The sequence below is a fragment of the Stenotrophomonas sp. CFBP 13718 genome (assembly GCF_014842145.1).
Classification (GTDB): domain Bacteria; phylum Pseudomonadota; class Gammaproteobacteria; order Xanthomonadales; family Xanthomonadaceae; genus Stenotrophomonas.
Map to the genome: position 1 here is coordinate 461,373 of NZ_JACYVC010000001.1, position 327,869 is coordinate 789,241.

Annotated in this window: 302 protein-coding genes, 16 tRNA genes, 1 other RNA gene and 3 pseudogenes (1 of these 322 only partly in view); 141 read left to right on the plus strand and 181 right to left on the minus strand. The window is 65.8% G+C overall.

What is annotated here, in order from left to right:
• Together IFT58_RS01960 and IFT58_RS01965 are read left to right on the plus strand one after the other, a co-directional pair.
• A protein-coding gene (locus IFT58_RS01960) for an ABC transporter transmembrane domain-containing protein (RefSeq protein WP_192093765.1) crosses the window boundary here: on the plus strand, positions 1-918 show its 3' portion. 846 nt of this gene lie to the left of the window's left edge; 918 of the gene's 1,764 nt are visible here — the last part of the coding sequence; its start codon lies off the left edge, out of view; it ends in the stop codon at positions 916-918.
• A 67-nt stretch (positions 919-985) separates the two neighbouring features.
• The gene (locus IFT58_RS01965) at positions 986-1,177 is read left to right on the plus strand and encodes a hypothetical protein (RefSeq protein WP_192080655.1); all 192 of its coding nucleotides are present in this window, start codon (positions 986-988) and stop codon (positions 1,175-1,177) included.
• A 216-nt stretch (positions 1,178-1,393) separates the two neighbouring features.
• On the opposite strand, the gene IFT58_RS01970 is transcribed toward IFT58_RS01965, so the two are convergent.
• The 6 genes from IFT58_RS01970 to hrcA form a co-directional block, all read right to left on the minus strand.
• Positions 1,394-2,509, minus strand: a complete 1,116-nt coding sequence (locus IFT58_RS01970) for a prephenate dehydrogenase (protein ID WP_192093766.1) — start codon at positions 2,507-2,509, stop codon at positions 1,394-1,396.
• On the minus strand, positions 2,506-3,414 hold the full coding sequence (gene pdxY / locus IFT58_RS01975; RefSeq protein ID WP_192093767.1) for a pyridoxal kinase: 909 nt from the start codon (positions 3,412-3,414) through the stop codon (positions 2,506-2,508). The genes IFT58_RS01970 and pdxY overlap by 4 nt, the downstream gene beginning before the upstream one ends.
• A gap of 196 nt (positions 3,415-3,610) precedes the next feature.
• Complete coding sequence (dnaJ, locus tag IFT58_RS01980; RefSeq protein ID WP_192093768.1) at positions 3,611-4,741, minus strand: molecular chaperone DnaJ; 1,131 nt, start codon at positions 4,739-4,741, stop codon at positions 3,611-3,613.
• Between the two features lie 155 nt (positions 4,742-4,896).
• Positions 4,897-6,813 (minus strand): molecular chaperone DnaK, encoded by a 1,917-nt coding sequence (dnaK, locus tag IFT58_RS01985; RefSeq protein WP_188324318.1) that lies wholly within the window; start codon positions 6,811-6,813, stop codon positions 4,897-4,899.
• Between the two features lie 405 nt (positions 6,814-7,218).
• A complete protein-coding gene (grpE, locus tag IFT58_RS01990; RefSeq protein ID WP_188324319.1) occupies positions 7,219-7,728 on the minus strand; it encodes a nucleotide exchange factor GrpE in 510 nt (169 codons plus the stop codon).
• Between the two features lie 63 nt (positions 7,729-7,791).
• Positions 7,792-8,856, minus strand: a complete 1,065-nt coding sequence (gene hrcA, locus IFT58_RS01995; RefSeq protein ID WP_188324320.1) for a heat-inducible transcriptional repressor HrcA — start codon at positions 8,854-8,856, stop codon at positions 7,792-7,794.
• Positions 8,857-8,971: 115 nt separating this feature from the next.
• Between hrcA and recN the strand changes: the two genes are divergently transcribed.
• Entirely contained in the window at positions 8,972-10,633 is a 1,662-nt protein-coding gene (recN, locus tag IFT58_RS02000) for a DNA repair protein RecN (RefSeq protein ID WP_192080650.1), read from the plus strand.
• Between the two features lie 307 nt (positions 10,634-10,940).
• Here the strand turns inward: recN and fur are convergent, their stop codons facing one another.
• On the minus strand, positions 10,941-11,345 hold the full coding sequence (gene fur / locus IFT58_RS02005; protein ID WP_188324322.1) for a ferric iron uptake transcriptional regulator: 405 nt from the start codon (positions 11,343-11,345) through the stop codon (positions 10,941-10,943).
• Between the two features lie 103 nt (positions 11,346-11,448).
• Between fur and bamE the strand changes: the two genes are divergently transcribed.
• On the plus strand, positions 11,449-11,841 hold the full coding sequence (gene bamE / locus IFT58_RS02010) for an outer membrane protein assembly factor BamE (RefSeq protein ID WP_192093769.1): 393 nt from the start codon (positions 11,449-11,451) through the stop codon (positions 11,839-11,841).
• Positions 11,842-11,912: 71 nt separating this feature from the next.
• On the opposite strand, the gene IFT58_RS02015 is transcribed toward bamE, so the two are convergent.
• Complete coding sequence (locus IFT58_RS02015) at positions 11,913-12,176, minus strand: RnfH family protein (protein WP_192080649.1); 264 nt, start codon at positions 12,174-12,176, stop codon at positions 11,913-11,915.
• Positions 12,177-12,180: 4 nt separating this feature from the next.
• Positions 12,181-12,609 carry a type II toxin-antitoxin system RatA family toxin gene (locus IFT58_RS02020; RefSeq protein WP_192093770.1) on the minus strand — a complete coding sequence of 143 codons (429 nt, stop codon included), beginning with the start codon at positions 12,607-12,609 and terminating at the stop codon, positions 12,181-12,183.
• 59 nt (positions 12,610-12,668) lie between these two features.
• Between IFT58_RS02020 and smpB the strand changes: the two genes are divergently transcribed.
• Entirely contained in the window at positions 12,669-13,172 is a 504-nt protein-coding gene (smpB, locus tag IFT58_RS02025; protein ID WP_188324326.1) for an SsrA-binding protein SmpB, read from the plus strand.
• A 104-nt stretch (positions 13,173-13,276) separates the two neighbouring features.
• Here the strand turns inward: smpB and IFT58_RS02030 are convergent, their stop codons facing one another.
• On the minus strand, positions 13,277-13,843 hold the full coding sequence (locus IFT58_RS02030) for a hypothetical protein (protein WP_192093771.1): 567 nt from the start codon (positions 13,841-13,843) through the stop codon (positions 13,277-13,279).
• Positions 13,844-14,062: 219 nt separating this feature from the next.
• Here IFT58_RS02030 and ssrA point away from each other — a divergent pair.
• From ssrA to IFT58_RS19005, 3 genes are all read left to right on the plus strand, one after another.
• Positions 14,063-14,458: a transfer-messenger RNA gene (gene ssrA, locus IFT58_RS02035) on the plus strand.
• Between the two features lie 162 nt (positions 14,459-14,620).
• The gene (locus IFT58_RS19000) at positions 14,621-15,418 is read left to right on the plus strand and encodes an integrase arm-type DNA-binding domain-containing protein (RefSeq protein WP_342029521.1); all 798 of its coding nucleotides are present in this window, start codon (positions 14,621-14,623) and stop codon (positions 15,416-15,418) included.
• 2 nt (positions 15,419-15,420) lie between these two features.
• Positions 15,421-15,834, plus strand: a complete 414-nt coding sequence (locus IFT58_RS19005) for a site-specific integrase (protein ID WP_342029522.1) — start codon at positions 15,421-15,423, stop codon at positions 15,832-15,834.
• On the opposite strand, the gene IFT58_RS02045 is transcribed toward IFT58_RS19005, so the two are convergent.
• Positions 15,822-16,034 (minus strand): hypothetical protein, encoded by a 213-nt coding sequence (locus tag IFT58_RS02045; RefSeq protein ID WP_192093772.1) that lies wholly within the window; start codon positions 16,032-16,034, stop codon positions 15,822-15,824. The two genes, IFT58_RS19005 and IFT58_RS02045, sit on opposite strands and share 13 nt — an antisense overlap.
• A gap of 625 nt (positions 16,035-16,659) precedes the next feature.
• On the opposite strand from IFT58_RS02045, the gene IFT58_RS02050 reads away from it, so the two are divergent.
• The 3 genes from IFT58_RS02050 (at position 16,660) to IFT58_RS02060 (ending at position 18,095) form a co-directional block, all read left to right on the plus strand.
• On the plus strand, positions 16,660-17,052 hold the full coding sequence (locus IFT58_RS02050; RefSeq protein WP_192093773.1) for a hypothetical protein: 393 nt from the start codon (positions 16,660-16,662) through the stop codon (positions 17,050-17,052).
• Positions 17,049-17,825 carry a hypothetical protein gene (locus IFT58_RS02055; protein ID WP_192093774.1) on the plus strand — a complete coding sequence of 259 codons (777 nt, stop codon included), beginning with the start codon at positions 17,049-17,051 and terminating at the stop codon, positions 17,823-17,825. Before IFT58_RS02050 ends, IFT58_RS02055 begins: the two co-directional genes overlap by 4 nt.
• A gap of 96 nt (positions 17,826-17,921) precedes the next feature.
• Positions 17,922-18,095 (plus strand): hypothetical protein, encoded by a 174-nt coding sequence (locus IFT58_RS02060; protein ID WP_223202853.1) that lies wholly within the window; start codon positions 17,922-17,924, stop codon positions 18,093-18,095.
• Between the two features lie 55 nt (positions 18,096-18,150).
• Here IFT58_RS02060 and IFT58_RS02065 read toward each other — a convergent pair whose 3' ends face one another.
• A complete protein-coding gene (locus IFT58_RS02065; RefSeq protein ID WP_192093775.1) occupies positions 18,151-18,339 on the minus strand; it encodes a hypothetical protein in 189 nt (62 codons plus the stop codon).
• A 59-nt stretch (positions 18,340-18,398) separates the two neighbouring features.
• Between IFT58_RS02065 and IFT58_RS02070 the strand changes: the two genes are divergently transcribed.
• The 3 genes from IFT58_RS02070 (at position 18,399) to IFT58_RS02080 (ending at position 20,965) form a co-directional block, all read left to right on the plus strand.
• The gene (locus IFT58_RS02070; RefSeq protein ID WP_192093776.1) at positions 18,399-19,307 is read left to right on the plus strand and encodes a sel1 repeat family protein; all 909 of its coding nucleotides are present in this window, start codon (positions 18,399-18,401) and stop codon (positions 19,305-19,307) included.
• Between the two features lie 596 nt (positions 19,308-19,903).
• Positions 19,904-20,335, plus strand: coding sequence for a hypothetical protein (locus tag IFT58_RS02075; protein WP_192093777.1), 432 nt, complete (start codon positions 19,904-19,906; stop codon positions 20,333-20,335).
• 180 nt (positions 20,336-20,515) lie between these two features.
• Positions 20,516-20,965: a response regulator gene (locus IFT58_RS02080; RefSeq protein WP_188324330.1), complete on the plus strand. Its 450-nt coding sequence runs from the start codon at positions 20,516-20,518 to the stop codon at positions 20,963-20,965.
• 17 nt (positions 20,966-20,982) lie between these two features.
• Here the strand turns inward: IFT58_RS02080 and IFT58_RS02085 are convergent, their stop codons facing one another.
• Positions 20,983-21,561 (minus strand): hypothetical protein, encoded by a 579-nt coding sequence (locus IFT58_RS02085; RefSeq protein WP_192093778.1) that lies wholly within the window; start codon positions 21,559-21,561, stop codon positions 20,983-20,985.
• Positions 21,562-21,641: 80 nt separating this feature from the next.
• Here IFT58_RS02085 and IFT58_RS02090 point away from each other — a divergent pair, with 80 nt between their 5' ends.
• Complete coding sequence (locus IFT58_RS02090) at positions 21,642-22,100, plus strand: VOC family protein (protein WP_342029523.1); 459 nt, start codon at positions 21,642-21,644, stop codon at positions 22,098-22,100.
• 74 nt (positions 22,101-22,174) lie between these two features.
• Positions 22,175-22,456 carry an excalibur calcium-binding domain-containing protein gene (locus IFT58_RS19040; RefSeq protein ID WP_343237826.1) on the plus strand — a complete coding sequence of 94 codons (282 nt, stop codon included), beginning with the start codon at positions 22,175-22,177 and terminating at the stop codon, positions 22,454-22,456.
• Between the two features lie 183 nt (positions 22,457-22,639).
• On the opposite strand, the gene IFT58_RS02100 is transcribed toward IFT58_RS19040, so the two are convergent.
• On the minus strand, positions 22,640-22,813 hold the full coding sequence (locus tag IFT58_RS02100) for a DUF1328 domain-containing protein (RefSeq protein WP_042612362.1): 174 nt from the start codon (positions 22,811-22,813) through the stop codon (positions 22,640-22,642).
• A 192-nt stretch (positions 22,814-23,005) separates the two neighbouring features.
• On the opposite strand from IFT58_RS02100, the gene IFT58_RS02105 reads away from it, so the two are divergent.
• Positions 23,006-23,857: an endonuclease/exonuclease/phosphatase family protein gene (locus IFT58_RS02105; protein WP_192093780.1), complete on the plus strand. Its 852-nt coding sequence runs from the start codon at positions 23,006-23,008 to the stop codon at positions 23,855-23,857.
• Between the two features lie 132 nt (positions 23,858-23,989).
• Here the strand turns inward: IFT58_RS02105 and IFT58_RS02110 are convergent, their stop codons facing one another.
• The 6 genes from IFT58_RS02110 to IFT58_RS02135 all read right to left on the minus strand — a co-directional run bounded on the left by IFT58_RS02110 (position 23,990) and on the right by IFT58_RS02135 (position 31,842).
• Positions 23,990-25,408, minus strand: a complete 1,419-nt coding sequence (locus IFT58_RS02110; RefSeq protein WP_188324336.1) for an efflux transporter outer membrane subunit — start codon at positions 25,406-25,408, stop codon at positions 23,990-23,992.
• Positions 25,402-26,139: an SDR family oxidoreductase gene (locus IFT58_RS02115; protein ID WP_192080626.1), complete on the minus strand. Its 738-nt coding sequence runs from the start codon at positions 26,137-26,139 to the stop codon at positions 25,402-25,404. The genes IFT58_RS02110 and IFT58_RS02115 overlap by 7 nt, the downstream gene beginning before the upstream one ends.
• Positions 26,140-26,225: 86 nt before the next feature.
• A complete protein-coding gene (locus tag IFT58_RS02120; RefSeq protein WP_188324338.1) occupies positions 26,226-29,396 on the minus strand; it encodes a multidrug efflux RND transporter permease subunit in 3,171 nt (1,056 codons plus the stop codon).
• A gap of 98 nt (positions 29,397-29,494) precedes the next feature.
• Positions 29,495-30,736: an efflux RND transporter periplasmic adaptor subunit gene (locus tag IFT58_RS02125; protein ID WP_188327304.1), complete on the minus strand. Its 1,242-nt coding sequence runs from the start codon at positions 30,734-30,736 to the stop codon at positions 29,495-29,497.
• Between the two features lie 111 nt (positions 30,737-30,847).
• Positions 30,848-31,618, minus strand: coding sequence for an SDR family NAD(P)-dependent oxidoreductase (locus IFT58_RS02130; protein WP_192080624.1), 771 nt, complete (start codon positions 31,616-31,618; stop codon positions 30,848-30,850).
• The gene (locus IFT58_RS02135) at positions 31,615-31,842 is read right to left on the minus strand and encodes a hypothetical protein (RefSeq protein WP_192080622.1); all 228 of its coding nucleotides are present in this window, start codon (positions 31,840-31,842) and stop codon (positions 31,615-31,617) included. The genes IFT58_RS02130 and IFT58_RS02135 overlap by 4 nt, the downstream gene beginning before the upstream one ends.
• Before the next feature lie 146 nt (positions 31,843-31,988).
• Between IFT58_RS02135 and IFT58_RS02140 the strand changes: the two genes are divergently transcribed.
• The gene (locus IFT58_RS02140; protein ID WP_192093781.1) at positions 31,989-33,008 is read left to right on the plus strand and encodes a LysR family transcriptional regulator; all 1,020 of its coding nucleotides are present in this window, start codon (positions 31,989-31,991) and stop codon (positions 33,006-33,008) included.
• A 182-nt stretch (positions 33,009-33,190) separates the two neighbouring features.
• Here the strand turns inward: IFT58_RS02140 and IFT58_RS02145 are convergent, their stop codons facing one another.
• The 7 genes from IFT58_RS02145 to IFT58_RS02175 all read right to left on the minus strand — a co-directional run bounded on the left by IFT58_RS02145 (position 33,191) and on the right by IFT58_RS02175 (position 41,671).
• A complete protein-coding gene (locus tag IFT58_RS02145) occupies positions 33,191-33,886 on the minus strand; it encodes an OmpA family protein (RefSeq protein ID WP_188324342.1) in 696 nt (231 codons plus the stop codon).
• A gap of 145 nt (positions 33,887-34,031) precedes the next feature.
• On the minus strand, positions 34,032-35,438 hold the full coding sequence (locus IFT58_RS02150; RefSeq protein ID WP_192093782.1) for an FAD-binding domain-containing protein: 1,407 nt from the start codon (positions 35,436-35,438) through the stop codon (positions 34,032-34,034).
• 182 nt (positions 35,439-35,620) lie between these two features.
• A complete protein-coding gene (locus IFT58_RS02155) occupies positions 35,621-35,791 on the minus strand; it encodes a hypothetical protein (protein WP_192093783.1) in 171 nt (56 codons plus the stop codon).
• A 151-nt stretch (positions 35,792-35,942) separates the two neighbouring features.
• Positions 35,943-36,569: an inorganic diphosphatase gene (locus tag IFT58_RS02160; RefSeq protein ID WP_192093784.1), complete on the minus strand. Its 627-nt coding sequence runs from the start codon at positions 36,567-36,569 to the stop codon at positions 35,943-35,945.
• 34 nt (positions 36,570-36,603) lie between these two features.
• Complete coding sequence (locus IFT58_RS02165) at positions 36,604-37,950, minus strand: metallophosphoesterase family protein (RefSeq protein ID WP_342029530.1); 1,347 nt, start codon at positions 37,948-37,950, stop codon at positions 36,604-36,606.
• Between the two features lie 29 nt (positions 37,951-37,979).
• Positions 37,980-39,113 carry a phytase gene (locus IFT58_RS02170; RefSeq protein WP_192093785.1) on the minus strand — a complete coding sequence of 378 codons (1,134 nt, stop codon included), beginning with the start codon at positions 39,111-39,113 and terminating at the stop codon, positions 37,980-37,982.
• Positions 39,113-41,671, minus strand: a complete 2,559-nt coding sequence (locus tag IFT58_RS02175; RefSeq protein ID WP_192093786.1) for a TonB-dependent receptor — start codon at positions 41,669-41,671, stop codon at positions 39,113-39,115. Before IFT58_RS02175 ends, IFT58_RS02170 begins: the two co-directional genes overlap by 1 nt.
• Before the next feature lie 167 nt (positions 41,672-41,838).
• Here IFT58_RS02175 and upp point away from each other — a divergent pair, with 167 nt between their 5' ends.
• Positions 41,839-42,468, plus strand: coding sequence for a uracil phosphoribosyltransferase (gene upp / locus IFT58_RS02180; protein ID WP_188324348.1), 630 nt, complete (start codon positions 41,839-41,841; stop codon positions 42,466-42,468).
• Between the two features lie 85 nt (positions 42,469-42,553).
• Here the strand turns inward: upp and IFT58_RS02185 are convergent, their stop codons facing one another.
• The 6 genes from IFT58_RS02185 to rsmD form a co-directional block, all read right to left on the minus strand.
• The gene (locus IFT58_RS02185; RefSeq protein ID WP_192080610.1) at positions 42,554-43,438 is read right to left on the minus strand and encodes an MBL fold metallo-hydrolase; all 885 of its coding nucleotides are present in this window, start codon (positions 43,436-43,438) and stop codon (positions 42,554-42,556) included.
• Positions 43,439-43,523: 85 nt separating this feature from the next.
• Entirely contained in the window at positions 43,524-45,197 is a 1,674-nt protein-coding gene (gene ggt / locus IFT58_RS02190; protein WP_249405581.1) for a gamma-glutamyltransferase, read from the minus strand.
• 50 nt (positions 45,198-45,247) lie between these two features.
• Positions 45,248-45,529 (minus strand): YfhL family 4Fe-4S dicluster ferredoxin, encoded by a 282-nt coding sequence (locus IFT58_RS02195; RefSeq protein WP_042612382.1) that lies wholly within the window; start codon positions 45,527-45,529, stop codon positions 45,248-45,250.
• A 153-nt stretch (positions 45,530-45,682) separates the two neighbouring features.
• The gene (locus IFT58_RS02200) at positions 45,683-46,177 is read right to left on the minus strand and encodes a hypothetical protein (RefSeq protein ID WP_188324351.1); all 495 of its coding nucleotides are present in this window, start codon (positions 46,175-46,177) and stop codon (positions 45,683-45,685) included.
• Between the two features lie 82 nt (positions 46,178-46,259).
• On the minus strand, positions 46,260-46,769 hold the full coding sequence (gene coaD / locus IFT58_RS02205; RefSeq protein WP_192093788.1) for a pantetheine-phosphate adenylyltransferase: 510 nt from the start codon (positions 46,767-46,769) through the stop codon (positions 46,260-46,262).
• Between the two features lie 26 nt (positions 46,770-46,795).
• Positions 46,796-47,374, minus strand: a complete 579-nt coding sequence (gene rsmD, locus IFT58_RS02210) for a 16S rRNA (guanine(966)-N(2))-methyltransferase RsmD (protein ID WP_192093789.1) — start codon at positions 47,372-47,374, stop codon at positions 46,796-46,798.
• 647 nt (positions 47,375-48,021) lie between these two features.
• Between rsmD and htpG the strand changes: the two genes are divergently transcribed.
• The 4 genes from htpG (at position 48,022) to IFT58_RS02230 (ending at position 53,411) form a co-directional block, all read left to right on the plus strand.
• Positions 48,022-49,929: a molecular chaperone HtpG gene (htpG, locus tag IFT58_RS02215; RefSeq protein ID WP_192093790.1), complete on the plus strand. Its 1,908-nt coding sequence runs from the start codon at positions 48,022-48,024 to the stop codon at positions 49,927-49,929.
• 421 nt (positions 49,930-50,350) lie between these two features.
• Positions 50,351-51,754: a signal recognition particle-docking protein FtsY gene (ftsY, locus tag IFT58_RS02220; RefSeq protein ID WP_192093791.1), complete on the plus strand. Its 1,404-nt coding sequence runs from the start codon at positions 50,351-50,353 to the stop codon at positions 51,752-51,754.
• A 31-nt stretch (positions 51,755-51,785) separates the two neighbouring features.
• Positions 51,786-52,847, plus strand: a complete 1,062-nt coding sequence (gene mutY / locus IFT58_RS02225) for an A/G-specific adenine glycosylase (RefSeq protein WP_192080742.1) — start codon at positions 51,786-51,788, stop codon at positions 52,845-52,847.
• Positions 52,848-53,141: 294 nt separating this feature from the next.
• Positions 53,142-53,411, plus strand: coding sequence for an oxidative damage protection protein (locus IFT58_RS02230; RefSeq protein WP_188324356.1), 270 nt, complete (start codon positions 53,142-53,144; stop codon positions 53,409-53,411).
• Positions 53,412-53,417: 6 nt separating this feature from the next.
• Here the strand turns inward: IFT58_RS02230 and IFT58_RS02235 are convergent, their stop codons facing one another.
• The 10 genes from IFT58_RS02235 to IFT58_RS18905 all read right to left on the minus strand — a co-directional run bounded on the left by IFT58_RS02235 (position 53,418) and on the right by IFT58_RS18905 (position 60,401).
• Positions 53,418-53,858: a DUF6491 family protein gene (locus IFT58_RS02235; RefSeq protein WP_192093792.1), complete on the minus strand. Its 441-nt coding sequence runs from the start codon at positions 53,856-53,858 to the stop codon at positions 53,418-53,420.
• 166 nt (positions 53,859-54,024) lie between these two features.
• Positions 54,025-54,738 (minus strand): lipoprotein-releasing ABC transporter ATP-binding protein LolD, encoded by a 714-nt coding sequence (gene lolD / locus IFT58_RS02240; protein WP_188324358.1) that lies wholly within the window; start codon positions 54,736-54,738, stop codon positions 54,025-54,027.
• Complete coding sequence (locus IFT58_RS02245; protein WP_192080599.1) at positions 54,731-55,972, minus strand: lipoprotein-releasing ABC transporter permease subunit; 1,242 nt, start codon at positions 55,970-55,972, stop codon at positions 54,731-54,733. The genes lolD and IFT58_RS02245 overlap by 8 nt, the downstream gene beginning before the upstream one ends.
• Before the next feature lie 35 nt (positions 55,973-56,007).
• The gene (locus tag IFT58_RS02250; RefSeq protein WP_249405562.1) at positions 56,008-56,379 is read right to left on the minus strand and encodes a hypothetical protein; all 372 of its coding nucleotides are present in this window, start codon (positions 56,377-56,379) and stop codon (positions 56,008-56,010) included.
• Positions 56,380-56,395: 16 nt separating this feature from the next.
• The gene (locus tag IFT58_RS02255; protein WP_188324360.1) at positions 56,396-56,644 is read right to left on the minus strand and encodes a succinate dehydrogenase assembly factor 2; all 249 of its coding nucleotides are present in this window, start codon (positions 56,642-56,644) and stop codon (positions 56,396-56,398) included.
• A gap of 69 nt (positions 56,645-56,713) precedes the next feature.
• Positions 56,714-57,499 (minus strand): succinate dehydrogenase iron-sulfur subunit, encoded by a 786-nt coding sequence (locus IFT58_RS02260; RefSeq protein WP_188324361.1) that lies wholly within the window; start codon positions 57,497-57,499, stop codon positions 56,714-56,716.
• Positions 57,500-57,568: 69 nt separating this feature from the next.
• The gene (gene sdhA / locus IFT58_RS02265) at positions 57,569-59,359 is read right to left on the minus strand and encodes a succinate dehydrogenase flavoprotein subunit (RefSeq protein WP_192080596.1); all 1,791 of its coding nucleotides are present in this window, start codon (positions 59,357-59,359) and stop codon (positions 57,569-57,571) included.
• 31 nt (positions 59,360-59,390) lie between these two features.
• Entirely contained in the window at positions 59,391-59,777 is a 387-nt protein-coding gene (gene sdhD, locus IFT58_RS02270) for a succinate dehydrogenase, hydrophobic membrane anchor protein (protein WP_188324363.1), read from the minus strand.
• Complete coding sequence (gene sdhC, locus IFT58_RS02275) at positions 59,774-60,169, minus strand: succinate dehydrogenase, cytochrome b556 subunit (RefSeq protein WP_188324364.1); 396 nt, start codon at positions 60,167-60,169, stop codon at positions 59,774-59,776. Before sdhC ends, sdhD begins: the two co-directional genes overlap by 4 nt.
• A 58-nt stretch (positions 60,170-60,227) precedes the next feature.
• Positions 60,228-60,401 carry a DUF1674 domain-containing protein gene (locus IFT58_RS18905; protein ID WP_223202865.1) on the minus strand — a complete coding sequence of 58 codons (174 nt, stop codon included), beginning with the start codon at positions 60,399-60,401 and terminating at the stop codon, positions 60,228-60,230.
• A gap of 39 nt (positions 60,402-60,440) precedes the next feature.
• Between IFT58_RS18905 and IFT58_RS02280 the strand changes: the two genes are divergently transcribed.
• Positions 60,441-61,301: a folate-binding protein gene (locus IFT58_RS02280; protein WP_342029531.1), complete on the plus strand. Its 861-nt coding sequence runs from the start codon at positions 60,441-60,443 to the stop codon at positions 61,299-61,301.
• Positions 61,302-61,765: 464 nt separating this feature from the next.
• On the opposite strand, the gene ugpC is transcribed toward IFT58_RS02280, so the two are convergent.
• Complete coding sequence (gene ugpC, locus IFT58_RS02285) at positions 61,766-62,854, minus strand: sn-glycerol-3-phosphate ABC transporter ATP-binding protein UgpC (RefSeq protein WP_188324366.1); 1,089 nt, start codon at positions 62,852-62,854, stop codon at positions 61,766-61,768.
• A 341-nt stretch (positions 62,855-63,195) separates the two neighbouring features.
• On the opposite strand from ugpC, the gene zwf reads away from it, so the two are divergent.
• From zwf to eda, 5 genes are all read left to right on the plus strand, one after another.
• The gene (zwf, locus tag IFT58_RS02290) at positions 63,196-64,632 is read left to right on the plus strand and encodes a glucose-6-phosphate dehydrogenase (RefSeq protein ID WP_188324367.1); all 1,437 of its coding nucleotides are present in this window, start codon (positions 63,196-63,198) and stop codon (positions 64,630-64,632) included.
• Complete coding sequence (gene glk / locus IFT58_RS02295) at positions 64,629-65,636, plus strand: glucokinase (protein WP_188324368.1); 1,008 nt, start codon at positions 64,629-64,631, stop codon at positions 65,634-65,636. Before zwf ends, glk begins: the two co-directional genes overlap by 4 nt.
• Positions 65,636-66,358, plus strand: coding sequence for a 6-phosphogluconolactonase (gene pgl / locus IFT58_RS02300; protein ID WP_188324369.1), 723 nt, complete (start codon positions 65,636-65,638; stop codon positions 66,356-66,358). Before glk ends, pgl begins: the two co-directional genes overlap by 1 nt.
• 55 nt (positions 66,359-66,413) lie before the next feature.
• Positions 66,414-68,330 (plus strand): phosphogluconate dehydratase, encoded by a 1,917-nt coding sequence (edd, locus tag IFT58_RS02305; RefSeq protein WP_188324370.1) that lies wholly within the window; start codon positions 66,414-66,416, stop codon positions 68,328-68,330.
• A gap of 192 nt (positions 68,331-68,522) precedes the next feature.
• A complete protein-coding gene (eda, locus tag IFT58_RS02310; protein WP_192093794.1) occupies positions 68,523-69,182 on the plus strand; it encodes a bifunctional 4-hydroxy-2-oxoglutarate aldolase/2-dehydro-3-deoxy-phosphogluconate aldolase in 660 nt (219 codons plus the stop codon).
• 87 nt (positions 69,183-69,269) lie between these two features.
• Here the strand turns inward: eda and IFT58_RS02315 are convergent, their stop codons facing one another.
• From IFT58_RS02315 to ispG, 3 genes are all read right to left on the minus strand, one after another.
• The gene (locus IFT58_RS02315; RefSeq protein ID WP_188324372.1) at positions 69,270-69,917 is read right to left on the minus strand and encodes a response regulator; all 648 of its coding nucleotides are present in this window, start codon (positions 69,915-69,917) and stop codon (positions 69,270-69,272) included.
• A 184-nt stretch (positions 69,918-70,101) separates the two neighbouring features.
• The gene (locus IFT58_RS02320) at positions 70,102-70,842 is read right to left on the minus strand and encodes a phosphatase PAP2 family protein (protein WP_192080590.1); all 741 of its coding nucleotides are present in this window, start codon (positions 70,840-70,842) and stop codon (positions 70,102-70,104) included.
• Entirely contained in the window at positions 70,823-72,088 is a 1,266-nt protein-coding gene (gene ispG / locus IFT58_RS02325) for a flavodoxin-dependent (E)-4-hydroxy-3-methylbut-2-enyl-diphosphate synthase (protein WP_192093795.1), read from the minus strand. Before ispG ends, IFT58_RS02320 begins: the two co-directional genes overlap by 20 nt.
• Positions 72,089-72,202: 114 nt before the next feature.
• On the opposite strand from ispG, the gene IFT58_RS02330 reads away from it, so the two are divergent.
• Both IFT58_RS02330 and IFT58_RS02335 read left to right on the plus strand, forming a co-directional pair.
• Entirely contained in the window at positions 72,203-73,432 is a 1,230-nt protein-coding gene (locus IFT58_RS02330) for an ATP-binding protein (RefSeq protein ID WP_192093796.1), read from the plus strand.
• Complete coding sequence (locus IFT58_RS02335; protein WP_192080584.1) at positions 73,429-74,013, plus strand: response regulator transcription factor; 585 nt, start codon at positions 73,429-73,431, stop codon at positions 74,011-74,013. Before IFT58_RS02330 ends, IFT58_RS02335 begins: the two co-directional genes overlap by 4 nt.
• A gap of 98 nt (positions 74,014-74,111) precedes the next feature.
• On the opposite strand, the gene pgi is transcribed toward IFT58_RS02335, so the two are convergent.
• The gene (gene pgi, locus IFT58_RS02340) at positions 74,112-75,620 is read right to left on the minus strand and encodes a glucose-6-phosphate isomerase (RefSeq protein WP_192093797.1); all 1,509 of its coding nucleotides are present in this window, start codon (positions 75,618-75,620) and stop codon (positions 74,112-74,114) included.
• Complete coding sequence (gene panD, locus IFT58_RS02345; RefSeq protein WP_182337771.1) at positions 75,617-75,997, minus strand: aspartate 1-decarboxylase; 381 nt, start codon at positions 75,995-75,997, stop codon at positions 75,617-75,619. Before panD ends, pgi begins: the two co-directional genes overlap by 4 nt.
• A gap of 202 nt (positions 75,998-76,199) precedes the next feature.
• Between panD and IFT58_RS02350 the strand changes: the two genes are divergently transcribed.
• Complete coding sequence (locus IFT58_RS02350) at positions 76,200-76,829, plus strand: hypothetical protein (RefSeq protein ID WP_192093798.1); 630 nt, start codon at positions 76,200-76,202, stop codon at positions 76,827-76,829.
• Between the two features lie 69 nt (positions 76,830-76,898).
• On the opposite strand, the gene panC is transcribed toward IFT58_RS02350, so the two are convergent.
• The 4 genes from panC to pcnB are packed head-to-tail and all read right to left on the minus strand — an operon-like array spanning position 76,899 to position 80,455.
• Positions 76,899-77,738, minus strand: a complete 840-nt coding sequence (gene panC, locus IFT58_RS02355) for a pantoate--beta-alanine ligase (protein WP_192080578.1) — start codon at positions 77,736-77,738, stop codon at positions 76,899-76,901.
• The gene (gene panB / locus IFT58_RS02360) at positions 77,735-78,550 is read right to left on the minus strand and encodes a 3-methyl-2-oxobutanoate hydroxymethyltransferase (protein ID WP_192093799.1); all 816 of its coding nucleotides are present in this window, start codon (positions 78,548-78,550) and stop codon (positions 77,735-77,737) included. The genes panC and panB overlap by 4 nt, the downstream gene beginning before the upstream one ends.
• Before the next feature lie 31 nt (positions 78,551-78,581).
• The gene (gene folK / locus IFT58_RS02365) at positions 78,582-79,070 is read right to left on the minus strand and encodes a 2-amino-4-hydroxy-6-hydroxymethyldihydropteridine diphosphokinase (RefSeq protein WP_192093800.1); all 489 of its coding nucleotides are present in this window, start codon (positions 79,068-79,070) and stop codon (positions 78,582-78,584) included.
• Positions 79,071-79,075: 5 nt separating this feature from the next.
• Positions 79,076-80,455, minus strand: coding sequence for a polynucleotide adenylyltransferase PcnB (gene pcnB, locus IFT58_RS02370; protein WP_192093913.1), 1,380 nt, complete (start codon positions 80,453-80,455; stop codon positions 79,076-79,078).
• Between the two features lie 53 nt (positions 80,456-80,508).
• On the opposite strand from pcnB, the gene IFT58_RS02375 reads away from it, so the two are divergent.
• A tRNA-Glu gene (locus IFT58_RS02375) sits at positions 80,509-80,583 on the plus strand.
• 199 nt (positions 80,584-80,782) lie between these two features.
• Here IFT58_RS02375 and IFT58_RS02380 read toward each other — a convergent pair.
• The 3 genes from IFT58_RS02380 to xylB are packed head-to-tail and all read right to left on the minus strand — an operon-like array spanning position 80,783 to position 85,131.
• Positions 80,783-82,207 carry a sugar porter family MFS transporter gene (locus tag IFT58_RS02380; RefSeq protein ID WP_192080570.1) on the minus strand — a complete coding sequence of 475 codons (1,425 nt, stop codon included), beginning with the start codon at positions 82,205-82,207 and terminating at the stop codon, positions 80,783-80,785.
• Positions 82,208-82,239: 32 nt separating this feature from the next.
• The gene (xylA, locus tag IFT58_RS02385; RefSeq protein ID WP_192080568.1) at positions 82,240-83,580 is read right to left on the minus strand and encodes a xylose isomerase; all 1,341 of its coding nucleotides are present in this window, start codon (positions 83,578-83,580) and stop codon (positions 82,240-82,242) included.
• A gap of 21 nt (positions 83,581-83,601) precedes the next feature.
• The gene (xylB, locus tag IFT58_RS02390) at positions 83,602-85,131 is read right to left on the minus strand and encodes a xylulokinase (protein ID WP_342029524.1); all 1,530 of its coding nucleotides are present in this window, start codon (positions 85,129-85,131) and stop codon (positions 83,602-83,604) included.
• 393 nt (positions 85,132-85,524) lie between these two features.
• On the opposite strand from xylB, the gene fdxA reads away from it, so the two are divergent.
• The gene (fdxA, locus tag IFT58_RS02395; RefSeq protein WP_188324386.1) at positions 85,525-85,848 is read left to right on the plus strand and encodes a ferredoxin FdxA; all 324 of its coding nucleotides are present in this window, start codon (positions 85,525-85,527) and stop codon (positions 85,846-85,848) included.
• Positions 85,849-86,197: 349 nt separating this feature from the next.
• Here fdxA and IFT58_RS02400 read toward each other — a convergent pair whose 3' ends face one another.
• Both IFT58_RS02400 and dapA read right to left on the minus strand, forming a co-directional pair.
• Positions 86,198-86,746: a hypothetical protein gene (locus IFT58_RS02400; protein ID WP_192080564.1), complete on the minus strand. Its 549-nt coding sequence runs from the start codon at positions 86,744-86,746 to the stop codon at positions 86,198-86,200.
• Positions 86,747-86,774: 28 nt separating this feature from the next.
• Entirely contained in the window at positions 86,775-87,665 is an 891-nt protein-coding gene (gene dapA, locus IFT58_RS02405) for a 4-hydroxy-tetrahydrodipicolinate synthase (protein ID WP_192093801.1), read from the minus strand.
• A gap of 165 nt (positions 87,666-87,830) precedes the next feature.
• Between dapA and IFT58_RS02410 the strand changes: the two genes are divergently transcribed.
• From IFT58_RS02410 to IFT58_RS02450, 9 genes are all read left to right on the plus strand, one after another.
• Entirely contained in the window at positions 87,831-88,391 is a 561-nt protein-coding gene (locus IFT58_RS02410) for a glycine cleavage system protein R (RefSeq protein WP_223202868.1), read from the plus strand.
• 112 nt (positions 88,392-88,503) lie between these two features.
• Positions 88,504-88,983 (plus strand): peroxiredoxin, encoded by a 480-nt coding sequence (locus tag IFT58_RS02415; protein WP_192093915.1) that lies wholly within the window; start codon positions 88,504-88,506, stop codon positions 88,981-88,983.
• A gap of 82 nt (positions 88,984-89,065) precedes the next feature.
• Positions 89,066-90,463 (plus strand): PhoH family protein, encoded by a 1,398-nt coding sequence (locus IFT58_RS02420; RefSeq protein ID WP_188324390.1) that lies wholly within the window; start codon positions 89,066-89,068, stop codon positions 90,461-90,463.
• A 5-nt stretch (positions 90,464-90,468) separates the two neighbouring features.
• Positions 90,469-90,960: a hypothetical protein gene (locus tag IFT58_RS02425; RefSeq protein WP_192093802.1), complete on the plus strand. Its 492-nt coding sequence runs from the start codon at positions 90,469-90,471 to the stop codon at positions 90,958-90,960.
• A gap of 33 nt (positions 90,961-90,993) precedes the next feature.
• Entirely contained in the window at positions 90,994-91,803 is an 810-nt protein-coding gene (gene thiD, locus IFT58_RS02430; protein ID WP_192093803.1) for a bifunctional hydroxymethylpyrimidine kinase/phosphomethylpyrimidine kinase, read from the plus strand.
• Positions 91,800-92,654 carry an alpha/beta fold hydrolase gene (locus IFT58_RS02435; protein ID WP_192080557.1) on the plus strand — a complete coding sequence of 285 codons (855 nt, stop codon included), beginning with the start codon at positions 91,800-91,802 and terminating at the stop codon, positions 92,652-92,654. The genes thiD and IFT58_RS02435 overlap by 4 nt, the downstream gene beginning before the upstream one ends.
• Before the next feature lie 63 nt (positions 92,655-92,717).
• Positions 92,718-92,794, plus strand: a tRNA-Arg gene (locus tag IFT58_RS02440).
• 58 nt (positions 92,795-92,852) lie between these two features.
• Positions 92,853-92,929: transfer RNA gene (locus IFT58_RS02445), tRNA-Arg, on the plus strand.
• A 53-nt stretch (positions 92,930-92,982) separates the two neighbouring features.
• Positions 92,983-93,059, plus strand: a tRNA-Arg gene (locus IFT58_RS02450).
• Between the two features lie 106 nt (positions 93,060-93,165).
• On the opposite strand, the gene IFT58_RS02455 is transcribed toward IFT58_RS02450, so the two are convergent.
• Positions 93,166-94,080, minus strand: a complete 915-nt coding sequence (locus tag IFT58_RS02455; RefSeq protein ID WP_192093804.1) for a LysR family transcriptional regulator — start codon at positions 94,078-94,080, stop codon at positions 93,166-93,168.
• Between the two features lie 138 nt (positions 94,081-94,218).
• Here IFT58_RS02455 and IFT58_RS02460 point away from each other — a divergent pair, with 138 nt between their 5' ends.
• A complete protein-coding gene (locus tag IFT58_RS02460; RefSeq protein ID WP_192093805.1) occupies positions 94,219-94,920 on the plus strand; it encodes a pirin family protein in 702 nt (233 codons plus the stop codon).
• A 59-nt stretch (positions 94,921-94,979) separates the two neighbouring features.
• Here IFT58_RS02460 and IFT58_RS02465 read toward each other — a convergent pair whose 3' ends face one another.
• On the minus strand, positions 94,980-96,050 hold the full coding sequence (locus tag IFT58_RS02465) for a hypothetical protein (RefSeq protein ID WP_192093806.1): 1,071 nt from the start codon (positions 96,048-96,050) through the stop codon (positions 94,980-94,982).
• A gap of 63 nt (positions 96,051-96,113) precedes the next feature.
• Between IFT58_RS02465 and IFT58_RS02470 the strand changes: the two genes are divergently transcribed.
• Positions 96,114-96,281 (plus strand): hypothetical protein, encoded by a 168-nt coding sequence (locus tag IFT58_RS02470; RefSeq protein ID WP_192093807.1) that lies wholly within the window; start codon positions 96,114-96,116, stop codon positions 96,279-96,281.
• A gap of 159 nt (positions 96,282-96,440) precedes the next feature.
• Here the strand turns inward: IFT58_RS02470 and IFT58_RS02475 are convergent, their stop codons facing one another.
• Entirely contained in the window at positions 96,441-96,644 is a 204-nt protein-coding gene (locus tag IFT58_RS02475) for a hypothetical protein (RefSeq protein WP_192093808.1), read from the minus strand.
• 350 nt (positions 96,645-96,994) lie between these two features.
• On the opposite strand from IFT58_RS02475, the gene IFT58_RS02480 reads away from it, so the two are divergent.
• The 3 genes from IFT58_RS02480 (at position 96,995) to IFT58_RS02490 (ending at position 98,938) form a co-directional block, all read left to right on the plus strand.
• Positions 96,995-97,906 (plus strand): hypothetical protein, encoded by a 912-nt coding sequence (locus IFT58_RS02480; protein ID WP_192093809.1) that lies wholly within the window; start codon positions 96,995-96,997, stop codon positions 97,904-97,906.
• Positions 97,906-98,709: a hypothetical protein gene (locus IFT58_RS02485; RefSeq protein WP_192080544.1), complete on the plus strand. Its 804-nt coding sequence runs from the start codon at positions 97,906-97,908 to the stop codon at positions 98,707-98,709. The genes IFT58_RS02480 and IFT58_RS02485 overlap by 1 nt, the downstream gene beginning before the upstream one ends.
• A 76-nt stretch (positions 98,710-98,785) precedes the next feature.
• Entirely contained in the window at positions 98,786-98,938 is a 153-nt protein-coding gene (locus IFT58_RS02490; protein WP_192080543.1) for a hypothetical protein, read from the plus strand.
• A 189-nt stretch (positions 98,939-99,127) separates the two neighbouring features.
• Here IFT58_RS02490 and IFT58_RS02495 read toward each other — a convergent pair whose 3' ends face one another.
• Together IFT58_RS02495 and IFT58_RS02500 are read right to left on the minus strand one after the other, a co-directional pair.
• The gene (locus tag IFT58_RS02495) at positions 99,128-101,095 is read right to left on the minus strand and encodes a S8 family serine peptidase (protein WP_192093810.1); all 1,968 of its coding nucleotides are present in this window, start codon (positions 101,093-101,095) and stop codon (positions 99,128-99,130) included.
• A gap of 63 nt (positions 101,096-101,158) precedes the next feature.
• A complete protein-coding gene (locus IFT58_RS02500) occupies positions 101,159-103,555 on the minus strand; it encodes a YadA-like family protein (protein WP_192093811.1) in 2,397 nt (798 codons plus the stop codon).
• 133 nt (positions 103,556-103,688) lie between these two features.
• Here IFT58_RS02500 and IFT58_RS02505 point away from each other — a divergent pair, with 133 nt between their 5' ends.
• Positions 103,689-105,086, plus strand: coding sequence for an ATP-binding protein (locus IFT58_RS02505; protein WP_249405563.1), 1,398 nt, complete (start codon positions 103,689-103,691; stop codon positions 105,084-105,086).
• On the opposite strand, the gene IFT58_RS02510 is transcribed toward IFT58_RS02505, so the two are convergent.
• From IFT58_RS02510 to rlmE, 16 genes are all read right to left on the minus strand, one after another.
• A complete protein-coding gene (locus IFT58_RS02510; RefSeq protein ID WP_342029525.1) occupies positions 105,031-105,798 on the minus strand; it encodes a response regulator transcription factor in 768 nt (255 codons plus the stop codon). The genes IFT58_RS02505 and IFT58_RS02510 overlap by 56 nt on opposite strands.
• Positions 105,799-106,007: 209 nt before the next feature.
• Positions 106,008-106,100, minus strand: a tRNA-Ser gene (locus IFT58_RS02515).
• 81 nt (positions 106,101-106,181) lie between these two features.
• A complete protein-coding gene (csrA, locus tag IFT58_RS02520) occupies positions 106,182-106,382 on the minus strand; it encodes a carbon storage regulator CsrA (RefSeq protein ID WP_042615469.1) in 201 nt (66 codons plus the stop codon).
• A gap of 145 nt (positions 106,383-106,527) precedes the next feature.
• Entirely contained in the window at positions 106,528-109,179 is a 2,652-nt protein-coding gene (alaS, locus tag IFT58_RS02525) for an alanine--tRNA ligase (RefSeq protein WP_192093812.1), read from the minus strand.
• A gap of 104 nt (positions 109,180-109,283) precedes the next feature.
• The gene (gene recX / locus IFT58_RS02530; protein WP_192093813.1) at positions 109,284-109,781 is read right to left on the minus strand and encodes a recombination regulator RecX; all 498 of its coding nucleotides are present in this window, start codon (positions 109,779-109,781) and stop codon (positions 109,284-109,286) included.
• A gap of 112 nt (positions 109,782-109,893) precedes the next feature.
• Positions 109,894-110,934 (minus strand): recombinase RecA, encoded by a 1,041-nt coding sequence (gene recA / locus IFT58_RS02535; RefSeq protein ID WP_188324407.1) that lies wholly within the window; start codon positions 110,932-110,934, stop codon positions 109,894-109,896.
• A 155-nt stretch (positions 110,935-111,089) separates the two neighbouring features.
• Positions 111,090-111,734, minus strand: coding sequence for a transcriptional repressor LexA (lexA, locus tag IFT58_RS02540; protein ID WP_192093814.1), 645 nt, complete (start codon positions 111,732-111,734; stop codon positions 111,090-111,092).
• Positions 111,735-112,542: 808 nt separating this feature from the next.
• Positions 112,543-114,225 (minus strand): 2-polyprenylphenol 6-hydroxylase, encoded by a 1,683-nt coding sequence (ubiB, locus tag IFT58_RS02545; RefSeq protein ID WP_188324409.1) that lies wholly within the window; start codon positions 114,223-114,225, stop codon positions 112,543-112,545.
• A gap of 36 nt (positions 114,226-114,261) precedes the next feature.
• Entirely contained in the window at positions 114,262-114,756 is a 495-nt protein-coding gene (locus IFT58_RS02550; protein ID WP_192093815.1) for a CinA family protein, read from the minus strand.
• A 30-nt stretch (positions 114,757-114,786) separates the two neighbouring features.
• The gene (gene hflX, locus IFT58_RS02555) at positions 114,787-116,097 is read right to left on the minus strand and encodes a ribosome rescue GTPase HflX (protein WP_188324411.1); all 1,311 of its coding nucleotides are present in this window, start codon (positions 116,095-116,097) and stop codon (positions 114,787-114,789) included.
• Positions 116,098-116,111: 14 nt separating this feature from the next.
• Positions 116,112-116,390 (minus strand): RNA chaperone Hfq, encoded by a 279-nt coding sequence (hfq, locus tag IFT58_RS02560; protein ID WP_188327310.1) that lies wholly within the window; start codon positions 116,388-116,390, stop codon positions 116,112-116,114.
• A gap of 102 nt (positions 116,391-116,492) precedes the next feature.
• Positions 116,493-117,446, minus strand: a complete 954-nt coding sequence (gene miaA, locus IFT58_RS02565) for a tRNA (adenosine(37)-N6)-dimethylallyltransferase MiaA (protein ID WP_192093816.1) — start codon at positions 117,444-117,446, stop codon at positions 116,493-116,495.
• On the minus strand, positions 117,446-118,342 hold the full coding sequence (folP, locus tag IFT58_RS02570; RefSeq protein ID WP_192093817.1) for a dihydropteroate synthase: 897 nt from the start codon (positions 118,340-118,342) through the stop codon (positions 117,446-117,448). The genes miaA and folP overlap by 1 nt, the downstream gene beginning before the upstream one ends.
• A 92-nt stretch (positions 118,343-118,434) precedes the next feature.
• The gene (locus tag IFT58_RS02575; RefSeq protein WP_188324413.1) at positions 118,435-118,620 is read right to left on the minus strand and encodes a hypothetical protein; all 186 of its coding nucleotides are present in this window, start codon (positions 118,618-118,620) and stop codon (positions 118,435-118,437) included.
• Between the two features lie 125 nt (positions 118,621-118,745).
• The gene (gene ftsH / locus IFT58_RS02580) at positions 118,746-120,698 is read right to left on the minus strand and encodes an ATP-dependent zinc metalloprotease FtsH (protein ID WP_188324414.1); all 1,953 of its coding nucleotides are present in this window, start codon (positions 120,696-120,698) and stop codon (positions 118,746-118,748) included.
• Positions 120,699-120,761: 63 nt separating this feature from the next.
• The gene (gene rlmE, locus IFT58_RS02585) at positions 120,762-121,394 is read right to left on the minus strand and encodes a 23S rRNA (uridine(2552)-2'-O)-methyltransferase RlmE (RefSeq protein WP_188324415.1); all 633 of its coding nucleotides are present in this window, start codon (positions 121,392-121,394) and stop codon (positions 120,762-120,764) included.
• Between the two features lie 65 nt (positions 121,395-121,459).
• On the opposite strand from rlmE, the gene yhbY reads away from it, so the two are divergent.
• Both yhbY and IFT58_RS02595 read left to right on the plus strand, forming a co-directional pair.
• Positions 121,460-121,765, plus strand: a complete 306-nt coding sequence (gene yhbY / locus IFT58_RS02590; protein WP_188324416.1) for a ribosome assembly RNA-binding protein YhbY — start codon at positions 121,460-121,462, stop codon at positions 121,763-121,765.
• Positions 121,766-121,783: 18 nt separating this feature from the next.
• Positions 121,784-122,158 carry an Mth938-like domain-containing protein gene (locus IFT58_RS02595; RefSeq protein ID WP_188324417.1) on the plus strand — a complete coding sequence of 125 codons (375 nt, stop codon included), beginning with the start codon at positions 121,784-121,786 and terminating at the stop codon, positions 122,156-122,158.
• A 430-nt stretch (positions 122,159-122,588) separates the two neighbouring features.
• Here IFT58_RS02595 and IFT58_RS02600 read toward each other — a convergent pair whose 3' ends face one another.
• From IFT58_RS02600 to surE, 4 genes are read right to left on the minus strand one after another with little or no spacing between them, the layout of a single operon-like run.
• The gene (locus IFT58_RS02600; RefSeq protein WP_188324418.1) at positions 122,589-123,371 is read right to left on the minus strand and encodes a peptidoglycan DD-metalloendopeptidase family protein; all 783 of its coding nucleotides are present in this window, start codon (positions 123,369-123,371) and stop codon (positions 122,589-122,591) included.
• Entirely contained in the window at positions 123,368-123,982 is a 615-nt protein-coding gene (locus IFT58_RS02605; protein ID WP_192080526.1) for a YqaA family protein, read from the minus strand. The genes IFT58_RS02600 and IFT58_RS02605 overlap by 4 nt, the downstream gene beginning before the upstream one ends.
• Before the next feature lie 21 nt (positions 123,983-124,003).
• Positions 124,004-124,681: a protein-L-isoaspartate(D-aspartate) O-methyltransferase gene (locus tag IFT58_RS02610; RefSeq protein WP_188324420.1), complete on the minus strand. Its 678-nt coding sequence runs from the start codon at positions 124,679-124,681 to the stop codon at positions 124,004-124,006.
• Positions 124,678-125,457 (minus strand): 5'/3'-nucleotidase SurE, encoded by a 780-nt coding sequence (surE, locus tag IFT58_RS02615; protein ID WP_192080738.1) that lies wholly within the window; start codon positions 125,455-125,457, stop codon positions 124,678-124,680. The genes IFT58_RS02610 and surE overlap by 4 nt, the downstream gene beginning before the upstream one ends.
• 199 nt (positions 125,458-125,656) lie before the next feature.
• Between surE and IFT58_RS02620 the strand changes: the two genes are divergently transcribed.
• A complete protein-coding gene (locus tag IFT58_RS02620) occupies positions 125,657-126,193 on the plus strand; it encodes a Smr/MutS family protein (RefSeq protein ID WP_192093818.1) in 537 nt (178 codons plus the stop codon).
• A gap of 142 nt (positions 126,194-126,335) precedes the next feature.
• Here the strand turns inward: IFT58_RS02620 and truD are convergent, their stop codons facing one another.
• The 9 genes from truD to IFT58_RS02665 form a co-directional block, all read right to left on the minus strand.
• Entirely contained in the window at positions 126,336-127,355 is a 1,020-nt protein-coding gene (gene truD, locus IFT58_RS02625) for a tRNA pseudouridine(13) synthase TruD (RefSeq protein WP_192093819.1), read from the minus strand.
• Positions 127,352-127,849: a 2-C-methyl-D-erythritol 2,4-cyclodiphosphate synthase gene (gene ispF / locus IFT58_RS02630; RefSeq protein WP_192093820.1), complete on the minus strand. Its 498-nt coding sequence runs from the start codon at positions 127,847-127,849 to the stop codon at positions 127,352-127,354. The genes truD and ispF overlap by 4 nt, the downstream gene beginning before the upstream one ends.
• Before the next feature lie 34 nt (positions 127,850-127,883).
• On the minus strand, positions 127,884-128,582 hold the full coding sequence (gene ispD / locus IFT58_RS02635) for a 2-C-methyl-D-erythritol 4-phosphate cytidylyltransferase (RefSeq protein ID WP_188324424.1): 699 nt from the start codon (positions 128,580-128,582) through the stop codon (positions 127,884-127,886).
• Positions 128,579-128,926, minus strand: a complete 348-nt coding sequence (gene ftsB, locus IFT58_RS02640) for a cell division protein FtsB (protein ID WP_188324425.1) — start codon at positions 128,924-128,926, stop codon at positions 128,579-128,581. Before ftsB ends, ispD begins: the two co-directional genes overlap by 4 nt.
• Positions 128,927-128,930: 4 nt before the next feature.
• Entirely contained in the window at positions 128,931-130,223 is a 1,293-nt protein-coding gene (gene eno / locus IFT58_RS02645; protein WP_192080518.1) for a phosphopyruvate hydratase, read from the minus strand.
• A gap of 124 nt (positions 130,224-130,347) precedes the next feature.
• Positions 130,348-130,704, minus strand: coding sequence for a hypothetical protein (locus IFT58_RS02650; protein WP_192080516.1), 357 nt, complete (start codon positions 130,702-130,704; stop codon positions 130,348-130,350).
• The gene (gene kdsA, locus IFT58_RS02655) at positions 130,701-131,531 is read right to left on the minus strand and encodes a 3-deoxy-8-phosphooctulonate synthase (protein WP_188324428.1); all 831 of its coding nucleotides are present in this window, start codon (positions 131,529-131,531) and stop codon (positions 130,701-130,703) included. The genes IFT58_RS02650 and kdsA overlap by 4 nt, the downstream gene beginning before the upstream one ends.
• 93 nt (positions 131,532-131,624) lie before the next feature.
• On the minus strand, positions 131,625-133,289 hold the full coding sequence (locus IFT58_RS02660) for a CTP synthase (RefSeq protein ID WP_188324429.1): 1,665 nt from the start codon (positions 133,287-133,289) through the stop codon (positions 131,625-131,627).
• A 353-nt stretch (positions 133,290-133,642) separates the two neighbouring features.
• On the minus strand, positions 133,643-133,867 hold the full coding sequence (locus tag IFT58_RS02665) for a hypothetical protein (RefSeq protein ID WP_188324430.1): 225 nt from the start codon (positions 133,865-133,867) through the stop codon (positions 133,643-133,645).
• A 164-nt stretch (positions 133,868-134,031) separates the two neighbouring features.
• On the opposite strand from IFT58_RS02665, the gene parE reads away from it, so the two are divergent.
• Complete coding sequence (parE, locus tag IFT58_RS02670) at positions 134,032-135,921, plus strand: DNA topoisomerase IV subunit B (protein WP_188324431.1); 1,890 nt, start codon at positions 134,032-134,034, stop codon at positions 135,919-135,921.
• 141 nt (positions 135,922-136,062) lie between these two features.
• Here the strand turns inward: parE and IFT58_RS02675 are convergent, their stop codons facing one another.
• On the minus strand, positions 136,063-137,184 hold the full coding sequence (locus IFT58_RS02675) for an inorganic phosphate transporter (RefSeq protein ID WP_188324432.1): 1,122 nt from the start codon (positions 137,182-137,184) through the stop codon (positions 136,063-136,065).
• A 12-nt stretch (positions 137,185-137,196) separates the two neighbouring features.
• Entirely contained in the window at positions 137,197-137,823 is a 627-nt protein-coding gene (locus tag IFT58_RS02680; RefSeq protein WP_188324433.1) for a DUF47 family protein, read from the minus strand.
• Between the two features lie 283 nt (positions 137,824-138,106).
• Between IFT58_RS02680 and IFT58_RS02685 the strand changes: the two genes are divergently transcribed.
• Both IFT58_RS02685 and IFT58_RS02690 read left to right on the plus strand, forming a co-directional pair.
• Positions 138,107-139,417: a hemolysin family protein gene (locus tag IFT58_RS02685; RefSeq protein ID WP_188324434.1), complete on the plus strand. Its 1,311-nt coding sequence runs from the start codon at positions 138,107-138,109 to the stop codon at positions 139,415-139,417.
• A complete protein-coding gene (locus IFT58_RS02690; RefSeq protein WP_192093821.1) occupies positions 139,401-140,063 on the plus strand; it encodes an exopolysaccharide biosynthesis protein in 663 nt (220 codons plus the stop codon). The genes IFT58_RS02685 and IFT58_RS02690 overlap by 17 nt, the downstream gene beginning before the upstream one ends.
• A 94-nt stretch (positions 140,064-140,157) precedes the next feature.
• Here IFT58_RS02690 and IFT58_RS02695 read toward each other — a convergent pair whose 3' ends face one another.
• From IFT58_RS02695 to IFT58_RS02710, 4 genes are all read right to left on the minus strand, one after another.
• Positions 140,158-140,655, minus strand: a complete 498-nt coding sequence (locus IFT58_RS02695; protein ID WP_188324436.1) for a pyridoxamine 5'-phosphate oxidase family protein — start codon at positions 140,653-140,655, stop codon at positions 140,158-140,160.
• Between the two features lie 95 nt (positions 140,656-140,750).
• Positions 140,751-141,746 (minus strand): LLM class flavin-dependent oxidoreductase, encoded by a 996-nt coding sequence (locus IFT58_RS02700; protein WP_188324437.1) that lies wholly within the window; start codon positions 141,744-141,746, stop codon positions 140,751-140,753.
• A gap of 417 nt (positions 141,747-142,163) precedes the next feature.
• Positions 142,164-142,931, minus strand: a complete 768-nt coding sequence (locus IFT58_RS02705) for a sulfurtransferase (protein WP_192093822.1) — start codon at positions 142,929-142,931, stop codon at positions 142,164-142,166.
• Positions 142,932-142,959: 28 nt separating this feature from the next.
• The gene (locus IFT58_RS02710; RefSeq protein ID WP_192093823.1) at positions 142,960-143,325 is read right to left on the minus strand and encodes a DUF6164 family protein; all 366 of its coding nucleotides are present in this window, start codon (positions 143,323-143,325) and stop codon (positions 142,960-142,962) included.
• A gap of 120 nt (positions 143,326-143,445) precedes the next feature.
• On the opposite strand from IFT58_RS02710, the gene IFT58_RS02715 reads away from it, so the two are divergent.
• Together IFT58_RS02715 and IFT58_RS02720 are read left to right on the plus strand one after the other, a co-directional pair.
• On the plus strand, positions 143,446-143,877 hold the full coding sequence (locus IFT58_RS02715; RefSeq protein WP_188324440.1) for an FKBP-type peptidyl-prolyl cis-trans isomerase: 432 nt from the start codon (positions 143,446-143,448) through the stop codon (positions 143,875-143,877).
• Positions 143,861-145,111 (plus strand): TIGR03862 family flavoprotein, encoded by a 1,251-nt coding sequence (locus tag IFT58_RS02720; RefSeq protein ID WP_192093824.1) that lies wholly within the window; start codon positions 143,861-143,863, stop codon positions 145,109-145,111. Before IFT58_RS02715 ends, IFT58_RS02720 begins: the two co-directional genes overlap by 17 nt.
• Here IFT58_RS02720 and IFT58_RS02725 read toward each other — a convergent pair.
• The 4 genes from IFT58_RS02725 to IFT58_RS02740 form a co-directional block, all read right to left on the minus strand.
• Positions 145,097-145,573, minus strand: coding sequence for a GNAT family N-acetyltransferase (locus IFT58_RS02725; RefSeq protein WP_192093917.1), 477 nt, complete (start codon positions 145,571-145,573; stop codon positions 145,097-145,099). The two genes, IFT58_RS02720 and IFT58_RS02725, sit on opposite strands and share 15 nt — an antisense overlap.
• Positions 145,574-145,587: 14 nt before the next feature.
• The gene (locus IFT58_RS02730; protein ID WP_192093825.1) at positions 145,588-147,210 is read right to left on the minus strand and encodes an FMN-binding glutamate synthase family protein; all 1,623 of its coding nucleotides are present in this window, start codon (positions 147,208-147,210) and stop codon (positions 145,588-145,590) included.
• Positions 147,211-147,275: 65 nt separating this feature from the next.
• Positions 147,276-148,562, minus strand: coding sequence for a nucleotide sugar dehydrogenase (locus tag IFT58_RS02735; RefSeq protein ID WP_192080504.1), 1,287 nt, complete (start codon positions 148,560-148,562; stop codon positions 147,276-147,278).
• A 110-nt stretch (positions 148,563-148,672) separates the two neighbouring features.
• Complete coding sequence (locus IFT58_RS02740) at positions 148,673-149,119, minus strand: BLUF domain-containing protein (protein ID WP_188324444.1); 447 nt, start codon at positions 149,117-149,119, stop codon at positions 148,673-148,675.
• A 132-nt stretch (positions 149,120-149,251) separates the two neighbouring features.
• On the opposite strand from IFT58_RS02740, the gene IFT58_RS02745 reads away from it, so the two are divergent.
• Positions 149,252-149,338: transfer RNA gene (locus IFT58_RS02745), tRNA-Leu, on the plus strand.
• A gap of 25 nt (positions 149,339-149,363) precedes the next feature.
• On the opposite strand, the gene hemN is transcribed toward IFT58_RS02745, so the two are convergent.
• Positions 149,364-150,773, minus strand: a complete 1,410-nt coding sequence (gene hemN / locus IFT58_RS02750; protein ID WP_192093826.1) for an oxygen-independent coproporphyrinogen III oxidase — start codon at positions 150,771-150,773, stop codon at positions 149,364-149,366.
• A gap of 49 nt (positions 150,774-150,822) precedes the next feature.
• Positions 150,823-151,248 carry a group III truncated hemoglobin gene (locus IFT58_RS02755; RefSeq protein ID WP_188324446.1) on the minus strand — a complete coding sequence of 142 codons (426 nt, stop codon included), beginning with the start codon at positions 151,246-151,248 and terminating at the stop codon, positions 150,823-150,825.
• Between the two features lie 182 nt (positions 151,249-151,430).
• On the opposite strand from IFT58_RS02755, the gene IFT58_RS02760 reads away from it, so the two are divergent.
• Complete coding sequence (locus tag IFT58_RS02760) at positions 151,431-151,724, plus strand: hypothetical protein (RefSeq protein WP_192093827.1); 294 nt, start codon at positions 151,431-151,433, stop codon at positions 151,722-151,724.
• A complete protein-coding gene (locus IFT58_RS02765) occupies positions 151,721-152,767 on the plus strand; it encodes a 4Fe-4S dicluster domain-containing protein (RefSeq protein ID WP_342029526.1) in 1,047 nt (348 codons plus the stop codon). The genes IFT58_RS02760 and IFT58_RS02765 overlap by 4 nt, the downstream gene beginning before the upstream one ends.
• Position 152,768: 1 nt before the next feature.
• Here the strand turns inward: IFT58_RS02765 and IFT58_RS02770 are convergent, their stop codons facing one another.
• Positions 152,769-153,005, minus strand: a complete 237-nt coding sequence (locus tag IFT58_RS02770) for a hypothetical protein (protein WP_192080499.1) — start codon at positions 153,003-153,005, stop codon at positions 152,769-152,771.
• Between the two features lie 232 nt (positions 153,006-153,237).
• On the opposite strand from IFT58_RS02770, the gene IFT58_RS02775 reads away from it, so the two are divergent.
• Positions 153,238-153,411 carry a hypothetical protein gene (locus IFT58_RS02775; protein ID WP_188324449.1) on the plus strand — a complete coding sequence of 58 codons (174 nt, stop codon included), beginning with the start codon at positions 153,238-153,240 and terminating at the stop codon, positions 153,409-153,411.
• Between the two features lie 259 nt (positions 153,412-153,670).
• Positions 153,671-154,324 (plus strand): glycoside hydrolase family 19 protein, encoded by a 654-nt coding sequence (locus tag IFT58_RS02780; protein WP_192080497.1) that lies wholly within the window; start codon positions 153,671-153,673, stop codon positions 154,322-154,324.
• A gap of 448 nt (positions 154,325-154,772) precedes the next feature.
• Here IFT58_RS02780 and IFT58_RS02785 read toward each other — a convergent pair whose 3' ends face one another.
• From IFT58_RS02785 to IFT58_RS02865, 17 genes are all read right to left on the minus strand, one after another.
• Entirely contained in the window at positions 154,773-155,243 is a 471-nt protein-coding gene (locus IFT58_RS02785; RefSeq protein ID WP_192093828.1) for a hypothetical protein, read from the minus strand.
• Between the two features lie 422 nt (positions 155,244-155,665).
• A tRNA-Cys gene (locus IFT58_RS02790) sits at positions 155,666-155,739 on the minus strand.
• A gap of 67 nt (positions 155,740-155,806) precedes the next feature.
• Positions 155,807-155,882: transfer RNA gene (locus IFT58_RS02795), tRNA-Gly, on the minus strand.
• 155 nt (positions 155,883-156,037) lie between these two features.
• Positions 156,038-156,113, minus strand: a tRNA-Gly gene (locus tag IFT58_RS02800).
• Positions 156,114-156,267: 154 nt separating this feature from the next.
• Positions 156,268-156,343, minus strand: a tRNA-Gly gene (locus IFT58_RS02805).
• Positions 156,344-156,430: 87 nt separating this feature from the next.
• A tRNA-Gly gene (locus tag IFT58_RS02810) sits at positions 156,431-156,506 on the minus strand.
• 48 nt (positions 156,507-156,554) lie between these two features.
• The gene (gene pgsA, locus IFT58_RS02815) at positions 156,555-157,178 is read right to left on the minus strand and encodes a CDP-diacylglycerol--glycerol-3-phosphate 3-phosphatidyltransferase (protein ID WP_188324456.1); all 624 of its coding nucleotides are present in this window, start codon (positions 157,176-157,178) and stop codon (positions 156,555-156,557) included.
• Positions 157,179-157,187: 9 nt separating this feature from the next.
• Complete coding sequence (uvrC, locus tag IFT58_RS02820; protein ID WP_188324457.1) at positions 157,188-159,029, minus strand: excinuclease ABC subunit UvrC; 1,842 nt, start codon at positions 159,027-159,029, stop codon at positions 157,188-157,190.
• A complete protein-coding gene (locus IFT58_RS02825) occupies positions 159,026-160,438 on the minus strand; it encodes a hypothetical protein (RefSeq protein WP_192080492.1) in 1,413 nt (470 codons plus the stop codon). The genes uvrC and IFT58_RS02825 overlap by 4 nt, the downstream gene beginning before the upstream one ends.
• Before the next feature lie 64 nt (positions 160,439-160,502).
• Entirely contained in the window at positions 160,503-161,273 is a 771-nt protein-coding gene (gene kdsB, locus IFT58_RS02830; protein WP_192093829.1) for a 3-deoxy-manno-octulosonate cytidylyltransferase, read from the minus strand.
• Between the two features lie 34 nt (positions 161,274-161,307).
• Entirely contained in the window at positions 161,308-162,327 is a 1,020-nt protein-coding gene (gene lpxK / locus IFT58_RS02835; protein ID WP_192093830.1) for a tetraacyldisaccharide 4'-kinase, read from the minus strand.
• The gene (gene msbA / locus IFT58_RS02840) at positions 162,327-164,075 is read right to left on the minus strand and encodes a lipid A export permease/ATP-binding protein MsbA (RefSeq protein WP_192093831.1); all 1,749 of its coding nucleotides are present in this window, start codon (positions 164,073-164,075) and stop codon (positions 162,327-162,329) included. Before msbA ends, lpxK begins: the two co-directional genes overlap by 1 nt.
• Positions 164,072-164,494 (minus strand): biopolymer transporter ExbD, encoded by a 423-nt coding sequence (locus tag IFT58_RS02845; protein ID WP_188324462.1) that lies wholly within the window; start codon positions 164,492-164,494, stop codon positions 164,072-164,074. The genes msbA and IFT58_RS02845 overlap by 4 nt, the downstream gene beginning before the upstream one ends.
• A gap of 3 nt (positions 164,495-164,497) precedes the next feature.
• Positions 164,498-165,175 (minus strand): MotA/TolQ/ExbB proton channel family protein, encoded by a 678-nt coding sequence (locus IFT58_RS02850; RefSeq protein WP_192093832.1) that lies wholly within the window; start codon positions 165,173-165,175, stop codon positions 164,498-164,500.
• A 3-nt stretch (positions 165,176-165,178) separates the two neighbouring features.
• Positions 165,179-167,620 (minus strand): DNA internalization-related competence protein ComEC/Rec2, encoded by a 2,442-nt coding sequence (locus tag IFT58_RS02855; RefSeq protein ID WP_192093833.1) that lies wholly within the window; start codon positions 167,618-167,620, stop codon positions 165,179-165,181.
• A 66-nt stretch (positions 167,621-167,686) separates the two neighbouring features.
• The gene (locus IFT58_RS02860) at positions 167,687-169,033 is read right to left on the minus strand and encodes a HAMP domain-containing sensor histidine kinase (RefSeq protein WP_188324465.1); all 1,347 of its coding nucleotides are present in this window, start codon (positions 169,031-169,033) and stop codon (positions 167,687-167,689) included.
• A 2-nt stretch (positions 169,034-169,035) separates the two neighbouring features.
• Positions 169,036-169,707, minus strand: coding sequence for a response regulator transcription factor (locus IFT58_RS02865; RefSeq protein ID WP_192080481.1), 672 nt, complete (start codon positions 169,705-169,707; stop codon positions 169,036-169,038).
• A gap of 123 nt (positions 169,708-169,830) precedes the next feature.
• Between IFT58_RS02865 and IFT58_RS02870 the strand changes: the two genes are divergently transcribed.
• Complete coding sequence (locus tag IFT58_RS02870) at positions 169,831-170,148, plus strand: hypothetical protein (protein ID WP_249405564.1); 318 nt, start codon at positions 169,831-169,833, stop codon at positions 170,146-170,148.
• Positions 170,149-170,174: 26 nt separating this feature from the next.
• On the opposite strand, the gene IFT58_RS02875 is transcribed toward IFT58_RS02870, so the two are convergent.
• The 3 genes from IFT58_RS02875 to uvrB all read right to left on the minus strand — a co-directional run bounded on the left by IFT58_RS02875 (position 170,175) and on the right by uvrB (position 173,693).
• On the minus strand, positions 170,175-171,107 hold the full coding sequence (locus tag IFT58_RS02875; protein WP_197974523.1) for a hypothetical protein: 933 nt from the start codon (positions 171,105-171,107) through the stop codon (positions 170,175-170,177).
• A gap of 311 nt (positions 171,108-171,418) precedes the next feature.
• A tRNA-Val gene (locus tag IFT58_RS02880) sits at positions 171,419-171,493 on the minus strand.
• Between the two features lie 163 nt (positions 171,494-171,656).
• On the minus strand, positions 171,657-173,693 hold the full coding sequence (gene uvrB, locus IFT58_RS02885) for an excinuclease ABC subunit UvrB (RefSeq protein ID WP_188324467.1): 2,037 nt from the start codon (positions 173,691-173,693) through the stop codon (positions 171,657-171,659).
• Positions 173,694-173,847: 154 nt separating this feature from the next.
• Between uvrB and IFT58_RS02890 the strand changes: the two genes are divergently transcribed.
• On the plus strand, positions 173,848-174,408 hold the full coding sequence (locus IFT58_RS02890) for a GspH/FimT family pseudopilin (RefSeq protein WP_192080735.1): 561 nt from the start codon (positions 173,848-173,850) through the stop codon (positions 174,406-174,408).
• Between the two features lie 36 nt (positions 174,409-174,444).
• Here the strand turns inward: IFT58_RS02890 and IFT58_RS02895 are convergent.
• The 11 genes from IFT58_RS02895 to grxD all read right to left on the minus strand — a co-directional run bounded on the left by IFT58_RS02895 (position 174,445) and on the right by grxD (position 188,727).
• A tRNA-Asn gene (locus IFT58_RS02895) sits at positions 174,445-174,521 on the minus strand.
• A gap of 54 nt (positions 174,522-174,575) precedes the next feature.
• Positions 174,576-175,013: a type IV pilin protein gene (locus tag IFT58_RS02900; RefSeq protein ID WP_274602793.1), complete on the minus strand. Its 438-nt coding sequence runs from the start codon at positions 175,011-175,013 to the stop codon at positions 174,576-174,578.
• The gene (locus IFT58_RS02905; protein WP_197974524.1) at positions 175,010-179,695 is read right to left on the minus strand and encodes a PilC/PilY family type IV pilus protein; all 4,686 of its coding nucleotides are present in this window, start codon (positions 179,693-179,695) and stop codon (positions 175,010-175,012) included. Before IFT58_RS02905 ends, IFT58_RS02900 begins: the two co-directional genes overlap by 4 nt.
• Positions 179,692-180,177: a PilX N-terminal domain-containing pilus assembly protein gene (locus IFT58_RS02910; RefSeq protein ID WP_192080475.1), complete on the minus strand. Its 486-nt coding sequence runs from the start codon at positions 180,175-180,177 to the stop codon at positions 179,692-179,694. The genes IFT58_RS02905 and IFT58_RS02910 overlap by 4 nt, the downstream gene beginning before the upstream one ends.
• 7 nt (positions 180,178-180,184) lie before the next feature.
• Positions 180,185-181,342 carry a PilW family protein gene (locus IFT58_RS02915; protein WP_192093922.1) on the minus strand — a complete coding sequence of 386 codons (1,158 nt, stop codon included), beginning with the start codon at positions 181,340-181,342 and terminating at the stop codon, positions 180,185-180,187.
• A 32-nt stretch (positions 181,343-181,374) separates the two neighbouring features.
• Positions 181,375-181,836: a type IV pilus modification protein PilV gene (gene pilV, locus IFT58_RS02920; protein ID WP_188324470.1), complete on the minus strand. Its 462-nt coding sequence runs from the start codon at positions 181,834-181,836 to the stop codon at positions 181,375-181,377.
• The gene (locus tag IFT58_RS02925; protein ID WP_188324471.1) at positions 181,833-182,351 is read right to left on the minus strand and encodes a Tfp pilus assembly protein FimT/FimU; all 519 of its coding nucleotides are present in this window, start codon (positions 182,349-182,351) and stop codon (positions 181,833-181,835) included. The genes pilV and IFT58_RS02925 overlap by 4 nt, the downstream gene beginning before the upstream one ends.
• Positions 182,352-182,565: 214 nt before the next feature.
• Positions 182,566-183,957, minus strand: coding sequence for a nucleotide 5'-monophosphate nucleosidase PpnN (gene ppnN / locus IFT58_RS02930; RefSeq protein ID WP_188324472.1), 1,392 nt, complete (start codon positions 183,955-183,957; stop codon positions 182,566-182,568).
• 245 nt (positions 183,958-184,202) lie between these two features.
• A complete protein-coding gene (locus IFT58_RS02935; RefSeq protein WP_249405565.1) occupies positions 184,203-187,418 on the minus strand; it encodes a TonB-dependent receptor in 3,216 nt (1,071 codons plus the stop codon).
• Positions 187,419-187,663: 245 nt separating this feature from the next.
• Entirely contained in the window at positions 187,664-188,410 is a 747-nt protein-coding gene (locus IFT58_RS02940; RefSeq protein ID WP_188324473.1) for an SDR family NAD(P)-dependent oxidoreductase, read from the minus strand.
• Positions 188,407-188,727, minus strand: a complete 321-nt coding sequence (gene grxD / locus IFT58_RS02945; protein WP_188324474.1) for a Grx4 family monothiol glutaredoxin — start codon at positions 188,725-188,727, stop codon at positions 188,407-188,409. The genes IFT58_RS02940 and grxD overlap by 4 nt, the downstream gene beginning before the upstream one ends.
• 121 nt (positions 188,728-188,848) lie before the next feature.
• Here grxD and IFT58_RS02950 point away from each other — a divergent pair, with 121 nt between their 5' ends.
• Positions 188,849-189,430: a Fe-Mn family superoxide dismutase gene (locus IFT58_RS02950; protein ID WP_192080471.1), complete on the plus strand. Its 582-nt coding sequence runs from the start codon at positions 188,849-188,851 to the stop codon at positions 189,428-189,430.
• Between the two features lie 93 nt (positions 189,431-189,523).
• Here IFT58_RS02950 and IFT58_RS02955 read toward each other — a convergent pair whose 3' ends face one another.
• Both IFT58_RS02955 and purE read right to left on the minus strand, forming a co-directional pair.
• Positions 189,524-190,672, minus strand: coding sequence for a 5-(carboxyamino)imidazole ribonucleotide synthase (locus tag IFT58_RS02955; RefSeq protein WP_192093835.1), 1,149 nt, complete (start codon positions 190,670-190,672; stop codon positions 189,524-189,526).
• Complete coding sequence (gene purE, locus IFT58_RS02960; protein ID WP_188324477.1) at positions 190,669-191,172, minus strand: 5-(carboxyamino)imidazole ribonucleotide mutase; 504 nt, start codon at positions 191,170-191,172, stop codon at positions 190,669-190,671. The genes IFT58_RS02955 and purE overlap by 4 nt, the downstream gene beginning before the upstream one ends.
• A 58-nt stretch (positions 191,173-191,230) precedes the next feature.
• Here purE and IFT58_RS02965 point away from each other — a divergent pair, with 58 nt between their 5' ends.
• The 4 genes from IFT58_RS02965 (at position 191,231) to IFT58_RS02980 (ending at position 193,846) form a co-directional block, all read left to right on the plus strand.
• The gene (locus IFT58_RS02965) at positions 191,231-191,500 is read left to right on the plus strand and encodes a Trm112 family protein (RefSeq protein WP_188324478.1); all 270 of its coding nucleotides are present in this window, start codon (positions 191,231-191,233) and stop codon (positions 191,498-191,500) included.
• On the plus strand, positions 191,497-192,363 hold the full coding sequence (gene nadC / locus IFT58_RS02970; protein WP_192093836.1) for a carboxylating nicotinate-nucleotide diphosphorylase: 867 nt from the start codon (positions 191,497-191,499) through the stop codon (positions 192,361-192,363). Before IFT58_RS02965 ends, nadC begins: the two co-directional genes overlap by 4 nt.
• Before the next feature lie 123 nt (positions 192,364-192,486).
• Positions 192,487-193,389, plus strand: coding sequence for a DUF2272 domain-containing protein (locus IFT58_RS02975; RefSeq protein ID WP_192080467.1), 903 nt, complete (start codon positions 192,487-192,489; stop codon positions 193,387-193,389).
• Between the two features lie 106 nt (positions 193,390-193,495).
• Entirely contained in the window at positions 193,496-193,846 is a 351-nt protein-coding gene (locus IFT58_RS02980; protein ID WP_188324482.1) for a DUF3301 domain-containing protein, read from the plus strand.
• A gap of 41 nt (positions 193,847-193,887) precedes the next feature.
• On the opposite strand, the gene IFT58_RS02985 is transcribed toward IFT58_RS02980, so the two are convergent.
• The 6 genes from IFT58_RS02985 to IFT58_RS03010 form a co-directional block, all read right to left on the minus strand.
• Entirely contained in the window at positions 193,888-194,358 is a 471-nt protein-coding gene (locus IFT58_RS02985) for a ClpXP protease specificity-enhancing factor (protein WP_188324483.1), read from the minus strand.
• Positions 194,359-195,016: 658 nt separating this feature from the next.
• On the minus strand, positions 195,017-195,652 hold the full coding sequence (locus IFT58_RS02990; RefSeq protein WP_188324484.1) for a glutathione S-transferase N-terminal domain-containing protein: 636 nt from the start codon (positions 195,650-195,652) through the stop codon (positions 195,017-195,019).
• A gap of 164 nt (positions 195,653-195,816) precedes the next feature.
• Positions 195,817-196,566, minus strand: coding sequence for a cytochrome c1 (locus tag IFT58_RS02995; RefSeq protein WP_192080464.1), 750 nt, complete (start codon positions 196,564-196,566; stop codon positions 195,817-195,819).
• Positions 196,559-197,818 (minus strand): cytochrome bc complex cytochrome b subunit, encoded by a 1,260-nt coding sequence (locus IFT58_RS03000; protein WP_188324486.1) that lies wholly within the window; start codon positions 197,816-197,818, stop codon positions 196,559-196,561. Before IFT58_RS03000 ends, IFT58_RS02995 begins: the two co-directional genes overlap by 8 nt.
• Positions 197,818-198,438, minus strand: a complete 621-nt coding sequence (petA, locus tag IFT58_RS03005; RefSeq protein WP_188324487.1) for a ubiquinol-cytochrome c reductase iron-sulfur subunit — start codon at positions 198,436-198,438, stop codon at positions 197,818-197,820. The genes IFT58_RS03000 and petA overlap by 1 nt, the downstream gene beginning before the upstream one ends.
• A 110-nt stretch (positions 198,439-198,548) precedes the next feature.
• Positions 198,549-199,508: a lytic transglycosylase domain-containing protein gene (locus IFT58_RS03010; RefSeq protein ID WP_192093837.1), complete on the minus strand. Its 960-nt coding sequence runs from the start codon at positions 199,506-199,508 to the stop codon at positions 198,549-198,551.
• Positions 199,509-199,647: 139 nt separating this feature from the next.
• Between IFT58_RS03010 and IFT58_RS03015 the strand changes: the two genes are divergently transcribed.
• From IFT58_RS03015 to IFT58_RS03055, 9 genes are all read left to right on the plus strand, one after another.
• Positions 199,648-199,866 (plus strand): hypothetical protein, encoded by a 219-nt coding sequence (locus IFT58_RS03015; RefSeq protein WP_192093838.1) that lies wholly within the window; start codon positions 199,648-199,650, stop codon positions 199,864-199,866.
• A gap of 352 nt (positions 199,867-200,218) precedes the next feature.
• Entirely contained in the window at positions 200,219-201,637 is a 1,419-nt protein-coding gene (gene miaB, locus IFT58_RS03020; protein ID WP_188324491.1) for a tRNA (N6-isopentenyl adenosine(37)-C2)-methylthiotransferase MiaB, read from the plus strand.
• 125 nt (positions 201,638-201,762) lie between these two features.
• On the plus strand, positions 201,763-202,749 hold the full coding sequence (locus tag IFT58_RS03025; RefSeq protein ID WP_192080460.1) for a PhoH family protein: 987 nt from the start codon (positions 201,763-201,765) through the stop codon (positions 202,747-202,749).
• On the plus strand, positions 202,746-203,231 hold the full coding sequence (gene ybeY / locus IFT58_RS03030) for an rRNA maturation RNase YbeY (RefSeq protein WP_188324493.1): 486 nt from the start codon (positions 202,746-202,748) through the stop codon (positions 203,229-203,231). Before IFT58_RS03025 ends, ybeY begins: the two co-directional genes overlap by 4 nt.
• Positions 203,232-203,321: 90 nt before the next feature.
• Positions 203,322-203,507 carry a hypothetical protein gene (locus IFT58_RS03035; RefSeq protein WP_192093839.1) on the plus strand — a complete coding sequence of 62 codons (186 nt, stop codon included), beginning with the start codon at positions 203,322-203,324 and terminating at the stop codon, positions 203,505-203,507.
• A 181-nt stretch (positions 203,508-203,688) separates the two neighbouring features.
• Positions 203,689-204,249 carry a hypothetical protein gene (locus IFT58_RS03040; RefSeq protein ID WP_192093840.1) on the plus strand — a complete coding sequence of 187 codons (561 nt, stop codon included), beginning with the start codon at positions 203,689-203,691 and terminating at the stop codon, positions 204,247-204,249.
• 108 nt (positions 204,250-204,357) lie between these two features.
• A complete protein-coding gene (locus IFT58_RS03045) occupies positions 204,358-205,239 on the plus strand; it encodes a transporter associated domain-containing protein (protein WP_188324496.1) in 882 nt (293 codons plus the stop codon).
• A complete protein-coding gene (locus tag IFT58_RS03050; protein ID WP_192093841.1) occupies positions 205,236-206,498 on the plus strand; it encodes a DUF4105 domain-containing protein in 1,263 nt (420 codons plus the stop codon). Before IFT58_RS03045 ends, IFT58_RS03050 begins: the two co-directional genes overlap by 4 nt.
• Positions 206,499-206,513: 15 nt before the next feature.
• The gene (locus tag IFT58_RS03055) at positions 206,514-207,530 is read left to right on the plus strand and encodes a magnesium and cobalt transport protein CorA (protein ID WP_192080452.1); all 1,017 of its coding nucleotides are present in this window, start codon (positions 206,514-206,516) and stop codon (positions 207,528-207,530) included.
• Positions 207,531-207,601: 71 nt separating this feature from the next.
• On the opposite strand, the gene IFT58_RS03060 is transcribed toward IFT58_RS03055, so the two are convergent.
• The 10 genes from IFT58_RS03060 to IFT58_RS03105 form a co-directional block, all read right to left on the minus strand.
• Positions 207,602-208,966, minus strand: coding sequence for an NAD-dependent succinate-semialdehyde dehydrogenase (locus IFT58_RS03060; protein WP_192093842.1), 1,365 nt, complete (start codon positions 208,964-208,966; stop codon positions 207,602-207,604).
• A 142-nt stretch (positions 208,967-209,108) separates the two neighbouring features.
• Positions 209,109-209,954, minus strand: coding sequence for an ABC transporter permease subunit (locus IFT58_RS03065; protein WP_188324500.1), 846 nt, complete (start codon positions 209,952-209,954; stop codon positions 209,109-209,111).
• Positions 209,951-210,862: an ABC transporter permease subunit gene (locus IFT58_RS03070; RefSeq protein ID WP_192093843.1), complete on the minus strand. Its 912-nt coding sequence runs from the start codon at positions 210,860-210,862 to the stop codon at positions 209,951-209,953. The genes IFT58_RS03065 and IFT58_RS03070 overlap by 4 nt, the downstream gene beginning before the upstream one ends.
• Entirely contained in the window at positions 210,859-211,995 is a 1,137-nt protein-coding gene (gene potA / locus IFT58_RS03075; protein ID WP_192093844.1) for a polyamine ABC transporter ATP-binding protein, read from the minus strand. Before potA ends, IFT58_RS03070 begins: the two co-directional genes overlap by 4 nt.
• Positions 211,996-212,169: 174 nt before the next feature.
• A complete protein-coding gene (locus tag IFT58_RS03080) occupies positions 212,170-213,717 on the minus strand; it encodes an efflux transporter outer membrane subunit (RefSeq protein ID WP_192093845.1) in 1,548 nt (515 codons plus the stop codon).
• On the minus strand, positions 213,717-215,279 hold the full coding sequence (locus IFT58_RS03085) for a DHA2 family efflux MFS transporter permease subunit (protein WP_192080444.1): 1,563 nt from the start codon (positions 215,277-215,279) through the stop codon (positions 213,717-213,719). The genes IFT58_RS03080 and IFT58_RS03085 overlap by 1 nt, the downstream gene beginning before the upstream one ends.
• Positions 215,276-216,451 (minus strand): HlyD family secretion protein, encoded by a 1,176-nt coding sequence (locus IFT58_RS03090; protein ID WP_192093846.1) that lies wholly within the window; start codon positions 216,449-216,451, stop codon positions 215,276-215,278. Before IFT58_RS03090 ends, IFT58_RS03085 begins: the two co-directional genes overlap by 4 nt.
• Before the next feature lie 212 nt (positions 216,452-216,663).
• Complete coding sequence (locus tag IFT58_RS03095) at positions 216,664-217,779, minus strand: polyamine ABC transporter substrate-binding protein (protein WP_188324506.1); 1,116 nt, start codon at positions 217,777-217,779, stop codon at positions 216,664-216,666.
• 537 nt (positions 217,780-218,316) lie between these two features.
• Positions 218,317-219,714 (minus strand): glutamine synthetase family protein, encoded by a 1,398-nt coding sequence (locus IFT58_RS03100; RefSeq protein ID WP_192093847.1) that lies wholly within the window; start codon positions 219,712-219,714, stop codon positions 218,317-218,319.
• Positions 219,711-220,472 carry a gamma-glutamyl-gamma-aminobutyrate hydrolase family protein gene (locus IFT58_RS03105; RefSeq protein WP_192093848.1) on the minus strand — a complete coding sequence of 254 codons (762 nt, stop codon included), beginning with the start codon at positions 220,470-220,472 and terminating at the stop codon, positions 219,711-219,713. Before IFT58_RS03105 ends, IFT58_RS03100 begins: the two co-directional genes overlap by 4 nt.
• A 102-nt stretch (positions 220,473-220,574) precedes the next feature.
• Here IFT58_RS03105 and IFT58_RS03110 point away from each other — a divergent pair, with 102 nt between their 5' ends.
• The 3 genes from IFT58_RS03110 to IFT58_RS03120 all read left to right on the plus strand — a co-directional run bounded on the left by IFT58_RS03110 (position 220,575) and on the right by IFT58_RS03120 (position 223,869).
• Positions 220,575-221,876: an FAD-binding oxidoreductase gene (locus tag IFT58_RS03110; protein WP_249405039.1), complete on the plus strand. Its 1,302-nt coding sequence runs from the start codon at positions 220,575-220,577 to the stop codon at positions 221,874-221,876.
• A 68-nt stretch (positions 221,877-221,944) separates the two neighbouring features.
• Positions 221,945-223,270, plus strand: coding sequence for a diguanylate cyclase (locus tag IFT58_RS03115; RefSeq protein ID WP_192093849.1), 1,326 nt, complete (start codon positions 221,945-221,947; stop codon positions 223,268-223,270).
• A gap of 137 nt (positions 223,271-223,407) precedes the next feature.
• The gene (locus tag IFT58_RS03120) at positions 223,408-223,869 is read left to right on the plus strand and encodes a bacteriohemerythrin (protein ID WP_188324511.1); all 462 of its coding nucleotides are present in this window, start codon (positions 223,408-223,410) and stop codon (positions 223,867-223,869) included.
• Here the strand turns inward: IFT58_RS03120 and IFT58_RS03125 are convergent, their stop codons facing one another.
• Positions 223,870-225,162, minus strand: coding sequence for an MFS transporter (locus IFT58_RS03125; protein ID WP_192093850.1), 1,293 nt, complete (start codon positions 225,160-225,162; stop codon positions 223,870-223,872). It lies immediately after the preceding gene.
• A gap of 694 nt (positions 225,163-225,856) precedes the next feature.
• Here IFT58_RS03125 and IFT58_RS03130 point away from each other — a divergent pair.
• The 10 genes and pseudogenes from IFT58_RS03130 (at position 225,857) to IFT58_RS03175 (ending at position 237,134) form a co-directional block, all read left to right on the plus strand.
• Entirely contained in the window at positions 225,857-226,270 is a 414-nt protein-coding gene (locus tag IFT58_RS03130) for a hypothetical protein (RefSeq protein WP_192093851.1), read from the plus strand.
• A gap of 141 nt (positions 226,271-226,411) precedes the next feature.
• Positions 226,412-227,764 (plus strand): annotated as a pseudogene (locus tag IFT58_RS03135) (aspartate aminotransferase family protein).
• A gap of 63 nt (positions 227,765-227,827) precedes the next feature.
• Entirely contained in the window at positions 227,828-228,694 is an 867-nt protein-coding gene (locus IFT58_RS03140) for a plasmid replication/partition related protein (protein WP_192093852.1), read from the plus strand.
• 432 nt (positions 228,695-229,126) lie between these two features.
• The gene (locus tag IFT58_RS03145) at positions 229,127-230,428 is read left to right on the plus strand and encodes a DUF445 family protein (protein WP_188324516.1); all 1,302 of its coding nucleotides are present in this window, start codon (positions 229,127-229,129) and stop codon (positions 230,426-230,428) included.
• 274 nt (positions 230,429-230,702) lie between these two features.
• Entirely contained in the window at positions 230,703-231,842 is a 1,140-nt protein-coding gene (locus IFT58_RS03150; RefSeq protein ID WP_192093853.1) for a peptidoglycan DD-metalloendopeptidase family protein, read from the plus strand.
• Between the two features lie 60 nt (positions 231,843-231,902).
• On the plus strand, positions 231,903-232,295 hold the full coding sequence (locus tag IFT58_RS03155; RefSeq protein WP_192093854.1) for a DUF4124 domain-containing protein: 393 nt from the start codon (positions 231,903-231,905) through the stop codon (positions 232,293-232,295).
• A gap of 283 nt (positions 232,296-232,578) precedes the next feature.
• Positions 232,579-234,801 carry a TonB-dependent siderophore receptor gene (locus IFT58_RS03160; protein WP_192093855.1) on the plus strand — a complete coding sequence of 741 codons (2,223 nt, stop codon included), beginning with the start codon at positions 232,579-232,581 and terminating at the stop codon, positions 234,799-234,801.
• A gap of 55 nt (positions 234,802-234,856) precedes the next feature.
• Positions 234,857-235,189 (plus strand): DUF3649 domain-containing protein, encoded by a 333-nt coding sequence (locus tag IFT58_RS03165; protein WP_188324520.1) that lies wholly within the window; start codon positions 234,857-234,859, stop codon positions 235,187-235,189.
• Entirely contained in the window at positions 235,186-236,808 is a 1,623-nt protein-coding gene (locus tag IFT58_RS03170) for a PepSY-associated TM helix domain-containing protein (protein ID WP_192093856.1), read from the plus strand. The genes IFT58_RS03165 and IFT58_RS03170 overlap by 4 nt, the downstream gene beginning before the upstream one ends.
• The gene (locus IFT58_RS03175) at positions 236,805-237,134 is read left to right on the plus strand and encodes a DUF3325 domain-containing protein (protein WP_192093857.1); all 330 of its coding nucleotides are present in this window, start codon (positions 236,805-236,807) and stop codon (positions 237,132-237,134) included. The genes IFT58_RS03170 and IFT58_RS03175 overlap by 4 nt, the downstream gene beginning before the upstream one ends.
• A 140-nt stretch (positions 237,135-237,274) precedes the next feature.
• Here IFT58_RS03175 and rlmKL read toward each other — a convergent pair whose 3' ends face one another.
• Together rlmKL and IFT58_RS03185 are read right to left on the minus strand one after the other, a co-directional pair.
• Positions 237,275-239,410 carry a bifunctional 23S rRNA (guanine(2069)-N(7))-methyltransferase RlmK/23S rRNA (guanine(2445)-N(2))-methyltransferase RlmL gene (rlmKL, locus tag IFT58_RS03180; protein ID WP_192080417.1) on the minus strand — a complete coding sequence of 712 codons (2,136 nt, stop codon included), beginning with the start codon at positions 239,408-239,410 and terminating at the stop codon, positions 237,275-237,277.
• Positions 239,411-239,616: 206 nt separating this feature from the next.
• Positions 239,617-240,162 carry a hypothetical protein gene (locus tag IFT58_RS03185; protein ID WP_192093858.1) on the minus strand — a complete coding sequence of 182 codons (546 nt, stop codon included), beginning with the start codon at positions 240,160-240,162 and terminating at the stop codon, positions 239,617-239,619.
• A gap of 22 nt (positions 240,163-240,184) precedes the next feature.
• Between IFT58_RS03185 and IFT58_RS03190 the strand changes: the two genes are divergently transcribed.
• The gene (locus tag IFT58_RS03190; protein ID WP_192093859.1) at positions 240,185-240,766 is read left to right on the plus strand and encodes an N-acetylmuramoyl-L-alanine amidase; all 582 of its coding nucleotides are present in this window, start codon (positions 240,185-240,187) and stop codon (positions 240,764-240,766) included.
• Positions 240,767-240,860: 94 nt separating this feature from the next.
• Here IFT58_RS03190 and IFT58_RS03195 read toward each other — a convergent pair whose 3' ends face one another.
• The 3 genes from IFT58_RS03195 to IFT58_RS03205 form a co-directional block, all read right to left on the minus strand.
• Entirely contained in the window at positions 240,861-241,766 is a 906-nt protein-coding gene (locus IFT58_RS03195) for a sulfurtransferase (RefSeq protein ID WP_192093860.1), read from the minus strand.
• Positions 241,763-242,575: a CoA pyrophosphatase gene (locus tag IFT58_RS03200; protein WP_188324527.1), complete on the minus strand. Its 813-nt coding sequence runs from the start codon at positions 242,573-242,575 to the stop codon at positions 241,763-241,765. The genes IFT58_RS03195 and IFT58_RS03200 overlap by 4 nt, the downstream gene beginning before the upstream one ends.
• Before the next feature lie 150 nt (positions 242,576-242,725).
• Positions 242,726-243,427 carry an FKBP-type peptidyl-prolyl cis-trans isomerase gene (locus IFT58_RS03205; RefSeq protein ID WP_192080407.1) on the minus strand — a complete coding sequence of 234 codons (702 nt, stop codon included), beginning with the start codon at positions 243,425-243,427 and terminating at the stop codon, positions 242,726-242,728.
• 166 nt (positions 243,428-243,593) lie between these two features.
• On the opposite strand from IFT58_RS03205, the gene IFT58_RS03210 reads away from it, so the two are divergent.
• From IFT58_RS03210 to rnt, 11 genes are all read left to right on the plus strand, one after another.
• Complete coding sequence (locus tag IFT58_RS03210) at positions 243,594-244,376, plus strand: enoyl-CoA hydratase-related protein (protein ID WP_192093861.1); 783 nt, start codon at positions 243,594-243,596, stop codon at positions 244,374-244,376.
• Positions 244,377-244,379: 3 nt separating this feature from the next.
• On the plus strand, positions 244,380-244,736 hold the full coding sequence (locus IFT58_RS03215) for a hypothetical protein (RefSeq protein ID WP_192093862.1): 357 nt from the start codon (positions 244,380-244,382) through the stop codon (positions 244,734-244,736).
• Between the two features lie 50 nt (positions 244,737-244,786).
• Complete coding sequence (gene nth / locus IFT58_RS03220; RefSeq protein ID WP_192093863.1) at positions 244,787-245,425, plus strand: endonuclease III; 639 nt, start codon at positions 244,787-244,789, stop codon at positions 245,423-245,425.
• 183 nt (positions 245,426-245,608) lie between these two features.
• Positions 245,609-246,820, plus strand: coding sequence for an OprO/OprP family phosphate-selective porin (locus IFT58_RS03225; RefSeq protein WP_188324532.1), 1,212 nt, complete (start codon positions 245,609-245,611; stop codon positions 246,818-246,820).
• 406 nt (positions 246,821-247,226) lie between these two features.
• A complete protein-coding gene (gene pstS / locus IFT58_RS03230; RefSeq protein ID WP_192080401.1) occupies positions 247,227-248,246 on the plus strand; it encodes a phosphate ABC transporter substrate-binding protein PstS in 1,020 nt (339 codons plus the stop codon).
• A gap of 283 nt (positions 248,247-248,529) precedes the next feature.
• Positions 248,530-249,621: a phosphate ABC transporter substrate-binding protein PstS gene (pstS, locus tag IFT58_RS03235; protein ID WP_192080399.1), complete on the plus strand. Its 1,092-nt coding sequence runs from the start codon at positions 248,530-248,532 to the stop codon at positions 249,619-249,621.
• Positions 249,622-249,706: 85 nt separating this feature from the next.
• Positions 249,707-250,675 (plus strand): phosphate ABC transporter permease subunit PstC, encoded by a 969-nt coding sequence (gene pstC, locus IFT58_RS03240; RefSeq protein WP_188324535.1) that lies wholly within the window; start codon positions 249,707-249,709, stop codon positions 250,673-250,675.
• Positions 250,675-251,538, plus strand: a complete 864-nt coding sequence (gene pstA, locus IFT58_RS03245) for a phosphate ABC transporter permease PstA (RefSeq protein ID WP_188324536.1) — start codon at positions 250,675-250,677, stop codon at positions 251,536-251,538. The genes pstC and pstA overlap by 1 nt, the downstream gene beginning before the upstream one ends.
• Before the next feature lie 19 nt (positions 251,539-251,557).
• Complete coding sequence (pstB, locus tag IFT58_RS03250) at positions 251,558-252,388, plus strand: phosphate ABC transporter ATP-binding protein PstB (protein ID WP_192080397.1); 831 nt, start codon at positions 251,558-251,560, stop codon at positions 252,386-252,388.
• A gap of 32 nt (positions 252,389-252,420) precedes the next feature.
• The gene (gene phoU / locus IFT58_RS03255) at positions 252,421-253,128 is read left to right on the plus strand and encodes a phosphate signaling complex protein PhoU (RefSeq protein ID WP_192093864.1); all 708 of its coding nucleotides are present in this window, start codon (positions 252,421-252,423) and stop codon (positions 253,126-253,128) included.
• Between the two features lie 257 nt (positions 253,129-253,385).
• Complete coding sequence (rnt, locus tag IFT58_RS03260; RefSeq protein WP_188327320.1) at positions 253,386-253,970, plus strand: ribonuclease T; 585 nt, start codon at positions 253,386-253,388, stop codon at positions 253,968-253,970.
• 51 nt (positions 253,971-254,021) lie between these two features.
• Here the strand turns inward: rnt and IFT58_RS03265 are convergent, their stop codons facing one another.
• From IFT58_RS03265 to IFT58_RS03275, 3 genes are all read right to left on the minus strand, one after another.
• Positions 254,022-256,964, minus strand: coding sequence for a ligand-binding sensor domain-containing diguanylate cyclase (locus IFT58_RS03265; RefSeq protein WP_249405566.1), 2,943 nt, complete (start codon positions 256,962-256,964; stop codon positions 254,022-254,024).
• 242 nt (positions 256,965-257,206) lie between these two features.
• A complete protein-coding gene (locus IFT58_RS03270; protein WP_192093866.1) occupies positions 257,207-258,613 on the minus strand; it encodes an ATP-binding protein in 1,407 nt (468 codons plus the stop codon).
• Complete coding sequence (locus IFT58_RS03275) at positions 258,610-259,338, minus strand: response regulator transcription factor (protein WP_192080732.1); 729 nt, start codon at positions 259,336-259,338, stop codon at positions 258,610-258,612. Before IFT58_RS03275 ends, IFT58_RS03270 begins: the two co-directional genes overlap by 4 nt.
• A gap of 202 nt (positions 259,339-259,540) precedes the next feature.
• Here IFT58_RS03275 and IFT58_RS03280 point away from each other — a divergent pair, with 202 nt between their 5' ends.
• From IFT58_RS03280 to IFT58_RS03290, 3 genes are read left to right on the plus strand one after another with little or no spacing between them, the layout of a single operon-like run.
• On the plus strand, positions 259,541-260,779 hold the full coding sequence (locus tag IFT58_RS03280) for an efflux RND transporter periplasmic adaptor subunit (protein WP_192093867.1): 1,239 nt from the start codon (positions 259,541-259,543) through the stop codon (positions 260,777-260,779).
• Between the two features lie 5 nt (positions 260,780-260,784).
• Positions 260,785-262,743, plus strand: coding sequence for a MacB family efflux pump subunit (locus IFT58_RS03285; RefSeq protein ID WP_192093868.1), 1,959 nt, complete (start codon positions 260,785-260,787; stop codon positions 262,741-262,743).
• Between the two features lie 8 nt (positions 262,744-262,751).
• A complete protein-coding gene (locus tag IFT58_RS03290) occupies positions 262,752-264,185 on the plus strand; it encodes an efflux transporter outer membrane subunit (RefSeq protein ID WP_249405567.1) in 1,434 nt (477 codons plus the stop codon).
• Positions 264,186-264,368: 183 nt separating this feature from the next.
• Here the strand turns inward: IFT58_RS03290 and rlmB are convergent, their stop codons facing one another.
• From rlmB to rnr, 3 genes are read right to left on the minus strand one after another with little or no spacing between them, the layout of a single operon-like run.
• A complete protein-coding gene (rlmB, locus tag IFT58_RS03295; protein WP_101099975.1) occupies positions 264,369-265,115 on the minus strand; it encodes a 23S rRNA (guanosine(2251)-2'-O)-methyltransferase RlmB in 747 nt (248 codons plus the stop codon).
• Between the two features lie 55 nt (positions 265,116-265,170).
• The gene (locus IFT58_RS03300) at positions 265,171-265,653 is read right to left on the minus strand and encodes a GFA family protein (protein ID WP_188324543.1); all 483 of its coding nucleotides are present in this window, start codon (positions 265,651-265,653) and stop codon (positions 265,171-265,173) included.
• Positions 265,654-265,710: 57 nt separating this feature from the next.
• Positions 265,711-268,179 (minus strand): ribonuclease R, encoded by a 2,469-nt coding sequence (gene rnr, locus IFT58_RS03305; RefSeq protein ID WP_192093870.1) that lies wholly within the window; start codon positions 268,177-268,179, stop codon positions 265,711-265,713.
• Positions 268,180-268,307: 128 nt separating this feature from the next.
• Here rnr and IFT58_RS03310 point away from each other — a divergent pair.
• From IFT58_RS03310 to IFT58_RS03320, 3 genes are all read left to right on the plus strand, one after another.
• Positions 268,308-268,394 (plus strand) — tRNA-Leu (locus tag IFT58_RS03310).
• A 328-nt stretch (positions 268,395-268,722) separates the two neighbouring features.
• Complete coding sequence (locus IFT58_RS03315; protein WP_192093871.1) at positions 268,723-270,117, plus strand: hypothetical protein; 1,395 nt, start codon at positions 268,723-268,725, stop codon at positions 270,115-270,117.
• A gap of 85 nt (positions 270,118-270,202) precedes the next feature.
• Positions 270,203-270,289: transfer RNA gene (locus IFT58_RS03320), tRNA-Leu, on the plus strand.
• Between the two features lie 65 nt (positions 270,290-270,354).
• Here the strand turns inward: IFT58_RS03320 and IFT58_RS03325 are convergent.
• Positions 270,355-271,101, minus strand: a complete 747-nt coding sequence (locus IFT58_RS03325; protein ID WP_188324546.1) for a sulfite exporter TauE/SafE family protein — start codon at positions 271,099-271,101, stop codon at positions 270,355-270,357.
• 92 nt (positions 271,102-271,193) lie between these two features.
• Here IFT58_RS03325 and IFT58_RS03330 point away from each other — a divergent pair, with 92 nt between their 5' ends.
• Positions 271,194-272,090, plus strand: a complete 897-nt coding sequence (locus IFT58_RS03330) for a LysR substrate-binding domain-containing protein (protein ID WP_192093872.1) — start codon at positions 271,194-271,196, stop codon at positions 272,088-272,090.
• A 64-nt stretch (positions 272,091-272,154) separates the two neighbouring features.
• A tRNA-Leu gene (locus IFT58_RS03335) sits at positions 272,155-272,241 on the plus strand.
• Positions 272,242-272,352: 111 nt separating this feature from the next.
• Here the strand turns inward: IFT58_RS03335 and IFT58_RS03340 are convergent.
• The 4 genes and pseudogenes from IFT58_RS03340 to IFT58_RS03355 form a co-directional block, all read right to left on the minus strand.
• A complete protein-coding gene (locus IFT58_RS03340) occupies positions 272,353-273,936 on the minus strand; it encodes a DHA2 family efflux MFS transporter permease subunit (RefSeq protein ID WP_188324548.1) in 1,584 nt (527 codons plus the stop codon).
• Positions 273,937-274,032: 96 nt separating this feature from the next.
• Positions 274,033-275,193 (minus strand): annotated as a pseudogene (gene emrA / locus IFT58_RS03345) (multidrug efflux MFS transporter periplasmic adaptor subunit EmrA); the annotation flags it as partial.
• Positions 275,194-275,204: 11 nt separating this feature from the next.
• Positions 275,205-276,698, minus strand: coding sequence for an efflux transporter outer membrane subunit (locus IFT58_RS03350; RefSeq protein WP_192093873.1), 1,494 nt, complete (start codon positions 276,696-276,698; stop codon positions 275,205-275,207).
• Entirely contained in the window at positions 276,695-277,138 is a 444-nt protein-coding gene (locus IFT58_RS03355) for a MarR family transcriptional regulator (RefSeq protein ID WP_188324551.1), read from the minus strand. Before IFT58_RS03355 ends, IFT58_RS03350 begins: the two co-directional genes overlap by 4 nt.
• 241 nt (positions 277,139-277,379) lie before the next feature.
• Here IFT58_RS03355 and IFT58_RS03360 point away from each other — a divergent pair, with 241 nt between their 5' ends.
• Together IFT58_RS03360 and parC are read left to right on the plus strand one after the other, a co-directional pair.
• Positions 277,380-278,210 (plus strand): helix-turn-helix transcriptional regulator, encoded by an 831-nt coding sequence (locus tag IFT58_RS03360; RefSeq protein ID WP_249405588.1) that lies wholly within the window; start codon positions 277,380-277,382, stop codon positions 278,208-278,210.
• 58 nt (positions 278,211-278,268) lie between these two features.
• Complete coding sequence (parC, locus tag IFT58_RS03365; RefSeq protein WP_192080375.1) at positions 278,269-280,512, plus strand: DNA topoisomerase IV subunit A; 2,244 nt, start codon at positions 278,269-278,271, stop codon at positions 280,510-280,512.
• A gap of 402 nt (positions 280,513-280,914) precedes the next feature.
• On the opposite strand, the gene bfr is transcribed toward parC, so the two are convergent.
• Positions 280,915-281,403, minus strand: a complete 489-nt coding sequence (bfr, locus tag IFT58_RS03370) for a bacterioferritin (RefSeq protein WP_192093875.1) — start codon at positions 281,401-281,403, stop codon at positions 280,915-280,917.
• 151 nt (positions 281,404-281,554) lie between these two features.
• Between bfr and IFT58_RS03375 the strand changes: the two genes are divergently transcribed.
• On the plus strand, positions 281,555-283,864 hold the full coding sequence (locus IFT58_RS03375; protein ID WP_192093876.1) for a penicillin acylase family protein: 2,310 nt from the start codon (positions 281,555-281,557) through the stop codon (positions 283,862-283,864).
• 417 nt (positions 283,865-284,281) lie between these two features.
• Here the strand turns inward: IFT58_RS03375 and asnB are convergent, their stop codons facing one another.
• Entirely contained in the window at positions 284,282-285,973 is a 1,692-nt protein-coding gene (gene asnB / locus IFT58_RS03380) for an asparagine synthase B (protein ID WP_192093877.1), read from the minus strand.
• A 551-nt stretch (positions 285,974-286,524) separates the two neighbouring features.
• Between asnB and IFT58_RS03385 the strand changes: the two genes are divergently transcribed.
• Positions 286,525-287,382 carry a tetratricopeptide repeat protein gene (locus tag IFT58_RS03385; protein WP_192093878.1) on the plus strand — a complete coding sequence of 286 codons (858 nt, stop codon included), beginning with the start codon at positions 286,525-286,527 and terminating at the stop codon, positions 287,380-287,382.
• 328 nt (positions 287,383-287,710) lie between these two features.
• Here the strand turns inward: IFT58_RS03385 and dapE are convergent, their stop codons facing one another.
• The 5 genes from dapE to map are packed head-to-tail and all read right to left on the minus strand — an operon-like array spanning position 287,711 to position 293,697.
• Entirely contained in the window at positions 287,711-288,841 is a 1,131-nt protein-coding gene (gene dapE / locus IFT58_RS03390; protein ID WP_192093879.1) for a succinyl-diaminopimelate desuccinylase, read from the minus strand.
• Positions 288,838-289,200, minus strand: a complete 363-nt coding sequence (locus tag IFT58_RS03395; RefSeq protein ID WP_192093880.1) for a Spx/MgsR family RNA polymerase-binding regulatory protein — start codon at positions 289,198-289,200, stop codon at positions 288,838-288,840. Before IFT58_RS03395 ends, dapE begins: the two co-directional genes overlap by 4 nt.
• A 5-nt stretch (positions 289,201-289,205) precedes the next feature.
• A complete protein-coding gene (dapD, locus tag IFT58_RS03400) occupies positions 289,206-290,282 on the minus strand; it encodes a 2,3,4,5-tetrahydropyridine-2,6-dicarboxylate N-succinyltransferase (RefSeq protein ID WP_188324560.1) in 1,077 nt (358 codons plus the stop codon).
• Positions 290,282-292,918, minus strand: coding sequence for a [protein-PII] uridylyltransferase (locus IFT58_RS03405; protein ID WP_192093881.1), 2,637 nt, complete (start codon positions 292,916-292,918; stop codon positions 290,282-290,284). Before IFT58_RS03405 ends, dapD begins: the two co-directional genes overlap by 1 nt.
• Before the next feature lie 2 nt (positions 292,919-292,920).
• On the minus strand, positions 292,921-293,697 hold the full coding sequence (map, locus tag IFT58_RS03410; RefSeq protein ID WP_197973995.1) for a type I methionyl aminopeptidase: 777 nt from the start codon (positions 293,695-293,697) through the stop codon (positions 292,921-292,923).
• A 224-nt stretch (positions 293,698-293,921) separates the two neighbouring features.
• On the opposite strand from map, the gene IFT58_RS03415 reads away from it, so the two are divergent.
• The 23 genes and pseudogenes from IFT58_RS03415 to IFT58_RS03525 all read left to right on the plus strand — a co-directional run bounded on the left by IFT58_RS03415 (position 293,922) and on the right by IFT58_RS03525 (position 321,565).
• The gene (locus IFT58_RS03415) at positions 293,922-294,464 is read left to right on the plus strand and encodes a spore coat U domain-containing protein (RefSeq protein WP_192080363.1); all 543 of its coding nucleotides are present in this window, start codon (positions 293,922-293,924) and stop codon (positions 294,462-294,464) included.
• A 14-nt stretch (positions 294,465-294,478) separates the two neighbouring features.
• On the plus strand, positions 294,479-295,216 hold the full coding sequence (locus IFT58_RS03420; protein ID WP_192093882.1) for a molecular chaperone: 738 nt from the start codon (positions 294,479-294,481) through the stop codon (positions 295,214-295,216).
• 7 nt (positions 295,217-295,223) lie between these two features.
• On the plus strand, positions 295,224-297,578 hold the full coding sequence (locus IFT58_RS03425) for a fimbria/pilus outer membrane usher protein (RefSeq protein WP_192093883.1): 2,355 nt from the start codon (positions 295,224-295,226) through the stop codon (positions 297,576-297,578).
• Positions 297,575-298,609 (plus strand): spore coat protein U domain-containing protein, encoded by a 1,035-nt coding sequence (locus tag IFT58_RS03430; RefSeq protein ID WP_249405036.1) that lies wholly within the window; start codon positions 297,575-297,577, stop codon positions 298,607-298,609. The genes IFT58_RS03425 and IFT58_RS03430 overlap by 4 nt, the downstream gene beginning before the upstream one ends.
• 79 nt (positions 298,610-298,688) lie before the next feature.
• On the plus strand, positions 298,689-298,973 hold the full coding sequence (locus tag IFT58_RS03435; protein ID WP_192093884.1) for a hypothetical protein: 285 nt from the start codon (positions 298,689-298,691) through the stop codon (positions 298,971-298,973).
• Positions 298,973-299,683 carry a fimbria/pilus periplasmic chaperone gene (locus IFT58_RS03440; protein WP_192093885.1) on the plus strand — a complete coding sequence of 237 codons (711 nt, stop codon included), beginning with the start codon at positions 298,973-298,975 and terminating at the stop codon, positions 299,681-299,683. The genes IFT58_RS03435 and IFT58_RS03440 overlap by 1 nt, the downstream gene beginning before the upstream one ends.
• A 237-nt stretch (positions 299,684-299,920) precedes the next feature.
• A complete protein-coding gene (gene rpsB, locus IFT58_RS03445; RefSeq protein ID WP_188324569.1) occupies positions 299,921-300,733 on the plus strand; it encodes a 30S ribosomal protein S2 in 813 nt (270 codons plus the stop codon).
• 124 nt (positions 300,734-300,857) lie between these two features.
• Complete coding sequence (gene tsf, locus IFT58_RS03450) at positions 300,858-301,736, plus strand: translation elongation factor Ts (protein WP_192093886.1); 879 nt, start codon at positions 300,858-300,860, stop codon at positions 301,734-301,736.
• A gap of 280 nt (positions 301,737-302,016) precedes the next feature.
• A complete protein-coding gene (locus tag IFT58_RS03455; RefSeq protein ID WP_192093887.1) occupies positions 302,017-303,558 on the plus strand; it encodes a GGDEF domain-containing protein in 1,542 nt (513 codons plus the stop codon).
• A gap of 121 nt (positions 303,559-303,679) precedes the next feature.
• Positions 303,680-304,414, plus strand: coding sequence for a UMP kinase (pyrH, locus tag IFT58_RS03460; protein ID WP_188324572.1), 735 nt, complete (start codon positions 303,680-303,682; stop codon positions 304,412-304,414).
• Positions 304,415-304,504: 90 nt separating this feature from the next.
• Complete coding sequence (gene frr, locus IFT58_RS03465; RefSeq protein WP_188324573.1) at positions 304,505-305,062, plus strand: ribosome recycling factor; 558 nt, start codon at positions 304,505-304,507, stop codon at positions 305,060-305,062.
• Between the two features lie 5 nt (positions 305,063-305,067).
• Positions 305,068-305,835: a polyprenyl diphosphate synthase gene (uppS, locus tag IFT58_RS03470; protein ID WP_192080351.1), complete on the plus strand. Its 768-nt coding sequence runs from the start codon at positions 305,068-305,070 to the stop codon at positions 305,833-305,835.
• Positions 305,832-306,674, plus strand: coding sequence for a phosphatidate cytidylyltransferase (locus IFT58_RS03475; protein WP_188324575.1), 843 nt, complete (start codon positions 305,832-305,834; stop codon positions 306,672-306,674). Before uppS ends, IFT58_RS03475 begins: the two co-directional genes overlap by 4 nt.
• A gap of 2 nt (positions 306,675-306,676) precedes the next feature.
• Positions 306,677-307,867 (plus strand): 1-deoxy-D-xylulose-5-phosphate reductoisomerase, encoded by a 1,191-nt coding sequence (gene dxr, locus IFT58_RS03480; RefSeq protein WP_192093888.1) that lies wholly within the window; start codon positions 306,677-306,679, stop codon positions 307,865-307,867.
• A gap of 37 nt (positions 307,868-307,904) precedes the next feature.
• On the plus strand, positions 307,905-309,263 hold the full coding sequence (gene rseP, locus IFT58_RS03485) for an RIP metalloprotease RseP (protein WP_192093889.1): 1,359 nt from the start codon (positions 307,905-307,907) through the stop codon (positions 309,261-309,263).
• 89 nt (positions 309,264-309,352) lie between these two features.
• Entirely contained in the window at positions 309,353-311,713 is a 2,361-nt protein-coding gene (bamA, locus tag IFT58_RS03490) for an outer membrane protein assembly factor BamA (RefSeq protein ID WP_192080343.1), read from the plus strand.
• 332 nt (positions 311,714-312,045) lie between these two features.
• Complete coding sequence (lpxD, locus tag IFT58_RS03495; protein ID WP_192093890.1) at positions 312,046-313,068, plus strand: UDP-3-O-(3-hydroxymyristoyl)glucosamine N-acyltransferase; 1,023 nt, start codon at positions 312,046-312,048, stop codon at positions 313,066-313,068.
• On the plus strand, positions 313,065-313,535 hold the full coding sequence (gene fabZ / locus IFT58_RS03500; protein WP_188324581.1) for a 3-hydroxyacyl-ACP dehydratase FabZ: 471 nt from the start codon (positions 313,065-313,067) through the stop codon (positions 313,533-313,535). Before lpxD ends, fabZ begins: the two co-directional genes overlap by 4 nt.
• Before the next feature lie 19 nt (positions 313,536-313,554).
• The gene (lpxA, locus tag IFT58_RS03505; RefSeq protein ID WP_188324582.1) at positions 313,555-314,346 is read left to right on the plus strand and encodes an acyl-ACP--UDP-N-acetylglucosamine O-acyltransferase; all 792 of its coding nucleotides are present in this window, start codon (positions 313,555-313,557) and stop codon (positions 314,344-314,346) included.
• 83 nt (positions 314,347-314,429) lie between these two features.
• Positions 314,430-315,593, plus strand: a pseudogene (gene lpxB, locus IFT58_RS03510) (lipid-A-disaccharide synthase); the annotation flags it as partial.
• Complete coding sequence (locus IFT58_RS03515; RefSeq protein ID WP_192093892.1) at positions 315,590-316,267, plus strand: ribonuclease HII; 678 nt, start codon at positions 315,590-315,592, stop codon at positions 316,265-316,267. The pseudogene lpxB and the gene IFT58_RS03515, both read left to right, overlap by 4 nt.
• Before the next feature lie 685 nt (positions 316,268-316,952).
• On the plus strand, positions 316,953-320,531 hold the full coding sequence (gene dnaE / locus IFT58_RS03520) for a DNA polymerase III subunit alpha (RefSeq protein WP_188324585.1): 3,579 nt from the start codon (positions 316,953-316,955) through the stop codon (positions 320,529-320,531).
• A gap of 74 nt (positions 320,532-320,605) precedes the next feature.
• On the plus strand, positions 320,606-321,565 hold the full coding sequence (locus tag IFT58_RS03525) for an acetyl-CoA carboxylase carboxyltransferase subunit alpha (RefSeq protein WP_188324586.1): 960 nt from the start codon (positions 320,606-320,608) through the stop codon (positions 321,563-321,565).
• Between the two features lie 631 nt (positions 321,566-322,196).
• Here IFT58_RS03525 and IFT58_RS03530 read toward each other — a convergent pair.
• Positions 322,197-322,652, minus strand: a complete 456-nt coding sequence (locus IFT58_RS03530; RefSeq protein WP_188324587.1) for a CopD family protein — start codon at positions 322,650-322,652, stop codon at positions 322,197-322,199.
• Between the two features lie 63 nt (positions 322,653-322,715).
• Here IFT58_RS03530 and IFT58_RS03535 point away from each other — a divergent pair, with 63 nt between their 5' ends.
• Together IFT58_RS03535 and phaZ are read left to right on the plus strand one after the other, a co-directional pair.
• A complete protein-coding gene (locus IFT58_RS03535) occupies positions 322,716-323,306 on the plus strand; it encodes a class I SAM-dependent methyltransferase (protein ID WP_192080729.1) in 591 nt (196 codons plus the stop codon).
• Between the two features lie 96 nt (positions 323,307-323,402).
• Complete coding sequence (gene phaZ / locus IFT58_RS03540; protein ID WP_188324588.1) at positions 323,403-324,710, plus strand: polyhydroxyalkanoate depolymerase; 1,308 nt, start codon at positions 323,403-323,405, stop codon at positions 324,708-324,710.
• Between the two features lie 392 nt (positions 324,711-325,102).
• Here the strand turns inward: phaZ and IFT58_RS03545 are convergent, their stop codons facing one another.
• Together IFT58_RS03545 and IFT58_RS03550 are read right to left on the minus strand one after the other, a co-directional pair.
• Positions 325,103-326,113, minus strand: a complete 1,011-nt coding sequence (locus IFT58_RS03545) for a sensor domain-containing protein (protein ID WP_192080332.1) — start codon at positions 326,111-326,113, stop codon at positions 325,103-325,105.
• On the minus strand, positions 326,110-326,475 hold the full coding sequence (locus IFT58_RS03550; protein ID WP_192093893.1) for a PadR family transcriptional regulator: 366 nt from the start codon (positions 326,473-326,475) through the stop codon (positions 326,110-326,112). Before IFT58_RS03550 ends, IFT58_RS03545 begins: the two co-directional genes overlap by 4 nt.
• Positions 326,476-326,849: 374 nt before the next feature.
• Between IFT58_RS03550 and IFT58_RS03555 the strand changes: the two genes are divergently transcribed.
• Positions 326,850-327,755: a peptidylprolyl isomerase gene (locus IFT58_RS03555; RefSeq protein WP_192093894.1), complete on the plus strand. Its 906-nt coding sequence runs from the start codon at positions 326,850-326,852 to the stop codon at positions 327,753-327,755.
• The last annotated feature ends 114 nt before the right edge of the window (positions 327,756-327,869 follow it).

Genomic DNA, 327,869 nt, shown 5'->3' on the forward strand with positions numbered 1-327,869 from the left:
GCCGGTACGCTGGGGCAGTTCGTGCTGTACGCGCTGATTGGCGGCGGCTCGGTCGGCGCGCTGGCCGAAGTCTGGAATGAGCTGCAACGTGCGTCAGGCGGCATGGGCCGGATCAGCGAACTGCTGCAGGAAGACGTGGAGATCCGCGCCCCTGACAAGCCCACCGCGCTGCCGGTACCGCTGCGCGGCGAGATCCATTTCGATGATGTCGTGTTCCATTACCCGCAGCGCCCGGACACGCCGGCGCTGGAGCATTTCAGCCTGCACGTGCGGCATGGTGAAACCGTTGCGCTGGTCGGTCCTTCCGGCGCCGGCAAGAGTACGGTGCTGCAGCTGCTGCTGCGTTTCCACGATCCGCTTACCGGTGCGATCACCGTTGATGGCATCGACCTGCGTGCGATGGACCCGGCATCCCTGCGTGCGCAGCTGGCCCTGGTGCCGCAGCAGCCCACGCTGTTTGCCTCCAGTGCACGGGACAACATCCGCTACGGTCGGCTGGACGCGAGCGACGCTGAAGTGGAAGCGGCCGCACGCGCCGCCGAAGCGGACGACTTCCTGCGTGCGTTGCCCGAAGGCTACGCGAGCGAGCTGGGCGAGCGCGGTGCGCGCCTGTCCGGTGGCCAGCAGCAGCGCATCGCCATCGCCCGCGCGTTGCTGAAGGATGCCCCGATCCTGTTGCTCGACGAAGCGACCAGCGCCTTGGACGCGCAGAGCGAGCGGGCGGTGCAGCAGGCACTGGAACGCCTGATGGCGGGACGTACCACGCTGGTCATCGCGCATCGCCTGGCGACCATCCTCAAGGCCGATCGGATCGTGGTGATGGACCATGGACGGATCATCGCCCAGGGCACGCACGAGCAGCTGCTCGCCGAAGGTGGCTTGTACGCGGACCTGGCGAAACTGCAGTTCATCGATTGACCACGCGCGGCTAACGAGTGGCGGCGCACGCTGGCGCCGCATGTTCGATGATTGAAGGAGGTAGACGATGTCATTCCGTCAGTTTCCCGCCACCGATTCGGATGGCGAAAGCCGCATCATTCTTGAATTCAAGCCCGACGAGGCGGCAGCAGCGGCGAGCGCGGTAGAACCGCGTTACGAACTGGAAGACGGCCGCGCGTTGGTCCGCAAGGGGCGGGAGTTCGTAACGCCCGGTGGCGATGTGCGCCTGAGCATCTGAGCTGAGAAAACGGTAGCGCCGAGCCATGCTCGGCGGGGACTATCACCATGTCCCGGGACTCTCCGCCGAGCATGGCTCGGCGCTACCGTGGATGCCACTATCCGATGGGTGGCGAAGTTTTAGCCACCCATCTTGACAGCCTAGCGTCGCAAGGGATGAGACAGGTTATCCACATGTTTGTGCGGAAACCATCCACACGGCCTGTGGATGAAACCGTCAGCGCGGAAGTACGCGCCCGATGCCGCTGTCGTCCACTTCAGCTGCAGCGGCGGCGATGGCCATGTCGCTGCTGCCGGGTACGAAGCCGATGCGGAAATGCACCTCGCCACCCGGCGTGCGCGAGGAATGGATCGAGGCCAGGCTGATCTGGTGCTGCTCGAACACGTGCAGCAACGCGCGCAGCGAGCCCGGCCTGTCTTCCGGCAGATGGACAGACAGCGATTGCCGCTCGGTCAGATCGGCAAGCAGATAACCCACGCGTTCGAAGGTGTAGTTGCCATCGGCGAGTACGTCCGGCCCGAACGCGTCACGATTGTCGTGCAGCAGTTGCTGGCGGAAAGCCGCGCGTGCGGTGTCATCGCCCTGCAGCACCTGCGACTGCAACTGCTGCAGTTGCGCGATCAGCCGCTCCAGCATCGGCGCCACGTGCGGGTTGCCGAACTGGATGTCTTCGTAGATCGCAGGGTTCAACGAGAGGATGCGCGAAATGATCGCCGTATCCAGCTCGAACGAGGCGGAGCGATACGGCAGCAGCGCCGACAGATCACCCAGTTCCGCCGCGTAACCGCGCAGGACGCCCGCCTGGGCAAGATGGCCGGCGTGCACCATTGCCTGCACCAGCGCCATCACTTTATCGTGGTGGGCCGGCGTCGCGCGCACGCATTCGGCCTGCAGTGCGGCGCACAGTTCCTGCAGCCACGGCTGCCAGCGATCCACGCGCGCTTCGCAGACCACCATCACCCTGCCCTTCAGCGTCGGTGCTTTCGGTGGCGCCGTCATGGGGTGAAGGCCCGCCACTTCAGCGCGTGACGCCAACATCGCCCGCACCGGGGCTTCCTTGACCGAGGTGATGTCCAGCCACAGCGTTCCCGCCTCGCGGCCAGCCGCACGCTGCACGTAGTCGGCGATCAATGCGGGGGTGTGGCGGATCGGTGCGGAAAACAGCAGCACATCCGCCTGTTGCAACAACTGCTCGGGCGTGTGCGACGCAGGATCCGCCGGGTCGTGACCGATCACCTGCAGTTGCATGCGCTCGCTGAAAAAGCGCTGCAGCCAGCGCCCATACGCACCGGCGCTGCCGACGATGCCGATCACCTGCGGCGACGCACTCATGCCAGCCGCTCCACCGCGAACCGCTCCGGCTGGGCCAAGGCGGCCGGTGCAGCCGCATGCACGTCGAACTCCTCGACGCCGTTGGCCAGGGTCGCCTCCAGTGCGGCATGGGTGCCGGACACCGAGCGGCTGATGGCCTGCTGCAGGGTCTCCCCGCGCAGCAGGAAGGCCACGATCAGCGCCATCAGCACATCGCCGGTACCGGCCACGTCCACCGGCAACAACGGCGAGGTCCAGCGCCAGACGCCTTCGTGGCCCACGGCCAGGGTCACCAGCTCACCGCTCTCGCCCGACACGCTGTGCGCGAGCACCCATTCCGGGCCACGCTGCAGCAGCGCGCGGGCCGCGGCGATGGCATCGTCCTGGGCCAGCGACGGCATGCCGGTCAGCCGACCGAGCTCGAACGCATTGGGCGTGACCAGCCAGGCATGCGGCAGCAGCCGCTCGGCAAAGACCTTCTCCAGGCCAGGTTCGACATAGGGGCCGGTGTGGGTGTCACCGATCACAGGATCCAGGCAGTAACGCAGCTGCGGACAGCGCGGCAGGATCTCATCCAGCCAATCGGCGAATGCCGCGCCATTGTCGACACTGCCGAAGTAGCCAGAGACCAGCATCCGGGCACGTTGTGGCAGCCCGCGCTCGCTGGTACCGCGCAGCAGATCGGCGAACCAGTCCACCGGCAGCACGCGGCCACGGGTGGTGGCATAGAACGGCGCATTGCTCAGCAGGGTGGTCGGTATCTCGGCCACCCGCACGCCCAGCGCCCGCAGCGGCGGTACCGCCGCGCTGTTGCCGGCGTGGCCGTACACAAGCTGCGACTGGACCGAGATGACATCGACCGGCGAGGGTCCATCCGGCCGCTGGCGGCGGCCGTGGACCAGATGATTTTCAAGGGATTCGCTCATGGGCGCATTTTACGCCCGTGCCCGGTGGAACGCGCCGCGCCTGACGATACGCACCACGCCCGGTGATGCGCCGCGCCCGGTGGAACGCGCCAAACCCGGCTTCGGTAGCGCCGAGCCATGCTCGGCGAGCGCAGCGGCTGACCCGTGGAGCGCAGCGGCGGACCCGTGACGGCCAGCGGCCGCCACGAGTCTGGGATCAGGACGTCATCCGGTCCCAGAAACCCTTCACGCCATCGATGAACGTCGCCGACTTCGGCGAATGCTTGCGCGCGTCCTCGCCCACGAAGGTGGCTTCGAACTGCTCCATCAGCTTGCGCTGGTCGGGCGTCAGGTTGACCGGGGTCTCCACCACGACACGGCAGTACAGATCGCCTTCGCTGCGGCTGCGTACCGATCGCACACCCTTGCCACGCAGGCGGAACAGCTTGCCGGTCTGGGTCTCGGCCGGAATGCGGATCTCCGCCTCGCCCCCCAGGGTCGCCACGCGGATGCTGTCACCCAACGATGCCTGCGAAATGCGGATCGGCACTTCGCAGTGCAGGTCATCGCCATCGCGCTGGAAGATCGCGTGGTCGCGCACACGCACTTCCACGTACAGGTCGCCCGGCTGCGTGCCGGCCGGACCGGCTTCGCCTTCGCCAGCCAGACGGATGCGGTCACCGGTATCGACGCCCGCAGGCACCTTCACCGACAGCACCTTGTCTTCTTCCACGCGACCGTTGCCGTGGCACGTCTTGCACGGCTGGGCGATGGTCTGCCCGCGGCCGTTGCAATGGTGGCAGGCCTGCTGCATCGCGAAGATCCCGCGCTGGATGCGCACCTGACCGCGGCCGTGGCAGACGGTGCAGGTTTCCACCTTGCCGTCTTCCGAACCACTGCCATCGCAGTCACCGCACTCGGCCAGGGTCGGGATATCGATGCGGCGCTCAACACCGCGCACGGCTTCTTCCAGATCCAGCTCCAGCACGTAGCCGATGTCGGCACCGCGACGCGCCTGGCGCGGGCCACCGGCCCCACCTCCGAAAATATTGCCGAAGATGTCACCGAAAATATCGTTCATGTCCGGACCACCCGGACCACCGCCGCCACCGCCCATGCCGTGCTCGAAGGCCGCGTGGCCGTGGGCATCGTACATGCGGCGCTTGTTGCCGTCGGACAGCGTTTCGTAGGCTTCCTTGCACTCCTTGAAGGCAGCCTCCGCCTCCGCGTCACCCGGATTGCGGTCGGGGTGATGCTTCATCGCGCAACGACGGTATGCCTTCTTCAGCTCTTCGTCGGTCGCGGTACGGGCTACGCCCAAAACTTCGTAGTAATCACGCTTGCTCATGGAATGGATCGCTTTCCGGTACGTCGGGATTCGTCAAAGCAGAAAAGCGGACATGGTCCGCTCCTGCGTCGGGCGCCCCGACCCGCTGCTGGCGGTCAGGACCCTGATGCGACGACGGGACGCTGCCGTGAGGCAACGTCCCGCGTCGGTCTGGATCAGGACTTCTTGTCGTCCTTTACTTCGGTGAACTCGGCATCGACGACGTCGTCGTGCTTCGCACCGGCATCCGCGTCGGCGGGACCGCCCTGGTCACCGGCCGAAGCCGCGGCGAACAGTGCCTGGCCGGCTTCTTCCAGCGCCTTCGACCGGGACTCGATCTGCGCCTTATCGTCACCCTTCATTGCGGTTTCCAAGTCCGCCAGTGCGGCCTCGACCTTGCCGATCACGTCGCCACCGACCTTGCTGCCGTGCTCGGTGATCGCCGAACGCGTGCCGTGGATCAGGGCATCAGCCTGGTTACGGGCCTGCACCAGTTCCTGGAACTTCTTGTCTTCTTCGCGGTTGGCTTCCGCATCGGCGACCATGCGTGCGATCTCGTCCTCGGACAGACCCGAACCGGCCTTGATCTCGACCTTCTGTTCCTTGTTGGTCTTCTTGTCCTTGGCCGACACGTGCAGGATGCCGTTGGCGTCGATGTCGAAGGACACCTCCACCTGCGGCAGGCCGCGCGGTGCCGGCTCGATGCCGGACAGGTCGAACTTGGCCAGCGACTTGTTGAAGCGGGCCTGCTCGCGCTCACCCTGCAGCACGTGCACGGTCACGGCCGACTGGTTGTCCTCGGCGGTGGAGAACACCTGCGAGGCCTTGGTCGGAATGGTCGTGTTCTTTTCGATGATCTTGGTGAACACACCGCCCATGGTTTCGATACCCAGCGACAGCGGGGTCACGTCCAGCAGCAGCACGTCCTTGACGTCGCCGCCCAGCACGCCGCCCTGGATCGCCGCACCCAGTGCCACGGCTTCGTCCGGGTTGACGTCCTTGCGCGGTTCCTTGCCGAAGAACTCGGTCACCGCCTGCTGCACCTTCGGCATGCGGGTCTGGCCACCGACCAGGATCACTTCGTTGATGTCGCTGGCACGCAGGCCGGCATCATTCAACGCAACGCGGCACGGCTCGATCGACTTCTTGATCAGCTCGTCCACCAGCGACTCCAGCTTGGCGCGGGTCAGCTTGATGTTCAGGTGCTTCGGACCCGAGGCATCGGCGGTCACGTACGGCAGGTTCACTTCGGTCTGCTGGGCGCTGGACAGCTCGATCTTCGCGCGCTCGGCAGCGTCCTTCAGGCGCTGCAGGGCCAGCGGATCCTTGCGCAGGTCGATGCCCTGGTCCTTGTTGAACTCTTCCACCAGGTATTCGATGACGCGGTTGTCGAAATCTTCGCCGCCCAGGAAGGTGTCGCCGTTGGTGGCCAGTACTTCGAACTGCTTCTCACCGTCAACGTTGGCGATTTCGATCACCGACACGTCGAAGGTGCCGCCGCCCAGGTCGTACACCACGATCTTGCGATCCTTGCTGTCACCCTTGTCCAGGCCATAGGCCAGCGCAGCCGCGGTCGGCTCGTTGATGATGCGCTTGACGTCCAGGCCCGCGATGCGGCCGGCGTCCTTGGTGGCCTGGCGCTGGCTGTCGTTGAAGTAGGCCGGCACGGTGATGACCGCCTCGGTCACTTTCTCGCCGAGATAATCTTCGGCGGTCTTCTTCATCTTCTCCAGCACCTTGGCGGAGATTTCCTGCGGCGCCATCTTGCGCGCATCGCTGGTAGCCACCCAGGCATCGCCATTGTCGTGCCCCAGGATGGAGTACGGCACGTGGGAGATGTCTTTCTGCACTTCGGCGTCGGTGAACTTGCGGCCGATCAGGCGCTTCACCGCGTAGAAGGTGTTCTTCGGATTGGTGACCGCCTGGCGCTTGGCCGAGGCACCCACCAGGACTTCGCCGTCCTTGGTGTAGGCGACGATCGACGGGGTGGTGCGATCGCCTTCCGAGTTTTCAATGACGCGGGCCTTGCCGCCGTCCATGATCGCCACGCACGAGTTGGTGGTGCCGAGGTCGATACCAATGATCTTGCCCATGGGGAACTCCTGAAGATAATTCGGTGAATCCGGCCGTGGCCGGTGTATGAATGGGATGTGGGGGAGGCTCGTGGAACATTCAAGCCATCCCCCGAACGCTGTGTTTCTGCAAGGCCAAACGCGTTCAGCGTCTGGCGGGAAAATCGCGCGGCGCGGCGCTGGCCCTTGCCGGCTGCTGGCCCTTGCCGGCTGCTGGCCCTTGCCGACTGCTGGCCCTTGCCGGCTGCTGGACCTTGCCGGCTGCTGGACCTTGCCGGCTGCTGGACCTTGCCGGCTGCTGGCCCTTGCCGGGTAGAGCCGACTTCAGTCGGCTGCTCCTACCGAAGCCGACTAAAGTCGGCTCTACCGTCGGCTGGTCCTACCGCAGCCGACTGAAGTCGGCTCTACCCTCGCCTGCCGCTGCGATCAGTCCCGCGCGACCACCACCAGCGCGGGGCGCAGCAGGCGGTCGTTGAGCTGGTAGCCCTTCTGGAACACCTGCACCACGCTGCCCGGTGCGGCGCCGTTGGCGTCTACCTGGCTGATGGCCTGATGGTGTTCCGGGTTGAACGGCTGGCCGGTCGGGTCCAACAGCACCAGGCCGTTGTCCGCGGCGACCTTCAGCAGCTGCTTGTAGGTCATTTCCAGACCATCGCGCAGCGGGCTGGCCTCTTCACCCGCCGCCTTCAGGCCGGCATCCAGGCTGTCGAACACGGGCAGCAGCTCGCCGAGCAGCTTTTCGTTGGCAAAGCGGCGGGCCTGTTCTACGTCACGGGCCACGCGCTTGCGCTGGTTGTCCAGGTCGGCGCGCTCACGCAGCGCATCGGCCTTGACCTGCTCCAGCTCCCCGCGCAGCTGCTCCAGCTGGTCGTGGTGGGCGGCAGCGGCCTCGTCGGCGGCCGGGTTGGATTCGATATCGTGCTGATCTTGGTTCATGTGCGTTTCCCTGGCGGTCACTCCCCGCCTCCATCCCACCTAGTGTGGGCGGGAAACTGCGTTTCAAGCGCTGCGTGGCACGGAGTTGACCGATCCGGGAGAAAAGGCCGCTCCCAGCACCTCAGCCGTGGCCTGCACCAGCGGAATCATGCGGTCGTAGGCCATCCGTTTGGGCCCGATCACCCCCAGCACACCCAGCACCTGCCCGTCGGCGGTGTACGGTGCGGTCACCAGCGACATGCCTTTCAGCGGCACCACCCCGGTTTCTTCGCCGATGAAGATGCGCACGCCCGGCGCCTGGATGGTGCGCTCCAGCAGCTGCAGGATCTCCCGCTTGCTGGAGAACAGCTCGAACAATTCGCGCAGGCGCTCCAGGTCGGTCAGGTCCTGCACGCCCATCAGGCGGGTCTGGCCGGCCACCAGCATGTCGTCGGCCGGCGGCTCCAGCGCCTGTTCGGCCAGCTCGATGCTGTGCGCCAGCAACTGCTCCATCTCGCTGCGGGTGTCGCGCAGTTCGTGCAGCAGGCGGCGGCGGATCTGCGCCAACGGCACCCCGGCAAAGTGGGCATTGAGGTAATTGGCCACCTGCTCCAGCTCGCCCGGCTCCCAGGGCCGGCGGGCCTCGATCACCCGGTTCTGCACCTCGTTGTCGGCGAACACCACGATCGCCAGCACCCGGTGTGCGTCCAGCGCCACGAAATCGATCTGGCGGAAGGCAAACTGCCCTCGCCGGGGCGCGCTGACCACCCCGACGAAGTGACTCATCGCCGACAGCAGCTCCGATGCGCTGCCCAGCAGGGCCTGTGTACCGGCGCCGCTGGGCAGCTCGCTGCGCAGCCGGCTGAGGTCCTGTTCGCCCGGCGGATGCATCTGCACCAGGCTGTCGACGAATACCCGATAGCCATGCGCCGTGGGCACGCGACCGGCCGACGTGTGCGGCGAACTCAGCAGCCCCAGTTCTTCCAGGTCACCCAGGATGTTGCGGATGGTTGCCGCACTGACGTCCAGCCCGGACGTGCGCGCAAGCGTTGCCGACCCGACCGGTTCGCCATCCTGGATGTGACGCGCGATCAGGGTGCGCAGCAGATGGCGTGAACGTGGAGCAAGGTTGTCGAAAGACGACGGCATCGGATCAGCCTGTGAGACTCACACACTAGATAATGCCGACATGCCCTCTTGGCAAGTCATTGGACCACCCCGTCGCCCGTGCTAGCGTTGCGCGGCTTGAGAGACTCAACGGACCATGCTTAGACATCTATCGATCAAGGATTTTGCCGTCGTACGCGCCACCGAACTCGAGTTCGGGCCCGGCATGACGGTGGTATCGGGCGAAACCGGCGCGGGCAAGTCGCTGATGGTGGACGCCCTCGGCTTCCTGGCAGGCCTTCGCGCCGACAGCGGCGTGGTGCGCCACGGTGCCGCGCGGGCGGAGCTTTCCGCCGAATTCGCGCTGGAACAGCTGGCCGCCGCACGGCGCTGGCTGGCCGACAACGAGCTGGACGACGACGAACACTGCCAACTGCGCCGGGTGATCCGCGCCGATGGCGGCTCGCGTGCGTGGATCAATGGCCGCCCGGTCACCCTGTCCCAGCTGACCGACCTGGCCTCGCTGCTGGTGGAAATCCACGGCCAGCACGAGCAACAGGCCCTGTTGACCCGTCCCTCGCAGCTTGCGCTGTTGGATGCCTATGCCGGCAACGCCGAAGAGCGCCGCGCCGTGCGCGTGGCCGCCGCCGCGTGGCAGACCCTGGTGGACGAGGCCGCCGCGTTGTCCCAGCAGGGCGATGTCAGCGACCGCATCGGCTTCCTGGAGCATCAGCTGCGGGAAATGGAACGCGAGGACCTGGAGCCCGATTCCATCACCGCGCTCGGTGCCAGCCACCGCCGCCAGGCGCACGCCAGCGCCCTGCTCAGCGCCTGCGACACGGCCACCACGCGGATCAACGGTGACGAAGACGCTTCCGCGCTGGGCCTGCTGGCGCAGGTGCGTGGTGACCTCGGCCGCCTGATCGAACACGATGCCCGGCTGGGCGACGTGGACGCACTGATCGACAGCGCCAGCATCCAGCTGCAGGAAGCACTGACCCTGCTGGACCGCGTGCACGACGATCTGGACGCCGATCCGGAGCAGTTCGAAGAAAACGAGCGCCGCTTGGGCCGTCTGCACGATCTGGCGCGCAAGCACCGGGTGCCGATGGAAGATCTCGGCCCGCAGCGCGACCGCATGCAGGCCGAAGTGGAGCAGCTGCAAGGGGCCGACGTGCGCCTGCAGAAGCTGGCCGGTGAAATCGAAAAAGCGGCTGCGGCATGGCGCGAACAGGCTGCCGTGCTCAGCGCAGGCCGTCAGCGCGCTGCCGCGGAGCTGTCCACCACCACGACCGGGCTGATCGCCGAGCTGGGCATGGGCGGCGGCCAGTTCCTGATCCAGCTGGAACCACAGGACGCCGGCAAGCCGGACCCGCAGGGTGCCGAGCGGGTGGAGTTTCTGGTGGCGGCCAACGCTGGCCAGCCGCCGCGACCGCTGCGCAAGGTGGCCTCCGGCGGTGAGTTGTCACGGATCTCGCTGGCCATCGAAGTGGCCGCGCTGGATCTGGATGCCGTGCCGACCATGGTGTTCGACGAGGTCGATTCAGGGATCGGTGGCGCGGTGGCCGATATCGTGGGGCAGAAGCTGCGCGCCCTCGGCGAAAAGCGTCAGGTACTGTGCGTGACGCATCTGCCGCAGGTGGCCTCCAAGGGACACGCCCACTATCGCGTCAGCAAGGCGCCGGTGGACGGCATGACCCAAAGCGCGGTGGAAAAGCTGGACACCAAGGCCCGCGAAGAAGAACTCGCGCGGATGCTGGGCGGTGTCGAAGTCAGCAAAGAAGCCCGCGCCGCGGCGCGGAAGCTGCTGGCCGGCTGACATCTGGCCGCGCGCTAGGGCACTGCTTCGGTAGCGCCGAGCCACGCTCGGCGGAATATCACCGCAAACGGCCCGCTGCGCTCGCCGACCATGGGTCGGCGCTACGGATTCTGCTCGCGCTCGGCGGAATTTCACCGCGAACGGCCCGCTTCGCTCGCCGACCATGGGTCGGCGCTACGGGTTGTGCTCACGCTCGGCGGACTCTCCGCCTACGGCCCGCTGCGCTCGCCGACCGTGGGTCGGCGCTACGGATCCCGGGCGTTTCGGATTCTGCTTCGGTAGCGCCGAGCCGTGCTCGGCGGACGCCTCAGCGGCGCTTCTTGCGCACGTACAGGACCAGCGAGTGCTCTTCGAGCTCGTAGCCGTGATCTGACGCGATCTTGCGCTGAAGCTCTTCGATCTCCGCGCTTTCGAACTCGATCACGTTGCCCGAGTCCACGTCCACCATGTGGTCGTGATGGCCGCCGCGGTCCAGCTCATAGACGGCTTGGCCGCCTTCGAAATTGTGTTTCAGCACCAGGCCAGCGGCCTCGAACTGGGTCAGCACCCGGTACACCGTGGCCAAGCCGATTTCATCACCGTGCTCAAGCAGCTGGCGATAGATGTCTTCGGCGGTCATGTGGTGCTGGGCAGTGCGCTCAAGCAGTGCAAGTATCCGCATCCGAGGATGGGTCACCTTCAGGCCGACTTTACGCAGGTCGTGGGTTTCCATAGGTCTCCGTTCATTGGCGATTTAGCGCCAGCTGCCTCGGATTGGGTCGCGGTGGCACGCCGGGAGTGTATCATCGGATCGATTTCCCCAAACGCGATTCCCGATGCGCAATCTCCTGCTGGTCGCCGCCGTTGCCCTGTCCACCACGGGCTGCGGCATCATCTATAAGCAACCCATCTATCAGGGCAACCTGATCCGGGAAGATGCCGTGTCCAAGCTGCAGGTCGGGCAGAGCAAGCAGCAGGTCAACGCCCTGCTCGGCACCCCGTCCATTGAAGATCCGTTCCACGCCCAGCGCTGGGACTACGCCGCCAGCCAGCGTATCGACCGCGTCGGCCGCACGGAAACGAAGAACTTCACCGTCTACTTCGAAAACGATGCCGTCACCCGCTGGGAAGGCGACTACTTCCCCGCGCAGGACTCCAAGCTGGCCACGCAGACCGTCCGCCAGTTCGGCCGCAACCTGCCGAAGGAAAAGAAGAAGGGCGGCGGCTGATCCCGCCTGGTCGGTAGTGACGGCCGCTGGCCGTCATGACCGGCCGCCAACCCCGACATCCCACCGCAAGACTACTTCGGCTGCGCCTTCGCGCGCCGCCGACGGTTGTCCTTGGGATCGGCCAGCAGTGGCCGCAACAGCTCCACCCGGTCAGCGTCCTGCAGGATCTGCCCGGGTGTAGCCAGCACACCGTGCACCGCGACCGCGGGGCATTCCGCACTACCCTCCAACGCAGCCGCCGCGACCGCATCGGCCACCGTGGCGTCTTCGGCCAGTTCCAGCGCGCGATGCAGCACGCGGTCGGGCCAAGCCAGTACCACTTCCACGCGGATCATCGGATCAATCCTGCTCGTCTGCCACGCGCACGAAGTCGTTGACCATGCGGTCGGCCAGCCCCTGGAATCCCAAAGCAAGCGCGGGCGCCAACAAACGGGATTTCGGCTCGAAGTCCAGCTCCAGGCTGACCTTGCAGGCATCTTCGGCCAGCGAATGGAACGCCCAGCGGCCGTGCAGGCTCTTGAACGGACCATCGCGCAGCTGCATATCGATACGCTGCGGGCGTACCAGCGTGTTCTCGGTCATGAACCAGGTGGAGAACGAGCCCAGCCCCAGGTCCAGGCGCGCGACGAGGCGATCATCGCCCTGTTCCAGGATCTGCGCAGCCGAGCACCAACGGAACCGGCGCGGGTAGGCGGCGATATCGTTGACGAGATCAAACATGCGCGCCGCGGAGTGTTCGACCAGGGCGCTTCGACGAATGGTAGGCATTTCAGAGTTTTGGCTGCAGGTGATCGACCGGGCGGGCCCGAATCGGAGACAATACGGGAATGAGCAAGAACGACGGCAAGGATAAAGCAAAGAACGCGACGGCCAACAAGACCATCGCGTTGAACAAGCGTGCCCGGCACGAGTACCACATCGAGGAGCGCTTCGAGGCGGGCCTTGCGCTGCAGGGCTGGGAGGTCAAATCCATCCGTGCCGGCCGCGGCAACATCGTGGATGCCTACGCGTACGTGAAGCAGGGCGAGATCTTCCTGATCGGCGCGCAGATCACCCCGCTGATCCAGGCCTCCAGCCACTTCGTGGCCGTGGACCGCCGCGAGCGCAAGCTGCTGCTGCACCGGAGCGAGATCGACAAGCTGGTCGGCAAAGTGGAGCGCGACGGCTACACCATCGTCCCTACCGCGATGTACTGGAGCAAGAACAAGATCAAGCTGGAAGTGGCGCTGGCCAAGGGCAAGCAGGACCACGACAAGCGCGATGCCGCCAAGGACCGCGAATGGGCAATCGAAAAGTCACGCGTCATGCGTCGGGGCAACCGCGACGCCTGACCGACGTGGTACTCAGGTGGCCGGCTTGGCACTCCGGTGGCCGACTTCGTACGCCGGTAGCGCCGAGCCACGCTCGGCGGACCCTCACCGCAGCTCGCACGCCGTCAGGCCTTGACCGCCCCACCCTGCATCTGCGGCGCCAGCGCTGCATGCATCACAGCGAGATGCATCACTACCGCAAGCTCGTCGGCGTGGCTGTCATCGCCCGCCGTCCAGCTGCGCGCCAGACGCGCCGCATCGCCCGGCAGCAGCTCCAGCAACCGGTTGTCGTCCATCGCATCTGCGGCCTGCTGCAGGCGGCGCGACAAGCGGCGTGCCTGCAGCACATGGGTCAGCGCGCTCACCCCGGCCAGCGCCAGCAGCGCGATCGCCAGCCCGTGCTCGAACCATTGCGACAGCACATCAGGCTCCGGCGCCCACGCCAACAGCCCCAACAGCACCAACCCCAGCAGCCGCCAGTAGCCCAGCGACGGACGCTTTCGACGCGGCCAATGCACCACGACGGCACTGGCCAACAGCGCCATCGCGGCCGACGCCGGCAGTTCGATCAGACACGCCGCAGCCACCAGCGCTGCCAGGACCGTCCAGACCCAACCCGGCGGCACCGCACGGCGCAGATAGCCAATGCCCACAGGGCCAACCAGCTGCCGAAGACTGCGCTTGTTCGTCATCTCCACCCACACGTCTCCTGCTTGTTGATCCCAGCGTGACCACCATGGTGTCGCAAAGAGGTCCGCAAGACGTTAACAGTTCGATATGAAGGCCTGCCACCAGAAATCGCGCTTTTGCGTGACTGTTCAGCCGGATTGGCGTAGCATCAATCTCGTTGGGCAGCCTTGTTCCTGCAACACCGGAATCTGGCCAGTACTTGCAAGCACTTGTTTGAAACCGGGGGTGCATTGGTTTCGACGGGGGTTGTGAAGTCGCTTGGCGCATGCCGAGGGTGTAGCTTTCCTCGTAAATCCAGCTGCAAAACTCTAGTTGCCAACGACGACAACTACGCTTCGGATTTCGCAGTCGCAGCCTAACGGTTGACCTGCGTCATCCTTCGCCGCCTTAGGTGAAGCCTCGAAACTGCCTGTGTCCATGCTAGCAGCGTAGAGTCATTATCATGGAATCGAGCTGGGCGGCTGCCTGTCAGTCCAGCACTAGAACACAGCAGGCTTGTTCCGGGATGTGCTTCGCACACCGTGCTGTTCCGGAACGAAATCCAACGGTGAGCTAAGCATGTAGAGCTGGGGATGGAGTGCCTTCGGACGGCGGTTCAATTCCGCCCACCTCCACCATTGATTGGTCTCTTGTAGGCCACAGAGAGCCGGGATCCCTCGTCAAATAAGGGGTCCCGGCTTTTTCGTTGTCTATGCCGGTCCAGCTGGTTCCGTTGCAGCCTATGAGACGCTGGGGGTATATCTAGCGGTATCCACCGCCCTTCAAAACCCGATACCCCCATGCCTCTGACCGACGCTGCTCTCCGTCGCGCCAAGCCTGCTGCCAAGCCCCAGAAGCTGGCAGACGGCGGCGGCCTGTTCCTTTTTATCACCGTGGCCGGCGCTAAGAGCTGGCGCTGGAAGTACCGCGTCGCCGGCAAAGAGAAGCTGCTGACCCTCGGCCTCTATCCAGACGTGACGCTGGCGAAGGCGCGCGAAGCCCGGGAGGATGCCCGTCGGCTCCTGGCCAGCGGCGTGGACCCCAGCGAGCAGCGCAAGGCCACGACTGCGGCGCGCACCACCGCCGACGGCGAAGCCGTCGAGGTCATCGCCCGGGAGTGGCTGGTCAGCCGCCCGTGGGTGCCGAACTACCAGAAGAAGGTCGCCGCCTGGTTCGAGAAGCACGTCTTCCCCTTCATCGGCAGCCGGCGCGCATCGGAGCTCAAGGCATCGGACTTCCTGCAGGTGGCCAGGCGCATGGAGGCGCGCGACGCCTTCGAGTCAGCCCATCGGGTGATGCAGAACTGCGGACAGGTGATGCGGTATGCCGTGGCCACCGACCGCGCCGAGCGCAACCCGGTGGCGGACCTGCGCGGTGCGCTGGTGCCGGCCCCGGAGAAGAACCACGCCGCGATCGTGGATCCGGTGCAGCTGGGCGGCCTGCTGCGAGCCCTGCATGCCTACCACGGCACAGTGGTGGTCCAGGCTGCGCTGAAGCTCGCACCGATGGTGTTCGTCCGACCGGGGGAGCTGCGCCACGCCGAAGGGGGGAGATTGACCTGGACGCCGGGCTGTGGAGCATCCCGGCCGGTCGTATGAAGATGCGGCAGGCGCACATCGTGCCACTGGCACGGCAAGCGCTGGAGGTGCTGCGGGAGCTGAAGGACGTGACCGGACACGGCACGTATGTCTTCGCGGGCGGCCGGACAGATGCACGCCCGATGTCCGAGGCCGCGGTGCTGGCTGCCCTGCGCGTGATGGGGTTCGATAAGGACACGGTCACCGGCCACGGCTTCCGCGCCACAGCGCGCACACTGCTGGATGAGGTGCTGGGCTTCCGGCCGGACATCATCGAGCACCAGCTGGCGCACGCGGTGAAGGACCCCAACGGAAGGGCCTACAACCGGACAACGCACCTGGTGGAGCGGACGCGGATGATGCAGGAATGGGCGGACTACCTGGACCGGCTGCGCATAGGCAACGTCGTGCCGCTGCGGCCCGGTCAGGCGGCTTGATCGTCGAGGGAAGGATCGAGGCGGCGCGCAATCGATTCGAATCCGGCTGCCTCGGTCCGGAGCCGGTCGGCAGCGCGTCGGCGGCGCGCCCTGTCCTCCCAGCTGCCGGTGCGGTCACGGTCCAGCTCGGTGGCTTGCTGCCATAGACCGGCAGCCTTGGTACGCGCCCAGCGCGCCTTACTGAGGTTGGTCTTCGTCATGGCAGCCATGGTGGCGCCGCCGCGTCGCAGGGCCTGATACGACGGCAACAGCCGCTGACCGACGCTGTAGGATTGGCGCCACCTCTTCGAGATGCCGCATGACCCAGACCACAGACGAGATCCTCGAACGCCTTACTACCTGCGAGCTCGAGCCTCGCGCGGATACATCAGGGCGCTGGAGTACGGGGTGCATGCCCTGATCGCGCGGCACCACGATCCGGCCTGCTTGGCCGACCTGCGGGCCCACGTGTTACCGGAAGTGGCAGACCAACAAGCCGAGATGCAGGATCGCCCCCTGCTCTACCCCACGTTGCCCTCCAGCAGACCTTGGCCGTGATGACGGAGCAGATCACCGGTGCGGCAGGCCGAGATGATAACGGCGGCTGAGGATACCGTTCATTGGAATCCAATCCCGTTACGGCACAAGGGATTTGCGCGGGTCGTGTGCCTTTCGTGCGCCCCTTGATGTATGCCGCGCAACGGTCTGAACAGCTTCTTTCGAAACAATCAAAGACGCCCGGGAGTTTTGTGACTCGCCTCCTACTTTGCAGATATCAAGGTAGCACCCAAGAGTCAACGAGTGGTAGACAAGTTCCGGCGAAGGATATCGCCGATAAGGAGCGAAATGAAAAGGAACAAAGCGAAGCCGCTACCCTACCTCATCTCGCTGACACTCTTTTTTTCGACACCCGCGTTTGCTGAAGTTAAAGCAATCAGCAGGGCCAACTGCGTAATCGGCATTGTCAATGAGTCCATCACGTATGACAGGCCGCAGTTGCGCCCGTTCAACGGCTCTGTGACGAGCACACATACTCAGCTTGGGAACACAGTTCCTCTCCATAGTCTTGTTGATGTCGGCTATGGAAAGTGGCGGTACTACGCTGGCGATATCGAAGACCCGGGCACGCTGCGGGTGGATGGCACCCACTATTGGCTCGTGGTCGACCCAAATGGCCAAATAGTGGAATCCGGCCAGGAGGCCACGAGCGCGACTGATTGTAATATTACGGAGTGGTGATCGATATGAAATCAAGGATAGTTTTTCTTACTTTTATTTCCGTTTTCACGCCGACCCTGGTTTGCGCTCAACATACGACGCCTCCAGAAGCGCCGGCAAATCAAGAGACACTGGACTGGCTTAAAGAACGTTCGCTTAAAAGTTCCGAGGAAAACAACTTTCAAATGGCGCGTGGTTCGGCAACGAGAGAAGGCCAGCTGATCATCATTCCACTTGCAGAATGGGACGCCCCTGCCTCTGCTAAAGAAAGCGTCGCGCGGGGGATAGCGAATCAAAGCAAGGGTACTTTGAAGGCTGCGTCTAGCGCCATTCCATCAACCGACGAAGTACTTGGGCGCCTAGCTGATACACGGCGAAGTGACGCTGAACTCAGACAGCTACTTGGATACGCGCCAGCTGAAATCTCCCGGACTCCGATCGGCGCCGCCGAGCTCCTGAGTACAGAGCCAACCGGAAGCATCAAGGAAGGTAAATGGACAGGAGTAACACGCTCTTACAGAGTCCCGAAGGTCGGTGTAATCATCCTTGAAGAGAATGATTACATTGCTTCAGGGAGAGTGATAACGCTGTTCCGCGAAACTCTCAACGAAAATGTAAACGGAACGCCAGCACGCGCGTCCGCATCTCGTTCTGATGATGGTAAAGGGCAGGCGGAACTACGCTGGGTGACACCCCAGCGATCCTTCACCTTGACGCTTTACACCGACGAAGGTAATCGAATAGAGCAGGGCCAAGCGCTGCTGCTGCAGATCGCTCAAGGAATAAAGAGTTGACCTAGGAGTTCAGTAGTTTGAACAAGGGGCCGGCTTTCATGGCCGGCCCTATCTGCAGTACCGCTGCTCGCCCATGCCCGACGGCACCAGGGTGACATGCTTGCCTGGCTGAAACATGGGCAGTTCGATGAGTGGCTGGCGGCCGAGCCCGACGACGCCATGGCGATACTGCTGGCCAGCGAGCCCCCTGCGATGGAGGCATACCGGGTTAGCCGGGCCGTGAACTCGCCGCGCAACAACGTCCCGGAGCTGTTGCAGCTGGTCGGCTAAGGCAGGTTCGCGGAGTTCCAGTCCCACCAGTACCCGCCGGATATCCATTCTCGGATCACGCCGGCGCATCCTGGTCACTATCCCCCACAGGAGGAAGGGCAGTCTCGGCATCCCAAACCCGCTCGGTCGCCGCTTTGATCAGCGCCATCAGCTTCCAGCCCGGCTCCACCGACTCTTCGCCGGTGAATGGATCGGTGATGGTGTATTGGCCACCCAGTCCGCGTAACGGTGTCCAAACCCTCACAACTAAAACCGCATTTGACCAGGACACTGAATTTCAGGCTATAGCGTTTGGAGAACCCGATGCCCCATTCAACCCCAAAGCACACCACTCTCTACCAGTGCTTGCGCCTGTCAAAGTTCGCACTCATCGCCTGCATGCTCACCTCATGCTCAACGGAAAATGATGATGGTCAGCCGGCTAGCGGTACTCCGGCGAATGCAGCGCCCGCGGCTACGGCAGAGATTCGAAGTGTCACGCCAAAATCGACAGCTATTGATACGGACCTCCAATCTGCACAGCGCTTGCCAGATGTCGCCGTGAAAGAACTGTATCCGTCGCTTCGCAATAGAGCGGAGGCTGGAGATCTGGAAGCAAAACGACAACTCTTCTTGGTACTCAATGAGTGTCGCGTTGCAATGAAACCAGACAGGTCTCTTGATTACTCCAACAGCCAGGTCTCGCCGGAAATTCTCAAAGCAAGCGGAAAAACGCGAGAGCAGTTCCTGGCAGATCAGCAATTGAGCGCTCTTACGTTCACCGAAGAGAAGCTTGAACAATGTGAGGGAGTTCCAGATGATGCGCAAAAGGAAACGGCCCGATGGCTGAAAGAAGCAGCGGAAGGGGGCGACACCTACGCGCGACTGGCCTACTACAACTATCTGGACCTCATTGTTGGAGATCAGCAGGAACAAGCAGTATCGGCAGAAGAAGTTGAACAGTTCAATGAAGATTCCTATCGCTACATCAAAAGTGTAGCTGACACCGGCAACCCGGACGGGCTTTTCACTCTCGGAACGGCGTATCAACGCGGCATCATTACACCGAAAGATTTGGTCCGTGCCTATGCCTACAAGAAAGCTGCGGGACAGCGGAACCCCATCGGTGGAAACGAGCGGATGTTGGACCTCATGGCGCAGTCCATGACTCCAGCTGAACTAAGGAAGGCCAATCAACTGGCCGCTACTCTGGCAAAGAGCAGCAAAATATGAGGGCGAATCAGCAGGTCCTGCCGTCACATCGTCGCTGGAACGTTATAGTCAAAGCGATGAGTACACGGGCGGATTCTGGATGCTGGTGGACGTCGACCTGGTGGGTCGAATCGACCAAGCAGCTGCATCCCGCCGCATGTCTCGATCCGCATATCTCGCGCTTGCGGCGGAGCATGAACTGGGTGGTGGCTCGCTCCGCCTTTGAGCGGGTGACGTAAAGGCATCGGCTCACCGCCATCATCGCTCGCATCATGGTGAGGCCAGGCGCGTCACCGACAATGGTAGAGCAGCGCCCCGAGCGCGTTCCCGATCTTCTAACTTCGCAATTTTCCTCATGGACGCAGGTACTTGACCTGCGCACGATGGATCCGCTGGCGCCCTACGGCACCAGTCGGGATTGGCATCCTGTAAGCGTCCATAACTGTTGACTCTGTTCTGCCCCACGGGGCACGGCGGAGAATGCACAGCATCGCCTACCGGTTTACGGCGGGCGGTGCGTGGGGATCCCTGATCCGCCGGTTTATGGTTATGTACGCCCGGTATGCCAACCCGCATCGCCCGCCACCTCGTGCTCAGGCGCAGGTGGCCTTCATGCAATGCGAGGCATACCGATGGAATCGCAGTACCCGCTGGGCGCCAAGCGCCTGCACGCCCTGCTTGGCGACAAGATGCATTCGTTTCCGCCCAGCTTCATTGAAAAGCTGGAACGGACGCTGGAAGAGCATGAGCGGGAGCAGATCGCCCGCAGCCGCACGGTGCACCTGAAACTGGTGCCGGACGTGGCCGACGACGCCCCGCTACTGGGCGCAGATGCATACATCGATCTCAAACGACACAGCAAGGTCGCCATCCCGCTTCGCACCCTGCAGGGCCTGGCGTCGATCTTCGAGATCCTGCACGCGGTGCATCTGGCCAAGCAGGACGGCGATCCCGAAGGCGTGTTGAGCGAACACCTGGTGGAGGGGCTGATTGTCAGTGGCCGGGCGATGGTGAAGTCGGCCTCTGATACGACCTGCAACCCGTCCTGATGCACTGACCGGGTGGCTCGGGGTGCGCACTATGCCCCGCCCCATACCTACACGTACCCTTAACTTAATTGTTAAGATTAACTGTTAAGGAAACTACTGACAGTCCCTATTGGGCGTGCAAAGCTATGCGCCCTTCCCGGCGCCAGGGCAACCGGCGCACTGATTGATCAAGGACGCTCCATGAAAGACCTGCGACCGATTCTGCTCGTAGAAGACAGCATGAAAGATGCTGAGCTGACGATGGCCGCCCTGGCGCGGTGCCAGCTGCTGAACCCCGTCGTGCACGTACGGGATGGCCAAGAAGCGCTGGATTATCTGCGCAGCCATGGACCGTATGCAGGCGCGTTGCACGGCGGCCCCGTCGTCGTGCTGTTGGACCTGAAACTGCCCAAATTGAATGGACTGGAAGTGCTCGCCGAGATCCGCGGCGATGCCCTGCTGAAGAGCACCCCCGTTGTGATGCTGACCTCGTCGCGCCAGGAGAGAGATCTGGTGCAGAGCTACGATTCGGGCGTGAATGCGTTCGTGGTCAAGCCAATCGACTTCAATGAGTTTCTGGAAGCGGTACAGGAGCTGGGAATGTTCTGGGGCGTCACCAACCAGCCACCGCCGTTCGTGCCTACCGCCTGACCCTCAGACATTCTGCGTCAGGCCCGCACGCGGCGATACGCCTTCAGTATCAGCGGATAGGTGAGCAGATGGGTTGCGGCCGAAAGCAGGGCCGCAACCAGTCCGACCAAGGTGGGAAGCACAGCACCGAACGTAAAGGCCATGCCCAGCACGAAGCCGAAAAGATACTCCGCGCGGTAAACCGGCAGCACCAGACCCGACAAGACAAGGCCGAGGAAGATGATGGACGCGGCGTACTCGTGCCCGGTGGTAAACGCGACCGAGAGTGCAACGCCGACAATCAGTGCGCCGACGGCTGCGATGAGGGCACGCGACACCGCCGATGAGGTGCGGGAGCGTTGACGGGCGATGGACCAGCCTGCGGTTGCACCCAGCAGCGGCAGCATCAGCAGGCCCCACCAATTGGATATTGCGGGAAGGTCGGCATGGTTGAGCAGATGGTGGCTTTTGACGCCGCCATGCAGGTACTCCCATGCGACGAACGCCAGCGCGGCAGCAGCGCCGAGCGCCGCCAAGGCCAGCGTCAGCCGGCGATCACTGTTTACCTGCATGGCGCTTCCCCGGAGTGTGCCGCGCTGGATGCGGACGATGTACATGTTGACCCGATAGTAGAGTCCGCCGCCGGCGCGGAAACGTGCCGCGCGGCAGGGTGACTTCCGGCGACGTGACCTTGTCCGTGGGCGCCAGCGTTGCTGCATCGCAGAGCCAGATTCGCGGCTATGCTCTGCCCATCTTTCTCGCCGGGCCGCCCATGTTCCATCACCTTTCTCTGGCCGTCCGTGACCTTGCGCGTGCTGGCCGCTTCTACGACGCCGCGCTGGGCGCCTTGGGTTACCGCCGTGTTTTCGACGGCGATGAATCGATCGGCTATGGGCTGGTGGACGGCCAGGACCTGCTGCTGCTCAATCTTTCAGCGGACGCCACGCCGCCGGCAGACGGTTTCCATATTGCGTTTGCAGCCGCTTCGCACGGGCAGATCGATGCCTTCCACCGCGATGGGCTGGCTGCCGGCGGTCAGGACAATGGCGCGCCCGGGCTGCGGCCGGAGTACGGCGAGCACTACTACGCGGGCTTTCTGATCGACCCAGATGGATATCGGGTTGAGGCGGTAATCACCGTGGCCGTCACCCGATGAACCGGGACCGTGACGATGGGCCTGTGCGATGGCTGCAATGCGCTGTGCTGGCCGGCGCCCTCGTTGTGGCGGAGATGGCTGAGGGGCATAGCGGCGGGTTGAACAACCAGGGATGCCATACCAACCGGGCGACAGGGGATTATCACTGCCATGGCGGCGCTGCGGCAGCCGCCCTGCCCCGCCCTGTTGATCGGCAGAACTTCAACGCGCCGCGTGCGCGTGGCGGGGCGTTCAAGAACTGCACGGAAGCACGGGCGGCGGGTGCGGCTCCGGTGCGTCGGGGGGACCCGGGGTATGGGCCGCATCTGGACCGGGATAATGATGGGGTGGGGTGTGAGCCGTATCGGGGGCGTTGAGTGGCTCGTTTGAGGTGACTGGCGCCGATGGAAGAGCAGCCGACTGAAGTCGGCTCTACCGCGTTGGATGTACCCCGTCGGATGTACCGCGTCGGATGTACCGTCGCCGGTACCCTCAACGCAGAAAAGGCCGCCCTTTTCGGGACGGCCTCTTCGTTTGTTGCGCGGACTTCGATCGCGCGACTAGGTAACTTTCTTGGCGATGGTCATGCCCAGCAGGAACAGCACCACGGCGATGATGATGCCGGCCCAGAACAGGAACTTGGCGATGCCGACCGAGGCGCCGGCGATGCCGCCGAAGCCGAGTGCACCGGCAATGAGGCCGATGATGGCGAAGATGATGGCCCACTTGATCATGTGATTCCTTCCAACAAGGAGTGCGTGTTGGAGAAACCTTAACGGGGACCGCGTCGTTCAGGGGTGAGCCTGTCGCCTGCATTGGGTGAAGATCAGATGCGACTCGGCAAACCAGCCATTCCGGCACATCCCCTTCCCTGCCCGCCATGCGACTCTTGCCTGCAAACGATTTCACGGAATGGAGGGATTCCCATGTTGAACCGCCTGCGGCGCCCTGCCGCATTACTTCTTCTGGCGCTGGCTTTGCCGGCAGCCGCTGCTACGCCGCCGCCCCCGTTGAAGGTGATGTCCTTCAATGTGCGTACGCCTGCGGATACCGCGCCCGGCAAGCGCTGGGTGGACCGCCGGGAGGCCCTGGTGACCACCATCCGCCAAGCGCATCCGGCAGTGATGGGTACGCAGGAACTGGTGAAGGAACAGGCGGATTACCTGGCCGCGCAGTTGCCCGATTACCGCTGGTTCGGCGAAGGCCGACGCGGTGGCGATGACGATGAGCACATGGGCGTGTTCTACGACAGCAAGGCGGTGGCGTTGGAGCAGTCGGGTAATTTCTGGCTGTCTGATACGCCGGACGTGGCCGGCAGCATCACCTGGGGCAACCTGTTCCCGCGCATGGTGACGTGGGGGTTGTTCCGTCGCGTGGAGGATGGGCGGCGCTTCTATCTGTTCAATACCCACCTGCCCTATCGTGATGAAGATGAGCCGCGTCGGGTCCGTGGGGCGCAGGCGATCGTAGTGCACCTGAAGACGTTGCCGGCAGACATTCCGGTGGTGGTCACGGGTGATTTCAACAGTGAGCCGGGCGGACCAACCTACGCTGCGTTTACGGGTGCGCTGAAGGATGCGCGTACGCAGGTGGCTGCACCGCGCGGGCCGAAGAATACGTTCCATGATTTCACCGGCAAGGCGACCACGGAACTGGATTGGGTGCTGGTACGTGGGTTCACCGCGCGGGATTTCGCCACGGTCGATGCGCGGGTGGACGGGATACTGCCGTCGGATCATTTCCCGCTGGTGGTGGAGCTGGAGTGGGACGCGAAGTAGCGCCGAGTCGTGCCCGGCGGGGTGTTCTTTGACAGCGCCGCTGCGCTCGCCGAGCATGGCTCGGCGCTACCGTGGCATGGGTAGCGCCGACCCATGGTCGGCGAGCGCAGTGGCAAGGCCAGACCCTACGGGTCACTGTGCCAGGGCGATGCTCGGCTGTGCGGCCTGGCCCCAGCCGCCGAGGGCTTTGTACACGCCGACGACGCTGACGTTTACCTCGGCTTCGGCGGCGGCCAAGGCGTCGTCCGCCACCAGTTGCGTGCGCTGGGCATCGAGCAGGGTCAGGAAGTCTTCCGACCCTTCGCGATAGCGCACCTGCGCCAGCGTTTCGGCACGCCGCGCGGCCTGCGCCTGCTCGGCGACGATCGCCAGCCGGGCCTGCTGCTTGGAATAGCGCGTCAACGCGTTTTCAGTGTCTTCCAGCGCCAGCAGCACAGCCTGTTCGTATTGCGCGGCCACGCCATCGGCTTCGGCCTTGCTGGCCTTCAACCGCGCACGCACCGTGCCGAAATCAAACGCGGCCCAGCTCAGCTGCGGGGTCAACGACCATGCCTTGTTGCTGCCGCTGATCAATCCGCTGGCATCGCCGCCGAGGAAGCCGACGAAACCGGTGAGCGACAGGCGCGGGAACAGGTCTGCGGTGGCCACGCCGATGCGTGCGGTGGCCGCAGCGAGGCGACGCTCGGCCACGCGCACATCAGCGCGCTGACGCAGCAGTTCGCGGGTGTCACCCAGTGGCAGCGCCTTGGCGAAGGCCGGCATGTCGCGCGGTGCGAGCATGCCGTCCAGCGATTCCGGACGCAGTCCCAGCAGCACCGCCAGGCGATGGCGCGACTGGGTCTGTGCCACTTCCAGCAGCGGGATGTCGGCCTCGATGGCCTTCAAGCGTGCACGGCTGCTCTGCACGTCCAGCTCGCTGCCGGCACCCAGTTCCCAACGGGTTTCGGTCAGCTTCTGGGTGTCACGCAGGTTGCCCAGGGTCTGCTCGGCCACGGCGATGCGCTTCTGCGTACCGCGCAGCTCGAAGTAGTTGCGCGCTACTTCAGCGGCGACCAATACCTGTGCATCAGCCAGGTTCGCCCACTCGGCATCCAGATCCGCGCGTGCGGCTTCCGCGGCGCGACGCTGGCGTCCGAACAGGTCCAGCTCCCAGCCGGCATCGAAGCCCAGCTGGTAGCTTTCGCTGAAGACCCGCTCACCACCGGCCAGCGTTTCCGGCTGCTTGCGGCGATCGTACGCACCACCGGCGGTGACATGCGGTGCCTGGTCGAGGCGGCGTTCAACGAACACTGCACGCGCCTGCTGCACGCGCGATACCGACACGCGCAGATCCAGGTTGTCAGCCAGCGCGCGATGCACCAGCTCTTCCAGCACCGGATCGTCAAACTGTGCCCACCAGGTGGCTACCGGCGACTCGGTGCTGTACACCGGTGCCGCAGCCCCCTGCAGGGCCACCGGTGCTTCCACTGGTGCTTTGTAGTTGGGTCCGACGGTCACGCAGCCAGCCAGCAGCACGCTGGACAGGGCGACCGCCAAGGTTTTGATTACCACGGCAGCACCTCGCCCAGGTAGGTGAAGCTGCCATTCGGGCCGTCGGCATCCAGCAGCGCCATCTGCACGCTGGACTGCGCGCCTACGGATACCTCGACCTCGCCTTCGCCGCCGTTCATGTCGGTCTTTACGTAACCGGGGTGCACGGTGTTGACCTTGTGCGCGGTGTCGCGCAGTTCATAGGCCAGGTGCGCGGTCCATGCGTTCACCGCACTCTTGGACACGTTGTAGGCCGGTACCTTGAAATCATAGATCGGCGAGCCCGGCTGGCTGTGCAGCGTCACCGAACCCAGCAGGCTGGACACGTTGACGATGCGCGCCGCAGCCGATTCGCGCAACAGCGGCAGGAACGCCTGGGTGACGGCTACCAGTGCGAAGACGTTGGTATCGAAGGTGGTGCGCCACGTCTCCAGCGACTGCTGCGAAGATGCCTTGCTGATGTCGTCGATCATGATGCCGGCGTTGTTCACCAGGATGTCCAGGTGGCCGTGGCGCTGGCGCACCTGCTCCACTGCAGCGGCTACGCTGGCTTCATCGGTGACGTCCAGTTCGATGGCTTCCACCGGCAGGCCTTCGGCCTGCAGTTTCAGTGCGACGGCCACGGCGGTGTCACGCTTGCGACCAGCCAGCAGCGTGTGCACGCCGGCCTGCGCCAGCTGGCGCACGGTCTCGGTGCCGATGCCACGGGTAGCGCCGGTGACCAGCGCGATCTTGTTCGTATGTGCGTTCATTGTTTCAATCCTTGCAGCTTGAAAGAGGGTTCCGGTAGCCGCCGAGCAGGGCTCGGCGCTACCAAGGTCAGGTCAGGAACGTCGCATCAATGGTGCAGCGTCGATTCGCCATGCTTGACCAGCTGGCCACCGCCGTTGCGGGTGACGAACTTGCGCAGGGCCACGTAGAACACCGGGGTCAGGAAGAGTCCGAACAACGTTACGCCCAGCATGCCCGCGAACACCGTGATGCCGGTGACCGAGCGGACCTCGGCGCCTGCACCATGGGACAGCACCAGCGGCACGGTGCCGGCGATGAAGGCGATGGAGGTCATCACGATCGGGCGCAGGCGCAGGCGGCAGGCTTCCAGCGCAGATTCGACGATGCCCTTGCCGCCCATTTCCAGCTCGCGGGCAAACTCGACGATCAGGATGGCGTTCTTGCAGGCCAACCCCATCAGCACCACCAGACCGACCTGCACGAACACGTTGTTGTCGCCACCGGTCAGCCATACACCGAACAGCGCGGACAGCAGGGTCATCGGCACGATCAGGATCACCGCCAGCGGCAGCGACCAGCTTTCATACAGTGCGGCCAGCACCAGGAAGGCCAGCATCACCGCCACCGGGAACACGATCAGCGCGGCATTGCCCTGGGTGGCCTGCTGGTAGCTCAGGTCGGTCCACTCGGTGACCATGCCGGGCGGCAACACCTGCGCGGCGATCTCGCTCAGCTTGGCCATTCCTTCGGTGGATGACAGCAGGCGCGGATCGGTTTCACCGGCCAGATCAGCCGCCGGGTAGCCGTTGAAGCGCAGCACCGGGTCGGGGCCGAACGTCTGCTTGACGGTGACCATCGAGCCGATCGGCACCATCTCGCCGCGGTCGTTGCGGGTGCGCAGGCGGCCGATGTCTTCCACGCTGTCACGGAACTGTCCGTCAGCCTGCGCGATCACCTGCCAGGTACGACCGAACTGGTTGAAGTCGTTGACGTAGGCCGAGCCCAGATAGGTCTGCAGCGTGTCGAACAGCTCGGTCAACTGCACGCCCTGTGCCTTGGCCTTTACACGGTCCACCTCGGCATCCAGCTGCGGCACGTTGGCCTGGTAGCTGGTGATCGGGAAGGCCATGCCCGGTGTCTGCGATACCGCGCCCTGCATGCTCTGCACAGCAGTCTGCAGCGCACCGTAGCCCAGGTTGCCACGGTCTTCGATGAACATCTGGTAGCCGTTGCCGTTACCCAGCCCGAGGATCGGCGGCGGCATCATCGAGAACGCAAAGCCTTCCTGCAGCCCGGCGATCTTCTGGTTGATCTCCGCATTGATCTGCGCAGCGGTACGCCCATTGCGTTCGCTGAAGGGCTTGAGCGGCACGAACGCCACACCGGTGTTGGGCGTGTTGGTGAACTGCAGCGCGTTGAGGCCCGGGAACGAAATGGTATGCGCCACGCCATCGGTTTCCATGGCGATCTGCGCGACCTTCTTCAGCATCGCGTCGGTGCGGGCAATGGACGAGCCCTCCGGCAGCTTCACACCCGCGATCAGGTACAACTTGTCCTGCGTGGGGATGAAGCCCGGCGGCACCAGCTTGAACATCACGCCGGTACCGACCAGCAGCAGGGCATACACCACGAACACCGCACCGCGCTTGCCGAGGATCTTCGATACGCCGCGCTCGTACTTCTCCGAGCTGGATTTGAAGAAGCGGTTGAACGGACGGAAGATCCAGCCGAACAGGCGGTCGATGATGCGCGTGGGCGCATCCTTGGTTGCGTCATGCGGCTTCAGCAGGCGTGCGGCCAGGGCCGGCGACAGGGTCAGCGAGTTGATGGCCGAGATCACCGTGGAGATGGCGATGGTGACGGCGAACTGCTTGTAGAACTGGCCGGTGACGCCGGACAGGAAGGCCATCGGCACGAACACGGCGCACAGCACCAACGCGATGGCGACGATCGGACCGGACACTTCCTTCATGGCCTGATGGGCAGCGGCGGTGGGTGACAGACCCTCTTCGATGTTGCGCTCGACGTTCTCCACCACCACGATCGCATCGTCGACCACGATGCCGATCGCCAGCACCAGGCCGAACAGGCTCAGTGTATTGATCGAGAAACCGAGCAGATACAGTGCAGCGAACGTGCCTACGATGGACACCGGCACCGCGATCAGCGGAATGATCGACGCGCGCCAGGTCTGCAGGAACAGGATGACCACCAGCACCACCAGGGCGATGGCTTCCAGCAGCGTGGATACCACAGCCTTGATCGAGTCGCGCACGAAGATGGTGGTGTCATACACCGCTTCGTACTTGACGTCGGCCGGGAAGGTCTTCTGCATCTCGTCCATGGTGTTCATGACGGCATCGCGGATTTCCAGCGCGTTCGCGCCGGGGGCCTGGAAGATGCCGATACCCACTGCGTTCTTGCCATCCAGCTGCGAACGCAGCGTGTAGTCACCGGCACCCAGCTCCAGACGGGCCACGTCGGACAGGCGAACGACTTCGCCGTCAGCGCCGCTCTTGAGCACGATGTCGTTGAATTCCTGCTCACTCTTCAGCCGGCCCTGCGCATTGATCAGGGTCAGGAACTGGCTGTTGGGCATCGGTTCGGCACCGAGCTGGCCCGCCGAGACCTGCACGTTCTGCTCGCGCATCGCGCCGACCACATCGCTGGCGGTCAGGCCGCGCGCGGCGATCTTGTCCGGGTCCAGCCAGGCACGCATGGCGTAGTCACCGCCACCGAAGATCTGCGCATCGCCCACGCCCTGGATGCGCGACAGCGCGTCCTTGACGTGCAGGCGCGCGTAGTTGCGCAGGTACAGCGTGTCGTACTTTCCGTTCGGTGAGGTCAGGTGCACCACCATCAGGAAGGTCGGCGACTGCTTCTGCGTGGTCACGCCCTGCCGGCGCACGTCTTCAGGCAGTCGCGCCTGCGCCTGGGCGACGCGGTTCTGCACTTTGACCGCCGCCGCGTCCGGATCGGTACCCGGGCGGAAGGTGATGGTCATCTGCAGCACACCGTCGGAGCCGGCGACCGACTTCATGTACATCATGTCCTCGACACCGTTGATGGCTTCTTCCAGTGGCGTGGCCACTGTTTCGGCGATCACCTTCGGGTTGGCGCCCGGGTACACGGTGCGCACCACCACCGAGGGCGGCACCACGTCGGGGTATTCACCGGTCGGCAGCAGCGGAATGCTGATCAAGCCGGCGGCGAAGATGATGATCGACAACACCGCCGCGAAGATCGGCCTGTCGATGAAAAAGCGTGAGAAATCCATTGGGAATGTCCTTGGTTTGGCCGACGCCGGGATGCAGCCGCCCTGCCCCTGCCAATCCGGCAGGGGTTCGGGCATCGCGGTGACGCTGGCCGGTTGGATCAGTTCAGTGCGGCGGTTTCAGTACCAACGGGGGCCGGGGCGGGAGCCGGGGCCTTCGCCGGTGCAACAGCAGGTGCGGCGGGACCTTGCATCGCGACCGCCTTCGCCTGCACGGGCATGCCCGGCATGAAGACCTTCTGCACGCCATCGACGATCACCTTGTCGCCGGCGGCGAGGCCGCTTTCCACGATGCGCAGGCCATCAGCGGTACGGCCCAGCGCGATATCGCGGCGCTGCGCCTTGCCGTCCTTGTCCACCACATAGACGTACTTGCGGTCCTGGTCGGTCAGCACGGCGCGGTCATCGATCAGCATCGCCTGGAACTGGCCACTGCCCAGCAGCTGCACACGGGCGAACAGGCCCGGGGTGAACTGGCGGTCTGCGTTGTCCAGCAGTGCGCGGACGCGGATGGTGCCGGTGCTGCGGGTGACCTGGTTGTCCAGGAAGTCGACCTTGCCTTCGTGCGGGAAGCCCTGCTCACCGCTCAGCCCGATACGCACCGGCAGCGACGCATCGCGCTCGCTCGGACGCTCGCCCTTGCGGGCCATCTGCGCATAGCGCAGGAAGGTGGCTTCATCGGCGTCGAAATACACGTGCACCTTTTCCAGCGACACCAGCGTGGTCAGCACGCTGGCCGCATCGCCGGCACTGACCAGGTTGCCCGCCGTGACCATCGCGCGACCGGCGCGGCCGTTGATCGGCGCACGCACCTTGGTGAACTCCAGGTTCAGTGCGGCGGCATCCAGCGCGGCCTGTGCGGCCTGCACCTGCGCGCCGGCCTGGTCGGACGCGGCACGGCGCTGCTCCCAGGTTTCGGTGGAGATCGCCTGCTGGTCCGACAAGCGCTTGGCCCGCTCGGATTCACCGCGCGCCAGCGTGGACTGCGTGCGTGCGCGGTTGAGCTCGGCGCGGGCGCGGTCATATTCGGCCTGGTAACTGCGGGCATCGATGGTGAACAGCACATCGCCCTTCTTTACTTCCTCGCCTTCGACATAGTTCACCTTGTCGATGTAGCCGGACACCCGCGGGCGCAGGTCCACGTTCTCGACCGCTTCCACCCGGCCACTGAACTCGTCCCACTGGCTGATCTGCTTGACCAGTACCGGTGCGGCGCTGACTTCAGGCGCAGGCGGTGCGCCGGCTTCTTCGGCATGGCTGCCGCTGCAGGCGGTCAGGATGGCCAGGGCGAGCGCCGAGACGGTGGCCAAGGCCGCGCGGCGGGTGGTGCGGTGGAGGGTCATCATGGTGTTCATGGCATGTATCCGTAAGGGGTGGTGATACAGGTGATCAGTCGTTCGTTTGTCGGCAGCGCCGACGACCGGGGGATGGTGCAACCTCAACAATGGTTAAGGTCAAGCACTACCGGCCGCCTCGCGCCATCGGGGTGGCGCATCCAGCTTCAACAGGCCGCGCGGCAGCTGGCCGTCGCGCGTGTCGCAGCGCACGATCGCGTTGTTGTCGTGGCATTGGTCCAGCAGGGACACCAGGCGCCGGCCGACGAGCAGCGCACTGGGCCACTCGATGCACGCGTTGGCTGCATTGCTGGGCGTGCACACCGGTGCACAGACTTCCAGCAGTTGCGCGCGTACGCCGATCGCCTGCGCTTCCTGATGGACCACCTGCGCATACATCCGCAGCGCAGCGGCGCTCACCGACGAATCGCCATGTGCGGCCCACGGCTTCAGCCCGGCCGGGCTGCCGATCATCACGAAGCGGCGCGGATGCGGGTGGTCCTGCAGCAGCGGCAACAGATGGCGGACGGCGTGCACGTGCGGCAGCAGGTCAAGCTGCAGCGTCTGCATCAACGCATCGCCCGGGCGGTCGATCACCCGGCCACGTGCATACGGCCCACCGAGCGCGGCAACGACGGCGCCCAGCGGACGCGGCCGTGCGGCCACGCGGTCGGCGACGACCTTGGCTGATTCGTCGTCGGCGAGCGACCCGAGCAGGGTTTCCAGTCCGGGTTCGTCATCGAACTGCTGGCGCAGCGCAGCCAGGCGGCGCGGATCGCGACCGACCACCAGGACCGGGCTGCCGGCCTCCAGCAGTGCGCCGACCACGCCCTGGCCCACGGCACCGGTGCCGCCGAGGACGAGGACCTCCGGTGCCAGCATCCCGTTCACGGGATATTTCCTCCCATCTGCGGGACAATCCCGATCCGACCCAGGCGATCCGTGCCACGGGGCCGGATACGCAGGGCTCCGCCGCGTTGCTGACGGGCGGGGGCGGTAAACTCGCGAAAGTCCTTGTTAACCAAGGAGCTGGGACGGGTTTCCACGGTCATCGCCTGGTCCAGGGCATCCTGGCCGGCGCGGCGGAAGTGGTTGAGAATGTTGCGCAGGCTCATGGCTGATGGCCTCCGATTCGGGAATGGCGCCATGGTGCGCTTCTAACTCCTACTTGATTAGTCCTGATTTAGGGGAATAATCATCCCGCTCCCGGTCCAATCTTTTTGTCACGCTATTCCCGTCCCCGACGTCCAGGAATTCGACCATGTCTCACGATCTCAACGAAACGCTGATCTTCGTCAAAGTGGTCGAGCAAGGCAGCTTCATCGCCGCCGCCAAGTCGCTCGGCCTGCCCAAGACCACCGTCAGCCGCAAGGTGCAGGATCTGGAAACGCGCCTCGGTGCGCGCCTGCTGCACCGGACCACGCGTCGCCTCGGCCTGACCGAAGCCGGTTCCATCTATCACGAGCACTGCCAGCGCATCGCACGCGAACTGGAAGAGGCGGAGAGTGCCGTCAGCCAGTTGCAGTCCGGCCCGCGTGGGTGGCTGCGTTTCACCGTCCCCTACTCGCTCGGCATCACCTGGATCGCGCCCTTGATGGGCCAGTTCCATGCGATGTACCCCGAGATCCGGCTCGACATGCATCTGGGCAACGAGAAGCTCGACCTGATCGCCGGTGAAGCGGATCTTGCGCTGCGCGTCGGTGCCCTGCCCGATTCCAATCTGGTCGCCCGCAAGCTCGGCACGTTGCGCACGCAGGTATTCGCCAGCCCCGCCTACATCGAACGCCACGGCGAACCGTTGCACCCGGACGAGCTGCAGTTCCACCGCATCCTGGCGATGCGCAAGGCGTACCACAGCCATCCGAACCGCATCACCTGGCAGCTCGGCGAGAATGGCGGCGAGCTGCGCGACTTCCCGGTGAATCCGCTGATGGTGGCCAATGACATGTCGGCGTTGAACGGCGCGATGGTATGCGGCGAAGGCCTGCTGCTGACCGGCGATGTGATGGCCAAGCCGTACGTGGAAACCGGAATGGTGCGCCGTGTGCTGGCCGGCTGGACGGGACCGGAAGTGGACTTCAATGCGGTCTTCGCCGGCGGCAAGCTGGTGTCGCCGAAAGTGCGCGCCTTCGTGGATTTCCTGGTCGACAAGCTCAACTTCGACGCCAACTACATGATGGCGCAGTGCCCCGCAGCGAAGTACGCGCAGCAGCAGAACGAGAAAGCCGAAGCCGAAGCGATGGCTGAAGGGAAGCAGATTCTGGAGGTCGTTGCCGCGTGAGATGACGATTGGCGACGATCGTGACGGCCGCTGGCCGTGAGCCCGTTCGGTAGTGACGGCCGCTGGCCGTCAGTTCGTTGCTACGGGCGTGACGACGGAAGTCGTCACCTACAAAAAATGCCGCCTGCAAGGGCGGCATTTCTGTCGCGGCCTGGCGGCCGCAACGGCAGTAACGCGATGCGTTACTGCTGCAACGGAATCACGCGGATTTCCACGCGACGGTTCTGCGCACGGCCGGCGTCGGTGCTGTTGTCGGCAACCGGGTAGGCCTTGCCGGCGCCCAGCGTTTCGATGCGTGCGCGCTGTACGCCCTGGCCGGTCAGGTAAGCGGCCACGGCATCGGCACGTTCCTTCGACAGACGATTGTTCACCGCGTCGCTGCCGATGCTGTCGGTATGGCCGACCACTTCGATCATGGTCTGGTTGTATTCGGCCAGCGTGCTCGCGACACCGTTGAGCGAGCCGTAGAACTGCGGCTTCAACGCGGACTTGTTGAAGTCGAACGTGATGCCGTCCGGCAGGTTCAGGCTGATGTTGTCGCCCTGGCGGACCACGTCGATACCGGTATTGGCGGTACGCTCGCGCAAGGCGCGTTCCTGGCGATCCTGGTACTGGCCCACGGCCGCGCCGCTCAGTGCGCCGATACCGGCACCGATCATCGCGTGCTGGCGACGTTCAGTCGCGCTGCCACCGGTCAGCAGGCCAGCTGCGACACCGACGGCGGTACCGATCAGCGCGTTGCGGCCAGTGCGGTTCTGCTGCTGGGTTTCGTTGCCATACGGGTCACTCTGCACGTACGAACCACCGGTCGCGCAGGCGCTGAGCGCAGCGGCGGTCATCAGGGCGAGGGCCACATTACGGGGAGCGGATCGGATCATGGTGTTCTCCTTGGAAGCCGGGTGGTCCGGCGTGCGTCGGGGATGAGCATATACAGCCTGATGCGATGCGGGGATGAGGGCCGAAGCTCCCATCACTTCCCCGTTCAGCTTCTTCGCAACGACGTGTAAAAGCGCCCTGCTACGCTCAAGTGCGCCGATAGGCAGCCAACGCCGCGTCACGACCTTCGGCAAGATCCACCAACGGCCGCCGCGGATAATCCGGTGCCTTGGCCGCCAGCAGATCGGCGTGCTGCCAAGGTGCAAAACGCGCCTTGACCGGCAGAGCGGCCAACTCGGGCACCCACCGGGTGATGTAACGCGCCTGCGGATCGAACTTCTCCGACTGGGTGACCGGATTGAACACGCGGAAATACGGCGCGGCATCGGCGCCGGTGCCGGCCACCCACTGCCAGCCCATGGTGTTGTTGGCCAGGTCCGCATCCACCAGGGTGTCCCAGAACCAGCGCGCGCCCTCCAGCCAGTGCGCGCGCATGTGCTTGCACAGGTAGCTGGCGACGATCATGCGTACGCGGTTGTGCATGATGCCGGTGTGCCACAGCTGCCGCAGCCCGGCATCGACGATCGGCACGCCGGTGTTGCCACGCTGCCATGCCTGCAGGTCGGCCGCCGCGGGCGACGCCCAGCGGAAGCTGTCGAAGCGCGGGTTGAGGTTTTCGTCCGTGGTCCGGGGGAAGTGATGCAGCAGGTGGTGGCCGAAGTCACGCCAGCCCAGTTGCCGGATGTACGCATCGATGTCGGCGCTGCGGCTGGCGGTACGCTCCGCCTCCAGCGCGTGGACGATCCGCCACGGCGCGATCTCGCCGAAGTGCAGGTGCGGGGACATCATGGACGTGCCGACGCGATCCGGCAGGTCACGCTGCTCGCGATAGCCGTTCAACGCCCCATCGACGAACACGGTCAGTGCTTCGCGGGCACCGGCCTCACCGGGCTGCCAGTGCTCCCAGAAGCCTGCATCCCAGCCCAGCGAGGGTTGCAGGCCGAGCGCATCGAGCGTCAGGCCCTTGACCGCGTGGGCGGGGAGCGACGCCGGTGCATCGCTCACGACCTGCAGACGCCACTGGCTCAGTGCATTGCGCCAGAACGGGGTGAAGACCTTGTACGGTCCCCCCTGCTTGGTCTGCAGGTCCCACGGTTCGAACAGCAGGCTGCCGTTGCAGCTGTCCGCCTGCAGCCCCTGCTCGCGCAGGGTGCGCTTGATCAAGGCATCGCGCGGCTGGGTGGCGGGTTCGTATTTGCGGTTCCAGAAGACCGCCTCCGCGCCGGTCTCGGCGATCAGTTCCTGCAGGACCGCCAGGCTGTCGCCTTCGCGCAGCACAAGGCCCGAGCCGCGTGCGCGCAGATCGTCGTCCAGCGCGGACAGTGAGCGGTGCCGCCACGCATTGGACGCCGCACCGGGCGCCCAGCGGCCTTCCTCGTGCGGCGCATGGATGTAGACCGGCACGATATCGTGCCCGGACTCCAGCGCAGCCTGCAGCGCCGGATTGTCGGCAAGGCGGAGATCACGGCGAAACCACACCAAGGCTGATGACACGCGACGTACCTGGAGAATGCAAGGCTGCCATGATAACGAGCGCGCGTGACCTGACTGTAGAGCCGACTTCAGTCGGCTTGCCAACAGCAGCACGGTAGAGCCGACTTCAGTCGGCTTGCCAACAGCAGGATGGTAGAGCCGACTTCAGTCGGCTTGCCAACAGCAGCCGACTGAAGTCGGCTCTACCAGAGCAACAGCAAAAGCAAAAGCAAAAGCAACAGCAACAGCCACAGCAACAGCAACAGCAACAGCAACAGCAACGGCAACAGCCACAGCAACAGCCAGAGCCACAGCCACAGCCACAGCAGCAGCAGCAGCAGCCACAGCAACGGCAACGGCAACGGCAACGGCAACGGTCACGGTCACGGTCACGCGACGGTCACAGCAACGGCAACGGCCATGGCCACAGCCATCGCCATCGCCACAGCCAAGACCACAGCCACAGCCAAGGCAGCGGCCACGGCAACAGCCACCGCAACAGCAACCGCCCGGCGTGGCTCGACGTTACCTAGCCGCGTTCGTATCGAAGCGCTGCATCGACTGGCGGATCAGGGTTTTCGCCTCTGCTGCAGTGCCCCAGCCGCTCAACTGCACCGGGTTGCGGCCTTCCGGCAGGTCTTTGTACACGCGGAAAAACGCTTCGATGCGCTGCTGCTCGATCAGCGGCAGATCGGACAGATCGCGAATGCCGGCGTAGGTCGGATCTACCTTGTCGGTGGGCACGCCGATCACCTTCTCGTCCTGCTCGCCGTCGTCCACCATCTTCAGGTAGCCGATCGGCCGGAAGCGCACGATCACACCGGGGTGCAGCGGTTCGCGGGTCAGCACCAGCGCGTCCAGCGGATCGTTGTCACCGGCCAGGGTGCGTGGCATCGACCCGTAATTGGCCGGGTACGCGACGGGCATCGACTGGAAACGGTCCACATGCACCAGCCCGTCTTCCTTGATCTCGTACTTGGTGAAGCTGCCCGCCGGAATCTCGACCACCAGGTTCACTTCCTCCGGTGCCTGCTTCGGCTGCGCGGCAAGGAACGGGTGCAACACACTATCGGCGGCAACGCTGGCACCGGCCATCACGGCCAGCGCAGCGGCCAGTGCCACCATCGGCAACCTGCTACGTCGTGCGCTCATTGCGGCTCCTCCCGGTTCTGCATCACGTCATGGCTCATTCCCAGCACCGGTCCTTGCGGCCAGTCGGTGCGTGCGGGCGCTGGCAGCGGCGCGGTGCGGTGCGGTCCGCCTCCAGCTCCACTTTCTTCGTGCTGCCGTCGGCCTGACGCACCAGCTCGAACGCGTCGTACAGCTTGCCGGTCACCGTACGGGCTTCGTAGTGCAGGCGCTGTGGATCGATGCGCAGCACCTGGAACAGTTGGGTGTCTTCGGCCACCGGGGACATCGTGGCGATCGCCTCTTTGGACAGGCGGTACTGCTTGGGGCTGGCGTTGCTGACGACGAACTGCGGGGTGGCCAGGCCGTCTTCACCACGGCGGCCATAGGTGTGGTCGTGGCCCTGCAGCACCAGGTCCACGTCGTGCCGGCGCACGACCGGCAGCAGGGCGTCCTGCAGCACCGGATTGTGGCGGCCACGCGCGGGCGAGTAGAACGGCTGGTGCACCACCACGATCGTCCACGGCTGCGTGTTGGATGCCAGTACGCCATCCAGCCACTGCGCCTGTGCCTGCGCGGTGCCAAGGTCCATCGCCGAGGTGCCATCCAGCACGGCGAACCGGACGCCCTGATAGTCAAACCAGTACGTGCTCTGCTCGGCACCCTTGGCCCCGTTGTCCGGCAGGGCGAAGGTCGCGGGCCAGTGGCGGGCCATCACCCGGCGTTCCTGCGGGGTGTCTTCGAACTCTTCGAAGTACTCGTGGTTGCCGATGGCCGGTGCGAGCATCGTTTCCTGTGCCAGCCAGCCCGTGGCGGCGAACCACTCGCCCCACTCGCTGTCGTCGGCGTCGTAGCCCCCACTGACCAGATCACCGGCAAACAGGCTCAGGTGTGCGTCAGGCGCCGCCTTCTGCGCTGCGCGCACCACGCGGGTTACATGGCTGAGGTTCTTGTTCTGGGTGTCGCCGAAGTACAGGAAGGTCATCGGCTGGTCGGCGGTGCCTGCCGTACGCAGCTGGTTCCAGGCGCTCCAGGTGTCTTTACCCTGCACGCGATACACGTACAGGGTGCCCGGCTTCAGGCCGGTGACGTCGGCACGGTGGTGATGGGACAGGCCGTTCTCGGTCTGCAGCGGTTGGCTGCTGGCGGTGATGCGGGTGATCGGGCCGAAGCCCGGCGTGTCATCCGCCGGCGCGATCTCCAGCAGCGGCGCCTGCACGCTGCCGTCGGTGCGCCATCGCACGGCGAAGCCCTGTGAGGCATTAGCCGCCGGCGAGGCCACGATCCGATCCGGGAAACCGGTTGCCGCATAGTGGCGGCTGCCGGCCGGCACCTGGCTGTTGGGCTCCACGCGCGATGCCAGCTCATCGGCCAGCACACTGCTGCAACCCAGCGCCAGGGCCACGCCCAGGCCAAGCGAGGTCAGACGACGGATCACGACGCACACTCCAGCGGCAGCGACAGCGCCTTGGCGATCTGCTCCCAGTCGAACGCCACCACGCCCTGGTCATCGTGCACGGCATACAGCGCACCGTGCGGGAAGCGTGGCGTGCCCTGCTGCATCATCCAGATGCCATCGGTGTTGGCCACGGTGTTGCCCTGGAAGGCCCCCACCGGCTTCAAGCTGTGCCGGTCAAACAGATGGAAGACGCTGCGGTCCTTGGCCTGCTCGGTGGTGATCCACCAGCCGTCCTTGCCGCAGGTACGCAGCATCACCCCTTCCGCCTGCGCCTTGAACACATCGCGGCCGAAGGTGGTGCCGGTGAAGCGACCGGCCATCGTGTAGACCTTGAATTCGCTGGCGTAGCTTTCGTCCTCTTCGGCGATCAACAGGCGGTCGTTGGCCGGGTCGCCCCAGATCGATTCCACCACGCGCAGCGCACCGGCCTCGCTGGTATCGCCGATGCTCGCCGTCAGCGTGGCCTGTACCTTCGCCCCATCGCGGGTGACGTGGTACTGGCGCACGCGCTTGTCCAGCTCAGTCAGCGGCGGCAGGATGTCGTTGCCCTGCGCGTCCTCGCCGTTATCCCAGGAATCGGTGACATACACGGTGTAGCCATCACGGCCCTTGTCGACCCACAGGCCATAGGGCTTGCGCAGGTCATCGGCACCGAACACCGCCAGCGGCGTGAAGTCGGGCAGCGAGAATACCTGCACGCGATGGTTGTCGCGCTCCACGATCCACATCAGATCGTCGATGATCGAAATGCCGTTGGGGCGGTCGAACTGGCCCAGCGCGCTGCCCGCGCTGCCAACGTCACGCAACGGGGTGCCGGTGCTGCCGTCGTACACCACCAGCTTGTCGGTGGCCTTGGCCGTGGCAATCAGCCAGGTCTTGCCGTCAGGTGCCTTCCACGCAGCGGGCGAGTCGATGTTGTCGTCCGGCGTCATCGGGGTCAGGAAGGCTTCGGCCAGGGTATGCACCTGACGCGGCGTGGTCGTGGCATCGGTCGCGACCGGCGCGCCCTTGGTCGCAGCAGCGGCGCCCTCGGCAGTGGGGGCCGACGGCGTGCAGCCGCTGGCGAGTGCCAGCGCCAGTGCGCCGACCAGGGCGATACGGGGCGCCATCACAGTGCCACCTTCAGGCCGACCGCATAGGTGCGGCCGTATTCTTCCAGCTGCAGGGTGCGCGAACGCGTGCCCTGGTAGAGCTCAAGCGGCTTGTCCAACAGATTCTGTGCCTCGAAGTACATGCTGACGCGGGGGGTGAATTTGTAATCCAGCGAGAAATCGAGCTGGGTGTGCGGTGCGACGTAGATGTCGAACGCGCGGCCGACGCCGATGCTGTCCAGGTATTCACTGCGGTACACCGCGGCCAAGCGCGTGCTCAGGCCATACTTTTCGTAGCCGATGTGGGCGCTGTACACATGCTTGGACGCACGCGGCAGGGTGAAGTCATCGCCCTCGCGGCCTTCCACGCCCGGATCGAAATCAGTATCCAGCCACGTGCCGCTGGCGCCGACCAGCAGGCCATCCAGGCCCGGCGGCAGGAACGCAAGCTGCTGCTGATAGTTGAATTCGGCACCCCGTACCGTGGCCTTCTCACCGTTGATCGGCAGGGTCACGTCGAAGCCGTCGTAGGCGGGGTCGTTGTTGCGCACCGTCTCCACGATGTAGCCGTCGATGGACTTGTGGAACAGGCCCAGCGACACGATCCCGGTCGTGCCGATGTACTTCTCCACCGACAGATCGATGTTTTTCGATTCGTACGGGTCAAGCTGCGGATTGCCCAGGCGGACCTCTTCGTCGCCGCGGCTGTAGCCTACGCGCGGTGAGATGTCGCCGAACGACGGACGCGAAACCGTCTTGTTCGCCGATGCGCGCAGCACCCAGTCATCGGCAGCGTCATAGCGCAGGTGCAGGCCCGGCAGCAGATTGGTGTAGCTGCTGTCGGCCACGCGCGGGGTAACGTTGAAGCTGCGCTCGTCTTCGGCTACGTCGACCTGGTTGCCGATCGCCTTGAACTGGGTGTTCTCCACACGCACACCGCCGATGATGCGCAGCGCACCGACATCCCAGGTACCCATGGCGTAGGTCGAGAAGATGTCTTCGCTGGCGCTGTAGTCCTCTTCCAGCGAGGTCAACGCATTGGCTCCGGTCTCCTGCGGACGTGCGCTGTACAGGCCGCTGTTGGCCGCCCAGTAGCGGCGCATGAGGTCCGAGCTCATGCCCTGCCCCAGCGTGCCGTGGCGGTGATCGGGCGCACCGGTGGTCCAGCTGGCGAGGTCGATGGCTGGGCCGCGACGCAGCTCGACTTCGTTGACATCCACATCGCGCTGGCGCCAACGGCCCAGCACGCCGAACTTGTAGCTGGCATTGTCCGCATCGAAGCGTACGTTGAGCTGCGCGCTGTGTTCCTTGTCATCCACCCGCTTGGGCGACAGGATCATCCGGTCGTAGGCGTAGTTGGCATTGTCCATCCATGCATCGCTGCCCAGCGTGTAGCGCGGCAGTCGGCTGCGCTGGTCCAGCGTGCCGGACAGGTCGTCGCCGTCCAGCTCGAAGCGCGCTTCCATCTCGTCGTCGACGCGCTCTTCGGTCTTGGTGTAGCCGATCTTGTAGTCGACCACGGCAGCGGAGAGCCGGTTCTCGCCGCCCAGGCTGGCGGCCAAGGTATTTTCTTCCTTGGTGCGGTAGCGCATGCGCTTCTGGATCGCATCGGCCGGCAGGTCGTCCAGGCGGAACTGATCGGCACCGGTCGCGACGACGTCGGCGTCCTCGAAGTTGATGATCGTGCGCTGACGCGTCTCGGCATCGTCAAAGCGGCTGTACAGCGTCCGCAGGTAGTACGTGCTGTCTTCGCTGGGGCGCCAGTCCAGGTTGAGGTTTGCGCCGATGCGCTTGCGCTCGATTTCATACTTGCGGCGCTGCAGGTTGATCGCGGTGACATCGCCGGGTGCCGCATCGTCCTCACCGGCGTACTCGACTTCACTGTTGTCCGACTCGAACTTGCGGTTCTGGTAGTTCACGCCCAGTGCCACGCCGAACGTGTCGGCAAACACTTCGCTGTAGTTGATGGCAGCCTTCGGGCTGGTGTGGCCGGAGAGCGCCTGGTGGCTGGCTTCGATCTTGCCACGCAGGCTGCGACCATCGCGGTCGAAGGCCGAGGCCGACTCCACCAGGATCGCGCCGCCGATGGCATCGCCGGGCATGTCCGGGGTCGGCGACTTCACGACGCGAAGGCGCTCGGTGGAGTCGGAAGGAATGACGTCCAGCGGCGCGGCGCGGCTGGAATCTTCCGGCGTACCGACCGCGATACCGTCGATGCTGACGCTGTTGAGGTTCGCATCCAGGCCGCGCACCACCACGAAGCGGCCTTCGCCCTGGTCGCGGGTGACGCTGACACCCGGCAGGCGCTGCAGGGATTCGGCCACGTTCTGGTCCGGGTACTGGCCCAGTGCATCGGACGACACCGCGTCCTCGATCGCGTTGCTGCTGCGCTTGAGGTCCACTGCGCGGATCTGCGATTCCAGCTGCGCGCGCACTTCGATGCGATCCAGATCGGTCGCATCGGCGGCGATGGCACTGGTGGCCGCCACGTCCTGGCCGGCGGCACGCAGCGGCGCTGCAGCCCCCAGTGCCAGGGTCAGGGTGATGGCGATGGCCAACGGTGTCTTGGTCTGCACGGGTGATCCCATTCGGTGTGAAGAATGGGAGGGCAAGGTATGTCGGCGAGGTTGCACCGGCATGACACCGGGACACCTGTGCGGTCATGACGGCATCACCGCACTGGCCGCGCAGGGCCGCGCTGGGGGACAATGGCGACCTCTGCCTTTCCCTTTGCCGGCCCCCCATGAATATCGTCGAAGTGCGCCATCCGCTGGTGCAGCACAAGATCGGGCTGATGCGCAACGCCGCGCTCAGCACCAAGGATTTCCGCGAACTGGCCAACGAGCTGGGCACCCTGCTCGCCTATGAGGCGACCGCCGACCTGGACACCGAATCGCACACCATGGACGGCTGGTCCGGACCGGTGACGGTGCAGCGCATCGCCGGTGCCAAGATCACCGTGGTGCCGATCCTGCGCGCGGGCCTGGGCATGCTGAGCGGCGTGCTGTCGCTGATTCCCGCCGCGCGCGTCAGCGTGGTCGGCCTGCAGCGTGACGAAGAAACCCTGCAGCCGGTGCCCTATTTCGAGCGCCTGACGGGCCGCCTGGAAGAGCGCGACGCGCTGATCCTGGACCCGATGCTGGCCACCGGCGGCACCCTGATCGCGACCATCGACATGCTCAAGCGGGCCGGCGCGCGCCGCATCAAGGGCATTTTCCTGGTAGCCGCACCGGAGGGCATCGCCGCCGTACAGGCCGTGCACCCGGACGTGGAGATCTACACCGCCGCCATCGACCATCATCTGAACGAAAAGGGCTACATCCTGCCCGGCCTCGGCGACGCCGGCGACCGCATCTTCGGCACCCGCGTCTGAAAAAAAGGGGACGGAGGGGATTAAGTCGCATTTGGCCCACTCGTGGGCCAAATGCGACTTAATCCCCTCCGTCCCCTTTTTGGTGTTACAGGGCGCGGGCGGTGAGTTCGTGCTGCTCGTGCACGGTCACGAATCGCCCCTTGTCATCGCGCTGGAGTTGCGCCAGCGCGATCTGCGGGTCGTGGGTAAAGAACAGGTGGACGTTGCGCGACAGCTTGTCTTCGAGGAATTGTTTCTTCTCGTCGATCAGCAGTTCCGCGTTGCGGTCGTAGCCCATGGTGATCGGCACGTGCACCCAGGATCGGCCCGGCACCAGGTCGGCACAGAACACCACGCCGCCCCGGGTCTGGCCGTCTGCCGTTGGCTGGCCGACGATCTCCGCCAGCATCAGGCCAGGCGTGTGGCCGTCGCTGAAACTGAAACGCACGCTGGCACCCAGTACCTGCGAGTACTCGCCCTGCACGATTTCCAGGCGTCCGCTTTCCTGCAACAGGGCGGGCAGTTCCGGGATGAAGCTGGCGCGGTCGCGCGGGTGGGGCTGCACTGCGCGCTGCCAATGCTCGGCACCCACCACGAAGGTGGCATTGGGAAACAGCAGTTCGGGGGACCTGCCCTCCACCCACGGCGCCAGCAGCCCACCGGCGTGGTCGAAGTGCAGGTGGCTCAACACCACCACATCGATGTCTTCATGCTCGAAACCCGCTTCGCGCAGGGAGTCGATCAGCACGTGCCGGCTTTCCTGCACACCGTAGCGCTCGCGCAGCCGCGGTTCGAAGAATGCGCCGATCCCGGTTTCAAACAGCACGGTCTTGCCGTGCAGCGGGCTGGCCAACAACGCGCGACACGCCAGTTCGATGCGGTTGAGTTCGTCGGGCGCCGCCCATTTTTCCCACACCGCACGTGGAGCGTTGCCGAACATCGCACCGCCATCCAGGCGTTGCGTGTTGCCGCGGATCGACCATAGTTTCATGCGGCAAGTATCGGTCAGCAACCGTTAAATAATCGCTAGCCGGGGCGGTCACGCCGAGTGTGGCTCGGCGCTACCGCTGAACCATTTACTTCACCTGCGCGCTGCCGACCGGGTTGCGCGGGTCGCTGCCGCCGTACAACGTATTGCTGCGGCGATCCCATTCCACCGTCTGCAGGTTGCCCCACACGTGGCTGGATCCGCGACCGCCAGCGGCGCTGTCGCCCGGCAGGTCGATCTTGTGGCCCATGGCCTGCAGCTGCTTGATGGTGCCGGCGTCGAACGCATCGGTTTCCGCTTCGATCGCATCCGGCAACCACTGGTGGTGATAACGCGGCAACGCGGCAACCTGCTGCGCGGTCAGCCCTTGGTCGTAGCCGAGGATGCCCAGCAGCACCATGGTGATGATGCGGCTGCCACCCGGGGTGCCCAGCACGACCACCTTGTCGTCGCTTTCCATGAAGGTCGGCGTCATTGAGCTCAGCATGCGCTTGCCGGCCTTCGGCGCATTCGCCGCGTAACCCATCACGCCGAAGGCGTTGGGGGTACCGGGCTTGAGCGCGAAGTCATCCATTTCGTTGTTCAGCAGTACGCCGGTGCCCTTCGGAATCAAACCGGAGCCGTACAGCAGGTTCACCGTCTGCGTTGCACCCACGCGGTTGCCGTCGCGGTCGATGATCGAGAAGTGCGTGGTCTCGTCATCTTCCAGCGGCGTCGGATTGCCCGACAGCAGATCGCTGGGCGTGGCCTTTTCCGGATGGATGGTCGCGCGCAATCCCTGCGCGTAATCCTTGCTGGTCAGCACCTTCTGCGGGATGTCGACGAAATCCGGATCACCCAGGAAGAAGGTGCGATCGCGGTATGCGCGGCGCATGGCCTCCACCACTAGGTGGGCGCGGTGCGCCTCATCCATCGACTTGATGTCCCAGCCCTCAAGGATCTGCAGCATGCTGGCCAACGCAATGCCACCGGAAGACGGCGGCGGCGCGGTGGTGATCTTCCAGCCGTTGTAATCGAACACGATCGGCTCGCGCACCTTCACCGTGTAGCCGGACAGCTCGTCGGCGGTCCAGCGGCCACCGGCCTGCTTGACCCCGGCCAGCAGCAGCTTGCCGGTCTGTCCGCGGTAGAACCCATCGAACCCGCCGTCCGCCAGACGCTGCAGCGTGCGTGCCAGTTCCGGCTGCTGGAAGATATCGCCTTCGGCAATCGGCTTGCCGTTGCGCAGGTAGACCTCGCGCGTGCCGGCATAACGTTCCATCACTTCACGGCGCGACTGGTAGCCCTTGGCCATCCGCGCGTACACGGGGAAGCCTTCGGTGGCGATGCGGATCGCTGGCTGCAGCGAGGTCTTCAGCGGCAGCTTGCCATGCTTGGAGGACAGCTCGACCAGTGCCGCAGGCAGGCCCGGGATACCGGCCGACCAGGCACCGTTGACCGAACGGTCGCGATCCAGATTGCCGCCCTTGTCCAGGAACGCCGCTTCGGTGGCGGCCGCCGGTGCGGTCTCGCGTGCGTCCAGCATCAGGTCCTTGCCTGAGGCGGCATCGTGCAGCAGGAAGAAGCCGCCACCGCCCAGCCCGGAGCTGATCGGTTCGACCACCGCCAGGGTGGAGGACACCGCGACGGCCGCATCGAAGGCATTGCCCCCCTGTGCCAGGATGTCCATGCCGGCCTGCGTGGCCAACTGATGGCCACTGGCGATCGCCACGCCATCGGGATGGGCGGCACGGGTGGGGCCAGTGGATTGCGCCCACGCCATCGGCGCAGACAGCAGCAGGCCCAGCAGCAACAAGGGGCGCAGGATCGGGTTCATTCGGATGGGGGCTCCGCGTAGAGTTCAGGGTGATCGTGCTGCAGGCCGCGCAGTTTGGCCATCAGCTGGTCGTGCGTTTCGACGATGTCCGGGTCCGGGTCGATGCATTCCACCGGACAGACGACCACGCACTGGGCTTCGTCGAAATGACCCACGCACTCGGTACAGCGTGCAGGGTCGATCACGTAGATGGTTTCACCCATCGAAATGGCCTGGTTGGGGCAGGCCGGCTCGCAGACGTCACAGTTGACGCAGAGCTCATTGATTTTCAGCGACACGGCGATGGACTCCTCGCCCGCGCAGCGCGGACTGCCTGGCAAGGCAGACCGCTGGACTGGCACCGGCCGGCGCGGGCGCGCTGGCCGGTCAGTGGCACCCCGTCGGGGGCACCTACGGCCACGCCGCAGGGCGTGGCCGCTACCGCACGGGTATTACTTGGCTTCGACGAACACGTACTCGGCACCGGTCGGCTGGACGACAGCCTGCACGCGGGCATTGTCTGCGGCGTCACCGATGAACAGCACGCGCACGTTCTTCATGGAATCCGGCGACACGTCCTTGAACACGACCTGGATCATGTCGGCCATCTTGGCCGAGGCCGACGAACCGAAGGCCAGCATGTTGCCCGGCTGCACGCCACGGGCGACGGCCTGGGTGGCGCTCTCGGTCTGGCGCTCGAACTTGGCGGCGAACTCCGGATCGGATTCCGGTGCGAGGTAGTACAGGAACGGGCTGTTGGTCACGGTGCCCATGTTCTGCACGGCCACGGTCTGCAGGTACTTCTTCCAGCCGGCATCGTCGTCCTTGGCCGGAGCGACCAGCGCCTGCTGGGCGTCGGCGGCCGGAGCCGGGGCTTCTTCCTTCTTGCAGGCGGTGAAGGCCAGGGCAAGCGAGGCCAGCAGCATGGCGCGCATGGTGGTGTTCATGGGTGATCTCCCGTGGTGATTCTGTGGATTGCAGTGGATACGTAAGGATGCCGGCGGCGCTGGTGCGCCACGGGCGGGTGGTTCAGGCCTGCGCTGCCTTGGCTTCGCGGGCCCTGCGCAGCGCATCGAGCACCGACGCCGGCACGAAGCCGGACACGTCGCCACCCAGGCGTGCGATTTCGCGCACCAGCGACGAGGAGATGAAGCTGTGCTGCTCGGCCGGTGTCAGGAACAGGGTTTCGACTTCCGGGATCAGGTGGCGGTTCATGCTGGCCATCTGGAACTCGTACTCGAAATCGGAGACCGCGCGCAGCCCGCGCAGCAGGATGCCGCCCTGCACCGAACGCACGAAGTGCGCCAGCAGGGTATCAAAGCCGATCACTTCCACGTTGTCGTGGTGCGACAGCGCGCCGCGGGCCAACTGCACGCGCAGCTCCAGCGGCAGCGTCGGGCCCTTGGACGGGCTCTGCGCCACGCCGACCACTACTTTTTCGAACAGCGGAGCGGCCCGGTTCACCAGGTCGATGTGACCATTGGTGACGGGGTCGAAGGTGCCCGGGTAGACAGCGATGCGACGATTGGCGACGGTCATGTGCGGTCGTAAACGTTCAGATTTGGTCAAAGTGTAGCAGTGGCACGCCGATACAGCGCAAAGCGCACCTCGCGGGTGCCTCCTTCGCGGTGCAGCAGCCACTCCGCCGGCAAGCGCGGGGCCTGGCCTTCGGGTGACTCCACGTACAGCCAGGCGTCGGCGGCCAGGTGTCGCGGCAGCTGGGCCAGCGTGCTTTCCCACAGCCCGGCTGCGAACGGCGGATCGACGAAGGCGATGTCGGCCTGTGCCGGCGGCGCGCTCTGCAGCCACCGCAGCGCATCGCTCTGCACCACCTGCACGCGCGACTCGGCCTTGAGCTTGGCCACTACCGCCGTCAGGTTTGCCGCCAGCTGCGGATCGCGCTCGATCAGCGTGGCGTGCGCCGCACCGCGTGACACGGCCTCCAGCCCGAGTGCGCCGCTGCCGGCGAAGACATCGAGCACCCGCGCCCCGCCCAGCCGGGGCATCAGCCAGTTGAACAGGGTTTCGCGCACCCGGTCGCTGCTGGGGCGCAGGCCTGGCAGGGGGGGCACCGGCAGCCGTGTGTTGCGCCACTGGCCGCCGATGATGCGGACCTGGCCCTCGTTGCCACCGCGGCCGCTCATGGCGCGCTACCGGGATTGACCCGCGCACGGGTCTGTTTCATGGAATTCAGCATGTTTCGATTGTAGCGGCAGCAGCGAACGGCTGAGCCCTTCGTGGTGGGTCGCTGGAAGCGGTTTACCGGGGTTGGGCCGGGCGGTGGGGCTGGGTGGGGTACGGCAAGAGCCGCTCCTGCGTGCCTCGTTTCGTGCCATCCATGGCACTCAACGCCCCCACCCAGCCCCACCGCCCGGCCCTGCGACATGCCCCGTGCGCCCACCACGGAAAGAAAAAAAGAAAAGCGGAATGGTCGGCCGCTCCCCGCTGAGGTCCACGGATACATTCCGCCGACCATGGGTCGGCGCTACCGCTTTTTCTTTTTCTTTTTACGTGGCGGGACGCGCGCGCGGAGTGTCAGGGCCGGGCGGGAGGGGTTGGTGGGGGCGTTGAGCGCCATGGATGGCGCGAAACGAGGCCCGCAGGATGCGGTTTTTGCCGTCCCCCACCAACCCCTCCCGCCCGGCCCACTCCCAGGACACCGCTTCAAGCGACCCACCACGAGGGGCTCAGCCGTTCGCCCGACGCCGAGGGCCTTGATAACGGGACAATCACCCTCACCCCTTGCGCAGGCCGCACACGCTGACGCGGCACTGACACGGAGCCCCATGCGATGACTGAAACCACACAGACCGAGACCCTTGGCTTCCAGACCGAGGTCAAACAGCTGCTGCAGCTGATGATCCACTCGCTGTACTCGAACAAGGAAATCTTCCTGCGCGAGCTGGTGTCCAATGCCGCCGACGCAGCCGACAAGCTGCGCTTCGAAGCGCTGACCCAGCCGGCCCTGCTGGACGGTGACAACGAGCTGCGCGTGCGCGTCAGCTTCGATGCCGCCGCGCACACGGTGACCATCGAAGACAACGGCATCGGCATGAGCCGCGACGAAGCCATCGCCCACCTGGGTACGATCGCCAAATCAGGTACCGGCGACTTCCTGCGCCAGCTCTCCGGCGACCAGAAGAAGGATTCGCAGCTGATCGGCCAGTTCGGCGTCGGCTTCTACAGCGCCTTCATCGTGGCCGATCAGGTGGATGTGTACTCGCGTCGCGCCGGTGCGTCGGCCGCCGAAGGCGTGCGCTGGTCCTCGCGCGGCGAAGGCGAGTTCGATATCGCGCAGGTGGAAAAAGCCGAGCGCGGTACCCGCATCGTGCTGCACCTGAAGGACAGCGAGCAGGACTTCGCCGATGGCTGGCGCCTGCGCGGCATCCTGAAGAAGTACTCCGACCATATCGGCCTGCCGATCCAGATGCCGAAGGAACAGCCGGCCGCCGAAGGCGACGCTGCGGCGCCGGCGCTGGAATGGGAAACCGTCAACCGCGCCAGTGCGCTGTGGACGCGTCCGCGCACCGAGATCACCGACGCGGAATACACCGAGTTCTACAAGCACGTTGCCCACGATCACGGCGATCCGCTCGCGTGGAGCCACAACAAGGTCGAAGGCAAGCTGGAGTACACCTCGCTGCTGTACGTGCCGGGCCGCGCACCGTTCGACCTGTACCACCGTGAGGCCCCCAAGGGCCTGAAGCTGTACGTGCAGCGTGTGTTCGTGATGGACCAGGCCGAGCAGTTCCTGCCGCTGTACCTGCGCTTCATCAAGGGCGTGGTGGATTCCAACGACCTCTCGCTCAATGTGTCGCGCGAAATCCTGCAGTCCGGGCCGGTCATCGATTCGATGAAGTCCGCGCTGACCAAGCGCTCGCTGGACATGCTGGAGAAGCTGTCCAAGGACAAGCCGGAGCAGTTCGCGACGTTCTGGAAGGAATTCGGCCAGGTGCTGAAGGAAGGCCCCGCCGAAGACTTCAACAACCGCGAGAAGATCGCCGGCCTGCTGCGTTTCGCCTCGACACGTGGCGATGGCGATGCGCAGACGGTGTCGCTGGCCGATTATCTCGGCCGCGTGGCGGAAGGACAGGACAAGATCTACTACCTGACGGGCGAGAGCTACACCCAGGTGCGCAACAGCCCGCATCTGGAAGTGTTCCGCAAGAAGGGCATTGAAGTCCTGCTGCTGACCGACCGCATCGACGAGTGGCTGATGGGGTACCTGACCGAGTTCGACGGCAAGCGTTTCGTTGACATCGCACGGGGCGACCTGGACCTGGGCGCGCTGGAAAGCGAGGAGGACAAGCAGGCACAGGAATCGGCAGCCAAGGACAAGCAGGCCCTTGTCGAGCGTCTGAAGACCGCGCTGGGTGATGACGTGGCCGAGGTAAGGGTGTCGCACCGGCTGACCGACTCGCCCGCCGTGTTGGCGATCGGCGAGCAGGACCTGGGCCTGCAGATGCGGCAGATCCTGGAAGCCAGCGGGCAGAAGGTGCCGGAGAGCAAGCCGGTGCTGGAGATCAATCCGGGCCACCCGCTGATTGCCAAGCTGGACGCGGAAGCAGACGGCGAGCGCTTCGACGACCTGGGCCGGGTACTGTTCGACCAGGCCGCGCTGGCCGCCGGTGACAGCCTGAAAGACCCGGGCGCTTATGTGGCTCGCTTGAACAAGCTGCTGCTGGAGCTGTCCGCGTAAAGGCCGTTCGTGATGCAGCAGCGTGAGGACGATCGGTCGTCACGCTGCTGCGTCTGCGCGGTCCGGCTCTGGTCGGCTGCGCGGTATGGCTCCTGGTCGGCTGCACGGTCTGGCTGCTGGTAGAGCCGACTTCAGTCGGCTGCTCGGTCTGGCTCTTGGTAGAGCCGACTTCAGTCGGCTGTTCGGCCTACGTCAGCCGACTGAAGTCGTCTCTACCAGGCTGTTCGGCCTACGTCAGCCGACTGAAGTCGGCTCTACCGGCTGCTCGGTCCACGTCAGCCGACTGAAGTGGGCTCTACCGGGCTGCTCGGTCCACGTCAGCCGACTGAAGTCGGCTCTACCGACCTGCTTCCCCTCCTCCACGCAGGCCCTACCGGGGCCGGTGGTACCCTGTCCCCTGATTCAAAGCCGCTGCCCGCCAATGCTTAGTTTTTTCCGTCGTAAAAAGACCCAGGATGCGCCGCAGGCCGACGCGCCCAAGACCCATCACTACACGGCTGAAGAGCTGGCGGCTGCCTTCCCATCGGCACGCCCGGCCGAGGAAATCCCTGCCCCGCCCGTAGCGCTCGAGCCGCCAGTGGTGGCCGAGCCGCCGCAGGCGCCCAGCGCGCCGTCACCGGTGGTGGCTGCACCGGTACCCGTTGTCCCGACACCGCCCGTGGTCAGTGTGCCCGCACCGGTTGCACCTGCGCCGCCCGTGGTCGCGGCGCCGGCGCCCGTTACCCCTGCCCCTGCGCCCCCCGCAGCGCCGCCCACCGCCGAGCGCGCGCCCGAAGATTTCGTGGCCGAGGCGCTTGCCGCCGCCGCTGTGCTGGCGCCGATCGCGCCGGTCACGCCTGCCATGGAACCGGCCGCCCCGGCCGCCGACCTGCCCGTGCTCGTGGATGCCGAACCTGCACCTGCCGGTAAGAGCGGTTGGCGCGAGAGACTGCGCAACAGCACGTTCGCCCGCAGCTTTGGTGGGTTGTTCTCGCGCAACCCCAAGCTCGACGATGACCTGCTGGATGAAATCGAGACCGCGCTGATCACCGCCGATGTCGGCGTCACCGCGACCACCACGCTGGTCGAAAGCCTGCGCCGACGCATGAAGTCACGCGAGTTCGCCGATGCGCAGGCGCTGCTGAAGGCACTGCGCGCCGACCTCATCAACATCCTGGTGCCGGTGGCCAAGCCGCTGGTCATCGACCGCAGCGCCAAGCCCTTCGTCGTGCTCACCGTGGGCGTCAACGGCGTCGGCAAGACCACCACCATCGGCAAGCTCGCCAAGCGCTTCAAGGACGAAGGCCACAGCCTGATGCTGGCCGCCGGCGACACCTTCCGCGCCGCTGCGGTTGCGCAGTTGCAGTCGTGGGGCGACCGCAATGGCGTCACCGTGATCGCGCAGGGCCAGAATGCCGATGCCGCTTCGGTTGCGTTCGATGCACTGCAGGCCGGCAAGGCGCGCGGTACCTCGGTGCTGATCGCCGATACCGCCGGCCGCCTGCACACCCAGTCCGGGCTGATGAACGAGCTGGGCAAGATCCGTCGCGTACTGGGCAAGATCGATCCCGGCGCACCGCATGAAGTGCTGATGGTGATCGACGGCACGACGGGCCAGAACGCGCTGTCGCAGCTGCGCCAGTTCAACGCCGCAGTGAATGTCACCGGCCTGGTCGTGACCAAGCTGGATGGAACGGCCAAGGGCGGCGTGGTGTTCGCGCTGGCGCAGGAATTCGGCATTCCGATCCGCTTCGCCGGCATTGGTGAGCGTCCGGAGGACCTGCGCGTGTTCGACCCGGAAGCCTTCGTCGACGCGCTGCTGCCTGAAGCGCTGGGCAGTGCCTGAGGCCGCCACCGTCGTCGCGGCCGCGCCTCCGCTGGCGTCGGTCGCCGGCGGCGGCGATCCGTTCGTCGCCCACTTGCTGCACTGGTTCGACGGCCACGGTCGCCATGACCTGCCTTGGCAGCATCCGCGAACGCCCTACCGGGTTTGGCTGTCGGAAATCATGCTGCAGCAGACCCAGGTCGCGACGGTGATCCCGTACTTCCTGAAATTCCTGCATCACTTCCCCACCCTGCCCGACCTTGCCGCCGCCGAAAACGATGCAGTAATGGCGCAGTGGGCCGGGCTGGGGTATTACGCCCGTGCGCGCAACCTGCATGCGGCTGCCAAGCGCTGCGTGGCCGACCACGGTGGCGAACTGCCGCGCGATCTCGATGCGCTGCACGCCTTGCCGGGCATCGGCCGCAGCACCGCCGGGGCGATCCTCAGCCAAGCGTGGAAGGATCCTTTCGCGATCCTGGATGGCAACGTCAAGCGGGTACTGACCCGCTACCACGGTATCGAGGGGTTTCCCGGGCTGCCGGCGGTGGAACGGCCGCTGTGGGCGTTGGCCGACGCCCACGTCGCGCAGGTGCCGGTGGGCCGGATGGCCGATTACACGCAGGCGCAGATGGACCTGGGCGCTACGTTGTGTACGCGCAGCAGGCCGAGCTGTGTGATCTGCCCGCTGCAGGAGCGCTGCGTGGCCCGCCGCGAAGGCCGCACCGCGGAATTGCCCACGGCGAAGCCGAGCAAGGTACTACCCGAGCGCGAGGCCGTGGCGGTGCTGCTGCAGGATGGCCAGGGCCGCACGCTGCTGCAGAAGCGCCCGGAAACGGGCATCTGGGCGTCGCTGTGGACCCTGCCGCAGGCGGACACGGGGCTGGCGATGCAGGATTGGTTCGATGCGCACGTGGACGGCGCGCTGGAAGATGCGCAGGCGTTGCCGCTGCTGCAGCACACCTTCAGTCATTACCGGCTGCAGCTGCAGGTGTTGCGCGCGCGGGTAAGCGGGCTGAAGGTGGACGATCCGATGCTGCGCTGGGTGGCGGCCGGAGACATGCCAGCGCTGGGCCTGCCCGCCCCGATCCGCAAGCTGCTGGAGGCGGTGTTGTGATGTGGATCGGTCACAGCGAACGTGGCGATGGTCGTGAAGCGGGTCGGTCGCGGCGAACGTGGCGATGGTCGTGATGCGGGTCGGTCGCGGCGAACGTGGCGATGGTCGGTAGAGCCGACTTCAGTCGGCTGATCCTATCCGCAGCCGACTAAAGTCGGCTCTACCGGTCGGCTGATGCTATCCGCAGCCGACTGAAGTCGGCTCTACCGGTCGGCTCTACCGGTCGGCTCTACCGGCCGGCTATCCCGGTCGGCTCTTGCGGCCGCCCTTCCCTTTTTTCGAGAGTATCTGCCCATGTCCCGCACTATTTTCTGTCAGTACCAGCAAGCCGATGCCGAGGGGCTGGACTTCGTTCCCTACCCCGGTGAGTTGGGTCAGCGCATTTTCGCCCATATCGGCAAGCCGGCGTGGAGCGCGTGGCTGGCGCACCAGACGATGCTGATCAATGAAAACCGGCTGTCGCCGCGTGATCCGAAACACCGTGCCTTCCTGGAAGAGGAACTGGTGAAGTACCTGTTCGCGGGCAATGCGGAAAAGCCGCCGGGTTTCGTGCCCGAGGCCTGATCGGGCTCAGGGTTCGCGTTCCTGGGTGGCGGCCTGGCGCAGGTCCTGCTCGGCCACGCGCAGCGCCTTGATGTCCAATGGGCGGATGCGGGCGATGAAGCACGGCATCTGCGGGCCCGGGCCGGGGCCGCCTACCAGCACCTTGTCGAAGCGAGCCGCCACCCGCCCGACGCGGCTGGTGAGGCCAATCGCCTGCGCATACGGCAGGTCAGGGCACGGGCCGGACAGCTCCAGCAGGTACGCCTCGCCGGGGCGTGTCCACACGGCCAGTGCGCTGTCGCCCAGTTCCTGCCAGCCACTCAGGCTGGAAGTAAACGGCATGTCGTTCTGTGGAGGACCGGCGTGGGCGCGATACAGCTGGACCTTCTGCTCAGTGGTCAACCGGCCACCGGTGGCACAGGCCGCAAGGCAGAGGCACAACGCAGTGGCGGTGATCAGGCGCTTCATGGCGGGTATCCCGGGGATTCACGGCCGATGATGCAACCGCGACCGTGAACGCGGTAGTGACGGCCGCTGGCCGTCAATCCGGGAACGCTGCAGTGGAACGCCAGCGGCCGTCACTAACCCGGTGCGAGTTTGACGGCCAGCGGCCGTCACTACCGGGTCGCCGACGTTAGACGTCGGCGTGCGCCAGCGCGTGCAGCTTGCCTTCGCGCAGCTCCAGCACGCGGTCCAGTTTGCGCGCCAGGCTGCGGTCGTGGGTGACCAGCACCAGCGAGGTATGCCGCGCGCGATTCAATTCCAGCATCAGCTCGAATACGGTCCCTGCGGTGCGGTCGTCCAGGTTGCCGGTGGGCTCGTCGCCGAGCACGCAGGCGGGCTGGTTGACCAGTGCACGCGCCACGGCCGCACGCTGGCGTTCGCCACCGGACAGCTCGCCCGGCTTGTGCTGCAGGCGGTGACCCAGGCCTACCGACTCCAGCAGCGCCTTTGCGCGGTCATTGGCCGCCGCCACCTCGCCGCCGCCCAGCAGCACCGGCATCATCACGTTTTCCAACGCGGTGAACTCCGGCAGCAGGTGGTGGAACTGATACACAAAGCCCAATGCCCGGTTGCGCAACACCCCGCGCTCGCCATCGGACAGCTTGGACATCTGCTGGCCCGCGACGAACACTTCACCGGCACTGGGCGTATCCAGACCGCCCAGCAGGTGCAGCAGCGTGCTCTTGCCGGCGCCGGATGCACCGATGATGGCCACGGTTTCGCCAGCCGTCACGTGCAGGTCCAGGCCGTTGAACACCGGGGTATGCATCTTGCCTTCCGCGTAGGTCTTGCCCAACGCTTCGGCGCGGATGACTTCCTGGCCGGGAGAAAAAACCTCATTCATAACGCAGCGCCTCCGCGGGCTGGGTGCGGGCGGCGCGCCACGCCGGATACAGGGTGGCAAGGAAACTCATCGCCAGCGCGACCACCGTGATCACCACGATGTCGGCGGGCTGCATGTCGGTCGGCAGGCCGGTGATGTAGTAGACGTCTTCCGGCAGCAGCTTGACGTTGAACACCGCCTCGATGGCACCCAGGATGCGCTCCAGGTTGAGGGTCAGGGTGATGCCGCCGATCACGCCGGCCACCGTGCCGATGATGCCGATCAGCGAGCCCTGCACCATGAAGACGCCCATCACCCCGCGCGGGGTCAGCCCCAGCGTGCGCAGAATGGCGATGTCGGCCTGTTTGTCGGTCACCAGCATCACCTGCGAGGACACTAGGTTGAAGGCACCCATCGCGATGATCAGCGACAGCAGGATCCCCATCACCACTTTTTCCATCCGCAGCGAGTGGTACAGGTTCGCATTCTGCTGGGTCCAGTCGCTGACCCGATAGCCGCCGCCAAGGCGCTGCGCAAGGTCGACGCCGACGTTGAGCGCCTGGTCCATGTCATGCAGCTTCAGCCGCACACCTGTGGCCCCATCGATGCGCAACACGCGCTCCAGGTCCTTCATGTTGGCGAACGCCACACCCCGATCGATCTCGTTGTAACCGGCTTCGAAGATGCCGCTGACGGTGAAGCGCTTCATCCGCGGAATCGCGCCCATCGGCGTGCCCTGCACTTCGGCCAGCGTCGCCACCACCTGGTCACCGACGCCCACACCCAGCCAGATCGCGAGCTCCTGGCCAAGGATCATGTTGTAGCTGCCCGGCGTCAGGCTGTCGAAACGGCCCTTCTTCATTTTATCGGCGACAACGGAAACCTTGGGCTCCATCGCCGGATCCACGCCCTGCACCAGCGCGCCCTGCACGCGGGGGCCGCTGATCATCGCCTGGATCTCGATATACGGCGCGGCACCGGCCACGCGCGGATCTTTGTAGGACAGATCCACGGCGCGCTGCCAGTCGCTCATCGGCTCGCCATCGCGGGTGATGGTGGTGTGCGCGGACATCTGCAGCAGGCGGTCACGGATTTCCTTCTGGAAGCCGCTCATCACCGCCAGCGTGGTGATCAGCACCGTGACACCCAGCGCAATGCCGAGGATCGATGCCATCGAAATGAAAGAGATGAAGCCGTTGCGGCGCTTGGCTCGCAGGTAGCGCAGGCCGATGGCCACGGGGATGGGTTTGAACATGCAGGTGCGCCGGTAGATTCAGCGTATGGTGCCACCTACGGCGGCTTACGGGAAACCTGTCGTGCACGGACGGCTAGACGCAGTTCACGTCGCTGCCCGCGCGACAGCACGTCCGGCCAGAACAACAGGCTGCCGCCGCTGCCCGGTCCCTGCCAGCGCAGCTGCAGCCACGGCCCGCGTACCTGCAGGGTCGGCACGTCCAGTTCCACGCCATCCAGCAGCAACGGACGGGGCAGTTCCTGCAGCCACAGCAGACGACGCGGGCAGCGCATCGCGGACCAGATCAGGCCCACGCCCAGCAGCCAGCACAGCAGGATCACCGGTGATTGCGCGCGTGCGGATATCCCGCTGGCAGCGACCAGCCAAGGCGCAGCGAGCGCGACCAGGGCCTCCGCCAGCAGGCGCATGCGCGAAGGTCGCCACTCAAGCCTTGAGGGCGCGGATCCGGTCGAGCATCGGGACGGCGTGTGCATGCGGGCAGGCCTCGTAGCCCATGAACCACCGCCACAACTTATCGTCCTCGCAGTCCAGCAGGAACAGGAAAACCTCGCGGTCCGCTGCCGGTGCAGTGGGCCACTCGCGCTCCAGGTAGCGTTCGAACAGCTGGTCCAGCTCGCGCATGCCGCGGCGGCAGCGCCAGCGCAGCTTCTTCACCAGGGTGGCTTCGTCCATCAGGGTTCCCGGATAGCGCAACGCCGAGCATGGCTCGGCGCTGCAGGGTGCATCAGTGTGGCAGGCAGATCAGGCGCGACGCGCCATCATCAGCTTCTTGATCTCGGCAATCGCCAACGCCGGGTTCAAGCCCTTCGGGCAGGTCCGTGCGCAGTTCATGATGGTGTGGCAGCGATACAGCTTGAACGGATCTTCCAGATCGTCCAGGCGGGCACCGGTGTCTTCATCGCGCGAATCCACGATCCAGCGGTAGGCCTGCAACAGCACGGCCGGCCCCAGGTAACGCTCGCCGTTCCACCAGTAGCTCGGGCAGCTGGTGGAGCAGCACGCGCACAGGATGCACTCATACAGACCGTCCAGCTTCTTGCGGTCTTCCGGCGACTGCAGGCGCTCGCGGTCCGGCGGTGCCGGCGTCTGCGTGCGGATCCACGGCTTGATCGACGCGTACTGCGCATAGAAATGCGTCAGGTCCGGCACCAGGTCCTTGACCACGCTCATGTGCGGCAGCGGGTAGATCGGCACTTCAGCCTTGCCGCAATCGGCAATGGCGCGGGTGCAGGCCAGCGTGTTGGTGCCGTCGATGTTCATCGCGCACGAACCGCAGATGCCCTCGCGGCACGAACGACGGAAGGTCAGGGTCGGATCGATCTCGTTCTTGATCTTGATCAGCGCGTCCAGGACCATCGGTCCGCACGCGTCCAGGTCGATCTCGTAGGTATCGGTACGCGGGTTGCTGTCGTCGTCCGGACTCCAGCGGTAGACCTTGAAGGTACGCACGTTCTTCGCGCCGCCGGTGGCGGGGAAGTGCTTGCCCTTCGTGATCTTTGAATTCTTTGGCAGGGAAAACTCGGCCATGGCTGCTCTCGTTGGCTCAGGCGGCCCGCGCCCTCAAGGCGCGGATTGCATGGTAGGCGGGGGTCGCGATCAGTACACGCGCGGCTTCGGCGGCACCACGTCAACCTCATCGGTCAGCGTGTACATGTGCACCGGACGGTAATCGAAGCTGCACTTGCCCTGGTCGTCGACCTTGACCAGCGTGTGCTTGTGCCAGTTGACGTCGTCGCGATCCGGGAAGTCTTCGTGCGCATGTGCGCCGCGGCTTTCCTTGCGCTGCTCGGCCGAGTTGATGGTCGCCACGGCATTGAGCAGCAGGTTGTTCAGCTCGTAGGTTTCGATCAGGTCCGAGTTCCAGACCAGCGAACGATCGGTGACCTTGACGTCCTGGAACGAGTCGAAGATACCGGCCATCTTCTCGCAGCCTTCCTTCAGCGTCTGGCTGGTGCGGAACACGGCCGCATCGGCCTGCATGGTGCGCTGCATGTTGTCGCGGATCACCGACGTCGGCGTATCGCCCTTGGCATAACGCAGCTTGTCCAGCAGCCCCAGTGCCTTGTCGCAGGCATCGGCCGGCAGCGGCTTGTGCGATGCACCCGGCTTGATCGTTTCGGCACAGCGGTTTGCCACTGCACGACCGAACACCACCAGATCCAGCAGCGAGTTCGACCCCAGGCGGTTGGCACCGTGGACCGATACGCAGGCCGCTTCACCGATCGCGTACAGGCCCGGGATGACTGCATCCGGGTTGTCGCCATCGATGCGCACCACTTCACCGTGGAAGTTGGTCGGAATGCCGCCCATGTTGTAGTGCACGGTCGGGATGACCGGGATCGGCTGCGTGTGCACGTCGACGCCGGCAAAGATGCGCGCGCTTTCGGCGATACCCGGCAGCTTGTCGTCGATCACGCCCGGGCCGAGGTGGGTCAGGTCGAGCAGGATGTGATCCTTGTGCTCGCCGACGCCGCGGCCTTCGCGGATTTCCACGGTCATCGAACGCGCAACCACGTCGCGCGATGCCAGATCCTTGTAGTGCGGTGCGTAGCGCTCCATGAAGCGCTCGCCGCTGCTGTTGCGCAGGATGCCACCTTCGCCGCGCACACCCTCGGTGATCAGGCAGCCCGCACCGTAGATGCCGGTCGGATGGAACTGCACGAATTCCATGTCCTGCATCGCGATGCCGGCACGCATGGCCAGGCCGCCGCCATCACCGGTGCAGGTGTGGGCGGAGGTCGCGCTGAAGTAGGCACGGCCGTAGCCGCCGGTGGCCAGCACCACGCCCTGGGCGCGGAACAGGTGAAGCGACCCCTCGGCCATGTCGATGGCCAGCACGCCGCGGCAGGTGCCGTCTTCGTCGAAGATCAGGTCCAGCGCGAAGTACTCGATCATGAAGCGTGCATCGTGCTTCAGCGACTGCTGGTACAGGGTGTGCAGCATGGCGTGGCCGGTACGGTCGGCCGCCGCGCAGGTACGCTGCGCCGCCGGGCCTTCGCCGTACTTGGTGGTCATGCCGCCGAACGGGCGTTGGTAGATCTTGCCCTCTTCGGTACGGCTGAACGGCACGCCGTAGTGCTCCAGCTCGATGATCGCCGGGATCGCTTCGCGGCACATGTACTCGATGGCGTCCTGGTCACCCAGCCAATCCGAGCCCTTGATCGTGTCGTAGAAGTGGTAACGCCAGTCGTCCTCGCCCATGTTGCCGAGCGCGGCGGAGATGCCACCCTGCGCGGCGACGGTGTGCGAACGGGTCGGGAAGACCTTGGTCAGGCACACAGTCTGCAGGCCCTTGGCAGCCAGCCCGAACGTGGCGCGCAGGCCGGCACCGCCGGCGCCCACCACGACCATGTCGTACTTGTGTTCGGTGATCTTGTAAGCGGACATCTAATCTGGATTCCTGTCTTGGTGCCTGGACTCAGGCAGCGCCGAGGGCAATGCGGACGACAGCGAATATGCTGACGATCGCGCCGAGCACGGCGATGAACTTCACCAGGGTCTGCAGCGCAAGCGCCACCAGCGAGTTGTGGATGTAGTCTTCCAGCACGATCTGCAGGCCAAGCTGGGCGTGCCAGAACATGGCGACCAGGAAGCCGACCACCAGCACCGCATTCCACGGCTTGGCGATGGCCGCCGACGCGGTCACGTAATCAGCGCCGACCAGGCTCAGCACGAACACCAGGAACCAGATCGACAGCGCGACCAGCGCGGTGGCGGTCAGGCGCTGGTGGACGAAGTGTTCGGTACCGGTCTTGGCCGCGCCAAGGCCACGCACGTTTTTCAGCGGGGTGCGGTAACGGCTCATGCGGCACCTCCGGAAAGCACGACGTAGGCCCAGATCGCGGCGGTGATGACCAGCGATGCGAACACCGAAAGCCAGCTGCTGCGGACGAATGCGGGGATGCTGAAGCCGATCGCGAAGTCCTGCACGATATGGCGCAGGCCATTGCACAGGTGGTAGGCGAAGGCCCAGGTCCAGGCAAACAGGAACAGCTTGCCGTACCAGGCGCCTGCGTGGTCGGTGAAGCAGGTCCAGGAGGCGGGGCCCATCATCAGGGCGAGCAGTCCGCCGGCAATGATCAAGGCTCCAACAGACAGAAAGATGCCGGTCGCTCGATGCAGAATCGAGGTGGCCATCTGGATCTGCCAGCGATACACCTGGAGGTGCGGGGAAAGGGGGCGTTCTCGGGTCGCCATTCGCTGGGCTCGTTGTCTCGGCTGGGCGGCACAGCTGCCGCGTTGGCTCAATGCTGGATCAAAAATCGATGCAGCGTCCGTTTTTCTCCCAATCACCGTACCGCACCGGATCAAGTCCGCCGCGGCCACCGTATTCCTTCTGCTCAGCAGGCATGCTTTCGGGCGCGGGCGCCTTCGGGTCCAGCGGAGCTTCAGATTCAGCGTCGGGAGTGGGGGTTGTTTGGCCTATCATCAGGATTCTCGCAACGCACAAATTCTAGACCTCACGCACGTGCCTGACAACCTTTCCCCTGATATCGATGCATATCGCCCATTGGCAGACCGCCAGTTGCTGGCGATTTCCGGCCCCGACGCGGCGGTGTTCGCGCAGGCGCAATTCTCCAGCGACGTGCTCGCTCTCGCCGATGGCCACTGGCAGTGGAGCGCGTGGTTGACAGCCAAAGGCCGCACGATTGCCGTGTTTCAGCTCATTCGGATCACTTCCGATGATCTGCTGCTGGTCTTCGCCGACGGCGACGCAGATGAGATTGCGTCGCAGTTGCAGCGTTTTGTGTTCCGTCGAAAAGTGAAAATCGGTCTGCGCGATGATCTTCAACTGCAGGCCGCGCTCACTGCCCCGAAAACTGCTTCTGGCGCAGTTCTGGCCGGATCGCTGGCTGGATTCCTGGAATTGGACGTGGGCAGCGGGGACCTGCCGAGGACGATGCGCATTGCCGCCGACGCGCCCGGGCAGGTGGACGCAGGATTCACCGCGACGTGGCGTCAGGCGGACCTTCGCTTCGGTGTACCGCGACTGGACGCAAGCCAGCGCGAACAGTGGACACCGCAGCAACTCGGCCTGGATCGACTGAACGGCTACAGCGTCAAGAAGGGCTGCTACCCGGGTCAGGAGATCGTGGCGCGCACGCATTTCCTTGGCAAGGCGAAGCGCGCGTTGCAGCTGCTGCAGCTTGCCGCCGGCGCCGCCCCCGGTCTGGCCGTGGAGCAGAACGGCAGCACCTTGGGCACCGTAGCCTGCGTGGCCGGTGAGCTGGCGCTGGCGGTGCTGCCGCTGGAAGCCAGCGACGCCCCGCTGAGCGTAGCCGGCCTGCCCGCGCAGCGCCTCCCGCTGCTGGAAGGCTTGGCGCGGTAGAGCCCACGCTGGCGCCGACGGGGGGGGGCCGACTGGTGGGCGACTGGTGGGGCGACTGGTGGGGCCGACCGGTAGAGCCGACTTCAGTCGGCTGCCTTTCACGTGATGGCCGGTGGTGTCGTCCAACCCCACGCGCAGCCGACTAAAGTCGGCTCTACCGGTCGGCACTACCCATCGGCTGCCTGCCCGTGATGCCCGGCGCTCGGAATCGGTAGAGCCGACTTCAGTCGGCTGCCTTTCACGTAATGGCCGGTGGTGTCGTCCAACCCCACGCGCAGCCGACTAAAGTCGGCTCTACCGGTCGGCACTACCCATCGGCTGCCTGCCCGGGATGCCCCGCGCTCGGAATCGGTAGAGCCGACTTCAGTCGGCTGCCTTTCACGTGATGGCCAGTGGTCTCGTCCAACCCCACGCGCAGCCGACTAAAGTCAGCTCTACCCGTCGGCTCTACCTCTCGGCTACCTTCAGGCGGTCAGGCGCTCGCCGGTTTCCGGGTCGAAGAAGTGCAGCGCGCCGGGCTGCACCGCCACCTGCAGGGTTTCACCCACAGCGGGCAGCGACCGCGGTGCGACGCGCATGGTCAGGGCGTGGTTGCCGCTGACCATGTTGACGAAGATCTCGTTGCCCACCGGCTCGATACCCTCGATGCGGGCGTCGAACGCCCACTCCGCATTGCCGTCGGCCGGCTGCAGATGCTCGGGCCGCACGCCGACGGCCACCGGCTTGTCCAGCCAGCGCGGATCGATCGTGGCCTGGCCCAGCGGCGCTTTCCATGCACCGTCGATCACCGCCACGCCCGCCGCGGTGGCCTGCAGCGTGCCGCGCAGGACATTCATCGCCGGGCTGCCGAGGAAGCCGGCCACGAACAGGTTCGCCGGTCGGTCATACAGCGCCATCGGCGTGTCGATCTGCTGGATCACGCCGTCCTTCAGCACCACGATGCGCTGGCCGAGGGTCATCGCCTCGACCTGATCGTGGGTGACGTAGATCATCGTGGTCCCCAGCTTGCGGTGCAGCTGCGCGATTTCCGTGCGCACGCTGTGGCGCAGCTTGGCGTCCAGGTTGGACAGCGGCTCATCGAGCAGGAACACCGCCGGCTCACGCACCAAGGCGCGACCCAGCGCGACGCGCTGGCGCTGGCCGCCGGACATCGCCTTGGGCAGCTTGTCCATCATGTCGGTCAGGCCAAGGGTCTGCGCCGCTTCGCTGATGCGCTTGTCGATGGTCGCCTTGTCGTGGCCGCGCAGCTTCAGGCCGAAGGCCAGGTTCTCGGCGACGGTCATGTGCGGGTACAGCGCGTAGCTCTGGAACACCATCGCGATGTCGCGGTCTTTCGGCGCCACGTCGTTGACCACGCGGTCGCCGATGGTCAGCGTGCCGCCACTGATCTCTTCCAGCCCGGCGATCATCCGCAGCAGGGTCGACTTGCCGCAGCCCGAGGGGCCCACGAGCACCATCAACTCACCGTCAGCCACCTCGAAGGTGGCCTCCTTCACCGCGACCTGGCCGTTGTCGTAGACCTTGCGCACACCCTGCAACTGTACTTTTGCCATATCACTCTTCCAGTCCGCCCGTTGCCTGGGCATTGCATGTGGACTGCCTTCGGCCCTCCCGATGGCAGTGTTTTTGCCTCAGTGCCGCATGACGGCACCAATGCAATCGAATACAGTTGCACATTCTGCCATGTAAACGTTTTCACGTGGCAGTATCCGTAGGTTGCTGCGCACGCAGTGTGCATCGATGATGGAACGTACACCCGGCCCCTCGTGACGGGCAGCGCCAGCAGCCGCTGGCATGCACCCACGATGGAACGGACAAAGCAGCGCCAAACCCCTCCCGGAACCCAGCCAGGCAGCGATTGACAACGATGTCACCCGGATCTGAAACTCGAGAAATGCACGATACCCTCTTCCTGTTCGGCGCCACCGGCGATCTGGCCCAGCGCTACCTCTTCCCTTCCCTGCTGCGGCTGCTTGGTGATGGCCTGCTGCCGGAAGACTTCAAGGTCCGTGCGCTGGCATTGTCGCCGCACGACACCGATGCCTTCCGGGACATCCTGCGCCCGCGCCTGCAGCAATCCATGCCGGCAGCCAGCGAAGCGGACATCGCCTCGCTGCTGCAGCGCATCGACTACCGCTCGGTGGACCTGCGCAACGCCGACTCGGTCGCTGAAGCCGTGGCCGACCAGGTCGGTCGCCGCTGCGTGAGCTACCTGGCGATTCCGCCCGGCCTGTATATCTCCACCTGCGAAGGTCTGGCCAAGGGCGGCGCACTTGCCGCACCGCACCGGCTGATGCTGGAGAAGCCGATCGGCAGCGACAGCGAAAGCGCCGAGCAGATCATCAGCACCATCGGCCAGTGGATCGACGAAGACCGCGTGTTCCGCCTGGATCATTACCTCGGCAAGGCCGCGGTACAGAACCTGATCGCGCTGCGTTTCGGCAACACCCTGCTGGAAGCCGTGTGGAACCGCACCTACATCGAATCGGTGCACATCCTGGTGTCCGAGAGCGAAGGCGTGGATGGCCGCGATGCCTACTACGCGCGCTCCGGTGCGCTGCGCGACATGGTGCAGAGCCATATCCTGCAGCTGCTGTGCCTGGTGGCGATGGAGCCGCCAGCGTCGCTGGAAGCCGATCGCATCCGCGATGAAAAGGTCAAGGTGCTGCGCTCGCTGCGTCCGCTGGATGCCAAACACGCCGCACGTGACAGCGTGCGTGGCCGCTATACCGCCGGCAGCATCGACGGCCAGCCGGCGCAGGCGTATCAGCCGCCGGAAGGCAGCGACGTGGAAACCTTCGCCGGGGTCACGGCGCACATCGACAACTGGCGCTGGAGCGGCGTGCCGTTCCACCTGGTCACGGGCAAGCGCCTTCCCGAGCGCACCAGCCGGGTCGTGGTCACGCTGAAGCCGGTCACCCATTGGTTGTTCGAGCGCCCGCATCGTGGCCAGGCCACGCCGAACCGGCTGGTGTTCCAGCTGCAGCCGCAGGAGAACATCGAGCTCGGCCTGATGAGCAGCCTGGCGGGCCCGGAATGGGGCGCGCTGGAACTGCAGCCGGTCGAGCTTGATCTGTCGGTACCGACCGGCCTGCACCGCCGCATCGCCTACGAACGCCTGTTCCTGGACGCCTTCAATGGCAACCACGCCTTGTTCGTCCGCGATGACGAGGTGCGTGCGGCATGGCACTGGATCGATAGCGTGGCCGATGCGTGGAAGAACGCCGATCTGCCGCTGCAGCCGTATGCCGCCGGCACCTGGGGCCCCGCCGAAGCCGCCGGCTTCCTGCCTGGCGATGTCATCGATACCGCACACGGAGACCCGGCATGACGGCGCAGGAGCGGCCGCTGCTGGTCGCCGACATCGGCGGCACCAATGCACGCTTCGCTCTGGCCGACACCGCCAGTGACACGCCGCTGCTGGAAGACAGCATCCGGGAATTCCCGGTGGTCGATTTTCCTTCGCTCGGTGATGCCGCACGGCATTACCTGCAGGAAGTCGCTGCCGAGGCAGACCGCGGCGTGTTCGCCGTTGCCGGTCGCGTGGACGGTGACGAGGCCCGCATCACCAACCACCCGTGGGTGATCTCGCGCAGCCGCACGGCGGCAATGCTCGGGTTTTCCGAGCTGCACCTGATCAATGACTTCGCCGCGCAGGCGATGGCCATTTCGCTGCTGCAGCCCAAGGATGTGGTGCAGATCGGCGGTGCCGCGTGGAGTCCGCGGCGCAGCGGTGCACCGGCCAACTACGGCGTCATCGGCCCTGGCACCGGTCTCGGTGTCGGTGGCCTGGTGATCCGCAATGACCGCTGCTTCCCGCTGGAAACCGAGGGCGGCCACGTCAGCTTCCCGCCGGGCACCCCGGAAGAGATACGCATCCTGGAAATCCTGTCGGAAACCTTCGGCCGGGTATCCAACGAGCGCCTGATCTGTGGCCCCGGGCTGGTCAACATCCATCGCGCCGTCTGCGAAATGGCCGGCTTCGATCCGGGCCACCTCAAGCCGGCTGATGTCACCGCACGCGCCGCCACGGGCGATCCGCAGGCGATGCGTGCAGTGGACCTGTTCTGCGCGATCTTCGGCGCCATCGCCGGTGACCTGGTGCTCATCCAGGGGGCGTGGGACGGCGTGTTCCTGACCGGCGGCCTGGTGCCGCGCATGCTGGAATCCCTGCAGCATTCCGGCTTCCGCCAGCGCTTCGAACACAAGGGGCGTTTCTCTTCGATCATGGGCCGGGTTCCTTCGCTGGCCGTCATCCACCCCAATCCCGGCCTGCTCGGCGCGGCGGCCTATGCGGTCGATGCGCAGTGCGGTGCCCTCGGAGCTGTTGCCTGATGCCTGTTCCCTTCTCTACCGACCGCGTCGAGTTCATCGCCCACCGCGAAGCCGACGGCTGGATCGAATCCGTTGCCGCGGACATGGCGAAGATCCTCAACGCCGACATCGCCGAGCACGGCCGTGCGCGCATGCTGCTGTCCGGCGGCACCACTCCCGCGCCGGTGTATCAGGCGCTGGCCGAGCTGGACGTGCACTGGGACCGCGTAGAAGTGGGGTTGGCCGACGAACGCTGGCTGTCGCCGCAGGATCGCGACAGCAATGCGCGTCTGGTCCGCGAAAACTTCCTGCAGCGCGCCGAAGGCGCCCATTTCGATCCGCTGGTGCGCATCGGCAAGCCGCTGGCCGAGTGCGTGTACACCGCCAACCTGCAGGCCCAGCACAGCCTGCAGCCGAGCGTGGTTGCGCTGGGCATGGGCAACGACGGACATACCTGCTCGCTTTTCCCCGGCTCGCGCGAGCTGCCGCGTGCACTGGAAAGCACCCTGCCCTACGCCTCACTGGATGCGACCGGCTGCCCGGGCGCCAACCAGTGGCCGCTGCGCATCACCCTGACGCCGCATGGCCTGCGTTCCTGCCGCCAGCGCCTGCTGCTGCTGCGCGGCAAGCAGAAGCTGGAAGTGCTGCAGCACGCGCTGGACAGCAACGACGTCCACCAGTATCCGATCCTCGCCGCCATCGAACAGCCCGGTCCGCGCCTGCGCGTGCACTGGGCCGACTGACCTGATCGCCGTGAATCGCTTTCCCCCTCTCGCCACCTTCCAACGCTGGTAGCCAATGAGTCTGCATCCGCAACTGCACGCCATCACCGAGCGCATCGTCCGCCGCAGCGCCGCCTCGCGCGCCGCTTACCTGGCCGGGATCGATGCCGCCCTTCGCGATGGTCCGTTCCGCAGCCGCTTGAGCTGCGGCAACCTTGCCCACGGTTTCGCCGCCTGTGGCGGTACCGACAAGAGCCGCCTGCGTGGCGGTGTGACGCCGAACCTGGGCATCATCACCTCGTACAACGACATGCTGTCGGCCCACCAGCCGTTCGAGAGCTACCCGGAGCAGATCCGGCAGATCGCACGTGAGCTGGGGGCGACCGCCCAGGTGGCCGGCGGCGTGCCGGCGATGTGCGACGGCGTGACCCAGGGCCGTGGCGGCATGGAGCTGTCACTGTTCTCGCGTGATGTGATCGCCCAGTCCACCGCGATCGGCCTCAGCCACGACATGTTCGACGCGGCGATCTACCTTGGCGTGTGCGACAAGATCGTACCTGGCCTGCTGATCGGCGCGCTCGCCTTCGGCCATCTGCCGTCGGTGTTCGTGCCGGCCGGACCGATGACCCCCGGCATCCCGAACAAGCAGAAAGCGGAAGTGCGTGAGCGCTACGCCGCCGGCGAAGCGACCCGCGAGGAGCTGCTGGAGGTGGAGGCCGCGTCGTACCACGGCGCCGGTACGTGCACGTTCTACGGCACGGCCAATTCCAACCAGGTGCTGCTGGAAGCCATGGGCGTGCAGCTGCCGGGTGCCTCGTTCGTCAATCCGGAACAGACCCTGCGCGGCGCGCTGACCCGCGAAGCCACCGTGCGCGCGCTGGACATGACCGCGCTGGGCGATGATTACCGCCCGATCGGCCGGATCATCGACGAGCGCGCGATCATCAACGCCATCGTGGCGCTGATGGCCACTGGTGGCTCGACCAACCACACCATCCACTGGATCGCGGTGGCACGTGCCGCCGGCATCGTGGTGACCTGGGACGACATGGACGAGCTGTCGCAGCTGATCCCGCTGCTGACCCGCGTCTATCCCAATGGCGAAGCCGATGTGAACCGCTTCGCCGCTGCCGGCGGACCGGCCTTCGTGTTCGGTGAACTGATCCGCGCCGGGCTGATGCACGGCGACATCGTCACCGTCGCCCGCGGCGGCATGGCCGACTACGCACGCGAGCCGCGCCTGCAGGACGGCCAGGTGGTATGGGTGGACGGCATCATCCGCAGCGCGGACGAGGACGTCGCGCGCGGCGTCGACAATCCGTTCGAAAGCCAGGGCGGCCTGCGCCTGCTGCGCGGCAACCTCGGCCGTTCCCTGATCAAGCTGTCTGCAGTGAAGCCGCAGTACCGCACCATCGAAGCGCCTGCCGTGGTGGTCGATGCGCCGCAGGTGCTGAACAAGCTGCATGCCGCTGGCCTGCTGCCGCAGGATTTCGTGGCGGTGGTGCGCTACCAGGGCCCGCGTGCGAACGGCATGCCCGAGCTGCATTCGCTGGCGCCGCTGCTGGGCCTGCTGCAGAACCAGGGCCGCCGCGTGGCGTTGGTCACCGATGGTCGCCTGTCCGGGGCGTCGGGCAAGATTCCGGCGGCGATCCACGTGACGCCGGAGGCCGCACGTGGCGGTCCGCTGGGCAAGGTACGCGAGGGCGACATCATCCGCCTGGATGGTGAAGCGGGCACGCTGGAAGTGCTGATCGATGCGGCCGAGTGGGCAGCGCGCGAGCAGGCACCGAACACGGCGCCGGCTGCCAATGATCTGGGCCGCAACCTGTTCGCGATCAATCGTCTGGTAGTGGGTCCGGCCGACCAGGGTGCGATTTCGATTTCCTGCGGGCCAGCAGCCTCTGACGGCAGTGCGTGGGATTACGACGCAGAATACGAACTGGGGCATGACGCCGCAGCGGCGGCGGCACCGCACGAGTCGAAGGACGCCTGAGCATCATGCGGCGGGCTTGGTCGATCCGGGGCTGCGGGAAGCCCTGACCAGGACCCGCCGTGAACCCATCCATGGGGGCTCGTTTCGCGCCATCCGGGCGCTCAACGGTCCTGGCCAGGGCTCCCCGCAGCCCTGCTGACAGTTCATCGGCGCTTCTGCGCTGCAGATAGAAAAACAAGGGAAAAACAGAGCATGGGTATCGCAGAGCATCAGGTACGGGCGGCGGAATTGTTGCGTGCAGCGGGCATCCTGCCGGTAGTGACCGTGCATACGCTGGATCAGGCGCGAGCGGTCAGTGCGGCGTTGCTGGAAGGCGGCCTGCCGGCCATCGAGCTGACCCTGCGCACGCCGGTGGCGATGGACGCGCTGGCAATGTTGAAGCGCGAACTGCCGGGCGTGGTGGTGGGTGCAGGCACCGTGCTGACGGTGGAGCAGATGCAGCAGTCCATCGATGCGGGTGCGGATTTCCTGGTGACGCCGGGTACGCCGGCGCACATGGCCGACGCGTTGGCCGCGGCACCGCTGCCGGTCGTGCCGGGTGCGGCCTCGCCGACCGAACTGCTGGCCTTGTACGCGCGGGGGTTCCGGGTATGCAAGCTGTTCCCGGCCACCGCCGTGGGCGGGCTGGCGATGATCAAGGGACTGGCCGGGCCGGTGCCGGACCTGAAGCTGTGCCCGACCGGCGGCATCACCGAAGACAGTGCCGCAGAGTACCTCGAGCAGAAGAACGTGCTCTGCATCGGCGGGTCGTGGATGGTGCCGGGCAAGTGGATCGCCGACGGCGCGTGGGACAAGGTGCGCGACGCAGCGGCGGGCGCGGCGAAGATCGTCGCCCGGGTGCGCGGTCACTGAAGCGGTAGCGCCGGGCCATGCTCGGCGGGGACGACAGGGTGACGATCAACGGTCGTCACCCATCACACGTACCGCTACCCGCCCTGATCACATCGGGCGGGCGGGGTCCACCAGGCCGTACTGGCTGGCCATGCGCGCCAGCGCGATGTTGTCGTGGATACCCATCTTCTCGAACAGGCGTGCCTTGTGCGTATTGATGGTCTTCGCGCTCAGGCTGAGCCGGCGCGCGATGTCTTCCTGGCGCAGCCCCTGGGTCAACAACAGGGCCACTTCCAGCTCGCGCGGCGACAGGCTGTCGAACGGCGAGGCACTGCCCTCCACCGTGGACAACGCCAGGTTCTGCGCGATGTTGCTGCCCAGGTAGCGCCGTCCCTGCGATGCCTCGCGGACCGCGCGCAGCAGCTCCTGCGCGTTGCAGCCTTTGCTGATGTAGCCGGACGCACCGGCCTCCAGCAACCGCTTGGGCATGGGGCCATCTTCCAGCACGGACACGATGACCACGCGGGTGGCCTCCTGCCCGCGCACGATGCGCTCGGTGACTTCCAGGCCACTGACGCCCGGCAGGTGCAGGTCGCACAGCACGACGTCCGGCTTCAGCTGGCGGATTTCGCGCAGCGCATCCTCGCCACACTCCGCCTCGCCGATGACCTCGATATCGGTCTCACCGGACAAAATCATCTTCATTCCGGTACGGACCAGTGCGTGGTCATCCACCAGATAGATACGAATCGTCATGCATGTTCCCCTTTCACCACCGCTGCCGTCTTCCACGGTAGGTACCGCGCAGACGCCCCACAAGCGTAGTTCCCGACGGTCGCTGCCGAACTGCGGCCAGAATCACATAACACCCGTGTCTGACCCTGTATCGCTCGCCGTGAACCTGCTTGTCCGATCAATATAGCCTATAGGAGGCGCATCTTTACGGTTTGTTCACGTCAGCCCGGGCGAGCGGCCCACGCCGGGGACCCCACGGACGCCGCTGGCGGAACATCACCAGATAGCAGCCCACGACCCACACCAGCGCCGCACACCAGCCGGCCAGGATGTCGGAGGGGTAATGCACGCCCAGATAGATCCGCGAGATGCTGACCAGCACCGCGAACAGAGGCGCACCGATCAGCACCGGCACACGCCAGCGCGTGTTCCACGCAAGCAGCACGACCACGCAGGCGAAGGTCATCGAGCCCATCGCATGACCGCTGGGGAAGCTGTACGTGGACTCTGGCGCGATGGACTCCCATAGGCTTGGCCGATCGCGCTGGAAGAACTGCTTGCTGCCCATGTTGAGCAGGGCCGATCCGACGAACGCGATCGCCGCGAAGCTGGCCTCACGCCAGTGCCGACGCAGCAGCAGGGCCGCCACGATGACCACGTCGGCCGGGATCAGGAACCACTCATAGCCCAGCCGCGTGACCACCACGACGAACTGGTCAAGCGCCGGGCCATGCCAGCCGTGCATGCGCATCAGCAGCGGGGCGTCGAAGTGGAAGGATTCGAACTCATGCACTTCATCGGCCAACGCAACGAACACCGCCAGCGGCACCAGCACGCCGGCGAACAGCAGCAGGAAGCGCCACGCGTTGCGCGACAGCCAGTGACGAACCCCTGCCGCCTCTTCCTGGCCGTCCGGTCCGACGAGGTTATCCGGCACTTCGGACATAGTTTCGCTCGACGTAGTCATCGATCAGGGCGACGAACTCCTGGGCGATGTTCTCGCCGCGCAGGGTGACCGACTTCTCGCCATCGACAAATACCGGCGCCGACGGCGCTTCCCCGGTTCCCGGCAGCGAGATGCCGATGTTGGCGTGCCGCGACTCACCCGGGCCGTTGACGATGCAGCCCATCACCGCCAAGGTCATGTTCTCTGCGCCGGGGTGCTCGATCTTCCACAGCGGCATGCGCTCGCGTACGTGGTTCTGCACGACCTTGGCCAGCTCCTGGAAGAACTCCGACGTGGTGCGGCCACAACCGGGGCAGGCGGTGACCAGCGGCGTGAACGCGCGCTGGCCCGTGGTCTGCAACAGTTCCTGGGCGACGATCACTTCCTGCGTACGCGAATGGCCCGGTTCGGGCGTCAGCGATATCCGGATGGTGTCACCGATACCTTCCTGCATCAGCACCGCCAGCGCGGCTGCCGAGGCGACGATGCCCTTGCTGCCGATGCCTGCTTCGGTCAGGCCGAGGTGCAGGGCGAAATCGGACCGCTGCGCCAGGTCGCGATACACGGCGATCAGTTCCTGTACGCCACTGACCTTGGCCGACAGCACGATGCGGTCGCGCGGGAGGCCCAGGTCGACGGCGGTTTCCGCCGAATCCAGTGCCGACCGGATCAGCGCCTCGCGCAGCACCCGCCCGGCATCCCACGGCTGGGCGCGCTGGGTATTTTCATCCATCAGCCTGGCGGCCAGCGACTGGTCCAGCGAGCCCCAGTTCGCGCCGATGCGCACCGGCTTGTCGTAGCGGATGGCGAACTCGATCAACTGCGCGAACTGCAGGTCTTTCTTCTTGCCGAAGCCCACGTTGCCGGGATTGATGCGGTACTTGGCCAACGCTTCGGCGCAGGCCGGCTCGGCGGTGAGCAGCTGATGGCCGTTGTAATGGAAATCGCCGATCAGCGGCACCTCGATGCCCATCATCGCCAGCTTCTCGACGATGCGCGGGATCGCGGCAGCCGATTCGGCGTTGTTGACCGTCAACCGGACCATTTCCGATCCAGCGCGCCACAGTTCGGCGACCTGCTTGACGCTGGACGCCACGTCGGCGGTATCGGTGTTGGTCATCGACTGCACCACCACGGGCTTGCCACCGCCCACGACCACCCCGCCGATGCGGACAGGTTGGGTCAGGCGGCGCGGCCAGGCGGTGGGCTCGGCAGGAGGTGTGGGGCGGGAGACGGCGTCATGCATCGGAATATTCTAGCGCTGCCGCGCGACCGCCGGGTGACTCCCATTCAGTGCCGGTGCGGTCTGCGGCCGATTGTCGCAGGCAGGACACACGGGGAGCGCATACGATGAGCGCCCATGACCTCTCCCGACGCCCCGTTCCTGCAGACCCTGTGCAGCCTGCGCTGGCTGGCTACCGCCGGCCAGGCGGCGACCATCCTGGTGGCCACCTGGGTGCTGGGCCTGCCGCTGCCGCAGGTGCCCCTGTGGGCCGGCGTGCTGGTGCTGGCCCTGTTCAATACGTACGCGCAGCTGCGCGTGCACGGCACCGATACCGCGCCGGTGACCGCCTTCGGCCATATCCTGGTGGATGTCACCGTACTGACCTGGATGGTCGGCTGGAGCGGCGGCATCAGCAATCCCTTCGGCTCGCTGTTCCTCATCCTGATCGCGCTGGCGGCGCTGGCCCTGCCGGTGCGCTGGACGCTGGCGGTGGCCGCGTCGTGCCTTATCGGCTACTCGCTGAGCGCCGCGTTAGGCCTGCCGCTGCCCGCCGGCGGCTACTTCGCTCCGAAAGACCTGCAGCAGTGGGGCGTGGTGGCCAACTTCCTGATCTCGGTGACGGTGGTGCTGGCGTTCTCCACGCGGCTGGCGGTTGCCCTGCGCCAGCGCGAACACGAGCTGTCACTGCTGCGCGAACGCTTCGCCCGCAACGAGGGCATCGTCGCGCTGGCCACCCATGCCGCATCGGTGGCGCATGAGCTGAACACCCCGCTGGCGACGATGACGCTGCTGGCCGACGATATCGCCGAGCAGAACGAAAGCGCCGAGGTGCGCGACGACGTGGAAACCCTGCGCGAACTGCTGGTGCAGTGTCGCGAGCGGGTACTGGCCCTGGCCGCGCCGGCATCGCCGGATGTGCCCGGGCGAGGACCGGCCACCGCGCTGCAGGTGCTGGAGCAATGGCGGCTGGTACGGCCGACCATCATCCTCAGCCGCAACGCGGATGCCCCGCTTACCCTGCCGCTGGATGCCGGCGTGGGCCACCTGCTGATGGTGCTGCTGAACAACGCCGCCGAGGCCGGTGAAAACGCCGGACGCGCGGAAGTCGAGCTGTCGCTGCGCATCGAGGGCGACGACCTGGTGGGCGAAGTCCGTGACTTCGGCCACGGCTTCGATGCGCGCCAGGCCGTTCTGCCCGCCACTCTGTTCAGCTCGAGCAAGAGCGAGGGCATGGGCGTCGGCCTGGCCCTGTCCCACGCCACCATCGAACGCCTGCATGGCGAAATGTGGATGCGCCCTGCGCATGGCGCAGGCAGCCGCGTCGGCTTCCGTATTCCGCTGGTCCCCCGCGAGGAAACCCCATGAACACTGCCCTGCCCTCTTCCGCCGCAGGCCTGCATGGCGATGGCCTGCTGGTCGACGATGACGAACTGTACCTGCGCACGCTGCAGCGCAGCCTGGCCCGCAAAGGCCTGGAAACGCGCACCGCGCAGGACTCGGCAAGTGCCCTGTTGCTCGCCCGCCAGCAGCCGCCCGCGTTCGCGCTGATCGACCTGAAGCTGGGCAGCGAGTCCGGGCTGGCGCTGATCCAGCCCCTGCGTGCCCTGCGCGAAGACATGCGCATCCTGCTGGTCACCGGGTATGCAAGCATCGCCACGGCCGTCGAGGCCATCAAGCTGGGCGCCGATGACTACCTGCCCAAGCCGGCCACGGTGCCGATGATCCTGCGCGCGCTGGGGGAAGAAGATGACGGCCCGGCCGACGATGGCGAGCTGGACCTGCCTGATGCGATGACGCCGATCAGCCGGCTGCAGTGGGAGCACATCCAGCAGGCGATGCATGAAACCGGCGGCAACGTATCGGCCGCCGCGCGCCTGCTCGGCATGCACCGGCGTTCGTTGCAGCGCAAGCTGGCCAAACGCCCGAGCCCGGAACCCTCACGCTGACGGCGGACTGCCGGCCCGCGCGATGCATCTGGTAGCGCCGAGCCATGCTCGGCGGAATCCCGCCCCCCCGCGATACCCCACGGGTTCATGAACCCGCGTTACAACAACCGCAGGATCTCGCGCGTCATGGGATCGGTGATCTCCACTGCCTCGCCCTGCAGCGCTGGCAGCAACTGGCCTGCCAACTGCTTGCCCAGCTCCACGCCGAACTGGTCGAACGCGTTGATGTTCCAGATCACCGACTGCACATACACCGCGTGTTCGTACATCGCGATCAGTGCGCCCAGCGCCTGCGGCGTCAGCGCATCCAACAGGATCATGGTGCTCGGACGACCGCCCGGGTAATCCCGATGCGGGTCATCGCTGGACTGGCCATTGGCCAGGGCCTCGGTCTGCGCCAGCAGATTGGCGAGCAGCGCCTGATGGTTGACCGTGTACGGATCATCGCTGCGCACGCAGCCGATGAAATCGGCCGGAATCACACTGGTGCCCTGGTGCAGCGCCTGGAAGAAGCTGTGCTGCACATCGGTGCCCGCTCCGCCCCACCATACCGGCACAGTATCGCTGGCCACCGGCTGCCCATCGCGCTGCACGCGCTTGCCCAGGCTTTCCATCACCAGCTGCTGCAGGTAAGCCGGCAGCAATGCCAGGCGCTGGTCGTAGGTCATCACCGCATGCGTGGCATAGCCCAGCAGGTTGCGGTTCCAGATATCGGTCAGCGCGTGCAGAACCGGCAGGTTGCGCTCGAGCGGCGCGTCCAGTGCGTGCGCGTCCATCTGCGAGGCGCCGTCCAGCAACTGCTCGAAACGTTCAAAGCCAATGGCCAGCGCGATGGGGAAACCAACGGCCGACCACAGCGAATACCGGCCACCCACCCAGTCCCACATCGGCAGCAAGCGGCTGGATGCGATGTCGAACGCCTTCGCTGCACGTTCGGGATTGGCGCTGACCGCATACAGACGTTCGCTGCCGCCCAGCCAGTCGTGCAGGATCTGCCCGTTGAGCAGGGTCTCCTGGGTGCCGAAGGTCTTGGAGATCAGGATGCCGGCGGTGCGCGTCGGATCCAGCGTAGCCAGCGTGCGCTGCATGGCCGCGCCATCCACGTTGGACACGAAATGCACGCGCAGCCGGCTGCCATCAACCGGGCGCAGGGCATCGGCCACCAGCCGCGGACCGAGGTCCGAACCGCCGATGCCGACGCTGACGACGTCGGTGACGCCACTGGTTTCCAGCGCGCGCACCAGCTCGCCCATCTGCTGCCGGACCTGGCGTGCCGTAGCGAACGCGTCGGCGGCGACCGGCGCATCCACCACATCGCCACGCAGCGCGGTATGCAGCGCGGCGCGGCCTTCGGTCAGGTTGACCTGCTCGCCACGGAACAGGCGTGTGATCGCACCGCCCACGTCGCGTTCGGCGGCCAGCGCCAGCAACGCCTGCAACGCAGCGGCATCGTACTTCTGCCGCGCGAAGTTGACATACAACGGACCGACCCGCAGCGCCAGATCGGTGACACGGCCGGGTTCGGCGGTGAGCAGATCCGGGATGCGCGCGCCACGCAGGCGCTGGGCATGGGAGTGAAGCGCGTCGAGTCCGTTGTGTGTGGTCATGCGGCCTGGGTCGGGATGCTGTCGTTGGTGTGGGAGATCTGGTTGTTGCCATCCACATATACCAGCTTCGGCCGGAAGCTGTCTGCTTCCTGCTCGGTCATGCTGGCGAACGCGGCGATGATGATGATGTCGCCGACCTGCACGTGGCGCGCCGCGCCGCCGTTGAGCGACACCACTCCGCTACCGGCTTCGGCACGGATGGCGTAGGTGCTGAAACGGGCGCCGTTGGTGACGTCCCAGATATGCACCTGTTCGAACTCGCGGATGCCGGTGGCAGCCAACAGGTTGTCGTCGATCGCGATCGACCCTTCGTAGTTCAGCTCCGAATGGGTGACGGTGGCGCGGTGGATCTTGGTCTTCAGCAGGGACAGATGCATGGCACAGGCAACGCGATAAAGGAAAGACTGGATTCTATCACCTGGGGGATTGGCGACAGGGCAGGACCGGGTGCATCGCTTGACGGTTCAGACTGGACAGCAGAGACGTCCAGGGCAGGCAAGATTTTCGCAAGTTCTCACCGTAAGTGGAGCCTCACCATGAGCGACCTTCCCGGAACCTGTCCTCATGAAGATAACCCCCATGCCCGCGCGCAGTTTCGAGCGCATATTCGGATTGTTTTCGGGGGGCGAGCCGCCGGTGAAATACCGGCCTGCGCCCCACGAAGTGCGCAATCTGGCGCGCTCGATGCCGGATCTCAGCACCGCACTTCCCCCGCAGCAGCAGCCGCCGCCGCAGGTTACGTGGACCATGCCGGAGACGCTGGAAATGACGCTGAAAGAGATGGTGGAGGCACTGAAGCGGCTGCAGGCACAGGGGCAGGCGCCGGTCGACGCACGGGCCCTTCCGATCCAGCAGGTCACCGTTACCGGCCCCGGCATGATGGCCGCGCAGGTGGCTCAGCCGCCGTCGCTGTACCCGGCGCTGCCGCTGTCAGACGACTCTCCCCGCCTGTATCCCGTCATCCTGCTGCAGGGCGAAGACAGCTTGCCGTATCCGCCGCCGTCCAGCAGGCAGCACAGCATCCGGCAAACGCCTGAGCTGGCCCCCAAGCGGCCCAAGAAAGGCGTGTTCGGGCCGCTGAAACGACTGTTCGGAAAGAAAGAAAAATGCGGCTCGGTGCGCTGCGACTCGTTTCGCTACAGCTCTTCGCGAGTCCCTGGTCCCTCCGCGCCCGAAGCGGGACCGGCGACCTTGGCACTGCTGCGCTGACCCACGACGCCGTCGCCTCAGCACCCTTCCGGCGCTGCCGGGGTCCGGACCCCGGCAGCGCCTGGCGCCTCAGAATTCCAGGTTGTCGATCAGGCGCGTGCTGCCCAGCCGGGCAGCGATCAGGGCCACGCGCGGGCCGCCCTCATGCGGCGGTTCAATCAGGTCCGGCGTGCGCAGTGCGGCATAGTCCACCTGGAAGCCTGCCGCCTGCAGCGCGTCTGCTGCATCGGCCTCGATGCGCTCGCGCGCATGCCCGCTGATGTAGCCCTCGCGCATCCCCGTCAGCACCCGGTGGATGGTGGTCGCGGCCGGGCGTTGCGTCGCATCGAGGTACTGGTTGCGCGAACTCATGGCCAGGCCATCGTCTTCGCGCACGATGTCGCCGCCGACGATCTGGATGGGAAATGCCAGGTCGGCCACCATCTGCCGGATCACCGCCAACTGCTGGTAATCCTTTTTGCCGAACGCGGCCACGTCGGGCTGGACCTGGTTGAACAGGCGCGATACGACCGTGCACACGCCATCGAAATGGCCAGGGCGGTGCGCCCCTTCAAGCAGGCCACTGATGCCGGGTACGCTGACATTGGCCGCCAGCTCGACGCCGAACGGGTACATCGATTCGACGGTCGGCAACCACAGCACGTCGCAGCCAGCGTCTTCCAGGCCACTGGTGTCGGCCTCGGGGGTGCGCGGGTAGCGGGTGAAATCCTCGTTCGGGCCGAACTGCGTCGGGTTGACGAACACGCTGGACACCACGCGGTCGGCGTACTGCCGCGCCAGCGCGACCAGCGAATAATGGCCCGCATGCAGGTTGCCCATGGTGGGCACCAGCGCAACGCGCAGCCCCTCGCGCTTCCAGCCGCTGACGATGGCGCGCAGCTGGGCAAGTTCGGTGACGGTCTCGATCATGATGCGTAGGCGTGCTCAGCGTCGGGGAAAGTGCCGTCGCGCACGGCGTCGGCGTAGGCACGGACAGCACCGGCAACCGAACCGCCTTCGGCAAGGAAATCCTTGACGAACTTGGGCCGGCGGTGGCCACTGTCCAGGCCGAGAAGGTCATGCATCACCAGCACCTGGCCATCGCACTGCGGGCCGGCGCCGATGCCGATGGTGGGCACGGACACCGCGGCGGTTACTGCGGCGGCAACGGGGGTGGGCAGGCATTCCAGCACGATCATGCTGGCCCCTGCCTCGACCACGGCCTTGGCATCTTCCACCAGCTGCCGCGCGGCATCACCACGACCCTGCACGCGATAGCCACCCAGCCGCAGTACTGACTGCGGGGTCAGCCCAAGGTGCGAACAGACCGGAATCTCGCGCTCCACCAGATGGCGGATGATGTCCAGCTTGAAGCCGGCGCCTTCGATCTTGACCATTTCCGCGCCGGCCTGCAGCAGCTGCAGCGATGCGTCGAACGCGCGCTCGGGCGTAGCGTCCGCACCAAAGGGCAGATCCGCCACCAGCAGCGCGCGTTCCAGTACGCGGGCCACCACACGGGTGTGGTAGATCATGTCGGCAACGGTCACCGGCAGCGTGGAATCATGGCCCTGCACCACCATGCCCAGTGAATCGCCAATCAGGACGATGTCGACCCCGTTGGCATCGAAGGCGCGGGCGAACCCTGCGTCATAGGCGGTCAACATGACCAGCTTCTGGCCGTTGCGCTTGGCCTCCGCCAGCGCCGGGACGGTCCAGGGCTTGCTGTCTGCGTGCGTGCTCATCAGGAAATAACCGGGGGTGATAACGCGCCCATTATCCCTCTAACCGGGAAATCCCGCAGGGGTCCACCTGCATCACTGCATCCTGCACGCGACCATGACCGGGAAGCACAAGCCCGGGGGCCACTTCCGCCAGTGGCACCAGGACGAACGCACGCTGGTGCAGGAAGGGATGCGGCACCGTCAGCTCGGCCAGATCGATCACTTGGTCGGCATACAGCAGGATATCCAGGTCCAGCATGCGCGGCCCCCAGTGCAGGGACGGATCGCGCACCCGGCCGAACTGCTGCTCCAGCGCCAGCAGGGCGTGCAGCAGGGCCAGCGGCGGCAGCGTGGTCTGCACGCAGGCCACCGCGTTGACGAAGGGCGGTTGATCCTCGTTGCCCCACGCAGGGGTGGCGTACAGCGAGGATGCCCGCAGGAGCGTCGTGTCCGCCAGGCCATCGAGCGCGCGCAATGCACCGCGCACGCTTCCCTCGGCGTCGCCGAGGTTGGCCCCGAGCCCGATCCAGGCCTCGACCATGCGGCTTATTCCGCCGGCGCGGAGGCGGCACCTTCCGGACGACGACGGCGACGACGACGCTTGCGCGGCGCGTCCTCTTCGCTGGCGTCGTCCTGCTCGTGGATATCGTCCAGCGTGGTCTCCAGCTCGCGGCCGGACTGCTGCTGTGCCTCGCGCCAGAACGACACGTCGGCAGCGTGCTCGCTGGACGCCACCTGGCGCAGGATCAGGAAATCGAAGGCGGCGCGGAAGCGCGGGTGGGTCAGGGTGCGGAACACCCGCTTGCGCTGGCGCGATCCGAAGCGTGCCTGCAGCAACCAGATCTCCTGCATCGGCAGGGAGAACCGGCGCGGCAGCGCCACGGTGGTCAGCTGGTGCAGGGTCACCCGATCAGCCGCGCGGCGCTGCGCCTCTTCTTCAGCCACGCCCTGCTTGAGCAGGCTGGCCTGGGCACGGCAGAACGCCGGCCACAGCAGCAGCGCGAACAGGAACGACGGCGACACCGGCTCATCATTGGCCACGCGCAGGTCGGTGTTGGCCAGACCTTCGATCAACATGCGGCGCAGCGCGCCACTGCGGTTGGAGCGCAGGGCCTTGCCGCTTTCCGGGAACAGCACGTCGAACAAGCCGTAGCGCTCGAGTCCCTCGAAGCTGGCCACGCCGTGGCCGGACAGGAACAGCTTCAGCACTTCCTCGAACAGGCGTGCCGGCGCGGCTTCGTTCAGCAGGTTCGCCAGCTGCGGAATGGGCGCGGCGGTCTTTTCTTCGATCTGGAAACCGAGCTTGGCCGCCAGGCGGATCGCGCGCAGCATGCGCACCGGATCTTCGCGATAGCGCTGCTCCGGGTCGCCGATCAGCTTCATCAGGCGCGCCTGCACGTCTTCAAAGCCACCGGTGTAGTCGCGCACCGAGAAATCCTCGACCGCGTAATACAACGCATTGCAGGTGAAATCGCGGCGGATCGCATCCTCTTCGATGGAGCCGTACACGTTGTCGCGCACCAGCATGCCGTTGTCCATCTCGCGGTCACCGCTGCCATCATCGAGATTGGCGCGGAAGGTGGCCACTTCGATGATCTCGCGGCCGAACACTACATGGGCCAGGCGGAAACGGCGGCCGATCAGGCGGCAGTTGCGGAACTGCTGCTTGACCTGCTCGGGCGTGGCGTCGGTGGCCACGTCGAAATCTTTGGGATGGCCATTGACCAGCAGGTCACGCACGGCACCGCCTACCAGGTAGGCGCCGAAGCCGGCATCACGCAGGCGGTACAGCACGCGCAGTGCGTTCGGGCTGATGTCCTTGCGGGAGATGGTGTGCTGGTCGCGCGGGATAACGCGCAGGCTTATCGGAGTTGTCACGGAGGAAATGATGTTGGCGCTTCCGGTTGAAGTTTCGGGATTGCCCAATGGCATCGAGATGCATATACTAGCGCGCCTGCCCCGGCAGTGACACTTCAAACGCTCCCTTCGTCTAATGGTTAGGACGTGGCCCTCTCAAGGCTAAAACAGGGGTTCGAGTCCCCTAGGGAGCACCAGTCACTGCAGCAGGAAGCAAAAAGCCCGCCAAAAGCGGGCTTTTCTGCGTCCAGCCCCTGCTATTGCACCTGGTAGAGCCGGCGGTAGAGCCGGCTTCAGCCGGCTGCTGTTCCACCCGGTAGAGCCGGCTTCAGCCGGCTGCACCACGCACTACATCCCGCCGCCGCAGGAAACGGTCGACCCTCGGCCGACCGCACCTCAGCCCTCCATCTGCTCCAGCTCCTTGCCCTTCGTTTCGCGCACGTAGCGCAGCACGAAGAAGATGGAGAGGAACGCGGCCACTGTGTAGATGCCGTACGCGCCGGCCAGCCCGATCCCGGTCAGCAGCACCGGAAAGCTCACGGTGATCGCGAAGTTCGATGTCCACTGTGCCGCGCCCGCCACGGCCAGCGCCGAGCCCCGGATCTGGTTGGGGAACATCTCCCCCAGCATCACCCACATCACCGGGCCCCAGGACATGTTGAAGAACACCACGTAGACATTGGCGGCCACCAGCGCCAGACGGCCCATGCCATCGGACAACTGCAGTTTGCCGTCGACCAGGCTGCCGCTGGAGAACGCCACCACCATGAGCGCCAGGGACACGGCCATGCCCACCGAGCCGATCCACAGCAATGGCTTGCGGCCGATGCGGTCGATCAGCAGCACGGTGACCAGGCACGCCCCGATGCTCAGGGCACCGGACAGCACGTTGATCAGCAATGCATCGCTTTCCGAGAAGCCGACCGCCTGCCACAGCACCGCGCCGTAATAGAACACCACGTTGATACCGACCAACTGCTGCAACACGGCCAGGCCGATACCCACCCATACGATACGGCGCAGCTTGCCGGTGCCCTGATCCTTCAGATCCGCAAAGGACGGTGTGTGCTGGTCCTGCGACAGGCTGGCTTCGATCTCGCCCAGCTTGGCCTGCGCCTCGGCTGCTCCGTACAGCCGCGTCAACACGGCAGCCGCCTGCTCGCGCCGTCCCTTCACCACCAGGAAGCGCGGACTTTCGGGAATCACCAGCAGCAGCGCGAGGAACAGCAACGACGGGATGGCCTGCATCCAGAACATCCACCGCCACGCCTCCTGCCCCAGCCACAAGGCTTCGGTGGAGGCACCCGCCGCGCGGGCCAGCAGATAGTTGCTGAGGAACGCAGCGAACAGCCCGCTGATGATCGCGATCTGCTGCACCGTTGCCAGCTTGCCGCGATAGCGCGCCGAGGCGACCTCGGCGATGTAGGCCGGGGCCATCACGCTGGCGGCACCGACGGCAAAGCCCCCCACCACGCGCGCCGTGACGAACAGCCACGACGCATGCGCGGCGCCAGCTCCCAGCGCGGACAGCAGGAACAGCACCGCGGAGATGATCAACACCCCGCGCCGGCCCAGCCGGTCCCCCAGCCGCCCGGCCAGGAATGCACCGATGGCGCAGCCCAGCAGCATCGAGGCCACCTCGAAGCCCAGCGCCGCTTCGCTGGAATTGAACGCGGTGCGTAGGCCATCGACGGTGCCGTTGATGACGCCACTGTCGAAGCCGAACAGGAAGCCGCCAATGGTGGCCACGCAGCTGATCAGCACGATGAAAGCCGTGTTCTCTCCGCGCGTGCCGACGGATGCAGGTATCGCTGTGGACATGGGTTTATCCGGTTGCGGTGGACGCCCGCTGCTCAGCGCAGCAGGTACTGGTTGAGCAGATTCTCATACGCTTCCTGCCGTCCGCTACGCTGGCGCGGCTCGCCGGCCTGCTGTGCATGGGCACACAGGTCCTGCAGGGTCAGCTGCCCCTGGGCAAACGCGGCACCGGGGCCCTGGTCGAAGCTGGCATAGCGCTCGCTGCGCCACTGCTCCAGCGGCGATGCCGTGAGCAGTGCATGGGCGACCTCCAGGCCGCGGGCAAACGCGTCCATGCCGCCGATGTGGGCCATGAACAGGTCCTGCGGATCTGTTGATTCGCGACGTACCTTTGCATCGAAGTTCAGGCCGCCATCGGCAAATCCGCCCTGCCGCAGTACCACCAGCATCGCCCCCACCGCGTCATACATGTCGGTGGGGAACTGATCGGTGTCCCAGCCGTTCTGCGGGTTGCCGCGGTTGGCGTCGATGCTGCCCAGCAGTCCCGCGTCAGAGGCCACCTGCAGATCGTGCGCGAAGGTGTGCCCGGACAAGGTGGCATGGTTGGCTTCGATGTTGAGCTTGAAGTCCTTGTCCAGGCCATGCGCGCGCAGGAAGCCGACCACGGTGGCGCTGTCGAAATCGTACTGGTGGTGCATCGGCTCCATCGGCTTGGGTTCGATCAGGAAGGTGCCCGTGAAGCCGATACTGCGCCCGTAATCGCGGGCCGCTGTCAAAAACCGCGCAAGATGCGCCTGTTCGCGCTTCATGTCGGTGTTGAGCAGGCACGAATAGCCCTCGCGGCCGCCCCAGAACACGTAATTGCTGCCACCCAGCGCGACCGTGGCATCCAGCGCCGCACGTACCTGCACCGCGCCGCGCGCCACCACACTGAAGTCCGGGTTGGTCGCCGCACCGTTCATGTAGCGCGGATGCGAGAACAGGTTGGCCGTGCCCCACAGCAGCTTGATGCCGGTCTTGTCCTGCCGCTCGCGTGCCACCTCGACCATGTGCGCCAGATTGTCCCGGTACTCGCCGATGTCATCGGCATCCGGCGCAAGATCGACGTCGTGGAAGCAGTAGTACGGCACGCCCAGCTTGGTGAAAAACTCGAAGGCCGCGTCGGCCTTGGATTCGGCACGCGCCAGCGGCGTGGCCCCCTGGTCCCACGGATACGCCCGCGTACCCGGGCCGAAGGGATCGTGCCCTGCCCCGCAGAAGCTGTGCCAATACGCAACGGCGAAGCGCAGGTGTTCGGCCATGCTGCGGCCACCGATCTGCTTGCCTGCGTCATACACCTTGAAGGCCAGCGGATTGTCGGAATCACGTCCCTCGAAGGGAATCCGGCCGATACCCGGGAAGAACTCGCGTTGGCCAACGTGGAACGAAGCACTCATGGTCGACATCCTTTGGGGGAATCAGGGCAGGCGCTGCCGGTACAGCGGCAACAGTTCCTGCAGATGGTGGGCAAAACGTTGGTACGCACGCGCATACAGCGCACCGCGTGCGGGGTCCGGCCGGGCGGACAGCCGGGGATCGAAGACCACGTGCGCGTCGACGATGTCCTGCAGTGCGTGGCCTTCATGCCCTGCACCGTCGCAGGCCCACAGCGCCTGCAGCGCCGCACCGAAGGCCGCGCCCTCGGTCTGCAGCGGCACCTCCACCGGCAACTGGAAAAGATCGGCGATCAACTGACGCCACTCGGCACTGTTGGCGCCGCCGCCGGTGAGCACGATCCGCTCGCCCTGCAGCCCGGCCTCGCACAGCGCGTCGTAGCCCAGGCGCAGGCTGAAGCTGGCGCCCTCCATCGCAGCGCGGTAGAGATTCGCCGCGGTCAGGTTGTGCAGGTCCATGCCATGCAGGGCGCCCTTGGCCAGCGGCAGGTCCGGGCTGCGCTCACCGTTGAAGAACGGCAGCAGCACCAGGCCACCGGCACCGGGCTGGCTGGCCGCCATCAACTGCTCGCCGTCGCCACGGTGCAGCCCCAGCAACTGCGCGACCTGGTTGGTGGCCACGGTGCAGTTCATGGTGCAGATCAGCGGCAACCAGCCGCCATCGGACGCGCAGAAGGCGGCCCAGCGTCCCTGCGGGTCGATCGCCGGGCTGCCGCGCCAGGCAAACAGCGTGCCGGATGTCCCCAGGCTCATGCTCAGGCGGCCTTCGCGCACCGCGCCGGTACCGATCGCCGCCATCATGTTGTCGCCACCACCGACCGCCACGCGCACATCGGCGGGCAGGCCCAGCGCTTGTGCGGTGGCCGACTGCAAGGCAAACGTGGCATCAGGCGCGACCAGCGGCGGCAACAGCGCGCGCAGGTCCCGCGTGCCATCCGTGGCCGCCAGCAACGGGGCAGACCAGGTGCGCGAGCGCACGTCCAGCCAGCCGGTACCCGAGGCATCGCCGCACTCCATGAACCGCTCGCCGGTGAGCCACAGGTTGAGGTAGTCGTGTGGCAGCAGGATGCCATCCAGCGCGGCATAGACCTCCGGACGATGCTGCCGGGTCCAGGGAAGCTTCGAGGCCGTATAGCCCACGCGCAGCGGATTGCCGGCGGCCGCAATACACGCCGCTTCACCGCCCATCGCCCCCGTGATGCCGTCACATTCGGCGGTGGTGCTGGTGTCGCACCAGAGCTTCACCGGACCGAGCACGCTGTCATCGGCAGCCACGGGCACGAAGCCATGCTGCTGGCCCGATACGGCCAAGCCGCGTACCCGCGACCGGATGTCCGCGGGCAGCGCCAACACGCAGGCCTGCAGGCAACGGATCCACTCACCTGCGTCCTGCTCGCGGGTGCCGTCGTCGGCACTGACCAGTCCCAGTTCACGTGCCTGCTGGGCCACCACCTGCCGAAGGGCAGAGTCGTAAGCCAGCACCTTCAGGCTCTGCGTCCCCGCATCGATACCCAGAAAGATGGGTCCTGCTGTCTCGCCGCCTTGCTCCCGCACCCCCACCTCCGAAAATGTCCACCGCTAGACATCGAGTGTTGCCCGCTGTTTTCGGATTGGCAATGTGCACTGCGGCAAAAGCACGGGCCGCGCCGGGCCGCGCAGTGCCCTGCCCTGCTCTTCTTTTTTCTTTCTTTTTTCGTCGCGGCCACCCACCGCGCCCGCACTCTGCCAGAGGGTCGGGCGGAGGGGGTTGGCAGGACGCTGAGCCGCATGGATGCGGCGATGCAGCCTACAGGGACGTACTTGCGGCGTGTCCTGCCAAGCCCCTCCGCCCGACCACCACGACGCGCCGCTGTGCCGTGGCCGCGAAGGGGTTTATCCGTTCGACCAGCACCCACGCCCAACCTGTTCTAGAATTGCGGGCTTGAAGACGGATCTGCCTCTCCCCCTATGCCTTTTGTCGTCACCGAAAACTGCATCAAGTGCAAACACACCGATTGCGTGGAAGTGTGTCCCGTGGATTGCTTCCACGAAGGCCCCAACTTCCTGGTGATCGATCCGGACGAGTGCATCGACTGCACCCTGTGTGAGCCGGAATGCCCGGTCAACGCGATTTTCCCCGAAGACGACGTGCCCGCCGGCCAGGAAGTGTTCGTCAGCCTGAATGCCGAACTGGCAAAGGACTGGCCGGTCTTGACCGTGCGCAAGGATCCGCCGGCCGATGCAGAAGAGTGGGACGGCAAGCCGGACAAGCTGAAGCTGCTGGAGCGCTGAGACAAGCGCGATGCGAAAAAAAAGGGCGCCGAGGGCGCCCTTTTTCGTAATACCCGGCGGGTGGAGCCGACAGGCGGGGTCTATGGATGGGCCTATGGGTGGGGCCTACCGATGGGGCCTACGTGTGGGGCCTACGTGTGGGGCCGACCGGTGGGGCCTACGGACGGGGCCGACTGGTAGAGCCGACTTCAGTCGGCTGAAGGGAAGTGCAGCCGACTGAAGTCGGCTCTACCACCCCACCCCAGCCCAACCAAACCCAAACCGACCCAACGCACCCAGCCACCTCCAGGCCGCCATCAGCCCATCCACGCCCGGCGTGCCCGGCGTGGACAGGGTCGGTCGACGTGGCTTACGGGGCCAGCTTCGCCTTGAGTGCAGCGATCAGCTTCACCGGTGCGTCGCCGGTGGCCGGCAGGCCACGCGGGTCAACAGCGGAAATGTACGAACCGCCGTTCACGGCCACCACGCGCACCAGGAAGTTGCTGCCTTCGAAGGCGACGTCGTAGGAACCCAACAGCTGGGCACGGGTGACGATCTGCGCGCCCTCGGTACCCTCCAGCGCGGTGCCGACGGCGCCAAACGCGGCATCCTTGGCGGTGCTGACGTTGAAGCCGGACGCGCTGTTGGCCGGGGCGGCAGGCGCCTGACCGGCAACGGCGGGCGCCGCCGGACGGTTGGCCTGCGAGGCCAGCGCGGAACTGGTGCCAGCGGATGCACCTGCGGCGGTCGCACCGGCCGGTGCCGTCAGATCCGGCGGCACTTCCAGCGGACGCATTTCCGGGGCCAGGGCGTAATCGCCCTTCGCGCCCTTCTTGAAGCAACCGGTGGTCGCCACGACGGTGCCGAGGGCAAGGAACGCGATGGACAGCACGCGGAAGGTGGTAGTGGATTGACGCATGGGAATCTCCTGGGACGCCACGTGGGGATCAGTGGCTGGAAAGGGCTTCAAGCGCGGCGATATCACCGGCCAGTTGCTCGGCAGCGGGCTGGTGCGCTGCCGACAGGGGCAGCAGCGGCAGGCGCAGGTCGTGTCCGATGCCGATCCGGCGCAGCAGCGCCTTCACCGGGATCGGGTTGGATTCAACACCGCAGAAATCATGGAACGGCTGCAGTCGCGCGTCCCAGCTGTCGGCGGCGGGGTCATGCGCGGCGGCAAGGTCACACAGGCGGCGATAGGCGCCCGGCAAGGCGTTGGACCCCACCGAGATCAACCCCTCCATGCCGGCCTGGATGGAACGCGACGCGGTCCCGTCATCGCCACTGAGCACCACGAAGCCCGGCGCACGCAGCGCCAGCAGGGCCTGCACGCGGCCGGCCTCGCCCACCGCTTCCTTGATGCCGACGATGTTCGGGTGCTGGGCCAGCTCGGCCACCGTGACCGGCAGCATGTCGCAGCCGGTGCGGCCCGGCACGTTGTACAGGACGACCGGCAGCCCGCCCTGGTCCGCCACCGCGCGGTAATGCGCGATCAGGCCGGCCTGGGTGGGGCGCACGTAGGGGGGGGTGACGACCAGCGCGTGGGTAGCGCCGGCCGCCGCCGCGCGCCGGGTCTGGACGATCGTCCTGGCAGTGCCCGACAGGCCGGTACCGGCCAATACCGGCAGCCGACCGGCGACCTGCGCGACCGCGCTGGCCAGTAGCTGGTCGTACTCGTCGTCGGACAGGGTGGAGGCTTCGCCGGTGGAACCTGCCACGACAACGCCGTGCACGCCTCCTTTCAGCTGAAGGCGCAGCAGACGCTGCCAACCATCGATATCGAGGGAACCGTCGGCCCGGAACGGGGTCGCCAGCGCGGTGATGAGACCGGAAAGGGACAAGGCGTGCTGCTCTTGGCTGTAGGGGAGACGCGGCGGGGCCGGAAAGCTCCGATGCGCCCTGCATGTTACTTGCGGCGCGAAAGCGCGGGCAAGTATGCTGGTCACCGGTGAATCCCCGCCCGTTGCGGGCATTCAGACTCACGCACGCATTACCCCGGAATCGCCTTGACCGACACCACCCCGCGCCCTTCGCCGAGCGAAAACCACCTCCTGATCAACGCCTATACGACGCATCCGGAGTCCCCCCTGCTGCCTGTCACCCGCCGCATCGCAGATAGCGGCTGCAACCTGGTCGACGCCCGCCTGTCCACCGTGGGCCGCGATGTATCGGTCACCGCGCTGGCCACCGGCTCGTGGGATTCGGTCGCCAAGCTGGAAGCCATGCTGACGCGGCTGGAGCGCGAAGAAGGCTTGAAGCTGGTCTGGTACCGCACCGAAGCGAAAGGCGCACAGTCCAACCTGTTGCCCTACATCGTGGAAGTGATCGCCGCCGACAAGCCCGGCATCCTGTTCCAGCTGGCCGATTTCTTCGACCGCCAGGGCATCACCATCGAAAACCTGCAGAGCACCCGTTACCGGGCCATGCAGACCGGCGCGGAAATGTTCAGCGCGCAGGTCACCGTCGGCGTGCCCGCTGCCATGCACATCGCCGCGCTGCGCGATGACTTCCTGGAGTTCTGCGACCATCTGAACCTGGATGCGATCATGGACCCGATGAAGTTCTGACGGTTTTTCGCGCGTTCGTCACGGGCGCGCGATGTTTCATGAAGCTGTAGCAGCGTGCAGGTGTAGTGGCATGCAGTGGATTGGCCAGAACCCGGTTCGGCACAAGGAACATATGGACAACGGCGACACCCTGGACCGCACCACCCTCTCCCTGCCGCTGGCGCTGTCCGGCGGCGATCACGCCACCCTCGCCGATTTTTCCGGCTCGTGGCTGGTGCTTTACTTCTACCCGAAGGACAGCACGCCCGGCTGCACCACCGAAGGGATCGATTTCAACGCGCGGCTGCCGCAGTTCGAACAGCTCGGCGCCCGCGTGCTCGGCGTGTCCCGGGATTCCGTGAAGTCACACGACACGTTCTGCGCAAAGCAGGGGTTTCATTTCCCACTGATCAGCGACACGGATGAGGCGCTGTGCGCTGCGTTCGATGTGATCAAGCTGAAGAACATGTACGGCAAGCAGGTGCGCGGCATCGAACGCAGCACGTTCCTGATCTCGCCGGAAGGCCGCATCGTGCAGTCGTGGCGCAAGCTGAAGGTAGCCGGCCATGCCGATGCCGTTCTCGACGCGCTGAAGGCCGCCCAAGCACAGTGACTCCCATCGCCTACTTCGTCCGTCACCACCCTGCCCTGCAGGCTGTGGTGATTTTTCCCTGCCCGTCCACCAGGAACCGATGATGACCCGAGGCAAGCGCATCTACGTGCTGGATACCAACGTGCTGATGCACGATCCCACCGCGCTGTTCAAATTCGAGGAGCACGATGTCTACCTGCCGATGCAGGTGATCGAAGAACTGGACAATGGCAAGAAGGGCACCTCTGAAGCGAGCCGCAACGCACGCCAGGTAAGCCGGTTCCTCAATGAACTGGTGCAGGCGTCGGGGCTGGACAACCTCGCCGAAGGCATTCCCCTGCAGTTGCCCAACGGCCTGCAGCTGCGTGGCAAGCACAGTGCGGGCAAACTGCGCTTCCAGACCAGTCATTTCGATGCCGGCAAGAGCTTTGGCAAGGTCATTCCGGACAACGCCATCCTGGGCGCGATCCTGGCCTTGAACGAGGAGACGCCGGAAGTTCCGGTGGTGTTCGTGTCCAAGGACATCAACCTGCGGATCAAGGCAGCGATCGCAGGCATCGTGTCCGAAGACTACGAAAACGACCGCGCGCTGGATGATTTCAGCCTGCTTTACACCGGCGCCACCGAGCTGCCGGAGGACTTCTGGAAGCTGCACGGCAGCGACCTGCGCAGCTGGAGCGACAAGGGCCGCACGCATTACGAAGTGGAAGCACATGAGACCGAAGACTGGTACCCGAACCAGTACGTCCATCTGCCCGGTGATGACGAAGTCGAGCTGCGTGTCAGCAAGGTCGCCGGGGACAGGATCACGCTGTCGCTGGTCGATGATTTCCGCCACGGCAGCCATGCCGTGTGGGGCATCAGCGCGCGCAACCGCGAGCAGAACTTCGCCCTCAATGCACTGATGGACCCGGACATCGACTTCGTCACCCTGCTGGGTACTGCCGGCACCGGCAAGACCCTGCTGGCGCTGGCTGCGGGCCTGGCGCAGACGCTGGACCAGCAGCGTTACCGCGAAATCATCATGACCCGTGCGACGGTCAGCGTGGGCGAAGACATCGGCTTCCTGCCCGGTACCGAAGAAGAAAAAATGACGCCGTGGATGGGCGCGCTGACCGACAACCTGGAAGTGCTGACCCAGCCTTCCGAGGGCGGTTCGTGGGGGCGGGCGGCGACCAACGACCTGCTGGCCAGCCGGATCAAGATCCGCTCGATGAACTTCATGCGCGGCCGTACGTTCCTGTCGCGTTACCTGATCCTGGACGAGGCGCAGAACCTCACGCCGAAGCAGATGAAGACCCTGATCACCCGCGCCGGCCCCGGCACCAAGATCGTCTGCCTGGGCAACGTGGAGCAGATCGACACGCCGTACCTGACCGAGACCACCTCGGGCCTGACCTACGCGGTGGACCGTTTCAAGAACTGGCCGCACAGCGCGCACATCACCCTGCGCCGGGGCGAACGTTCGCGCTTGGCCGACTACGCTTCGGAGGTGCTGTGAGCAACATGATGTGGAAAACGCTGCCGCTGGTGGCGGTTGCCGTGCTGGCGGGCTGCAGCACGGTGAAAGGGCCGCCCAGCGTGCCGACGGCGATCAAGACAGGGCAATCGTGGGTGGTGACCCGGCCGGTCATTGCCGCGCAGGTGCTCGACACGTGCTCGCGTCCCAGCCCGGGGCGCGACGAGGGCCGGGTCACCGGTTACTGGGCCCCCAGTCGCCAGCAGGTGGAGCAGCTCGAAGCGCAACTTGCGCAACTGGGGCCCCGTGTCGCGGCGCCGCAGGATTTCGATCGCCAGTACGTCGGCATCGAGGCCGGCGGCAACGAGCTGATCTACGTCAACGCCTTCCACCTGCCGGACAACAGCACGATCAATCCGGCGCGCGAAGCGATCCGCGCCTGCGATGGCGGAGCGATGTTCTGGGGCGCGGTGTTCGATCCGAAGACGGCCACGTTCTCTGAGTTCCATCCCAATGGCGGCGGCAAACCGGGCATCTGACGGCCGGTGCTCGTCACGGCCTACAATGCCTGCATGAGCCCGAACACCCCCGCCTCCGTCCTCACCATCGCCGGATCTGATTCCGGCGGTGGTGCCGGTATCCAGGCCGACCTGAAAGCCTTTGCCGCACACCGCGTGCATGGGCTTTCCGCGATCGCCGCGCTGACTGCGCAGAACACGCGCGGCGTCATCGCGGTGCACGTGCCGCCGATCTCGTTCCTGCAAGCGCAGATCGACGCCTGTTTCGACGACTTCGACGTGCATGCCGTCAAGCTGGGCATGCTGGCGACCGCCGAGGTCATCCACTGCGTGGCCGATGCGCTGGAGAAACATCGCCCGCCGCACATCGTGCTGGATCCGGTGATGGTCGCCACCAGTGGTGCGCGGCTGCTGGAAGACAGTGCGCTGGAGGCCCTGCGCACGCGCCTGCTGCCACTGGCCACGCTGATCACCCCGAACACGCCGGAAGCCGAGCTGCTGATCGGACGCCGCATCCTCAACGCCGACGACGCCGAGCATGCGGCGGCCATCCTGCTGGACCGTGGTGCGGGCGCCGTGCTGCTGAAAGGCGGCCATCTGCATGAAGGCAGCCGGGTCATCGACCGGTACTTCGATGGCGTCAGCAGCGAGGAATTCAGCCACGCACGCCTGGTGGTGGATGCACATGGCACCGGATGCACCCTGGCCTCTGCCATCGCCGCGCAACTCTGCAACGGCCTCAGCCTGCCCAACGCCTGCGAGGCCGCGATCGATTATGTAGCGCGTGGCCTGCAGCTGGGCTACCTGCCGGGTCGCAGCGAGGTGCTGGTGCTGGACCATTTCGGTGCAGCAACCCACGCATGACCGTCGACAGCCGCACCAGCCCGCTGCAGACCGCGGACGGCCACCGCTTCGACCTGCTGCACTGCCTACCCACTCATCCCCGTGCGCGGCTGCTGTGGTTGCCTGCGCTGGGCGTGGCCGCGCGCCATTACCTGCCCTTGGCGCAGGCGCTGGCTGCAGACGGGATCGCGGTGTACCTGCACGAGTGGCGCGGCAATGGAAGCAGCGCATTGCGTCCTTCGCGGTCGCAGGATTGGGGCTACCGGCAGATTCTCGAGTACGACCTGCCGGCCAGCCAGCAGGTGCTCGCCGCGCACGACGCGCAGGACGGCGCGCTGCCCTGGATCATCGGCGGGCACAGCCTGGGTGGGCAGCTGGCCTGCCTGCATGCCGGGCGCGTCCCTTCCGCTTTTCCACGTCTTTGGCTGGTGGCCAGTGGCACGCCCTGGTGGCGCAGCTTTCCCGCTCCACGCCGCTGGTCGTTGCCGCTGGCCTATCGCTTCCTGGCATGGCTGGCCCAGCGCACGGGTGTGCTGCCTGGCCGACGGCTGGGGTTTGGCGGTACCGAAGCGCGCGGCCTGATCGCCGACTGGTCGCGGGTTGGACTAAGCAGCCGGTACGCAGCGGCCGGCCTGGATGAGGACCTGGACGGCCAGCTGCAGCGGGTACAGGGGCACGCGCAGGCGGTCCTGATGGCCGATGACTGGCTGGCGCCGGCCGGATCGATGCAGGCCCTGCTGCAGAAACTGCCACAGGTGCAGGCCACGACCTGCACATTGGATGCGGCAAGGCTGGGCGTACGTGCCGACCACTTCCACTGGATGAAGGCGCCACAGGCCGTCGCAGGGGCGCTGACGCGTTCACTTGAATGAAACCCTTCACAAAAACGTTGACGGATGCGGCGGTAATCCGCATAATTCCGCTCCTGTTGAAGCGCGCCCGTAGCTCAGTTGGATAGAGTACCTGGCTACGAACCAGGCGGTCGGGAGTTCGAATCTCTCCGGGCGCACCATCAACAGGAACACCAGCCCCGCCGCTGGTGTTGAGTGGTAAAAAAATCGCTGTCACATGCGCCCGTAGCTCAGTTGGATAGAGTACCTGGCTACGAACCAGGCGGTCGGGAGTTCGAATCTCTCCGGGCGCACCAGTGACGCGATCATCAACGCCGCCGTTGATGCAGCCGTAAAAGCAGTACACCGTGCGCCCGTAGCTCAGTTGGATAGAGTACCTGGCTACGAACCAGGCGGTCGGGAGTTCGAATCTCTCCGGGCGCACCATTATTCGAAGAAAACAGCAGGCCTCGGCCTGCTGTTTTTTTTTGCGTGTGCGGATTCCGGCCGTCACCGACTCTGGGTCGGCGCTACCCTCATCCCAACAGTATGCTTACCGCATCGCGCTCCACCATGCATCCAGCACACCCGGCGCGCGCAGGCGCTCACGCCACCAGCGTAGTGCGGCGCCCTCTTCTCCGGTACGCCACGCCAGCCAGAACGTTTCGTCCGGCTTGTGCTCCTCGACATCGCGGATCACCAGCTCGCCCCGCGCCACGGCCGCACGCGCGCAGGGCTCAGGCAGGAATCCAAAGCCCACCCCTTCGCGCTGCAGCCGCAACTTGCTGGCCATGTCGGGCACGCTCAGTGTTTCCTGTCCCATCAGAAGGCCAACGGTGCGCGGCAGCAGGCGCCGTGCCGAGTCTGATACGGCGATCGCACAGTGCTCCACCAGCTGTTCGCGCCGCAGCACGCCCGGCACGCCCACCAACGGATGCCCCGGTGCCACGGCGAACACGAACGCCACGCTCCCCATCGGCTCCACCACGTAGCCCCCGCCGCTGGGGCCCTCGCCCGCCGCACCGACCAGCAGGTCCGCGCGACGATCCAACAGGGCCTCCCACGTGCCCGACAGCGCCTCGCCGATCAGCCGCAGGCGGGTCTGCGCCGCGACCTCACGGAACGCCGCGATATCCGTCCCCAGCAACCAAGTGGGAAACATCGAGTCCATCGCCAGCGTGAGTTCGGCCTCCCAGCCAGAGGCCACGCGTCGGACACGCAGCTCCAGTTCGCGCGCCGCGCGCAGCAGGTGCCGGCCCTCGTCGAGCAACGCGCGCCCCGCCTCGGTCATCTCTGCCCGGGGCCCCATGCGGTCAAACAACTGCACCCCCAGATCCTCTTCCAGCTTGGCCACGGTGTAGGAGATGGTCGAGGGGACCTTGTGCAGGGCTTTGCCTGCGGCGGCGAAGGAGCCACGTCGGTCGATGGCGTCCAGGATCTGCAGCGCGTCGAGACTGAGCTTGAGCATTCGAATTTTTCGATGATGGCTTGCAAAACTATCCGTTTTTCAAAGCCGCAGGGCAAGCGGATACTTCTTCGCAACGGGAAACGCAGCCTGCACAGGCAGCCAACCCCGCATCGAAACCATCGAACAAGGAGATTCACCATGATCCAGATCCGCAAGAGCGCAACCCGTGGCAAGGCCGACCATGGCTGGCTGAACTCCATGCACACCTTCTCGTTCGCCAACTACCATGACCCCCGCTACATCCAGTTCGGCCCGCTGCGGGTGATCAACGAAGATAAGGTGATCGGCAGCCAGGGCTTCGGCACCCACAGCCACAGCAACATGGAAATCGTCTCCTACGTGCTGGGCGGAGCGCTGGAGCACAAGGATTCGATGGGCACCGGGTCGGTCCTTCGCTACGGTGACGTGCAGCGCATGAGCGCGGGCAGCGGCGTCAGCCACAGCGAGTTCAACCATTCCGCCGACGAACCGGTGCACTTCCTGCAGATCTGGCTGTTCCCGGACCAGGAGAACATCGAACCGTCCTACCAGGAAACCCACTTCACCCCGGATGACAAGCGCGGCCAGCTCCGCCTGATCGCTTCGCCCGACGGTGCCGATGGCTCCCTGTTGATCCACCAGGACGCGCGCATCTTCGCCAGCATCCTCGATGGCGCACAGCGCCTGCACCACACCCTCGCACCGGGGCGCGGTGCCTATGTGCAGGTGGCCCGCGGGCAGCTGCAGGTCAACGGCATTACCCTGGAGGCAGGCGATGCGCTGCAGATGCGCGACGAAGTGCAGGTGACACTGGAAAACGGCAATGATGCCGAGGTGCTGGTGTTCGACGTGCCGCTGTAAGGTCCGACGTCAGGGTGGCGGGCAATGCCCTGCCACCCGCCTGCACGTCGTCGACACCCTTATCGAACCTGCCGACAGTCACCGAGGACGACGCCACCGGTGTTGATGTCGTGCACGGTACCGACCAGGCGCACCTTGTCGCGGCCTTTGAGGGTTCCCGCGAGCAGGCGCTGGTCAGGCGCCAACTGGCACTGCACCCCGAAGTTTCCGCCGTTGAAATCCGCAGAGCCGCGCAGTCCCAGCAGCCCCTTCGGCTGGGTCACCAGATAATTCAGCTCGACCCGCTGGGTGAGGCGGTTGGGTTCAATGGTATAGACGGTGCCGTCGACAATGTAGCGGCGGCCCATGTACTTGGCCGCGAAGGGCAGCATCAGTTCACTTGCATCGCCGGCATTCTTGCCACTGAGCAACCCCCGGATCGGCGCCGTGCTGATCGAACGTCCCAAGCGACCGGCCTCTTTGCCGAGCTCGCCTGAAAGTGCCTGCGCGTCGACAGACACCGGCTCGTCGAAACGGCTGGCGCGACGTGCGGCCTCGGCGATCGCCTCCCCCTCCTTGCCCGGCTCGATCTTGTCCAGCAACTGCGCGCACAGACCGGTTTTTGCGTCTTCATCGCGCACCAGCTGACCGCGCGCGAGTTTGACCGTCACGAACACTTCGCCGCTGGGCTGGACCTGGACCGCGGTGATGACCGGAATGGTGACGCCTTTGCGCTGGGTCAACAGAATCGTGCCGTCCTCGGGCGTGATGACATCGCCACTAGCGTCAAAGCCGACACTGAGCGCCATGCTGCGCACCTGGCCAAGCGCACTGGCCATGCTGATGCCAGGAATGGTCCGACTGGCCGCGTAGCGCATGCCGTTGCGCGGGTCACCCACCGCCTGGAAACTCTCCGCGCAGGTCGCGCCCATGGCAGAGCCTGCGTACAGGCCTGTCACACCGAAGACCGCCATCGCGGTCGCCCTGTAAATCCACATCGTCCGTGCTCCTTGTGTCGGGTGAGGCAGCGCATGCCGCCCCCCTGCGGCAAAGAAGCGTAGCGCACCGTCCCGCCAGCGGCGTCGACGCGTCCCACACACGGCTTTGTCCGTGCCGGGTCTATCTGCCTTCCATGCCCGCACCGCGTTCATGCGACGGACTCGTCCGCTTAACGACCCGGGCTGCACGATCCGTGTCACAACACGGAGGGTGCCATGAACAAACAATCGCCGACCAATCCGGGCAACGAAGAAGACGATCAGAACCAGGCGGACACGCCGGACAAGCTGCGCAACGACGGCGCACGCTGGAAAGAACGCGACATGCCCGAGCAGGAAGGCCACGCCACCCCGGATGACTACGAAAAGCCTGCGCCAGCCTGAGCCGGCATCGCAAGGTAGAGCCGACTTCAGTCGGCTGCGTTGCTTCCCGCCGAGCACGGCTCGGCGCTACCGTGGCCTTGGTAGCGCCGACCCATGGTCGGCGAGCGCAGCGGGCCGCACCGCACCACGCCGACCATCAGCCAGCATGACGCGTGTCCGTCACGGGGCGGTGTAGGTCGCCGTCAACGTCACCGCGCGATACCCGCCGGTGCCGCCCACCAACCGGATGAAGTACGAGTCCGCCACCGGCAACGCGGCCTGCATGTTCTGCGTCGTGCCGGCGCGCACCGCACTGACATCCGCGCCAGTGCCATCGCCTTCCGGTGCGCGGGTGGTGCGTGGGCCGCGGACGTGCACATCCAAGAGCGCCGCTCCGGCTGGTCAAATCTTAAACAGCCTTCCAGTGGAACAACACCCTGAAGACATGCGTCGCCCCTACATGTCGGCCATGCTGAAACGCATGGGCTTCGGCCGTCCAACGATTAATGGATTTCGGTCAACTTTCAAGGATTCGCGGCGAGAACAACTGATTTCCCTGATGATTTGTCGGAAGCGGCGCTGGCCCATAGGGTCCGCGACAAACCCAAGGCCGCCTACAAGCGGGGAAGGATACTGAGACACGCCAGACAGTAATGCGGACCGACCAGCCTTCTACGGATGCCCGTCCCACGTGCAAGTGCCGAGGCGTAGGGGCGGTCATGCCGCACCGGAAGATGATCGAGAATCTGGGCGGTTGGGGAGTCTATCGGGAATGGGCCGGCCCAGCGAGAGAACATGGCAGCATAATGCGCCGCGTCTCAGAACTGATGTTCAACGAGGTCAACCATAGCGTTTCTAACGTACCTGCAAGGGTTTCGCCAAAGCATCACACGATGATGAAAAGGATAACTACGCTTTTCAAAGGATTGATAACGCGGAAAAAGCTAGCTCTTGCGCTGGTTGTCATCGCCTCGCTGGGCGCGACCACAACAATTGCGACTACCGATCTGGCGAGGGTCCAAGTTGTAGCGATCGCAATGGATGGAAAACCCATCTCTTGCTCAACATCCGGTTGCAACAATGCGGCAAATCAAGAAGCGCTGGCAGAATACATGCGCTGGCAGTTGGAGCACGCTACCGCTCCCGAGGAGCCACTAGCCATTGATCGCCCGAAATTTTGTCAACGACTTCGCGCAAGCAGGCCTGCTAACTGCGGCTCAGGTCCACCGCCTTCCGTTCCAGGATATGACTTGGGCTGGCAGCCTAATGGCTGTGGCACCGGAGGTTTTTCGAACTGGATTGCCAACTCTGTGCTCTCTATCATAAGTACTGAAGCATATTCTGGAAATTTTGATGCTCCCTATCCAGGAGTGTCTTTCCTGGGTTCTTGTAATGAACACGACAGATGCTGGGGAGGCGGAGGCAATCGGGCCGCGTGCGACACGGCCTTCCATGGTTCAATGTTGACTGCCTGCGGTGGGGCGGCTGAGGGCGGCCCGCGGTCCACGTGCATCGGATTTGCAGGTATCTACCATGGCGCAGTAACAACGACTGACGCATCGAATGATGCCTACGCCAATAGCGTGGCTCAACATGCGTGCGCCGCATGGACCTATGACATGAATCTCAATGAGTGCCCACGGTGATGAACAGGAAAATCGTCTTTATGGCGCTCGTAGCAGCCGCACCGCTGAGCGTGAGTGGCTGCCAGAATGACAGCGCGGCAGCGTTGGCCGTGGAGTCCGCTGCGACACCCACCCGTCAAATCGCCAAGCCTCCTGCGGCTCCACGAGCGGTTGAGGAGGAGCTCTTTGAAGGCGTAGCCGATTCACGTGCTAAGAGTTGGGATGCATTCCTCTCAAGCGTTTCTAAAGATGAGCGGACTTACTTGGAGGGGCTATCCCAACGTTACTTTGGAGCTCTACACTTCAGCACCGCTGCAGAGCGTAGTGAGTTGATCAGTTTGGGGACACCGCTTCCTGAAGAGTGGCTTGTTGCCCAGCATGTTAGCGACGCTGACCTACGAGCGATGGCCGACGACAACAATCGAAAGGCCGGTATATTCCTTGTCGACCGTCTGCTGGCGAGGATGGCGAGTGTTATGGAGCAGGCAGGCGCCAGCAGCTATCTTGAGGTAGTCAACGCACTTCCCGAGGCACAGCGCCCAGCAATAGATAGAGACCGCCGCGAAGCAATGGATCGGTCTGCTTCACAGTTCAGCATCAGTCCTACGCCATTTACCGCGTACCAGTTTGGCCTTGGGTTTTCTGCGGGCACGGGAAGCACTGCCGGAATTCCTGCCGCCATGACTGTTGCTGGGGAGTTGGGGGACCCGCGTGCTGTGAAGTTGCTGGCAGCCTACACTGCTACGCACCCCGACGAAGATCCCAAGCTGGTAACCAACGTTATAGGGGCCATGCGGGCGTTGGCGAAGCCAAGCGAAAAATGAAGTGGCTGCCCGGATCCTTCAGCCAACCAGCCAGGTGATCACGGGTGACTGTCCGCCACACGCGCATGGTGGGGGCGTGCCTGCAGCAGGATTGGCTTCCTCGCAGATCAACGCGGAGCTTTTCCTGATCGGTTCTTCCAACGTCAAGAGCGTGTTCGACAAGATCTACGCCGCCAGCGGTTTCATCGAACGCAATTGGCACTTCCTCGGCGATCCGCGATGCGTATAACTGCAGGCCTCGTAACTGTTCTAATCACCGGCCTATGCGCATCGGTAGAGCCGACTTCAGTCGGCTGCCTCACTTTCCGCCGAGCACGGCTCGGCGCTACCGTGGCCTTGGTAGCGCCGACCCATGGTCGGCGAGCGCAGCGGGCCGCACTACATCACGCCTACCGTCAGCCCGCATGACGCGCGTCCGTCACGGGGCGGTGTAGGTCGCCGTCAACGTCACCGCGCGATACCCGCCGGTGCCGCCCACCAACCGGATGAAGTACGAGTCCGCCACCGGCAACGCGGCCTGCATGTTCTGCGTCGTGCCGGCGCGCACCGCACTGACATCCGCGCCGGTGCCATCGCGTTCCGGTGCGCGGGTGGTGCGTACGTACATCTTCAGCTGCCCGCTGCCGCCCAGCGTGCGGATCTGCAGATTTCGCGCGCCAGCCGGCACGTCCACGCGGTACAACTGCCATGCGCCCTGCGCAGCAGTGAGCTGGCTGGCAGACGCACCGCGTGCCAGGGTCACCGCGCTACCTTCGTCACCGCCAGCAGAAACACCGGCCGCCCGCGCGACCGCTTGCCGCGCATCCAACAGGCCCGCGCCGATGCGCAGGATCGGCTTGACCGGAAACACCTTTGACGTCTGGGTGAGGATGTCACGCACTTCGCGCGGTGTCGGCAGCGGACGGTTGGCAGTGTACGCAGCGCTGAACACCAAGGCTGCCACGCCGGCGACGTGCGGGGCGGCCATCGAGGTCCCGGTGTAACCCGCATACGTGGGGGTCTCTGGCCCGTGCGAGCCGGTGTTGAGCGTGGACCAGATGTAGCCGGCACGTGCCGTCGTCCCGGTAGACGGATCATCGTTGGTGTACGTGCCACCGCCGGGTGCCGACAGGGTGATGCTGTTGCCGTAGTTGGAGTAAGACGCGCGCTTGCCGGTGATGCCGGTGGCGGCCACGTTGATGACGCCCGGGCAGCTCGCTGGCGTGAAGGACGCCGCATCCACGTTCGAATTGCCGGCGGCGACCACCACCACCGTGCCGCGCGACATCGCACCGGCAATCGCCTGTGCGGTCACGCTGTCGGCGGTGCAGACGCCGCTGCCGCCCAGGCTCATGTTGATGACCTCGGCCGGATTCTGGTTGTCCGGCACGCCATCCACATGGCCACCCGATGCCCAGGTGATGGCATCGGCGATGTCCGCCGTGCTGCCGCCACAATGGCCCAGCGCGCGGATCGGCAGCACCTTCGCCTTCGGTGCAACCCCGACCATGCCCACGCCGTTGTTGGTCAACTCCGCGATGGTGCCCGCCACGTGCGTGCCGTGCCAACTGCTGTCAGTGGCTTCCTGCTCCTGAACGCAGCCGCCATTGGCCACGAGGAACTTGGGGTCGGTGGTCCAGTCGCCGGTGTCCCAACCGCCCGCGACGCGGCCATCGGTGGCACGCCCGGACACGAACGCATTGCTGATGAAGTCGTAGCCTGCGTTGGCCAGCGACAGGTCCAGGTCCGGATGCTGGGTGATGCCGGTGTCGATCACCGCGACGGTGATGCCTTCGCCATCGCCCAGCTCCCATGCCGGGATCACATCGATGCCGCCACGGTTGGGTGCCGTGATGCTGGTATCCGGCTCCAGCCGCTCCAGCGTGCCGTCCGCCGCACGCATGTGCCACTGCACCTTGAAGTTGGGATCGTTGGGTGCGGTCGCACCAGGAGCAAGCACGGTGCTGGCCGTGCTGCGGATGGCCTTCAGCATCAGGTTCGGCTCGACATGGGCCACGTTGGGATCAGCCTTCAACTGCTGCACCAGACTGTCTACCTGGCCCTGGGTCAGGATGCGGCTGGGGCGTACCAGATCGGCGCCCACACCCAGTCGACGCACGCGGGTCAGCACCGGCGGTGCCTGTTTGTACTGACTGCTCCATTGCGCGCGCACCGTGCTGCTGCCCATGACGGTGCTCAAGCGGCTGGCGGCGGCGCTGGCACTGGTGCGTGCGGTGGTGCCAGTGCGGTAGGTGACAATCAATCCGTCATACAGCGCCGTAGGCTGGGTCGTACTGCCGGTCTGCAGCGTGGAAAACCGCGGTTGGGCGGCATGGACGGCCGGCAGTGCGGACAGCAGCGCAGCCGTCAGCAGGCTGCGGCGCAGCATCGTGGAACGCTTGCTCATCTGTTTCTCTCCGAGGAAGGGGCTGGCGGCAGCAGGGAGCCACCGCCATGCAGGCGATGGGGGTTACAGGTCGATGCCGAAGCCGATGCCGGCCGAGTTGTCACTGCCACTGAAGGCACCGCCGAGGCTGAAGCTGGCGCGCTCGCTGATCTGCTTGGCGTAGCCGACCGACAGCGCGTTCTCCCCGCCCTGCCAACCGGCGCCGACGGCCACACGACCACGCGGACTGCGGCTGCCTGCTGCGTTGATCGCCATGTTCATCATCGCCGAGCTCATCGCGCCCATCCGGTCCATGCGCTGGTCCTGCTTGCCGAGGCGTCGGTCGAGGTCGGTGCCCATCCGTTCGAAGCGATCATCCAGCGTGCTGTCGAGCGCGTTGAAACGACCATCGGTGTACGCGTTGGCCGTGCTCACCGACTGGCGATCAGCGGCCTGCATCTGGGTCACGTTGACCGCGTCGGTGCCAGCAGTGCCTGCCGCCACGTGAGCGACCTGTCGGTCATTGCCGCTGCTGCCGACCGATACCGTATTGGCGCGGTCGGCGACACTGCCCTGCCCCACTGCAACGGCGTTGCTGGCCGTGACGCTGGCACTTTGGCCGAGCGCGGTACCCGAGGCGGCGCTGACCTGGCTGCCCTCGCCCACCGCTACCGCGTTCGTCGCCGTTGCACTGATCGCGCTGTTGGCACCCACGGCCGTGCTGCCATCGGCGAGCACCCGCGCATTGGCGCCCAGCGCCGTGTCGTTCGGACCCACAGCCACGGCACCCGCACCGACGGCGGTGGCATTCTGCCCGCCCGCGCTGGCACCCGAGCCGATGGCCACGGCATTGCTGCCTGCCGCGATGCTTGCACCGTCATCGCCGCCCACGGCTACACCGGGGCTGCCGACGCCGCCCTGCGGACGCGATTCCACGGCAGTGACACGTTGATCCAGGCGGGTCCACGCGCTGTCCAGTGCAGCGAAGGCGGTATCCACCGAATTGAACACATTGCCCTGCACGCTGTACGCCGGCGCCACGAAGGCGCCATCGTCGCTGATGCGGCCACCCAACGCGGCCACCGTGAGCCCCAGGTTGGCCCGCAGCGCTTCATCGCTGCTGCCGAGCACGGTGGAGAGCGCACGGAACTGCGCAACGTTCACCGCGTCGGTGTCTTCGCTGCCGGCCGCGACGCGGGTGAGCTGGCGCTCAGCCCCTTCGCTGCCGATCGACACCGTGTTATCCCGCTCGGCCACGCTGCCTGCGCCCAGCGCGATGCTGCCCAGGCCGGTCGCCGCCGCGTTCTGGCCCAAGGCCAGCGAGCCGTCACTCAATGCGGTCGCACCGGCGCCCAATGCCGTGGCGCCGACCCCGTTGGCGCTGGCGACGTAGCCCACTGCCGTCGCTTCTTCTGCAGCAGCGAAGCTCATCGCACCCAATGCGCTGGCGCTGTTGTCGGTGGCCAATGCCTGCCCACCCAGGGCGGTGGCATACATGCCATCGGCGTGACTGTCATACCCCATCGCCACGCCATAGTCCGACAGCGCCCACGAGCCTGCACCGACGGTCACCGATCCGAGTCCATTGGCCTGTGTGTAGATGCCCGCGCTGCTGGACCCGATCGCGATGCTCTGCTGCCCTTGGGCCAATGCGGTTTCACCCAGCGCCACCGCACCATCGCCTGCGGCCTGGCTGGACCAACCGGCGGCCAGCGAGGCAAAGCCGGTCGCCTCGGCGAAGCTGCCCAGCGCCACCGCGACGTCATTGTTGGCATAGGCGCCGTAACCCACTGCAGTGGATTGAACACCGTTGCCGGCCGCTGAAGCGCCCACGCCCACCGAATACAGGCCTTGTGCCCGCGAGCCGGAACCCAATGCGGTGGCATTGTCGCCTTCGGCAACGGCCGACCAGCCAACCGCCGTGGACGTGTTACCCGTTGCGGTAGCCACCGAGCCCACTGCCACGGACCCGAAGCCGCTGCTCAGCGCGCCGTCCGAGTCACCGAAGGAACTGCCGAAGAAACTCCCGCCGATCGCCACGGCCGACTGGCCGGTGGCTGCCGCGCCGTCACCCATCGCGATGGCGGTGTTGCCGGCGGTCGTGCGGTGGCCGATGGCGATGCCGTAGGCGTCGGTCACCCGCGAACGCGGACCTATGGCCACACCGAAGTTGCCGTCCGCCGCCGCACTGGCACCGATCCCGATCGCATGGGTGCCGACCGCGGTGGCGTCGTCGGTATCGTCTTCTTCGCCGTCCGCCGCGAAGTAACGGTTGGCCGCATCGACCGATGCAGGCGTGACCACGGGATCGGCGTCAGCCTGCACGGCGGCCGTATCGGCGGCCGCCGGCTCGGCGGCGGTCGCCAGCGAGGACAGCGCCAGCAGCAATGCGGCTGTCAACGAACTGAAAGACGGGGCGCTCAGACTGCGGCGCAGGGAACGCTGCCCGACGCGGGCGATCGGCTGGATTCGGCTGGTCATGTGGGTTGTCCGGAGGAAGGGTTGGCCGCACCGGGCCCCCTTGGCCGACGCGTTCCGTACCTCGATTTACCGACAGCGACGACGTCGCTTCAATGCACGCATTCTCTCTGCTTCCTCACGCTAGACTCACCGCATGGGGATGCCTGGACTGCAGCGGGTCACGTGGGCGCCATGGCGCCGGGCGGCGGCATGGCTTCGCCGCGTGCCGGTGGCTGATCCGATTGACCGCCGCAACGCGCCGGCACTGCAGATCCTGTTGATTTTCCTGGGCGTGGAAATACCGCTCAACAAGCTCTATCACCTGCTTACCTACGAAATACAGATGAACGCCGCGCAGTTGGCGGTGGATATCGGCACAGATTCCGCGATGACGGTGGCAGCGTGGAGCGGTGTGCTGATGATCCGCCGCGGACTGGTCAAGCCCGGCACGGCCATGTTCATCGCGGTCACGATGTGCTGCGCGCTCATCGCCAACCTCGCCTTCGGTTACCAGCTGCAGGCCTTCGATCCTTACCCGATGCTGCTGCTTACCCTGGCCGCGCTGGTGATCGGTCGCGGTGCGCTGTGGAGTGTCTACGCCTGCATCCCGCTGATGTTCGTGCTGGGCATGGGCAGCCCGTGGGGGCAGCCCCCGTCGGGCAGCGGCAGCCGGTTCCAGAACCTGCCATCGCTTGCACTGAGCTACCTGATGATCACCCTGGTGCTGGACCGTACCGTCGCCGCGCTGCGCGAAGGATTGGCGCGCGCGCAACATGCCGCACGGCGGATGCGCGAGGAGATGCGCGAACGCGAACGCGTGCAGCAGCGGCTGCTGCACATGCAGAAGATCGAGACGGTCGGCCAGCTCACCAGCGGCATATCGCATGACTTCAACAACATCCTGGGCAGCATCATCGGCCACGCCTCGCTGCGCCACCGCATCCATGAACTGGATTTCGATGCTGCCAGCGAGGCACCGCAGCTGGCCGATGCGCTGGAAGGCGTCGAACAGGCCGCCCAACGTGGCATCAGCGTGACCCGCAAGCTGCTCAGTTTCAGCCGCCAGGACCTGTTGGTGCCGGTGGTGTTCGACGTCGGCCACGCCGTGCAGGAGCTGCGGCCGATGCTGCGCCAGCTGCTCGGCCCCGGCGTGGCACTGGAGGTCACCGTCCCCGCACAGCCGTGCACGGTTCGTCTGGATCGCAGCCAGTTCGAACTGGTCCTGCTCAACTTCGCAGCCAATGCGCGCGATGCGATGCCCGCCGGCGGTTGTTTTTCGATCAGCATCCAGCACGAAGGCACCTGGACACTGCTGGAGTTGGCCGACACCGGCACCGGCATGAGCCCGGACGTCGCCGCGCGTGTATTCGAAGCGTTCTACACCACCAAGCCGACCGGCCAGGGCACCGGCCTGGGGCTGGCGGTAGCGTGGGAAATGGCACGCGACGCCGGGGGCACGATCAGCGTGGACAGCACGCGCGCGGTGGGGGCGTGTTTCAGCCTGCGCCTGCCACAGGCATCAACAGATACCCCTGCCCACGAATCGAGGTAAGGGGCAGCGCACTGCCTGTGCGCTCCAGCACTTTCTGCCGCAACCGGTGCAGCAGCACATCCAGCCGATGCGGGTCGATCTCCATGCCGAGCTCGCCGCCCAAGGTCGCCAGCAAGGCATCGCGCTGCACCAGCCGTCCGCGCGTGCGCCACAGACACAACAGCACACGCCGCTCGGAGCTGGTCAAGGCTAGCGCACGGCCATCCGGTGCGAACAAGCACCAGCCATCATCCTGCAGGACCCAGTCCGCGGCGGCCGGGGCACTGGCCATATCACGCTCCGCGGCAACCGTCGCACCGACGGCGACGCGCTGCAGCCGCCGCGCGACACTGAACAGCGTCGCCGCCAGCATCTCGATTTCCACCGGTTTGGCCAGATACGCATCGGCGCCTTGGCTCAGTCCCTGCACCATGTCCGGGGCGCTGCCACGGCCACTCAGGATGACGATGCCAAGGCCAGGGAAGCGCTGCTGCAGATCACGGGTCACAACCAGACCATCGCCATCAGGTAGCCCGATATCCAGCACGATCAGGTCCAGCCGACGGTGCTGCAGCACCTGTTCGAGTTCGGCCACAGTACGCATGGGCAGTACGTTGAAACCATGGCGACGCAGCCCCGGCAACAGCACCCGGTCGCGCAGCATGTCGTCGTCCTCCAGCAGGGCGACGCAGATCAGCGAGTCAGGCACTTCGGTTTCGGATGAAGCGTTCAAGGCGCTACCAGGACCACCGGGACGACGAAGCCCAGTGTATTGCAGTCCGCTGACGTCAACGGCGTCGATATGCAGACAATCGGTTGCGCGGCGTCATGCTCGGCGGCTCGAACACCGGGTCGACTCTCAACGCTGCCGTGCACGGCGCGTGCGCTGGCTGAAGGCAAAAAAAAACGCCTGCAGATCAAGTCTGCAGGCGTTTTCGTATGTGGCGGAGCGAGAGGGATTCGAACCCTCGATAGAGTTTTTGACCCTATACTCCCTTAGCAGGGGAGCCCCTTCAGCCGCTCGGGCATCGCTCCGGGGTGGTGCAACCGCTGGTGGAGAAGTACTCCGCAGCGGGGACGCGAATAATAACGTTTTTCGCGGCCGCAGGTAAAGCCTTATTCAGCAGAATCTTCACTGCTGGTCGCAGCTTCATCTCCGCGCTGGATGCGCTGGTAGATTTCTTCGCGATGGACGGCCACGTCCTTCGGTGCCGTGATGCCGATACGGACCTGGTTGCCCTTGACGCCGAGCACAGTAACGCTGACCGAGTCGCCGATCATCAGGGTTTCGCCAACGCGGCGGGTCAAGATCAACATTGCAGTAATTCTCCATGAAACCGTGTGGAAGGGTATCCCCCACCGGCCTGGCAGACCGTCAAGGCCCGCCCCACGTTTAAGGGAAAAAGATGGCCAATGGTACCGTCAGCCCTCCCGCAGCCACAAGGCACGAGAGGGCTGCGGTTCATACGAGACGCGGCTTGACCCAATCGGCAACCGCCGCCAATGCAGATGCAAGGGCGGGCCCGTCCTCACCACCACCCTGGGCCAAGTCCGGGCGACCGCCGCCCTTGCCCCCGATCTGACTGGCGACGTGGGCCAACAGTTCCCCCGCCTTGACCCTGCCGGTTGCACTGCCGTTCACGCCAGCGACCAGCGCGGCCTTGCCGTCCTGGGTGCCGGCCAGCAGGATCACGGCATCACCCAGCTGCTGCTTCAGGCGATCCACCGCATCACGCAGGGCTTTTGCGTCAAAGCCTTCAAGCCGGGCGACCAGCAGCTTTACTCCGGCCACGTCCACCGCCTGCGACGAGAGGTCCGCCGTGGCACCGGCGGCCAGCTTGGCCTTCAACGATTCAAGCTCACGTTCCAGCTGTTTCTGCCGTGCGACCTGCACGCGGATCTTTTCCACCACATCGGCCGCACTGCCACCCAGCAGATGGGCGGCTTCGGCCAGACGCGCTTCTTCGGCATCCACATGGTCCAGCGCACCCTGGCCGGTCACGGCCTCGATGCGACGCACGCCGGACGACACGCCGCCCTCGGACGTGATCTTGAACAGACCGATGTCACCGGTGCGGCTGACGTGCGTGCCACCGCACAGCTCCGTCGAGTAGTCACCCATCTTCAGGACGCGCACGTTCTCGCCGTACTTCTCGCCGAACAGGGCCATTGCGCCGAAGTCCAGCGCTTCCTGCATGCCCATGTTGTGCACTTCAACGGCGTTGTTGATGCGTACCTGCTGGTTGACCTTGCGCTCGATGATCGCCAGTTCTTCGGCGCTGATCGGCTGGAAATGCGAAAAGTCGAAGCGCAGGCGATCCGGAGCCACCAGCGAGCCCTTCTGCTGCACGTGAGTACCCAGCACTTCGCGCAGGGCGGCATGCAGGAGGTGCGTGGCGGAGTGGTTGAGGATGGTGGCGCCACGGCGCTCGGCATCGACCTGCCCGGCCAGCACGTCGCCGACCTTCAGGCTGCCTTCGGCCAGCGTGCCGACATGGCCATGGAACTGCCCCGCGAACTTCTGCGTTTCCGCTACGTCCACGCGCACGCCGTTGGCCGACAGCACGCCGGTATCGCCCACCTGGCCACCGGATTCGGCATAGAACGGCGTCTGCTCGGTCAGCACGATGACCGCATCACCAGCCTGCACGGCCTGTACCGGGCGACCGTCCTTCAGCAGGGCCACCACGCGCAGGCCGTCGGACTGCAACGCGTCATAGCCCAGGAACACGGTCGGCTTCAGCGTGGCCACCAGATCAGCCGGCAGCGACACGCCGCCACCGAACTTGCCCGCGGCGCGCGCGGTTTCGCGCTGCTGTTCCATCGCCGCATCGAACCCCGCCGTGTCCACGGTCATGTCGCGCTCGCGGGCGATATCGGCAGTCAGGTCCAGCGGGAAGCCATACGTGTCAAACAGACGGAAGGCATCGACACCCGGAATCACCTTGTTGCTGGCACGGCTGGCGATGTCTTCGAAGATCTTCATGCCGGCATCGAGCGTTTCAGCGAAGCGCTCTTCCTCAGCCTTCAGCGCACGGGTCACGGTGTCGGCCGTGGCCGGCAGCTCCGGATAGGCCACACCCATCTGCTCCACCAGCGTGGGCACCAACTTGCTGAAGAACGGCTGGCGCACGCCGAGCAACCAGCCATGGCGCAGTGCGCGGCGGATGATACGGCGCAGCACGTAGCCGCGGCCTTCGTTGGACGGCAGCACGCCGTCCACGATCAGGAAGGAACAGGCGCGGATGTGATCGGCGATCACGCGCAGCGACTTGTTTTCCAGATCGCCCATGCCGGTCAGCTCGCTGGCCTTGCGGATCAGCGCCTGGAACAGGTCGATTTCATAGTTCGTATGCACATGCTGCAGGATCGCCGCCAAGCGCTCCAGGCCCATGCCCGTATCCACGCACGGCGCGGGCAGCGGGATCAGCGTGCCATCGGGCTGGCGATCGAACTGCATGAACACCAGGTTCCAGATTTCGATGAAGCGGTCACCGTCTTCGTCCGGCGAACCCGGCGGACCGCCGGCGATATGATCGCCATGGTCATAGAAGATTTCCGTGCAGGGACCGCACGGCCCGGTGTCGGCCATCTGCCAGAAATTGTCCGAGGCGTACGGGGCGCCCTTGTTGTCGCCGATGCGCACGATGCGCGCTTCGGGGATGCCCACCATGTCGCGCCACAGTGCATAGGCTTCGTCATCGGTCTGGTAGACGGTGACCAGCAGGCGATCGGCCGGCAGCTTCCAGACCTGGGTCAGCAGCTCCCACGCCCACGCGATCGCATCCTTCTTGAAATAGTCGCCGAAGGACCAGTTGCCCAGCATTTCAAAGAAGGTGTGGTGACGTGCGGTGTAGCCGACCTGGTCCAGGTCGTTGTGCTTGCCACCCGCACGCAGGCAGCGCTGCACATCGGCGGCGCGCACGTAGCTGCGCTTTTCCGCACCGAGGAACACGTCCTTGAACTGGACCATGCCGGAGTTGGTGAACAGCAGGGTCGGGTCATTGCCGGGCACCAAGGGGGCCGACGGCACGATGGTGTGCCCCTTTCCCTTGAAGAACTCAAGGAAATCACTGCGGATCTGGGAGGTGGTGAATTTGGCGGATGCGGTCATGGGGGCTGGCAGTCTGCGGGCCGGAGAGCCACCGCCGCCAGCCACACTGGCCAGGGTCGGATTTCGGACCTCCGAAACCCTGAAGGGTAACAGGCCAGCGCCGCTCAGTCCTCTGCATCGAAGCGGGTAGCGCGGCGGATGGTGTCGCCATCGAACCCGCGGCGGGCCAGCAGGTCGGCGGCCTTGCGCCGCTGGGACAGATCCTGCGGCCCTTCCTCGCCGAATCGACGGCGAACCAGGTCGCGGGCGTTGTCGAGGAAATCCCCTTCGTAGCGATCCATCGCCGCACTCACGGCGTCGCTGTCCAGACCATGGGTACCCAGCTCGGCGAGGATATGGCGCGGGCCATAGCCGCCATTGGCGCGGTTGCGCACCAGTGTTTCCGCAAAGCGCTCATCGTCCTGCCAGCCTTCGCTGGTCAGCCGGTCCACGGCGGCCTGGGCCTGCTCGGGTTCAATGCCGCGGGCCACCAGCTTCCGGCCCAGCTCCTTGCGCGAGTGCTCGCGCCGCACCAGCAGGCCCAGCGCGCGTTGCAGCGGCGTCAGCTCAGGCCGTCGGCGCTTGCGGGCCGGAGCGGCGGGCGGTTCGGTTTCGTCGTGCATGTCCACATCCTTCCGTCAGCGTCGTGGCGTCACGCCACCCGACCAACGGGCATCAAGAGCTGCGGGACAGGGCGACGTCACTGACGGCGCCGCCCTGCCCCGCAGGCACTGCTTACGCTTCTTCGGCGTCGTCTTCGTCGCCCGCTTCCTTGGGCGCCTCGGCCGGCTGGAACTTCTCACGCAGTTCCGCTTCCAGCTTCTGGGCGACCTTCGGGTTGTCGCGCAGGTAGCCGCGGGCGTTGTCCTTGCCTTGGCCGATACGTTCTTCACCGTAGCTGTACCAGGCGCCTGCCTTCTCGACCAGCTTGGCTTCCACGCCCATGTCGATCAGCTCGCCTTCGCGACTGATGCCTTCGCCGTACAGGATCTCGGTGATGACCTGCTTGAACGGGGGCGCCAGCTTGTTCTTGACCACCTTGATCTTGGTCTGGTTGCCGATGATCTCGTCGCCCTTCTTGATCGCGCCGATACGGCGGATATCCAGGCGCACCGAGGCATAGAACTTCAATGCGTTGCCGCCGGTGGTCACTTCCGGGCTCTGGCCCGGCATCATGACGCCGATCTTGTGGCGCAGCTGGTTGATGAACACCACCAGCGTGTTGGAGCGCTTGATGTTGCCGGTCAGCTTGCGCAGCGCCTGGCTCATCAGGCGGGCCTGCAGACCCGGCAGCTGGTCGCCCATTTCGCCTTCGATTTCCGCCTTCGGCGTCAATGCGGCGACCGAGTCGATCACCACGATGTCCACCGAGTTGGAGCGCACCAGCATGTCGGCGATTTCCAGCGCCTGCTCACCGGTATCCGGCTGCGACAGCAGCAGGTCGTCTACGTTGACGCCCAGCTTGCCGGCATAGATCGGATCCAGCGCATGCTCGGCGTCGATGAACGCTGCCGTGCCGCCCTTCTTCTGGCATTCGGCAATCGCCTGCAGCGTCAGCGTGGTCTTGCCGGACGATTCCGGGCCATAGATTTCCACTACCCGGCCCTTCGGCAGGCCGCCGATGCCCAAGGCAATGTCCAGCATCAGCGAACCGGTCGGGATGATCTCGACAGGCTCGACAACGCGGTCGCCCATGCGCATCACCGAACCCTTGCCAAACTGCTTTTCGATCTGGCTCAGAGCGGCGGCCAGGGCGCGCTTCTTGTTCTCGTCCATTGTCTTGGTCCTTGAAGTAGTGGTCATCTTTTTAATCGTGGTCAACTCGGGTTCGGGGGAGACTGTAGCGGCCGCTCATCGCACAGAGTGAGACGCGGGCCGGGCAAGTCGAACATTATCGCCGCAGACGTCAGCGGCAGCCGTCCCCGGGATGTTCAGCGGTTGGGTCGCAGCAGGCCGCAGTACAGGCCTTCGATGGAAAAATCCTGGTCAGGTTGGACTTCGATCGGCGCATAGTCCGGGTTTCGCGGCAGCAGGCGGATCCGGTCCTTGCCGATCTTCAGCAGCTTGACGGTGATTTCCTCGTCGATCCGCGCCACCACGATCTGCCCGGTGCGCGCATCACGGGTGCGATGCACGCCGATCAGGTCACCGTCGAAGATGCCTTCGTCGATCATCGAGTCGCCCTGCACCTTCAGCAGGTAATCCGGCGCAGGCGAGAAGAACACCCGGTCGAGCACGACGAAATCGTCCGATCCGATGTCCGCCCCGATCGGCAGGCCGGCGGCGACACGCCCCAGCACGGGCAGGCGCAGCACGCTGTCATCCAGCGCCGGATCGGCCACCTGCTTCAACGGCGGGGCCTGCATCAGCCGGATACCACGCGCCTGCCCCGGCACGCGGCGGATCGCCCCGGCCGCTTCCAAGGCCTCAAGGTGATACTGCGCTGCGCGCACCCCCTTGAAGCCGAAGGCCCGCGCGATCTCGGTCTGCGACGGCGGCACGCCATCGCTTTCGATGCGTTCGGTGATCATCTGCAGGATGGCCTGCTGGGTTTCGGAGAGCGTCGTCGTATCCATGGTTAGTAGTAATACTACTAACTCAATCGTGTCGCAAGTGCCTCCGATGTGGCGGCGAACGGCTGGGCGCGTTGTGGTGGGTCGCAGAGAGCGGTTTACGGTGATTGGGCCGGGCGGGACTGGGCGGGGGACGGCAAAGGCCGCATCCATGCGGGCCTCGTTTCGCGCCATCCTTGGCGCTCAACGCCCCCGCCCAGCCCCATCGCCCGGCCCTGTGACGGTTCGCGTGCGCCCACCACGGACAAAAAAAAGGAAAAGCAGAAGCGGAAGCGGAAGCGCCGAGCCGTGCTCGGCGGGATGTTCCCGCCAACGGCCCGCTGCGCTCGCCGACCATGGGTCGGCGCCACCTTTTTCTTTTTTACGTGGTGGGACGCACACGCGGACTGTCAGGACCGGGCGGGAGGGGGTGGTGGGGACGTTGAGTGCCATGGATGGCACGAAACGAGGCCCGCATGGATGCAGCTCTTGCCGTCCCCCACCACCCCCTCCCGCCCGGCCAAATCCAGAGAGCTCTAAGCGACCCACCAGGAGGGGCTCAGCCGTTCGCCCGATGTTTCCGCCAACGGCCCGCTGCGCTCGCCGACCATGGGTCGGCGCTACCTTTTTCTTTTTACGTGGTGGGACGCACACGCGGACTGTCAGGGCCGGGCGGTGGGGCTGGGCGGGGGCGTTGAGCGCCATGGATGGCGCGAAACGAGCGCTACATGGACGTACTTGTGCGCGTCCCCCGACCAGCCCCACCGCCCGGCCCATCCACATTAGGCAGATCCAACCGACCCACCACGAGGGGCTCAGCCGTTCGCCCGCCTCACCGACGGCGGCCGCTGCGCCAGATCGAAAACAGAATCCACACCCCGCACAACCCTGCGCCGATGAAGCCGCCCACGCCCAGCACCAGCAGCCAGCGGCTGGAAAGCCCACCCACGCTGTGCATGACGATCGACGAGCCGATGATCAGCGCCGCGGTGATGATGCCCACCACCAGCCGGTTCGCTGCCTGGTTCACCTGATCGCCGAAACCCTTCAGCGCATTGGTTTCGACCTTGATCTGCAGGCGACCGCGGCGTGCCGCCTGCACCAGCCGACGTAGATCGCGTGGCAGCTCGCCAGCCAGGTCGATCATTCCCAGCAGGCTGCGTCGTCCCCGTCGCAGCAGTGCGCGCGGCGCATAGCGCTGCATCACCACACGCTCCAGGAACGGGCGCGCGGCACTGGCCATGTCGAATTCGGGATCCAGCTGCCGACCCATCCCTTCCAGGGTCAAGAAGGCCTTGATCATCAGCGCCAGATCCGCCGGCAGCATCAGGTTGTAACTGCGCAGCAGCAAGGTGATGTCACTGAGCATCAAGCCGATGCGCAGGTCCTTCAGCGGGACACCGCGATAGCGGTCGACGAACTGGCTGATGTCCTGCTGCAGGCGTCCTTCGTCCACCGCTACGCCGCCCGCCCAGTCCAGCAGGATATCGGCGACGGCCTCCGGCTCTTGTTCGACCAGTCCGTGCAGCAACTGTGCGACCTGGAATCGACGCGACTCGGAGAGCGTGCCCACCATGCCGAAATCGATCACCCCGATGCGCCCGTCGCGCAGGTAGATGATGTTGCCCGGGTGCGGATCGGCGTGGAAACAGCCGTCCTGCAGCACCATCTTCAGCACGATATCAGCGCCGCGGTTGGCCAGCTGGCGCCGGTCCAGCCCAGCGGCATCCACGCCAGCCAGGTCACGCCCGGAGATGCCGTCGACGAAATCCTGGACGTTCAAGCTCTCGCAGGTCCACTGCCAGTGCACCTGCGGGATCAGGATGTCCTGGCGTCCTTCAAAGTCGCGTGCGATGCGCTCGGCGTTGCGGCACTCGGCCGCGAAATCCAGCTCGCGACGCAGCGACGTGGTGAACTGCTGCACCACCTCGGCAGGATGATAGCGACGCAGGTCCGGCAGCCGCGCTTCGATGATCTCGGCCAGCCGGGCCAACAGGCGCAGATCCGCCTCGACGACGTCACGGATGCCGGGGCGACGCACTTTCAGCACGACCTCGCGGCCGTCGTGCAGCCGCGCACGATGCGCCTGCGCCAGCGAGGCGGCGGCCAGCGGCGTTTCGTCCAGCCATGCAAATACCTGCGCCGGCTCGCCACCGACGTCTCGCTTCAACTGCTCGTGGATCTGCGCATAGGGCAGCGCCGGCACCGCATTCTGCAGTTCGGAAAATTCAGCGATCCATTCGGGCGGGAACAGGTCCACCCGGGTAGCCAGCACCTGTCCCAACTTGACGAACGTAGGACCGAGCTCTTCCATCGCACGGCGCACACGCATCGGCGCGGTCATCGGCAGCCGCTGGCTGCTGTCATCGCCCCAGTGCAGCAGGCGACCTGCGCGCTCGAGCACATCGGCCAGGCCGATCCGCCGCACCAGGTCACCGAACCCATAACGGATCAGGACCGCCGCGATTTCCTGCAGACGTCCAAGGTCACGGACCGTGCCCAGTGTTTCCCACATCGAAGACCGCTCCGTGCCGAGTGAGCGGCCAGCATCTCACAGCTGGGCGAGCATCCCGTGCAACGCCGCCGAAACGGTCTGCCGACGGATCGCGTCGCGGTCGCCGTGGAAATGGAACAGCTGTGCCTGCGCGTAGCCGCCGCGCCGCTTCCAGCCGATCCAGACGCTGCCGACCGGCTTGTCATCGCTGCCACCGCCAGGACCGGCAATACCCGTCACGGCGATCGCCACCCCAGCGCCGGAATTGATCAGGGCACCGGATACCATCTCCAGCACGGTCTCGCGACTGACCGCACCGAACACTTCCAGCGTCTGCGCACGGACACCCAGCAGGCGCTGCTTGGCTTCGTAGCTGTACACCACCATCCCGCAGTCGAAGAACGCCGACGAGCCGGCGATATCGGTCATGCACTTGGCGACCCAGCCACCGCTGCAACTTTCGGCGGTCACCAGCTGCAGCTGGGCGAGCCGCAGCGTCTGGCCCAGTTCGCTGGCCAGGGTGGCCAGCATGTCATCAGTGGGAACGGTCATGGCGATCCTGCGGCAAGGGGGCAGCCCACGCTACCACTCCGGCAGTTTCTCGGGCAGCAGCGCGCGGATCGGAGCACCGTCTTCACCGGCGGCGAGTTTCTCCGCTTCGGCGATCGGGATGTTGACCTGCAGCAACCAGCCATCTTCATCGCTTACTTCCTCGCCCACCACTTCCAGCTGGTGCAGCTTGGCCCGCAAGCGTCCCGCAGAGGGCGGCAGACGCAGCTCAGCCGTCACATGCTGCAGGCCCAGGCGCTGGCCCAGTACGCTCTGCAACAGCTCCAGGCCGCGCCCATCGCGCGCGGAAATCCACACGCGTTCGCGGCGCGACTCGTCCGGCACGCCATCCTGGCCGTCGTGGCGGACGTCGGCCCCGTCGATGCGGTCGATCTTGTTGAAGACCAGCAGTTGCGGCAGATCACCTGCCCCTACGGCGGTCAGCACCTCGTCGACCTGCGCGATACGTTCTTCGCGATGCGGATCGGCGGCATCGACGATATGCAGCAGGAAGTCGGCGTCGCGCGCCTCGGACAATGTGGAACGGAACGCCGCCACCAGGTCATGCGGCAGGTCGCGCACGAAGCCGACGGTATCGGCCAGCACCACGTTGCCGCCGGGCAGCACGATGCGGCGCACGGTGGGATCCAGCGTGGCGAACAGTTGGTCGGCCGCGTAAGCATCCGCACCGGTCAGCGCATTGAACAACGTGGATTTGCCGGCGTTGGTGTAGCCCACCAGGGCCACGCGCGGCAGCTCACTGCGCAGGCGCGCACGGCGCATCTGCGTGCGCTGCACTTCCACTTTTTCCAGACGCTTCTGCAGCTGTTCGACGCGCTTCTGCAAAAGGCGGCGATCGGTTTCCAGCTGCGTCTCACCCGGGCCGCGCAGGCCGATGGAGCCACCGCGCTGGCGCTCCAGGTGGGTCCAGCCACGGATAAGGCGCGTGGACATATGCCGCAACTGGGCAAGCTCGACCTGCAGCTTGCCGTCATGGCTGCGAGCGCGCTGGGCGAAGATATCCAGGATCAGACCGGTACGGTCGATCACCCGGCGCTCCAGGAATTTCTCCAGGTTGCGTTCCTGGCCCGGACTCAACGCATGGTTGACCAGGATCAGGTCCGCGCCGCTGGCATCGGCGGCCGCCTTCACTTCTTCCAGCTTGCCGCTGCCGATCAGCGTCGACGGACTGGGCCGGTCGATGCGTGCCGTGATGGTGGCGGCGATGCTGGCACCCGCCGAGCGTGCCAGGTCACCGAACTCTTCCAGCACGTCTTCTTCCAGCTTGCCCATATGGGGCTGGATCAACAGGGCGTTTTCGCCCTTTTTCGAGCGATCAAACACGAACCACTCCAAGGTTATTCAATTGAGTCATCACCTGCCTGCTGGCCGTCCTCGTTGGACTGCACCAGACCGCCGCCCGGGCCCATCTTCACATTACGCGCTGGCACCACCGTGGAAATGGCGTGCTTGTAGACCATCTGGCTGACGGTATTGCGCAGCAGCACCACGAACTGGTCGAACGATTCGATCGTGCCCTGCAACTTGATGCCATTCACCAGATACACCGAGACCGGCACGCGCTCGCGCCGAAGTGCATTCAGAAACGGGTCCTGCAGCGATTGCCCCTTGGACATGGCTAACTCCTGATTATTGTTTTTATGGGTGTCGGCAGCTACCACGGCCCCCCAGCCAACCACCGACTTGCCGATGGTACACGGCAGGCGCATGGGACGCTTTCAGGACGGGACGAAGGCGGAGACCGCTGCAGCCATCCGCTGATGTTCTAGATGGGGATCGAACCAGCGCGCATCAAGTTCCCCGCGCAACCAAGTCAGTTGCCGTTTGGCCAGCTGGCGTGTGGCGAATATGGCCTTGTCACGGAAAGCGGCCGCATCCACGTGGCCATCGAGGAACTCCCAGGCCTGGCGGTAGCCCACCGCACGCACGGCGGGCAGATCCAACGGGCTGGGCACGGCGGCCATGGCGGGCAGCGCGCGCAGCGCATGCACCTCATCCAGGAAGCCTTGCGCCAGCATGGCGTCGAAGCGCTGTTCGATGCGCCGGTGCAGCACTGCGCGATCCTGTGGCGCCAGCACCAGCTTCAGCGTCCGCAGCGGCAACCTGCCCTCGCCCGGCTGGCGCTGCCAGTGGCTGATCGGCTGGCCGGTCAGCCGATGCACTTCCAGCGCCCGCTGGATACGCTGCGGGTCCGTTGCGTGGATGCGTGCGGCGGCCTGCGGATCGACCTTCGCCAGGTCAGCATGCAGGGCCGCCCAGCCGCGCTCGGCCGCCTCCGCGCTGAGCTGCGCCCGGGTGGCCTCATCGGCGGGCGGCATGGGCGACAGCCCTTCCAGCAGCGCGCGGAAGTACAACCCGGTGCCACCGGCGAGGATCGGCAGCTTGCCGCGCGCGACGATGTCATCCACGGCGCGGCGGGCGGCGGTGGCGAACTCGGCGGCCGAAAACGCCAGCCACGGGTCACACAGGTCCAGCAGGTGATGCGGCGCCTGCGCGCGTTCGGCGGGATCGGGCTTGGCCGACCCGATATCCAGCCCGCGATACACCAGCGCCGAATCGACGCTGACGATTTCTCCATCCAGCTGCTGGGCCAACGCGATCGCGGTGGCGGTCTTGCCGCTGGCGGTCGGGCCCATCACCGCGATGGCAAGTGGCCGCCGATCGATTGCCATCAGTCTTCGTCCGGCCAACGGATGCTGGGCGCGGCGTCCTTGCGCACGGCAGGCACGGCCTGCACCGCCTGCCACAGCTTCAGGGCATCCACCGTGGCCGCCACATCGTGCACGCGCACGATGCGCGCGCCACGCTGCACAGCGATCACGTGCGCCGCCACCGAGGCGGCGAGCCGGTCCGCGGGTACGTCGCGGCCGGTGATCTCGCCCAGCATGCGCTTGCGCGACAAACCAGCCAGCATCGGCACGCCCAGTTCGATGAAGCGTTCCGAGCGGGCCAACAGCGTGAGGTTGTGCTCCAGCGTCTTGCCAAAGCCGAAACCGAGATCGACGATCAGGTTCATCTTGGCAATGCCCGCCATTTCGGCGGCAAACAGCCGCTGCACGAGGAAACGATGCACCTCCGCGACCACGTCGTCGTACTGTGGGTCGGCCTGCATGCTGCCGGGCTCGCCCTGCATGTGCATCAGCACTACCGGCACGCCGGTATCCGCCACGGCCTCCAGCGCGCCAGGCTGACGCAGCGCATGGATGTCGTTGATCATGCCGGCGCCCGCAGCGACGGCGGCACGCATCACCTCCGGCTTGAAGGTGTCGATGCTGATCGGCACAGCGGTGCGCGCCGCCAGTTGCTCGATGACCGGCAGTACCCGGCGCAGTTCTTCCTCCAGCGACACCGGCGCACTGCCGGGGCGGGTGGATTCCCCGCCGATATCGAGGAGGTCCGCTCCTTCTTCCACCAGTTTCAGGCCATGAGCTACCGCGGCGTCGGCACTGTCGTGAGCGCCGCCGTCGGAGAAAGAATCCGGGGTGACGTTGACGATACCCATCACCTGCGCACGGTCCAGCCGCAGAACACGACCGGCGCAATCAAGCTGGGGGGAGATATCGAACATGGCGGACCCTCGGGCGTAGTGACGGCCGCTGGCCGTGAACAGGAAATTCCACCGATCCGCCGGGCATGCCGCGGCGCGACCAGCAGGGGGAGTCAGCGCTTGCGGCGCTTGCGATCCACGTACAGCGTCTTGCCGATGCTCAGCACGATACCCAGCGCGATACCGACCCCGCAGCCCAGCAGCAGGTTGTCCATGCCCAGCCCGACGGCCACGCCGACGACGGTGGCGATGACCATTTCGGTGGTGTGGGAAATCGGCTCGGGAGGGGGCGTCGACATGAGGCATCCGGGGGTGGAAGGAACGTCGCCCTATTGTCCCGCACCGGCCCGCCCCGTGCACGGAACACATGAACGGAAAAGGCCGGGTTTCCCCGGCCTTTTCCTGCACGATCACGCTTGGCGGATCAGATCTGCTCAGCCGGCCCACTGATCGGCGGCACCGGACGGGCATCACCGCCCTTGTCATTGTTGCCGCCATCCTTGTTGTCGCTGTTGTTCGGCGACTTGGCCCAGCCCATCGGCGGCGGCGGATCGCGGCCTTCCATGATGGCGTCGATCTGCGGCGCGTCGATGGTCTCGTACTGCAGCAGCAGCTGGGTCATCGCGTGCAGCTTGTCGACATTGGCGGTCAACAGCTCGGTGGTACGGGCATACGCCTTGTCCAGGATGCTGCGCACCTCTTCATCGATGCGGCGCGCGGTGTCGTTGGACACGCTCTTGTGCTGGGTGACCGAACGGCCCAGGAACACCTCGTCGTCTTCCTCGCCATAGGCGATCGGACCAAGGGTCTCGGACAGGCCCCACTTGGTGACCATGTTGCGGGCCATCTTGGTGGCACGCTCGATGTCATTGGAGGCACCGGTGGTGACCTTGTCGGCACCGAAGATCAGCTCCTCGGCCACGCGACCACCGTACAGCGAACACAGCTGCGAATTGATCGCCACGCGGTTGATCGAGTACTTGTCGCCTTCCGGCAGGTACATGGTCACACCGAGCGCACGACCGCGCGGAATGATGGTGACCTTGTAGACCGGATCATGCTCGGGCACCAGACGGCCGACGATGGCGTGACCCGCCTCGTGGTACGCGGTGAGCGTCTTCTCTTCTTCGCTCATGGCCATCGAGCGGCGCTCGGCACCCATCAGGATCTTGTCGCGGGCACGGTCGAAGTGGTCCATGCGGACTTCCTTCTCACTGTTGCGCGCGGCAAACAGGGCGGCCTCGTTGCACAGGTTGGCCAGGTCGGCACCGGAGAAGCCAGGCGTACCGCGGGCAATCACCATCGGCACGACATCGTCGGCCAGCGGCAGCTTGCGCATGTGCACCTTGAGGATGTGCTCGCGACCCTTCACGTCGGGCAGGCCAACCACGACCTGACGGTCGAAGCGACCCGGACGCAGCAGCGCCGGATCCAGCACGTCCGGACGGTTGGTCGCGGCAATGACGATCACGCCTTCGCCGCCTTCGAACCCGTCCATCTCGACCAGCAACTGGTTGAGGGTCTGCTCGCGCTCGTCATGACCGCCGCCCAGGCCGGCGCCACGATGGCGACCGACGGCGTCGATTTCGTCGATGAAGATGATGCACGGCGCGTGCTTCTTGGCCTGCTCGAACATGTCGCGCACGCGGCTGGCGCCGACGCCGACGAACATTTCCACGAAGTCCGAGCCGGAGATCGAGAAGAACGGCACCTTGGCTTCGCCGGCGATGGCTTTTGCCAGCAGCGTCTTGCCGGTACCGGGCGGGCCGACCATCAGCACGCCGCGCGGGATCTTGCCGCCCAGCTTGGTGAACTTCGACGGATCGCGCAGGAAGTCGACCAGTTCGCCGACTTCTTCCTTGGCCTCGTCGCAGCCTGCCACGTCGGCGAAGGTGACCTTGACCTGGTCTTCGCCCTGCAGCTTGGCCCGCGACTTGCCGAAGGACATGGCGCCCTTGGCGCCGCCGCCACCGCCCTGCATCTGGCGCATGATGAACAGCCAGAAGCCGATGATCAGGATGACCGGCAGGAAGTTCATCAGGATGGCGCCCAGCGAGATACCGCTGGACGGCTCCTGCTGGACGATTTCCACGTTCTTGGTGCGCAGCACGTTGATCAGGTCGCGATCGAACGGCGCGGTGATGGTGGAGGTCTGGCCGCCACGGGTGGTGTAGGTGATTTCGTTGGTGCCGCCGCGCATGTCGCCGGCGAAGGTCACCTTCTGTACCGTGCCGCTGTCCACCTGGTCCAGGAACTGCGAATACGTGGCACCCGGAGCGCCCGCACCACTGGTCTTGGGCGAGAAGCTCTGGAATACCACCATCAGCACGACGGCGACGACCACCCATAGCAGGAGGTTCTTGGTCAAGTCGTTCATCCTCATTGGCTCCGGTATTCCTCTTGTGCTGGGTGGCGCGTGGGTACTGCTTGCGTGTCGAGCTTACTTGATCGTGGCGCGCTTGCCTTGTCCGAGGGCATAGACCTCGGGGGAGCGCTTGCGTGAGGCGTCCGGCTTGCGGATGGAGACCTTGTCGTACCGCCGGCGCATTTCACGCACGTAGTCGTCAAAGCCTACCCCTTGGAACAGCTTGATCAGGAATGCCCCACCGGTCTTGAGGTGGTTGTCGGCGAAATCCATGGCCAGCTCTGCCAGGTGCATCATCCGCGGCTGATCCACCGCATCCATTCCACTCTTATTGGGGGCCATATCGGAGAGCACAAGGTCCACCGGCTGCTCACCGACCATTGCCTCGAACTGCGATAGGACGGTTTCTTCCCTGAAGTCGCCGTGAAGGAAGTCCACGCCGGCCAGCGGCGGCATCTCCAGAATGTCCAGTGCGAACACCCGACCGGTATCGCCCATCTGCCGGCGGACCTGCTGCGACCAGCCACCGGGCGCCGCGCCGAGGTCCACGACCAGCATGTGCGGCTTCAGCAACCGGTCACGTTCGAGCAGCTCTTCCAGCTTGTAGGCGGCGCGCGAGCGCATGCCCTCGGCCTGCGCCTTCTTCACATAGGGGTCGGAGAAGTGTTCTTTCAGCCAACGCTGGCTGCTCTTGCTGCGGGAAACCATAGTAAATACAGCCGGGTGGGGTCGCCATGATACCCTGAACCCCCCAAGTCACAGCGCTTTCCTGCATGTCCACTGCCCTGACCGCATCCCAGACCCGTTTTCTTCGCGGCCAAGCCCACGACCTCAAAGCCCTGCTCCAGATTGGTGGCAAAGGCGTGACCCCGGCCTTCCTGGCCGAGCTGGAAGAGGTGCTGGAGCGCCACGAACTGATCAAGGTGAAGGTGGGTGCGGAAGATCGCGAAGCCCGCGACGCCATGATCGCCGAGCTGGTGACCACGACCGGCAGCACCCTGGTGCAGCGCATCGGCCACGTTGCCGTGCTGTACCGCCCGAGCAAGGAAAACCGCCAGATCGTGCTTCCGCGCGGTTGATCGGAGCCCCGTCCCCGTATGCAACTCAGTCACGAAGCGCCTGATTACGCCTACACCCTGCGGGGTGCGGATGGTCATTCGGCGCGCATCAACGACCGCGAGCTGGCCAGCAGCTTCATCGTCACCCCCCAGGTGCTGGTGGAGGACTGGCCGGTCGCTTCGGTGGCCGCGCTGACGGTCGCCCATCTGGAGCAGATTCTGGCACTGGAGCCGGTGCTGATCGTGCTGGGCACCGGTGCCCGTCAGGTATTTCCGTCACCGCAGTTGATGGCCACGTGCCTGTCGCGCGGTATCGGCCTGGAAGTGATGAACAACCCGGCCGCCGCGCGCACATTCAACATCCTCGCCGGCGAAGGCCGCAAGGTCGCCGCCGCGTTCATTCTCGAGCGATGAGGGTTGGCCGCTGAGAGCGGCTTTCGGCTACGGGTTCTGTGTTTGGCGAGGGGGAACGCCCCTGTGCGGGACACGCGCAAGTACGTCCATGTAGCTCTTCGCGGCTCCTGCCGCTCAAGGTCCCGCCCAGCGCCCTTCCCCCTCGCCCCGACAGTCCGCCGGTGACCGGGGAAAAAGAAGAAAAAAAAAAGCAAAAGCAAAGCCGATCCAACGATCGGCTGCTTTGCTTCGCTTTGCTTTTCTTTATCCCCCCGCCGAGGGGATGTGTCGAAGGCGGGTGCCGGCGGGGCAGATGGGACCGTTGGAGCCCATGGATGGGCGGAAACGAGCCTACATGGATGTACTTGCGGCGGGTCCCATCTGTCCCGCCGGCACCTGCCCGCCGCCAAATCCCACAACCAACACGGCAACCGCTCTCAGCGGCAACACCTCAGCGCGCTGGCAGGTACTGCTGGGGATCGACCGGCTTGCCGTTGTAGCGGATCTCGAAATGCAGCATGTCCCGGTTAGCACCGGTGCGGCCCATCTCGGCGATCTGCTGACCGGCCTTCACGCTCTGTCCTTCGTTGACCAGGCGCTTGCGGTTGTGACCATAGGCCGACAACCACTGCTCGTTGTGCTTGACGATGATCAACTCGCCATAGCCCACCAGGCCGGCACCGGAATACACCACCACGCCATCGGCGGCAGCTTTTACCGCCTGTCCGCTGGTGCCGGCGATGTCCACGCCCTGCTTGGTCGTTTCACCCGCCACGTAGCGGCCCACGACCGCGCCGTCGGCCGGCCAGCGCCAGCTGACATTGCTGCGCACCGGGGCCACCGTGGACACCGGCGTGGTCGTGGTCGTCGTGCCACCCGAAGGCCGCGGCGCCGTGACCACCGTGGTCGGCACCCGACCGCCGCCCGCACCCTGCGGATACAGCCGGATGATCTGCCCCGGATAGATCGTCGAGGGATTGGACAGGCTGTTCCAGGCAATCAGGTCGGAGGGCGTGATGCTGTGGATGCGCGCAAGGGCATAGACCGTATCGCCCTTCTGTACGCGCACGGTCTTGCCCGGCTGCGCCACCGAGGTCTTCGGCGTGGACGAGGCCCCGCCGCTCCCGCCACCGGACGGACGCACCACGGTGGCCGTGCCGCACGCGGTCAGCGCGGACAGCGCCATGGCCAGCGCGCCCAGACGCAACCCCCTGTTCAAACAATCAGCACTCATGCGAACTTCGACCTCCATACAAGCCAGGCCACCATCGCCACTACCAATGCAGTAGCGATCCAGCCCAGCGGTTCAATCCAGCGACGCAACGCCGCTTCAGCGCGCGCTCCACCGATGCGGATGACGGCGGCCAGCACGAAGACGCGCTTGCCGCGACCAATCAGCATGCTCAGCAGATACTGCGGCATCGGAACACCGACGATACCCGACGCCCATGTGAAGACCTTCATCGGGATCGGCATGAAGCCGCCCAGCACCAGGAACGTGAACACCGCCCACGGCGAATCAGCCATCTTCTCCTGCACGATCGCGATACCGCGCTCGATGCCCGGCAGCATGCCCATCGTATCCAGCAACGGCTTGACCGCCTCGTAGGCGAAGTGACCCAGCGCATAGCCCACCACCGCGCCGACCATCGAGCCGGACAGGCTAAGCGTGGCGAACCACCAGCCGCGCTTGGGCTGGGCAACGCACATCGGGGCAAGCATCACTTCCGGCATCACCGGGAAAATGATCGCCTCGATGAAGCTCAGCACCGTCAGGTAGGTCGGTGCCCGCTCATGGTTGGCCCACTTCAACGCCCGCTCGTACAGCGGCCCAAAGATCTTCATGAATGCCCTGCTCCGTGAAATTCAGTCAAGCATGCCAGACAGCAACGGCACGAAGGTGACCGGCGCCAACACGGACTGCGTGATGCTGCCATCCTCCAGCCTGTCCAACTGCACCAGCGACTGCGCGCCCGGCCCGCCGACCGGCGCGACCAAGCGTCCACCGACCGCCAGTTGCTCCACCAGCGCGTCGACCAACGCAGGCGCTGCAGCAGTCACCACGATCGCATCGTACGGGCCATGCTCCGGCCAGCCCACGCGGCCGTCATCGTGCTTGGTACGGATGTTCATCGCCAGCGAACGGAAGCGCTTGCGCGCCTGGCGCAGCAGGTCGCCGATCCGCTCCACGGTAAACACCTCCAGGCCTACGGCACCGAGCACGGCCGCCTGATAGCCCGAACCGGTGCCGACTTCCAGCACATTCTTCGGTGCGACCTGCAGCACCGCCTCGGTCATCCGCGCCACGACCCACGGCTGCGAAATGGTCTGCCCATGGCCGATCGGCAGCGCCGTATCTTCGTAGGCACGCGAGGCCAGCGCTTCGTCGATGAAAAGGTGACGCGGCACGACGCGGATGGCGTTGAGCGTAGCCTCGTCCACGATGCCCGCCTCACGCAGGCGCTCGACGAGTCGGTCACGCACCCGCTGGGAGGTCATGCCGATGCCGACGGCTTCCGGCTGCAGGCGCAGGCGCTGGCTCATGCCGGTCGGCCCAGCGCGGCAGTCAGCCCACCTACCCAGCTGGCAACGTTCTCCAGCGCCTGGTAACGGGTCAGGTCGACCTGGATCGGGGTGATGGAGATGAAGCCGGTACGTACCGCATGGAAGTCGGTGCCGGGACCGGAATCCTGTTCACGACCGGCCGGGCCGATCCAGTACACCGTATTGCCGCGCGGGTCTTTCTGCGCGATGCAGCCTTCGGCGCGATGGCGGTTGCCCAGACGCGTGACCTCGAAGCCTTTCACTTCGTCCCAGGGCAGGTCGGGCACGTTGACGTTGAGAATGGTGTCGGCCGGCAACGGATCGGCCTTCAACTGCGCGACGATCTCCACTGCCGCTCGCGCCGCCGTCTCGAAATGCTTCGGCTCATGGTTGCGGCTCACCAGTGACACCGCGACCGCGGGCAGGCCCAGGTGGCGGCCCTCCATCGCGGCGGACACGGTGCCGGAATAGATCACGTCGTCGCCCAGGTTGGCCACGTTGTTGATGCCGGAAACCACCATGTCCGGCTCGTTGTCCAGCAGGCCGGTCAGTGCCAGGTGCACGCAATCGGTGGGCGTACCGGCAACCGAGACGGTGGAGGGGTCCAGGCGCTTTACGCGGATCGGCAGGTCCAGCGTCAGCGAATTGCTGGCACCGGAGCGATCACGGTCGGGCGCCACCACGGTGACCTCATGGCCCGCTTCGCGCAGGACAGACGCCAGCATGCCGATACCGGGGGCGTCGACGCCGTCATCGTTGCTGACCAGGACCCGCATCTGCGTTTTAACCACTTGATCGTTCAAGACTTCTGCTTCCATCACTGCTGACATGGACATGTCGCGGCGCTCCCCCCGGCGCATGCCGCAACCTCGCAAGTGCGTTCTGTATTGTGCCGCAAGCCGCCCCCATGGCCTACCCTGCCATGGGTCATTGGACAGCGCTCATGGCCGGGGCCGCATGCGGTAATCTGTGAGCATGTCGCATCCGCATGACGAAGATCCTGCCGAACTGTTCCGCTCGGCCATCGGCGAGATCACGCCGCTGCGCAAGGTCAGCGAGCCGGCTCCGGCCGCGCCGAAGCCGCGCCCGCGTGCGCGCATGGCCGAACGCGACGATCAGGAAGCACTGGGGGAGTTCGCCCGCCTGCTGCGGGCAGGGCCGCCACTGGATGCCGGCGACGCGCTGAGCTACCGCCGTGACAACCTGCCCCCGCGCATGTTCCAACGACTGAAGAAGGGCCAGTACTCGGTACAGGACGAGCTGGACCTGCACGGCGCCACGGCCGCCCAGGCCGAAACCCTGCTGCGCCAGTTCCTGCTGGAAGCGCACGCCCACGACCACGGCTGCGTCCGGATCATCCACGGCAAGGGCCTGCAGGCCGACGGCGGCGCCCCGGTGCTGAAGAACCTGGTCGACCGTCACCTGCGGCTGCGCAACGACATCCTCGCCTTCCACTCGGCCCCCTCCGGCCAAGGCGGCACCGGCGCCGTGCTGGTACTGCTGGCGCGGTAGAGCAAAAAAAAGGGGACGGAGGGGATTAAGTAAAAAGGGGACGGAGGGGGTTAAGTCGCATTTGGCCCACGCGTGGGCCAAATGCGACTTAACCCCCTCCGTCCCCTTTTTGAGCGACTTAATCCCCTCCGTCCCCTTTTTTTCAGCTGACGGGGCCGAGTTCCTGCAGGACGGCCGTCGCGTAGCAGCCCGGCGGCAGCGCGAAGCTGAGCTCCAGCACGCCTTCTTCCAGCCACTGGTGCTGCAGCAATGCCGGACGCAGGCGCAGGGCGCGGCGCTCGTGCTTCAGTCCTTCCGCTTCCAGCCCTGCGCGCAGCGCCAGCGACTCCTCGTCGCTGATCGCGGCCAGTTCGAGTTCGCGTGCGGCATCGGTGCTGCGCAGTTCGCCAGCACCCCACAACGGGCCGCTCGGATGGATGTCGAAACGCGCCAGGCGCTCGGCCAGCACGTCGGTCCAGGCTTCCGGACCGAAGACGCTGCGGCTGCCGTCCAGCATCCACACCTCGCCGTCCAGCGGCTGATCCCAGCTGCCCTGCTCCACGCGCGCGGCCAGCACGCGGTTGAACAGCGCCGAGCGGGCAGCCGACAGCAGCAGCGAGCGCTGGTCCTTGCGCATGCGGCGGCCACCGAACATCGCCAGCGCCGCCGGTACGTTGCCACCGTCACGGCCGAACCGCTGCTCACCGAACCAGTTGGGAATGCCGCGCACGGCAATCTGCTGCAGCCGCTCATCGATGGCCTGCGGATCGCCGTCCACCTCGCGCAGTACCAGCTTGAAGCGGTTGCCCGCCAGTGCGCCACGCTGCAACTTGCGGTTGTGCCAGGTCGACGACACGACCTCCACTTCGTCGCTGGCCAGCAACGCCAGGTCGGGGGCCACGCGCTTGGGCAGATGCACGCTGAAACGCTGCGTGGTCACCGCATGGCGGTCCTTCATCCCGGCGAAGCTCACTGCCATCTCCGGCAGTCCCGCCCATTTCGCCAGCAGCGTGGCCACGTGCACGGTATTGGCACCGCGCTTGCGGATCTCCAGCAGCAGGTGTTCGCCCTCGCCGGTCGGCTCGAAGGCAGGCAGTTCGTCTACCTGGAAATCTTCCGGCGTGGTGCGGATGCGGGCGTTGGAAAACAGCGGCGCACCGAAGGCCAGCGGCAACGGAATCATGCCGCCACCAGCAGCACGATGGCCTGGGCGGCAATGCCTTCGCTGCGACCGGTGAACCCCAGCTTCTCCGAGGTGGTTGCCTTGATGCTCACTGCATCCAGCGGCAGTTGCAGCAGTTCGGCGATGCGCTCGCGCATGGCCATCGCGTGCGGCCCGACCTTCGGGCGCTCGCAGATCACGGTGATGTCGGTGTTGCCGACCTGCCAGCCACGCGAGCGCAGCAGCGCATCGCAGTGGATGACGAAATCACTGCTGTCGGCATCCTTCCAGCGCTCGTCGCTGGGTGGGAAATGCTGGCCGATGTCGCCCAGCGCCAAGGCACCCAACATGGCATCACAGAGCGCGTGCAGGATGACGTCGCCGTCGCTGTGTGCGAGCACGCCGGCACTGTGCGGCACGCGCACGCCCCCCAGCATGATGTGGTCGCCCTCGCCGAAGGCATGGACGTCGTAACCCTGGCCGATGCGGACAGGCGGGAAAGGAAGGGTGGTCATGGGTGGTGCCTTTGCAATGCCACGCGCAGCTGGATCAGCCGGCGCGACGGGAGAGTACGAATTCGAAGCGGTCCAGGTCGGACGGCGTAGTGACCTTGAAATTGTCCTCGCTACCTTCCACCAGCAGCGGGCGCTGGCCCTGGCGCTCCATGGCCATGGCATCGTCGGTAACCTCGACCCCGGCAGCGGCGGCCTCTGCCAGCGCGCGGCTGAGCTGGTGACGGCGGAACAGCTGCGGCGTCAACGCGCGCCATAACCGTGCACGCGGCTCGGTGCCATCGATGCCACCGTCATCGCCTGCACGCTTCAGCGTGTCGCGGACCGGTGCGGCCAGGATCGCGCCCACCGGATCGGCCCGCCCTACTTCCAACAACCGGCTGAGGTCGACCAGTGCCAGGTTCGGTCGCGCCGCATCGTGCACCAGCACGAACTCATCGGCACGCACGCTGTCCGGCAGGGCCTGCAGACCGGCCAGCACGGAGTCTGCGCGGGTAGCGCCGCCAACGCAGGTCAACACCGGCTTGCCCGCCCATTCGGTCCAGCCTGGCCAGTCGACATCATCCTGGCTGATGACCACCATCGCGCCGGCCACGGCCGGGTGCACCAGCAAGGCGTCCAGCGTGTGCGCGATCACCCTCTGCCCGCCAGCCTCGAGGTACTGCTTCGGCAGGGCAGCGCCGAAGCGCGCACCCCGACCGGCGGCAGGCACCACCACCCAGATCGCCGCGCTCATGGCACGTCCGCCGGGTGCTCGACTACGGGTACTGCGGCGGGCGCCCGCACCGGGGCCACCGGCGCATCTTCCACCACGCGGTAGAACTTCTCGCCGGGCTTGATCATGCCCAGCTCGCTGCGCGCGCGCTCTTCGATGGCGGCCTGGCCATCCTTGAGGTCCTGCACTTCCGCAGCCAGCGCATCATTGCGCTGCTGCAGACCGTCGTTATCGCGGTTCTGGTGCTCGACCTGGGCCTCCAGGGTCATCACTTCCCCTGAATTGCCCGGGCCGAACCAGAAGCGGTACTGCAACCATGCCAGCAGCAGGGCCAACGCCAACAGCACCCACCGCCAGTTGCGCATGGGATCAGCGCTTCAGCGAAACGAAAGCGTCGCGACCGGCGTAGCGCGCACCGGCACCCAGCGCTTCTTCGATGCGCAGCAGCTGGTTGTACTTGGCCACGCGGTCGCTGCGGCACAGAGAACCCGTCTTGATCTGGGTCGCCGTGGTCGCGACGGCGATGTCGGCGATGGTGGTGTCTTCGGTCTCACCGGAACGGTGCGACACGATGGCGGCATAGCCGGCACGGTCGGCCATGGCGATCGCTTCGAGCGTTTCGCTCAGCGTGCCGATCTGGTTGACCTTGATCAGGATGGCGTTGGCAGTGCCCGAATCGATGCCTTCCTTGAAGATGCGCGGATTGGTCACGAACAGATCGTCACCCACCAGCTGCACGGTCTTGCCGATGCGGTCGGTGAGCAGCTTCCAGCCTGCCCAATCGTTCTCGGCCAGACCGTCTTCGATGGTGATGATCGGGTACTGCGCGGCCCAGTCGGCCAGGAAGTCGACGAACTGATCCGAGGTCAGGCGCTTGTTCTCGCCCACCAGGTTGTACTTGCCGTTCTCGTAGAACTCGCTGGACGCCACGTCCAGGCCGAGCAGGATGTCTTCACCGGCGGTGTAGCCGGCCTTGCCGATCGCTTCGAGGATGGTGTCGAGCGCTTCGACGTTGCTACGGAAGTCCGGCGCGAAGCCGCCTTCGTCGCCGACTGCCGTGCTCAGGCCATGGCCCTTCAGCACCGACTTCAGCGAATGGAAGATTTCCGTACCGGCACGCAGGCTTTCGGAGAAAGACGTGAAGCCGACCGGCAGCACCATGAACTCCTGGAAGTCCACGTTGTTGTCCGCGTGCGCACCGCCGTTGATGATGTTCATCATCGGCACCGGCAACGACGGGGTGACGCCGGTCTTGCCGGCCAGGTACTGCCACAGCGCCTGCTTGCTGGAAGCAGCGGCGGCATGCGCGGCGGCCATGGAAACACCCAGCAGCGCGTTGGCGCCCAGGCGGCCCTTGTTCTCGGTCCCGTCCAGATCGATCAGGCGGCGGTCGAGGCCTTCCTGGTCGGCGGCATCGAAACCGGTCAGCGCGCCAGCGATCGCGCCGTTGATGTTCTCCACGGCCTTGCGCACGCCCTTGCCCAGGTAACGGGTCTTGTCGCCGTCACGCAGCTCCACCGCTTCCTTGGTGCCGGTCGAGGCGCCGGAGGGCACGGCGGCGCGACCGAACGAACCGTCCTCCAGGATGACGTCGGCTTCCAGCGTGGGGTTGCCACGGCTGTCGAGGATTTCACGGGCGTGGATGCTGCGGATCGTACTCATGGGCTGGCCGGTTACCTGTTTGTAGAGGGATGCGACAAAAACGAATGCCGCGTGATTATCCCCGCACACCGGTCAGATGCCAAATCGGCGCGCAGGGCAGCGGTGACACCGCCCCGCGCAGCGTTCAGGACAGCAGCGCAGGCAACGCCAGGCAGGCCATCAGCAGCGCCAGCAACGCAAGCGCTGCGACACCGCCTGCTGGCCGTTGCGGCAAGCGCAGCGAAAGCACGCTGGCGATCAGGCAACCGATCACCACCAACCCGCCAAACGCCACGGTGATGAACAGGGGAACGCGGGTGGCGCGCATGGCATGGTCGCCGTCGCCGGGCATGCCGACGCTGGCCGCCACCAGGAACGCCAGCGCGAACAGGCAGATCCAGGCCGCAATGGACAGCGTCAACGCCGTCCAGCCCCAGGGCCACTGGCGCCAGTGCCGCCGCTGGCGGCGCGCATCCAGCGCCGCCCACGGGTCCTGACTCATGCGAAGCGCGAGAACCCGTGCTTCTTGGTCACGGCATCGAGCTCCATCAGGGTTTCAAGCAGTTCTTCCATGCGGTCCAGCGGCCAGGCGTTCGGGCCGTCAGACAATGCCTTGGACGGGTCCGGGTGGGTCTCGGCGAACAGACCCGACACGCCCACGGCGACCGCGGCACGCGACAGCACCGGCACGAACTCGCGCTGGCCACCCGAGCTGTTGCCCTGCCCGCCCGGCAGCTGCACCGAATGGGTGGCATCGAACACCACCGGGCAGCCGGTATCGCGCATCACCGACAGCGAGCGCATGTCGCTGACCAGATTGTTGTAACCAAAGCTGGCGCCGCGCTCACAGACCATGATCTGCTCGTTGCCGGTCGCCTTGGCCTTCTCCACCACCGGCTTCATGTCCCACGGGGACAGGAACTGACCCTTCTTGATGTTCACCGGCTTGCCAGCGGCGCAGACCTTGGTGATGAAGTCGGTCTGCCGGACCAGGAAGGCTGGGGTCTGCAGCACATCGACCACCGAGGCCACTTCGTCCATCGGGGTGTATTCGTGCACGTCGGTCAGCACCGGCACGCCGATCTGCTTCTTCACCTCGGCCAGCACCTTCAGGCCTTCTTCCAGGCCCGGGCCACGGAAGGACGTGCCGGAGGTACGGTTGGCCTTGTCGAAGCTCGACTTGAAGATGAAGTTGACGCCCATCCGCCCGGTGATTTCCTTCAGACGCCCGGCAACGTCGAGCTGCAGCTGCATCGACTCGATCACGCAGGGGCCGGCGATCAGGAACAGGGGCTGGTCCAGCCCGACCTCGAATCCACACAGTTTCATGGCATTTCCTTGGTAATTGCGCGGTGCCGACAGGGCCGGCAGGCAGCAGGGTTTTCAGTGCCGAAGATGGGGGCGCCTCGCCCCCGCTGCAAGTCAGGCGTTTGCTTCGGCCAGCGGCTGGCCACCGGCCTTGCGCTCGCGCGCGGCCCGGATGAAACCGATGAACAACGGGTGCCCCGCACGCGGCGTCGACAGGAATTCCGGATGCGCCTGGCAGGCCAGGAACCACGGATGCGCACTGCGCGGTAGCTCGACCACTTCCACCAGCGTGTCGTCCATCGACTTGCCGGCGATCACCAGGCCGGCGTCTTCCAGCTGGGTACGGTAGCGGTTGTTGAACTCGTAGCGGTGGCGATGACGCTCGGACACCACGTCCTGCCCGTACAGCTCGCGGGCCAGGGTGCCCGGCTTCAGGCGCTGTTCCTGCAGGCCCAGGCGCATCGTGCCACCCAGGTCGCTCTTGTCGTCGCGCTTTTCAACGTCGCCGGTGGCGGTACGCCATTCGGTGATCAGGCCGATCACCGGGTTCGGCGACTGGCGGTCATTCTCGGTGCTGTTGGCGCCTTCCAGGCCGACCACGTGGCGTGCGTAATCCACCACCGCAGCCTGCATGCCGTAGCAGATGCCGAAGTACGGCACCTTGTGCTCACGGGCGTATTGCGAGGTCAGCACCTTGCCTTCGAAGCCGCGGTCGCCGAAGCCACCCGGCACCAGGATGCCATCGACATCGGCCAGCGCGGACATGTCGCTGCCTTCCAGCTCCTGTGCTTCCAGCCACTTCAGGGTGACCTTGGTGCGCTGGCGCAGGCCACCGTGCTTGAGCGCTTCGCCAACGGATTTGTACGCGTCCTGATGGTCGACGTACTTGCCGACCACGGCGATGGTGACTGCATCGAGCGGGTTCAGCGTCGCATCCACTGCGTCTTCCCACATCGACAGATCCACCGGACCGACTTTGTCGGCCAGCTTGAACTGGTTGACCACGATGTCGTCCAGGCCCTGCGCATGCAGGCCCATCGGGATGCTGTACAGCACGTCCACGTCCGGCACGCTGATCACCGCACGCTCGGAGACGTTGGTGAACTGGGCGATCTTGCGACGCTCCGAATCCGGCACTGCCTGCTCGGAACGGCACAGCAGCACATCCGGCTGGATGCCGATCGAGCGCAGTTCCTTCACCGAATGCTGGGTCGGCTTGGTCTTCAGCTCACCCGCAGCACTGATGTAAGGCACCAGGGTGAGGTGCATGAACAAGGCTTTTTCCGGGCCGCGCTCGGTGCGCACCTGGCGGATCGCTTCCAGGAACGGCAACGACTCGATGTCGCCGACCGTGCCACCGATCTCCACCAGTGCCACGTCGAAGCCTTCGGTCGCTTCATCGATGCAGCGACGGATCTCATCGGTGATGTGCGGGATGACCTGCACGGTGGCGCCGAGGTAGTCGCCGCGACGCTCCTTGCGGATCACGTTCTCGTAGATGCGGCCGGTGGTGACCGAGTTCTTGCGGCTCAGGCGCGTGCGCACGAAGCGCTCGTAATGGCCCAGATCCAGGTCGGTCTCGGCGCCGTCATCGGTGACGTACACCTCGCCGTGCTGGAACGGGCTCATGGTGCCCGGGTCGACGTTGATGTACGGGTCGAGCTTCATCATCGTGACCTTCAGGCCACGCGCCTCGAGGATGGCGGCCAGTGACGCGGCGGCAATGCCTTTGCCGAGCGAGGACACCACGCCGCCGGTTACGAAAATCAAGGGAGTCATGGCTGCAAGCATCCTGTATTGAATTGGAAAACGGCCGCACTCCCCTGTCCCGAGGGGCAGGGGGTGGGCTGGAAGGGGGTTTTCCGGTTCGCTGGAGCAGCGAGGGAGCGGGCGGTGCGTTGACCATCGTGCGAGGTCAGCTTGGCCGTGCCGGTCATGGAGACCGTCACCTGCGCCCAGCCTTGCTGGCCGCCAAGCATGGCCTTGCCAGTCCAATCGCTGATGGTGGACACGCACTACTCCCGGAAAGCGATAGTTTACAGATTGAAGCGCCCAAGCCCAAGGGGGCGCCGCCAACCGGCCAAAAAGAAAGCCCCGGCAATGCCGGGGCCTGGTTACCGAAACAGCGGACGTCAGCGCTTCTTGCGCGCCTCTTCCTCTTCTTCCTCGCGCGGCGGCGTCTGCTGGCCCTTGGCCTTCAGTTCCGCGTTGGCCTGCGCACGGCGCTTGGCCTTGGCGTCCGCCTCCGCCTGCGCGGCGTTGGCCTGATCACCCTGCGGCGGTGCGTTCTGCGCCATTGCCAGTGGCACGGCGACCACGGCAGCAGCGATGACAGCGATGGTAAGCAGCTTCTTCATGGAGTCCTCCTCGCGGTATCGACCCGGAAACGGGGGGTGCTGGCGTCCTTTTCCCAGCTGTGACCATTTTAGCGCCCCGCCGGCCCTGCCAGATGAACCGCAGGCGTGCAAAATACCCGCCCAGACCGCACACTTGCGCGTCGCTCCAACGCTTTGAAATATAGATGAACGCCCGCTATAACGCCGCCGATATCGAAGTCCTGTCCGGCCTTGACCCCGTCAAGCGCCGCCCCGGCATGTACACCGACACCACCCGCCCGAACCACCTGGCGCAGGAAGTGATCGACAACTCGGTGGACGAAGCGCTGGCCGGCCACGCCCGTTCCATCGAGATCACCTTGTACAAGGACGGCAGCGTGGAGGTCAGCGATGACGGCCGCGGCATGCCCGTGGACATCCACCCGGAAGAAAAGATTCCGGGTGTGGAGCTGATCCTGACCCGCCTGCATGCCGGCGGCAAATTCAACAACAACAATTACACCTTCTCCGGCGGCCTGCATGGCGTGGGCGTGAGCGTGGTCAATGCCCTGTCCACCCTGGTGGAGCTGCACATCAAGCGCGAAGGCGCCGAGCACCGCATCACCTTCCGCAACGGCGACCTGGCCTCGCCGCTGGAGGTAGTGGGCAGCGTGGGCAAGAAGAACACCGGCACGCGCCTGCGCTTCTGGCCGGACCCGAAGTACTTCGACACCCCCAAGTTCGCCGTACGTGCCCTCAAGCACCTGCTCCGCGCCAAGGCGGTGCTGTGCCCGGGCCTGACCGTGAAGCTGACCGACGAGGCAACCGGTGAGGTCGATACCTGGCATTACGAAGACGGCCTCCGCGATTATCTGAAGGTCGAGCTCGGCGAGCGCGAGATGCTGCCGACCAACCTGTTCGTCGGCCACGTCAAGAAAGAGAACGAGATCGCCGACTGGGCCGTTGCCTGGATGCCGGAGGGCGAGCTGGTCCAGGAAAGCTACGTCAACCTGATCCCGACCGCCCAGCACGGCACCCATGTCAACGGCCTGCGCACCGGCCTGACCGAAGCCCTGCGCGAGTTCTGCGACTTCCGCAACCTGCTGCCGCGTGGCGTCAAGCTGGCACCGGAAGACGTGTGGGACCGCGTGGCTTTCGTGCTTTCGGTGAAGATGACCGACCCGCAGTTCAGTGGCCAGACCAAGGAACGCCTGTCCTCGCGCCAGGCCGCCGGTTTCGTCGAGGGCGCCGCCCACGATGCCTTCAGCCTGCTGCTCAACCAGAACGTGGAGATGGGCGAGCGGATCGCGCAGCTGGCCATCGAGCGTGCCAGCGCCCGCCTGAAGACGGAAAAGCTGGTGGTCCGCAAGAAGGTCACCCAGGGCCCTGCCCTGCCCGGCAAACTGGCGGACTGCATCAGCCAGGACCTGTCGCGCACCGAGCTGTTCCTGGTGGAGGGTGACTCCGCGGGCGGCAGCGCCAAGCAGGCGCGTGACAAGGATTTCCAGGCGATCATGCCGCTGCGCGGCAAGATCCTGAACACCTGGGAAGTGTCGTCCAACAGCGTGCTGGCGTCGGAGGAAGTGCACAACCTGGCCATCGCGATCGGCTGCGACCCGGGCAAGGACGACATCAGCGGCCTGCGCTACGGCAAGGTGGTGATCCTGGCCGACGCCGATTCCGACGGCCTGCACATTGCGACCCTGCTTACGGCGCTGTTCCTGAAGCACTTCCCGGCGCTGGTCGATGCCGGCCACGTGTTCGTGGCGATGCCACCGCTGTTCCGCATCGACGTGGGCAAGCAGGTGTTCTACGCGCTGGACGAAGAAGAGAAGCGCACCATGCTGGACAAGATCGAGCGCGAGAAGATCAAGGGCGCGATCAGCGTCACCCGCTTCAAGGGCCTGGGCGAGATGAACCCGCCGCAGCTGCGCGAATCGACCATCCATCCCGATACACGCCGCCTGGTGCAGCTGACCATCGACGACGGCGAGATGACCCATTCGCTGATGGACATGCTCCTGGCGAAGAAGCGGGCATCGGACCGGAAGGGGTGGTTGGAGACCAAGGGCGACCTGGCGTCGCTGGAAGCCTGAACAAAAACGCCGGCCTCAAGGGCCGGCGTTTTTTTGTGCCGTGGCGGATCTGGTAGCGCCGAGCCATGCTCGGCGGGCTTCCGTACGCTGAGGGAAAGCCGCCGAGCATGGCTCGGCGCTACCGATGAAAAGCGACCGCCGTCAGGCCCAGCCGATCATCTCGAACAGCTTGAGGATCAGGTAGGCGCAACCGCCCGCAGCGGGAATGGTCAGGATCCACGCCCATACGATGCGCTCGATCACGCCGAGGCGCAGCGAACGCGGGTTTTTGGCAAAGCCCACGCCCATGATCGCGGTGGAGATGCTGTGCGTGGTCGACACCGGCATGCCGAAGTGCGCGGCCACCGTCAGCACCGTTGCCGAGCTGGTTTCCGCCGCAAAGCCATGGATCGGGTGCAGCTTGACCATCTTGTGGCCCAGCGTCTTGATGATCTTCCAGCCGCCCGACGCCGTACCAGCCGCCATCACCACCGCACACGTCAACACGATCCACATCGCGATGCCGTCGCCGGCACTCGCGTCAGGGTGCATGAACGCCAGGAAGGACGGCAGGTCGTTCAAGGCGCCCGTGGCTTCGGCACCGATCAAGGTCATCGCGATGATGCCCATGGTCTTCTGCGCATCGTTATGGCCGTGGGCGAAGCCCATGTAGGCCGCCGAGACGATCTGCGCCTTGCCGAAGAACATGTTGACGAAGCGCGGACGCGCCAGGCGACCGATCGCACCGCCGACCTTGGCCAGGGCCGCAATCAGCGCCCACAGCAGCAGCATCACCAGGATGCCGAGCAGGAAGCCCGCCACCGGCGAGGTGATCATCGGCACGAAGACCTTCCACAGCAGGCCCTTGTTCTGCGCCCAGCTGCCGAGGCGCTCCGACCAGATCAGCGCATCCCAGTTGTTCTGCGCGGCCGCAAGGCCTGCACCACACAGACCGCCGATCAGCGCGTGGGACGACGAGGAAGGCAGCCCCTTCCACCAGGTGATCAGATTCCAGATGATGCCGCCCAGCAGCGCGCACAGGATCACCTGCGGCGTCACGTCGACCACGTTGGTGTTGAGCAGGCCCGAGGCGATGGTCAGCGCGACGGCGGTGCCGGTGAGCGCGCCGATGAGGTTCATGAAGGCGGCCATCATCACTGCCCAGCCCGGGGACAGCACTTTGGTCGCCACCACGGTGGCAATCGAGTTCGCCGTATCGTGGAAGCCGTTGATGAACTCGAAGACGAGAGCGGTGAAGATCACCACCAGGACAAGGGTCAGCATCCGTGCGGCCCGTCAGCTGTTCTTCAACACGATCTGGTACGCCACGACGCCGGCTTCCCGGCAGCGGTCGATGGCCTTTTCCAGAATCTCGAAGAACTCCTTCAACAGGAACATCTGCACGTGGTCCAGGCGACCGGAATAGATATCGCGGTACAGCTCCAGCATCAGCCGGTCGGCCTCGTTCTCCAGCGCGCGCAGCTTCTCGTTCAGCGCGGTCATGCGATCGAGGTTCATGTGGCGCAGGTCGGCCACCATCTCCACCACCACGCCGGCCGCCTGTTCCAGCATCGCCGCGCGCGGCGCGAAATCGATGTGTTCCAGATGGGCCACCGCCAGCGAGTAGCGATCAGCGAACTTCTCGATCTGCTTGGGGATCTTGTAGAGCGCCGAACCCAGCGCTTCGATATCCTCCCGCTCGATCGGGGTCATGAAGCTGTCAACCAGGGCCTGGCTGATCTTGTCCGACGCGGCGCGCTCACGCAGGCGGGCAAGCTTGAAGGCGTCCAGCGCAGGCTGGCGGTCGGACTCGCGCATCATGGCGTGCAAGGCCCGGGCGCTGTCGTTGGCCGCGACGGCAGCCTCATCAAGCAGGGTGTAGAACTGTTTGCCGGAGCCGAAAATGGTCTGCAGAGAGAACATCGAGAAACCTGTTCGCCGTCGCGGGAAGGACGGCACCAGACGGAATTATGACGGCTAGATGACCGTTCCGGGTACTCCCCGACACTTCTGTCTGGTTTTCCCCTCTACCTGAACAGGCACTTGCAGCATTCCACCCCCTGTTTGCTAAGATGCCAGCGCGCCCACGGGCGCACACCTATGGAAGACGACCCTTACCCCCCGCCGCCGCGCCGGACTTACCTCCCCAGCGCCTGCCGCCATCGCAAGCACCCGCCCTCCCTGCCACCAACCGGGGATGCCGCCCGTGTTTGAACTGATCATTGTCCTCGCCCTCGTTCTGTTGAACGGTTTCTTCGCCATGTCCGAGATGTCGGTCATGACCTCACGCAAGAGCCGCCTGAAGCAGATGGCGCACTCCTCCAAGCGTGCGGCGCGCGCCCTGGAGCTGTCCGAGCGGCCGGAAAACTTCCTGTCCACGGTGCAGATCGGCATCACGCTGATCGGCGTGCTGACCGGCCTGTTCGGCGGTGAAGCCATCGGCGAGGCCATCGGGGCGTGGATCCATGAAGTCGCCCCCGGGTTCGCCTATGCGTCCGGCGTGGGCAAGACCCTGGCCGTGGCCCTGATCACCTTCCTGACCCTGATCTTCGGTGAGCTGGTGCCCAAGCGCCTGGCCATCACCCGATCGGAGGATATCGCCGGGCTGGTCGCCCTGCCGATGAGCTGGCTGGCCAAGGTGGCCGCCCCCGGCGTCTGGCTGCTGTCGCATACCACGCGCTTGGTGCTGCGGGTGATCGGCCTGGGCAAGGACGAAGCCGCCAGCGTCAGTGAAGAAGAGATCCGCATGCTGGTGGCCGAAAGCCACGAAGCCGGCGTCATCGATGCGCACGAGCGCGACATGATGAACCGCGTCATGCGACTGGGCGACCGCACCGCGGACAGCCTGATGACCCCGCGCAACCGCATCGCGTGGCTGGACACCCAGGGCGCGCTGGAAAAGAACCTGGAAATCATGAGCGAGAACGAATTCTCGCGCTATCCGGTGTACCGCGAGAACGACTCGGACGTGGTCGGCATCCTCGAGGTGAAGACCCTCGCCACGCGGATGGCACGCGGTGACCATGCGCTGTTCCAGAACCTGCGCGAGGTGCTGTACGTATCGGAAAGCACCCATGCCATGAAGCTGCTGGAAATCTTCCGCGAAGAACAGCAGTCCGTGGCCCTGGTGGTGGACGAGTACGGCGAAATCCAGGGTCTGGTGACCATCAGCGACCTGATGGGCGCCGTGGTGGGCCGCCTGCAGGCCACCGAAAACGCCGATGAAGATGCGTTGGTGGTAACGCGCGAAGACGGCTCGCTGCTGGTGGATGGGTCGCTGCCCATCGAAGACCTGCGCGAACTGCTGGGGACCAGCAACCTGCCTGACGCCGAGGATGGCGATTACTACACGCTGGCCGGCATGTGCATCCACTACTTCGGCCGCATCCCGCATGTCGGCGAGTATTTCGACTGGGCCGGCTGGCGGATCGAGGTCATCGATCTGGACGGCGCGCGTGTCGACAAGCTGCTGCTGCGCATGCTGTCTGACGAGCAGGCCGATGAACTCACCGCCTGATCCGTCGTCGTCACCGTCGCCGGACGAGGCGCCGCTCTACCGCAACGAGGGCATCCGCACGCTGTTGGCGATGTTCCAGTTCGGCGATCCCGCCCAGCACATGAAGCTGGGGGAGATCCTGCAGAATCTGCAGCAGAGTGCGTACGGGGTCTTCCTGTTCATTGCGATCCTGCCCGCCTTCATCCCGATCCCGGGCGTGGGCGGCGCGGTCAGTGGCCCGCTGATCCTGCTGATGGGCACGCAGATGATGTTCGGCCTGCGCAAGCCGTGGGTACCGGGGTTCATCGCCCGTCGCGGTCCACGGCGCGGCACCATGCACAAGTTCCTGGACCGGATCGACGGCGCCCTGCGCCGGCTGGATCGCCTGCTGAAGCCGCGCATGCCGCAGCTGCTGGTGCCGGTGCTGGCACATGCCTTTACTGGCCTGCTGCTGGTATTGCTGGCCGTACTGCTGTCGTTGCCGATACCGTTCACGAACTATCTGTTCGGCTTCCAGCTGCTGCTGTTCGCGCTGGCGCTGCTGGAACGCGATGGTGCGTTGATGCTGGTGAACTGGATAGCGGCGATCGCCGCCATCGTCTTTTTCGGCTTCAGCTCCGGACAACTGGTTGGCTACATCGCCGAGTTGTTCCAGCGCTGGTTCTAGCTCTACCAAAAAAACAGCCGGCTGAAGCCGGCTCTACCCTTGTTTCATTTTCCCGGTAGAGCCGACTTCAGTCGGCTGCCGTGCGCTCCCGGCCTCAGCGCAGATCAACAAACCCGTTGTCGCCCAGACGCGCGGGCTCATCCTGCACTGCGGACAGGACGAAGCTCAGCGCCTTGCCCAGCAACGTGCCCGGACCGTCCCAATATTCGGCCGACTCGGCATGCACATGGATCAGGCGCAGGTTCGGATCGTCCTTGCCCTCCGGGAAGAACAGCTTCATCGCCGGCGACCACAGTTCGTCGATCTTCGCGCGGTCAGCAACGATCTCCGCGGTGCCCGATACCGACACATAGCTGTTCTTGGACGTTGACGCATAAGCGACGTTGACGCGGGGGTTCAGTGCGATCTCGGCAACCTTCGGGCTGTCGGCCGACGTGGCGAACCACAGGTCACCGTCGAACTCCACTTCCTGCGTGCCCAGCGGGCGACTGTAGAGGCGGCCGTCCACGCCGGTGGTGGTGAACATCGCCACCTCGACGTCCTTGATCAGGGCGGCGAGCTGGGTGATGTGCTGCTGGCGATCTGCGTTCATGGGGAACTCCGTGGGTAGGGCCCCATCTCACGCGAGCGCGGTGCAACGCTGCGTGAGGCGGATGTTCAGTGCGCGTGGTGGCCTGCGCGCTGCATTCAGGCTGCGTGGCGCGCGTGCCAGGCCTGCATGGCCAATTCGAACGAACGCAGGCGCGCGCGGTGGTCGTAGATGTTCGCCGTGAGCAGGAGTTCGTCGGGCTGGTGGCGCTCGACGAAGGCCGCAATGCCCTCGCCTACCTGCTGCGCGTCACCCAGCACCGTGCAGGCCAGCGCACGCTCCACGCCGACCTTCTCGTGCGGTTGCCAGAAGGTTTCGATGTCATCCACCGGCGGTGGGATCTTGCCCGGGCTGCCGCGCCGCAGATTGACGAAACTCTGCTGCTGGCTGGTGAACAGGCGGCGTGACTCGGCTTCGCTTTCACTGGCCACCACGTTCAACGCCAGCATGGCATGCGGCTGCTGGAGCGAGCCGGAGGGACGGAATTCGCGCCGATACACGGCCAACGCTTCGTCCATCGCATCGGGCGCGAAGTGCGACGCGAAGGCGTAAGGCAGACCCAGCGCAGCGGCCAGGCGTGCGCCGAACAGGCTGGAACCGAGGATCCAGACCGGCACCCGCAGACCCGCGCCCGGCACCGCCTGCACCGCTTGGCCCGGCTTCGCCGGCTCGAAGTAGTGCAGCAGCTCGCGCACGTCCTGCGGGAAATTATCGGCCCCATCGAAGTACCGGCGGAGCGCGCGAGCGGTCGGCTGATCGGTGCCCGGGGCCCGGCCCAGGCCCAGGTCGATGCGGTCCGGGTACAGGGAGGCCAGCGTGCCGAACTGCTCGGCGGCCTGCAGCGGCGCATGGTTGGGCAGCATGATGCCGCCCGCGCCGACGCGGATGCGCTGGGTGCCACCGGCGACGTGACCGATCAGCACCGCGGTGGCCGCACTCGCGATGCCGGGCATGTTGTGGTGCTCGGCCAGCCAGAAGCGGCGGTAGCCCAGCGCATCGGCCTGCTGGGCCAGTTCAAGCATGTTGGCGAAGGCAGCGGTTGTGTCACTGCCCTCGCAGACGGGGGCCAGATCGAGGATCGACAAGGGAATCATCAGCGCGGCTTTTCTTCAGGAGACCCCCCCTTGTGTGGGGCCGCGCGGGAGGGATTGCCAGCGGACGCCGCGGGACGCTGATTCCCGCCAAGGCAACAGGCGGCTGTAGTGCCGGCTTCAGCCGGCAGCCCGCTCCATCGGTAGTGCCGGCTTCAGCCGGCAGCTTGCCCCATCGGTAGTGCCGGCTTCAGCCGGCAGCTTGCCCCACCGTTAGTGCCGGCTTCAGCCGGCAGCTTGCCCCATCGGTAGTGCCGGCTTCAGCCGGCAGCGTTACTGCTCAGCCGACTGAAGTCGGCTCTACCTGTTGGCGGTCTCGCTCAGCCGACTGAAGTCGGCTCTACCTGTGGGTGTTAATGCTCAGCCGACTGAAGTCGGCTCTACCAGTCGGCGCTACCAGTCGGCGCTACCTGCGCGGTATCAGAACGCGCTCGGCTTCGGCTCGGGCAGTGGCTGGTCCACCAGGGGCTGCAGCTGGGAATCCAGTGCTACGCGCTCGTCGAAGACGAAACAGCGGCCTTCGTAGCCCTCGCCCCCCACTTCCTCGAAATAACCCAGAATGCCGCCGTCCAGCTGCAGCACATTGTCCATGCCATCGTTCTGCATCCACAGGGCCGCTTTCTCGCAGCGGATGCCGCCGGTACAGAAGCTCACCACGGTGCTGTCCTTCAACGCCTGCCGATGCGGGGCCAGCGCGGCGGGGAGGTCGGTGAACTTGTCGATGGGCAACACCAGCGCATCCTTGAACGTGCCGTACTCGATCTCCTGCACGTTGCGCGTATCGAGCATCACCACCGGCTTGCCGTGATCGTCGTGGCCCTGCCGCAGCCAGCGCTGCACCGTCGCCGGGTCCACGGCCGGTGCGCGCGGATACTCCAGCGGCTGGCCGTCATCGCGCCGAAAACTGATGATCTCGTCCTTGACCTTGACCTTCAACCGAGCGAACGGCTGGTGCTCGCTGAAGCTGGTCTTGACCCGCATATCGGAAAACCGAGGGTCGGCGTGAAGCGCATCGTAGAAGGCATCGATGGCTGCCGGGCTGCCTGCAAGGAACAGGTTCAGGCCTTCAGCGGCGACCAGGATGCTGCCGCGCAGGCCTGCAGCCTCGGCGTAGGCAACCAAGCGGTCGGCAAGCACCTGCGGCGCGTCGATGGTGACGAAATGATAGGCGGCGGTATTGGCGATCATCCGCCCATTTTACCCGCTGCGCGCCGATTCAGCCTCGCAGCAGCATGAACGGTAGAAGCACGAGCGCGGCCGCGCCGACCATGCCCAGCAGCACCAGCGCCACAAAGCCGGGACGACGCTGCAACAGGCCGCGAAAGGTCTCGGCGCTGCCGTCCTGCAGGGCCTGCTCACGCTCGGCACGCATCCGCACGCTGCGCTCGCGCTGGTACTCGCCCATAACGTCGCGGGCTCGCGCAAGATCGTCGTCGTCGCGGATCCACAGCCCCCCGTTCGAGATGCCCCAAGGGCTCGGCTCGGTGCGATACCACGCAATGCGGTGCTGATCCAGCAGCGTGCAGACGTCATGGTATTCATCGTTGCCGACGTGGCGCAGGTTCAAGAGCAGCTTTGACATGCCGCCATCATAGCCCGGCGAACACCCTCCTCAGCGAGAGGAGAGGGGCAAAGGCCCGCCCCGTCTCTGCCGTGGATGCGATGCGTTACCCTTGCATCCCCTCGAATTCGGATGCCGCCCATGCGCCGCCTGCTCGCTCCCCTCCTGTTGTCCCTGGCCCTCGCTGCATGCGCACCGGCCGGTCCGCCGCCGGGCGGCTCCATTGCCGCCTTTGAGACCATCGACACGCAGGCAGGTACCGGCGCTGTCGCCACACCCGGCAGCAAGGTGACCGTCCACTACACCGGCTGGATCTACGATGAGCGCGCTGAAGACAAGCATGGCAAGACCTTCGACAGCTCGGTGACCCGTGGCGAACCGTTCTCCTTCGAGCTGGGGGGCGGACAGGTCATCCGGGGGTGGGACGAAGGCGTGGCGGGCATGAAGGTGGGCGGCAAGCGCACCCTGATGATCACCCCGGACATGGGCTACGGGCAGCGCAGTGTCGGACCGATTCCCGCCGGCTCCTCGCTGGTCTTCGACGTCGAGCTGCTTGATGTCCAGCCCCGCTGATCCGGTAGCGGTGCCGCGCGTTGCGGTGATCGGTGGCGGCCCGGCAGGGCTGTTTGCCGCCGAGCAGCTGTGCGCGGCGGGACTGGCGGTGGATCTGTATGAGGCCAAGGGCTCGCCTGGCCGCAAGTTCCTGATCGCCGGCAAGGGTGGCTTGAACCTGACCCACTCCGACGCGCGCCCGCTGTTCGACAGCCGCTACCGATCGCAATCCACGGCGGTGGCCAGCTGGCTGGATGCGTTCGATGCCGATGCGCTGCGGCGGTGGGCAGCTGGCCTGGGTGTGGAAACCTACGTGGGCAGTTCCGGTCGCGTTTTCCCGGTGGATCGCAAAGCCGCGCCGCTGTTGCGCGGCTGGGTGCGCCGGCTGAAGGAACAGGGCGTGCGTTTCCATGTGCAGCACCGCTGGCAGGGATGGGACGCCGACGGTGCGCTGCGCTTTGCCACGGCCGAGGGCGACACCCGCGTTGTCGCCAACGCCACCGTCCTGGCGCTCGGCGGTGGCAGCTGGCCGCAGCTCGGTTCCGATGGCAGCTGGGTACCGCTGCTGCAGGAACGTGGCGTCGCGGTTGCGCCCCTGCAGCCGGCCAACTGCGGTTTTGATGTGGCATGGACGCCCTGGTTCGTGCAGCGCCACGCCGGCACTCCACTGAAATCCGTGGTGGCGCACTGGACCGACCTGCAGGGTACGGATCACCAGCAGCAGGGCGAATGCGTGGTGAGCGAGTACGGCATCGAAGGCAGCCTGGTCTATGCCGTATCGGCAGACCTGCGCGATGCACTCGCCCGCGATGGCATGGCGACGCTGTGGCTGGATCTCGTTCCGGGCCGGTCGCAGGAACGCTTGGCAGCCGATCTGGCACGCCCCCGCAAAGGACGCAGTTTCGGCGAGCATCTGCGTCGCCAGACCGGCGTGGATGCAGTGAAGGCATCGCTGCTGTTCGAGATACTGGGCAAGGAAGCGGGCCAGGACGTTGACCGCGTTGCGGCCGCGTTGAAGCGCCTTCCGGTGGTCCTGCAGCGGCCGCGACCGATGGCAGAGGCAATCAGCACGGCAGGCGGCGTGATGCTGCCGGCGATGGATGCCGAGTTGATGCTGCAGGCGGTGCCGGGCGTCTTCTGCGCCGGCGAAATGCTCGACTGGGAAGCGCCGACCGGCGGCTACCTGCTGACCGCGTGTTATGCGAGCGCGCAACGTGCGGCCGACGGCGTGGTCGCGTGGTTAGCTGCCCGCTGACGTGGCGGGCCGCCGCATGCGGATCGCGGCCAAGGTGATTCCGCTGGGGTGCAGGTAATCCTGCGATCCTTCTGCAATGAATCCGCCACGCTGGTAGAACGCCACCGCATTCAACGATGCCGACAGGACGATGTCGGCATCCGGTGCGGCAAGGGCGAACAATTGCTGCAGGAGCGCCCGTCCAACCCCCTGACCGGCCGCATCCGGATCCACGAACAGCGCATCGACCTCGTTGTCCTGCAGAACCAGCATGCCGTAGCCGACCACGCGGCCCTGCGCATCCTCGGCCACCACGCAGCCGCCCTGCCCCAGCAGCGCGGCATAGTGACTAGGCGGCGGCGATGCGGACCAGCGCGCGATCACGTCAGCGGGGTAATGGCTGCTGCACAGCTCGCGCACGCAGCGCGTCCGCAATGCCCAGAGCACCGCCTCATCTCCCGAGCTGCCCGCGCGAAAGCGCAGCGCGCTGGCAGTGCTCATCGCGATTTGCTGGCGCGCAGTGCCTGGATGCGCGACGGCGGCTGGAAGGAATCGCTGCGCGCATCGCCCCAGTAATCATGGAACACCGCATGGTCGGGCACCTGCCGCAGCAGCTCGCCCGGCGCCAGATAGCGATACAGCGACGCCAGCGATCGTATCTCCACCGGCGACACCCGACGCAGGATGTGTTCCGGCCCCAGCTCGGCAGGATCGTTCAGTCCGGCCGCGCACAGCAGTTCTTTCAACGCATGCAATGTCTGCCGGTGGTAGTTGTGTACGCGTTCGGCCTTGTCGGTCGGGTCCAGGCTCTTCCAGCGTTTCGGATCCTGGGTGGCGATGCCGGTGGGACATTTGTCACTGTGGCAGCTGAGCGACTGGATGCAGCCCAGCGCGAACATGAAACCCCGCCCCGCGTTGCACCAGTCCGCGCCCAGCGCGATGATCCGCGCGATGTCGAACGCACTGGTGATCTTGCCGGCCGCCCCGATGCGGATGCGGTCACGCAGGTCCAGCCCGACCAGCGTGTTGTGCACCAGCAGCAGCGCTTCATGCATCGGCACCCCGACATGATCGATGAACTCCGACGGTGCCGCACCGGTGCCACCCTCCGCACCGTCCACGACGATGAAATCAGGCAGCAGGCCGGTTTCACTCATCGCCTTGGCAATGCCGAACCATTCCCACGGATGGCCGATCGCCAGCTTGAAGCCGACCGGCTTGCCACCGGACAGCTCACGCAGGCGTGCCACGAACTGCAGCAGTTCGATCGGGGTGGAGAAGGCGGAATGCCGCGACGGCGACACGCAGTCCACGCCCATCGGCACCCCGCGCGTCACCGAGATTTCTTCGCTGACTTTCGCCGCAGGCAGCACGCCACCGTGGCCCGGCTTGGCGCCCTGCGACAGCTTGATCTCGATCATCTTGACCTGATCGTGCGTGGCATTGGCAACGAAACGTTCTTCGCTGAAGCCGCCCTGCTCGTCACGGCAGCCGAAATAGCCCGACCCGATTTCCCATACCAGGTCACCGCCCATTTCGCGGTGGTACGGCGATATCGAGCCTTCACCGGTATCGTGATGGAACCCGCCGCGGCGCGCGCCTTCGTTGAGTGCGCGGATGGCATTGGCCGACAACGAGCCGAAGCTCATCGCGGAGATATTGAAGATGCTGGCCGAATACGGCTTGGCGCAGTTCGGCCCGATCAACACGCGGAAATCCTGATGCCCGATGCTGGTTGGAGCGAGCGAGTGATTGATCCACTCGTAGTCCACCGCATACGTGCTGCGCAGCGTGCCGAACGGCACCACGTCCATCTCGTTCTTTGCGCGCTGGTAGATCAGCGCGCGCTGCTGGCGCGAGAACGGCACATCTTCCAGATCGCTCTGCACGAAGTATTGCCGGATCTCCGGACCGATCGACTCCAGGCCGTAGCGGAAGTGGGCCAGTACCGGATAGTTGCGCCGCAGCGTGCTGCGCGTCTGCAGCAGATCCCACGTACCCACCACGAAGACGGTCGCCGTGAACGCCACGCCCCAGTACCAGGCGGGCCAAAAGGTGGCCAACCACAGGCAGACCGGAAACAGGATGATGGCGAGCACGTAGGCCAGATAGCGGTGCATGGCGTTCCTCTTTGCGTAGCTGTGGCCAGTCTACCCCGCCGCTGATCAACGCCCCGCCAATGGCCTCAGAGCCGGTCGTCCACCACGTCACGCGGCCAGGCCGATTTGACGTCATAGACGACACCCTGCGGTGCCAGCAACGCCTTGATCGCGGCCGCATCCATCTGCCGGAAGCGCTGGTGCGCCACCGCCAGCACGACCGCGTCATACACCCCTGCTTCGGCCTCGGCCACCCATTCGACGCCCGCATCCTGAAGCGCGGCCGGCCCGACCCAGGGGTCCTGTACCTGTACGCGTGCGCCACTGGCCTGCAGCTGCTGGGCCAGTTCCAGTGCACGGCTGTTGCGCAGGTCCGGGCAGTCTTCCTTGAAGGTGACGCCCAGCACCAGCACGCGCGCTGCCTCGGGTGCTCGCCCACGTCCGGCCAGCAACGACAGCACGCGCTGGGTGACATGTGCACCGACGCGATTGTTGACCTGTCGCGCGGTGTGGATCAGATCGGGGTGGTAGCCCACGCTTTCCGATTTGTGCAGCAGGTAATACGGGTCCACGCCAATGCAGTGCCCGCCCACCAGGCCCGGCCGAAACGGCAGGAAGTTCCACTTGCTGCCCGCCGCTTCCAGCACGTCCTGCGTATCGATGCCCAGCTTGTCGAAGATCAGCGCCAGCTCGTTGACCAAGGCAATGTTGACGTCGCGCTGGATGTTCTCCACCACCTTGGCCGCTTCGGCCACGCGCATGGACGGTGCCGGGAAGGTGCCGGCCGTGATGATCTGCCGGTACAGCGCATCCACCACGGCGGCGACGTCCGGCGTGGAGCCGGAGGTGATCTTGCGGATGTCGGCCAGGCGACGCTGGCGGTCACCCGGGCTGACCCGCTCCGGCGAATAGCCGCAGAAGAAATCTTCGTTGAAGCGCAGGCCCGAACCGGCCTCGAGCAGCGGGATGCACACTTCTTCGGTGGTGCCGGGATATACCGTGGATTCGTAGATGACCAGATCGCCGGGCTGGAGCACGCTGCTCACCCGTTCGCTGGCCGAGCGCAACGGCCCCAGGTCGGGCTGCTCATGCACGTCGATCGGCGTCGGCACGGTGATGATGTAGACATTGCACGCCGCAAGCTCACCGGCATCGGCCGTGCAGCGCAGGTGCGTGGCCTGTGCCAGTTCGCCGTCTTCCAGCTCGAGGGTGTGGTCATGGCCCTGCTGCAGTTCGGCCACGCGAGCGGCATCGATGTCGAAGCCCAGGGTGGGGAACAACCGGCCGAAAGCGACGGCCAACGGCAAGCCCACATAGCCCAGTCCGATGATCGCCGGACGCGGCGACTGCGCCGCCGACAGCGGCGTACTCATGCCATCCACCGGCAGCACGTGATGCGATCGGAACGTTCCATGGCGCACCCGGCTCCTGCATAAAGAGCGACAAGGTTAACCGCCCTGCTGGTCGCTGACCACGTCCTGCCTCACGACCCCAGGCTGACCGCCGCAGGCTCCAGCTCGCCGCCGCCGCCCATCCAGGTGTACAGCAGCCGCTCGAAGCCGTGCCCAGCCAGCGCCGGCTCCAGCGAAAGACCTTCCCATGGCGCGTCCACGATGGCCGCCAATGCCTGGGCATCGATCTGCCGGCTGGCCATGGTCCAGCGCGGAAACCAGCGCGCCTGCACGCGTGCGCTGGCCAATTGTCGAAGGCCGTGGTGTCGACGCGCGTTGACCACCCGGGCATAGACCGAATCCAGTCCATCAGCGGGGCCCTCCAGATACTGCAGAAAGCGCGCACCATCGAACATCAGCACGCCGGTGACCCCGGCCATGCGATTGAACGCGGTGGCATCGGCCATCAGCCCGTCCAGCTCGGCGAGGGACAGTTCCGCCCGGGCCTGACTGACATAGACAATCGCGCGCAGTGGCATGTTTCCCTCCCCAGGTACGCCTGATTCAAATATGGCATGAACCTATTAGTGTTGGTAGGTAATACAGAAACGAATTGCCGGCGGCACGTCACCATTCCAAATTGGCGCCGCGTGGTGCACCCTATGCGCGCGGCCCGGATGGCGAAACTGGTAGACGCATCAGACTTAAAATCTGCCGACCGCAAGGTCATCCCGGTTCGATTCCGGGTCCGGGCACCAGCCATCACCCTTGCGTCTGCACCGCTCAGATCGCGAGCGAATACTGCGCCACAGGTGCTGATTGCGACAGATATCGATCAAAACACATGGCCAGCAGGCGCAGCAGCGGCCTGCCCTGCTCGGTCACGCGCACGCGCCCTTCGATCACCTCGGCCAGCCCATCGGCCTGCAGGGCCGCCAAGCGTGGCAATGCATCGGCGAAGTACGTGTCGAAGTGCTCGCCGCGCGCGGCGCACACCGCGGCAACGTCCGCTTCGCCGTGGCACATCAGCTGCTGGATGATCTCCGCACGCAGCACATCGTCGGGGTCCAGCTGCAGTCCGCGCCATACCGGCATGAGGCCGGCATCCACCGCGGCTTCCCACGAGGGCAGGTCGCGCGGATTCTGGCTGTAACTGGCACCGACGTTGCTGATCGCGCTCACCCCCAGCCCCAGCAGATCGGTATCGGCATGGGTGGTGTAGCCCATGAAGTTGCGATGCAGCTGCCCTGCCCGCTGCGCGAGTGACAGGTCCTCTTCGGGCAGCGCGAAATGGTCCATGCCGATGTATTGATACCCCGCCGCCATCAGCTGCTGCACCGCCAACCCCAGCAGGGCGAGTTTCTGTTCCGGCGCGGGCAGCTGGGCTTCGTCGATCTGCCGCTGCGCCCGGAACACGTGCGGCAGGTGCGCGTAGCCGTAAACCGCCAACCGGTCCGGACGCAAGGCCAGCACCTGCTGCAGCGTACGCCCGAATCCCTGCGGGGTCTGGCCCGGCAATCCGTAGATCAGATCCACGTTGACCGAGCGCATGCCGTAATCGCGGCAGGCCTGCAGGATGTCGAGCGTCTGTCCGACCCCCTGCACGCGGTTTATCGCCACCTGCACGGCCGGATCGAAATCCTGGATCCCCAGGCTGGCCCGGTTGAATCCCAGCTCGGCCAACAGCGCCACGTCGTTATGGTCGATGAAACGCGGATCCAGCTCGATCGAAAAATCACGCGACGGCGAGGAACTGAACGTGAAACGACGCCGCAGGCCACCGACCAGCTCGACCAGCGCGTCGCGGGTCAGAAAGTTCGGCGTGCCACCGCCCAGATGCAGTTGAATCACCTCGCGTCGCGGATCGACATGCGACGCCAGCAGGTCTGCCTCGGCCAACACGCGGGCCACATAGGCCTGGCCGCGACTGCGGTCGCGGGTGATTACCCGGTTGCAGCCACAGTAGAAACACGGACTGCTGCAGAAGGGCACGTGCACATACAGCGACAGCGCCTTGCCCTCTCCGTTGCTGGCAGCCAGCGCATCGGCCAGCTGCCGTTCGCCGAAGCCATCGTGGAAGTGCGGCGCGGTCGGGTAGGAGGTATAGCGCGGGCCGGCCTTGTCATGCCGCTGCAGCACCTCGGCATCGAAGCACCAGGCCAGGCCACCGTGCACGGGAGAGTACGTATCCATGACGCAAGCATCCCGCCAATGGACACGCCGCGCTTTGACCCAGATCAAATCAGCCGACGATCGGCAGGCCAAGCGACGGTAAGCGCAGCATCCGATAGCGCTTCCAGAAGGTATCAGCGATACGCGCGGCGATATCGTCGGCAAGCCGCTGCATGTCTGGATTGCCGCACTCCGCCGAGGTCAGCCGGAACAGCGCCAGCCAACGATCAAACAGATCGCGGTCCATGTCGTCGATCGCCATGTGCTTGGACATCGGCGAGCCCTGGAAACGGCGGGTGCCGCGCAGCAGGGCCGACCAGAAATCAACCAGCTGGCGCAGGTGCGTAGGCCAGTCGACGACATGCGCGGTGAATACCGGGCCGAGTCGGGGCTCGTCGCGCACGCGGGCATAGAAGTCATGTACCAGACGGGTGACCTCTTCCTCCGTACACAGATCGGGCGAAGCGTCAGGCAGGGGCAGCGGGGCAGTGTCCATGGGATCCAGCAGGTGTCGAACCGCGATTATCCCACCGCGCGCGCGTGAGCGCAGCGGGCGGACCCTGCAGCGCTTGATCCAGATCAATGCCTGCGCCGGGCGGGCTTCCTAGATTGATCGCTCGCCGGCGCGCGATGCACCCGCAGCCCGTCGCCCCACTGCCTCCTGCCGGACTGACCCGCATGCCGCTGTCGCCTGTCCCTCATCGCCTGCCCTGCCGACAACGCGTCGAGCGGTGGGGGATGGTGCTGTGGCCCAGCTTCATCGCGGCGGGGCTGGCCAGCGGGGTGTTCTTCGCCTTCGTTGATCCACTGCGCTTGTGTGCCATCACCTTTCCTGACCACGTGATCAGCCGTGAACTGGGCTACACGCTGGGGTTCTTCATGTTCTGGACGGTCACCGCCGCCTCCAGCGCCGTCACCGCGTACCTGCTGCGGCCGATGGATGCGGATGACGATGAGGTGCCGTTGGGGTGAACTGGCTGCTGCGCACGCCCTATCTGCGAACCGGACTGACGCTTGCGCTGCTGGCAGGCTTCTACGGGTTGCCGTGGCTGCAGTGGAACGGCCGACAAGCCCTGTTGCTGGATCTCGTACAGCGCCGGTTTGACCTGTTCGGGCTCACCCTGTGGCCGCACGATGTGGGCCTGCTGTTGGCTCTGCTGGCGTTTGCCGCCGTGTTGCTGGCGCTGTTCACCCACCTGGCGGGGCGACTGTGGTGCGGCCATGCCTGTCCGCAGACGTTGTGGAGCCAGTTGTTTGGCTGGGTGGAACGTGGCACCCGGTGGGCACTTCAAGGCGCATCCGTTGAGCCGCTGTTGCGGCATGCGCTCTGGGCCTGCCTGGCCTTGGCCACCGGCCTGACCGTCGTCGGCCTTTTCACGCCGTTCCACCCGTTGCTGATGCGGGCGGTGCAGTGCCGGCTGGGTGCCTGGGAAACGTTCTGGATCGTGTTCTATGCTGCCGCGACATGGGGCAATGCAGGATTCCTGCGCCGTCATGTGTGCAGGGCGCTGTGTCCGTTTGCACGCGTCCAGCCCCTGCTGGCCGATGCGCATACGCCGCGCATGCTCTACCTGGCGCCGCGCGGCGAGCCCCGAGGCATGCGCGCTGCCGGGCTGGGCAGCGTGGCGGCGCGCGGCCGGGGGCTGCTCGACCCCACTACCGCGCAGGACTACGTGTTTCGCGCCGCACATCCTGAACTTGCCGGGTCCATGCCGCTCTTCGCCGCTGACCGGCTGGGGGACTGCGTCGACTGCCGCCTCTGCGTCAGCGCCTGCCCGGTAGGGCTGGACGTACGTGAGGGGCCACAGGCGGATTGTCTGGCGTGTGGCGCATGCCTGGTGGCCTGCAACAACGTGCAGCACGCCACCATGGGCACCTCCGGGCTGATCCGTTACACGAGACCCGACCACGGCCTGTCCGCGCCACGCAGGATGCTGCGACCGGCCACGCTGGTGCTGCTGGTCCCGCTCTGCGTGCTGGGGGCGTGGCTGGTGGCGCGCCTGTTCGCGGGCTGACTCAGCGCGCTGGCGACTCGGCAGGTGGCACAAGTTGCGCCTGCCGCACGATGCCAAGCTGCTCGATCAACAACGCCATTTCATTGGTGACCTGCGTGCGCTGGCCACCTTGTGGCACCAATCGCGCGAGCACCTGCTGGTAGGTATTCCAGAACTCTGGACCGCATCCGTGCTTCTGGTAACTGTCTTCCAGCTCGTGGCGGACCTGGTCTGCCAGATCCTGCGTGCCGTAGTCCATGTACGACCCTCCAAGGAATAAACGCCCGGTTTCGACTCTCTCGTCCAGAAAGCCTGCTTATGCCGCCTATTGAATTAGTCATAAATTTGACTACACGTCAATGACAAGAAGAACACATCGTCGGCATAAACCTGAACTATTTACCTGCTCCCGCCAGGTTACGTCGCCTACTACCGACACCGCCCTCACCCCATACCGCTAAGGTTGGTGAAAACAGACAGGTGAGACGAGCATGCAACTGACGACCGAGCAGCGCAGGATCCTTGAGGACATCCACGCAACGCGTGAGGTGTCTGCCGAAGACGCGACGTGGGCGGTCAAGGCCGGCTTGGCCGTACAGGCCGAAGATGGTGACATCGACCTGAGCCAGGAAGGCCGGCAGCAGGTCGAGCCGATCGTCGGCTGAGACCTACCCCGCCTGTGGGTGCAGCCGCTGCGCAGGCTGACAGGTTGCGCCATGCCCCATGCGACGCCGCGGGCTGCGTACCACGCGGCGGCGGGGCGCAGCGGACGGAACAGAGGGAGATCAAGCGAGCCTGCGGCACTGTGTAGGCTGCACGTCGCGCGCAAGCTGCCGTCTGCTGACAGGACACAGCGGCTACACCGCGTTCGTGCAGCCTTATCGCGCGCAGGGCCGATGCGCGCCTCGGCTCCCGGAGCGTCAGATGCTCACCGCAGCACACCTTTCGCAAATTCTCATGTGCCCGTTGACGCTGGCGCAGCGTTGGGCAGACCCGTTGAACGTGGCCATGGACACCTTCGGCATCACTACACCGCGGCGCCAGGCCCACTTCCTGGCCCAACTGGGGCATGAAAGCCACAGCCTGCAGACGTTGCAGGAACTGCTGTCGTACAGCCCCAAGCGCATCCGCGACGAATACGGCTGTCGCGTTGCCGAAGCGGAACATTCGTCCTACGCGCGCAAGCCGGAGCGGCTGGCCAATCGCGTGCACGCTGATCAAGGTGGCAACGGCGACGAAGCCAGCGGCGATGGATATCGATATCGCGGTCGCGGACCGTTACCGCTACGCGGGCGTGGCGACTATCGGCGCATCGGCGTGCTGATCGGCATGCCACTGGAAGAACAACCCGAGTTGATGGAATCCCCGGAAGTGGCTGCGCTGGCGGCAGCCGCATGGTGGCACGACGCCGGACTCAATGTGCTGGCCGACAAGGACGATCTGCTGTCGATAAGCCGACACGTCAACCTGGGAAGTGCCGCCTGCAAAGCGACACCGCAGGCGCTGAGCGAACGCGGCGCCCGCACGCGCCGTGCGCTGCTGGCGCTGGGCACGATGCCGCGCGCAGATGGCTGGTAGAGACGCGCAATGGCATGCGACTGATGCCCGCACGCGTCGTGACGTGTTGGCGCTGGCCACACTGATACCCGGTAGAGCCGACTTCAGTCGGCTGCCGTTGCGGCTGCCGTTGCGATTGCGGTTGCGGTTGCCGTCGCCGTCGCCGTCGCGGCTGCTGCGATGCGGGACGGCAGCGGACTGAAGTCCGCTCTACCAGACTGGTTTACCTCTACCCGGAGGCAGCCTTCTGTTGCCTCAGTGGCGCCCCAACGACGTCAAGGATCACGCATGGCGAACTCAAAAACCGCTATCTCCGCTGCCGCATGCCTACTGCTCTGCCAAGGCGCTACAGCCATGCGGGATCCCTGTGACCCTCGCGAAAAGTATTGAATGACCCGAGCGCGGCGAAGAGTGAACGCACTAGCGCGCCCCCTGATTCAGGCGTGCACAGGGCCAAGGACTGCAGGGCTCATCGCACTTCCAACTGCTTTCCAGCCGACGCCTTGATCAGCTCCCGGCCAGCAACCAACAAGCCATCTACCAGGTGCTCTCCAAGCAGCGACGCGCTATCTCCATCGCAACGCGCTATGTGCTCGGCGTGGAGGATTTCCAAGGCCGCATCCAAAGCCTGCATCACGCGGATTGGCACGGCGACTTTACCGACGCGCTCCAGTTCGGCGGACGGGTCTACCTCCGGTGCGGGCAGCGACGGCACCAGCGTCAGGTGGGTCAGTCGAGTACTCGCAGGATGCTCAGCCGCGTACTGCTGCAGACGGCGTTCCAGCGTCTCGATGAACTTCTGCGGCACGTCGTGAATCTGCTCGCCCAGCAGGGAGGCAAGACGCGCGGAGCTCAGGGGATGTTCGGTAGTCAACGGCAGGACCTCGCAGAGAGGCCACCTGCGCGGGAGCGCAAGGTGGCGGGCGATGCGGGTTGCCATACCGGGTGAGTAAACCATTAACCGGCGGATCAGGGATCCCCCGCATCGCCTGCCATGAAACCGATAGGCGATGCAGTGCATTCTCCGCCGTGCCCCGGAGGGCAGAACAGAGTCAACGGTTAACTCACTAACAGGATGGCAATCCCGGCTGATGCCCCGTGGCACCAGCTGGATCATCGTGCGCAGCGGCAAGTGCCTGCGTCCATGAGGAAAATTGCGAAGTTCCGCCCATGTGCGCCATGTATCCCGCGTAGCCATCAAAGACATGAGATGGCGCGAAGCGCGGGGCCAGAGATGACGCCGGATTGGCCACCATCCATACGGCAATGGGCAGCATGCGACATGCCGCCAAGACCGCCGACCGAAGCACACGCCGAATTACAGACATAAAAAAAGCCCTGATCAAGATCAGGGCTTTAGTCTGGAGGCCTGGGTCGGAATTGAACCGGCGTACGCGGCTTTGCAGGCCGCTGCATAACCACTCTGCCACCAGGCCGGTGTACAGCAACCAAGGATGCGAGACCCTGGTAAGACGAAGTTCCGTGTTGGAACCTGTCGGGATTTGGAGCGGGAAACGAGACTCGAACTCGCGACCTCAACCTTGGCAAGGTTGCGCTCTACCAACTGAGCTATTCCCGCGTGAGGCCGACATGCTACCGGATGACCCGGGACCACACCAGCGTTTTTCACGCTTCAACACATCGTTTTTCCCGTTGCAGGCCGCTGCGTGGCGCCGCTGCCCCGCGCAGCCAGCGCGGGAGAAAAACAAAGCCCCTTCCGGGGCCCGGTAAAACTGGAGCGGGAAACGAGACTCGAACTCGCGACCTCAACCTTGGCAAGGTTGCGCTCTACCAACTGAGCTATTCCCGCGTTTTCTTCGACCTGCGCCGAAGAAGCGATATTGTGTCTAAAAACCTTCATCTCGTCAAGCCTGTTCATCTGCAATCGAACAGTCCGGATGCTGGTTTTCCAGCGCGGGATGCAGGCAAAAAAAAGAAGCCACGTGGGCTTCTTTTCGAAAACCTGGAGCGGGAAACGAGACTCGAACTCGCGACCTCAACCTTGGCAAGGTTGCGCTCTACCAACTGAGCTATTCCCGCTTGGGAGGCGGCATTCTACAGCAGCCAGCGCAGGAGTCAAGAAACGCGAAAACAAAAAAAGAGGCCTTTCGGCCTCTTTTCAGATTCTGGAGCGGGAAACGAGACTCGAACTCGCGACCTCAACCTTGGCAAGGTTGCGCTCTACCAACTGAGCTATTCCCGCTTGGGAGGCGGCATTTTACCTGTCTTCACATCGGTGTCAACAGGCCTTTCAGCCGCCTTTCTTCAATCGCGCCCGTTCGCGTGCCGCGCGTTCATCGGCGCGCAGGCTCGGCCAGGCGGCATGCAGATACTGCAGGCCCGAATACAGCGTCAGCATGGCGGCGATCGCCAGGGTCCAGTCGCCGATATGGAACACCGGCGGGCCCATCCAGATCGACTCGACCGGAGTGTTGGGCGCTACGGAATACAGCAGGCACAGCAAGGCCACCATCTGCGCGGTGGTCTTGACCTTGCCGATCATCGCCACGCGCACCTTCGCGCGCTGGCCCAGTTCCGCCATCCACTCGCGCAGCGCGGACACGGCGATTTCGCGGCCGACGATGACCGCCGCCCAGAAGGCCATCCACGGGGTCGGGTGCCCCTGCACGATCAGGAACAGCGCCACGGCCACCATCAGCTTGTCGGCCACCGGGTCCAGGAACGCGCCGAACGCCGATTCCAGCTTGTAGCGCCGCGCGATCCAGCCATCCAGCCAGTCGGTGATCGCTGCCAAGCCGAACAGGGCCGCCGAGGCGAAGTTCGTCCATGTATAGGGAAGATAGAACACCAGCACCAGCACCGGGATCATCAGGATCCGCAGCAGTGTCAGCCAGGTGGGGAGGGTCAACGTCATCAGATCTCTCTACTCGCCCGCCGCATTCGGCTCGGGCAGTCCATGAAGGTTAGCGTAGATACGGGCAGCGAGGGCATCGTTGATGCCCTCGACCTTGGCTATTTCCGACTCGCCTGCCGCCTTCAGGCCGACCAGTCCGCCGAAATGCTTGAGCAGGCTGGCCCGCCGCCGGGGGCCGATGCCGGCGATATCTTCCAGTTTGCTGGTCATCCGCGCTTTCTGGCGGCGGCCGCGGTGGCCGGTGATGGCGAAGCGATGCGCCTCATCGCGCACCTGCTGGATGAACTGCAGGGCCGGCGAGGCCGCGCCCGGGCGCAGCTCGCGGCCGTCGGGCAGCACCAGCGCTTCGTGTCCGGCACGGCGTTCCGCGCCCTTGGCCACGCCCACCAGCAGCACGCCTTCCACGCCCAGGTCGGCCAGCGCTTCCTGCGCCTGGGTCAGCTGGCCGGCACCACCGTCGATCAACAGCACATCCGGCAGCACGCCCTGCTCTTCCACCGCCCGGCGGAAGCGTCGGTCGATGGCCTGGCGCATGGCCGCATAGTCATCCCCCGGCTCGATGCCGGTGATGTTGAAACGGCGATACTGCGCTTTCACCGGACCGGCGGCGTCGAACACCACGCACGATGCCACCGTGGCCTCGCCCATGGTGTGGCTGATATCGAAACATTCCACCCGCTTCACCGGCTCGGCCAGGCCCAGCATCTCGCGCACGGCCTCGCTGCGCGCGTGCTGCGAATCCCGGCTGTTGAGCTCGGTGGCCAAGGTGAGCTGCGCATTGCGGCTGGCCAGTTCCAGATACCCCGCGCGTTCGCCGCGGACGTTCCACTTCAACTGCACCTTGTGCTCGGCGGAGGCGGACAACGCCACCTCCAGCAGCGACGCATCGGGAATTTCGCGGTCCAGCAGGATCTCGCGCGGCGGCTGGAATTCCACGTAGTACTGCGATACGAAGGCGCCCAGCACTTCGTCCGGACTGTCTTCGCCATTGGTGCGCGGGAAGAACGGCCGCGTGCCCATGTTGCGGCCATCACGGAACGCCAGCAGCATCACGCAGGCCTGCGCTCCGCGCGTGGCCACGGCCAGCACGTCCAGGTCGGCCGCGCGGCCATCGACATACTGCCGGGTCTGCATGCTGCGCAGCGATTTGACCAGGTCACGCAACCGCGCAGCCTGTTCGAACTCCAGCGACTCGCTGGCGGCCTGCATCTGTTCGCCCAGCTCGCGGGTCAGGTCATCACTCTTGCCTTCCAGGAACATGGACGCCCGGCGCACCGATTCGGCGTAGTCTTCGGCCGGCACCAGCTCTACGCACGGCGCACTGCAGCGACCGATCTGGTACTGCAGGCAGGGCCGCGAGCGGTTGCGGAAGACGCTGTCTTCGCAACTGCGCAGCTTGAACAGCTTGTGCATCAGGTTCAGCGTTTCGCGCACGGCGGTGACGCCGGGATACGGGCCAAAGTAGCGGCCCGGCACCGCGCGCGGGCCGCGGTGCAGCGCAATGCGTGGCCACTGCTCGCGGGTCAGCAGGACGTGCGGATAGGTCTTGTCATCGCGCAGCGACACGTTGTAACGCGGCGACAGCGATTTGATCAGCTGGTTTTCCAGCAGCAGCGCTTCGCCTTCCGAGCGCGTGACCGTTACGTCCATCCTGACGATCTGCGACAGCATCGACATGATGCGTGCGTTCTTCGGGCTGCCGTTGAAGTAGCTGCCGACGCGGTTGCGCAGCGCACGCGCCTTGCCCACGTACAGCAGCGCATCGTCGGCACCGTACATGCGGTAGACGCCGGGCGCGGTACTCAAGGCAGCGGCGAACGCCTTGCCATCAAAAGCGGGTACTTCGTTCATTCGGTGATCGGCACTTCGCTCAGCACGCCACTGGCGGGGTCCAGCCGCAGTACGGCATGTGCATCGGTCTCGGCGATCCATACCGCGCCCGCGCCGGCCGCCAGCCCCGCCGGCCCATGCAGCCGCCGTGGCAGCGCCTGGGTCAGCAGCTCGCCACCGCCCAGCCGCAGCGTGCGCAGCCGGCCATTGCCGGTATCGGCGATCCACAGCAGCGGCGCATCCGGGCTCAGTGCGATGGCCTGCGGGAACTGCAGGCTGGCCTGCTCGCGCGGGCCGTCTTCGGCACCGTGGCTCCACATGCCCTGCCCCACCAGCGTCTGCACCAGGTCACCGCGCAACTGCAGCGACCGGATCGACGACCCCAGCGCATCGGCCACGTACAGCGCCTGCTGCACTACCGCCAGCGCGGTAGGCTGGGCAAACGCCGCCACGTTGCCGGCGCCGTCGCGCTGATCGAGGATCCCGCTCCCGGCGCGCCGCTGCAGGCGTCGCTGGCCGAGGTGATAGCTCCATATCCGGTTGTCACCGGCCATGGCGATGTGCAGTTCGTTGTCGGCCAGGGCAAGGCCGATGGGGTGATTGAGCTGCGAGGACCGTGGATCGCTCAGCTCGCCCTCCACCGGCTCGCCGCAGCGCCCGTTGCCACACAACGTGTCGACCTGGCCGGTGATGATGTTGATCCGCCGCAGGGCATGGTTGCCGGTATCGGCGACGTACAGGCATTCACGTTCCACCACCAAGGCCTGCGGGCGGTTGAACGCCGCCTCCTGCGCGCCGCCATCCATCAGGTCGGCGGTGCCCTGGCCGAACTGGCGCAGTACACGGCCGCCATGGCTGCATTCGAGGATGCGGTGATGTCCCGTGTCGGCGATGTACAGCCGCTCGGTGGTTACCGCCAGGCCGGTAGGAAAGCACAGCGGCACGCGGGGCTCTGGATTCAACTCGCGCAGCGGCGCGATATCGGCAGCCTGCGCGCCGGCACACAGCTCGTTCAGGCTGCGATCCAGCTCGCCGGGCTGCCCCAGGCCGACCAGTCGGCCACTCTCACGGCCATACACATCCATCATCACCATCGTCGGCCACGCGGTCACGCCGAACCGGCGCCAGCCATCCCAATCGCTGTCGAGCAGTGCGATCGAGCTCAGCCCCTGCCGCCGCAGCAGCTTCAGCGATGCTGCCTGGTCGCGTTCGAAATCGAAGCGCGGCACCTGCAGTACCAGCACCTGCAGGCGGCCCGGGTTGCGCGACTGCCAGTTGGCCACTTCGGCCAGACGCTGCGCACACCAGACCGACGCCGCGTTGACGAACAGCAGCGCCAGCGGTCGGCCACGCAGTTCGCTCAAGGTGGCCGGCGCAGCATTCAGCCACGTGGCGAATTCGGGGAGATCCTGGACGGGTTGGGCATTCATGCGCTGATTATGCCGGAGACCGTGTCATGCAATCGTTGTGCCCCCAGACCCTGCCGGCCAAGCCTCACGCCTGCCCGGTGGCCAGCAGCGCTTCGGCCCGCGCCAGGTCTTCCGGCGTATCGATGCCCGGCGGGAACGGGGCCGGTGACAACGCCACGCTGATCGGAAAACCGGCCTCCAGCACGCGCAACTGTTCCAGATTCTCGACCTGCTCCAGCGTTCCCGGCGGCATCGCCGCGAACTGCTGCAGGAAGCGGGCGCGGTAGCCGTAGATGCCGATATGACGCAGCCAGCGGTGACCGTCCGGCAGCACCTCGCGGCTGCGCGCAAAGCCATCGCGGTGCCAGGCGATCGGCGCGCGGCTGAAGTACATCGCCTCGTTGCGCACGTTGCGTACCAGCTTGACCACGTTGGGGTCGAACAGGGTTTCGGCGTCCTCCACAAGGGTCGCCAGGGTGGACATCGGTGCCTGGCCATCGCCCAGCGCCTCGGCCACGGCGCGGATGCCGGCTGCCGGCGCGAAGGGCTCATCGCCCTGCAGGTTGACCACCACCGTGTCATCGACCCAGCCGGCGATCCGCGCGCACTCGGCCAGCCGGTCGGTGCCCGATGCATGCGCAGCGTCGGTCATGGCCACGTTGACGTCGGCCAGCCCGCCCAGCGCATCGGCGATGCGCGTGTCGTCAGTGGCGACCCAGACTTCGCGCGCACCGGCCAGCAGCGCGCGTCGCGCCACGTGCAGCACCAGGGGCTCGCCACCCAGCAGCCGCAGCGGCTTGCCGGGCAGGCGCGATGCCGCATAGCGGGCAGGAATGGCGACGACGAAGTCAGTCATGGGAACAGTCCTTTCAGGCAGTTCGCGCGGTACATCAGCCCGCACGCAGTTTCTCGAGGCGATCGGTCAATGCCACCCAGAAGGCAGCAGGCAGGTCGGCCTGCAGCGGCACCGCGAAATGCCAGTCGTTGGCGAACGCGCGGCACTTCACCGCGTCTTTTTCGGTCATCAGGATCGGCAGCTCACTGCCGAAGCGCAGATCAGCGACCTGGTAGGCGTGATGATCGGCGAAGGCATGCGGCACCACACCGATGCGCGCGGCACGCAGCATGTCGAAGAAGCGCTGCGGATTGGCGATGCCGGCCACCGCATGTACGCGCTGTCCGGCGAAATGAGAAAGTGCACGCAGGCGCCCCCCCACCAACGGCTGGGCGCTGTCGATGCGCAGGGTCATCGCCCATTGGCCGAAACCGCAGGCACTTTCCGCTGCTTCACCGCTGCTTGAGCCGAGATTGACGACGCGGAAATCGCATTCCGACGCGCGGGCCACCGGCTCGCGCAAGGGGCCGGCGGGCAGCAGGCGGCCGTTGCCATAGCGACGCTGGGCGTCGATGACTTCGATCTCGATGTCGCGCGCCAGGCGGTAATGCTGCAGACCGTCATCGCAGACGATGACATCGCAGCCGGCATCCACCAGGGCTTTGCCGGCAGCCACCCGATCACGGTCCACGCGTACCGGCGCGCCGGTTTTCCAGGCGATCAGCACCGGTTCGTCACCGCCCAGATCGGTGGGCGTATCGGCGTCCACCCAGCGCGCGGTCTCGGCCGCGTCGCGGCCATAGCCACGACTCGCCACGCCCGGCTTCCATCCCGCATCGCGCAGGCGCTGTACCAGCGCGATGGTCAGGGGCGTCTTGCCGGTGCCACCGGCGGTAATGTTGCCCACCACGATCACCGGCACCGGCAGGCTGTGCTGCTTCAGCCAGCCGCGCCGGAACAGCCGTCGACGCAGCCCGGTCACCGCCGCATAGACGGGGCTGAGCAGGCGCATGCCGAACGGAATCGTCGAGCCGTCGTACCAGTAAACCGGTGTCTGCGTACCTTTGCCGGACATCAGGCCTGCCTTTCGCGGAACTGCATCTTGTACAGGTGCTCGTACAGGCCACCCATCGCCAACAGTTCGACGTGGGTACCCCGTTCGACGATGCGTCCCTGGTCCATCACCAGCACCTGGTCTGCGTGCTCGATGGTGGACAGGCGGTGCGCGATCACCAGCGTGGTGCGGTCCGGCATCAGGCGCTGCAGGGCGTCCTGCACCAGCCGCTCGGATTCGTTGTCCAGTGCCGCAGTGGCCTCGTCCAGGATCAGGATCGGCGCATCACGCAGAATCGCGCGGGCGATCGCCAGGCGCTGGCGCTGGCCACCCGACAGCAGTGCACCGTTTTCGCCGACCGGCGTCTGCAGCTGCTGCGGCAGGCGGGCGATGAACTCCCAGGCGTTGGCTGCCTCGGCGGCACTGCGGATCTGTTCTTCGCTGGCATCCATGCCGTAGGCGATGTTGGCCCCGATGGTGTCATCGAACAGCATCACCTTCTGCCCCACCATCGCCACCTGCCGACGCAGGTCGGCCAGCGGGTAGTCGTCCAGCGATACGCCATCCAGCGTGATGCGTCCGCCACTGGGCTCATAGAAGCGCGGCACCAGGCGGATCAGGCTGGTCTTGCCACTGCCCGAGCGGCCGACCACGGCGGTCACCGTACCAGGCGCCGCGACGAAGCTGATGTCATCCAGCGCCGTGCCGGCATCTTCGCGATAACGCAGCATCACGTGCTCGAACGCCAGCTCGCCGCGCGCCCGGCCGATGCGCTGATTGCCCTTGTCACGCTCCACCGGCATATCGAGGATGGAGAACAGACGTTCGGCAGCGGCTACGCCGCGCGAAATCGACGTCTGCACGCTGGTCAAGCGCCGCAGCGACGGAATGATGGCCATCATCGAGGTCATCAGGCCCATGAACTGGCCGGCATTGAGCTTGCCCACCAGCGCCTCGCGCGTGGCGACCCAGACGATCACTGCCAGCGCCAGCGCCGCCAGGAACTGCACGGTGCTGGAGGCGAACGCGCGCGTGGTCTCCACCTTCATGTTCAAGCCGAGCATGCGGTTGGCCAGCCGCGCATAGCGGCTGATCTCCAGCTGCTGCGTGCCATGCACCTTCACTTCCTGCTGTGCGGCCAGGGACTGTTCGGCCGTGGCCGCCATGGTGCCCATGCCGTCCTGGATGCCGCGACTGATGCGCCGGTAGCGCTTGCCCACGAAGGACACGATGACCCCGATAAGCGGCACCACCACCAGCATCGCCACGGTCACCTTGACACTCATCTGCAGCATCACCACCAGCATCGCGATGATGGTCAGGGTGTCGGCCACCAGCGTCTTCAGCGCATCCGCACTGGCCTGGGTGACCTGCTCGGTGTCGAAGTTCAGGCGACTGACCATCACCGGCGTGGCTTCGGTATCGAAGTGCGACGACGGCAGGTGCAGGTACTTGTCCAGCACCTGCTCGCGCAGGTCGCGCACCACGCTGCGTCCGGTGCGTGCCAGCGTGTAATCGCTGACCAGCGTGGCCAGGCTGCGCATCGTGAACAGGCCCAGGATGGTCAGCGGCAGGATCACCGCCATGCGCGGTTCCGGATTGACGAAGCCCCGATTGACCAGCGGCTCCATCAGCTTGGTGAAGTGATAGCCGGCCAGGGCTTCAACCACCATGGCCACCACGGCAGCCACCATGAACACCCAATAGGCGCGTGTGTAGCCCAGCAGGCGTTTGTAGATCGGCCAGACGGGCGCGTGTTTGGAACTCATTGACGCACCTCGGGAGCGGTCGCGATGGAAATCCTGCGGAAGCCAAGCTGGCCCAGCGCATCCTGCGCGGTGACCACGGCCTGGTAGGGAGTACGTGCATCGGCGCGCAGCAGCACCGACTGCGTGCGGTCTTCACCGGCAACGCTGGCGATGGTCTGCTTGACCGACTCCACGTCGGTGCGCAGCACTTCCTGGTCGTTGACGAAGTAACGGCCGTCGGCGTTGATGAGAATGCTCAGCGCGCGCGGCGGCTCGCTGTTGGCCTGCTGGCTGGCATGCGGCAGCTGCACCTGCAGCGTGGACCGCGCATCGAAGGTGGTAGTGACCACGAAGAAGATGATCAGCACCAGGATCACGTCGATCAGCGGCACCAGGTCGATGTGCGGCTCATCGGCGGCACGGTCGTTGCGGATGCGCATCCGTCAGACCTTGGCCGGGGACGGCGCGGCGGACGCGGTCGCCTGGCCGGCCGCGCGGGCAGCCGTCGCCAGTACGCTGGGACGCCCATCGAGCGCATCCAGCAGGGCGCTGGCTTCCTGCTCCATTTCGATCACGTAACCGTTGATGCGGCCCTTGAAGTAACGGTGGAACATCAGCGCCGGGATGGCCACGATCATGCCGGTCGCCGTGCACACCAGCGCCTTGCCGATGCCACCGGCCAGCTGGTTCACATCACCCACGCCGTGGTCGAGGATGCCCATGAACATCTGGATCATGCCGACCACCGTGCCCAGCAGACCCAGCAGCGGGCCGGCCGAGGCGATGGTGCCCAGCGTGTTGAGGAAGCGCTCCATGCGATGGACGAGGAAGCGCCCGGTGTCTTCGATGCGCTCGCGGATCTGGTCGCGCGGTCGGTTGCGCGCATCCAGCGCGGCAGCCAGCAGAGCGCCCAGCGGCGAATTCGCCCGCAGGGTCTGCAGGTGCGCCGGATCCAGCTTGCCGCGCGCGGCCCAGTTGCGCACATCCTGGCCCAGTCCCGGCGGCAGGACCTCGTTACGGCGCAGGGACCAGAAACGCTCCAGGACGATCGCCAAAGCCAACACACCCAACAGCAGCAGCGGCACCATCGGCCAGCCACCGGCCTTGACCAGTTCCCACACGTTTCAACCCTCCGGCCCAGCGGCCGCCTGTTTGTCCACCGATAGGATAGCAGCCGCCCGCGTCCGCCCCGCAGCATCCCACCAGCGGCCAGCATGCGCACGTTGTTCGCGCACCTGCAGGCCCTGCCCGCCCAGCCAGACGCGCACGGCGCCCGATTCGGCGGTGTTCAGCACTTCGGCCCCGACCGCACGCCAACGCGCCACCACCTCTGCCCGCGGATGGCGGAAGCGGTTGCGATGACCGGCCGACACCAGCGCAAGCCGCGGCGACACCGCCGCCACCCAGGCGGCGCTGGACGACCCGGCACTGCCATGGTGCGGCACCAGCACCACCTGCGCGGCCAACGCCGCGCGGTCGCCGCGCAGCAGGGCCGCTTCACTGGACGCGCCGATGTCACCGGCAAGCAGTACGGCCCCGTGCGCGGTGGCGATACGCAGCACGCAACTGCTCTCGTTCCCGCGCTCGGCATGGCCAGGTGCGGGATGAAGCACCTGCAGGTCCACGCCGTCCCAGTTCCAGCGCTGGCCACGGTGGCAGGGCGTGGCCACGGCGATGCCGGCCCCCAGCGGCGCCGACACGGGGACTTCGGGGAACGCCGCACGAACGCCAGGCAATCCGCCCGCGTGGTCAGCGTCACCGTGGCTGAGCATCACCCGCTGCGGCGGCCCGGTGCCCAAGGCGCGCAGGGTTGGCACCACCACGCGTTCACCGGCATCGCTGCCTGCACCCGGTGGCCCGAGGTCGTACAGCAGCACGTGGGTGGCCGTGCGCACCAGCACCGCCGTGCCTTGGCCGACGTCCATCACCAGCAGCTCCACCTCGCCCGCAGCCGGCGCTCCCCGCGATGGCCACAGCAGCGGCAGGCACAACAAGGGCGCTGCCAGCACGCCCCCCCTCCCCCGTGGCAGCAGCCACCAGAACACGCCCAGCAGCGCCATCGGCAAGGTCCAGCGCGGTGCTTCCGGCAGCCACCACACTGCCCCACTCCATTCAGACAGGGGCTGCAGCCAGCGCCAGCTCAGCGCGAAACTCCAGTCGGCCAGCTGCCACAACCACTGCCCCAGCCCAGCGTGGAGGGCCTCAAGGGCCGTGCCGAGCAGGGCCAGCGGCACCACCACCAGGCTCCACCACGGCACCACCGGCAGATTGACCAGCGGCCCGATCCGCGAGGCCTGGCCGAACAGACTGATCCCCAGCGGCAGCAGCGCCAGAGTGGCAACGCCCTGTGCAGCGAAAAACGGCTTGAGGATGCCGCGCAAGCCTCCCTCCGGCCGTCCACCACCGGGCAGGCACCACAGCAGCCACAGCACGCCACCGAAGCTGAGCCAGAAGCCAGCCACCAGCACAGACAGCGGCGCGACCAGCAGGGTGGCGAATGCGGCCAGCGCCAGCGACTGGCCCCAGGCCATGCGCCGTCGGCCGCAGCGCGCCAACGCCACCACCACGATCATCAAGGCCGTGCGTACCGTGGGCAGCGCCAGCCCCGCCACCAGCGCATAGCACGCTGCCCCGACTGCCGCAGCCAGCGCCACCGCGATAGGCCGCGGCAACAGCATCGGCAGCAGGCGGGTACATCGCCACAGCAGGCTGGCCATCAGCGCGACGCCGCCCGCCACCAGGCCCACGTGGAAGCCGGAGATGGCGATCAGATGGGTCAGGCCCAGCGCCCGCAGCTGCTCCCAGTCGGTGTCGGACAAGCCGCGCGTATCGCCAAGCGCCAGGGCAGCGATGAAGCGCGACGTCGGCCGCTGCAATGCCGCGCTGATGCGCGCGGACATCCGCTCGCGCCAGGCACCCAGCCCTGTGGACGGCGCGATCTCGCGCGCATTGCCGCCATCGCGCACGGACCCGGTTGCGGTGATACCCAGCAGCAAGGCATGTCGTTCGCCATCGAACCCGCCGGGGTTGATCCGGCTGCGAGGTGCACGCAGGCGCAACGGCAGCTGCCAGCGCGATCCTGCCTGCACGCTGCGGCGTTTTTCCTCCGCTGCCGGTTGCGTGGAGGGACGTGCCGAAGGCCGCGCGAACGGCGCGCTCCAGTAGACCTGCACCCGCCGCCCGCGCAATGCGACCGGCAGCTCAGGGTCGTCTGCGATGCGAAGCAGAAAGCGGCTGTACGTGGGGTGGTGCTCAGGCAGGTCGATGACGGTGCCGGTCAGCAGCTGGTCACGGGGAGGATCCTGTGGCGGCAGCTGCGCGGCCAGGGCCCAGTGGCCATGCACGGCCGCCCAGCCGCAGCCGATCAGCAGCATGCCCAACCATCGACCGCGCCAGCGCAGCAGCCAGAGCAGCAGGCCCACCGCGCATCCCGTCCAGGCGGCGGCGACGGGAGGCAGCGCCGGCAGCTGGCAGCATGCCGTGGCGCCGGCCACCAGCGCCGCCGCGCTGGACGTGCCCAACAGGCCCGGCGGCACGACGAGATGATCGCGGATCTGTCCCCCCATGCCGCCAGCATCGCGCGGCCGGTCGCCGGCTCGTATCGGCGCAGTGCCCGACCGCGTGTCGGGGGATCAGTCGGGTCGGCGCACTGTGCGGTGGAAGGCGATGCGGAAACTGGCACCGCCTCCCGGCGCCTCGCCCACCGAAACGGTCCCCTCATGGTGCTGGACGATTTCCTTCACCAGATGCAGGCCCAGCCCACTGCCACCGCCAGCGGCACGCAGCCGATGGAACGGCTCGAAAATAGCCTGACGATCGTTCTCCGGCACACCGGCACCCTGGTCCGATACTTCCAGCGTCCCACGGCTGTCCAGGCTCACGCTGATGGTGCCGCGCCCCCCGCCGTGCACGATGGCGTTGTGCACCAGATTGGCGAGCACACGCCCCAGTGCGATGCCATCACCGACGATCCACACCGGCTGTTCCGGTGCATCCACCTCGAAGCTGTAGCCCGCACCGATCACCAACGGCGCAAGTTCCGCCGCGGCCGTGCGCGCCAGCATCGCCAGATCGAGTGGCTGCAGTTTTTCCACGCTGCGGTCCAGGCGCTGCAGATCGAGCAGATGCTCAGCCACATTGCCCAGCCGCGCCACGTCGTTGAGCAGTTGCGCCTTCAATGCGCCTTGCGGCAGCTGCGACAGGCGCGCCTGCACCACGGCAATCGGCACCCGCAGCTCATGGGCCGCATCCGCCAGGAACTTGTCACGCGCGGCATAGCCTTGCTGGACTTTGCCGATGGCATCGTTGAACGCACTGACCAGCGGCGCGATCTCGCTGCTGACCATCTGCGTATCCAGCCGTGCGCCTGCCTTGCCGATATCCAGCTGCTTGGCCTGCTGGGCGAGACGGCGCACACCGCGCATCGCACGGTGGATCACCAGCGGCATGACCAGCAGAGTCACCACGATCAGCGGCAGGAAAAACCACGGTCCGATCAGCCGCAGCACCAGCAGCGCGCCCTCCCACATGCCGCCCTTGGGCTGCCCGCCGACCATGACCGTCAGCCGTCGGCCGTTCTCCTTGCTGATCATGATGCGGGCCGCATCAAGGTAGGGCGGCGTCAACGATCCCAGCTCGCTGTAGCCCACCCGCTCCAGGCGGGAGAGCAGTTCGCGATGGATCTCCGGCACCGCGCCCTCGGACAGGCGGTTGCCGCGTTCGTCCACCGCCACGAACCACAGGTTGCCGCCAGCGCGTGCATTGAGCGCGTCCCAGCGCGCGCGGTCCAAGGTGATCGCCGTGCCATCCCCGTGCAGCGCTTCCACTACATCGTCGGAGATGAACATGTCCATCTGCACCGAATCCTGGTCACCCCAGGTCAGGATCAACGCCATCACCGCAATGAGCACGGTGAACACCTGCGCCAGGCACACGCGCCACGCCAGGCCGAGGGAAATAGAGCGGATATCGGTGTTCATCCTCATACCTCGGCCAACAGGTAACCCACGCCGCGGATCACATGGATTTCCACGCGCGCCCCGGCCTGCTGAAGCGCCTTGCGCAGCTTGGAAATGTGCGCGTCCAGCGCGTTGGACTGGATATCATCGTCAAAGCCGTACACCGCCTCTTCCAGCGCGCTGCGCGTGACCGTGCGCCCCTGGCGCAGGGCCAGGGCCTGCAGCACCAGCACCTGCCTGCGCGGCAAGGGAAGCGCATGGCCTTCCACGTCGGCCTGCAGGGATTCGAAATCGAAGGTCAGGTTGGCCAGCCTCAGCACCGGCGCCACCATCTCGCTCGGTCGCCGCGCAACAGCGCGTATGCGCGCCATCAGCTCCTCGATGGCAACCGGTTTGACCAGGTAGTCGTCCGCGCCCACGTCCAGGCCTTCCACCTTGTCGCTGAGACTGCCTTTCGCGGTGAGCATGATGACCGGGATGTTGGGACGCAGGGCGCGCGCCACCGCGACGAAATCCGCACCGTCACCGTCGGGCAACTGGCGGTCCAGCAGCACCAGTTGGTGCACCGGCTCGCGCAGCGCGGCCGTCGCGGCGGCCAATGTATCCACGGCATCGGCGACCACACCCTGCCGTTCCAGCCCTGACTGAAGGGCGCGGGACAGATCAGGGTCGTCTTCAACCAACAGGATGCGCATGGGGAACCGGTAGGCCAGGGAGGAACAGCGTGGATGATAAGCCCCCCGGCCGCCGCGCAATGTTCCGACAATGTTGATGTCGCATCGTGCACGGACCGCTTCTGTATCGAGCCGAACGACGCCATGGATGCCTCCCCCTCCCCGGCCAGCCCTGCGCCCGCCCTGCTCTCCCCTCCTCACGATCCGCGGGTCGTGCTGATGGCTCCGGACTTGGACAGCGCCGAACGCGCGTACCTGGGCCTGCTGCCGGATCGCGACCACGTGGATGCGCTTGCCCGCCATGCCATCAGCCATGCGCGCAACACACCCGGTAGCGGCTATGCGTTGTCGCTGACGCTGGTCGGCATGCGCCTGCAGGAATTCAAGATGGGCGAAGCGTGCGCGACAACCTGCCGGCAGGATTCACTGCACAGCTTGCGCCAGGCGTTTGCTGCGGAGTGAGGGGGAGAGCCCAAGCACCAGGGGCGTTATCGCCCTTCGGTAGGCGGCCGCATACCGGGAAAAGATATCTGCGTCGCTGCGCGCCGATGCTCGATGACTCTGACCACCTCGTAGTCAGTCTTAGCACCCGATGGGGTCTGCCACTGAGTCACCTTGACCTCGCAGATCAACACGTCGCCCTTGGTGAATGAGGTCTCGTTGGCGTTGACGCCTGCAAGAAACTTCGCATCGGAGATCTTCGCATTGATGGTCGAGTTCCCATCCGACAGCCGCCACTTGTTTTCCTCCTTGAACGCGAGGGAGACGATCGAAAAGGCCATCTTCCTGCTGTCCTCGATGATCAGCTCGTCCTGCCCCGCTGGGGCGGAAAAATAGGGGCGCTCGTCTTCTCTGATCACGACACCAAATGCAGCTTCATCGCCCGCAGCGAAGGTATCGATCCCCTCTCTGTCCAAGGGTCCAAGCACCCGATCGAAGGCCTGACGTACGGCAAGATCGCGCAACAGAACCAGAACCTGGTATTCCACTTCCTGCTCGTCGTCGTCGGCGACGATGGTGACGTTCCCATCGGCCATCAACTGTACGTTGGTGATACGCCTGCCGCGCAACCATTTGAGAACCTGCGCCACGCCGTTGTAGCCGAGCTTCGCGGTCAACCCGAGTGCCGTTAGAACCGCCGTCGCATTCGCAATGGCCGTCATCCCATCGCCTGAGAAAATATCCTTCGCCGCTTTCAGGAAGTTGATCGCCGTCGTGAAGTCGACATTGAAACTGCCCGTCTTGAACGACCCCTTTACGTTGATCTGCGCCTTCGCACGCTCACCGTGCAGCGCGCGCACACTCGAATCCAAGAGGTCCGCCATCGCCATGAGCGCGGGTGCGAGCTCTCTGGCATCCATCTCGTGAGTGGCCAGTGCAGGGCCATCGTAGGTAATGCGAAACTGCGTCATGTCACCCATGTTACGCCCGTCTTTTCTCATGCGCATGGTCGTGCATGCACGTCGATCCTATCGCCGCCAAGCGGGTAGACAAAGCGTTAACGCAAGCGGGCGCTGTGGATGATCGGTATCCGTCATCTCGTTCACGCTTATCGCAAAACGGTTCGAAAAAAAGAGGATCGAATCCGACTTTGACGGTCAGTCCACTGGTAGAAGTTTGGTGAGGGCCAACTTGAGCTTCGTGACCTGCTTGGGGTCACTGTGGGGATCACGTTGCGTGACCCGTGAATCTGCTCTTTCCACTTCAAGCCTTGCTGCATCTGGCTTGGAAGTGGTGGGCGGTACAGGGTTCGAACCTGTGACCCCTACCATGTCAAGGTAGTGCTCTACCGCTGAGCTAACCGCCCGTTTGTTGCGTCCTGACCCGTTGCGATTGCGTCGGGGCAGGCCGCGTATATTACGGAGGAGACCGGGGTTGTGCAACACTTTTGTGAAGAATCTTCGAAAGAGAGGATTGCGTGCGCTTTCGGGGATTCCGCCGAGCGTGGCTCGGCGCTACGCGTGCCCGCTTCAGGCCAGGCTGGCTTCTTTCAGGCGCTTGATGAGATCGCGCACGCGGCCGGCCTCCTCGAACTCCAGGTCCTTGGCGTGCTGGTACATCCGCTGTTCCAGTGCCTTCATCCGCGTTGCCACCTGGGATGGCGACAGCGTGGCGTAATCGGCCCCCTCTTCTGCCAGTTCCACCGCACCGATCTTGCCGGCCTTGCCTTTCCCCTTCCGCGATCCCTTGTCGTAGGGGTCAGAGCGCGCGCCCTCCAGCACGTCCACGATCGGGCGGGCGACTGACTTGGGCACGATGCCGTGCTCTTCGTTGTACTCGACCTGCTTGGCCCGGCGCCGGTCGGTCTCATCGATTGCCGCCTGCATCGACCGCGTCATCCGGTCCGCATACAGGATCGCCTTGCCGCGCACGTTGCGTGCTGCGCGGCCGATGGTCTGGATCAGCGACCCGGTTGAACGCAGGAAACCTTCCTTGTCCGCATCCAGGATCGCCACCAACGACACCTCCGGCATGTCCAGGCCTTCGCGCAGCAGGTTGATGCCCACCAGCACGTCGAACTTGCCCAGCCGCAGGTCGCGGATGATCTCCACCCGCTCCACGGTCTCGATGTCCGAATGCAGGTAACGCACGCGGATGCCGTGCTCGCTCAGGTACTCGGTGAGGTTCTCGGCCATGCGTTTGGTCAGGGTGGTAACCAGCACGCGGTCGCCCATCTTGATCCGCTCGTTGGCCTCGCTCATCAGGTCGTCCACCTGCGTGCCGACCGGGCGGATTTCCACGATCGGATCGATCAGGCCGGTCGGGCGCACCACCAGCTCCGCCATGTCCTCGCCTGCTTCGCGGTATTCATACGGACCGGGCGTGGCCGACACGTAGATCGCACGCGGGCAACGCTGTTCCCATTCCTCGAAACGCAGCGGCCGATTGTCCAGCGCCGAAGGCAGGCGGAAGCCGAATTCGACCAGCGTCTCCTTGCGCGAACGGTCGCCCTTGTACATCGCGCCGATCTGCGGAATCGTCACGTGCGATTCGTCGATCACCAGCAGCGCGTCCGGCGGCAGGTAATCAAACAGGGTCGGCGGCGGCGAGCCGGCAGGCTTGCCGGTCAGGTGACGCGAGTAGTTTTCGATGCCGTTGCAGAACCCGACCTCGGCCATCATCTCGATGTCGAACTGGGTGCGCTGCGCCAGTCGCTGCGCTTCCACCAGCTTGTTCTCTGCGTACAACTGGTCCAGCCGTTCCTTCAGCTCTACCTTGATCGTCTCCACAGCGCCCAGCACCCGTTCGCGCGTGGTGGCGTAGTGGGTCTTCGGGTACACGGTAAAGCGCATCATGTTGCGCAGTGTTTCGCCGGTCAGCGGGTCGAACAGCGTGATCTTTTCCACTTCACCATCGAACAGCTCGATGCGCAGGGCCTCGCTGTCCGACTCGGCCGGGAACACGTCGATCACCTCGCCGCGCACGCGGAACGTACCGCGATGCAGCTCGTACTCGTTGCGCGTGTACTGCAACTGGGTCAGGTGGTTGATCAGGTCGCGCTGGTCGATCCGCTCGCCCTTGGACAGGATCAAGCGCAGCGACAGGTAGTCTTCGGGCGCACCGAGGCCGTAGATGGCCGACACGGTCGCCACCACCAGCGCATCCGGGCGCGACAGCAGGGTCTTGGTCGCGGCCAGGCGCATCTGCTCGATGTGCTCGTTGATCGAACTGTCCTTCTCGATGAAGGTGTCCGACGAGGGCACGTAGGCCTCGGGCTGGTAGTAGTCGTAGTAGCTGACGAAGTACTCCACCGCGTTGTGCGGGAAGAACGCCTTGAATTCACCGTACAACTGCGCGGCCAGCGTCTTGTTCGGCGCCATGATCAGCGTCGGCTTCTGGATGCGGTCGATGACGTTGGCGATGGTGTACGTCTTGCCCGAGCCGGTCACGCCCAGCAGGGTCTGCTTGGCCACGCCGGCTTCGAAGTTGCTGGTCAGCTTCTCGATCGCGTTCGGCTGGTCGCCAGCCGGCGAATACGGCGATACGAGTTGGAAACGGTCGCTCATGGGGCTGCCGGGTCAGGGGGGGACCAGTATAGCGGGGGGGTTGGTGACGGCCGGTTGAGGGGATGCCGGAGGCCTTCGGCCCGGGTCAGCCGACGGCCTGTGCCGCGCAGGGGGGCGATGCTGGGCCCAGCCCCACCCCAACCGGAGACCTCCGATGCCCCGGCCCCGACGCACCGCAGGATCAGCCTCCGGACTCACGCTGCTGGAAATGCTGATCGTTGTCGCCCTGTTGGCGATCAGTTGTTTCCTTGCAGTACCCGGGTTCATCACGCTGCTGGAAAACCAACGTGCCGACGCCCTGCGCATGCAGTTGATGTCCGTGCTGGCCAGCGCACGCAACACCGCGATCACGCGCCGACGTTATGTCGAAGTGTGCCCCAGCAGCGACGGGGTGACCTGCGGAGCGCAATGGGCGCACGGCTGGCTGCTGTATGTCGTCGAATCATCTAAAACGCCACGGCGCCAGCCCAGCGTGCCGATCCTGCTGGTGGAGCAGCGTCCGCGCAGTGCCCTGCAGGTCCATCACGACAACTCGCGTCCTGCGTTCAGATTCAGGCCGGACGGAAGAAGCGCCGGACTCAACCAGACACTGAGTATCTGCGTTGGGGACCGCACTACCAGCAAGATCGTCGTCAGCATCCCCGGGCGCTTGCGCGGCCATCGGGTGCGTACACGCTGGCCCCTGCCGTGCGGCATGAAGGAGCCAAAAGAATAGCAAAAAGCCGCGATTTCTCGCGGCTTTTCGTGAAACTGGCGCCCGAAGTTGGACTCGAACCAACGACCCCCTGATTAACAGTCAAGTGCTCTAACCGGCTGAGCTATTCGGGCGGGGAGCGCATTCTAGCCAACATCGCGGGAGCAGTGCAACCCCCTGAACAAGGCCTACCAGCAACCTTCCACCGTGGCGTTGTTCGGCGTTTTCCGCCCCGCCTGGTCCAACGTAAGCGTGCCGCACTTGTCCTTGTCCTGGCCGGTGCCCGGTACAGCCTGCAGCTTGAAGGCCGATGCACTGGGGTTGCCGCTGTAAGACAGTGTGTAACGCGAGGTCCCATCCCGGGGAGACTGGGTAATCGGCAGCGTCAGTCCCGCGTACGTGTTCTGCACGGTGTGATGGCGCTCCAACTGCTGCGCCAGCTCCACCAGGTCGGCTTTTGCCTGGGCGCGGCGCGATTTACGCACATGGTCGTTGTAGGACGGAAAAGCAACTGCCGCCAGGATCGCGATCACCGCCACCACGATCATCAGTTCAATCAGGGTGAAGCCCACGGCGTGCCTGCCAAGGGAACGTCTGTTTCCATTTCGCATCGTCACTGTCCTCATCGGATCTGCCGCCATGACTGTCTGCCACAGGGACGCGGCATGTAAAGACCGTCCGCGCCCGGCGCACGCAGCACGAAGGTGCACTTCTCACGATTGATGCGTTCATCCACGCTGCAGCCCGGATCTCCAGGCTTGCAACCCGTGAGCGCTGCCGGTGGCGGTGGTACGAAGATACTGGTGTCACGTACCGGCGGCCCCTTGCTCAGATCGCCCCCCTTGGTCAGTGCGATGCCGCCACAGTCACCGGTACACACCGGAGCTCCGCTGCGATCCGGGCTCAGTCCCGACATGGACCCTGCGCCGGTCAGCAGGTTCAGACCGTAAAGCCAATTGACACCGCCGCCGCTACCGCAGATCGACGTACCGGGCACATAAGCCGTAAAGAAGACGATGCCGTTCTGGATATTGGGATTACCCACAAAGCGCTCGCCCTCCACGGACGTGCCCACCATCAGATCGACATACCAGCCCCGTTTCGTCGTGTAGCTCACTGCGTTACGGCTGACAGTACGGACGGCGTAACCGCTGCTATTGGCTGCCGAGCCAATGGTCTGTGCCACCAGTTGGCTGCGTCCCGTCACCGACGTCTTCAGATCATCCCATATGCCATACAGCGACTGCACCGGCGATGCAGAACTGACCTGATTGTCATCCGCAGCAAAGTACTGGCCGGTACCGAAGAACAGGCTGACACCCCCACCGGGGCCACTGCTCACTTCGATACCGCCGGTGATGGGCTGCTTCGCATTGTCGCGCACCGCCGAGAACAGTGGCTTGCCACTCAACGCAATGCTCCAGTTCTCAGGGTTGGCATCGGAGAGATCGTACTTCCACAGATTTCCCTGCATGTCTCCGCCGTAGACGGTGTCGGTGATGCCATCGCTGTTCTTCAACGCCACTGGGGCGATGTTGATCAATCCATTGCGCCCGGTGTAAGCCGCCTCTGACGAGGTCAAGCGCTTCAGCACCTTGCCGGTCGCAATATCGACGGCGAAGAGCACTGCCCTGCCGCTGGTGGAATTGACCCCGTTTCCGAACAATGCAACGAAGCGCGGAGGGCCGCCGGATGTTGCTGCGGTGACGGGCACCACGACCGGCTTGCCGAGCACGAAGCCCATGTCCGATTCCGTCTTGCCGGAGACTTCCCACAGCACACTGGACGCATCGAACCCAGTCGGGTTGGTGACGTTGAGGCCGAATACCGACCCATTGCCGATGGTCGCCGCATTGGGCGCCTTGCTCGAACCACCGCCACCGGTGCTGCCCACCAGCACCGTGCGCCATGCATTACCGTAGTAAACGTCAGCCGATGTCAGCGAACCATCTACGTAATAGCGGTGCCCGTAGGCCGGGTTCGCCAATTCGGCAATGTGTTGCAGCGAAGCGGATGGGATGAACGCAAGTTCTTCGTTACCCGCAGCACTGCCCGTAGACGCATTGAACCCGTGCAGCATGCCGTCGTTCGCACCGACATACACCATCGTCGGAGCGCCACCCGTGCCGCGTTTGGTGGTCAGGTACGTCGCGTAGGCTGCCCCCATGGTTCGCTTCCATGAGGTCGTGCTCTGTGACCAGGAAGCGTAGCCATAATCGTCCCGGTTGGACACGATCTCGGTCGAGGAATTGACGATGTCGCCAAGCGGCGATGTCCGTGTCCGCAGGCCACTGATTGGCGTGCCCCGCAGATACGAGACCAGGTTGTCCACGCTGCGCGAGCCGAACCAACTCGGGATCGAACTGCTGAAGCCCATCGCCGAGAGTTTTGCTGGGCGATCAGCACCGGGGACATTGGTCGAAGTGAACTCTGCCGCAGCGACCGCCTTGACCTCGCCCGCCGTGCTCGTGCTGGTCGGCGCCGTGGCCATGTAGATGCGCCGGGTGGAGCCGGAAATTCGGCTGGACGCGCGCCACAGCTCCGCACCATCGGTTCCGTCGGACGTGACCGCGGTGCCTACGACGTCGCCGGTCCAATCATTTGAGCCTTCCGGCACCTTGAAGTTGGAGCTGACCGTGAAGGATCCCGTGGTGATACGGGCACCGCTGCCGCTTCCGCCAACAGGCGCATCGCCCGCAGCAGCACTATCGAAGATCGCTTCGAGCGCCTCCTTCAACTTGGTCGGATTACGGGCCAGGAAGTAGTTGTCCGGCACGCCCGCCTTCTTGCTGTCCCATTTCTTGCCACCCGCCGGCACACCGTACTTGGCCGCATACCACAGTGGGCTTTCAAGCTGTTCGGCTGCGCCTGTAGACAACTTGTACTTGATGACTACCGGCTTGTCCCATGTGCTGGGAAAATTATTGTTGGACGTCAGCACCGAGTCATTCTGGTTGCCCGGGCGCAGCGCGAGTCGCTGCACCGTGTTGGGCGAATTGGAGCCGGTGATGGTGTAGCCCGACAGCATCGCGTTGCCGGCATACGCGGACAGGTTCTCGATGCGGATCATGACTTCGTCCGCCGCAACCGTGCCGCGCACTGTACTGCCGACGTTGTTGTTGTCTCCGTTGCAGACCGCCGTATTGGTGTTGGCCGCGCTGTAGCTCTTTGCTGCACGCGAGTCTGCACGCCAGCAGATGTTGTTGTGGCCGGTTGCCTCACCGCAGCTGGCGCCAACGCAGTAGCTCAGCATCGCCACGACGTCGTTGTCGTGGTCATTGCCCCAGAGAGAATCCTCCCACACCAGCGAGAAGCTGCCCGCAGTGCCGTCAGCCTTGTAGGGTCGCCCGTACACGTTCGCCTGCGACGTCGTGGACACCTTGGTGCCGATTCCGACCGCGCCGAGGAAGCAGCTGCGCCAGCCATTGGAGGCTGCCGTCGCATTGCCGCCGTTGTTGGCTTGGCACAGAGGCGAAATGCCGATCTTGCCGCCGCCAACATTGATCTCGAACTTGGGCAGGTTCTCGGCCATGGCCACCGTATAGGTGGTCGCGGTCACCTTGTAGCCCGCTGGCTTGTTCTGCACCCCGGGGCGCAGATCCGTCTCGGCCGCCGCCTTCGCCAGCCCGGCCAGCATGTAGCTGCCCTCCATCGAGGGGATGTCCGGGCAGATGCCGCGCATGTCGCTGAGCTTGCCGACCGTTCGGCCCTGGCAGATATCCTCGTGGGTGTTCAGCGATGCGTAGCGCGGCGTCGCCGTATTGCGGCCGGCCATGAAGGACTTGCCGACAACGCCCTCTGCCGTGCCGACCGCATCGGTGGCCGCCGTTGCCGCAGCGAGGTTGGCGACGGAGCCGATATTGTCACTGTCGAACGACGGCAGGCCCGAAGACATCACCAGGATGTTGCAGGTCGCGCAATACGAGTTGCCGCCGCTTGCCGGCTGACGGTAGGGATCGGCCCATTTCACGCCGGTCGGCAGCCCAGCCAGATCACCGAGATCGCCGTACAACGGCGTACCTGCGGTAACGTAACGTAACGCCTCGGCGTACATCTCAGCCAACGGGTTACCCCAGGCACTGCACTTCTGGCCCCCGGTGCCTGGATCGGTCAAGTTGCCGTTGCCGTTCTGGTCCTGTCGATTCAGGATGCCGTAGGTGTTGCAGTCGTTCCAGTTGCTGCTGCCATTCCACTGGTTGATCTTGAAGGTGGAGATCGTGTTGATCACCCCCTCTGCCGCCGCCGTCGCACCGGCCTTGAGGTAGCAGAACTGACCGGTCGACAGATCGATTTCATCGCCAGCTGCGCAGAACGTGCTCGCGTTTCCGGCGATCTTGCCGATGTTGCGACGCAGGGTTCCGCCATCACGTGGATTGACGTAGGTACCGGTGACCAGGCCGAAGCGCAGTCGACCACTCTCACCATACGTCTGCAGCACGCCGCTCGGCTTGTACCGATCAGTATTGCCATCGTTGTACTTGCGGCAGTTGCTCTCACGGATCGCATTCGCGCTCGAATCGCATACTTCCACGCGAACAGCATAGGTCGTCGCGCTGCGCGGAACGTCGGATGACCCTTCGCCCGAGCGGCCCACGCCGCACTGGTAGCCCGCCGTGGACGCCCACTCCGACCAGTTGCCCGCCGCCACCAGCATCAGCGGGGGATTGGTCGCGGTGCCGGCACCCAGCGTCGCATTGCAGAAGGACTGCGTGCCCGTCAGCGGCGCGAAGTTGCCGATGTCCGATCCGCTGTAGACCTTCACCCAGGAGTGAAGGTCATTGGGAATCTGTGCCCGCTCGATGACCGTCTTGGTCAGCGTATCGGTTGACCGCTGGCCGCCGTACAGAACGCCGCGCATGACGTCCAGGCGGCTCATCGCGATCCAGTTCAGGAAGTTGCCGGACCAGCGTCCCGAACAGGTATGGCCATTGGTGCCACCCGCGTTGCCCGTCGCTTTGAAGACGCCATCGTTGCCAGTGGCGCTGGGCGCATAGCAGAGCTTCGGATCGAAATAGCCGCCGTACTCGAAGGTATCCAGATACGTGGTATCCAGCGTACCGTCTTCATTGAGATCGCTGTAGTCGCTGTAGGCCGCGTTGAACAGCTGCTCGTCGCGCGACATCACCATCATCATCAGCGGCGGCTGCGTCTGCTTGCTGTACAGCGGTTCCTGGGCGACGTCGTAGTCACCGACAGCCGCGCGCAGCGGCACCACCAGCGCGGCAATACCCGCAAGCAAGGCCAGCCCCAGCCCGATGCGGGCAATGCGGGAGGGAGAAAAACCGGGGAAGCGACGGTCACTGTTCATGGGATGAAGATCGTGTCGATGACGGCGCTGGCCGCGGCATTGGTCGGGTCGTCACTGGCCAGGGCCGTGACCTGATAGATGTTGCCGGTCTCTTCGCTCTGTCGCGTACCCACGCGGCGACTGGAGGCCGCAAAGCATTTGTCGATCCGACGGGTATAACTGGACGTGGTGGCGGTGACGCCGTTTGACCAGGTCAGCGGGTCGTAGCTCGGGCTGCACTCTTCCTGGGTAGCGACGAAGACTTCGCCACCGGCGATCTTCGTTTCGATGTTCTGTTCCATCCCGCGTGCGTCGGCCTCCGCGTTCTGGAACGCCTGGTTGGTGCGCAGGTAGTTGGCCGACATGCGCTCCTGCATGCCCGTTACCTGCATGCCGGCAATACCGATCAGCGCCAACAGGATCAACATGATGAGCGCGACATACAGCACGGCACCGCGCTGTTGACGGGGCGGCGGACCAAAGCGATACGGGGAAGCGGGCATGGAAACCTCAGTTGCCGTACAGGCGGTTACGCAAGGCGATGGTTGTCTGGTAGACCGAACGCATCCGTCCATCATTCGGCGCGGTGTATGTCACACCCAGCGAGGTCAGAGCAGCGGCGTCGCCCGTGGTCCGTTTCGCAGCCGCCGGGTCCGGACTGGACACCAGCAGACCCAGCTGCACGGCGCCGACGCGTCGCCACGCCTGAGCCTTGTCGGTCAGTGACGCTTCGACGTCCAGCGCGGTCCCTTGACGATCAATGAAGCCCGTCGGCGCTGTTGCGTCGAGCTGACGATCCTGTCCGTATAGCAACTGCATGTTCTCAACACCTTCGACCAAGGCTTCAGGCGCCTGGGCCGCCAGTCCACCGCCCGGCTTTGCGGTGAAGCGCACCCGGTAGAGCTGTGCCTGCTTCGACGTGGCATCGTAGCCGACGTAGAAAACAACGCTCTCCGCGCGATACAGGCTGGCCTGACCGGTGGTGTACAGACTGCTGAAAACGGAGGTGTTGTTCGGCGCGGTGTCGAACGTCACGCTGCCACCGTTATCGACGGCACTGGCCTGGAAGACGGTGGCAGATAGACAGTCAGCCACCCCGAAAAGACCGGGCTCGGAGACGCCGCTCTGCAGCACCGCGAGTCGTGACGCCTCGAAATTGAAGATGGGTTTGGCCGGCGTACCCGCGATCAGACTGACCGGCACGCCTTCAGGCATCAGGTAGCGCAAGGCGACGATGTCGCTGCCATTGACCCGGTTGGTCAATGCCGCCGCGTACTGCGTAGGCAACGCGGGGCTGTATGCCGTGCCTCCGGTCGCGGGCGTTGCGGGCAGGGTCAGGGTTTTGCCAGGACCGGTGTCGGTGGCTTCATAGCCCTGGATGGACCTGCTGAAGTCCAGCGCCGGGTGCGTGGTGGCCAGGGTGGAGTTCAGTGATGCGGGTGTCTGCAGGCCGTGTGCCTGGTCGTTGACGCAGCCGAAGTGACCGGCCATGCGCAGCTCGCGCTGAAGGGAATCCATCGCAAACCGGCTGTTCTCCTGCACGCGGGCCAGGCCTTCGGACAACTGGTAGGCCGAGCGCGATGCGGCGAATACCTGGATCACGGCAAGCATCACGACCAGGCCAATGACCATGGCGATCATCAGCTCGACCAACGACACGCCTGCCATGCGGGAAGGCAACGAACGGGTACATGAAGGGCTCACAGACGCGTCCTCGCCGTAAATGTCGTATCGGCGGCACTTTCATTCCAGCGCTCGTCACCCCAGGTCACGTTCACCGTTACGACCCCGTTGTTGCTGGCCACCGTCGCTGTCGCGTTTTCACCCAGCGCCTTACCGAGACGACACTTCCAGTCACTCATGAAGCTGTCCTTGCTGATGTCCTTGCCCGTGGGAGGATTGCAGTTGGTCGTGGTGGCGGTGTAACTGCCGACGAACGTGTCGGCAGCCACCCGGTTGATCCGGATCTGATCGAGCAGTTCGTAACTGAGATTGGTTGCCTGGGTCCGGTAGTTCGCGCTTTGGACGTAACGCACATTCATCGTCTGCAGAAGCGCGAAGCCGAGCAGACCGAAGCCCAGGATCAGGATGGCGATCATGACCTCGATCAGGCTGAAGCCGCCCGCCTGGCGTCGTCCGCCACTGCAATTCCGAGGGCTCATGCGCATGCCTCCTTGTGAAGCCGAACTTGGCCTGTAGCCGAGATGGTGAGGCGCCGCTGGACCGGCTGGCCAGCGCACTCCTGCGGCCTCAGCGTGATGTCTTTCGCTGCATTGGCACGGCTGCGGCCGCGGCCATCGAAGGAGAACGAAAGGTCCTGATCACTCACGCCCGTCAGCGTGGGGCGGCCCTCCGAGAAACGAAGGATCGGCTCGCCGGCATCGAAGCTGCCATTGCGGTTGGTATCGCCCCAGACCATCCAGCCACCGGCCCAGCTCGTGCCATTGCACGACGCGCCTGCAGTGGACGCGCAGATTCCGGCACCGCGGGTGTTCTTCACCGCCTCGGAGCGGGCCAGCGCCATCGAAGCAATCAGCTCGTTGGCCGTAGTCGCCATGCGGTTGGAACGGAGGGTCGATTGAAAGCTCGGGAAAGCAATCGCGGCCATGATCGCCATCACTGAGATCGTGACCATCAATTCCAGCAGCGTGAAGCCCTTGATGCGGCGTAAAGACATGGAACGCTCCCCAGCGTGATGGCTGCACGATGGGCCCCGTGCCTGCCGCGCGCAAGCGGCGGCAGGACGAACGGTCATTCCGGGCGATGGGCGTCAAAAGATCGGCACCACGGGCCCCTGGTCGCGCCGAGCCACGCTCGGCGAGCGCAGCGGCAACCTCCGCAGGGCCGGAACCCATCCGCATCACGGACGGGATCCGCCCCCTACCCTGCCCTCAGGTCACGACCTGGTAGCAGGGCTTGTACTCACCGGAGATCTTCATCCGGCGCTGGTCGACGAACGCTCGCAGCAGCGCGTCCAGCGCCTGCATCATGTCGGCGTCGCCATGGATCTGGAACGGGCCGAACTCTTCGATGCGGCGCATGCCGTCTTCCTTCACGTTGCCGGCAACGATGCCGGAGAACGCGCGCCGCAGGTCGGCCGCCAGCGCATGCGGGGCCCGGCCGTGGTGCAGGTCCAGGCCGGCCATCGCCTCGTGCGTGGGCACGAAGGGCTGCTGGTAGTCCCACGGGATCTCGATGGACCAGTTGAAGAAGAACGAATCCTTCTGTGCCAGGCGGTGCTCACGCACCTGCTTGATGCCGGCCGACATGCGCCGTGCCACCGCCGATGGGTCGCCGATGATGATTTCGTAGCGCTCCGCCGCCGCATCGCCCAGGGTCAGGCGGATGAAGCGATCGATCTGCTCGAAATACGGCGCGGCCATCGCCGGGCCGGTCAGGATCAGCGGGAACGGCAGATCCTTGTTTTCCTCACGCAGCAGGATGCCCAGCAGGTACAGGATCTCTTCGGCCGTGCCGACGCCGCCGGCAAACACAATGATGCCGTGGCCGATGCGGACGAAGGCTTCCAGCCGCTTTTCGATATCCGGCATAATCACCAGATGGTTGACGATCGGATTCGGCGACTCGGCGGCGATGATGCCCGGCTCGGTCAGGCCGATGTAACGCGTCACGCTGCGGCGCTGCTTGGCGTGGGCGATGGTGGCGCCCTTCATCGGGCCCTTCATCGCGCCCGGGCCGCAGCCGGTGCAGATGTCCAGGCCACGCAGGCCCAGCTCATAGCCGACCTGCTTGGTGTACAGGTACTCGTCGCGGCCGATCGAATGGCCACCCCAGCAGACCACCAGGTTCGGGTCGCCCGGATTGAGGATGCGCGCATTGCGCAGCAGCCCGAATACGGCATTGGTGATGCCATCGGATGATTCCAGCTCGGCCGCGTAGGCCGGGCCCATCTCGATGGCCATGTACGCCAGGTCCCGCACCACGGCGAACAGCAGCTCGGCGACGCCGCGGATGATCTCGCCATCGACGAAGGCCATCGCCGGCGCATTGGCCAGGTCGATGCGCACGCCGCGGTCCTGCTGCGCCACCTGGATATCGAAATCCGGGTACAGATCACGCGCCGCGCGCGGATCGTCCGAGGCGCTGCCACTGGTCAGCACGGCCAGCGCGCAACGGCGCAACAGCTCATGCATGCCACCGATGGAGGCATCGCGCAGGCGCGCCACTTCGGCGCGCGACAGCACATCCAGCCCACCGCGCGGGTAGATCCGCGCGTCCTGCACCGGCAGCGTACGTGCCGGCGTTTCACTCTTCGTGGTCATGTCCAACGTTTCGCTTCCTCAAGGTTTCCGACTTTAGCGCTGCCCCCTTAAAAAGCAAAACGGCCGGGAAACCCGACCGTTGGATAGGCGTCGCCAGCGTCCCCGGAGGTCGCGGCAGCGGCTTTCACCGCATACGTGGGTTGATGCTACGCCTGCGCGGAGGGCTCCACAAGCCCTGCCGCCGACAAAAGAAAACGGCCGGATTGCCCCGGCCGTTCTCCGTTACAGCAGGTACACGCTACCGCTTAGAACTGGTAACGGAAGCCCAGCTGCAGCGACCACTGCGACACACCGGCGTCGAAGCCGTCGGCGTCCTGGTTGGCCACGCTCGGCTTGTCAGCGCCGGTGTAGTTGTAGACGTACTTGTCGTTATAGATGCCCTGCAGGGTGGCAACACGACTGTTGGCGAAGAAGCCGTAGTCGTAGATGTTGCCCCAATCCTTGTTCAGCAGATTGCCCACGTTCTGCACGTCAAGCCAGATTTCCGACTTGTGGCCCTTCATGAAGCCCGGCAGTTGCTGGCTGATACGGATGTCGAAGGTATTGATCCAGCCACTGCGGAACTTGTTCGCCGGGGCCGAGCCACCTGCGTACTTGGCCAGGTCCGGGTTCGCTGCCAGCCAGTCGAAGAAGCTCTTCTCCATGGCCGCATCCGGCGTGAACGTGCCGTTGGCATTGAGCGCGCCGAACAGCACGTCGCCACGATTCGGCACGTAGAACAGGTCGTTACCGTTGCGGCCGTCGCCATTGGCGTCGTTCGCATAGATATAGCTGAACGGACGACCGCTGCGACCTTCATACACCAGGCCGACCTTGGTTTCGTAGTCGCCGAAGAACTTGTGCTTCCAGTTCAGGCTGCCCGAGAAGCGGTCACGGATCTGGTAACGCGAGGTGTTCAGTAGCTCTTCGTTCGCGTTGGTGGCGTACTGGTAACCCCAGCCCGAGCTCGCGGTGGAGCTGGTCAGGCTGCCGACTTCTTCTGCGTCGGTGTAGGTGTAGGCCAGGCTGTAGGACCAATCGCTGTCCGGCGCCCACGGCTTGCTCAGCGACACGGTGAACTGCGAGGTACGGCCCTGGTCGGTGTTGTCGATCAGGTACACGTTGTCGAAGCCAGCGGCGGTGCCGAAGCGGGCGCTGCCGGTGTTCCACGGCAGGCCGACACGGGCCGGGTTGTAGTACAGCGTGCGGCCATCCGGGCCGACCAGGTTGCCACTGCCCAGGTTCAGATGCTGGTAGTACAGGCCATCCTTGACCTTGGTGACCAGCAGCTCGGCCGAGGCGACCAGACCGTTCCACGGCAGCTCGTGATCCAACGCCAGATTGGCCTTGTAGATCGACGGCAGCTTGAAGTCCTGGCCGACGAAGTTGACGTTCTGGCGCGCCGAGCCCGGGGTGGTCGGGACAGGCTGGTTGTTCTTGTCCGCACTGAACGGCAGGGCCGGATTGAAGCCGCCGGTCAGGTTGTACGAGGTGTAGTTGAAGCCGGTGGTGGAATAGCTGTTGCTGATCCACACCTGCGGCGAATCACCCTGGAACAGGCCCACGCCGCCACGCAGCTGCGTCGGACGCTCGCTGTCGAAGGTGTAGTTGAAGCCCAGGCGCGGCTGGATCAGGAACTTGCTTTCGAAGACCTTGCTGTTGTCCAGACCGAAGGTGTTCAGGGCGGCCTGGTTGAACTGCGGCGACGGGCTGGTGTCCGGACGATCGGCGCGCACGCCCATGGTCAGGGTCAGGTTGTTGTTGACGTACCAGGTGTCCTGCACGAACAGCGCGAGGTTGCTGTACTCGTAGTCAGCCGCGATCGAACCCGGCGCGGTCTCCTTGGCCAGGTTGTAGGTCTGCCAACGGCCGGCGGCGAAGTTGTCCAGGCCGTAGAACGTGTAGGTGCCCCACGAGTTGGCGCCGTAGTAGTTGTAGATGTCGTTGGTGTCATACGACGCACCGAACTTCAGGTCGTGGTCGCCCATCGTCAGGGTACCGGCAGCGTAGTAGTTCCACGCCTTGGTCTCCAGGATGTTGTCCTGCGAGTTCACTTCCGTACCCAGGTACAGCGAGTCGCCTTCCGGCGTGGTCAGGTTGCGCGGGAAGTAGATGCGGATGCTCGGCGCGTTGGTCGACACTTCACGCACAGCCGAGTACTCGCGGTACGAGGCCTTCAGTTCGGTCGAGAAGTTATCGCTCCAGTCGCTGAACAGCTGGGCGACGTAGCTTTCGTTGGTCTTGACGTGCTGGTACCAGTACGAGCTCAACGACGCGGTGGACGTCGAGTTCATGCCGTTGATACGCAGCTTGTCCTGCTCCAGCTTGCTGTAGCGGAAGTTGGCGCGGTGGTTGTCGTTGATGTTCCAATCGAGCTTGATTGCGTACTCTTCCAGCTCGGTATCGGCATTGCTTTCGATGCCACCGGCGTCGAAGCCATAGACGTCCTGCGCGATCTGCTGCGCACGCGTCACGTCGGCCATCGAGTAGTTTGCGCCCGCTTTGCCCAGCGCGGTGCCGGACAGATCGGCGCCCGGGGCAGCCTGCTTGAACTTCTCGTAGTTGGCGAAGAAGAACAGCTTGTCCTTGACGATCGGACCACCGACGGTCACGCCGTAGGTCTCTTCCTTGGTGAAGCCCTTGAAGGGCTGACCTTCCGGGTTGTCGCCGAACCAGTCGCCGTCACGATAAGTGCCGTAGACCGAACCGTGCACTTCGTTGGTACCCGACTTGGTCACCGCATTGACGGTGGCGCCGGCGGCAGCGGCGATGCTGACGTCGTAGTTGGACAGGTTGATGTCCAGGGCTTCGATGGCTTCCATCGCGACCGGCTGGCGACGGGTCGGCATGTTGTTGCCTTCCAGGCCGAAGGTGTCGCTTGCCGACACGCCGTCGATGTTGATCGAGTTGAAGCGCGGATTCTGGCCGCCGGCCGAGATCGAACCCGAGGCGCGGTCAATGAAGGTCACGCGCGGGTCAAGGCGCATCAGGTCCTGGATGTTGCCGCCGATCGACGGCGCCATCTCGATCTGTTCCTGACTGATATTGGTGCTCGAGCCCATCTTGGTGGTGCTGAAGACTTCCGAGCCACCGCCCACGGCCATGACCTGGACGGCGTCCAGGTTAGTGGCGGCGAGGTCGCCGGCCAGCGTGGCGTTGATGGTGCCGGTCTGGTTCACGCCCAGATAGACGCCATCCTCAGTCTTGGTGCCTTCACCGGGCTTGGTGATCGAGATCGTGTACGGACCACCCACGCGCAGACCGCGCGCGTTGTAGCGACCAGCCGCATCGGTCGTCGCACGCGAAACGGTGCCGGACTCGGTGTGGGTGATGGTGACTTCTGCGCCTGCAACGGGCGCGCCGGCCGAGGAGACAACCTGACCGCCGACACCGGCAGAGGTGCTCTGGGCAAAGGCGGGGGCGGCGGCGAGCACGGCCATGAGGCCAAGGGTGAGCTTGGACATCCGGAGCGGGTGGTTCATCTAGGGTAGCCTCGATGCGAGTTGGCGATGGCGGAAAAAAAGCGCATCCAGACAGCCTTGCGGGAGGCTGTAAGGACATTTATCTGGGGTTCCCAACCGTGAACGGCAGCTGCCGCAACGGTTAACAATAGATTAACACGGTACGATCTGAATGTGACGGTAGTGCGACAAAAGGCATGTCGACGCAACCCAAACGTGACGTTTTCTTCACTCCCCGTGAAGATACGTACGAATTCCCGCCTTTCTTACCCGTTTACGTCCATGACAAGACCGCGCTGCGTCAAGGCCGAAGGCGACAGCAGGTGCACGGCAGCAGCGGCGGCGACGTCCGGGGCCTGTGCGGCGTCATCCTGGTCCAGCGACCAGGCGCGAGCCCGCAACGCGGTGCGCATCGGCCCGGGCTGCAGGCCGGACACTCTTACCGGGCCACTCTTGAGTTCATCGTGCAGGGTGGCGATCAGCCCTCTAAGGCCATGCTGGGCGGCGCCATATCCGCCCCAATAGGCTGCCCCCACCCGCGCGGGATCATCCACGCAGAACACCACGGCGGCATCCTCGCGCTGACGCAGAAGAGGCAGGCAGGCCTGCACCAGCCACGCCGGTGCGGTCAGGGTGACGTGCAACGAGCGCGCGAAGCTGGCCGGATCGGCCAGTTCAAATGGGGTAAGGCCGGGAAAATCTGCTGCGCATACCAGAATGCCATCCAGGCGACCCAGCTCACTGTGCAGGCGGGCCGCCAGTTCGGCGTAGTCATCCGGACTGGCGCCTTCCAGATCCAGCGGATACAACAGGGGCTCCGGCCCGGCCTGCTGCACCTGCGCATACACTCTATCCAGGCGACGCGGCTTGCGCCCGCACAACACCACCGTCGCACCGGCGCGCGCGCAGGCCACGGCGGCCGTGCTGCCCAGACCGCCGCCAGCCCCGACGACCAGAATCACCCGGCCCTCGAGCGACCCGCCGTCAGCAGCAGGCGAAGGCGCGGCACTCATGCAACCGAGGCTTCTTCGACGATGCGCTTGAGCTCACCGGCCTCGAACAGCTCCATGACGATGTCGCAGCCGCCGATCAGCTCCCCGTGCATGAACAGCTGCGGAAAAGTCGGCAGGTTGGAGAAGCGCGGCAGGTTGGCACGGATCTCGGGCTCTTCGAGCACATTGACGGTACGCAGTGACACGGCACCGGCGGCCATCAGGGCCTGCACGGCGCGGCTGGAGAACCCGCACGTCGGGTATTGCGGGGTACCCTTCATGAACAGCACGAGGGGGTACCGATCAACTTCGGCCTGGATCTGTTGCATCACTGCCACAACCACACTGCCTCCTGGATGGGCGAATCCGACCGCGACGGTCGGCTAGACTTCCCACAGTAGCCACCATTGTAAGCCGATGGAACCGGCCACCGGCATCCCCTTTCCCATCGCAGATCGCATGCCCATAGAACTCACCCCCCTGCCCTACTCCCCCGGCGCCCTGCAGCCGCACCTGTCCGAACGGGCGGTTGCCCTGCAGCACGGGCAGCACCAGCGCGCCTGCGTGGACGCCGTCAACCAGCGGATCATCGGCACCGAATGGGAAGACGCCCCGCTGGAGCGGATCGTCCGTGAAAGCCAGGGTTCGCTGTTCGAGTCGGCCGCCCAGGCCTGGAACCTGCAGTTCCAGTGGCAGTGCCTGCGCCCACGCGGCAGTGGCGACCCGCAAGGGCGGCTGGCCGACCGGGTGAAGCGTCGTTTTGGCGATGTGGCCGGTCTGCGCCATGCGTTCAATGATGCCGCGCTGGGCCTGTTCGGCGCTGGCTGGGCATGGCTGGTGCTGCATCCGGATGGCAGCCTGGCGATCCAGGTGACCCGCAACGCGGGCACGCCATTGACCAGCCACAGCACCCCACTGCTGGGGTGCAACCTGTGGGAACACGCCTATTACCTGGATTACCAGAATGATCGCGCGCGCTACCTGGAGGCCTGGTGGAAAGCGGCGAACTGGGAGTTCGCCAGCGAGCAGATGCCCGACTGAGGTCGGCGACCGATAGCGCCGAGCCACGCTCGGCGAGCGCAGCGGCCAGCGCTGACTACCCGACCTGACGGCCAGCGGCCGTCAGTACCTCGATCAGCGGCGCAGTGTGCGCACGGCAGGTTCCACCTGCGCCTGCCGGCCCAGCGCTTCACCTACCTGCTGCAAGGCGCTTGCGAGCGCACCCGCGTCGTCGTCACGCAGCGTAGCGTGGCCCACCTTGCGCCCGTCGCGTGCCTGCTTGCCATAGTCATGCCAATGACCACTGGCCTGCGCCAGCACCGGCAGCGGGTCGGGCATGGCACCGATCCAGTTCAACATGCACGCGTGGCCCAGCATCCGCGTGTCGCCCAGCGGCAGGCCCAACACGGCGCGCAAGTGGTTCTCGAACTGCGAGGTCTCGCTGCCTTCAATCGTCCAATGGCCGGAGTTGTGCACGCGCGGCGCCATCTCGTTGGCCAGCAGCTCGCCATCGCGGCAGAACAGCTCCAGCGCGAACACACCGACATACTGCAGATGGTCAGCCAGCGTGCGCGCATAACCGATCGCCGCATCGTGCTCGGCTGCGCTCAGCTGCGCGGGCGCGACGCTGGCGGAGAGCACGCCGTCCACATGCCAGTTACCCGTCACGGGATAAGCGCGGAAGCTGCCATCGACAGCGCGCACGGCGACCACGCTCACTTCGCGCTGGAAGGCGACGAAGCCCTCCAGGATCAATCCCGTGCGATCCACCTGTGCGCCCAGCGCGTCCCACGCGGCATCGATATCGGCCTCGCTGCGCAGACGGAACTGTCCCTTGCCGTCATAGCCCAGGCGACGCGTCTTCAAAATGCACGGCAGGCCGAATTCCGCTGCTCTGGCAGCAAGCTCATCACGACTGCGGATATCGGCGAACGGCGGCAGCGGGATGCCCAACTGCTGGAACAGGGTCTTCTCACTGAGGCGGTCCTGCGCGACAGCCAAGGCCGACGGCGGCGGATACACCGGCACGCGTTCGGCCAGCCACTGCGCACTGTCGGCGGGTACGTTCTCGAAATCGAAGGTGATCACATCGACCTTCGCTGCGAACGCCGCCAGCGCATCGCGGTCGTCGAACGCCGCCACGGTCAACGGTGCCAGCGGTCCGCCGCACGCATCAGCGGCAGGATCGAACAGCTGGAAGCGCAGGCCCATCGGCGCGCCGGCCAGGACCATCATGCGGGCCAGCTGGCCGCCGCCCAGGATGCCAACGGTCTTCGTACTCATTGACGCGGATCATCGTGGGCCATGACATCTTCGGTCTGGCGTGCGCGGAAGGCATCCAGCGCCTCGCCGATGGCGGGCTGATCGCTGGCCAGCATCGCTGCGGCGAACAGCGCCGCATTGGACGCACCGGCGTTGCCGATGGCGAAGGTCGCGACCGGGATACCGGCCGGCATCTGCACGATCGACAGCAGTGAATCCATGCCGTTGAGGGCCTTGGACTGCACCGGCACGCCCAGCACCGGCACCGCAGTCTTGGCCGCGATCATGCCCGGCAGGTGCGCCGCGCCACCGGCACCGGCGATGATCGCGCGCAGACCGCGCGGACCGGCCTGTTCGGCATAGTCGAACAACACGTCCGGGGTGCGGTGTGCGGATACGACTTTCACTTCGAACGGAACGCCCAGTGCTTCAAGCTTCTGGGCCGCGTGCTGCATGGTTTCCCAATCGGAGCGGGAGCCCATGACGATGCCGACGAGCGGCGAGGGGTGGTTGGGGGTCATTGGCCGTCACCTGCCTTAAAGACGTATTCTAGCCATCTTCCACGCAAGACGAAGAACCATGGATCGCAAGCTGCTTGACCTGCTGGTCTCACCGGACACCCGCCAGCCCCTTTCCCTGCTGGATGCCAAGGGGCTCGACGCCCTCAACCGCGCCATCGGCAGCGGTTCTGTCACCAAGGCCGACGGCAATCCGCTGGCGCAGCCGTTGCGCCAGGCCCTGGTCACCCGCGACCGCAAGCAGGTGTTCCGCCTGGACGACGGCATCCCGGTGCTGCTGGCCGAAGAAGCCATCGCCACCGACCAGATCGCCGACTTCCCCGCCGCATGAGCACCGCCGGCGCTGGCGTCTTTGATGCGCCGGATCCGGCGCTGGTCGCCGCCGACGTGGCCCGCGCGCTTGCCGAAGATCTCGGCAGCGGGGATGTCACGGCCGCGCTGTTGCCCGACCAGGCCGACACGGCGTACCTGCTCTGCAAGCAGGATGCGGTGATCGCCGGCCGGCCCTGGTTCGATGCCACCCACCGCGCGCTGGACCCCGACGTACGCATTGACTGGAAGGTCGATGAAGGACAGCAGGTCCACGCCGGCACGGTGCTGGCCCTGCTGCAGGGTCGCAGCCGCAGCCTGGTCAGTGCCGAACGTACCTCGCTGAACTTCCTGCAGACCCTGTCAGGCACGGCGACCATCACGGCGCGGCATGTGGCTGCGGTGGCCGGCACCGCCACGCGCATCCTCGACACCCGCAAGACCCTCCCCGGCCTGCGCCTGGCGCAGAAATACGCGGTGCGTTGCGGAGGCGGAGCCAATCACCGCATCGGCCTGTACGACACGGTGATGCTGAAGGAGAACCACATCCGCGCCGCCGGCTCGCTGCCCGCTGCGGTCGCCGCCGCGCGCGCGATGTGGCCGCAGCTGCCGCTGATCGTGGAAGTGGAAGACCTGGACCAGCTGCAGCAGGCCCTGCAGGCAGGCTGCGAGCGGATCCTGCTCGATGACTTCCCGGCCGCACTGCGTCGCGATGCGGTCCGCCTGACGGCCGGCCGGATTCCGCTGGAGGTGTCAGGCAGCGTCGGACTGGACGGCCTGCGGGCCATCGCCGAGGACGGCGTGGACTGCATTTCCATCGGTGGTCTGACCAAGCACGTGCAGGCCGTCGACCTGTCGTTGAAGCTGGGCCCCCCGCCGGCTTGACGGGTGTGGCAGGCCGGAATCAAATCCGGTCTGCTGCGCGCGAGCAATCTGAGCGCCCGCTCTACCCTTCGTTCACGAGCACGCTGCGACGCTTGCGCCACCCCCCTTGTTGCGGAGCACCGCATGCGCCGGTTGCTGCTTGCCTGTCTGCTGCCCTTGTCAGCGGTTTCATTCGATGTGGCGGCGGCGGAAGCCTGCGATGTGCCGCCTCCGTTCGGCCAGAGTCCGTTGGCGCTGGCCATCCGCCAGACCGCCTGCAACGAACATCGCTTATGGTTCCGCCCCTTCATCGACCGCGAGGGCCGCGCCGCCAGCCTGGCGGTGACCGAGGCGGAGAACGAGCACCTGGCCGACAACGGCCTGATTGCATGGCAGCGCGTGGCGGGTTACTGGCGCGACAGCGGCACGTTGAATGCGATGGGCGCCCAGCCCGGTGCCAGCAGCTGCATTGCGCCCCTCGGGTCGCGCTACACCGACAGCGATTGCCGCGCCTTCCTGCTCGACAACCCGTGGTCGGCTGCCTTCATCTCGTGGGTCATGGTGCGCGCGGGCGTGCCCGGCTTCAACGCGTCGCCTCGCCACATCGATTACATTCGCGCCGCTTACAACGGGTCTGCCCCGTACCGCCTGGCCGATCCGGCAGCCGAGAAACCGGCAGTCGGCGACATGCTCTGCTTCCTGCGTGATCGCAGCCAGACCCTGAGCTACAGCGGGCTGGTGCAGGCACTGGGCAATGGTTCGGTCGGCCACTGGAAATCGCATTGCGAGGTCGTGGTGTCGGCCAACATGGGCGGCGACCGGACGCTGTACCTGATCGGCGGCAACGTGATGAACACGGTAGCCATGCGCATGTTGATGCTGGACCGCACCGGCCGCGTCGAGCTGCCTGGCAAGCGGGAAGCGGACCCGGACGGCATCGCACCGACCTGCACGCCCGGCCGCGAGGAGGAGTGCAGCTTCAACCGCCAGGACTGGGCAGCGCTGTTGAAGCTGACCGCAGCGGCACCACTGCAGATGCAGCCCTAGACCCTGGATCCGCGCTCCATCGCAGCCCCCACCCGACGACGCCACCTTGAACTGCGGCGCGCGGACCGCCATCTTGTAGGCACCTTTCCTGCAGTGCGCGAGCGACATGCCTACCTTGATCCTGTTGATGATTGTCGGCGCCGCAGGTTATGCGTTCTGGAACTCATCGCGCGCGGCCGCCGAGCGCGCCGGTGTGCTGGGTCGAAACGCGTGCAAGGCTGCCGACGTGCAATGGCTGGATCAGAGCGTGCATGCGATCGGCCTGAAGGTGGCGCGCGGTGACGATGGCAAGCTCTGCTTCGAGCGCACCTTCAAGTTCGAGTATTCCTACGATGGGATCGATCGCCACGTCGGGCGGATGGTGCTGCGCGGGGACGATCTGGTGTCCTTCAGCGGCCCCGGTGCGGCGCGGATCAGTGCGATCCGGCCGGATGTGGACGACGCCGAGGATGTCTGATGGGATGACGACCCAGGGTCGTCATCTGGCAGTGCGTGGCGTTACTTGACCACGCGCAACTGCGGACGACCACTCGGGCGCGGCGGCGGCGCATCGGGCGGCGTATCGTCATCCGACGAACCATCGGCCTCATCCGACACCTCGTGGAGCGGCACATCGTCCTCGGCCGCATCCGCGCCGATCACGTCGTCAGGCAGCGCCATGCCCTGCCCCGTTTCCCGGGCATATACGGCAAGCACCGCACTGATGGGCACCAGCACCGCGTAGCTCACGCCGGAAAAGCGCGCAGAGAAGCTCACCGCCTCGTTGTCGATCAACAGCTTCACGACGGCGCGTTCGGCGATGTTGAGCACGACGCGACCGTCCTTGATGCTCGACGGCGGCACCTGTACGCCTGCCACCCCCGCATCCACCAGGATGTGCGGCGTCAGCGCGTTGTCGTTGATCCACTCCACCAAGGCCCGCAGCAGGTACGGACGGTGGCTGGTCATCCGGAAGAATTCGTCAGTCATGTGTGAAGTGTACGCGCCCGCCCCCCTGCTTGGCACCGGGGGCCGACAGAGCGTTCGGCTGCCAGTCGAAAACGCAGAACGCCGGAAACCGGTAGCGTCGACCCGTCGTCGGCGAGCGCAGCGGCCGCGCGCGGTCCGGCAATCCGCCGAGCGTGGCTCGGCGCTACAGGAACCGCAGCACGTCGGTAGGGCCGACCCACGGTCGGCGAGCGCAGCGGCCGCGCGCGGTCCAGCAATCCGCCGAGCGCGGCTCGGCGCTACAGGAACCGCAGCGCATCGGTAGCGCCGACCCATGGTCGGCGAGCGCAGCGGCAGCGCGCGGTCCAGCAATCCGCCGAGCGTGGCTCGGCGCTACAGGAACCGCAGCACATCGGTAGCGCCGACGCGTGGTCGGCGAGCGCAGCGGCAGCGCGCGGTCCGGCAATCCGCCGAGCGTGGCTCGGCGCTACAGGAACCGCAGCACATCGGTAGCGCCGACCCACGGTCGGCGAGCGCAGCGGCCGCGCGCGGTCCAGCAATCCGCCGAGCGCGGCTCGGCGCTACAGGAACCGCAGCACATCAGTAGCGCCGACCCGTGGTCGGCGAGCGCAGCGGCAGCGCGCGGTCCGGCAATCCGCCGAGCGTGGCTTGGCGCTACAGAGGGGATGCGCGGTATCGATCAGCTCGGCAGATCGCGCAGCTTCTTTTCCTGATCGGTCAGGCTGCGGATGAAACCGGGATGGCGGAAAATGCGATTGCCGTAGTCCTCGATCGCCTTGCCATCCTTCGGCAACGGAATATCCAGTGCCTGCAGGCGCCAGATGATCGGCGCGATCGCGCAGTCGGCCAGGCTCATTTCCTGGTTGAGGAAGAACTTGCTCGCCTTGAACAACGGCACCGACGAGGTCAGCAGTTCTTTCAGGCGTTTACGCCCGGCCTCGGCCTGCGCTTTGTTGCCCAGTTGAATGGCCTGTACCTGCGGCACCCAGTCGTGCTCGATGCGCAGCATCGCCAGACGGATGCGGGCACGTGACAGCGGGTCCACCGGCATCAGCGGCGGATGCGGATAGCGCTCGTCCAGATACTCGCTGACCACCGAGGCGGCGTACAGCACCAGCTCGCGCTCCACCAGCGTGGGCACTGAGTGGTACGGATTGAGGTCGATCAGATCTTCGGGCGGATTCTGCGGATCCACTGCCACGAAGTCATAGGTGACGCCCTTGGCCGCAAGGACCAGACGCACCCGATGACAGAGCACATCGTCGTTCGAGGAAAACAGCGTCAGGGTATTACGCATGCGTACGCTCGCCGCCATCAAAGGCTCTCCAACGACAGGAGTCCGCCTGCCGAATCGGCGCTGTCGGACCATTTCCGACAGTCAGCTCGTTCCCGAGTGTGCAACCGGCGATCACAAAAGCCAATAGGCCATGGGTATCGGGTCACACATTGACGCGTGCACCGCGTCCCGGGGTCGAACCGTCAATGTACATCCTTCCAGTAATCTTTCTTCAGCAGATACAACAGGAAGGTCAGCAGCGCCAGGAACAGGATCACCCACACGCCCAGCTGCTGCCGCTTCAATGCCGCCGGCTCGCCGGCATAGGCCAGGAAGTTGGTGATGTCGCGCACTGTCTGGTCGTACTGTCCGGCATCGACGTTGCCGGGCGTACGCACTTCCAGGGCCAGCACCGGCGGATCCAGTCCAGGTGCCTCCGGCTTGCCGTGCACGGCGTGCTGCAGGCCCTGCATCTGCCACAACGGGTTGGGCATGGAGGCGTTCGGGAAGACGGTGTTGTTCCAGCCCAGCGGACGGTTGCTGTCCAGGTAGAACGACTTGAGGTACGTGTAGACCCAGTCCGGTCCGCGCACGCGCGAAATCAGGCTGAGGTCCGGTGGCATTTTGCCGAACCACTTCTCCGCGTCGGCCTTGGGCATCGAGACCGGCACCTGGTCGCCAATCGCAGACCCGGTGAAATTGAGGTTGTTCATCACCTCTTCTTCGGTCAGCCCCAGGTCGGCCGCCATGCGCGAGTAGCGCAGGTATTTCAGCGCGTGGCAGCTGGAACAGTAGTTCATGTACAACTGTGCGCCGCGCTGCAGCGAGGCACGATCGCCCAGATCATTGCCAGCCTGCAGCATCTTGGCGCTGCCTTCGGCAGCCAGCGCCGCGCCGCCTGCGAGCAGCATCGTGGCCATCAGGGCCATGCGGACCATCCAGCGCTTACTCATGCGTGGTCACCCTTTCCGGTACCGGCTTGGTCTTGTCCAGTCGCGTCCATATCGGCATGGTGAGGAAGAAAGCGAAGTACAGGAAGGTCAGCACGCGACCCACCCAGGTTTCCCACACCGCCGTGCCCGGGCCGGAACCGATCACCCCCAGCCAGATGAAGCACACCACCAGCACGCCCAGCATCACCTTGGATATCCAGCCGCGGTAGCGCACCGACTTGACCTTGCACTTGTCCAGCCACGGCACCAGGAACAGGATCGCGATCGCCGAGAACATCACGATCACCCCGCCCAGCTTGTTTGGAATGACCCGCAACATCGCGTAGTAAGGCGTGTAGTACCAGACCGGCTTGATGTGTTCCGGGGTGACCAGGCGGTTGGCCTCGGTGAAGTTGTCGTGTTCCAGGAACTGCCCGCCGAAGGCCGGCGCGAAGAAGATGATGAAGGCGGCGATGATCAGCAGGAAGCCGGCGCCAACGGCGTCTTTCATCGTGTAATAGGGATGGAACGGAATGCCATCGGTCGGCGCGGTGGGCGACCAGCGGTTGCCCTTCGGACCCTTCTTGATTTCCACGCCGTCGGGATTGTTCGAGCCCACCTCATGCAGCGCACCCAGGTGCAGCACCACCAGCAGCAGCAGCACCAGCGGCAGGGCGATCACGTGCAGGGCGAAGAAGCGGTTGAGCGTGGCATCGCCGGGCAGGTAATCGCCCATGATCCATTCCGTCAGCCCGTTGCCGATCACCGGGATGGCACCGAACAGCGAAATGATCACCTTCGCGCCCCAGAACGACATCTGGCCCCACGGCAGCACGTAGCCCATGAAGGCTTCGGCCATCAGCACCAGGTAGATCAGCATGCCCAGTATCCACACCAGCTCGCGCGGCTTCTGGTAACTGCCGTACAGCAGCCCGCGGAACATGTGCAGATAGACCACGATGAAGAAAAGCGATGCACCGGTGGAGTGCATGTAGCGGATCAGCCAGCCCCACTCGACGTCGCGCATGATGTACTCGACCGAGGCGAAGGCTTCGGCCGCGCTGGTCTTGTAATGCATCGTCAGGAAGATGCCGGTGACGATCTGGTTGACCAGGATCAGCAGCGCCAGCGAACCGAAGTAATACCAGATGTTGAAGTTTTTCGGCGCGTAATACTCACTGACGTGCTTGCGGTACACCGGCATGAGGCCCGGCGCGCGCGCGTTGACCCAGTCGGCCAGGCCGCTGGCGGTACGGGCAAGGATGTTGGCCATCAGGCGGTACCCTCCGGATCGACGCCGATGATGATCGTATTGTCGTCCTGGTAGTGATGCGGCGGCACCAGCAGGTTGATCGGAGCGGGGACGTCATTGAAGACCCGGCCGGACATGTCGAAGCGCGACTTGTGGCACGGGCAGAAATAGCCCCCCTTCCACTGCGCGTCATAGGGTTCCGGGCGGATTTCGGCCACCATTTCCGGCGAGCAGCCCAGATGGGTGCACAGGCCGACAAGCACCGAGACGGCCGGCTTGATCGACCGCAGCTCCGGATTGCCCTTGAGCACGTACTCTGGCTGCTGGTCTTTCACACCTGACCCGGGATCCTTCAGGCGGTCATCCAGACTGGGCAGGGCGTCCAGGATGGCCTTGGAGCGCTTGACGATCCAGATGGGCTGACCGCGCCATTCCAGTATCAGCCGCTGGCCTTCCTGCAAGGCACTGATGTCAGCGGTCACCGGTGCACCGGCCAACTTGGCACGTGCACTGGGGTTCCAGGACTTGATGAAAGGAACTGCGACGAAACCGACGCCTACCGCCCCCACCACTGCAGTAGTGGCTGAGAGGAATCGGCGACGTCCATGATCGACTGGATCGTATACCCCATCGTTGGCCATCCGGCACTCCGATATTGATTAGGTAGCTTTAAGGCTGCCGGCAACCTGGTGGGGGCCAGGCTGCTTTGAATCTGAAGCGAGTGTATCTAAACGCGCGTTGCGGTCAATCATCACTGATGGGAGGCCAGCGCACCGCGATAGCGCTCGGCCAACTGGCCTACCCGCTGTACGTAGTACCGCGTCTCACTATACGGCGGCACACCACCGTGGCGGGCAACGGCGCCCTCCCCTGCGTTGTAGCCAGCCGCGGCAAGCGTGAGGTCGCCATTGAAGCGTTTCAACAGCCATGAAAGATACTGCACGCCACCGCGGATGTTCTGCGCAGCGTCGTACGAATCGGTTACGCCAAAGCGCGCCGCGGTCGGCGGCATCAACTGCATCAGTCCCTGCGCCCCGGCGCGGCTGAGCGCTGTCGGGTTGTAGGCCGATTCCGCATGGATGATCGCCCGCACGATCGCCTCCTCCACACCGTATTGGCGCGCGGCGGCGGCGATCTCGCTCTGGAAGGCGGTGGTATTGAGCCGGACCGAGCCGAAATTGACTGCAGGATTGCTGCCGCACGCGAAGCAGCGCTCGATGAAGCTGTAGCGGATGGTGCGCACCTGGGACAGGCTGGCCACCTGCCCCGCGGGCCGGGCGCTGGTGTAATGGCGCACACCGTCCTTCATGTACGAATAGACCTGCCCGCTGACGACGCGGCCCGCCTTGCTGGCCGGGGCCGGCACCGGTTTGGGGGCAGGTGCGGCGATTACCGAGGCCACGGCGGCAGATGCAGGCACCACGGCGGCGGCAACGGCCGCGCCTGCAGCAACCGCAGAGGATGAAGGCGCTTCGCGGGCCGGGATGGCCGTGACAGGGGCCGCCGGCGGGACGGGCGCGGTGGCTGCGGGACGGGCCGGTCGGCTGTCGCGGCTGTAGCTGATGCCACTGCACTGCGCACCGCTGACCCGTTTGCTGACGTAACTGGGAACGCCATCGGCGCCGACACACTTGTACAGCGTGCCGGCACTAGCCGGCACGGCCGCCAGTGCAGCGATGCTGATCGCCACGATCCTTAAGGTCCCCTTCATGGGCGCGAGTGTCCCAGCTTGCGCGACGGTTGCCAAGGGCCGGGCCAGAGGACGCCCGTCAGGGACATGCGCTCCGGGGTCAGGCCCCATTCCCCGCGCGGGGCGGATCGGATCCCACCGCGCGCCCTCCGTCCGCGCCGTGGCAGGGGACGCCACCCCCGGCAAGCACACTCGCGAGACCGGCCACCTGCGCCTGCAGTTCTGCATGCAAGGACGGCAGCGTGGTACGTATCGCCACGGGTGGCAATCCCAGGCTGAGGATCTGCCCGGCGAGCATCGCGGCACTGTCTGCGCCCATCAGCAACCGGCAGTGGTCGCCCGCGCCAAGGAGATCGACGCGCGTCTGGCAGCCGATTGACCCATCGCCGGGCGCCCCGCGCGGCCCCGGCCACACCCGCGCGACCCACGCATTCCGCCGAGCACGGCTCGGCGCTACCAGCGCCGACCCACGGTCGGCGAGCGCAGCGGCCCGCGCGTTCCACCCACACCGGTAGCGCCAACCCATGGTCGGCGAGCGCAGCGGCCCGTGCGACCCACCCGCACCGGTAGCGCCGACCCATGGTCGGCGAGCGCAGTGGCCCGCGCGACCCACCCGCACCGGTAGCGCCGACCCACGGTCGGCGAGCGCAGCGGCCCGCGCCCTACCCCGTTCCGGCAACGCAAGGGAGTAAACTGGACCGCTTACCCGCCACCCGCCTGGATTAATCACCATGACCGGGACGCCAGACGTCTTTCCATCCGTCGCTGTTGACGACACCCCTCTGTTCGCCCTGCCTACCGGTCCGCGCAAGCCCGACCAGGTGCGTGGCAAGCTGTACATCAAGACCCACGGTTGCCAGATGAACGAGTACGACTCGGCCAAGATGGCGGACGTGCTGGCAGCCAGCGATGGCCTGGAGCTGACCGATAACCCGGAAGAAGCCGACGTTATCCTGGTCAACACCTGCTCCATCCGCGAGAAAGCGCAGGAGAAGGTGTTCAGCCAACTCGGTCGCTGGAAGGCGCTGAAGAACAACGGGCGCGACGTCATCATCGGCGTCGGCGGCTGCGTGGCTTCGCAGGAAGGCGAGGCCATCGTCAAGCGCGCGCCGTATGTGGACCTGGTGTTCGGCCCGCAGACCCTGCACCGCCTGCCGGAACTGATCCGTGCGCGACGTGAGCAGAACCGGCCGCAGGTCGATATCAGCTTTCCGGAGATCGAAAAGTTCGACCGCCTGCCCGAGCCACGTGCAGACGGGGCCTCCGCTTTCGTGTCGATCATGGAAGGCTGCTCGAAGTACTGCTCGTTCTGCGTCGTGCCCTATACGCGTGGTACCGAAGTCAGCCGTCCGTTCGAAGACGTCGTGGTGGAGGTGGCGCAACTGGCTGCTCAGGGCGTGCGGGAGATCAACCTGCTCGGCCAGAACGTCAATGCGTACCGTGGACCGTATGGCGAGGGCGAGCATGCCGACCTGGGCCTGCTGATCCGCACGATCGCCGAAATCGACGGGGTCGGCCGCATCCGCTTCACCACCTCGCACCCGTTGGAGTTCAGCGACTCGTTGGTGGATGCCTTCCGCGACGTGCCGAAGCTGGCCAACTTCCTTCATTTGCCGGTGCAGGCGGGCAGCGACCGCATCCTGTCGGCGATGAAGCGGGGCTACACGGCGCTGGAATTCAAGTCGAAGATCCGCAAGCTGCGCGCGGTACGTCCGGACATCTCCATCAGCTCGGATTTCATCGTCGGCTTCCCCGGTGAAACCGACGCCGACTTTGAGAAGACGATGAAGCTGATCGAGGACATCGGGTTCGACCAGAGTTTCTCCTTCATCTATTCGCGTCGCCCCGGCACCCCGGCCGCCGACCTCGAAGACACCATCACCGATGCCGAAAAGCACGCACGGCTGTCGCGCCTGCAGGCACGAATCAACCAGCACGCCGGCGAGATTTCCGCTGCCATGGTCGGCACAGTACAGCGCGTCCTGGTGGAAGGCCCGTCGCGTCGTGACCCGAACGAGTTGAGCGGCAAGACCGAGAACATGCGGACGGTGAACTTCGCCGCACCTGCGCGTCTGGTCGGCCAGTTCGTGGACGTACTGATCACCGAGGCCTACAGCAATTCTCTGCGTGGCCGGGTCAGCGGCGCCTGACTGGTAGGTTTTTCACCACCTCATAATGCGGCTTGTGGCACAAGCGCTGAGAAGGCTTATCCACAACTTTACCGCGTGACCACCCACACCTTGTGTGGAAAGAACCCGCACCCAATTCTGGATCCATGAAGAATATCGAGCACCGAGATTTCACCCTGTCGCCGGAAGACAACACCCGACTCGCCAACCTGAGCGGGCCCTTCGACGGTCATCTGCGCCAGATCGAGCTGAAGCTGGGTGTGGAGATCGCCAACCGCGGCCACGTCTTCCGCATCAGTGGCCCGACCGAGGCCGCCGTCGAAGCGCAGAAGCTGATCGAAGCCCTGTACGAGGAAGCCGCCGAGGTCACTTTCGACAGCCAGGCGATCCACCTTCGGTTGAACGAAGCCAACATCGAGCACATCGCTGAGCGCTCCTACGAGGCACAGGACGTGGCGATCAAGGTCAAGCGAGGCACCGTGCGGGGCCGCGGCGCCAACCAGGCGCGCTACCTGCACCAGATCGCCAGCCATGACATCAATTTCGGTATCGGTCCCGCCGGCACCGGCAAGACCTTCCTGGCCGTTGCCAGCGCCGTGGAAGCCTTGAACGAGTCACGCGTGCAGCGGCTGATCCTGGTGCGCCCCGCGGTGGAGGCCGGCGAAAAACTCGGCTTCCTGCCTGGCGACCTGACCCAGAAGGTCGACCCCTATCTGCGCCCGTTGTACGACGCCCTGTACGAAATGCTGGGCGTGGAAAAGGTGGTCAAGCTGCTGGAAAAGAACGTCATCGAGATCGCGCCGCTGGCGTACATGCGCGGACGCACGCTGAATGATGCGTTCGTGATCCTCGACGAGGCACAGAACACCACCATCGAGCAGATGAAGATGTTCCTGACCCGCCTGGGCTACGGCTCGACCGCCGTGGTGACGGGCGACCTCACCCAGACCGATCTGCCCAAGCACGTGAAATCGGGTCTGCGCGATGCCGTGGACGTGCTGCGCGACGTGGAAGGCGTGAGCTTCACCTTCCTGGAGGCGCGCGATGTGGTCCGCCATCCGCTGGTGGCGCGCATCGTCAACGCCTACGACCGTCGTGAACAGCAGCAGGCCCTGCCGGAGAAGACCCCATGACCCGCGGCCCCGTCCGCCTGGATGTCGCGGTCAGCTATGCCCTGCCCCGTGCCGGCCTGCCGGCTGCGGTGAGCTTCCGCAAATGGGTGGCGGCCGCGCTGAAAGGCCGCATCCGCGAGGCGGATCTGGCTATTCGCATGGTCGACGCCAAGGAAGGCCAGTCGCTCAATCGCCATTACCGCGGCAAGGACTACGCGACAAACGTGCTGAGCTTTCCCGCCGATGTGCCGGAGGGCCTGCCCAAGGGCGTGAAGTTCCCGCTGCTGGGCGATCTGGTGATCTGCGCACCGGTCGTGGCACGCGAAGCCGACGAACAAGGCAAGCCGCTCACCGCCCACTACGCGCACTTGACCGTGCATGGCGTGCTGCACCTGCTGGGCTGGGACCACGAAGACGACAAGGAAGCCGACGCAATGGAGCAGCTGGAGCGTGACATCCTGGCCGAGCTGGGCATCGCCGATCCGTACGCGGGCGAGCGTTGAGACCGATGCGGGATCCTCGCGCGCCCTCTGTTGCGGCCGATGCGCTTCATGCTTCAATACGGCCACTCATATCTGCCACGGATGGCCGTCATGCTTGAACAACGCCCGACCCTCATGGCTCCGGTCCTGCTGCTGGTCGGACTGGTCTGCGTACTTGCCGGGCCGTGGCTGCCGATGGCGGCCAATGGCCGTATGGTGATTACCGCACTGGGCATCGTCGGCGCCGCACTTGCCGCCGGCCCCGCCTGGCGCTGGACCCTCGCCGCCCGCCGTTGATCTGCATCCGGTGTTGATCTTTGTCCGCCGTTGATCTGCATCCGCTGTCGATCTGCGTCCTGCGTTGATCTGCGTCCGGTAGTGCCGGCTTCAGCCGGCAACCACGCGCCCTCGACGGCCCGACACCCTTGGCTTGGCACGCTATTATCGTCGCCTTCGCCAGCTCCTGCCCGTCGCCCCGATGAAACTGCCCGCCTGCATCGCCGCCCTGTTGCTGTGTTCCGCCCTGCCGAGCGTCGCCGCCGAGCCGCTGGATCTGCCGGCCCTGGTGGAATGCCGCCAAGGCGTGGCCGCGCACGCTGCGCTGGCAGTCGCCCTGGCCGACCCGCTGCAGGCCGTCGCGAAGGGACTGCAGCCGCTACCGCAGCAGAATCAATTCATGACCGAATACCGCCTGGCAACGCCGATGACCGTGTTCGGCCAGCGCACCGACCGCATCGCCCTGGCCGGGGCCAGCATCATGGCGATCCTGGACCTTAAGGATCCGCGGCCGCTGGCGACGGAGCTGAAACTGGAAACCGCCTACGACGCCGACGGGAAGTTCATGGCGGGCCGTGAACTGGTCAGCCGCGATGTCACCGATCCGGTGACGGGGGAAGCGCAGATCGAATCGATCATCCTCAGTGTTTCCACGGTCCAGAGCCATCCGGACCAGACTCTGGCCGGCTGCACCTACAGCCTGGACCTGCCTGCTGACGATGAGGCGCCCGCTGCGGTGGCCCCGCCTGCCAACAAGGGCTGACCGGCCTTTCCGCCGCCCCCCACGCAAGCGCCGGGGACGCGCGACAGGGCCTGACATCCTGCTAGACTGCAGCCAACGCCCGGCCTGCCGGGTGCCTTTTTTCCCGAGATGTCTGAAGACGACAGTAGCAGCTCCACGCTGGAGCACAGTGAGAAAAGACGCAGCTGGCTTGAACGCCTGGGTGCTGCGTTTTCCGGTGAACCACATACCCGCGATCAGCTGATCGCCCTGTTGCGTACCGCGCAGGAAGACGGGCTGATCGCCGCCGATACCCTACGCATGATGGAAGGCGCCATTTCGGTCGCCGAACTGACGGTGGGCGACGTGATGATCTCGCGTTCGCAGATGGTATCGCTGCCGGTGGAGGCGCCGTTCCTTGACCTGATGAAGCAGGTGGTCGAATCCGGCCATTCGCGCTTCCCGGTGCACGGCGACAACAAGGACGACATCCTGGGCGTGCTGTTGGCCAAGGATCTGCTGCGTGGCGTGGTATCCGACCATGGCCCCGCCAATATCCGTGAACTGCTGCGTCCGGCGGTGCTGATCCCCGAGGCGAAGAAGCTCAACGTGCTGTTGAAGGAGTTCCGCCTGTCGCGCAACCACATGGCGATCGTGGTGGACGAGTACGGCGGTGTCGCCGGCCTGGTCACCATCGAAGACGTGCTGGAGCAGATCGTCGGCGAAATCGACGACGAGCACGACGAAGCCGAGGACCCGGCGGCCGGTATCGCCATCCAGGCCGACGGCCGCTATGTCGTGGATGCGCTGACGGCCATCGGCGATTTCAACGAACGCTTCGGCGCCGACTTCCCCGATGATGACTACGACACCATCGGCGGACTGGTCACTGAAGCGATCGGACACTTGCCGGAAATCGGTGATGAGCTGGCCCTGGACCGCTTCATGTTCCGCGTGGCACGTGCCGACGCGCGCCGCGTGCAGGCCTTCCACGTGACCGTGCTGCCGACGGACGAACAGGAATCCGCTTGAAGCGTACCGCTGGACTCCTGCTGAGCGGCTGGCTGGCCGTGCTGATGCTGGCGGCGTTGCTGGTCGCGCCGGGGTCGGTGCTGGCGCAGTCATCGCCTGCCACCGCCAATGCCGCCGCCTCTGGCGACGCGCAGGCCGATGTCCCGCGCATCGGCGTGGTCACCATGCAGCCGGGCACGATCTTCTTCGAGCGCTTCGGCCACGATGCCATCGTGGTGGTGGATCCGCTCAGCGGCGCTGCCACCTCGTACAACTTCGGCTACTTCGATCCGGGCGAGCCGGACTTCATCAGCCGCTTCATCCGCGGCGAGATGATGTATTACCTGGTCGCCCTGCCCTTGCAGCAGGATCTCGGGTATTACGACGAATCCGGTCGCGGAGCGAGCGTCCAGTGGCTGGATCTGCAACCCGAACAGGCCCGTGCGCTGGCCACCGACCTCGCCGAGCGCGCGAAGCCGGAGAACGCGCGCTACCGCTACGATTACTACACTGCGAACTGCGCCACGATGGTCCGCGATACGCTGGACAAGGCGTTGGGCGGCGGGCTGCATGCGCAGCTGTCGGGCCGTTCGCGGGGTAACACCTACCGCAGCGAGTCGGTGCGCCTGGCTTCGCCGGCACCGTGGATGTGGCTGGGCTTCGACCTGGGGCTGGGGCCGTTCGCCGATCAGCCGCTGTCGCGCTGGCAGGAAGCTTTCGTGCCGATGCGCCTGGCCGATGCGCTGCGCCAGGTGCGCAACAGCGAGGGCCGGCCCCTGGTGCAGTCCGAACAGCAGCTGCTCGCACACCGCATCGACGCCGAACCGACCGAGCAGGCCCGTGCCTGGTGGCCGTGGCTGGTGGTGGGGCTGGGGCTGGCTGCGGGTGTGTTCGCACTGCGTCGCCGCCCCCGTCTGCTGGCCGCGCTGGCGCTGCCGTTCTGGATAGTCAGCACGATCGCCGGCAGCCTGCTGGTCTTCCTGTGGGGCTTCAGCGACCACCATGCCGCGTGGGCCAACCGCAACCTGCTGCAGCTGTCACCGCTGTGCCTACTGCTGCTGCCCGGCGCCATCGCGCTGCTGCGCCGGCGCCGGCCGGGTCGCCTGTTCCGCATCGTGCTGTGGGCCGTGGCCGGGTTGTCCCTAGCCGGACTGGTACTGCACTGGCTGAGCCTGCAGGCCCAGTACAACGTGCAGTGGATCGTGCTGCTGCTGCCGCTGCATGCCGCGCTGGCGTGGGTGCTCGGCCGCGCATCGCGATGGCCGCTTCACGTCCGCTGACGCAGGATAAGCGGTATGCACGTGCCCGATACCACCGCCCCCGCAGCGCATAATCCTGCCTGCGTCATCAACTGCGTTCACTACGATGATGATGGCAAGCGCCATGACATCGCCCTGGATGCCATCAGCGACGTCATCGCCAGTGGCAACGGGTTCGTCTGGGTCGGCCTGTATGACCCGGCGGACAGCGTCCTGCTGAAACTGCAGGAAGAGTTCGGCCTGCACGACCTGGCGATCGAAGACGCGCGCAATGCCCACCAGCGTCCGAAGGTGGAGACCTACGGCAACTCGCTGTTCGCGGTGGTGACCACGGCGCAGATGGTCGATGAGCGGATCCAGTACGGTGAAACCCACGCCTTCGTCGGCCCCCGCTTCCTGGTGACGGTGCGCCACGGCGCCTCCCTGTCCTACGCGCCGGTGCGGGCGCGCGTGGAGCGCGAGCCGCACCTGTTGAAGATGGGGCCGTCCTACTGCCTGTATGCCGTGCTGGATTTCGTGGTCGACAACTACCTGCCGATCACCAACCGCTTCCGCGACACGCTGGAACTGCTGGAGAAAGACATCTTCGCCGACGACTACAAGCGCAGCACCGTCGTGCGCCTGTATGAGTTGAAGCGCGAGCTCAACAAGATGCGCATGGCGGTGGCCCCGTTGCAGGACGTCCTGTCGGCACTGAAGCGGCATCCGGCCGAAAGTGGCTTGGTGCCCGACGAGGTGAAGTTGTACATCCGCGACGTGCATGACCATGCCGTCCGCATCAGTGATGTCATCGATACCCTGCGCGAAATGCTGGGCACCGCCCTCAGTGTGAATCTGTCACTTGTGACGCTCGCACAAGGTGAAACGGTGAAACGGCTGGGTGCCTGGGCCGCACTGCTGGCAGCCCCAACGCTGATCACCAGTTGGTACGGCATGAACTTCACGCACATGCCCGAGCTGGACAAACCATGGGCCTATCCAGCGATCATCATCGGGGTCGCCGCGGTCTGCGTCGGGATGTACCGCCTGTTCAAGCGTGCACGCTGGCTGTGAAGCGGTAGCGCCGAGCCATGCTCGGCGGATCTCCCGCAGCGCCGAGCCCGGCTCGGCGCCATCGCGCCGGCTCAGGCCACGTAGATCGTCTTGATGTTCATGAACTCATGGATGCCGTGTTCGGCCAGTTCGCGGCCGAAACCCGATTCCTTGCTGCCGCCGAACGGCAGCCGCACATCGCTTTTGACGATGGAATTGACGAAGGCCGCACCGCACTCCATCTGCTGTGCAAACGCTTCGCCGCGCGCCGCATCGGTGGTCCACACGCTGCCGCCCAGCCCGAAGCGCGTGTCATTGGCGACACGCAGCGCTTCGGCTTCGTCCTTGACCCGGATCACCGCCGCCACCGGTCCGAACAGCTCCTCGTCATAGGCCGGCATGCCCGGCGCCACCGCATCCAGCACCGTCGCGGCGTAGCCCGCGTGGCTGCCCGCTACCGGTTCGCCACCGATCAACACGCGTGCGCCCTTGGCCACGCTGGCCTGTACCTGCTTGTGCAGCTCATCACGCAGGTCCGCGCGTGCCATCGGCGCAAGTGTCGTTTTCTCGTCGGACGGATCGCCGTAACGACGCTCGGCCGCCGCCGCCACGAAACGGTCGGTGAAGGCGTCAGCCACCGCATCGACCACGATGAAGCGCTTGGCCGCGATGCAGGTCTGGCCGCTGTTGTCGAAGCGCGACTTCACCGCCGCATCCACGGTCATCTCAATATCGGCGTCTTCCAGCACCACGAAGGCATCGCTGCCGCCCAGTTCCATCACGCACTTCTTCAGCTGATCGCCGGCGTTGGCGGCGATGGATCGTCCCGCACGCTCACTGCCGGTCAGCGTCACGGCTCTCACCCGGCGGTCGCGCAGTACGTCCGCCGCTTGGTCGTTGTCGATGTGCAGCACGTCGAACACGCCTGACGGCAAGCCCCCGGCACGTACCACGGCATTGATCAGGTCGGCGCACTGCGGCACGTTGCTGGCGTGCTTCAACAGCGCCACATTGCCGGCCATGAACGCCGGGGCCAGGAAACGAAACACCTGCCAGATCGGGAAGTTCCACGGCATCACCGCGAACACGCAGCCGATCGGCTCGTAGCGCACGTAACTGCGCTGTGCTTCGGTCTTGATCTGCTGCGGCTGCAGATAGTCGCCCGCGTGATCGGCATAGAACTCGCAGGCCAGCGCGCACTTTTCCACCTCGGCCAGCGCTTCGCTTTTCAGCTTGCCCATCTCGGACGTCATCGCCTGCTGGATCTCGTCGCGACGTGTACGCAGCTGCGTGGCGATCGCCCGCAGCACGTCGGCGCGCTGCGCCAGCGATTGTGCGGCCCAGTCCGGAAACGCAGCAGCGGCCGCGGCCAGGCGCTGCTCGATACCCGCCTTGTCCAACAGCTCATGGCGGTAATCCACCTGCCCGGTGGTGGGGTTGACGATTTCAACAGTCATCGCAGGTCTCCTCGAATCAGGCGACCATTCTGCGCCGGCCCCCGTGAGCCAGACGTTGCCGGATCGGGCCACCCCACGCGACACAGTGTCGCGGCCTTCACCTGCCGTTACCGGGTGCGGCGATCCGATGCCCCGCTGGCCGTCAGCCGTTGTCCTGCCGTGCCATCAACAGGTCACGCTGGCGGCGTTTCTCGGCCCGCGCGGTGAAATACCAGCCGATGAACGCGGCCACCGCCACCGCCGACACCATCAACGTGGCCAGTGCATTGATCTTCGGGCTGATGCCCATCCGCACCGAAGCGAATACCTTCATCGGCAGCGTGGTGGAACTGGGCCCGGCGACGAAGCTGGCGATCACCACATCATCCAGTGACAGGGTGAAAGCCAGCAGCCAACCGGCCAGCAGCGCCGGCGCGATGATCGGCAAGGTGATCTTCAGGAACACGGTGAGCCGGCTGGCACCGAGGTCCATCGCGGCTTCCTCCAACGAGATGTCCAGCTCCTGCAGGCGCGAGGACAGCACCACGGTGACGAAGGACAGGGTAAAGGTGACGTGTGCGATCCAGATCGTCATCGCGCCGCGTGCCGGGAAGCCCGGGATGCCGCCCATCGACACCAGCAGCGTCATCAACGAAAAGCCCAGGATGACATCGGGCATCACCAGCGGCGCGGTGATCAGCGCACTGAACGCGGACTTGCCACGGAAGCGTCGGAAACGGGTCATCACCATCGCCGCCATGGTACCCAGCACGGTGGCGGCGCAGGCGGTCCAGAACGCCACTTTCAGGCTCATCCACAGCGCGTCCATCAACGCGCGGTCGTTGAACAGTTCGCCATACCAGCGCGTGGAGAAACCCGCCCACACCGTGGCCAGCCGTGAGCTGTTGAAGGAGAACACCATCAACAACAGGATCGGCAGGTACAGGAAGGCGAACCCCAGCGCCAACGCGCCCCAGCCCATCCAGCGATAACCGCGCATCGTGCTCATGCCTGCTTTCCTTCCAGCACGCGCTGCTGGGACCGGTTGAACAGGAAAATCGGCACCAGCAGCAGCAACAGCATCACCACCGCCACCGAGGAAGCCACCGGCCAGTTACGGTTGTTGAAGAACTCACCCCACAGCACCCGCCCGATCATCAGCGTGTCCGGCCCACCCAGCATTTCCGGGATCACGAACTCGCCCACTGCCGGGATCATCACCAGCATGCAGCCGGCGATGATGCCTGCCTTGGACAGCGGCAGGGTGATGCGCATGAACGCCTGCCACGGCTTGGCGCCCAGGTCGTAGGCCGCTTCCAGCAGACGCTGGTCGTGCTTGACCAGGTTGGCATACAGCGGCAGCACCATGAACGGCAGATAGCAGTAAACGATGCCGATGTAAGCCGCCACCGGTGTGTAAAGAATGCGCAGCGGCTGGTCGATCAGACCGATCTTCAACAGCACCTGGTTGAGCAGGCCATTGCGGTCGAGGATGCCGATCCAGGCGTACACGCGGATCAGGAACGACGTCCACGAGGGCAGCACCACCAGCATCATCATCACGTTGCGGGTGGAGGGCTTCATGCGTGCGATGGCGTACGCCATCGGATAGCCGATGATCAACGTCAGCAACGTGGAAATCGCCGCAATCTTGAAACTGCTGGCATAGGCCAGCACGTACTGCTGGTCGCGTACCAGTTGCAGGTAGTTTTCCAGGTTGAGCTTGAGCGAGAACGCGCCGTCCACGTACTGCAGCAACCACGTGTAGGGCGGCGAGCCGACCTGGGTGTGGGCGAAGGAGATCATCAGGATCAGCGCGAACGGCACGGCGAAGAACAGCAGCAGCCACAGGTAGGGCACGCCGATCACCGCACTGCGTAGTCCGGGCAGCCAGCGCTTCGGGGCTGCCGCGCTCATGAGCTCAGCACCACGCCGTCGTTGTCGCGCCAGTGCACCCACACGGCGTCGCCCCAGGTCAGGCCATCACTGGCCCAGCGCTGCGAATTGGCGAAGTTCGCCATGACCGTGGCGCCGCTCGGCAGGCGCACGTGATAGACCGAGTGGCTGCCGAAGTAAGCGATATCTTCGATCACGCCCTGCGCCTTGTTGACGTGCCCCTCCGGCTCGTCCTTGCCGATCATGATTTTCTCTGGACGCACCGCGTAGGCCACGGACTGGCCTTCGTAACCGGTGATGCCGTGTCCAATGTAGATCGGCGCCGGGAACGCCGAGGTGCGCACGGTGGCATGTTCCGGCAGGTCCTCGTCGATCACCCCTTCGAATGAATTCACCGAGCCGATGAAGCTGGCCACGAACCGATTGGCCGGCTGTTCGTAGACCTCATCCGGCTTGCCCACCTGCTGGATCCAGCCGGCATCCATGACCGCAATGCGGGTGGCCATGGTCATGGCTTCTTCCTGATCATGGGTGACCATCACGCAGGTCACTCCGGAGGTTTCGATGATGTTCACCAGCTCCAGCTGCATCTGCGAGCGCAGCTTCTTGTCCAGCGCGCCCATCGGCTCGTCCAGCAGCAGCAGTTTCGGGCCCTTGGCCAACGACCGCGCCAACGCAACGCGCTGCTGCTGGCCACCGGACAACTGATGGGGACGGCGCTTGGCCAACTGGGACATCTGCACCAGCTCCAGCATCTCGCCCACCCGCCGGCGGATCGCATCGCTGGCCATGCCGTCCTGCTTCAGGCCGAAGGCGATGTTCTGCTCCACGCTCATGTGCGGAAACAGCGCATAGGACTGGAACATCATGTTGACCGGCCGCTTGTACGGCGGCAGCGCGTCCAGGCGCTGTCCATCGACGACGATGCTGCCCTTGGTCGGGGTTTCAAAGCCGCCCAGGCAGCGCAGCAGGGTCGATTTGCCACTGCCTGACCCGCCGAGCAGCGCGAAGATCTCGCCCTTGCGCACATCCAGGTTGACGTCGTCCACGGCCACGAAGCCATCGAACTCCTTGCGCAGGTCACGGACGGACAGGTAGCCGGGCTCACCGTGGGCATCGACGGCGGCGGCTTCCGGCTGGGCAACAACGGACATGGGGGGCTCCGACGGCGGTCAAGGGGATGGCGGCGCCATTCTAACGGCGGTGGTGCGGACGTGACATGACGGCAGCTGGCGCCTTGCGCTGATCGCGTCTGCACTGCGGTCGCGCGTGCTGGGGGCGTTCACCGCGCCACGGTACGGCGGGCGATGCAGGCCGTCAGCCACAGCTCATCGCGACACCGCCGCTTCCGGCGCTTCCTGCCAGCCCAATCCGAGGCTCTTCTGCAGCGCCACGTAGCGGACCAGCAGTTGCAGCTGCGCCTGGGCCAGCCCGTCCTGCGCATCGAGCTGCTGCCGTTGCACGTCCAGCAGATCGATCTGCGACGCGGCACCGGCCTGCCTGCGTTGCTGCATCAACCGGTCGGCACGCGTGGCCGACGCTTCGGCACGGGTGGTCGCCTGCACCTGCTGGCGCGCGGCGCCGAATCGCGCCAGCGCGGTGTTGGCATCCTGCAGCGCGGCCAGCACGGTGCCTTCATAGGCCGCCATGCGTGCCTCGTTGCCTGCCCGCGCCTGCGCGACACGCGCCTTGTTGCGGCCGAAATCGAAGACAGACCAGCGCAGGAACGGGGCGACGATCGTGGCTGCCGAATCCGAGCCCAGATCGGACAGCGAACCCGCGCCGGCGCCGACCGTGCCCAGCAAGGTCACCTGCGGAAAATACGCTGTCAGCGCCTGGCCGATCTGCGCCGACGAAGCGGCCAGCTCGCGCTCCGCCTTGCGGATGTCCGGCCGCCGACGGATCAGGGCCGCCGCATCGTCCACGGCAATCCGCGCAGGCAATGCAGGCAGTTCCGCGCCCTGCCCCAACCGCCCGTCCAGCGCGCCGGGCTCGCGTCCCACCATGAGGGCCAGCACATCGCGGGCCTCATCGGCCTGCGCCCGCAACGGCGGGATGCGTGCCTGCGGCTGCTCGCGCTGCGCCTGCGCGCGCTCGACCTGCAGGTCGGAATCGGCGCCGCGCTCGCGCCGTTGCCGTGACAGCCGCAACGCCTCATCGGCTGCCCGCAGGTTGTCCTCGGCCAGCGCGATGCGTTGCTGGCTGCTGCGGTAGCTCAGGTAGACCTGGGTAAGTTCGGCGGCAAGCTGCACCTGCGCATCGGCCAACGCCGCCGCATCGGCGCCGGCCTCGGCGGCCGCCTGCTCGGCAGCGCGCCGGCGCCGGCCGAACAGGTCCAGCTCCCAGCTTGCATCGAAGCCGACCACGTACAGTTCGGTGTCCAGGTCGACATCGGCGAACTGCTGGCGCAACTGCGCGGCCTCCTGCGGCCGGCCGTTGGCCTCGGCGACCTGGGCCACGTTCTCGCCCAGGCCCCGCACGCTGTCGTTCAGCGAATCCGGCGCCTGCACGTTCGCATAGCCAGCGGCAGCACCCACGCTTGGCAGCTGCTCGGCACGTCGCTGACGCTGCAGCGCGCGCGACGCCACCACCTTCGCCTGCGCCGCACGCAGATTGGGGCTGTTGCGCAACGCCTCGTCCACCAGTTCGTCCAGCAACGGATCGCGCAGCTCACGCCACCACTGGCTGGGCGGGGCCGCCGCCACCACGCCGGCCTGGTCGGCCCGCGGCAGCGCCGCCTGCGCGGTCGCCGGGCGGGCCACGTCCGGGCGCGTGTAGTCCGGCCCCAGCATGCAGCCGGCGAGCAGCAACGGCAGCAGCGCGAAAGACAGTGGGCGCAGCCGCGCAGCAGGTTGGAAGGAGTTCAATGGGGTCATCAGTGCATCGCCAGGGGAACGCCCTTCGGCAAGGGCTTGAGCAGGAAGACCAGTGGCAGCGTCGCCACCACGATCAGGCCGAAAATCCAGAACAGGTCGTTGTAGGCCATCACCATCGCCTGCATCTGCACGGTCTGCGCCAGCACGGCCATGCCCTGCATCGGGTCACCCAGCTGCTGGCCGTAAGCGCCCAGTGCATCCTGGGCTACCTGCGAATTGGCCGTGATACTGCTGCCGATGGCATCCACGTGCAGGGTGGTCCGGCGGTCCTGGAAGGTCGAGATGATGGCCAAGCCGATCGACCCGCCCAGGTTGCGGGCGGCGTTGAACAGGCCGGAGGCATCGCTGGTGAATTCGCGGGGAACCGACGTGATGGCCGCCTGGTTGAGCGCCATCATGGCCAGCGCCAGGCCGCAGCCCTGCAGCAGCTGCCCCAGCACGAAGTGCGGGCCGATGCTGTCCGGCGTCAGCCCCAGGTTGACGAAGCACGCCGCGGCGAAGCACAGCATGCCGCCGAACACCATGATCCGCACATCCACCGTCTCCAGCATCTTCGGCATCAGCGGCATCAGCAGGATGGTCGGCAGGCCCGCCAACAGCAGCACGTAGCCGGCCTGCTCGGTGTTGTAGCCGGCGATGATCGCCAGGAACTGCGGGATCATGTACATCACCCCGAACAGGATCATGCCCACCGCCATCACCATCACGAACACCGCGCCGAAGCTGCGGGTGAACAGGATTTTCAGGTGGATCACCGGCTCTTTGCTGGTGAACTGGGACAGCGCCAGCAAGGCGAACCCGGTCAGCGAAACCAGGCTCAGGATGATGATCAGCGTGGATTCGAACCAACGCTCGCGCTGCCCGTCCTCCAGTACCACCGTCAATGCGGACAACCCCGCCGTCATACCGATGATGCCCAGCCAGTCGGCACGCAGCAGGCCCCACCAGTTGGATTTTTCATGCGGCAGGCCGAGCAGCAGCAGCGCGACCAGGCCGGCGCAGATCGGCACGTTGATGAAGAAGGCATAGTGCCAGCTCACGTTTTCCGTCAGCCAGCCGCCCAGCAGCGGACCAATGACCGGCCCGAGGATCACCGTCATGCCGAACAGCGCGGTGCCCAGTGGCTGCTGTTTGGGAGGCAGGCGCGTACCGACGATGGTCAGCGCAGTGGGGATCAGCGCACCACCGGCGAAGCCCTGGCCGATGCGGCCCACGATCATCATGGGCAGGGTATCGGCGAAGCCACACATCACGGAAAACGCGGTGAACAAGGTGGCGCAGATCAGCAGGAAGGTGCGCAGCCCCAGCGTCCGCACGAACCAGCCGGTCAGCGGGATCATCACGATCTCCGACACCAGGAAGGCGGTGGAGATCCACGTGCCTTCGGTGCCGCTGGCGCCGACTTCGCCCTGGATGGTCGGCAGCGCCGCGTTGACGATGGAAATGTCCAGCGTCGCCATGAACGAGCCGATGGTGCCGGCGGCCACCGCCAGCCACGCGCCCGCGTCGGCCTTCTGCGGCGCCGCGTCGGCCGGCCCTGCACTGGCCGCGCTGCTGCTCATCGGTCCTTGCCGGCCTCGGCTTCGTCCTGGGTGCGCTCACGCGCGTCCTTGTTGCCCCGCGTATCCACGGTGACATCCACCGACATGCCCGGCACCAGCACCTTGCGCGCCTCGGTGCCTGCATCCACTTTGATCCGCACCGGCACGCGCTGCACCACCTTGGTGAAGTTGCCGGTCGCGTTCTGCGGTGGCAGCAGCGCGAACTGCGATCCGGTGCCCGGCGAGATGCTTTCCACCGTGCCGTGCAGATCCACGCCGGGCAGCGCGTCGACCTTGATGGTCGCAGGCTGGCCGGGGCGCATCAGGCCCACTTGGGTTTCCTTGAAATTGGCCGCGATGTAGAGCGATGCCACCGGCACCACGGTCATCGTGCGGGTGCCGGCGGCGACGAACTGGCCGACCTGCACCGTCTTGTTGCCGATGCGGCCGTCGATGCGCGCGCGCAGCTCCGTGTCTTCAAACGCGACCGCGGCCTGCGCGGCATCGGCCTGCGCCTGCTTCAACCCGGCCTGGGCCTGCTCCAGCTGCGCCTGACTGGCCTGGATCTGGCTCTGCGCCCCGGTGATCTGCGCCTGCGCCGCGTCGTACTGCGCCTGCGCCCGCTGCAGGTCATGGCGCAGGCTTTCCACATGTTCGTGGGTATCGGCACCGCTGGCAGCCAACGGCGCGAACCGGGCCACTTCGGCCTTGGCGAAACGCATCGTGGCAGCGGCGGCGACGGACTGGGTGCGTGCCTGTATCAAGCTGGCCTGCTGGCCCTGCACACCCGCGGTCGCTGCGGCAATATCGGCCTGGCGCACGGCAATGACCGCCTCGGCCTGGTCCAGGGTGGCGCGATAGGTCCGCGGGTCGATGCGTAGCAGGGGCTCACCGGCCTTTACCTGTTGGTTGTCCTGCACCAGCACTTCGGTCACATACCCGTTGATGCGCGGCGCCACGGCGACCGCGTCCGCCTGCAGATAGGCGTTGTTGGTGTCCTGCAGGTAACGCCCCACCAGCAGGTGGTAGAACAGCCAGATCACCAGCGCGGCAAGCACGAGGATGCCGCCGATGATCAGCGTCCAGCGCACTTTGGGATTCTTCAGCGGCGAGGGTTTCTTGTCTTCCGCCTCATGCTCGGGCGGGTCCTGCTGCGCGGGCGCATCGTTGTGCCGGCTGGGCTGTTCGCTCATCGTATGGTCGCGGGGGTGGTCAGGTCCATACGCGACGGTAGGGGAAGCGATGCACAGAAAACGTGAAGTGCCTCGCCGAGCGCATGCCGTTGAAACGGGTCCCTTCCACTCAGGGGAAGGGATCCGTGTGCAGGGCTGCCGGGCCGGGCCGGGCCGCGAGCAGATCGCGCGGCCCCGCACCCCGCCGAGGGTCGCTCGGCGCTACCGATGACTCAACGGCCGGTTTTGATTTCCGTCCACAAGCGGGTGTAAAGCTTGTCGGTTTCCGGCGTATTGATCGAGTAGGTGAACATCTTTTCCGCCACGTCCGCCGGCGGATAGATGGTCGGATCGGTGCGGATCGCTTCATCGACCAGCGCGGTGGCATCAGTCACCGGATTGGCGTAGTGGATGAAGTTGGTGTTGGCCGCCGCGACCTTCGGTTCCAGCAGGTAATTGATGAAGGCGTAGGCCGCCTCGGGGTGCTTGGCATCCTTTGGGATCGCCAGCATGTCGAACCACTGCGGCGCGCCTTCGCGCGGAATCGAGTACGCCACGTGGACGCCGTTGGCCGCTTCCTCGGCACGATCACGCGCCTGGATGATGTCACCCGACCAGCCCACCACCAGGCAGGTGCCGCCGTTGGCCAGCGACCCCACGTACTGCGAAGAGTGGAAATTCTGCACGTACGGGCGGATCGATTTCAGCAGTTCGGCCGCTTTCTGGATGTCGGCCGGGTTGTTGCTGTGCGGGTCCAGCCCCAGGTAATGCATCGCCACCGGGATCATGTCGGCGGGCGTGTCCAGGAGGGTCACGCCGCAGTCCTTCATCTTGGCGATGTTCTCCGGCTTGAAGATCAGGTCCCAACTGTTGGCGATGTCGGCGCTGCCGCCGAAGCGCTCCTTCACCATGTCCACGTTGTAGCCGATGCCGGTGGTGCCGATCATGTACGGCACGCCGTACTTGTTGTCCGGATCCTGGGTGGCGATGCGCTCCATCACCTTCGGGTCCAGCTTGGCCAGGTTCGGGATCTTCGCTTTGTCCAGCGGCAGGAACACGCCGGCCTGGATCTGCCGGCCGAAGAAGTTCAGCGTCGGCACCACCACGTCGTAGCCACTGTTGCCGGCCAGCAGCTTGGTCTCGACCATCTCGTCACTGTCGAACACATCGTAGGTGACCTTGATCCCGCTCTGCTTCTCGAAATCCGGGATGGTGTTTTCGGCGATGTAATCGCTGTAGTTGTAGACGTTCAGGACCTTGCTGTCCTGCGTGCTTCCCGCGCCATCACCGCCGCCACAGGCAGCAAGCAGGGCAACGGACAGACCGAGCGTGAGGGTACGCAGCTTCATGGGAGGGGGCTCCAGAAAAGGATGGGGGCCGATTCCGGCCAACAGACGGACCCAGCCTAACGCCCGGACGCCGGATCATCCAGTGACGCACGGGTGACGGATGGGCGACGGCGCTTTGGGCGGCCCGGTGACACGTCGGGTGACCCCACCGAAAAAACCCGGCACGGTAGCGCCGAGCCATGCTCGGCGAGCGCGCAGCGCGGCCTGTGTCAGGCATCGCGGTACCGGACGGATTCCGCCGAGCGTGGCTCGGCGCTACAACGGGGATGCTGCCCGCTCTGTAGCGCCGAGCCATGCTCGGCGAGCGCGCAGCGCGGCCTGTGCCAGGCATCGCGGTGCCGGACGGATTCCGCCGAGCGCGGCTCGGCGCTACAACGGGGATGCTGCCAGCACGGTAGCGCCGAGCCATGCTCGGCGAGCGCGCAGCGCGGCCTGTGCCAGGCATCGCGGTGCCGGACGGATTCCGCCGAGCGTGGCTCGGCGCTACAACGGGATGCTGCCGGCACGGTAGGGCCGAGCCATGNCCGCGATCAATGTCTAGACATTCAGCAGCAGGAACTCACGTTCCCACGAGCTGATCACCCGGAAGAACGTCTCGTATTCCTTCCGCTTCACCGAGATGTAGGCCTTGCAGAATCGCTCGCCCAACAGCGCCTGCAGTTCACCGCAGCGCTCCAGCCCGTCCAGCGCCTCACCCAGCGAGCGCGGCAGGTTGTAGCCCAGCTCCTTGGCACTGCCACTGACCGGGGCATCCGGCGCCAGCTGGCCGCGCAGCCCCAGCAGCCCACAGGCCAGCGTCGCCGCCATCGCCAGGTAGGGATTGGCATCGGAGCCGGCGAACCGACTCTCCACCCGCATGTTGTCCGGTGTATCCATCGGCACCCGCAGGCCGCAGGTGCGGTTGTCGAACCCCCAGTGCACGTTGCTCGGCGAGACCTCGCCAAACACCAGGCGCCGGTAGGAATTCACGTTCGGCGCGAAGAACGCCATCGCCTGCGGGGCAAACTTCTGCAGTCCGCCCAGGTAATGACCGAACACCGGACTGAACTCGCCCTCGGCATTGCCTTCGCCGGCGAACACGTTGCTGCCATCACTGCGACGGAGCAGGCTCTGGTGGATGTGCATCGCACTGCCCGGCTCGTTCTCCATCGGCTTGGCCAGGAACGTGGCATACACCCCATGGCGCATCGCCGCCTCGCGCATGGTGCGCTTGAACAGGAAAACCTGGTCGGCCAGGTTCATCGCATCGGCGTGGGTGAAATTGACTTCCAGCTGCGCTGCACCGGACTCGTGGATCAGCGTATCCACGTCCAGCTTCATCGCATCCGCATAGTCATACATCAGGTCCAGGATCGGATCGAACTCGTTTACCGCATCGATGGAGTACGACTGCCGTGCTGTTTCCGGCCGTCCTGAACGACCCGCCGGCGGCAGCAGCGGAAAATCCGGATCGGTATTCTTCTGCACCAGGAAGAACTCCAGCTCCGGTGCGACGACCGGTCGCAGGCCGAGTTCTTCGTACGCATCCAGCACCCGGCGCAACACATTGCGCGGGGCCAGCTCATGCGGCTTGCCGTCCTTGGTGTAGCAGTCGTGGATGATCTGCGCGGTCGGGTCGGTCGCCCACGGGACCACCCGCACGGTCTCGGGATCGGGCCGCAGCACCATGTCCGAATCCGACGGCGAGGTCAGCTCGTAATAGTCATCGGGGTAGTCGCCGGTCACCGTGGTGGCGAAGATACCCTCCGGCAACCGCGTGCCGTAATCGTGCGAGAACTTGTCCGCCGGGATGATCTTGCCGCGCGCAATGCCGGTGATGTCCGGCACCAGGCACTCCACCTCGGTGATGCGCCGCTCTTTCAACCAGCGCAGCAGGCTGCTTTCCTGTCCGTCGTCCACGGTCGGCGGTTTTCGCGAGCGGGTGTCCGTACTCATGGGGAATCCTGTTGAAGTCGTTGACGCTGCCGACAAGCATCGCCGAATGCGCGGAACACAGCGTGATAGAAGGGATTTTGGGTCACCCGCCATTCGGGATGCCACTGCACGCCGAGCACGAAACCATGACGGGGACTGCGTGCCGCTTCGACCAGTCCATCATCGGCGTGCGCCTCGGCCACCAAGCCGTCGGCCAGCACGGCGACGCCCTGCCCGTGCACGGAATTGACCACTGCCGAGCGGCTGCCGTGCCATTGCGACAGCCAGCCACCGGCAACCAGTGAAATGCTGTGCGCGGGGCCATACTGCGACTCGGCGGACGCCGCGGAATCCTCGCGGTGGTCATGCAGACCCTCCACCCGGTGCAGCCTGGGATGCAGGCTGCCACCCAGCGCCACGTTGAGTTCCTGGAAACCACGACAGATCGCCAACACCGGCAGGTCGATGCGCAACGCATGCTCCAGCAGCGAAAACGCACCGGCGTCGCGCGCCGCATCATGCAGGTTGCCGGGCCAGGTCTGCCCGCCGGGGTAATGATGGGGTTCGATGTTGCTGACGGCACCGGTCAGCAGCAGGCCGTGCAGCCGCCCGAGCCAGTCGCCGGCAGGCAGCGCGGGCTGCAGGGAGGGCAGCATCACCGGCGTCACCGCAGCGCCATCGACCAGAGCGCGCACATACTTCTCGCCGGCCATCAGGAAGCGGTGATGTCCCTGCAACGTGCTATCGGTCGGCAATCCCACAAGGGGAGGAAGGCGCATCTGCAAGTCCTCGGCGCTGCCGACACGGTAGCGCCGCATGATGACGCCAGCAAGCGCGGCATAGTCACACCCTTGCCGCGCCATCTGCGCCAGACTATGCGGATGGACCCTACGCATCCCCTGCGCGAAGACCCTTCCCTGCCGCCCAGCTGGTATGCCGCCAGTGTCGCGCCGCGCACGCCATTGCCCGCACTGGACGGCGATACCCATGCCGATGTCGCCATCCTGGGCGCAGGCTACACCGGGCTGTCCGCCGCGCTCGAGCTGGCATCGCGCGGACTCAAGGTGGTGGTGCTGGAAAGCTGCCGGGTAGGCTGGGGGGCCTCGGGCCGCAACGGTGGCCAGGTGCTGTCCGGCTATGGCTGCGAAGTCGATGTGCTGGAATCGCTGGTCGGCCCGGACGATGCGCGTACCTTGTTCGATCACTCACGCCAAGGCGTGCAACTGGTGCGTGATCGCATCGCCCACCACGGCATCGACTGTCACTGGGTTGCAGGCCACGCCAACGTGCCGATCACCGCACGCCAGGCGCGCACGCTGCATCACGACATGGAGCGGCTGACCGGGCACTACGATTACCCGATGCAATGGTGGGACCAGGCCACCCTGCGCGAGCAGCTGGACAGCCCCCGCTACCGGGGTGCCATGTTCGATCCGCTCAGTGGTCACCTGCACCCATTGGCGTTCGCGCATGGCCTGGCCGACGCCGCCCTGGCCGCAGGCGCCACCGTCCACGAGCAGACGCCGGTGCTCGAACTGCAACGGCATCCGCGACCGGCGCTGCGCACGGCCACCGGCACCGTACACGCCGACCACGTGCTGCTGGCGGGCAACGCATGGCTGGAGGGCATCGCGCCCGAGCTGGAGCGCTACATCATGCCGGTGGGGACCTACATCGGCGCGACGCCGGTGCTCGGCGGCGAGCGTGCGCGCGCGTTGATCCGCAACGACATGGCCGTATCCGATACGGGGCTGGTGCTGGACTACTTCAGGCTCAGCCACGACCACCGCGTGGTGTTCGGCGGCGGTGCCAGCTATTCCTCGCGGCCACCACCGGGGCTGGCACAGGTGATGCAGCGCCGCCTGTGGCAGGTGTTCCCGCAGCTGCATGGCGTCCCGATGGAGTACCTGTGGGGCGGCTATGTGGACATCACCACCCGCCGCGCTCCGCATTGGGGACGACTCACCCCGGACATCTACTTTGCCCAAGGGTTTTCCGGCCATGGCGTAGCAGCGGCCAACCTGGCCGGTCAGGTCATCGCCGAGGCCATCGCAGGCCAGGCGGGACGACTGGATGTGTTCGAACGCATCCCCCAACGCCCCTTCCCGGGCGGCCGCCTGCTGCGGACGCCGCTGCTCGTAGCGACCATGGCATTTGTGAAGCTGCGCAATTTAATTTGGTGATGGAGTTCAAGTTTTTGAGCCGCAGGCCGCTAGTACCTACGACCCAGCCCGTTCCGAGCGCACGCCTCATGCCCGCCTTGCTGCAGGGCGCTTTCGAAAGCGACCCCGGTGTTGACCCCCTGCCCCAGCGCGTCCTGCTGGTGGAAAACTCCCGCACGTTCACCACCCTGGTGCGTGAGGCCATCGAGCAGCGGCTCGATGTGACCGTGACCGTGGCCTCCACGCTGGCCGAAGCCGGCCGGCTGCTGGAAGAACAACAGGGCTGGTTCCTGGTATTGACCGGCCTGGTGCTCGCCGATGGCGACCGCGACGGCGTGGTGGACTTCTTCGTGTCCCGCGGCATGCCGACCGTCGTGGTCAGCGGCGTGTACGACGAGGACGTGCGCCGACGCGTACTGGAACAGAAAGTCATCGATTACGTGCTCAAGAACACACCGGGTAGCGTGGATTATCTGGTGTGGCTGGTGCAGCGGCTGGACCGCAACCGGCGCATCGCCGCACTGGTGGTGGACGATTCACCGTCCGCGCGCGGTTATGCCGCCGCGCTGCTGCGCATGTACGGCCATGAAGTGTACGAAGCCGCGGACGGCGAGCAGGGACTGGCCGCCATCGAGGCCCATCCGGCGATCCGGCTGGCTGTAGTGGACCAGGAAATGCCCGGCATGCAGGGCGTGGAGTTTACCCGCCGCCTGCGCATGCAGCGTTCGCGCGACAAGGTGGCGGTGATCGGCCTGTCCGGCAACACCGACGTCACCCTGATCCCGCGCTTCCTGAAGAACGGGGCCAACGATTTCCTGCGCAAGCCGTTCTCGCGCGAAGAGTTCTTCTGCCGTGTTTCGCAGAACGTGGACCAGCTTGAGCTGATCGGTACGCTGCAGGACCTGGCCACGCGCGACTTCCTGACCGGCCTGCCCAACCGCCGTTATTTCCTGGAACACAGCCAGCGCCAGCTGCCGCAGTTGCAGCAGGACGACGAGTGGGTGGCAGTGGCGATGGTCGACATCGACCATTTCAAGCACATCAACGACAGCTTCGGCCACGATGGCGGCGACGAAGCACTGCGCGCCTGCGCCGACGCCGTCGCGGCGCATGCACGCAGCGGCGACCTGGTGGCGCGTTTCGGTGGCGAAGAGTTCTGCCTGATGGTGCCGGGGCTGGACCCGGAGGGCGCGGTCTCCTACTTCGAAGCCTTGCGCCATGCGATCGCGATGCTGCGCGTGCCGATCGGCGACACCACGCTGCGCATGACCGTCAGCATCGGCTTGTGCTGCCTGCGGCCACGCCGTGACAGCCTGCATGCGTTGATCACCGAAGCCGACCGCCAGCTTTACCTGGCCAAGGCCGGTGGCCGCAACCGCGTATGCGGCGCCAACGCGGCAGCCACTGCCGCCTGAGGCAGACGCTCGGTAGCGCCGCGCACTGCCCGGCGCTACCGGTCACGTCGCCACGCCGTCATCCGCTTTGATCCAGATCAGTGCCCGGGTCTGTACAGCCGTCGACACTCGCGCCATCGGTCACATGGAGCGCGCACATGGCACTACTGGTCTGGCAGGACGACCTCAACATCGGCATCGACGTCATCGATCATCAGCACATGCGGATCGTGGAGATGCTCAACCAGCTGCATGTCGCCCAACAGGGCGTGCAGCGCGCTGCCGTGGCGGACGTGATGGGGGAACTGGTGGATTACACCATGTCCCATTTCGCCTTCGAAGAGGAGCTGATGGAAGAAGCCGGCTACCCGTTCTGTGCCGCACACAAACGCGTGCACGAGATATTCGGCAAGCGCGTGTCGGATTACCGCCTGCGTTTCCAGGCGGGGGAAGATGTCACCGATGAACTGCGCAGCATGCTGTCGCGGTGGCTGTTCAACCATATCCGCGGCGATGACAAGGCGTATGCCGAGCAGGTGAAACAGCACCTCAACCAGTTCACCCGCCAGCACCAGGGCGGCACGTGGCTGGGCCGCACGTTGAAACGCTTCTTCAGCTGATCAGCGCACGCGCCGCTGCAGCGCCAACAGGGCACAGATGGTGATCAGCGCGGCAATGCACAGGTAGTAGCCGACGGCCACCAGGCCAAAGCGTTCGGCCAGCCAGGTGGCCAGGTAGGGCGCGGGGGCCGCACCCAGGATGCCGGCCAGGTTGAACGACAACGAGGCCCCGGTGTAACGCACCTCCACCGGATAGATCTCGGCCAGGAAGGTGCCGCACGGACCGTAGGTGAGCCCCATCAGGAACAGGCCCAGCGACAGGAAGCCCAGCACCATCCACGGACTGCCGGCCTGGAACAGCGGCGCCAGCAACACCCCGAAGCCCACGATCAGGCCGCTGGCGATGATCATCGTGCGGCGCGTGCCCCATCGGTCGCCGTAGCGCGCGGAAATGGGAATACCGGCGGCGAAGAACAGGATGCCGACCATCTGCAGCAGCAGGAACTGCTCGCGGCTGTAGCCCAGCACGGACGTACCATGACCCAACGCGAACACCGTCATCAGGTAGAACAGCACGAAGGTGGCGAACACGCCCAGCGTGCCCAGTACCATCGGCACGGCGTGCTCGCGCAGCACGGTCATCATCGGCAGCTTGACCCGCGCATGGGTATCGAGCGCTTCCTGGAACGCCGGCGTCTCGTGGATGTTCAGGCGCACCCACAGTCCCAGCCCGACCAGCAGCGCACTGGCGATGAACGGAATGCGCCAGCCCCACTGCAGGAAGTCGTCGGTCGACAACAGCCGCCCCAGCAACAGGAAAATGCCCGCAGACAACAGAAAGCCCAGCGGTGCACCCAACTGAGGAAACATGCCATACCACGCGCGTTTGCCCGGTGGCGCGTTCTCGGTTGCCAGCAGCACCGCCCCGCCCCACTCCCCGCCCAGCCCCAGGCCTTGGCCGAACCGGCACAGCGCCAGCAGCGCCGGTGCCCACAAGCCGATCTGCGCGTGCGTGGGCAACAGACCGATCAGTACCGTGGACAGCCCCATCGTCAGGAGCGCAGCGACCAGCGTGGCCTTGCGACCGATCCGGTCACCGAAGTGGCCGAACACCGCCGAGCCCACCGGACGCGCGATGAACGCGACCGCGAAGGTGGCCAGCGACTGCAGCAGCGCGGCCTGGTCACTGCTCTCCGGGAAGAACAGGTGCGGAAACACCAGCACCGCCGCCGTGGCGTAGATGTAGAAGTCGAAGAACTCGATGGTGGTGCCGATCAGGCTGGCCAGCAGCACGCGCCGCGGCGAATTGGCCGGCACGGGTGTGGGCGGAGCAGGTGCAACGGTGGACGACATGGAAGGGGAATCGCTGGGCAGGAAGCGTTCCGGATTCTGCCACGGGCTCCCGGCCGGGGGGCACATTGGTTTCAGCCGACACGGCCCGTGCGCGCGCGCACCTCGGTAGCGCCGAGCCACGCTCGGCGAGCGCAGCGGGCCCCTACAACGAACGCACCGCGTCACCCCGCGCGGATTGGCGCACACGCCGCGCCGTGATCGCCCCATACGAACCGCAACTTTGCCCATGGACGCAGACAGCGTCTTCTCCGCGGCACGCACACCCTTGGTAGCGCCGAGCCACGCTCGGCGAGCGCAGCGGCCCCCCAGCCGAACGTACCGCGTCACCCCGCGCGGATTGGCGCACCCGCCGCACACCCGCACAATCCGATCGCGACATGCTGCCAACCCCGTGATCGCCCAACACGAACCGCAACTTTGCCCATGGACGCAGGCAGCGTCACATCCGCACGATGATGACGCTGACGACGTAGAAGCGTCAGCCGGGATTGGCATCCCGTTCGTGACTTTCCTTGCACTCCGTTGCTGCCCTCATGGGCCCGGCGGAGAATGCACTGTCTTGCCGGTCATACGGCGGGCGGTGCGTGGGGATCCAGATCCGCCGGTTTTGGAAAGTCACGCCGGTATGCCAACCCGCATCGTCCGCCACCCTCGCCTCGGCGCAGGTGGCCTTCCTGCCGAGCGAGGTTGACCGATGTCCGACCAACTCCTGAGCGGTGCACGCCTGCATTCCCTGCTGGGCGACCGCATGCACGACCTGCCCCGTCCCTTCATCGACACGCTGGAGCGCATCCTGATGGCCAATGGCGTGCCACACCCGGCAGCGGGGCAGCGCCCTGCTCTGCAGCTCGTGTCTGCCTGCATTGACCGCCGCGACGACGACGCAACGCAACGCGCAGCGTCCGCTGTGACGTTGCCGGAACGCGCAGTGCCCGGCCTGCAGGAGGGCACCCGCCAGGCCTTCGACGCGATCCTGGAAATCCTGCACGCGGTACACGACAGCCAGCACGATGGCTCCAACGAGGTGCTGCTGTGCGAGCGTCTGGTCGAGGGCCTGATCGTCGCGGGACGGCAGCTGGTCAGGGAGGCCTCGCCCAGCGCGCGATGATCCCGTGTAGCGGCGTCCTTCAGCGGGGGCAAGGCGTTCGTGCCGCGCGGGAACGCGGCCCTCATGCGCCGCGCACAGTGCAGACAGCGCCTCGACCCGCCCAGCGGTACCGTTCGCCTACCTGCCCCGCTGGAGCGTTCGATGCCTTCTTCCGCCGCCTCCCTCACCACGCTGGCCACCACACAACCGGAGACGCTGGACGCGTTCTGGATGCCGTTCACCGCCAACGCGCAGTACAAAGGCGCGCCGCGCATGCTGGTACGCGCCGAAGGCATGTACTACGAAGACGTGGACGGTCGGCAGATACTGGATGGCACGGCCGGGCTGTGGTGCTGCAACGCCGGCCATGGGCGGAAGAAGATCGTCCAGGCGATTGCCGAACAGGCCGGTACGCTGGACTTCGCACCCACCTTCCAGATGGGATCGCCTTTGCCGTTCGTGCTCGCACAACGGCTTGCCGCGCTGGCGCCGGCAGGATTGAACCATGTGTTCTTTACCAATTCCGGCTCGGAAGCGGTGGACAGCGCGATGAAGATCATCCTCGCCCACCACCGCGCGCGCGGCGAGGGCCAACGCACGCGCTTCATCGGGCGGGAAAAGGCCTACCACGGCGTCGGCTTTGGCGGCATGGCGATCGGCGGCTTGGCCAACAACCGCCGTCAGTTCGGCCTGCAGCTTGGCGGCACCGCCCACCTGCCACACACCCTCGATCTGCAGCGCAACGCGTTCACGCAGGGCCTGCCTCGGCATGGCGCCGAGCTGGCCGACGCACTGGAGCGACTGATCGCGCTGCACGACGCGTCCACCATCGCCGCGGTGTTTGTTGAACCCATCGCCGGGTCGGCCGGTGTCATCCTGCCCGCGCCCGGCTACCTGCAGCGGCTGCGCGAAATCTGCGATCACCACGGCATCGTGCTGGTGTTCGATGAAGTCATCACCGGCTTTGGCCGCGTCGGGATGCCCTTCGCGGCACAGCGTTTCGGCGTCACCCCTGACCTGATCACCTTCGCCAAGGCGGCCAGCAACGGCGCGGTGCCACTGGGCGGCGTGCTGGTCGCCGATGCCATCCATGCCAGCCTGCAGCAGGGCCCGGCCCAGTCGATCGACCTGTTCCACGGCTATACGTATTCCGGCCATCCATTGGCCTGCGCGGCCGCCTTGGCCACGTTGGAGGTGTATGCCGAAGAGCGCCTGTTCGAGCGTGCCATCGAACTGGGTGACCACTGACAGCAGGCCCTGCATCGCCTGCACGACCTTCCCAACGTGATCGACATCCGCAACTTCGGCCTGGTGGGCGCGGTGGAGCTTGCGCCGCGCCGAGATGCCCCTGGCAGCCGCGGCCACGAGGTGTTCCGGCGATGTTTCCATGATGGCGACCTGCTGGTGCGCCAGACCGGCGACATCATCGCGTTGTCGCCGCCCCTGATCGTGGAACCGGCGCAGATCGACCGGATCGCCGACGTGCTGGGGGCCATGATCCGCGCCACCGCCTGAGCCGGGACGCGCCAGCGCGAGCCGGTACAATGGGCGGTTCCGCTCCACGACCGCCCGTTGCCCATGAACATCGTCGTCAAAGAAGAACTGAAGGCCTACATCGACCCGCTCACCGCGGACGAGTACGAAGCGCTGGAGCGCAGCATCCTGGCCGAAGGCTGCCGCGACGCGCTGGTGCTGTGGGGTGATGTACTGGTGGACGGACACAACCGGTACGGCATCTGCCAAAAACACGACCTGCCGTTCAACACCGTGCAGAACACCCGCTTCCAGAGCATGGATGATGTCCACCTGTGGATGATCGAACAGCACTTGGGCCGACGCAGCGTGTCCGACTTCCAGCGTGGCGAACTGGCGCTGCGCAAGCGCGAGATCCTGGCTGCGCGCAAGCGCATCGAGCAGGAGCAGCTGCAGCGCGAGAGCGACGGCACCAGCGAGGGCCAGGATGAGGACCAGGACAGCCCCCCGTGGGACCCGGCACCGACGTTCAGCCGTGCCGAACTGGCCCGCGAAGCCAAGCTGAGCAGCAACCAGATCAGCATGATCGAACGCATCCGTGCGCAGGCTGCGCCGGAAGTGGTCGAAGCGGTAAAGAACGGCCAGCTGTCGATCAGCGCGGCAGCCGCCGTGTCGTCGCTGCCGGAAGACGAACAACGTGCAGCCGCCACCGGTGGCAAGGACGAGCTGAAGCAGGCCGCCAAGCGCGCGCGCGAAGCCAACCGCAAGCCACGCGCCGCCAAGCCGGACGCGGTGGTCGAAGCTGAAGCGGTCAGCGAGGATGAGCAGGCGCTGCGCGATGCCGAAGTGCTCACCGCCCTGGAGCAGCTGGGTGAAGGCCCGCCCGCGCTGCGTGCCCGCATTGTCAGCCTGACGCGTGAGAACGACGCCCTGCGCCAGCAGCTGGCGGCCCTGCGCGCCCAGCTGGCGTAAAGCCGACCGGTAGAGCCGACTGGTGGACCTGACTGGTGGACCTGACTGGTGGACCTGACTGGTGGACCCGACTGGTGGACCTGACTGGTGGACCCGACTGGTGGACCCGACGGGTAGAGCCGACGGGTAGAGCCGACGGGTAGAGCCGACTTCAGTCGGCTGATGCTCGTTACCTCGTACAAACAGCAGCCGACTGAAGTCGGCTCTACCCGTCGGCTCTACCCGTCGGCTGACGTCGGTCGCCCCCACCCGCCGGCCGTCACCGTCAGCCGCATCGGTCGACCCCACCCGTCCACCATTACCGGCGACCGACTTCGGTCGCCCCCACCCCTCGGCCATCACCGGCAGCCGCGTCGGTTGGCCCCACCGTCATCCGCCGCCCCGCCGCAGGCCGTCAACTGCGCCCAACATCCACCCCGTTAGACTGCGCGCATGAAGCCCTCCCTGCCCTCTGCTCCCCACGATCCTCGCCGCGCCCAACTGCGCCGGTTGAAGGCCATCGCCTTCGGCATGTTGCTGGTCATGCTGGCCGGATTCGCCGTCAGCCACTGGCAGGGAGAGCGCGGCGCCTGGGCATGGGTCTCTGCGTTCTGCGAGGCGGCCGCTGTCGGCGCGATGGCAGACTGGTTCGCCGTCGTGGCACTGTTCCGCCGCCCCATGGGCCTGCCGATTCCGCACACCGCCATCATCCCGCGCAGCAAGGAACGCATCGGCGACAGTCTGGCGGTATTCGTGCGCGATCAGTTCCTCGCCCCGGACATGCTGCTGGCACGATTGAAGGTATTTGATCCGGCGGCACGCCTCGGCAGCTGGCTGTCCGCGCCGGAACAGGTACGCATGCTGGCCGATATGGCGCGCACGTGGGCGCTGCAGGCGCTGGACTTCTTCGATGAAACGGCCGTACGGCGGCAACTGCACGCGTTCGTGGTGCAGCAGTTGCGGCAGTGGAATGCGGCCTCCACCGCGGGTGAGCTGCTGGCCCTGCTGACCGCCGATGGCCGCCATCAGCGCGTACTGGACGAAGGCCTGCAACGCGTCGCACGATGGCTGGAGCAGCCGGAAGTGAAGGAGCGCGCATCGCAGCTGATCGTGCGCTACATCCAGCGTGAGTGGCCCACCCTGTCCAGCACCGTGAACTGGATCAAGCCGATCGACGAGATCGGCGACAGCCTGGCCGAGCGACTGGCAGGCGCAGTGCTCGAAGAAATGCAGCAGGTGCTCGCCGAACCGATGCATCCGCTGCGCCAGGATTACGAGGCTTGGCTGGGCAATTACGTACAGCGGCTGCGCGAAGACCCCGCACTGGCCGAGCGCATCGAGCAGTTGAAGCAGGAAATGATCGACCACCCGGCCCTGCAGGACTACGTGCAGGGGCTGTGGTCGCGCATCCACGCCAGCCTGCGCGCCGATCTGCAGAGTGAGACCTCCGCGTTGGCAGGCTATCTGGAACGCAGCATGGCCGCACTGGGCCGCAGCCTGTCATCGGACCCGGCGCTGCGTGATGCGCTCAACCAGCATCTGCTGGAAGGTGCCCAGCGCTTGACCTCGCGCCTGCGCGATGGCGTCACCACGCATATCGCCCAAACGGTAAAAGGCTGGGACGAGCGCCACCTGGTGGAGCAGCTGGAACTGAGCGTTGGCCGCGACCTGCAGTTCATCCGCTTCAACGGCACGCTGGTCGGTGGGCTGATCGGTCTGTTGCTGCATGCCGCCACCACGTTCCTGCCCGGGTAAGCCGCGTTGCGTGCGGCGCGCGCGCAGGGCCGCGCCACCGATTGATCCTGAAGCAGAGACTGATGCCTGCGATCGATCTTTTCGACACCATCCGCTTTGTGATTAGCGACAAACTCCGCACCGTCGCACCTGCCTAGCATTGGCCGTGCCCGCCCGCCAACAGCGGCAGCAGCGAGCCAGTCCTTGATCACCCTGAGAGGCCCGCTTCGTGCAGGGCCAGGAGACGTTGCGGCCTGAACATCCCTGCCGCTCTGCCTCAGCCGGATCCCTAACCATGACCGTCTACAAGCGTCCTCTGTTCAGACCCTTGCTGCTCGCTGTTCTCTGTGCTGCGTCCACGCTGTCGATTGCGCACGCCGGCACGCCCTCCCTGCACAGCCAGCACCTTGTCTACCAGTACGACGAAATGTTTGATTTCGATATCGGCGAGTGGCTGGAAACGCATGCGCCACCGCTGGCTGCGCAGGCAGAGACGCTTTCCCACTGGTCGGGCTACAGCGGGATCAGCCCGCGTGTGCTGCTTGCGCTGATGGAGCTGCAGACGGGCGTGTTGAGCTCCCCCCAGCCGAGTGCGGCGAGGCTGGAGCGGCCGTTTGGCACGCTTGTCGCCACGACGGGTTTCAGTGCGCAGTTGCGCGATGTTGCCGAGACGCTGCGCGATGCGATGTACGACGCCGCTGACAGAAGCACCGGTGGTCCTGTTGCGCTTTCTACCGGCAATCCGCTGCGTACGTTGTATGCGCTGGCAGGAACCGAAAGCGTGCGTGCGGCGCAGTTGGCGGATATCGGATTCGTTGACGTCTACCGCCGTCTGTTCGCAACCGAGCCAACGCAGGTATCGCGTACGGCGCAGCCCCGCGCCGACGCTCCACCGACGAACCTGCTGCAGTTCCCCTACCCGCTCAACGCCCGCTGGTACGTCGGAGGAGCGCACACCAATTCCGGTAGCGGCAGCTTTCCGATGTCTTCGCTGGACATGGGCGTGGGCGGGTGGTGGGGCAGCGACCAGAGCCGCAACTGGGTATCCGCCTCCGCTGCCGGAAAATTCAAACGCCACTCTTCCTGCATGGCTGAAATCGTGCACGACGGGGGCTGGTCCACTACCTACTACCACCTGATGAACATCCGCCCCGCCACCGGCGACACCGTTACGGCCAACGACCCCATCGCGAACCCCGCGAACAGCCTGGTGCAGGCATTGTGCAACGGGGGTGCATCGACCGGCCCACACCTGCATTGGTCACTGAAGTCCAACGGAAGCCACCACCATCTGAACGGCATCACCCTGTCCAGCTACTTCATAACCGCCACGGGTTCCAGTTATGACGTCAATTGCCAACGCTTCAATCTCAGCCGAAACGGCAGTCGCTCCTGTTTCGGCTACTACACCAACATAGGTGTCGACGCTCCCTGAATAGGGTATTCTCCCGCGCATCGCGCGCCAAGGCGGTGCGCCGGGGGAACCATGACCAGGATGTTGGTGACGCTGGCGCTGTGCGCGCTGGCAACGCAGGCGCATGCGCAACGCGTGTACAAATGCAGCGACGGCAAGCAGACCATCTACCAGTCCGTGCCGTGCCCGAAAGAGCTGGACACCGGCATCAGCCGCCCTATCGTGCGCGACCCCAACCTGACCTCCGCCGACCGCGTGCGAGTGGCCCGCGAGACGTCGCAGGCGCGCCGTTGGGTCCGCGAAAGCGTCGGCTATGACCAGCCGGACATACGCGGCACGGTCATCGACAACGTCGTCGATGCGGAAGCGTGCGAGGACGCGCGCGTCCGCAAGGAAATGACCGAGGTGTTCACGGGACGCACGGCGCCCGAACGCGTCAACAAGGAAATCCACCGCGCGTGCGCGGTTCGCTGACCGACGGATGCGCCATCCGTTCGTCCATGGGACCGTACTGAAAACGCTTGCTTAACTAAATGCGAATACTTATCATTTAAGCATTGTCGTACGCCCAGCCAGTCAGTTGCGGATGCTCTGCTTCCGTCTCCGCCGCCCCGTGTACCCACACCACTGTCTGCCGCTCGGGCCCTGCGCCCGCGCGGCGACGATGGGAGCGGGCGCTGACTGCAGCGCTGAGCGCACGCGTCCACGCGGCCGCTTCCATCGCCGGCTTTTCTACCTGCATGGATACGCATCCCTCATGTCGTCCCCGTTCGTTGCACCCGCTCCATCGCGCCTCGCCGTCGCCATCACCAGCCTGCTGTTGGCCGCCACCGCCCACGCCGAGGCGCCTGCTGCCGATGCCGCGCGCACCCTCGATGCCGTACAGGTGACCGCCGACGGTGAAATCGACAACGGCTATACGGTGAAGCACGCGCGGACCGCGACCAAGCTGGACCTGTCGCTGCGCGAAACCCCGCAGTCGGTGACCGTGATCACCCGCCAGCGCCTGGACGACATGGGCCTGTTCGCCCTGTCCGATGTGATGGCCCAGGTTACCGGCGTGCATGTGTCGGTCACCGACAGCGAACGCATCAACTATGTGTCGCGTGGCTACAACATCACCAATTTCCAGGTCGATGGCATGCTCAACACCTTCGGCGGTTCGATCAAGACCAACACCGACAGCGTGATCTACGAGCGTATCGAGGTGATCCGCGGTGCCACCGGCCTGACCACCGGTGCCGGCGATCCGTCGGGCACCATCAGCTTCGTGCGCAAGCGCCCGACCGACACCTTCCAGGCCGGGGCCAACCTGACCCTGGGTCGCTGGGGCAACCAACGCCTGGAAGCCGATCTCGGCGGCCCGGTGGCGCTGGACGGTCGCGTCCGCGCGCGCGTGGTCGCGGCCAAGCAGCAGAGCGATTCCTTCCGCGATGTCTACACGCTGGACAAAGACGTGTTCTACGGCATCGTGCAGGCCGACGTTACCGACAGCACACTGCTCGAACTGGGCTACGAGTATCAGTCACCGCATACCCGCGGCGTGACGTGGGGCGTGGTGCCGTACTGGGGCGCCGATGGCACGCCGGCGAACCTGCCGCGCTCGACCAACCTGTCCGCCTCGTGGAGCAGCTGGCCGATCATCGAGAAGACGCGTTTCGTCCGCCTGGAACAGCAGCTCGGCAATGGCTGGTCGGCCAAGGCCAACGTCACCCATGCCGACCGCGATACCGACGGCAGCGTCTGGTACGGCGCATCCGGTTACCCGCGCCCCGATGGCACCGGCGTGGTGGCCTACATCTCGCACTTCAACGAAAAGAGCACGATGTCGGTGTTCGACCTCAACGTCAGTGGCCCGTTCAAGCTGTTCGGACGGGACCATGAACTGGTGTTCGGCGTGGGCCAGTCGGTGCGCAAGGGCGAATCGGACGCCATCGATTTCGACTACAGCGATGCCTACGCCAGGGTGCCGGACTGGCGACACTGGACCGGCGAGGTGCCGCGTCTGCCGGTGACCCGCCTGGACTATCTCGCTTCGGAGAACGAGCTGAAGCAGCGCGCTGCCTATGTGGCCGCACGCCTGCAGCTGGCCGACCCGCTGCTGGCGGTGGTCGGTGCGCGCTACGGCAGCTGGGAAACCACGAGCTGGCGCTATACGCACGACACCGCGGGCGCGCTCACCGCCACCACGCGCACCGGCTACAAGCCCGACGACTCCCTGACCCCGTATCTCGGCCTGGTCTACGACTTCAATCGCAACTTCAGCGGTTATGTCAGCTACACCGACATCTTCCAGCCGCAGAACTACCGCGACCGCGACGGTGATTACCTGGAGCCGGTGGTCGGCAACATGTGGGAGGGCGGCCTGAAGGCGGAGTTCTTCGATGGCCTGCTCAATGCATCGGCCGCGGTCTTCGAGGGCGAGCAGGACAACGTGGCGGAGATCGATGATTCGGTGCCGCCGTCGTCGCTGCCCGATGGCAGCCAGGCCTATCGATCCACCGGCAAGGGCAACAAGGTGAAGGGGTGGGAACTGGAGACCCAGGGCAGCATCGGCGAGCACTGGAACCTGTCCGCCGGTTTCGCCCACACCACCATCCGCAACCGTGCCGGCGTGCTGCAGAAAACCACGACGCCGCAGGATACGTTCCGCCTCAACACCAGCTGGCGTCCGGGCGGCATCGAAGGCCGGTTCTGGCTGGGCGGTGGGGTCACCTGGCAGAGCGGCATCTGGAACAACAGCAGCAAGCCGCGCGCGGATTACCTGACCACGGGTCGGACCGAAACCGCGCGCATCGAACAGGACGCGTTCTACCTGGTGAACCTGTCGGCGGGCTATCGCTTCAACGAGAACTTCAGTGCCCAGCTCAATATCAACAACCTGCTGGACAAGGCGTACTACAACAATGTCGGCTTCTACCAGGGCGTTTATTGGGGCGAGCCGCGCAACGTCACCGTGACGCTGCGCTGGAAGCTCTGAACCCCCTCACGTTTCCCTGGGGCAGCACTGCCTCCAACCGCAACGCAGGATCACCGTGGACCGCTCGCCAACTTCCGCCAGCACGACCGCCAGCCCCCGCCTGGCCGCGTTCTTCGCCCGCCCCGGCTGGGGCGTGTTTTCGCGCAGCATGGCGGCCATTTTCGGTGGCTACGCGCTGGCCGCAGTGACCAGCGTGTTCTGTGCGCTCGTCGTGCCCGGCCCGCGCGGCCAGGCCGTGTTGACCGGCATGCTGGTCGCCATCGTGGTCTGCGCCTGCGCGGCCTTGTGGGCGTTCGCCACCCGCACCGCGCTGCGGGCGTGGGTCGGGATTCTGCTGCCCACCCTGCTCATGGCGGCGGTGGCACGGGCACTGGGAGCATGGGCATGAAGAACGGATTCCGTCAGTCGATGGCATGGCTGCATACCTGGACCGGACTGCTGGTCGGTTGGCTGCTGCTGTTGATTTTCATGGCCGGCACGGCGAGCTATTACCGCGAGGAAATCAGCCGCTGGATGCGCCCTGAGCTGCCGGCCACCACGGTCAGTACCGATGTCGCCGCCGAACGGGCAGTGGGTTACCTGCAGACCCATGCCGGCCAGGCCGAAACGTGGTTCGTCACCCTGCCCGATCCGCGCAACCCGGCCATGCGGATGTTCTGGCGCAACCCCGAATCGATGGTCAAGCCGCCGGTGGAAGGCGAGCGACGGCGGCGTGGCGGCGGTCGTTTCGGCGATGCGACCATCGATCCGAACACCGGCGAAAAACTGGAAGCACGCGAGACCCGCGGCGGCGAGTTCTTCTACCGCCTGCATTTCGACCTTCATTACATCCCGGTGTTGTGGGCGCGCTACCTGGTCGGTTTCTGCGCGATGTTCATGCTGGTGGCGATCATCACCGGTGTCATCACGCACAAGAAGATATTCAAGGACTTCTTCACCTTCCGCAAAGACAAGGGCCTGCGCTCCTGGCTGGATTTCCACAACGTCAGCGCGGTGATGGCGCTGCCGTACCACGCGATGATCACCTATACCGGCATCGTCACCCTGATGGTGATGTACCTGCCGTGGGGCGTGAAAGTGGCCTACCCGACCGACGAAGACGCGTTCTTCAGCGAGGCCTTCGGTGGCATGCCCGAGATCAGTGCGCCGGCCGAAGGACGCGCTGCGGCCCTGCCGATCCAGCAACTGCTCGACAGCGCGCGGACGCATTGGAAGGGCGTGGACGTGTCCGGGTTCAGCGTCACCCGCCCTGGCGCGGCCAATGCGGTGATCGACATCCGCCAACGCGATGGCCGTCGCCTGTCCACCGATACGCCCGCGCTGCGCTATGACATGGTCAGCGGCGAACTGCTGATGGAGACGCCGGCGTCCGGCGCGGCCACCGCCACCCGTGGCGTGATGTATGGCCTGCACCTGGCACGCTTCGCCGACTGGGGCCTGCGTGCGCTGTTCTTCCTGTCCGGGCTGACCGGCTGCCTGATGGTGGCCAGCGGCGTGGTGCTGTGGGCGGTCAAGGAGCGCCCCAAGCACGCGAAGACCGGCAGGATCGGCTTCGGCCTGCGCCTCGTCGATGCATTGAACATCGGGGCGGTAGCCGGCCTGCCGATCGCGTTCGCGTCGTACTTCTGGGCCAACCGGCTGCTGCCGCTGCAGACCGCCGAGCGCGCCGATGCGGAAGTGAGCGTGTTCTTCTATGCGTGGGGCACCGCGTTGTTGGCCGCCTTCATCTGGCCCAAGCGCGTGATGTGGACGTGGCAGTTGTACCTGGGTGCGGCGCTGTTCGCGCTGTTGCCGCTGCTCAACGCACTGACCACCCACGCCCACCTGGGCGTCACGATTCCGGCCGGTGACTGGGTGCTGGCCGGCTTTGACCTGGTAATGCTGGCGTTCGGCGCCATGCTGGCGATGTGTGGCTGGCGCATGCAGCGCTGGACGCCGCCACTGACGGCCGCGGAGAAGAAGAAGCGCGCTGCCGCAGCCGCCGTTGCAGCGGAGGCGCAGGCATGATGCTGCTCGCCCTGTGCCTGTCCTTCAGTGCGTTCACCGCGCTGTCGCTGGCGATGGAAAAGCACCAGATGGACCTGCATGGACGGCAGGCCGCACCGGTGTCACGGCGACGCATGTGGTCCGTGCTGGGCTGGCTGCTGCTGGCGGCAGCCTTCGCCCTGTGCGTGGTCGATCATGGCTGGGCGCTGGGCCCGGTGCTGTGGCTGGGCGCGATGACCCTGGGCGGCCTGCTGCTGGCGTTTGGCCTGTACCCGTGGAAGCCACGCTGGATCGTGCCGCTGGCCGTGGCGTTGCCGGTGATGGGCCTGGTCGCGGCGATGGTCTGACCACGGCGATGGTCTGACCACGGCGCCGCTGCGCTCGCCGAGCATGGCTCGGCGCTACCACTGTGCAAACCCATGACGGCCACCGGCCGTCATGCGTCATGTGCGACGGCAGTGACGGCCGCCGGCCGTCACTGAGCTGCTCACAGTGCGCGCAGTTCCCACGCGCGGTGGATGCGCGCGTTGCGCTCGAAATCCGGTCCGATGGTGCGCGGGCTGATCTCCCGGCAACTGGCGAACTCGGCAATCGCATTTTCTTCCAGCTTGAAGCGGCGGAAGTTGTTGGAGAAATACAGAACACCACCGGGCGCGAGGCGCGCAACGGCCGCACGCAGCATCCGCACCTGCTCGCGCTGGACATCGAAGTCTTCCGCACGAGCCGAGTTGGAGAAGGTCGGCGGATCGCAGAAGATCACGTCGTACAACCCTTCATCGGCCTCCAGCCACGCCATGGCGTCGGCCTGCACCAGCAGATGCTGGTTGCCGCCCTGCCCGTTCAACGCCAGGTTGTCGTAGCACCACTGCAGGTACGTGGCGGACAGGTCCACGCTGGTCGTGCTGGCCGCCCCCGCCACCGCCGCCTGCACACTGGCGACGCCGGTGTAGCAGAACAGATTGAGGAAGTGCTTGCCGCGGATCTGTTCGGCCATCGTCCGGCGCAGCGGGCGGTGGTCCAGGAACAGACCGGTGTCCAGGTAATCGAACAGGTTCACCCGCAGCAGCGCATCGTTTTCGCGCACGACCAGGAACTCATCCCGACGCTCGAAGCGGCCGTACTTGCTGCCGCCCTTGCCGCGCTCGCGCGACTTCAGCGCCACCTGTTCCGGCGGCACCTGGAATACCTCGCGCGCGGCCGACAGCAGCTCGTTGCGGCGACGGCGCACGTCATGCTCGGGAATGGTCGCCGGCGCGGCGTACTCCTGCACATGCAGGAACGTGCGGCCCTTGCCACCGTCCTCTTCGTACACGTCGATGGCGGCCGCATATTCCGGCAGGTCGGCATCGTAGGCGCGATAGCAGGTGATCTGCTCACGGCCACGCCACGTCTTGAATTTCTTCAGGTTCTTGCGGATGCGGTTGGCCACCATCTGCGCGCCTTCGCTCAGCTCGCGCGGAATGGCCGGGTCACGCTTCGGCACGGCGACCGGATCGCAGACGATCAACGCACATTCCAGTGCGCCATTGAACATCTGGTATTTCTTGCCAGCACGCAGGCCGGTAGCGAACGCCAGATCGTCATTGCCGCACAGCAGGCTGGCCCGCCATTGCGGCACCGCCTTCTGCAAGGCGTCGCCGAGGCGGCGGTACAGCGCCGGATCGGCCGCCAAGCGCTCGTCATAGGGCGGGTTGCAGACCACCGTACCGATGTCCAGCGGGGGGGCCGGCAGGTCGACGATGTCGGCGCGGGTGAAGGTGATGGCATGCGAAACACCGGCCACTTCCGCGTTTTCGCGTGCGGCGGCGATGGCGAGCGGATCGATGTCGCTGCCGAACACCACCGGCTTCAGCGCGGCCAGGCCTGCGGTTTCGCGCTCACGGGCTTCGGCCAGCAGGGTCTTCCAGTTGTCCTTGTCAAAACCCAGCCAACGGCTCGGCGGCAGGCTGCCATGGCGCATCAGACCGGGCGCCACGTCGGCGGCCATCAGCGCACCTTCGATCAGCAGGGTGCCGCTGCCGCACATGGGATCCAGCAGGCCGCCACCGGCCGCATGCAGGCGCGGCCACTGACCGCGCAGCAGCACGGCCGCCGCCAGGTTCTCACGCAGCGGTGCCTCATGCGCCGCGCCGCGCCAACCCCGGCGATGCAGCGGGCCGCCACCGAGATCGATGGAGATCGTCGCACGTCCCTTGCGCAAGGACAGGTTGATGCGGATGTCCGGCAGGTCGGTGTTGACCGAGGGACGTTCCAGTCCCTCACTGCGCATGCGATCAACGACCGCATCCTTGATCCGCTGCGCGGCGAAGCGGGCGTGGGTGATCTTGTCGCCGGATACATGCGCGTCCACGGCCAGGGTCATTTCCGGCTTCATGTGGTCCTGCCACGGCATCAGGTGCACGCCGTCGTACAGGGCCTGCTCATCCGGGCACTCGAACTCGGCCAGGGGCCACAGCACGCGGCTGGCCAGGCGCGACCACAATATGACCCGCTGCGCCTGGGCCAGATCGCCCTCGGCATTGGCACCGGCGATGGTGGCAGTGGCCTTGGCAAGGCCCAGGGCCGACAGTTCGTCGGCAAGCAGGTATTCCAGGCCCTTGGCGCAGGAGACGAAGAAATTCACAGGATCGGTTTCGCAGGTGGGGCAGCCGCTTGCGCGGCGCAGGAACGGGCAGGCCCTGGCAACAGGCCCGCGCCCATGCCGGCGGCACGGGGACCCCATTGTAATCGCTGGCGCCCCTACCGGTCCGGCCCGCGCTGTGGCAACGCAGGCGGCCGGGTCACGTTGCCTCGCGCATCGGCCGGGCCCCGCCCTCTGCGCCCATTACCTCAGATCCGGCGCAGCAAGGCCTCGAACGCGACGGCCGACTCGGCGACGTGGTCATTCAGGCGGTGGCCGTCGTTGACCAGCAGCAGCGATGCAGAGCGGGCACCCGCCCAGGCGATGACCTCCGCTGCGGGGATCAGTTCATCATGCCACGCGTGCACCACGCTGGTCGGCACATCGGCCGCATCCAACGCCGGCATAGGGCCCATGGACGTAGGCGGCACCATCATGAACAGCCCTTTCACCGGCACATGCAGCGATGCAAGCGCCGACACATAGGCCCCGAGGCTGGACCCGGCCAGGACCACCGGCCCGCGCGCGGCGGCCGACGCAGCCAGCGCGATCAGGCGCTGCAACCGGGCCGGCACATCACCTACGCGGCTGATGTCGGACTTCGCGTCCAGATCGGTGTAATCGGGCCGCTCGTGGCTCCAGCCCAGGCGGGTGGCGACCTCCGCCAGTGCGGTCACCTTGGTGGCCTCCGGGCCGCTTTCAAAGCCATGCGAAAGAATGCAGTGGCCGGTACTGTCTGGGAGATCATGATTCATGACGCAATGCTAGCATCGGCGCATGCCGAGTCTTCTGCTCCCCGACCTGCGGGTCGCGCCCCTGCCCTATCACGACCTGCTGCCCCTCCGCGCGACAGATGCGCTGGACATGGTGGTGATCCATTGCACTGAACTGCCGGACCTGGCGACGGCGCGGGAATACGGCGAGAAGGCGCTCTATCCCAGCGGCACGGGCAACAGCGGCCATTTCTACATCGACCGCGATGGCAGCGTGCACCAGTACGTAGCCCCGGATCGCAGCGCGCACCATGTGCGCGGGCTCAATGCGCAGTCGATCGGCATTGAGCTGGTCAACAGCGGACGCTACCCCGCGTGGTTCGACAGCCGTCGTCAGCAGATGCACGAGGCGTACCCCGAGGCACAGATCGCGTCGCTGCTGCGGCTGCTGCATGCACTGTGCGCACGCTACCCCTCGCTGCGGCGGATCGCCGGCCACGACGAGCTGGACCTGGAGCAGGTGCCGGCCACGGACAATGCCCAGGTGACCGTGCCGCGCAAGCGGGATCCCGGCCCGTTGTTCCCGTGGGACACCGTGCTGGCGACCCTATCGCTCGTCCGCGACACGACACCTCGGCCCCGGTAGCGCCGAGCCATGCTCGGCGGAGTGCGCGATCAGGCCGCCGCTGCGCTCGCCGACCATGGGTCGGCGCTACAGGAACGTGGCCGTTGCTATCGGCTCAGGCGCCCGTCGCCACGGGGCGGCCTTCGTCGCTGATCCAGCCACTCCACGAATCCGCGTAGATACGCGCACCGCCCAACCCGGCCGATTCCATCGCCAGCAACAGATGGCAGGCGGTAACGCCCGACCCACACATCAGCACCACCTGGGACGGTTCGTGCTGGCCGATCACCTGCTGCAGCTCCGCGCGCAACTCCTCCGCCGGCCGCAGATGGCCGTCGACCACATTCAACGCGAAGGGGCGATTGACCGCGCCTGGCACGTGACCGGCAATCGGGTCCAAGGGTTCGACTTCGCCCCGGAAACGTTCGTTCGCACGCGCATCCACCAACCACCCGGGACTGTGTTTCAGACGCGCTGCGACTTCGTCTGCGCTCGCGATCTGGGTGACATCCAGGCGTCCGGGATACGGGGGCAGGGGCGCAGGTGCGACCGCATCGGTCACCAGCGGCAATCCGGCGCGCTGCCATGCCGCCGCCCCGCCATCCAGCACGGCTACCTGCCGATGTCCCATCAGGCGCAGCAGCCACCACAGGCGGGCGGCGGCCATGCTGCCTTCGGCCCCGTCATAGACCACCACCTGCGTGTCAGGGCCAATGCCCCAGCGCCCCAGCGTGGCCGCGAACACGTCACTGTCCGGCAGCGGATGACGGCCGTGGCCGGTCGTGCTCTTGTCTGACAGGTCGCGATCCAGGTCGGCGCGGACGGCACCCGGCAGATGGCCGGCAGCAAACTGTGCCGCGCCCGATTGGGGATCTGCGAGGGAGAACCGCGCATCGACGATACGCAGCGCTGTGCCCGGCGTCGCGCGCGCATCCACCAGGCGCACACCTTCCTGCGTCAATCCAGCCTGCAGGGACGCTACGTCCACCACGGTGGTCCACGGGGTATCGATCACGCTCATTGCAGTTGCTCCAGACGTCGACGCAGGTTGTACAGGATGGCCGCCGTGGCCCCCCAGATGCGGTGGCCCGGCCAGCCGTACTCCAGCACATGGCGGACGCGGCCACGATGGACTATTTCCACGTGCCGCAGGTTGTCGGCCGTCATCAGGTAATCGAGCGGCACTTCGAAGACATCAGCCACTTCGTCCGGTGACGGCACCGGCGTGAAGTGCGGATCGACAACCGCCACCACCGGCGTCACCCGATAACCGGTAATGGTGACGAACGGATCCAGATAGCCCAGCGCCTGTACCTGCTCGGCGGGGAGTGCGATTTCCTCATTGCTTTCGCGCAGGGCGGCGGCCACCGCGTCGGCATCGTCCGGTTCGGTGCGCCCGCCAGGAAACCCTACCTGCCCGCCATGCTGGCGAAGGGTTTCCGTGCGTCGGGTGAGGATGACCTGGGCCCCGGTGGCACGCGGCACGATGCCCGCCAGCACCGCCGCTTCCACCAACGGACCGTCTGGCAGCAGATCGTCGAGCTCACTGCGATTCCAGCCATCGCCCATCGGCGGCGCGTGCAGCGGATGCAGCGCCCGCATCAACCGTCCATCGTCGGCCAGTGTTCCAGACAGTGACGCCCGAAGCTGCTCACGCAGGGGCAGGCGGTGATGCAGCACGTGGTGGCGTTCGCGCTCGCTCATCGACGACCATCGCGCAATTTCGTCGATATCGCGCAGGCAGCCGATGCAGGATCGATGATGATCAAGCTCGCATTTTCCAACGCAGGGACTGGGCACCGCACGCGTGTTTTCTTCCGTGGTCTGCACCGATGTAATTTACCGCGAAACGGGGGAGGGGGTGGATGGAGGGCAGCCGACTGAAGTCGGCTCTACCAGTCGGCTCTACCGGGCTGCCGCGCGGCATAAAAAAACGCGCCGGTGGAAGCCACCGGCGCGTCGGGTAAACGGTGTTGCGGATTACTTGACGCTGACCAGCTTGATCTCGAACTGCACGGCCACGTTCGGCGGGAACGGGGTACGCGGGTCGGCACCGTAGGCCTGTTCCGGCGGCAGGGTGACTTCCCACTTCGAGCCGGCCGGCATCTGCAGCAGCGTTTCGCGCATGGCCTTCATTTCCACTTCGCTCAGCTTCATGGCAGGAATCTGCTGGGCCGGGCGGGCTTCGGTCGGACGCTGGCCGTACGGGAACGGACCGGCCACTTCCAGCTGCACGCTGCTGGCCTGGGTCGGCTTGGCGCCGGTGCCGGCTTCGATCACGCGGTACTGCACGCCGCTGGCAAGCGTCTGCACGCCCGACTTGGCCTTGTTGGTGGCCAGGAACTGCGTGCTCTTGGTCTTGTTCTCAGCCGCAGCCTTGTCGTACTCGGCCTTGGCGGCCTGTGCACGACCCTGCTCGCGCTTCTGGAACGCTTCAACGGCCGGCTTCAGCTGGTCGGCGGTGATCGCCGGCTGCTTCTTGGCGTAGGCGTCCTGCAGACCCTTCACCACCGAGTTGATGTCCAGCTGCTCACCGCGACCGGTCAGCTCCGCAAGGTTGTTGCCGTAGTCATAACCGAAGTAATAGCTCAGCTTGCCCTTTTCGGACGCGACGTCCTGGGCGAAGGCATTGCCCGTCAGGGCCAGGGCCGCAACGGCGACCGCGATAGAACGCAACTTCATCAAACAATTCTCCAGGGGTGGTAACTCAGGGGGCGTTTTCGCCGCCCTGAGGCGACGGGTTAGGATAGCGGTCGCACGGGTGATCCGCTACTGACGACGTAGGCTTTGACCTGTCTGCGTTTCAAGAGTTCAACATCACTGTTTTTTAACGTTCAGGAGCACCTGCGTGTCACATTCCCCGATCATCGTCGCTGACCGCGGTGCCGTGCGCATGCTGACCGTGAACCGGCCGGACAAGCTGAATGCCCTCGACGGCGCGACTCTGCGGGCGCTGTCGGAGGCCTTCACCGCCGCCTGCGAGGCTGACAGCGTAAGGGTCGTGGTGCTGACCGGCGCGGGGCAGAAGGCGTTCGTGGCCGGTGCCGACATCAGCGAAATGAACGGACTCAGCGCTGTGCAGGGACGCGATTTCTCGCTGCTGGGACAGCGCCTGATGCGTCAGATCGAGCGCATGCCCAAGCCCGTGATGGCCCGGATCAACGGCTTCGCGCTGGGGGGTGGGTTGGAGTTGGCGATGGCCTGCCATCTGCGCATCGCGGCTGATAGTGCCAGATTGGGCCTGCCCGAGATCACTCTCGGCCTGATTCCCGGGTTCGGTGGCAGCCAGCGCCTGCTGCGCCTGTGCGGGCGCGCGGCCACGCTGGAACTGTGCCTGCTGGGCAGCCCGGTTGACGCCAACCGAGCGCTGCACCTCGGTCTGGTCAACGAGGTGGTTGCCGCCGAGGCGCTGGATGCGCGAGTGGATGAGCGCGCCGACCAGTTGGCGCGCGCCGCGCCATTGGCCGTCCGGGCGCTGCTGGACGCGGTTCACGTGGGCGGCGAATGCAGCCTGGAGGCGGGCCTGGACTACGAAAGTGCGCAGTTCGGCCTGCTGTTTGCCACCGATGACATGCGCGAGGGCACCCGCGCCTTCCTTGAGCGTCGCCCCGCCCACTTCGAGGGTCGCTGACGGATGGCCCGCCGACCGGACCCCGTGGCGCTGTACGAGCGGCTGCAGGCTGATGACCTGGACGGTGCGCTGCTGGCCGGGCTGATGGACTACGTGCCCGATGCGGCCGATGCCCGCCAGCTCCCCGGCCATGCGGACCTGCCCGATCGCCTGCAGGCGGTGCAGCGCCAGTTGCAGCGCGCTTGGCAGGCACGAGAACGGTACCGCGACCGTGCCGTCCGGCTGGCGCGACGTGATGCCGAACGCGATGCGCGGCGTTCGCCGCCCCCTGCCCCCGACCACACCCCCGCCCTGCCCTCTGCCGCTGCCGCCATCCTGGCGCGGGCGAAGGCGCGTGCGGCCGCGCCGCGGGGGTCGTGATGGCGGTTGCAGGTTTGCCCACGCGCACGGCGGCGCGACGCACGACGAAGATGCCACGCGCCGATGTGCTGGAAATGTTCACCCGGCTGCGCGAACTCAACCCCCATCCGAAAACCGAGCTCGAATACAGCAATCCGTTCGAGCTGCTGGTGGCCGTTGCGCTGTCTGCGCAGGCCACCGATGTCGGCGTCAACAAGGCGACCCGGCGTCTTTTTCCGGTGGCCAACACGCCACAGGCGATTCTCGACCTGGGGGAGGAAGGGCTGAAGCCGTATATCTCCACCATCGGTTTGTTCAACGCCAAAGCGAAGAATGTGATCGCCGCCTGCAGGCTGCTGGTGGAGCAGCACGGCAGCGTGGTGCCGGAGGATCGTGCCGCCTTGGAAGCCCTGCCGGGAGTGGGGCGCAAGACGGCCAACGTGGTGCTCAATACGGCGTTCGGCCAGCCGACGATGGCCGTCGACACCCACATTTTCCGCGTATCCAACCGTACCGGCCTTGCCCCGGGCAAAGACGTGCGTGCGGTCGAAGACGGTCTGATGAAAGCCATCCCTGCCGAATTCCTGCTGGACGCGCATCACTGGCTGATCCTGCATGGACGGTACGTGTGCAAAGCGCGCAAACCCGATTGTCCGCAGTGCGTCATCCGTGACCTCTGCCGCTTCAAGGACAAGACCGCGTCGGTCTGATCCGCCGCGCAGACTGCCATCGCCGCGCCATCCGGACGTCACAACCACAGGGCATCAATGGCCCCGGCGAAGAGGGGCAAGGGGTGCTGCGGGGGCACGGCGTTCGCAAACTGTCACATTTACGCAATCTTCACGTTCTAGCCTGCGCGCATCTTCCCACCTGCCTGCAAGGCTACTCTCTCCATGAAACTGCATCGCCAACTTCTCACTGCGGCCGTTGCGGCTGCGCTGTTCGTGCCGGCCGCCCACGCTGAAGTGGCCATCGATGTGATCGGCGGTTCGGAGATCACCTTCGAAGGCCTCGTCCAGGCCGACGGCAACTGGTTCGACAACGATGTAGCCGACCTCAATGGCGGCGATGCAGCCAACGGCAAGGACAGCGAATTCGAGCTGCGCCGTGCCGAGCTGGTGCTCAAGGGCAAGGGCCCGGGCAACGTGGAATGGGTGGTCGGGTATGACGCCAAGGCCGACAAGTTCCTCGACACCAACGTGAAGTACAAGCTGGGCGGCAACAGCAACCACTTCGTGCAGCTGGGCCAGTACAAGCAGCCCAACAGCCTGGAAGAACTGTCCAGCACCAAGAACAACGACTTCATCTCGAAGGCCGCCGTGACCAACACCTACGCGGTGGCCCGTCGCCTCGGTGGCGCGTGGGGCTATGCACAGGACAACTGGTCGGTGACGGCCAGCGCGTTCGGTCGCGAGCTGACCCGCAACCTTGCGCACGGCAGCGGTTACGGTGCACGCGGTACCTTCGCGCCGATCAACGAAAAGGGCCAGGTCCTGCATTTCGGCCTGAGCTACGTGGCGTATGACACCGACGCCGATACCCTGCGCGTGCGTGCCCGTCCCAACGCCGACCTGGCCACCGTGCGCCTGGTCGACAGCGGCAACATGGTCGACACCGACCGCGTGACCACGCTGGGCCTGGAAGCGATGTACATCGGCGGCCCGTTCAAGGCCCAGAGCGAGTACTACAGCAGCAAGGCCAAGCGCCTGGCCAACGACAACTACACCAGTGACGGTTACTACGTCAGCGGCCTGTGGAACATCACCGGCGAAAGCTGGGGCTACAAGGGTGGCGTACCGGGCACCGGCCTGCCAGACAACCCCGCCGGCGGCATGTGGCAGCTGGGCGCGCGCTTCGACCATATGGATCTCAACGACGGCAACCTGAGCGCGAACCCGGTCGCCGGTCGTCCGCCGATCGTGGACGGCGTGCTGGGCGGCAAGATGGATATCTGGACCGTGGGCGTGAACTATTACTGGCGCTCCAACACCAAGTTCGCCCTGAACTACGTGATGGTGGACAGCCAGAAGTACAGCTCCAGCGCACGCGGCTTCGTCAATGACGATCCGAACATCCTGGAAGCCCGCGCGCAGTTCTTCTGGTAAGACCTGCAGCACGTGATAATGGAAGGGCACGGCATGACGCCGTGCCCTTCCGCGTTTGCGGCCTGCGCGTTTGGTAGAGCCGACTTCAGTCGGCTGCGGCGGCGTTTGGTAGAGCCGACTTCAGTCGGCTGCGGCGGCCAGCCGACTGAAGTCGGCTCTACCATGGCGACTGTGCCAGCCGACTGAAGTCGGCTCTACCCTCAGGGCTGCGCCAGCCGACTGAAGTCGGCTCTACCCTGGGGGCTGCGCCAGCCGACTGAAGTCGGCTCTACCCTTGGCTCTGCCCGCCTCTGGCGACGCTGTCATCGATGCGTCATGTGACAGACGCGGCGGTGTCACGCAATCGTTATGGAATGTGCACCGACACGACGGGTAATCGCCCGTCTACCACCCAGGAGCCATTCCCGTGATCCACGCCTTCAAGTCGCGCGCCGCCGTTGCCATCCTCGCCGCGTCGTCCGTCTTCGCCGCCAACGCTGCCGATGTGACCGGTGCCGGCGCGTCCTTCATCTTCCCGGTGATGTCCAAGTGGTCGGCCGACTACACCGTGGCCACCGGCAAGAAGGTCAACTACCAGTCCATCGGCTCCGGTGGTGGCATCGCGCAGATCAAGGCCGCCACGGTGGACTTCGGCTCGTCCGACGCCCCGTTGAAGCCGGAAGAACTCGCTGCTGCCGGCCTGGCCCAGTTCCCGTCGGTGATCGGCGGCGTGGTGCCGGTGCTCAACGTGGCCGGTGTTGCACCGGGCGCGCTGAAGCTGGATGGCCCCACTCTGGCCAACATCTTCCTCGGCAAGATCAAGACCTGGAACGACCCGGCCATCGCCGCGCTGAACCCGGGCCTGACCCTGCCGTCGGCCAAGATCACCATCGTGCACCGCTCCGACGGTTCGGGCACCACCTTCAACTTCGTCAACTATCTGTCCAAGGTCAGCCCGGAGTGGAAGACCAAGGTCGGTGAAGGCACCTCGGTCCAGTGGCCGGCCGGCATCGGTGGCAAGGGCAACGAAGGCGTCGCCGCGTACGTGAAGCAGATCAAGGGCGGCATCGGCTACGTCGAGCTGTCCTACGCGCTGCAGAACAAGATGTCCTATGCGTCGATGAAGAATGCCGCCGGCAACGTCGTGCAGCCGTCGGACACCACCTTCGCCGCCGCGGCCGCCAGCGCCGATTGGGCCAACGCCAAGGATTTCTACCTGGTGATGACCAATGCACCAGGCGCCCAGGCCTGGCCGATCACCGCCACCAACTTCATCCTGGTGCGCAAGCAGCCGCGCAACGTGGCCAACGCGAAGGCAACGCAGGACTTCTTCCGCTGGATCTACAAGAGCGGTGACGAGCAGGCCAAGCAGCTGGACTACGTGCCGCTGCCGGACACCCTGGTCCGCCAGATCGAGACCTACTGGACGCAGAACCTGAAGTACTGATACACCCAAGGGCACGGGGCCAGCGGAGACTCTCTCCCTCCGCTGGCTCCACCGGGCGCGCGATCCATCAGGATCCCGCGCCTTTTTTTGTTCCAGGACGCGCTCGAATCCGCGCAGTTCGACCGCTTCCCCGCTGCGGCCAGCATCCGCCAACACCGTGAAAAGCCCGTCAAACCGTGACGTGGGCTTCGCCCGTGACCTGAGTCATCAGGCTGTAACAAAAACATCATTTCATAGCCGCAACCGCCGGATGGACCGGCAACTTCCCGCTATGGAGTGACGCATGAATCTGCAGAAGGCCGGCCTGGCCACCCTTTCCCTGGCCATCGCCCTCGGCCTGTCGGCCTGCGGCGGCAGCGAGTCGCCGACCGCCCAGCAGCCCGCCGCCGGTGCAACCGCCGCCGCCCCGGCCGCCGGTGACAAGGTCAGCGCCGAAGTGTCCGGTGCCGGCGCTTCCTTCATCTTCCCGCTGGTGTCCAAGTGGTCGGCCGATTACAACGCCGCCACCGGCGCCAAGATCAACTATCAGTCCATCGGCTCCGGCGGCGGCATCGCCCAGATCAAGGCCGGCACCGTCGACTTCGGTTCCTCCGACAAGCCGCTGAGCAGCGAAGAGCTGGCGCAGGCCGGGCTGGCCCAGTTCCCGTCCGCCATCGGCGGCGTGGTGCCGGTCGTCAACATCGAGGGCCTGGAGCCGGGCAAGCTGCGTCTGAGCGGCACCCTGCTGGCGGACATCTTCCTGGGCAAGATCAAGACCTGGAACGACCCGGCCATCGTCGCCGCGAACCCGGGCGTCACCTTGCCGGACGGCAAGATCACCCTGGTCCACCGTTCGGACGGTTCCGGCACCACCTTCAACTTCACCAACTACCTGTCCAAGGTCAGTGCGGACTGGAAGGGCAAGGTCGGCGAAGGCACGTCGGTACAGTGGCCCGACGGCGTGGGCGGCAAGGGCAACGAAGGCGTCGCCTCGTACGTGAAGCAGATCAAGGGCTCCATCGGCTATGTCGAGCTGGCCTATGCGCTGCAGAACAGCATGCCGTACAGCGCGATGCAGAACGCTGCGGGCAGCTGGGTGCAGCCGAGTGCTGAAACCTTCGCCGCCGCGGCCGCCAGCGCCGATTGGGCGAGTGCCAAGGACTTCAATCTGGTCATCACCAATGCGCCGGGCGAGCAGGCATGGCCGATCACCGCGACCAACTTCATGCTGATGCAGAAGAAGCCGAAGGACGCCAAGCGCAACCAGGATGCCCTGGCGTTCTTCAAGTGGGCCTTCGAAAGCGGCCAGACGCAGGCCAACGAACTGCACTACGTACCGCTGCCGGCCGAACTGGTCACCCAGATCGAAGCCTACTGGGGTACCGAACTGAAGTGATGCAGGAACGGTGCCCGCCCTGCGCGGGCACCGTCCTTTTCCACCCCGCGTCACCCCGCCCCCTACTGGCCGCGTCGCCCATCCCATGAATGCCATCGCACAGCCTGCAGCCGCACCTTCCACGCGTGATACGCGTGATGCCCGCAACGACCGCCTGTTCCGATGGGTGCTGGTCGGCACCGTCATCTTCGTCCTCGCTGCCCTCGCCTGCGCCGCGCTGTCGATGCTCTGGGGCGGCCGTCATGCCCTGGAAGCCCAAGGCCTGAGTTTCTTCTATTCCGCCGAATGGAATCCGGTGGAGAACAAATTCGGCGCACTCGCGCCGATCTACGGCACCCTGGTGACCGCGCTGATCGCGATGGTCATCGCCGTGCCGGTGAGCTTCGGCATCGCCTTCTTCCTCACCGAAGTCGCCCCGCGCTGGCTGCGTGGGCCGGTCGGTACCGCCATCGAACTGCTGGCCGGCATCCCCTCGATCATCTACGGCATGTGGGGCCTGTTCGTGCTGGTGCCGGTGATGACCGAGTACGTGACGCCGTTCCTCAACGAGACACTGGGCGAGTGGCCGATCATCGGGCCGATGTTCCAGGGCCCACCGCTCGGCATCGGCATGCTCACCGCCGGCTTCGTGCTGGCGATCATGGTGATCCCCTTCATCTCCTCGGTGATGCGCGAAGTGTTCCTGACCGTGCCTACCCGCCTGAAGGAGTCGGCGTATGCGCTGGGCTCGACCAAGTGGGAAGTCAGCTGGGACATCGTGTTGCCCTACACCCGCTCGGCGGTGATCGGCGGCATCTTCCTGGGCCTGGGCCGCGCTCTGGGCGAGACCATGGCAGTCGCCTTCGTCATCGGCAACAGCGTGCGCTTGTCGCCGTCGCTGCTGGAGCCGGGCACCACCATCGCCGCGTTGATCGCCAATGACTTCGGCGAGGCCACCGAGACCTACCGCTCCGCCCTGCTGCTGCTCGGCTTCGTGCTGTTCATCGTCACCTTCGTGGTGCTGGCCATCGCCCGCCTGATGTTGATGCGTCTGTCCCGCAAGGAGGGCAACTGATGTCCACCGCCGCTCAATCCCTGTACCTGCGCCGCCGCATCGGCAATATCGTTGCGATCCTGATGTCGGTGGCCACGGCGCTGTTCGGCCTGTTCTTCCTGGGCTGGATCCTGTGGACGCTGTTTTCCAAGGGTCTCCCGGGCATCAACTGGGCACTGTTCACCCAGTCCACCCCGCCGCCCATGCAGGAAGGCGGCCTGGCCAATGCCTTCTACGGCACCGCCGTGATGTGTGCCATGGCCATCGGCATCGGCACCCCGCTGGGCGTGCTGGCCGGCACCTGGCTGGCCGAGTACGGCAACTTCCGCAAGGCGGGCACGGTCGTGCGCTTCGTCAACGACATCCTGCTGTCGGCCCCGTCCATCGTGCTCGGCCTGTTCGTCTACACGCTGTTCGTGATGCAGACCGGCGGCAGCTTCTCCGCCTTCGCCGGTGCGCTGGCACTGGCCTTCATCGTGCTGCCGGTAGTGGTGCGCACTACCGACGAGATGCTGCGCCTGGTGCCTTCGCAGATGCGCGAAGCAGCCCTTTCGCTGGGCATCCCGCAGTGGAAGGTCACCGTGCAGGTGCTGTACCGCAGTGCATCCGCTGGCATCGTCACCGGCATCCTGCTGGCCCTGGCGCGCATTTCCGGCGAAACCGCCCCGCTGCTGTTCACTGCCTTCGGCAACCAGTACTGGAGCAGCAACGTGTTCCAGCCGATGGCCTCGGTGCCGGTGGTGATGAACCAGTTCGCCGGCAGCCCGTACGAATCCTGGCAGGTGCTGGCCTGGGCCGGCGCCCTGGTGCTGACCGTCTTCGTGCTGCTCATCAGCCTCAGCGCACGCGGCATCCTGCTGCGCAATCGTATCTCCCATGACTGACCTTTCCGCGGACACTGCCATGAACGATCTTTCCAATGCCGTGCCGATGCAGCGCATCGTGGTCCCGGCCTCGCATGAATCGCTTGCCACCCCGGCGCCGGTCAAGCTGGCTGCGCGCGGGCTGGACTTCTACTACGACAAGTTCCATGCCCTGAAGGGCATCAACCTGGAAGTGCCGGAGAAGCGCGTCACCGCGCTGATCGGACCGTCCGGCTGCGGCAAGTCCACCCTGCTGCGCATCTTCAACCGCATCTATGCGCTGTATCCGAAGCTGGAAGCGCGTGGCGAAGTGCTGTTGGATGGCGAAGACATCCTGTCGCCGAAATATCCGATGAACCGACTGCGCAGCAAGGTCGGCATGGTGTTCCAGAAGCCGGTGCCGTTCCCGATGACCATCTTCGAGAACGTGGCCTACGGCATCCGCCACCACGAGAAACTGTCCAAGGCGGACATGAATGACCGTGTGGAAAGCGCGCTGCGCCAGGGCGCGTTGTGGGATGAAGTGAAGGACAAGCTGGGCCAGAGTGCGCTGGGCCTGTCCGGCGGTCAGCAGCAGCGCCTGTGCATCGCACGTGCCGTCGCCCTGCGTCCGGACGTGCTGTTGCTGGACGAGCCGACTTCCGCGCTCGACCCGATTTCCACCAGCCGCATCGAGCAGCTGGTGGAAGAGTTGAAGCACGACTACACCATCGTCATCGTCACCCACAACATGCAGCAGGCCGCGCGCGTTTCCGATTACACCGCCTTCATGTACCTGGGCGACCTGATCGAGCACGACCGCACCGAAGTGATCTTCTCGCAGCCCAGCAAGCAGCAGACCGAAGACTACATCACCGGCCGGTTCGGCTGATCCGTCGAACCACCCCATCCGAGAGCACCGACATGAATCTACCCAACGACCACATCGTCAAGAGCTACGACGAAGAGCAGCAGCGCCTGGTGGCCGAGATCGTGCGCATGGGCGAGATGGCCGTCGCGCAGCTGGAGGCGTCGATGGACGTCATCGAGAAGCGCGACGAAAGTGCCGCCCGCCGCATCATCGCCAACGACGAAGCCATCGATGCGCTGGAGCAGCAGATCAGCCATGACGTCATGCGCTTGTCGCTGCGTGGCCCGATGGCCCGCGACCTGCGCGAGATCCTTGCCGGCCTGCGCATTCCGGCCGATATCGAGCGCATCGGCGACTACGCGGCCAACGTCGCCAAGCGCTCCATCGCGCTGGGCAAGGTCCCGCCGTTGCCGCAGATCCAAGGCCTGCGTGCACTGGGCCGGTTGGCGGCAGTGCAGGTCCGTCGCGCCATCGAGGCGTATCGCGACAATGACGTCGGAGCGGCGCTGGCGCTGCGCGAAGACGATGCACGGCTGGACGCACAGTACACCGCGCTGTTCCGCGAGCTGCTGACCTACATGATGGAAGACCCGCGCAACATCACCCCGTGCACCCACCTGCTGTTCATGGCCAAGAACCTGGAGCGTGTGGGCGACCACGCCACCAACATCGCCGAGAATGTGTGGTTCCTGGTGCATGGCGAGCAACCGCTGCCGCCGCGCGAGAAGCGCGACGAAACCTCCAGCGCCGGGGAACCCTGAGCGCGGGAAGGTCTGCAACCGCGCCCCCCACGGCGCGGCCCGTGGGCGCGCGATGGCACGCCCTCCGCCTGCGGCCGGGGGATGCGCAGCGCTTCGTTGCTCGCAGGGCAGCGGCCGGAAAGGTGCGCTGGCGCACGCAGATGGCCCGTACTGACACAGGGTCTGCGAGGCCGCTCTGTTAGAATTCACCCATGAACGATGTCCCCCTGCCTGTACCCGCTCCCTCCGATGCACCACCTGCTGCCATGCACCGGGTGATGTCCCAGCGCTTCCGAGGCTTCCTGCCCGTCGTGGTGGACGTGGAAACCGGCGGGTTCGACTGCCGGCGCAATGCGCTGCTGGAGATCGCGGCGGTGCCCATCGAAATGGACGAGAACGGCCTGCTGTATCCCGGCGAGACCGCAAGCGCGCATGTCGTGCCGGCGCCGGGGCTGGAGATCGATCCGAAATCGCTGGAAATCACCGGCATCATCCTTGACCACCCGTTCCGCCTGGCCAAGGAAGAAAAACCTGCCCTGGACCACATTTTCAGCCCGGTGCGTGCGGCGATGAAGAAGTACGGCTGCCAGCGCGCGATCCTGGTCGGTCACAACGCTCATTTCGACCTGGGCTTCGTCAACGCCGCCGTCGAGCGTGTTGGCCACAAGCGCAACCCCTTCCACCCCTTCAGCGTGTTCGACACCGTCACCTTGGCCGGTATCGCCTACGGCCAGACCGTGCTGGCGCGCGCCGCGACAGCGGCCGGGCTGGGGTGGGATGCGGACGAGGCTCACAGTGCGGTGTATGACACCGAGCAGACCGCCAAGCTGTTCTGCACCATCGCCAACGCCTGGCCGCGCTGAGCGCGGGGATAAGGTGGAATGCGTGGATCAGCATCGGCTGACCCGGGTGGATCAGCCGACGCTGGTCCGGTCGCGGCCGTCGCGCTTGGCGCTGTAGAGGGCCCGGTCAGCGCGCTGGTACAGCAGTTTGGGCGTGCGGTCAGTGGCGTCCAGTTCGACCAGGCCCGCACTGAAGGTCACCCGCAGGTCGGCGATGCCGGCCCAGTCCGGGTGCGCGTGGAACAGACCGTGCAGACGCGCGCAGACCTGTTCGGCTTCGTCCAGCCGGGTGTCGTTGAGCAGCAGCGCGAACTCCTCGCCCCCGGTGCGCGCCGGCATGTCCGAATCCCGGCATGCCGACGCCAGCAGCTGCGCGACCTCGGCCAGCACGACGTCGCCCACGCTGTGCGAGTACTGATCGTTGACGGCCTTGAAGTGATCCACATCCAGCACCACCAGGCACAAGGGATGGCCGCTGCGCTGTGAGCGGGCGAAGTCACGCGCCAACGTTTCGTCGAACGCCCGCCGGTTCGGCAGTCCGGTCAGCGCGTCCTCGCGCGCCTGCCGTTCGAACTGCTCGGATTGCAGTGCCAGGCGATCCACCAGCTGGGTCTTCTCCGAGTTCAGCGCCTGCAGGTGGACGGTCTGTGCCTGCAGGTCACGCGTCGCCTCATCCACCAGCTTCGCCAGGCGGATGTTCGACCGCTTGTAGCGGTTGATCAGGAAGCGGTACAACGCCACCAGCGCGGCCAACAGCAGCAGGGCGGCCACGGCCTGCACACTGTGCCGCTGCCACCAGAACGGTTCGACGCTGAAATTCCATACCGCCTCACTGTCACTCCAGGCACCGCCGGGGTGGGCGGCGGAGACATGCAGCGTGTAGGTACCCGGCGGCAGACCGATGAATTCGACGCTGCGCTGCTGCCCACGCTCCACCCATGCGTTGTCCAGGCCTTCCAGACGCGTGCGGTAGCGGATGCGTTCGGACATCAGGTAGCTCAGTCCAACGAAACTCACGGTCAGCCGGCGCCCCCCTTCGATGTGGTTGCGTTCGGCCCCCTCCCAGTGGATCGGCGCGCCGTCCACCTGCACGCTTTCGATGGCGGCAGGGGGCGCCAGCCGCTCGCGGAACCGCTGCAGGCGCAGGGGATCCACCGTACTGAGTCCACCGGCGGTGACGACCCAGAACGTCCCGTCCTGGCGTAACAGGGCGGCCGGGCCCGAGCTGCCGTTGGCCTGCGAATTGGCCATGCCGTCGATTTCGTTGTAACGCTCCACGTCCACGCGCGGCGCGCGACCGTCGGCGACCTCGTTGAGCATGCCCATGTCGGTGCGCAGCACGCCGCGGTTGCTGCTGATCCAGACGTTGCCGACCCGATCAGGGACCAGTTGGAAGACGGTGTCCACCGGCATCCCCTGCTCCAGGCCGACCCGCGACAGCTTTCCGTCCTGATAGCGGTACAGGCCGCGATCGCTGCTGATCCACATCGCATCGCCGATCTGCTGGAAGCCGAACACGCTGCGACCGCCGCCCAACGGGGCCAGGTCGATGGACTGCACGTGATCCCCCCGCAATACCTTGATGCCTTCGATCGTGCCGATCCACAGGTTGCCCTGCCTGTCGTGCGCCAAGGCGGTCACCAGGCCGCCCGGCATGCCCGGCACCCGCGGCACGCTGACGCCCTGCGCATCGATCCGCACGACGCCTTTCTGGGTACCGGCCCATACCTCGCCCTGCGCGTCGATGCTGATGGCGCGCACATTGCCCCCCGGCATGCCGTCGCTGGTATCGAAGGTGTGCTTTGGCCTGCCCTGCGCGTCGAGACGGAACACGCCGTCACCGAACGTGCCGACCCAGACGTCACCGTCGCGACCCTGCGCCAGGCTCAGTACCGAAGGGGCCTTACCACCGCGGTTGTGCAGGATCACCGGCGCGAAGTGACCGTCCGGCGCACGCCGGTCCAAGCCGCTGGCGCTGCCCACCCACAGGCCGCGCGCATGGTCTTCCAGCACCGTACGGATGTAATCACCGCTCAGTCCGTCGCGCTCGGTGTAACTGGCAAACAGGGTCTCGCGCAGCCGGTACAGACCGCCGTTGGCGCCCACCCAGATGCTGCCCTCGGCGTCTTCGCGCAGGCTGACCACGCGGCCGCCCGGCAGGTTGAGCCCCGCCGGCAGGCGTTCGAGTCCGTGCCGTGAAATCCGCAACAGGCCCTGGTTCTCCGTACCAAGCCACAAGTCGCCATGGCGATCCTGCAGCATGGCGGTCAGGTGAATCTGCCCGGGCAAGCGGTGCATCAGCTGCGGCACGTCATCCTGCATCCGGTAGATCCGCTCGCCGCCGACGATCCACATCACGCCGTCTGGCGCGCGATACGGCCAGACCAGTCCGCGGCCCAGGTCCCATGCCGCAGGCGCGCGCTTCAGTTCGCCATCGGCCTCGCGCAGCACCAGGCCGTCCAGCGTGCCGATCCAGACCCTGTCCTGTGCGTCGACGACCAGCTTGGTGAAATTGAGGGCCAGCGGCAGGTCCGGCGGAGGCGGCTGGTAGACCATCTGCCCATCGGGGCCGAGATACCCCACACCCTTGCCTTCGTACAACAGCCACAGGCGCCCGTGGCTGTCCATATGCATGGCCTGCACGAGCACCTGGGGGGTGTCATCCTGGCGCTTCCAGACCTGCCAGCGGCCATCCGCGGAACGACGGGTGATGTTGCCGCGTGAATCGCTGATCCACAGCCCGCCCTGCCGATCGACCAGCAGCGCACCCACGCCATTGTCGAGCAGCCCCGGCCGCGTGCTGCGGTCGAACACGGTGAAGTCCAGTCCGTTGTAGCGCACCAGGCCTTCCCAGGTGGCGAACCACAGATGGCCTTCCGGCGTCTGCGCGATGTCGCGCAGTGAGTTGTGCGGCAACCCGTTGCGCGAGGTCCACACGTCGATGGCGTAGTCACGCAGGGGCGGTGAACCGCCTTCCTGGGCCGCTGCGCGCGCACAGGCCAGCAGCGCCAGCATGGCGAGCAGGACGCACAGGCCCAGGCGCAGAACGCCCGCTGATGGCCCACCGCGCCGCCACGCGGTGGCTGGATTCCCCCGACACCTCATCGCCGCACGGTGTCTCCGGGCACGCCGCAGGACCGGCGCACACACACGGTGGCGCACCGGGCACCCTTGCTGGCAGGGGCGGACAGGGTGTTTTTCATCGGGCTGACGCTGGGAGGATGTGCGCATGATAGGCAAATCCGCGCCGCCGTGTGTCAAGCGTGCCCGCGCGCCGCGGCCACGACCGGTGCCGCCCAGTACACCACGGCATCCAGCCCGCCACCCTCCCGGTTGTGCAGGCTGACCTTCGCCCCGTCCTTGCCCGCCAGTGCGCGGGCAATGGTCAGCCCCAACCCAGCGCCACCGGTCTGCCGCGAGCGCGAGGTTTCCAGCCGCACGAAGGGATCGAACACGCTCAGCAGCTCATCCTCGGCCAAGCCCGGCCCGCGGTCGCTGATCACCACCCGCACGCCCTTGCCATCGCGCTCGGCGCGCACGCTGGCGCTGTGGCCATACATCAGGGCGTTGTCCAGCAGGTTGGAAAACAGGCGCCGCATCGCCAGCGGGCGCAGCATCAGCACCGCCGCACACCCACTTTCGAAACGCGCGTCCGCGCCGGCTTCCGCCGCGTCTTCCACCAGACTTTCCAGCAACGAGTCCAGGTCCAAGGGCGCGCGCTGCTCGGCGCTTTCGGCGCTGCGGGCCAGCTCCAGGCCCTCACGGATCAAGGCCTGCATCGCTGCCAGGTCGGCGACCAGCCGCTCGCGCAGGCCCTCGTCCTCTACGTTCTCCAAGCGCAGGCGCAACCGGGTCACCGGCGTCTGCAGGTCATGCGTGATCGCGGCCAGCATGTGCGTGCGCTCGGCAAGGTGCCGCTGCAACTGCTGCTGCATGGCATTGAAGGCTTCAGCGGCGTGCTGGACCTCCAGCGGGCCGGCGACGGCCATCGGCGCCCGGTGCAGGTCCACGCCCAGTTCCTGCGCGGCGCCGGCCAACCGCCGCAAGGGCGCGCTGGCCATCCTCGCCACCACGTAGGCCAGCACCGCGATCGCCAACACCAGCAGCGTCAGGAACAAGGGGTCGACCGCCAGCACGCCATTGTGTGCCACCGCAGGCGACTCCAGCGCCAGCGCCAACGACGCACCGTCGGACAAGGTCAGTTGCACCGCCCGGCAGCGCGGTGGGATGAAAGCGGGGTCGCGCTCGCGGGGCGGTCGGCCACGATGCCCGTCGGACGGCGGCAGCAGATCTTTCAGCCGCGGAAGGCAGGCCCGGAACGAGGTGAAGCGGACCTGCGCGCTGGCCACCGGTCCGGGACGTGCGGCCAGCACGCCCATCAACGCGTCGTCCGGTCGCCCCTGCCGTGCGTCCGGCAGCAGGCGGCGCACACTGGGGCCGCCGGCATCCAGCAACCGCTCACGCAGCTCCGGATTGCCGTCCAGCAGATTCACGTAGCCCTGCAACCGGTCGGCGATGCGGTTGAGGTTCTGCCGCTCGAACTCCTGTTGCCGTTTCGCACCGGCCAGCATCGTCGCACCGATCGCCGCCACGCCCATGCCCAGCAGCAGGATCACGAACAGGCGCCCCACCATCGAGGACAGGAAGCGACGCAACCGGTTCATTCCAGGGTGACCGCCGCCGCCAGTACGTAGCCTTCGTTGCGCACGGTCTTGATCAGCCCATCCGGACTGCCATCATCGGCCAGCTTGTTGCGCAACCGGCTGACCTGCAGATCGATCGCCCGATCCTGCGACTCATAGTTGCGCCCGCTGCTGAGCGCCACCAGCTGCTCCCGCGACAGCACCTTGTTGGCATGGCCGACGAACACCCGCAGCAGGCGGAACTCGGCACCGGACAGCACCACCACCCGCCCATCGGGATCCACCAGATGACGGTGCTCCAGATCGAACGTCCAGCGCGAAAAGCGCGCACGGCGGATCGCCAGCGGCTCCAGGTTGGCAGGCAAGGCTTCGGTCCGGCGCAGTACGTTGCGGATGCGCGCCAGCAGCTCGCGCGGTTCGAACGGCTTGGCCAGGTAATCGTCGGCGCCCATCTCCAGACCGAGCACGCGATCGATGGGTTCGGCACGCGCGGTCAGCATGATCACGGGCGTGGAGGATCGCGCGCGCAGATCGCGGCACAGGGTCAGGCCGTCTTCGCGCGGCAGGTTCAGGTCAAGCACGATCAGGTCGACGTGCTCCCGCTCCAGCACCTGGCGCATGGCAGCGCCGTCGGCGGCGGTACTGACCTGATAGCCGGCACGTCCCAGCTGTTCGGCCAGCAGGTTGCGGATGTCGTTGTCGTCATCGACGATGAGCAGGCGGTGCATCGGGTTGGCGGTCTCCATGTCGGCATCATCCCCTGTCGGCAGCTGAACCGCACGCAGGCCAATGCGTTGCACTGTATCCAGCGGCATACGTGATACACATTGAAACAGACAAGGCGCTGCAATGTTACACATGGACACACGCTGAGGATTGAGCCTGCAGAGCAAGCGTCACCACAATGGACGCGACGCCGCTGGAGCGGCCTGCCGAGTATCACCGATCGTGAACTTCCACCTGCTGCCCAGAACCCGTCGCGGTCGCCTGCTGCTGTCCCTCCTCGTGGTGGTGCTGCTTGCCATCGGCGCGTGGTTCTTCCTGCGCAAGCCCGCGGCACCCGCCCTGGCGACCTCGCCGGCCACGCGTGGCGATGTCGAACAGACCGTCGAGGCGACCGGCGTGATCGATGCCTACAAGCTGGTCAGCGTGGGCGCGCAGGCGTCCGGCCAGGTGAAGTCACTGAAGGTGCAGCTGGGCGACACGGTGAAGGAAGGCGAACTGATCGCCGAAATCGACGCGACGACCCAGCAGAACACGGTACTGCGGGCAGAAGCCACGCTGCAGCAGCAGCGCGCCCAGCTGGCGGTGCAGCAGGCCAGCCTGCGGCAGAGCGAGCTGAATTTCGCGCGCCAGCAGGAGATGCTTGCCGCCGAAGCCACCTCGCGACAGGAATACGATGCGGCCGAGGCCGCGCTGAAGACGGCCCGCGCACAGATCCAGTCCAACCAGGCCCAGATCAAGGGCAGTGAAACCGAGGTGGCGACAGCGCGCGCCAACCTGGCCTACACCCGCATCACCGCACCGATGGATGGCACCGTGGTGGCAGTGGTCACCGAAGAAGGCCGCACGGTCAACGCCAACCAGACCGCACCGACCATCGTGATGCTGGCGCGCCTCGACCTGGTCACGGTCAATGCGGAAATCTCCGAAGCCGACGTGGTCAAGATCAAGGCGGGCATGCCGGTGTACTTCACCACCCTGGGTGAGCCGGACCGGAAGTATCACGCCAAACTCCGGCAGATCAATCCGGCACCGGCCTCCATCTCCAGCGACAGCGCGTCCAGCTCCAGCAGTTCGTCCAGTTCGTCCAGCGCGGTCTACTACAACGCGCTGTTCGATGTGGAAAATCCCGACGGCACGCTGCGCATCGACATGACCGCGCAGGTTTCGGTACTGCTCAAGCAAGCCAAGGGGGTGATCCTGGTGCCGTCGGTCGCATTGGGTGCAAAGACGCGCGACGGCCAGCAGGTCGTCCGCGTGGTCGGTGAGGACGGCCAACCGCAGCCGCGGCGGGTGAAGGTGGGCATCAACAACGGTGCCAACGCGGAGATCCTGTCCGGGCTCGCCGAAGGCGACCGCGTGGTGGTCGGCGAAGGCGGCGGCGCGGCCGCGAACGGTGGCGGTGCGCGCGGTGGTCCCAGCATGCGCATGGGTCCGGGGATGGGCGGCGGGCCGCGTCGATGAATACCGTGGACTCTTCCAGCGTCCTGCTGCGGCTGCGCGACCTGCGCCGCGAATTCCCGGCCGGCGATGAGACCATCGCCGTGCTGCGCGACGTCAACCTGGATATCCATGCCGGTGAGATGGTCGCCATTGTCGGCCAGTCCGGCTCGGGCAAATCCACCCTGATGAACATCCTGGGCTGCCTGGATCGGCCGACGCGCGGCAGTTATCAGGTGGCCGGTCGCGAGACCGGCAGCATGGGTCCGGACGCCTTGGCCGAACTGCGTCGAGAGCACTTCGGTTTCATCTTCCAGCGCTATCACCTGTTGGGCGACCTGGATGCGCGGGGCAACGTGGAAGTTCCTGCGATCTATGCCGGCAACCCCAGCGAACAACGCAGCGCGCGCGCGGTGCAGCTGCTGCAGCGCCTGGGGCTGGGCGACCGCATGCAGCACAAGCCCGGGCAGCTGTCCGGCGGCCAACAGCAGCGCGTGTCCATCGCGCGAGCGCTGATGAACGGCGGCGAGGTGATCCTGGCCGACGAACCGACCGGCGCACTGGATACCCGCTCGGGTGAGGAAGTGATGGGCATCCTGGGCGAACTGCACGCCGAAGGCCACACCATCATCATCGTCACCCACGACATGAGCGTGGCCGAGCACGCCCAGCGCATCATCGAGATCCGCGACGGCGAAATCATCGCCGACCGCATCAACGAGAACGCGCCCCGATTCCGCGCACAGCGCGCACCGAGCATCGACGCCGGAAAGGGCAAAAGCTGGCGTGCGGCCCGCGACCGTTTCACCGAAGCCTTCCGCATGGCGCTGCTGGCGATGAACGCGCATCGCCTGCGCACCTTCCTGACGATGCTCGGCATCATCATCGGCATCGCGTCGGTGGTCTCGGTCGTGGCGCTGGGCAACGGGTCGCAGCAGCAGATCCTGCAGAACATCAGCTCGTTGGGCACCAACACGATCGACGTCTATCCAGGGCGCGGTTTCGGTGACATGCGTTCGGCACGGGTGCAGACGCTCAAGGCAAGCGATGCCTACGCGTTGGCCGAGCAAAGCTACGTAGACAGCGCCACGCCCAACGTCTCCACATCGGTGACAGCGCGGTTCCGCAACCTGTCCGCCACCGCATCGGTGAGCGGGGTCGGCGAGCAGTTCTTCCGGGTAAAGGGCGTCAGCCTGGTAAGCGGCAGCTTCTTCGATGCGGACGCGGTGAGATCGCTGGCGCAGGTTGCGGTCATCGACGAAAACACCAGGACCCAGTTCTTCCCGGACAGCGATCCGATCGGTCAGGTGATCCTGCTCGGCAACGTACCGGCGCGGGTGGTCGGCGTGGCAAAGCGGCAGAGCTTCGGCTTCGGTGGCAGCACCAGCCTGAGCGTCTGGGTGCCCTACACCACCGCGATGTCGCGCATGCTCGGGCAGAACCATATCTCCGGCATCACGGTGCGGGTGAAGGACGATACGCCGATGGACGCTGCGCAGGCCGCGATCACCAACCTGCTCACCCTGCGCCATGGCACCGAGGACGTGTTCCTCAGCAACAGCGCGGAGATCCGCCAGACCATCGAACAGACCACGCGCACGATGACCCTGCTGATAGGCGCCATCGCCGCCATCGCGCTGCTGGTCGGCGGCATCGGCGTCATGAACATCATGCTGGTGTCGGTGACCGAGCGCACCCGCGAGATCGGGGTACGCATGGCGGTGGGCGCACGCCAGAGCGACATCCGTCAACAGTTCCTGATCGAAGCGGTACTGGTCTGCCTGCTGGGTGGTCTGATCGGCGTCAGCCTGGCGCTGGGGCTGGGATGGGCCTTCGGTCGTCTGTCCAGCGAGTACCTGATGGTGTTCTCCACCAGCTCCATCGTGGCAGCGTTTGCCTGCTCCACCCTGATCGGCGTCGCCTTCGGATTCCTGCCGGCGCGCAGCGCCGCGCAGCTGGACCCGGTCGACGCCCTTGCACGCGAATGAGGACCACCATGACGTTTTCCTGCTCGACCCCTGTGCGCGTGCTGTTGGCCAGCGCGCTGCTCACTTCATTGGCCGCATGCGCCACCGCGGGCCGCTATCCGGTGCAGGCTGCAGCGGTACCGTCCAGCTACGGTGCCGACAGTGCCAGCCTTGCCGCAGGCAGCACCCTGCCCACCAGTGGACTGGACCGGCCGCGCGCCGACGTGCGCGCCGACCGCTGGTGGACGGCATTCGGCGATGAGCGGCTCGACCGCCTGGTCACGCAGGTGCTTGCCGCCAACAACGACCTCGCCGTCGCCGGCCTCAACGTCCAGCGCGCACGCCTGCAGGCCGGACTGGCGAACAACGCACTCTGGCCGGACCCTTCGCTGTCCGGACTGGCTACCAGCACCTCGCGCGCCATCGACCGCAGTGACAACTGGCGTTCGAGTGACTACACGACAGGCGTATCGCTGCAGTGGGAAGTCGACCTGTGGGGCAAGCTGCGCACGCAGCGCGATATCGCGGTGTGGTCCGCGCAGGCCAGCGAAGAAGACCGACAGAACACCGCGTTGATCGCGATCAGCGACGCGGTGAACTACTACTGGAATCTCGCCTATCTCAACCAGTCGATTGTTTCGGCTGCTGCAGACATGGCGCGGTTGGCGAGAACGCTGGAGCTGGTGCAGGCGCGATTCGATGCGGGGGCTGCATCCGGCTTGGAAGTGCGCCAGGCGCGACAGGGTCTGGAGGCACAGCGCGTCACGCAGTCGGCGTTGGAGCAGCAGCGGGTGGAAGCGCGCAACGCGCTGACGGTGCTGCTGGATGGCCAGGCCTGGTCGCAGGCGGATGAGCCGCAGAGCCTGTCGGGCGCGACCAGTCCACCGCTTGAAGCGGGCCTGCCCGCCGACCTGCTGGCGCGCCGCCCGGACCTGCGGGCGGCCGAGTTGGGTCTGCGCAACAGCCTGAAACAGATCAAGGTGACCGCTGCCAGCTATTACCCCACGCTGAGCCTGAACGGTAGCGTGGGCACCAGCGGGCCGACCCTGGGGGATGTGCTGCGCAATCCCGTGGCGACGCTGGGCGCGGGACTCACCCTGCCCTTCCTCAACCTGCAAAAGGCACAGCTGAACACCGATCTGGCCGGTACCGATTACCAGATCGCCGCGACCCGCTTCCGCAAGACCCTGTACACAGCCCTGTCGGAAGTGGACAACGCGCTGTCGGCGCGGGATCAGTTGGCGATCCAGGTCGCGGCGTCGCAGGCCTCGTTCGATGAGGCCGTGGCGGTGGAGCGGGCCGAGGAGGTGCGTTACCGCGTCGGCGCCACCGCCCTGCGCGACTGGCTGCAGGCGCAGCAGACCCGGCGCAGTGCGGAGCTGGCGCTGGCAGGTGTACGGCAAAACCAGTTGATCAACGATGTCACCCTGTTCAAGGCATTGGGCGGCAGCGCAGCCCGGTAGTGACGGCCGCTGGCCGTCTGGTTTCTCGCCCTGGTGGATGACGCACGTTGCGTTACCGCTGCGCTCGCCGAGCATGGCTCGGCGCTACTCGTTGCGATTCAACTGCACGGCGTGGCACCGGTAGCGCCGAGCCATGCTCGGCGGAATGCCTCAACGTGATGCGGCGCTACCGGGCCCAGCCACTCAACCGCGCTGGCGTACCACTTCGAACAGGCTCACGCCGGTGGCCACCGACACGTTCAGGCTCTCGATCTCACCCGGCATCGGGATCTTGACCAGACCGTCGCAGTTCTCGCGGGTCAGGCGGCGCAGGCCGTCGGCTTCGCCGCCCAGTACCAGCGCGATGTTGCCCTTCAGGTCCAGGTCGTACAGCGACGCGGTTGCTTCGCCGGCCAGACCGTAAATCCACACACCCTGCTTCTGCAGGTCCTTCAGGCAGCGCGACAGGTTGGTCACCGCGACCACCGGTATCCGATCAGCCGCGCCGGCCGAGGTCTTGCGCACGGTCGCGTTGACCGTGGCCGACTTGTCCTTCGGAATGATCACCGCCGTCGCACCCGCAGCGGCGGCACTGCGCAGGCAGGCGCCCAGATTGTGCGGGTCCTGTACTTCGTCCAGCACCAGCAGCAGCGCCTTGCCCTCGGCTGCCTCCACGAGGGCTTCCAGCTCATTCTCGTTGTACGTGCGCGCTGCCGCGTAACGCGCGGCCACGCCTTGATGCCGCACCGATCCGCCGACACCGTCCAGCGCCTGGCTGTTCACCTTGCGCACGTCGATACCCTTCCGGCGCGCGTTCTCCTCGATCTCGACCAGCCGCGGATTCTTCGCCCCGGCCTCGACCAGGACTTCGCGGACGTTCTCGGCGTCGTTCTCGATGGAAGAGGCGACGGCGTTGACGCCGACGATCCACTGGCTGCTCTTGCTGCTCATGCGCGGCGTGACCGGTAAGGGGGGTGGGTATGGTAGAGCATCTGGCGGACAGGGGTCAGCGGCTCTGCGGCGGCCAGTGCGGTGTGTCGTGGTCTGGATGCTGGTGTGACACGATGCGGGCGAGGAAATCCAGCGCTTCCCCATCCTGCTCGGTCCGCGTGGACGGCAGCGCGCCCAGCGTGTCGACGAACGGCAGCTGCGCCTCCATGCCGTATTGGCGGGTCGGCGGCAACCGCTCCGGCTGGTCAAACGCGCCGGCGGCCACCGCGATCCCGTCCGGGGCCTCGTAGGTCAGCGGCGTCCCGCAGAGCGCACAGAACCCCCGCTGCACCAGATTGGACGATTGGAAATGGGTCGGCTGGCCCCGGGTCCAGCTGAACTGCGCGCCGCGTACCGACACCAACGGCGCGTAATACGCGCCGAAGGCCTTCTGGCACATCCGGCAATGGCAGATCGAGCTGTCCGTCAGCTCGCCACGGACTTCGAAGCGGACGGCACCGCACTGGCAACCGCCACTGTGTTCGGGTTGGCCCTGCATCGTTCTCGTCTCCTCTGCTGCGGACGCCGAGCGTGGCTCGGCGCTACCCGCGATGTCTCAGTACTTCTTCTTGCTGCGCTTGGCCGGCTTGCCGTGCTCGGGCAGCGGTGCCGCGCGCGGCGCCTCTTCTTCCTCGCCCTTGTGCTCGACCAGACGGAAGTCGATCTTGCGCTCTTCCATGCTGGCCTTGAGCACCAGTACGCGGACGCTGTCGCCCAACCGGTAACTCGTGCCGCGACGCTCACCGCCCAGCGTTTTGCGCACCGCATCGAACTTGTAATAGTCATGCGGCAGCTGGGTGACATGCACCAGACCCTGCACCTTGGAATCGGTCAGCTCGACGAACAGGCCGAAGCTGGTGACACCACTGATCACGCCGTCGAACTGCCCGCCGACATGCTTTTCCATCCAGGCAGCGCGGTAGCGCTCATCCACCTCGCGCTCGGCCTCGTCCGCACGGCGCTCGCGCTCGGAACACTGCAGTGCCAGCGCGGCCATCTCGCGCACGGTGTAGAGGTACTTGTCCGCGCGTGCGCCGGTGAGTGCGTGCTTGATCGCACGGTGCACCAGCAGATCGGGGTAACGACGGATCGGCGAGGTGAAATGCGCGTACGCCTCCAGGGCCAGCCCGAAGTGGCCATTGTTGTCGGGGTGGTACACCGCCATGCTCTGGCTGCGCAGCAACACCGACTCCAGCAGCGCCGCATCGGGGCGATCACGGATCTTCTTCAACAGCTTCGTGTAGTCGCCCGGCACCACCTTCGACCACGGCGGCAGGCTCAGCTTGAATTCCTTCAGGAACTCCAGCAGGTCCGCGAACTTGGTTTCCGGCGGCTTGTCATGCACGCGGTACGGGGCCGGTACGCCGTTGGCCAGCAGGTAGCGCGCGGCCTCCACGTTGGCGGCGATCATGCATTCTTCGATCAGCTTGTGCGCATCGTTGCGCATCAGCATGCCGGCCTGCGTGACCTCACCGGTATTGTCCAGCACGAAGCGGACTTCACTGGATTCGAACTCGATGGCACCGCGCTTGCTGCGTGCCTTGGCCAGCACGTGATACAGCTGGTACAGGCGCTCGACCTGCGGCAAAAGCGGACCGATCACTGCCTTGGCACCGGCATCGTCCTCACCCACGGCCTGCCACACCTGGGTGTAGGTCAGTCGCGCGTGTGAGTTCATCACCGCTTCGTAGAATTTCGAGCTGCTGACCTGGCCATCGCGATCCACCTGCATGTCACAGACGAAGCACATGCGGTCGACCTTCGGCATCAACGAGCAGATACCGTTGGACAGAGTTTCCGGCAACATCGGCACGACGAAGCCCGGGAAGTACACCGAGGTCGCGCGCTTCTGTGCTTCATCGTCCAATGGCGTGCCAGGACGTACATAATTGGACACATCGGCGATTGCCACCACCAGCCGGAATCCGTTGGCATTGGGCTCGCAGAAGACCGCGTCATCGAAGTCCTTCGCATCTTCGCCATCGATGGTGACCAGCGGCGTCGTGCGCAGGTCCACCCGATTGCCGATCATCTGCGGCTCGACCACCAACGGCACCGAGGCGGCCTCATCCAGCACCTCCTGCGGGAACTCGAACGGCAGTTCGTGGCCGTGGATGGCGGTCTCCACCACCAGCGAGGCCGTCAGCTTGTCGCCCAGCACGGCAATGATGCGCCCGATCGGCGGCCGACGGCTGTCCGGCGCCTGGGTCAGTTCGCACACCACCAGCTGGCCGTCACGCGCGCCGCCGATCTGGTCCGGCGGCACCTGCACGTTGCGCTGGATGCGCTTGTCGTCAGGCACCACATAGTTGATGCCCATCTCCACGCTGAAGCGACCGATCAAGCGGGTCATGCCGCGCTCAAGCACGCGGGCGATGCTGCCTTCGCGGCGGCCGCGGTGATCGATACCGGTCACGTTGGCCAGCACCTTGTCGCCGTGCATGACCTTGCGCATTTCATACGGCGGCAGGAACAGATCCTCACCACCCTCCACCGGGCGCAGGAAGCCGAACCCTTCCGGGTTGGCGATCACCACGCCAGTGACCAGGTTCAATGCCTGGATGGGCGCGAACCCGCCGCGCCGGTTCTGCACCAGCTGGCCATCACGGACCATCGCACCCAGTCGGCGCGACAGCGCCTCGGCACGGTCCGGAGCACTCAGGCCAAGACGGGCACCGACTTCCTCGGCGGTCTGCGGGCCTTCGCAGCGCTCCAGCAGGGCAAGGATCGCCTCACGGCTGGCGATGGGCTGTTCGTACTTTTCTGCTTCGCGCGCGGCGTGCGGATCATCGACCGGCGCGCCCAGTGGCGGCAACGGGCGGCGGCCACGCGGGGGGGACGGGGCCGGACCGCGTCGGCTGTTGCCTCGCGACGGGGCCGGAGCACCGGCATTGCCGGTCAGGCTGTCCGGCATCCACGGCGGCAGACTCTTCTTCTTCGGGCCCTTGGGCGAGCCAGCGGGGGCGCCCGAGGGCGGCGTCGTGCGGGAGCTCTTCCCGCCCTTGCTTGGTTTTTTGGTATTCATCGCCCTCCATGGTAGCCGCTGTGGGCGTGCAGAACGGGTCATGGCGGGCCGTAAATGAATGGCCACCGCAATTTCACGAAAATCGTTGACAACGGCTCGCGGCATCTTCAAAATCGCCCGTTCTGCAAGCCCAGATGGCGGAATTGGTAGACGCACTAGCTTCAGGTGCTAGCGGGGGCAACTTCGTGGAGGTTCGAGTCCTCTTCTGGGCACCAGTTTCAAGATGTACGAAAACCCTCGAGAAATCGGGGGTTTTCGCTTTTTCGGCGCCCCATTGCGGGCCAGGTCAGCGCCACCGGACTCCCAGCCATTCCGCTATGCTCCCGACGTAGCGAGCGGACAGTCACCCGCCGCTGGCGGTAGTCGATAGGACGACAACCAGTGCATCGGCATGGAGCCTTGGGGATACGTATGGTGTGGCGGCAACTCTTTACCTTGAGCACGAAGGCTCCGGCGCTTGAGCTGCTCCTCCAGCAGAGCATCCGCGCTGTGTGCCAACTGCCTGGGAACTCCGCAGACCCCGTACATGCTCATACCTATCTGTTGAGCTTGCCGCCCGAGAAACTGTTCGATCTCGACGAGCGACTGAGGTTCTGCTCCAGCACGGTGTTTGGAGACTGGCCCACATCGGCGCTGACTCACATTACGACGGGAGAGCTGGAGCCTGCTCTTCGCCAACCGCTGCTGTTTCTGCTGGCGGGACATCACGACGGTCGACTGCGGCAGAAGGCTCTGTGGAAACTCCCCGAGTTCCCTGGTTATCTGGCACTGGCTGTTGCGTTGATCCGCTGCGCCGATTGGGTGCCGGAGGTGAAGCACGCCGCACAAGAAGCAACGAAGCGCCTTCTTGAGCTGTCTGATGTCGAGGATGTGCTGACGTTGTGGCCGCTGGTACTACGCCTGCGTGTTCGTGAGCGCGGATCGCGGGAATGGCTCGAGCACCATGTTGAAAGCTGGGCACTGCGCACCGAATTGCGTCCCTTGTTACGCTCCCTGGTGGCCATCGACAACGCCCAAGTGCGCGCTTGGGCATTTTCCAGCGGCTTGCAGGCCGGCGTCGATCTCGGGGTTGATCTTTTGGAGACCGCCGTTCGCGACCCAAATCCCGCCATCGCGCTGTATGCCCTGCGCCACGCACAACGCCAGGACGATGACGCCCGCATTCGATTGCTGGCAAAGATCGGATTGAACGCGCCACATCCTGTGGTTCGGCGCGAGTCGTTACGCGTATTGTCTGGCTTGGAAGGAGCCCTGACGCGCGACAAACTGCTCCTGACGGTCTGCGATGCATCGGCAGGCGTACGTTCGTTGTCCGCATTCCTTCTCCGGGAGAGATATGCGGTGGAGCCTTCAGCCAGATGGCGCGCCGTACTGGATGACCAGAGCAGACGGCCAACCCTGGGAGCACTCGTGTCCCTTGCCGACCACGCACAGCCGGAAGATATGGACAGGATGCGCCACTGGCTGCTCGACTCCAGCGGCCCCGTCCGGATGCACGCGTTACGCGGCTTGCTCACATCGGGAGGTCAGCTGAGTGAGGACGAGTTTGCTCATCTTGTGACAGAGGGAGGCAATCCGGTGTTGCGCTTCCTTGCAAGTTCAATCAGAGCAGGAGACACGAAGCTCGGCGTGGAACGGCTGACTAGCGTCCTGACGTCACCCGCTGCTCCCCTCTCCGTAAGCCTGAACCTTCGACGCCTCCTGAAGAAGCTCGGTCATTGGCAGCGACTGGAACTCCTGCTGCAACTTCCTGCCACCCAGGACACGGTTCGGGAATGGTGGCGTCGTGCCCTCGCTGACTGGGACGAGGATAGCGGGATGTACGCGCCGATCGGCTCCAATCGGCGACTCGAGCTGCTCCGGCTTCTGCAACGACGCCAAGAAGAGATCGACGTTGACCATTACGATGCAATCAAGGGCGCGATCCTGCGCCACTGAGACGTGATCGAAAGGTCGGCTACCTGCAGGGATCGTGAAAGTGTTGACAGCCCCTGTCCACGTCCTCATAATTCGCCCCCTCGATGCCCAGGTGGCGGAATTGGTAGACGCACTAGCTTCAGGTGCTAGCGGGGGCAACTTCGTGGAGGTTCGAGTCCTCTCCTGGGCACCATCGATAAAAAGAACCCCGCTGACGCGGGGTTTTTTTTTGCCTGTTTTCCCCGGTCGGGTACAACGTCACCAGAAGGGACGCGTGGCCAGTTCGATCCCGAGCAGCAACAGGAAGCCCAGAAAGCACAGGCGGAATGCCTTCGCGCTGATGCGGCCCCGGATTTTCTGCCCCAGCCACATTCCCGCCAGCGCCGGCGCGATGGCCAGCGCACTCAGGCCCAACTGCTGCACACCAAAGGCGCCGTGCACCAGAAGGCCACTGGTCAAGGAAATCGTGGACACCGTGAAGGCCAGCCCCAGCGCCTGCACCAGTTCGTCCCGATCCAGCCCCAGTGACTGCAGGTAAGGCACCGCCGGCATGACAAAGACGCCGGTAGCGCCGGTGACCACGCCAGACACCGCGCCGACCAGCGGCGACAGCCAGCGTTCCTTGCTGGCGGGCACCCGGAACGCGGGAGCAAAGGCGGAGTACACCGCGTAGAGGATCAACGCCACGCCCAGCGCCATGCCCGACCATCGCGGCTCGACACGGACCAGCAGCGCAGCGCCAGCGACGGTCGCCACCACCACGCCGAGCATCATCGGCCACAGCCGCCGGAGGATGCGGCCGAGCGAGGGTCCGGCGATGATCTGCCACACATTGGTCACCAAGGTGGGAACGAACAGCAGGGAGGCCGCCGCCACCGGGGACAACGCACTGCCCAGCAGGCCCATCGCCACGGTAGGCAGGCCCATCCCCGTCACGCCCTTGACCACCCCGGCCAGGACGAACACCCCGATGAGCAGGACATAGAAGTACAGCGAATCGTTCATGGCGCCATTAGGACCTGCCCTGCCCCTTTGGCACAATGCGGGATTCCCCACCGAGCCTTCGGCTGGACCGAAGGCAGACACGAGGTTCCAGCATGCGGATGGACCTGGCGGATCTGCGCCTGTTCTTGCTGGTGGTCGACGCCGGCACCATCACTGCCGGCGCCAGCCGCGCCCACCTGGCCCTGGCTTCAGCAAGCGAACGGCTGCGGACGATGGAACGCGAGGCCGGCCTCGCGCTGCTTGTACGCCATCCGCGTGGCGTCACCACGACCGAGGCCGGCGAGGCGCTTGCCCACCATGCGCGCCTGATGCTGCGGCAGCAGTCCCTGTTGCGCGAGGAACTGCAGGAGTTCGCCAGTGGCGCGCGCGGCACCCTGCACCTGTATGCCAATACCGGAGCGCTGACCACCTTTCTGCCGGGGCGGCTGGCGCCGTGGATGGCCGCGCGTCCGCGCCTGCAGGTCGACCTGAAAGAACGCACCAGCGTGGAGATCGTGCGCGCCGTGCGCGGCGGGCAAGCCGAAGCGGGCATCACCTCCAATGCAGTGGACAGTACGCCCCTGCACCTGCAGCCGGTCGCGGATGATCCGCTGATGCTGATCGTGCCGCCTGCCCATCGGTTCGCCCACCGCGCCTCGCTCTCGTTCGTGGACGTACTCGGTGAGGACTTCGTGGCGCTGGCCGATGGCAATGCGCTGCAGGAACATATCGAAGACCACGCGCGCGCTTTGGGGCGCGTCCTGTCACCCCGGATCCGCATGAAGACCTTTGAAGGCGTATGCGAGATGGTCGGGCACGGCATCGGCGTCGGCATCGCACCCCGATCAATCTGCCGCCAGCATCGGCGTCGCTACGGCTTCCACGCCATCGCACTGGACGATGCCTGGGCACGCCGCCAGCTGAGCCTGTGCTTCGTTCGCTGGAACGGGCTGTCGCGTTCGATGCAGAGCCTGCTGCTGCACCTCGGCGGGCACGCCGTGGATGACTAGCAGGACGGCATTGAAATCTTGTTGACATGAATTAATTCGTTGCCCATAATTCTCCTCCTGAGTCGCCCAGGTGGCGGAATTGGTAGACGCACTAGCTTCAGGTGCTAGCGGGGGCAACTTCGTGGAGGTTCGAGTCCTCTCCTGGGCACCACGACTCAGAAAATGATCAAACCCGCGCAAGCGGGTTTTTTCATGTCCGGCGTTCGGGTTTCATGCCGGTGGAGAAAAGCGCCGAGCGGGGCTCGGCGCTACCGATACGGGATCAGTGACCGCCCGCGGCGGCGGAACTGCCTGCGCCCGCGCCGAACGGCGGCTTGGCCAGCCACAGGAACGCGATGATGGCCAGGAATATCCAGCCCAGCAGGAAGAAGATGTCGTTGAAGCCCATCTGCGATGCCTGATGGTTGATCATCGTGTTCAGTGCTGCCGCGCCGTGCTGCAGGTCGCCCTGCCCCATCGCGGTGACCTGTTCCTGCATGCCTGGCCGGTACACGGAGATGTGCTCGGTGATGTCCGCATGATGCACTTGCGTGCGGCGCGCCCACAGCCACGTGGTCAGTGACGCAGCAAAGCTGCCGCCCAACGTACGCAGGAAGGTGGCCAGCCCGGAACCCGCGGCGATCTCGCGCCCGTCCAGGTCCGACAGCAGGATCTGCAGCACGGGCATGAAGAACAGCGCCACGCCAACGCCCATCAGCAGCTGCACGCCTGCTACATGCTGGAAGTCCACCTGCAGGTTGAAGTCCGAACGCATGAAGCTGGTGAAGGACAGGAACACGAAGGCCACCGTCGCCAGCATGCGCATGTCGAAGCGGGACGCGTACTTGCCCACGAACGGCGTCATGATCACCGGCAGGATGCCGATCGGCGCGGTCGCCAGGCCGGCCCAGATCGCGGTGTAGCCCATGTCCCGCTGCAACCACTGCGGAATGAGCAACGACACGCTGAAGAACGCGGCGTACGCCACCACCATCGCCATCGTGCCCGCGCGGAAATTGCGATGGCGGAACAACCGCAGGTCGACGATGGGGTCCTTGTCGGTCAGCTCCCAGATCAGGAACACGGCCAAGGCCACGACAGACACGCACGCCAGCGCGACGATCATCGGCGAACTGAACCAGTCTTCGTCGTTGCCCAGGTCCAGCACCAGCTGCAGGGCACCGACGCCGATCACCAGCGTGACCAGGCCGACGTAATCCATTTTCGGCTTTTCGATCTGCTCCGGCCGCCCCTTCATCTGGTTGCCGACCACCAGCGCCGCGAAAATGCCCAACGGCACGTTGATCAGGAAGATCCATTCCCAGCTGTAGTTGTCGGTGATCCAGCCGCCCAGGATCGGCCCGCAGATGGGTGCCACCACGGTGATCATGGCCAACAGGGCCAGCGCCTGGCCGCGTTTCTCACGCGGATAGATCGACACCAGCAGCGACTGGGTGATCGGGTACATCGGGCCGGCGACGAAGCCCTGCAGGGCGCGCGACACCACCAGCATGCCCATGCTCTGGGCAAGGCCGCACAACAGCGAGGCAATGGTGAAGGCCAGCGTGGCCCATACAAACAGCTTGGTTTCGCCGAAGCGGCGGCTCATCCAGCCGGTCAAGGGCAGCGCGATCGCGGTACTGACCGCGAACGAGGTGATGACCCACGTCGCCTGCTGCGAGCTGGCGCCGAGATTGCCGGCGATGGTCGGCAGCGACACATTGGCGATGGTGGTGTCGAGCACCTGCATGAACGACGCCATCGCCAGGCCAGCCGTGCACAAGGCGATGTTGGGTGGCAGGAAGCCAGCGGCCGGGGCCGCCGGTGCACCCGGCGTACCGGGTGCGGCAGGGGCTTGGGAAGACATGGGCCGTCAGCCTGCCTTGGCTGTGCGCGGCGGCGTGGCCGGCGCGGTGGAGGGCGACGGACGGCCCGCAGCCGACACCACCGGCGCACCGGCCGTCTGCGGCAGGTTGCCCTGGATGATCGTATGGATCATGTCGTCGGCATCATGCAGCTGCTTGGCATACACGTCCGTGTCGAACACCGAACCGGTCGCTGCCTGGCTGGGCAGCACTTCGCCCTTCTGGTCACGCAGGCTGACCTCGGCCTTCATCGACAGGCCGATGCGCAGCGGGTGCTCGGCCAACTGCTTGGCATCGATGGCGATGCGCACCGGCACGCGCTGCACGATCTTGATCCAGTTGCCGCTGGCGTTCTGTGCCGGCAGCAGCGAGAACGCCGAGCCGGTACCCATGCCCAGGCTGGTCAGGCGTCCCTTGTAGCTGACATCGCCGCCATACAGATCCGAACGCAGCTCCACTTCCTGGCCCAGGCGCATGTGCCGCAGCTGGGTTTCCTTGAAGTTGGCTTCCACCCACATCTGATCGGTGGGCACCACCGCCATCAGCGCATTGCCCGGCTGCACGCGCTGGCCGACCTGCACCGAGCGACGCGCCACGTAGCCGGTGACCGGCGAGACGATGCCGGCGCGCGCATTGTTGAGCCACGCCTGGCGCAGCTGCGCAGCGGCGGCCTGCACGTCGGGCTGGGTGGCGATCACCGTGTCATCGACCAGTGCGCGGCTGCGTTCGAACGTCTCGCGCGAACCGGCCACGGCGGCTTCCGCAGCGGCCAGTTCATTGCGCGCATGCGACAGCTCTTCATCGGAAATGGCGCCGGTGGCGGCCAGGTCCTTGCGGCGGGCGAAATCATCGCGTGCGCGCTTCAACGTGACCTGCCGTGCATTCAACTCGGCCTGTGCACCTTCGGCGCTGCGGTACAGGCCACGCACCTGGCGCACCGTACCGGCAAGCTGGGCTTCTGCCTGTTGCAGCGCTACCTCGGTATCGGCTGGATCCAGCTGTACCAGCAACTGGCCGCGCTCGACACGCATGCCATCGTCGGCCGCGATACCGACCACCGTGCCGGTGATCAGCGGGGTGATCTGCACCTGGTTGCCGCCCACGTAGGCGTCGTCGGTTTCTTCGAACCAGCGGCCGAACATGAAATACCACAGGGCCGCTGCGGCGATCAGCAGCAGCACGATCACAAGCAGTCCGCGCAGCAGCTTGCCGCGACGGCTGGGAGCGGCGGGCGCCGCGGGGGTAGAGGTCTGGCTCATGGGAGATGTCTTCAGGAATGCGAGGAATCGGAAAGAGGGGCAGCACGCACGGTGTCATCTGCAGCCGGCTGGAAGCCGCCGCCCAACGCCTGGCTGAGACGCACCGATGACAACAGCTGCTGCGACTGCAGGCCGGCCAGCCGCTGCTGCGCCTGCAGCAGGGTGGACTGTGCGGTCAGCACATCCAGATAGCCGCCGATGCCGGCGCGATACCGCTGGTCAGCCAGACCGTGCGCAGCGCGCGCGGTATCCACCGCCTGCTGCTGCGACTGCGCCTGCTGCTGCAGCGAGCGCACCGCGTTGACCTGGTCGGCCACCTGGTGCAATGCGTCCACCAGCCCTTGGTTGTACGTGGCGACGGCGAGATCGTACTCGGCGTCACGGCTGTCCAGGCCCGCGCGCAGACGCCCACCCTCGAAGATCGGCAGGCTCAGCGCCGGGCCGATGTAGGCAAACGTGGATTCGCGCTGCAGCAGGTCGCCGAGGTTCGGTGCGACGACGCCGGCCAGCGCGGTGAGATTCAGGCTCGGATAGAACGCCGCCTTGGCTGCATCGATCTGCCGGCCGGCCGCTTCCACCCGCCAGCGCGCCGCCACGATGTCCGGGCGGCGCCCCAGCAGTTCGCTGGGCAACACGCCCGGCAGCTGCAGCGCCATCGGGTCCAATGCGTGCGGACGCCCAATCTGCAGGCCGCGGTCCGGACCCTGCCCGACCAGCGCCGCCAGTGCGGTACGCCCTTCGTCGATCTGCTGCTGGGCGGCCTGCAGCTGCTGCTGCGCCGCCGGTACGCGCGATTCGGCCTGGCGCACCTGCAGGTCACTGTCGATGCCGGCGGCGCGGCGCTGGCGGGTGAGCTGCAGGGTTTTCCGCGAACGCGCCAACTCTTCCTCGGCCACATCGTGCAACTGCCATGCGTAGGCCAGCCCGGCGTAAGCCTGGGCGATGTTGGAGGACAGATTCAGGCGCGCTGCCTGCGCGTCGATCGCCGCCGCATGCGCGCTGTCCACCGCCGCTTCCCAGGTGGCGCGCTTGCCGCCCCACAGGTCCACGCCGTAGCTGAAGTTGAGGGCGAGCTGGCTGCTGCCCGCGTAGTGACCACCGGTTTCATCGCCCAGCATGGATTCGGGCAGGCGCAGACCTGTATATCCGCCGGATACCGAGAGACTGGGCAACTGGTCGGCACGCGCCCCGCCCACCTGCGATCGTGCCTGGCGCAGCCGCGCATCGGCCGCATCCAGGCTGGGGTGGCTGGCCAACCCTTCTTCGATCAGGGTATCCAGCTGCGGGTCCCCCAGTGCTTTCCACCAGTCCTGCGCAGGGAAGCCGGCCGCGCCCAGCGAGGCGCCCGTCAACGTGCGGCTGCTGTGCAGCGCATCGGCATCCAACAGCGAGCCGTGCGGCTGCAGCCCGCGGCTGCTGGCACAGGCGGCGAGTGCCAACACCAGGCCGGCCAACAACAGGGGCCGGCCCTGGCGCCATGTAGAAACAAGAAGGATGGAAGTCATGGGGTCGTCAATGAGTCGCGGATTCGGGTCAACAGGGAGAGCAGCTGCGCACGTTCGTCGGCGCTGAGCTCGCGGGAGGCGTAATCGATCACATCCTCGCCGCGCTTCTGCAGGCGAGCCCACAGCGCGCGACCTTCATCGGTCAGCACGATCTGCAGCGCACGCCGGTCCATCGCATGTGCTTCGCGGCGCACACAGCCCAGCGCCTCCAGCTTGTCCAGCAGGCGCGTCACCGCGCTGGGCACCTGGTCGATGGCCTTGGCCAGTTCGTTCGCCGTGCACGGTGCGGTCCGGGACAGGACCTTCAGGCCGATGTAATGGGTGAAATTGAGGCCGAGGTTCTCTTCGGCCATGGAAGCGTCCAACTGCCGGACCAGGCCATCGCGCACCTGGCGCAACAACAGGCCGAAACTGGGAGGTGTCGTATCGGGACAGATCATGCCGCACATTCTCTTCCAAAAAATATATTTCTCAATGGAAATATTCGATCTGGCATCGAATGCTGTGTTGCAACAATGTGAGTGATCGTAAGACGGCTACCTTAATGAGCGTACGCGCTGGCCCGGTAGTACAATCCAGCCAATGAATGGTGTTATCGAGCCACTTGTGGCCCTTATCAGTCCGCCGGACGTGCCAGTGCCGGTACGCCAGGGTCCGGACGTCGTGGCCGCCCGGCAGGTGATGCGGGAAAGCGCGCTGGAGTGGTTCGAGCGCCTGGATGGCCTGCCCGTGGTGGGCTTCCACATCGACAGTGCGAAGGGGTTGGCGCATGAGGTGGATTGGCATGCCCATGGCCGCGCCCAGCTTATCTGCGTGGAAAGTGGTCTGCTGACCACGCGTACGCATCACGGCACGTGGTCGCTGGCGCCCGGCTCGGCGGGCTGGATGCCTGCGGGCGAACCGCACACCGTGGCCATTGACGGGCCTCTGCGGGGCTGGGGCATGGTGCTGGCGCCGACGTTGTGCCATGACCTGCCCGCTGATCCCTGTGTGATCGGCATCTCCCCCCTGCTGCAGGCCGTGGCCTTGCGGGTATGCGGATGGACACCTGCCGAGCGCGTCACTTCGCGCCAGCAGCACCTGGTGGAGGTGCTGCTTGACGAGCTGCGCACGGCCCCGCGACAACGGATGCACCTGCCCATGCCGCGCGACAGGCGCCTGCTGAAGATCGCCTCGCAGCTGCTCGCCGACCCCGCCGATGACCGCAGTCTTGCGCAATGGGCCGCGTGGGCAGGCCTGTCGACCCGTTCATTGACCCGCCATTTCCGCGAGGAGACCACGCTCAGCTTCGCCCATTGGCGGCAACAGGCCCGCCTGGCCGAGGCACTGCGCCAGCTCAGCGAGGGACGGCCGGTGGCCGATATCGCCCACGGGCTGGGCTTCAGCAGTTCCAGCGCGTTCGTCACGGTGTTCCGCCGCCACTTCGGCGTGCCGCCGGGACGCTATCTTGCACGGGCAGCGCAGGGACTCGATCCACCGCGCGGCTTGGCTTCTCCGGCCGCATCCGGATAATCACCCTATTGCGAGGGCGACGGCCGTCGCCGCCTCCGAACACAGGTAACAACCCCGCATGACCGATCTTGCCCGCCCCGTCTTCCACGGCTTCGAACAGCTGCCGCTGCGCGAATATGCCGAGCGCGCCTACCTCGACTACTCGATGTATGTGGTCCTGGACCGTGCGCTGCCCTTCCTCGGCGACGGCCTCAAGCCCGTGCAGCGCCGCATCATCTATGCGATGAGCGAGCTGGGCCTGAACGCAGGCTCCAAACCGAAGAAGTCCGCGCGCACCGTCGGCGATGTCATCGGCAAGTACCATCCGCATGGCGACAGCGCCTGCTACGAGGCACTGGTGCTGATGGCCCAGCCGTTCTCGTACCGCTATCCCCTGATCGAAGGCCAGGGCAACTTCGGTTCCAGCGATGACCCGAAGTCGTTCGCCGCGATGCGCTACACCGAATCCAAGCTGACCCCGATCGCGGAAGTGCTGCTGGGCGAGCTCGGCCACGGCACGACCGACTGGACGCCGAACTTCGACGGCACCATGCAGGAGCCGACCTGGATGCCGGCGCGGCTGCCGCACCTGCTGCTCAACGGCACTACCGGCATCGCCGTGGGCATGGCCACCGATGTGCCCCCGCATAATCTCAACGAGATCGTCAGCGCGCTGCTGCATCTGCTGGAAGATCCCGATGCCAGCGTGCGCGACCTGTGCGAGCACGTGAAGGGGCCGGACTACCCGTCCAACGCGGAGATCATCACCCCCGCCGCCGATCTGCTGCACCTGTATGAAACCGGCCACGGCAGCGTGCGTGCGCGGTCGACCTACCTGAAAGAGAACGGTAACGTGGTGGTCAACGCCCTGCCCTTCCAGGTGTCGCCGTCCAAGGTGATCGAACAGATCGCCGCGCAGATGCGGGCCAAGAAGCTGCCGTGGATCGAAGACGTGCGCGATGAGTCCGACCACGCCAACCCGGTACGGGTGGTGCTGGTGCCGCGTTCCAACCGCGTCGATGCCGACCAGCTGATGGGCCACCTGTTCGCCACCACGGACATGGAACGCAGCTACCGGGTGAACCTCAACGTGATCGGCCTGGACGGCCGCCCGCAGGTGAAGAACCTCAAGACCCTGCTCAGCGAATGGCTGGCGTTCCGCAGCAGCACCGTGGTCCGCCGCCTGCAGCATCGCCTGCAGAAGGTCGAGCGTCGCCTGCACCTGTTGGAAGGCCTGCTGGTCGCCTTCCTCAACCTGGATGAAGTGATCCACATCATCCGGACCGAAGACGAACCGAAGGCCGCACTGATCGCGCGCTTCGGCCTGTCCGACGACCAGGCCGAGTACATCCTGGAAACCAAGCTGAAGCAGCTTGCGCGCCTGGAAGAAATGAAGATCCGCGGCGAGCAGGATGAGCTGGCCAAAGAGCGCGACAAGATCCTCGGCATCCTGGACAGCAAGGCCAAGCTGAAGAAGCTGATCAAGGACGAACTGACGGCCGATGCCAAGAAGTTCGGCGACGCACGTCGTTCGCCGCTGGTGCAGCGCGGTGCGGCACAGGCCATCGATGAAACCGAGCTGGTACCGAGCGAGCCGATGACCGTCGTGCTGTCGGAGAAGGGGTGGATCCGCGCGGCCAAGGGCCACGACGTGGACCCGTCATCGCTGAACTACCGCGACGGTGACAGCCTGCTGGCTTCGGTCCGCGCCCGCAGCACGCAGCAGGTCGCCTTCCTCGACAGTGAAGGCCGCGCCTATTCCACCGCGGTGCACACCCTGCCCTCGGCCCGCGGCAATGGCGAGCCGCTGACCGGGCGCTTTTCGCCTGCATCGGGGACGAGTTTCGTCACCCTGGCGAGCGCCGAACCGACCGGACGCTTCGTGCTGGCCTCCACGCACGGCTATGGCTTCGTGACCCGCTTCGAGAACCTGATCGGCCGCAACAAGGCCGGCAAGGCGATGCTGAACCTGGCATCGGGCTCATCGGTGCTGCAGCCGGCCGTATTGGCCAACGTGGACACCGACCGCATCGTCGCGGTGACCAGTTCGGGCAACCTGCTGGCCATCGCCGCCAGCGACCTGCCGGAACTGGACAAGGGCAAGGGCAACAAGATCATCGAGATCCCGAAGGCCAAGCTGGCCACCGAGCGGGTGGTGGCGGTGGTGGCGATCAGCCCTGGCCAGACCCTGCAGGTCCGCAGCGGACAGCGCACGATGGGCCTGAAGTTCAGCGAGCTCGATACCTACCTGGGCACGCGTGCCACGCGCGGCCACCTGCTGCCGCGCGGCTGGCAGAAGGTGGAAGGGCTGTCGGTGGAGTGAGCTGACTCCGTACTGCCTGTTGGTAGAGCCGACTTCAGTCGGCTGGTCTCTGGTAGAGCCGACTTCAGTCGGCTGGTCCCTGGTAGAGCCGACTTCAGTCGGCTGGTCTCTGGTAGAGCCGACTTCAGTCGGCTGGTCCGGAGAAGCCGACTAAAGTCGGCTCTACCAGTCAGCCCCACCAGTCGGTGCCACCCGTCGCCCCCACCAAACGGTGTGACCCGTCGCCCCACCAGTCGGCACCACCCGTCAGCCCCACCAAGCGGTGCGACCCGTCGCCCCACCCATCGGTGCCGCCCATCAGCCCCGCCAATCAGCTCCACCAACGCATTGTCAGACACAAAAAAGCCGGGGAATCCCCGGCTTTTTCATTGCTGGCTGGCGCGAGGCTGGCTGGCTACACGGTCAGTGCGCGACAGCGCCCTTGCCGTCGATCTTGCTCAGCTGGTAAAGCTCCAGCCCGATGCGCTGGATCAGACCCAGCTGCTGCTCCAGCCACCACGCATGGTCTTCCTCGGTGTCCTTCAGCTGTACCAGCAACATGTCGCGGCTGACATAGTCACCGTTGGCTTCGCACAGCTTCATGCCGGCAGCCAGGTTGTTGCGCACGGCATACTCGGTATCCAGATCCTTGCGCAGCATCTCCTCGACGGTGACGCCGGGCTCGAAGGCGTGCGCGCGCATGTCCGGGTTGCCGCCCAGGAACAGGATGCGCCGCAGCAGCGCATCGGCATGCTCGGTCTCTTCCTGCATTTCGTGGTTCAGGCGTTCGTACAGCGCGAACAGGCCCTGGTCCTCGTAACGGCGGGAATGGATGAAGTACTGGTCGCGGGCGGCAAGCTCGCCGCGCAACAGTTCTTTCAGGCAGGCGATGACGTCCGGGTTGCCTTTCATGGGGGATGCTCCTGTGACTCGATGACGCCATGGTGCCCTATCCAGAAATCCGGTGATCTAATCGGAATCAATCGCAGTCGCGTCTCTCCTGCGATCTGTCCTGAAGGGTGGCTACAATCGGTTCACCCCCGGTCCGGCAAGGAAGCGTCCCATGCGTCGATGGTTGTTGCGCTTGTTCTGGTTGTTCGTCGTCGTGCTGGTGGCTGCGGGTAGTTCGGCATGGTGGATGCTGCGTGGCAGCCTGGCGCCGCTGGACGGCGAGGCCTCCCTTACCGGGCTGCAGGCACCGGTGACGATCACCCGCGATGCATTGGGGGTCGTTACCCTCGAAGGCAGCAGCCAGATCGATGTCATGCGCGCGCTGGGCCAGGTACATGCGCAGGAACGCGGCTTCGAGATGGACCTGATGCGGCGCAGTGCCGCCGGTGAATTGTCCGCCCTGTTCGGTCCTGCTGCGCTGGATCTGGACAAGCGCATGCGCGTGCATCGCCTGCGTGACCGGGCAGCGCGCGAGCCGGTCAGTGCCGAGCTGCGCGCGTACGTCGAGGGCGTGAACGAGGGCATGTCCGGGCTGCGCGTGCGGCCCTGGCCCTATCTGCTGCTGCGCCAGCGCCCCACCCCGTGGCAGGCCAGCGACAGCCTGCTGACCGGCTATGCCATGTACGCCGACCTGCAGGATCCCTCGAACCAGAACGAGCTGGCCTACCGTCGCCTGCGCGAGGTGATGCCACCCGCGCTGTATGGCCTGCTCAGCCACGGCGGCAGCAGCTGGGACGCACCGTTGATGGGTGATGCGCGCGGCGATGCGACGCTGCCCGGTGCCGACGTGCTGGACCTGCGCGCACTGCCCACCGGGCCGGTGGCCCCTGCTGCGGAAAAGGACGTCACCGGCAGCAACAATTTCGCCGTGGCCGGCGCGCTGACAGCGGATGGCCGCGCCATCCTGGCCGACGACATGCACCTGGGACAGCGCGCCCCGAATATCTGGTTCCGCGTGCGCCTGCGCTACCCCGATGCCCAGGCACCGGGTGGGCGGGTGGATGTCAGTGGGTTCTCACTGCCTGGCCTGCCCGCCATCGTGGTCGGCAGCAACGGCCACGTCGCCTGGGGCTTCACCAACAGCTTCATCGACACCGCTGATTTCCAGCCGGTCCCCGCAGGGGCCTCGATGACCGAACAACGCGAACGCATCGAGGTGGCAGGCGGCGATCCCGTGGACTTCATCGTGCGCGAGACGGCGTGGGGGCCGGTGCTGCATCAGCGTCCTGATGGCTCGGGCGAGGCACTGCGCTGGGTCGCACACCAGCCCGGTGCGATCAGCCTGGCGCTCGCTGATCTGGCGCGCGCGGGAGACCTGGACGCTGCGCTGCGCGTCGCCGACCGCACGCGCATTCCGGCGCAGAATCTGTTGCTGGCCGACAGCAGTGGACGCATCGCGTGGCGACTGCTGGGTGCACGGCCTGCGCGCACGGCTGACTGCCTGCCGGCCGACATGCATGCGCTACCGCATGCCGGTTGCGCCGCGTGGACGATCCGCAGCGATGCAGCCCCTTCGTTGATCGATCCCCCCGGGCAGCGACTGTGGACCGCCAACGGGCGTGTGCTGGAGGGTGCCGAGCTGACGATTGCCGGTGACGCAGGGTATGACCTCGGTGCACGTGCGGGACAGATCCGCGATGCACTGCAGGCCAGCGAGCGCTTCACGGAGAAAGACCTGCTGGCCATCCAGCTCGACGATCGGGCGTTGTTCCTGCAGCGCTGGTGGGTCGTGCTACGCACTGTGGTGAAGGATTCGCGGGATCCAGCGCTGCAACGGCTGGAAGCCGTCACCCGCGTCTGGGACGGCCATGCGTCCGTGGATTCGGTGAGCTACCGGATGGTCCGCGGATTCCGTGGCAGGGTGCAGGATGCCGTATCCGCCGGACTGTTGGCACCGGCGAAACAGGCACTGGGCGAGGAATGGCTGGAGCCGAATCTGGTGCAGTTCGAAGGGGTGCTGTGGCCGTTGGTCAGTCAGCGCCCGGCGCATCTGCTGCCGGCGACGTATGCCACGTGGGATGCCCTGCTGATCGATGCGGCGCAGGGCCTGGAAACCAGTCTGTCCGCGCAGGGACCGCTGGCCGAGCGCACGTGGGGCGAACGCAATACGGCGGCGATCTGTCACCCGATCAGCCGCGCGCTGCCTGCGCTGGCGCAGCGCTGGCTGTGCATGCCGGCCGATCCGCTGCCTGGCGACAACAACATGCCGCGCGTGCAAGGTCCCGCCTTCGGTGCATCGCAGCGCATGGTGGTATCACCCGGGCACGAAGCCGACGGCATCATCCACATGCCGGGCGGCCAGAGTGGACATCCCCTGTCACCGTTCTGGGCCGCCGGCCACGACGACTACGTGCACGGCCGCCCTACCCCGTTCCTGCCGGGTCCGACCACACACACACTGACCCTGAAGCCCGCACCCTGATCCGGCAGAGCCGACGTGGTAGAGCCGACTTCAGTCGGCTGTCGTTGCCATCACGTCTCCGGCAACGCGTTCCACTTGCCTCCGCGTGCAACCGCTGCGCTCGCCGAGCACGGCTCGGCGCTACCGGGTCCCTCTGCGTGCCGCCGATCCGGTAGAGCCGACTTCAGTCGGCTGGCATTGCCTCACGTCCCTGGCAACGCGTTCCGGTTGCAACCGCTGCGCTCGCCGAGCACGGCTCGGCGCTACCGGGCGACCGGTGAACGGGCCTTGGTAGCGCCGAGCCGTGCTCGGCGGAACGGGTCAGCGCATGTGGTTTGGGTGCAGCCGACTGAAGTCGGCTCTACCCGGCGGATCTGCCCCGCCAGCGGGCGCTCGACCACGCGCGGTCGAAGGCAGGGCAGCGCCGAATCGGACGGGTTACGCCAGCGCGGATTCGTGCACGCCGGCAATCGCGCGGCCTGACGGGTCTGCCGCGTTGGCGAAGCTGGCATCCCACGCAATGGCCGCCGGCGACGAGCAGGCGATCGACTTGCCACCGGGCACCGTTTCGGCGGCGGCATGGCTGGGGAAATACTGCTCGAACACGTGGCGGTAGTAATACGCTTCCTTGGTCTGCGGTGGGTTGTGCGGGAAGCGCTTGTCCGCCGCAGCCAGTACCCGGTCGCTGACCTGCGCCTCGGCGTGCGCCTTCAGGCCGTCGATCCACCCATAGCCCACGCCATCGCTGAACTGCTCTTTCTGACGCCACAGGATGCTGTCCGGCAGGTAACCTTCGAACGCTGCGCGCAGCACGCCCTTCTCCACCCGGCGCCCGCCAGATGCATCGCTACCCACCATCTTGTGCACGGCATCGAAACGCATCGCCACATCGAGGAACTCGCGGTCCAGGAACGGCACGCGCGGCTCGACCCCCCACGCCATCATCGACTTGTTCGCGCGCAGGCAGTCGTAGTTGCTCAGCGCATCGAGCTTGCGCACCAGCTCGGCATGGAACTCACGTGCATCCGGCGCCTTGTGGAAGTACAGGTAGCCCCCGAAGATTTCGTCGCTGCCCTCGCCCGACAGCACCATCTTCACCCCCATCGCCTTGATCCGACGTGCGAGCAGAAACATCGGCGTCGACGCCCGGATGGTGGTGACATCATAGGTCTCGATATGACGGATCACCTCGGGCAGGACGTCCAGCCCTTCTTCGAAGGTGTATTCAAAGCCGTGGTGCACGGTGCCCAACGCTTCGGCGGCGATGGCCGCGGCGGCCAGGTCGGGTGAGCCCTTCAGGCCGATGGCGAAGGAATGCAGGCGGGGCCACCACGCCTCGCTCTCGCCGCCGTCTTCAATGCGCCTGCGCGCATAACGCGCCGCCACGGCGGCCACCAGTGACGAATCCAGTCCGCCGGAGAGCAGGACGCCGTACGGCACATCGCTCATCAACTGGCGTTCAACCGCACGCTCAAAGGCAACGCGCAGTTCGGCCAGATCCACCGGCGTGCCCTGCACGGCGTCGTAGTCACGCCAGGACGGCTGGTAATAGAGCACCAGTTCATCGCTGGCGCTGTCGTAGAAGTGGCCGGGTGGGAACTGCGCGGCGTCGGCACAGGTGTCGACCAATGCCTTCAGCTCGGACGCCACCCGCAGCCTTCCCTGCGCGTCATGGCCCCAGTACAGCGGCACCACGCCGATCGGGTCGCGCGCGATCAACACGCGTGCCGCCGCCTTATCCCACAGGGCGAAGGCGAAGATGCCGTTGAGACGTTCCAGCCAGCGCGTCGGATCACCCTCGCGGTACAGCGCATTGATGACCTCGCAGTCCGAACCGGTCTGGAACGCGTAGGGCTGGGTGAGCTCGGCCTTCAGTTGCTGGTGGTTGTAGATTTCGCCGTTGACCGCCAGCGCCAGTTCTCCGTCTTCGGACAGCAGCGGCTGCGAGCCGCCGGCCGGGTCGACGATGGCGAGGCGCTCGTGCACCAGCAGGGCGCCGTCATCGAGATAGACCCCGCTCCAATCCGGTCCGCGATGACGCTGACGCTGCGAGGATTCCAGCGCGTGGCGACGCAGCGCGGGGAGGTCGTCGCCGGCCTGCAGGCCGAATATTCCGAAGATCGAACACATGGGGTGCAACTCCTGTTTGGGGGTGTATACGCGATGGGGGTGTTCGACCGGCCACCTTGGCCCGGGGTCTGCTCCGGGCACAAAAAAACCCGCATCGGCCGATGCGGGTTTCTGGTGTCCGGGTGTGATGGTGCTTTATCTACCCTGGGCGCAGTCCCGCATCGGCCGCGCACGATTATTCGCGCGCAGATTATTGCGGTTGGTGGTGGTGACGGCGGTGGCCAGGTGGCGGTGCATGGGATTGAACGTAGCGCGCCTGTGCGGCGCGTGCAACTGTTGCGTTGGCAACGAACGGTCATCGAGCGGCGGAGCCCCTCGCGGTGGCGGGCCGAGAAACGGGCTGCGGCGTGGACCGGACGGGGAGGCAATGCGGGGCACGCGTGAATCCGTCCATGGAGCTCTTCGCGGCTCCTGCCGCTCAAGGCCCCGCATTCCCTCCCCGTCCGGCCCCTGACAGATTCCGATGGCCGCCAGCCGCGGAAAAAAGAGGTAGAGCGGGACCGCGCGATGCGATCGGGACCGTGGGCGCCGTTGCGCGGATAATGGGTGGGATGAAACTACGTATCTTGCCTTTCGGCCTTGTCATCATGGTGCTGCTTCAGGCCTGCAGCAGTGTGCCGCGTACGCCTGTCGCCCGCGCTGCGCAGATCGAGCGGGAGGCCGCCGATGGTCGTGTCGATAGTGCATTGGAGGCGGCCCAGCGCTATGAAATATTCAATGATCCGCGCGCGGTGTACTGGTACGAGCGCGCTGCGGCGGTGACGCCCCGCACCTTCGATACCACGCGCGCCGAGTCAGCATTGGGGCGCATCTGGGAGAGTGGTCAACTGCTGCACGGTGATGGCCCGGATATCGTGCAGGCGTCGCCGTTGCGGGCGTCGCCGCGTCGCGCGGAACGCGCGTATCGCGCTTCGGCCGAGCACGGAAATGCCTTGGCGATGCTGGAACTGGCGCGGTTCCACCGACTCCAGGGCGATGCGCGGCTAGCACTGCGCTGGGACCTGCGGGCAACGGTGTACAACCACATGTCCTCGGAATCTTCTCGACTGCCACAGGCCGTCGCACCGCAGCACGGACAGGAGCATCCGTTGGTCACCGATATCCGGGCACGTGCGCAGGCCGGGGATGTGGAGGCTCAGGTGGATCTGGGCGCACTGCTTGAGACCGGTATCGGACTGGAGCGCGATGGCGTTCAGGCACTCCAATGGTATGAGCGGGCCGGCAACCGGGGCAACGTTTACGGCCAGTACTTCAGCGGATTGCTGCTGGGTCGTGGCCGAGCGGGCGTGACGCGCGATCTGGATGCAGCCGCCGGGTGGTTCGCAAAGGCCCATGCGCAGGATTTTCACCTGGCCGGCGAGGCAATATGGCGCAAAAGTATAGAGCCGCCGTTCTGGACGTTCGACTGACGCGCGGTAGACGCCACGGCCGCTGCTGCGCTCGCCGAGCGTGGCTCGGCGCTACCGGGCGAGCGTTGGACGGGCTTTCGTAGCGCCGAGCCGTACTTGGCGGAATGGGTCAGCGCGCGTGGGTGGGGGCAGCCGACTGAAGTCGGCTCTACCACGCGCGGTCGACGCCGCGGCCGCCGCCGCGCTCGCCGAGCGTGGCTCGGCGCTACCGGGTGACCGGTGAACGGGCTTTGGTAGCGCCGAGCCGTGCTCGGCGGAATGGGTCAGCGCGCGTGGGTTGGGGCAGCCGACTGAAGTCGGCTCTACCCGGCGGCTCTACCAAGCGGCTCTATCCCGCCAGCAGGCGCTCGACCAGACGCTGGTACAGCGCGGGCAGCGCCTCCAGATCGGCGAGGGCTACGTTTTCGTCTACTTGATGGATGCTGGCGTTGACCGGTCCCACTTCGATGCACTGTGCGCCCAGCGGGGCGATGAAGCGTGCGTCGGAGGTACCGCCCCCGGTGCTCTCTTCCGGTGCGGCACCGGCGAACTCGCCTAGTACCTCGCGCGCTACGCGCCGCAGTGTGCCTTCCGGCGTATAGAACGGCTCGCCGCTACGGTGCCAGGCCAGCGTGTAGTCCAAGTCATGCCGATCCAGCAGCGCGGCGATCTCCCGCTCCAGCTTGTCCGCGTTCCAATGCGGGTTGTAACGCAGATTGAAGTCCACCTGGAGGTGGCCCGGAATCACGTTGTTGGCCCCGGTACCGGCCTGGATGTTGGACACCTGCAGACTGGTCGGTGGAAAACTTTCGAAGCCATCATCCCAGTGACGCGCCGCCAGCTCGGCCAGTGCCGGGGCAGCGAGATGGATCGGATTGCGTGCTTTCTCTGGATAGGCCACGTGGCCCTGCACACCCTGCACACGCAGTTTTGCCGACAGGCTGCCGCGTCGGCCCACCCGCAACAGATCGCCCAGGCGCGCAGTGGACGACGGCTCGCCGGTTATGCACCAGTCAATGCGCTGGCCGCGTTCGGCGAACAAGCGCGCGACGTGGCGTACGCCGTCGATCGCATCGCCCTCCTCGTCGCTGGTCAACAGCACCGCCAAGGTGCCTGGATGATCAGGATGTGCGGCAACGAACTGCTCTGCAGCGATCACGAACGCGGCCACGCTGCCTTTCATGTCTGCAGCGCCACGCCCATACAGCACGCCATCGCGGACCGTCGGTGCAAAGGGATCGCTGGCCCAATCCGCGGCGGGGCCGGTGGGCACCACATCGGTGTGGCCGAGCAGCACCAGCACCGGCGCTCCGCTGCCATGGGTGGCCCACAGGTTGTCGACCTCGCCCAGCCGCAGGTGCTCGCAGGAAAAACCAGCCGCCTGCAGGCGGCCGCCGATCAGGTGCTGGCAGCCGGCGTCTTCGGGCGTGACCGACGGGCGCGCTATCAGATCGCAGGCCAGCTCGAGCACCGCGCTCACGCACCGACTCCGAAGCGTGCCTTGAAGCCGTTGTCGGTGAATCCTTGGCTGACCGTGCCGTTCTCGGTCACGACCACCGGACGTTTGATCAGCTGTGGATACTCGCGCAGCAGCAGCTTCCATTCCGCATCGGAGGCGGCTGCCTTGCGGTTGTCCGGCAACTGCCGCCACGTGGTCGAAGACCGGTTCACCATGGCGCCCAGCCCGCCCAGCTGCGCCGCCCAGGCCATCAAGGTATCCGGGTCCGGCTTGGCGGCGCGGTAATCAACGAATACATAAGGAACGGCGAAGCGGTCGAGCCACTTCGTCGCCTTCTTGCAGGTATCGCAGTTCTTCAGCCCGTAGACGGTCGTGGTCATCGCGATCAGTCAGCCAGGCCGCGCAGCAGGTCGTTGACGCTGGTCTTGCTGCGGGTCCTGGCGTCCACCTGCTTGACGATCACCGCGCAATACAGCGAATGGCTGCCATCGGCGGACGGCAGCGACCCGGACACCACCACGCTGTACGGCGGAATGTAGCCGTAGCTGACTTCGCCGGTGGCGCGGTTGTAGATGCGGGTGCTCTGGCTCAGGAAGACGCCCATGCCGATCACGCTGTGATGGCCGACAACCACGCCCTCCACCACTTCCGAACGCGCGCCGATGAAGCAATGGTCTTCGATGATCGTCGGGCTGGCCTGCAGCGGCTCCAGCACGCCGCCGATGCCGGCGCCCCCGGACAGATGGCAGTGCTGGCCGATCTGCGCGCACGATCCCACCGTGGCCCACGTATCGACCATGGTGCCTTCACCCACATAGGCGCCAATGTTGGTGAAGCTCGGCATGAGCACGACATCCTTGCCGAAATACGTGCCGCGGCGTGCGATCGCACCTGGCACCACGCGCACGCCGCCACGGCGGAACTTCGCTTCATCGTAACCGGCGAAGCGCGATTCCACCTTGTCCCAGAACGGCGCAGGACGTGCATCGACCACCGCCATGTCGTTGACCCGGAAATACAGCAGTACGGCTTTCTTCAGCCACTCGTTGACCTTCCAGCCGCCCTGCCCGTCGGGCTCGGCCACGCGGAATTCGCCGCTTTCCAGCCCGTCGATGACCCGGTTGACCAGAGGCTTGGTGGAGCCTTCAAGCTCGTGCAGCGTCAGCGTGGCACGGCGCTCGAATGCGCTTTCGATACCGAACTTCAGCTCCGACACACCCGGCGCCGGCGGCTTGCGCAGCGACTTGCGCGCGATGTTGTCCGCCCGCGCCTTCTCGACCGGCACCTTCTTGCTCACGGCCTTGCGTGCCGCCGGCTTCTTCGTTGCTGCCGCTGCCGGTGCCGCCTTGGCGACCTTGGCCGTGCCGGCGGCCTTCTTCTTCGCTGACGCGGTCGGGGTGGCAACGGGTGCCTGACCCGCCTTCGGCTGGGGGGACGCTTTCTTGCTCGGCTTGGTGGCCATCAGGGGGTATCTCCGGCGTTTCTGTCAGGGTCCAGGCAGGACAACATCGCGTCCTGCAACTGCTGCCTGGCGGTTTCATCAAGGGGGAGGTCGTGCTCATCACTGATCACGAAGGTGTCTTCGGCGCGTTCGCCGAACGTGGCAATGCGTGCATCGTGCACACGCAGGCCCTGGTTGCGCAGCACGTGCGCCACATCGGCCAGCAGGCCGGGGCGGTCCGGTGCCACCAGGCTGAAACGGGTTCCTGCTGCTTCGCCGGCCTCATCGCGGAACTCGATGCGCGGGGCGAAACGGAAGTGGCGAAGCTGACGGGGAATGGCCCGACGCGAGGGGCGCAGCTGCGACAGATCGCCCGACAGCGCGTCGCGCAGGGCAACCTCCAGCCGCAGCGGGTCGCCATCGGCGTAGGTGTCGGCCGGATTGACTTCGAACGTATCGAAGATCGTGTCCGACGGGCCGTCCAGCACGCGCGCGCGGTGGATGCCGTAGCCCTTGCGGTCCAGCGTCATGACGATGGCCGCGAACAGACCGTCACGGTCGGGCGAATGCACGAACACTTCCAGTGCCGGGTCATCGACGCTGATCGGTCGCACCTTCACCAGCGTATGCCCCTGGCGCACGGGCACCAATGCGGCCGCCTGCCAGGCCAACTGTTCCGGGCGCAGGCGGATGAAGCTTTCATCGGGCATCACGGCGAACTGGCGGTCGATGGTGGCGTCGTCGTAGCCATGCTCGCGCACCAGTTGGCGCACGGTATCGCGTGCTTCGGCAACCCGCTCGGCTGCTGGCAGCGGCGGCTCCAGGCCCTCGCGCAGCGCGCGACGGGTAGCGAAATACAGGTCGGCCAGCAGCCGGTCTTTCCACGCATTCCAGAGCTTGGGGCTGGTGCCGGCGATATCCGCGCAGGTGAGCAGGTACAGATAATCCAGCCGCTCACGGGTGGCCACCAGGCTGGCAAAGCGATGGATCACTGCCGGGTCGGAGATGTCCTGCTTCTGCGCGGTCACCGACATGCGCAGGTGCTGTTCCACCAGCCACGCCACCAGATCGGTGTCCGCTGCACCCAGTTCGAGTGCCTGGCAGAACTGCCGTGCATCCACCGCGCCGAGCTCGGAATGATCTCCGCCTCGACCTTTGGCGATGTCGTGGAACAGCCCGGCCAGCAGCAGGAGCTCCGGCCGCCGCAGACGCGGCCACACTTCGTGGGCGATGGAGAACCGCTCCGCCGCGCGGCTGCTGGAAAATTCGCCGATGTTCCGCAGCACCATCAGGGTGTGCTGGTCCACGGTGTAGACATGGAACAGATCGAACTGCATCCGCCCGCTCACCTGCGCAAACGCCGGGATCCATTGCCCCAGCACGCCCAGCCGGGCCATGCGCGACAGCGTATCCACCGGTCGTGGCTGGCGCAGCAGCGACAGGAACTGCTGGCGGGCGGCCTGGGTAGCTTGCTCGAAGCTGGGCAACTGCGGCAGGGCTTCTGCCAAGGCACGTGCAGTCAGTGAGTGCAGCCCGCGCACCTGCGCGTTGTTGGCCCAACTGGAAAACAGGGAGAAAATCGCGCTGATGTCATCGCCGGGCCACTGCGCATCATTGGCCGCCAGGTAACCGCGGCGCAGCGAAAAGCCGACGGTCAGCGGCTCGGGCACGGCTTCGCCGTCGAACTGTTCTTCGAAGCGCTGCAGCAGCCGGTCGCTGATCCGGCGCACCACCGACGCGGCGCGGTAGAAGCCCTGCATCATCTTCTCGACGCCGAGGCTCTCGACATCGTCGGCGAAGCCCAGGCGCGCGGCCAACGTTTTCTGGTAGTCGAAACGCAGGCGTTCTTCGGGCCTACCGGCGACCAGGTGCAGGCCGTAACGCAGCCCGGCCAGCACGCCGCGTTCGCGGTGCAGTGCAGCGGCCTCGTCGGCGCCCAGATGGCCCAGGCCGACCAGCGCCTCCAGGTCACGTACGCCAAACGCACGAAGTGCCATCCAGCCCAGCGTATTGAGATCACGCAGCCCGCCCGGCCCGTCCTTCAGATCCGGCTCCAGGTTGTCGGCGGTATCGCCAAAGCGCGCATGACGCGTGCGCAGCTCGTCCAGCTTGGCCAGGAAGAAGGCGCGTGGCGGCCACAAGGTGCCATCATTCATCGCCTGCCGCAGCGCGCGTCGCGCCGCATCGCCGGCCACCAGCGGGCGGGCTTCGATCAGTGCCGTCAGCACGGTCTGGTCGGCCGCGGCCTCACGGCATTGCTGCAGCGACCGCACCGCATGGCTGACCGGCAGCCCACAATCCCACAACAGGGCGAACAGCCGTGACAGACCGGCTTCTGCCGCGTGCTGCGCGCTGGTTTCGCCCAGCACGAGCACATCGACGTCCGAACGCGGGAACAATTCGCCGCGCCCATAGCCGCCCACGGCGAACATCGCCAATGCATCGCCGGGCGGCATGCAGCGCTGCCACGCCAGGCGGATCAGGTGGTCCGCCGCGCGTGCGCGCAGCGCAAGCAGGCGCTCGATGCGGTCACCCTGGTCGAAGCGCCGATGCAGCCGCGCATCGGCCTGCTGCAGCGCCTGACGCGCCGCAGCGGCCCAGTCGGCATCCGGAGCCGAGTCTGCCGGCGCGTCCAGCATCGAACCCGCCGGCAACATCGTCAGGCGACCTGCGATTCGCCGGGGGACAGGGTCAGTACGTCAACACCGGTCTCGGTGACCGCGACCATGTGTTCCCACTGCGCCGACAACTTGCGATCCTTGGTCACCACGGTCCAGCCATCGGGCAGCACCTTGTTGTAGCGGGTGCCCTCGTTGATCATCGGTTCGATGGTGAAGGTCATGCCCGGCTGCAGCACCAGGCCCTGGCCGGGGCGGCCGTAGTGCACCACCTGCGGCTCGTCGTGGTAGACCTTGCCGATGCCGTGGCCGCAGTACTCGCGCACCACGCTGAAGCGCTCGCCCTCGGCATAGCTCTGGATCGCATGACCGATGTCACCCAGCGTTGCGCCCGGCTTCACTGCACGGATGCCGCGCCACATGGCTTCATAGGTCGCATCGACCAGGCGCTTGGCCATGACCGACGGCGTACCGACGTAATACATGCGGCTGGTATCGCCGTGCCAGCCGTCCTTGATCACGGTGACGTCGATGTTGACGATGTCGCCGTCCTTCAACACCTTCGCTTCGCTCGGGATGCCGTGGCAGATCACGTTGTTGACCGAGGTGCACACGCTCTTCGGGAAGCCACGGTATCCGACGTTGGCCGGCACGGTCTTCTGCACGTTGACGATGTGATCATGGCAGATGCGGTCCAGCTCTTCGGTGGTGACACCGGGCTTGACGAAGGGCGTGACGATGTCCAGCACCTCACTGGCCAGACGGCCAGCCTCACGCATCAGTTCGATTTCCTGGGGGGTTTTCAGATTTACGCTCATGGGGACCATTATCGCCGATCCGGCGCCGATGCTGAACGGGTTCCTGCACGGACCGACAGCGAAGGTTTGGCCTCACCGCTCGCGGGCGATCAGTCAAAAGTGTGACGTGGGTCTGAATGCGCTCACTCCCTGCCCACGGCGGCTTGTTATAAACGACATGCAACAACGCGTTCGACTGCATTGCCCCGGTTCAGGACCCTGAAGGGTCCAAGGAGATCCCGCCCATGCGCTCTACTCGTAGTTTCCGCCGTCTCGCTCTTAGTGGCCTGACCCTCTGCCTTGCAGCTGCGGCCCTGCCCGCCTTCGCGCAGAACAGCGTCACGTTCAATGTGCGCATCGCCATCACGACGTCGTGCACCATTGCCGCGGCCGCCCCTACCGACGTCGATTTCGGCACGGTAGCGTCCACGGCCACCGCACCGGTGTTGGCCCAAGGCACCATCACCGCGCAGTGCTCTGCGCTGACGCCCTACTCGATCGCCCTGAACGCCGGCAGCAACGCCGCGACCGCCGGTGATGTCACCACCCGCCGCATGCGCAACGTCGATGCAGGCGTGACCACCAACAACTTCGTCGGCTATCAGCTGTACCAGGACGCGGGACGCACCAACGTCTGGGGCGCTACGACGGCCACCAACACCGTTGCCGCGGTGGGCACGGGGCTGCCACAGGCCTACAACGTGTACGGCCGCGTGCTCAATCCCAGCGTGAACAACGCCGCGGCCGGTTCCTACCTGGATACGGTCACCGCCACGATCACCTACTGAAGAGGGTGATCGCGATGGTCATTGAACGATGCCGATGGCACACCATCGGCCTGGCGGCGCTGTGCGCGCTGCTTATCCCGCTCGACGCGCTTACCGCCAGCCTGCAGGTGGCGCCCACGCGGATCGAGCTGCGCCCGGGCCAGACCAGCGAGGCGCTGTGGCTGACCAATACCGGCACGGCCCCCATGCAGGTGCAGGTGCGCGTCTTCCAGTGGCTGCAGTCCGACGGACAGGACCAGTTGCTCGAAACACGGGATATCCAGCCCAGCCCCCCGGTGCATGACATCGCCGCGGGACAGCAGCAGCTGGTGCGGCTGGTGCGCATGGGAGAAACGGATGAGACGCGCCAGCGCGCGTACCGGGTGGTCGTTGACGAACTCCCCCGCCTGGATCCGGATGCCAAGGGCATGCAGTTCGTGCTGCGCTATTCCGTCCCCCTGTTCCTGCAGCCGGCTGACGCCGCCAAGCTGCAGCCCCGGCTGAGCGCGCGCCCACTCCCCATGGCCGATGGCAGCGCGGGTATCGAGGTACGCAACGAGGGCGATGGCCATGCCCAGCTGGCCGACGTGGCGCTGGGCGATCCGCAGCGCCCCCGCATCGTACGGCCGGGTCTGGTGGGCTATGTCCTGCCCGGCCAGGTCATGCACTGGACACTGGACACCGCCTCCCTGCCGGAAGCGGCCTCGTTCTCGGCGAAGATAAATGGCGAACCGGCGCAGACGCCGCTGCCTGCGACGGCACCGGCTCGCTGAGGCCGCCATGCGCATCCTGCTCGGCCTGGTGCCGGCGAGCGCCCATGCCGCCGACGTGGTCGCCACCGGCGCCATGCCGGATGCGCTGTTGCCGCCTCCGACCCCGCTCACCGCCAGCCAGTCGCTGTACCTGGAGGTCAGCCTGAACCAGGCACCGCGCGGCCTGATGCCCTTCACCGACGACCACGGGCGACTGCAGGCCAGTCCCCAGGTGCTGCGCCAGCTCGGCTTTCCCGCGCGCGGTGATGCACCGGTCTATCTGGACCAGTTGATGGGCGTACAGGTGCGCTATGACGCGCGCATGCAGACGCTCGCGCTGGATGCGCCGCTGGACGCGTTGCAGTTGCCCACCACGGCAGTGGGCGCACGCCCGGCGGACATTCCCGTGGCCAGCTCCAGCCCCGGCGTCCTGCTCAATTACGATCTTTACGGCACGCACGTCGCAGATCTGTCCAGCCTGGCGCTGACATCGGAAGTACGTCTGTTCGGCATCGGCCGTGGCACGTTGTCCAACCTTGCCCTGCAGCGCAGGTTCCAGGACGGTGACGCGCGACGTTGGCGCAGCGACAGCGTGCGCCTGGACACACGTTGGACCCTGGATTTCCCGCAGCAGGCGGTCACGCTGGAAGTCGGCGATTTTTACAGCGGCTTTCTCGACTGGAGTCGTCCGGTGCGCATGGGCGGGTTGCAGATCGGGCGCAACTACGGCCTGCAGCCCTACCGCGTGTTATCGCCCACGCCCAGCTTCCTTGGCCAGGCCGTGGTGCCCAGCAACGTCGAGCTGTACGTGGACGGGCTGCGCCAGTACAGCGGAGCCGTGCCGGTAGGCCCGTTCCAGCTGGCGACGCAGCCGGGCATCAGCGGCACCGGCACCGCGCAAGTGGTCATCACGGATGCGTTCGGACGCACGCGCACCGTGGACTTCGATTTCTATGGCACCCAGCAACTGCTGGCGCGGGGCCTGACCGACTGGTCAGTGGGCGTGGGCCGTCTGCGCGAGGACTACGGGGTGCGTTCTTTCGCCTACGACAACCGCACCCTGGCCAGTGCGACCTGGCGGCATGGCGTCAGCGACCGGTTCACCGCCGAAGCCCATGCCGAGGCCGGTGGCGGGCTGCGCACGGCCGGGGTGGGCGGCGGCTGGCTGGCAGGTCGCGCCGGGGTGGTCACCCTGGCCTATGCACGCAGCGCGCTGGGGGCGCTGGAGGGCGGTCAGTACTCGGTGGGCTACAACTGGAACAACCGGCGCTACAACCTCAACCTGCTCAGTCGCCGCAGCCACGGCGATTACCGCGACCTGGGCGCGCTGCAGGACAGCCTGCCAGCGGACATCACCGAGCAGGCCACGTTCGGCGTCAGCCTGGACCGGCTGGGTGCGTTCAGTGCCAGCTACCTGCGCTTGCGCCAGGCGGAAGGCCAGGACGACCGCTACGCCAGCGTGTTCTGGTCGCGCACCTTCGCCCAGCGCTGGTCGGCCTATGTGTCGGTGAACCAGAACCTGAGCGACGGCGGCGACCGCAGTATCTACGCCTCGCTGGCGACGACCCTGGGGCGTGACCGACAAGCCAGCGCCGCCGTGCAGCACAACGGGGGCGAGGCGCTGTACAGCGTGGACGTCTCGCAACCCGTGCCCGGCGACGGGGGTGGCAATGGCATGGGCTGGCGCGTGCAGGCGCGCCAGGGTGACCGCGGCACCGGCGGGCTCGCAGAGGCCGGCTGGCTGACCCCGACCGGCCGCTACGCGCTGGGGGCGGTGCATGAGGGCGGCAGCACCTATGGCTACGCCAACGCCGGTGGCGCGCTGGTGTGGATGGGCGGCCACCTGTTCGCCGCGCGCGAGGTCAACGATGCCTTCGCGGTGGTGTCCACGGGGGGCATCGAAGGCGTGCCCGTGCGGCTGGAAAACCGTCCCGTCGGCATCACCAACCGACGCGGCCTGCTGCTGGTCAGCCCGCTGCTGTCCTGGCAGCGCAATCGCCTGTCCATCGATACCCTGGGCCTGCCGGCAGACATCGCCGCCGAGCGCGTGGACGATTGGGTGACGCCGAGTCAGGGCGCCGGACTGGGCGTGAGTTTCGGATTGCGGCGCAGTCGCGCGGTGCAGCTGGTCGTGCACGATGTCGCCGGGCAACCGCTGCCCGCAGGGAGCGTGGCGCGGTTTGGCGAGCAGGGTGACGCCGTGGTCGGCTATGACGGCGCGCTGTACATCCAGGACCTGCCCAGCAACGGCAGGTTGGACATCGCCACCAGCGAAGGACGCTGCGTGCTTACCGTACCGCCCCTCCCGGTCGCAGCCGACGGTGCCATTCCACGCCTCGGTCCGCTTGCCTGCCAGCCGGTGGCCGACGGGGACGTGCAATGAACCGCATGGGGCTGCCCGGCATCCTGGTGCTGCTCATGCTGTTGGCCTGGCCGCGTGCTGCCCACGCCGACACGACATGCACCGCCACCGCCACGGCCGTAGCCTTCGGCAATGTGGGCAACATGGCGGGCTCGGCCACGCCCGCCAGCATGGGCATCAGCATCACGTGTGCCACCAGCGGACTGACCGTGCTGGCCAATGTCCGCGTGCGACTGTGCGTGGGCATCGGCAGCGGCAGCGCCGGCACCACCCTTCTGCCAACCCGGCAACTGGCCAATGCCAGCGGCGATACGCTGGCGTTCCAGCTGTACACCGACGCGGCCCAGCAGGTGCCGTGGGGCCTGCTGCAGGGAGGTGCGCCGCCCGCGCAGGACCTGCAGATCAGCTACTCCGCCCCGCTGCTCGGCGGCAGCACCACCACATCCACCACCGTGTACGGGCTTGTCCCCGCCAACCAGTCGTTGGCCACGGGCACCTACAGCAGCAGCTTCAACCAGGCCAATGTCACCTTGACCTATGCCTACAACGAAGTAGTCATCGGCACACCGACCATGCCGGCCAGTTGCACCGCCCCGGCCGCCACCAACCGCAAGACCGCCATCAACAGCTTTCCTTTCACCGCCACCGCCACGGTGCTGCCCCAGTGCGGCAGCTATCTGGTGACCGACATGGATTTCGGCAGCGCGGCAGGACGCATCGGCAGTGCCATCGACCAGACCGCCCAGCTGACCCTCACCTGCGTGCGCCGCACGCCGTTCAACGTCTCCCTGGACAACGGCCTGTACGCATCCGCAGGCACGCGCCGGATGCGCCATGCCACCAGCAGCACCGCCTTCATTCCCTACGAGCTGTACCGCAATGCCGCGCGTACCCAGCGCTGGGGCAACGCGATCGGTACCGATACCGTCGCCGGCACCGGCACCGGCGTTGCCCAGCAGATCACCATCCACGGACGTGCCCCCGCCACCAGCGGCGCCCTGCCAGTGGCCGGCAACTACAGTGATCGGATAACGGTGACCATCACTTACTGATCAACCGCCCTCGTTGCCGGTTAAAGCGCGCTCTGTCACAGCCGATATCCCGTCAGGTATCGGCTGCAGGAGAACGAGGATGGGTCATCACACAGGGCGGAGCCTGCTGGCCGCCATGGCCGTCCTGTACGCAGCCGGCGCTGGCGCTTCGGCGTCGGACACGCTGCGCCTGCGCATGCAGATCGTGGAAAGCTGCACCGATCCCGCACCGGCCCGGACCGCCCCGACCGACAGCCGCGCCCAGTGCAGCGCGCCGCACCTGCGCGGCGAACCGGCACGCTTCCCCGCACAGCTGCAACGCCTCGCACCGCCACAGCGCCCCGGCGAACGCAGCGAGCGCGGCGCGGACACGGTGGTGTTCTGATGCGGCAGCGCGTGCCCGTTGCCGCCACCCTCGCCTTGCTGGCAGCGACCGGCGTTGCGCCGCGCACCCTGGCACTGGAACTTCAACCGACCACGCTGCAGCTGGCACAGGGGCAGGCCCAGGGGGAACTCTGGCTGGGCAACCCCGGCCCTGAGCCGTGGGCCGGCCGGATCCAGATCCTGCACTGGGTGCAGACCGAAGGACGCGATGCCCTGCAGCCAAGCGCGGACGTGGTCGCCAGCCCTGCCCTGCCACGCCTGCCGGGTGGCACGCGCCAACGTATCCGGCTGGTGCTGCCACACCCTCTTCCCGCTGGCGTCGAACGCGCGTATCGCGTGCTGGTGGAACCCACCGACCCGCGCCTGCCCCGGTACTCACTGCCCTTGTTCATCACACCTGCGGGGCCGACTGGCAAGGCGACCCTGCAGGCAGGCGTGCAACATCGCACCGCGGACGCGCCCTGCCTGTATCTGCATAATGCGGACCTGCGCAGGGCGCGGCTGGCCGATCTGGCTTTCGTTGATCGCGACGGCGGGACCCAGGTGTTGCAGTCCGGGCTGGCCGGCTATGTACTGCCCGGCGCCTCGGTGTGCTGGGACCTGCCACAGCGGGCTGACCACTATGCAGGCGGGCGGTTCCAGGCCCGACGCGATGGCGCCGATAGCGGGCTCCTTGCCGAGATTGCAGTGGCCGCCAGCAGCGGGCTATAATCCGCGGATTCCTGCCGCATCCGTGCGCGGGACATCGTCCACACCGGACGTCACCGGTGAATCCACACCCATCGTCCCGATCCGTGCCGGGGTGCCCCGCAAGGGGTTCGGCCACGGAGACGATGGGGAAGCCCAACCCCGGAACCATTCATGCGCGCCCGCGCCGTCCCGCACACTTTCCGCGGGCGTCCTCCAGGGGACATCGGTGCACGCAGGTTCCCTGTCAGGAGTAATGCAATGCCCCAGATCACCATGCGCCAGATGCTTGAAGCCGGCGTCCATTTCGGCCACCAGACCCGTTACTGGAACCCGAAAATGGCTCCGTACATCTTCGGTGCCCGCGGCAAGATCCACATCATCAACCTGGAAAAGACCGTCCCGCTGTTCAACGATGCGATGAACTTCATCTCCTCGATCGCACAGAAGCGCGGCATCATCCTGTTCCTGGGCACCAAGCGCAGCGCACGCGAGTCGATCCGCGAAGAAGCCGAGCGTTGCGGCATGCCGTTCATGAACCAGCGTTGGCTGGGCGGCACCCTGACCAACTTCCGTACCGTGAAGCAGTCGGTTGCCCGCCTGAAGGAACTGGAAGCCGGTGAGAACGACGGCAGCTTCGAGAAGCTGGTCAAGCACGAAGTGCTGGGCCTGCGTCGCGAGCGCGACAAGCTGGAAGCCTCGCTGGGCGGCATCAAGGACATGAACCGTCTGCCCGACGCGATCTTCGTCATCGATATCGGCCACGAAGACATCGCCATCAAGGAAGCCAAGAAGCTCGGCATCCCGGTGATCGCCGTGGTTGATACCAACTACAACCCGGAACTGGTCGATTACGCCATCCCGGGCAACGACGATGCCATCCGCGCCGTGCAGCTGTACGCCCGCGCTGCGGCTGACTCCGTGCTGGAAGGCAAGGCGGCTGCTCCGCATTCGGCCACCGTGCGCGAAGAAGAATTCGCCGACGCTGCCGCTGAAGGCGAAGAGGCCAAGCCGGCCCGTCGCGCTCCGGCCAAGAAGGCTGCCGAGAAGAAGTCGGGCGAAGCCCAGGCCTGATCCAGGCCCCCGGTGGGCGCCCTGCGCCCACCTCCCCTGCATGTCGCCACTGGCGGCTGACAGGGCCATGTCATACGGGCCGGCCATCATGCCGGCCCAACCCCTTTCTTTCTGAGGAAATCCCATGGAAATCACTGCTTCCCTGGTCAAGGAACTGCGCGAGCGCACCGGCGCCGGCATGATGGAGTGCAAGAAGGCGCTCGTCGAAAACAACGGCGACATCGAGCTGTCCATCGAAGCGCTGCGCAAGTCGGGTCTGGCCAAGGCCGACAAGAAGGCTGACCGCGTCGCGGCCGAAGGCATCATCCGCGCTGCACAGAACGGCGGCACCGCGGTGCTGGTCGAAATCAACTCCGAAACCGACTTCGTCGCCAAGGATGAGAACTTCACCAACTTCGCCGATTCGGTCGTTGCTGCCGCACTGTCCTCGGGCGCTGCCGACATCGCAACCCTGAACGACGTCAAGCTGGCGTCGGGCGAGACCATCAACGAGACCCGCGCTGCGGTGATCGCCAAGGTCGGTGAGAAGGTCGACGTGCGTCGCATCGTGCGCCTGGAAAGCACCCACAACGTGGCGGCCTACGTCCACGGTGGCCGCATCGGCGTGCTGGTGGAACTGGCCGGCGGCGACGCCGAGCTGGCCCGCGGCCTGGCCATGCACGTGGCAGCGATGAACCCGCCGCACAACAAGGCGGCCGATGTGCCGGCCGAGTTCGTTGCCAAGGAAAAGGAAATCGAGCTGGCCAAGATGACCGACAAGGACAAGGCCAAGCCGGCCGACATCCTCGAGAAGATCATCAGCGGCAAGATCGCCAAGATCGTCAACGAAGTGACCCTGTACGGCCAGCCGTACGTGCTGGACACCAACCAGTCGGTCGAGCAGGTACTGAAGGCCGCGGGTGCCGAAGTGGTCGGCTTCCAGCGTCTGGCCGTCGGCGAAGGCATCGAGAAGGTGGTGGAAGACTACGCCGCCGAAGTGATGAAGCAGGCTGGCCTGGCCTGATCGCCCGGTTGACCTGATTCACGGAAAAGCCGCGCTCTGCGCGGCTTTTTTTTGTTTCCCACGATGCCGGTCGCGTCCGCTGGCGCCGCGCCATGCTTGGCAGGATCCTCGAACGCCGCTGCGCTCGCCGACCGTGGGTCGGCGCTACCCACCGCGGCGCCTTTGCGTTATGTGGCGTTCGGACCGATACTCTTTCCAGGGGAGTTCGTAGGGTGCAAGGGGCATTACGCAGATCTGTGACGGAACCCCTATCCCGCCACATGTGAATGAACGACCCGATATGCCTCCTGAGCTGACAGCCGTCCTGGCGCTCTGCCGCAATCTTCCGTCGCCCCCCGGCATTGCCCTGCGCATCATCGAACTTGCCCAGGATCCCGAAGCGGACATCACCACCGCCGCCGACATCATCGCCATCGACATGGCGCTGAGTGCTCGCATGCTGCGTATCGCCAATTCGCCGCTGTATGCCAGCCGCCGCCGGATAGAAAACCTCGGCCAGGCGCTGACCATGCTGGGCCTGAACGCGACCATCAGCCTTGCCCTTGGATTCACCGTGACCCAGGGCCTGCTGGCCCGCGACAGTGGCAATGGTGGCCATGACCTGCGCGAACGCGTCTGGCGTCGCAGCATCCTCAGTGCGCTGGCCGCCAGCCAGCTAGGCCAGGCCCGCGGCCTGCGCCGACTGGAAGAACTGATGCTGGCCGGTCTGCTGCAGGATATCGGCATCCTCGCCCTGCTGCAGTCACACACGGACACCTACCAGCCGCTGCTGCGCGAGGCGGATGACAACGCCGCCCTGCTGGCCGCCGAGCGCACGCAGCTGCAGTGCACGCATGCGGACGTCGGCACGTGGATGGCCGGCCAGTGGGACCTGCCGCGCTACCTTGCCGAGTCCATCGCCCACAGCGAGGACCCCACGCTGTCCGACGACCATTTCCAGGCCTGTGTGCAACTCTCCGGCACCGTGGCGGACATCTGGCTCGACACCGATCCTGACGCGGCCCGCGAACGCGCCTTGGCCCAGGTGCATGCGCGGCTTGGGCTGGACAGTGCGCAGTTCGACCAGGTGCTGGCAAAAATCAGCGAGGCGCTGCCGACCATCGCCAGCCTGTTCGACACCGCCCCCACCACGCCCACGCGCGTACAGCTGCTCATCGACCACGCGCAGGAACTTGCCACGCTGCGCAACCTGCGTCAGCTGCAGGATGCCGAGCAGGCCCGTCGCCGCGCCGATGAGTTCGAAGCGCGCGCCAAGCGGCTGACCGAGCAGGCGCACCGCGATGCACTGACCGGCGTCCTCAACCGCCGCCAGCTGGAAGCCGTTCTGGAGCAGGAATTCCTGCGCGCGACGCGGCACGGCTGGCCGCTGTCGGTGGCCTTCATCGACCTGGACGACTTCAAGAAGATCAACGACGCGCATGGTCACCTGACCGGCGACGAAGTGCTGCGCGAGTTCGCCGGCAACCTGCAGGGCAAGCTGCGCACCAGCGATACGGTCGCGCGTTTTGGTGGCGAAGAGTTCGTCGCCCTGCTGCCGAATACCACCGAATCGGTCGCGCTGGATGTGATCCGCCGCGTACTGGCCAGCATCGTCATCACGCCGATGGCCATGAGCGAAGGCGGCCCACTGTTCGTCACGTTCTCCGCCGGCGTCGCGACCCAAGGGGGTTACGAGCGTTTCGCCGATGTGCAGGACCTGCTGCGCGCTGCCGATGACGTGCTGTACCGCTCCAAGAACCTGGGCCGCAACCGCGTCATCGCCCGCTCGCCCAGCGACGAGCCGTTCACCCGGGCCACGATGGAAAGCGGCAGCGCGGCCTGAACCCAGGCTCGCCAGCACACGGCCTTGGTGGCGCTGCACATGCCGCAGTGCACGAAAAGACTACAGCGGGGGCCCGCTTGCCAGTAGAATCTGCCGGGAATTCACGCATACCGAGGCCCCCATGTCCAAGCTCACCTATCGCCGCATCCTGTTGAAACTTTCCGGGGAGGCGCTGATGGGAGACGAGGACTACGGCATCGACCCCAAGGTCATCAACCGCCTCGCCCGTGAAGTCATCGAAGCGCAGCAGGCGGGCGCGGAGATCGCCCTGGTCATCGGCGGCGGCAACATCTTCCGCGGCGCCGGCCTGGCAGCGGGCGGCATGGACCGGGTGACCGGCGACCAGATGGGCATGCTGGCCACGGTGATCAACGCCCTGGCGATGCAGGATGCGCTCGAGAAAGTCGGCGCCAAGGCGCGGGTGATGAGCGCGATCAAGATCAACGACGTGTGCGAGGACTACATCCGCCGCCGCGCCATCCGGCACCTGGAAAAGGGCCGTCTGGTGATTTTCGCCGCCGGCGTGGGCAGCCCCTTCTTCACCACCGATTCGGGTGCCGCCCTGCGCGCCATCGAGATCGGTGCCGACCTGCTGCTGAAGGCCACCAAGGTCGATGGCGTCTACGACAAAGACCCGAACAAGTACGACGACGCCGTGCGCTTCGACAGCCTGACCTATGACGATGTCATCACCCGCGGCCTGGAGGTGATGGACACCGCCGCCTTCGCACTGGCGCGCGACAGCGACCTGCCGCTGCGCGTGTTCGACATGAGCCAGCCGGGCGAACTGCTGAAGATCCTGCACGGCGAGAACATCGGCACCCTGGTGCGCGGCCGCAACACGCCGGCCAACTGAGCGGCGGATGCACGGACGGGGCCGCACGGTCCCGGCTGGGGCCCTATTCGCCTATAATCGCCCGATTCCAGTACTACCCAGGATCGGGCGATGCTCAACGACATCAAGCAGAACGCGCGCGAGCGCATGACCAAGAGCATCGAAGCTCTGCGTCAAACCCTGACAGCCATCCGCACCGGCCGCGCCTCGCCGGCGCTGTTGAATGGCATTTCGGTGCTGGCCTATGGCACGCAGTCCCCGCTGGACAACGTGGCCTCCATCAGCGTTTCTGAAGGCCGCTCGCTGGTGATCTCGGTGTTCGACAAGGGCCTCGTCGCCGCGGTCGAGAAGTCGATCTACGCGTCCGACCTGGGCCTGACCCCGACCGTGGTCGGCACCGTCATCCGCCTCAACCTGCCGCCGCTCACCGAAGAGCGTCGCAAGGAACTGGCCAAGACCGTGGGCAAGGAAGGCGAGGAAACCAAGGTTTCCATCCGCAACATCCGTCGTGATGCCAACCAGGAAGTGGCCAAGCTGCTCAAGGACAAGGAAATCACCGAGGACGACAAGAAGCGCGCCGAAGACGACATCCAGAAGCTGACCGACAACAGCATCAAGGACGTCGACAAGGTGGTTGCCGAGAAGGAAAAGGAACTGATGGCGGTCTGAAGCAGATGCCTTCAGTCCCTCCACCGTTGCCAAGCGCGCTGCCGCGCCACGTTGCCATCATCATGGATGGCAACGGGCGTTGGGCACAGCAGCGCCGCCGCCCGCGCATGATCGGCCACCGCGCCGGCGCGCGCGCGGTCAACCGCACCATCGACCGTTGCCTGGAACTCGGTATTCCGGCGCTCACCCTGTTCGCGTTTTCCAGCGAGAACTGGGGCCGCCCGGACGACGAAGTACAGTCGTTGATGAAGCTGTTCCTGCACGCATTGGATCGCGAAGTGGACGAGCTGCATCGGCGCGGCGTGCGCGTGCGTTTCATCGGCGAGCGCGAGCGTTTCGGCGCTTCGCTGGTCAGCCGCATGCAGCTGGCCGAGCAACGCACCGCGGACAACCGTGCCATGACCCTGTGCATCGCCGCCAGCTACGGTGGCCGCCAGGATATCGCACGGGCCGCCCGCATCCTGGCGCAGGAAGTGGCTGCCGGCCGCCTGCTGCCGGAACAGATCGACGAGCATCTGCTCGGCACGCATGTCGCCCTGGCGGACATGCCGGCGCCGGACCTGTTCATCCGTACCGGCGGTGACACCCGCATCAGCAATTTCCTGCTCTGGCAGCTTGCCTACACCGAGCTGTGGTTCACCGACGTGCTGTGGCCGGATTTCGATGCCGACCAGCTGCAGCTTGCCCTGGACACCTATGCCAGCCGTGAGCGCCGCTTCGGGCTGACCAGCGCCCAGATCGCCGCTCTCGCCACCGAGACGTCCAGCCCATGACCAAGACCCGAGTCCTCGCCGCGCTGATCATGGCGCCGACGGCCATTGCCGCCATCCTGCTGCTGCCCAGCCAGTGGCTCGCCGCTGCCGCCGCCGCGGTCTTCCTGATCGGCCTGTGGGAGTGGCTGAAGCTGGCCGGCGTGGAAGACACGCTGGCCCGCACCACCCTGCTGCTGCTCAACCTCGTGCTGATGGTGCTGGTGGTCTGGGATCGCGATGCGTCGCTGTTCCTGTTCCGCGTCGCCGCCCTGATCGGTGTCGGCTGGTGGCTGCTGGCCCTGCTGTGGCTGCGTTTCTTCAACTTCGGCGCGCAGCCGGACAGCCATGCGCGCGCCCTCAAGCTGCTCGCCGGCACGTTGGCGGTGCTGCCGGCCTGGGCCTCGCTGGTGCTGCTGCACGCCTCCAGTGACCAGGGCCACCTGTGGCTGCTGACCGCACTGGCCGTGGTGTGGGCTGCCGACTCCGGCGCCTACTTCGCGGGCCGCACCTTCGGCAAGCACAAGCTGGCGCCGCGCATCAGCCCCAACAAGACCTGGGAAGGTCTGTTCGGCGGCCTGATCGCCGGTCTGATCGTCGCGACCGCCTTCGGCCTGGGCTTCGGCGTGGCCGACTGGACGCTGGTCACCGTGGCGCAGCTGCCGTGGCTGCTGCTGGTGACCACCGTGGCGGTGTTCGCCTCGGTGCTGGGCGACCTGTTCGAGAGCCTGCTCAAGCGCCACGCGGGCGCCAAGGACTCCGGCCACATCATCCCCGGCCATGGCGGCGTGCTGGACCGGGTCGACGGCGTGTTGGCCGCCCTGCCGGTGTTCGCCATCGGCAAGGAAATCTTCGGGCTCTGACCATGCATGCCTCCCCTGCCCTGCGCCGTGTCGCCGTCTTCGGCGCCACCGGCTCCATCGGCGCCTCTGCGCTGGATGTCATCGCCCGTCACCCGGACCGGTTCCAGCCCACGGTGCTGGCGGCCGGCTCGCAGGTCGATGCGTTGCTGGCCCTGTGCCGCGCGCATCGCCCCCTGCATGCGGTGATCGCCGATGAAGCGCTGTATGCACGCCTGCGCGACGGCCTGCGCGACGCCGGCCTGGCGACCACCGCCCACGCCGGCGATGCCGCCCTGGATGCACTGGCTGCGGGAGACACCTGCGATACGGTGATCGCCGCGATCGTCGGTGCGGCCGGGCTGTCGTCCACGCTGGCCGCCGCGCGGGCCGGCAAACGCATCCTGCTGGCCAACAAGGAATCGCTGGTGCTGGCCGGCGAACTGCTGATGCGCACCGCGCAGCAGGCACACGCCGAGATCATCCCGATCGACAGCGAACACAGCGCCATCTTCCAGTGCCTGCGCTCGCGCGATGCCAGCCTGGACGGTGCCGGCGTGCGCCGCATCCTGCTGACCGCATCCGGTGGCCCCTTCCGTGGCCGCAGCCGCGCCGAGCTGGAGCAGGTCACCCCGGCGCAGGCCGTTGCCCACCCGAAATGGTCGATGGGCCCCAAGATTTCGGTCGATTCAGCCACCCTGATGAACAAGGGGCTGGAAGTCATCGAAGCCCACCACCTGTTCGGGGTACCCGCCGCGCGCATCGAGGTACTGGTGCATCCGCAGAGTCTGGTGCACTCCCTGGTGGAGTTCGTGGACGGGTCCACGCTGGCGCAACTGGGCCTGCCGGACATGCGCACCACCCTGGCCGTGGGCCTGGGCTGGCCGCAGCGCATCGATGCCGGCGTTGGCGGGCTGGATCTGCTGCGCCAGGGCCGGCTGGACTTCGAAGCCCCCGATACCGACGCGTTCCCGTGCCTGGCCTTGGCCTGGCACGCGATGCGGGCCGGCGGCACGGCGCCGGCGGTGCTGAACGCGGCCAATGAAGAGGCTGTTTCAGCGTTTCTTCAGGGAAGGGTAGGCTTTCTGGCCATTCCTGCCTTGGTGGATAACGCGCTCTCAACACTGCCGGTCGAGCCTGCCGATACACTGGGCGGCCTGCTCGCCGCTGACCAGCGTGCCCGTTTGATCACCCGGACTGCCATCGAAGCCCTCTGAATGCCGCCCTGCCCTGCCGCCACCACTGCGCTCTCCCATGACTGAGTTCCTCGGATCGGTGTGGTGGATGATCGTCAGCCTGGGCCTGCTCGTGACCATTCATGAGTTCGGGCACTACTGGGTTGCGCGCCGCTGCGGGGTCAAGGTGCTGCGCTTTTCCGTCGGCTTCGGCAAGCCGCTGTGGTCGCGCCGCGACCGCCATGGCACCGAGTTCGCCATTGCCGCCATTCCGCTCGGCGGCTACGTGAAGATGCTTGATGAGCGTGAGGTGGAGGTCCATCCGCACGAGCGCGGCCAGGCCTTCAACCATAAGACCGTCTGGCAGCGCATCGCGGTGGTCGCCGCCGGTCCGCTGGCCAACCTGCTGCTGTGCATGCTGCTGCTGTGGGCGATGTTCGTGATCGGCAAGCAGGACTATTCGGCCACGGTCGGCCGCGCCACCGGCATGGCCCAGGTGGCCGGGCTGCAGGGCGGCGAGCGCATCCTGTCGGTCGATGGACGCTCGGTCGCCACCGTGGGCGAGGCCAGCATGGCGCTGACCGCCGCCGCCATGGACCGTCATGACGTGACCCTCCAGGTAGTGGATGCGCAGGAACGTCGTCATCAGCGCACTCTGCCGCTGTCCCAGCTGCCGGCGGGCTTCGATGAACGCCGCGTCGCCCCGTTGGCCGGCATCAACTGGCAGTTCTGGCTGCAACCCGCGTTGGTGGACCGGCTGGTGGACGATTCCGCCGTGCGCGGCGTGCTGCAGCCGGGCGACCTGATCGTGGCCGTGGACGGCGAGCGGATAGATGCCGCCGACCAGGTCTATCCGGCCGTACAGGCGCTGGGCAAGCGCGGCGGCCCGGGCATGATCGACGTGCTGCGCGGTGGCGAGCGCCTGGCCCTGGAAGTCGCGCCACGACAAGGCCTGGACGGCAACAGAGAGCCGGTCTGGCAACTCGGCATCGGTTTCAGTGAGGCGCACGCCCCGGTTTACGACACCGTGCTGAAGTACGGCCCGCTGGCCGCGGTGCCCGTGGCGATCAGCGAAACCGGGCGCATGGCCTCCGACTCCCTCGGGATGATGCGCCGCATCGTCACCGGCAATGCCTCGCTGCAGAACGTTTCCGGCCCCGTCACCATTGCCCGGGTGGCCAATGTTTCCGCGCAACGGGGGGTGGATTGGTTCCTTCAGTTCCTCGCCCTGCTGTCGCTCAGCCTGTGCATCATCAACCTGCTGCCCATTCCCGTCTTGGACGGAGGGCACCTGCTGTATTACCTTATCGAGTTGGTCAAGGGCAGCCCGCTCAGCGAGCGTGCCATGGCGGCCGGCCAGTTTGTCGGTCTCGCGCTGCTGGCCGGGCTGATGGGATTGGCGTTCTACAACGACATCCTCGGCCTGGTCACGCGATGAACATGGGCTCTGTAATGAACTTTTTCCTGCTGTCGCCGTCTACAACGTCGGCATTCCGCACTACGCAATCGACCTCTACCGGACGTGACATGACGCGACTCCCGAACCGCCGCCTGCTGGCCCTCGCCCTCGCTGTTGGAATCGGCGCCCCCGCACTGGCGCAGGCTGCCGCCCCCTTCACGGTCAGCGACATCCGCGTGGACGGCCTGCAGCGCATCAGCTCCGGCACCGTGTTCACCTACCTGCCGGTGGAACGTGGCCAGGCGCTCACCGACGCCAAGGTCAGCGAAACCATCCGTGCCCTGTACAAGACCGGCTTCTTCGAAGACGTCCAGCTGGACCGCCAGGGCGACATCCTGGTGGTCACGGTCAAGGAGCGTCCGGCGATCAACAAGCTCACCGTCACCGGCAACAAGGACATCAAGTCCGACCAGCTGCTGAAGGGCCTGAGCGACATCGGCCTGACCGAAGGCGGCACGTTCGACCGCCTGAGCCTGGACCGCGTGACCCAGGAACTGCGTCGCCAGTACAACGACCGCGGCAAATACAACGTGGAAATCACCCCGACGGTGAGCCCGCTGGACCGCAACCGGGTCGATATCGCGATCACCATCAAGGAAGGCAAGGCGGCCAAGATCCGCCACGTCAACCTGATCGGTACCGAAAAATACCCGGCCGAAGACATCCTGGACACGTGGGAATCGAAGGAGCACAACTGGGCGTCGTGGTACCGCCGTGATGACCAGTACTCCAAGGAAAAGATGTCCGGCGACCTGGAGAAACTGAACTCCTGGTACCTGGACCGCGGCTACGTGGACTTCAGCATCGACTCCACCCAGGTGTCGATCAGCCCCGACAAGCGCGACATGTTCATCAGCGCCGGCGTCACCGAAGGCGAGCAGTACAAGATCTCCGAGATCAAGGTCAGCGGCGACACCGTGCTGCCGCAGGAAGACGTCGAGCGCATGGTCATCCAGAAGTCGGGTGACACGTTCTCGCGCGCCCTGCTGGAATTCAGCTCGAACAGCATCACCAATTCGCTGTCGAACATCGGCTATGCCTTTGCCAAGGTGAACCCGATCCCGACCACCAACCGTGCCGACCGCACGGTGGCGATCAACATGCAGGTCGTGCCGGGTCCGCGCGTGTCCGTGCGGCAGATCCAGTTCCGCGGCAACACGCGCACCTCCGATGAAGTGCTGCGTCGCGAAATGCGCCAGTTCGAGAACAGCTGGTACTCGCAGGCCGCCATCGACCGTTCCAAGATCCGCCTGCAGCGCCTGGGCTACTTCGAAGCGGTGGATGTGCAGTCCACCCCGGTCACCGGCAGCAACGACCAGGTCGACGTGGTGTACAACGTCAAGGAAACCACGTCGGGCAGCTTCGTGTTCGGCCTGGGTTACTCGCAGTCGTACGGCATGACCACCTCGGTGCAGCTGTCGCAGAACAACTTCCTGGGCGGCGGCAACCGCGTGTCGGTGGAAGCCTCGCGCAGCAGCTACCTGCAGCGTTATGGCTTCAGCTACACCAATCCGTACTTCACCGATGACGGCGTGTCGCTGGGCTACAACCTGTCGTGGCGCGAGCTCGATTACTCCGACTTCAACACTGCGCAGTACAACAGCACCAACGGTGCAGCGCAGGTGGTGTTCGGCGTGCCGATCACCGAGACCGATACGGTCTCGTTGATGTTCGGTATCGATAGCAACCAGATCCAGACGTATGGCAGCACGCCGGCTTCGATCAGGGACTACATCAATGCGGTGGGGCATCAGACCTTCCACGCTTGGCGTACCGAGCTTGGCTGGGCGCGTGACTCGCGCAATGACTACTTCATGCCCACCCGCGGTACTTATCAGCGCGTAGGCTTGGAAACGACTCTGCCTGGGTCGACCGTTGAGTACTACAAGCTGAACTACCAGATCAGCAAGTACTGGCCGATCATTCCGTCCCTCGTCATCAACACCCGTTTCGAAGTCGGCTACGGCGATAGTTACGGGAACGACGTGTCGCGCGTTGTGACCGAGGCGGATGGCACCCAGCGCGTGATTACCGCCTCCGGCCTGCCGTTCTACGAGAATTTCTACGCAGGCGGCACCAACTCGGTACGTGGCTTCGAGGACAACACTCTGGGTCCGCGCGAAGTCACACCCGGCTATCCGAATGGCCAGCCGCTCGGCGGCTCCCTCAAAACGGTGGGCTCGGTGGAAGCGTACTTCCCGCGCCTGTTCGACAGCCCGTCGGCCCGCGTCTCAGCGTTTTTGGACTTCGGCAACGTATACAACGGCACGGACAACTTCAAGGCCAACGAACTGCGTGTGTCCACCGGTGTGGCCCTGCTGTGGCGCGCCCCGGTCGGCCCGATCTCGATCAGCTACGCCTTCCCGCTCAAGAAGGAAGACGGCGACGAAGTCGAACGCCTGCAGTTCACGTTCGGCGGTCAGTTCTAAGCAGTCCGCACGAAACAACAGAAACGCCGGGCATTGCCCGGCGTTTCTGTTTGGCAGCTCCGGGTCGCGCCGAGCCATGCTTGGCCGGCTCATGCAGCGGCAACACGCCCTCCCGTTTCAAGGCACCCCGCGCTTCGCGCTCGCCGAGCATGGCTCGGCGCTACGGCGTCGGCGGGCGTGGCGAACACGCGTCGGTGGGCGTGGCGGACACGGCTACGTGGGCGTGCCGAATGTGGCGAGTGACCGGTGAAACGGCACCGGGGCCCTCGTCCTGACCGCCCTGGTGGGGGCAGTAACATGACCGTTGTCACGCCACACGGTAAACTCCCCGCGTGAATACTCCTACCTACTCCGCCCAGCAACTCGCCGAGCAGTTCGGCCTGCAGGTCCATGGCGATGCCTCCACCGTGATCGGTGGCGTGGCGACGCTGGCCCATGCCGGACCGGCCCAGCTCACCTTCCTGGCCAATCCCCGCTACCGTGTGCAGCTGGCCGACAGCAAGGCCGGCATCGTGGTGCTGCGTGCCGAGGATGCCGAGTCCGCGCCCGGCACGGCGCTGGTCGCCAAGGACCCGTACAACACGTTCGCCCGCATCGCGGCACTGTTCGATGTAGCCCCCACCCGCCCGCCGGGCATCCATCCCAGCGCGGTCATCGACCCCAGCGCACAGGTGGCCGCCAGTGCCCATGTCGGGCCCTTCGTCATCATTGGCGAGCGCAGCGTGATCGGCGAGAACTGCATCATCGGCGCGGGCAGCGTGATCGGCGAAGACTGCAGCCTGGACAGCGGCTGCGAACTCATCGCGCGGGTCACCCTGGTCACCCGGGTGAAGCTGGGCAAGCGGGTACGCATCCATCCCGGCGCCGTGCTCGGCGCCGATGGATTCGGCCTGGCCATGGACGCGGGCAAGTGGATCAAGGTTCCGCAGCTCGGTGGTGTGCGCATCGGCGACGACTGCGAGATCGGCGCCAATACCTGCGTGGACCGTGGCGCCCTGGAGGACACCGTGCTGGCTGAAGACGTGCGCCTGGACAACCTGGTGCAGGTCGCCCACAACGTACAGATCGGCGCGCATTCGGCGATTGCCGGCTGCACGGGTATCGCCGGCAGCGCGAAGATCGGCCGTTACTGCCTGCTTGGCGGGGCCGTCGGCGTGGTGGGCCATCTTGAAATCTGCGACAAAGTCGTGGTCACCGGTAAATCGGTGGTCCGCAACTCCATTACCGAGCCGGGCGAGTATTCCTCCGGCACGCCGTTGACCGACAACCGCACGTGGCGCAAGAACGCCGCGCGCTTCAAACAGCTCGATGCGCTGGCCCGTCGCATCCTGTCTGTGAGCAAGGAGAAGGAATGAGCCAGGAACAGACCCCGTCGGACATCGACCTGCCCGACATCGCCCAGATCCGGGCCTTGATCCCGCACCGCTACCCTTTCCTGCTGGTGGACAAGGTGGTGTCGCTCGACTTCGAGAAGCGCAAGATCGTCGCCCGCAAGAACGTCAGCATCAACGAGCCGTTCTTCCAGGGCCATTTCCCCGAACAGCCGATCATGCCCGGCGTGCTGATCATCGAAGCCATGGCGCAGGCGGGCGGCGTGCTCACCCAGCTCACGCTGGGCCGGGATGCGCAGTCCAAGCTGTTCTACATGGTGAAGGTGGACAATGTCCGCTTCAGCGACAAGGTGGTCCCCGGCGATGTGCTGGAGATGCACGTGGAGATCAAGCGCGTGATCCGCAACATGGCGGTGTACGACTGCAAGGCCTTCGTCGACGGCAGGATCGTCGCCTGCGCCGAAGTCATGTGTGCCGGCACCCGCGAATAACCTACAAGGAGGACCACCGATGAGCGGACACGCTCCGTTGATCCACCCCACGGCAGTGATCGATCCGTCGGCGAAGCTCGCCGACGGCGTCCGCGTGGGCGCATTCACCCTGATCGGGGCCGATGTTGAAATCGGCGAAAACACCGAGATCGGCCCGCATTGCAGCATCCACGGCCCGACCCGTATCGGCCGCGACAACCGGTTCATCGGCCACGCCGCCATCGGTGGCGAGCCGCAGGACAAGAAATACAACGCCGAAAAGACCGAGCTGGTGATGGGCGACCGCAATGTCATCCGCGAGTTCGTCACCATCAACCGGGGTACCGGCGGTGGCGGTGGCATAACCACCGTCGGTGATGACAACTGGATGCTGGCGTACACCCACGTCGCGCACGATTGCCACGTCGGCAGCCACTGTGTGTTCTCCAACAACACCACGCTGGCCGGCCACGTGACCGTGGGCGACCATGTGATCATCAGCGGCTTCGCCGGTGCCCACCAGTTCTGCCGTATCGGCGCGCATGCTTTCCTGGGCATGGGGGCGCTGACCAATGGCGATGTCCCGCCGTTCACCATGGTCGGCAGTGATTCGCTGGGCCGTCCGCGCGGCATCAACAGCGAAGGCCTGAAACGCCGCGGCTTCGACGCCGAGCGCATCGCCAGCATCAAGCGCGCGTACCGCACCCTGTACGTTGCCGGCCTGCCGCTGGCCGAGGCCAAGGTGCAACTGGCCGAGCAGGCGCGCAGCAGCGAAGACGTCAAGGCGCTGCTGGAGTTCATCGAACAGGCCGAGCGGCCGCTGCTGCGATGAACCAGACCACGCTGCCGCCCACGGCCGAGGTCATCCTGTTGCGTGAAGCACCGGCTGCCAGCGCCCCCGCGCGTGTCGATACGCGTCCGCTGCGCGTGGCGCTGGTGGCGGGCGAAGCATCAGGTGACCAGCTGGGCGCAGGGTTGGTACGCGAGTTGAAGGCACGCTTCCCCAATGCAGAGTTTGCTGGCATCGGCGGTGACGGCATGCGCCATGCGGGCTGCCAGACCTGGTTCGACGCCAGCGAGTTGGCCGTGATGGGGCTGACCGAAGTGCTGCGCCATCTGCCGCGGTTGCTGAAGCTGCGTTCGCAGTTCCGCCAGCGCGTGCTGGAGTGGCAGCCTGATGTGTTCATCGGCATCGACGCGCCCGACTTCAACCTGGGCGTGGAGCGCTGGCTGAAGCAGCGCGGCATCCGCACCGTGCACTACGTCAGCCCCTCGGTGTGGGCATGGCGCGAGAAACGCGCGGAGAAGATCGGCGAGAGCGCGGACCTGGTGCTGTGCCTCTTCCCGATGGAGCCGCCCATCTATGCGCGGCACGGCATCGATGCGCGGTTTGTCGGCCACCCGATGGCCGATGACATCCCGATGCACGTGGATCGCGAGCAGGCGCGCGCCGACCTGGGCCTGCCGTCCAATGCGAAAGTGCTGGCGGTGCTGCCGGGCAGCCGGCTGGGCGAAATCAGCCGGCTGGGCGAGCCCTTCTTCGAGGCGGCCTGGCAGGTATGCGAACGCATTCCCGGATTGCACGTCGTCGTGCCGGCCGCGAATGCCGCGTGCCGTCAGTTGATCGACCAGCAGCTCTCCCGCTCTGCGTTCCCTGTGGTGCATTCCCATGTGCTGGACGGGCAGGCGCGCACCGCGATGATCGCCGCCGACGTGGTGGTGCTCGCTTCGGGCACGGCCACGCTGGAGGCGATGCTGGTGAAGCGCCCCATGGTGGTCGGCTACCGGGTCAACGAGCTGACCTACCGGCTGGTCAAGGCGCTGGGCCTGCTGAAGGTCGATCGCTATGCCCTGCCGAACATCCTGGCCAACAAGGATCTGGCGCCGGAACTGATGCAGCACGATTGCGTGCCGGAAAAGCTGGCCGCTGCGATCCAGCAGTGGTTCGACCATCCGCAGAAAAGCATCGACCTGCAGGCCACGTATCAACAGTTGCACACCCTGCTGCGGCGTGATGCCTCGGCCCGCGCGGCCGATGCCGTGGCCGAGCTGGTGGCGCGCGATGTGGTGCCCCGGTGAGCCGTCGTGCTGCCGCTGCCGCGACGATGACGCTGTTCAGCGGCAACGCAGCGGCAACCGTGGTCGTGCAGCGTATCGCCGGCGTGGATGAGGCCGGTCGCGGCCCGTTGGCCGGCCCGGTGTCCGTGGCTGCGGTGGTGTTCGATCCTGCGCGGCCGCGCATCAACGGCCTGGACGATTCCAAACAGTTGACTGCGGCCCGCCGTGACCAGTTGTACGACCGCATCATCGACCGTGCGCTGGCGTGGCATGTGGTCCTGGTCGATGCCCCCACCGTGGACCGGCTGAACATCTATCAGGCGACACTGCAGGGCATGCGCGAGGTGGTGGCGGCGGTTGCGCACGCGGCCGATCTGGCACGCATCGATGGCAACGTGGTGCCCAAGGGTCTGGTGCTGCCGGGCGAAGCGTTGATCGGGGGCGACGCCATCGACCGCGCGATCATGGCTGCTTCGATCCTCGCCAAGGTCAGCCGTGACCGCTACATGCAGCGCGTGCACGAGCAATTTCCGTATTTCGGCTTCGACCAGCACAAAGGGTATGGCACGCCCATGCACCTGGCGGCATTGCGCGAACACGGACCGTGCCTGGAACACCGGCGCAGCTTCGCGCCCGTGCGGGAGTGCCTGGCCGCGCCGGTTGCTGCTCCTTTGGAGATGGCGCTGGCGCTGTAGGTGGGTCGAACGGGTGAGACCCCCTCGCGGGTGGATCTGACAGCGGGTTCCGAGCTTGGGGCCGGGCGGTGGGGCTGGGACGGGGGACGGCAAGGGCCGCATCCATGCGTGCCTCGTTTCGCGCCATCCATGGCGCTCAACGCCCCCACCCAGCCGCACCGCCCGGCCCCCTGACAGGTTCCGTGGCCGCCAGCCGCGTAGTAAAAAAAAGAGAAAAGCGGTAGCGCCGACCCATGGTCGGCGAGCGCAGCGGGCCGTTGGCGGGGACATTCCGCCGACCATGGGTCGGCGCTACCGCAGGCATCGTTGACCCGTCTGGTGAAGGGAGCCCCTGAGTCAGGGGCGGCCGCGAAGCGGCGGGGTGTGGGTGCTGGTGAGACGGGGCCCGCGGTTTGCGCAGCAAAGCGTGGGAGCGGCAGCGCGAATGCGATGACGTGGCCCGTGCCGCGAAGCGGCGGGGTGTGGGTGCCGGTGAGACGGGGCCCGCGGTTTGCGCAGCAAAGCGTGGGAGCGGCAGCGCGAATGCGATGACGTGGACCCGCGCAGCGCGCCCCTTCCTCTACGTCAAGACCTTGTCCGTACAGGTCACCGCCGGTACCCTGAGCGGGCACTCCTGCGCACCTGTGACCCCGGCGGCCGTTCCTACGCCTGCTCCCGGGGCCGGTGCGCTCCAACCTGGTCCGGCATGTCCAACTCCCGTTTCGTCCATCTCCACGTCCACACCGAATTTTCGCTGGCGGATTCCACCATCCGTGTGCCGGCGAAACCGGAACAGGCTGACCCGAAGAAAGCCAAACAGGCCAACCTGCTGTCGCGCTCGGTCGAGCTCGGGCTGCCCGCGCTGGCAGTCACCGATCTGAACAACCTGTTCGCCCTGGTGAAGTTCTACAAGGCGGCTGAAGGCGTGGGCATCAAACCGATCGCCGGCGCCGACGTGATGATCGCCGAGGAAGGCCAGGATCCGTGGCGGATGACCCTGCTGTGCCGCGACCGCGAAGGCTATCTCAGCCTGTCCCGGCTGCTCACGCGTGCCTGGATGGAGGGCCATCGCCCGGAAGGCGGCGTCGCGGTGCATCCGGAATGGCTGAAGGCCGGCTGCCAGAACCTGTTCGCGCTTACCGGCCGTGAAAGCCTCGCCGGACGTCTCGCTGCGGCAGGCAAACATGAGCTTGCCGAGCAGCAACTGGCTGACTGGCAGCGCGTGTTCGGCGATGGACTGCACCTGGAACTGACCCGCACCGGCCGCGACGGCGAAGAAGCCTTCAACCAGTTCGCGCTGATGGCAGCGGGCCAGCGTGGCCTGCCGGTCATCGCCAGCAACGATGTGCGCTTCCTGCAACCGACCGATTTCAACGCGCACGAAGCGCGCGTGTGCATCGCCTCCGGTCGCGTGCTGGATGACCCCAAGCGCCCGCGGGACTACAGCGACCAGCAGTACCTGAAGTCGGCCGAGGAGATGTGCGCGCTGTTCGCCGACATCCCTGATGCCATCGACAATACGCGTGCGCTGGCAGAGCGCTGCAACATCGAGATGCGGCTGGGCACCTACTTCCTGCCCAACTACCCGGTGCCCGACGACGAGACGCTGGACAGCTGGATCCGCAGCGAGTCGCGCAAGGGCCTGGCACTGCGCCTGGAAAAGAACCCGGTCGCTGCCGGCATGACCGCGCAGGACTACAGCGAGCGTCTGGAATTCGAGCTGGATACCATCATCAAGATGGGCTTCCCCGGTTACTTCCTGATCGTGGCGGACTTCATCCAGTGGGGCAAGAACCAGGGCATCCCGATCGGGCCCGGCCGTGGTTCGGGTGCCGGTTCGCTGGTGGCGTGGGCGCTGCAGATCACTGATCTGGATCCCCTGCCCTACAACCTGTTGTTCGAGCGCTTCCTCAACCCGGAACGCGTGTCGATGCCCGACTTCGACATCGACTTCTGCATGGACCGCCGCGACGAAGTCATCGACTACGTCGCGCGCAAGTACGGCCGCGAGCGGGTCAGCCAGATCATCACCTACGGCACCATGGCGGCCAAGGCCGTGGTGCGTGACTGCGGTCGCGTGCTGGGCTTCCCGTACGGCCTGGTCGATGGCGTGGCCAAGCTGATTCCGAACATCCTCGGCATTTCGCTGAAGGATGCGATGGGGGAAGGCAAGGACAGCGAGATGGCCTCGCCGGAACTCATCCAGCGCTACCAGAGCGAAGACGATGTCCGCGACCTGATCGATCTGGCGCGCCAGCTGGAAGACCTGACCCGCAATGCCGGCAAGCATGCCGGTGGCGTGGTCATCGCCCCCGAACCACTGGCCGAGTTCTGCCCGCTGTTCGCCGAACACGATGAAAACGGCATCGGCCGCAACCCGGTCACCCAGTTCGACAAGAACGATGTGGAAGAAATCGGCCTGGTGAAGTTCGACTTCCTGGGCCTGCGCACGCTGACCATCATCGACTGGGCAGTGAAGGCGATCAACAAGCGCCACGAGCGCGCCGGCATTCCGCCGGTGGATATCGCCGCGCTGCCGCTGGATGATGCGGCGACCTACAAGGACATCTTCGCCTCCGGCAACACCGGCGCGGTGTTCCAGTTCGAATCCTCCGGCATGCGCCGCCTGCTGAAGGACGCCAAGCCCGATCGGTTCGAAGACCTGATCGCGCTGGTGTCGCTGTATCGCCCCGGCCCGATGGACCTCATTCCCTCCTTCGTCGACCGCAAACATGGGCGCGAGGATGTGGAGTATCCCGATCCGCGCACCGAACGCATCCTGCGCGACACCTACGGCATCATGGTGTATCAGGAACAGGTGATGCAGATGGCGCAGATCGTCGGCGGCTACTCGCTGGGCGGCGCCGATCTGCTGCGTCGCGCGATGGGCAAGAAGGTGCCGGCCGAGATGGCCAAGCATCGCGAAATCTTCCGCGAGGGCGCGGCCAAGGACGGTGTAGGCGAAGCCAAGGCCGATGCGATCTTCGACCTGATGGAGAAGTTCGCCGGCTACGGTTTCAACAAGTCGCACGCTGCCGCCTACGCGCTGGTGAGTTACCAGACCGCATGGCTGAAACGCCATTATCCCGCCGAGTTCATGGCCGCCACGCTGTCCTCGGACATGGACAACACCGAGAAGGTCGTCGGCTTCCTCGACGAGGTGCGCAACCTCGGCCTGACCGTGCTGCCGCCGAAGGTGAACCAGTCCGCCTACATGTTCGAGGCCGCCACGCCGGACACCATCCAGTACGGTCTGGGAGCGATCAAGGGCGTGGGCCAGGGCGCCTGCGAGGCCGTGGTCGATGAGCGCCTGCAGAAGGGCGCGTACACCAACCTGCTGGATTTCTGCACGCGTATCGGCTCGGCCAAGCTCAACCGGCGCACGCTGGAGGCGATGATCAACTGCGGTGCGCTGGACGAACTGGGCCGCAACCGCGCGTCGTTGATGCTGCAGCTACCGGAGGTGATCAAGGCCACCGAGCAGATGGCGCGCGAGCGTGCATCGGGCCAGAACTCGCTGTTCGGTGGACCGGACCCGAGTGCGCCGGCAATCCACCTGGAACTGCAGGAGACCGACGAATGGCCGCTGCTGCAGCGGCTCACCGGCGAGCGCGACACGCTGGGGTTCTATCTCAGCGGACATCCGTTCGACCCGCATCGCGACGATGTGCGTGATCTGGTCGGCACCGATCTGGGCGCCGTGGAAAAAATCTGGAGTGCCAACAGCGGCGGTGGTGGCGGTGAAAAGCGCTGGCGCCCGGAAGTACAGACGGTACTGGCCGGCCAGGTGGTTGGCGTGCGCCGCAAGGGCGAAAGCCAGATCTTCATCCAGCTGGAAGATGGTCGCGGCCGGGTGGAATGCAGTGCGTTCTCCGATGCGATGGCCGAGTTCGGCCACCTGATGACCAAGGACCGCATCCTGGTGGTCAAGGGCGGCCTGCGCGAAGACGAGTTCAATGGCGGCTTCGCCCTGCGCATCCGCCAGTGCTGGGATTTCGACGAGGTCTGTGCCAACTACGCCACCCGGCTTTCACTGCGGGTGGACCTGCGCCGTGAACGCCCCGTGTGGCAGCGCCTGAACGCACTGCTGGACCGGCATCGCCCCGGCCGTACGCCCCTGCGCCTGGACCTGCTGTTGAAGGACGAGGAAGGCTCGCTTGCAGGCATGCTGGACGTGGGCGGCGACAGCGCGGTGCGCATCGATTCCAAGCTGATCGACGCCCTGCGCGCCGACCCGGCAATCCGCACCCTGAAGGTGCGCTACAGCCCGCCCTGGGCGAGCTGACCAGACGACGGCGTACGGGGCATCTGCACGCATTCGGCTAAACTCCCCCTCTTCACTTCACACGACGGCTTCCGATGAATCCGAACTACCTCGACTTCGAGCAACCCATCGCCGACCTGGAAGCCAAGATCCAGGAACTGCGCAGCGCCAGTGCCGGTCCGGCGGTCAACGTCGAAGCCGAAGTGAATACCTTGCGCGACAAGCTGCGCGTGCGCACCGCGCAGATCTTCCGCAACCTGACCACCTGGCAGATCCTGCAGCTCGCCCGGCACCCGTCGCGTCCGTATACCGCGGACTACATCCGCCTGTTCTGCGACGAGTTCCAGGAACTGGCCGGTGACCGCGCGTTCGCCGATGACAAGGCGATCATGGGCGGCCTGGCGCGCATCGGCGGCCGTTCGGTGATGCTGATCGGTCACCAGAAGGGCCGTGACACCAAGGAAAAGATCAAGCGCAACTTCGGCATGCCCAAGCCGGAGGGCTACCGCAAGGCACTGCGCCTGATGAAGATGGCAGAGCGTTTCGGCCTGCCGGTGCTGACCCTGATCGACACCGCCGGCGCATGGCCGGGCATCGATGCCGAATCCCGTGGCCAGTCCGAAGCGATTGCCCGCAACCTGCTGGAGATGGCCGAGCTGAAAGTGCCGGTGATCTGCACGGTGATCGGCGAAGGCGGGTCCGGCGGCGCGTTGGCGCTGGGCGTGGGTGATCGGACGATCATGCTGGAATACAGCGTGTACTCGACCATCACGCCGGAAGGCTGCGCCTCGATCCTGTGGAAGGACGCGGGCAAGGCCAAGGAAGCCGCCGAGCAGCTGGGCATGACCGCGCCGCGGTTGAAGGGCCTGGGGTTGATCGACAAAGTGGTGCGTGAGCCCACCGGCGGCGCCCATCGCAACCCCAACCAGATGGCCAAGCGCCTGAAGGCCGTGCTGCTGAACGAGCTGGACGCCCTGCAGGCCCTGCCGACCGACGAACTGCTGGCCCGACGCTACACGCGTCTGCGCAGCTACGGTACGTACGAAGCCGCGTAAACCGCGGCCGCGCTGCGGCGGCTTTTCCATCCGGCACCCCCACCCCTGACGCAGGCCGCGCTGCGCGCTCGCCGAGCGTGGCGGTCCGGCACGCACCGCGCCGCACTTGCACTGGTAGCGCCGAGCCTTGCTCGGCGGCACTTCTTTCCGGCCCCCACACGCCTGACGCAGGCCGCGCTGTGCGCTCGCCGAGCGTGGCTCGGCGCTACCGTCGCGGTCCGGCCCGCAGCGCGCTGCACGTGCTCGGGTAGCGCCGAGCCGTGCTCGGCGGCTTTTCGATCCGGCATCCCCACCCCTGACGCAGGCCGCGCTGCGCGCACGCCGAGCGTGGCGGTCCGGCACGCACCGCGCCGCACTTGCACTGGTAGCGCCGAGCCGTGCTCGGCGGCACTTCGTTCCGGCACCCACACATCTGACGCAGGCCGCGCTGCGCGCTCGCCGAGCGTGGCTCGGCGCTACCGTTGCGGTCCGGCCGGCAGCGCGCTGCACTTGCACGGGTAGCGCCGAGCCGTGCTCGGCGGCACTTTGATCCGGCCCCCCTACCCCTACCCCTACCCCTGACGCAGGCCGCGCTGCGCGCTCGCCGAGCGTGGCTCGGCGCTACCGCGCGAGACCCGGCGGCAGCAACTCGTCAGAACGGCTTGGCCACCACCAGCCAGACAATCGGGATGAAGGCCAGCAACGGGATTTCGTTGATCCAGCGCAATGCGACCGGCGAGGGCAGCGCGCGGCCCTTGGCCACGCCCTTGAGCAGGCGCCCGGTCCAGATGAAATAGGCCAGCAGCAGCACCACCAGACCCAACTTCGCATGCAACCAACCGGCACCGCCCGGCGCCACCATCGTGGGGAAATCCGGAATCATTCGGTATCCCATCCACAGGACCAGCCCCAGCACGAACGCCAGACCGAACATCGCGTGCCCGAAGCGATAAAGGCGCCGCCCCATCAGCTGCAGGCGCTCGCTCACCGCAACCTGCCCGGCGGTCTCGGCAATGTTCACCAGGATGCGCGGCAGGTAGAACACCGTCGCCATCCAGGCCACCACGAACACGAGATGGAAAGTCTTGACCCAGAAGTACGACTGCATGCGCTTGCTCCGGTGGCTGGCGTAGGATGAACGCCATTTTCACCGATGCGCAGACCCACGTACATGGACAAGACCTACGACGCCGCCTATTTCCAGCATTGGTACAGCCGCGCCGACATCGGCGGTAGCGCCCGCTTGGCGCGCAAGGTGGCCTTGGCCGTCGCCACCGCCGAGTACTACCTGGAGCGGCCGATCCGCACCGTGCTGGATATCGGATGTGGCGAAGGCGCGTGGCGCGCGCCACTGATGAAACTGCGCCCAAAGCTGCACTACCTCGGTTTCGACAGCAGCGATTACGCCGTGCAGCGCTATGGCCGCACGCGCAACCTGCGTCCTGCGGCCTTCGGTGACTTCGCGTGGCTGCGGCCGTGTGCACCGGTCGACCTGCTCATCTGCTCGGACGTGATGCATTACGTGCCGGACCGCGAACTGCGCGCAGGCATGGCAGGACTGGGTGAGCTCACTGGTGGCGTGGCCTTCCTCGAAACCTTTGCCGCGGAAGACGAATTCGAGGGCGATCATGAGGGTTTCCACGCACGTCCGGCCCGTTGGTACCGGCGCGAGCTGGTCAAACAGGGCCTGGTGCCCGTTGGCTCGCATTGCTGGCTCGGACCGCCGTTGGCAACGGATGCATCCGCGCTGGAAAAGGCATGAGGGCAAGCGCCCCGCCTTGCCGCGCCCAATTAATATACCGGCCGGCCTGATCGGTTATGCTGCGCGGCAACATATGACCATACATATTGAGTCAGTATGCTCTACCAACTGCACGAATTGACCCGCAACCTGCTCGCCCCTTGGGTACATCAGGCGCAGGCGAATGCCCACTTCTTCAACAATCCCGGCCACTGGTGGTCGCAGATGCCCGGGGCCGACCGGCTGGCCGCGATGAACGAGCTGTTTCATCGCGTGGGCAAGGATTACGAAAAGCCGGAGTGGGGCATCAACGAAATCGACGTGGATGGCGAACGCGTGCCGATCGTGGTCCACGAAGAAGTCAGCAAGCCGTTCTGCAAGCTGCTGCGGTTCAAGCGTCACAGCAACGAAGCTGACCAGTTGCACACGATGTTGAACCAGCCGTTCGTGCTGGTCGTTGCACCGTTGTCCGGCCACCACGCGACGCTGCTGCGCGATACGGTGCGCACGCTGCTGCGCGATCACCGGGTGTATGTCACCGACTGGGTCGACGCGCGCATGGTGCCTGGCAGCGAAGGCGAGTTCGGCCTTGAAGATTACGTCGACTATATCCAGGAGTTCATCCGCCACCTTGGCGTGGAGCGCCTGCATGTGGTCAGCGTCTGCCAGCCCACCGTGCCCGTGCTGGCGGCGGTTTCGCTGATGGCCAGCCGTGGCGAACCCACACCGAAGTCGCTGGTGATGATGGGGGGACCCATCGATGCGCGCTGCAGCCCCACCGCCGTGAACAACCTGGCCACCCAGAATCCGTTGTCCTGGTTTGAAAACAACGTCATCCACACGGTGCCGCCGGGTTATCCCGGTGCGGGTCGCCGCGTGTATCCGGGCTTCCTGCAGCACGCCGGCTTCCTGTCCATGAACCCGAACCGGCACTTCAGTTCGCACTGGGATTTCTACACCGATCTGGTGAAGGGCGATCTGGAAGATGCCGACGCGCACCGTCGTTTCTACGACGAGTACAACGCGGTGCTGGACATGCCGGCGCAGTATTACCTGGACACCATCAGCGTGGTCTTCCAGGACTTCCTGCTGCCGCGCGGGGAGTGGTTCATCAAGGGCGAAAAGGTGGACCCGTCGGCGATCCGCGATACCGCCCTGTTGAGCATCGAAGGCGAGCTGGACGATATCGCGGGACTGGGGCAGACCGAAGCGGCGCAATCGCTGTGCACGGGCATTGATGCCAGCCGCCGCGAACACTTCATCGTCGAAGGCGCAGGTCATTACGGCATCTTCAGCGGCCGCCGCTGGCGTGAAGTGGTGTACCCGAAGGTGCGTGATTTCTTCGCCGCCAATGCCGAAGCACCGGCAGCGTCGAAGCCGAAGAAGAAGAGCAACGTCACCCCGCTGCGGCGGAAAGCCGGCTGAGCATCGTCCCGTAGCGCCGAGCCACGCTCGGCGAGCGCGCAGCGCGGCCGGTATCAGGCGCCAAGGTCCCGAACCGGACAGCCGCCGAGCACGGCTCGGCGCTACCCTGCCGCGCGACGGCCGTGGATCGCAAACGGCACACACGAAATCGCGCTGGTAGCGCCGAGCCACGCTCGGCGAGTGCGCAGCGCGGCGGTATCAGGCGTCAAGGTCCCGGACCGGAAAGCCGCCGAGCGTGGCTCGGCGCTACCCTGCCGCGCGACGGTCCTGGATCGCAAACGGCAAACGCCAGATCGCACTGTTAGCGCCGAGCCACGCTCGGCGAGCACGCAGCGCGGCCGGTGTCAGGCGCCAAGGTCCCGGACCGGACAGCCGCCGAGCAAGGCTCGGCGTTACAGCCGCACCAGCAGATGCTTTGCCAGCGTGCCGTGCAGTCGCCCCACGCCGCGTGCCAGATGCAGCGTGGCAAACAGCAACAGCACACCGACGACTGCGAGGACCGGCGTGGCCCATGCGCCCTCCAACAGGGGCAGGCCTTGGATCGTCAAGCCGGAATAATCGCCCGGCACCAACGCCGCTACCGGTGACCAGATGAAGGCCAGCGACACCGCCAGCAGCGTAGTGGCCACGGTGAAATACACGATGCCCAGCGGCAGCATCAACACGAAGTACAGCAAGGTCAGCCACGTGCGCCCGTCGGTGAACATGTCGCCGATCCGTTGCAGCCAGCTGCGGCTGCGGTCGCTGTAACGCGGGCGCCGCGGCATGCGCTCGCCCAGCAGCGCCTCTACCAACCGTCCTTCCAGCAACGCCAGGCCGCGAACCGAGCCGAAGAACAGCACGGCGACCGGAATGCCGATGATCAGGATCAGCAGCCCCACCGACAACGACAGCCCGGTGACCACCCACGTAAAGAAGAACGTGCCCGTGGCAAGCGAGAGCAGCATGTAGAGCAGCGCGCCGTAGGTGTGCGGATCCACCACGACGCCGAAGAAGCGCGCAGCGAGCGAACGCGACGGCGGTGGCGACGGGTCACCGTCCCGGCCATTCGGCGGGGTGATGCTGGCTGCCGGCGTAACTGAAGGCGCGACCTGCGCAGCCACCACCCGGGTACCGAGCGGCGTACTGGGCGTACGCAGCGCACGGCTGACGGTGATCTCCGTTTCACGGTAGATATCGGCCACTTCTTCCGGCGCACCGTAGCTGCCGGCGACGTCGGCGATCACCTCCGCTTCGCTGCGGCCCGGCTGTGCAGCCAGCTCCGAACGCAGGTATTCCTCGGCGTCATACAACGCGTCCTGCACCATCGCCGGGTCGGCGCCACGCAGTGCTGCGCGCAACTGCACCAGGTAGTCGGGAATGGTCGCTGGCAGGGTCCTGCCCAGGGTGTGTTCGGTGTTCATTGCAGTACGCCCTCCAGTACGGAATCGACGGAATCGCGGGTGGCACGCCATGCCTGGATCCATTGCTCCAGCACGGCGCGTCCCTGCTCGGTGATGCGGTAGTAGCGCCGCGGTGGGCCGCTGGTGGATGGCTCTACGTGGCTTTGCAGCAGGCCGGCCCCTTCCAGATTGCGCAGCACCGGATACAACGCGCTCTGCTTGCCACTCAGCACCCCTTCGCCGACCTGCTCCAGCTCCTTGGCGATCAGGTAGCCGTACAGCGGCTCCGGCGCACGGGCCAACACCGCCATCAAGGCCAGCGACACGGTGCCGGCACTGAGCTCCTTCTGGAACTTCTTCAGCTGGGCCTCTTCATCGACCATGGCGGCTGCTCCACTACGTTGAAGTGAACAGTAGTGTGAAGTTCGGGGTAGTGAAAGATGTCATTGGTCACGGTGCCCTTTTGCGGTCGCTGTCGGCGCCGGGCAGTCGATGGCCTGCGGCGCCCAGGGGGTAGAGCCGGCTTCAGCCGGCTGGCGGTTGGAGCAGCCGACTGAAGTCGGCTCTACCGCATGGCGTTTCCCCACGGCGTTTGCCCGACAGCGTTTCACCCATGGCGTTTACCCGATAGCGTTCAGCCCATGGCGTTTGCCCGACGGCGATTACCCCCACGGCGTTTGCCGATGGCATTACCCGGCGGCTGTGCGCTGCGCAGGTCTGATGGCAGAATCGAAGGCTCCTCGTCAAAAGGCTCGTCATGGATCGTCGCCCTGTTCAGTTGGCTCTTGGCCTTGCGCTTGCAGCCTGTGCGCTCGCCTCCCTGGCCACTGCCGCCACGCCGTACCGCAGCCCGCAGCAGATCCTCGACGCGGCCCCGGCGAGTGACTGGCGCACGCCGGACCCGGCCAACCTGCTGTACATGGATCTGCCGACGGGACGGGTAATCCTTGAACTGGCGCCGCAATTCGCGCCGCGCCACGTCGCCAATATCCAGACCCTCGCCCATGAGGCGTTCTGGAACGGCACCAGCATCTACCGCGCGCAGGACAACTTCGTGGTGCAGTTCGGCGATGCAGACGCGGACGATGCGGGGAAAGCAAAGCCGCTCGGATCGGCCGCACGCAAGCTGCCCGCCGAGTTCGAGCGCCCCAGTGCCGGGCTGGCCTTCAGCGCGCTGCCTGACCGCGATGGCTGGGCGGCACGTACGGGGTTCGTCGATGGCTTCGCGACTGGCGCGGACCCCAAGGCGGGGAAGGCATGGCTTGCGCATTGCTACGGCGCACTGGGTGCAGGCCGCAACAACGACGAAGACAGCAGCATCGGTGCGGAGCTGTACGTCGTCACCGGCCAGTCGCCACGCCAACTGGATCGCAACATCACCGTCGTGGGGCGCGTGCTGAAGGGCATGGAACTGCTGAGCGCACTGCCTCGCGGCCCGGCGCCGATGGGCTTCTACGCGGATGCGGCGCAGCGTACCCCGATCATCTCGATACGCCGCGTCAGCGAGGTGCCCGAAGCAGAGCGCACGCCGATCCAGGTCCTGCGTACCGAGTCGAAGACGTTTGCGGCGACGGTGGAAGCGCGCCGCAACCGCGTGGACGATTTCTACAAGCGTCCAGCCGGACATATCGACCTCTGCAACATCCCAGTGCCGGTGCGGTAACCCCACCGGCGGGGCTGGACGGGGTCACGGGTAGAGCCGACTTCAGTCGGCTGCGTGGCGTTTCGCGCCGACGGTAGAGCCGACTTCAGTCGGCTGCATGGCGCTCTGCGCCGA

Excerpts from the sequence above, each read along its gene's own strand:
- IFT58_RS02595 (WP_188324417.1), top strand. The coding sequence starts at position 121,784 with ATGCAACTCAGTCACGAAGCGCCTGATTACGCCTACACCCTGCGGGGT.
- recA (WP_188324407.1), bottom strand. The coding sequence starts at position 110,934 with ATGGACGAGAACAAGAAGCGCGCCCTGGCCGCCGCTCTGAGCCAGATC.
- IFT58_RS02460 (WP_192093805.1), top strand. The coding sequence starts at position 94,219 with ATGATCCAGATCCGCAAGAGCGCAACCCGTGGCAAGGCCGACCATGGC.
- lexA (WP_192093814.1), bottom strand. The coding sequence starts at position 111,734 with ATGGATACGACGACGCTCTCCGAAACCCAGCAGGCCATCCTGCAGATG.
- IFT58_RS02650 (WP_192080516.1), bottom strand. The coding sequence starts at position 130,704 with ATGAGTCAGGACCCGTGGGCGGCGCTGGATGCGCGCCGCCAGCGGCGG.
- dxr (WP_192093888.1), top strand. The coding sequence starts at position 306,677 with ATGCATGCCTCCCCTGCCCTGCGCCGTGTCGCCGTCTTCGGCGCCACC.
- ggt (WP_249405581.1), bottom strand. The coding sequence starts at position 45,197 with ATGGCGTGGGCGCAATCCACTGGCCCCACCCGTGCCGCCCATCCCGAT.
- IFT58_RS02940 (WP_188324473.1), bottom strand. The coding sequence starts at position 188,410 with ATGAGTGCCGCGCCTTCGCCTGCTGCTGACGGCGGGTCGCTCGAGGGC.
- IFT58_RS03070 (WP_192093843.1), bottom strand. The coding sequence starts at position 210,862 with ATGAGCGCGGCAGCCCCGAAGCGCTGGCTGCCCGGACTACGCAGTGCG.
- nadC (WP_192093836.1), top strand. The coding sequence starts at position 191,497 with ATGAGCACCGCCGGCGCTGGCGTCTTTGATGCGCCGGATCCGGCGCTG.
- IFT58_RS03140 (WP_192093852.1), top strand. The coding sequence starts at position 227,828 with ATGAACATCGTCGTCAAAGAAGAACTGAAGGCCTACATCGACCCGCTC.
- IFT58_RS03385 (WP_192093878.1), top strand. The coding sequence starts at position 286,525 with ATGAAACTACGTATCTTGCCTTTCGGCCTTGTCATCATGGTGCTGCTT.
- map (WP_197973995.1), bottom strand. The coding sequence starts at position 293,697 with ATGAGCGTAAATCTGAAAACCCCCCAGGAAATCGAACTGATGCGTGAG.
- IFT58_RS02350 (WP_192093798.1), top strand. The coding sequence starts at position 76,200 with ATGCCCGCGCGCAGTTTCGAGCGCATATTCGGATTGTTTTCGGGGGGC.
- alaS (WP_192093812.1), bottom strand. The coding sequence starts at position 109,179 with ATGACCGCATCCGCCAAATTCACCACCTCCCAGATCCGCAGTGATTTC.
- IFT58_RS03055 (WP_192080452.1), top strand. The coding sequence starts at position 206,514 with ATGCACGTGCCCGATACCACCGCCCCCGCAGCGCATAATCCTGCCTGC.
- IFT58_RS03325 (WP_188324546.1), bottom strand. The coding sequence starts at position 271,101 with ATGAACGATTCGCTGTACTTCTATGTCCTGCTCATCGGGGTGTTCGTC.
- pgl (WP_188324369.1), top strand. The coding sequence starts at position 65,636 with ATGCCTGTTCCCTTCTCTACCGACCGCGTCGAGTTCATCGCCCACCGC.
- IFT58_RS02435 (WP_192080557.1), top strand. The coding sequence starts at position 91,800 with ATGACCGTCGACAGCCGCACCAGCCCGCTGCAGACCGCGGACGGCCAC.
- IFT58_RS03215 (WP_192093862.1), top strand. The coding sequence starts at position 244,380 with ATGGCCCGCCGACCGGACCCCGTGGCGCTGTACGAGCGGCTGCAGGCT.
- IFT58_RS02780 (WP_192080497.1), top strand. The coding sequence starts at position 153,671 with ATGCTCACCGCAGCACACCTTTCGCAAATTCTCATGTGCCCGTTGACG.
- IFT58_RS19000 (WP_342029521.1), top strand. The coding sequence starts at position 14,621 with ATGCCTCTGACCGACGCTGCTCTCCGTCGCGCCAAGCCTGCTGCCAAG.
- pilV (WP_188324470.1), bottom strand. The coding sequence starts at position 181,836 with ATGAGCCCTCGGAATTGCAGTGGCGGACGACGCCAGGCGGGCGGCTTC.
- asnB (WP_192093877.1), bottom strand. The coding sequence starts at position 285,973 with ATGTGTTCGATCTTCGGAATATTCGGCCTGCAGGCCGGCGACGACCTC.
- IFT58_RS03090 (WP_192093846.1), bottom strand. The coding sequence starts at position 216,451 with ATGAGCGAACAGCCCAGCCGGCACAACGATGCGCCCGCGCAGCAGGAC.
- IFT58_RS03265 (WP_249405566.1), bottom strand. The coding sequence starts at position 256,964 with ATGCTGGCGCTGCTGGCCTGTGCGCGCGCAGCGGCCCAGGAAGGCGGT.
- IFT58_RS02760 (WP_192093827.1), top strand. The coding sequence starts at position 151,431 with ATGCCGCTGTCGCCTGTCCCTCATCGCCTGCCCTGCCGACAACGCGTC.
- IFT58_RS02480 (WP_192093809.1), top strand. The coding sequence starts at position 96,995 with ATGATCGAGAATCTGGGCGGTTGGGGAGTCTATCGGGAATGGGCCGGC.
- eda (WP_192093794.1), top strand. The coding sequence starts at position 68,523 with ATGGGTATCGCAGAGCATCAGGTACGGGCGGCGGAATTGTTGCGTGCA.
- IFT58_RS03110 (WP_249405039.1), top strand. The coding sequence starts at position 220,575 with ATGGACCCTACGCATCCCCTGCGCGAAGACCCTTCCCTGCCGCCCAGC.
- IFT58_RS02700 (WP_188324437.1), bottom strand. The coding sequence starts at position 141,746 with ATGATTCCCTTGTCGATCCTCGATCTGGCCCCCGTCTGCGAGGGCAGT.
- bamE (WP_192093769.1), top strand. The coding sequence starts at position 11,449 with ATGCGCAATCTCCTGCTGGTCGCCGCCGTTGCCCTGTCCACCACGGGC.
- IFT58_RS02550 (WP_192093815.1), bottom strand. The coding sequence starts at position 114,756 with ATGACCGTTCCCACTGATGACATGCTGGCCACCCTGGCCAGCGAACTG.
- IFT58_RS02890 (WP_192080735.1), top strand. The coding sequence starts at position 173,848 with ATGCCCCGGCCCCGACGCACCGCAGGATCAGCCTCCGGACTCACGCTG.
- nth (WP_192093863.1), top strand. The coding sequence starts at position 244,787 with ATGCCACGCGCCGATGTGCTGGAAATGTTCACCCGGCTGCGCGAACTC.
- ubiB (WP_188324409.1), bottom strand. The coding sequence starts at position 114,225 with ATGTGGGAAACACTGGGCACGGTCCGTGACCTTGGACGTCTGCAGGAA.
- IFT58_RS03455 (WP_192093887.1), top strand. The coding sequence starts at position 302,017 with ATGCCTCCTGAGCTGACAGCCGTCCTGGCGCTCTGCCGCAATCTTCCG.
- IFT58_RS02680 (WP_188324433.1), bottom strand. The coding sequence starts at position 137,823 with ATGTTCTCTCTGCAGACCATTTTCGGCTCCGGCAAACAGTTCTACACC.
- IFT58_RS02100 (WP_042612362.1), bottom strand. The coding sequence starts at position 22,813 with ATGATCAAGTGGGCCATCATCTTCGCCATCATCGGCCTCATTGCCGGT.
- surE (WP_192080738.1), bottom strand. The coding sequence starts at position 125,457 with ATGCGGGTCCTGGTCAGCAACGATGACGGCGTCGACGCCCCCGGTATC.
- rnt (WP_188327320.1), top strand. The coding sequence starts at position 253,386 with ATGTCCCAGCGCTTCCGAGGCTTCCTGCCCGTCGTGGTGGACGTGGAA.
- smpB (WP_188324326.1), top strand. The coding sequence starts at position 12,669 with ATGAGCAAGAACGACGGCAAGGATAAAGCAAAGAACGCGACGGCCAAC.
- dnaK (WP_188324318.1), bottom strand. The coding sequence starts at position 6,813 with ATGGGCAAGATCATTGGTATCGACCTCGGCACCACCAACTCGTGCGTG.
- ugpC (WP_188324366.1), bottom strand. The coding sequence starts at position 62,854 with ATGGCAAAAGTACAGTTGCAGGGTGTGCGCAAGGTCTACGACAACGGC.
- IFT58_RS02915 (WP_192093922.1), bottom strand. The coding sequence starts at position 181,342 with ATGGCAGGCGTGTCGTTGGTCGAGCTGATGATCGCCATGGTCATTGGC.
- rnr (WP_192093870.1), bottom strand. The coding sequence starts at position 268,179 with ATGAATACCAAAAAACCAAGCAAGGGCGGGAAGAGCTCCCGCACGACG.
- IFT58_RS03155 (WP_192093854.1), top strand. The coding sequence starts at position 231,903 with ATGTTGGTGACGCTGGCGCTGTGCGCGCTGGCAACGCAGGCGCATGCG.
- IFT58_RS02755 (WP_188324446.1), bottom strand. The coding sequence starts at position 151,248 with ATGGACACTGCCCCGCTGCCCCTGCCTGACGCTTCGCCCGATCTGTGT.
- IFT58_RS02145 (WP_188324342.1), bottom strand. The coding sequence starts at position 33,886 with ATGATCCGATCCGCTCCCCGTAATGTGGCCCTCGCCCTGATGACCGCC.
- IFT58_RS02825 (WP_192080492.1), bottom strand. The coding sequence starts at position 160,438 with ATGAATGCCCAACCCGTCCAGGATCTCCCCGAATTCGCCACGTGGCTG.
- bamA (WP_192080343.1), top strand. The coding sequence starts at position 309,353 with ATGACGCGACTCCCGAACCGCCGCCTGCTGGCCCTCGCCCTCGCTGTT.
- IFT58_RS19040 (WP_343237826.1), top strand. The coding sequence starts at position 22,175 with ATGGCTGAGGGGCATAGCGGCGGGTTGAACAACCAGGGATGCCATACC.
- IFT58_RS03300 (WP_188324543.1), bottom strand. The coding sequence starts at position 265,653 with ATGCAGGGCCAACCCGAACACAGTGGCGGTTGCCAGTGCGGTGCCGTC.
- hrcA (WP_188324320.1), bottom strand. The coding sequence starts at position 8,856 with ATGCCGTCGTCTTTCGACAACCTTGCTCCACGTTCACGCCATCTGCTG.
- lpxA (WP_188324582.1), top strand. The coding sequence starts at position 313,555 with ATGAGCGGACACGCTCCGTTGATCCACCCCACGGCAGTGATCGATCCG.
- IFT58_RS03555 (WP_192093894.1), top strand. The coding sequence starts at position 326,850 with ATGGATCGTCGCCCTGTTCAGTTGGCTCTTGGCCTTGCGCTTGCAGCC.
- IFT58_RS03145 (WP_188324516.1), top strand. The coding sequence starts at position 229,127 with ATGAAGCCCTCCCTGCCCTCTGCTCCCCACGATCCTCGCCGCGCCCAA.
- IFT58_RS02080 (WP_188324330.1), top strand. The coding sequence starts at position 20,516 with ATGAAAGACCTGCGACCGATTCTGCTCGTAGAAGACAGCATGAAAGAT.
- IFT58_RS03225 (WP_188324532.1), top strand. The coding sequence starts at position 245,609 with ATGAAACTGCATCGCCAACTTCTCACTGCGGCCGTTGCGGCTGCGCTG.
- IFT58_RS02665 (WP_188324430.1), bottom strand. The coding sequence starts at position 133,867 with ATGAAGAAGCTGCTTACCATCGCTGTCATCGCTGCTGCCGTGGTCGCC.
- IFT58_RS02740 (WP_188324444.1), bottom strand. The coding sequence starts at position 149,119 with ATGCCACTGCGCGCGATTGTCTATGTCAGTCAGGCCCGGGCGGAACTG.
- IFT58_RS01965 (WP_192080655.1), top strand. The coding sequence starts at position 986 with ATGTCATTCCGTCAGTTTCCCGCCACCGATTCGGATGGCGAAAGCCGC.
- IFT58_RS03275 (WP_192080732.1), bottom strand. The coding sequence starts at position 259,338 with ATGGAGACCGCCAACCCGATGCACCGCCTGCTCATCGTCGATGACGAC.
- IFT58_RS02730 (WP_192093825.1), bottom strand. The coding sequence starts at position 147,210 with ATGCACCGCTATCTGGCCTACGTGCTCGCCATCATCCTGTTTCCGGTC.
- phaZ (WP_188324588.1), top strand. The coding sequence starts at position 323,403 with ATGCTCTACCAACTGCACGAATTGACCCGCAACCTGCTCGCCCCTTGG.
- IFT58_RS02250 (WP_249405562.1), bottom strand. The coding sequence starts at position 56,379 with ATGCGCCTGCTGGCGGAGGCCCTGGTCGCGCTCGCTGCGCCTTGGCTG.
- panC (WP_192080578.1), bottom strand. The coding sequence starts at position 77,738 with ATGATCGAGACCGTCACCGAACTTGCCCAGCTGCGCGCCATCGTCAGC.
- ybeY (WP_188324493.1), top strand. The coding sequence starts at position 202,746 with ATGACCCGCGGCCCCGTCCGCCTGGATGTCGCGGTCAGCTATGCCCTG.
- IFT58_RS03525 (WP_188324586.1), top strand. The coding sequence starts at position 320,606 with ATGAATCCGAACTACCTCGACTTCGAGCAACCCATCGCCGACCTGGAA.
- IFT58_RS02125 (WP_188327304.1), bottom strand. The coding sequence starts at position 30,736 with ATGACCCTCCACCGCACCACCCGCCGCGCGGCCTTGGCCACCGTCTCG.
- IFT58_RS02030 (WP_192093771.1), bottom strand. The coding sequence starts at position 13,843 with ATGACGAACAAGCGCAGTCTTCGGCAGCTGGTTGGCCCTGTGGGCATT.
- IFT58_RS02735 (WP_192080504.1), bottom strand. The coding sequence starts at position 148,562 with ATGAGTACGCCGCTGTCGGCGGCGCAGTCGCCGCGTCCGGCGATCATC.
- pstA (WP_188324536.1), top strand. The coding sequence starts at position 250,675 with ATGTCCACCGCCGCTCAATCCCTGTACCTGCGCCGCCGCATCGGCAAT.
- IFT58_RS02260 (WP_188324361.1), bottom strand. The coding sequence starts at position 57,499 with ATGGCCGAGTTTTCCCTGCCAAAGAATTCAAAGATCACGAAGGGCAAG.
- IFT58_RS02140 (WP_192093781.1), top strand. The coding sequence starts at position 31,989 with ATGTCTCACGATCTCAACGAAACGCTGATCTTCGTCAAAGTGGTCGAG.
- IFT58_RS03355 (WP_188324551.1), bottom strand. The coding sequence starts at position 277,138 with ATGATCTGTCCCGATACGACACCTCCCAGTTTCGGCCTGTTGTTGCGC.
- IFT58_RS02045 (WP_192093772.1), bottom strand. The coding sequence starts at position 16,034 with ATGACGAAGACCAACCTCAGTAAGGCGCGCTGGGCGCGTACCAAGGCT.
- miaB (WP_188324491.1), top strand. The coding sequence starts at position 200,219 with ATGACCGGGACGCCAGACGTCTTTCCATCCGTCGCTGTTGACGACACC.
- petA (WP_188324487.1), bottom strand. The coding sequence starts at position 198,438 with ATGGCCAACGATGGGGTATACGATCCAGTCGATCATGGACGTCGCCGA.
- IFT58_RS03160 (WP_192093855.1), top strand. The coding sequence starts at position 232,579 with ATGTCGTCCCCGTTCGTTGCACCCGCTCCATCGCGCCTCGCCGTCGCC.
- rseP (WP_192093889.1), top strand. The coding sequence starts at position 307,905 with ATGACTGAGTTCCTCGGATCGGTGTGGTGGATGATCGTCAGCCTGGGC.
- coaD (WP_192093788.1), bottom strand. The coding sequence starts at position 46,769 with ATGACCGTCGCCAATCGTCGCATCGCTGTCTACCCGGGCACCTTCGAC.
- uvrB (WP_188324467.1), bottom strand. The coding sequence starts at position 173,693 with ATGAGCGACCGTTTCCAACTCGTATCGCCGTATTCGCCGGCTGGCGAC.
- IFT58_RS02620 (WP_192093818.1), top strand. The coding sequence starts at position 125,657 with ATGTCGCATCCGCATGACGAAGATCCTGCCGAACTGTTCCGCTCGGCC.
- fur (WP_188324322.1), bottom strand. The coding sequence starts at position 11,345 with ATGGAAACCCACGACCTGCGTAAAGTCGGCCTGAAGGTGACCCATCCT.
- csrA (WP_042615469.1), bottom strand. The coding sequence starts at position 106,382 with ATGTTGATCTTGACCCGCCGCGTTGGCGAAACCCTGATGATCGGCGAC.
- IFT58_RS02315 (WP_188324372.1), bottom strand. The coding sequence starts at position 69,917 with ATGACGATTCGTATCTATCTGGTGGATGACCACGCACTGGTCCGTACC.
- IFT58_RS02965 (WP_188324478.1), top strand. The coding sequence starts at position 191,231 with ATGGATCGCAAGCTGCTTGACCTGCTGGTCTCACCGGACACCCGCCAG.
- IFT58_RS03190 (WP_192093859.1), top strand. The coding sequence starts at position 240,185 with ATGCCGAGTCTTCTGCTCCCCGACCTGCGGGTCGCGCCCCTGCCCTAT.
- IFT58_RS03330 (WP_192093872.1), top strand. The coding sequence starts at position 271,194 with ATGCGGATGGACCTGGCGGATCTGCGCCTGTTCTTGCTGGTGGTCGAC.
- zwf (WP_188324367.1), top strand. The coding sequence starts at position 63,196 with ATGCACGATACCCTCTTCCTGTTCGGCGCCACCGGCGATCTGGCCCAG.
- IFT58_RS02500 (WP_192093811.1), bottom strand. The coding sequence starts at position 103,555 with ATGACCAGCCGAATCCAGCCGATCGCCCGCGTCGGGCAGCGTTCCCTG.
- IFT58_RS03550 (WP_192093893.1), bottom strand. The coding sequence starts at position 326,475 with ATGGTCGATGAAGAGGCCCAGCTGAAGAAGTTCCAGAAGGAGCTCAGT.
- IFT58_RS02845 (WP_188324462.1), bottom strand. The coding sequence starts at position 164,494 with ATGCGCATCCGCAACGACCGTGCCGCCGATGAGCCGCACATCGACCTG.
- eno (WP_192080518.1), bottom strand. The coding sequence starts at position 130,223 with ATGAGTACGATCCGCAGCATCCACGCCCGTGAAATCCTCGACAGCCGT.
- IFT58_RS02485 (WP_192080544.1), top strand. The coding sequence starts at position 97,906 with ATGAACAGGAAAATCGTCTTTATGGCGCTCGTAGCAGCCGCACCGCTG.
- IFT58_RS02160 (WP_192093784.1), bottom strand. The coding sequence starts at position 36,569 with ATGAGCGCACGACGTAGCAGGTTGCCGATGGTGGCACTGGCCGCTGCG.
- IFT58_RS02235 (WP_192093792.1), bottom strand. The coding sequence starts at position 53,858 with ATGAAGCGCCTGATCACCGCCACTGCGTTGTGCCTCTGCCTTGCGGCC.
- yhbY (WP_188324416.1), top strand. The coding sequence starts at position 121,460 with ATGTCCACTGCCCTGACCGCATCCCAGACCCGTTTTCTTCGCGGCCAA.
- IFT58_RS03065 (WP_188324500.1), bottom strand. The coding sequence starts at position 209,954 with ATGAGCACGATGCGCGGTTATCGCTGGATGGGCTGGGGCGCGTTGGCG.
- potA (WP_192093844.1), bottom strand. The coding sequence starts at position 211,995 with ATGTCCGTTGTTGCCCAGCCGGAAGCCGCCGCCGTCGATGCCCACGGT.
- panB (WP_192093799.1), bottom strand. The coding sequence starts at position 78,550 with ATGAGCACGCACGCAGACAGCAAGCCCTGGACCGTCCCGGCGCTGGCG.
- grpE (WP_188324319.1), bottom strand. The coding sequence starts at position 7,728 with ATGAACCAAGATCAGCACGATATCGAATCCAACCCGGCCGCCGACGAG.
- ftsY (WP_192093791.1), top strand. The coding sequence starts at position 50,351 with ATGCTTAGTTTTTTCCGTCGTAAAAAGACCCAGGATGCGCCGCAGGCC.
- ispF (WP_192093820.1), bottom strand. The coding sequence starts at position 127,849 with ATGACCACCCTTCCTTTCCCGCCTGTCCGCATCGGCCAGGGTTACGAC.
- IFT58_RS03080 (WP_192093845.1), bottom strand. The coding sequence starts at position 213,717 with ATGACCCCATTGAACTCCTTCCAACCTGCTGCGCGGCTGCGCCCACTG.
- IFT58_RS02955 (WP_192093835.1), bottom strand. The coding sequence starts at position 190,672 with ATGAGTACGAAGACCGTTGGCATCCTGGGCGGCGGCCAGCTGGCCCGC.
- IFT58_RS03420 (WP_192093882.1), top strand. The coding sequence starts at position 294,479 with ATGGTCATTGAACGATGCCGATGGCACACCATCGGCCTGGCGGCGCTG.
- ppnN (WP_188324472.1), bottom strand. The coding sequence starts at position 183,957 with ATGACCACGAAGAGTGAAACGCCGGCACGTACGCTGCCGGTGCAGGAC.
- ispG (WP_192093795.1), bottom strand. The coding sequence starts at position 72,088 with ATGCATGACGCCGTCTCCCGCCCCACACCTCCTGCCGAGCCCACCGCC.
- IFT58_RS02990 (WP_188324484.1), bottom strand. The coding sequence starts at position 195,652 with ATGGCGGCGAGCGTACGCATGCGTAATACCCTGACGCTGTTTTCCTCG.
- IFT58_RS03120 (WP_188324511.1), top strand. The coding sequence starts at position 223,408 with ATGGCACTACTGGTCTGGCAGGACGACCTCAACATCGGCATCGACGTC.
- IFT58_RS02870 (WP_249405564.1), top strand. The coding sequence starts at position 169,831 with ATGGATGCCTCCCCCTCCCCGGCCAGCCCTGCGCCCGCCCTGCTCTCC.
- IFT58_RS02120 (WP_188324338.1), bottom strand. The coding sequence starts at position 29,396 with ATGGATTTCTCACGCTTTTTCATCGACAGGCCGATCTTCGCGGCGGTG.
- IFT58_RS03010 (WP_192093837.1), bottom strand. The coding sequence starts at position 199,508 with ATGAAGGGGACCTTAAGGATCGTGGCGATCAGCATCGCTGCACTGGCG.
- recN (WP_192080650.1), top strand. The coding sequence starts at position 8,972 with ATGCTTAGACATCTATCGATCAAGGATTTTGCCGTCGTACGCGCCACC.
- phoU (WP_192093864.1), top strand. The coding sequence starts at position 252,421 with ATGAATCTACCCAACGACCACATCGTCAAGAGCTACGACGAAGAGCAG.
- IFT58_RS03475 (WP_188324575.1), top strand. The coding sequence starts at position 305,832 with ATGACCAAGACCCGAGTCCTCGCCGCGCTGATCATGGCGCCGACGGCC.
- IFT58_RS02980 (WP_188324482.1), top strand. The coding sequence starts at position 193,496 with ATGCCTACCTTGATCCTGTTGATGATTGTCGGCGCCGCAGGTTATGCG.
- IFT58_RS03340 (WP_188324548.1), bottom strand. The coding sequence starts at position 273,936 with ATGTCTTCCCAAGCCCCTGCCGCACCCGGTACGCCGGGTGCACCGGCG.
- fabZ (WP_188324581.1), top strand. The coding sequence starts at position 313,065 with ATGAGCCAGGAACAGACCCCGTCGGACATCGACCTGCCCGACATCGCC.
- IFT58_RS02695 (WP_188324436.1), bottom strand. The coding sequence starts at position 140,655 with ATGAACGCAGATCGCCAGCAGCACATCACCCAGCTCGCCGCCCTGATC.
- IFT58_RS03060 (WP_192093842.1), bottom strand. The coding sequence starts at position 208,966 with ATGACTGTTGAAATCGTCAACCCCACCACCGGGCAGGTGGATTACCGC.
- IFT58_RS03375 (WP_192093876.1), top strand. The coding sequence starts at position 281,555 with ATGCGTCGATGGTTGTTGCGCTTGTTCTGGTTGTTCGTCGTCGTGCTG.
- IFT58_RS01970 (WP_192093766.1), bottom strand. The coding sequence starts at position 2,509 with ATGAGTGCGTCGCCGCAGGTGATCGGCATCGTCGGCAGCGCCGGTGCG.
- uvrC (WP_188324457.1), bottom strand. The coding sequence starts at position 159,029 with ATGAACGAAGTACCCGCTTTTGATGGCAAGGCGTTCGCCGCTGCCTTG.
- truD (WP_192093819.1), bottom strand. The coding sequence starts at position 127,355 with ATGATTCCGTTGCCGCTGGCCTTCGGTGCGCCGCTGTTTTCCAACGCC.
- IFT58_RS03530 (WP_188324587.1), bottom strand. The coding sequence starts at position 322,652 with ATGCAGTCGTACTTCTGGGTCAAGACTTTCCATCTCGTGTTCGTGGTG.
- rsmD (WP_192093789.1), bottom strand. The coding sequence starts at position 47,374 with ATGAGCGGCCGCGGTGGCAACGAGGGCCAGGTCCGCATCATCGGCGGC.
- IFT58_RS02420 (WP_188324390.1), top strand. The coding sequence starts at position 89,066 with ATGACCCGAGGCAAGCGCATCTACGTGCTGGATACCAACGTGCTGATG.
- IFT58_RS02600 (WP_188324418.1), bottom strand. The coding sequence starts at position 123,371 with ATGAGTGCTGATTGTTTGAACAGGGGGTTGCGTCTGGGCGCGCTGGCC.
- IFT58_RS03125 (WP_192093850.1), bottom strand. The coding sequence starts at position 225,162 with ATGTCGTCCACCGTTGCACCTGCTCCGCCCACACCCGTGCCGGCCAAT.
- IFT58_RS02720 (WP_192093824.1), top strand. The coding sequence starts at position 143,861 with ATGTCCAGCCCCGCTGATCCGGTAGCGGTGCCGCGCGTTGCGGTGATC.
- IFT58_RS03395 (WP_192093880.1), bottom strand. The coding sequence starts at position 289,200 with ATGACCACGACCGTCTACGGGCTGAAGAACTGCGATACCTGCAAGAAG.
- IFT58_RS02875 (WP_197974523.1), bottom strand. The coding sequence starts at position 171,107 with ATGGGTGACATGACGCAGTTTCGCATTACCTACGATGGCCCTGCACTG.
- IFT58_RS02975 (WP_192080467.1), top strand. The coding sequence starts at position 192,487 with ATGCGCCGGTTGCTGCTTGCCTGTCTGCTGCCCTTGTCAGCGGTTTCA.
- IFT58_RS18905 (WP_223202865.1), bottom strand. The coding sequence starts at position 60,401 with ATGATAGGCCAAACAACCCCCACTCCCGACGCTGAATCTGAAGCTCCG.
- IFT58_RS03290 (WP_249405567.1), top strand. The coding sequence starts at position 262,752 with ATGACGTTTTCCTGCTCGACCCCTGTGCGCGTGCTGTTGGCCAGCGCG.
- IFT58_RS03430 (WP_249405036.1), top strand. The coding sequence starts at position 297,575 with ATGAACCGCATGGGGCTGCCCGGCATCCTGGTGCTGCTCATGCTGTTG.
- IFT58_RS02505 (WP_249405563.1), top strand. The coding sequence starts at position 103,689 with ATGGGGATGCCTGGACTGCAGCGGGTCACGTGGGCGCCATGGCGCCGG.
- IFT58_RS02855 (WP_192093833.1), bottom strand. The coding sequence starts at position 167,620 with ATGGGGGGACAGATCCGCGATCATCTCGTCGTGCCGCCGGGCCTGTTG.
- dnaJ (WP_192093768.1), bottom strand. The coding sequence starts at position 4,741 with ATGAGCAAGCGTGATTACTACGAAGTTTTGGGCGTAGCCCGTACCGCG.
- IFT58_RS02660 (WP_188324429.1), bottom strand. The coding sequence starts at position 133,289 with ATGACTCCCTTGATTTTCGTAACCGGCGGCGTGGTGTCCTCGCTCGGC.
- pyrH (WP_188324572.1), top strand. The coding sequence starts at position 303,680 with ATGTCCAAGCTCACCTATCGCCGCATCCTGTTGAAACTTTCCGGGGAG.
- IFT58_RS02060 (WP_223202853.1), top strand. The coding sequence starts at position 17,922 with ATGCTTGCCTGGCTGAAACATGGGCAGTTCGATGAGTGGCTGGCGGCC.
- IFT58_RS02230 (WP_188324356.1), top strand. The coding sequence starts at position 53,142 with ATGTCCCGCACTATTTTCTGTCAGTACCAGCAAGCCGATGCCGAGGGG.
- miaA (WP_192093816.1), bottom strand. The coding sequence starts at position 117,446 with ATGGCAATCGATCGGCGGCCACTTGCCATCGCGGTGATGGGCCCGACC.
- IFT58_RS03115 (WP_192093849.1), top strand. The coding sequence starts at position 221,945 with ATGCCCGCCTTGCTGCAGGGCGCTTTCGAAAGCGACCCCGGTGTTGAC.
- htpG (WP_192093790.1), top strand. The coding sequence starts at position 48,022 with ATGACTGAAACCACACAGACCGAGACCCTTGGCTTCCAGACCGAGGTC.
- IFT58_RS03170 (WP_192093856.1), top strand. The coding sequence starts at position 235,186 with ATGAAGAACGGATTCCGTCAGTCGATGGCATGGCTGCATACCTGGACC.
- IFT58_RS02255 (WP_188324360.1), bottom strand. The coding sequence starts at position 56,644 with ATGGACGAAGCCACCCTGGTGAAGAAGCTGCGCTGGCGCTGCCGCCGC.
- pgsA (WP_188324456.1), bottom strand. The coding sequence starts at position 157,178 with ATGACGTTGACCCTCCCCACCTGGCTGACACTGCTGCGGATCCTGATG.
- pstB (WP_192080397.1), top strand. The coding sequence starts at position 251,558 with ATGAACGATCTTTCCAATGCCGTGCCGATGCAGCGCATCGTGGTCCCG.
- kdsB (WP_192093829.1), bottom strand. The coding sequence starts at position 161,273 with ATGACTGACTTCGTCGTCGCCATTCCTGCCCGCTATGCGGCATCGCGC.
- IFT58_RS03425 (WP_192093883.1), top strand. The coding sequence starts at position 295,224 with ATGCGCATCCTGCTCGGCCTGGTGCCGGCGAGCGCCCATGCCGCCGAC.
- IFT58_RS02135 (WP_192080622.1), bottom strand. The coding sequence starts at position 31,842 with ATGAGCCTGCGCAACATTCTCAACCACTTCCGCCGCGCCGGCCAGGAT.
- IFT58_RS02690 (WP_192093821.1), top strand. The coding sequence starts at position 139,401 with ATGAACTCACCGCCTGATCCGTCGTCGTCACCGTCGCCGGACGAGGCG.
- folK (WP_192093800.1), bottom strand. The coding sequence starts at position 79,070 with ATGGTCGAGGCCTGGATCGGGCTCGGGGCCAACCTCGGCGACGCCGAG.
- IFT58_RS02115 (WP_192080626.1), bottom strand. The coding sequence starts at position 26,139 with ATGAACGCACATACGAACAAGATCGCGCTGGTCACCGGCGCTACCCGT.
- bfr (WP_192093875.1), bottom strand. The coding sequence starts at position 281,403 with ATGAAAGGCAACCCGGACGTCATCGCCTGCCTGAAAGAACTGTTGCGC.
- ispD (WP_188324424.1), bottom strand. The coding sequence starts at position 128,582 with ATGAGCGCGGCGATCTGGGTGGTGGTGCCTGCCGCCGGTCGGGGTGCG.
- IFT58_RS02050 (WP_192093773.1), top strand. The coding sequence starts at position 16,660 with ATGAAAAGGAACAAAGCGAAGCCGCTACCCTACCTCATCTCGCTGACA.
- IFT58_RS19005 (WP_342029522.1), top strand. The coding sequence starts at position 15,421 with ATGCGGCAGGCGCACATCGTGCCACTGGCACGGCAAGCGCTGGAGGTG.
- IFT58_RS03350 (WP_192093873.1), bottom strand. The coding sequence starts at position 276,698 with ATGACTTCCATCCTTCTTGTTTCTACATGGCGCCAGGGCCGGCCCCTG.
- frr (WP_188324573.1), top strand. The coding sequence starts at position 304,505 with ATGCTCAACGACATCAAGCAGAACGCGCGCGAGCGCATGACCAAGAGC.
- rlmB (WP_101099975.1), bottom strand. The coding sequence starts at position 265,115 with ATGAGCAGCAAGAGCAGCCAGTGGATCGTCGGCGTCAACGCCGTCGCC.
- parC (WP_192080375.1), top strand. The coding sequence starts at position 278,269 with ATGACCGATCTTGCCCGCCCCGTCTTCCACGGCTTCGAACAGCTGCCG.
- recX (WP_192093813.1), bottom strand. The coding sequence starts at position 109,781 with ATGCACGACGAAACCGAACCGCCCGCCGCTCCGGCCCGCAAGCGCCGA.
- IFT58_RS02865 (WP_192080481.1), bottom strand. The coding sequence starts at position 169,707 with ATGCGCATCCTGTTGGTTGAAGACGACCCTGATCTGTCCCGCGCCCTT.
- IFT58_RS03415 (WP_192080363.1), top strand. The coding sequence starts at position 293,922 with ATGCGCTCTACTCGTAGTTTCCGCCGTCTCGCTCTTAGTGGCCTGACC.
- tsf (WP_192093886.1), top strand. The coding sequence starts at position 300,858 with ATGGAAATCACTGCTTCCCTGGTCAAGGAACTGCGCGAGCGCACCGGC.
- IFT58_RS02900 (WP_274602793.1), bottom strand. The coding sequence starts at position 175,013 with ATGAGGACAGTGACGATGCGAAATGGAAACAGACGTTCCCTTGGCAGG.
- kdsA (WP_188324428.1), bottom strand. The coding sequence starts at position 131,531 with ATGAAACTGTGTGGATTCGAGGTCGGGCTGGACCAGCCCCTGTTCCTG.
- IFT58_RS03085 (WP_192080444.1), bottom strand. The coding sequence starts at position 215,279 with ATGAGCAGCAGCGCGGCCAGTGCAGGGCCGGCCGACGCGGCGCCGCAG.
- IFT58_RS02020 (WP_192093770.1), bottom strand. The coding sequence starts at position 12,609 with ATGCCTACCATTCGTCGAAGCGCCCTGGTCGAACACTCCGCGGCGCGC.
- dnaE (WP_188324585.1), top strand. The coding sequence starts at position 316,953 with ATGTCCAACTCCCGTTTCGTCCATCTCCACGTCCACACCGAATTTTCG.
- IFT58_RS02465 (WP_192093806.1), bottom strand. The coding sequence starts at position 96,050 with ATGAACGCGGTGCGGGCATGGAAGGCAGATAGACCCGGCACGGACAAA.
- lpxK (WP_192093830.1), bottom strand. The coding sequence starts at position 162,327 with ATGTCCGGCAAAGGTACGCAGACACCGGTTTACTGGTACGACGGCTCG.
- IFT58_RS02335 (WP_192080584.1), top strand. The coding sequence starts at position 73,429 with ATGAACACTGCCCTGCCCTCTTCCGCCGCAGGCCTGCATGGCGATGGC.
- IFT58_RS02330 (WP_192093796.1), top strand. The coding sequence starts at position 72,203 with ATGACCTCTCCCGACGCCCCGTTCCTGCAGACCCTGTGCAGCCTGCGC.
- pstS (WP_192080399.1), top strand. The coding sequence starts at position 248,530 with ATGAATCTGCAGAAGGCCGGCCTGGCCACCCTTTCCCTGGCCATCGCC.
- IFT58_RS02575 (WP_188324413.1), bottom strand. The coding sequence starts at position 118,620 with ATGTCGACGCCCCCTCCCGAGCCGATTTCCCACACCACCGAAATGGTC.
- IFT58_RS03440 (WP_192093885.1), top strand. The coding sequence starts at position 298,973 with ATGCGGCAGCGCGTGCCCGTTGCCGCCACCCTCGCCTTGCTGGCAGCG.
- IFT58_RS02380 (WP_192080570.1), bottom strand. The coding sequence starts at position 82,207 with ATGTCCACAGCGATACCTGCATCCGTCGGCACGCGCGGAGAGAACACG.
- rpsB (WP_188324569.1), top strand. The coding sequence starts at position 299,921 with ATGCCCCAGATCACCATGCGCCAGATGCTTGAAGCCGGCGTCCATTTC.
- IFT58_RS02710 (WP_192093823.1), bottom strand. The coding sequence starts at position 143,325 with ATGTCAAAGCTGCTCTTGAACCTGCGCCACGTCGGCAACGATGAATAC.
- IFT58_RS02425 (WP_192093802.1), top strand. The coding sequence starts at position 90,469 with ATGATGTGGAAAACGCTGCCGCTGGTGGCGGTTGCCGTGCTGGCGGGC.
- IFT58_RS03185 (WP_192093858.1), bottom strand. The coding sequence starts at position 240,162 with ATGAATCATGATCTCCCAGACAGTACCGGCCACTGCATTCTTTCGCAT.
- IFT58_RS03435 (WP_192093884.1), top strand. The coding sequence starts at position 298,689 with ATGGGTCATCACACAGGGCGGAGCCTGCTGGCCGCCATGGCCGTCCTG.
- IFT58_RS02495 (WP_192093810.1), bottom strand. The coding sequence starts at position 101,095 with ATGAGCAAGCGTTCCACGATGCTGCGCCGCAGCCTGCTGACGGCTGCG.
- thiD (WP_192093803.1), top strand. The coding sequence starts at position 90,994 with ATGAGCCCGAACACCCCCGCCTCCGTCCTCACCATCGCCGGATCTGAT.
- pgi (WP_192093797.1), bottom strand. The coding sequence starts at position 75,620 with ATGACCACACACAACGGACTCGACGCGCTTCACTCCCATGCCCAGCGC.
- IFT58_RS02925 (WP_188324471.1), bottom strand. The coding sequence starts at position 182,351 with ATGTCTTTACGCCGCATCAAGGGCTTCACGCTGCTGGAATTGATGGTC.
- IFT58_RS03150 (WP_192093853.1), top strand. The coding sequence starts at position 230,703 with ATGACCGTCTACAAGCGTCCTCTGTTCAGACCCTTGCTGCTCGCTGTT.
- IFT58_RS02985 (WP_188324483.1), bottom strand. The coding sequence starts at position 194,358 with ATGACTGACGAATTCTTCCGGATGACCAGCCACCGTCCGTACCTGCTG.
- sdhC (WP_188324364.1), bottom strand. The coding sequence starts at position 60,169 with ATGGCGACCCGAGAACGCCCCCTTTCCCCGCACCTCCAGGTGTATCGC.
- pstC (WP_188324535.1), top strand. The coding sequence starts at position 249,707 with ATGAATGCCATCGCACAGCCTGCAGCCGCACCTTCCACGCGTGATACG.
- IFT58_RS02470 (WP_192093807.1), top strand. The coding sequence starts at position 96,114 with ATGAACAAACAATCGCCGACCAATCCGGGCAACGAAGAAGACGATCAG.
- IFT58_RS03545 (WP_192080332.1), bottom strand. The coding sequence starts at position 326,113 with ATGAACACCGAACACACCCTGGGCAGGACCCTGCCAGCGACCATTCCC.
- hemN (WP_192093826.1), bottom strand. The coding sequence starts at position 150,773 with ATGGATACGTACTCTCCCGTGCACGGTGGCCTGGCCTGGTGCTTCGAT.
- xylA (WP_192080568.1), bottom strand. The coding sequence starts at position 83,580 with ATGAGTGCTTCGTTCCACGTTGGCCAACGCGAGTTCTTCCCGGGTATC.
- IFT58_RS02605 (WP_192080526.1), bottom strand. The coding sequence starts at position 123,982 with ATGAAGATCTTTGGGCCGCTGTACGAGCGGGCGTTGAAGTGGGCCAAC.
- IFT58_RS03195 (WP_192093860.1), bottom strand. The coding sequence starts at position 241,766 with ATGAGCGTGATCGATACCCCGTGGACCACCGTGGTGGACGTAGCGTCC.
- IFT58_RS02245 (WP_192080599.1), bottom strand. The coding sequence starts at position 55,972 with ATGTTCAAACCCATCCCCGTGGCCATCGGCCTGCGCTACCTGCGAGCC.
- IFT58_RS03035 (WP_192093839.1), top strand. The coding sequence starts at position 203,322 with ATGCTTGAACAACGCCCGACCCTCATGGCTCCGGTCCTGCTGCTGGTC.
- sdhA (WP_192080596.1), bottom strand. The coding sequence starts at position 59,359 with ATGTCCGCTTACAAGATCACCGAACACAAGTACGACATGGTCGTGGTG.
- IFT58_RS02775 (WP_188324449.1), top strand. The coding sequence starts at position 153,238 with ATGCAACTGACGACCGAGCAGCGCAGGATCCTTGAGGACATCCACGCA.
- upp (WP_188324348.1), top strand. The coding sequence starts at position 41,839 with ATGAATATCGTCGAAGTGCGCCATCCGCTGGTGCAGCACAAGATCGGG.
- glk (WP_188324368.1), top strand. The coding sequence starts at position 64,629 with ATGACGGCGCAGGAGCGGCCGCTGCTGGTCGCCGACATCGGCGGCACC.
- parE (WP_188324431.1), top strand. The coding sequence starts at position 134,032 with ATGAACGCCCGCTATAACGCCGCCGATATCGAAGTCCTGTCCGGCCTT.
- folP (WP_192093817.1), bottom strand. The coding sequence starts at position 118,342 with ATGTTCGATATCTCCCCCCAGCTTGATTGCGCCGGTCGTGTTCTGCGG.
- IFT58_RS02455 (WP_192093804.1), bottom strand. The coding sequence starts at position 94,080 with ATGCTCAAGCTCAGTCTCGACGCGCTGCAGATCCTGGACGCCATCGAC.
- ftsB (WP_188324425.1), bottom strand. The coding sequence starts at position 128,926 with ATGCGCAACTGGCGGTGGGTGCTGTTGGCGTTGGCCCTGCTGCTGGCA.
- rlmE (WP_188324415.1), bottom strand. The coding sequence starts at position 121,394 with ATGGTTTCCCGCAGCAAGAGCAGCCAGCGTTGGCTGAAAGAACACTTC.
- IFT58_RS02995 (WP_192080464.1), bottom strand. The coding sequence starts at position 196,566 with ATGAGTAAGCGCTGGATGGTCCGCATGGCCCTGATGGCCACGATGCTG.
- IFT58_RS03360 (WP_249405588.1), top strand. The coding sequence starts at position 277,380 with ATGCGGGAAAGCGCGCTGGAGTGGTTCGAGCGCCTGGATGGCCTGCCC.
- IFT58_RS02610 (WP_188324420.1), bottom strand. The coding sequence starts at position 124,681 with ATGAGCCAGCGCCTGCGCCTGCAGCCGGAAGCCGTCGGCATCGGCATG.
- IFT58_RS03025 (WP_192080460.1), top strand. The coding sequence starts at position 201,763 with ATGAAGAATATCGAGCACCGAGATTTCACCCTGTCGCCGGAAGACAAC.
- IFT58_RS02715 (WP_188324440.1), top strand. The coding sequence starts at position 143,446 with ATGCGCCGCCTGCTCGCTCCCCTCCTGTTGTCCCTGGCCCTCGCTGCA.
- IFT58_RS02015 (WP_192080649.1), bottom strand. The coding sequence starts at position 12,176 with ATGATCCGCGTGGAAGTGGTACTGGCTTGGCCCGACCGCGTGCTGCAT.
- IFT58_RS02320 (WP_192080590.1), bottom strand. The coding sequence starts at position 70,842 with ATGTCCGAAGTGCCGGATAACCTCGTCGGACCGGACGGCCAGGAAGAG.
- dapD (WP_188324560.1), bottom strand. The coding sequence starts at position 290,282 with ATGGCCACCAAGCCGAGCAAGAAAGCGTCCCCCCAGCCGAAGGCGGGT.
- IFT58_RS03175 (WP_192093857.1), top strand. The coding sequence starts at position 236,805 with ATGATGCTGCTCGCCCTGTGCCTGTCCTTCAGTGCGTTCACCGCGCTG.
- IFT58_RS03000 (WP_188324486.1), bottom strand. The coding sequence starts at position 197,818 with ATGGCCAACATCCTTGCCCGTACCGCCAGCGGCCTGGCCGACTGGGTC.
- IFT58_RS02950 (WP_192080471.1), top strand. The coding sequence starts at position 188,849 with ATGCCCATAGAACTCACCCCCCTGCCCTACTCCCCCGGCGCCCTGCAG.
- IFT58_RS02105 (WP_192093780.1), top strand. The coding sequence starts at position 23,006 with ATGTTGAACCGCCTGCGGCGCCCTGCCGCATTACTTCTTCTGGCGCTG.
- sdhD (WP_188324363.1), bottom strand. The coding sequence starts at position 59,777 with ATGAGCCGTTACCGCACCCCGCTGAAAAACGTGCGTGGCCTTGGCGCG.
- IFT58_RS02935 (WP_249405565.1), bottom strand. The coding sequence starts at position 187,418 with ATGAACCACCCGCTCCGGATGTCCAAGCTCACCCTTGGCCTCATGGCC.
- lolD (WP_188324358.1), bottom strand. The coding sequence starts at position 54,738 with ATGAATGAGGTTTTTTCTCCCGGCCAGGAAGTCATCCGCGCCGAAGCG.
- IFT58_RS02675 (WP_188324432.1), bottom strand. The coding sequence starts at position 137,184 with ATGCTGACCCTTGTCCTGGTGGTGATCTTCACCGCTCTCGTCTTCGAG.
- IFT58_RS02905 (WP_197974524.1), bottom strand. The coding sequence starts at position 179,695 with ATGAACAGTGACCGTCGCTTCCCCGGTTTTTCTCCCTCCCGCATTGCC.
- edd (WP_188324370.1), top strand. The coding sequence starts at position 66,414 with ATGAGTCTGCATCCGCAACTGCACGCCATCACCGAGCGCATCGTCCGC.
- IFT58_RS02075 (WP_192093777.1), top strand. The coding sequence starts at position 19,904 with ATGCGAGGCATACCGATGGAATCGCAGTACCCGCTGGGCGCCAAGCGC.
- IFT58_RS02400 (WP_192080564.1), bottom strand. The coding sequence starts at position 86,746 with ATGCGTCAATCCACTACCACCTTCCGCGTGCTGTCCATCGCGTTCCTT.
- purE (WP_188324477.1), bottom strand. The coding sequence starts at position 191,172 with ATGACCCCCAACCACCCCTCGCCGCTCGTCGGCATCGTCATGGGCTCC.
- IFT58_RS02770 (WP_192080499.1), bottom strand. The coding sequence starts at position 153,005 with ATGGACTACGGCACGCAGGATCTGGCAGACCAGGTCCGCCACGAGCTG.
- IFT58_RS02170 (WP_192093785.1), bottom strand. The coding sequence starts at position 39,113 with ATGGCGCCCCGTATCGCCCTGGTCGGCGCACTGGCGCTGGCACTCGCC.
- IFT58_RS03130 (WP_192093851.1), top strand. The coding sequence starts at position 225,857 with ATGTCCGACCAACTCCTGAGCGGTGCACGCCTGCATTCCCTGCTGGGC.
- IFT58_RS03205 (WP_192080407.1), bottom strand. The coding sequence starts at position 243,427 with ATGAAGTTGCGTTCTATCGCGGTCGCCGTTGCGGCCCTGGCCCTGACG.
- ftsH (WP_188324414.1), bottom strand. The coding sequence starts at position 120,698 with ATGAACGACTTGACCAAGAACCTCCTGCTATGGGTGGTCGTCGCCGTC.
- IFT58_RS02910 (WP_192080475.1), bottom strand. The coding sequence starts at position 180,177 with ATGCCCGCTTCCCCGTATCGCTTTGGTCCGCCGCCCCGTCAACAGCGC.
- IFT58_RS02415 (WP_192093915.1), top strand. The coding sequence starts at position 88,504 with ATGGACAACGGCGACACCCTGGACCGCACCACCCTCTCCCTGCCGCTG.
- panD (WP_182337771.1), bottom strand. The coding sequence starts at position 75,997 with ATGCATCTGTCCCTGCTGAAGACCAAGATCCACCGCGCCACCGTCACC.
- IFT58_RS02185 (WP_192080610.1), bottom strand. The coding sequence starts at position 43,438 with ATGAAACTATGGTCGATCCGCGGCAACACGCAACGCCTGGATGGCGGT.
- IFT58_RS02070 (WP_192093776.1), top strand. The coding sequence starts at position 18,399 with ATGCCCCATTCAACCCCAAAGCACACCACTCTCTACCAGTGCTTGCGC.
- IFT58_RS03045 (WP_188324496.1), top strand. The coding sequence starts at position 204,358 with ATGTCTGAAGACGACAGTAGCAGCTCCACGCTGGAGCACAGTGAGAAA.
- fdxA (WP_188324386.1), top strand. The coding sequence starts at position 85,525 with ATGCCTTTTGTCGTCACCGAAAACTGCATCAAGTGCAAACACACCGAT.
- IFT58_RS02085 (WP_192093778.1), bottom strand. The coding sequence starts at position 21,561 with ATGTACATCGTCCGCATCCAGCGCGGCACACTCCGGGGAAGCGCCATG.
- IFT58_RS02200 (WP_188324351.1), bottom strand. The coding sequence starts at position 46,177 with ATGAACACCACCATGCGCGCCATGCTGCTGGCCTCGCTTGCCCTGGCC.
- IFT58_RS03270 (WP_192093866.1), bottom strand. The coding sequence starts at position 258,613 with ATGAACCGGTTGCGTCGCTTCCTGTCCTCGATGGTGGGGCGCCTGTTC.
- IFT58_RS02785 (WP_192093828.1), bottom strand. The coding sequence starts at position 155,243 with ATGGCAACCCGCATCGCCCGCCACCTTGCGCTCCCGCGCAGGTGGCCT.
- pdxY (WP_192093767.1), bottom strand. The coding sequence starts at position 3,414 with ATGAGCGAATCCCTTGAAAATCATCTGGTCCACGGCCGCCGCCAGCGG.
- IFT58_RS02860 (WP_188324465.1), bottom strand. The coding sequence starts at position 169,033 with ATGAACACCGATATCCGCTCTATTTCCCTCGGCCTGGCGTGGCGCGTG.
- IFT58_RS03405 (WP_192093881.1), bottom strand. The coding sequence starts at position 292,918 with ATGTTGCCGGCGGGTTCGATGCTGGACGCGCCGGCAGACTCGGCTCCG.
- IFT58_RS03535 (WP_192080729.1), top strand. The coding sequence starts at position 322,716 with ATGGACAAGACCTACGACGCCGCCTATTTCCAGCATTGGTACAGCCGC.
- IFT58_RS03040 (WP_192093840.1), top strand. The coding sequence starts at position 203,689 with ATGAAACTGCCCGCCTGCATCGCCGCCCTGTTGCTGTGTTCCGCCCTG.
- IFT58_RS03105 (WP_192093848.1), bottom strand. The coding sequence starts at position 220,472 with ATGCGCCTTCCTCCCCTTGTGGGATTGCCGACCGATAGCACGTTGCAG.
- msbA (WP_192093831.1), bottom strand. The coding sequence starts at position 164,075 with ATGAGTTCCAAACACGCGCCCGTCTGGCCGATCTACAAACGCCTGCTG.
- IFT58_RS02705 (WP_192093822.1), bottom strand. The coding sequence starts at position 142,931 with ATGATCGCCAATACCGCCGCCTATCATTTCGTCACCATCGACGCGCCG.
- IFT58_RS03100 (WP_192093847.1), bottom strand. The coding sequence starts at position 219,714 with ATGAGTACGGACACCCGCTCGCGAAAACCGCCGACCGTGGACGACGGA.
- hfq (WP_188327310.1), bottom strand. The coding sequence starts at position 116,390 with ATGTCCAAGGGGCAATCGCTGCAGGACCCGTTTCTGAATGCACTTCGG.
- uppS (WP_192080351.1), top strand. The coding sequence starts at position 305,068 with ATGCCTTCAGTCCCTCCACCGTTGCCAAGCGCGCTGCCGCGCCACGTT.
- IFT58_RS03095 (WP_188324506.1), bottom strand. The coding sequence starts at position 217,779 with ATGAAGCTGCGTACCCTCACGCTCGGTCTGTCCGTTGCCCTGCTTGCT.